Genomic DNA, 461,373 nt, shown 5'->3' on the forward strand with positions numbered 1-461,373 from the left:
TCGGGTATGTCGGGCGTGCGCGCGTAGGCCACGAAGTAGGTGCCGAACTCCCCGTGGCCGGGCCTGCCGAACGGCATCGCCGAGCGCAGTATCTTCTGCTCGGAGCCGTCCGGGCCGAGGACCGTGTTGACGTCCTTGTGGGAGCCGGGCGCGTCCAGTTCGAGGTTGGTGAGCTTGGTGCGGCCTATCACCTTCTCCTGCGCCTCGACGGCGAGGGCCTCCCAGGCGTCCACGTCGTGCAGGTACTTCTGGACGATCGCGTAACTGCCGCCGCGGAAGCCGGGATCCTCCTCGCCGACCAGGGCCGCGTCCGCCGCGGCCGGGCCGACGGGGTTCTCCGTGCCGTCGACGAAGCCGAGGAGGTTGCGCGAGTCGAAGGAGGAGAACGCCTGCGTCTCGTCCCGTACGGTGACCGCGCCGCGCAGCCGCCGCACGATCTCGGCGGCGAGGGCGAAGCACAGGTCGGTGCGGGCGGCCCTGAGGTGGAAGAACAGGTCGCCCGGCGTGGACGGGGCGTGGTGCCGGGGCCCGGCCAGTTCCCGGAAGGGGTGCAGCTCGGCGGGTCGCGGCCCGCCGAACACCCGGCCCCACGCCCGGGACCCTACCCCGGCGACGCAGCCGAGACCGCCGTCGGAGCTGGGGAAGCCGACGGACCGCACCAGGCCCGCGAGGGAGCCCAGCACCTCCCGTACGGCGGCCTCCCCGCCGGGGTCGATCGTGGCGACCAGGAACACCGCGACCGACGCCGGCGGATTCAGCACCGGCTGCGACAGCGTCTCTCCCGAGGGCAGCGGTGACGTCATGGCTTCCCATCCCTTCGCCCGGCCTCTGCGGCCCGCCCGCTCCCCCTCCGGGACGGCGCGGCCCACGCCCCTGACACGATGCCCAGCGAACGGGCGACCGGAACTCGCCCGGCGGAACGGATGGTTGCTAGTCGTTCTGCTCGCGGAGCACCTTGACGTCCCAGGGCCCGAGCGGCACCGCGTCGGCGTACACGGTCTCCGACAGCGCGTCCCGCAGGGCCGAGGGCACCGGCACGGACACCTCCTGCCACGACCAGTTGTGCAGGAAGCGCACGCGGCGGCCGTCCCGGGCGGTCGCCGAGGTGGCCGTGACGCTCGGGTGCGCCGGGCGCCAGGCGCCGTCGGGGGCGTACCGGTCGAACAGGGCCCGGGCGAGGACCGGGTCGGGGACGGTGCCCACGTAGGTGACGCGCCCGGCGCCGTGGCGGTGGGTGGTGACGGCGGGCCAGCGGCCGAAGTGCGGGTGCACGTACGCCGCCAGCGTCTCGGCGCCCCGCGGACGCAGCCCGTCCGCCCAGTGCAGGGCGTGCGCGTCGGCCGGCAGGGGGAGGGACTCGGTGCCGGTGACGGGCAGCGGGTCGCGCAGGTTGCTGAACTCGTCGTACGTCACCCCGGCCGCCTCGGCCAGCCGCCCCGGCTGCAGGTCGGTGCGGGCCCGGGCCTCGGTGTCGCCGTAGCCGGTGCGGGGGCCGAGGATCAGGTGGCAGCCGGCCTCGGCGTGGGCGCGCAGCCGGTCGAGGACGGTGTCGTCGGCGGCGTAGTAGGCGGGGACGACCAGGAGCGGGGGCAGGTCGGCGTCCGGGAGCTGCCCGGGGTGCAGCACGCGGGCCTGGAGCCCCGCGTCGAAGGCACCCCGGTAGAAGGCGTCGAAGATCCGCTCGTACGACCGCCCGTCCGGGTTCCCGTCGGCGTCGGCCAGCGGCGGCTGCCCCTGGAGCGCCCACTTGCTGGGGCCGTCGTACAGGAAGGCGACGTCGGCGTCCGGGGTGAGGGCCGCCACGAGGTCCCCGGCCTTCTCCAACTCGGCTCCCAGCGCGGCCAGTTCGCGGTAGACACGGCCGGGGCGCCCGTGGTGCGGGAGGATGCCGCCCCAGTAGGTCTCGGCGCCGAAGTGCAGGGTGTGCCAGTGCCAGTACTCGATCATCGACGCGCCTCGGGAGATCAGCGCCCAGGCGGCCTGGCGCCACTGGCCGTCGTAGGCGGGGCGGTTGTCCCAGGGCCCGCCGATGGCCTGCGCGTTGGTCTCCGTCACCAGGAAGGGCTCCTGGCGGGAGGAGTACATGCGGTCGGCGCTGCGGTACAGCGCCCAGGTGCCGTTCGTCGTCCAGTGCTGGCCGTCGCCGCCGGTGTCCGGGAGGGCGAGGGCGTCCTGCATCGTGTAGTACGGGTTGCCGGCGGTGACGTCGAGGCGGTCGGTGAGCCGGTCGTCCTCGACGCCCTGGCGGTCGTAGGAGATGCAGGTGGTGACGAACTGGCCGGGGCGGGCGTACTCGCGCACGAGGTCCGCCTGCCAGGTGATGAACTCGGTGACGAGCCGGGCCTGGAAGCGCCGCCACGCCAGATCGTACTGGGGCTGGGCGTTGCCGTCGGGGGTCCACAGGTCGGCCCAGGTGGACAGCCGGTGCGACCAGTAGACCAGGCCCCACTCGCGGTTGAGGGTCTCCACGTCGCCGTACCGGGCGCGCAGTTCGTCGGTGAAGCGCTGGAAGACGCCGTGGTTGTGCAGCAGGTGCAGGCCGGGTTCGTTGTCGACCTGGTAGCCGATGACCGCGGGGTGGTCGGCGTACCGTTCGGTGATCCTGCGGATGATCCGCTCGGCGTGGAAGCGGAACGCCGGGTGGGTGAGGTCGACCTCCTGGCGGGCGCCCCAGCCGAGCCGCTCGCCGGTGCGGGTCTCCCCCGTGATCTCCGGGTACAGGCGGGCCAGCCACGGCGGCACCGCGTACGTCGGCGTGCCCAGGATGACCGAGATGCCGCGCTCGTGGGCGCCGTCCAGGACCGGCTGGAGCCAGTCGAGGTCGAAGCGGCCGTTCTCGGGCTCCCAGGTGGACCAGACGGACTCGCCGACGCGGATCACCGTGAAGCGGGCCTCGGCCATCAGGTCGAGGTCGTCCTTGAGGCGCTCGTACGGCTGGTACTCGTGGTAGTAGGCGGCACCGAACAGGACGCGTCGGGGCAGCTCGAACATGCTTCTCCTAGAGGGGGATCGAGAGGAACGTCAGCCCTTGACCGCACCCGTGGACAGCCCTTCGAGGAGCTGCTTGCGCAGCAGCACGAAGAGGGCGACGGCAGGCAGGACGGCGAGGACGGATCCGGCGAGCACGAGGTCGTACTGCCGCTGTTCCGACACGAACAGCGTCTGCAGCCCCAGCGGCAGGGTGTACCGGGAGCTGTCGGAGACCAGCACCAGCGGCCACAGGAAGCTGTTGTAGCTCTGCAGGAACTGCCAGACGGCCAGGGCGCCCAGCGCCGGCCGCAGCAGCGGAAGCACGATGGTCCGGAAGATGCCGAACTCGCTCGCCCCGTCGATCCGGGCGGCCTCCAACACCGAGTCCGGGACCGACTGCACGATGTACTGCTGCATCATGAAGATCCCGAAGGCGGGCGCCACCCAGGGCACGATCAGCGCGAACCAGGGGCTGCCGAGGCCGGTCTTGACGAGGATCACGAACAGCGGCACGAGGATCACCGCGAACGGGATCGACAGCGAGCTGAACATGACGTTGAACAGCAGCCGTTTCCCGGCGAAGCGGAACTTGGCGAAGCCGTAGCCGGCGAGCGCGCACACGAAGACGGACACGGTGGTGGCGACGACGGCGACCACCGTGCTCATCAGGAACCAGCGGCCGAAGGGCTGCTCGGTGAGCAGGGTGCGGTAGTTGTCGAGCGTGAAGGAGTCCGGGACGAGTTCCGGCGGGTAGCCGAAGATGTCGCCGCGCGGTTTGAACGAGCCGCTCAACGCCCACGCCAGCGGGGCGAGGAAGCCCACGAACAGCAGGACCAGGAAGGCGTAGAGGGGCAGCCGGGCGCGTGTCACGATGCGGCCCTCCCGATGCCGAGGAGCCGGTTGACGAGCCGGCTGAGGCCGAAGACGAGGACGAAGAGGACCACGGCGGCGGCCGCCGCGTAGCCGAACTGCTGGCGCTGGAAGGCGGCCCGGTAGATGAACATGGTCACCGAGAGGGTCGACTCGGCCGGTCCGCCGCCGGTCAGCAGGTAGGGCTCCTCGAAGATCTGGGCCGCGCCGACGAAGGACGTGACGACGACGAACGCCGTCACGGGCTTCAGCGCCGGCAGGGTGACGGTGGTGAAGGTGCGCAGCCGTCCGGCCCCGTCGAGGGCGGCGGCCTCGTACAGCTCCCGGGGCACGTTCTGCAGCCCGGCGAGGAAGAAGACGGTGAGGTAGCCGGTCCAGCGCCACAGCATGACCAGGGCGATGCTGATCCTGGCCAGGTTCGGGTCGCCCAGCCAGTCGACGCCGCCGGTGCCGAACAGGGAGCGCAGCACCGCGTTCGCGAGTCCGAACTGCCGGTCGAAGATCAGGCCGAAGATCAGGGCGACCAGGATCGGGGAGACCACGATCGGCACGAAGTAGGCGGTGCGCCACAGGTCGCGCACGCGCAGGCCGCGGGTGTTGAGGGCCTGGGCGATCAGCAGGGCGAGCGGGACGACGAGGCAGACGGCGACCAGCACGAACACGGCGGTGTTGCCGAGGGCCCGGTGGAAGCTTATGTCGGTGGCGAGGAGGCGGTAGTTGCGCAGCCCCACCCAGTGCGGCGTGCCGAGCCCGACCCACTCGGTGAGGCTCAGCCACAGCGAGACGCCGACCGGGACCAGCATGAACAGGACGTAGAGGAGATAGAAGGGCGAGACGAAGAGGTAGGGCGCCCAGGCCCGGCGGGGACGGTGTTCCTCCCGGCCTCGGGCGCTGTGCGCACGGGCTGCGCCGGGCGGCCCGGCGACGGTGGTGGTCATGATGGGGCCTCCTGATCCGAACTACCGCCCGGCCTGGTCACGGAAATCGGCCACCGTCCGCCGCAACGCCTGACGCGGCGACAGATCCCCCTTGTAGGCCCGCAGCAGGTTCCCCCCGAGCACGTCGTAGAGGATCGACTGGTCGGGGCTCTGGTGGAACGGCGGCACGTCCGGGAGCAGGGAGCGGTAGAGGCGGAAGAGCCGCTGGCCGCCGCAGAAGTCGTCCGTGTAGGCACCCAGGCGGGGGTCGTCGAACACCGAGCGGCGGGTGGGCAGATAGCCGGTCTCGGTGAAGCGGCGGACCTGGCCGTCGTGGGTGAGCCACGTCCGAAAGAGGAACTCCCTGGCCGCGCGGGTGTTGGCCTGGTCCTTGACGACGCCGAAGCCGGTGCCGCCCAGTGCCGCGGTCACCCCGCCGCCGTTGCCGAAGCGGGGCAGCGCGCGGACCCGCCACTTGCCCTTCTGCTCGGGCACGTTGGTGACCAGGCCGTAGTTCTTGTACCAGATGGCCATGGGCAGGCCGATGACCCGGCCCCGTTTCAGCGCGGTCTGCATGCCGGCGCCGTAGTAGTCGGAGACCTCGACGACGAAGCCGCTGCGCAGCCCGTCGCAGAGGAACCGCAGCACCTCCTCGGCCTCGGGCGAGTCCAGGAGCAGGTTCCCGGCGGCGTCGAAGAAGGTGCCGCCGCGCTGGTAGAGCAGCATCTGGAAGGACTGCACGACCTGGGCCGGGTCGCTGCCCACCGTGGAGACCACGCACATCGAGGCCCCGTGGTCCCGGTGTGTCCGGGCCCCGGCCTCGGCGAACTCCTCCCAGGTCGCCACGTCCTCGGGGAGGCCGTACTTCTCGAAGAGGTCGTGGCGGTAGAAGTAGACGACCATCGGGGTGTCCGAGTCGAAGGCGTAGACGCGGCCGTCCTTGCTGAAGGGGGCGGTCCGGGCGGGCAGCAGGTCGTCCTTGAGGCCGGGCACGGCCTCGATGTCCGGGGTGAAGTCGTACAGCAGCCGTTCGGCGATGTCGCCGCGCAGCATGCGCGGGAAGCTGGCGATCTCGAAGCCGACCAGGTCGGGGGTGCCGCGTCCGGCGACGGCCTGGGCGAGCAGCTTGGTGACGATGTCCGGGGCACCGGCGCGGGTGACCTTCAGGTGGTAGCGGAAGTCGGTGGCGCGGTCTGCCTCCGGGACGCCCTTGGCGAAGAACGCCTCGTAGCCCGGGTCGTGGGTCCACAGGGAGAGGGTGACGTCGCCGGAGGTGCGTGGTGCGGTGCTGTCCCCGCCGCAGGCGGCGAGTGCGGCGGTGGTGCCGAGGCCGAGGGTTCCGCGCAGCAGGGCGCGGCGGGTCGGCGGGGAGGGAGGCGGTGGGGGCGGAGGGGTGTACACACGTGGCTCCTCACGTGGTGCGGCTCGGGCCGGTCGGTGCCCGACGGGGCGGGCGGCGCGCGCGGCGACGGTCCCGAACGGCGCACGCGGGCAGGGCACATCGGACCGACGGCGGGGTGCCGTGGCCGCCGGGGCGTCGACGGTCGGCGGGGTGGGGGGAGGTCGGCCGGGGGAGGCGGTCGACGGGGTGGAGGTGGTCGACGGGGCTGAGTCGGTCGACGGGGCGGAGGCAGTCGACGGGGTGAGGGCGGTCGGGGGTCGGGGGCGGTCGGGGTTGTGGGCGGGAGCGGTCAGGGGCGGAAGCGGTCAGAGGGTGGGGCGGTCAGGGCGCCGGGGCGGGTTGGGGCGCGGCGCCGGGGTCGCGTACCGGCCCGGTCGAGGCCCGTACGGTCAGTTCGACCGCCCGGTCGGCCGGTGCGGCCGGGGCGGGGCGGCCCTCGATCAGGGCGATCAGTACGTCGACGGCGCGGTCGGCGACGGCGGCGAAGTTCTGCCGGACGGTGGTCAGCGGCGGGGAGAGGTAGGCGGCGGCGGGGATGTCGTCGTAGCCGACGACACTCACGTCACCGGGGACGGCACGACCGGCCTCGGCGAACGCGCGCAGGGCGCCGATGGCCATGTCGTCGTTGGCGGCGAACACGGCCGTGACGTCGGAGAGTCGGGCGAGCTGACGTCCGGCGGCGTATCCGGAGGCCGGGCTCCAGTCGCCCGGTGACGGCAGGGGCGGTTCGGGCGCGCCGGCGGCGGCGAGGGCCTCGCGCCAGCCGCGCAGGCGGTCGCGGGCGGCCCACCAGTCCTGCGGCCCGGGGAGGTGCCAGACGGTGCGGTGGCCCAGGGAGAGCAGGTGCTCGGTGGCGATCCGGGCGGCCGCGACGCCGTCGGCGCCGACCACGGCACTCGTGCCCCGGGTCAGCTCCACGCCTTCGCCGAGGCTGACGACCGGCACGTCCGCGCTGAGTCTGAGCGGTGTGCCGTCGTCGATGGGCTCGGACAGCACGATCCCGTCCACGCCCTGTTCCAGCAGCGCGTCCACGGCCACCGAGACGCGCTGCCCCTCCAGGGTGCTGGCCAGGGCGACGGAGTACCCGGCGCGCTGCATGGCCCGCTCCAGGGCGATGAGCAGGGTCGACGGGCCGTAGAGCGAACTGCCGAGCGAGACCACGCCGATCCGGCGGTAGCGGCCGAGGAGCAGGGCGCGGGCCGCGGTGTTGGGACGGTAGTCCAGGTCGCGGATGGCCCGGAGGACGCGGTCGCGCACCTCGGGGCTGACGTGCGGCTCGCCGTTGACCACTCGGGACACGGTCTTCTGCGACACCCCGGCGGCCCGGGCGACCTCGGTCATGCCGGGTCCGCGGCGGCGACGCCCGCCGGCGGCCGGGGTGCCGTCGGCTCCGCTCGTCGTCATGGTCGCTCCCAGGGGGTCGGCCGGTCCGTTGAGGCCACCTTGTTTGACTACGCAGTCACTCCCAGGCCCCTGCATGCGCGGCTCCTGATGACTACGTAGTCACGCCAGTGTGTGAGCCGGTGCGGGCCGCGTCAAGAGGCGCGACGCGAACGGTCCTCCGAGCAGGCGCCATTGATTGATCCATTCAGCATCTCTAGCATCACTCGGTGGCTCCATTCACCTCCCTCTCTGGCCACGGGCCGGTGACCCCGGCCCCCGGAAGGAGCTTCCGTGTTCTCAGCCACCCGTTTCGGACGGCTCGCCGCCGCGCCGCTGCTGGCCCTGGGCCTCACGCTCACACCGGTGCCGCCCGCGGCCGCCGCACCGGACCAGCCCCCGAAGAGCGCACCGCCCCAGGTGTGGCCGCAGCCGCAGAGCATGCGCACCGGGCCGGGCCGGCTCACGGTCCCAGACCGGGTCGTGGCGGTCGTCGGGCGCGGCACCGACCCGTCGGCCCGGCGGGTCGTCGAGACCGTCCTGCGCGACGCCGGAGCCCGGCGGATCGACACGGTCACCCGCCCGCCCGCACGGGCCGCCTTCACCGTCTTCCTCGGCGGACCGGAGGAGAACGCCGCGACGGCCCCGGCCCTGAGGCGCCTGAAGGCCCCGTCCCCGGCCGGACTGCCGTCCGGCGGCTACGTCCTGGCCTCCGGCCGCCGGGACGGCCGCACCCTCCTCGCCCTGTCCGGCGCCGACCGCACCGGCACCTTCTACGCCGCCCAGACCCTGCGTCAGCTGGTCACCCGGACCGTGCCCGAGGTGACCGTCCGGGACTGGCCCGCGGCGGCGCTGCGCGGCGTGATCGAGGGGTTCTACGGCACCCCCTGGTCACACGCCGAGCGGCTGGCCCAGCTCGACTTCTACGGCCGCACCAAGCAGAACGTGTACGTCTACTCCCCCAAGGACGACCCGTACCTGCGCGCCCGCTGGCGCGATCCGTACCCGGCCGCCGAACTCCAGCGGCTGAAGGAACTGGTCGACCGGGCCGCCGCCGACCACGTCCGCTTCACCTACGCCCTCTCCCCCGGGCTGTCCGTCTGCTACTCCTCGGACGCCGACCTCCAGGCCCTCGTCCGCAAGCTGGACTCGCTGTACGCCATCGGCGTGCGCTCCTTCGCGATCCCGCTGGACGACATCAGCTACACCAAGTGGAACTGTGCCGCCGACGAGCGGGAGTTCGGCACGGGAGGCGGCGCCGCCGGAGCGGCCCAGGCCCACCTGCTCAACCGGGCGTGGCGGGACTTCTCCGCCGGTCACCCGGGGCTGGAGCCGCTGGAGATGGTCCCCACCGAGTACTCCGACCTCGCCGACTCCCCCTACAAGAAGGCGCTGCGGGAGCGGCTCGACCCGTCCGTGGTCGTGGAGTGGACCGGCGTCGGCGTCATCGCCCCGGCCATCACCGCCGAGCAGGTCGCCAAGGCCCGTGAGGTCTACGGCCATCCGATCCTGATCTGGGACAACTACCCGGTGAACGACTACGTCACCAGCCGCCTGCTCCTCGGCCCGTACACCGGCCGCGAGCCCGGGGTGGCGAAGGCGGCGGCCGGCGTGACCGCCAACCCGATGGTGCAGGGCGAGGCCAGCCGGATCGCCCTGTTCACCTCCGCCGCCTATCTGTGGAACCCGGACGACTACGACCCGCGGGCCGCCTTCCTCGCCTCCGTCCGGGACCTCGCCGGGGCGGACGCGGCCCCGTGGCTGCGGATCTTCGCCGAGAACAACCACTCGTCCCAGCTCGACCCGACCGAGTCCCCCACGCTGAGCGCGCTCATCGCCAGGTTCCGCACGGCCTACGACGACGACTCCGGCCTCGACCGCGCCGCCGCCGCGCTCCGCTCGTACTTCGCCCGCATGGCGGCCACGCCCGCCGAACTCCGGGCCCGCCTCGACAATCCGGGCTTCCTCGCGGAGACCTCGCCCTGGCTGGACAAGCTGGGCCGCTACGGCACCGCCGGGCAGACGGCCGTGGACCTGCTGCTCGCCGCCGAGCGGGGCGACGGCGACGCGGTCACCGCCTCCTGGAACCGGCTGAGGGCCCAGCGCAAGGAGCTGGACGCGCTACCCCAGCAGGTGGCCCCGGGCGTGATCGACCAGTTCCTCTACGCGGCGGAGACCGAGAACGCGCCCGACCCGGGCGTGGACGCCGCGTTCGCGCCCGGATCCGTCGGTCTGAAGCCGGGCGGTTCGGCGCGGGTGACCCTCTCCTTCTCCGACACCGCCGCCCGGACGGTCGCGTGGAAGCTGAGCGCCCCGGACGGTGTCACCGTCTCGCCCGCCGAGGGCTCCGTGTCCGTCCCGGCCGGAGGCAGTGCGTCCGCGACGGTGACCGTGACGGCCGCGGACGGCGCGTCCGCCGGAGTGCGCTCCGTCGTGGTGTCGGGCGACGGGCTCGTGGGCCGCGCGCTGCCCGTCCAGGTGAGCGACGGCACCGGCAGTCCACGGGCGCTGACGGCCGACTTCAGCGGCGCGTCCGTCACCTCGATCGACCTGGCCTCGAAGAAGTCCACGAACATCCCCGTGGGCGCCAACCCCGGCGAGGTGGTCACGAGTGCCGACGGGCGCACCGCCTACGCGGCCGCCCAGGGTTCGAACACGGTCAGCGTGATCGACGTGGCGCGGGGCAGGGTCACCGCCACGGTCCCGGTCGGCAAGGTCCCCGCCGGGCTCGCGCTCACCCCTGACGGCGGCACCCTCTGGGTCGCCAACTACGGGGACGGCACGGTCCAGCCCGTCGACACGGCCTCCCTCACCCCGGGCACACCCGTCCGGGTCGGCAACGGGCCCGAGAACATGGCGATCACCCCGGACGGCCGCACCCTCTACGTGCCCAACATCAAGGACGACACCGTCACCCCGGTCGACCTGGCCACCCGGAAGGCCGGGGCCCCCGTCCCGGTGGGGCCGAGCCCCTTCAACATCGTGGCCGCGCCCGACGGGAAGCGGGTGTACGTGTCCAACTCCGGCGGCTCGACCATCACTCCGATCGACACGGCCACGCAGGACACCGAGCCGACGCTCCTGGTCTCCGGCCAGGCCTACGGTCTCGCCCTGTCGCCGGACGGCCGGACCCTGTGGGTCAGCCCGAGCACCGGCGACACCGTCACGCCCGTCGACACCGTCACCGGCGTCCCGGGGAAGCGGGTGACGGTCGGCAGGTCGGCCTTCGACGTCGCCCTGGACTGGAACGGCGCCACGGCGTACGTCACGACGGCCGACGCGGGTGAACTCGTCCCGGTCGACACGGGTTCCGGTGCCGTCGGGACACCGCTGGCGACCGGCGCCTATCCGCTGGCCGTGGCGCTGACGCCGGTGCCGGTGCCGGCTGAGTGACGCGGGACGGCCGGGGCCCGGTGGCGGGCCCCGGCCGTCCGGTCCGGGTCGGCGCGGATCAGCTCGCCGTGCGGCGGATCCGGCCCGCGTACCTCTTCTCCAGTTCCAGGTTGCCCTCGAAACCGCCGGGCACGTTGGCCGAGACGTAGACCGGGGGGCGCTCGCCGGCGGCGAGGAGGCGGCCGGCCGCCTCGGCGACCGTCATCTGGACCAGCATCACGCCGGTGAGCGTGGACAGGGCGCAGACCGAGCCGCCGCCGGGCAGTTCGAGCAGCGAGTCGCCGCGCGGGGCCGCGTTGTCGAGGACGACGTCGGCGATGTCGGCCAGTTTCCGGCCGCTGGGGTGGGCGGCGGGGACGGCCCGGGTGTGGGTGAGGGAGGTGAGGGCCAGGACGCGGTGGCCGCGCTCCTTGGCGTGCAGGGCCATCTCGACGATGACGCTGTTGACCCCGGAGTTGGAGACGACGACGAACAGGTCCTGGGGGCGCGGGGCGGCGAGCTCGTAGATCCGCGCGGCCACCCCGGCCCGGCGTTCGAGGAGCGGGTCGTCCAGGGCGGAGGGGTCCTCACCGCCGTAGAGCACGAGGTCGGCGATGCTGAGCCGGTTGGTGGGGACCAGTCCGCCGGCGCGGCCGGCGAGTTCGAGGACGAGGGCCTGCGAGTGGCCGGTGCCGAAGGCCTGGACGACACCGTCGGAGCGCACGCACGCGGCGACCAGCTCCGCGGCGGCGGCCACGTCGTCGCGGGAGGACGCGATGACCTTCTGGAGGACGGCGAGGCTTTCCCGCGCGAACCCTTGGGCGCTCACAGACTCGACGGACACGCGACACTCCCCACTGATGGACGGCCCTGATGGATTGGATTGAGTCCTGATGGATTGAACCACCCTATACATCTCCATCGATGAATCAATAAATCACACGCTCGGGCCCGCGGGCAATCGGGTCCTGGTATTCAATCCGTGCCGCAATAGGTGGCTGATACCTTCTCCCCATGCCTCCTACGGACGTCACGACACTGATCCGCACCGAGCTGCCCCGGCTGGCGGGCTCCCTGCGGAAGGTCGGCGAGCTGATCCTGGAGGATCCGGCCGCCGTCACCCACTGCTCGGCCGCCGAGCTGGGCCGCCGCACCGGCACCTCCCAGGCGACGGTGACCCGTTTCTGCCGCGCCATCGGGCTCGACTCCTACCAGCACCTGCTGATCGAACTGGCCCAGGAGCGTGGCCGCGGGGAGGCCTCCGACTGGGGCACCGCCGAGATCGGCCCGGACATCTCGCCCGACGACAGCCTGGAACGGGTCGTGCAGGTCGTCGGCACCGCGGACCTGCGGGCGGTGCAGCAGACCATCGACCGGATCGACCTCGACGCCGTCGAGCGCGCGGCGCAGGCGACCGCCCGGGCCCGCCGGATCGACGTCTACGGGGTCGGCGGCAGCGGCGCCGTGGCACAGGAGACCGAGACCCGGCTGTTCCGGATCGGCTGCGCGGTGCGCGGCTGGACCGAGGTGCACGCCGCGACGACCTCCGCCGCCCTGCTCACCCCGGCCGACGTGGCGATCGGCATCTCCCACTCGGGGGCGACGCGCGAGACCATCGAGCCGTTCGAACTGGCCAAGGAGCGCGGTGCCACCACCGTCGCCATCACGGCCGACCCGCGCTCGCCGCTGGCCCGGGCCGCCGACGTCCGGCTCGTCTCCTCGTCCTCCGAGACCAGCTTCCGCACCGGCAGCATCGGCGCCCGGCACAGCGTGCTGGTGCTCATCGACTGCCTCTACGTCCGGGTCGCCCAGCTCTCCTACCAGCGGGCGAGCGCCTCGCTGGCACTGACCGACCACATCGCCGGGCAGCATGCGGTGAGGAACCGGCGGGGCAGGTGACCCCGGCCGGGCATGCATGGATGAACCACCAAGTTGACGCGAAGGTGGTTGTTTGAATCACTCCTGCCGTGCAGGATGGGGCTCCCCCAGAGCACTCGTAGGAGCCCCATGCGCGTCACCTCTGTCGAGTCGACCGAGCTCTTCACCGGGACCACCGAGCAGCCGCGCCAGGTGGTCGCCGTCGAGCTGAGCCACACCCCGGGCCGGACCGTCCGGCTCACCGTCGAGGGCCCGGGCCTCACCGGCACCGCGGAGACCTCCGTGGGCGAGGACGGCACGGCACGCGCCGAGATACCCGTGACCGGCGCGGACCTGGTCCCCGGCGACCGCCGCGAGATCACGGTCACCGCCGTCGACGGGGACGCGTCCGCCTCGCACACGGGCGTGTTCACGGCGGCCGAACCCGGCTGGACCATGTTCATGGTCAGCCACTTCCACTACGACCCCGTCTGGTGGAACACCCAGGGTGCCTACACCGAGACCTGGGACGTCGCCGACGACCCCGCCGCCACCGGCCTGCCGGCCCGCACCTTCGACTCGCGCGGACAGTCCGGCATGAGCCTCGTGCGGGCCCACTGCGACCTGGCCCGCCGCGACCCCGCCTACACCTTTGTGCTCGCCGAGGTCGACTACCTCAAGCCCTACTGGGACGCCTTCCCGGAGGAACGCGCCTTCCTGCGGCAGCTGATCCGCACCGGCCGCGTGGAGATCATGGGCGGCACCTACAACGAGCCCAACACCAACCTCACCGGCGCCGAGGCGACCATCCGCAACGCCCTGTACGGCGACGGCTTCCAGCGTGGCGTCATCGGCGCGTCCCCGGAGACCGCCTGGCAGCTGGACGCCTTCGGGCACGACCCGCAGTTCCCGGGGCTGATGGCGGACGCGGGGGTGACCTCCAGCTCGTGGGCGCGCGGGCCGTTCCACCAGTGGGGGCCGACGCTGTCGGTCTTCGGCGAGGAGCCGCGCGATCCGAACCGCATGCAGTTCCCGGCCGAGTTCGACTGGATCGCCCCCTCCGGCCGCGGGCTGCTCACCGCGTACATGGTGAACCACTACGGCGCCGGCTGGGCGATCGACAACGCGCCCACCCTGCCCCAGGCGGAGGCCGCCGCGTACCAGCTCTTCCAGCGGCTCAAGCAGGTCGCCCTCACCCGCAACGTGCTCCTCCCCGTCGGCGGGGACTACGCGCCGCCGTGCCGCTGGGTGATGGACATCCACCGCGACTGGAACGCCCGCTACGTCTGGCCGCGCTTCATCAGCGCGATCCCCCGGGACTTCTTCGCCGCCGTCCGCGCGGAACTCCGGGCCGAGGGCCGCAAGGCATCGCCGCAGACCCGCGACATGAACCCGATCTACACCGGCAAGGACGTCTCCTACATCGACACCAAACAGGCCCAGCGCTTCGGCGAGACCCTCCTCGCCGACGCCGAGGCCTGGGCGACGCTCGCCTCCCTCGTGACCGGCCACCCCTACCCGGACGCGGCCCTCGACAAGGCCTGGCGGCAACTGGTCTACGGCGCCCACCACGACGCCATCACCGGCTCGGAGTCGGACCAGGTGTACATCGACCTGATGACCGGCTGGCGGGAGCTGCACGACCTGGCCGTGAGCGTGCACGCCGACGCCACCCAGGCCCTGGCCGACGAGGTCGCCCCGGGCGACGGACCCGACCTCGTCGTGTTCAACTCCGCGACCTGGACGCGGCAGGACGTGCTGACGATCGACGACCCGGGTCTGGTGCCGGACGGCCTGCCCGCGGTCCGGGAGGACGGCCGGCTCCACGTCGTCGTGCCGGAGTCGCCCGGCATGGGCCTCAAGGCGCTCCCGCTCACCGAGGGGACCGTCCCCGGCTGGGCACCCGGCGAGGGCCTCACCATCCGCAACGAGTTCTACGAGGTGACGGTCGACCCGGCGCGCGGCGGCGGCGTCAGGAGTCTGCGCGCGCTCACCGAGGGCGGCCGGGAACTGCTCCGGGACGGGGACGTCGGCAACGAGATCGTCGTCCAGGAGGAGTACCCGAGGCATCCGCGCTTCGGGGAGGGCCCCTGGCACCTCACCCCGACCGGCACGACCGCCGCCCGCAGCCGGGACGTGCCGGCCGAGGTCCGCACCGAGCACTCCGCCGCCGGCTCCCGGATCACCGTCACCGCCGACCTCGGCCTGTTCCGCTACACCCAGCGGCTGACGCTGTGGCAGGGCGTCGACCGGCTCGACGTCACCACGACCGTCGACGGGTACGACGGCGCCGACCGGCTGATCCGGGTGCGCTGGCCGTCGGACGTGCGGGGCGGACTGCCGGTGCACGAGGTGGCGGATGCGGTGATCGGGCGCGGGTTCGGGTTCGTGGAGGTGGACAGCGAACGGTTCCCGTGGACGCTGGACAACCCGGCGAACACCTGGTTCGGCCTCGGCTCCACCGCCCGCGTCGCCGTCCACGACGACTCCGGCACGCTCCTCGGGCACCGCGCGATCGGCGTCGCCGAACTCGTCCACTCCGACTGGGACAGCGCGGGCGACCTCGGCGCGCCGCTGGCGGCGGCCCTGGTCCGCGCCGGGGTCACGGCGACCTCGACCGTCGCCGGAGGCCCCCGCTACGGCGACCTGGAGGTCGACTCCAACCTGCCCGACATCCGGATCGCCGTCGGCGGCCCCGACCGCAACGCCGTGGTCGCCGAGGCCCTCGGCTGGGACCCGGCGGCCGGCCGGGAACTGCGGCGTCAGCTCGCCGAGCGGGGCGTGGCGGCCGTGTGGGTCGCGCCGCGCGCCTGCCTGCGCGAGGAGTGGGTGCCCGGGGCCGACCTGCGCGACCTGGAACGGCTGCCGCTGCTGGTGGTGGCGGGCGCCCGCCCCGAGGACGACGCCAAGGCGGTCGACGCGGTCGTCGCCGACCTGGACGACTTCACGGTGACGGCCACGGCCGCCGGCGGCGGCGAGGCACTGCCGCCCGGCGACGCCTGGGACGGCCGGAGCTTCGCGATCCTCAACCGCGGCACGTCCGGCTGCGTGGTCACCGCCTCCGGCGACCTCTACATGTCCCTGATGCGCTCCTGCACCGGCTGGCCGTCCGGCATCTGGATCGACCCGCCGCGCCGGACCGCCCCGGACGGCTCCGGCTTCCAGCTCCAGCGCTGGTCGCACACCTTCGAGTACGCCGTCGTCGCGGGCCCGGGCGACTGGCGCGCGCTGCGGCTGCCCCGGGCCGGGCACGCCTACAACCACCCGCTCACGGCCCGGGTCCGCCGGTCCCCCGGCGGCTCCCTCCCCCGCGACACGGCCCTGCTGCGGCTGGAGCCCGCCGGCGAGGTGCTCCTCGACGCGCTCAAGCCGGCCGGCTCCCCGCTGGCCCGCGGCAGCGCGGCGCGCGTGGACCCCGGGCAGGGCGTCGTGGTCCGCGTGCACGAGGTGGACGGCCGGCCCGCCACGGCCCGGGTGACCGGACCGGTGGCCTGGGCGGCGGGCTCCCGCGCCGACGTCCTGGAGACGCCCGGGGAGCCGCTGGCCCCGGACGGGGACGGTGGCCTCGAGGTCGACCTGACCGGCTTCGAGGTCGCCACCGTCCTCGCCACACCGGCCCACGCGCCGGACCCGGCGCCCGGCCCCGGCATCGACGCCCACGAGCCCGCCCAGCCGGTCGCCACCCGCTACTGGCTCCACAACTGCGGACCGGCCCCGCGCGGCAACATGCCGGTCGCGGTGTACCTCTCCCCCTCAACCCTCACCGCCGACGGCCCGGTCACCGCGACCGTCCGGGTCTCCTCGGAGCTGACCGACGCACCGGCGTCCGGCACGGTGACCTTCGAGACACCTCCCGGCTGGACCACCGAACCCGCTGAACTCCCCTACGCCCTCGGCCCCGGCGGCTTCACCCTCACGGACATCACGGTGACCCCGCCCCCGGACGCGACACCCGGCCGCCACCGTCTCGCGGCGCGCCTGTCCTACGGCGGCCAGACCTACGAGGACGTGGTGGCCCTGGACGTGCCGGGCGGGCACAAGGGCCCGACGCTGCTGGCGGATCTGGGAGTGGACCGGGTGTCCGTGCGCCGCGGCGAGCGGGCCAGGGTCCCCGTGACCCTGCACAACACCACCCACGGCTCCGTCAACGGCACCCTGTGGGCCGTCTCCTCCTGGGGCACCTGGCCCGGCGTCACCCCGGGCTGCCAGGGCTTCACGGTGCCGGGCGGGGAGCAACTGGAGTCCGCGATCGAGGTGGACGGCGCCGCGATCCCACCCGGTTCGTACTGGCTGATGGCGAAGGTGGCCTGGCACGGATGCGTGGCGTACACGAAGGCGGTGGAGCTGGAGGTGACGCCATGACGGGGGATTACGCAGCAAGCATCCGCGGCGAGCCGATCCCGAAGGAACGCGTGGCCGCCTTCTTGGATGCCGGAGGGGCAGCCTCCCTTAGGGGCGCGGGGAACTGCGCGCCCAGCCACAACGACGCCGCACCCGCAAGACGACACCGCCAACAACGGCGCTGGGCGACCCAGGTAGTCGTCACAGACGAACTCGCCCGCCGCACCTGCACGGAACGGGGCCTCGCAACACCGGAAGACGTCTCGCCGGCGCAGATGCTCACCATCCCCGAAGCCGACGTCGCCGACCTGGGCAGCATCGTCGCGGCAGCACTCGCCCACTCCCCCGCCGCCCGAGCCCTCCTCGCCGACCTGGAAGGCGAGCAGCACATCCCGGAAACGGCCGTACGGGACTACTACGACCGCAACCGGGACCGTTACCTCACCCCCGAGGCGCTACGCCGCGGCGTCGACCCCTTCGACGAACCGGCGCCCTCCGACATCCACCCCTACGAGCACGTCCGCAACGGCATCGCACAGGAACTGCGCCAGGCCGCAGCCCGCCGCGCGTTCTTCGACTGGCTGGACGAAGCCCGAGCCGACGTCGAGTACGCCGAAGGCCACGAACACCCCGGCGACCCCACGCATCAGGACCACGAACACCGTCACTGACCGCCGTACGCAACCGAACAGCAACACGGCAAACCATTGACCTCCGATGAATTCTGGTCCACCTTTTCATCAATCGAAGTCCAACTTGGTGATTTGAGCCAGCACCGACTGGTCCCAGGAGGGCAGCAATGCGCGCAAGAAGACTCACCGGATCCCTGACCTGTCTGGTCGTCCTGACGCTGACGGCCGCCGGCTGCGGCCTGTCCGGCGGCGGATCCGACGGCGGTGACGCCACGGCCGGCGGCTGCAAGGTCGACAAGGGCAACGTCGGTTCCGGCAAGCTCTCCGGCGAGCTCAAGGGGAAGATCACCTTCCAGACCACCAACCTGAAGAAGGACTTCGGGACGTACTTCAACGGCGTCATCGACGCCTTCGAGCAGGCCCACCCGGGCACCGAGATCAACTGGATCGACGACCCGGGCGACGCCACCTTCACCCAGCGCCTGGTCGCGGACGCGCAGGGCTGCACGCTGCCGGACGTGGTGAACATCAACGTCAACACGGCGGTGGCGCTGACGAAGAACGGCTACCTGCTGAACCTGGACACCAAGGCACCGGACGCGGGCAAGCCGTTCACGCCCGCGATGTGGAAGTCCAGCGTGTACGCCGACGCGGACGGCAAGCGGGTGCACAGCGTGCTGCCCTGGTACTCCGGCGGCATCGTGCAGACCTTCAACACCGACCTGATGAAGAAGGCGGGCCTGGACCCGGCCAAACCTCCGACGACCGTCCTCGGTCTCTTCGACGACGCCGAGAAGATAGCCAAGGCCTCCGGCGGCAAGTACTACGCGTTCCTCGCCAACCCTCAGCTGCGCATCCCCGCCGACTGGCAGCAGATGGGCATCAAGGTCCTGTCCGAGGACGGCAAGAAGTTCACCTTCGCCGACGACCCGAAGACGGTTCAGTGGGTCGAGGCGATGACGAAGCTCTACAAGGCCGGCGGCATGCCCCGCGACTCGCTGTCCTCCACGCAGGACCCGGCCAACGTCTACGGCCAGGGCAAGCTGGTCTACGGCCCCACCAACCCCAACTTCCTGCGGTTCATCCAGCAGAACAACCCGAGCGTCTACAAGAAGACCGGCGTGGCCCGCTACATGCTGGACGCCCTCGGCCACACCGTCGGCGCCCCGCAGTACATCGGCGTCGCCTCCACCAGCAAGAACGCGGCGACCGCGCTGGCCTTCGCGCGGTTCCTGACCAACGCGGAGAACCAGCTGGAGTGGGCGAAGGACCCGAACGTCGTCATCTTCCCCTCCACCACGGCCTCCCTGAACGACCCGTTCTTCCAGTCGGTCAAGGGCGACGACCCGTTCGCCCAGGCCCGCAAGATCGTCGCCAGTGACCGCAAGACCGCCACGGCCGACGAGATCGCGCTGACGCCGGGCGAGCTGAACGCCATCTCGGCCCAGATCCAGCTGGCCATGCAGGGCAAGAAGAGCGCCGCGGACGCTCTGAAGGAGGCGCAGTCCAAGGCCAACCAGCTGATCGAACAGGGCAGTTGAGGATGACCCGACCGATCGTGCACGAGGCGCCCGTCCCCGCTCCCCCGGGTGCGGGCGCCCGCGGCCCCGGCGCTTCCCCGTCGCCCTCGCCGGGGCTCCTGCGCCGCGCCCTCCGCTCCGTGACGCCCGGCCCGAGCGCGGACGCGGGGGGCGCGGCGCTCTACCGCCGCTGGTGGCTGCCCTGGCTGTGGATGACCCCGGCGATCGTCGGAGCGACCGTGTTCGGGGTCTTCCCGTTCCTCAACACCGTCGTCGTTTCCTTCACCGACGCCAAGCCGCTCGGCGGGGCGTACGACGTCGTCGGCCTGGACAACTACCGGCGGATGCTGAGCGACCCGGACTTCTGGCTCGCCACCCGCAACAGCCTGCTGTACGCGCTGATCGTCGTCCCGCTGATGGTGCTGCTGCCGCTGCTGCTCGCGATCCTGGTGGAGAAGAACCTGCCGGGCATCGGCTTCTTCCGCTCCGCGTTCTACACGCCGGTCCTCGCCTCCAGCGTGGTCGTCGGCCTGAGCTGGCAGTGGCTGCTGAGTGACCAGGGGCTGGTCAACACCTGGCTGCAGAAGGCCCACCTCATCCGCGAGGCCATCCCGTTCCTGTCGGACTCGTGGCTGATCCTGTTGTCGGCGATGGGCCTGACGCTGTGGAAGGGCCTCGGCTGGTACATGATCTTCTATCTGGCGGCCCTCGGGAACGTCCCCAGGGAGCTGCACGAGGCGGCGGCCGTGGACGGGGCGGGCGCGGTGCGCCGTTTCTGGCACGTCACCGTGCCCGGGGTCCGCCAGTCGATGATGCTGGTCGGCACCCTGACCGGCATCGGCTCCCTCAGGGTCTTCACCGAGATCTACATGCTCGGCGGCTCCACCGGCGGCCCCGGCGGCGCCGACCGCACGCTGCCCTTCTACATCCGCGACGTCGGCCTCGACCCGCTCACCGGCAACGCCGGCTACGGCGCCGCGGTCAGCGTCGCCCTGTTCGCCCTGACCCTTGGCCTCACGCTGCTCGCCCAGCGCCTGACGAAGGAGGACGAGGCATGACGACCGCCGTCGACAAGCGTTCCGTCCCGGCCCGCCGCCGGCGTCTCATGCCCCGGTGGCGCGACTACGGCCGCCCCCGCGAACTCGTCGTCCGCTACCTGCTGCTGGTGTTCGTCCTCTTCATCACCATCGGCCCGCTGCTGTGGCAGCTGCTGTCGTCCCTCAAGGGCGCGGGCGAGGACGTCTTCGGCGCGGGCGCCTCCCTGTTCCCGCACCATCCGTCGCTGCGCGCCTACCGCGAGGTCTTCGACCAGGTGCCGGTGTGGACGTACATCCGCAACAGCGTGTTCGTCGCGGTGCTGTCCATCACCAGCCAGCTCGTCTTCTCCACGATGGCCGGCTACATGCTCTCCAAGCCCGGCTGGAAGGGCCGCAAGCTGGTGTGGGTCGTGCTGCTGGCGTCCATGATGTTCCCGTTCGAGTCGATCATGGTGTCGCTGTTCCTCAGCATCCGGGACCTGGGCCTGGTCGACAACCTCGTCGGTGTGTGGCTGCCCGGTTTCGTCGCCGCGATCAACGTCCTCATCATGCGCGCCGCGTTCCTCGCCGTGCCGCGCGAGATCGAGGACGCGGCGATGCTGGACGGGGCGGGCGAGTGGAAACGCTTCCGGTACCTGTACCTGCCCTCCGCCTACGGCGCGATCCTGGTCGTCACCATCAACACCTTCATCAGCGCCTGGGACGACTTCCTGTGGCCGCTGATCGTGCTGCGCACCGAGGACCACTTCACGCTGACGCTGGGTCTGGCGCGGCTGCAGACCTCGTCGTTCGGCTATGACCAGCGGATGGTGATGGCCGGTTCGGTGATCTCCGTGATCCCGGTGCTGGTGCTGTTCGTCATCACCCAGCGCTGGTTCTACAAGGGCGTCTCGTCCGGTGCCGTGAAGCTCTGACCGACCCGGAGCCCGACCGGTACGGCGGTCAGGGCCCGGCGCGCCGACTCCGCCACGCGGATCTCGACCGTGCCGGGCAGGACCGCCGTCTCCAGGTCCGCTCCCACCTGGGCGAGTTGCTCCGCCCCCAGCGGGAACACGGCCGTGCGGCACTCGCCCGGGGCCAGGTCGAGGGCCTGGAAGCCCCGGAGTTCGAGCGTGCGCGGCCAGACGGGGGTGATGATCCTGCGCAGGTACAGCTGCGCGACGGTACGCCCCTGCCGTTCGCCCGTGTTGGTGACGTCGACCTCGACGGTCCGCCCCGACAGCCGGGGCGGGCCGTAGGCGAAGGTCGTGTAGGACAGCCCGTGCCCGAAGGAGTACAGCGCCTCGGCGCTGTCGTCGACGTAGCCGCCGTACTCGGTGTCCTTGTGGTTGTAGTGGACGGGCAGGTGCCCCGCCGAGCGCGGTACGGAGACGGGCAGCCGGCCCGCGGGTTCGGCCCGGCCGAGCAGCACCTCGGCGATCGCCTCGCCGCCCCACGGGCCCGGGTACCAGGCGGTGAGCAGCGCGGCGGCCCGTTCGGCCGCCTCGGGGACGGCGTGCGGACGTCCCTGGACCAGGACGACGACCGTGGGGGTGCCGGTCGCGGTGACGGCGTCGAGCAGGGCGTGCTGGGCGCCGCCGAGCCGCAGCCCGGCGAGGTCGACGCCCTCGCCGCAGGTCATCTCGGACACGACGGTGCGCGCGGCCCCGTTGGCGTCGAACTCCGTGTCCGGCGTCCGGGCGCTGCTGCCGCCCAGCACCAGCACGGCCGCGTCGCAGGCGGCGGCCGCGGCGATGGCCTCGGGGATGCCGGACAGGTCGTCGCCGGTGAGGGCGCAGCCGCGGGCGTGGCGGACGTCGGCGCCGGTCCGCCGGAGCGCGTCGAGGACGCTGGTGCCGGTGCCGGGGCGCTGCGGGGCGGTGTAGTCGCCGAGCTGGTGGGCGACGGTGTCGGCGTGTGGGCCCAGGACGGCGATCCGTGAGGTGCCCGGCAGGGGCAGGACGCGCTGGTCGTTGTGGAGGAGGGTGACGGCGGCGCGGGCGAGGGCGGTGCTGAGGGCGCGTCCGGCGGCGGGGTCCGGGAACGGGCCCGCGCTGCAGGGCTGTTCGAACAGGCCCAGGCGGAACTTGAGCCGCAGCACCCGTGCGACGGCCTCGTCCAGGGCCTGTTCGCTCACCAGGCCCCGCTCGACCGCTTCCTCCAGGTGGGTGAAGCCCTCGTCCCACAGGCTGAGGTCGACGCCGGCGTGGAGGGCGAGGGCGCCGGCGGAGACCGGGTCGCCGGTGACGCGGGCGAGCCGGTCCACGGCCAGTCCGTCCGCCATGACGAGCCCGTCGAAACCCCAGCGCTCCCGCAGCAGCCCGGTGAGCAGGGCGCGGTTGCCGGAGCAGGGCATCCCGTCGACCTCGTTGTAGGCGGCCATGACGGCGGCGGCCCCGGCCCGGACACCGGCACGGGCGGCGGGCAGGTGGATCTCGTGCAGTTCGCGCGGCCCGAGTTCGGACTCGGCGGAGTTGCGGCCGCCGACGGTGGCGCCCTGCCCGGCGAAGTGCTTGAGGACGACGGGGGCCTTGTCGGCGGCGAAGGTCCCGTCCGGCCCCGGCTCGCCCTGCATGCCGCGGACGAGCGCCTCGGTGAGCCGGGCGGCCAGGTAAGGGTCCTCGCCGAAGCACTCCTCGGTCCGGCCCCAGCGCGGGTCCCGGGCGATGTCCAGGGCGGAGACGAGCGCGACATGGCCGCCGCGGGCGCGCAGTTCGGCGGCGGCGTGGGCGGCGGCCCGCTCGTACAGCCCGGGGTCCCAGGTGGCGCCGACGGCCAGGTTGACGGGCAGGACCGTGCCGTCGAGGGCCATGTGGCCGTGCGGCACCTCCTCGACGAACAGCGCGGGTATGCCGAGCCGGCTGCTGTCGACGACGTGCCGCTGCACGAGGTGGGCCAGTTCCGCGCCGTCGGCGGCGCCGGATCCGCCGGCGTGGTCGACACCGGACCAGGCGTCGGCGCGCAGCAGCCCGTACAGCGCGCCGAGTCCGGCGAACCGCTCGGTCTCGGCGTACAGGGCGTCGGTGAGCTCGAAGCGGCCGTCGGAGGTGCGGCGGTAGGCGTCCCAGCCGTACATCCGCTGGTTGAGCTGGCCCGCCTTCTCACGCAGGGTCATCCGGGAGAGCAGGTCGCGGACGCGGGCGTCGACGGGGGCGGCGGCGTCCCGGTAGAGGGGCGCGGTGACGGTCATGGGCGGCCGCCGTGGGTGAGGCGGGCCAGGGCGACGGCGCCGCGGCAGCCGTCGGGGACCCAGTCGAGGGTCAGGTCGAGGGCGTGCAGGCGGGCTTCGAGCCGGGAGGTGAGGGGGCCGTCGGGGCCGAGCAGTCCGCCGGTGGCGACGACCCGTTCCCCGGGACCGGGCTCCAGGGCCCGGACCGTCTCGGTGAGATGGTCGGCGGCCTCGTCCAGGATGGCCAGGGCGACGGCGTCCCCGGCCGCCTCGACGACGAGGGGCGCGAGCCGTGCCAGGCGGATGGGGGGCTCCGCCATGACGGCGGGGAGCACGTGCCGGCGGTAGGCCTCGCGGTGCGGGCGGGACCAGGGGATGCCGGCGTGGGGCGGGACGCCGTACCCGGCGGCACCGGGAACACCGCCCCGGCCACCGGTCCCGTGCGGGGCGGTGACGCCGGGGAGCCCGCCCGGGCCACCGGTCCCATGCGGGGCGGTGACGCCGGGGACACCACCCCGGCCACCGGTCCCGTGCGGGGCGGTGACGCCGGGGAGCCCGCCCGGGCCACCCGTTCCGTGCGGGGCGTCCGCGTCCTCGCCGAGCGGCCTGACCACGACACCGCCGGCCGCGGTGGGCGACGGCCCGCCGGGCAGCACGTCGTCGGGCACGCCCAGTTCCCGTCCCACCGCCGCCGCCAGCACCGTCGCCGCGCCCCTGCCGTCGGCCATCCTGAGGGCGGCCCGGACCGCCGCCCGGCCGATCCAGAAGCCGCTGCCGTCGTCGCCGAGGAGCCAGCCGTCGCCGTCCACGGTGGCGGTGCCGCGGCGGGCGGTGATGCGCATGGCGACCGCGCCGGTGCCCGCCACCAGGGCGAGTCCGTCGGCCGGGGCTCCCGGTGCGCCGGCGAAGGCCGCCTCGATGTCGCTGCTGACGAGGGGCGGGCCGGCGTCGATGCCCAGGCGGCGCAGGGCGGCCGTGAGGGCGGCCAGGGCGTTGCGCCGCCCCGGCTCGTCGGCGGCGGCGTCCGTCGCGCCCGCGAAACCACCGGCGACGGCCACGACCCGGTCCCGGACCGGTTCCGGTACGGCCCTCGCGAGCGCCTCGGCGAGGTGCTCGGTGAGCTGCGGCCCGGGGACGGTCAGGGCGTTGCCCGGCCCGGCGGCGCCCTCGCCCAGCGGACGTCCGTCCTCGGCGGTCGCCAGGACCGCCCGGGTGCGCGTGCCGCCCGCGTCGATACCGATCACCAAGGAGGCGGCGCCTTGACACTCCTGGTTCAATTCATTACCCATCGCCGACTATGGTGATTGATGCATTCACGCAGGGCAAGACTCGCCCCGGGGAGGATCCCATCTCTACGCTCCGCTTCGGCGTCAACTACACGCCCCGCCGCGGCTGGTTCCACGCCTGGCACGACTTCGACCCGGCGCACGCCCGCGAGGACCTGGACCAGATCGCCGCCCTCGGCCTCGACCACGTCCGGGTCTTCCACCTCTGGCCGCTGCTCCAGCCCAACCGCACGTTCATCCGCCCCGCGGCCGTGGACCAGCTGGCCCGCCTGGTCGACCTGGCGGGCGAGGCCGGCCTCGACGTCCTGGTGGACGGCGTGCAGGGCCATCTGTCGAGCTTCGACTTCTACCCGGCGTGGACGCGCAGCTGGCACCACCGCAACGTGTTCACGGACCCGGAGGCGGTCGCCGCCCAGGCCGAGCTGATGCGCACGCTCGGCCGGGCCCTCGCCGACCGTCCCCACCTCATCGGCCTCCAGCTCGGCAACGAACTCAACAACCTGGTCGAGCACAACCCGGTGACCCCGGCCGAGGTCGACCACTACCTCGACACCCTGCTGGCCGCCGCCCGCGAGCACCTGCCCGAGGGCCGGCTCGCGACCCACTCCGCCTACGACGCCGCCTGGTACGGCGACGACCACCCCTTCACCCCCGAGGCCTCGGCCCGCAAGGGCGATGTGACGACCGTCCACCCCTGGGTGTTCTCCGGCGACTGCGCCCGCCGCTACGGCCCCCGCTCCCCCCAGGTGCTGCACCTCGCCGAGTACGGCACGGAACTCGCCAAGGCCTACGCCGAGGACCCGGCCCGTCCGGTCTGGGTGCAGGAGACGGGCGCCCCGGAGCCCCACATCCCGGCGGCCGACGCCCCGGACTTCGCCCGGGCGACCGTGCGGAACGCGGCCGGGTGCGAGGGGCTGTGGGGTGTGACGTGGTGGTGCTCCCACGACGTGGACCGCTCCCTCGCCGACTACCCGGAACTGGAGTACACCCTGGGCCTGTTCGACTCCCGAGGCCGCGCCAAGCCGATCGCGACCGCCCTCGCCGAGACCGTCGCCGAGGTGCGCGCCGGGCTCCATCCGGCCCGGCCCCGGGACACGGCCCTGGTCCTGGAGTGCACGCCGTCCACCCGCTCCGTGTCCGGCCCGGGGGGCGCGTACTTCGAGGCATGGACGGCCCTGCGCGCCGAGGGTGCCCGCCCGGCGGTGGTCCTGGCCGAACGGGCGGACGACGCCGCGTACCTGGCGGCGCGCGGCATCAAGGACGTCGTACGGCTGCCGTGAGGAGCCGGGCTCCGGTCAGCACCTCGGCGACGGCCCGCAGGTTCGCCCGCCCGCGTCCGTAGGAGCAGAGCGCGCCGCCCTCCGGCAGTCCGGTGTCCACGCGTACGGCATCGGGCCGCCGGGCCAGCAGGGCGGCGCGCAGCCGTTCCTGCCAGGGGTGCAGTCCGGCGTCACAGGTGGCGACGACCAGGGGCACCGCGTCCGAGGCGCGCAGGATCCCTTCGACGACGGCGGCCTGTTCGGCCGGCTCCTCGGTGACCGCGGTCCCCGTGGCGGTGGGGTCGAGGGCGCGCACCTCGGTGAGCAGGTCCTCGCCGCCCCAGTTGAGCGCGGGGTGCGGCGGCGGGAACAGGTCGACGACGTGGGCGCCGCGCACGGCCCGCGGCACCGGCCGGACACGGACGGCCCGGCGCGCCGCCTCCAGCCCGGCCCCCGCGTCCCAGCCGTCGACCGCCCGGGCCGGGGCGGCGTACCGCTCGGCGAGCCGCCGTACCCGCCCGGCGGCCTCCCGCACCCGCTCCTCGGCCAGCACGCCGGAACGCAGCGCGTCGAGCACCGCGTCCCGGCAGGCCAGGGTGGTTTCCGGGTCCGGCACGGCGACGATGACCTGGTCGGCGCCCGCGGCGAGGGCGATCCGCGCCCCGGCGGCCTCCCCGTAGCGGTCGGCGATGGCCTTCATCTCCAGGGCGTCGCTGACCAGGACGCCGTCGAAGTCCAGTTCGTGGCGGAGCAGATCGCCGAGGATGCGGCGGCTCAGGGTGGCGGGCCGTTCGGGGTCGAGGGCCGGGAAGACGACGTGGGCACTCATGATCATCGGTACGCCCGCGCCGACGGCCGCGCGGAACGGTTCGAGGTCGGCCCGCAGCTCGTCGTACGGCCGGGGGTCGACGGCGATGCCGTGGTGGCTGTCCGTCTCGGTGCCGCCGTGCCCGGGGAAGTGCTTGGCGCAGGAGGCGACGCCCCGCCGTTCGGTGGCGGCGATCCAGGCCCGCAGGTGCCGGGCGGCCAGGGCGGGGTCGGCGCCGAAGGACCGGGTGCGCACGATCGGGTTGCGCGGATCGTGCTGGAGGTCGGCGACGGGGGCGTAGGAGGCGGTGATGCCCAGCGTGGCCAGGTGCCCGGCGAGCGCGTCGGCGCAGCGGGCGGTGAGCGCCGGGTCGTCGGCGACGCCGAGGGCGTAGGAGCCGGGCACCTCGGGCGCGCCCGCGCCGACCAGGTGGCCGATGCCGCCGCCCTCGTTGTCGATGGCCACGATCAGGTCGGGTCGCAGGGAGCGCAGGGTGTCGGTGAGTTCCCGTACCTGCTGCGCGTCGCGCACGTTCCGGGTGAAGAGGATGACTCCGCCGAGCCCCCGGTCGATGAGCCGCTTGAGCGGGTCGGGCACGGTCGTCGTGCCGGCGAATCCGGCGACGAGGCAGCGGTGGGCGGCCTCGTCGAGGTCGGGGGGCAGGGGCGCGGAGTGGGTCACTCCGCGAATCCTCTGGCTCGTTGAGCCAATTGTCAACCGACCGGTGGATCACTCATTCACCTCGCCGCGGGTCCGGACCGGCCGAAACGTTCCTGGAGTTCCCGCGTCACCCACTCGCACCCCAGCCGCACCGGTTAGCCTCGTAAGTCACCGATGGTGAACGGGGGTTGCCCATGGTGAACGCCGATCGCACGCCGCCGGACTGCCCTGGGGGCCACGACGGCATGCCGGAGAGCGGCGCCGGCGTCCACCTCCAGGATCAGCTGGAGATCCTCATCCAGGACTTCCGGACGAGCACCGAGCCGCCGATGCCGGTGTTCGTCGTGCACGCGCAGGAGAGCGGGGACGACACGGCGGTGGCCGAACTCGTCCGGCAGCTGCACGCGGGCCAGGAGGCGCACGGCACCCGCTGCGCGGTGGCCCAGGACGCCTACGAGGGCGGCACGGAGGTGCGCCGGGCGGCGGCCATGGTGCGGGCGCTGAGCGACCCCAAGAAGTGGGGCGGCCCGCGGGCGGTCTACCGGCGCTACGCCTTCCCGCGGCTGCGCCTGGTGCACGCGATCGACGACGCGGTCACCGCACTCGCCGCCGCGGGCGCCCCCGGAACCGGGCAGGACCAGCGGCAGCTGCTGCTGAACCAGCTGGCACAGCAGCGCTGGCGGCCGCGGAACACCGCGCGTTGGCGCTCGGGCCTGCCCCTGTTCGACATGGCGCACATCCTCCCGGCGAGCCTCGTCACGGTGCTCGCCGCGCTCCTGGCGCGCAGCGAGTGGTACGTGGCGGTGGCCGCCGGTCTCGTCTTCCTGCTGCTGCTGACCGTCCTCAACTACGTCCTGCCGGGGCGGGCGCCGATCTTCCTGTGGCTGCGCCGGGAGAGCCGCTGGTTCATGACGACGACCTTCCTCAGGGCGGCGGACCAGCCCACCGAGGTGTCGCTGCTGCGGCCGGTGCGGTCCTGGAAGGCGATCGCGGCCCGAGCCTACGACGTGGCCGAGGCGCTCAAGGCGGGCGGCGACTTCCACCTCCAGCTGTGCGTCCTCGCGCTGCGCGAGGACCTGCGGGACAACCACCGCCGCTGGAGCTGGGACCTGCGCGGCTTCAAACGGCCGCGCCCGCCGATGCTGTTCCTCCCCCACGCGGACGACCGCAACGGCGGCATCGAACTGATCCGGGCCGTCAGCGACGTCCGCAGCCGGCGCAGCGAACTCGACCCGCTGCTCGTCGTCGCCGCCGTGCGCTCGGACGACGTGCCGCGCCTGGAGCGCAGCGTGGTGGAGACGACACCCGACCCGGACGCCGCACCGCCCCGGTTCGGCGAGCGGCTGCGCACCTGGTACCGGGAGTGGGGACGCAACCTGCGCGCCGAGCAGTCGCCCAGCCGGGAGCGTTCCGTCCTGCCCTGGGTGATGAAGATCCCGGTGCCGCACGACCAGCTCGCCCCCGTCGAGGAGCGCCGCCGCCATCTGCGGGCCTCCACCCGGCCGACGTTCGCCCGGCTGGTGTGGGCCCTGCACACCCTGGTCCTGGTGATCGCCCTGCTGACCGCCGGCACCGTCATGCGGGCCGACGCCCTGGGGGACCGCTACTGCTCGGCGTCCGTCCTGACCGCCAACCGGGACACCCGGCGCGCGAAGACACCCACCGGCGGCACGGAGTGCATCGGCATCGCCACGGGCGGGGTCCGCTTCGCCGACTGGCTGCCCGCGCCCGGTCCCGGCGACGACCTCAAGACGCTGACGGCCGACGACGAGACGCCTTGGACGCTGGAGGAACTGGAGGACCGCATCGCCCGGCAGAACGCGGACGTCCTCGCCCGGCACTCCCGCAGGTACGTCACCGTCGTCTACGCCGGGCCGCTCAGCGCCGGCCCCGCGGACGGCTCCTCGCTGGTGAAGGGCGCCGAGGAACTGGCGGGCGTGTACCTGGCGCAGGCCGTCGTCAACAGGAACTCCAGCGTGAAACTGCGCGTCCTGCTCGCCAACGGCGGGGTGGACCTGGGCCACCAGGAGGAGATGGCCGAGGCGATCGCCGCCTACGCCGCAGACGACCCGACCGTGGTGGGGGTCGTCGGCACCGGGCGCGACCTGAAGTCGAGCAGGGCGACGACGCGCACGCTGATGGAGGCGGGCCTGCCGATCGTCTCCGGCACGAACTCCGCCACCTATCTGCCCCGCGAGTTCGCCAACTGGTTCAGCCTGGCCGCGACGGACCAGTGGCAGACCGAGCAACTCGGCCTGATAGCCGCCCAGTTACGCACACCCGGCCGACGGCAGTACGCCCTCGTCCTCGCCCGCGACACGGCGCGGACCGACGACCTCTACACCGACGAGCAGGCCCGCTACGGCCAGCGGATGCTGCGCGGGCGCGGCTTCACACTCCTCGACCAGCGCCGCTACGTCCTCAGCGGCGGCAAGCCGGAACTCCGCTCGCACGCCCAGGAGATCTGCCGGGGCGGCCGGGTCCCGTCGGTGATCTACTTCGCGGGCCGGGTGGAGGACGTCGATCCCCTGATGACCCAGCTGGGCACCGAGCCGGGCTGCGCCGGAAAGCCCCTGGCCGTCCTCACCGGCGACGACCTGTCCAAGGCGGACTTCGCCGGCGGCGGCCAGTCCGTCGCGCCGGAGGTCACGCTGTACCACGCGGCCCTGGCCGAGCTGGAGAAGGCCGCCACCACGACCGCCTTCTACCGGGAGGCCACCGCCTACCTCCCCGGGCCGGAGGGCCGACGCCTGCGCCACGACAGCCCCGCCCTGGCCAGCGGCCAGACCGCCCTGGCGCACGACGCGACCCGCGCGCTGTACTGGGCGGCCACCCGGGACGACCGGCCGCAGAGCCGCGCCTCGACGTGGGTGAACCTGCGCAACGTGAAGATCGAGGGCATGGCCACCGGCACCATCGACTTCACCCGGGCCCCGCTGTACGGCGACCGCACCGGCCACAGCATCGTCCTCAAGAGAGTCCGCCGCGCCGAGGACGGCACCGCCGAGACCCGGGTGGTGTGCCGCCGCACCGCGGGGGACACGGCACCCCTCACCGAGGAGGAGTGCCGGATCCGCTGAGCGCCGCCTCAGCCCTCGGGCGTCAGGCGCAGCGCGATGCTGTTGATGCAGTACCGCTGGTCCGTGGGCGTCGGATACCCCTCGCCCGCGAACACGTGCCCGAGGTGCGAGCCGCACCGCGCGCACCGCACCTCGGTGCGGACCATGCCGTGCGACCGGTCCTCGATGAGTTCCACCGCGTCGGAGTCCTTGGGGTCGAAGAAGGACGGCCAGCCGCAGTGCGACTCGAACTTGGTGTCCGAGGTGAACAGCTCCGCGCCGCAGGCGCGGCAGGAGTAGACCCCCTGGGTCTTGGTGTCGGTGTACTCACCGGTGAAGGCGGGCTCGGTGGCCGCCTGCCGCAGGACGGCGTACTCGCCCGGGGTCAGCTCCGCGCGCCACTGCTCGTCCGGCTTCTCCACGTCGTACGGCATGAGCCTCCAGCCCCTCAGTTCGACAGACGGTCCAGGATCCGCGGGCCGAGGTCGGTGACGTCGCCCGCTCCCATCGTGAGAACGAGATCCCCCGGCTTCGCCATTCCCGCGACCACCGCGGGGACGTCCGCCTTGTCGTGCACCGGCGTCACGTCCGCGCCCGCCGCCCTGGCCGCCTCGATGATCAGCTCGCTGGTCACACCCGGGATCGGGTCCTCGCGCGCCGGGTAGATGTCCAGCACGACCGAGGCGTCCGCCAGGGTCAGGGACCGGCCCATCTCCTTGCCCAGCTCCTGCGTCCGGGAGAACAGGTGCGGCTGGAAGACGACCAGGATCCGGGCCTCGCCCACCGCGGCGCGCATGGCTTCCAGGTCGGCGGTCATCTCGGTGGGGTGGTGCGCGTAGGAGTCGACGACCTGCACGCCCGCGGCCTCGCCCGTCAGCTGGAGCCGCCGCTTCACGCCCGTGTACGCCGCCAGCGCCGGGGCCAGCTCGGCCGCCGGGACGCCGAGGGCCACGCCCGCCGCCAGGGCGGCGACGGCGTTGTGCGCGTAGTGCCGGCCGGGGACGGAGACCGTGAAGGTCAGCTCCTCGCCCTCCAGCACCACGGTGACCTCGCTCTTCAGCCCCTGCGGCACGACCGACAGGACGCGCACGGCGGCGTCCTCGGACTCGCCGTACGTCACCACCCGCACCCCGCGCCCCGCGACCCGCCGGGTCAGCTCGCGCGCGCCCTCGTGGTCGGCGGCGATCACCAGCGTGCCGCCCTCGGTGATCCGGTCCACGAACGTCTCGAACGACTCGAAGATCTCCTCCATCGACGCGTAGTTCGCGTGGTGGTCGAGCTCGACGTTGAGGATGATCGCGACCTCGGGCGCGTACGTGTGGAAGCTGCGGTCCGACTCGTCCGCCTCGGCGACGAAGATCTCGCCCGCGCCGTGCAGCGCGTTGGAGCCGGGCGCGTCCAGGTCGCCGCCGATGGCGTACGACGGCTTCAGCCCCAGCTCGCTCAGCGACACGGCGAGCATCGAGGTCGTGGTCGTCTTGCCGTGCGTACCGGCGACCGCGATCGGCCGCAGGCCCTCCATCAGGGCGGCGAGCGCGTCCGACCGGTGCACCACGGGAACGCCCAGCTCGGCCGCGCGGGCCAGCTCGGGGTTGTCCCGCCGGATCGCCGACGACACGACCACGCAGCTGGCGTCGTCGGCCAGGTGCTCCGCGGCGTGCCCGATGTGCACGGTCACGCCCAGCGCCCGCAGCGCCTCGGCCGTCGCCGACTCCTTGGCGTCACTGCCCGCGACGACGGCCCCGCGCTGCGCGAGGATCTTCGCGATTCCCGACATCCCGGCCCCACCGATCCCGATGAAGTGCGGTCGGTCCATGGCGGTGGGAAGGCCGGGTGCCATGCGTGTCTCCCTGTACGTGTGCGGAACGTTCAGCGGCACAGCCTATGCCGAAGCGCCCACGGGTGGTGACACCGCCGGCGGCTACGCCTTGCTGTGCGAGAACAGCTTCAGCACCGGCACCCCCACCTTGTGCCGAGCACGGGACGCCCAGTCCCGGTGGAAGAACTCCTCCACGTAATGAGGGTCGGTGAGCACGATGACCTCGTCCGCGCCGACCTCCTCCACCAGGGACTTCAGCGCGTCCAGCGGGTGATCCTCGATCAACCGCCCCTCCGCCTCGCTGCCGGAGGACCGCAGCGCGGCGAGGGACACCTCCAGCGCCCGCTGCCCCACGCTCAGGGCCTCCTCCCCCTCCGGCGTCTCCCGCTCCCGCACGGCCTCGTCCAGCTCGCCGAGGGCGACGTCGTCGATGGCCCGCAGCAGCCGGTCCGCCTGCTCGCCGCGCGGCTGGAGCAGCACCTGGAAGGAGACCTGCTCCTCCCCGTGCAAGGTCGTGACGAACTCCACGTCGGCGGACGTCAGGGCCTTCTCGATCATCAATACGCTTGTGAACACCAGGCGCCCCTTCTGCTCCCGGGGGCTCGTGGCCCCACTCGTCCGTGGGCCGCGCCGGCCCTGCGGAAACCATCCTGCCCCGCGTTCGCACGGGTACAGCCGGATCCAGTGTGCCTTCCGCACACCAAACGGAACGGCATACTCCGCCGATGAAAGGACCGGCGGTGCCACCGCCCCCGTTTCCGGACGTACCAGCCGGCCGGACTTCCCCGCCGCCGACACCTTGTACCCCGCCGTCGCCGGTTCAGTACGTCAGGACCGCCCGTACCGCGTGAAGAGGAAACCGTCCTCCTCCAGCATCGACAGCAGCGTGAAGCGGTGCGGCACCGTGACGGCGGGCCCCCCGGCGATGCGCTGCGCGTCGCCCGCGGTGAGCATCGGGGAGACGGTCAGGCACAGCTCGTCGAGCACGCCGGCCGCCACCATCTGGCCCAGCAGCCGCGGGCCGCCCTCGGTGAGCAGCCGGGTGTGGCCGAGACCGGCGAGGGCCTGGACGGCCCGGACCGGGTCCACGCCGATGCCGTCCCCGGCGATCACCACCCGCGCGCCCGACTTCTCGGCGGTGGCGAGGCGGTCGGGGGCGGCCGAGGCGCCCGTGAGGATCAGGGTGGGCACCAGGGGCGAGGTGAACAGCGGGAGCGAGAAGTCGAGGTCCAGGCTGGCGGTGACGACCGCGATCGCGGGGGCGGGCGTCTGCCCGGCCGCCTCCCGCAGCGCCGCGAAGTCGGCACGCGCGCGGGCCGGCCGGTATCCCTCCTGCCGCACCGTCTCCGCCCCGACGACCACCACGTCCGCCAGCGCCCGCAGCGTGCCGAAGATCCGCATGTCGGTCGCGCTGGAGATGGGCTGCGACCGGCCGTCGTGCTGGGCGGCCCCGTCCAGCGTGGACACCATGTTGGCCCGCAGGTACGGCGCGGGCCCCTCGGACCCCGGCTCGGGATAGGCGTACGCGGCGGCCAGCTCGGCGAGGCTCCACTCCCGCCCCGCGGCGCCCTCACCGGGCCCGCCGCCCGGGGCCGGAGCTGCTGTTTCATCGGTCACAGGGAACAGACGTCGCATGCCGTGCAGTGTTCCACGCGCCGTAGCATGGTGAACCGTGTCCTCTTCCCCCGCCCCCTCCGGTACCGGCCCCGTGACCGACGCGGCCCCGCTCTCCCTGTGCGCGCGTGAGCCGCACGTCCCCGCGGACCGGCTGGTCGCCGAGATGGTGCCGCCGCCGCGGTTCGACTCCGTGCGGTTCAGCACGTACATACCCGACCCGAACCAGCCGAGCCAGACCGAGGCCGTCAAGGTCCTGGAGGGCTTCGCGGCGGGGCTCGGCGGGCCGGCCGACTCGGGCAGGCGGCGGCTGTTCGGTTTCGGCAGGCCGGCGCGGAAGACCCCCTCCGGTCCGCGCGGCGTCTACCTCGACGGCGGCTACGGCGTCGGCAAGACCCACCTGCTGGCCTCCCTCTGGCACGCCACCCCGGCCGAGCCCGCGCTCAAGGCGTTCGGAACGTTCGTGGAGCTGACCAACCTGGTCGGCGCCCTCGGGTTCCAGCAGACCGTGCAGACCCTGTCCGGCCACCGCCTGCTGTGCATCGACGAGTTCGAACTCGACGACCCGGGCGACACCGTCCTGGTCTCCACGCTCCTCGGCAAGCTCGTCGACGCGGGCGTCGCGCTCGCCGCCACCTCCAACACGCTGCCCGGCAAGCTCGGCGAGGGCCGGTTCGCCGCGGCCGACTTCCTGCGCGAGATCCAGGGCCTGTCGGCGCACTTCCGCGCCCTGCGCATCGACGGCGAGGACTACCGCCACCGCGGCCTGCCCGAGGCACCGCCGCCGTACACCGACGAACAGGTGACCCGGACGGCGCACGCCACCGAGGGCGCCTCCCTCGACGCGTTCTCGCCCCTCCTGGAGCACCTGGCCCGGGTCCACCCCAGCCGGTACGGCGCTCTGACCGACGGAATCAAGGCGGTGTGCCTCACCGGAGTGCGGCCGGTTCCCGACCAGTCGACGGCGCTGCGGCTCGTCGTCCTCGCGGACCGGCTCTACGACCGCGAAGTGCCCGTCATGGCCTCGGGCCTGCCCTTCGACCAGTTGTTCAGCGAGGAGATGCTGAACGGCGGCTACCGCAAGAAGTACTTCCGGGCCATCTCCCGCCTCACCGCCCTGGCCCGCGACGCGGGCAACCTGGCGAACGCCCGGTAACCACAACCCCAATATCGTGCCAACTGCCGTACTGCAAGGGCTCTTTCCAGCCACCCCGCCTACGGTTTTCAGGCTCTCTTCAGCTTGAAACGTTAAGTTAACCCTGCAAACGGCTTTGCAGGGTTAACGTGTTTCTTGACCAGCCATTGACCAATGGTTGGTCAGCGCTAGACGTGTGAATCACCTGAAGGGGGGCGCATGTTCCGAGGTACGACGGCACGGACCGTGGTTTCGCTCCTCGCCGCCGTCCTGATCGCCCTTCAGTTCTTCGCACCGACGGCATCCTTCGCATCCGCGCACACGCCCAGTCAAGCCGAGGCCAAGGCTCAGCCCGGAATCAAGCCCTCCGGCACGCCCTCGCGCCCCGGCGGGAAGTCCTCCGGCAAGGCACTGCGCGACGAGATCGCCACGTGCCGCGCCGGTCACCACGGGGACCCGACCGGTCCCCTGCGGACCCGCGACCGGTTCCACGCCGCCGACTCCGCGCCCTCAGCGCCCGAGCGGCCGCTGCTGAGGCACATCCAGCCGACGGCAGACGACCCGGTCAGACCCGGCACCGCGCACCAACGCACGTCGAGATCCTCGGCGTCGCACACGCCGGCAGCGCTGCAGGTCTTCCGCTGCTGAGCGTCAGAGCAGTACCCCCCACCTCTGTCATGCCCGTCCGACGCGCCCCCACTGCGCGCCAGGAGGAGTCACCACACTCATGCAACCCCTCATCGACAACGCCCGCATGTTCGGACAGCGCCCTGAGGAGTTCGCCCGCCTCGCCGAGGGCCAGTCCCCCGACGTCCTGTTCATCACCTGCTCCGACTCCAGGGTCGTACCGGCCCTGATCACGGGCGCCCGTCCCGGCGAGCTCTTCGAGCTGCGCACCGCGGGCAACGTCGTCCCCCCGTACGCCTCCGCCACCCCCACCGGCGAGGCGGCCACGATCGAGTACGCCGTGCAGGTGCTCGGCGTCAAGCACGTCGTGGTCTGCGGCCACTCCCACTGCGGCGCCGTCGGCGCGGTGGTGCGCCACGACGACCTCACCGCCGTACCCGCCGTCCGCGACTGGCTCGCGCACGCGGCGGACGAGCCCAAGTGCTCCGACCCGGCCGACCCGACGGTCGCCGAGGCCGTCCAGCACCACGTGCTGACGCAGCTGCTGCGACTGCGTTCCTACCCGTGCATCGAAAAGCGCCTGGAGGCGGGTGAACTCGAGCTGCACGGCTGGTACTACGAGGTCCACACCGGCGTCGTGCGGGAACACCGCGCGGAGTCCGACGCGTTCGAGACGCTCTGAGGGGGCTGGTGACCATGCTGTCCAAGTTCCCCTACCTGAGGCAGGACTTCCTCGCCTCGATCGTCGTCTTCCTGGTCGCCGTGCCGCTGTGCGTCGGCGTGGCGGTCGCCTCCGGCGTCCCCGCCGAGCTGGGTCTCATCACCGGCATCGTCGGCGGCATCGTCACCGGGATGATGCGCGGCAGCAGCCTTCAGGTCTCCGGGCCCGCCGCCGGCCTCACCGTGCTGGTCTTCGAGGCCGTCAGCGAGTTCGGCGTGGCCACGCTCGGCGTGATCGTGCTGTTCGCCGGGCTGCTCCAGCTCGCCATGGGCTTCCTCGGGATAGGCCGCTGGTTCCGGGCGATATCCGTGTCCGTGGTCGAGGGCATGCTCTGCGGCATCGGCCTGGTGATCATCGCCGGGCAGATCTACGCGGCCGCGGGCCTGAAGGCTCCGGAGTCCGGGATCGGCAAGATCGCGGGCCTGCCCGGGGCGTTCGCCGACGCCCTCGGCAACAGCACGGCCCTGACCTCCCTCGCGATCGGCGCGGGCACCATCGCCGTCATCGTGCTGTGGAAGAAGATGCCCAAGGCCGTCCAGACCGTGCCCGGCGCCCTCGCCGCGGTCGTCCTGGCCACGGTCGCCACGCTCGCCTTCAGCCTGCCCGTCGCCACCGTCCAGGTGGAGGGTCTGCTCGGCGTCATCCAGGTCCCCGGCGCCGACGCCTTCGGCGAGCTGGCCAGCCCGGCCATCTGGGGCACGATCATCGCCTTCGCGCTGATCGCCTCCGCCGAGAGCCTGTTCAGCGCCGCGGCCGTGGACCGGCTGCACGACGGTCCGCGCACCGAGTACAACAAGGAGATGATCGCCCAGGGCGCGGGCAACACCCTGTGCGGTCTGCTGGGCGCGCTGCCGATGACCGCGGTCATCGTGCGCAGCTCCGCCAACGTGAGCGCGGGCGCCAAGACCAAGGCGTCCCGAGTGCTGCACGGCGTGTGGCTGCTGCTGTTCGCCGCCGCGATGCCGTGGGCCCTGGCCCTGATCCCGATCCCCGCCCTGGCGGGCATCCTGGTGCACGCGGGCTGGAAGCTGATCCCGTTCCGCCAGATCACGGCGCTGTGGCGGGCGCACAAGGGTGAGGCGCTCATCCTGGTCGTCACGGCCGTGTCGATCGTCGCGGTGAACATGTTCGAGGGCGTGCTCATCGGTCTGGCCCTGTCGGTCGTCAAGACCGCCTGGGAGGCCTCGCACGTCAAGCTGGAGGTCATAGACAAGGGCGCCGGCCCGATCCAGGTGTACCTGGCGGGCAACGCCACCTTCCTGCGGCTGCCGAAGATCCTCGACAGCCTGGAGGCGCTGCCCCAGGACCGCCCGGTCGAGCTGGACCTGTCGGGCCTGCACCACCTCGACCACGCCTGCCGCACGGCCCTGGAGAACTGGGCCGCGCGCCACAGCGCGACGGGCACCGAGCCGGTGAAGGTCACGGAGTCCGAGGAGACACCGGCGGCCGAGAAGGTCACGGCCGCCTAGCCGGTCCACGCACACCGGCACCCCGGGCCGGGTCGCGCACACCATGCGCGCCCCGGCCCTCGTACGTCCGCCCCCGGTCGCCCCGTCCCGGACCCCTGCCCCTCAGCCCTCAGGTCCCGGACCCCTGGCCCCGCCTCAGCCCCCGGACCGCTGGCCCCGCCCTCAGCCCTCACCCCCGGCCCCTGACCCCCGCCCTCAGCCCTCACCCCCCGGCCCCTGACCCCCGCCCTCAGCTCCCGGACCCCGGGACCCCACCTCAGCCCCCGGACCCCGGGCCACTGGCCCCCCGGGTCCTCGGGTCCCCGGCTCCGGACCCCTGGCCCCCGGCCCTCAGCCCCGGGCCCCTGGCGCCCGAGGGCTCGGCTCCCGCGCCTCGGGCCTTGGCCCTCAGCCCTCGGCCCCCTGGCGCCCGCGGCCCGGCTCCCGCGCCCTGGGCCCCCTGGCCCCCAGCCCCGGACCCCTGGCCCCCGGGTCCCCGGCCCCGCGGACCCTCGGTCCCCGGTCCCAGCCCCGAACCCCTGGCCCCCGACACCCTGGCCCTCAGCCCCCGCCCCCGCCTCCCGGCCCCGGCCCCCGGGCATAGCCCCACACCCTGATCCAGGCATATCGTTGCAGGAGCAGACGAAACGGGACCTCTGGACGGGGAGGTCGGCATGGTTGAAGAGCTGATCGGGGCGGTGGCGGCGGTCTGCGCCGGCGGCCTGGTGTACCTGGCCGCGGCGGCACGGGTCGTCAAGCAGTACGAACGCGGGGTCGTCTTCCGGCTCGGGCGTCTGCACGGGGAGGTGCGGCGGCCCGGGTTCAACCTCGTCGTTCCGGCCATCGACCGGATGCGCAAGGTCAACCTGCAGATCGTGACCATGCCCATCCCCGCCCAGGAGGGCATCACCCGCGACAACGTGACCGTGCGGGTCGACGCGGTGGTGTACTTCAAGGTCGTGGACCCGGCGGCCGCGGTCGTCAACGTCGAGGACTACCGCTTCGCAGTCTCGCAGATGGCACAGACCTCCCTGCGCTCGATCATCGGCAAGAGCGAGCTGGACGACCTGCTGTCCAACCGGGAGAAGCTCAACCAGGGCCTGGAGCTGATGATCGACAGCCCGGCCGTGGAGTGGGGCGTGACCATCGACCGCGTGGAGATCAAGGACGTGTCCCTGCCGGACACCATGAAGCGCTCCATGGCCCGCCAGGCCGAGGCCGACCGCGAGCGGCGGGCCCGGCTGATCAACGCCGACGCGGAGTACCAGGCCTCGAAGAAGCTGGCCCAGGCGGCCCACCAGATGGCGGACACGCCCTCGGCGCTCCAACTGCGGCTGCTGCAGACCGTGATGGCCGTGGCGGCGGAGAAGAACTCCACGCTGGTGCTGCCCATCCCGGTGGAGCTGCTCCGGTTCCTGGAGAGGGGCCCCGAGGCAGCCCGGCAGACCTCCACGGAGCACGCGGAACACGCGGAACACGCCGTCGCCGACGCGGAAGGGGCCAAGGAGGCCCTGGAGGAGCTGCGGCACGCCGTAGAGCAGTGACCCGTGCTACGCGCGTGGTTCCCGCCATCCGCGCCAGGTGGTAGACACAGCGGGATCACAGTTCCTGTCCGCCAGCAGGAAGGTTTCCGCATGACCACGACCGGTCGTTCCGCCACACGACGTGAGGCACTCGCCGGGGCAGGCGCCCTGGGCATCGGGATCGCGTTCTCCGGTGCCCTGTCCGAACTCTTCGCCGGTACCGCCGCCGCACAGAACCTCGGCCGCACCGGCTACGGCCCGCTCGTCCCCGACCCGAAGGGACTGCTCGACCTGCCGAAAGGTTTCCGCTACCGGGTCCTCTCCCGCGAGGGCGACCCGCTCCGCTCCGGCGAGGGCGCGGTCCCCTCCAACCACGACGGCATGTCGGCCTTCGAGGGCAGAGGCGGCCGGGTCCACCTCGTCCGCAACCACGAGAACCGCGCCGACGGCAAGGTCCCGGTCCCGGCGGTCGAGGGCCTCACGTACGACCCGGCCGGCAAGGGCGGCTGCACGGCCCTGACCCTGGACTCCCGCAACCACGTCCTGTCGGAGCGCGTCGCGATCGCCGGCACCGCCGTCAACTGCGCGGGCGGGCCCACCCCGTGGGGCACCTGGCTGACCTGCGAGGAGACCGAGGACAAGGCGGGCACCAACGGCTACGCCAAGGACCACGGCTTCATCTTCGAGGTCGACCCGGTCGACCCGCGCCGCACCGGAGCCGTACCGCTGACCGCGATGGGCCGCTTCCAGCACGAGGCGATCGCCGTCGACCCCCGGTGCGGCGTGGTGTACGAGACGGAGGACGCCTTCCAGAAGCCGTTCGGTCTCTTCTACCGCTTCCTGCCGGACCGGCCGCTGGGCGGCCGGGGTTCGCTGCGCGCGGGCGGCCGGCTCCAGGCCATGCGCGTGCCCGGCGTCCCGGACCTGTCCTCGGTCCAGGAGACCGGCGCCGCGTTCGACGGCATCGAGTGGGTGGACGTACCGGACCCGCAGGCGGCGCGGACGCCGATCCGGCTGCAGGACTTCGGCCGCCGGGGCATCACGCACGCGCAGAAGCTGGAGGGCTGCTACTGGGGCGGCCGGTCGGTGTACTTCGTGTCGTCCTTCGCCCGCAGCGCGGAGGGATCGGCGGCCGACCACTTCGGGCAGGTCTGGCGCTACGACCCGGACCGGCGGCGGCTGACCCTGGTGATCGTCTTCGGGCCGGACACCGACGTGCAGCTGCCGGGCGAGTCGCCGGACAACATCTGCCTGGCGCCCAGCGGCGGCCTCATGGTCTGCGAGGACGGCGAGGGCGCCCAGCACGTGTACGGCGTGACCAGGCGCGGCGAGGTGTACGCGATGGCCCGCAACCGCCAGGACATCGGGACCCCGGAGGAACCGGAGTGGGGTGAGTTCGCCGGGGTGACGTTCTCCCCCGACGGCGAGACGATGTACGTCAACTGCTACCGGCCCGGCACCACGTTCGCGGTGACGGGCCCCTGGCGCCGGTAGGCGCGAGGCCGCTGCCGGCCGGGGCGCCGGGTGCGCGACCCGGCGCCCCGCCGGACCATCGAGGCACAGGCATCGAAGCATCGAAAAAGGGGGCCCGGCGGTGCGGAAGGACAGGACCTCGTTGCGGAAACGGCTGCGTCTCCCCGGCGGTGAGCCGGTCGACCTGTCCGCCCATGACGCCGCCGCCACCCCCGGCGGCCCGGACGGCAAGGCGGCGGGCAAGGCCGCCACGGCCAGGATCGGCGAACGCCTCGCCGGCCTCCAGGAACGGCTGTGGGCCGCGAGCACCGCGGGTGACCGGCGCCGCGTCCTGCTGGTCCTGCAGGGCATGGACACCAGCGGCAAGGGCGGCACGGTCAAGCACGTCATCGGGCTGCTCAACCCGTCCGGCTGCCGGATCACCGCGTTCCGGACCCCCACCGAGGAGGAGCGGGCGCACCCCTTCCTGTGGCGCGTCGAGAAGGCGCTCCCGCTCCCAGGCGAACTGGGCATCTTCGACCGCTCCCACTACGAGGACGTGCTGGTCGCCCGCGTCCGCGGCCTCGCCCCCGCCGCCGAGGTCGACAGCCGCTACGAGCTGATCAACCGCTTCGAGAAGTCCCTCGCCGACGACGGCGTGACCCTGGTCAAGTGCTTCCTGCACCTCTCCTTCGACGAGCAGCGCCGCCGGCTGCTCAGGCGCCTGGACAGGCCGGACAAGCGCTGGAAGTTCGCGCCCTCCGACATCGACGACCGCGCCCTGTGGCCCGCGTACCAGGAGGCTTACGAGATCGCCCTGGAGCGCTGCGGCACCTCGTACGCGCCCTGGTACCTGGTGCCGGCCGACCACAAGTGGTACCGCAACTGGGCGGTCAGCACGCTGCTCCTGGAGCACCTGCGGGAACTGGACCCGCGGTATCCGGAGCCGGACTTCGACGTGGCGGAGTGCCGGAAGCGGCTGCTCGGGGAGTCCTGAGCGCCGGTCAGGCGGCGAGCAGGGCGTCGATCTGGCCGACGGACTCCTTCAGGCCCTCCTCCATGCCCATGGCGGCCAGCTGCTCCATCTGCTCGCGGGTGTCGAACAGGGAGCGCAACTCCATGCGGGTGCCGCCCTCGTGCTCGGTGAGCCGCACCCGCACGGAGGTGGTCGGCATGTCGTCCTTCGGCTTGCCGTCGTCGTCGGCGAAACCGTCGGTGAACTCCAGGGAGGCGGGCTCGGTGACCGAGGTGATCCGCCACCAGCCGCGGTACCGGTCGCCCTCCGGGCCGGTCATGTAGTAGGTGACCTCCCCGCCGGGGGTCAGATCGTGCTCCTCCACGGTCGCCGGGTAGGACGGCGGGCCCCACCAGCGCTCCAGCTGCCGGGGATCGGCCCACAGCCGCCACACCCGCTCGAGCGGGGCGGCGAAGTCGGCGATCAGGGTGAGGGTGAGGTTGTCGAGGTCCTTTTCGACACTGGTGACGCTCATCTCTCGGATCCTTCCGTGGTGTTCTTCTCGTCGGGGTCGAAGGCTCGCGGCGTGGAGGTCCGGGGCTCGTCGCTTCCGGGCTCGTCGCTTCGAGGCTCGTCGGCGAGCAGCCGGGCCATCCGGTCCACCCGCCCGCGCCAGGCCGACTCGAGTTCGTCGAGGGCCTGGCGCGCACGGCCCACCGCGTCGGGGTCGGTGCGCACGAGCTGCTCCCGTCCGCTGCGCTGCTTGGTGACGAGACCGGCCCGCTCCAGCACCGCGACGTGCTTCTGCACCGCGGCGAAGCTCATCGGATAGGCCTCGGCCAGCCGGGACACCGACAGCTCCCCGCGCACGCAGCGGCGCAATATGTCCCGGCGCGTGGTGTCGGCCAGGGCGTGGAACAGCCGGTCCACCGTCTCGTCACTCGACTCATCTACAACCATTTGGTTGTACGTTAGCCCTGCCGGCCCCTTCTGTAAAGCTCCCCGGAGCGGCGGCACGCCGGACACTGAAGCGGACGCACGGGGGTACTCGGTGCTCCATGAGCGAGAAGCAGCAGGTCAGCAGCTCGTACTGGCTTCAGACGGCACCGGACGGCCGCCACCCCGCGCTGGCGGAGGACCTGGACGTCGACGTGGCGGTGATCGGCGGCGGGATCGCCGGGCTGTGCACGGCGTGGGAGTTGACGCGGGCCGGCCGGAGCGTGGCGGTGCTGGAGTCCGGGCGGATCGCGGCCGGGGTCACCGGGCACACCACCGCCAAGGTCACCGCCCTGCACACGCTCGTCTACGACAAGCTGCGGCGCACCCGCGGCCCCGAGGGCGCCCGGCTGTACGCCCGTTCCCAGTCGGAGGCGATCGAGCGCGCGGCCGGGATCGTCGAGGAGCTGGGCATCGACTGCGACTGGGAGACCCGCAGCGCCTGCACCTACGCCTGCGATCCGGGCCGGGTGGACGAACTGCGCGCCGAGGCACGGGCCGCCGCCGAGGCCGGGCTGCCCGCCTCGTTCGTGGAGGAGACCGGGCTGCCCTTCCCAGTGGCGGGCGCGGTCCGGGTCACCGGGCAGGCCCAGTTCCATCCGCGCAAGTACCTGCTGGCCCTCGCCGCCGACCTGACCGGGCGCGGCGGGCGGATCTTCGAGGACACCACCGTCCTCGGCCTGGACGAGGGCGAGCCGTGCCGGCTGTCGACCACCACCGGGGCGACGGTCCGGGCCCGGGACGTCGTCGTCGCGACGCACTACCCGATCTTCGACCGGGCGCTGCTCTTCACCCGGCTGACGCCCAGGCGCGAACTGGTCGTCGCCGGGACGATCCCCGCGGACCAGGACCCGGACGGCATGTTCATCACGCCCGACGAGAACACCCGCTCGGTGCGCACGGCACCGTACGAGGGCGGCCGGCGTCTGCTCGTCGTCACCGGTGAGCACTTCACGCCGGGCACGGGTGATCCGCGGGCCGCTTTCGAACGCCTCACCGCCTGGGCCACCGAGCACTTCCCGGACCTGGACGTCACCCACCGCTGGGCCACCCAGGACAACGACCCGACCGACACCGTGCCGATGGTCGGCCCGCTGCACCCGGGCGCACGGCACGCCTACGTGGCCACCGGCTTCGGCGGCTGGGGCATGAGCGGCGGCATGATGGCGGGCCGCCTCCTCACCGCGCAGATCACCGGCGAGGAGTGCGCGTGGAGCGGGCTGTACGACCCGCGCCGGCTGAAGCCCGCCGTGCGGGAGGCGCCGTCGTTCCTGAAGACGCAGGCCAAGGTCGCCGGGCACTTCGTGGGCGACCGGCTGCGACCCTCACCGCCGGTGGAGTCCCTGCCGCCCGGCGAGGGCGCCGTGGTCCGCGCCGACGGCCACCGCCTCGCGGTCTACCGGGACGACGACGGCACCCTGCACGCCGTCTCCGCCCGCTGCACCCACCTGGGCTGCCTGGTCGCCTTCAACGCCGCCGAGCGGGCCTGGGAGTGCCCCTGCCACGGCTCCCGTTTCGCCACCGACGGCAAGGTGATCCAGGGCCCGGCGACCAAGCCGCTGGAGCAGCGGGACATCTGACGGCCGGGTGACACCCGGTTCCGGCACGCATAAGAGGACGATCCCGTTCATATCTTCATACGGTGATCGCCCTTCTCCGCCGTGTCACCGCCGTGTGCGCCCTGGGCGCGGCCCTCGCCGCCTGCGGGACCGCCCGGGCCCCTCAGGTGGCTTCCCCACAGGGGACCTCCCCGCCGGCGCCGTCGAGACCCCCGACGCTCGCCCCCGGCCCCGCCGGGCTGACCCCCGTCTTCGCGCACGGGCCCCGCACCGGCGGCAGGACCGTCGCGCTCACCTTCGACGCCGACATGACCGCCGGGCAGGGGGCGCGGGCGGCGGCGGGTGAGCGGTTCGACCATCCCCGGCTGATCGCGACGCTGCGGGCCCTGGGCGTGCCGGCCACCGTGTTCATGACCGGGCGGTGGGCCGAGCAGTACCCGGACCAGGCCCGCTCCATCGGCCGCGACCCGCTCTTCGAGGTCGCCAACCACTCCTACAGCCACTACGCGTTCACCCCGGACTGCTACGGCCTGCCGACCGTGCCCGCCGAGCGGATGCGGACGGACGTGGAGCGGGCGTACGCGGCCTTCCGCAGGGTGGGCGTGCCCGAGCCGATGCCGTACTTCCGTTTCCCGGGCGGCTGTTACGACCGGCGGGCGCTCAGGGCGCTGACGCCGACCGGTGTGACCGCCGTGCAGTGGGACGTCGTCGGGGGCGACGCGTTCGAGACCGACGCGGACGCGGTCGCCCGGCAGGTGCTGGACGGGGTGCGGCCGGGGTCGGTGGTGGTGCTGCACTGCACGCGCAGCGCCGCCCCGGCGACGGAGCGGGCCGTGCGGGCGATCGTGCCCGGGCTGCGCCGTGAGGGCTTCCGGTTCGTGAAGGTGTCCGAGCTGATCCGGGCCGTGGGCGATCGCCGCTGACCGTCCTACGCTGGACGTATGAGCGAGGACGACTACTGCCTGATCGACGCGGCGAGGCCGCCCCGGGCGGACGGACCGCCGTACGCGGAGTGCGTGCTGTGCCGGGAGCCGACGGAGTACCCGGAGTCGTACAAGGGCATCACGCTCTGCCCGGTCTGCGAGTGGCAGGAGGCCGAGCGCACGTCCTGCTCGGGCTGACCGGCGGGAGACGAGCGCGTCACGCCCCGCTGACGCCGAGGGCGCGGGCGGCGGTGCCGCGCGGCGCCCGGGTGCGGCGCACCGGCCCCGGCCCGAGCGATCTTCCGGCTGGCACACTGGGTCGCGTGAGCCAAGACGCGACGCCCGTGAGTGACAGTCCCTTCCGGTCCGAGCCCTCCGCGCGCGACACGGCGCCGCAGTTCGTGCTGCCGCTGGTCGTGCGGATCGAGCGCGGGGACCCGCCGGCGCGTACGGACGCGCTGGAGACGGCGGCCCGGGCCGTGCTGACCATCCTGAGCGACGAGCGGTCGGATGGTGAGGGCGCGTGGGCGCGGGCGATGCGGGACTGGCAGGACGCCCGGATCCGCAAGGTGGTGCGGCGGGCCCGCGGCGCCGAGTGGCGGCGCGCCGAGGCCCTGCCCGGCATCACGGTCACCGGCACGTCGGCCGAGGTACGGGTCTTCCCGCCCGTCCCGCTCGACGGCTGGCCCAAGGACCTGGCCCGGCTCCAGGTCTCCGGCACCGACCTGGACGACCCGGAACCGCCGGTGGACACGGACCCGGCCGTGCCCGTGCTGTGGATGAACCCGGACCTCGGCATGTCGGCCGGCAAGGCGATGGCCCAGGCCGGGCACGCCGCCCAACTGGCCTGGTGGGAGCTGTCCGACGCGGAGCGGACCGCCTGGCGCGAGGCGGGCTTCCCGCTCGCCGTACGGACGGCCGATCCGGCCCGCTGGTCCGAACTGACCGGCGCCGGACTGCCGTTGGTCCGCGACGCGGGCTTCACGGAGATCGCGGCCGGCTCGTGCACGGTCGTCGCGGACCACCCGGCGCTGCGCCGGGCGCCGTACCGGAGCGGCGGCCCGGCGGCCACCCGTTCGGAGTAGCCGCGGGCGCGGCGGTCGCGGACGAGTGCTCCAGTGGGGTTACCAGACATCCCCGACCCAGGAGGCAGCCATGACCAGCGCCGCGCCCCCTCCCCCCGCCCCTCCCGCCCCCGACGACCGGATGCCCGGCGGGGGCGGCCCTCGCGGTTCCGGTGACTCGTGGGCGGCCGGAGGCCTCGCTCTCGGCGGCACCCTGATGGTCGTCTACGGCCTCTTCGCGGTGCTCCAGGGCATCACGGCGATCGCCGACGACGAGGTGTACACGAGCTTCGGCGACTACGTCTTCGAGTTCGACCTGACCGCGTGGGGCTGGATCCACCTGGTCGTCGGCGTCCTCGTCGTGGCGGCCGGGTTCGGCCTGTTCACCGGGGCGACCTGGGCCCGGATGGTGGGCGCGGTCGTGGTCGGCCTCGCGCTGATCGCGAACTTCATGTGGCTGCCGTACCAGCCGTTCTGGTCGATCATCATGATCGTGACCGGCCTGTTCGTCCTGTGGTCGGTGTTCAACTACCGCTCCACCCGGGCGGTGTAGCGCCGAGCCCTCCCGGCGGCGGCCGGAAACCTCAAATGTTGCTCTGAAGGCGCCCCCCGCGGGGTTCGGAGGCGGGCGCCCGGGCCATACCCCCCTCACGTTCGAGGATCGCGCCGTGCGGAGGAGGGGACGATGGAGCGACTGGGGACGGGCATCGGGTGGCGACCGGAGATCGCGGACGCCGTGGAGCGCATGCCGGGCATCGACTGGGTCGAAGCCGTGGCCGAGAACGTCTGCCCCGGGCATCTGCCCGAGTCGCTGCGGCGGCTGCGCGAGCGCGGTGTCACCGTCGTGCCGCACGGCGTCTCGCTGGGTCTCGGCGGCGCGGACCGGCCCGACGAAGGCCGCCTGGCCGCGCTGGCCGAGCGGGTGGAGGCGCTGGGTTCGCCGCTGGTCACCGAGCACATCGCGTTCGTCCGGGCGGGCGGCGCCCTGACGGCGTCCCCGCACCTGGAGGCGGGCCACCTGCTGCCCGTCCCCCGGACCCGGGACGCCCTCGACGTGCTGTGCGAGAACGTGCGCATCGCGCAGGAGGCACTGCCGGTGCCGCTGGCCGTGGAGAACATCGCCGCGCTGATCTCCTGGCCGGGAGAGGAGATGACGGAGGGCCAGTTCCTGTACGAGCTGGCCGACCGCACGGGCGTCCGCCTCCTCATCGACGTGGCCAATCTGCACACCAACCACGTGAACCGCGGTGAGGACCCGGTCAAGGCCCTCGCCGAGCTGCCGCTGGAGGCCATCGCCTACGTCCATGTGGCGGGCGGCTTCGAACGGGACGGCGTCTGGCACGACAGCCACGCCCACCCCGTGCCCGAGCCGGTCCTCGACATCCTGACCGACCTCGCCTCCCGGGTCTCGCCGCCGGGTGTCCTCCTGGAACGCGACGAGAACTTCCCGGCGCCGGCCGAGCTGGAGGGCGAGCTGGCCGCGATCCGGCGGGCCCTGGAGGCGGGCGCCGTCGAGCGCGTGAAGGCGGAACTCCGCTCTGCGGGCCGGGCGGCCGTGCGGGAGGCGGACCCGTCCGTGGCCGAGTCCGGTGCCCTGGCGCGGGGCGACGAGACAGGGGCGGCCGGGGCGACACGGGGCGCCTCCGGCCTGCCCCACCCGCAGGACGCCGGTGCCGCCCGGCAGCGGCTCGGACTCGCGCAGGCCGCGCTGCTGTCGGCGCTGGTCGCCGGGACGCCCGTGCCCGAGGGGTTCGACCGGGTGCGGGTCGGCGTCCAGGCGCGGGCGCTCGCCGCGAAGCGGGCCGACGTCGTGGCGAAGGTCGCGCCCGAGCTGCCGGAGATCCTCGGGGCGGACTACCGCCCGGCCTTCCTCGGCTACGCCCAGACCCACCCGATGACCGGCGGTTACCGGCGCGACGCCCTCACCTTCGCCGAGCACCTGCTGCACGCCGGGCGGCCCGGCGACACCCGGGCGCGGCGGGAGCTGCGGGAGTGGTGGCAGGACCGGTCGGGCCCCGCCCCGCGCTCCCGCCGCCCCGCCCACCGACTCGTCCGCGCTACGCGCAGGGCACTGCTGCGGCGTTGAACCCAGGCGGGGCAGCGTTCAGCGCGAGGCCCCGGCGACTGTGCCGGGGATAACACCCGGGGCGTGCCCGCCTGAAGCCATGGAATGGTTTGCTCCTCTTTGCCCGGGAAGTCCCTTCTCGCCCCTCCCCCAATCGTCCCGTCTTGCCCCCGATGCAACCCTTCGGTGGTGTACGGCAGTTGACGTAGACCCCCCAGTAACATGTCAACTCCGCACCCGAAGCGCACTAGCGTGCGGTGCCGCACCAGGAGGCACCACCATGCGACCGCGACCCCCCGTCAAGGGCCGAGGCATCCTCAGTGGCACCGGCCTCATCGTCACGTGCCTGACGGCGACGCTCGCCGCGCTGGTCTTCTCGTTCTGGTCCTTCACCGACCGGCCGGGAGCGGCACCGAACGCACTGAGCGCCCACACGCTGCAGACGAGGTACGGGCCCCTGTCCGCCCTCGACCAGGACTTCCTCGTCAAGGTGCGGCTGGCCGGGCTGTGGGAGCTGCCCGCGGGGCGGCAGGCGCAGGCGAAGGGGACCACTGCGGCCGTCCGGACGGCGGGCCGGCACCTCGTCGAGGGGCACCGGTTCCTGGACGAGCGGGTCCTCGACGTCGCCTCCCGGCTGGACCTCGCCCTGCCGGACGAGCCCAGCGACGAGCAGCGGCAGTGGCTGGCCACCCTGGACGAGGAACAGGGCCAGGAGTACGACCGCCGGTTCGCCAACATCCTGCGCATCGCCCACGGCAGGGTGTTCTCGGTCGTCGCCCAGGTCCGCGCGAGCACCCGCAACTCCCTCGTGCGGGAACTCGCCGACGACGCCAACACCACCGTCCTCGACCACATCAAGGTCCTGGAGGCCACCGGCTACGTCGACTTCGACGCGGTGGCCCGCGACCTGGCCGGCGGGAGCACGCCCGCCACTCCGGCCCCGGTCCCGCCCTCCGGCCCGCTGCCCGGCTCGACCTTCCCGCTTCCGCCGCCCACCTACAGCCCGCCCCCGGAGCGGTGAAACGGAACGTCACATACCGACAACACTCCGTCCGGATCGTGAACGAGGCATGGTGCTCTCACGACCGTGTCACATACAAACAACATATGCTCTGGGTTCTTTTCCTGCTGGCGGCCTGGGCCGTGGCCGGCACGGCGTGCACGCGCCTGTGCCTGGCCGCCGTGCGTGCCGCGGCCGTCGACGCGGACACCGGCCGCGTCCGTGAACTCACGCTCTACGAGGCCGCGTTCCTCTCCGGCGGCCCCCGGCGGGTCGCCGACGTGACCCTCGTCGCCATGGCGCGCCAGCGCCGCCTGCTCCTGGCGCACACCGGCTGGGCGACGGTCGTCGATCCGCGCGGGCGGGACGAGATGGAACGGTCGGTCATAGGGGCCATCGGCCCCGAGGGGCAGTCCCGGATCGCGCCGGTGCGGGCCACCGCCGCCGCGGCGGACGCGGTGCGCGGGATCGCCGACGGGCTGGTCCGCGCGGGCCTGGCGGTTCCGGACAGCGCGCGTACGACGGTCGCGGCGGCGGTCCGGCAGGTGCGCGGGGCGTCCGTCGCCGTCCTCGGGCTGGGCGCGGCCGCGTTGCTGACACCCCTCCCGCCGGACATGTCGCGGCATCTGGTCGCCCTGTGGTTCGCGCTGCCGCTCGCCCTGGCGCTGAGCTGCCTGGCGGTGGCGCGGATCGAGATCCACCCGTACTCGCGGTGGGCCTCCCCGGCCGGTCAGCGGCTGCTCGGCGCGCTGACCCGGAACGCGGACGGCGCCGCCGACGACCGTACGTACCTCACCTCGGTGGCCGTGCGCGGCGTCAGCGCGATCGGCGAACCGGACCTGCGCGCCGCCTTCACGCACCGCGAGGCACACGACTGACAGACCGGGGGCGCATCGGGGGCATCGGCGCCGACACCGGCCGACAGTGCTTGCCTTCCCCCCTCGCCGGACGAAGCATCCCTTCCGTCGCCACCGTGCACCGAAGGGATACGCCATGAGAGCCGCCCTCCTCTACTCGACCGCCGGGTCCTTGCTGCTGAGCGCCCTCACCACCGCCCCGGGCGCCGCCGCGGACCGGTCGGGGGCGGCCGAGATGCGCGGCACCGCCGTGGCGGCCGCCCGCGCGAAGGCTGCCGGAGTCGACTTCGGCCCGTGCCCGGACGCGCAGGACCTGCCGGGCAGCATGCGGTGCGGCACGGTGACCGTCCCGCTGGACTACGCCCGGCCGGACGGCAGGCAGATCGAACTCACCGTCAGCCGGGCCCGGGCCACGGGCAAGGACCCGCATCACGGCGAGCGCGCGGTCCCCCGGCAGGGCGCCCTGGTGTACAACCCGGGCGGACCGGGCGCCACCGGACTGTACTTCCCGCTCATCGGGCTGCTCCCGGAATGGAAGCGGATCGCGGCCGCGTACGACCTCGTCGGCTACGCCCCGCGCGGGGTGGGCCGTTCGGCGCCGCTGTCCTGCAAGGACCCTAAGCAGTTCTTCAAGGGGCCCACACAGGCACCGACGCACCCCTCGGCGGCGTACAAGAAGGAACGGATCGCGCAGGCGCGGGCGTACGCGCGCGGCTGCGCCGAGCGGGCCGGGGACGCGCTGCGGCACTACCACTCGCTGAACAACGCCCGCGACCTCGACGTGCTGCGCGCGGCGCTCGGCGAGGAGCGGCTGACCTTCATGGGCTCGTCGTACGGCACGTACTTCGGCGCGCTCTACGCGACGCTGTTCCCCGCGCACGTACGGCGCATGGTGTTCGACTCGGCCGTCGACCCCGCCCCGGGGCGGATCTGGTACCGCAACAACCTCCGCCAGTCGGCGGCGTTCGAGGGCCGCTGGCTCGACTTCCGGACGTGGATCGCGCGGCACCACGACGTGTACGGGCTGGGCAGGACCGCGCGGGAGGTGCGGCGCAGCTACGAGCGGGCGATGGCACGGCTGGCCGCCGCACCGGCGGGCGGGAAGGTCGGGCCGGGCCAGTTGCAGGAGGCGTTCCTCCAAGCCGGGTACTACGACGACCAGTGGCCGCACCGGGCGCACGCGCTGTCGGCGTACCTGAAGGGCGATCCCGGGCCGCTGGTCGAGCAGGCGGCCCGGCATCCGGAGGCCGCCGCCGAGGCGGAGAACGCGCGCGCGGTCTACGTGGCCGTCGAGTGCAACGACGCCCCCTGGCCGACGGACTGGGAGGTGTGGGACCGGGACAACACCCGGCTGGCGCGGGTGGCGCCCTTCGAGACCTGGCACAACGTGTGGACGAACCTGCCGTGCGCCTACTGGCGGGCGCCCCGGCAGCGGCCGCTCGACGTCGGCACCGGGCCGGGCGAGCTGCCGCCGACGCTGATCCTGGCCGCCGAGCGGGACGCCGCCACGCCCTACGACGGCGCCCTGGAACTCCACCGCCGCCTGGCGGGCTCCGTCCTGGTGACGGAGCGGGACGCCGGCGCCCACGGCCTCGCGGGCGGACCGAACGCCTGCGTCAACGGGCACATGGAGGCGTATCTCCTGGAGGGCCGACTGCCGGGGCGGCGCGCGGAGTGCGCGCCGCACGCCGAGCCGAAGCCGGCTCCCGCGGCCGGGCGGCGGTCGGCGGCCCCGGACCGGGCCGGGGCGGCCGGGCAGCCGCGCTGATCAGGCCAGACCGGAGACCAGCTCGGCGATGTCCTTGCGGCGGCCCGTGAAGAAGGGCACCTCCTCGCGGACGTGCCGGCGGGCCTCCGAGCCGCGCAGGTGGCGCATGAGGTCGACGATGCGGTACAGCTCGTCGGCCTCGAAGGCGAGGATCCACTCGTAGTCGCCCAGGGAGAAGGAGGCGACGGTGTTGGCGCGCACGTCCGGGAAGCCGCGGGCCATCTTGCCGTGGTCGGCGAGCATGCGGCGACGGTCCTCGTCGGGCAGCAGGTACCAGTCGTAGGAGCGGACGAAGGGGTAGACGCTCACGTAGTTGCGGGGCGTCTCGTCGGCGAGGAACGCCGGGATGTGCGAGCGGTTGAACTCGGCGGGGCGGTGCAGCGCCATGTTCGACCAGACCGGCTCCAGGGCGCGGCCCAGCCTCGTCCGGCGGAAGAGGTTGTACGCCTCCTGCAGCGCGTCGCTGGTCTCCGCGTGCCACCAGATCATGAGGTCGGCGTCGGCGCGCAGGCCCGACACGTCGTACGTGCCGCGGATCGTCACGTCCTTCGCGGCGAGCTGGTCGAACAGCTCCTGGACCTCGTCGGCGTACCCGGCGCGGTCCTCGGGGAGCACGTCCTTCAGCTTGAAGACGGACCAGAGCGTGTAGCGGATGACCTCGTTGAGGTCCTTGGCCAGCTTGCCCTTGTTCGGGATGCGGTCGGGCGCGGTGCCGGAGGGCGTGGTGGAGGCGTCGTCACTCATGCTCCTCATTCTCCCGCTCCGCCGTGCAGGCTCTGCACCGGGTGGGCGGTGAGTTCCTCCACACCGCGCAGGTCGCCCTGGATCTGGTCGACGGCGGCGTGGGCGCTCGCGATGCAGGCCGGGATGCCGACGCCGTCGTACGGGGCGCCGCAGACGGCGAGCCCGGGGAGCCGGGCGACGTGCTCGCGGACGCGGGCCACGCGCGCGTGGTGGCCCACCGGGTACTGGGGCAGGCCGTCGTCCCAGCGGGTGACGCGGGTGGCGACGGGGGTGGCGTCCAGGCCGGTCGCGGCCTTCAGGTCCAGCCGGGAGACGTCGACGAGCTCTGCGTCGTCGCGCCGGAGGATCTCCGTCTCGCCGTACCGGCCGACGGAGGTGCGCAGGACGATCAGGTCGGGGTTCTCCTCGGCGATCCAGCCCCACTTGCGGGAGGCGAAGGTGGAGGCCTTGATGGTGCGCCCGTCGACCGGCGGCACCAGGAAGCCGCTGCCGTCGGGCAGGTCCGCCTCGGCGCGGCGGTAGGCGAGGGTGACCAGGGCCATGGAGGCGTACTCGACGGTGTCCAGCTCGGCGGCGGCCCCGGGGGCCTCGGTGCGCAGCAGCCGGGCGGCGGCGGGGGCCGGGACGGCGAGCACCACCGCGTCGGCGTGCAGCACGCGGTCACCGACGACCACCCGCCAGGCCGAGGACGACCCGTCGGGCGCGCTCGCGTCGTCGCCCGGGGCGGGCGACTCGGTCGCGCCGACCGGCGGTGCCGCCCTGCGCAGTTCCGTCACGGGGGCGCCGGTGAGGATCTCGCCGCCGCGGGCCCGGACCGACTCCGCCACCGCGAGCGGCAGGGTGCCCACACCGCCCTGGATGCCCGTGAACACCGGGCCGGTCTGCTGCGCGGCGGCCGCCCTGGCCTGGATCTCGCGGACGCCCTCCGTCAGGGAGACGTAGGACCGGGCGGCCTGGTAGAGCTGCGGGACGGCCGAGCGCATCGAGATGCGGTAGGCGTCGCCCGCGTACACCCCGCCCAGCAAGGGCTCCACCAGGCGGTCGACGACCTCGCGGCCGAGGCGCGCCGCCACGTACTCCCCGACGGCCACGTCGTCCCCGACCTCCGTGCGGGGCAGGTCGGCGTCGCGCTGGATGCGGGCGAGGCCCTCGTCGGACAGCACGCCGGACAGGGCGGCGGCGGTCCCGGGCACGCCCATGACATGGCCCTTGGGCATGGGGCGCAGGGCGCCGCGCGTCCAGATCGAGGCCGTCGCCGTCGCGGGCGGCTGGAGGCGGTCGGCGAGGCCCACCTCGCGCGCGAGTGCCACCGCCTCGGGGCGGCGGGCGAGCATGGACTCCGCGCCGAGGTCCACGCGCGCGCCCGCGATCTCCCCGGGCAGCAGCTTGCCGCCGACCCGGTCGGAGGCCTCCAGCACGGTCACCCGCGCCCCGCGCTCCAGCAGCCGGTGGGCGGCGGCCAGGCCCGCGATGCCCGCCCCGATGACGACGACCTGCCCCGTGCCCGCACGGGTCTGAACTTCGCGCATGCCCCCAGCCTCTCAGACCCCACGGACAGCGCCGCCGCGGCCCGGTGTCCCGGACGAGTCCGGACCGTGACCGCATCGGAACCCTCCCGGGCCAAACGTCCGGTGCCGCCCGGGCGTCGAAGAAGCGTCAGCCGAACCGACGCTCGGGGGATGCCCATGCGCACACGACGATCCGTACGACGCCCCGCCCCGGCCCTGGCCGCGCTCTTCCTGGCCGCGGCCCTGGCCCTCACGGGGTGCAGCGCCGCGGGCGAGGACTCCGCCGGCAGCACCGCGGCCGACCGCGGCTACGCCGGCTCCGAGGCGGACAACGGGGCCGGAGCGAAGGAGGCCGCCCCGGGCGGCGCCGGGAGCGGGGTCGGCAGCGACGCCGGGGCGACCGCGCCGGCGAAGCTCCCCACGCAGCACATCATCCGCACGGCCTCGCTGACCGTGCAGGTCAAGGACGTCCCGAAGGCCCTGGAGGAGGCCCGCACCCGCACCGAGAACGCGGGCGGCTACGTCGGCAACGAGACCACCACCCGGGACGCGGAAGGCCGCGAACGCACCCGGGTCGTGCTCCGCGTGCCCGCGGACGAGTACGACGAGGTCCTCGCCGGGCTGGAGGGCGCCGGGAAGCTCATCGACCGCAGCGCGAAGGCGCAGGACGTCACCGACCAGGTCGTGGACGTGCAGAGCCGCATCACCTCACAGCGCGCCAGCGTGGCCCGGATCCGCGAGCTGATGGACCGGGCCGACAAGCTCAGCGACGTGGTGACCCTGGAGGGCGAGCTGAGTTCCCGCCAGGCCGACCTGGAGGCGCTGCTCGCCCGGCAGGCGTCCCTGAAGGACCGCACCAGCCTGGCCACCATCACGCTGTCGCTGTCCGAGACACCGGTGAAGAAGCAGGAGAAGAAGGACGACGACCCGGGGTTCCTCGACGCGCTCGCGGGTGGCTGGAACGCGTTCGTGACGATGCTGCGCTGGCTCGCGGTGGCGCTCGGCGCGGTCCTGCCGTTCGCCGCGGTGGCGGCCCTGGTCGTCCTGCTGTGGCTGCGCGTCGTACGGCCCCGCCTGCCGCGCCGCCCGCGGCCCGCTCCCGCGTCGTCCGCGGCGAGCGCGCTGGGCCCGCTGCCCGTGGCCCGGACGGCCCCGGAGTCCGCCCCCGCCCGGGAGTCCGGCGAGCAGGACTGAAGTGCCCTGCTCCCGTAGCGTGTTCGCATGAACAAGAGCCGTACGCGCGGGGAGCGACTGGTCGTGATCGGCGGCGACGCCGCGGGGATGTCCGCGGCGTCGCAGGCGCGCCGCCTGAAGGGCCCCGAGGAACTGGAGATCGTCGCGTTCGAACGGGGCCACTTCACGTCGTACTCGGCGTGCGGCATCCCGTACTGGGTAGGCGGCGACGTCACGGACCGGGACCGGCTCATCGCCCGCACCCCCGAGGAGCACCGCGCGCGGGACATCGACCTGCGGCTGCGCACCGAGGTCATCGAGCTCGACCTCGACGGGCAGCGGGTACGCGCGCGTGACGTCGACTCCGGCGCCGAGTCCTGGACGTCGTACGACAAGCTCGTGATCGCGACCGGGGCCCGGCCGATCCGGCCGGACATGCCCGGGGCCGACGCCCCCGGGGTGCACGGCGTGCAGACGCTGGACGACGGCCAGGAGCTGCTCGACTCGCTGGCACGCACGCGTGGCCGCCGCGCGGTGGTCGTGGGGGCCGGGTACATCGGCGTGGAGATGGCCGAGGCGCTCATCAACCGCGGCTACGAGGTCACGGTCGTCAACCGCGGCAGCGAGCCCATGTCGACCCTGGACCCGGACATGGGCCGCCTGGTGCACGAGGCCATGGAGGGCCTGGGCATCACGATGGTGAACGACGCCGAGGTCACCGGGATCCTGACGGGGGACGACGGCCGGGTGCGGGCGGTGGCCACGCGGGAGCGCGAGTTCCCGGCGGACGTGGTGGTGCTCGGCATCGGCGTGCGCCCCGAGACGGCCCTCGCACGGGCGGCCGGTCTCCCGCTCGGCACCCACGGCGGGCTCCTCACGGACCGCTCGATGCGGGTGCGCGGCCACGAGAACGTCTGGGCCGGCGGCGACTGCGTGGAGGTCCTCGACCTGGTCTCCGGGCAGGAGCGGCACATCGCCCTCGGCACCCACGCCAACAAGCACGGCCAGGTCATCGGCACCAACGTCGGCGGCGGCTACGCCACGTTCCCGGGCGTGGTCGGCACGGCGGTCAGCAAGGTCTGCGACCTGGAGATCGCGCGCACCGGTCTGCGCGAGAAGGACGCCCACCGCGTCGGGCTGCGCTTCGAGGCGGTCACCATCGAGTCGACGAGCCGCGCGGGCTACTACCCGAACGCCTCGCCCATGACGGTGAAGATGCTCGCCGAACTCCGCACCGGCCGCCTGCTCGGCGTGCAGATCGTGGGCCGCGAGGGCGCGGGCAAGCGGGTCGACATCGCGGCGGTCGCCCTCACGGCGGGCATGACGGCGGAACAGATGACCACCCTGGACCTGGGCTACGCCCCACCGTTCTCCCCCGTCTGGGACCCGGTCCTGGTGGCGGCCCGCAAAGCGGCGGCGAAGGTGCGCGGTTCCGCGTAGGGAAGCGGTGCGGTCCATGCCCTGAAGGGGCGCGGGGCCGTATCGATGTGCGGCTCCGCCGCGTGGGCGCGACCAGCCACAACGAGCCCGCGCCCCGCGACAGAACCCGCACCCCTGCGGAGAAACGCTACGCAGTCCCGGCAGTCCCGTTGATCCGGTCAATGGCCTGCCGAGCCTGCTCCGCCGGCGGCCGCGACGGCAACGACGACACCGAGGCCGAAGACGTCACGGCAGGCGGCTGCTCCCCCGCCGGCTTGGCGTGCGCGGCGACCCGCGACGACCGCAGCCGGTGGCTCACCGCCTCCTCCAGCGTCACCGGCCGCCGCCACTGCGCGGCCAGCCGCCCGGCCTCCTGGCCGAGCCGGGCCACGTCCTCCCAGGGCAGCTTCACCACCAGCGTCAGCTCCGCCTCGCCGTCCGGCAGCGCGTGCATCGGAGGAGTAACTCGGTCGTTCATCGCCTGATCCTCACGTCGGCCCCGCGACCCGCCTTCCCCGCGCCGCGGGCGGTTGCCGAGACATACGCACGTCCGGACGGCCGCGTTCACCGGCCCCGCCGATTCACCGGCGGCGCCCCGGGCACACGTGTGATGGTTCCTGCGCATCCCGGGCCTGGCCGGGCTCCGTCGCGGGCGAGAGCCTGGCCGCTGCGGCCCGGTACCCCGCCCCCTCCGGAACCGCGCGGCATCCTGTTCGGCAGGCGGGCGCGGCCCACCTGGTGAGCGCGCCCGCGCGGGTTCAGGAACGGTCCGGTGGGTCCTCGGTGGGCAGCAGCAGGACGTAGCGGAGTTCCTGCCGGTACGCGGGGAGCAGGACCTGCGAGGTGACCTTGATGGGCTCCCGGCGGACGTGCGGCAGGCGCAGTTCGTAGCGGTGGCCGTGCCGGTAGGCGAGGACCTTGGGGTCGCGGTCCCACAGGTCGCGGCAGGCGCGGTCGGCCAGCACGGCGTCGCGCAGGGCGCCGAGGCCGGGGTCGTCGGGCCGGGTCACCAGCGCGAACCGCAGCAGGGCGAGGTACTGCGCGGCGTGCCGGGGCCAGTCGACGATCTGTTCGCGGGCGGCGTTCGTGGTCAGGGCCCAGCGCATCAGGTTGGCGTCCGGTTCCCGGACCCAGGGGAACCAGCGGGCCATGGCGGCGTTGTGGTCGAGGACGTTCCACGCCTGGTCGGTCAGATAGCTGGGGAAGCCGATCCGCGCCGAGGTCAGGGCGGCCAACTCCTCGGTGGCGTCGCGCGGCTCCTGTTCACCCGGCTGCCGTCCGCCGGCCCCGCCGAGTGCGTGGCCGTGCAGGGCCATGCGTTCGTCGGGGCCGAGCAGCAGGGCCCGGGAAAGCCGCTCCAGGATTTCCATGGAAAGCGGTACGCGCGCCCCGGTCTCGAGATTCCGGTACCAGCGCTCACTCACTCCCATCCGCCGCGCCACCTCTTTTTGAGGTAACTGTCTTCCCCTGTTCATTTTGTTTCCCGCATCGATACGCCAAGCGCGCAGCAGATCCGGTAGGGCATCACGTGACACGGCTCGCACACACTCCCTCTGCGTATTGCCGGGGAAACACACCGTAACAAGGGCTGTCGGCGCGCGCGAAAGCGGGTCGCATATGCGCTGCTCGTCGGGGTGCGACTGGGAGACCGGCAGAATTCTGCCGGTTCTCGACCGGTTGTCCGCCCCGTTTTCCAGGGGAGATCCACCGGCTTTCCAGGGATTCCCGGACCCCTCGAGCCCGGCAAAAAGATGCCGGTTGACGAAGCTCGTCAACCGCTGTCAGCATCGCCGACGTGAGCCGCTGCCCCATCCGATGCAAAAATGCATTCGAGCGCTATTCGGCAGCCATTCCCTCCGTAATTCCGATGACCATGCGCGCGCGTTGGCGCAGGACTTCTCCGCTCTTCGAACGCAAGGAGTACGCATGACCGTCTCCACCGCCGACCCCACCACGACCACCGGCTCCGCCCTGCTCGGCGACAGCGGCAGCCTCCACCGGGTGGTCGAGGACCTCGCCGGCGGCGTGAGGACCATCCAGCCCGTGCGGGACGCCCTCGCCGACCGGGAGCTGGCGAGCGCCCTGTCGTCGTGGAACTCCGCTCCCGGGGACCCCGACCTGTTCGTCGCCTCCCTGTTCCCGGAGCCCGCGCAGGTCTCGCACGTCCCGTTCCTGCCGAAGGAACGGCTGCTGTCGCCGCGGGAGAAGAGCGCCGCCGCCGAGGCCTTCGCGCGGGTCCTGGAGAGCTGCGAGTTCACGAGCGGTTCGGCGGTCACCGCGTTCGAGGACGCCGTCGCCGACCTGTCCGGCATGAACTGCGCCGTCGCGACCGGCAGCGGGACCGACGCGCTCGTCCTCGCCCTGCGCGCCGTGGGCGTCGAGCCGGGCGACGAGGTGATCCTCCCGGCCAACAGCTTCGCCGCCACCGAGAACGCGGTCTTCGCCTGCGGCGCGGTCCCCGTCCTCGCCGACGTGACCACGCCCGACGGCAACCTGGACCCGGTGTCGGTGGCGGAGCACGTCACCCCGCGCACCGTGGCGGTCCTGCCCGTCCACCTCTACGGCAAGCTCGCCGACACGGCCGGGCTGCGGGCGGTCGCGGACCGGTACGCGCTGCGGATCGTCGAGGACGCCTGCCAGGCGATCGGGGTGACCGGTGTCGGGCGGTACTCCGACGCGGCGGCCCTCAGCTTCAACCCCTACAAGAACGTCGGGCTGTGCGGGAAGGCCGGTGCGGTCGTCACCGACTCGGCCGAGATCGCCGAGCGCTGCCGGGTGGCCGGCTACCACGGCTTCGAGCCGGGCCGGAAGAACGTCAAGTGCGAGGCGTTCGGCCTCAACGCGCGCATCGACAACACCATGGCCGCGATCGGTCTGGCCCTGCTGCCCTGGACGGGTCTGCGGGGGCTGCGGCGCACGTACCTCGCCCGGCGTTACGTGGAGGCGCTGCGCCCGCTGGCCGAGGAGGGCGTGCTGGAGACGCCCGCCTTCGCCCCCGACCATTCCTGGCACCTGTTCCCGGTGCTGGTGGACGGCGGGGCGCCGGCCCGCGACGCCCTGCGGGACGAGCTGGCGCTGCGCAGCCGGGTGGAGACGGACGTCTACTACCCGGTCCTGACGCACCGTCAGCAGACCCCGGTGCGCGAGCGGTTCTTCGGGCAGGCGCGGCTGCCGCGGACCGAGTGGCTGCACGACCGGGTGCTGCACCTTCCGCTGCACGCGGGCCTGTCCCTCGGCGAGCAGGACCGCGTGGTCGAGGCCCTGCACGCGGCGACGCGCCCGGGCCGGTGACGCCGTGACCGACACCTTGTCGCTCGACGGTGGCCCCGCCCCGTCGCCCGCGCTGCGGCTCCCGGACCGGGTCGGCTGGGCCGCGTTCTCCGACTTCGACGAGACCTACCTGGCCCATGCCGCCACCCCGGAACAGCGCGCCCACCTGGCCGCGTTGGAGGAGTACCTGCTGACCGAGGCCGTGGGGCACGGTCTGTTGTTCGGCTGGGTCACCGGCAGCTCGGCCGCCGCCGTCCGGGAGAAGATGGCGCGCTGCGGCGCCCGCGTCCTGCCGCACTTCGTGGCCGGCGCCCTCGGCACCGAGCTGACGTTCTTCCCCGACGGCGTCGCCCGCCCCGACCCCGAGTGGCGGCAGGTGCTGCGGGACAGCGGCTTCGCCCGGGCCCGGGTCGAACGGGCCGCGGAGCGGCTCGCCCGGCACGGTGTCGACCTGTTCCCGCAGGACACCGGCCACCGCACCGAGTTCCTGGTCAACTACTACTTCCGCTCCCTCGGCGACCCGCGGCGCGACGAGCACGCCCTCGGGCTGGTGCGCGAGCTGGCCGCCGAGTACGGCCTCGGCCTCAACATCAGCCGCTGCAACCCGGCCACCGGCGACCCCGCCGACTGCTACGACGTCGACTTCCTGCCGGCGGTCTGCGGCAAGCGCAACGTCGTCCGGCATCTGTGCGCCCGCTTCGGCGTCGACCCGGAGCGCACCCTCGCGTTCGGTGACAGCGGCAACGACCTGGAGATGCTGGGCGCCGTCCGCCACGGCTACCTCGTCGCCAACTGCACACCGGAGGCCCGCGACCGCTTCCCGCGGGTCTCGCCCCACCCGCACACCCAGGCCCTCCTGCACGCCTTCCGTCACCACCTCGGCCACTGAACCGCTCCTCCGGCCCGGCCGCCCCGGGCCGGAGGGCCGTCCCTGAAAGAGGAAGACCATGAAGATCGGAATCATCGGCGCCGGCGGCATCGCCCTCGCCCACCTGCGGGCCGCCGAGACCGTCCCCGGTGTCGTATGCGCCGGTGTGTACGACGTGATGCCCGACAAGGCCGCGGAGCTGGCCGAGCGCTTCGGCTGCGCCGCCTTCTCCTCGACGACCGACCTGTACGAGCGGGTGGACGCGGTCGTCATCGCCTCCCCCAACCACACGCACGCCGACTACGCCGAGGAGGCCGTCCGGCACGGCCGGCACGTGCTGTGCGAGAAGCCGATGACGACGACGGTGGCGGAGGCGGAGCGGATCACCGCGCTGGCCGAGGAGAGCGGCCTGGTGTGCGCCCTGGGTTTCAACTACCGCTACCTGGACGCCATCGGCGAGATCCGGAACCTGGTGCGGAGCGGGGAGCTGGGCTCCATCCTCTTCGCCGAGGCCGGTTTCCGGCGCGGCAGCGCCCTGACCCGCTCCCGCTTCACCTGGCGGGACAGCGCCCTGGGCCGGTCCACCAGCGGCTCCCTCGGTGATCTGGGCGTGCACCTGGTCGACATGCTGGACCGGCTCTTCGACAGCCCGGTCGACAGCACGAGCTGCCGCACCAAGCTCCAGGTGAACGTGCCGCAGAAGGAGGGCCAGGACGTCCAGGTCGACGACTACGCCTTCGTCAGCGGCCGGCTGGAGAACGGCACCTTCTTCAACCTGACCACCTCCAAGTCCTCGCTGCCGGAGGAGCTCGGCTTCTCCCTGAAGATCATCGGCGACCGCAAGGAGCTGTACTACCACTCCAAGGACGACACGACGTACTTCCTGAAGTCCCGGGTCACCTGGGAGCAGGGCACCTTCGCCCGCGAGGAGGTGCTCGCCTCGCCGCCCGGTGAGGTGCCCGGGTGGAGCGACACCTTCCGGCACCAGCTGCGGGAGTGGCGCGACGCGGTCACCGCGCGGGAGGACGGCACCGGGCGGAGCGCGGACAGCGCCCTGGCCGGGTTCGGTGACGGGCTGCGCAGCCAGCGGGTGCTGGAACGCCTGCTGGCCGGCGACCAGCGGGACGCGCTCGCCGCTCCGGTGAGCCGGTGATCCGGCGGCAGCGGCCCGGCCCACGCGACGCAGGGAAGAGGAACGTCCGTTGACCGGTACCTCCACGCAGGCCGCGCCGCCCGGCACCTCCGTGGCGCGGCCCCTGTTCAGCCCGTTCGCCGTCGTCGCCTCCTGCGTGGGCTTCGCCCTGATCGGGGCGCTCCAGGCGCTGTACGGTCCGGCGATCCCCGCGTTCCGCACGGAGTTCGGCCTGTCGCCGGCGGCCGCCGGGCTGAGCCTGAGCGCCCACTTCGTCGGCGGGGTGGCCGGGGTGCTGCTGCTGAACCGGGTGCACGGGCGGCTGGGCAACAGAACGCTGCTGTCCGCCTCGTACGCGCTGATGGCCCTCGGCGGGACCGGCTTCGCGCTGGCTCCCGCCTGGGGGTGGGCGCTGGCCTCGGCGCTGGTGACCGGGGTGGGCTTCGGCGGCATCGACTACGGCCTCAACCAGCTGTTCTCGGTGGGGTTCGGCCGCCGCAGCCCGGCGATGCTCAACATCATCGGCGCCGCCTACGGACTCGGTGCCGTGGGCGGCCCGGCGCTGCTGGGCCTGCTCGGCCCCGGCCGCTACCCCGCCGTCTTCGCGGGATTCGCCGCGCTGTCCGCCGTCCTGGTGCTGGCGCAGCGCGGCGTCCGCGAGGGCGGGGAGGCACCCGCCGAACCCGCCGAGGAGGCCGGGGAGACCGAGGCGACCGGTGGGCGGGCGCCCGGGCTGCGGACCTCGGCGGCCCTGGTCGTCACCGTCTTCATCGTGCTGTATGTCCTGATGGTGGCGGTGGAGACGGGGGTCGGCGGCTGGGAGCCGACACACCTGGAGTCCGTCGGGCACGACGCGGCGACCGTGGCCACGGCCACCTCGGCGTTCTGGCTGATGGTGACCGTGGGGCGGCTGCTGGTCGCACCGCTGACGCTGCGCTGGTCCGTGCAGACGATCATGGTGGTCAGCTCCGTCGGCATGGTGGCCTGCCTCCTGCTGGCCCTGATCCCGGCGGCGGCCCCGTACGCGTACGCCGGTGTCGGCCTCTTCCACGCGCCGATCTTCCCCACGGGCCTGCCGTGGCTGTCCCGCGCGGTGCCCCGGGCACGGCGGGCGGGGGCCTACGTCATCGCCGCCTCGATGATCGGCGGGGTCGCCGCCGGGCCGGTCCTGGGCAAGGGCATCGAACTGGCCGGCGTCGACGCCGTGCCGGTGCTGCTGGCCCTGCCCGCGGCCGGTTGCCTGGCGGCGACGTGGTGGCTGATCCGGGCGACGCGCGTGCGGCCCTGACGGCCTGGCAGCGCGGCCCGGGTCAGCGGGCGGTCCGCGTGTGGACGTACTCCACGAGCCGCGTCAGCGCGTCCGGGTCCGTGGACGGCATGACGCCGTGGCCGAGGTTGAAGACGTGGCCCTCCAGGCCCGCCGCCGAGTCCAGGACCTCCCGGGTCTTGGCCTCGACGGCCTCGGTCGGAGCGAACAGCACGGTCGGGTCGAGGTTGCCCTGGAGCGCCTTGCCGGGGCCGACGCGGCGGGCGGCCTCGTCCATCGGGACGCGCCAGTCGACGCCGACGACGTCCGCGCCGGCCTCGCCCATGAGGCCCAGCAGCTCGCCGGTGCCGACGCCGAAGTGGATGCGCGGGACGCCGTAGCCGGCCACGGCCTCGAAGACCTTCGCCGACGCCGGCAGCACCGAACGCCGGTAGTCGACGGGGGCCAGGGCACCGGCCCAGGAGTCGAACAGCTGGACCGCCGAGGCGCCGGCCTCGATCTGCACCTTCAGGAACGCGGCCGTGATGTCGGCGAGGCGGTCGAGCAGGTCGGCCCAGAGCTCCGGGTCGCCGTACATCATCGCCTTGGCGTTCTCGTACGTGCGGGACGGACCGCCCTCGACGAGGTAGCTGGCGAGGGTGAAGGGGGCGCCCGCGAACCCGATGAGCGGGGTCTCGCCGAGCTCGGCGGTGAGCAGGCCGATGGCCTCGGTGACGTAGGAGACGTCCTCGGGGGTCAGGTCGCGCAGCTGGGCGAGGTCGGCGCGGGTGCGGATCGGGTTCTCGACGACCGGGCCGACGCCGGGCTTGATGTCGAGGTCGACGCCGATGGCCTTGAGCGGGACGACGATGTCGCTGAAGTAGATCGCCGCGTCCACGCCGTGCCGGCGGACCGGCTGGAGCGTGATCTCGGTGACCAGCTCGGGCCGCATGCAGGACTCGAGCATCGGAATGCCCTCGCGCACCTTGCGGTACTCCGGCAGCGAGCGCCCGGCCTGCCGCATGAACCACACCGGCGTGTGCGGCACGGGCTCGCGCCGGCACGCCTTGAGGAAGGCGGAGTCGTACGGGGCGGACGGCTGCGGGGCCCGGGGGGCGTCGTTGGCACTCACGGGCCAAGTTTCGCACGCCGTCCGACAGCGCGATTCAGCCCCTGGAGAGGCGCGGGGTGTCTAGCCCCGCACCCGGGCTCCGGTCCCCGTAATCTTCCGGCATGGCTGCGGCTCAGGGACGACTGTCGGACGGCGCTGGCGGAATGGACGAAGCGAAGGATACCGAGAACGACCGGCGGGAGGCGGACTCCGCCCCGCCGCCCTTCCGGGCCGCCGTCGAGGCGCTCAGGGCGGCGCGGCTGCGGCCCCAGATCGAGATCGAGCCGGCGCCCGCGCCCAAGCGGCTCGCCCCGTACTCCCACGCGCTGGAGGCCGCGGTCGTCGACGGCGATCAGGACCTGGCCGACGGCCGGCTGGTGCTGCTGCACGACCCGGCCGGGCACGACGCCTGGCAGGGCACGTTCCGGCTGGTGACGCTGGTGCGCGCGGAGCTGGAACCGGAGATGGCCGCGGACCCGCTGCTGCCGGAGGTGTGCTGGTCCTGGCTGACCGGCGCGCTCCAGACGCGCGGACTGACGTACGGGGAGCCGAGCGGCACGGTCACGCGTGCGAGCTCCCACTACTTCGGTGGGCTGTCGGCCCGGCCGGCCGCCTCGCAGATCGAGATCCGTGCGTCCTGGACGCCGCGCGAGGGCCTGGGCGGGGTCCCGGACACCGCCGCGCACCTGGCGTCCTGGTGCGATCTGCTCGCCCAGGTCGCGGGGCTGCCGCCGGCCGGGCCGGGCGACGCCTCGGTGGTGACGCTCCCCCAGCGGCGCGGGCCCCAGTCCCGCTGATCGACCTCCTTCCCACCCCGTACTGATCGAACCTGTACGGGGTGGTCAACGCTGCCCTGTCGACGATCACACCTGCGTCCCCCTCTTGGCCGCATCACTTTGTCGATACGGCCACTTTCGACCGCGTAGTGACCCAGACCGAAACCGTCCGGCCTTCGAATGATCGACCGCGTGTCCGAATTGCACGGATTGTTATCACCGAATCGTGATCATTATCTAAAGGCGGACGGGTTCGGTGCCGAAGACGACTGTGACCTTGAAAGCACGGTTCGTCCCGGCTTCACCCCCACGAGCCGGCCCCGTCCCGCACCCCAGGAGGCCTGGTGTCCGTTCTCCTCGAGCAGCCCGCAAGCCTGGTCGCCTACCGCCCGAACAAGCCGACCGCCATGGTGGTCGTGGCCGACCCGCGCGTCCGCTCCACCGTCACCCGCCACCTGTGGGCGCTCGGCGTGCGCGATGTCATCGAGGCCTCGTCCATCGCGGAGGCTCGTCCCCGCATCGGCAACCCCCGCGACATCTGCGTCGCCGACGTCCACCTGCCGGATGGCTCCGGCCTCACCCTGCTGTCCGAGACCCGCGCCGCGGGCTGGCCCAACGGCCTCGCCCTCTCCGCCGCCGACGACATCGGCGCCGTGCGCAACGCGCTCGCCGGCGGTGTGAAGGGCTACGTCGTCACCGGCACCCGTACCAACGTCGGGCTCCCCACCCGGCCGGGCGCCGCCCCCATCGGCGCCGCCGCCGCCCGCCTGCATCGCCGCCCCCCGGGTGCCCCGAGCCACCCGGGCGGCTACCGCGAGCTGTCCGGCCGCGAGGTCGAGGTGCTGCGGCTGGTCGCGGAGGGCCAGTCGAACAAGGCGATCGGCGTCTCGATGGGCCTGTCCGCGCTGACCGTCAAGAGCCACCTCGCCCGCATCGCGCGCAAGCTGGGCACGGGCGACCGGGCCGGGATGGTGGCGGTGGCGCTGCGGACCGGGATCATCCACTGATCCGCACCGCCCTGCCCCCCGATGATCGTTCACCCGGGTGAACGGGTCCGGCCGCCGGTCCCGTTCACGTCACTCACGGCTGGCGAATCCGCCACTTCCCCGACATGACTGGTTTGCGACCCCAGGGCGCCCGCCGACGGAACGTTCCGTCGGCGGGCGCTGTCCATACATGGATACCCTTGACAGGTGACCGACGCCCACGACACCGCAGCAGACAGCTCACTGCGAACCACCGGAGGCGCCCCTCCGGACGACGGCGGATCTTCTGCTACGGAGGCGCCGATCCCCTTGTTGGAGCCGCGTGAGGGCATTCCGCCCGTGATCGCGGACGAGGCTGCCCTGGCGCGGACGATCGCCGCCTTCGAGGCGGGTTCCGGCCCCGTCGCCGTCGACGCCGAGCGGGCGTCCGGCTACCGCTACGGCCAGCGCGCCTACCTCGTGCAGCTGCGCCGCGAAGGCGCCGGGACGGCGCTGATCGACCCCGTGGCCTGCCCCGACCTCTCCGCCCTGGGCGAGGCCCTGTCCGGCGTCGAGTGGGTGCTGCACGCCGCCACCCAGGACCTGCCCTGCCTGCGCGAGATAGGCATGGTGCCGACGCGGCTGTTCGACACGGAGCTGGCCGGCCGGCTGGCGGGATTCCCCCGGGTCGGCCTCGGCGCGATGGTCGAGAGCGTCCTCGGCTTCGTCCTGGAGAAGGGCCACTCCGCCGTCGACTGGTCCACCCGCCCGCTGCCCGAGCCCTGGCTGCGGTACGCGGCGCTGGACGTCGAGCTGCTCGTCGACCTGCGCGACGCGCTGGAGAAGGAGCTGGACCGGCAGGGCAAGCTGGAGTGGGCCCGGCAGGAATTCGACGCGATCGCCTCGGCGCCGCCGCCCGAGCCCCGCAAGGACCCCTGGCGGCGCACGTCCGGCATGCACAAGGTGCGCCGGCGGCGGCAGCTGGCCGTCGTGCGGGAGCTGTGGCAGACCCGGGACCGGATCGCGCAGCGGCGGGACGTCTCGCCGGGCAAGGTGCTCGGGGACGCGGCCATCGTGGAAGCCGCGCTGGCCCTTCCGGCCAACGTGCACGCCCTCGCCGCGCTGAACGGTTTCGGACACCGGATGGGCAAGCGGCAGCTGGAGCAGTGGCAGGCGGCGGTGGACCGGGCGAAGGGGCTGAGCGAGGCGCAGTTGCCGCAGCCGGGGCAGCCGGTGGCGGGGCCGCCGCCGCCCCGCGCCTGGGCGGACAAGGATCCCGCGGCGGCGGCTCGGCTCTCCGCGGCGCGGGCGGCGGTTTCGGCTCTGGCCGAGGAGCTCAACATGCCGCAGGAGAATCTGATCGCGCCGGACACCGTGCGGCGGGTGTGCTGGGAGCCGCCGGCGGTGGTGGACGCGGAGTCTGTCGCGGAGGCGCTGGCTGGTCATGGGGCTCGGGGCTGGCAGGTCGAGCAGGTCACGCCTGTTCTGGTGACTGCTTTGTCCGCCAAGGCGCCGTAGAGGGTCTTCTCGTACGGCGGGTGCGGGTGGTTCATGGTGGTTCGCGCAGTTCCCCGCGCCCCTCAGATCCTCACCTGGTGGCTCCGCGAGTGAAGCCGTTGTAGATGTAACGCTGGAGGCACAGGAAGACGATCAAGGTCGGGAGGATCACCAGGATCGCTCCCGCCGAGATCGTCTCCCAGTGGGCGCCGAAGGGGCCCTTGAAGCGGAACAGGGACGTCGAGATCACGCCAAGATCTTCCGACGGCATGTAGAGGAACGGAATGTAGAAGTCGTTGTAGGTGGTGATGCCCTTGACGATCACCACCGTCGCGACCGCCGGCTTCAGCAAGGGGAAGATGATCTTGCGGTAGATCGTGAAGGCGTTGGCGCCGTCCAGGCGGGCCGCCTCGTCCAGCGAGGTCGGGATGGAGCGGACGAACTGCAGGAAGATGTAGATCGACACGATGTCCGTGCCCATGTAGAGGGCGATCGGTGCCCACAGGCTGTCGAACATGCCGAAGCTGTTGACGATCTGGAAGGTCGCCACCTGCGTGGTGACGCCGGGGACCAGGGCGGCGACCAGGAACAGCGCCACGACCAGCTTCCGGAAGCGGAAGGTGAACCGGTCGATCGCGTACGCCGTCATCGAGCCGATGAGGACCGTGCCGCCGATGGCGAAGAGCAGGATCACCGCCGTGTTGGCGAACGCCGAGAGCATCCGGCCGTCCTGGAACGCCGTCACGTAGTTGTGGAAGTTCAGCAGGTCCTCGGGGAGCGCGAGCGCCCCGCTGCCGTCCGCCATCTCCCGTTCGGACTTCAGGGAGGTCAGGAGCACGGCGGCCAGCGGGAGCAGGACCACCACCGTCGCGGCGATCAGGGACAGGTACACCAGGGCGCGGGCGACCGCACGGCGTGTCATGCGAGGTCCACCTTGTCATCGGGGACGAGGCGGCGCTGCACCCAGGTCACCGCCAGGACGATCAGCAGCAGCACGATCGCGGCCGCCGAGGCGAGCCCCGTCTTGTTGAACTGGAAGGCCAGCTTCACGGTCTGGATCACGAACGTCTCGGTGCCGGTCGCGCCGCCGGTCATGATGTACGGGATCTCGAAGACCGAGAGCGAGCCGGAGATCGAGAGGATCACCGTCAGACTCAGGACCGGTTTGATGCCCGGCGCGATGATGTGGCGGAACTGGTGCCAGCGGTTGGCGCCGTCCAGTTCGGCCGCCTCGTACAGCTCCCCGGGGATGGACTGGATCGCGCCCAGGAAGAGGACGAAGTTCAGGCCCAGATAGCGCCAGACCGAGACGGCGGCGAGGGAGGTGTTCGCCGACTCCGGGGTGCCCAGCCAGGCGCGGTCCGTCTCCACGCCGAACAGGCCCAGCACCGAGTCGAGGGTGCCGCCGTCCTGGAAGAAGTAGAGGAAGACGAAGCCGATCGCGACCCCGTTGATCAGGTACGGGAAGAACAGCACGCCCTTGAAGAAGTTCCGGAAGCGGACGTTGAAGCTCAGGATCGTGGCGAAGTAGAGGGCCGCGACGATCTGGAGGACGGACGCCGCCAGGTAGTAGCCGCTGACCCAGAAGACCTCGAACAGGTCGGGACGGGTGAAGAGTTCCGCGTAGTTCTCGGCGCCCGTGTAGCGCAGCTCGGGGCTCACGCCGTCCCAGTCGGTGAAGCTGTACGCGACCATGTTGGCGATCGGCGCGTAGGTGAAGACGATCAGGAGCGTGAGCGGGGCGAGCAGGAAGAGCCAGGGGGTGGCCCCGCGCCACAGCCGTGCCGGGCGCGGGGCGGGAGCCGGTGCGGGGGCGGCCGGCCCCGGCGCGGGCTCGACGGCCGCCTTCTCCGTCGTGTCCGTCATCAGGACCCCAGCGACTTCTGGGTCTCGGTCCACTTCTCGCCGAGGCCGTCCAGGAAGTCGTCCAGGCTGCCCTTCCTCGCGCCGCGGGCGAGGTCGACGAGGTCCTGGCGGTAGTCCGGCTTGTTGATGCCGACCTCGGACTCGTTGTCGATGGACTTCACCTGGGCGCCCTTGGTGTCGTCGAGGTCGAGGATCCTGACCCCCGCCTCCTCGTACGGTTTCAGGACGTCGGGCAGCGGGGCGGACTTGAGCGGGGACAGCGCCAGGTTGTCGGCCGCGTAGCCCGACTTGTCGGTGAACCAGTCGATCCAGGCCCGGGCTGCCGCCTTGTGCTCGGAGTGGACGTTGACGGCCTGGTTGTAGTCGGGCAGCGCCACCGCGCAGAACGTGCCGTTCTTCTGGGCGGGGAAGGGCATGAACCCGATGTCGCCGGGGTCCGTACCGGCCTGCTTCGCCGCGCCCTGCATCTGGATGACGGCCCAGGAGCCGAGCCACATCGTGGCGATCTCGCCCTTCGCCAGCTTGGGCTTGGACGCCTCCCAGTTGGTGGTGGTCGGGTCCTTCTCGACAAGGCCCGACTTCACGATGTCGTACAGCAGGGTGTCGGCGGTGCGCAGATCGGCGCCCTCGGCCCACGGGTTGCCCTCGGCGAGCTTCGTGGTGGCCTGCTCGTCGCAGCCGACCGAGCCGTTGACCTGTGTCCACTGGGTGAGCGGCCACATGTCCTTGAAGTTGGTGTAGTACGGGATCGCGTCGGTCTTCGACCTGATCGCCTTCAGGTCGTCGAGGAACTCGGCCGGTGTGGTGGGCCAGTCGGTGATGCCGGCCCGCTGCCACACCTTCTTGTTGTAGATGAAGCCCGGGACCGCGCCGAGCGGGCTCTGCCCGTAGACCTTGCCGTCGACGGTCGTGTAGTCGGTGAAGCGGTACTTCTCGCTGCGCTCGGCCTCGCTGCCCAGCGAGGCGAAGAATCTGGGGTAGTCCTTCTTCTCGATCACGCCCGGGATCATGAGGACGTCGCCGTAGTTCTCCGTGTTCATACGGATCTTGACTTCGCCCTCGTAGTCGGTGACGGCGTCGAACTCGACCTTCACCTTGGGGTACGTCCGGTTGAACTCGGCGGCGTACTTCTTCATCGTCCCGTCCTGCACGAGGTCGGTCCGGTGGGTGAGGACCGTGATGGTCCCACTGACCTCGGCGGGATCGTCGGGCGCCTCGGCGTCCGCGCCTTTCGCGGTGCCTCCGGTGCCGGTGCAGCCGGAGGCCAGCAGGGCGGCCCCCACGGCCAGGGCCAGGACGGTGCGGCGGTTCATGTGCATCAGCTCCGTTCGCGGAGAGGAACTCGGGACGGACGAGCACGTGCGGTATGGCTGGTTCGGCACTCTGACAGCGCTTTCTCAACCGGTAAAGTCCCATTCCCGCCAAGGATGTGACATCTGATCAGGACTCGTCACTACACCGGTTTAGGAGTGCGGATGCTTCAGGCCACACCGCTCGGCGACGGATGGATCCTGCGGCACGAGTCGGAGGCGCTGCCGGCCTCGGTGCCGGGCTGTGTGCACACCGACCTGATGGCGGCCGGGGTCATCCCGGATCCCTTCCTGGGCCGGAACGAGACCGACGTGGCCTGGGTGGGGCGCCGGGACTGGACGTACGAGCGGGAACTGCCCGCCCCGGCCTTGGCGCAGGAGCAGACCGACCTGGTCTTCGACGGGCTCGACACCGTCGCCGAGGTCTCCCTGGACGGGCGGCTGCTGGGCACGGTGCGGAACATGCACCGCTCGTACCGCTTCGACGTGACGGGCCTGTCCGGGCGGCTGTCGGTGCGGTTCGTCTCCGCCTATGCCGAGGCGGAGGCCGTCCGGGGGCGGCTCGGCGAGCGGCCCGCCGCCTACGCGGAGCCCTACCAGTACCTGCGCAAGATGGCCTGCTCCTTCGGCTGGGACTGGGGGCCGACCCTGGTGACGGCCGGGATCTGGCGTCCGGTGCGCCTGGAGCACTGGTCGACGGCCCGGATCGCCCGGGTGCGGCCCCTGGTGACCGTCGAGGAGGGCACCGGGGTCGTCGAGCTGGCCGTCGACGTCGAGCGGACCCGGGTGGAGGCGCCGCTCGCCGTGGAGGCGACCGTCGCCGGGGTACGGGCCCGCGCGGAGATCGAGGGGGCGGGCGGGACCGTACGGCTGCGGGTGCCGGACGCGCGGTTGTGGTGGCCGCGCGGGTACGGCGAACAGCCCCTGTACGACGTCGACTTGAGGTTGCTGCACGGGGACGACGCGCTGGACGTGTGGCGGCGGCGGATCGGCTTCAGGACCGTCGAGCTGGACCTGCGGCCCGACGCGCACGGCACCGGCTTCACCCTCGTCGTCAACGGCGAGCGGCTCTTCGCGCGGGGCGTCAACTGGATCCCCGACGACGTCTTCCCGTCCCGGATCACCCGCGAGCGCTACCGGGAGCGGCTGGAGCAGGCCGCCGGCGCCGGTGTGGACCTCGTACGGGTCTGGGGCGGCGGGATCTACGAGAGCGAGGACTTCTACGACGCCTGCGACGAACTCGGCCTGCTGGTCTGGCAGGACTTCCCGTTCGCGTGCGCGGCCTACCCGGAGGAGCAGCCGCTGCGCGGTGAGGTGGAGGCCGAGGCGCGGGAGAACGTCGTCCGGCTGATGCCGCACCCGTCGCTGGTGCTGTGGAACGGCAACAACGAGAACCTGTGGGGCTTCCGGGACTGGGAGTGGGAGCCGCGGCTCGCCGGGGACTCCTGGGGCGAGGGCTACTACCTGGGTCTGCTGCCGCGTGTGGTCGCCGAGCTGGACCCGACCCGGCCGTACACGGCGGGCAGTCCGTGGTCCGGTTCCTGGCGGCACCACCCGAACGACCCGGCGCACGGCACGCACCACTCCTGGGAGGTGTGGAACCGGGAGGACTACGCCGACTACCGGCTGAGCGTGCCGCGGTTCGTCGCGGAGTTCGGCTGGCAGGCCCCGCCCGCGTACGCCACGCTGCGCCGTGCGCTGCCCGGGGAGAAGCTCGCGCCGGACTCCCCCGGGATGCTGCACCACCAGAAGGCGGACGACGGCAACGGCAAGCTGGAGCGCGGGCTGGCCCGGCACTTCGCCGTGCCGGACGGGGACTTCGACCGCTGGCACTACCTGACGCAGGTCAACCAGGCGCGGGCGGTCGCGGCCGGCATCGAGCACTGGCGCGCGCACTGGCCGGTGTGCGCGGGCACGGTCGTCTGGCAGCTCAACGACTGCTGGCCGGTGACCTCCTGGGCGGCGATCGACGGGGACGGGCGCGAGAAGCCGCTGTACCACGAGCTGAAGCGGCTGTACGCGGACCGGTTGCTGACGCTGCACCCGCGCGACGGCGCGCTGGAGGTGGCCGCCGTGAACCAGGCGGCCGAGGACTGGACGGGGACGCTGACCCTGCGCCGGATGTCCGTCGAGGGCGAGGTGCTGGCGCGGGCACAGGTGGAACTGGTGGCCGGGAGGCGGACGGTGGCGCGGGCCGGGGTGCCGGGCGAGCTGGCGCCCGCGGGGCCGAAGGAGTTCCTGGTCGCGGACCTGGACGGGCTGCGGGCGCTGCACTTCCCGGTGCCCGACCGTGAGGTCGCCTGCCCCCGGCCGGAGTTCGAGGTGGCTCTCGCCCCGGGCGGGATCAGGGTGACCGCCCGCACGCTGGTACGGGACCTGCTCCTCCAGGCCGACCGGCTGGATCCGGATGCGCGGGCCGACCGGGGCCTGGTCACGCTGCTGCCGGGCGAAGAGGTGACCATCACCGTGCGCGGCTGGCGGACTCCGGACCCGGAGACCGCCCGTTCGGCCCTGTACTGCGTGGAGCCCACCCGATGACGGCGACGCCGACCCCCCGCGTCACCATCAAGGACGTCGCCGCTCGGGCGGGCGTCTCCAAGGGGGCCGTGTCGCTCGCCTTCAACCACAAGCCGGGCCTGTCCGAGGCGACCCGGGACCGGATCTTCCGGGCGGCGCGGGAGCTGGGCTGGGCGCCGAACCTCACGGCGCGGACGCTGGCCGGGTCGCGCGTGGACGTGGTGGGGCTCGCGGTGTGCCGGCCGGCGCGGATGCTGGGCCTGGAGCCCTGGTACATGGAGTTCGTCTCGGGCGTGGAGAGCGTGCTGGCCGAGCACTCCTGCTCGCTGCTGCTGCGGCTCGTGCGGAGTCTGGACGAGGAGGTGGGCGTCCAGGCGGCGTGGTGGAGGGGGCGGCAGATCGGCGGGTCGATCCTGGTCGACTTCCGGGCCGACGACCCCCGGGTGGACCTGGTGGAACGGCTGGGGCTGCCCGTGGTCGCCGTCGGGCACCCGTCGCTGACCGGGGGTCTCACCTCGGTGTGGACCGACGACGCCACGGCCGTGACGGAGGCGGTGCGCTACCTGGCCGCGCTCGGGCACCGGCGGATCGCCCGGGTGGGCGGGGCGGCGGACCTCGGGCACACGTCGATCCGCACGGCGGCCTTCGACGAGGCGGCGGGCGCGCTGGCGCCGGCCGGGGCGTGGCAGGTCGCCACGGACTTCTCGGGGGACGCGGGGGCGCGGGCGACGCGGTCGCTGCTGACGGCCGCGCCGCCGGACCGGCCGACGGCGATCGTGTACGACAACGACATCATGGCGGTGGCCGGCCTGTCGGTGGCGGCGGAGATGGGGCTGCGGGTGCCTCAGGACGTGTCGCTGCTGGCGTGGGACGACTCGCAGCTGTGCCGGCTGACGCATCCGACGCTGTCGGCGATGAGCCATGATGTGCACGGGTTCGGGGCGGAGGTCGCCCGGACGTTGTTCTCGGTGATCACGGGGAGTGGCGAGGCCGAGTCGCATCCCGTGCCCACACCGGTGCTGACGCCCCGGGGATCCACCGCCCCGCCCGGCATTCGTGTGTGACCTTCACCGCTCCGGGCCACGGGACTGGGCAGCTACGTTACTCATAAGTAGCATGGGATGAGCAAGCGCTCAGCGTCCTGGACCCTGGAGGAGAGCCATCGTGCCTCGTACCGTCAGGGACGTCGTCTTCGTCGACGGCGTCCGCACCCCGTTCGGCAAGGCGGGCCCGAAGGGCATCTACCACGAGACCCGTGCCGACGACCTGGTCGTGAAGGCGATCCGGGAGCTGCTGCGCCGCAACCCCGGTCTCGACCCGAAGAAGATCGACGAGGTCGCCATCGCCGCGACCACGCAGATCGGCGACCAGGGCCTGACCATCGGCCGCACGGCGGGCATCCTCGCCGGGCTGCCGCAGTCCGTGCCGGGTTACTCCATCGACCGCATGTGCGCCGGCGCCCTGACCGCCGTCACGACGGTGGCCGGCTCCGTCGCCTTCGGCGCGTACGACATCGCCATCGCGGGCGGTGTCGAGCACATGGGCCGTCACCCCATGGGCGAGGGCGTGGACCCGAACCCGCGGTTCGTCTCCGAGAAGCTGGTCGACGAGTCGGCCCTGTTCATGGGCATGACCGCGGAGAACCTGCACGACCGCTACCCGCAGATCACCAAGCTGCGCGCCGACGAGTACGCCGTGCGCTCCCAGGAGAAGGCCGCCAAGGCGTACGCCAACGGCAAGATCCAGGCCGACCTGGTACCGATCTCGGTGCGCCGGACCAACCCGGAGGGCGGCGAGACGGGCTGGGGCCTGGTCACCGCCGACGAGCCGATGCGCCCGGGCACGACCCTGGAGAACCTCTCCGGTCTGAAGACGCCGTTCCGCGTCCACGGCCGGGTCACCGCCGGTAACGCGGCCGGTCTGAACGACGGCGCCACCGCCTCCCTCATCGCCTCCGAGGAGTTCGCGCGGGAGCACGACCTCCCCGTGAAGATGCGCCTGGTCTCCTACTCCTTCGCGGGCGTGGAGCCGGAGGTCATGGGCTACGGCCCGATCCCGGCCACGGAGAAGGCGCTGGCCCAGGCCGGTCTGTCGATCTCCGACATCGGCCTGTTCGAGATCAACGAGGCCTTCGCCGTCCAGGTCCTGGCCTTCCTCGACCACTACGGCATCGCCGACGACGACGAGCGCGTCAACCAGTACGGCGGCGCCATCGCCTTCGGCCACCCGCTGGCCTCCTCCGGCGTCCGCCTGATGACGCAGCTGGCCCGCCAGTTCGAGGAGCAGCCGCACGTCCGCTATGGCCTGACCACCATGTGTGTCGGCTTCGGCATGGGCGCGACGGTCATCTGGGAGAACCCGCACTTCGAGGGGGACAAGTGAGCACCACCGCCGAGCTTCTGAAGCAGGCTTCCGAGCTGTTCCCGGACGAGGTCGTCACGAGTGCGCACGTACGCCACTTCGACCTCCCCCAGGGTGCGGGCCGCTTCGCCCTGATCACCCTGGACAACGGCCACGACCACACCAAGCCGACCACGTTCGGCCCGGCCTCGCTGGCGAACCTGAACGCCGCGATCGACCAGGTCGAGAAGGAGGCGGCGGACGGCGAGATCGTCGGCGTCGGCATCACCGGCAAGCCGTTCATCTTCGCGGTCGGCGCCGACCTCAAGGGCGTGGAGATCCTCAAGGAGTACGAGCACGCGCTCGCCATCGGCAAGGGCGGCCACGAGGTCTTCAAGCGGCTGTCCAAGCTGGCCGTGCCGACCTTCGCGTACTACAACGGCGCCGCGATGGGCGGCGGTGTCGAGGTCGGTCTGCACTGCACCTACCGCACCGTCTCCGCGGCCCTGCCGGCGTTCTCGCTGCCCGAGGTCTTCCTCGGCCTGGTCCCCGGCTGGGGCGGCTGCACGCTCCTGCCGAACCTGATCGGCCCCGAGAAGGCCGTCTCGGTGATCATCGAGAACAGCCTCAACCAGAACAAGCAGCTCAAGGGCAAGCAGGTCTACGAGCTCGGGATCGCCGACGCGATCTTCGAGGGCGCGGACTTCCTGGAGCAGTCGCTGATCTGGACCGCTTCCGTCCTCAAGGGCGAGCTGGAGATCGAGCGCCCGGTGATCGACCGCGGCGAGGCCTGGGACCAGGCCGTCGCCAAGGGCCGTTTCATCGCGGACTCCAAGGTGCACGGCGCCGCCCCGGCCGCCTACCGCGCCCTGGACATCATCGCCGCCGCCAAGAACGGCGACCTCCAGCAGGGCTACGACGCCGAGGACAAGGCGCTCGCCGACCTCATCATGGGCGGTGAACTGCGCGCCGGGATCTACGCCTTCAACCTGGTGCAGAAGCGCGGCAAGCGCCCCGCCGGCGCCCCGGACAAGAACCTGGCCCGCCCGGTCACCAAGGTCGGTGTCGTCGGCGCCGGTCTGATGGCCTCCCAGCTCGCGCTGCTGTTCCTGCGCCGCCTCGAGGTGCCGGTCGTGCTGACCGACATCGACCAGGAGCGCGTCGACAAGGGTGTGGGCTACGTCCACGCAGAGATCGACAAGCTGCTCGGCAAGGGCCGCATCAACCAGGACAAGGCCAACCGCCTCAAGGCGCTGGTGACCGGCGTCCTGGACAAGGCGGAGGGCTTCGCGGACGCGGACTTCATCATCGAGGCCGTGTTCGAGGAGATGGGCGTCAAGCAGAAGGTGTTCGCGGAGGTCGAGGCGGTCGCCCCGGCGCACGCGATCCTCGCCACCAACACCTCCTCGCTGTCGGTGTCGGAGATGGCGTCGAAGCTGAAGCACCCCGAGCGGGTCGTCGGCTTCCACTTCTTCAACCCGGTCGCCGTGCTGCCGCTGCTGGAGATCGTCCGCGGTGAGCAGACCGACGACGCCTCCCTCGCCACGGCGTTCGGTGTCGCCAAGAAGCTGAAGAAGACCGCGGTCCTCGTGAAGGACGCCCCGGCGTTCGTCGTGAACCGCATCCTGACCCGCTTCATGGGCGAGATCCAGAACGTCATCGACGAGGGCACCCCCGTCGAGGTCGCCGAGAAGGCCGTCGAGCCGCTCGGCCTGCCGATGTCGCCGCTGGTGCTGCTGGAGCTGGTCGGTCCGGCCATCGGCCTGCACGTCTCGGAGACGCTGAACAGGGCGTTCCCGGACCGCTTCACGGTCTCCCCGAACCTCAAGGCGGTCGTCGAGGCGGGCAAGCGCGGCTTCTACGTCTACGACAGCGGCAAGCCCGAGCTCGACCCCGAGGTCGCCGCGCTGCTGAAGCAGGGCGACAGCGTCCTGACGGAGGAGCAGGTCCGTGACCGCGTCCTGGACGCGGTGGCGCAGGAGATCGGGCTCATGCTCGACGAGGGCGTCGTCGCCGAGGCGCAGGACATCGACCTCTGCCTCATCACGGGCGCCGGCTGGCCCTTCCACCTGGGCGGCATCACGCCGTACCTGGACCGCGAGGGTGTCTCCGAGCGCGTGAACGGCAAGAAGTTCCTGGCTCCGGGCGTCGCGAGCGTCCCGGCGTAACGCGCCACCCCTGAGGGGGGCGGGACGTGCGGTAACAATCCGCACACCCGCCCCCCTTTGTCTATGCCGCCACAGATAGGATCCTCACACAATCCGACCATTGTTTACCTGGCTCTGACGGTCTCCACCAGAGACCGCCGGGTGTCCTCGAAGGAGTCTTCCGTGGCGTCCTCCCGTCGCCGAACACCCCGACGCCGGGTCTGGCCCAAGATCAGGCTCCTGCTCCTCGTGGCCGTGGTCGCGGCCGGCGGCACCGCCCTCTATCCCGTGTGGAAGGCCGCGAACCCGGACCCGCCCGAGCTGAAGGTCCGCTACCGGACCGACACCCCGGCCACGGCCGCGGCGGCCAAGCCGTCGCTGGAGGTCTTCAACGACACCGGCAAGTCCCTGCCGTTGAGCGACGTCACGCTCCGGTACTGGTTCACCGCCGAGGACTCCGCCGCGTACGCCTTCAACTGTGTGAACGCCGTCTTCGGCTGCTCGAACGTCGCCGGGCGGGTCGTCGCGATGGACAAGCCCACCGACACCGCCGACCACTACCTGGAGCTCCGGTTCACCGAGGGCGCCGGCGACCTGAAGCCCGGCGCCAACAGCAAGGGCATCGACGTCCAGCTGTTCCGCACCGACCACAAGAAGCTCAAACAGTCCGACGACCGCTCCTTCGACGCCGGGATGACCTCCTACAAGGAGGCCGAGAAGGTCACCGCCTACAAGCGGGGCGTCCTCGCCTGGGGCGAGGAACCGGACGGCACGAAGGCGAGCGACGAGAAGAAGACCAAGGCCGAGGCCGCACCCGACCCGCTGCCGGCCCCGCCGGCCGGGGTGCTGTTCGACGACTTCTCCTACCAGGGCCCCAAGGACCCCGCCCTGTTCAAGCACGGCTGGCTGGTCCGCACCAGCAAGGGCGGCCCCGGCATCGAGAACACCTGGTCGGCTCAGGGCGTCAGCTTCCCCACCGCCGAGGGCTCCCACGCGGACGGCCAGGTCCTCAACCTGCGCGCGAGCACGGACGGCACCAAGGCGGGGACCAGGCAGGCGAGCCTCGGCACCGCCGCGGCCAAGTTCCGCGACGGCACCTACGCGGCCCGCATCCACCTCAGCGACGAGCCGGCCAGCGGGGACGGCGGCGACCACGTCAACCAGACCTTCTACACCATCGGCGGCAAGGGCTCGACGTACAGCGAGCTGGACAACGAGTACCTGCCGAACGGCGGCTGGGGTCGGCCCGGGCCCAAGCTCGACACGGTGACCTGGTACGACCACAAGACGAACGACCGGGTCTACGAGACCACGAACAAGAGCCTCGACGCCTGGCACACCATGCTGATCAGGGTGAAGGACGGTGTCGTCGCCTACTGGCTCGACGGCAGGAAGCTCTTCGTCAGCAGCGGGAAGTACGCCCCGCGAGCTGACATGTCCGTGAACTTCAACCACTGGTTCATTGATCTGCCGTTCAAGGGGGAACGCGCCTGGGACATGAAGGTCGACTGGCTGTACTACAACGCGAACGAAACGCTGTCGGCGAAGGAGGTCCAGTCCGAGGTGGAGGACTTCACGAACGACGGCATGCACTACTTCGACACGGTCCGGGGGTCCGGGTGAGGAAGAAACAACCAGTGGTGAGTCGGCGCAACGCGCTGCTCCTGGGCGGAACGGGAGGGGCCGCCCTGGCGGGCGGTGGCGCCTGGCTGGGGAACGTGGCGGCGCAGCCCGCCGCCGCTCCGGCGGTCGAGGCGGCCATCGGCGGACTGACCACCCCGCCGGCCTACGCGCCCTCGGGCCGCCGCCCTAAGTACCGCCGGGCCAGTTGGTCCCAGCAGTTCCAGTCCGGCCACGGCTGGACCCCCGGCGGCGCGGGCACGGCCTCGGCCGAGGCGAACGACAAGACGCAGTTCGTGCGCGGCACCCAGTCGGTCCGGGTGACCACCAACGGCACCGGCAAGCAGTCCTACGTGCGCAGGACCGGCCTGCCCGCGATGAGCCTGACCGGCAAGATGATCCGGCTGGTCTTCCGCGTCGACGACGTGACGAACCTGGCCAAGATGGTCTTCTACCTGGGCAGCGGTTCCCTCGCGAACCACTTCTCCTGGACGTTCCACGCACACTCCAGGACGGCGGCCAACTACGTCCAGTCCGGCGAGTGGGTGACGGTCCACCTCCAGTGGGCGGACGTCGCCGGGGCGGCCGGCACGTACTCCATCGGCGCCGACGGCAAGCCGTCCACGAAGACCGGCTTCACCGACCTGTCGTTCGCGGTGTACGACAACGCGGGCGGCCCGGTCACCTACCGCCTCCAGGCCGTGGAGCTGATCCCGGACACCGTCTCGGTCTTCCCCAAGGGCGTCGTCTCCATCACCTTCGACGACTCCCACAAGTCGGTCCACGACCTGGCCCGGCCGGTCATGGACCGCTTCGGCTTCCCCGGCACGGTCTACAACATCGCCGACGCCATCGGCAGCGGCAGCTTCCTGACGGTCGACCAGATGCGGTCGATGCAGGACTTCTCCGGCTGGGAGATGGCGGGTCACTCGTACGCGAACGCCGTCCACACGGCCAGCTACCCCAAGCTCACCGCCGAGCAGGCCGACGACGACTTCCGCAAGCTGCGCGAGTGGCTGGTGTCCAACGGCTTCACCAGCGAGCACTTCGCGTATCCGCACGGGGCGTTCCAGAAGACGACCGACGGCGTCCCGGTGGACCAGATCGCGAGCCGGCACTTCACCACCGCCCGGTCGATCATCTCCGAGACCATCGAGTCCTTCGCCCCGGCGATGCCCTACCGCCTCAAGGCGCTGACCGGCATCAACGACGGCACGGGCATCGGCGGTACGGCGCTGTCGAAGCTGACGGGCGCGGGCGGCCGGCTCGACCGGTGCGTGAACAGCGGCGACTGGCTGATCCTCTGCCTGCACAAGGTCGTCGACGGCGCCCCGGCCACGAGCACCGAGATCGGCAAAGCGGGCCTGGAGACACTGATGCAGGCGATCGACGACCGGGACATCCCGGTGCTGACGGTCGAGGAGGCGATGGCCTCCTACACCTGAGGCCCGGCCACACGAATACGCACGAGAGAGGGGCGGCCACGGGGCCGCCCCTCTCTTCGCTCTTCCACGGCTCTACCAGCCGCCCTGACCGTTCCCCTGCTGCCAGTTGGGGTTTTCCTGGTACGGATAGGCGCCCTGCTGCGGATACTGCTGCTGGTACGGGTCGGGATAGCCCTCGTACCCGCCCTGCCACTGCTGCTGCCCGGCCGGTGCGGGCGTCCCCCAGGTCACGGGCTGCTGGGGTACGTGCGCGTGCTGCTCGTCGTAGCCGGGCAGCGGCTGGGGCTGGGCCGGGATGCCGCCCGCCGGGCGGGGCCGGGTGCGCAGGGCCACGCCCTCCAGGCGCATCAGCTGGAGCGTCTCGGTGACCTTCTTGTCGGAGTACGGGTCCTCTTCCTCGAAGATCTCCGTCACATCGCTCTCGTGGTCACCGGCCACGGACACCTCCACACCGCCCTGGCGGGTGCCCCAGGAGCCCTTGTGCAGGGTGAACAGGGCGTAGAAACGCAGCGGGGTGAGGAGGGTCAGCTGGATCACGCCGTAGATGGGCGCGAGCAGGAACATGCCGAACCGCTTGACGAAGCCCATGCCGCGGCGCGGGAAGTCCAGGTAGCGCACATTGCGGAGGTAGCCCATCAGGACCATGAAGACGAGGTAGTCGCCGATGTGGTTGACGAACTGCTCGGGCTTGATGATGGGCAGGATGACCATCGAGTAGAACATCGCCGAGCCGAAGACCAGCCACAGCGCGAGTTCCATGCAGGTCAGCCAGAAGGCGGGCCGGTACTTCTTCTGGTGCCGGAACGCCCACAGGGACTCGCGGAAGAAGGACTTGTTCCAGCGGACCTGCTGGCGCAGGAAGTGCGGCAGCTTCTCGGGGACGGCGGTGTAGCCGACGGCCGTTTCCTGGAAGACGACCTGGCCTTCCATCAGGCAGTAGTTGGTCATGCGGCGGTCGTCGCCGAAGACGGCCGGCTTGCCCAGGAACTGCTGGTTGAGGAAGTCCGGCAGGTACTTGCGCACCAGCGTGCCGCGGTACGCGGAGAGCGCGCCGCAGCAGCAGAGCACCGACTTCAGCCGGGAGTAGGCGGCCCGCTCGAAGAGGAACGAGTTGCCGTAGCGCAGGTCCTGGAGGCGCGTGAAGATGTTGCTGTCGTGGTTGAGCGCCAGCACCATGCCGGTGGAGGCCATGATCTTCTCGTCGGCCAGCGGCAGCAGCAGCTCGCGCACGGTGTCCCGGGAGAGCACGGTGTCCGAGTCGACGCAGAGGAAGATGTCGGAGTACGGCGCCGCCTCGAAGCCCAGCGCCAGCGCCTCGCGCTTGCCCTTGTTCTCGGGCTGCACGCTGACGGTGTACTTGACGCCCTTGGCCTCGAACTCGCGGCGCAGCTTCTTCGCCGCGCGGATGCCGGAGTCGTCGGCGCTGGCGTCGTCGATGATGTGGATCTCGTTCGGCAGGCGGCTCTGCGCGAGGAGGCTGCGCATGCCCTGCTCGAACATCACCGGGTCCTCGTTGTAGATCGGGATGACCGCGGTGACCCAGGCGTTCTCCAGGTACTCCAGCTCCTCCCGGCCGGCCTTGGCCGGACGGTAGAAGAGGGCGCCGAACATCTTCAGGGACAGCAGGCCCATGGCACCCATCGAGTACAGGTGCAGGGAGCCGGCGTCGAGCCGGGTGGCGATCAGCGCGGCCAGGCCCAGGAAGACGAAGTACGAGACCTTCAGGTGCCGCCGCTTGCGGTGCGCGCGGCGGCCGCCGGAATCGACGGCCCCGGGTATGTACGTGTCTTCGGAAGTCACAGCTTGACCACCCGCGGGTGGTCGGCGGACTTGCCGCGGGTGTCGAACAGCGCCCGGGCCCGGTCGGCGAGCTCCTCGAGGTCGATCTCGCGGTGCGGCTGGAGCAGGATGGTGAGGTCGGCCATCTCGGCGGCGGCGAGGTAGTCCTCGGCCCGCTCGACGGGGGCGCCGCCCGCCTGCCAGTCCTCGACCCGCGGGTCGAAGTAGACGAGCTCGGCACCGCGCGCGAGGAGGTTCTCCGCGACGGCCATGGCGGGGCTCTCCCGCTGGTCCGAGATGTCGGGCTTGTAGGTGACACCGAGCAGCAGCACCCGGGAGCCGCGCACGGCCTTGCCCTGGTCGTTGAGCAGGTCGGCCGCGCGGTTCACCACGTGCACGGGCATCCGCTGGTTGATCTCCTGCGCCAGCTCCACGAACCGGAACGGGATGCCCAGCGAGCGCACCTTGTACGACAGGTAGTTGGGGTCGATCGGGATGCAGTGCCCGCCGACGCCGGGGCCGGGGTAGAACGGCGCGAACCCGAACGGCTTGGTCGAGGCGCACCGGATGGCGTCCCAGAGGTCGACGCCGATCTCGCGGCAGAACATCGACATCTCGTTGACGAGGGCGATGTTGACGTGCCGGTAGGTGTTCTCCAGCAGCTTGGCCATCTCGGCCTCGCGGGTGCCCTTGGCCTCGACGACCTTGTTCACGAAACGTTCGTAGAGGGCGCGGGCCGCCTTGGTGCAGTCGGCCGTGATGCCGCCGACGACCTTGGGGGTGTTCTCCAGACCGAAGGAGGCGTTGCCCGGGTCGATGCGCTCCGGGGAGAAGGCGAGGTGGAAGTCGGCGCCGACGCGCAGCCCGCCGGCCTCCAGACGCGGACGGACGACCTCGTCGGTCGTGCCCGGGTACGTCGTGGACTCCAGCACGACGAGCGTGCCGGCCTTCAGGTGGGCGGCGATGTCGTCGACGGCGGCGTGCACCGCGCCGAGGTCGGGCGCCCCGTGCTCGGTGAGCGGCGTGGGAACGCACACGACGACCGCGGCGGCGTCGGCGATGACCTCCGGCCGGTCCGTGGCCTCGAAGCCCCGCTCCCGCATGGCGCGCACATCGGCGTCGCTGATGTCGTCCACGTGCGAACGTCCGGCGTTCAGTCCGTCGACGACCCGTCGGCTGCGGTCGAGACCGACCACCTTCAGGCCGGCTGCGGCCGCGGACCTGGCCAACGGGAGCCCCACGTAACCGAGTCCGACAACGACAAGATCCACCGTGGAGGATCTGCTCACGACATTATTCCCAACCCCGTTGCCACGGCCACGGCCAGACGCACAGCAACCGGCCCCCCGAGCAAATTCGAACAAGTCCGAGGAGGTTAACAAGACCTTCACTTTTTGACCACGTTCACCCGAGGTGCGTCTTGTCACGCACACATCCGTACAACCCTTGACACACTTCGTGTGTCCGGAGCGACGGGAACCCCACGAGGAACGGGTGTCAGACCTCCCGCCAGGCCTCCAGCGCGAGCCCCGGCTCCTCCTTGCGGCGGGTGAGCAGCAGCGTGCCGGTCGACGGGGAGAGGGAGGCCGCGACGACCTCGTCGTGCTCGTCGAGCGCCAGCGACACCAGGGCGTCGGCGGGCAGCGGAGGGCCGGACTCGGTCCACCAGGCACCGGCCGACTCCTGTTCGGTCGGATAGGCGGCGAAGACGACCCGGCCGCTCGCCGACCGCTGGGCGAGCACGGTGCAGTCGTGCCCTTCGATGTCGCAGCGCACGGCGGAGACCGGGCCCGGACCGGCGGACGCGAGGAGGGTCACCGGCTTCTCGCCCGGGCGCCAGGCGCACAGGTCCCCGGACAGGTCCGTGAAGAAGACGGTGGTGTGCTCGGCGGACGTGGCGAGCGCGCGCAGGGTCCCCGGACGGACGGGGACGTCGACGCCCTCGGTGCGCTCCGGCTTCTTCCCGTCCCCCTCCTGCCGCCAGTGCAGGATCCCGCCGGGCACGCAGGCGTACAGCTCCACGAGCCCCGACTCCCCGGTGACGGCCGCCAACTCGCCCTCGATGTCATGCCCTTCGAGGTCCAGCCAGCCTCCCCAGCCGCCCTTGACCTTCTGGTTGCGCAGGCTCACCCCGCCGCCCTGGTTCCGGACGAAGACGTAGCCGCGCCCCGCGCCGTCGACGGCGACGGCCGGCGGCCCCGTCCGGTCGCCCTTCTTGTCCGGGTGGCCGATCGGGATCCAGTCCAGGGGCGCGAGCCCGGGCCGGAAGTGCGTGGAGTGCACGAGCCCCGACTCCCCCGGCACGGTGGGCCGCCAGGCGGCCAGGTGGGCGTAACCGTCGGCGCCCTGGCCGACCGCCGGGCCCGGGTGCAGCTTCTGGTCGCCGCCCACCCTGCGGGGGGTGTCCTCCCAGGGGCCGGCGGGGCCGCGCTCCGCACGGCACAGGACGGCGTCGCCGGAGGGAAGATAGACGCTGAGGCGGCCGTCGCGGCCGCGGATGAGCCAGTCGCCGTTCACCAGTTCACTTTATGCGGGCCGGACCGCTCGGCGCGCGGCCCGCCCCTGCCAGGCCGTCGTCCCGCGTGCGACCCTGGCCACATGCCTGACCACATGCCCCCCGGCCCCGCGCCTCTCCTTGTCGTCGTCGACGCCGCGAACGTCGTCGGGTCGGTGCCCGACGGGTGGTGGCGGGACCGGCGGGGAGCCGCGGAGCGGTTGCGGGACCGGCTCGCGGTGGACGGGGTGCCGGGGGTGGACGGGCCGGTGGAGATCGTGCTCGTGGTGGAGGGGGCGGCGCGGGGTGTGGAGTCCGTGCCCGGGGTGCGGGTCTCGTCGGCGCCGGGCAGTGGGGACGATCACATCGTGGAGGTGGTCGCCGCGGCCGGCGACCGTGCGGTGCGGGTGGTGACGGCGGACCGGGAGCTGCGGAGGCGGGTGGCGGAGTTGGGGGCGGAGGTGGCCGGGCCGCGTACGGTGCGGCCGTAGGGGGCCGGGCCGGGGCCTCTGCGCAACTCGGTGCTTCCCCGGTGCTCGGCGTTGATGCGACGGCCGGGTGGGTCCGCAACCCGGCGGAGCGGGGTGCCGCTTCTTTGGGACGGGCGCCGCCCTCAGCGGCACGACTGCCCGCAGCTAAGCGGATTCGGAGGCACCCCGCCCGGTCGGCTAGGCCTGTTCCGGTGCCCTCGTCTGCTCTTCCTTGCCCAGGCGGCTGTGCCCGCGGCCGTACAGGAAGTAGAGGACGAACCCGGCGGCCATCCAGATCCCGAACCGCACCCATGTCTCCGCGGGCAGGTTGATCATCAGCCAGAGGGAGGCGCACACGGACAGGATCGGGATGACCGGGACCCACGGGGTGCGGAACGCCCGGTGCAGATCGGGACGGGTCCGGCGCAGGATGATCACGCCGATCGCGACGACCACGAACGCGAACAGCGTGCCGATGTTCACCAGCGCGGCCAGCTCCGTCAGCGGCGTGAAACCGGCGAGGATCGCGATCACAACGCCGAGCAGGATGGTCGGCCGGTGCGGGGTCTTGAAGCGCGGGTGGACGTGGGAGAAGAACCGCGGCAGCAGCCCGTCGCGGCTCATCGCGAAGAAGACGCGGGTCTGGCCGAGCAGCAGGATCATGCAGACCGTCGTGAGGCCGACCGCCGCGCCGAAGCTGATGAAGCCCGCGAACCATGGGTGCCCGGTCGCCTTGAACGCGTCGGCGAGCGGGGCGTCGACGGACAGCTGGCTGTAGTGCTGCATGCCCGTGACGACGATCGACACGAGGACGTACAGCGTGGTGCAGATCAGCAGCGATCCGAGGATGCCGCGCGGCATGTCACGCTGCGGGTTCCTGGTCTCCTCCGCGGCCGTCGCCACGACGTCGAAGCCGATGAAGGCGAAGAACACGACCGAGGCGGCGGTGAAGATGCCCATCACACCGAAGTTGGAGGGAGCCCAGCCGAACATGAGCTGGATCAGCGGGGCCTGGAGACTCTCCCCGGCCTCCACGGCCTTCTCCTTCGGGATGAACGGGTCGTAGTTGTCGCCCTTGATGAAGAACGCGCCCGCGATGATGACGACGAGGACGACCGTCACCTTGATCGCGACGACGAGCGAGGTGATGCGGGCGGACAGCTTCATGCCGAGGACGAGGATGCCCGTGAGGACCAGGACGAGCGCGGCGGCGAGGATGTCGAACCCGAAGGCGTCGGCGCCCTCCCGGCTGCCCAGGGCCGCGGGCATCTCCCAGCCCGCGTTGTCCATGAGCGACTGGATGTAGCCGGACCAGCCGACGGCCACCACCGCCGTCCCGAGCGCGAACTCCAGGACCAGGTCCCAGCCGATGATCCAGGCGGGCAGTTCGCCGAGGGAGGCGTAGGAGAACGTGTAGGCGGACCCGGCGACCGGGACCGTGGAGGCGAACTCGGCGTAACAGAGCGCGGCCAGCGCACAGGCGACGCCGGCCGCCACGAACGCCAGGGCCACCGCAGGTCCGGCGTTGTTCTTGGCGACGGTGCCGGTGAGAACGAAGATGCCGGTGCCGATGATCACACCGACGCCGAAGACGGTCAAATCCAGCGCGGACAAGGACTTCTTGAGCGCGTGCTCTGGCTCCTCGGTATCGAGGATGGACTGCTCGACCTTCTTCGTCCGGAAGAGGGTGCTGCTCACGGGGTACCTCCCACGCTTGTCGTCCTCGACATGATCGAGAGGGGGCATCGTTCGTATGCCCCGGCGGGGAAGGATTCACGCCAATGGGCCGGTTCCACCACCCTCACGGTGGTGGAACCGGCCCATTCGGCGGTTCGGTCGCGGGACCGGCCGCAGGCGTCAGTCGCGGGCGGGCTCCACGGCGTCCACGGCGTCCGCGGTGCTGCGCTCGTAGCGTCCGTCCAGCTTGGCGACCAGCCCGGTCACCTGCCGGGCGATGTCGGGCGCGGTGAGGCCGATCTCGGCGAGGACCTCGGCGCGGGAGGCGTGGTCGAGGAAGCGCGGCGGGATGCCGAAGTCGCGCAGCGGCACGTCGACGCCCGCGTCGCGCAGCGCCTGCGCGATCGCCGAGCCGACACCGCCGACCCGGCTGTTGTCCTCGACGGTGACGACCACGCGGTGCCGCTCGGCGAGCGGGGCCATGGCCTCGTCGACGGGTTTGACCCAGCGCGGGTCGACGACGGTGGTGGAGATGCCCTGCTTGTCGAGGAGGCCGGCGATCTCCAGGCACATCGGCGCCAGGGCGCCGACCGAGACCAGCAGTACGTCCGGCCGGTCCGAGCCGGGCTCGCGCAGCACGTCCATGCCGCCGACGTGGCCCACCGCGGGGACGGCGGGGCCGACGGCGCCCTTGGAGAAGCGGACCACGGTCGGCGCGTCGTCGACCGCGACGGCCTCGCGCAGTTGGGCGCGGACCTGGTCGGCGTCGCGCGGCGCGGCGAGGCGCAGCCCGGGCACGACCTGGAGGATCGACATGTCCCACATGCCGTTGTGGGAGGCGCCGTCGGTGCCGGTGATCCCGGCCCGGTCGAGGACGAAGGTGACGCCGCACTTGTGCAGGGCCACATCCATCAGGACCTGGTCGAAGGCGCGGTTGAGGAAGGTGGCGTACACGGCGAACACCGGGTGCACACCGCCCGTCGCCAGGCCGGCCGCGGAGACCGCGCCGTGCTGCTCGGCGATGCCGACGTCGTAGACCCGCTCGGGGAAGCGCTTGGCGAACCGGTCCAGGCCCACCGGCTGGAGCATGGCGGCCGTGATGGCGACGATGTCCTCGCGCTCCTCGCCGAGCTTGACCATCTCGTCGCCGAAGACGGAGGTCCAGTCGGCGCCGCTCGTGGCGATCGGCAGCCCCGTGTCGGGGTGGATCTTGCCGACGGCGTGGAAGCGGTCGGCCTCGTCCTGGAGGGCGGGCTGGTAGCCGCGGCCCTTCTCGGTGAGGCAGTGCACGATGACCGGGCCGCCGAACCGCTTGGCCCGGGCGAGCGCGGACTCCAGGGCCTCGATGTCGTGGCCGTCGATCGGGCCGACGTACTTCAGGCCGAGGTCCTCGAACATGCCCTGCGGGGCGATGAAGTCCTTCAGTCCCTTCTTGGCGCCGTGCAGGGTGTCGTAGAGCGGGCGGCCGACGACCGGGGTGCGCTCCAGGACCTCCTTGGTGCGGGCCAGGAAGCGCTCGTAGCCGTCGGTGGTGCGCAGGGTCGCCAGGTGGTTGGCGAGGCCGCCGATGGTGGGCGCGTAGGAGCGCTCGTTGTCGTTGACGACGATGACGAGCGGGCGGTCCTTGGCGTCGGCGATGTTGTTCAGCGCCTCCCAGGCCATGCCGCCGGTGAGGGCGCCGTCGCCGATGACGGCCACGACGTGGTCGTCGCGCTGCATCAGCTGGTTGGCCTTGGCGATGCCGTCGGCCCAGCCGAGGACGGTCGAGGCGTGCGAGTTCTCGATGACGTCGTGCTCGGACTCGGCCTGCGAGGGGTAGCCGGACAGGCCGCCCTTCATCTTCAGCCTGGAGAAGTCCTGGCGGCCGGTGAGCAGCTTGTGGACATAGGACTGGTGGCCGGTGTCCCAGAGCACCTTGTCCCTGGGCGATTCGAAGACCCGGTGCAGGGCGATGGTGAGCTCCACCACGCCGAGGTTGGGGCCGAGGTGACCGCCGGTCTTGGAGACCGCTTCGACAAGGAAGGTGCGGATCTCCTCCGCCAGCTGGTTCAGCTCCTCCAGGCTGAGCCGGTCCAGATCGCGCGGTCCCGTGATGCGGGTCAGCAGCGGCACCCGTGCCTCCTTGCAGTAGAGCTGTTCGAGCTGTTGCCGGGCGTGTCGAGTCTAATGTTCCGCCCCTGCGGGCCGTGCCGAGGCCGTGCGTCATACGTCACGCAATCGGCTGTACCCAACTTGTGCCACACCTACGACACGACTGTGCCCGGCACCTTTCGAAGGCGCCGGGCAGCAGAGGGTTCGTACTAGGCGCGACCCGCCGTCTTCTGGGTCTTGCGGGTCACCGCGTCGATGACCACCGTGGCCAACAGCACACCACCGGTGATCATGTACTGCACCGGAGAGGCGATGCCCTCCAGCGCGAGCCCGTACTGGATCGACACGATCACCAGCACACCGAGCAGCGCGTTCCACGTCCGCCCGCGTCCGCCGAACAGCGACGTACCGCCGATCACCGCCGCGGCGATCGCGTTCATCAGCAGGTCACCGCCACCGGCGCCCTGGTTCGCCGCCGCGATCTTCGACGCGATGAACAGACCGCCCACCGCGGCGAACGTCCCGGAGATCGCGAACACCGAGATCCGGACCAGCTCGACGTTGATACCGGCACGCCGGGAGGCCTCGACGCTGCCGCCGAGCGCGAACACCTTCCGGCCGTACGCGGTGCGCCGCAGCACGAAGTCCGTGACCAGCAGCACCACGATGAAGATCACCACGGCCAGCGGCAGGCCCTTGTACTGGTTGAAGACGATCGCGACGGCGAACGCCACGATCGCCAGCAGCACCGTGCGCAGCACGGTCTCGCTCAGCGGCCGCGACGGCACGCCCGCGGCCTCACGGCGCCGGTTGCCGAGGAAGGAGCTGAGGAAGTACCCGGCGGTCACCACGGCGGCCAGTCCGTACGCGGCGGCGACGTCCGAGAAGTAGTAGCTGGTCAGCTGGGCCACGACCCCGTCGGGGTCGAGGTTGATCGTGCCGTTGTCGCCCAGGATCTGGAGCATGAAGCCGTTCCAGAAGAGCAGACCGGCCAGGGTGACGGCGAACGCGGGGACGCCGATCTTGGCGAAGAAGAAGCCGTGCACCGCGCCGGCGACCGTGCCGGTGAGGATGGCCAGCACGAAGGCCAGCCACTCGTTCATGCCGTTGGTGACGTTGAGCACGGCGAAGCTCGCGCCCGCGACACCGCTGACCGAGCCGACCGACAGGTCGATCTCGCCGAGCAGCAGCACGAACACGATGCCGACGGCGATCATGCCCGTGCCGACCATGGCGACGGACATGTCGGACAGGTTGCCCGCGGTGAGGAAGTTGGAGTTCAGGCTCGTGAAGATGATCCAGATGACCGCGAGGCCGATGACGACCGGGAGGGAGCCCAGGTCACCGGACTTCATCTTCCGCTTGAACTCGGTGACGTATCCGGCGAGGCCCTGCTCGCGCACCAGCAGCCGGGGGTCGACGACCGTGACGGCGGCCGCGGCCGCCTCGGGGTTCTCCACGACGTGGTCCTCGGGCGTGCCCGAGGCCGTCGAGGTCTTGTCGATGCTCACTTCTTGATCTCCCCATTGGTGCGCGCCGCACGACGGGTCACGGCGTTGTCCGTGGCGCCCGTGATGGCGGAGATGATCTCTTCCTGCGAGGTCGACTTGACCTCGAAGACGCCGTTGTTGCGCCCGAGGCGCAGCACGGCGACCTTGTCGGCGACGGCCTTGACGTCGGCCATGTTGTGGCTGATGAGGATCACGGCGTGGCCGCGCTCGCGCAGCCGCTCGACGAGGTCGAGGACCTGCGCGGTCTGCTCGACACCGAGGGCGGCGGTGGGCTCGTCGAGGATGACCAGCTTCGGCTCGCCGAGCATGGACCGGGCGATGGCCACGGTCTGGCGCTGGCCGCCGGAGAGCGAGGCGATCGGGATGCGCACGCTGGGGATGCGGATCGACAGCGTGTCGAGGAGCTCGCGGGAGCGGCGCTCCATCTCCACCTCGTCCAGGACGCCGCGCTTGCGGATCTCCCGGCCCAGGTAGAGGTTGCCGACGACGTCGATGTTGTCGCAGAGCGCGAGGTCCTGGTAGACGGTCGCGATGCCCAGGTTCTGGGCGTCGTGCGGCTTGTTGATCTGGACGGACCTGCCGTCCCATTCGATGACGCCCTCATCGATGGGGTGCACGCCGGCGATCGTCTTGACCAGCGTGGACTTTCCGGCGCCGTTGTCGCCGACCAGGGCGACCACCTCACCGGCGTGGACCTCAAGCTCTACGTCGGTGAGCGCCTGTACGGCACCGAACCGCTTGGAGACCCCGCGCAACGCCAGCACGGGCGTAGCGGACACGTGAACCATCTCCTTCGCCGCCTGACCCGGCGGGAGGTTGTGCAGAAGTGTGGGAGGAGTGATCCGTCCGGCGCCCCGCATAGCTTGCGGGGCTGGTAGGGCGGGGCGCCGGAGGAGACTCGGGGCAGCGTGTCCCGCACGGGCGGTACGGGAGCCCGGACGCGGACTCCCGTACCCCTCAGGGGACCTGACGGCTGCTTACTTGAGACCGATCTTGTCGCAGGCGGCCTTGTACTTGGCCGTGCAGATCTCGCTCACGGTGTAGATGCCGTCCTTGATGACGGTGTCCTTGATGTTGTCCTTGGTCAGCGAGACCACCGGGACCAGGACGGAGGGGATGGCCTTGGTGGTCGGGCTGTCGACCTTGTCCTTGGCGATCGAGTCGAGCGACTTGCCCTGGGCGAGGGCGACGGCCATCTCGGCCGCGACGTCCGCCTCCTGCGGGTAGGGCTTGTAGACGCTCATGTACTGCTCACCGGTGACGATGCGCTGCACGCCGGAGAGTTCGGCGTCCTGGCCGGTGACCGGGACGTCGGAGATGCCGGCCGCCTTCAGGGCGGTGATGATGCCGCCCGCCATGCCGTCGTTGGCGGAGTAGACGCCGACGATCTTGTCCTTGCCGAGGGCGGAGATGGCGCCCTCCATGTTGGCGTTGGCGTTCTCCGGCTTCCACTCCTTGGTGTCGTACTCGCGGCCGATCTTCACCTTGCCGTCGAGGACGGAGTGCGCGCCCTGCTTGAACTGGGCGGCGTTCGGGTCGGTGGAGGACCCGTTCATCATGACGATCTGGCCGTCCTTGGCCTTGTCGCCCAGGGCCTTCAGCAGGGCCTCGCCCTGGGTCTTGCCGACGGTGACGTTGTCGAACGAGGTGTAGGCGTCGATCGGGCCCTCGGCCAGGCGGTCGTAGGCGACGACGGGGATGCCCGCGTCCTTGGCCTTCTTCACCGAGCCGGCGATGGCCTTGGAGTCCACCGCGTCCACGATCAGCACGTCGACCTTGTTGGTCACCATCGTGTCGACTTGCTGGTTCTGCAGGGTCGCGTCCTGCTTGGCGTTGGCGTAGACGACCTCGCCCTTGCCACCCGTGAGCTCCCGGACCTTCTTCTCGATGAGCGGCCGGTCGAACTTCTCGTAGCGGGCGGTCGCGTTCTCCGGAAGGAGGAGACCGACCTTGATGTCGTCGCCCTTCTTGGCGGACCCGGTGGAGTCGGCGTTGTCGCCGGACTCCTTGGCGCTGCCACAGGCAGCAAGCGAAACGGCCATCGCGCCGGCGGCAATGGCGACGGCGGCACGACGCATACGCGTGTTCACTTCAGAAACCTCCCTGACGAGGCCGCGACATTGCGGCCGAGGTGGCTGGAAGTCAACTCGGCCACACGTGCGACGTCAAGAAGTAAATCCTTAACGAGATGGCAACGGTGCCATCCGTTCTCTAAGTGAAGGCAGGGGTCGCCGTCTGCAGCGCCCCAACGGCGGTCCCGTCCAAAAGTGTTGAATCGCCCATCTCGCTGAGCGCGAGAGCGAGCGCTCCGAGCACCTCCGCACGGCCGCCGAGGGCCCCGGGGAGAACGGACAGCTGGCGCGCCGCACTGGGGATGGCGTAGCGGCCGACGGACTCCCGGATCGGCCCGAGCACCAGTTCACCGGCCTCGGCGAGATCACCGCCGAGGACCACCCGGCTCGGGTTCAGAAGGTTGCAGAGATTGGCCACTCCACTGCCGATGTGGCGGCCGACGTCGGCGATCACCCGACGGCAGCCCGGGTCTCCGTCCCGCGCGAGCCGTACGACACCTTCCATGGTCAGGTCGGTGCCGTGGCTGGACTGGAGGAGCGGGAGCACGTAGCGCGCGGCCGCGAAGGTCTCCAGGCAGCCGCGGTTGCCGCAGCGGCAGACCGGGCCGGATTCGTCGAGTGTAATATGTCCTATTTCTCCAGCGGTGCCGCCGGGGCCCCGGTAGATCCTGCCGTTGATCACCAGGCCGGCGCCGACACCGCTGGCGACCTTGATGTACGCCAGGTCGCGGACGCCCCGGCCGCTGCCCCAGACCATCTCGCCGAGGGCGCCGAGGTTGGCGTCGTTGTCGACGTGCACGGGGACGCCGAGGCGGCCGCGGAGCTCCTCGGCGGGATTGGTGCCGGTCCAGCCGGGGAGGATGGCGGTCGAGCCGAGGGTGCCGGACTCCACGTCGATCGGGCCGGGGACACCGAGGCCGACACCGGCGATCTTGGAACGGTCGACGCCGGTGGCCTCCATCAGGCGGGTGACCAGTTGTTCCGCGCGGTCGAAGCCCTGGGTCGACGAGGCGTCGACGTCCAGTGGCTCGGACTCCTCCGCCAGGACCTGGTGGGCGAGGTTGCCGATGGCGACGCGGAGGTGGGTGTGGCCGAAGTCGACGCCGATGACGATGCCGGCGTCGCCGCTCAGCGACACGCTGCGGGCCCTGCGGCCGCCTGCCGAGGTGGGGGTGACCTCGACGGTTCCGCTGTCCTTCAGCTCGCGGACGATGTTGGAGACCGTCGCCGCGGACAGGCCTGTGGTCCGCGCGATCTCGGCCTGGGTGAGGGAACCCGCCAGGCGCACGGCTCGTACGACCCGCTCCAGGTTGGCTCGGTGCAGTGACGACTGCGACCCCGGAGTCTCCACGACGACCTCCTGCGCACGGGGCCGCTTCGATGAGGCCCCGTCTATGTCCAACTAGTGAACTCTAAGCTGAGCCGTTCGGGTTGCCTCCCGTCAAGAGGTTGAACTGATTCCGGGGTGTGCGCGGGTCGTTGCGGAGCGCTATGCAGGGGTACGCGCTTTCTGCCTGCGGCGGCCTGTGCGGCTGGGTGGGGGCTTGTGTCGCGCCTACTCGCCGGGTGGTGGGTCGGGGCCGCGCCGGGGGGTGTCCGTCCTCGGAACGGCGCGATGGGGTCGCGTACCGACTCGCTGTTCGTTGACGCGCCAACCGCTGCGGGCGGACACCCCCCGACACGTCCCCTTGCGTACGACGGCGGCTGCGGGCGCGTCTCGCCTGCCGCCGCAGACCCGCCGCCGCGGGGCCCGCCGCCTGGCTGCGGGCCACCAGTCCCGCTCAGCTGCGGGCATGCGTGCCGCTAGGGGCGGCACGGGTGGGCGCAGCGGCACCTCGTCGCGCCGAGCTGCGCTCCCACCCGGCCTCAGCCTCGACCGGCCCCGGCTACTTCAGCGCCCCCGCCGTCAACCCCTGCACCACCTGCCGCTGGAAGACGATGTACGCGGCGAGGACCGGCAGCATCGCCATCACCAGGCCCGCGAACAGGCCCGACCAGTCGCCCTTGTAGCCCTGGCTGACGGCCAGCTGGACCAGGCCCTGGGTGAGGACGCGCTTGTCGGGGTCGGTGTTGAGGACCGTGGGGAGCATGTACTGGTTCCACTGGCCCAGGAAGTTGAAGATGCCGACGCTGACCAGGCCCGGCTTGGCCATGGGCAGCATGATCTGGAAGAACGTGCGGCTGTGGGACGCGCCGTCCACGAAGGCCGCCTCGGCGATCGACGTCGGCAGCGTGCGGAAGAACGCCGTCAGGAAGAACACCGTGAACGGCAGCGAGTAGGCGATGTAGACCAGGATCAGGCCGTGGATGGTGTTCAGCAGGCCCATGTTGTTCACGACGTAGAACAGCGGGACCAGCGCGAGCATGATCGGGAAGCTCATGCCGCCGATGAACAGGTAGTAGATGAACCGGTTGCCCGGGAAGTCGAAGCGGGCCAGGACGTAGGCCGCCATCGAGCCGAGGACGAGCGTGCCGATGAGCGAACCGCCGACCACGAGGACCGTGTTGAGGAAGTAGTCGCTCATGTTGGCCTGGGTCCACGCCCGCGACCAGTTGTCGAAGTGCAGCGAGTCGGGGAGCGACCAGGGCGAGCTGAAGATGGAGCGGTCGTCCTTGAAGGACGTCATGACCGCCCAGAGCAGCGGCATGACCACCATGATCGCCCAGATGACCAGGACGCCGTGGGAGAAGACGTTGAGGACTGTGCCCTCTTTCTTCTCCTTCGGGGGCGGGGGCGGCGGCGCGTCCGTCTTGGTGATCGGCGCGCCTGACTCGGCCGGGAGCGGGGCGGGGGTCTCGGTCGTCTTCATGGAATCAGTACTCCAGCCGCTCGCGACGGCCCAGCCGCATCACCACGGCGGCGAAGGCCAGCGTGACGACGAGCAGGGCGACACCGATGGTGGTGGCGTAGGCGGCCTGCCCGTCCCGGAACGCCTTCTGGTACACGTACAGGACCATGACGGTGGTCGAGTAGTCGGGACCGCCCGGCCCGGTCGTCATGATCTGCACGACCGCGAACGACTCGGCGCCCAGGGCGAGGATGCCCATGTAGACCCAGCCGGACTGCACGGTGTCCCACAGCAGGGGCAGGGTGATGCGGAAGAACGTGGTGAACCGGCTGGCGCCGTCCAGCAGCGCCGCCTCGTACATCTCCGCCGGGATGGAGGCCATGCCGGCGGAGAAGAGGACCACGAAGAAGCCGACGGTGGACCAGACGAGGACCGCCATCACGGCCCAGAGCGCCAGGTCGGGGTCGCCGAGCCACAGCGGCTGGACGTTGTCGAGGCCGATGCCGCGCAGGATCGAGTTGATCGCGCCGCTGTCCGGGTTGTACGCGAACGCGAACAGCAGCGCGACGATGGCGATCGAGAGGACCTGCGGGAAGAAGTAGACGATTTTGTAGAAGGAGGAGCCCCGGACACCGGTGACGACCGGGCCGTTCCGCCTCTTTCTGCCGCCTACGTTGATCATGAACGCGAAGAACAGCGCCAGGCTGATCGTCACCACCGGCAGCAGGAGCGCGAACAGCAGGCTGTGCTGCAACGACTTCCAGAAGATCTCGTCGTCGAGCATCCGGCTGTAATTGTCGAAACCGACCATCTTGAATTCGGGACTCAGGCCGGTCCAGTCCGTGAACGAGTAGTAGATGGACTGGATGAACGGCCAGACCACGAAGAGCGCGTACAGTCCCAGGGGCAGCGCGAGGAAGCCCACGATGAACCGGTACTTGCCGTGCTGCATCGCCACTCCGGTGCCGTTGCGGAAGAAGAATTCCGGTGCCGTTACTGGTGCTTGTAGTGCTTGATCGAGGTGTCCTTGGCGGTCTCGTCGGCGAAGCCCTGGATCTTCTTGATGGCCTCGGCGGGAGTGAGACGGCCGGCCATCATCTCGCCCAGGCCGGACACACCGATCTTCTCCTTCTGCAACTGGACGTACCAGTCCTGCATACGCGGGTTCACCACGTTCTCGCCCGCCTTTTCCAGGGCCGCGACGCCCGACTTGAGACCGGGGGTGAGGGCGATTCCGTCGGTGCCGCCGTTGTACGCGGTCAGCGACTTCACCTTGCTGGTGAAGTTCTTCGAGGACGCCTCGCTGAGCATGATGCGCAGCTGCTCCATGCCGCCCTCGGCGTTCTTCGCCTTGGCCGGCACGATGAAGGGCTCACCGCCGGAGGCCCAGATGGTGCCGAAGGGCATCTTGTCGGAGGAGTCGATGCCGGTGGGCGCGGAGACGGCCAGGTCGAAGTCCTTCGGGATGACGTTGGCCGACTCGTTCTCCACCCAGGAGCCGTTCGGGATGAACAGCGCCTTGCCCTGGGCCCAGGCGGTCTGCGACTGGATGTGGTCGAGGCCGGGGGTGCCCTTGAGGACGTAGCCCTTCTTGTAGAGCTCGTAGTACGCGTCGAAGCAGGCCTTGACGGCCGGGTGCTTCCAGGCGTTCGGCTCCAGGTTGTCGATGGCGTCGAGGACCTCGCGGCCGCCGACCTTGCCGATCATCGGGTAGAGGGAGAAGGGGAGGTAGTACGGGTATTTGCCCGCGTACGTCCAGCCCGCCATGCCCTTCTTCTTGGCCTTCTCGCAGACCGCGAGCATCTGGTCCCAGGTCTCGGGGTACTGCTCGTCGAGCGAGTCCAGCGCCTTCTGCGAGTACCAGACGCCGTAGACGGTGTAGGCGTAGTAGAGGATCCAGACCTTCTCGCCGTCGAACTGGCCCATCTCGACGATGCCGGGGCGCAGCGTGTCGCGGACCTTCTTGTTCGGGTCGTCGTAGGAGGGCGCGTCCAGCAGCGGGGTGAGGTCGGTGAGCTGGTTCTTGCCGACCAGGACGCCCATGTCCATCTGCTCGGCGCCGGAGTTGTCGATGAGGTCCGGCGGGGTGCCCTGGTTGAAGCGGGGCTGGAGCGTGGACTGGATCTTCTGGGTGGCGGAGAACTTCACCTTCACCTCGGGGAAGTTCTTCTCGTAGATCTTCACGGCGTCCTCGGCGTACTCCTTGCCGAAACCGCCGTCGAACAGCACGAATTCCATGCCCGCGGTGTCGTTGACGCCGAGCGGGTTCTTCGCGGTCTTCTTGCCGGCCTTGGCCTTGTCGCCGCTGTCGCCGCCGCCGCTGCTGGCGCAGGCGGACAGGAAACTCATCGTGGGGACGGAGATCAGCCCGAGCGCGGCGGACCTTTTGATCAGATCACGGCGACCGACACCCTCGGTGCCGTGGTTCTCGGCGGAAGTGGATCCCATGCTCAAGTCCTCGCCTTCTCCAGGACTCAGGCGGTGAACCGGATCCTTCCCGGCACCGCGATCGGGTCAAGCTGGGTCGTGCAGGAAAGTGCGGGTGCTGACGTGCGGGCGCTTACGTGCGGGCACTGACGTGCGGATCGTGTGAAGCGTCCGACAGGTATAGTCCACTTCCCGCCAGCGGATCAAGATCGAACACAAGGTTGGCCACGGGTCTTATCCGAGTTGAGACCTCGCGGAAGTATGAGCGGCCTGCGTGTTCTCCGGCGGAAAAATCCCGGTCGTCGCCCCCGAATGCCACAGGCAACACCCTTGACAGTCCTGACCACTTGGGCAACTACTGGTCCTTGCGCATCGAAATTGACAACGTTGTCCACTGCGCAGGGAGGGTACCCGTTGATGCAGCGGAAAGCTCGGCACAGATGGGGTGCGGCGGTCGTGTCGGCGACCGCCTTCGCTTTGGCCCTGGGCTCACAGGGCGTCGCGGTCGCACTGCCCCAAGCCCCCGAGACCCCCGACCGGAAGTTCGCGTCCTCCTTCGAGGCGGACGACCCGGTTCCGGACTGGCAGAACACCGTCGACACCGCGCCGGACGGCAGCAAGCGGGCCTCGGGCGTGGACGGCGGCTACAGCAGCGGCATACCGGGCAACGTCACCGACCACGTCACCGACGTCCGGGCCAGTGCCGAGAACACCGGCGGCGGCGAGGTGAAGGAGAATCTCGTCGACGGCGAGCCGAGCACCAAGTGGCTCACCTTCGAGCCCACCGGCTGGGCCGAGTTCGAACTGGATAAACCGGTCAAAGTGGTGCGTTACGCATTGACGTCGGCCAACGACCACGACGAACGGGACCCGAAGGACTGGACCCTGAAGGGTTCCGCCGACGGCACGGACTGGCAGACGCTCGACACCCGCTCGGGCGAGTCCTTCCCGGAGCGGTTCCAGACCAGGACGTACGACCTGGCGGAACCCGCCGAGTACCGGCACTTCCGGCTGGAGGTCACCGGCAACAACGGTGGTGACCTCCTCCAGCTCGCCGACCTCCAGCTGTCCACGGGCGGCGGTGACGGGCCCGTCCCGCAGGACATGCTCTCCCTCGTCGACCGCGGGCCGAGCGGCTCCCCGACCGCGAAGGCGGGTGCCGGGTTCACCGGAAAGCGGGCCCTGCGGTACGCGGGTCGGCACACCGCCGACGGGCGGGCGTACTCGTACAACAAGGTCTTCGACGTGAACGTGGCCGTCGGCCGGAACACGCGGCTGTCGTACCGGATCTTCCCGTCGATGGCGGACGGCGACCTCGACTACGACGCGACCAACGTCTCCGTCGACCTCGCCTTCACCGACGGCACCCGGCTGAGCGAGCTGCGCGCCACCGACCAGCACGGCTTCCCGCTGACCCCGCGGGGGCAGGGCGCGGCGAAGATCCTCTACGTCAACCAGTGGAACAACGTGGTCGCGCGGATCGGGTCGGTCGCGGCCGGGAAGACCGTGGACCGGATCCTGGTGGCCTACGACTCCCCCAAGGGCCCGGCGAAGTTCCGCGGCTGGCTGGACGACGTGACCATCGACTCCGTCGCGCCCGAGCGGCCGAAGGCGCATCTGTCGGACTACGCGGTGACGACCCGCGGCACCCACTCCAGCGGCGGCTTCTCGCGGGGCAACAACTTCCCGGCGACGGCGGTGCCGCACGGCTTCAACTTCTGGACGCCGGTGACGAACGCGGGTTCGCTGAGCTGGCTGTACGACTACGCGCGTGCGAACAACGCCGACAACCTGCCGACGATCCAGGCGTTCAGCGCGAGCCACGAGCCGAGCCCCTGGATGGGCGACCGACAGACCTTCCAGGTGATGCCGTCCGTGGCCACCGGCGCCCCGGAGTACGGGCGGGAGGCGCGGGAGCTGGCTTTCCGGCACGAGAACGAGATCGCGCGGCCGTACTACTACGGGGTGCGGTTCGAGAACGGGCTGAAGGCCGAGATGACGCCGACCGACCACGCGGCGGCCCTGCGCTTCACCTACCCCGGTGACGACGCGAGCGTCCTCTTCGACAACGTGACCGACCAGGCGGGGCTGACCCTCGACAAGGAGAACGGGATCGTCACCGGCTACTCGGACGTGAAGTCCGGGCTGTCGACGGGCGCGACCCGGCTGTTCGTCTACGGCGAGTTCGACAAGCCGGTGACCGAGGGCGACTCCAGCGGCGTCAAGGGCTACCTGCGCTTCGAGGCCGACGACGACCGGACCGTCACCCTGCGGCTGGCGACCTCGCTGATCAGCGTCGACCAGGCCGAGGACAACCTGCGCCAGGAGATCCCGGAGGGCCGGTCCTTCGAGGCGGTGAAGAAGAGCGCCCAGCGGCAGTGGGACCGGCTGCTCGGCAAGGTCGAGGTCGAGGGCGCGACGCCCGACCAGCTGACGACGCTCTACTCCAGCCTGTACCGGCTGTACCTGTACCCGAACTCGGGGTTCGAGAAGGTCGACGGGACGTACCGGTACGCCTCACCCTTCTCCCCCATGCCGAAGCCGGACACCCCGACGCACACCGGCGCGAAGATCGTCGACGGCAAGGTGTACGTCAACAACGGCTTCTGGGACACCTACCGGACGACCTGGCCCGCGTACTCCTTCCTGACCCCGTCGCGGGCGGGTGAGCTGGTCGACGGGTTCGTGCAGCAGTTCAAGGACGGCGGCTGGACCTCCCGCTGGTCCTCCCCCGGCTACGCCGACCTGATGACGGGCACGTCGTCGGACGTGGCGTTCGCGGACGCGTACGTCAAGGGCGTCGACTTCGACGCGAAGGCGGCGTACGAGGCGGCCGTGAAGAACGCGACGGTCGTCCCGCCGAACTCGGGCGTCGGCCGGAAGGGCATGGCCACCTCGCCGTTCCTCGGCTACACGAGCACCGAGACCCACGAGGGCCTGTCCTGGGCGCTGGAGGGCTACCTCAACGACTACGGCATCTCCCGCATGGGCCGGAAGCTGTACGAGGAGACCGGCGAGCGGCGCTACAAGGAGGAGTCGGAGTACTTCCTGGACCGGGCCCGCGACTATGTGAACCTCTTCGACGAGAAGGCCGGGTTCTTCCAGGGCCGCGACGCGAAGGGCGACTGGCGGGTCGAGTCCGCGAAGTACGACCCGCGGGTGTGGGGCCACGACTACACCGAGACCAACGGGTGGGGCTACGCCTTCACCGCCCCGCAGGACAGCCGGGGTCTGGCCAACCTGTACGGCGGGCGCAGGGGCCTCGCCGACAAGCTGGACGAGTACCTCTCCACCCCGGAGACCGCCTCCCCCGAGTTCGTCGGCTCCTACGGCGGTGTCATCCACGAGATGACCGAGGCGCGCGACGTGCGGATGGGCATGTACGGGCACTCCAACCAGGTCGCCCACCACGCCCTCTACATGTACGACGCGGCCGGGCAGCCCTGGAAGACGCAGCAGAACGTCCGCGAGGTGCTGTCCCGGCTGTACACCGGCAGCGAGATCGGGCAGGGCTACCACGGTGACGAGGACAACGGCGAGCAGTCGGCCTGGTTCCTGTTCTCCGCGCTCGGCTTCTATCCGCTGGTGATGGGCAGCGGCGAGTATGCGATCGGCTCGCCCCTGTTCACGAAGGCGACCGTGCACCTGGAGAACGGGCGCGAGCTGGTCGTGAAGGCGCCGCGCAACAGCGCGCAGAACGTCTACGTGCAGGGGCTGAAGGTCAACGGCCGTACGTGGTCGAAGACTTCGCTGCCGCATTCGCTGGTCGCCAAGGGCGGTGTCCTGGAGTTCGACATGGGTCCGAGGCCGTCGTCCTGGGGCACGGGCAAGGATGCCGCGCCCGTGTCGATCACCCAGGACGACGAGGTGCCGGCGCCGCGCGCGGACGTGCTGAAGGGTGAGGGTGCTCTGTTCGACGACACGTCGGCGACGGACGCGGCGGTGACGTCCGTGGACCTGCCGGTGACCGAGGGCGCCGAGGCGGTCCAGTACACGCTGACGTCGTCGGCGGACCGGGCGAAGGCCCCGGCCGGCTGGACGCTCCAGGGCTCCTCGGACGGTGAGACCTGGCGGACGCTGGACCGGCGCTCCGGGGAGTCCTTCGCCTGGGACCGGCAGACCCGCGCGTTCTCGGTGAGGTCGCCGGGTACGTACGAGAGGTACCGCCTGGTCCTCGACGGCGAGGCGACCCTGGCGGAGGTCGAACTGCTCGGCTGATCACGTGAGTTGGGGGTCTCATGCCGCTTCCCGTGCCCGTCCTGCCCGAGGGTGTCGACCCGGCCTGGCTGCCGCCCGCCGCCTTCCGGGCGGTCGGCGGCCGGCGGACGCTGATCCGGGGATCGGGTCCGCTGGTGGAGACGGTGCACGGGGAGGTGGCCGAGGCCTGCCGGCGGTTCGGGGGCCGGGTGGTGCGGGACGCGTCGGACGACGGCCCGTACGACCTGGTTCTCGGCCTCGACGCGGACGGCCTCGGCGACGAAGGCTTCACGCTCGCCCGCGAGGGCGGCACGACGACCGTCACCGCCTCCGGTGGGCGGGGGCTGCTGTACGGGCTGTTCCACGTGGTGCGGCTCGGGGAGGCGGCCTTCACCGGTGAGCGGTCACGGCGGACGCATCGCCCGGCGCTCGCCCTGCGCATGCTCGACCACTGGGACAACGTGGCCGTGCACCCGGTCATGGGGCAGGTGGAACGCGGCTACGCGGGTGGCTCGCTGTTCTGGGAGGACGGCCGGGCGCGCGGCGACCTGGAGCGGGTGCGGGCGTACGGCAGGCTGCTGGCGGCGTGCGGGATCAACGCGATCTCCGTGAACAACGTCAACGTGCACGCGACCGAGGCGCGGCTGCTGACCGACCGGATCGGTGACGTGGCCGCGATCGCCGGGGCGCTGCGGCCGTACGGCATCCGCACCCACCTGTCGGTCTCCTTCGCCGCGCCGCTCCTCCTCGGCGGGCTGCCCACGGCCGATCCCCTGGACGGGGCCGTGCGCGCCTGGTGGGCCGAGGCGACGCGGCGGGTGTACGAGGCGATCCCCGACTTCGGCGGATACGTGGTGAAGGCCGACTCGGAGGGGCAGCCGGGGCCGTTCGCGTACGGCCGCAGCCATGCCGACGGCGCCAACCTGCTGGCGGCGGCGCTGGAGCCGTTCGGCGGCACGGTGCACTGGCGGGCGTTCGTCTACGACCACCGCCAGGACTGGCGGGACCGCACGACCGACCGGGCGCGCGCCGCGTACGACCACTTCGTGCCGCTGGACGGGCGGTTCGCCCCGAACGCGGTGCTCCAGGTGAAGCACGGGCCGATGGACTTCCAGGTGCGGGAGCCCGTCTCGCCGCTGATCGGGGCGATGCCGCGCACCCGGCTCGCGGTGGAGTTGCAGGTCACCCAGGAGTACACCGGGCAGCAGCGGCACGTGTGCTGGCTGGGGCCGATGTGGAGCGACGTGCTGGGGTTCCCGATCGAACCGGGTGCGTCGGTCGGGGAGTCGGCGCGGGGCGGGCTGGTCGCCGTGTCCAACGCGGGCGACGACCCGTTCTGGACCGGGCACCCTCTCGCCCAGGCCAACCTGTACACCTTCGGCCGGCTGGCCTGGCGGCCGGACGCCGATCCGGGCGCCGTCCTCGACGAGTGGATCGGGCTCACCTACGGGCCGGGACCGGCGGCCGGGCTGCACGCGGTCCTGGACGGTTCGTGGCGGACGTACGAGAAGTACACCGCTCCCCTGGGCGTGGGATTCATGGTGCAGCCGGGGCACCACTACGGGCCGAGCGTGGACGGGTACGAGTACAGCCCGTGGGGCACGTACCACTTCGCCGACCGGGACGGGGTCGGCGTCGACCGCAGCGTGGCGACCGGCACCGGGTACGCCGGGCAGTACGGCAAACCGTGGGCCGAGGTCTACGAGTCCGCGGACAGCTGCCCCGACGAGCTGCTGCTGTTCTTCCACCACGTGTCGTACGCCCACCGGCTGACGAGCGGGAAGACGGTGATCCAGCACATCTACGACACGCACTTCGAAGGGGTCGAGGAGGTGGAGGCGGCCCGGGACGTGTGGGCCGGGCTCGTGGACCTCGTCGACCCCGCGCGCCACCGGCGGGTGGCGGAGCTCTTCGAGGAGCAGCTCCGCAGCGCCCGCGAGTGGCGCGATCAGATCAACAGCTACTTCTTCCGCAAGTCGGGTGTGCCCGACGCACACGGGCGCCGCATCTACTGAAGGATCGCCACGCCCAGGGGGTCGAGGACCAGGGGTTCGCCCCGGTCCACCCGCTTGCCGGTGAGCAGGTCGGTGGCGGTGGTGTGGGCGGTCAGGCGGGCCGGTTCGGGGGCGTGGTTGAGGAGGAAGAGCAGGCGGGTGCCGTCGGGGGCGACCCGGGTGGCGGTCTCCACCGCCGGGTGCGCGGCGTAGGGGCCGAGCAGGTCGTGGCGGGCCAGGATGCGGCGTACGACCTGGTCGACGCCCGGCTGGTCGAGGGCGGTGGCGACGTACCAGGCCTCGCCGGCGCCGAACGGGTGGCGGGTCACGGCCGGGGTGCCGGCGTAGAAGTCGGTGCCGTAGGTGGCGACCGGTTCGGCGCCGCGCGGCAGCACGATCTCGAAGACGAGCCGGGCCTCGGTCCCCAGTTCGGGGACGGGCTGGGTGAACTCCGGCGGCCGGGCGTCCCATTCGTCCACGCGGACACCCATGAGGGGTGCGAGCGGGCCGGGGACGTCGGTGGGGAAGGCGCGGTCGTGTGCGTCGACGCGGCCGGAGAGGAAGGTGGCGAGGACCGTGCCGCCGCGTGCGGCCACGGCTTCGAGGCGGGTGGCGAGGTCGCCCTTGACCATGTGGAGGGCGGGGGCGAGGACGACGTCGTAGGGGGTGAGGTCGGCGGTCTGCGGGACGACGTCCACGTCGGCGCCGGCCGCGCGGGCCGCCCGGTAGTGGGCGTGGACCACGTCCGGGTACTTCACCAGCCGGGACGGGCCGTCGGAGATCTCCAGGGCCCACCAGCTGTCCCAGTCGAAGAGCAGGGCGGTGCGGGCCGGCGTGCGGGCGCCCAGGGTCCGGTCCCCCAGGGCCTCCAGCTCCCTCCCCAACTCGGCGACCTCGCGGAAGACGCGGGTGTCGTCGCGGCCCGCGTGGCCGATGACCGCCCCGTGGTACTTCTCGCAGGCGCCGCGTGAGGCCCGCAGCTGGAAGTAGAGGGCGGCGTCCGCGCCGTGGGCGATCGCCTGGAAGGTGGCGAGGCGGAGTTCGCCGGGGCGCCGGAGCGGGTTGACGTCCCGGCAGGCGGTGGTGGACGGAGTCTGCTCCATCAGCCAGAAGGGGGCGCCGTCCTTCAGGCCGCGCATCAGGTCGTGGGCGAGGGCGGGCCGGGTCGGCGGGGCGTCCAGGGGCGGGTAGTTGTCCCAGGAGGCGAAGTCGAGGTGCGGCGCCCAGCGGTGGTAGTCGAGGGGGCGAAAGGTGCCCATGAAGTTGGTGGTGACGGGCGTGTCCGGGTCGTGGGCGCGGATCACCTCCTTCTCGGCCAGGAAGCAGCCGAGGAGGGCGTCGGTGGTGAACCGGAAGTAGTCGAGGGTGATGCCCTGGAAGGCGGTGTGGTCCGGGCCGCGCCAGTGCTCGGTGAGGGCGTTCGGGGGCTCGATCTGGTCCCAGTCGGTGTAGCGGTGCGACCAGAAGGTGGTCCACCAGGCGTCGTTCAGGGCGTCGAGGGTGCCGTGCCGGTCGCGGAGCCATGCCCGGAACGCCTCGGCGCACAGGTCGCAGTAGCAGGCGCCGCCGTACTCGTTGTTGATGTGCCAGGCGAGCAGGGCCGGGTGGTGTGCGTACCGTTCGGCGAGGCGGGCGGCGAGCGCGGTGGCGTGCTCGCGGTACGCCGGGGAGCTGGGGCAGAAGGTGTGGCGCTGGCCGTAGCGGTGGCGGCGGCCCTCGAAGTCGGTGCGGTTGACCTCGGGGTGCAGCTTGGCGAGCCAGGGCGGGAGGGCGGCGGTGCCGGTGGCCAGGCAGACCCGGCGGTCCTCGGCGGCCGCCCGGTCGAGGATGCGGTCCAGCACGGTGAAGTCGTAGGTGTCGGGGGCGGGTTGGGTGAGGGACCAGATGAAGACGCCGACGGTGAGGGTGTCGATGCCGGCCCGTGTGAACAGGCGGTGGTCCTCGTCCCAGACCTCCTCGGGCCACTGCTCGGGGTTGTAGTCGCCGCCGTACGGGATCCTCGGGGTGCGGGGCGCGGTCATGCGGTGAACTCCTCCTGGGTCTCGGTGATCACCGAGCGGCTGCCGTGCAGCAGGGACAGCAGCAGCGGGGCGGCCAGCAGGGCGGGCAGGGCCTCCGTCAGCAGGGCGGTCAGCGCGGCCGTCAGGACGAGCAGGGAGGCGGCGGCGAGGGTGGCGCGGCCGTGCCGGAGCAGGAAGTACCCGGCGAGGCGGGCGGTGTCCCGGGCGCGGAAGGTGAAGAGCGAGGTGAGGACGAGGGCGTGCGCGCCCCAGAGGAGGGAGCCGGCGCCGATCACGGCGAGCAGGACCGCCCACCAGCCGGGCAGGCCGGTGGCGGTGAAGTGGGTGAGGGTGAACGCGATGACCGTCAGCCAGGCGAGCAGGGGGGTCCACAGTTTCAGCGCCGGCCCGGCGTTGAGCCGCAAGCCGCGCAGGTAGGCGCGGGCCGGGTGCAGTGCGGTGAGGTCGCGGCTGCGGTGGTGGAGGGCGTGGAGCGCGGCGGACAGGGCCGGTCCGAGGGGCAGCAGGCACAGGGCCGCGAGGGGGAGGTTGGCCGGGTCGGGGCCGAGCAGGAACAGTCCGGCCAGGCCCGGGGAGGCGGTCAGGAGCAGCAGCGCCTCGACGGTCAGGACGGTGTGGATCAGGGCGGAGGCGCGGGAGAGGGTCCCGGTGCCGAAGTCGGAGGCCCGCGCGGTGCTCATGCCGGCGCCTCCCGGCCGAGCGGGCGCCGTTCGTCCCACCGGGGCGGGGGCTCCTCGTCGACCGGGGTGGGCTCGACGAGCGGGACCTCGTGGCGGCTCAGGGTGAGGGGCAGGTCGGCGCGGCCGTCCTGGGCGGTCGGCCGCCGGTGGGTGCGCGCGGGCTCGGCGGCCCCGCGCGGGGTGTCGAGCCGTCCCGGGTCCTGGTGGTCGCGGCGCGGGGCGAGGCCGAGGCGGCCGGTGCCGGCGCGCTGGTGCCAGGCGTCGGTGAGCCGGCCGCTCGGCGAGTCGGGGACGCGGATCACCCGTTCTCCTTCTTGAACCGCTCGTACGCCTTGTTGTGCAGGTCGACGAACTGCTGCATGTTCTTCGACTTCAGCTCGGAGACGTAGGCGTCCCACTCGGACAGCGGGCGCTTGCCGAGCACGAACCGGAGGGTGTTCTGGATGACGGTGTCCTTCAGCGGGGTCTCCCAGAGGGTCGCCTGCTCCTGCTCGAAGGACTGCAGCGGGTGGGCCGGGTCGATGGGCAGCTGCTTGCGCTGGGCCATGGCGTCCTGGAACTTCTTCTCGTCCGGGCTGAACATCGAGGAGACCAGCTCCCAGCTGCCGCCGTAGGCGAAGACGCCGTTGTAGAAGCCGAAGTCCTTCTGCATGTCCTTCGGGGCGTCCGGGTCGGAGCCCATGAGGCTGATGCCGGGCTTCAGCTCGTACCGGCTTCCCGACCGGGTGTAGGTGACGCCCTCGACGCCCCAGCGGGCCAGTCGCTGGCCCTCGTCCGAGTACCAGAGCCAGTCCACGAACTGCATCATGGCGACGAAGCTGTCGCTCTTCAGGGCCTTGCTGGAGATCATCAGGCCGTTCTCCAGGCGGCTGCCGCCCAGCACCACGGGTCCGGCGGGCCCGATCGGCACCGGGACCATCTCGATCTTCGCGCCCTTGACTTGCTTCTCCAGGTTGTAGCGGTAGTTCTGCACCAGCTCCTGCGGGTTGGCGCTCATCGCGTAGCACTTCTCGGCGAGCAGTTTCTGCACGGCCTGGTCGTCGGTCTGGCTGAAGCTCTCGGGGTCCATGAGCTTCTCGGCGACGAGCCTGCGGAGGTACTCGACCATCCGGCGGTAGCCGTCCTGGGCGCCGGTGAAGACGTACTTCTGCGCCTCGTGGTCGAAGCTGATGTTGTCGTAGGTCCAGCCGGCTCTGACGCCGAAGGCCTGGCCGAGGTAGCTGAACAGGGCGCCGCAGGGGAACGGGGTGTTGGTGCTCCAGCGGTCGGAGAGGGGGTACTTCCCGGGGTACTCCTCTTTGAGCGCCTTGAGGACGTCGTACACCTCGTCCCAGGTGGTGGGCAGGCCGAGGCCGTGCCGGTCGAGGACGTCCGTGCGGAAGGACAGCGAGTAGCCGGGCTTGGGCCTCTCGTGCAGGCCGGGCAGCAGGTAGTACTTGCCGTCGGACTGGCGGATGGAGTCGAGTTCGGGCTCCAGCTTCCACTTTCGGACCTTGTCGCGGAAGTTGGGCATGAGGTCGACGTAGTCGCTGACGGCGAGGATGGCGCCGGAGGAGACGAAGGCGACCTCGGAGGGGTGGTACGTCTTGGGGATGATGAACGGGGCGTCCCCGGCGCCGATGAGGACACTGCGCTTCTTCTCGTAGTCGGCGAGCGGGACGTCGACCGGCTTGAGGGTGACGCCGGTGCGCTTGGTGACCTCCTTCCAGAACCGCCAGCCGCTCTTCATCGGATACACGGGGTTGTTGTTGTGCAGCACGGAGAAGGCGAGCGGCTCGGACGCCTTGAACTGTTGTCCGGCCCGGTAGTTCTTCATGGCGCCGTTCTGCTTCTTCGACAGGTCCTTCGTGTCGCCGCCGTCGTCCCCGCTGCCGCAGCCGGTGACCGTGGCGAGTCCGATGAACCCGGCGGCGGCGAGTATCTGGCGCCGCGACAGCTGTCCTGCGTTCTGCACGGAGACTCCTTTGTTCCGTAGGCGAGGGAGGAGGCGGCGTCAGCCCTTGACCGCGCCGAGCATCACGCCCGAGACGAAGTAGCGCTGGACGAACGGGTACACGCAGAGGATCGGCAGCGCGGTGAGGACGATGGTGACCGACTGGATGTTCGCGCCGACCTGGCTGAGCTGCTCGGTGCCGGCGCCCGCGTTGCCGCCGCCGGTGGCGCCCTGGATGAGGTTGCGGAGATAGACGGTGACGGGCATCAGGTCCGTCCGGTCCATGTAGAGGAAGGCGCTGAACCAGGAGTTCCAGAAGGACACCGAGTAGAACAGCACCATCGTCGCCACGACCGCCTTGGACAGCGGCAGCACGATCCTGAGCAGGATGCCGTACGTGCTCAGGCCGTCGATCTGCGCGGCCTCCTCCAGTTCCGTCGGCAGGTTCTCGAAGAACGCCTTCATCACCAGCAGGTTGAACACGCTGATCGCGTTCGGCAGCGCGATCGCCCACACGCTGTTCTTCAGGCCGAGGCTGGTGACCAGGATGTAGTTCGGGATCAGCCCGCCGGTGAAGAACATGGTGAACACGGCGATGCCGACGAGGACACCGCGGCCCTTCAGGTGCTTCTTCGACAGCACGTAGGCGTAACACGTCGTCAGCACCATGGCCACCGCCGTCGCGACGACCGTGTACAGCACGGTGTTGCCGTAGTTCCGCCAGAACATCGCGTCCTGGAACACGATCTCGTACGTGGTGAGGTTGAACCCCTTGGGCAGCAGGGTCACCTCACCCGCCCGGATCTGCCGCTCCCCGCTGAAGGACCGCGCGAGGATGTTGACGAAGGGGTACAGGGTCACCAGCACGACGAGCGTGAGGACCACCCCGTTGACGCCCTGGAAGACCCGGTAGGAGCGGCTCGGCTTCACCACAGGCTGGTCCCCACTGTGCGGCGTGACAGCTGGTTGGCGGTCGTGATGAGGACCAGGCCGATGATCGCCTCGAACAGCCCGATGGCGGCGGCGTAGCTGAAGCTGTTGGACTCGACACCGGCCCGGTACACGTAGGTCGAGATGACGTCGGCGGTGGGATACGTCAGCGGGTTGTACAGCAGCAGGACCTTCTCGAAGCCGACCGCCATGAACGTGCCGATGTTGAGGATCAGCAGCGTCACCATGGTGGGCCGGATGCCGGGAAGGGTGACATGCCAGATCTGCTGCCAGCGGTTGGCCCCGTCGATGCGCGCGGCCTCGTACAGGTCCTCGTCGATGGTGGTGAGCGCGGCGAGGTAGAGGATCGTGCCCCAGCCGGCGGTCTGCCAGATCTCCGAGCCGACGTAGATCGTGCGGAACCACTCGGGTTCCTGGATGAAGCGGATCGGTTCGTGGCCGAACCAGCCGAGGACGTGGTTGACCGGTCCGTCGCTGGCCAGCATCTGCAGGGTGATGCCCGCGACGATCACGATCGACAGGAAGTGCGGGAGGTACGACACGGACTGCACGAACCGCTTCAGGGAGCGCCGGCGGACCTCGTTCAGCAGCAGCGCCAGCACGATCGGGATCGGGAAGCAGAACAGCAGCGTGAGCCCGCCGATCCACAGGGTGTTGCGGAAGACCTGCCAGAAGGTGGGGTCGCTGAGGAACATCCGCACATAGCGCAGGCCCACCCACTCCTCGCCGAAGATCGATCCCCCGGGCTCGAAGCGCCGGAAGGCGATCACGTTGCCGATCATCGGCAGATAGCGGAAGACCAGGAAGAACAGCAGCGGCAGGATCGCCAGCGAGTACAACTGCCAGTCGCGGCGCAGCGCCCGCCGCCAGCCGGTCCGGGCGGGCGTCCGGTCGCCGCGTCGTCGGGGCGCGGCCCGGGCCGCAGGCGGATCCTCGGTGCCCGGCGGGGCCGACGTGGTGGACGTGCTCATTGCTCGGGCCTCCCGTGGGCATGGGACGCGGAACCGAAACTTTCGAGCGCTTACCGGTAACTTCGCGGCAACTTAAGGGCAGGGGAAAGCGCTGTCAATGGGTGCTGCGGGAGTCGGCCGGGGCCTCTGTGCCGCGTTGGAAACCCCTCGAACCTGGGTAGGCCCCTGGGGCCCACCCCCGTTGCCCGTCGCAAGTTTCTGGGTGACCACCGACTCCTGCGAGGTGCCGCCGTGCCCGCGTTCGACCTGCCGCTGACAGAACTGGAACGCCATCGCCCGGACGTCGGGGAGCCCGCCGACTTCGACGCGTTCTGGCTGGGCACGCTGAAGGAGGCCGGGCGGGCGGACCCGCTGGTGTCGGTGCGGCCGGTGGAGACGGGGCTACGGCTGACGCGGACCTGGGACGTGACGTTCCGGGGCTTCGGGGGCGACCCGGTGCGCGCCTGGTTCAGCAGACCGGCCGGGGCCGGTGAAGTCCTGCCCGCGGTCGTCGAGTTCGCCGGGTACGGGCGCGGCCGGGGTCTGCCGCACGAGCGCCTGACCTGGGTCAACGCCGGGTACGCGCATCTGCTCATGGACAACCGCGGCCAGGGCGACCAGTACGGCTGCGGCGGTGACACGCCCGACCCGCACGGCACCGCGCCCGGCGGTCCGGGACCGGCGGTGCGGGGGCTGCTCGCTCCCGAGGACTACCACTACCGGCGTCTCATCACGGACGCGGTGCGCGCGGTCGCGGCGGTGCGGGCGCTGCCCGGCGTCGATCCCGCGCGGACCGTGGCCGTCGGCAACAGCCAGGGGGGCGGGCTGGCCCTGGCGGTCGCCGGGCTCGTCCCCGATCTGGCCGCGCTCCTGGTCACGGCGCCGCTGCTGTGCGGGATCCGCCGCGCGCTGGACCTCACCGACGCGGGCCCGTACGGCGAGATCGCCGCCTACCTCTCCGTCCACCGGGGCGCCGAGCACGCCGCCCACCGCACGCTGTCCTACGTCGAGGGCGTCTCCTTCGCCCGCCGGGCGCAGGCCCCGGCCCACTTCGGCGTCGGCCTGCGCGACACGGTGTGCCCGCCGAGCGGGACGTACGCGGCGTTCAATCGTTACGCCGAACTGACCGGCGCGGACCCGGACAAGGAGATCCACGCGTATCCGTTCAACGGCCACGAGGGCGGTGACGCGGTGCAGGTGCGGCGGCAACTGGCTTGGGTGCGAGCGCTGTTGGAAGGGGCGGACGCCTGATGGCACGGCGTCGCCGTCATCGCCCGTCCCCGTCGGGACGCGTCGGGCTGAGGCCGTCCCCGGGTCCCTGCGCCGCGCCCGCCCGCCCCTGACGGACCTTCACGCGGCGCTGCGCGGGCGGCCCCGGGTCACTTCCCGATCGGAGACTCCGCGGTGCAGCCCCCGGCGGTCACCAGGCCCTTGGCGCTCTGCTCCTCCAGCACCTCGCCCTTGTGAATGATCTTGCAGGTCACCTGGGCACCCTCGGGGTCCGCAGCGACCGGCATGACCGCCGCGGGCATGATGCCGCGCAGCGTGACCGTCTTCTTCCACGGCAGCTCGGGCTTCGACACCGACTCGATCTTCGGTTCCATGGCCTTGCCACCGCCGCCGTGGAACTCGATCGAGTCGACGTTCTTCCCGGTGACCTCGTAGGTGACTTCATACGTCTCGTCCACCGCCTTGTCGACCTGGTCGACCGCCTCGGAACAGGAACTGAGGCCGAGCGCGAGACCGGTGACGGCGACGGCGCAGACGGCTGCGCGGATGGTGCGGTTCAAGAGATCCCCCCGGATCGTGAATGGTCGGAGCCGCAGCCAAGCCCAAAGGGAAAGTGAAGTCAACTTCATTGAGGGCACGGTCAGTTGCCGCACCCCGGGTCCGGCGCGGCCGGCACACGGCAGCGGCCGCGCGGCCCTACCCGGGGGACGGGTGGTGTCACTCCGGCGCCTCGATCCAGTGCAGGCATGGGGTGTAGTCGAAATTCCACCTCAGGCAGAGCTGCATCCGGATCACCGATTTCCGGTCCACGAACTCGGTGATGACCTTCCTGTCCTCGATCCGGGACACCCCGACCTCGTTTTCCCAGTCGCTCTCCATCTCGTTTTCCAGCGCGAGGCTCGAGAGCGCGTATCTGCCCTGCGCCTCCTCCTGAATTCCCGGTCGGCGGGCCGTCCGCTCACCCGAAGTCTGCGGGGAGCCCGGGGAAAGCGCGCGGCGGCCGTCACCCGAACGGGCCCCGGCGCCCCGTGCGGCGACCGTTTACAAGTGCGCCGCCCGGCGCTAACTTCCGCAACAGCGGGGTGGGAGCGCTCCCACGGTGGACCGGAACCCGCCCATGAGCCGCTCCCGCTCCGCGCATCCCCACTCAGGGAAGAACACGCGCCGCTTCCGCAGGATGCCGGGTCTGTTGCAGCTGCGTTCCCGCTATGTGGACAACCTTGGTGAGCCGGATGCATGTCAGCGTGTTGACCACGGCCACCCTTGACTGGGTGCGTTCGGCGGTGCCCGACGTTCCCGTCGATGAGCGACGCTTTCGGCCGAACCTCCTGGTGCGCACACCATCGGGCACTCCTCCGTTCGTGGAGGACGAGTGGTTCGGGAGCAAGGCGCGGATCGGCGACGCGGTGGGTATTGCGTTCGTGCGCTCGAGTGACCGATGCGTGATGACGAACGAGGCTCAGCAGGAGCTTCCCCACTCCCCGCTGATATTGCGGGCCATCACGCAAGCGCACGACATGCGACAGGACGGGCTTGCCACTGTCGTGTCGCCAGGGCAGGTGCGGATCGGAGACCCCCTGGTTCTGCTCCAGGATCCGTCGAGAGTGGATCTCGCCGGTTGAGGGCATCCGCCGAAGTGCCCGTACGTCCCATATGTCGCTGTTATCCAGGTGTGCGATTCTGTTGTGTGGGTGCCCTGCCGCTCATGTGCGGCGTGGCTTCGCCATGGGAGGCGTGACCCGGTACCGCCGGACTCGTGCCCGCGTCGTCGTCGCCTGAGTTCCGGGGACTCCCACCTGCCGGTGGCTGCGGCGTGGACGGGAGGTGGACGCGGACATGCCCCATGACGGCGATGCCCGGGCCGCGGCCCCCGGTCCGCGGGCGCGCGCGAACGGGAACACCGGCCCGCCTCGTCCCACGCCGGAACCGGCCGCGCGGGAGCGGGTCCTGGCGTTCGCCGGGGTGGTGCTGGCGGCGGTGTACGTACGGAGCGAGGACGGTACGGAGCTCCGGCGGGTGGAGGCGGCCGGCCTGGAACCCGAGCGGTACGGGCTGCCGGGGCGCGTGCGGGTCTCGGCGGACTCGCCGGTGGCAGGGGGCGGCGACGGGGCGGGTGGGTCGAAGACCCACCGGGGCGGGCCGGAGGCCCACCAGGTCGGGACGGAGACCCACCGGGGCGCGTCAGAGACCGACCAGGCAATGTCGGAGACCGACCCGCACGGGCCGGAGACCCACCAGGGCACGTCAGAGACCGACCAGACCACCTCGGAGACCGACCCGCACGGGCCAGAAACCCACCGAGCCCAGCCGGAGACCCACCAGGGCACGTCAGAGACCGACCAGACCACCTCGGAGACCGACCCGCACGGGCCAGAAACCCACCGAGCCCAGCCGGAGACCCACCGGGGTGCGTCAGAGACCGACCAGGCGATGTCGGAGACCGACCGGAGCGGGCCGGAGGCTCACCAGGTCGGGCCGGAGGCCGACCGGAGTGGGCCACGGACCGACACCGGCGACCGGGAGACCCACCAGGTCAGGTCGGAAGCCCATCGGGCCAAGCCGGAGACCGACAGGGCACAGCCGGAGGCCGACCGGGCACAGCCGTCGTCTGGTGGCTCGGGCCGGGCGGTGGCCGGGGGCCAGCCCGGCGCGGGTCCGGGGACGCCGCCGCCCGGTGAGGAGCGTCGGCCGGGCGCAGCCGGGGCCCCGCCCACCGCCGTGCCCGGTACCCCGGCGCCCTCTGCCCCACCCGCGCCCCCACCCCGAGCCGCCGGGACAGGAAGCGGCGAGTCCCTCGTCGTCGAGGCCTATCGGAGTGGTCGGGCCGTGTGGGTGCGGGGTGCCGTGGTCGACGGGCGGGAGGGTGGTGGAGTCGCCTCCGCGCCGCTCGGGGCGCTGCCCCTGGGGGCGGCGGGGGGATGGCTGGGGTGCCTGGTCGTGGTGGGTGAGGCCGGGGACGGGTTCGGGGGCGAGCAGCGGGAGTTCCTGGAGCGGTATGCCGAGGCGGTCGCCGGGCGGCTGCGGGGCGAGGCCGACCGGTCGGCGCCCTCACCGCTGCTGGATTCGGCCCTGCGGGCCATGGGGGTGGGCTCCTTCGCCCTGACGCCGGGCACCGGCCTGGTCGAGACGGACCCGACCCTGCTCGAACTCGTCGGCATCCCCGAGGACGGTTTCGACGGCAAGACCGACACCCTGCTCTCCTACAGCGTCCCGGAGGACGTCCCGGCCCTGATGTCGGTCATCGAACCGTCCGCGCAGACCCCGGGGCGCCGGGAGCTGGAGTTCCGTATCCGCCGCCCCACCGGTGAACTGTGCTGGCTGCGCCTGGGATGCCGCGTGCTGAAGGGTCCCGACGGCGCTCCCCAGCGGGTGCTGGGCGTCGTCACCGCGGCCCCCGTGCTGCGGCGCGGCGCCAGCGACGTCGCCCGGATCCAGTGGCTGACGGCCGCGCTCGACGACGCGACGACGGTGCGGGACGTCAGCCGCGTGGTGGTCGCCGCGCTGCGCGAGCCGCTGGGTGCCGACCGGGTCGCACTCGCCGAGCTGCTGGAGGACCGGCTCGCGGTCACCGTGCTCGATCCGCCGGCCGCCTCCGCCTGGCCGGAGCTGTGGCGTTCGGAGTGGCGCTCGGAGTGGCCCGACGCGCCGGTCAGCGTGCTGCCCACGCTGCAGGCGGCGCTGCGGGACGGGCGGATGAGCCTGTGGCCGGCCGGCTCCGTGCTGGAACCGGGCCTCGCGGGGATCGGCCCCGGCGGCCTCGCGGTCCTGCCGCTGCCCGCGAAGAGCAGGGTGGCCGGGGTGTGCCTGGTCGGCTGGGACGCCCCGCACGAGTTCGCCCCGGAGGAGCGGGCCCTGCTCACCGCGACGGCGGGTCTGGTGGGGCAGGCCCTGAAGCGCGCGCACGCCTACGACGCCGAGCAGGAACTCGCGACGATGCTCCAGCGCAGCCTGCTGCCCCGCCGCCTCCCGCGGCTGCCCGGGGGCACCGCCGTGGCCCGCTACCTGCCCGCCCGGCGCGGACTCCAGGTGGGCGGCGACTGGTACGACGTGATCGCGCTGTCGGAGGGGAAGGTGGCCCTGGTCATCGGGGACGTGCAGGGGCACAGCGCCGGAGCCGCGACGATCATGGGCCAGATGCGTACCGCGGTCCGGGCCTACGCCGTGGAGGGTCATCCGCCGGACGTGGTCGTCGCGCACGCCAACCGGCTGCTCGTCGGCATGGAGACCGACCTGTTCGCCACGTGCTGCTACGTCGAGCTGGACATGGAGGAGGGCAACGCGCTGTTCGTGCGGGCCGGGCACCTGTCCCCGCTGGTGCGCCATCCCGACGGGGCCACCGAGGAGATCGCGGTCGAGGGCGGCCTGCCGCTCGGCATCCTCGCGGAGGCGGACTTCCCGCTGACGGCGCTCGCGCTGGCGCCGGGCTCGGTGCTCGCGCTGGTGACGGACGGCCTGGTCGAGTCGGCCGATCTGCACCTGGACGAGGGCATGCGGCTGGTGCGCGAGGCGCTCGCCGCCGCCGATCCCGCCGATCCGGGGCGGATGGCCGACGAGTTGCTCGGCGAGGCCGGCCGCCGCGAGGACGACGTGGCGTTGCTGCTGCTGCGCTACGACGGGATGCGGGTTAGGCCCGTGCGGGCGGGCTGGGTGGTGTGGCGGTTGCCGGACGCGGTCATGCACGCCCGCCGGTTCAGCGCCCGCACGCTGCGGTCGTGGGACGTCGTGGCCGAGGCCGACACCGTCCTGCTGGTGGTGTCGGAGCTGGTCACGAACGCCCTGGTGCACACCCAGGGCCCGGTCCGGGTGGACCTGACCCTGGCGGCGGACCGACTCAGGGTGACTGTGAGCGACTCCTCGCCCCGCTCCCCCGCCAAGCCGGTGGTCGTGGACTGGGAGTCGACGGGCGGCCGGGGGCTCTTCCTGGTCGAGGCGCTCTCGTCGGCCTGGGGCTCGGTGCCGGTCGGCGGCGGCAAGCAGGTGTGGAGCGAGATCGTCGTGTCCCGTCCGCAGCAGGAGCCGGACCTCGTGGAGGAAGCCGGAGCCGAGCCGGAACCGCGGGTCGAGCCGGAGCGGGAGCGGCCGTCGGGCCGGGGCCTGGGCCGGGAGCGGCAGTCGGGCTGGGGCCTGGGCCGGGACCGGGGCTGGGGCTGGGGCATCGGCCGGAGCCGTGAGCGAAGCAGAGGCCGGGGCCCGGGCCGGGGCCGGTCGGCGGAGAGGGGGCCGCGATGAGAGCCCCGAAGTGGCGGGTGTCCGCCGGGCTGCTGGCATTTGTGCTGGCGGTGTCCCTGGCCGGGTGCACGGGCGACGAGGGCGAGGGCGGCGGGGACGGGCTGACCGTCGGGCTGCTGCTGCCGAGCCGTGCGGTGCCGCGCTGGGAGCAGTCCGACAAGCCGATGATCGAGAAGCGGGTGAAGGAGCTGTGCTCCGAGTGCACGGTGGTGTACGCCAACGCCGAGAACGACGCGGCGAGCCAGCGGCAGCAGATGAAGTCCATGATCACCAGGGGCGTGTCGGTCCTCATCCTGGACGTCGTCGACCCCAAGGCCCTGCGTTCCTCGGTCCGGGCGGCGGAGCGGGAGGGCATCCCGGTCGTCGCCTACGACCGGCTCGCCGAGGGCCCGATCTCGGGGTTCGTCAGTTTCGACGGCGGCGAGGTCGGCAGGCTCCAGGGCGAGGCGCTGCTGCGGGGCATGGGCGCCCGGGCCGACGGCGGCAGCGTGGTCATGATGAACGGCGACCCGTCCAGCCCCAACGCCGCCTGGTACGAGGGCGGGGCCCGGTCCGTCCTGAAGGACCGGGTGCGGATCGCCCGGTCGTACAACACCCTCGGGTGGCGCACGGAGAACGCCCACGACCAGATGTCCGCCGCGATCAGCGCCCTCGGCCCCCACCGGATCGACGGGGTGCTGGCGGCCAACGACTCGATCGCCGCCGGTGTCGTCGCGGCGCTCAAGAGTGCCCGGGTCTCGCCGCTGCCCGCGATCACCGGCCAGGACGCCGACCTGGACGCCGTGCGGCGCATCGTCGAGGGCGAGCAGTACATGACCGTCTACAAGCCCTTCCGGCTGGAGACCGACGCGGCCTCCGCGATGGCCGTCGCCCTGGCGCGCGGCAACGACGTCGACGCCCTTGTCACGACGAGCGTGGACAGCCCCACCACCGAGGACGTCCCGTCGATCCTGCTCGACCCGATCGCCGTGACGCGGGAGAACATCGGCCGGACGCTCGTCCAGGACGGCGTCTACACCGTCGACCAGATCTGTACCCCGAAGCTCCGTCCGGACTGTGACCGGGCCGGACTCACCCGGTGAGGGAGGTGGTCCCCGTGGCCCATCCGCCGGTGCTGGCGTTGCGCGGCATCTCCAAGCGGTTCGGGGGCGTCCAGGCGCTCGTGGACGTGGACCTTCAGGTCCGGGCCGGCGAGGTGGTGGCCCTGGCGGGCGACAACGGCGCCGGCAAGTCCACGCTCGTCAAGGTGATCTCCGGTGTCAGCCCCGCCGACCGGGGCGTCATCGAGTGGGAGGGGCGGCTCGTGCAGATCAAACGCCCGCACGACGCCCACGCCCTGGGCATCGCGACCGTCTACCAGGACCTCGCGATGTGCGACAACCTGGACGTCGTCGGCAATCTCTTCCTCGGCCGGGAGATCGACCGGGTGGGCGTCCTCGACGAGGTGGAGATGGAGCGCCGGGCCCGCGATCTGATGCGTACCCTGTCGATCCACATTCCCGACGTGCGCATGCCGGTCGCGGCGCTCTCCGCCGGCCAGCGGCAGGCCGTCGCGATCTCGCGCTCGCTGATGGGCTCGCCGAAGGTCCTGCTCCTCGACGAGCCCACCGCGGCCCTGGGCGTCGAGCAGACCAGCCATCTGCTCGACCTCATCGAGCACGTGCGTGACCGGGGCATGGGGATCATCCTCATCAGTCACAACATGGGCGACATCAAGGCCGTCGCGGACCGGGTCGCGGTGTTGCGGCTGGGCCGCAACAACGGCCTGTTCGACGTGAGCACGGTGACGCAGGAGCAGATCATCTCCTCCGTCACGGGCGCCGCGGACAACGCCGTGGCCCATCGCACGAGGGGCGACGAGGAGGCGTGGCCGTGAGCCGCGGCGGACCGCAGCGGGACGGCGCACCGGTCGCGACCGGCCGGACGCCGCGCGCCCGGGGCTGGCAGGAGAACCTGCGCGCGTACGCGTTGGAGGTCCGCGGCAGCGTCCGGGACGGTGAGCGGGGGCCGCTCCTGGTCGTCGCGGGGCTGATCGTGATCTGCGTCGTCTTCCAGGCGCTGGACGACAAGTTCCTCTCGCCGCGCAACCTGTCCAACCTCGGCGTGGACATCGTCGGGACCGGGCTGGTCGCCGTCGGCATCGTGTTCGTGCTGCTGATCCGGGAGATCGATCTGTCGGTCGGTTCCGTGAGCGGACTGGCGGGGGCGGCGTTCGCCGTGCTGAACGTGAACCACGGGGTGCCGGAGTGGCTCGCGGTGATCGTGGCGGTCGTCGCGGGGACGGCCGTGGGCGCCTTCCACGGGTTCTTCTTCGCCTGGCTCGGCGTGCCCGCGTTCGTGGTGACGCTCGCGGGGCTGCTGGTGTGGAACGGCCTGACGCTCTACCTGCTGGGCGCGAGCGGCACGATCAACATCGACGAGGAGGGCCTGGTCGCGTCCCTGACCAGCCGGCACTTCGATGCCGACGTGGCGGCGTACGCGGTCGCGGCGGTGGGCACGGCCGGGTACCTGCTGACCGTACGCCGCCGGCGCAGCCGTCACCGGGCGGCCGGGATGCCGTACCGGCCGATGGGCGAGATCTGGCTGCGCACCGCTCTCCTCGCGGTCGTCTCCTTCGCCGCGGCGCACACCCTGAACCGGTTCCAGGGGCTGCCGCTCGCGCTGCTGATCTTCCTGGTGGTCCTGGTCGTCTCGGACTACGTGCTGCGCCGCACCCGCTACGGGCGGCGGGTGTACGCGCTCGGCGGCGGGGTCGAGGCGGCGCGGCGGGCGGGCATCGGGGTGGAGCGGGTGCGGGTGGCGATGTTCATGGTGTCGGGGACGCTGGCGGCGGTCGGCGGGCTGTTCGTGGCCTCGGGACTGACCTCGGCGAGCCCCACGACGGCCCGTGCCGCCGGTTCCGGGATGCTGCTGATCAACGCGATCGCGGCGGCCGTCATCGGCGGGACGAGCCTGTTCGGCGGGCGGGGCTCGCCCTGGTCCGTGCTGCTCGGGGTGCTGGTCATCCAGTCGATCGCCTCCGGCATGGGCCTGCTCGGGGTGGAGGACGCCGTGCAGTTCATGATCACCGGTGGGGTGCTGCTGGCCGCCGTCGCGGCCGACGCGCTGTCCAGACGGGTGGAGACCCGGCGGGGCCGCCCCTGAGCCGCGCTTGCCCACCACTCTGCCCTTTTGTCCCGATATGCCTAAGAAATGGCAAAGGTGGGTAGGGGCCGGAGTGTCATGAAACCGAGCCGCCTCGTCAGGGTGGCCGTGGCCGCCACGGTCGCCGCGGGCCTGGCCCTCGCCGGGTGCGGTGACACCGATCCGCCCGGTGGCGAGGAGCGGGCCGATCTCCGCGTGCTCGCGATGGACGCGTCCCAGATGCAGAACCTGAAGAAGCTCACCAAGGAGCACTTCACGGCGGAGACGGGCATCACGGTCGACTACACGCTGCTGCCGGAGAACGAGGCGCGGGAGCGCATGAACCGCGAGTTCGCGACCCAGGCGGGGAACTACGACGTGGCGAGCGTCAGCGCGTACGAGGTGCCGATCTACTCGGAGCAGGGCTGGCTCGCCCCGCTGGACTCCTATGTGAAGGCGGACGAGGACTTCGACCAGGGCGACGTCTTCCCCAACCTGGTGGCGTCGCTGACCGGGGAGGACGGCAGGCTCTACGCCGAGCCCTTCTACGGCGAGGGTTCCTTCCTGATGTACCGCAAGGACCTCTTCCGCAAGGACGGGCTGACCATGCCGGCGGACCCGACCTGGGAGCAGGTCGCCGACCTCGCCGCCCGGGTCGACGGCACCGACGGCGCGAGCGGCATCTGCCTGCGCGGCCTGCCCGGCTGGGGGCAGAACCTGGCCCCGATCAACACGGTCGTCAACACCTTCGGCGGCGCCTGGTACGACATGGACTGGAACGCCCGCCTGACCTCACCGGAGTTCAGGAGGGCCGTCGGGTTCTACGTCGACCTGCTCCGCTCCCACGGCCAGCCCGGCGCCGAGCGGATGGGTGTGCTGGAGATCCTCGACAGCTTCGTCGCGGGCGAGTGCGCCATGATGTACGACGCCACGTCGCTGGCCTCGTCGGTCGAGGCCGACGGTTCCGCCGTCAAGGGCAAGGTGGGCTACGTCCCCGCCCCGCACGACCGGACCGAGAAGGCCGGCTGGCTGTGGACCTGGGCGTGGGGCGTCCAGCAGGCCTCCGGGAACAAGGACGCCGCCTGGGAGTTCATCTCCTGGGCCTCCTCCAAGGAGTATCAGGAGCAGGTCGGCGAGGAGCTGGGCTGGACCGCGGCGCCCGCCGGGAACCGCAGGTCGCTCTACGCCAACCCGGAGTACCAGCAGGCGGCGGCCGCCTGGTACCGGCAGGAGTACACGGCGGCGACGGAGTCCGCCGACCCGAGGAACCCCGGGGTCGCGCCCCGTCCCTACACCGGCATCGGCTTCGTGGGCATTCCCGAGTTCGCCGTGCTCGGCACGGCGGTCTCCCAGCAGATCGCCGCGGCGATCGCCGGGCAGCAGTCCGTGGACGCGGCCCTGGACAAGTCACAGGACCTCGCCCAGGCCGCGGCGGCGAAGTACCGAGGCGAGTGAGCACACGACCGCCCGGACGACAGCACCCGGCGCGGGCCGCGCCCCCGGTCACCCGGGAACGCGGCCCTGGAACTGCCCCGAACTGCCCTGCCGGTCCGCTTACTTGCGGATCAGGCTGCGCAGCACGTACTGCATGATCCCGCCGTTGCGGTAGTAGTCGGCCTCACCCGGGGTGTCGATGCGGACGACCGCGTCGAACTCGACGCCGGTGTCGGTGGTGACCTTCACCGTGCGCGGGGTGGTGCCGTCGTTCAGCTCGGTGACGCCGGAGATGGAGAACGTCTCCTCACCGGTCAGGCCGAGGGACGCGGCGGACTGGCCCTCCGGGAACTGCAGCGGCAGGACGCCCATGCCGATGAGGTTCGAGCGGTGGATGCGCTCGTAGGACTCGGCGATGACGGCCTTGACGCCGAGGAGCGCGGTGCCCTTGGCCGCCCAGTCGCGGGACGAGCCGGAGCCGTACTCCTTGCCGGCCAGGACGACCAGCGGGATGCCGGCGGCCTGGTAGTTCTGCGAGGCGTCGTAGATGAAGGAGACGGGACCGCCGTCCTGCGTGAAGTCGCGGGTGTAGCCGCCCTCGGTGCCCGGCGCGATCTGGTTGCGCAGGCGGATGTTGGCGAAGGTGCCGCGGATCATGACCTCGTGGTTGCCGCGGCGCGAGCCGTAGCTGTTGAAGTCACGACGCTCCACACCGTGCTCGGTGAGGTACTTGCCGGCCGGGGTGTCGGCCTTGATGGCACCGGCCGGGGAGATGTGGTCGGTGGTGACCGAGTCGCCCAGCTTGGCGAGGACGCGGGCGCCGGAGATGTCCTGGACCGGGGCCGGCTCCATCTCCATGCCCTCGAAGTACGGGGGCTTGCGGACGTAGGTCGACTCGGCGTCCCACTCGAAGGTGTTGCCGGTCGGGATCGGCAGCGCCTGCCACTGGGCGTCGCCCGCGAAGACGTCCGCGTAGGACTTGGAGAACATGTCCTCGCCGATGGCGTTGGCGACGACGTCGTTCACCTCGGCCTCGGAGGGCCAGATGTCCTTCAGGAAGACGGGGTTGCCGTCCTGGTCCGTGCCCAGGGCGTCCTTGGTGATGTCCACCTTCATGGAACCGGCGATCGCGTAGGCCACGACCAGCGGCGGGGACGCCAGGTAGTTCATCTTGACGTCGGGGTTGATGCGGCCCTCGAAGTTCCGGTTGCCGGAGAGGACCGAGGTGACCGCGAGGTCGTGGTCGTTGACGGCCTTGGAGACCTCTTCCGGCAGCGGGCCGGAGTTGCCGATGCAGGTGGTGCAGCCGTAGCCGACGAGGTTGAAGCCGACCTTGTCGAGGTACGGGGTCAGGCCCGCCTTCTCGAAGTAGTCGGTGACGACCTTGGAGCCCGGGGCGAGGGTGGTCTTGACCCACGGCTTGCGGGTCAGGCCCTTCTCCACCGCCTTCTTGGCCACCAGGGCGGCGGCGACCATGACGTACGGGTTGGAGGTGTTGGTGCAGGAGGTGATGGCCGCGACCGTCACCGCCCCGTGGTCGATCTCGTACGAGGTGCCGTCGGGGGCGGTCACGGTGACCGGGTTGGACGGGGCGCCGTTCGGGATCGTCGAGGGCGCGTCGGAGCCCGGGAAGGACTCCTTGCTGGCCTCGTACTCGTCGTTGACGTAGGTGCGGACGTCCTGCTTGAACTGCTCGGCGGCGTTCGCGAGGACGATGCGGTCCTGCGGGCGCTTCGGGCCGGCGATGGACGGGACGACCGTGGCGAGGTCGAGCTCCAGCTTCTCGGAGAAGTCGGGCTCGGCGGCCGGGTCGAGCCAGAGGCCCTGCTCCTTGGCGTACGCCTCGACCAGCGCGAGCTGCTGTTCGCTGCGGCCGGTGAGCCGCATGTAGTTGATCGTCTCGTCGTCGATCGGGAAGATCGCGGCGGTGGAGCCGAACTCCGGCGACATGTTGCCGATGGTGGCGCGGTTGGCGAGGCTCGTGGCGGCGACGCCCTCGCCGTAGAACTCGACGAACTTGCCGACGACGCCGTGCTTGCGCAGCATCTCGGTGATGGTGAGCACCAGGTCGGTGGCGGTGGTGCCGGGCGTGAGCTCACCGGTCAGCTTGAAGCCGACGACGCGCGGGATGAGCATGGAGACCGGCTGGCCGAGCATGGCGGCCTCGGCCTCGATGCCGCCGACGCCCCAGCCGAGGACACCGAGGCCGTTGACCATGGTGGTGTGCGAGTCGGTGCCGACCAGGGTGTCGGGGTACGCCTTGCCGTCGCGGACCATGACGACACGGGCCAGGTGCTCGATGTTCACCTGGTGGACGATGCCGGTGCCGGGCGGGACGACCTTGAACTCGTCGAAGGCGGTCTGGCCCCAGCGCAGGAACTGGTAGCGCTCCTTGTTGCGGCCGTACTCCAGGTCGACGTTCTGCTTGAAGGCGTCGTTCGTGCCGAACTTGTCGGCGATGACGGAGTGGTCGATGACCAGCTCGGCCGGCGCCAGCGGGTTGATCTTGGCCGGGTCGCCGCCCAGCTCCTTGACGGCCTCGCGCATGGTCGCGAGGTCCACGACGCAGGGAACGCCGGTGAAGTCCTGCATGATCACGCGGGCCGGCGTGAACTGGATCTCCTGGCTGGGCTGCGCCTGCGAGTCCCAGCCGCCGAGGGCACGGATGTGGTCGGCGGTGATGTTCGCGCCGTCCTCGGTGCGGAGCAGGTTCTCCAGCAGGACCTTGAGGCTGTAGGGAAGGCGGGCCGAGCCCTCCACCTTGTCCAGCCGGAAGATCTCGTACGACTCGTCGCCCACCTGCAGCGTGCTGCGGGCGTCGAAGCTGTTCGCCGACACGACAGTCTCCTTCATTGATGTGCGCGTACCACCACGATCCTGCCGCCACGGCATCTCGTCCGATCCGCTAAGGTAAGGCTAAGTTAGGTCAGCCTTACCGAGGTGGCGGCTGCGGTGCTCCCCGGCAGATATCTCGATGTCGAGATAACTCTAGTACACCCGGGGCGGTTGGTCATGCCCCGGCGTCCGCCATGCGGTCATGCACACCTCTCTCCGGGGTATCCGAACCGGGTATCCACACCACGAACGGAGAGGAGGCGGGCATGCCGCTCACGTTCCGCAAGAGTTTCCGGATCCTTCCGGGGGTGCGGCTGAACATCAACAAGCGCTCCTGGTCCATCACCACCGGCGGCGGAAAGAACGGCCCGCGATACACCCGCAGCAGTACGGGACGTCGTACGACATCGATGGATTTGCCCGGACCTTTCGGGTGGCGTCGCACCCGTACCGCCAGGCGCCATTGACGCCCCGTCACCCGAACGGACCCCCCGTCGGGCGGCATCTCATATCTGAGATAACCTCAACCTCATGGCAGACGACTACCTCGTACGCATCGGCAAGCTCATCCGTGACGCCCGGCAGCACCGGGGCTGGACGCAGTCGCAGCTGGCCGAGGCGCTCGGCACCAGCCAGAGCGCCGTCAACCGGATCGAGCGCGGCAACCAGAACATCAGCCTTGAGATGATCGCGCGCATCGGGGAGGCCCTCGACAGCGAGATCGTGTCCCTCGGCTATGCCGGTCCGATGCATCTGCGGGTCGTCGGCGGGCGCCGGCTGTCCGGTGCCATCGACGTGAAGACGAGCAAGAACGCGTGCGTCGCGCTGCTGTGCGCCTCGCTGCTCAACCAGGGGCGCACGGTGCTGCGCCGCGTCGCCCGCATCGAGGAGGTGTACCGGCTGCTGGAGGTGCTGGGCTCCATCGGCGTGCGCACCCGGTGGATCAACGACGGTGTCGACCTGGAGATCGTGCCGTCGTCCGAGCTGGACCTCGCGGCGATCGACGCGGACGCGGCCCGCCGCACCCGGTCGATCATCATGTTCCTCGGCCCGCTGCTGCACCGCATGGACCACTTCAAGCTGCCCTACGCCGGCGGCTGCGACCTCGGCACGCGCACGGTCGAGCCGCACATGATCGCGCTGCGCCGGTTCGGCCTGGACATCGCCGCCACCGAGGGCCAGTACCACGCCCAGGTGGACCGCTCGGTCAGCCCCGACCGCCCGATCGTCCTGACCGAGCGCGGGGACACGGTCACCGAGAACGCGCTGCTCGCCGCCGCCCGGCACGACGGCACCACCGTCATCCGCAACGCCTCCTCCAACTACATGGTCCAGGACCTGTGCTTCTTCCTGGAGGCGCTCGGCGTCAAGGTCGACGGCATCGGCACCACCACGCTCACTGTGCACGGCGTGCCGACCATCGACGTCGACGTGGACTACTCCCCCTCCGAGGACCCGGTCGAGGCGATGAGCCTGGTCGCGGCGGCCGTCGTCACCGAGTCGGAGCTGACGGTCCGCCGCGTCCCCATCGAGTTCCTGGAGATCGAGCTGGCGGTCCTGGAGGAGATGGGCCTCGACCACGACCGCACGCCCGAGTACTTCGCCGACAACGGCCGCACGCGGCTGGTGGACCTCACCGTCCGGCCCTCCAAGCTGGAGGCGCCGATCGACAAGATCCACCCCATGCCGTTCCCCGGCCTGAACATCGACAACGTCCCGTTCTTCGCGGCCATCGCGGCGGTCGCCCAGGGCAAGACGCTCATCCACGACTGGGTCTACGACAACCGCGCGATCTACCTCACGGACCTGAACCGCCTCGGCGGCCGGCTCCAACTCCTGGACCCCCACCGCGTCCTGGTCGAGGGCCCCACCCGCTGGCGCGCCGCCGAGATGATGTGCCCGCCCGCCCTGCGCCCCGCCGTGGTCGTCCTGCTGGCGATGATGGCGGCCGACGGCACGTCGGTGCTGCGCAACGTGTACGTCATCAACCGGGGTTACGAGGACCTGGCGGAGCGGCTCAACTCCATCGGGGCGCAGATCGAGACGTTCCGGGACATCTGACCGGCAGGTGCCGCCGCACGCCGCCCGACCCGCACGCATGCGGGTCGGGACGGCGTGCGGCGGTAGCTTGATCCGACATACACCGTGCCCAGCCCCCGGGTGTCGGTTCACCACCCAAGTCTCCGCCCTGACCTGCCAGTTCGCCCGCCCGGCCCCGCCACGGCAAGATCAATCGCGTCCGGACCATTGACGCGCCGACCGGGCTCCGCCCCATAATCGGGCACCCGATGTCATCGATGACACAAGTCAACGATGACACCCTGGGGCGGCGGCGTGGGCGTCGCCGTCCGCCTGGGATGTCACTTTCGGTCCGCCCGCGCCGGGCCGCAGTCAGTGCTGCGCCGACGAGCCGCGGGACTAGGAGACACCATGAGCTCTGCACGCGTATCCCGGCATGCCCGCATACGGATGGTGGCGGCGGTGGCGACCGTCTGCGCCCTGTCGGCGGCCCTGCCGGCCCCCCGGGCAGTCGCTGCCGACACCCCGTCGCACACCGAGACCTACAGACCCCAGTTCCACTTCACTCCGCAGAAGAACTGGATGAACGATCCCAACGGCCTCGTCTACTACAAGGGCGAATACCACCTCTTCTACCAGTACAACCCCAACGGCAACTCCTGGGGCGACATGTCCTGGGGACACGCGGTGAGCAAGGACCTGGTCCACTGGGACGAGTTGCCGCTCGCCCTGTCGCACGACGACGAGGAGATGGTGTTCTCCGGCAGCGCGGTCGTCGACTGGAACAACACCACCGGTTTCGGCACGAAGAAGAACCCGCCCATGGTGGCGATCTACACCAGCGCCTACAAGGACAGCGGCAAGCAGGCCCAGTCGCTCGCCTACAGCACCGACCGAGGCCGCACCTGGACCAAGTACCAGGGCAATCCGGTCATCGACATCGGCTCCAAGGACTTCCGCGACCCCAAGGTCCAGTGGTACGCGCCGACCAGGAGCTGGCTGATGACCGTGTCGCTGTCCGCCGAGCACAAGGTGCGGTTCTACTCGTCGAAGAACCTCAAGGACTGGGATCTGCTCAGCGAGTTCGGGCCGACCGGTGCGACAGGCGGCGTGTGGGAGTGCCCGGATCTGTTCCCCCTCGCGGTCGACGGCGACAGGAACAACGTCAAGTGGGTGCTGGTCGTCAACATCAACCCCGGTGGCATCGCGGGCGGTTCGGCCGCCCAGTACTTCGTCGGCGACTTCGACGGCAAGAAGTTCACCGCCGACGACAAGGGCACCTACACCCCGCCCACCGGCACGGTGATGCAGGACTTCGAGGGCACCGACTTCGGTGAGTGGACGACGACCGGCACCGCGTTCGGCCGGGAACCGGCGACCGGGGCGGTGGACGGTCAGGGAGCCGTCTCCGGCTTCGAAGGCAAGGGCCTCGCCAACAGCTTCCACGGAGGCGACGGCGCCACCGGCACCCTCACCTCCCCCGCCTTCACCGTGGACAGCCCCTACCTGAACTTCAAGATCGGCGGCGGGCGGCATCCGCACGAGGCCGGCACCGTCCTGAACGGCACTCCGCCCGACGGCACGGTCCTCGCCGACTTCGAAGGCGGAACGTACGGCGACTGGACGGCGACCGGGGACGCCTTCGGCACCGCACCGGCCACCGGCACCCTCCCCGGCCAGCAGGGCGTTTCCGGCTTCCTGGGGAACGGCCTGGTCAACACCTTCCTGAACGGTGACTCCACCACCGGCACCCTCACATCGCCCGAGTTCACCCTCGACAAGAAGCACATCAACTTCCTCATCGGCGGCGGTAACCATCCCGCGGGCTCCTCCGGCCCCACCGTCGTCCAACTCGTCGTGGACGGCCAGGTCGTCCGCAGCGCCACCGGAAAGGACACCGAAGCGCTCAACTGGGCCTCCTGGGACGTCAGCGACCTCGCCGGCAAAAAGGCTCAGATCAAGATCGTCGACGACAACACCGGCGGCTGGGGCCACCTCAACGTCGACCACATCGTCATGTCCGACACACAGGCCCAGCGCGTCTCCATGGAGACGTCGGTCAACCTGATCGTCGACGGCAAGGTCGTCCGCAGCGCCACCGGCGCCGACAGCGAGACCCTGGACTGGGCGTCCTTCGACATGCGCCCTTACGTCGGCAAGAAGGCGCGGATCCAGGTCGTCGACATGAACACCGACGGCTGGGGCCACGTCCTGGCCGACCGGTTCACCGCCGCCGAGAAGCCCGCCAAGTCCGTCCTGCAGCGCGCCGACTGGGCCGACTACGGCAAGGACTACTACGCGGCGGTGTCCTGGGAGAACGCGCCGGGCGGCAGGCGGTACATGATCGGCTGGATGAACAACTGGGACTACGGCGGCGCCGTCCCCACCTCCCCCTGGCGCGGCGCCCAGAGCGTTCCGAGGGAGATGGCCCTGCGCACCGTCGACGGTCAGGTCCGGCTGACCAGCAAGCCGGTGGGCGGCCTGGAGTCCCTCCGGAACAACCGCCCGGCCACCGCGTCCGACATCACCGTCAAGAACACCTCCAGGTCCCTGGCCAGCCGCGGGGCCAAGGGCAAGGCACTCGACATCGAGGCGACCTTCTCCCTCGAGGACGCCGACCGCTTCGGCCTGAAGGTGCGCACCGGAGCAGGCGGCGAGGAGACCGTCATCGGCTACGACACCATGACCCAGGAGCTGTACGTCGACCGCACCCGCTCCGGCGCCGGGGACTTCAACAGCACCTTCCCCGGCGTCCAGACCGCACCTCTGAAGGCCGAGGACGGCAAGGTCAAGCTGCGGATCCTGGTCGACTGGTCGTCCGTCGAGGTCTTCGGCGGCGACGGCGAGGCCGTGATCACCGACCAGATCTTCCCCGACCCCTCCAGCACCGGCGTCGAGGTCTTCGCCGAAGGCGGCACCGCCACCCTAGACCACCTCCAGGCCTGGCAGCTGAGGTCCATCTGGCGGTGACGAGCCGGGGGCCGTCGCCCCGGAGTTGGAGCAGCGGTTCGATCTCCTCGCGCTCCAGCTCCGGGGCACCGCCGGTGTTCAACGCTCGTCACGGACGCGTGGCCAGCGGATCGAGAAACGTCAGTACGGAGGCGTCCTCCTCGATCAGCGGGGTGAGCGCGGCATTGAACGGGGCGCCGTACGGGGCGGCCAGATGTGCCTTGAAGGCGTCCTCGTCCCGGTAGACCTCGAAGATCCAGAAGGCGCGCGGGCTGGCCGCCTTGGTGTAGACGTCGAAGGTCAGGTTGCCTTCCTCTTCGCGCACTTTCAGGGCGTACTCCCGGATCAGGCGGGCGACCTCGCGTTCCGCTCCCTCTCGGGCGGTGAACTCGGCGAGCAGAGTCTTCGTCATGGTTCCGTGTCCTTGTCCGTGGGTGGGTGGAGTGAGGTGGGGGGATGCGGGTGGGGGGATGCGGTTGGGTGGAGACGAGGCGCCGGGCGGCGTACGGTCCCGTCAGGCGTCGGCGGCGGTCACCGACCGCGCCAGCTGGTCCCGCCAGGGCGGGTTGGGGCCGACGACCGAGCAGGTCCGGGCGGCGACCCGGGCGGCGAACCCGCACGCTTCCGCCACGTCGTCGAGTCCAAGACCGGCCAGCCGGCCGCCCAGGACTCCGCGTGCCGCGAGGTGGTGCAGCAGCCCGGCGGTGAAGGAGTCCCCCGCTCCCACCGTGTCGACCACCCTCGTCGCGACCGCAGGCACCCTCAGCCGTTCACCATCGAGTGAGGCGAGGGCCCCGTCGGCGCCGAGCGTGATCACGACGAGCCGTACCCCCGCGGCATGCCAGAGGTCGCACGCCTGCTCCGGCGGGGTGCCCGGCAGAAGCAGCGTCAGGTCGTCTTCGCTCAGCCGCAGGATGTCGGCGAGGCCGCACCAGTGCGCGAGCCGGTCCCGGTAGACGTCGGGGTTCACCAGCAGCGGCCGGACATTGGGATCGATGCTGATCGTGGCCCGGGGCGCGGCGGTTGCCAGGAACTCCTCCACCACCGCCGCGCCGGGCCGGCGGACCAGCGCCAGCGACCCGGTGTGCACACAGGCCGTCTCGGACAGGTCCACCCGCGACAGTTCCCCCGGAGCCCACTGCCAGTCGGCCGTGTTCTGGGCGTGGAAGGAGAACACGGCCTGCCCCTGGGCATCCAGCTCCGCCACAGCCAGCGTGCTGGGCTCGGCCGCCGCCACGGCGTACGTCAGGTCCACGCCGGATGCCTCCAGGTGGGTCCGGAAAAGACGACCGAACACATCACCGGACAGGCGGGCGAGGAAGCGTGCCGGGGTGCCCAGCCGGGCCAGGGCCACCGCCGTGTTCGCGGGCCCCCCGCCGGGCAGCACGCGCAGGGCGAGTTCGTTCGCGGCGGTCGCGGCTTCGGCGAAGGCGTCCGCGACGCACTCTCCCAGGACGGTGATCTGGCGCGGGCTCATGGGCTGCTCTTCTCTCCGGACGGACGGGGAAACCGGGCGCTTCCTGACACAGGCACCGACCAGTGCGCGGGGGCGGCGGTCCCGGGCGTTGCCGATTTGTGACGGGCGCAAGGCATTGACGTTGCCGGGACACGGAGTCCATCATCCTCGCCATGCAGTGTCAACGATGACATAAGTCAGCGATGACACCTCGGGGCGGCATGCTCCGAACTCCCGGCCCCGTGCCGCTCGTCATCCCTCAGGAGTGATCATGTCTCGCACCACTCACCTGCCCTCCTCCCTCCTCAGAGCCGCAGCTGCCACGGGCGTCGTGACTCTCGCTCTGACGGCCTGCGGACCCGGTTCCGGTGCCGGTTCCGGATCGGGTTCTTCCAGCGCCGGTTCGGGCGACGTCAAGGTAGGTCTCATCACCAAGACCGACACCAACCCGTTCTTCGTGAAGATGAAGGAGGGCGCGGAGAAGTCGGCGAAGGCCGAGGGCGTCAAGCTCATGACCGCGGCCGGCAAGTTCGACGGCGACAACGCCGGTCAGGTCACGGCCATCGAGAACATGGTCGCCGCCGGTGTGAAGGGCATCCTGATCACCCCCAGCGACTCCAAGGCGATCGTGCCCGCGATCGAGAAGGCGAAGGCCAAGGGCGTCCTGGTCATCGCCCTGGACACCCCGACCGAACCGGAGAGCGCCGTCGACGCCCTCTTCGCCACCGACAATCTCAAGGCCGGCGAGCTGATCGGCGAGTACGCCAAGGCCGCCATGAAGGGCAAGTCGGCCAAGATAGCCACCCTCGACCTCGCGCCGGGCGTCTCCGTCGGCGTCCAGCGGCACGACGGCTTCCTCAAGGGCTTCGGCGTCGAGAAGGGCGACCCCTCCATCGTCTGCTCCCAGGACACCGGCGGTGACCAGGCCAAGGGCCAGACGGCGATGGAGAACTGCCTCCAGAAGGAGCCCGGCATCAACGTCGTCTACACCATCAACGAGCCCGCCGCGCTCGGCGCGTACACCGCGCTCAAGGCCAAGGGCCGGGAGAAGGACGTCCTGATCGTCTCCGTCGACGGCGGCTGCACCGGCACCCAGGCCGTGAAGGACGGCAAGATCGCCGCGACCTCGCAGCAGTACCCGCTGAAGATGGCCGCCGAAGGCGTCAAGGCCGTGGTGACGTACGCCAAGGACGGCAAGAAGGCGTCCGGTTACACCGACACCGGCGTCACCCTGATCACCGACAAGGCGCAGGACGGGGTCACCTCGAAGGACACCGCCTACGGCCTGGAGAACTGCTGGGGCTGAGCCGGCCCTGAGGACCGTACGAGACAGCCACTCCCCTCAGCGGGGCGGCCGGCCCGGCACCACCCCGACCCGCGGGGACGGCCGCTCCCTCCTTTGTCCTGGCGACAAGGGATTACTGTCCTAAGGACTTCGCATGACAGCCACGTCCACACCGCCGAGCACATCCTCACCGTACGCGGAGCTCAAAGCGCCGACGACGGCCCGCAGACTGCTCACGGCACCGACCACGGGCCCTCTGGCCGCCCTCCTCCTGGCCTGCGTCTTCTTCTCCCTGTCCACCGACCAGTTCCTCACCGGCGGGAACTTCTCACTGATCATTCAGCAGGTCATGGTCGTCGGCACCCTCGCCATCGGCCAGACCCTGATCATCCTCACCGCGGGCATCGACCTGTCCTGCGGAGCCGTGATGGCCTTCGGCAGCATCGTGATCGCCAGGATGGCGGCCGAGGGCAGCCTGCCGCCGCTGGTCGCCATCGCGCTGGGCCTGGTCGTCTGTGGTGGATTCGGCCTGCTCAACGGGGTGCTGGTACAGAAGATTCCACTGCCGCCGTTCATCGTCACCCTCGGCATGCTCAACGTGGCGTTCGCGCTGACCCACATCTACTCCGAGGAGCAGACGGTCACCAATCTGCCCGGCCCGCTGACCGCGCTCGGGCAGACCTTCCCGCTCGGCTACACCGACGTCACCTACGGCTCCCTGGTCACCATCGCCCTGTTCCTCCTCCTCGCCTACGCGCTGAGCAGCACCGGCTGGGGCCGGCACGTCTACGCGCTGGGCAACAGCCCGGAGGCGGCGCGGCTGAACGGCATCCGGACCTCGCGACTGACCATCGGCGTCTACACCGTGGCGGGACTGCTGTACGGCATCGCCGCTCTCCTGCTCATCTCCCGTACCGGAGTGGGCGATCCGCAGGCGGGGCAGACCGACAACCTCGACAGCATCACCGCCGTGGTCCTCGGCGGCACCAGCCTCTTCGGCGGACGCGGATCGGTCCTCGGCACCTTCATCGGCGTCCTCATCGTCGGCGTCTTCCGCAACGGCCTGCAACTGATGGGGGTCGCCTCCATCTACCAGACCCTCATCACCGGCGTCCTGGTGATCCTCGCGGTGACCGTCGACCAGATCTCCCGGAAGAAGGCCCGATGACCGCCACCGGCTCCCCCACCCCTGTCCTGCAGGCCCGCGGCCTGATCAAGCGCTACGGCCACGTCACGGCCATCGACGGCGCCGACTTCGACCTCATGCCCGGCGAGGTACTCGCCGTCATCGGCGACAACGGAGCCGGCAAGACCAGCCTGATCAAGGCCCTCACCGGCGCACTGGTCCCCGACGCGGGCGAGATCCGGCTCAACGGGCAGCCCATCACCTTCTCCGGTCCCCAGAGCGCCCGCGCCCATGGGATCGAGACGGTGTATCAGGACCTCGCCGTCGCCGCCTCCATGGACATCGCCTCGAACATGTTCCTCGGCCGCGAACTGCGCCGGCCCGGGGTGCTCGGCAGTGTCTTCCGCATGCTGGACAAGAAGCGGATGCGTCAGGAGGCCGCCGAGCACATGGCCGACCTGAAGATCGGTCTGCGCTCGCTGACGCAGTCGGTCGAGACGCTCTCGGGCGGGCAGCGGCAGGCCGTGGCGGTCGCCCGGTCGGTGGCCTGGGCGCGCAGTGTGGTCGTCATGGACGAACCCACCGCCGCGCTCGGCGTCAAGGAGTCCGGTCAGGTGCTGGACCTCATCCGCCGGGTCCGTGACAAGGGCATGCCGGTCGTGCTGATCAGCCACAACATGCCTCACGTCTTCGAGATCGCCGACCGGATCCACGTCCACCGGCTGGGCCGGCGTGCCGCCGTGATCAAGCCGTCCGACTACTCCATGGCGGAGGTCGTCGCCATCATGACCGGCGCGCTCACCGTCGACGCGGCGGGAGCTACTGTCGTAGCGGATTCGGAGGCCGCGAAGGCCGCCGGAGTACAGGCCACCTGACAGCACAACACCGCTCTCACTGTTTCCGGCCGAAGGCCGCGGCCGGAACGGAGAGCCCTGAGGAGACGGCTTCCTCCATGGCAGCGAACCGCCGCCCCACACTGGCCGACGTCGCGCGAGAGGTCGGCGTCAGCGCCAAGACCGTCTCGCGCGTCCTCAACGAAGACGGACCCGTCTCGGCGCAGACCAGGGAACAGGTACTCGCCGCGGTGGCCAAGCTGGGCTTCCAGCCGAACCTCATGGCGCGCAACATGCGTGTCGGCGGCCCGGACACCACGGTCGGGCTGGTCGTGCCCGACCTCGGCAACCCCTTCTTCGCAGCCGTGGCACGGGGCATCGAGGACGGCGTCCGCGAACGCGGACTGATGCTGCTCATGGGCTCGTCCGCGGACGACCCCGACCGCGAACGCGCCCTGACGGCCGAATTCCTCGCCCGGCGCGTCAGCATCCTGATCGTCGTGCCCTCCGTCGGATCCCACCACTCGCACCTCAAGGCCCACCGTACGGCGGGGCTGCCCATCGTCTTCCTCGACCGACCGGGCGCCGGCCTGCCCACGGACAGCATCGTCAGCTCCAACCGCGCGGGCGCCCAGGACGGTGTCACCCACCTGATCGCCCACGGGCACCGCCGGATCGGATTCGTCGGCGACCTCCCCGTCAAGCTGTACACCCGCCGCGAACGCCTCGCCGGATACCGCGCGGCCCTGCGAGAAGCCGACATCCCCTACGACCGCTCGCTCGTCGCCGACGCCCACGACCAGCAGGGCGCCGAGGCCGCGACCTCCCGACTCCTCGAACTGGCCGATCCCCCCACGGCGTTGTTCGCCGGCAACAACATCATGGCGCTCGGCATAGTCGTCGAACTCGCCCGCAGCAAACGCAAGGACGTGGCCGTCGTCGCCTTCGACGACGTATCGCTCGCCGAGGCTCTGGAACCGGGCCTGACCGTGGTCGCCCAGGACCCCGAGGAAATCGGCCGCAGCGCCGCTGCCACCGCCCTGGCCCGGCTCGACGGCGACCGCTCCCGGGCTCGCACCATCACCGTTCCCACCCGGCTGATCGTCCGGGGCTCGGGGGAGCGACCCGGGCCCAGGCCGTAGGAGGCACGGCGCCGCCGGACGGCGCAGCGCTCGGTCCGGCCAGGACGGTCCGGGGTGCAGGTGTGTGTCCGCCGAAACGGGAAAGTCCGGCACTGTGGACGCGCTTCTGCTGACCTTCGGGCACAGCACCGCCGGCCGGGAGCGGATCACCGGGCTGCTGCGGCACGCCGGCGTCGCGGCCGTCGTCGATGTGCGGACCGCACCCGGCAGCCGCCGCGACCCCGATCTGTCGCGGCGGCGCCTCGCCGAGTGGCTGCCGGGCGGCGGCATCGCCTACCGGTGGGAGCCCGACCTCGGCGGGTTCCGTACCCCGCCCGCGGACAGCCCGGACGTCGTCTGGCGCAATGCCTCCTTCCGGGGCTACGCCGCCCACACCCGCTCCCCCGGCTTCGTCACCGCGATGGACCGCCTGCTGCGCGAGGCCGCGGACGCCCGGACGGCCGTGATGTGCAGCGAGGCGGTCTGGTGGCGCTGCCACCGGCGCCTGATCGCCGACTTCGCGGTGCTCGCCCGCGGCGTACCGGCCCACCACCTCATGCCCGACGGACGTCTCGCCGCCCATGCGCCGACGCCCGGCGCGCGGCTGCGGGAGGACGGCCTCCTCGTGTACGACGGCCTCGGCGGCCGCACCGGGCCGGACGGCGGCTGAGTCGATCAGTGCAGCCGGTTCACGGCCGTCACGGTCGTCTTCTTGAAGTCGGCCACCTGGGCGTGCTGGAAGGTGCCCAGCCGGCTCCACCGGACGATCGTCACGGTGTTGCCGTCGCGGCCGACCGAGACCAGGTTGATGTCGGAGGAGCCCCACGCCGAGGCGGTGTGGAGGCCGTAGACGTGGGCGCCCTCCTCGACGTTCAGCCGGCCGTAGTGCTTCCCCGTGGCCGTCAGGTCGGGGTCCTTCTGCATGAGCTTCTTCGCGCAGCCGGCGGGGCCGCCGTACCAGGGCGAGGCCGGGTGTGGCGGCAGGTCGGCCGGCTCCAGGAACCGGGGTTCGGCGAAGGCCGGCGTGGTGGTGGCGGCGGCCGGGACGGCGACCGCGGCGACACCGGCCGCGGCGGCCAGCGCGGCCACGGTGGCGCGGATACCTAGGGTCGCTCGGGTGCCTCGGGTGCGAACGTGCCTGGTCTTCTCCCCCTGGTGGACGCGCGGGTCTGCGCGGGTCTTGGTCTCTGCACGTCGTACGACCCGTCACCGCCCGCATGCGTTGCCCTGCGCGCCTGCCACGGATCCGTCCCGAGTGTCACCGGCGGGCTACAGGGGGTCCGCCCGGGTCACCCCTGGGACGGGAGGCGCCATGCGTGCGGCTGATGGAGGCTCTGGGGAGACTGTGAGTAACGTCTCCGGTACGCAGTAGGTTCGACCCACGCGCGCGTACGGTGCCCGCGCGCGTTCTGGGCCGATCGAGGGGGAGAAGAACGTGCGTCCCGGAGACGAGTTCGCCGGCCGCTATGTCCTCAAGGAGGTCATCGGCACAGGGCGGGGCGGTGACGTGTGGCTGGCCCACGACACGGTGGTGGGGCAGGACGTCGCGCTGAAGCGGGAGCGGGTCGAGGGCGAGCGGGAGACCGCCGTGCGGCGGCTGCTGGGCGAGCCGCGCGCCCTGGCCAAGTTCCGGGACCATCCCCATGTCGTGACGCTGTTCGATGTCCTGACCGTGCCGCCAGGCAGGGACGGGGACGGCGAAGGGGGCGGGGACGCCGGCGAGGCGTACTGGTTCGTCATGGAGTACGTGCCCGGCGGCGGTCTCGACCGGCAGCCGCCCCTGAGCCCCGGGCGGGTGGCCCGGGTCGGGGCCCAACTCGCCGACGCGCTCGCCGCGTTGCACCGGGCGGGCATCGTCCACTGCGACGTCAAGCCCGCCAACGTCGGCCTCACCGGGCGCGGTACCGCGAAGCTGCTGGACTTCGGTGCCGCCTACCGGGTCGGCGGCACCGAGACCATCACCGCCAACGGCCCCTACAGCTTCACCCCGGACTACGCCGCCCCCGAGCTGGCCCGGGGGAACGTGCCCCGGCCCGCCTCCGACGTGTTCTGCCTGGCCGCCACGCTCCACGCCCTGGTCACCGGTTCCCCGCCGCGCGGCGACGACGGGGAGGGCAGCGGTGAGGACACCGCCCGGCTGACGCACTGGAAGGCCGAGCAGGGCGTCGTCGAGATGGACGCCGAGGCCGTGGGACCGCTGTACCCCGTGCTCGCCGCGATGCTGCGGCGCGACCCGGCGCAACGCCCCGACGCGGCCGAGGCCGGGCGGCTCCTGGCGGCCGTGGCCGAATCCGGTGCACCGGCCCCGGACGGGGGGTCCACCGCACCCGGCGGCGGGCGGCGACGGCGGGCCTGGTTCGGCGCGGCCCTCGGCGTCTGCGCCGCACTCGCGCTGGGCCTCGTCGCCCTGCCCGGCGGCGACGACGGCGACGGCACGGGGACCGGCACCCGTGACTCCGCCGGGCGGCAGCTGCCGGAGGATCCCGGGAAGGGCGGTACGCGGTCGCTGATCGGTGATCCGCGCACCGCCGACGTGTGCGCCCTGACCGACCCGGCCGCGCTCGGACGGTTCGGCAGGAGCGAGGTCGACGTGGACTACGGCAACTTCGACCGCTGCGACGTGCTCGTCCACACCGACGACAGCACCCGGATCGACGTGTCCCTGCAACTGCGCCGGGGCGCGCCGCCCGAGGCGTCGGAGCCCGTCAGGACCATCGGGAGCATCGCCGTCCGGGAGCAGCCGGCCGAGCCGGACGAGTGCGGGCTGCTGCTGTCCCGGGACGCGGGCGACGACAAGGAGGGCGACGCCGGTGACGGCATGTACGTCGGGGTCCGCGTCGACGTGGGCCACGGCGAGGTCGCGGGCGGTGCCGCCGCGCTGTGCGCCGTCGCCGACACGGCCGCCCGCAGCGCGGCCGGGGTGCTGAACCGCGGCCCGCTCCCCCGCCGTTCCCCGGGCTACCCGGCCGCCTCGCTGGCCTGGGCGGACGCCTGCGCGCTGCTCGACGCCAAGGCGCTGTCCGTCGTCCCCGGCGTCAAGGCGGACGTACCGGAGGCGGGGGTCGCGAACTGGGAGTGCGAGTGGTTCAGCGACGTCGACGACCTGGAGGCGGACATCGCCTTCTTCCGTGACGAGCCCAGGTCGGCACGGGACGGCCGCACGGTCGAGCTCAGCGGCTACCACGCCGTCGTCGAGCCGGAGGGCAACGGCGCGGGCACCTGCACGGTGTTCGTCGCCTACCGCGAGTACGGCGGGCGGGACGCCGAGACGGCCGTGGAGATGCTGCGGCTGTACGTCGGCGGGCAGCGGCCGATGGGGCAGCTCTGCGGGATGGCCACCGACCTGGCCGCCTCCGCCGCGGCGAGACTGCGCGCCCGCTGAAGCCACCGCGGCGTCGTTCTGGGAGGGGTCCCGGGGAGGTCGGCCCATGCTGGTCCGTACGTCCGGCGGGGCCCCCGCGCCGGGCCCGTACCGTGCCGGTTCCGCCCCCGCATCGAGGAGACCAGTGATGTCCTTCTCCGCCAGCCTCGCGCGCGGTGTCGCGCCCACCACGCCCGGGACCCTGCACGCCCGCACGGTCACCGGTGACCTGTGTGCCCCGCCGCGCGCGGGGCTGACCGTCCGCTTCGGCCGGGGCGAGCGGCCGGACGTGGACCTGGAGGTCGGCGTGGACGATCTGCGGGTGAGCCGCCGGCACGGGGAGCTGACGTACCGGCAGGGGCAGTGGTGGCTGCGCAACACCGGGCGGCAGCTGGTGCGGCTGCCGCGCGGCCGGATGATGCACACCAGCACCGAGCCGATCCCCCTCGCCACCGGCTACACGCCGCTGTTCGTGAAGGGCTCCGGCTACCGCGAGCACCTGATCGAGCTGTACGTGGCCGACCACGACGACCAGGGTCCGGTCTCGCGCCGCCGGGCGGACACCCTGCGCCCGGAGACCTGGGCGCTCGACGACGACGAACGGCTGCTGCTGGTCGTCCTCGGCCAGCGGTACCTGCTGTACGAGGAGGACCCGCGGCCCCTGACGTACGCCATGGCCGCCCGGCAGCTCGTCCATCTGCGCCCGGACGGCAACTGGACGGACCGCAGGATCGAGCACCGCATCGAGGCGGTGCGCAAGCGCCTGCACGGCACCGGGTTCCGGTACCCGCTGCTGCACGACCCGTCCGAGGAGCGGCGGCCCTCCGACAACCGCCTGCTGCACAACCTCCTCAAGGGGCTGGTCGAGTCGACGACGCTGGTGCCGCCGGACCTGAACCTGATGGACGAGGCGCCCGCGGGACAGCCCTAGCCGTGGGCGGTGACGCGCCCCTCGTCCGGGAGCGGCTGCGTGAGCTGAGCGGCCCCGAGCTCTACCGGCGCAACGCCTTCCGGATCACCGGGGCGAGCACCTGCGCCGCCCGCCGTGCGCTCGTGCGGCGCCGGCAGCAGATCGCCACGGCCGCGAAGGCGGAGGTCGCCGTCGGCTCCGGCGATGCCAGGCCCGACGACCTCCGCACCGCCTTCGAGGTACTGGACCATCCGCAGCGCCGGATCGTCGACGAGCTGTTCTGGCTCTGGGACGCACCGGACGCCAGCTGCCCCTGCGAGCCCGAGCTGCACCGGCAGCACGACGAGGCGGTGCGGGCGCACGCGCGGGCGCTCGACGGGGAGTTGCGGGGCCCCGGGGAGTCGCAGCGTCCGGCCGACGGGCGCCCCCGCCCGGCCGGCGGGAAGAAGGGGGCGGCCGGCGGGAGGAAACGCCCCGGGAAGAGGCCCGTCCCGCGGCGCCCCGGCGGCGCGGCGCGGGACGAGCTCTGGCAGTCCGCGGCACGGCTGTGGCGCAAGCTGCTCGGGCAGCGCGCGGTGTGGGCGCATCTGCGGCACCGGGTCGCGGCCCTCGACGACAAGCGGCTCACCGAGGCCGCGGTGACGGTCCTGGAGGCCGAGGTGCGCCGCGTACTCGTCTCGGCCGTCGCCGGCCTGGCCGCGCGCACCGAGGACCCCGCCCGGCTGGCCCGGTACTGCGCGCAGTGGAAGTGGACCGGCCGGGGCCTTCTCGGGGAAGAGCTGGAGAGCCGGTTGACGCCGCTGTACGAGTCGGCGGCCGGTGAGCTGCGCGAGGCGGGCGACAGGCTCGCCGGCGTCCCGGACGGCGGCGGGAAGACGGCCGCGACCGCAGTGGCCGCAACCTTGCGGGCCCGGGTCGTGCCGGTGGTGGAGCGGCTCGACGCCTTCGCCGGGTTCGGGATGTCGCTCGGCGTCGGGCAACTCGTCGACACCACCGCCCTGTTGCTCAACAACTGCGCGGTGGCCCTGTCCCCCGCCTCGGACTCGGCCCCGCCCGACCGGGAGAGCTTCGGCCTGCTGGACCTGGCGTTGCGGCTGCGGCCGTACGAGGAGACGCGGCGGACGATCGAGCAGAACCGGGCGCGGCTGGAGGAGGCCGGTGTCTGGTTCTCGACGGCCAGGCCGGCCTTCGACCCGGTCGTGGCCGCGCTGGAGAGGGCCGCGAGGCAACTCGACCGGAGGGACGCGCGGGGCGCGGCCGACACCCTGGAGGCCGCCCTGCCGTCGCTGCACGAACTGCGCCGCCTGCGCCGGGGTGCGTTCGCCGCCCTGCCGGACGTCCCGCAGGCCGTCGACCGGCTCTGCGACTCGGCGGCGATCCTGCTGAACAACTGCGCGCTCGCCCTCGGATCACGGGCCGGCGGCCGGGATCTGCGGCTGCTGGAGCTGGCCGAGGAGCTCTGCACGACCGAGGAGTCACGGGCCCGCATATCCGCCAACCGGCTGCTGGTCGATCACGCTCGCCAGGCCGGGTACGGCTACGGCACCCCGTACCCGGTGCGGCGGCCACCGCGCAGGAGCCTGCGGACGCGCCTGGAGGAGATCTACTACGGCGAGTCGCCCGTGGCCGCCAAGGTGTGGACGTGGGTGGTGGTGGTGCTGATCCTCGGTGCCGTTCTGGTCCTGTCCTAGCGCGGGGTGAGCACCACCGTGACCGTGCGGTTGCGGGCGGGATCGTCCGGGTAGGGGGCGTCGCGCTGGTCGGCGCTGTCGGTGGTGAACGCCGTGAGGGGCTTGCCGGTGGCGGTGCTCAGCTCGCGGGCGGCGACGAGGGCGCGCCACAGCGCGACGACGGAGCCGCCGCTGCGGGGGGCGCCGGGGACGACGGCCGCGTGCCCGTGCACCGTGATGGCCGATTCCTGCCCGGCCAGCCGTTCCCCGAGTTCGGCCAGCCGCTGGGCTCCGGTCGGGGTCAGCCGCGTGCCCTCGGAGAACAGCCCTTCGGTGAAGGCGACTTCGACGGAGTCCGCGCGGGTGGTCACGCGCAGGCCCGGGGCGCGCAGGTCGCGGGCGAGCGAGGCGAGCGCGGTGGCGCGCCGGGCCTCGTCCGGGTCCCGCTGCCGCCCGGGGGCCGGGGTGGCCCTCGTGCCGGGGGTTTCCGGGCCGGCCGCGCGGTCGGTGTCCGTCCGGGCGGGTTCGTCGAGGGCGGTGACCACGCCGGTGACGGCGGCGGTGACCACGCACACCGCCGCGACCAGGGCCGTGCGGGTGCGGTGGCGGCCGAGCGCCGCCGCCGGGCCCGTGCGGCCCAGCCGGGCGAGCCCGGCCCGGGCCTCCGGGTCGTCGGGCCGCCGGGCCAGGACCCGCCGCCAGCACTCGGCCGCCTCGGCCGTCTCGCCGCGCTGGGCGTGCAGGCGGGCCCGCAGGTCGAGCACGTCCCGGTGGCCGCCGAGGTGTTCGTGGTTCCGCAGCAGTTCCAGGGCCCCGCCCGGGTCGCCGGACCGTGCGAGTTCCCGGGCCCGCGACACGAGCAGGACGGCGTCGAGTGCGTCCAGGGGCTGGAGGGCGCCGGGGTCGGGCGCGGTGGGGTCGGGTGAGCCGTCCGCGCCGAGGGGTGCCCGGGACGGCGCCCCCGCCGCGCCCGGCCCCTCCGCGCCCGGCGCGTCGCGCGGCGGCGTGCCGTCGGCCCGTTCGTCCCTGTCCGTCACCCGCATGTCGACTCCCCTCCGGCCCGGGCCTCTCACCGGCTCTCCTGGACTCCGCCGATCCGCCGCTCCTCGGAGACCCCGGGCGGGAGCAGGCGGCGCAGGCGCTGGTTGACGGCGGACAGGGCCGTGCGGTCGCCCGCGGCGACGGCCCGGCGGCCGTCGGCGATCGCGCCGTCCGCCTGGGCGCGGGAGGTCATCTCGTCGCGCAGTTCGACCAGGGAGTGGAAGACGAGGAAGTCCCACTGGTCGCTGCGGCGGAGCAGATCGACCTGGAAGTCGCGCACCCGGTCGGCGAGGCGGCGCAGCCCGGTCGGGCTGCCGTCCTCGCCGGCGCTGGTCGCGCGGGCGCGCAGGCTCTCCAGTTCGCGGCGCTCGGCCGGCCCGCCGCCGACCTGTTCGATGAGGTCCTCGCAGCTGTTGAGGAGGTCCCACAGCTCGTGCTGGAGGCCGGGGATGTCGATGGCCTCCTCGACGTCGTCGAGCTGGGCCTCCAGGTCGCGGATGCGCCGGTCGCTGGTGCCGGCGGCGCCCGTGTCGACGGCCGCCGCGTCGACCTCCTTGCGCAGGTGGGTGAGCGCCTTCTGCTCGGTCAGTTCGTCGAGCCGGGACAGGGCCTGCTCGGAGTGGACGTCCTCCGCGCGTTCGCGCAGCGCGTGGGCGCGCTGCTCCAGGTCGTGCAGCCGGTCGGCGAGTTCGTCGTGGGTGGGTGCCACCAGCTGCGAGCGGTCGATGGTCGCCTCGAACTGCGCGTCGGCGACGGGGATGTCCGCGGTGACGGTGACTTCCCGGTTGGTGGCGTTGATCTCGAAGGTCACCTCGACGGGTGTCTGCGCGGGCAGGTCGAAGCGGACGTCCCGGGGCCGGATCTCCAGCAGGCCGACGCGGGTGTTGCGGTCGGCGCGGCGGCGTTCGCCCTCCAGCAGCGGGATGCGGATGACGGCGTCCGGCTGTGAGCGGCGCAGCGGGATGGACGTCTCGAACGTCTTGGTGATCGAGGTCGGCAGGGCGGTGCCCTTGCGCAGCATCGGCGCGAAGGAGCCGTCGGCCTTGCCGATGCCGAGGGTGCTGGTGAGCACGGCGTCGCCGGGCAGGACCTGGGCGTGGGTGATCGACAGGGTGTCCGGAAGGAGGGTCTGCCGGGTGCCGGAGTCGTCGGAGAGCTCCACGGTGAAGTGGGACCGGGTGCCGGAGTCGATGGTCACCTCGGTGTAGAAGGCGCCGTCGGGGGTGAGGGTGGTGCGCGGTCCGCGGAAGGGCGGGCGGCCCTCGGGGTTGGTCAGGGTGACGGTGTAGCGGGTCCAGTCGGGGACGGCGGTGCCGCCGGTGACCCGGCCCGAGACGGGGATGCCGGTGGTCTCCAGCGACTGGGGTTCGTAGTGGAGTTCCACGGTGAACTCGCCCGGTGCCGCCGTGCGGGGCTTGCTCGGTGTGCGGACGGTGCGGGCGAAGACGGCGGCGCCGCGTGCGACCACGGTGGTGGGGTCCTGGGTGTGGTCGAGCTGGATGCCGAGGCCCTCGACGGGGTCGGCCAGCAGCTCGCGCAGTCCCGGGGCGAGGGTGGCGCCGCCGACGAGCAGCAGCCGGTCGATGTGGTCGGGCCGCAGGGAGCTGTCGGCGAGCGCGTCCCGGCACAGCTTGATCGCGCGGGCGTAGAAGGGCTGGGCGAGGTCGTCGAGGGCGCCCCGGGTGAGGGTGTACTCGAAGGGCGCCGTACCGCCGTCGCCGTCGGCGAGGTCGAGGACGATGTCGTAGGAGCCGCGCCGGGACAGTTCGATCTTGGCGTCCTCGGCGGCCAGTTTGAGCTTGGCGAAGTTGGCCCGCCACCGGTGGTTGCGCCGGGCGAAGTCGGGCAGCCGGAGGTCGTGGCGGACGGCGGGGGCGAGGAGTTCCTCGACGATCGCCCAGTCGATGAGCTTGCCGCCGAGGTGCGGGTCGCCGGCGTGCTGGAGCAGTTGCAGCTCGCCGTCGCGCTTGCTCATCACGGCCGCGTCGAAGGTGCCGCCGCCCAGGTCGAACACCATCCAGTGGGTGGACTCGGAGGCGTCCTGCACGCCGTAGGCGAAGGCCGCCGCGGTCGGTTCCTGGACCAGCGGGCAGTGTTCGCCGAGCCCGGCGAGGGCCGCGGCGGCGGAAGTGGCGCTGTTCTGGTGCAGCGCGAAGGAGGCGGGCACGGTGATCACCGCCGCCTCCGGCGGGCCGCCGGTGTCGTGGGCGGCGTCCTGGCGCAGGGACTTGAGGACCTCGGCGGAGAGCTGCTCGGGGGTGAGGGCCGTCCCGGCGCGGGCGAAGCGCCGCAGGGCGCCCGCCACGCCCATCTCCAGCTTGAACTCGGCGTGGGCGTCGTCCGGTTGGGTGTCGGTGCGCTCCCGGGCGCGGCGGCCCACGTGGATCACGTCCGGCTTGGGCATCCACACGGCGGACGGGGTGTAGTCCCAGCCGTCGTTGTTCTTGATGACGCGCACGCCGTCGTCGTCCGCCACGGCGATGGCGCTGTTGGTGGTGCCGAGGTCGATGCCGAAGTCGATGGTCTCGCGCATGTGCGGTCGTCTCCTTGGTCGTTCAGGTGCCGGGTGCGGGCCGGCCGACGACGACCTGCCCCATCTGGATCCGCTCGCCGCGGTAGTAGACGCTGGGCCGGAGGGTCTCCAGCACCACCTCGCGGGTCAGGCCCGGTTCGTCCTGGAAGGCGAGGACTTCGAGGGACTGGCCGGGGTCGAAGGGCTCCCCGTCGTGCTCCTGGATCTCCAGGCCGCCGTCGGCGAGGGCCTGCCGGCCGGCCTGCACGTAGCGGCGCACCTGCCTCAGGTCGGCGGCGGACAGGTCGCCGGCGCGCTGGTTCAGCTTGCGCTGGGCGCGCCAGAGGCCGGTGGCGGCGGCGAGCAGCGTGCCGGCGTCGGCCCCTCGCGCACGGTCCGCGTCGGGGTCCTCGGCCGTGGCGGTCCGGACGTCGTCGAGGACGGCCGTGACCCAGTGGGTCTGTCCGGTGTCCAGGAACGGCGGCGGGACGCGGAACTCGGGCGGGTGCCGCAACTGGCCGAGCGCGGCGCGCAACCGGCCGGTCCGGTCGCCCCGGCGGGAGTGGAGGCTCATGGTCTTCTCCGTCCGTCGCGTACGCCGCCCGCCAGCCACGCCAGGAACCGCACGATGTAGCCGACGACACCGAGGACGGCGACTCCGATGAAGAGCACGGGGAGGAAGCCGTAGATCTCGACCAGGGCGGAGAGCGAGCCTCCGACGACGGCGAGCACCAGGAGGAATCCGAACCAGGGGAACCGTCTCCTGGCGCGTGCGGGGCGGCGGCCGGTGCCCGTGACGTGGTCGTAGATGGTCTCCCAGTTCTCCTTCAGTCCGTCCGAGTCGCGGTCCGGGCCGATCTCGTAGGCCTTCTCGGCGAGCCAGACCATCTCCTCGCGCCGGGAGGGGCTCGGCGGGCGGTACACGGAGACGCCGAGGAGTGCGACCGCGAGGTTGTTCAGCCCGACGGCGACGACATGGGCGATCTCGTCGTAGCGCCAGTCGGAGACGAACGGCCGGAGCGGGGCCAGGTCCTCGAAGCCGGGCACGACCCGGTCGCGCAGCAGCAGGAACGCCTCGCGGTAGTGGTGGGCCTCGCGCTCCCGCTCCGCCGTCAGCAGGTCGGCGTGGATCTTCTCGTACGCGTCCTCCACCGCGCGCTCGAACAGCTCGGAGAACAGGCCCGCGAAGGGCGGGAAGGCGGTCCAGGCCGAGCAGACCTGAGTCAGCCGGGCCGCGGTGGCCCGGTCGGCGAAGAGCTGGGGGAAGGGGGACACGAGCAGCTTGGGCAGCCCGGCCAGGAGGTCGTCGGCCGCGTCCTCGTGGAGCCGGGGATCGCCGAGCGCCCGGATGCGGTGCCGCACATGCTGCCGCAGTGCCCCGTCGGCCAGCAGGTGGCCCCAGGCGGACACCGCGTGCTCCCACAGGGACGCCCGCTGGTCGACGGGCAGTTCCACGTCCCCGGTCTCCGCGCGCAGCGCCCGGGAGTGCAACACCACGGCGCTGTCGTGCAGTTCGTGCACGTCCGCGGGGCAGCCGCAGTCCGAGTCCTGGGCGCCCCACAGCCACAGCACCTCGTCGACCATGCGTCGGCGCGGGTCCTGGAGGCCCTCGAAGGCGGCGCGCACCTCGTCCTTGCCGTAGCCGCCGGCCGGGGCCACGTCCCGGGCTCCGGGCCAGTGGTCCTCGACGGCGAGGCGTGCCTCCAGTTTCTGCCGGTGCCGTCGCACGGCCGGGCCGCTCGCCCCGGTGGGCAGGCCGGTGACGGCGAAGACGTTCCTGCGGTACAGCTGTGTGCCCGCCAGTTCCTCGAATCGGTCGAACTCCCGCACCGGCGTGGTCACATGATCACCCCCCGGCGCCAGGTCATGAGCCGTGTCAGATGCCTCTCCCGCAGCAGCGGATAGCGGCTGATGGTCTCCTCCAGCAGATCGGCGGCCTCGCCGAGCCTCCCGGGCACCCGGGAGAGTTCGGTGGCCTCCCGCACCAGCGCGTCGGCGGATGCGGCCGGCTCGGCCGGGTCCGCCGGGTCGAGGCCGGGCGACGGGTGCAGGCCGGCGGCGCGGTCGGCGACCGCCCGGGCCGTGGCGGGCCGCTCGGCCGGGTCGATCCGCAGCATGTCGGTGACCAGCCGGTCCAGTTCGGGGCCCACGTCGTCGTTGAAGGCGCGGGGCGGCTGGAGCGGCCGGGTGAACCGCTCCAGGGAGAAGGACTGCACCGGGTCGCCGCCGTCGTACGGGAAGTGCCCGGTGAGCAGGAAGTAGACGATGGTGCCGAGGGCCCAGACGTCCCCGGGGCAGCCGTAGCCCTTGCCGCGGCGCAGCACCTCGGGCGGCATGTAGGCGACCGTGCCCTGGGCGCTGGCCGCCATGGTGCCGGGGTCGGTCTCCTTGGCGAGGCCGAAGTCGCTCACCTTCACGCGCAGCCCGGTCTCGTCGTAGCCGACGAGCACGTTGGCGAGGGAGAGGTCGCGGTGGACGATCGGATGCGGGCGTTCATGGGCGACGGCGAGTCCCTCGGCGGCCTGTTGGAGCACGGCGGTCACCTCGCCGACGGGCACCACGCCCGCGTGGGAGTCCATCAGCCGCTCCAGGCTGCCGCCGGCCACGTACTCCATGGTGATGTAGCCGCGTACGCCCTCGGAGGTCTGCACGGTGCCGGCGTCGAAGACCCGGATGATGTTGGGGTGTCCCAGGGTGGACAGGATCCGGGCCTCGTCGAGCATCCGGGACGTCGCCTCCAGCGAGGCCACGTGCTTGAACAGCTTCAGCGCCTGCCAGCCGAGGATGTGGTGCCGTACCCGGTACACCTCGGCGAAGGCGCCCTCCCCCAGCCGGCGGTCCACGACGAGTGCCGAGTTGATCCGCTGCCCCTGCCGGAGCAGGGCGTTGCCGACGCCCGTCGCCGTGTCCCGCGTGCCGTCGAGCACGTGCGCACGCACCTCCCCCCACTGGTGGAACCGCCCGCGACGACGCCGGCCGGATGCGCCCGGCCGCGCCCTGCCGCGGCGCGGGCCGCCATGCTAGGGAGACCCCGCCGGGACCGGTCCCGACGCCGTCTCCAGGTTCTCCCGCACGTCCCCACCACCCGTACGACCACGCCCGGAGTCGGCCGTTCGACGGATGCCGCCGTCTCGCGCCCGGCGCGCGCCACGCGTCCGGTCCGTGATCCGCTTCACACCCGCGCGAGGGCAGGCCTGGGCCTTACAGGGCGTAAAGCGACCGAAGAATGGATATGGGTCATACGGCGAAACGCGGGGAGTGTCCGACGTGCCCGGATGGGCGCCGGACACGTCGGCTACAGGGGAAGGAGTGCGCATGGACGACCGGCCCTTGTATCTCGAACCGCGGCTGGAGCCACGGCTGAGGTCGCTCGTGGCGGCGCACGGCACACTGCACTCGCTCACCGACGCGCTCGGCTCGCCCCTGCACGTCGTGGTGCCGGACCAACTCGCCGAGAACCTGGAGCGGTTCCGGTCCGTGTACCGCGCGCACCATCTGTCGGGGCAGGTCTTCTACGCCCACAAGGCCAACCGGTCCAGCGCGCTGCTGCGCCGGCTCGCCGCCACCGACGCGGGCGTGGACGTCGCGTCGCTGGGCGAGTTGCAGCACGCGCTGGGGGCCGGTTTCACCGCCGACCGGATCACGGCCACGGGGCCGAAGAACCCCGAGTTCCTGTGGCTCGCGGCCCGTACGGGCGTCACGGTCGGCGTGGACTCCGTCGGGGAGCTGGACCAGCTCGCCGCACTCGTGCGCAAGCACGCGCTCGCCCCGGTGCGGGTGCTGCTGCGGCTGTCGGGGTTCGAGACGTCGGGGGTGAAGGTGCTGAGCCGGCGCAGCCGGTTCGGCACGCCCGTACGGGAGTTGGAGCGGCTGCTGGAGGCGGTCGAGCGGCACGGCGACGTGGTCGAGCCGGTGGGGGCGGCCTTCCACCTGGACACGACGAGCGTCACGGAGAAGGCGACCGCCCTCGAAGGCTGCCTGGCGGCTCTGGAGGCGTGCCGGAGCCGGGGGCTGCGGCCCCGGGCGGTGGACGTGGGCGGCGGGTTCGGCGTCAGCTACCTCGCCGAGCGGGAGCAGTGGGAGGCGTACACGACCGCGCTGACGGCCGCCGTGCTCGGCCGGCGCCCGCCGCTGACCTGGGGCGGGCACGGCTACGGGCTGCGCAACGAGTCCGGCACCCTGCGCGGCAGCCTCGGCCTCTACCCCGCCCACCGCTCCGTCGCCGGGGCGGCCTACCTGGACGAGCTGCTGGCCCAGCCCGCCCCCTCGCTGGGCGGCCGTCCGCTGGCCGCGCTGCTGCTGGAGCACCTGTACGACCTGTACACCGAGCCGGGCCGGGCCCTGCTGGACCAGTGCGGGCTGACGCTGGCGAGGGTGCTGGAGGTGCGCGCACAGGGGCCCGGTGAGGAACTGCTCGTCCGGCTGGCGGCGAAGGCGGACGACATCGCCCTGGAGGACCACGGCGTGCTGGTGGACCCGGTCGTCGTCCCCGCGCGGGGAGCCGGTCCCGGCGAGGGGCCCGTCGCCGTGCACCTCTTCGGCGGCCTGTGCCTGGAGACCGACCTGATCACCCGGCGCACGGTGTTCCTGCCGCGCCGCCCGGCCCCCGGCGACCTGCTGGTCTTCGCCAACACCGCCGGCTACGCCATGGACTTCCACGCCACCCGCGCCCAGCACCAGCCGGCCGCCCGCAAGGTCGCCGCCTGGCAGGACGGCGAGGAGTGGCGCTGGTGCCTGGACGACCAGTTCTGGCCGATCACGCCCTCGAGGGGAGCCCAGTGAGGTACGACAGCATCACCGAGGCGATAGGCAACACCCCTCTGGTGCGGATAGACCCAGCGGTGCACGGCCTGCGCAACATCGACCTGTACGCCAAGCTCGAAATGCTCAACCCCTTCGGCTCGGTCAAGGACCGGGCCGCGTGGAACATGGCCCGTCCCCTGCTGCCCGAGGCGGTCGAACGGGGCAGCCAGGTGGTGGAGTTGTCCAGCGGCAACACGGCGAAGGCCCTGGCGGTCGTCGCGGGCATGCACGGCCTGGGCTTCAAGAGCGTCACCAACCGGATGCGGGTCCCGGAGATCAAGGACCTCCTGCTGCTGCTCGGCGCGGAGATCGAGGAGCTCCCGGGCCAGAGCGAATGCCTGGACCCGACCGCGACGGACGACCCGCTGACGCTCTTCCACCGGACGCTGTCCGCCTCCGGCGGCGCCTATCTGCACACCGACCAGTACTTCAACCCGCGCAACACCGAGGCCCATCTCACCGGCACCGGCCCGGAGATCGTCAAGGACCTGGACGGCCGGGTCCCGGACTGGTTCGTGGCCTGCGTGGGCACGGCCGGCTCCTCCACGGGCGTGGCCCGCGCGCTGCGCGAGGAGGACCCCTCGGTACGGGTGGTCGGGCTGGTCGCGGCCAAGTCCGACTTCATCCCCGGGATCCGCACCATCGACGAGGTGCAGGAGGTCGGCCTGTTCGATCCGGAGACGTACGACACGATGGAATCGGTCGGCGCCGACGAGGCGATCGAGGGCATGCTGACCCTGAACCGCCGCTGCGGCATCCTGGGCGGGCCCACCGGAGGGGCCGCCTACTTCGGGGCCGTCCGTCATCTGCGGACGCTCGACGAGGAGTTGACCGAGCGGCGGACGGCGGTGTTCATCGTCTGCGACCGCGTCGAGAGCTATCTGAGCTACGTCCGGCAGCGGCGGCCCGACCTGCTGGGCCGGCCGCCCCGGAAGAACTCGCCGGCCGACCTCTCCGAGGCGGAGGTCGGCCGCGCCCCGTCGGTCACGGTGGCCGAGGCCCGGCACTGGATCGACACCGAGCAGCCGCTCGTGGTGGACCTGCGCAGCCCGTACGCGTACGCGGCGCTGCACATCGACGGGTCGGTCAACATCGTCGACGAGCTGTTCGCCGAGCTCGTCCAGGGCGGGCTGCCGTTCAGCCGGAGCCGACCGGTGCTGCTGGCGTGTCCCGTGGGCGAGCAGTCCGCCCGGTACGCCGCGCTGCTCACGCGGATGGGCCACCCGGACGTGCGCAGTCTCGCCGGCGGCATCATCGCCTGGCGGGACGCGGGCGCGCCCCTGGTGCGGGACTGACCGCCATGACCGCACCCGCCACCGTCGACGACCTGCACCCGTGGCAGCGGGAGCTGCGCGCCCAGTTCCCCATCGTCACCGGGCACCCCGAGCTGGCCTACCTGGACAGCGCGGCCACGGCACAGAAGCCGCGGGCCGTCCTGGACGCCGTGCAGACGTACCTCACCACGTCCAACGCCAACGCCTCGCGCGGCACGTACACCTGGGCCAACCGGACCACGGAACTGGTCGAGCGGACCCGAGAGCGCGTCGCGCGGTTCCTCGGGGACACCGAACCGGACCGCTCCGCCGTGCACTTCACCAGCGGCACGACCGAGGGGCTGCGCACGATCGCCCGCGACTGGCTGCCGGACTTCCTGCGGGACGGCGACGAGATCGTCGTGCCCGAGGCCGACCACCAGGCCAACATCGCGCCCTGGCTGGAGGCCCGGCGGCTGCTCGCCCGGCAGGGCGTGCACGTGCGGGTGGTGCCGATGCCGTACCAGAGCGGTTCCGGGGACTACGACCACCGGGCGCTGGCCGAACGGGCCGGGCCGCGCACGCGGTTCGTCGCCACCACCCATGTGCACCACGTGTACGGCGGCGACATGAACGTGCAACGGATCCGCCGGGCCGTGGGCCCGGACGCGGTGATCTGTCTGGACGCGGCCCAGAGCGTCGGCCATCTGCCGGTGTCCGTGGCCGAGTTGGACGTCGACTTCGTGGTCTTCTCCGGGCACAAGGCCCTCGCCCTGCCGGGGTCCGGGGCGGTGTGGGCCCGGCAGGAGCGGGGCCCCGCGTTCGCGCCCGGCGGGTGGAGCGGCACCCCGAACACCGTGGGCATCGCCTCCCTGGAGGCGGCCCTGGACTGGCTGGACGCCGCCGGGGTCGAGCGCATCGAGCGCTGGACGGTCGCCCTCGCCTCGCGGCTCACCGACGGGCTGCGCCGGCTGGACGCCTACGAGGTCCTCGGCTGCCCGCTCAGCCTGGCCGCCGACACGGCCGTGCAGCGGCGCCAGGGCATCGTGACGCTGCGGCACCGCGCCATCGACTCGGGCGACCTGGGCTTCATCCTGTTCAGCCACGGTTTCATGGTCCGCTCCGACCACCACTGCCAGGGCGACGCGGGCGAGAAGACCGGTTCGGTGCGGGTGAGTCTGCACGTGTACAACACCGTTGAGGAGATCGACCGGCTGCTGTCCGTTCTCGCGTCACTCACCTGACTCCCCCCACTAGGCGTAATGAGAACCGTTTCCACCTGTAGGCTCGGACGGGCAAGAGTCAGGTGCGAGACGGCGAGGTGGCGCGACCGGATGGGGCTGAGTCTGGCGACGGCGGAGCGATGGGTGGAGCGCTGGGAGCTCCAGCAGCAGCGGTACGCAGTCGACCGCGAGGAGCGGTTCACGGTGATCGCCGATGTCGTCGAACACGTCACGGCGGGGCGCGGAGCCCGGCCGCTCGTCGTCGATCTGGGCTGCGGGCCCGGCTCGCTCGCGGCCCGGCTGGTCAGGCGGCTGCCGGAGGCGGAGATCGTGGCCGTGGACCGGGACCCCCTCCTGCTGGAGCTGGGCCGGACCCACCACCCGGACGCGGCCCGTTACGTGGACGCGGAGATCGGCGCACCGGGCTGGACCGGGACGCTGGGCCTGGACCGGCCGCTGGACGCGGCCGTCTCCACGACGGCCCTGCACTACCTCGACCGCGACACCCTGCTGCGCACCTACCGGCAGCTCGCCGCGCTGCTGCGGCCCGGCGGTGTCCTCGTCAACGGCGACCACCTCCCGCAGGACGAGACGGGCCCAGCCGCGATCGCCGCCCACGTCGGGCAGCGCCGGGCCGACCGGCAGCGGGCGTTCGCCCATGAGGACTGGGGGTCCTGGTGGGCCGCGGTCGCCGACGACCCGGAACTGGCCGACCTCCTCGCCGAGCGCCGTGACCGCGAGGCCTCCCCGGACACCGGCAGCCCGGCCGAACTCCCCCTCTCCGCGCATCTGGACCTGCTCCGGCAGGCGGGCTTCCGCACGGCGGGCCCGGTCTGGCAGTACGGGGACAGCTGCGTCGTCGTGGCGGTCCGCTAGCGCGGCGTTCACCCGTGCGCCCCCGCCGGATGGCGGGGCGCGCCGGAGCCCCGGACAATACATGCAGGAATCACTATATGTTAATGTCGCCATACACTCCCCGGCTGAAGGACCGCGGGACGTCACGAGCACACGCAAGGAGCCCCACATGACCACCGCCGAGCACCTCACCCACCAGGACCACGCGCACGCCCACGGCGACAACTGCGGCCACGTCGCCTTCACCCACGGCGACCACACCGACTACGCCCACGACGGCCACATCCATCGGATGCACGAGGACCACGTCGACGAGTGCGCGAACGGCGGCCACACGGTGCACCAGAACCACGACCACCAGCACGGCGACGACTGCGGCCACCTGGCCGTCCGGCACGGCGACCACACCGACTACGTCCACGACGGCCACCGGCACGCCGCCCACGAGGGACACTGGGACGACCACTGACGGGTTCGCCGCACAACGGCGAACCGAGGTGGAAACCGTTGTCATATGCTAATGTGCGCATATGACAACGACGCCCTCTCCCCCGACGGACGACCCGGACCGGACGCTGCAGGCGGCCAGCGAGCTGCTGCGCGCCCTGGCCTCGCCCGTACGGCTGGGCATCGTGCGCGAGTTGTCCGCCGGGGGAAGGTACGTCCACGAACTGGTGACGGCCCTGGGCGTGAGCCAGCCCCTCGTCTCCCAGCACCTGAGGGTGCTGCGCACCTCCCGGATCGTCACCGCACGGCGTCAGGCCCGTGAGACGCGGTACACCCTCACCGACGACCATGTGGCGCACATCGTGCTGGACGCCATCCGGCACGCCCAGGAGTAGCCCGTCTCAGGACAGGCCGTCCCAGTGGACGACGCGGTCGCACCAGCGCTCGAGCAGCGTGCGGTCGTGGCCGACGGCCAGCAGGGCGGCGCCGGTCGCGGCACGGTAGTCCTCGACGGCCGCCACGAGAGCCGCGGCCGTCGAGGCGTCGAGCATGGCGGTCATCTCGTCGCACACCAGCATGCGGGGGCGCAGCACCAGGGCGCGGGCGAGGCAGGCGCGTTGCAGCTGGCCGTCGCTGACCTCGTGCGGCCGCCTGGTCAGCAGGTCCGGGGTGAGGCCGACCGCGGGGGCCAGCTCGGCGACCCGGTCCGGGGCGTCCTCGCCGCGGCCGGTGGCGCGCAGCGGCTCGGCGATCAGGTCGGAGAGCGGCAGCCGGGGGTCCGCCGAGAGTCTGGCCTGCTGGAAGACGACCCCGAAGGCGGTGCGCTGGTCGCGCGGGGCGCGGTGGCGCCAGTGCCGTACGGGCGCGCCGTCGAGGAGCAGGGTGCCGGAGTCGGGCCGGTGCAGCAGCGCGGCGACGCGGGCCAGGGTGGACTTGCCGCAGCCGCTCGGGCCGAGCAGGCCGACGGACTCGCCCGCCGCCACGGTCAGGGAGACGCCCCGGACGACCGGGGCGTCTCTGGTGTATCCGGCGGTGATGGAGCGCAGTTCAAGCACGGACGTCCTCCGGCACGTGCGGGTGGTGGCAGGCGACCGTGCCGGGCGGCAGCTGGGTGGCGCAGGCGTCGGTGACCCGGTCGCAGCGGGCGGCGAAGGCGCAGCCGTCGGGGAGGTCGCCGAGTTCGGGCGGCATGCCGGGGATCGGAGTGAAGGCGCGGTCGGGGAGGGCCTGGAGCAGGCCGCGGCTGTAGGGGTGGCGGGGGCCGGGCTCGCCGAAGAAGGCCGTGGCGTCGGCGAGTTCGACGATCCGGCCCGCGTACATGACCGCGATCCGGTCGGCGATGCGTGCGGCGGCGGCCAGGTCGTGGGTGATCATCAGCAGGGCCCGCCCGCCGGGGTGCGCCGTGCTCGGTTCGTCGACGTGCCGCCGGAGTTCGTCGACCGTACGGTCCACCAGGTCGCGGTCGAGTCCGGTCGTCGGCTCGTCGGCGAGCAGCAGGGGTGCGTCGCCGACCAGGGCGAGGGCGGTGGCCGCGCGCTGGGCGAGGCCTCCGGACAGCTCGTGGGGGTGGCGGTCAAGGTGGTCCGCGGGGAACGCGGCCCGTGCGGCGGCGGCCTCGGCGGCGGTGCGCAGGGCGGCGCGTGACCGGGTCGCCGTCAGTGCGGCGACGGTCTCCTCCAGTTGGGAGCGGACGGTGCGCACGGGCGTGAGGTGGGCGGCGGGGCTCTGCGGCACGAGTCCGACGAGCCGGCCCCGCACGGTGCGGGCGAGGGTCCGCTCGTCGGCGGCGAGCAGGTCCAGGTCGCCGAGCAGGGCCGAGCCGGCGGTCTGCGCGTTGCCGGGGAGCAGCCCGAGCAGGGCGGAGGCCAGCACGGACTTGCCGCAGCCGCTCTCCCCGATCAGCGCCAGGCACTCCCCGGCCGCCACGTCGAACCGGGCACCGGTGACGGCTGCGACACGCCGCCCGCCGGGCATGAGGAAGCGCACGGACAGGCCGCGCACGGACAGCACGGGGGGCAGGTGATCCATGCCGGCGCTCACAGCATCAGCTCCGATCGGTGACGGGGGTTGATCCGCTCCCGCCAGGCACCGGCGAGACCGGCGAGGGCGAGGGTCGGGACGATGAGGAACAGCCCCGGGAAGAGGGTCGGCCACCACTGGCCGGCGAGCAGCGAGCCGCGGGCGCTCTGGACCAGGGTGCCGAGGCTCGCGGTGTGTGTCGGCAGCCCGAGACCGAGGAAGGACAACGCCGACTCGTGCCACATGGCGTGCGGCACCATCAGGACGGCCGCGAGGGCCGCCTGGGGAAGCACGGCGGGCAGCAGGTGCCGTACGGCCACCCGCCACCGGGACGCCCCGCCGGACACGGCGGCGTCGACGTAGGGCCGCGACCGCAGCGACAGCACCTCGGCGCGGACGATCCGCGCGGTGGACAGCCAGTGGGTGAGCGCCACGGAGATCACCACGGGCCACACCCCGGGCCGGAACATGGCGACGATGAAGATGCCGAGCAGCAGGTGCGGCACGGACGAGAACGTGTCGACCACCCGCATCAGTGCCCGGTCGGCCCAGCCTCCCAGGGCGCCGGCCGCCGCGCCCACGGCCGTGCCGACCACGGTCGCCGCCAGCGCCGCCGCCACCCCGACGAGCAGCGAGACGCGCAGTCCGTAGACACAGCGCAGCAGCAGGTCGCGGCCGACGTCGTCGGTGCCGAAGGGATGTGCCCAGGAGGGCGGTTCCAGCTTGGCCGCGAGGTCGACGGCCTGCTGGTCGAGCTGGACCAGCGGCGGTACGAGCAGCACGGCCAGCACGGTCGCGGCCACCAGTACGGCGGAGGTGCGCACCCGCAGGGCGCGGGTGGAGCGGCGCCCGGGCCCGTGCGACCGCCACTCGCTCTCGGCCGGGGCGCCGGCGGGCGCCGGTGCGTCACATGTCACTGAGCTTCACCCTCGGGTCGAACAGTCCGTAGAGCAGGTCGGCGAGCAGGTTGCCGGCGAGGACGGCGGCGGTGGCCAGCGTCGTCAGGGCGGCGAGCAGCGGGAAGTCGACGGCGGTGGCCGCCTCGACGGTGGCCGCGGCGATGCCCGGCCAGCTGAAGACGCTCTCCACCAGCAGCGCCCCCGTGATGAGTTCGGGCACGCGGGAGCCGATGAGCGTGAGCACCGGCAGCAGTCCGGAGCGCAGGGCGTGCCCCAGCAGGACGGTGCGTTCGCTCAGGCCGCGCGCACGGGCCCCACGGACGGGGTCCTCGGCGAGGGCGTCGCCCACGCCCTGGCGGACGTACAGCGTGAACCACGGCAGCTGGGAGACCGCCAGGACCCCGGCGGGCAGCACGAGGTGGCTGGTGACCTGCCCGAACGTGACGTGTTCGCTGCCGGTGTCGGTGAGGCCGCCGGCCGGCAGGACGTCCCACTGGAGGGCGAACAGCCAGACGGCGAGCAGCGCGATCCAGAAGACCGGGGCCGCCTCCAGGGTGTAGGCGAGGGAGGTGACGGCCCGGTCGACGGCCGAGCCGGGGCGGCGGGCGGCGAGCACGCCGAGCAGCGTGCCCAGCAGCACGGCGACGGCGAAGGCGACCGCGCACAGCAGCGCGGACCACACGAGCCGTTCGCCGATCACCTGCGCGACCGGCTGCCGCAGCACGCTGGAGTGGCCGAGGTCGCCGGTGAGCGCGGAGGTCAGCCAGTCCCACCAGCGGACGGCGAACGGCCGGTCCACGCCGAGGTTCTCGCGCAGCCGGTCCAGGGTCTCCTGGTCGGCGCCGAGCGCGGCGGTGCCGGCGTAGGCCTTGACGGGGTCGAAGGGGGAGGCGGCGGCGATGGCGAACACGCCGAAGGTGACGACGAGCAGGACGGGCACGGCGAACAGGGCCCGCCGCCCCGCCAGCCGTGCCATCGCTCCCCAGGGCGGGCGGGTCACTTCTTGGGCTGCCAGTCCTCGATGTTCCACCAGGGGCCGCTGGCGAAGCCGTGCTCGTGCGGCTCCAGCTGGGTGGTCAGGCCGTCCCAGCGGTCGGCCAGCACGTAGAGGTGGTCGATGTGGGTGAGGAAGGTGTAGCCGGGGTTCTTCACCAGGGCGCGCTGCACCGTGTCGTAGGCGGCCTTGCGGGCGGCCGTGTCCTGGCTGCGGCGGCCCTCGTCGAGGGCGCGGTCGACGGCCGGGTCGGCGTAGCGGGCCATGTTGTTGAAGCCGTCGCCGGCGAGGGAGGAGTGCAGCAGGGTGTAGAGGCCGAAGTCGGGGTCGCCGGTGCTGCCGAAGCCGGCGAGGACGGCGGTGTCCTTCATGCGCGGCTCGATGACCTCCCAGGTGGCGCTCTCCACCTTCACCTCGATGCCGGCCTTCTTGACGTCGGAGGCGTAGGCGAGGGCGTGGTCCTGGCGGACCTTGTCACCGGAGGGGTAGAGGAGGCTGAAGGAGGCGCGCTGTCCGTCCTTGGCGCGGATGCCGTCCTTGCCGGGCTTCCAGCCGGCCTCGTCCAGGATCCTGCCGGCCTCGGCGAGGTCCTTGCCGCGTTCGATGCCCCTCGTGAAGGCCGGGTCGTCGACGGGCAGCGGCCCGTAGGCCGGGCGGCCCGCGCCGTCGAGGATCTTGTCGACCATGGCTTCGCGGTCCACGGCGGCGTCCAGTGCCCGGCGGACGGCGCGGTCGCCGGTGACCTGGTGCGCGGTGGGGAGGGTGACGGCCCGGAAGTCGTAGGACCGGGCCTCGTGGGTGCGCTTGGCGTCGTCGCGCCGGAACGTGGCGGCGAGGTTGGGCGGCAGGACCGCGCCGTCGAGGTCGCCGGAGCGCAGCCGGGTCGCGCGGACGTCGTCGTCGGCGATGACCGCCATGGTGAAGGCCTTCACCTTCGGCTCGCCGCCCCAGTACCGGGGGTTGGCCTTGAAGGTGAGCTTCTCGCCCTTGCTCCAGCCGCTGAGGACGTACGGCCCGGTGCCGACCGGCTTGGTGTTGAAGGAGCCGGTGTTGGGGTCCTGCTCGGCCGCGACGTGCTCGGGGACGATGGGCAGGACCGTGCGGGCGGCGAAGGGGGCGTAGGGGTACTTGAGGGTGAAGACGACCTTGTCGTCGCCGCTCGCCCGGACCTCCTTCACGGCGTCCAGCTCGCTCTTGAAGGTGTTGTTGGTCTTCGGGTCGAGCACGGTCCGGTACGTGTAGACGACGTCGGCGGCCGTGAGGGGCTCGCCGTCGCTGAACTCGACGCCGTCGCGCAGGGTGTAGGTGTACGTGCGGCCGCCGTCGGTGATCTCGGGCAGCGCGGCCGCCAGCGCCGGCTTCAGCTTCAGGTCGGCGTCGCGGGCGAGCAGCCCGTCGAAGATCTTGGAGTTGCCGTCCTTGCCGTAGCCGAGCAGCGGGCTGAGGGTGTCGGGCTCGGAGGCCACCCCGATCACCACGGAGGCGGCGGACTTGGCGTCGCCCGACCCGCCGCTGCCGGGAGCGGAGCAGGCGGTGACCGCCGCGGCCAGCGCCGCCGTGGCGGCGGCCCCTCGTATCCGACGGGTCGACATGTGACCTCACACCCTTGTTGCTGTAGTCAGGTTGTTGCACAGACCTCGCAATTAAACAGTCAAGGAGGAGGGTCGCGCACCATCGCGGTGTGAAAAGCCCAGGTCGTCGGGTCGGCCGGGACCGGCGGGCGGCCGGATTCGACCTGCCCGCCGGTCCGTTGACGGCCCTGGCTCAGCTCTGCACCAGGGTGATCTCCTGCACCGAGGTGGCGTGGAAGCTGGGCAGCGGCAGGCCGCTGGAGGTGCGCAGCTCCATGAGGGTGGCCTCGACGTGGGCGGCGCCGGGCGTGAGCGCGCCGGACATGGGGCGGCCCGTGTTCACCCAGCGGTGCACCGCGCCGTCGCACACGGCACGGGTGCCGCCGATGCCGTAGCGGGTGGTGGAGACGCCCTGGCTCACGGAGGAGCTGACGAAGACGGGGCCGCTGGAGCCGACGCAGCGGTAGGTGCCGGACAGGGTGACGGTGCCGTCGGCGGCGATCCGGCCCACCGCGTCGACCGTCACGGACTCGGAGGGGGCGAGGACGGACGCGGCGGCGGGCGTCGCCCCGGCGCCGGTCAGGAACAGCAGCGCGGCACCGGCCGCCGCGCCGAGAAGGGGACGTACACGCATGAGGGGAACCTCCCGGGAGGAGTGAAAATGGCGTTTCCACTCGTACCGGCCCTCCGGGCCGCCGCCCGTGATCCTCACCCCTTCGGTGGCGAGTCCACCGCCCTCCTCACGGCAGCACGGCGAACCCGTCCAGTTCCACCAGCGCCTCCTCGTCCCACAGCCGGACCACCTGGACGACCGCCATGGCCGGGTAGTCGCGGCCGGCCAGTGAGCGCCATCGGCGGCCCAGTTCCCGGGCGTGGGCGCGGTACGCGGCGATGTCCGTGGCGTAGACGGTGACGCGGGCCAGGTCGGCCGGGGTGCCGCCGGCGGCCGTGAGGGCGGCCAGCAGGTTGGCGAGGGCCCGCTCGAACTGCTCGGGCAGGGTCCGCCCCACCACCTTGCCGTCGGCGTCGAGGGCGGTCTGTCCCGCCAGGAACACCACGCGGGAGCCGGAGACGACCACGGCGTGGGAGAAGCCGGCGGGCGGGGACAGGTCGGGCGGGTTGACGCGTTCGGGGGTCACCGTGCCTCCTGCCGGGCGTACAACTCCTTGGCGATGATGCCGCGTTGGACCTCGCTGGCGCCCTCGTAGATGCGGGGGGCGCGCACCTCGCGGTAGAGGTGCTCGAGCAGGTGGCCGCGGCGCAGCGCCCGGGCGCCGTGCAACTGGACGGCCGTGTCGACGACGTACTGGGCGGTCTCGGTGGCGAGCAGTTTCGCCATGGCGGAGCGCCGGGGGACGTCCGGTGCGCCCGCGTCGTACGCCGTGGCCGCCGCGTACACCATCAGGCGGGCCGCCTCCGTGCGCAGAGCCATCTCGGCGACCTGATGGGAGACGGCCTGGAGGTCCCGCAGTGTGCCGCCGAAGGCGTCGCGGCGGGCGGTGTGGGCGAGGGTCGCGTCGAGGGCCGCCTGCGCCATGCCGACGGCGAAGGCGCCGACGCTGGGCCGGAACAGAGTGAGCGTCCCCATGGCGACCCGGAAGCCGCGGTCGACCTCGCCGAGCACGTCGTCGGCCGTCACCGGTACGCCGTCGAAGTCGAGTGCGCCGATGGGGTGCGGCGAGAGCATGTCGAGCCCGCGTCCGGTCAGTCCCGGGCGGTCGGCGGGCAGGAGGAACGCCGTGACCCCGCGGGCGCCGGCACCGGGGGTGGTGCGCGCGAAGACGGTGTAGAAGTCCGCCTCGGGGGCGTTGGAGATCCAGCACTTCTCGCCGGAGAGGCGCCAGCGGGCGGGGCCGTCGGGGTGGGCGGTCAGTTCCAGCGCCGCCGCGTCCGAGCCCGCCCCGGGCTCGCTCAGGGCGAAGGCCGCGACGGCCGTGCCGTCGGCCACCCCCGGGAGCCAGCGGGCCCGTTGGGCCTCGGTGCCGTGCGTGTGGACCGGGTGGGCGCCGAGGCCCTGGAGGGCGAGGGCCGTCTCGGCCTCCGTGCAGCTGTACGCGAGGGACTCGCGCATCAGGCACAGGTCCAGCGCACCCGAGGTGAACAGGCGTGCGAGCAGCCCCAGTCGGCCGAGTTCGGCGACCAGGGCCCGGTTCACCCGCCCGGACTCGCCCTTCTCGGCCAACGGGCGCAACCGCTCCGCGGCCAGCGTGCGCAGCTCGGCGCACCAGGCGAGTTGTGCCGGTTCGAGCGAGAATGCGGTCATCGCCGGTCCCTTCTCCGCCGCCCTGCTTCCGGCCGGGCCACTCCGAGGCTATCGCGGACCGTTGACTGTCGTCATCAACACGATACGCTCCAGGGGCGAGCCCACCACGCCAAGGGGGCGAACCGTATGAATCCACGGGGCACGGCCCACGTCGACACCTTCGCCCGCGACCAGCTGCCACCTCCGGCCCAATGGCCCGAGCTCCGTTTCGACCTGCCGGAGCTGCGCTACCCCGAACGGCTCAACTGCGCCGCCGAACTGCTCGGCGGCCCGCCCGACGACCGCCCGGCGTTCCTCACCCCCGCCGGCGAGCCGTGGACGTACGGCGACCTGCGCGCCCGGGTGGACCGCGTCGCGCACCTGCTCACCGGCGAACTCGGCGTGGTCCCCGGCAACCGGGTGCTGCTGCGCGGCCCCACCACACCGTGGCTCGCGGCCTGCTGGCTGGCCGTGCTGAAGGCGGGCGCCGTCGCGGTCACCGTGCTCGCCCAGCAGCGTCCGCACGAGCTGAGCACCATGTGCGAGATCGCCCGGGTGCGGCACGCGCTGTGCGACATCCGCGCCGTCGACGACCTCGCCAAGGCCGAGATCCCGGACCTGCGGATCACGACCTACGGCGGGGACGCGCCGGACGACCTCCTCAACCGCCCGGCACCCCGGGCCCCGTTCGAGGCCGTCGCGACCGCGGCCGACGACGTGGCCCTGATCGCCTTCACCTCCGGCACCACCGGCCGGCCCAAGGGCTGCATGCACTTCCACCGGGACGTCCTCGCCATCGCCGACACCTTCTCCCGGCACGTCCTGCGGCCCCGCGCCGACGACGTCTTCACGGGCAGCCCCCCGCTCGGCTTCACCTTCGGCCTCGGCGGGCTGGTCGTCTTCCCGCTGCGCGCCGGGGCGAGCGCGCTGCTGCTGGAGCAGGCGGGACCGCGACAGCTGCTGCCGGCCATCGCCCGGCACCGGGTCTCCGTGCTGTTCACCGCCCCCACCGCCTACCGCGCGATGCTCGACGACCTCGACGGCCACGACGTCTCGTCCCTGCGGCGCTGCGTCTCGGCCGGGGAGAACCTGCCCGCGGCCACCTGGCAGGCCTGGCACGAGCGCACGGGCCTGCGCGTCATCAACGGCATCGGCGCCACCGAGCTGCTGCACATCTTCATCTCCGCCGCGGACGACCGGATCAGGCCCGGGACGACGGGCGTGCCCGTACCGGGCTGGCAGGCGCGCGTGCAGGACGAGGACGGCGAGCCCGTGCCCGACGGACAGCCGGGACTGCTGGCGGTGCGCGGACCGGTCGGCTGCCGCTACCTCGCCGACCCGCGGCAGCGGGAGTACGTGCGGGGCGGCTGGAACATCACCGGCGACACCTACGTCCGCGAACCCGACGGCTACTTCCGCTACGTCGCCCGCGCCGACGACATGATCATCTCGGCCGGGTACAACATCGCGGGCCCCGAGGTCGAGGACGCGCTGCTGCGTCACCCGGACGTGGTGGAAGCGGCGGTCGTCGGGCAGCCCGACGAGGCACGCGGCCAGCTCGTGGTCGCCTTCGCCGTCCTGAAGGAGGGCGCCGAACGGGACGCCGGGGCGCTGCGCGCCTTCGTCAAGACGGAACTCGCGCCGTACAAGTGCCCCCGCGAGATCGTCTTCCTCGACGCGCTGCCGCGCACGGCCACCGGCAAGCTCCAGCGGTTCCGACTCCGCACCGCGGGCGGCCGGGACTGATCCGCACGACCTAAGATGATCAACGTGTCCGACCAGCATGCACCACGGTCTCTCATCGTCACGCTCTACGGCGCGTACGGTCGCTTCGTGCCGGGCCCCGTGCCCGTCGCCGAACTGATCCGGCTGCTGGCCGCGGTCGGCGTGGACGCCCCGTCCGTACGCTCCTCCGTGTCACGGCTCAAGAGACGCGGACTGCTCGTGCCCGCCCGCACCGCGCAGGGGGCGGCCGGGTACGCGCTGTCCCCGGACGCCCGCCAGTTGCTCGACGACGGCGACCGGCGCATCTACGCCACCGCACCGCCCGAGGACGAGGGCTGGGTGCTCGCGGTGTTCTCCGTGCCGGAGTCGGAGCGGCAGAAGCGGCACGTGCTGCGCTCCCGGCTGGCCGGCCTCGGCTTCGGCACGGCCGCCCCAGGCGTGTGGATCGCGCCCGCACGGCTGTACGAGGAGACCCGGCACACGCTCCAGCGGCTGCGGCTCGACACGTACGTCGACTTCTTCCGCGGCGACCACCTCGGCTTCGCGCCGACCGCGGAGGCCGTCGCCCGCTGGTGGGACCTGGCCGCCATCGCCAAGGAGCACGAGGCGTTCCTCGACCGCCACGAACGCGTCCTGCACGACTGGGAGAAGCGGGACGACACCCCGCCCGAGGAGGCCTACCGCGACTACCTCCTCGCCCTGGACTCCTGGCGCCACCTTCCCTACACCGACCCCGGCCTCCCCTCCGAGCTGCTCCCCGGGGACTGGCCGGGGGCCCGCTCGTCGGCGGTGTTCCGGGGGCTGCACGAGCGGCTGCGGGAGGCGGGGGCCCGGTTCGTGGGGTTGTGACACCGCCCCCGGCGTTCCCACGACGAGGAGCGTCCCGTCGGGTGCTACTCCCAGGGACTGAGGTCCTCGGCCACGGGGCGCGGCGAAGCCGGTGCCGTGGTCTCGACCCGCAGCAACGAGCCGTCGTCGAGTCTGATGCTGGTGATGGCCGTCATCGGTGGCTGCCTGTCCCTTGCCGCCGTAGTGAGCGGATGACGACAGAGTGTAGTGGCCCGGCGGGGGCGCCACGTGGGTAACCCCCGCCTTTCGCCCCGCGGTTCGGCGCGGACCCGCCGTCACCTCACAGGCTCAGCCGCGGCTTCGGGGCGTCCGTGCGGCCCGTCCGGGGGCGGCGGCTGCCCGCGCGGTACGGGGCCGGCCAGGTCGCGCCCGGGCCCGTGTAGCCCTGTTCGGCCGCCGCGTGCAGGGTCCAGTGCGGGTCGTAGAGGTGCGGGCGGGCCAGGGCGCACAGGTCCGTTCGGCCCGCGAGGATCAGGGAGTTGACGTCGTCCCAGGAGGAGATGGCGCCGACCGCGATCACGGGGACGCCGGTGCTGTGGCGGATGCGGTCCGCGAACGGCGTCTGGTAGGAGCGGCCGTACTCGGGCCGCTCGTCCGCCACGACCTGCCCGGTGGAGACGTCGATGGCGTCGGCGCCGTGCGCGGCGAAGGCCCGGGCGATCTCCACGGCGTCCTCGGCGGTGGTCCCGCCCTCGGCCCAGTCGGTGGCGGAGATCCGGACCGTCATGGGCCGCTCCCCCGGCCAGACGTTCCGTACGGCGTCGAAGACCTCCAGCGGGAAGCGGAGCCGCTTCTCCAGGGTGCCGCCGTAGGCGTCGGTGCGCCGGTTGGTCAGCGGGGAGAGGAAGCCGGAGAGCAGGTAGCCGTGGGCGCAGTGCAGTTCCAGCAGGTCGAACCCGGCCCGGGCGGCACGGCAGGCAGCGGCGGCGAACTGCTCGCGCAGATCGGTGAGCTGGGCGCGGGAGAGTTCACGCGGCGTCTGGCCGGACGGCTTGTACGGCAGCGGCGACGCGGCCACGAGCGGCCAGTTGCCCTCCGGGAGCGGCTCGTCCATGCCCTCCCACATCAGTTTCGTCGACCCCTTGCGGCCGCTGTGGCCGAGTTGCACGCCGATCGCCGTGCCGGGGGCCTGCGCGTGCACGAAGTTCGTGATCCGCTTCCAGGCCTCCGCCTGCCGTCCGGACCAGAGGCCGGCGCAGCCGGGCGTGATCCGGCCCTCCTCGCTGACGCACACCATCTCCGTCATCACCAGCCCGGCCCCGCCGAGTGCCCGGGCGCCGAGGTGGACGAGGTGGAAGTCGCCGGGGACGCCGTCGACCGCCGAGTACATGTCCATGGGCGAGACGACGACCCGGTTGCGCAGGGTCAGGCCGCGCAGCCGGAACGGGGTGAACATGGGGGGTGTGCCGGGCGGGCAGCCGAACTCGCGCTCCACCGCCTCCGTGAACCGGGCGTCGCGCAGGCGGAGGTTGTCGTGGGTGACGCGGCGGCTGCGGGTGAGCAGGTTGAAGGCGAACTGGCGGGGCGGCTGGTCCAGGTAGAGGGCGAGGTTCTCGAACCACTCCAGGCTGGCGCGTGCCGCGCGCTGCGTGGAGGCGACGACGGGCCGCCGCTCCGCCTCGTACGCGGCCAGGGCATCCGGCAGGGAGTCCTGCTCCTCCAGGCAGGCCGCCAGGGCCAGGGCGTCCTCGACGGCGAGCTTGGTGCCGGAGCCGATGGAGAAGTGGGCGGTGTGGGCGGCGTCGCCGAGGAGGACGACGTTGCCGTGCGACCAGCGCTCGTTGACGACCGTGCGGAAGGTCGTCCAGGTGGAGTTGTTCGACGTCAGGGGGCGGCCCTGGAGTGCCTCGGTGAAGATCTTGGCGCAGCGTTCGATCGATTCCGCCTCGTCGAGCTCGTCGAAGCCGGCCGCGCGCCAGACCTCTTCGCGCATCTCGATGATCACCGTCGACGCGTCGGGGGCGTAGGGGTAGCCGTGGAGCTGCATCACGCCGTGTTCGGTCTCGGCGATCTCGAAGCGGAAGGAGTCGAAGGGGAAGTCGGCGGCGAGCCAGATGTAGCGGCAGCGGTGTGCCGTGACCCGCGGGCGGAAGACGTCCGCGTAGGTCTCGCGGGTCGTGCTGTGGACGCCGTCCGCGGCGATGACCAGGTCGTGGGTCCGCGGGAGGTCCTTCGGGGCCTCGGTGTGGAAGCGGAGGTCCACGCCGAGTTCGCGGCAGCGGTCGTGGAGGATCTCCAGCAGGCGGTGGCGGCCGAGCGCGGCGAAGCCGTGGCCGCCGGAAGTGTGGCGGACGCCGCGGTGGACGATGTCGATGTCGTCCCAGCGGACGAAGTCCCGCTGGAGGGCCTGGTAGACCGTGGGGTCGGCGTGCTCTATGCCGCCGAGGGTCTCGTCGGAGAGGACCACGCCGAAGCCGAAGGTGTCGTCGGGGGCGTTGCGTTCCCAGACGGTGATGTCGCGTCGTGGATCAAGGCGCTTGAGGAGGGCGGCGGCGTAGAGGCCGCCGGGGCCGCCGCCGATGACCGCGACGCGCAGGGGGTGGCCGGGACGGGTGTGCGGGTGCGGGTGGTGTGCGGTTGCTCGCGCAGTTCCCCGCGCCCCTGAGGGTGTTGCCGTCACCGTCCGCTCCATTTGGGAGGGCGCTTCTCCGTGAACGCCGCGTGGAATTCGGCGTAGTCCTCTCCGGTCATGAGGAGGGCCTGGGTCGAGGCGTCGAGTTCGATCGAGGCCGCCAGGGGCATGTCCAGCTCGGACGTCAGGAGAGCCTTGGTCTGGGCGTGGGCCAGGGCCGGGCCCCCCGCCAGGCGGTGGGCCAGTTGTCGCGCGGTCTCGTCCGCCCGGCCTTCCTCCGTCAGGTCGCTGATCAGGCCGATGCGCTCGGCCTCGGGGGCGCGGACCGGGTCGCCCAGCATCAGCAGGCGGGTCGCGTGGCCGAGGCCGACGACCCGGGGCAGCAGGTAGGCCGCGCCCATGTCGCCGCCGGAGAGGCCGACGCGGGTGAAGAGGAAGGCGAAGCGGGTGGTGGGGTCGGCGACGCGGAAGTCTGCGGCCAGGGCGAGGACCGCTCCGGCGCCCGCCGCCACGCCGTGCAGCGAGGCGATCACCGGGAACGGGCACTCGCGGATCGCGCGGACCACCTGGCCGGTCATCCGGTTGAAGTCGAGGAGCTGGGCGGTGTCCATGGCGAGCGTGGCGCCGATGATCTCGTCGACGTCGCCGCCGGAGCAGAAGCCGCGTCCCTCGCCGGCCAGCACCAGGGCCCGTACGGACCGCTCGCGGGACAGCTCGGCGAGCAGGTCGCGCAGGTCGGCGTAGGCGCCGAAGGTGAGCGCGTTGAGCTTGGCGGGGCGGGCCAGGGTGACGGTCGCGACGCCGTCGGCGAGGTCGACGCGCAGATGCTCCCAGCCGGGGGTACGGGCGGCGGAGCCGGTGAAGGGACTCATGACGGGCGGCCTCCTCGGGCGGGCACGGCCTCACTGAGCTCTACCCCACGAAGCTATCACTCATTCGTGACTGTCGTCATGAGTGCGCGATAGGCCGTCCGGGTAGGACTCCGGTGTGGGTCCGGCGTGACCCGGGCCGGTCACATCCGTCACAGATCGTCCACGCCGACGTAACGGCGGGAGCAGCTGCGCGCGGCACGGCGTTCACCTGGGTAAGCCGTCGGCAAGGGGGCAAAGGCGCCTCCCGACGGTGCCCCTGGGACGCCTCGGAAGAGGGGCGCCGTACCATTCATCAGGTTGAAAGCAGGACGTCCTGCTCCATGAACGGACCCGCCTTGTACGAACTCCCCTCAGCCCCCGCCTCCTGGCGCATCGCGCTGCCGCACACCGCGGCGGCGGTGCCCGTGGCCCGTGCCCTGGTCCGTACGGCGCTGGCCGAGCTGGAGCACGGGGCGGACTGCGACACCGCCGAGCTGCTCACGGCGGAGCTGGTGGCGAACGCCGTGGAGCACACCCCGGGCGAGACGCCGATAGAGCTGGTCGTGGAGCTGATGCCGTCGGGCTGCCAGGTGGAGGTGCACGACACCGACCCGGCGCCGCCCGGCGACCTGACCTGTCCGGCCGGCGGGCCGCCGGACCCCTGGCAGGAGCACGGGCGCGGACTGCTGCTGATCCGCGCCCTGAGCTCGTCCTGCGGCCACCGGCCGACCGAGTCCGGCAAGGCCGTGTGGTTCAGACTGCCCGCGGTACCGGCTCAGCGGCGTCCGTCGGCCTGAGGCCCGCCGGGTTCATCCGAGCGTCGCGACCAGGACCGCCTTGATGGTGTGCATGCGGTTCTCCGCCTCGTCGAAGACCACCGAGTGGGCCGACTCGAAGACCTCGTCGGAGACCTCCAGGTACTCCAGGCCGTGCGAGGCGTGGATCTCGCGGCCGACCTTGGTGCCGAGGTCGTGGAAGGCGGGCAGGCAGTGCAGGAACTTCACGTCCGGGTTGCCGGTGGCGCGCAGGACGTCCATGGTCACGGCGTACGGGGCGAGGGCGGCGATGCGCTCGTCCCAGACCTCCTTCGGCTCGCCCATGGAGACCCAGACGTCCGTGGCGACGAAGTCGGCGCCGCGGACACCCTCGTCCAGGGTCTCGGTGAGCGTGATGCGGGCGCCGCTGCCCTCGGCGAGCGCGCGGGCCCGGTCGACGACCTCCTCGGCCGGCCAGTAGGCCTTCGGGGCGACGAGCCGTACGTCCATGCCGAGCAGGGCGCCGGTCACCAGGTAGGAGTTGCCCATGTTGAAGCGGGCGTCGCCCAGGTAGGCGAAGGTCGTCCCGGTGAGCGGCTTGGCGCAGTGCTCGGTCATGGTCAGCACGTCGGCGAGCATCTGCGTCGGGTGCCAGTCGTCGGTGAGCCCGTTGTAGACGGGGACCCCGGCGAACGCCGCCAGCTCCTCGACCTTCTGATGGCTGTCGCCCCGGTACTCGATCGCGTCGTACATCCGGCCCAGCACCCGCGCGGTGTCCTTGACCGACTCCTTGTGCCCGATCTGCGAGCCGGAGGGGTCGAGGTACGTCGTCGAGGCGCCCTGGTCGGCGGCCGCGACCTCGAAGGCGCAGCGGGTGCGGGTGGAGGTCTTCTCGAAGATCAGGGCGATGTTCCGGCCGCGCAGGTACGGCGTCTCCGTCCCGGCCTTCTTGGCGGCCTTCAGCTCGGCGGCCAGCTCGACCAGGCCGCGGAACTCCTCCTGCGTGAAGTCCAGCTCCTTGAGGAAGTGGCGGCCGGCGAGGGCGGTCGGGACTGTCGCCATGGGGGCGCTCCAGGGATACGGGGACACAGACTCCTGGAATACTATACGAAGCTCAGCATGTATATACGGGACGCCGGCCCGGGACCGGAGGCCGCTACACCGCCTCCCGTTCCACGGGGCAGCTCATGCACCGCGGCCCGCCCCTCCCCCGCCCCAGCTCACTGCCCGGGATCTCTATCACCTCGATGCCCTGTTTGCGCAGGTGGGTGTTGGTGGTGGCGTTCCGCTCGTAGGCGACCACGACGCCCGGCTCGACGGCCAGGACGTTGCAGCCGTCGTCCCACTGCTCGCGCTCGGCCGCGTGCACGTCCTGGGTGGCGGTCAGCACCCGGATCTCGTTCAGGCCGAGCGCGGCGGCGATCGCGCGGTGCATGTGCTCCGGCGGATGGTCGGTGACCTTCAGCTCCTTCTCGCCGACGCCCGGCTCGATGGTGTACGAGCGGAGCATGCCGAGACCCGCGTACTGGGTGAAGGTGTCGCCGTCGACCATCGTCATCACGGTGTCGAGGTGCATGAAGGCGCGCCGCTTGGGCATGTCCAGGGCCACGATCGTCTCGGCGGAACCGGCCGCGAACAGCTTGTGCGCGAGCATCTCGACGGCCTGGGGCGTGGTGCGCTCGCTCATGCCGATGAGCACCGCCCCGTTGCCGATGACGAGGACGTCCCCGCCCTCGATGGTCGACGGGTAGTCGGGCTGCCCCTCGGACCAGACGTGGAAGTCCTCGTCCCGGAACAGCGGGTGGTGCCGGTAGATCGCCTCGAAGTGCACGGTCTCGCGCTGCCGGGCGGGCCAGCGCATGGCGTTGATGGAGACGCCGTCGTAGATCCAGGCGGAGGTGTCGCGGGTGAAGAGGTGGTTGGGCAGGGGGCCCAGCAGGAAGTCGTCCAGTTCCATGACATGGAAGCGCACGGAGGTCGGCTCCGGGTGGACGTCCAGGAACTCGCGTTTCGTCATGCCGCCGACCAGCACCTCGGCCAGGTCGCGGGCGGGCAGCGTCTCGAAGGCGGCTCTCAGGTGGTCGGTGGCGAGGGGGCCGTACTCCTTCTCGTCGAAGACCCGGTCCAGGACGAGGGATCTGGCCTCCGGGACCTCGAGCGTCTCGGCCAGCAGGTCACCGAAGAGGTGGACGGTGACGCCCCGGTCGCGCAGCACGTCGGCGAACCCGTCGTGCTCGGCGCGGGCCCTGCGCACCCACAGCACGTCGTCGAAGAGCAGCGAGGTCTTGTTGCTGGGGGTGAGCCTTTTGAGCTCGAGATCGGGCCGGTGCAGGATGACACGGCGCAGCCGCCCGGCCTCGGAGTGGACGTGGTATGCCATGCCTCCATCCTGACCACCTCGGGCCGACTTGACTCGCTGGTCGCCCGTTTCCGCCCGACTCTTGTTCGTGTCTGTCTGACGACAATCGGTCGGCTTCCGGGTCATCCGCTGGGCAGCGGCTGGAGCAGCTCCGGCCGTGCCAGCATGCGCCGCGTCTCCCGCCCCGGGTCGAGCACGGCCCGGGCGACGATCCACCCGGCGAGGGCGTGCGGCTCGGCGGGGTCGGCGGCCAGCCGCTCGGCGTAGCGGGCGAGCGCGGCGGCCGCGTCCCCGGCGGCGAGGTGCTCGTCGGCGGTGTGCGGGGCGCGGGAGCGGGCGGCGAAGGCGTGGGTGCGGACGTCGGGCCAGGGGGCGCGGTCGCGGCGGAAGCGAGGGCCGTCCGACGGCGGCTCGACCGCGGGGTCGACGTTGCGCAGGCGCCACTCGGTGCGGTGCAGGGCCGCGGCCGTGCGGGCCCGGGTCAGGGCGGCGGGCGGCACCGGTTCGCGCAGCCAGGTGTCGAGCGTGCGGGCCAGCCCGGACACCAGAGCCCGGCCGGGCATGGTCAGCCGGCCGCTGGTCAGCAGGGTGCGCACGGCCAGACGGCTCTGCAGGCGGCGCAGGGCGAAGAAGTAGGCGGCCCGCTCGGCCGCCTCGCCCCCCTCCGCCTCGGCCAGCCGGTCCCGCCAGAAGCCCGCGACACCGGTGAAGGCGTAGGCGCCGTGCAGCAGGCCGGTGAGGTGGCGGGGGTCGGTGCGCCAGGGGGCGTAGTAGCGCTCGGCACGGTCGTCCTCCAGCAGCGGGAACAGGTGGAGGAGGGCGGCCAGCTTGCTGTGCTGGAGTTCGTGCACCAGGGTTTCGGCGAGGGCGAGCGCGGAGGCCGGGCGGACGATGAGCATGCCGCCGAAGGAGTCGCCGCTGGAGGCCGACACCTGGACGAACGGCAGCGCCGGCGGGCTGACCGCGGTGCGTCCGAAGGGCACGATCGCCCGGATCATGCCCGGGTCGACCCGGCCCGGCCCCGGCGGCCCCGGGCGGGCGAGGATCCGCACGGCCTCGCCGAACAGCCGCTGCCACTCCCGTGCCTCGTCCTCGTCGAGCCGGGCGGGGGGCAGGTGGTCGTCGAGATCGCGGTAGGGGTCGAGGTCTTCGAGCACCACCGTGGCGGCTTCGCCGTCCGGGCGGGTGTGGGTGAGGGTGCGCAGCGGGAGCCAGGTGTCCCCGTCGGCGGCGGTGCGCTGCCGCAGCGGACGGCAGGTCACCCGCACCGAGCCGTTCGTACGGCCCGGCCCGGTGACCGTCAGCTCTCCCCCGGCGGTCGTGGCCCGGCCGACCGCCAGGCCCCTTCTGGCATCGGGGAGTCGGACCATCCCGAGCCCGGGCAGGTGCAGCCGGCCGCTGGTCAGCGGAACACCGAGCGCCGTCTCGGTGCCCCCGTGCACGGAGGCCGACAGGGCCAGCGCGCTCAGGTGGCCCGCCTCCGCCCACAGCGGCGGCCCGCTCGCCGTGCCGTGCACCCGGCGCAGCATGTGGGACATCCAGCCACCGGTCGCCGGGGCCAGCAGCAGGCGTTCGACCGGCTCGGGTGACTTCTCGGCCGCTTCCTTGAGCACCCGCCAGGCCTCGGTGACCGGGGTGAGGGGTGTGGGCAGGGCGCCGAGATGGTCGAGGAGGGTGCGCAGGAGCAGCAACCGCCGGGCGCGCTCGGCTCGTTCGAGGAAGGCGACGGCCGCCGCCGAGCCACCTCCGGCGGCCAGCTCCGCGAAGAGCCGGTCCGGCATGCGGAGTGGAGCGAGGTGCTGCTCGCTGGTCATCGTCGCGGGCCTCCGGTCGCTTGGCGGACATGCACGGGACCCGGTGCGCGTGCGGGTGTCGCACCGGGGGCTGCCGTCGGGACGGTCGGCGGCTAGTCTGCTCGGGCGCCTGAGCCCTCACCGCTCCTCATGCTGCTGCGGGCGCGCAGTACCTCGGTCAGCAGGCGCGTGCCGGGGGGCAGGGCGGGGAGACCGTCCACGGCGCTCAGGGGCAGCGCCGCCAGGTCCGCCAGATCGGATTCCCAGACATCGGTCCCCGAGGTGGCGACGACCGGATCGGGTGCGGCGGCTCCGGCGTGGTGCAGAACGGGCGGCTGGTCCAAGGTGCTCCCCCTTCTCGCACGGTGGCACGCGATGCCCCGTGTTTTTCCATCATGGCCATTTACCCCGGGGGCGAAAACCGTACGATCACGCCACTGATCACTGGCGATCAAGCCGACGCGCCGATGCGGGTGCCAACTCGGCAAGGGCAGCCGCGAGTTCGGCCTTCAGTTCCGGGTCGTCGTCGACGGACACCACGGCGTCGAACAGGTCCCACAGTGCCTCCGGGTTCCGCCGGGCGAGCCCGCTGACGATGTTGACGACATCGGTGCGCGCCCTGCTGTGACGGCGCAGCACGGCTGTGACACGGGAGTTCAGCGCGGAGACGACCGTCTGGCGTTCCTCGGGGTCGGTCATCAGGGGATAGGCGAGGAGGGCTTCCACGACCCGCTGCATCGCTGTGAGGGGGCGCGGCACGATGGGCGGCACGGCCGGGGGCAGGGTCTCGACGCGATCCGGGCCCTGGAGCCGGATCTCGGGATGCTGAAGAGTACGGCCCTCTTCCCTGAGGGCCGCGATGCGCGCCCGAACGGCCGGAAACAGTTCCTCCGGATCGGGCGGGGCGGGCAGAACGGCCGCCCGGTCGGCCAGCAGACCCAGCAGGACGTCGGAGAACAGGCCGGTGGCACGGACCGGGTCGTTGGCCGCCGCCCTGCCCCTGCCCGCGGCGCGCAGCACGGTCTGCCGGTGCGCATGGGTGGGCCGGCCCACGGGCAGGGCGTCGGCGGGCAGCGCCTCCCGGAAGGCGAGGTCCTCCTCGAAGGTCTCGCAGGCGTCCACGATCCACATCTGTTCACGCAGTCCCGGCACGGCGTCACCCGCGTACCGGGCGAGCGCGGAGTCCAGGTCGATGCCCACCTTGTCGGTGACGCCCGCGTCCGCGCAGAACAGCCGGAGCCGCCCGGCCCGGTCCAGCACGCCGTGGCCGCCCCACCAGACCCACAGCACGTCCCCTTCGGCCAGGGAGAGTTCACGGACGAGGACCCGGCGCAGGGTCGCCTGGTCCGCACGCTCGTACGGGACCTGCGGGTCGTACGACGGCAGAGGTGCCAGGTGCAGCCGGAGTCGGGACTCCGGCACCCCGGCGTCCCGCAGCAGCCGCCGGAATCGCACGGCGTCCCGGGCGGGCCCGGGCAGCCGCCAGGTGTCACCGGCCTCGTAGGCCTCGATGCCGACGATCAGGGCGTGCACCCGGGCCGGGTCGAGGGGCGGCATGGGCCCGGTCACGGCAGGTGGTCCACGATGTGGCGGTACACGGCCGGGTTGGTCCAGTAGGCACTGTGCGCGGCGGGGAACGGCTGACCGCTGTCGACGGGGACGTCGGTGACCCGCCCCGGGAAGAGTTCCGCGCCGAGATGGCCGAGCAGGTCGCGCGGGTCGTACAGGTTCAGCCAGGCGGGGACGTGCGGCGGCAGGGGCTCGGGGTGCTCGAGCGACGGCAGGGAGCCCGACTCGTAGAGGAACGGCCCCTGGGAGCCGGCCGTCACCAGGAGGCCGACCTGGGGCAGCGGGGCGGAGATCAGTGTGTCCAGGGCGATGATGCCGCCGAGACTGTGACCGACCACGGCGACGGGCGGCTCCAGGCCGGCGACCAGGGCGCGCAGGCCGGCCCGGAAGGCCGCGCCCCGGCTCAGGTAGCGCAGGATGTCACCGGCGGCGGGGTGGGCGGCCTCGGTGAGGGCCCGGCGGCGGCGTTCGACGGCCCGCGAGGCCGCCGCTCCCGCCGTCCGCAGCAGCCAGGTGCGCACTCCCCGCTCCGTACCCCGGGGCGGCGCGCCGAGGGCCTCGGCGATCCGGTCGGTGACGGCGTCCCGCGTCTCACCGACCGGTACGAGCGGGGAGTCGGCTTCGAGGGCGTCGGATATGAGGCGCGCGGTCAGGGAGCGGGCCGCGACGACGGCGAGGTCCGCCGGGTCGAGGGCGTCGGCGGCGGGACCGAGCAGGGGGTGTGCGGCCAGGCCGGTGGCGGCCCGGGCCAGTCCGGGGCCCGCCTCGGCTCCCGGTTCGTCGCCCCGGGCGGCGAGTGCGGTGAGCAGCGCGCGGATGTGCTGCTGCGGCGGTACGGTGCCGGGCGGACGTTCGACGACCGGGCCGGCCTCGGCGGCCACCGAGGCCAGTTCGGCGTACGGGTCGGCGTAGAGGACGGCCCACGCCGTGGTCGTCTCGTCCCCCGGGTCCGAACCGGGACCGCGCGTGGTGCCGGACCGGGGCGGCAGGCTGGCGCCGCCGGCCGCGAGTCTGGCACCGTGTGCCGCGCCCCAGTCGTAAGGCACGACCTCCAGCCCGCCGCGCTGTGCGGCCAGCCCGGCCGCGACGCGCCCCACCAGCGCCGAGAATCCGGGTTCACGCACCCCGGTTCCGTGAACGAAGACGACCGCCGTCATGCGCCCCCCGTGACGTGATGACCTTTGCTGCCTCAACCTCCTTTCACCATAGGGAGGTTGAGGACAGTCAGACAGACGCGGCCCGTGTCACATGGGCATGGGGACCACATCACACTCGATGCGCCGGCGCTGGCGGGCGGCCTGGAGCCAGGGGTGGTCGTTGCGCAGCACCGCGGCAAAGCCCTCCACCGCCTTGCGCTGAAGCACGTCCGCCTCGTCGGCCCGGCCGAGTCCCCGCAGATCCAGGGAGAGGTTGGAGGTGCACGAGAGGGTGAGCGGGTGGTCCGCGCCCGCCACCTCGGTCAGCAGCGGCAGGTTGGCGGAGTCGATGGCGTGCGCCCGCTCGAAGTCGAGTCGCGCGTATGCGGTGTTGGCCTGGCCGATGCCCACGGTGAGGGCGATCATGTGACGCGCCCCGACCGTGTCGGCGAGTCGGCGCGCCACGTCGTCCTCCACCTCCTGCGCGGTGTCCAGCGAGCCCACGGCGCGCAGGGTGGCCGCCAGGTTCGCCCGGGTCACCAGGGTGTGCGCGTGGTCTTCGCCGAGGCGCCGCACGAGCCGGGCCACGGTGGACTCCGCGATCCGGAGCGACCCTTCCAGGTCCCCTGACAGTCGCCGGTCGACGCAGACGTTGGTCGCCGTGGTGAGCGAGTCGAGGTGCTCGTCGCCGTAACGCGACTTGAAGTTGCGCAGGGTCTCCTCGGTGAGTTTGGCGCCCTCGGCCAGATCCCCGTCCCGGCGGCGGCAGACGCCGAGGGAGCGGGCGATCCGCAGGGTCAGGGGGTGCTTTTCGCCCAGCGCGGTGAACGCTTGGCGGTAGACGTCCTCCTGCCAGTCCCGGGCGTCGGAGTAGCGGCCCGCCTCACGCATGTCGATGCCGACGCAGTGCATGGTGTTGAGCGTGAAGAAGCTGGCACCGCCGAGCAGCAGGTCGCGCTGGCGGGCGGTCTCCTGGTCCAGCGACAGCGCTTCCGTGAACTCCCCGCACAGTCTCAGGTCGACGCCCCAGCTGTGGCTGGCCCGCAGCGTGGCCGGGTCGTCGGGCCCGAACAGTGAGCGAGCCAGTTCGGTGGCCTCCTTGCCCAGGTCCCGCGCCTCCTGGAAGCGGCCCTGGTAGCGGTGGGCGTCGGACATCTCGCACAGGGAGTCGATGAGTTCCTCCGGTTCCACCTCCATCCGGCGAGACACTTCCAGCGCCTTCTCGGTGAGCGGGATCGACTCGGCGATCTGTCCGATCTGGCGCAGGAGGAAGGCGAAGCCCTTGGTCATCCGGACGACGTAGATGTCCTCCTCGCCCGAGGCGGCGAGCCAGGCGCTCCACGCCTGCCGGCCGAAGGACGCGGCACCCTCGTGGTCACCCCAGTAGTAGAGGAACCACATGGTGTCGTAGACGAGGTCGCGCACATAAGGGTCGGTGCTGGTGACCGCCTGGGAGGCGAGGACGTGCGGCAGCAGCGCCTGGTAGTCGCGCCATTCCTGGGAGGAACCGAACGGGCCGCGGTTGGCCGCGGACAGCAGCTGGTGGGCCGCGTCCCGCATCCGCTCGCGTTCCTCCTCGCTCAGCTTGGCGAGGAGCACGGTCTGGAGCAGGCGGTGCATCTGGAGGGTGCCCGCGCGCGGGTCCACCTTGATCAGGGAGAACTGGCTGAGGTCGCGGATCGCCCGGTTCAGTCTGATCGGCTCGCGCAGCATCGGGTCGATCTGCGGCGTGATGTTGACGCCCCGGCTGCTGCGCAGGATCGACCTCGGGATCGGCTCGGGGGCCATGCTGGCGCAGATGTCCAGCAGTTGGCGGGCTCCCGGGTTGTTCTGCCTGATCCGCTCCAGGGAGATGTCCCAGGCGGCGGCGACGGAGACCGGGTAGTCGGGGCTCTGCTCGATCTCCAGGATCTCCGGGCTGCGCTGGGCGAGGAGTTCGAGGTACTCGTCGACCTCCATGCCGGTGACCCCGAGCCAGGCGCCCGCCTGCTCCACGGCCAGCGGCAGGTCGCCGAGGGCCTCGGCCAGCCGGTCTGCGTCCTCCCGGGGGAGGTCCTTGGCGCGCTTCTGGAGCAGCTCGATGGACTCGTCACGCTCGAAGACGTTCACCGGCAGGGAGGTGGCCACCCGCTCCCAGCCCCGGTTCCGGGAGGTGACGATGACCTTGCCCGGCCCGTTGTGCGGGAAGTAGCCGCGCACCGCCTCGATGTCCTCGGCGTTGTCGAACACCAGCAGCCAGTTGTCGTAGGGCGTTCCGGTGCGCAGCGCCTCCAGTACGGCGGGCACGGCGGTGTTGGCCGCGGCGGCGCCGAGGCTGTCCTGGCCGGCCGGGGCGACGCCCAGCTGGGAAGCGAGGGAGGAGAGCGCGGCCAGGATGAGGCTCTCGCGCTCGGCGGGGATCCAGCAGATGATCCGGTAGTCGCGCTGGTGGGTGTAGATGTACTCCAGTGCCAGCTGCGACTTGCCCACACCACCGAGACCGTGCAGGGCGTTGGGCAGCACGGCGGCGGTGTCCTGGGCGGCGAGCTGCTCCTCCACGGCCCTCAGCAGCGCCTGGCGGCCGACGAACGATGTGTTGCGCATGGGCACGTTCACCAGTAGGGCCGGCGTTGCGGTCGTGGTGCGCTGCATGAGCGGCTCTGCCTCCGGGGTCTGTTGTGGGTCGGGGCCGGCCGTCGGCGACGGCGCGGATTCTCCGGTCGGATCGGACACAGCCGAATCCGGGTTGATGTCCACTGGGCTGGATGGAGTCGTTTCGCCCGGATTATTCACCTGTGGGGGTGGCTGGGCAGGCGGGCTGTTCCCCACCCGTTCCGCCGCGGCGGCGGGCGCATCCCTGGACAGATTCGGTTCGATGCGCCTGGCGCGGTCGGCGTAGGGCCCCGACAGGGCGCGCATGACGGCGAGTTCGCTGCGCGCCCAGCCGTGTTCCGCGGGGTCGGGGAGCCTGGTCCGCAGCGGGTCGTGGAGGGCGGCGCGCAGGGCGACGCCCCGCTCCCCGGCGGCGGGCAGCTCGCCCACCACGCTGACGGTGTGGGCGAGTTGGCTGCGCGTGGTGGTCGCGAGCAGGGCCTCGCGCACGCCCTCGGCGAACTCGGGGCGCCCCTGGCCGCCGCCCTCCCAGTCGATCAGCCCGCCCATGAGGATCTCGGCGAGGTGATCCGGACCGGTCTCCGGCATGACGCGCCGTCGCAGCTGCTCGACGAGGTCGAAGTCGAAGGGCACGGCCGCCAGTTGGGTGGCGAGCCGACGGGCGGAGGGGGTGGCGAGGCTGAAGAAGCGCCGTACGGCGGCGGTGGCGGCCCGGGGCAGGCGCGGGGCGCGCAGTCCGGGGGCGGGCGCGCCCTTGCTGAGGGCGCCGGCCAGCACCACGGGCAGTGAACGCCGGACGCCCCGCCCGCCGGTGACCAGGTCGGACCAGGCGGCGAGGGAGGCGGGTTTGAGGGACAGCACCGGGACGGCGACGGAGTCGTCGCCCGCGTCGGGCAGGGGTCGCATGGGATCGGGGCCGCCGGGCGGCGCCCAGTGCCCGAGGCTGCCGTTGGGGGCGCCGAACCCCCCTGCCTCCAGGACGGCCGGGTAGGGGTAGAGCGAGGAGCGGTGGCGCAGGTGCGGCGGGAGCAGGTGGACGAGGGCGGTGGGGCCGGCGTGGGCGAGGCGGCCGAGGAGGTCGTCGGCGGCGGTGGCGGCCCAGCCGTGGGCGAGTCCGTCGGTGACGACGAGGAAGATCCGGCTGCCCCGGCCGTCGAGCAGTTCGGCGGGGTCGGCGACGGCCCGGCCCGTGGACCAGCGCAGGGTGGCGGTGCCGGTGCGCGGCACGGTCACCCGGAGCGTGCGCACGCCGCGGAAGGCACCGCTGTGCTCGGCGGCGCGGACCAGGCGCGCGGCGCTCTCCTCCCAGATCCGCATGGTGGGCGCGTCGTCGAGCAGCAGCACCAGTTCGAAGGCGGAGACGCGGGAGGGACGCAGGAACGGCATCCACAACCCGTCGACGAGGCCCTGTTCGGCCGTGGTCTCCTCGTCCAGCTCCAGGCTGTCGCGGGACGGGACGCGGCGGGCCAGCTGGTGCAGGGCGCGCGCGAGCAGGGCCGTGAAGCGGCCGGGGCCCGACGGATCCGGTTCGGCGCGGGGCAGCAGCGGTGGCCCGAGGTGCAGGGTGAAGCGGCCCTCGGGGTGGGGTAAGACGCGATCGCCGGGCCGGGTGGCCGGCCGACCGTCGGCGAGGTTCGACGCGGCGGGGGTGCGGTGCGCGGGCGGGGGCTGGGCGGGGACGTCCCCGTCGGGCTCGGGGCGGTCGGGGAGTTCGGCTTCGTCCGCTGGTGGCCGGGGCGGTGGTCCGGCCTCGGAATCCTGGGGAAGCACGGCCTGCGCGGCGGGTGCCTCCCGGGCCGCTTCGCCGGGGCCGCCGTACCGGCTCCGGTGCGCGGCGAGCCATACGGCGTCGGCGAACTCCTGCCAGCGCGGCACGAAGGGTTCGGGAGCGGCGGGGACCCGGTCTCCGCGCTCGCTCGCCTGCGCGAGCGGCTCGGGGTACACCGAAGGAGGCGGCGGTCCCGATGCGGGATCCCCGTCGCCCGGTCCGGATGCGCGCTCCCGGGTCATCAGCGGCCCTTCGCGAGGTCGCGGAGCAGCAATTCGACGAGCTTACGCCCGTCACCGTCAGCCTGGAAACCACCCGCGGTAGTCATCTGGACAGCGTTGAGCAACTGGTCGAGGGAGTGCACGCCGCCCGCCTGGACCCGTTGAACGAACAGGTCGACGAGGTCTTCGGTGCCGCGCGGCCTGCGGCCCAGGTGCCCTTCCACCATGGCCAGTAGTTGCTCCCGGGTGGGGGTGTGCATCTCCATCGGCAGGCAGCGGCGGCGGAAGGCGGCGGGAAACTCCCGCTCCCCGTTGCTGGTGATCACCACGACCGGGAACTCCCGGCACTCGACACGTCCGTCGCGCACCACGGCCCGGCCTCCCGGATCGCTGGTGTGCACGTGCGCCGCGTCGGCGGCGTCGCGCACCAGCTCGGGAACCTCATAACTTCCATTCTCCAGAACGTGCAACAGGTCGTTCGGCAGGTCGATGTCGCTCTTGTCGAGTTCGTCGACGAGAAGCACCCGGGGCCGTTCATAGGGCAGCAGGGCGGTACCCAGCGGTCCCAGTGTAATGAACTCGCCGATTACCGGCGCAAGTTGACGATCCTTTGACAGAGGCGAGGAGTTGACGGCCTGTTCGCCTTCGTCTTCGAACACCGGCTCCGCCCGGGCCGTGTCGCGCAGCCCCGCCTGCCAGGCGGCGATGGCCTGGGCGCGGCCCATGGCGTCGTGGACGTACAGGCCGTCGCGCAGGCTCGTACGGCTCACGATGTTCCATTCGAGTACCCGGCCGAGGCCCAGCTCACGCGAGATCAGATAGGCCAGCGTCGACTTGCCGACACCGGGCGGGCCGGTGATCAGGAGGGGGCGGCGCAGCAGCAGGGCGGCGTTGACCGTCTCGATCTGCTCGTCGTCGAGCTGGGGTGTGAGGCCGCCGGGGCCGAGGCGGCGCAGCGCGGCCTCGGCGTCGTCCGGGGGCGGGGCCTGGGCCGGGCCGCCGCGGAACCGCCGCCAGGGCGGTGGGTCCGGCAGCACGGGTGGGGCGTCCTGCGGGCGTCCGGTGGCGTGGAAGACCCGCCAGTCGTCCGCGGCCGTCCGTTCCTGTGCGCTCATGCCGAAGCCTCCTCACTCAGCTGGCGAGATCGCCGGGGTCGGGGGCCTGGACGTCGACGACCCGCGTGGGGTCGTCCCACAGGAATCCGACGTTCCGGGCCAGGTACTGAACCGCGTCCGCCGCGCCGCTCTCGGCGTTCAGACGCATGCGGTGCATGACGGAGGGGAGCTGTACGGGCAGCGCGACGGCGGCGAAGACGGCGGTCACCACTTCGCGTCTCTCCTCCATGAACACGCCTCTGCGGTCCCAGACGGCCAGCCCGATCCCCTCCGCGATCGCCGCTTTGAGTGCCTCCAGGGCCGGCGGCCCGGTCGGCGCGTCCAACAGCACTGCCGTACTTCTTGTTTCCCCCGCGAGAGCGACCTGCCACGCGCGCTGCCGCCGGGCGTCCGCTTCTCTCCAGGGGTGCACCGCGATCCCATGGTGCTTCAGCGCCGCCCAGCGCCGCTGCCACTGCTGGCGGACCACGGCGTTGTCCGTACGCATGCGTTCCAGGCTGCGTAGGTGCACCCCGTACCGCAGACCGAGCGGAGTGGGCTCGCCGTCGCCGATGGCGAACGTCAACCCCGCCACATCGTGGTTCATCAGGTCGTACGGAAGGAGGAACTCTATGTACGCAGGTGGCTCCTTGAGTCCGCCCGCGTCCGGTTCACGGGGCACCAGCCAGAGCTGGGTGCCGCGCCGGAGCGCCTGGTCGACCGCTCGTCCGAGGTCGTCCAGGGGGATGGTGTCCGGTTCGCCGGGGCGGGGGTCCCAGCGGCCCGGGGTGGCGTTCGTCCAGGTCCGCACGGTCACGTCGGTGCTGCCGTCCCGGGCCGGTTCGACGGCGACGACGAGGGTGCGGGGGATGTCCGGCGACCACACCACCGCGGCGCGCCTGTCCCGGCGCGCCACCACCTCGGCGGTCAGGCCGGCGCGTGCGGCCCAGTCGTCGACCCATGCGGTCAGCGCGTGGCGGTGGTCGAGGGTGCGGGCGAGGCGGGCCGCGTGATCGACGAGGAGGACGGCGGGCGGCAGGCCGTCCTCCTGCACGTTCCATTCGAGGAGGTGCGTGAAGAGCTGATCGGGGGTGAGTCCGTCGGGCAGGTCGAGACCGGTGAGTTCCTCGGCCAGCCCGTCCCGTAAGCGTGCGGCGGGCAGGTCGCCGCGGGAGAGGGCGACGCGGGCGCTCTTCTCGTCCTCCTTGGACAGCGGGCCGGTCAGGGCGGGGGCAGGCGTGATCAGCCGTTCGAGCTCGTCCCCGGCCGGGGCGCCTTCGAGGATGCGGACCACCCCGACCAGTACGTGTTCGCCGCCCGGCACGCTCAACGCGGCGGTCACCAGGCTCACCACGTCCTCACGGAGCCGCACCCCACGCAGGTCGACCGGCCGGCGGAGCTGGCCCGCGAGCAGACTGGCGAACTGCACCCGGCTCGGCGCGTCCTCGACGCAGCCCAGCTCGCACAGGACCTCGGTGAGCTGTAACAGCAGCTCGAAATACGGCTGTTGTCCTAATTCGCCGCCGGACACGCCGGGCGCCGCACCTGTCTGCACCGACTTTCCCCCTGAGTCGGTTCACCTGCCTAGACCGACCAGCGAAGTTAGCACGGCAACCCACGGTTCACCAGGGACGGTTGGGGTCGGAACGCCGATGTCCGGCCGGTGCGCGCCGGGGTGGCGCGAACCGGCCGGAGGCCGCCGTGCGGGGTCACAGCCGCGGGTCGACCGGCTCCGACTCCAGTGCCAGCACCCCGAACACCGCCTCGTGCACCCGCCACAGCGGCTCGCCCTCGGCCAGGCGGTCCAGGGCCTCCAGGCCGAGCGCGTACTCGCGGATCGCCAGGGAGCGCTTGTGGTTGAGGAACCGGGAGCGCAGGCGGGCCAGGTTCTCCGGGCGGGTGTACTCGGGGCCGTAGATGATCCGCAGGTACTCCCGGCCGCGGCACTTGATGCCGGGCTGGACCAGGCGGCCCTGGCCGTCGCGGACGATCGCGCCGACCGGCTTGACGACCATGCCCTCGCCGCCGCGGCCGGTCATCTCCAGCCACCAGTCGACGCCGGCCCGGACCGACTCGGGGTCGGCGGTGTCGACGTAGAGCCGGCGGGTGGTCTGGAGCAGGCCGCTGCCGTCGTGCTCGACGAGCCGGTCGATGAGGGCCAGCTGCTCGTCGTGCGGCAGGCCGGCCAGGCTGCGGCCCTGGACCGCGAGGATCTGGAACGGTGCCAGGCGGACGCCGTCCAGTCCGTCGGTGGTCCAGCAGTAGCGGCGGTAGGCGTCGGTGAACGCGGCGGCGTCGGCCGCGCGTTCACCGGTGCGGGCCAGCAGGGCGGACACGTCGACTCCCCGGTCCGCCGCGCCCCGCAGCGCCGCCAGTGCCCCGGGGAGCACCGCGCCGGACGCGGCGCCCACGGCGGCGTACTGCGACCGCAGCAGCCCGGACGCCTTCAGCGACCAGGGCATCAGCTCGGCGTCGAGCAGCAGCCAGTCCGTCTCCAGTTCGTCCCACAGGCCCGCCTCGCCGATCGTCGTGCGCAGCCGGTCGAGGATCGCCTCGGTGAGGGAGTCGTCGTCGAGGAACGGGCGGCCGGTGCGGGTGTAGAGGGACCCGGTCGGCCCTCCCCCACTCTCGGCTGCGCTCGAGCGGGAGGTGCCCCCATCGCCGAAGCGCTTGCGGGCCGCCTCCGCGTCCCGGCACACCAGGGCCACCGCTCGCGAGCCCATGTGCTTCTCCTCGCACACGACCCGCGCGACACCGTCCGCCGCGTACTGGGCGAAGGCCTCCGCCGGGTGCTCCAGGTAGCCGTCGAGGTGACTCGTGGCCGTCGGGGCCATCGTCGGCGGGAGGTACGGCAGCAGCCGCGGGTCGACCGCGAAGCGGCTCATGACCTCCAGGGCCGCCGCCGCGTTCTCCTCACGGATCGAGATCCGGCCCTGGTACCGGGTCTCCACGACCCGGCGGCCCTGTACGTCGGCCAGGTCCAGCGGGCGGCCGTCCTGCCCGCCGGGGGCCTCGGTGCGCAGCGGCTTCAGCGGCTCGTACCAGACCCGCTCGGCCGGTACGTCGACCAGCTCGCGCTCCGGCCAGCGCAGCGCGGTGAGCTTGCCGCCGAAGACCGCGCCGGTGTCCAGGCAGATGGTGTTGTTCAGCCAGGTGGCCTCCGGGACCGGGGTGTGGCCGTACACGACCGCCGCGCGACCGCGGTACTCCTCCGCCCACGGGTAGCGCACCGGCAGGCCGAACTCGTCGGTCTCCCCGGTCGTGTCGCCGTACAGGGCGTGGCTGCGGACCCGGCCGGAGGTGCGGCCGTGGTACTTCTCGGGCAGACCGGCGTGGCAGACGACCAGCCGGCCGCCGTCGAGGACGTAGTGGCTGACGAGTCCGTCGAGGAACTCCCGCACCTCGAAAACGAACTCCTCGCTCTCGCCCGCCATCTGCTCGATGGTCTCGGCGAGGCCGTGGGTGTGCTGGACCTTGCGGCCGCGCAGGTGACGGCCGTACTTGTTCTCGTGGTTGCCGGGGACGCACAGCGCGTTGCCGGACTTCACCATGGACATCACGCGGCGCAGCACGCCCGGGCTGTCGGGGCCGCGGTCGACGAGGTCGCCGACGAAGACGGCCGTGCGGCCCTCGGGGTGGACGCCGTCGACGTAGCCCAGCTTGCCGAGCAGCGTCTCCAGTTCGGCGGCGCAGCCGTGGATGTCGCCGATGATGTCGAACGGGCCGGTGAGGTGGGTCAGGTCGTTGAAGCGCTTCTCGGTGACGACCGTGGCCTGCTCGACCTCCGCCACGCCGCGCAGGACGTGCACCTTGCGGAAGCCCTCGCGCTCCAGGTGCCGGAGGGAGCGGCGCAGTTCGCGGGTGTGGCGCTGGATGACCCGGCGGGGCATGTCGGCGCGGTCGGTGCGGGCCGCGTTGCGCTCGGCGCACACGTCCTCCGGCACGTCGAGCACGATGGCGATGGGCAGCACGTCGTACGTGCGGGCCAGGTCGATCAGCTGGCGGCGGGCCTCGGACTGCACGCTGGTCGCGTCCACGACCGTGCGGCGGCCGGCGGCCAGGCGCTTGCCGGCTATGTAGTGCAGGACGTCGAAGGCGTCCTTGGTGGCGCTCTGGTCGTTCTCGTCGTCCGAGACGAGACCGCGGCAGAAGTCGGACGAGATGATCTCGGTCGGCTTGAAGTGCCTGCGGGCGAAGGTGGACTTGCCGGAGCCGGAGGCGCCCACGAGCACCACCAGGGACAGGTCGGTGACGGGCAGCACGCGCCCCTTCTGTACGTCGGTCATGCCGCCTTCGCCTCCTTCGGGCTGGTCATCGTGAACAGGGCCATCTGGGTGGGCGGCCCCACCTCCGGGTCGTCGGGGCCCACGGGGACGAACTCGACGCCGTAGCCGTGGCGTTCGGCCACCGCCTCCGCCCAGGCCCGGAACTCCGCCCGGGTCCACTCGAAGCGGTGGTCGCCGTGCCGGACGTGGCCGGCCGGGAGGCTCTCCCAGCGCACGTTGTACTCGACGTTCGGGGTCGTCACGAGGACCGTGCGCGGACGGGCCGAGCCGAACACGGCGTATTCCAGGGCGGGCAGCCGGGGCAGGTCGAGGTGCTCGATCACCTCGCTCAGCACGGCGGCGTCGTAGCCCTTGAGCCGGGCGTCGGTGTAGGCGAGCGAGCCCTGGAAGAGCCTGACGCGGGACGCCTGCCGCTCGCCCATGCGGTCCAGCTTCAGCCGCCGGGACGCGATGGTGAGCGCGCGCATCGACACGTCGACGCCGACGATCTCGGTGAACGCCGGGTCCTTGAGCAGCGTCTGCACCAACTGGCCCTGGCCGCAGCCGAGATCGAGGACCCGGGCGGCCCCGGAGCGCCGCAGTGCCGTGACGATCGCCTCGCGGCGCTGCACGGCCAGCGGGGTCGGCTTCTCCTCGGTCTCGGTCTCCGCCTCGACCGCGTTGTCGATCTCCTCGACCTCGCTGTCGTCGGCCTCGGCGAGCCGCACCAGCTCCAGGCGTTCCGTCGCCGCGCGGGTCAGGGACCAGCGGCGCGAGAGGTAGCGGCTGGTGATCAGCTTCTGCTCCGGGTGGCCGGGCAGCCAGCCCTCACCGGCGCGCAGCAGCTTGTCGACCTCGTCGGGGGCGACCCAGTAGTGCTTGGCGTCGTCCAGGACCGGCAGGAGGACGTAGAGGTGGCGCAGGGCCTCGGCGAGGGTGAGCGCGCCGGATTCGAGGACGAGGCGCACGTACCGCGAGTCGCCCCACTCGGGGAACTCGGTGTCCAGCGGCACGGGCTCGGCGCTCACCGTCCAGCCGAGCGGCTCGAACAGCTTTCGTACGAGGTCGGGGCCGCCGCGGGCGGGCAGCGCGGGCACCTCGATCCGCAGGGGCCTGGCCTGGCCGGGGAGCTCCGGCCGGGCGTTGCAGACGCCCTTCATCGCGCTGGAGAAGACGCTGCTCAGCGCCACGGCGAGCAGGGAGGAGGCCGCGTACGGGCGGTCGTTGACGTACTGCGCCAGGGCCGCGTCCGGGGCGCCGCCGCGGCCCTTGCCCTTGCCGCGCCGGACCAGTGCCACCGCGTCCACCTCCAGCAGCAGCGCCGCCGTGCAGCGCTCGGCGTCGGCCTCGGGGTAGAGGACGTGGGCCGTGCCGTAAGAGGTGGAGAACGCCTGGGCCTTGTCGGGATGCTTGTGCAGCAGGTAGCCGAGGTCGGTCGCGGGGCGCTCCGGCGTGCCGGTGGTGGTAAGGGTCAGGAACACGGTGGGTCGACCTCGATCAGTGGTCTGAACTGCGGATACGCCCACCGTACAGAGCGGGCCCCGACAGCACCCGGGAATTTTCGCTAGCCTCCCGATCGACCGGGCGTTCGAGGGGGAATCGGATGAGCGCCCACGCACGCACAGATGCGGAGGCCTCACGTGACAGACGCCGGGCGAAGCACGGACCAACTCGACACCGGCAAGCCCCACTCGGCGCGCATGTACGACTACTTCCTCGGCGGGAAGGACAACTACCCGGTCGACGCGGAAGCGGCCGAGCAGGTGATATCCCTCTTCCCCGCCGTGCGGGACATGGCGCGGACCAACCGCCGGTTCATGCACCGCGCCGTCCGGCTGCTGGCGGAGCGGGGCGTCAGCCAGTTCCTCGACATCGGAACCGGCATACCGACCGAGCCCAACCTGCACCAGATCGTCCAGGGGGTCGTCCCGCACGCCCGGGTGGTGTACGCGGACAACGACCCGATCGTCCTCCGCCACGCCGAGGCCCTGCTGCACAGCACGCGCGAAGGCAGGACCGCCTACGTCGCCGGCGATGTGCGGGAGCCGGGGAAGATCATCGCCGCGGCGCGGGAGACCCTGGACTTCAGCCGGCCGATCGCGCTGTCCCTCGTGGCGCTGCTGCACCTGGTCGGGGACGAGGACGTGCCCGGCCGGATCGTCCGCGAGCTTCTCGAATCCCTGCCGTCCGGAAGCTACTTGACGCTCTCGCACGCGACCGGGGACTTCGACCCGGAGACCTGGGAGCGGGTCGTGGAGGTGTATCGCAAGGGCGGGACGGCGGCGCAGGTGCGCTCCCGCTCGGAGTTCACGGAGTTCTTCACGGGGCTCGAACTGGTGGAGCCCGGCGTGGTGCTGGCCGCGCAGTGGCACCCCGAACTCGGCGAACGGGGGGAGGGCGGGGACGGCGACGGCCCGGCGGAGGAGATGCCCCTCTACGTGGCGGTCGGCCGCAAGCCGTGACGGCCGGTCCGGCGGATCGCGCAACGGCCCGATCCGCCGGACGGTGATGTCACGCGGCTGCCGCCGTCACGACAGCTGCGACTGCACCTGCGAGGAGATCAGCTCCAGGTGGTCCAGGTCGTCCAGGTCGAGGACTTGGAGGTAGATGCGGCGGGAGCCGATCTCGGCGTAGCGGCCGATCTTGTCGACGACCTCGGCCGGGGAGCCGGCCAGGCCGTTGAGCTTCAGCTCGTCGACCTTGCGGCCGATCGCGTCGGCCCGGCGGGCGACCTCCGCGTCGTCCCGGCCGACGCAGACGACGAGGGCGTTGGAGTACGTCAGCTCGTCGCCGCGGCCCGCCTCCTCGGCGGCGGCGCGCACCCGGGCGAACTGGCGCTCGCTGTCCTCGACGGAGCCGAAGGGCATGTTGAACTCGTCGGCGTACCGCGCGGCGAGGCGCGGCGTGCGGGTCGGGCCGTGACCGCCGACGAGCACGGGGATCTTGTCCTGCGCGGGCTTGGGCAGCGCGGGCGAGTCCGTGAGTTCGTAGTAGGTGCCCTGGAAGTCGAAGGTCTTGCCGGCCTCCGTCGCCCACAGGCCGGTGACGATCTCCAGCTGCTCTTCGAGGCGGGCGAACTTCTCCTTGGGGAAGGGGATGCCGTAGGCCTTGTGCTCCTCCTCGAACCAGCCGGCGCCGAGACCGAGCTCGACGCGGCCGCCGGACATCTGGTCGACCTGGGCGACCTGGATGGCGAGCACGCCGGGCAGCCGGAAGGTGCCGGCGGTCATCAGGGTGCCGAGCCGGATGCGCTTGGTCTCGCGGGCGAGGCCGGCCAGGGTGATCCAGGCGTCGGTGGGGCCGGGCAGGCCGTCCACGTTGCCCATGCGGAGGTAGTGGTCGGAGCGGAAGAAGGCGTCGAATCCGAGGTCTTCGGTGGCCTTGGCGACGGTGAGCAGAGTGTCGTAGGTGGCGCCCTGCTGGGGCTCGGTGAAGATGCGAAGATCCATGGTTCCATCCTGCACGCCGGGTCGCGGCTCGACGAGATCGGTCCCCCGTCCCGTCTGGTCCCCGGTCGGGTGAAATTACGTCAATACCGCGCGTCCCGCGTGACCGGGCCAGTGACCGGCCCCGGTGGTGATCGTTGGCTCGGGCGGAGCCGGAGCCCCCGGCTTCCGCACCGGCCGGTGACCGCCGGGGCGCCACCCGCGTCGGCCTCCCCGGGGGGCCAGGGGCCGAGGAGGCCGTCATGTCCGAAGAGACCGTGCCGCAGCAGGGCGGGACCGGGCAGCCGAAAGGGCTGTTGCAGCAGATGGAGGAGCTGATGGCGGCGTTGAACGCGGACCTGTCGGCGTTGGACGCGGACCTTCAGGCGGCGGGGAACGCCGGCCGCGCGGCGGGCGAGGAGGGCGGCCAGGCCGGCTGACGGCCGGCTCCAGGGCTTGGGGGGTTCGGGGGGCTTGGGGCAGGGCCGACGGGGGGTACCAGTCGGTGGTGCCCGGCATGCGGGGCACGGTCCGGTGATGAGCACAGGCGGTGGCGCGGGACGCTCGGACGTGGCGGGCCGAATCCACCCCGCCACACTCGGACACCAGATGCCCCGCAGCCAGTACGGACACCCGCGGCGACCGCTCTACCCCGCCTCCCGCTCCGGTAACGCCTGTTCCCGGTCCGCGAGTCTGCGGAGCATCTCCAGGACGCGGTCGCGGGACTCGTCCGCCGCGTCGATGGCCTCCATGCACTGCCAGTAGGTGCCCTCGTCGGCCGCGGCGCAGGCCAGGCCGACGAGGGCGATGCCGACCTCGCCGAGGAGGCCGCCGAGGCACATCAGCGTGTGGCGGGCGTCGCCCAACTCCGTGAGCTGGCCCGCCCGCAGCTCGCCGGGGGCCAGTTCGGGCGGGTCGAGGACACCGCAGCCCCGGCCCGCCAGCTCCGTCAACCCCAGTGCCTCGCCGCGCAGTTCGGGTGGGCCGACGACCGCGAGGCGACTGCCTATCGCCTGCGCGAGGGCCTGCGCCTGCCACACCTCTGCCATGATCTCCCGCACCTCGCCGCCCGCGGCCAGGGACCGCCTGCTCGTCACGATGAGCCGCACCGCGTCCATGCGCTGCCCCCGTCTTGTCCGACGCGCCCCGCGCGTCCGCCTGCCCGAACTCCCTTGTTCACTACCCAGAGTGAAGGCGCGTGAGACGAAAAGCCAGAGGAAGGCGGAAATTAGCGGACAACAATTCGGATTCGGGCCGCATTTCGATTACGCAGCGTACAAGTGGACTTTGCGACTCCTGGCGGCCGGGCGTCGCGCTAGGGCGCCGGGAACCTCCGCTCGTTCCGGTCGATCTTCGCGTCCAGCGCGGCCAGCGGGTCGATGCCGAGCACCTCGCACAGTTGCAGGAGGTACGCGAGCACGTCGGCGACCTCGTCGGTGACGCGGTGCGCGGTGTCCGGGTCGGACATGACCCGGGCCGACTCCTCGGGCGTCAACCACTGGAAGATCTCGACGAGTTCGGACGCCTCCACGCTGAGGGCGGCGACCAGGTTCTTGGGGGTGTGGTACTGCTGCCAGTTCCGCGCGGCGGCGAAGTCGGCCAGCCGGCGTTGCAGTGTCGCCACGTCCAGGGGATCAGTCACGGTTCAGGTGTACCACCGTGACGCCCGCGGTCCCGGTGGCCCAGGAGGCGTCGCTCACCGCGCCGACGAGCCGGATGTGCCCCCGCTCGCACATCCGGGCCGCGAGTCCCAGCAGTTCCCGCCGCTGCCGCGGGTCCAGCGCGCGGTCGAGTCCGTCGGCGAGGACGGTGAGCGTCTGGAGCGCGGCGGGCACCTCGCCGACCGGGTCGACCTCCAGGACACCGGGTCCGGTGAGCAGGACCAGGGCCAGGGCGAGGTAGCGGAGTTCGCCGTCGCCCAGCCGCCCCAGGTCCGTGCGGACGCCGTCGCCGCGGTCGAGTGCCGCGCGGACGGCCCGGGTGGCGTCCGGCCGGGCGAGCACGTCCACGCCCCGCGGAGCGGACCCGTCGATGACCGGCGGGGCCAGGGCGTCCGTCACCGGCTGCGCGAGCACGTCCGCCACCGGCCCGGCGCATCCCGCCCGCACCGCCGCCACGAACTGGGCGTGCCGCCGTCCGCACTCGGCGCGGGTGCGCCACAGCACGTCGGCGAGGTTGCCGCAGCCGCCGAGCAGGCGCCCGGAACCGGCCGGGACGGGGCGGCGCATCCGGGCGGGCTCGGGGTCGCAGGCGAAGGCGGAGCGCAGGGCGACGACCATCTGCTCGGCGGCGGCCAGCACCCTGCGCTGCCCGGGCGTCCGGCCGGCGACGCGCAGCGGCAGCAGGGGGGTGCCGAGCAGGTCGTCGGGCAGCGGGCCGCGGGTCACCGGTGTGGGCCCGGCCGTGTGCCAGGCGGCCTGCACGGCGCGCTTCCCGGGGTCGCGCAGGGCGGTCTCCAGGAGGACCAGTCCGCCGGTCGTCAACCGCTCGCCCACCACCCGCAGTTCGGGCTCGGCCTGCACGGCGACGTCGAGCCGGACCGGCCCGGCGGGTCCGTCCGCCGTGCAGCCGATGCGGAAGCCGCGGCGGCGCTGTGCGTCGGGCCGGGCCCGCTCCGGCACGCAGGCGGCGGGGTCGGGGAACGCCTCGGCGAGCCGGGCGCCGCCCCCGAGCCGGGCGAGGGCCTCGTACGCCCGCAGGGCGCTGGTCTTGCCGGAGCCGCTGGGGCCGGCGAGGAGGGTGAGCCGCTCCAGCGGGAGGACGGCGCGGCGGAGGCCCGCGAACGCGGCCAGGCGCAGTTCGGTGATGCGGGGGCGGTCGGGGTGCGTGAGGGCGGCGGGAGCGGAGGGCTCGGTCATGTCCGGACGGTAGGACTCCGCACACGGGACGAACCGTTCCGTCCCCGGGGCGTTCCTACGATCGGGCGACGGTCACGCCCCGGGGAGCCCCACCCCCTCCATCAGCCCCGTCACCTCGGTCCCGGCCGGGGTCAGCAGGAACACGTTGCGGTCCACGCGGTGCATGCCGCTCGCCAGGCCGAAGACGACGCCCGTGCTGAAGTCGAGGACGCGCTTGGCGACCTCCGTCTCCGCGCCGGTCAGGTCGAGCAGGACCGGGACGCCCGCCATCAGGGTCTCGGCGACGTCGCGGGCGTCGGCGAAGACGTTCACGCGCAGGACGACGAAGCGGCGCCGCGCCTCCGTCTCGGCCTCGGGTATGGACCGGTGGTCGACGGAAGAAGGCCAGGCGTCCCGGCCCCGCAGCGGCACGACCTGGGCGAGCCCCTCCCACTGTTCGTCGGTGACATCGTGGCTGTTCACCGGCATGCTCCGTCCTGGCTCGCACTGGCTGTCTGCATCGGCCAATTGTGGCGCACGGTCACCCGTTCAGCCCAACAGCGACACGCTCCGCGACCTCAATGCACCTCACAACAGCCGGAAGGCCGCTGTGTGACGGGCGTAACCCCTCATGATCGGGCGAAGTGACAACGGTGTAACGGGCGGTCCGTACCGTCGGGGGTATGACCACGACCCACGGGACCCGGCAGGAGACGCGGCAGGTGCGCACCGTCTGCTCGTACTGCGGTGTGGGCTGCGGCCTGGTGCTCGACGTCGGGACCGGGCCGGACGGGCGGCGCACGGTCCTGAAGGCGTCCGGCGACAAGGCGCACCCGGCGAACGCGGGCCGGCTGTGCACCAAGGGCGCGACCACGGCCGACATGCTCGCCGCGCCCGGACGGCTGACCGCCGCGCTGGTGCGGGACGACCGGGGCGACGAGGCGGTCCCGGCGCCGGTGGCCGACGCGATCGCCGAGACGGCCGCCCGGCTGCGCTCGATCGTCGACGAGCACGGACCGGACGCGGTCGCCTTCTACGTGTCCGGGCAGATGAGCCTGGAGGCGCAGTACCTCGCGAACAAGCTGGCCAAGGGGTTCGTGGGGACGAACCAGATCGAGTCGAACTCGCGGCTGTGCATGGCGAGCGCGGGCACCGGCTACAAGCTGTCGCTGGGCGCGGACGGGCCGCCCGGCTCGTACGAGGACTTCGACCGGGCGGATCTGTTCCTCGTCATCGGGTCGAACATGGCCGACTGCCATCCGATCCTCTTCCTGCGGATGATGGAGCGGGTCAAGGCGGGGGCCCGGTTGATCGTCGTGGATCCGCGGCGGACCGCCACCGCGGCCAAGGCCGACCTGTTCCTCCAGGTCAGGCCGGGCACCGACCTCGCGCTGCTGAACGGCCTGCTGCACCTGCTGCACGCGGACGGGCACACCGACGACGCGTTCGTCGCCGCCCACACCGAGGGCTGGGAGGCCCTGCCGGAGTTCCTCGCCGACTACACCCCGGCGGCGGTCGCCGAGATCACCGGGCTCGCCGAGGACGACCTGCGCGAGGCGGCCCGGCTGATCGGTGCGGCCGGCCGGCGGTGGATGAGCTGCTGGACCATGGGGCTCAACCAGTCCACGCACGGCACCTGGAACACGAACGCCCTGGTCAACCTGCACCTGGCGACGGGGGCGATCTGCCGCCCGGGCGCCGGGCCGTTCTCCCTCACCGGCCAGCCCAACGCCATGGGCGGGCGCGAGATGGGCTACATGGGGCCCGGGCTGCCGGGGCAGCGGTCGGTGCTCGTGGCCGAGGAGCGGGCCTTCGCCGAGGAGGTGTGGGAGCTGCCGCCGGGGACGCTGCGGGCCGACGGGGTCGGCAAGGGCACCGTCGAGATGTTCCGGAAGATGGCCGACGGCGAGATCAAGGCCTGCTGGATCATCTGCACCAACCCGGTCGCCTCGGTCGCCAACCGCCGTACGGTCATCGAGGGCCTGGAGGCCGCCGAGTTCGTGGTCACGCAGGACGTGTTCGCGGACACCGAGACGAACGCCTACGCCGATGTCGTCCTGCCGGGCGCGATGTGGACCGAGGCGGAGGGCGTCTTCGTCAACAGCGAGCGCGATCTCACGCTGACCCGGCCGGCCGCGGACCCGCCCGGGGAGGCGATGGCCGACTGGCGGATCATCGCGGAGATCGCCCGCGCGATGGGGTACGAGAAGGGGTTCTCGTACGACAGCGCCGAGCAGGTCTTCGAGGAGATCCGCCGGTTCCACAACCCCAGGACCGGGTGGGACCTGCGCGGGGTGTCGTACGAGCGGCTGCGCGAGACGCCCGTGCAGTGGCCGGCCGCACGGGAGGACGGGCCCGCGCGCAACCCCGTCCGGTACGTCGGCGAGGACGGGCTGCGCTTCCCGACCGCTTCCGGGCGGGCGGCGTTCTTCGCGCGCCCGCACCTGCCCGCCGCCGAGCTGCCGGACGACGACTATCCGTTCGTGCTGAACACCGGCCGGGTGCAGCACCAGTGGCACACGCTGACGAAGACCGGGAAGGTCGCCAAGCTCAACAAGCTGAACTCCGGGCCGTTCGTGGAACTCCACCCGGAGGACGCGTCACGGCTCGGTGTCGCCGAGGGCGATCTCGTCGAGGTCGCCTCGCGGCGCGGGCGGGCCGTGCTGCCGGCGGTGGTGACGGACCGGGTGCGGCCGGGGTGCTGCTTCGCGCCGTTCCACTGGAACGACCTGTTCGGCGAGTACCTGAGCATCAACGCGGTGACCAGCGACGCGGTGGATCCGCTGTCGTTCCAGCCGGAGTTCAAGGTGTGCGCCGTGTCGCTGGCGAAGGTGGCGACGCCCGTGCGCGAGGAACCGGTCGCGGCGCTGACGCCGACGGCCGTCACGCCCGGCGGCCCCGGTCCCTTCGGCCTGGAGCCCACCCCTCCCCCGGTGCTGTCCGCCCAGGAACGCCAGTACCTCACCGGCTTCCTCGCCGGGCTCGGCTCGGGCGCGCCCGGCGTTCCGGTGCTCCCGCCGGACGCGCCGTTCTCGCCCGAGCACGCCCTGTGGGTGAACGGGGTCCTGGCCGGCATGTACTCGCGTTCGGCGCCGCCGGCCGCCCCCACGCGGGAGCCGTCCGGCCGGGAGGTCGTCGTGCTGTGGGCCTCGCAGACGGGCAACGCCGAGGAGTTCGCCGCCGCCACCGCCGAGCGGCTGGCCGCGACCGGGCACCGTACGACCCTCGTCGGCATGGACGAGGCCGATGTCGCCGCGCTCGCCCGCACGGCGGACCTGCTCTTCATCACCAGCACCTTCGGGGACGGCGACGCACCCGACAACGGCTCGGGCTTCTGGGACGCGCTCTCCGGCGACCGGGCCCCGCGGCTGGACGGGGTGCGGTACGCGGTGCTCGCCTTCGGCGACTCCTCGTACGACGACTTCTGCGGGCACGGGCGGCGGCTGGACGCGCGGCTCGACGAGCTGGGCGGGGTGCGGCTGGCCCCGCGCACGGACTGCGAGCCGGACTACGAGCCGTCCGCCGGGAAGTGGCTCGACCAGGTCCTCTCGGCGCTGGGCGGCACCGTCACGGAGGAGCCGAAGCCGGCGGGCCGGGCCAAGGCCCCGGTCGGCACGGCCCGGCTCGTCGGCAACCGGCTGCTGAGCAAGCCGGGCGCGGGCAAGGAGGTGCGGCGGTTCACCTTCGACACGAGCGGCACGGACCTGGCGTACGAGGCCGGGGACGCCCTGGGCGTGCGGCCGGTGAACGCGCCCGCGCTGGTGGAGGAGTGGCTGGCGGTGACGGGCCTGGACGCCTCGACGGCCGTCGCGGTCGACGGGGTCGGTGACGTCCCCTTCGGCGAGGCCCTGCACCGGCACCTGGACATCACGCGGATCACCCCCGACCTGCTCCGCTTCGTCGCCGAGCGCGCCCGGGACGACCATGAGCTGCGCAGACTGCTGCGGCCCGACAACAAGGACGGCCTGGCGCAGTGGAGTTGGGGGCGGCAGGCCGTGGACGTGGTCGCCGAGTACGCGGTGCGGGCGAGCGCCGCGGAGTGGGCCGGGGTGTTCAGGAAGCTCCAGCCGCGCCTGTACTCCATATCGTCCAGCCCACTGGTGGACCCGCACCTGGTGTCGCTGACGGTGTCCGTGGTGCGGTTCGAGAACCTGCGCGGCCGGGCGCGCGGCGGGGTCTGCTCGCCGTTCCTCGCCGACGCCGAGCCGGACACCGAGGTACCGGTGTTCGTGCAGCGCTCGCCGCACTTCCGGCCCCCGGCCGACGCCTCGACGCCGATGGTCATGGTCGGGCCCGGCACCGGCGTCGCGCCCTTCATCGGCTTCCTCCAGGAGCGGCGGGCGCTCGGACATCACGCCCCCAACTGGCTGTTCTTCGGCGAGCAGCACCGCGCGACGGACTTCTACTACGAGGACGAGCTGACCGCCCTGCGCGACGAGGGCACCCTGACCCGCCTGGACACCGCGTTCTCCCGCGACCAGCGCAACAAGGTGTACGTGCAGGACCGGATGCGCGAGCACGGGCCGGAGCTGTGGCACTGGCTGCGCGACGGGGCCCGCTTCTACGTCTGCGGCGACGCCTCCCGCATGGCCAAGGACGTGGACCGGGCGCTGCGGGACATCGCGGTGGCGCACGGCGGGATGAGCGAGGCGGAGGCCGCCGCGTACGTGAAGCAGCTCGCGGCGGACAAGCGGTACGTGCGGGACGTGTACTGACCGGCCTTACCGGCCTCACACCGGACTCTTCACCTCCGCCCGGGCCCCGCTCACCGGTGGCGATTAGCGTCCTGCGGCGTGTACTCGGCAGAAACCACACGGGTGGTGCCCGGCCCGCGCACGCAGTCGGCGGTGTCCGTGCCGCCCCCTCCCCCGGCCCAGTGGCACCGGGTCCTGACCCTGCTCGCCGACATCAGCCTGCTGATCGGTACGCGCTCGGTGTGGACGGCGGCGGCCGGTCACCGGCCGGCCGTGGCCGCGGTGATCTCGGTGTGCTACGCCTCGATCCTGGCGTGCGGGGTGCTGGCCCTGGTCGTCCGCCGGGCGCGGTCGCTGGCGCGGGTGGACCTGTGCGTGCTGGTGACGGGCGTGACGCTGGTCCTGTGCGCGTGGGTCATGCTGCACCACGGCTCCGACGAGGCGCTGCTGACCACCCAGGCGGCGCGGGAACTGGCCGCGGGGCGCCCGGTGTACGGGCAGCCGTGGCCCTGGCTCTTCGGCCACGGCGTGGCCCTGACCCCGACGGTGACCGGCGGCTACGACCTCACCTACGGCTATCCGCCGCTGGCGCCGCTGCTGGCCGTGCCGCTGCTGTGGCTGGGCCACGGCGGTGCCCCGGCGACGGCGGTGAGCACGGGCGCGCTGCTCACCGGCACGGTCGTGCTGTGGCGGATGCTCCCGGCGCCGTGGCGGTCGGCGGCGACCATGGTGTGCCTGGGCTTCGGGATGCTGCCGTCCTACGGGCGGCTCGGCTACCCGGCGATCGTGGCGCTGGCCCTGCTGGTGCCGGTGGTGGTGCGCTGGCCGCGGACGGGTGAGGGCGGTCGCCTCGGGGCGGCGGGGCTGGCGCGGGCGGCGTGTCTGGGGGCGGCGTGCGCGGCGCAGCAGCTGCCCTGGTTCCTGGCGCCGTTCCTGCTGGCCGGGATCTACGCCGTGCGGCGCGGTGAGCTGGGCGGGCGGGCGGCGGCGCTGGTGGTGCTGCGGTTCACGGGTGCCGCAGCGACGGTGTGGCTGCTGATCAACACGTACTTCCTGGTGAGCGAGCCGGGCACCTGGCTGACGGGGATCGCGCTGCCGCTGACGCAGGGCGCGGTGCTGCACGGCCAGGGCGTGGTCGACGTGTCGCTGTACCTGACGAACGGCAGCGACCGGCTCGACTGGTACTCCCACGCGAGCCTGCTGCTGCTCGCCGGTCTGCTCGCGCTGTTCGTGCTGTTCGTACGGCGGCTGGGCCCGGCCGCCACGGTCCTGCCCTGGTGCGCCTTCTACCTGGCGACCCGGTCGCAGGACGGCTACTACCTGATGATGACGCCGCTGTGGCTGGCGGCGGCGGTGACCGCTCCGGCGTCGGCGTTCGCCCGGGCGTGGCAGCCGCGACCGCGCCTGCTGTCGGGGCCGGGGCGCCGTCCGGCCCGTCTCGCCGCGGTGGCGCTGCTGCTGGTGCCCGCCCTGGCCGGAGCGGTCGTGGCGGCGACGGGCACACCGCCCCTGCGCATGCGGGTCACAGCGGCCCGTCACCCCACCCCGGGGACGGTCTCCCGGCTCACCCTCCAGGTCACCAACACGGCGGGCACGGCCCTCGCCCCGCACTTCACCCTGACCAGGGGCCAGGGCATGGACCCGTACTGGCGGATCGTCCGGGGTCCGCGCACCCTGCCCGCGCACAGCACCGCCCGGTACGAACTCCGGCCGCCCTCGGGCCGGTTCGGTCTGCCCCGGCCGGGATCCCGGATCCGGCTGCGGGCGTTCACCGCGTCGCCGCAGACCCTGTCGAGCGCGGATGTGCAGGGGGAGCTGCGCCGGCCGGGCTGAGGGGGTCAGGCCGTGGCCCGGGTGAAGCGGAGGATGGCGGTGACCGTGGTCCGGCCGCGGATCATGCCCAGCTGGTTCCAGCCCATGCCGAACTGATCCCGGTCCACGCTGAACTCGGTGTCCAGGGTGAGGCCGCTGGCGTCCGAGTCCTTCAGGCGGGCGGTCAGGGAGAGCGGCCTGCTGATGCCGCGCACGGTCAGCTGGCCGACGACGTGCACCTGGTCGCCGTCGCGGAGTTCGGCGCTGCGGGCCGCGAAGGTGATCCGGGGGTGGTGGTCGGCGTCGAAGAAGTCGGCGCCCTTCAGGTGGGTGTCGCGCTTGGCGTTGCCGGTGTCGAGGGAGGCGACCTCGAAGGTCAGGGTGCCGACGGCGGACCCGTCGGGCCGGACCTCGCCGGTGCCGCCGAGCGCGCCGAAGGTGCCTTTGACGTTGACCAGGCCCCACATGGTCTTGTGCTGGATGCCGACGGTCGAGGCGGTCGCGTCGAGCTGCCACAGTCCGGTTTCCACGGCGACGGTCATGATCTTCTCCCACTCATCTGTCGTCCAAATTTGGATGACTGCTTCGGATGACCGCACGCTAGCGGCTCGTCCAAAATTGGACAACCCCCTTCTTCAAATTTGGACAACGGGTACGCTTGAGCACATGGCCGCCTCTCCGGAACACCCAGCCGACCAGCCCGAATGCCCCTCGGGAGGCGGCGGGCTGCTGCCCGCCGAGCTGCGCGCCTGGATGCTGCTGCTCGCCGCGACCGGGGCCGTGGAGCAGCGGCTGCGCGCGGTCGTGAAGGAGAAGCTGGACGTCTCGCACGACGAGTTCCTGGTCCTGTGCCTGCTCGCGGAGCAGCCCGAGGGCGGTCTGCGCATGACGCGCGTCGCGGAGCTGCTGGGCCGCCCGAAGACCCGCCTCACCTATCAGATCGCCTGCCTCCAGCACGCCGGCCTCGTCACCCGCCGGTCGGTGTGCGGGGACAAGCGCGGCGTGGAGGTCGCCCTCACGGACAAGGCCCGCCGCCTGCTCACCGAGGCCTCCGGCCCGCTCGCCGAGACGGTCACGCAGGCGCTGCCCTGCTTCATGGGGCCGGACCAGCGCGCGGCGCTGTTCGGGCTGGTGCCCGACCTGGCCGAGGAGTCCCGCCGGGACTGAGGCCGGGTGAGCCGGAACGCCCTCGGGGGTACCCGGCGCCTGCTCGTCCCGTCACCAGCAGGAGGCCTTCATGGGCGCGTCGTACCTGCCCGACCCCGTCGTACGTCCCCCGCTCGGCGGACCGCCCGTCGATCCGGGGGCACTCGCGAAGGCGCTGCGCGAACGGGTCGACGGCGAGGTGCGGTTCGACGCCGGGAGCCGGGCCGCGTACGCGACGGACGCCTCCAACTTCCGCCGGACGCCGATCGGCGTGGTGCTGCCGCGGACGCCCGAGGCGGCGGCCGAGGCGGTGGCCGTGGCGTGGGAGCACGGGGCGCCGGTGCTGTCCCGGGGCGGCGGGACGAGTCTGGCCGGGCAGTGCGCCAACACGGCCGTGGTGATCGACTGGTCGAAGCACTGCCACCGGCTGGAGTCCGTCGACACCGAACGCCGCACCTGCGTGGTGCAGCCCGGCATCGTCCTGGACGAACTCAACCGGCAGCTCGCGCCCACCGGGCTGCGCTACGGCCCCGAGCCCGCCACCCACCCCAACTGCACGATCGGCGGCATGATCGGCAACAACTCCTGCGGCGCGACCGCCCAGGCACACGGCAAGGTCGTCGACAACATCGCCCGCCTGGAGGTGCTGCTCTACGACGGCACCCGCTTCTGGTGCGGCGAGACCAGCGACGAGGAGTACGCCCAGATCGAGCGGCAGGGCGACCTGCGGGCGGCCGTGTACCGGGGGTTGCGGGAGCTGCGGGACACTTACGGCGACGAGATCCGCCGGCGCTTCCCCGGCATCCCGCGCCGGGTCTCCGGCTACAACCTCGACTCCCTGCTGCCGGAACACCGCTTCGACGTGGCCGGGCTGCTGGTCGGCAGCGAGTCGACGCTCGTCACCGTGCTGCGCGCCGAGCTGGAACTCGTGCCCGTCGTGCGGGAACGCACCCTGGTGGTGCTGGGGTTCCCGCGGATCGACCAGGCCGCCGAGGCCGTGCCGGACATCCTGCCGCACGAGCCGATCGCCCTGGAGGGCGTCGACGACCGGCTCATCCACGACCAGCGGCTCAAGCACCTCAATCCCAAGGCGCTCGGCGAACTCCCCGACGGCCGGGCCTTCCTGATGGTGCAGTTCGGCGCCGACACCGTCGAGGAGGCGGACGGCCGGGCCCACCGCATGCTGGACGCGCTGCACGAGACCGAGCACGACCCCGACGTGGCGTTCCTCGACGACCCCGTCCACGAGCAGGAGCTGTGGCGGGTGAGGGAGTCCGGCCTCGGCGCCACCGCGCACGTGCCGCACCGGCCCGACACCTTCGAGGGCTGGGAGGACTCGGCCGTGCCCCCCGAGCGGCTCGGGGAGTACCTGCGCCGACTGCGCGGCTTGTACGAGGAGTTCGGCTACCTGAGCGACACCGGGCCCAGCTTGTACGGCCACTTCGGGCAGGGCTGCGTGCACACCCGGATCCCGTTCGACCTGTACACCGCCGACGGCGTGGCCGCCTACCGGCGGTTCATGGAGCGGGCGGCCGACCTGGTCGCCGAGTTCGGCGGCTCGTTCTCCGGGGAGCACGGCGACGGGCAGAGCCGGGGCGAGCTGCTGCCCCGGATGTTCGGCGAGGACCTGGTGGCGGCGTTCGGGCGGCTGAAGGCCCTATTCGACCCGCTGAACCGGATGAACCCCGGGAAGGTCGTGGCGCCGTACGGGCTGGACGAGGACCTGCGCCTGGGCGGCGACTGGGCGCCGCGGGACCGGCGCGACGTGCACTTCCGCTTCCCGCACGACGGCGGCTCCTTCGCCGAGGCGGCGAACCGGTGCGTCGGCGTCGGCAGGTGCCGGCAGCTCACCCACGAGGGCGGCGCGGTGATGTGCCCGTCGTACCAGGTGACGCGGGAGGAGGAGCACTCCACGCGCGGGCGGGCCCGGCTGCTGTTCGAGATGCTCGACGGGCACGGGGACAGCGCAATCCGCGACGGCTGGCGCTCGCGGGAGGTCAAGGACGCCCTCGACCTGTGCCTGGCGTGCAAGGGCTGCAAGAAGGACTGCCCGGCCGATGTCGACATGGCCACCTACAAGGCCGAGTTCCTGTCCCACCACTACGCGGGCCGGCCCTGGCGCCGGCCCCGCTCCGACCTGTCGATGGGCTGGCTGCCCGCCCTGGCCCAGGCGGTCGGGCGCACCCGGCTCGGCCCGGTCGTCAACGCGCTCACCCACACCCCGCCCCTGGCGAAGGCGGCGGTCGCCGTCGCGGGGATCGCGGACCGGGAAGTGCCCCTGTTCGCCGGGCAGACGCTCCAGCAGTGGTTCCGGCGGCACGAGCCCTCGGGCGACGGACGGCGCGGGACGGTCCTGCTGTGGCCGGACACCTTCACCAACCACTTCCACCCGCACATCGGCCGGGCCGCCGTCACCCTGCTGGAGCACGCGGGCTGGCGGGTCGAGCTGCCCGCCGAGCCGCTGTGCTGCGGCCTGACCTGGATCTCCACCGGCCAACTCGGCACCGCCGAACGCGTCCTGACCCGGACCGTCCGCCGGCTCGCCGGGCACGTCCGGTCGGGCGGCCTGGTGGTGGCGCTGGAACCGAGCTGCACGGCCGTCCTCCGCTCCGACGTGGCCGAGCTGTTCCCGGGCGACCGGGACGTACGACGGCTGCGCGAGCAGACGGTGACGCTCGCCGAGCTGCTCACCGAGCACTCCCCCGGCTACACGCCCCCGCGGGTGCCCGAGCGGTCCGCGCGGGCGCTGGCGCAGGTGCACTGCCACCAGCACGCCGCACTGGGCTGGGACGCCGACGGGGAGCTGCTGCGGCGGGCCGGGGTCGACGCGGAACGGCTGGAGGCGGGCTGCTGCGGGCTGGCCGGCAACTTCGGCTTCGAGCGCGGCCACCTCGCCGTCAGCGAGGCGTGCGCGGAACAGGCGCTGCTGCCGCGGCTGCGCGCCGAGGCCCCGGAGACGGTCGTGCTCGCCGACGGCTTCAGCTGCCGTACCCAGATCCACGAGCTCGACAGCGGCGGCCACGAGGGCGTGCACCTCGCGGAACTGCTGGCCTCCGCGCTGCCAGGCGGCCCGGGCAGCGCGTACGGCGCCGCGCCGGACGCCCGCCCCGCCTCCCCCGGGCGGCGGGGCAGGGGCCTGGCGCTCGCCGGGGCCGGGGTGGCCGCCGCGGGTGCCGCCGCCGGGCTGGTGCGGGGGCTGCGCCGCTGAGCCGGCACGCGCGCGCCGAGCGGCGTTCTCTACACCGTCGTAGAATCCGGGAACACGGGCGCGCCCGCAGACGTTGACCCGGAGACAGACCACACCTAAGGAGCCACTTCTTGTCCGCCAGACCGACGGACCCCCCGGGGCACAGTCCCGGACCATCCCGCCACGACATCAGTGATCGCGGCACACGGCGGGATGGTGTTCGATGAGTGCCGCGAACGCCCTCCTGGGCCTGCTCGCCGTGTTCGTGCTGACCGCCGGCACCGGCTACTTCGTCGCCCAGGAGTTCGCCTACGTCTCCGCGGACCGGCTCACCCTCGCGCGTGAGGCCGAGGCCGGGGACCGCAAGGCCGCCCGTGCCCTCAGGGTGCTGGAGCGGCTGTCGTTCATGCTGTCGGGCGCGCAGCTCGGCATCACCGTCACCGGGCTGGTCGTCGGCTTCATCGCCGAGCCGTCCGTGTCCGCGCTGCTGCGGCCCGCCCTGTCCGGGATCGGCCTGCCCGACGCGGCCGTCGGCGGCGTCTCCGTGGTGCTGGCCTTCGTGCTGGCCACGGTCGTACAGATGGTGCTGGGCGAGCTGGCCCCGAAGAACCTCGCCATCGCCGTGCCCGAGCGGCTGGTGAAGGCCCTGGCCCCGTCCACGCTGGCGTATCTGAAGGTCGTCGGACCCGTCGTGCACGTCTTCGACAGCGCGGCGAACAAGCTGCTGCGCAGGGTCGGGATCGAGCCGGTCGAGGAACTGCACCACGGCGCCACGCTGGAGGAGCTGGGCCATCTGATCGGCGAGTCCCACGAGCAGGGCGCGCTGCCCAAGGACACCGCCGCCCTGCTGGACCACGCGCTGGAGTTCTCCGAGCGCAGCCTCGACGAGGTGATGGTGCCGCGCGCCGACGCCGTCTTCGTCCGCAGGGACGCGGGCGCCGAGGAGGCGATCGGCCTGATCGCCCGGCACGGCCACTCCAACTACCCCGTCCTCGGCGACCACCCGGACGACATCGCGGGCGTGCTGGGCGTGCGCGAGCTGACGGCGCTGCCCGCCGCCCGGCTCGCCGGCGCGACCGCGGGCGAGGTGGCCCGCCGTCCGCTGCTGCTGCCGGACACGCTGGCGCTGCCCGACGCGGTGACGCGGATGCGGGAGCAGGACGACGAGTTCGCGGTCGTCCTCGACGAGCACGGCGGCGTGGCCGGCATCGTCACCTACGAGGACATCGCGGAGGAACTGGTCGGCGACATCGCGGACGAGTCCGACACGGTCACCGTGCTCGCCGTCGCGGACGGCGACGGCTGGCTGGTGGACGCCGGCCGCCGGCTGGACGAGGTGGCCGAGGCCACCGGGGTCCGGCTGCCGGAGGACGACGACTACGACACCGTGGCCGGTCTGGTCGTGGACCGGCTCGGCCGCTTCCCGACGGTCGGCGACCGGGTCACGGTCGAGCTGCCCGAGGGCGGCCTGGCCGTGATCGACGTGCGCACGCTCGACCGGCACGTGGCCGACCGCGTACGGATCAGCCCGTTCGTGGACGCCGCGGAAGCCCGAGAAGCCGAGGAGATGGCGTGAGTTTCCCGACGGCGGTCTTCGTGACCGTGCTGCTGCTCATCGGCAGCGGCTTCTTCGTGGCGGCCGAGTTCGCGCTGGTCGCCGCCAAGCGGCACCGCATGGAGAAGGCGGCGGCCGAGGGGCGGCGCGGTGCCGGCGCGGCCCTGGCCGGCATGCGCGAGCTGTCGCTGATGCTGGCCGGCGCCCAGTTGGGCATCACCGTGTGCACGCTGGGCCTGGGCTCGGTGTCCAAGCCGGCCATCTCGCACGAACTCGACCCGCTGCTGCACAAGCTGGGACTGCCCAGCGCCGTGTCCTACGGGGTCGCGTTCGCCGTGGCGATGGTCGTGGTGGTGTTCCTGCACATGGTGGTCGGCGAGATGGCCCCCAAGTCGTGGGCCATCGCCCACCCCGAGCGGTCGGCGATGCTGCTCTCACCGCCCTTCCGGGCCGTGGTGCGGGCCGTGCGGCCGCTGATCCGGCTGCTCAACCGGGTCAGCAACGGCCTGGTAAGGCTGTGCCGGGTGGCCCCGCGCGACGAGCTGGCCTCGGTGCACAACCGGGAGCAGCTGACGCACCTGGTGGAGGAGTCGGAGCGGCTGGGCCTGATCAGCGCGACCGACTCGGAGCTGCTGACCCGCTCCCTGACCGAGCCGGAGACACCGGTGGCCGCGCTGCGGATCCCCGCCGCGGAGATCACCTGGGTGGAGGGCGGCTCGGACATCGAGGCACTGCTGCGGACGGCCGCCGCGCACGACCGCACCCGGCTGCTCGTCCGGGAGAACGGCGTCGTCCTCGGCTCGGTCCACGCCCGGGACGCCCTGGTCGCCCGGGCCCGGGGGCGGGCCGGGACCGCGCGGGAACTGGCCCGGCCCGTGCCCGCGCTGACGGAGGACACCACCGTCGCCGACGCGATCGAGGTGCTGCGCCGGCGCCGGTCCTCCCTGGCCGTCGTCCGCGACGGCGCCGGCCGGCTCACCGGTCTGGTCACCCTGGACGACCTGCTGGCGCGGCTGCTGCAGCCGGCCGGGGCGGCCTAACCAAGCGGAATCCGAACCTCCAGCACATCTGCACACGGTTCGCCAGGACGCCACGGGGCGGCACGCCGGGCGCCAAGTCCATCACCCGTCATGGGGACTTGGCGCCGAAGTGCCCGCTTCGGGAATCGGGGCGCAATACATGTGCGGGCGGCAGGCCGACGGACTGTGTGAAGGAATGGGAGCATTTCGTGTGCCCATGGTCATGACGGTGAAGACGGTCGCCGCCATGACCGGCGCGACGCCGGGAAGCGGTTGGAACTTTTCTCCCGCGGAATGCTTTGATCCTGCGCACGGCGGAGCCGTCGGTACGGAATCCTGGTTCCGGATCCGGCGACCCCCCACGCGCGCCGCCAATGCGAGACATTCACGCGAAGGGAAACACCTCCAATGAACCTCACCTCTCGGGTCGACATCGCCGAGCTGTCCGACGCCGACCTGGAGAACGTCTCCGGCGGTATGGCGGGCGGTGCCTCCGCGGGCCTCGTGGGCAGCCTCTCCGCCGGCCTGGTCGGGCCGCTGACCGCCGAGCTCTGCGGCAGCCTCCAGGGAACCCTGTCGACGGAGGGCGGGGCGGCCTCCGGGAGCGCGGGCGTCCACACGACGTCGCTCTGACGCCAGCCGCGTAAAGGGCCCCGGGACACGGTTCCCGGGGCCCTTCGCCGTACCCGGGGTTCTTCTCACGGTCGCAAAGTTGGGGAATTCGCGAAACTCGTGACGGAATTCTGGACACGACGGGGGTGGGTAACACCGCGGCACGGCATGACGCAGACTTACACGGGCCCCCAGACCCGGCTGTAAACGCGATAGGACGAACCCCGTGAAACCCGACTCGATCCGGAACGAAGAACTGCCGATCTACGAAAGCCTCATACGCGAACGCGGTGACGTCGTCGAAGAGGCTCGCGTGGTCGCCGAGGAGACCCAGCACCAGATGACGCAGGCCCTGAACGGGCACGCTCCGCTGCAGCAGGAGACCGGCACCCAGCAGTAGGCCTCACGCGCGGGCATCGCCCGGCGGCGGGGCGGCGCCCCTCCTGCCGAAGGCCCACGCCATCCCCGGTTCCGTCACGCAGCGGAAGACGCGCCGCACGGACGGGGTGCACAGCGCCGTGACGACCACGGCCCCGACCAGGGTGGCGGCGATCGCGCCGACCGGCCGGTGGACCCAGGCCGGCTCGTACCAGCCCCAGTGCTTGGCGGCCTGGGCGACGAAGCCGTGCAGCAGATAGCCGTACAGCGTCCCCGCGCCCAGGGCGGTGAACCACGTCCGGCGCCCCGGCACCCAGGCGAGGAAGCAGGCCACCAGGACCGCCGAGCAGCCGAAGGCGGCCAGCGTCATCACGGGCCCGTACCAGAAGGGAGCGGCCAGCTCCCGGGCGCTGTCCGCGTGGAAGAACCAGGCGTAGTTCATCCGCGGCACCGCCCAGTACGCCACGCCCAGCGCGCAGACGGCCACCGGCACGGCGAGGATCCGCGCGGTGCGCCGTCTCACCCGCCGGAAGTGCTCCGGCCGCAGCAGCAGGCCCAGCACGAAGTACGGCAGGAACTGCAGGGTGCGCTGCAGGTCGAGGTCGTGGCCGAGGGACGGAGTGAGCGTCGCCAGCATCGCGACGCCGAGGGCGACCGGCAGCGGCCACCGCACGAGCCGCCACACCGGCGTGGTCAGCCGCCAGACGAACAGCGCCGCCAGGAACCAGGTCAGGTACAGCGGGTCCAGCAGGCTGACCGGCCGGTCGGGGTCCTGGCTGGTCCACCGGGTGAACAGGGTGTACGCCGTCTCGAACACCACGTACGGGACGACGACGCCGGTGACCAGGCGCCTGAGCCGTGCGGGGCTGCCGTCGAAGGTGCGTGAGAAGTAGCCGGAGATGACGATGAACGCCGGCATGTGGAAGGCGTAGACGAGCATGTACAGGGCCGTGACGGCCCTGCTGCCGGGGCGCAGCGGCTCCCAGGCGTGCCCGACGGCCACCAGCACGATCGCCAGGTACTTGGCGTTGTCGAAGAACGCGTCCCGCTGCCGGGGCGGCCGGGCCGGCGTGTCCCGCTCCCCCGCCCGCGGCTCCCGGGTCGCTTCGGCCACCGGGCGGGCCGTGGCCACCGTGTCACTCACGGGCCCTCCCGGGGATCCTCGAAGCGGCTGTGCCTCGTCTTGCCCGGGGTAAGGGGGTGGCGTCTGCGCGGAACATCGCCCGCACCCTAATCACAGGGCCGCACCCTTGTTCAACTCGTAACGGACGGGACCGGCTTCGGTTCATGCCCGGGTATACGTGCCGAGGCGGTCGATCGTCTCCCGCAGGGCGACCGTGAAGGGGTGCCGCGGCTCGGTCAGGACCCGTCCGGCCGGGCCCTGTTCCACGACTTCGCCGGCGTCCAGGACGGCGATGCGGTGGGCGAGGGCCGCCGTGGCCGGGTCGTGGGTGATGAGGACGAGGGCGAGGTCGCCGCGGTCGCGGACCAGGGCGGCGAGCAGGTCGAGGATGCCCCGGCGGGTGACGGTGTCGAGGCCGGAGGTGATCTCGTCGCAGATCAGGACCCGGGGGTGGGCGAGGAGGGCGCGGGCGAGGGCGGCGCGCTGGAGTTCGCCGCCGGAGAGCTCGCCGGGGCGCCGCCGGGCCAGGTCCTCCGGCAGGCCGAGCCGGGCGAGGGTGGCCGACGCCTCGTCCGTCGCCGCCCGTTCCCCGGCGCCCCGCAGCCGTACCGCCGTGCGGGCCACCTGGTGCAGGACGGGCCGGTGCTCGTCGAAGGCGGCGCGGGCGTCCTGGAAGACGTACTGCACGGCGGCCAGTCGGTCCCGGCCGCGGTGGCGCAGGCTGCGCGGCAGCGGCGTGCCGTCGAGGAGGATCTCGCCGTCGTGGTGGCGGTGGAGGCCGGCGAGGCAGCGGCCGAGGGTGGTCTTGCCGCTGCCGGAGCGGCCGACCACGGCCAGGCACTCGCCGGGGTGGAGCGCCAGGTCGGGGACGCGCAGGACGGTGGTCGCACGGTCGTGGACGGCGGTGAGGTTCCGGACGTGGAGGGTGGGCCGGCCGGGGTCGGCGGGTGCCTCTTCGCGCGGGGCCGGGGGCTGTTCGCCGAGCAGCCGGCGGGTCCACTCGTGGCGGGGTGCCTGCCACAGCCGGGCCGCGGGGCCCGACTCCACGACCCGTCCCGCGCGCAGGACGAGGACCTCGTCGGCGAGGGCCCGAACCACGTCGAGGTCGTGGCTGAGCAGCACGACCGCGATGCCGCGGGCCGCGACCGCCGCGAGCTGGTCGACGATGCCGCTCTTGGTGACCGGGTCCTGGCCGGTGGTGGGTTCGTCGGCGACGACGACCCGGGCGCCGAGCAGAAGGGCCTGGGCGAGGACGACGCGTTGCTGCTGGCCGCCGGAGAGCTGGTGCGGGTAGCGGCGCAGCAGCGCCTCGGCGTCCGGGAGCCGGGCGTCGGACAGGGCCCGCAGGACGAGTTCCCGGGCCGCCGTGCGCCGTTGGGGCCGGGGCAGGTGGCGTACCCGGGGACGGGCGAGGTCGTCGAGGAGGGCGCTGACACGGCGGGCCGGGTTGAGGACGGCCGCCGGGTGCTGGGGCACGTAGCCCACCCGGCCGTCGGCGGGCCGCTGCACCTCGCCCGTGACCCGGGCCCCGGGCGGGTACTCCCCCAGCAGGGCGAGGCCGGTGGTGGTCTTGCCGCTGCCGGAGGCGCCGACCAGGGCGGTCACCGTGCCGGGGAGCACGCGCAGGTCCACCCCGTCGACGATCGGGCGGCCGTCGATCTCGACGCGGAGGCCGTGGATCGCGGCGACCGGCTCCGGCGGGGTGGTCGGGTCCGTCTCGTCGTTCACGGCCGCCGTCCCTTCCTTCTCGGGCTCTTCTCCAGGGCGGCGTCGAAGAGCAGGTTGGTGCCCGTCGTCAGGGCGACGATCAGCAGGGCGGGCACGACCACGGCCCAGGGCTGGACGAAGAGGCCCGTGCGGTTGCGGTCGACCATGACGGCCCAGTCGGCGGCGTCGGGGGCGACCCCGACACCGAGGAACGCGGCCGTCGACACCAGGTACAGCACGCCGGTCAGGCGGATGCCGGCGTCGGCGGCGAGGGTGCGCAGGGACGAGCGGCCGACGTAGCCGACGGCGACGCGCCACCACGACTCGCCCTGCATGCGCAGTGCCTCCACGGCGGGCCGGGCCGCCGCCTCGGCCGCCGCGGCCCGTACGATCCGGGCCGCGTCGGGCACGTTCACCAGCGCGACGAGCAGCGCGAGCCCCGCGGCTCCCGGCGTGAACACGGACGCCACCAGCAGCACGAGCAGCAGCGACGGCACGGCGAGCAGCACGTCCAGCGGCCGCATCAGCAGCTCCTCCAGCCGCCGTGCGTGGGTGACGGCGCTGACGAGTCCGACCGGGAGGGCGACGAGGTAGGCGAGGGCCGTCGCCGCGAGCGCGGTCAGCACGACCGTGCGGCCGCCGTGCAGCACCTGCTGCCAGACGTCCCGGCCCACGAAGTCGGTGCCGAGCCAGTGGCCGCCGCCGAGGGTGAAGGAGGCGGCGCGCGGGCCGGGTTCACCGGCGAACAGGGGGCCGAGGAGGGCGAGGAGCAGCGGCACCGCGACGACCGCGAGGCCGAGGAGCAGCCGGCGCGGGGCCGTCATGCCGCCACCCCCGCCCGGGGCGTCAGCCGGTACGCCACCACGTCCGCGGCCAGGTTCAGGACGACGGTCAGCACGCCGAACACCACGGCGAGCCCCTGCACCACCGGCACGTCCCGTTCGGCGACGGCGTTGAGGAGGACGGTCCCGAGGCCGGGGATCACGAACAGCGCCTCCACGACGATGACGCCGCACAGCAGCCAGTCGATGGTGCGGGCGAGCTGCTGCGCGGCCGGGGCCAGGGCGTTGGGCAGGGCGTGGGCGTAGCGGACGCGGGCGCCGGGGACGCCGTAGCGGCGGGCGTGGGCCGCGTACGGCGAGGCGAGCGCGTCGACCATGCCGGCCCGGACGAGACGGGACAGGGAGCACACCGGGCGGGCCAGCAGGACCAGCACGGGCAGGACGAGCACCGCCGGGTGGCCGACGAGGTCGGTGCCGTAGCCCACCGCCGTGGGGGGCAGCCAGGCCAGTTTCAGCGCGAACACCGTCACCAGCAGCACGCCCAGGGCGAACTCGGGTACGGCGTACACGGCGAGGGTCACGGAGCTGACCAGCCGGTCGATCAGCCGCCCTTCGTGCCGGGCGGCGAGCACGCCGAGCCCGAAGCCGAGCGGGACGAGCAGGGCGAGGGTGAGGGCGGCCAGCAGCAGGCTCGGGCCGAACCCGCCGGCGATGTACTCGCTCACCGGGCGGCCGGAGGTGAGGGACGTGCCGAAGTCGCCGCGCGGCAGTCCCGCCGCCCAGTCCGCCAGGCGTTCGTGCGCGGGCCGGTCGAGGTCCATGGCCTCGCGGATCGCCGCGATGCGGGCGGGGTCGGGCTGGTCCCCCGCGAGGGCGACGGCGGCGTCGCCCGGCAGGGCCTCGGTGAGGGCGAAGACCAGCAGGACGACGGCAAGGGTCTGGAACACGCCGAGGGTGAGGCGCCGGGCGACGAAGGAACGCAGTCCGCCGGGCCCGCCGCTCGACGTGCCGCGGGGGGCCGTTTTCACGCCAGCCACACCTTGTCGAAGCGGGCCCAGTCGAGGGTGTTGGCGGGGGCCTTGGTCTCGACTCCCCTGACCTTGCGGGACGTGCCGAGGATCCAGTCGGCGAAGCCCCAGATCAGGAAGCCGCCCTCGGTGTACAGGCGGCGCTGCATCCGCTCGTAGACGGCGGCCCGCTCGGTCTTGTCGCGGGTGGACTGGGCCTGCTGGTAGAGGGCGTCGAAGTCCTTGTGCCGCCACTGGGTGGCGTTGGTGGTGGAGTCGGTGAGGAGGCGCTGGGAGATGTGGGCCTCGATGGGCATGGCGCCGGAGCGGTAGCAGCACAGGGTGCCGCCGTCGAGGATGTCGCTCCAGTAGGAGTCCTTGCTGCCGGTCTTCACGTCGATCGTGACGCCCGCCTCGGCGGCCTGGTCGCGGAAGATGCTCGCGGCCTCGGTGAAACCGGCGGCGACGGCCGAGGTGTCCAGGGTGACCTTCAGCTTCTCGGCACCGGCCTGCTTGAGCAGGGCGCGGGCGCGGTCGAGGTCCTGCGCGCGCTGCGGCAGTCCGTCGGCGTAGTACTCGTAGCCCTTGCCGAACAGGTCGTTGCCGACCTCGCCCGCGCCGGAGAGGGCACCGGCGACGAGTTCCTCGCGGTCGGCGATGAGGAAGAACGCCTCACGGACGCGCTTGTCGTCGAAGGGCGGCCGGTCGGTCTTCATGCAGAACGCCTGCATGGCGCTGTTGCGCAGCCGCACGATCTCGATCTGCCCCCGGCCCTCGTGGGCCCGGGCGGTGGTCGGGTTGAGCTCGTGGGCGTACTCGACCTGGCCCGCGAGGAGGGCGTTGACCCGCGCGGACTCCTCGTTGGCGACGACGAACTCGATCTCGTCGAGGTGCGGGGCGCCGTCCCAGTAGTCCTCGTAGCGGCGGAAGACGGCGGAGCGGCCGGGCGTGAAGGACACGAACCGGAAGGGCCCGGAGCCGATCGGCTTCCTGTCGAAGTCGCCCGCGTGCTCGGGGACGATGTACGCGCCGAACGCGGCGAGGACGTTGGGGAATTCGGCCGTGGGGCGCTTGAGGACGAACTCGACGGTCCGGTCGCCCCGGGCGCGGCTGGCGTCGAGGTCGATGGGTTCCAGGGACGCCTTGGCGCGGAACGCCTGCTTCGGGTCGGCGATGCGGCGGTAGCTGTGCAGGACGTCCTTCGCGGTGACCGGCTTGCCGTCGTGGAAGGTGGCCTCGCGCAGGGTGACCTGCCAACGGTCGAGGGTCTTGTTGGACTGCCACTTCTCGGCGAGGCGGGGCTGGGCGGAGAGGTCGGCACCGTAGTCGGCGAGCTTGTCGTAGAGGGCCTTGGCGCGGGCGACGTCGGCGAACAGGTTGGCCAGGTGCGGGTCGAGGGTCTCGCCGGCGCCGCCTCCGGCGAAGGCGGCGCGCAGGCGTCCGCCGCGCCGGGGCGTTCCGCCGCTGCCGCTGTCGGCCTTGTCGTCGGTGCCGCCGCCGCAGCCCGTGAGGGCGAGGGCGGCTGCACCGGTGGTGGCGGCGAGGAAGCCGCGGCGGCGCAGGGCGGGGAAGCGTTCGCCGGGCAGGCGTTCGTCGTTCATGGCTGGTCCTTCGGGTCAGTGGGTGAGCGTTCGCGCGACGAGGTGCAGCCGGTCCGCGTCGGTGCTCCGGCCGGGCACCTCGCCCTCGGTCCAGGGGGGTTCGGTGCGGGGGCCGGGGCCGTCGTGGAGTTCCAGCACCTCGAATCCGTGCGCGGCGAGGAGGTGCCGCAGCTCCTGCGGGAAGAGCAGCCGCCAGGCGGAGTGCTGGGTGACGGGCGGTGATCCGTCGTCGGTGGTCCAGACGCGGGTGCGGCGCAGGAGCTGGGCCGTGCGGTCCACCGTCAGCGTGGTGGTGGACCGGTGGGCCGTGCCCTGCCAGGTGAACTCGTTGACCGCGGGCCGGTCGAGGAGGTCGGTCCGGCCGAGGAAGTAGGCGCCGTTGCGCATCTCCGCGACGAGCAGGCCGCCCGGTGCGAGGGCCTTGCGGCAGGAGGTGAGGAAGCCGTCGAGCTGGTCGTTGGTGTGGCAGTACAGCAGGGAGCTGTCCAGGCAGACGACGGCGTCGAACGTGCCGAGGTCGAAGCCGTGCAGGTCGGCCCGGACGTACGCGGGGCCGGGATGCCGCGTGCGGGCGTGGGCGAGCATCGCCTCGGAGAGGTCGGCGCCGGTCACCGTCCGCCCGGCCCGGTGCAGCGCGGCGGCGTCGCGGCCGGTGCCGCAGCCGATGTCCAGCACGCGCGGCCCGGCCCCGTGGCGGCGCAGGCAGTCCTCCGTCCAGCGGGCGGCCAGCCGTTCGGCGTCGGGGAAGCGGGCCTCGTACAGCGCCGGGTTGTCGGTGAGGAGGTTGCCGCTGCTCGCGGACCGCCCATTGGAACCACGGGTCACGCCTCGGCTGCTGCTCGCGGACCGCCCGTCGGAGCCGCTGGTCACGCCTTGCTCCTCTCCCCCGCCGGGGTGGGGACGTCCGGGGCCGGGCTCGCGGGCAGGGCGTGGAGCCGGTGCAGCCAGGCCACGCCGAGCGCGGAGGCGAGGCCCATGCAGGCGCAGCACAGCCAGGGCAGCCACGCGGCGCCCCGCTCGCCGGTGTCCATGGCCCAGCCGACTGCGGTGTTGCCGAGGGCCGCGGCGACGCCGGAGACGACGTAGAAGATCCCGAAGTACGTGCCGGTCAGTTCGGGGCGGCCGAAGCCGGGGATCAGCTCCATCACGAACGGCTGGGCGATCATGACGCCGACGTAGAGCAGCAGGGCGCCGGCCAGGACGGGCACGATGCCCGGCAGGAACGCCGGCGGCAGGAAGGCCAGGCCCATGACCGTCAGGCCGGTGGCGATCCAACGCCCCCTGCTGCCCCGGGCCTTGAGGCTCCGGGTGATCCTCAGCTGCAGCGCCAGGTTGGCCACCGTGCCGACGAGGAAGACGATGCCCGCCGCCCCGTCCCAGCCGGTGGCTTCCCGCGCCCCGGCCGGCAGCAGCAGGTACAGCTGGTTCTCCAGGGTGAACATGCCGACCATGGCGAGCGCGAAGGCCAGGAACGCCCGGTTGCCGAGCACCTCCCGCCAGTCCCCGAGGACAGTGCTGCCGCTGGGTTCGGCCCTGCGCGCGGGCAGGACGAGGGCCTGCGCGACGGTGAGCACCGCGAAGATCCCGGCCGCGGTCAGCGCGGAGGTACGGAAGTCGACGAGGAGCAGCACGCTGCCCAGCAGCGGTCCGACGAGCGCGCCGGTCGTGGCGAAGACGTTGAACAGCGCGAACGCCTCCGCCCTGCGCTCCCCCGCCTCCTGCGCGAGGTACGCCCGCACGGCCGGGTTGAACAGTGCCCCGGCGACGCCGCTGAGGACGGAGGCGGCGAGCAGTACGGCCAGTCCGTCGCCGAGTGCGAACAGCGCGAAGCCGAGGGTGCGCAGGGCGCAGCCGGCGATGATGACACCGCGCGCGCCGAGCCGGTCGGAGGCGGAGCCGCCGATGAGGAACAGGCCCTGCTGGCTGAGGTTGCGGACGCCGAGGACGACGCCGACGACCGCCGCCGACAGGCCGAGGTTCTCGGTGAGGTGGGTGGCGAGGTAGGGGATGAGCAGGTAGAAGCCGGTGTTGACGCCGAACTGGTTGACCAGCAGCAGCCGTACGGCGAGCGGGAAGCGCCGCATCTCATGCCACGTCCGCACGTGCCGCCACCTCCTCGACGCCCAGTCCGGGAAGGCCGCTCGCCCGTACGACGCCGTCGGTGCCGCCGATGCCGGTCCACGGGTCGTGGGCGAGCAGCAGGTGCCCGTCGAGGTCGGCCCAGCGGGCCCGGTCGGCCAGGTGCACGGCGGGCGCGAGCCCGAGGGTGCTGGCGGTGAGGCAGCCGAGCATCAGCGCGGTGCCGCTGCCCTCGACCGCCTCGGCGATGCGGAGGGCCGCGTGCGCCCCGCCGCACTTGGCGAGTTTGACGTTGACGCCGTGGACGCGTCCGGCGAGGCGGCGGACGTCCTCCGGGCCGACGGCGTCCTCGTCGGCGATGACGGGCAGCGGCGCGCGCTGCGCGAGGGCGGCCAGGGCCTCCGGATCGCCCGGGGCGAGGGGCTGTTCGACGGCTTCCACGCCGAGGTCGGCGAAGCGCGGCAGCAGGGCGTCGGCCTGCGCCGCGGACCAGGCTCCGTTGGGGTCCAGGAGCAGCCGGGCCCGGGGGGCGGCGTCGCGGATGACGCGGACGCGTTCGATGTCGTCCTCGGGGTCGGGGGCGCCCGCCTTGACCTTGACGAGTTCGAAGCCGCGCGCGGCGAGGCGGCGGGCCTCCGCCGCGGCGTGGGCCGGGGCGGTGATGCCGATGGTGCGGGCGGTCGCGGCGACGGGGGTCGCGTCGGTGCCGAGGAGCCGGTGCACGGGGACGCCCGCGCGCTTGCCGGTGAGGTCCAGCAGCGCCGACTCGACGGCGGCGGTGACCATGGGCGGCGTGTCGTCGGGGAACAACTCCCCGTCCCGCAGGGCGTCCAGGGCGCTCTCCGGGTCGGCGAAACGGCTCAGGTCCACGGCCGTCAGGAGCCGGACCAGTGTCTCGGTGCCGAGCCCGTAGTACACGCTGGTGACGGCCTCGCCGTGACCGCGCAGTCCGTCGTGCTCGACGGTCAGCCACACGGCGTCGCGTGCGGCCATGGTGGAACGGGAGATGCGCAGCGGCTCGGCGAGGGCGAGGCGTACGGTGCGCAGGCTGGGCTTCACGGGCTCTCTTTCCGGAGGGCGGGGGCGGCGAGGGGGTCGCTGACGCGGGTGCAGCGGACCCAGCCGGCGGCCTCCGCCGCGTAGGGGTGCGGGATCTCGACGGGCCGGGTGGCGGCGGTCGCGGGGTCGAGGCCGTGGGCGGTGGTGAAGTCGTCGTCGTAGACCGTGCCGAGGTAGCGGTGCGGTCCGTCGGGGAAGACGGTGGCGACGACCGCCCCGGGGTGGACGCGGGCGGCCCAGGCGGCGACCCGGGCGGCGGCGCCGGTGCTCCAGCCGCCGCTGACGAAGGCGCCCCGGGCCAGCCGGCGGCAGCTGTCGACGGCCTCGGCGGGGCCGACCCAGTGCACCTCGTCGAAGGCGTCGTAGGCGACGTTGCGCGGGTGGATGCTGCTGCCGAGGCCGCGCATCAGCCGGGGCCGGGCGGGCTGGCCGAAGATGGTGGAGCCGGTGGCGTCGACGCCGATGAGCCGCAGGGCGGGCCAGTGCCGGCGCAGCGGGCCGATGATGCCGGCGCTGTGGCCGCCGGTGCCGACGCTGCACACCAGGATGTCGAGGTGGTCGAGCTGCACGGCGAGTTCGGCGGCCAGGGAGGCGTAGCCGGCGGTGTTGTCGGGGTTGTTGTACTGGTCGGGCCAGTAGGCGCCGGGCAGTTCGGCGAGCAGGTCGCGCAGCAGGGCGAGGCGTGCGGCCTGCCAGCCGCCGGGTTCGGCCGGGCGGTCGGCGATCTCCAGCCGCACGCCGTGGGAGCGCAGCAACTGCCGCATGGACGGCTCCAGTTCGCGGTCGCCGACCAGCACGATCGGATGGCCGAGGGCCTGTCCGGCGAAGGCGAGTCCGATGCCGAGGGTGCCGGAGGTGGACTCCACGACCGGGGCGCCGGGCAGGAGTTCGCCGCGCTCGCGGGCGCCGAGCAGCATGGACACGGCGGCCCGTGCCTTCATCCCGCCCGCCGCGAGCCCTTCGAGCTTGGCCCAGAAGCCGGGGTGGGGGCCGGGCAGGTCGGCGGTGATGCGGGCCAGTGGGGTGCGGCCGAGCAGGGAGAGCAGTTCCCGGCGTGCCTCCGGCCGGAGCGCGGTCGCGGTCATCGGCCGCCTCCCGGACAGGAGCCGCGGTAGCGGTGGACGACCCCGGGGCCGCCGTCGAGCCAGAAGAAGGGGTACGGCTCCGCGCACACCGCGCTCACCCCGTGGCCGAGGAGGCGGGGCAGCACGGCGCTGCCGGTCTGGGCGAACATCACGAGCTGCTTGCCGTGGGCCAGGGCGTGCAGCCGCAGCGGTTCGAAGGTGCCGTTGCCCAGGGTCATGCCGGAGACGAGCAGCGCGTCGCACCCGTCGGCCGCGGCGAGCGCGTCGGTGACCACCGGCTCGCCCCACTCGGTCGCGCCGCCCTTGAGGTCGCAGGGGACGTAGCGCAGGCCGCGGGAACGCAGCGCTTCCAGCAGGGAGTTGACGACGCCCACCACGAGCACCGTGGCGCCGGGCGGCAGGTCGAGCAGCTCGACGACGGCCTCGGCCCGGGCCCGGGACTTCTCCAGCGACGACCCGGCGGGCAGCGGCACGGGCGCGGCCCCCTGGTCCGGGGTGTGCGGCAGGACGTGCATCAGGTAGGCGTCGAGGGCCGCCACGCGCACCGGCGGCAGCGGGTGCTCCAGCAGCAGCGCCACGTCGGCGCCGACGCACTCCTCGACCGCGCTGTCCGGGAGCGCCCCGGGCTCGACGGCGCAGGAGCCGACGGCCTCGGCGAGACGGAGGCTGAGGACCTCGTTGCGGTAGCCGGTGCCGCGCCCGGCGTGCCGGACGGCCTGCCGGGTGGTGAAGGCGACGGAGACGCGCAGGGTGGCCGGGTCGGGTCCGAGGGCCCCGTCGCGCACCCGGGCCACGAGGCCGTCGTAGGACGTGCCGGTGACGGCGGTGGTCATCGGATCACCAGTCCCGAGCGCAGTTCGTCCAGCAGGGATTCGACTCGGGCGCGGGCCCCGAGCCCGTCGGCGTCGCCGGCCATGACGTGCCCCAGGTACTCGTTGTTGCTGCCGGCCGCCTTCACCGTCCTGCCGGGCTCGGCGAGTTGGACCTCCAGCACCCCGGGCCGGTCGGCCGTCCCGCTGCCGTCCAGCGCTTCGAGGGTGCCGGAGGCCTCCGGCACCAGGAAGCCGATGGCGGCGCTGCGCAGCCCGGTGTCGGTGTGCCGCAGGTCGGGTGCGCGGCCCAGGGCGACGTCGACGAAGGCGGCGGCCAGGTCGATGCCGGTGACGTGGCGTATGAGCTCGGTGATGCGGTTCCCGGCGGGCCGGGGGTTGACCTCGACCACGCGCGGTCCGGCGGAGGTCAGCTTGATCTCCGTGTGTGCCACGACCCCGTCGGTCAGGCCGAGGGCCTTGAGCGCGGCCAGGGCGGTCTGCTCGGCGGCGTCGGTGTCGGCCGGTGCCAGGGCGGCCGGGAACATGTGCCCGGTCTCGACGAAGGCGGGTGCCCCGCCGACGCTCTTGTCGGTCACGCCCACCACCTGGACCGCGCCCGCGTGCGACACCGTCTCGACGCTCACCTCGGGCCCGTCCAGCAGCTCTTCGAGCAGCACCACGGGCGTGCGCCGCTGTCCTCGGGCGTTGACCGGGAAGTCGGCCAGGGCCCGGCAGGCGGCGGCGAGTGCGGCCTCGTCGTCGACCCGGCGCACGTACATGCCCGCACACAGGTCGACGGGTTTGACGACCAGCGGATAGCCGATCTCCCGGGCCGCTCGGGCGATGTCGGCCCACTCCTCGCGCACGGCGAAGCGCGGGCCCGGGACCCCGGCGTCGTCGAGGACGCGGCGGGTGGCGTCCTTGCGGCAGGCGTTCTCGACGGCCTCCGGCCCGGGGCCGGGCAGTCCGAGACGGCCCGCGATCCGGGCCACCGTCGGCAGGTAGTAGTCGCAGGACGTGACGACCCCGTCGAAGCCGAGCACCTGGTGCAGCCGCTCGACCTCTGGCAGCAGTGCCTCGATGTCGTTGGTGTCGGCGGTGATGACGTTGCGGGCGCCGAGCAGCGGATGAGCCGTCCCCTCCGGTGCCGAGCGCAGGTAGTGGTGCAGGTCGCGGGTGAGGAAGGTGAACGTGTGCCCGTTCTCCCGGATCGCCCGCGGCAGCAGTCTGCTCATGGAGCCGACCCAGCTCTCGACCACCAACAGATGAGCCACAACTCCCCCTTTTCCACGATGAGTTCGAGGCGTGCGGGCAGCCCGGCGAGCCCTCCGGGGGGAGGGCGCCGGGTGTTGCCGCCGAAGACGTTATCGATAATCATTTTCATTGTCATCTGGTTGGGCGAAGATCTTCTGGAGAACCCCTTGACCCGTCCCGCACGCCGCACCGCACTGCTGTGCGCCCTCACGGCCGCCTCTGCGCTGCTCCCGGCCGCCCCCGTCCAGGCCTCGGAGGCGCCTTCGCCCCTGCGGTTCGGCGCCTGCCCGGACTCCGTCCCCCGGCCGGCCCCTCCGGAGCGCGTGGAGTGCGGACGGCTCACCGTGCCGCTGGACTGGCGGCACCCCCGAGGCCCTCGCATCGAGGTGGCGGTCTCCCGGGTCCGCGCCTCGGGCACGCCCGCCGAACGGCGCGGCATCCTGCTGGTCAACCCGGGCGGCCCGGGCGGCTCCGGACTCCCCTACGCGGTCACCAAGCGGGCGAAACTCCCCGAGAGCGTGCGGCGCGCCTACGACGTGATCGGCTTCGACCCACGCGGCACGGGGCGGAGCACCCCCGTCACGTGTGGCCCGATGGGAGGCCTCTTCGACAGCCCGGGCGGCGACCCGGTCCCGGTGGGGCCCGCGGCGGAACGGACGTACCTGAGGTCCCTGCGGGCCATGGCGGACGACTGCGCCACGCACGCGGGCCGCCTGCTGCCCCACCTGTCGACCGAGCAGACGGCGTACGACATGGACGCGATACGCGCCGCCCTCGGCGAACCGGAAACGAGCTTCCTCGGCGTCTCCTACGGCACCTACCTGGGCGCCGCCTACACCGCCCGGTTACCACACCGCGTGGGCCGGATGGTGCTGGACAGCGTCGTCGGCCCCTGGGACTGGTACGACTTCGACGTCCTGCAGAGCCGGGCGCTGCTGCGTCAGCGCGACACCTTCTTCGCCTGGGCCGCCGGGTACTTCGGGCTGGGCGAGACACCGGCCGAGGTGCGCGCGTCCTACCTGCGCGTGCGCCGGGGGCTCGCCGCACGGCCGGTGGCCGGTTTCGGTCCGGCGGAGTTCGACCGGGCCGTGTACCGCGCCCTGGGCCGTACCGAGCGGTGGGCGGGCCTGGCCGGCGGGCTGCGCGGCTACCTGGCCGACGGCGGCGTCGACGCGCTGCGCCCGGCCACCGCCTTCGACGGCCCGGACTCCCGCACGTACGAAGCGGCCAACCGCGTCGTCAAGTGCGCCGACGGGCCGGGCCCCACCCCCCGCGACATCGTCGCGGACATCCGCCGCACCCGCCGTGCCGACCCGCAGCCGGTGCTGACCGGCATGGAGGCGAGCACCTGCGCCTACTGGCACCACCGGCCCCCGCACCGCACCCCGCTCGGCAGCCCCGCCGCTCCGCCGGTCCTCCTGGTCGCCTCCGCACACGACCCCGTGACACCGGTCGAGGGAGCCCGCTCCCTGCAGCGGCTGCTCCCCGGCTCACGCCTGGTCACCCTCGACGACGACTACTCCCACGGCGTGTTCGCGAGCCGCGGCGACGCGTGCGTGGACGGCACCGCGGCGGCCTACCTGGTGGACGGAACGGTGCCCGCGGCGAACGTGCGCTGCCAGGGCCCCGGACTCCCGGCGCCGAAGTGACCCGGGGCGCTCACGCCTCCTTCCACACCAGCACGGTCAGCACGGCGCTCACGACGGTGACCGGGACGGCGGCCTGGTTCAGCAGCCGGACGCGCATGCTGCGTCCCGACGCTATGCGCTTCGTCACGGGCAGGACGGCGAAGGTGCCGCCGCCGGTCCCCACGATCTCGTGGATCGGGTGGTCCGCGCGGTGCTGGTCGCCCTGGTACTCCGACATGCGCGCCTGGACGACCGCGCCCGCCGGCAGCCCGTCGAGGTGGAGGCTGACGGTCCCGCTGAAACGGGCCGGTCCCCGGGCGAAGACGCTCCCGCCGGTGGCGTGATCACCGGTCTCGTCGCTCCACTCGGTGGCGAACTCCACCGAGTCCCAGGCGCCCGGCGGGAGTTGGTACCGCCCGGCGACACCGAGGTTGACGTACTGGGGCATGGGGTCCTCTCCTTCCCACAGGCCCGCCGGGAGGGCCAGGGCGTCGGCCACGTCACGGCGGAAGCCGGCCATGTCGAACCCGCGCGGGTCGACCTTCCAGTCGCTCCATTCCAGGTGGCCGATCGCGCTCTTGTGGCCCCAGCCGTGCGCGCGGCAGACCGCGGCGGTGGCCTTGACCATGGCGAGGTACTGGGCGGGGGGCCAGGGATCCCTGCCGTCGCCCTTGTTCTCGCACTCCCAGCCGTAGAAGCGGGCGTTGCCGTCGACCGCGCCGCCCGAGCCGTCGTGCTCGTGCGTGGGGGGCGGGTAGGCGCCGTACGACTCGCCGATGACGGCGTTCAGTACGTCGCCGTCACCGCCGCCGGCGTGGTTGGCCCGGCCGTTGCCGGTCAGGTGGACGACGCCGTCCTTGGTGATGCAGCCGGTGGCGAGCGGGCCGGGCAGGGCGCTGTGGCCGTGGTAGATGAGCCCGACGACGTCCGTGCCGGGCCCGGTGACGGTGTGGTGGATCATCACGCCGTGGACGGGCCCCCAAGGCCCTTTGTGATTACGGTTGTTGGTGCGCCAGCCACTGACCTCGTGAACGGCGCAGCCCTCGGCCTGCAACGCGGCGACGAGCCGGGCGGCGGTGAGCGGTGTGGCCATGCGTCGGTCCTCCGTTTCGGCGCGCTCGTGCCGGGGTGAAGACAGCGGTCGCAGCTGCGGAGCCTGACTGGCGGATCGTTTCGCCCGAATGTGCCGCGTGCACCTCGCCAGGTCCCCACCATTCTCGCGCCGCTCGCCCCGTCCCTCACCTAGCCGTACGCCCCGTCCGCGAATTCGGCGGGATTCCGACGCTGCCGCACCCGGGCCGGGTGCGGGGGTGCCGCCTCAGTTGAGGTTCTTCTCCAGGACCCTCAGATAGCTGTCGACGAAGTGGTCCCGGACGCCGTCGCCGGCGGGTGCGAAGAGGTCGGCGGTCATCCCGCTCACCCGGTCGGCCAGCCCGCCGATCAGCGGCATGGACTCGCGGATCCGCCCGTGGGAGTCGATGTACCGCAGGGCGCTCACATGCGTGTAGAAGGGCTCCGGCGGGAGCTGCGGCACGATGTCGTTGTTGTTGACGAAGCGGTACATGCGGTTCTTGTAGCCCTTGTCGTACGCGGCGGCGAGCGTCGGGTCGCAGGTGCGGGGCTGGCCGAAGGTGTACACGCCGTCCGCCGCCAGCCGCGGCTCCTCCAGGTACATCCGCGCCCCGGCGAGCATCGCCAGCGCTCCGCCGAGGCTGTGCCCCGTGAACCACACGCTCTGCCCGTCGGTGCGCCACTCGTCGAGCGTGGCCAGGACGTCCGGGTAGATCGAGTCCAGGGCCTCGGCGAAGCCGTGGTGGACGTACCCGGTGCCGTCCGGGCCGCGCCGCGGCGGTGCCGTGCCGTCGGTCAGCCAGTCCTTGATCTGCGCGGGTTCCGTACCGCGGAACGCGGTGATGATCATGTGGTCGCTGGCCAGCGTGTACGCCTGCGTGTCCTGGAGCGGGAACGGCGGCGTGAACCGCGTCTCGTGGTGGCGCACGCGGCCGAAGCCCCACTTGTCCGCCTGCTGCTCGATGGTGGCCCGGTCCTTGTACGCCAGCGCGCACGCCTGGGCGAGACAGTAGGCGTGCCGCAGGTTGTAGCCGGAGACGCGGTGGTCGAGGGTGACGGGAGCGGTCACGGTTTCCCTTTCGGCGGTGGACTCGGACGGGCCCGCCCCGAGGGCCGGGCACCGGGTCCCGTCGTACCGACCGGCCGACGACACCCCCGGGTCCGACACGCCTCGCGGACCGCGCCCCGGGGGGAATTCATCCGTACGGGCAGCGCCAGCGGAGCACGATGACGTGCCGCCCGCCCGGTGCACGTGCGTCCGGCCCGCGCTGGACAGCCGGTGACTGCCTGCTTAGACTTCGAGTCCAGAGTTTAGATGGACAATCCAACCGGGGTCTCATCACACCGGACACCGGCGTCATCGTTCGCACCTACGCCACATGAAAGGGCGGAGAACATGGACGTCCCCCTGTGAACAGTCCCGCGGGCACCACGAGCCCAGCCGGCGCACGGACCTTGGCCGACCCGGACACCCCGTTCGCCGTCGTCGACGTCCACCGGACCCTGCGCAACATCGCCCGCCTGCGGGACAGGGCCGACCGCCTCGGGGTCACCCTGCGCCCGCACGTCAAGACGGCCAAGAGCCTCGACGTCGCCGCCCTCCTCCACGAGGGCGCGCCGCCCTGCCCGGTCACCGTCTCCACCCTCGCCGAGGCGGAGGCGTTCGCCGACGGCGGCTACACCGACATCACGTACGCCGTCGGCATCGCCCCGCAGAAACTCCCCCGTGTGATCGCGCTGCTGCGCCGCGGTGTGCGCCTGCGCGTCCTGCTGGACAGCCTCGAGCAGGCCGTGTCCGTCGCGGAAGCCGCCCAAGGGGCCGGTCTGCCTCTCCCCACCCAGATCGAGATCGACTGCGACGGTCACCGCGGCGGCCTCAAGCCCGACGCGCCCCGACTCCTCGAGATCGGCAGGGTGCTGCACGAGGCGGGCTGTCTGGACGGCGTCCTGACCCACGCCGGCGAGTCCTACTTCGCGCACACCGCCGATGACCAGCTCCTGGCGGCGCGGAACGAACGCGACACCGCCGTAACCGCGGCCGAACGCCTGCGCACGGCCGGCCTGCCCGTTCACACCGTCAGCGTCGGCTCGACCCCCACCGCCCACGCCGCCGAGGACCTCACCGGAGTCACCGAACTGCGCGCCGGGAACTACGTCTTCTTCGACCTGGTGATGGCCGGTCTCGGCGTCTGCGGCCTCGACGACCTCGCTCTCTCCGTCGTCGTGACCGTCATCGGCCACCGGCCCGAATACGGGTGGATCCTCACCGACGGCGGCTGGATGGCCATGTCCCGCGACCGCGGCACCGCCGCCCAGCCGCAGGACCAGGGCTACGGTCTGGTCACCGACCTGGACGGCACCCTCGTCCCCGGCCTGGTCATGACGGCCGCCAGCCAGGAGCACGGCACTCTCACCGTCCGCGACGGCGCCCGCCTGCCCGACCTGCCGGTGGGCACCCGCCTGCGCGTCCTGCCCAACCACGCCTGCGCCACCGCGGCCCAGCACCACGGCTACCACGTCATCGACAGCGGCCGGGCAGCCGGCCCCGCCCCCGTGATCCAGGCGTACTGGCCCCGCGTCAACGGCTGGTGATCCGGGTGGCCGACCGGACGCGGCAGGGGGCGGTCACACCGGTGATCGACCCCCCTCACTCAGGTGCGCGCACCACGGGTACAGCCGCAGGGCCCGGTGCCACGCCTGCCGCCGGCGGCTCCGGGGCGGTTATCGCTGTACCAGGTCGAGGATCAGGGCGGCGATGTCCTCGGGGGCCTCCTCGGCCATGAAGTGGCCCGCCTCGGTGGTGAAGTGCCGGAGGTCGGTGGCCCACGGCCGCCAGACGGCAGCCGCGTCGAAGCCCAGTTGCCCGCCCCAGTCCTGCTGGACCACCGTCACCGGCATGGTGAGGCGGTTGCCGGCGTCCAGGTCGGCCTGGTCGTGTGCGATGTCGACGGTCGCGGTGGCCCGGTAGTCGGCGACGATCGACGCGACGGCGCCCCGGCAGGCACGCAGGTACTCGGCACGTACGTCCGGCGGGATCGCGTCGGAGCCGGTGGACCAGGTGTCGAGGAAGTGGCCGAAGAACGCGTCGGCGCTGCGGGAGATCATCCGCTCGGGCAGACCGGGCGGCTGGGCCATCAGATAGAGGTGGAAACCCACCGCCGCGTGGACGCCGCGCAGGACGTTCCAGGTGTCCAGGGTGGGCACGATGTCCAGGATTCCCAGGTGGGTGATCCGGTCCGGGTGGTCCAGGCCCGCCCGGAAGGCGACGTGCGCGCCACGGTCGTGCCCGACCAGCGCGAACCGGTCGAACCCGAGTGCGTCGGCCAGGCGGACGATGTCCGTGGCCATCGTCCGCTTCGCGTAGGTGTCCTCGCTGACCGGGACCGGCTTGCTGCTGGCGCCGTAGCCGCGCAGATCGGGGCAGACCACGGTGTGGTGCGCGGCCAGGGCGGGGGCGACATGCCGCCACATCAGGTGGGTCTGGGGGAAGCCGTGGAGCAACACGAGCGCCGGCCCTTCCCCGCCGACCGCCGCGTTCAGCTCGATGCCGTCGGCCACACCGATCGACCTGGTGGTGAATCCCGGAAGGGTGATGCCCATCGTCGTCTCCTTCTCCGAACGTCGTGCGCCACTGCCGTTCACCTGTGAACGGGTGAACGAGAGGAGGATCGGACAGCCGGATCAGCAGGGGATCAGCGGCGCCCGTCCGAGGCCGGCGCGGGACGACAATGAGCCCATGGAGATCCGCGTCGAGGTGCTCGGACCGATCGAGGTCACGGACGCCGGGGGCCGTCCCGTGGCGGTGGGCAGCCGACGCCGCCGCGAGGTGCTGGGCCGCCTGGTCGCCGCCGGCGGCCGGGCCGTCCCGCTCCCGGCGCTGGTGGCCGATCTGTGGGAGGATCCCCCGCCCACAGCCGCCGGGACGGTGCGCACCTTCGTCGCCGAACTGCGCCGCGCCCTCGAACCGGATCGTCCCCCGCGCACCCGCTCGCGAGTCATCGAGACCGTCGGTACCGGATACGCCCTGCGCGTTCCGCGGGCGCACGTCGACGCCCACCGGTTCGAGGACACCCTCAAGGCCGTGCGCGCCGCCACCGCCGGCGAGGTGGCCCGTGCGCTGGGCGACGCGCTCGCGTGGTGGCGGGGCGAGCCGTACGCGGACCTGGACGCCTCCCCCTGGCTGGCCCCGGAACGCGCCCGCCTGGCCGAACTGCACCGGCAGGCCGTCGAGTCACGTGCCCGGGCGGTGCTCGACCTCGGGCGAGGCGCGCCCCTCGTCCCGGATCTGGAAGCGTTCGCGACCACACACCCGTGGCGCGAGCACGCCTGGGTCCTGCTGTCCCGTGCCCTCTACCAGGCCGGCCGCCAGGTCGACGCGCTGGCCTCGCTGCGCGGCGCGCGGACGAGGTTGCTGGAGCGGTTCGGACTGGCGTCGGCGGAGAGCCTCGACCATCTGGAACGCGACATCCTCCGCCACGCCCCCCACCTCACGCCCACGTCCCCGGACGAGGACCGGCTGCGCCTGCTCACCCGCACCGAGGCGACGGGGACCTACACCAGGCTGCGCTCGATGAGCACCGTGGCCAGGGCCGCCGCGGTCACCGGCGGCACCAACCTGGTCCTCGCCCAGGAACAGCGTGCCGCGGCCGTCGCGGAAGCGGAACGGACCGGGGACCCCGACCTGACCGCCCGTGTGATCGCGGCCTACGACGTCCCCACCGTCTGGACCCGCCCTGACGATCCCGAACGGTCCGAGGCCCTGGTCGCGACAACCCGGCGCACCCTGCACCGACTCGGGCCGGGGGCCTCGCCCGCGCTGCGCGCACGCCTCCTCGCCACCGTCGGGCTCGAACACCGCGGCACCAGGGACCGCTGGGCCGCCGAAGCGGCGACCGAGGCCGAGCGCCTGGCCCGGGAACTCCACGACCCGGGCATCCTGGCTCTCGCCCTCAACGCCCGGTTCGTGCAGTCCTTCCAGCAGCCCGGGCGCACCGCGGAACGCGACACGATCGCCGGCGAGCTCATCGATCTGTCCGCCCGGCACGATCTGCCGATGTTCGAGATCCTCGGGCATCTGATCAGGATCCAGGTCTGCGCGGCCCGCGGCGAGACGGCCATGGAGACCGCGCACCACCACGTCACGGCGGCCGAGCGGCTCGCCACCCTGCACGAGACCCCGCTCGTCCACACGCTCACCGCCGCCTTCCGGACCATGCGGCTGGCCCAACGATCGAGCGACCCCGCCGAGGTCGCTCACGCCTACCGCACCCTGGCCACCGACCTCGCCGGCGCCGGCATGCCCGGGGTCGAAGCCGGCGTCCTCCCGCTCGCGCTTCTCTCACTCCGCCTGCGTCACGCACGCCCCGCGCCCACGGACCCCGCCCTCGACTGGGGCCCCTACCGCCCCTGGGCCCAGCCCCTCATCGACCTCGCCCGCGGCAACACCGCAGCGGCCCGCCGCACCGCCGCCGCCCTGCCGGCACCCCCCGCCGACCACCTCTACGACGCGCTCTGGGCCGTGACCGCACACACGGCACTCCAACTCCAAGACACGTCCCTCGCGGCACAGGCACACGACGCCCTCTCCCCCTTGCGCGGCGAGGTCGCCGGCGGAACGACCGCCATGCTCACCTTCGGGCCGGTGGACGACGTACTGGCGGCTTTGGAGGAGCACCTCGGACCGAAGAAGCACCAGCCGGGCCCGCCGACTGCACGTCGAGAACAACAGCGACGACGGTGACTGGCCTACGGGGTGGCGTTCTCGAAGAGACGGTTGAGGAGCTCCCCCTTCCACGTCACAGACCCCGTACCCCGTCGGGATCCTGCGGCGCAGGGCGTCCTCGACCTCCTTCCAGTCGCCGCCACGCGCCTCGGGCAGCCGGAGAACGCACTGCGCCCGCACCGGCCGACAAGGAGCCGAGTTGCCATGGGTTATGCAATGGCGACTCGGAACGGCCGACTCGCCTCGACAACGCCCGCCGTGCACGCAAGCCACTCACTGTCGACCGGCGAACGCGCACGGGCCACCGTCGTCGCCCGTACCCCGGTGCCCGCAGCGGACTGGCGACCCACTGCCGTGCCCGTCTCCTCCCGCACCAGGTCCCCACCGCGGTCGACTTCGTCTCCGCGCTGCCTAAGAACTCCATGGGCAAGATTTGGCGCGCGACGAAGGGCGCCGTCCCGGGCACCGAGCCCCAGGAATCAGGGAGCCAGCAGGTCAGAGGCTCTTCGCGGCGGGCTCCAAAATAACCACGCACTCGACAGCGGCCACCAGTTCTCCTCGACCACGGCGATGCCGTGTTCGGTCATGGCGCGGGGCAGCTCAGGGTCCCAAGGTGCCTCGGTGACGCGGCCGGGCTGAGGGCCGTTTGTGTGCGGGCGACCGCGGCACGATAGTCAGCCGCATCATACGCCAGGGGCGGGCCGGTGCCTTGTCCACGAGATACGCAGCGATCCGGACGCCTTCACCATCGAGTTCCCGCAGCAGCGTGGCGTCACTCGGTCGCTTCCGCCGTTCCATCGTCGGCGTCTTCGTCGAAGTGGAAGGAAAGCTGTCCAGGCCTACACGCCTTCGAGTCGGCTGCCGCCTCCAGCAAAGGGTCCACGGCCTCCTCGTCATCGTGTGGCAGCGCGTACTCGTCGGCAAGCCGGGCCAGGTGGAGCGCCAAGGGAAGACCGAGCACGTCCCGGTAATCGTCCCTGCACAACCTCTGCTGATGAACGAAGGCTGCCCACGCCTCGGGATCGTCACCCGGCTGCAGGCAAGCAACGGTGACTTCGAGTAGCTCCGGGTTCCAGCCGTTCGCCGTCGGACGATAGGCATTCCTGCCTTTGGCGTTGACGTGCGGCGTCAGCTTCGCGTCGTCGTTCGTCAGCTTGGTCTGCGTGCTCGCCTTGTCGGCCGTACTGTAGAAGACCCGACCGGACTCGCCGGGTGCGCGGGGCAGCCACACACCCATCGTGAAGCCGCCGCGCTGCTGCCCTGCCAGCTCTTCGTCGTTCTCCTCCCGCTCCGCCCACCACTGGGCGGTCTCGTCACGGTCGCTGTCGGCGACTCGGACGACCCGCAGCTGCTTTCCGTAGAGCCCGATCCTCTGCGACGGCCCGCCGTCGAGACCGATCCGGTCCTGTTCCAGACCGTCGTTCCTGAGCCACGGCCACCTCTTGCGGAGGTCCTGGGCGTGGGCCAGGACGAGGGTGGGTGAGCTGCGGAGCCCGGACAGGGTGTTCTTGACGAAAGCCGCGGTGAGGGCCGACTGTTGCGCCACTGTCTGGCAGTCCTCGCCCCTGACACGGCCGGTGAGGCCCTTGAGAAGTTCCGGATACGGCACCCATTCGTGCATGTCGGCACTGCGGCCGAGGACGCACTTCGCACCGGGGCGCAGCAACACGGCGATGGGGGTGAACTGGGCCTTGCCCGTGGGGCCGTCGTGCCGGCGTTCCACCAGGTGGAAGGCGACCTGGTTCAGGCCCTCGGGAAAGAGCTCCCCGAGGGTGTGCTGGGGTACGAGCCGCATACCCGTCTGGCGCAGAGCGTCCGCCCAGGCCGCCTCGGCACGCAGAGCCGCCTCCTCCTCTGCCTTGTCCTTCTCCAAAGAGGCGTCCAGCGGCTGGATGAACTGGGTCACCAGGCCTGCGTCCGCGCAGCCGAGTCGGATGGCGTGCTTGGGGTCGGCCCGACGCTTCTCCCGCTTGAACGGCTCCCACTCGAGCTCCACGATGGCGATCTGGGCTCCGGGGACCGAGGTGCGAAGGGACGCCATCGCCTCGGCGACCCGGGTGCGCCGCTCCCCGATGGCCTCGTCGTGCTCGCGCCCGGCGCGCGGCACACGGTCTCCGCCCAGCGGAGCTCCCAGCAGGCCCAGCGGTCGTGCGTGCAGTCGTACGGTCAGCTCCTCTGCCTGCCACTCCCAGGTCTCGGGGCCCTGCTCGCGGCGGTGGGCCTCCAGACCGAGGTCCTTCTCGGCGGCGGCCACGATCCGGTCCCTCTGGTCGTCGGTCTGGTGAAGCACCACGCCCACCAGGTCGGTGCCGTCCAGCGCCGCGGCCAGCGTGCGCCGGCGCACGGCCGCGTTCTCTGCCGAGAGCGGCGCCGACTTGGCGAGGATCTCCGCTTTCTTCTCCGGGGTGGCGTTCTTCGGGACGGAGGGGAGCTTGGCGAGGTGACGCCGCGGTGGCCGGGCGTAACGGCTGCGCTCCAGCTTCGGCACCGGGACGAATTCGGGCGCCAGGGCCTGTTCCGCCCACTCGATCAGACGGCGTCGCTCGCTGGGCATCAGTCCGGTATTGATGAGGTGCTTGCCCATGGCGGCCTGGTGGCCCACCGCCAAGCGGATGCCGTCGCGGCCGTTGCCGCCCTCACCGATCCAGTAGTCGGCCTCCTTGATGAGCCGGTCCGCCGACGGCAGGGCGTCGAGGGCGGTGACGGCGGCCAGCATGCCCTCGGTGCCACCCTGCCGCCAGTCGGTCGTCCCGTTCCTCCACTGGAGCATGGCCACCGAGAAGCGCTGCGGTACGGGGCCATCCGGAACGAGCGAGGCATCCGGGCGCAGGTACACCGAGACCCCCCTCCGGTAGGGCATGAACACTTTCCCGGTGACGAATCGGCGGACACCGGCGCTCAGGTGGACCCGCGGCACCGCGGAGAAGGGGACCGTGCGTACCGTGACGCGGATGACGGCCGAGTAGTAGGCGGGGCGGCGATCGCCCTTCCCGGGGACGTACTGGATCGGCGGCCACGACATCAGTTCCGCGCCACCGCTTCCGACGCCGCGCGCACCGCTCACCCCCGCCACCTGGTGGAAGGTCAGGCGGCGGCCTCCATGTTCGTACGGTTCCTGCCGGGCGATGCGGGCCGCCAGTTCGTCGGGCAGGAGTCGGTACACGTGTGGGGCGGGCAGAGCGGTGCCGCCCGGTGACAGGTCCTGCTCGAGGAGGTCGACCTCGGCGGGCTGCCAGTTCAGGGAGCCGGTGTCCAGGTCGCGGAAGCAGTCCAGCAGGAGCCGGGTGGCCTCGGGGTCGTCCGCGTTGCGCCGCAAGCTCTTGAGCCACGTGGCGACGTAGAGGTTTGTCACGGGTGCGGGATAGGGCCGCGCGCAGTACAGCCAGGGACGGTCGGCGCCGAAGGTGGCCGTGGAGTCGACGGTGACGACGTCCGGGGCGGTGGCGCGCATGAGCTGGTTGATCTGCTGGGTGGGCACCCTGCGGTACGTCCTACTCCGCCCCTCGCCCTGCCCGTGCTCGCGGAGCCGCTGGAGTGGTCCCTCCCAGCCGGCGGGCAGACAGAGCGTGTGCAGGGGGATTTTGAACGGCCCCTGTGCCGGGTCGGGCGCATAGGCCGCCGCGCGTACGTGCTGATATGTCATCCTTCGGTTCTCCTCTTGAGCGTGCCGGCCGGTCGGGCGGGCAGTCGGGGGTCTTCGGCGGGTGTTGCTGTCAGCCCATGTCCACAAGGGCGCGGTAGAGCGGCTCGTACAGCTCCCGTACGAGGGACTTGTCGAGCGCCGGCGGCTCCAGGGCCGTTGTGCCGTCGGCCGTGTCGTCGAAGTAGGGCGCGAGCACGGCGCGCATGCTCGCCAGCAGGCTGGTGTCGGGTGTGTCGGTGGACTGGAAGCCGGCCTCCCGGGGGGAGAACGCGGCGTCGACGAAGACCACTCGCGCGGGGACGCCTCCTCGTACGAGACGACCGATGACCTGCCACATCACCACGAGCTGGTCCCAGGTGAAGGCGGTCTTCTCGTCGTCGCGGAGGCTGGACCAGGCCAGGCGGCGGGTCAGGTAACGGTTCCACTGGCGGAAAGCGCGACTGCGGAAGCCGATGGCGGCCTCGTGGGGCGTGGCCCCGGCGAGGACACCTTGGGTGAAGACTCCGCCGACGTCGCGCAGGTGCCGCACCGCCCAGTCGTTGATGGACTGGATGGCGAGCGTGATGTCGTCGGGCCGGGGGTGGGGGCGGGCCAGGAAGTAGACGCTCCCGATCGCCGCCTTGCCGCCGGGCAGCACGATGTTGTGGCCGCGCTCGACCGCCAGGAGCGGGGCGACGAGAAGGTCTCCGCCCACTGCGGGGAAGGACTTCACGTCGCCGCGGGTGAGGGTGCGCACCGCGGTGTCCTCGGGCAGCCGGTTCCAGGCGGTGTCCGCGTCGGCGTCGTCGGAGACCAGCTGGACGACGCGGCCGTTCCACTCGGGGATCTGGTTGAGGTACTCGGCGGCCCGGCGTGCCTCCTCGTAGCTGCCGACGAGAAGCAGAACGCGACGCCGGTCCTCGTCGTCGATCTCGCGGAGTTCGGTGTCCAGCATGCTGACCGAGCCGGGCAGGCTGCGGTCGGGAACGGCCAGTTGCCGCAGCATTTCCAGGAGGGCCTGCGGGCGTTCCTCGGGGTCGCAACCCGACAGGCGCACGGGCCGGGGCTGGTCACCGCCGGGCCAGTGGAGGAACTCCTTGCGGAACTCGGTGCCTAGGACGGCCGCGACCTCGTCGTCCAGGGGGCGGAGCACGGCGCCGACCTCCGTGTGCAGGTGGTACCTGCCGGAGGTGCCGGCCCAACTGGTGGCGGACATGAGCAGGACGTGTGGGGCGGGCCGCCCGTCCACCAGGGAGAGGTCGCCGAGGCGCAGCAGCAGTTCCCGGCCCACGCCGTTGCAGTGGAAGAAGCGGAGCTCGCCGCTGCGACCGCCGTCGCGTTCCCGGTCGTCGAGGCGGAACTGGAAGCCCAGGACGTTGCCCATGGGTGATTCGGGGATGACCGGCTCGTAGTCCTTGGGTGGCCTGCGGGAGAGCTGGTTGGATGCGTTCTCGAGGTGGAGGGCGGCTTCGACACGCGGCCAGAGTGTGGTCATGAAGTCGAGCCGGCTGTGCAGGGCGGCGAGGATCAGCGTGAACTCGAAACGCCGGGCCTGTACGTCGATCCCGGTCCGCGCGAGGGCACTGGAGTGCTGGCCGACGATGCCGGTGAGCGTGTCACGGAGCCGTTCGCGGGTGCGGGCGCCCTGGGGCGCGTGGAGGAGTTCCAGGGTGAGGTGCACGAAGGTGTTCACCAGAGGTGTCACCTCGTCGTCGCCATGGTCCGGCTGTTCGTGCAGCGGGTCGTCACGAAAACGCAGCAGGGCGTCGTCCAGCGTGCGTGCTGCCGGGGGTGGCTGCTCGCCCTGGGCCCGGCCGGGGAACCAGCTGTCGAGCAGCAGATTGTGCAGTGTGTAGGCGCTGAAGTAGTCGACGCTGATCCAGCGCCTGAGCTGGTCGTCCTTCACCAGCAGGGCGTAGAGCCGGTCGGTGGCGGCGCTGACGGTGTTGACGGCGTTGGTCCAGTCGTCGACGTCGCGTGCGGAGAGCTGGAGTCGTCCGTCACGCGCCATCTGCTGCACCTTGTGGACGGCGACCTCGTCGAACCACGAGTTGGGGTACTTGCCCACCAGGGTGCTGGCCGGGGCGAAGGCCGCGTCGAGCTGCATCTGCACCCGGTCGGCCTCGTCCACGATGATCAGGTCGGTGAGCCGGCAGGCGAGTTCGAGATAGCGAAGCTGCTCGTCGTGCTGGTGTTGCGGCACGGAGCTGTGCACCAGGCCGGCCGGTGTGCCGACCCAGACGCGGGCGTCGACGAGGTCCCGGGCCCCACGATGCCGGGGGCATCGGTGCCACAGCGGGCACAGTCGCCGTTGCGGCTTGGGGCGGTCTTCGGTGGCGGTGGCCTCCGCGGCCAGGTACTCCTCGTCGAGCAGGGGGTCCGTCACTGCGGCTTCCTCCTGATCCGGGACGGTGTACAGGCCGAGGCAGGGCGCTTCCCGGATACCGAGAGGTCGGCGTGCTTCCAGGCCCCGCAGCACGTCCACGGGACAGGCGCTGCTCAGGTACGCGAACCCGGAGTGGTCGTGGCCGAGCATGGTCGCGGCTCCCGCGGTAGCTGTGCGGCGGTGCAGCCGGCTGATGTTGCGTTCGCGGGTGGAGTGACCCAGGATCGGCGCGGCCCGTACGCCGAGCCGGTTGAACTGCTCGACGACGGCGAGTGTTTCGGCGACGTCACCGACCACGATCGTGACGCGGCGGGGGGACTGGGTGACCAGGTGGTAGGTGAGGATGTCACGGATCGTGGACTTGCCTGCGCCGACCATGCCCACCATGTGCAGCAGCCGGTCGATCCTGAGCCGCCCCTGATTGGTGAAGCGGCCGAGTTCGTCGTCGCGTACCAGCAGCTTGACGCGGCGCAGCCGTCCGGCCCAGTCGTTGCCGTGTCCGTCCGGCGCCGCGGCTTCGGCGGAGTCCATCGCTTCGGCGGCCTTCTCCAATTCCGCCCACGTGACGTCGATGGGTTCGCCCTGCCCGCCGGGCAGCGCGTCCAGAGCGTGGGCGCGCGGCACCGTCCCGGTCAGCAGATCCTGCGGGAACTCCACGGAGTGCACTCGGTCCTGTGCGCGGAAGGTGTACTCGCCGGCTTCGGCGAGCGGGAGGTTCCGGGTGGCGAACTCGGGCGGCTGGGTGAGCAGTTCCTCGAAGACGTCGAACCGTCCTGCGGCGCGGGAGGGTTGCCGACGGCGTGGAACGGAATGCGGGTCGTCGAGGTCGTATCCGCGCAGTTGCTGCGGCACCTCGAGGTACGCCGTCAGCGCGTCCGTCCAGGCCCGTCCGCGCCTGAGGTCCCAAAGATGGTGGCGGGCGCGCAGGATACGCAGACGCTGCTCGTCGGACCGTACGTCTCCGAACGCCTCGCTGTAGGGGTAGCCCCCTAGCAGCGGCCAGACGTCGATGGCGGCTCGGGTGGGGGTCACGCTCTGCAGGAGGTACAGCCCGAGTTCGACGTCGAGGAGGTCGCCGGGCCGGAAGGAGCCGAGGTCGTCCGGCCATACTTCGTTCAGCTGCCGCGGGGAGCAGCGGCGGTGCCAGCCACTGCGGTCACGCATGGCGGTCTCCTTCCGTAGCGTCGGAGTGGGTGCCCGGGCGAGCGGCGAGCTCGTCGCCGACCAGACGCAGGAAGGTCCGGTCGTCGAGGAGGGTGACGCGGTCGGTCAGGGCGTCGGGCAGGTGGCGCCGGAATTGCCGGCCGTACGCTTCGTTGTCCCGGAAGCGATAACGGGGCACTACGAGGAAGGCCCGGTCGTACGGCGGGTCGGAGCGGAAAGGCGTGAGGGTGCGGGCGAGCTGGACGGGATTGACCCGGTCCTTGACGTCCACTGCCCAGAACCGGCCGTCAGGCAGGGGCACGCGCAGGTCGTATGCGTCGTAGTTGGGCCACATCTCCGCGGTGATGCCGAACCTCCTCCGCAGGGCGGCTTCGAGGTCGGTCTCTGCGAGTCCCGGGCTGGTGACGAACATCCGCAGGGGGCGGCTGAGCTGGTAGAGGCCGCCCTGGTCGGCGCGCAGGCTGCTTCCGGTGTCGGTCGTGCCGTCCCGGCGGCAGCGGTCCAGTTCGCACCGGTGGCCGCCGTCGGGCAGGGGCACCATCAGGCAGCGGCAGCGCCCGCACTGCCGGTACGTGCTGTCGGCGCATCGGTAGGAGGCGGGTACGGGCTCGTAGCACCGCTTGATGACGTGGTGGAGGAGCATGCCGCACGCGGGGTCCCCGCCCAGCAGGGCGAGTTCGGCGCCGGTGAGGACCGGCCTGGTGGTGAGCAGGGACCGGAAGGCCGTGTAGGCCCCGGGGTTCCTGGCGGCGCGGCACTCGGCGAGGGCTTCGAGGATGCGCTGGTTCTCGAAGAGTTCGGCGGCCGGGTCGACAGCGTCGACCTCCCATTCGAGGCACAGTTGGTGCGGCAGCCGGGTCTCGGGGTCGACGAGCAGGTCGTCAACCGCCCGGGCTTCCGCGGGCAGGTCCAGGGGCCATGCACGCAAGGGGCGCTCGTACGCCCAGCGGACCATCTCCGGGATGCTGCCCGGTGGCTGCTCACCGCGGCGCAAGCAGTGCAGGACGAGTCGGTTGTAGGCGTTCTGCACCTTGGCCGGGTAGACGGGGTGCGGCACCGTTCGGTGCCGGGACAGGCAGGCCAGGGCTCCGGCGATCTGCCGCAGCAGGGACTCGTCCGAGCCCGGGTCGGCCGCTGCGGCTTCCGCGGCCGACCCGGGAGCGGGGCCCTCCGTGTGTGCGTCACTCATGTCCAGGGCGGTCATCCCTGCTTCTCCCTCGCCTCGTCGCCGGTCGCGGCGCTCGTACACCACCGGGACACGGGACACCACTGGCAGTGCCGGCCCGGCCTGGCTTCCCACTGGTCGTCCTCGCGCCAGGGGCCGGCGTACCGTCGGAGCACGGCCTCGGCCTTCGCAACCTGCCGCGGGTCGGTCGGGTCGATCACGTACGGGGTGGAATCCTCGGGCCGGAGGATCTCCACCTCGACCCGGGATCCGCTGGGGTCGCCGCCCAGCGCTCCGCGCGCCAGCAGCACTACGGCCAAGGCGAGTTGGGGGTAGGTCTCCAGGAGGTCACTGCCCGGCCGAGGGGCTTTGCGGGTGGTCTTGAGTTCGCGCCACACCCAGGAGCCGCCCTCCCGGTAGAGCAGGTCGGGTTTGGCTATGACGAGGGCCTGCGCGGCGGTGTCGTGGACCACGCGGAGCGGCTCGCACTCGGCCTGCTCGATGAGTCCGGAGTCCTGGAACGGGCAGGCGGCCACGTGCTGGAGCAGCATCCTCCGGCCGATTTCCGCCTGCTCGTCGGGAACCTGCCATCGGCCTCGTGTCCAGTTCTCACCTTCGGCCGGCATGTCGGCGGCCGTACAGGGCGGCCATCCCTCCCGTCGGTGCAGCTTCTCGATCCACGCGTGCACCGCCTGGCCGAGCTTGGCCGCGCTGCTGTACTCGTCCGTCTTCGGCAGGTGCAGGGAGCGCAGGAAGCCCTGAGCCGGGCACACGGCGTGATAGCGCAGGTCGCTGACGGAGACCTTGCGCAGGGGCAGCCTGCACGAGGGCAGGGCCAGTACGCCCGGCGAGCGGTGCACGGTTCCGCACCCCGTGAACTGCTTGCAGTCGATGCACGCGGAGCCGGGGCTCGGAGGGCCGCCGTTGACGACGCTCCTGACGTGAGCGTCGCCATGCGCGTCGTAGTACGCCTTTGCCTCGGCGACGGTGCCCTCGAACTGGACGGACTCGGAGCCGTCGCCCAGACCGACCTCGACGATCCGTACGTGCGTTACCCGCGACGCCGCGGGATGCAGCGGAAACTCCTGCTGCCAGCGCCGCGGCCAGGAGGCGTTGACGCCGAAGGCCGCGGAGTAGGCGGCGACGGCGATCTCGCCCGGCGCGGACGCGCGCGCATCCGCGTGCCTCAGCCGCCGGTACTCGCGCAGCCGGCCGTCGGCCGACTGATAACGCCGCCACCAGGCGTACAGTTCCCAGCGCCGCCCGTTGTTCCGGCGCACGACCCAGTACGGCCTGACCGGTGTAAGGCCTCGCCGGTCACACCGGCCGGTGTAGAGCCGGACGGCGTGCTCGGCGTAGGCGAGATGCCCGGGATGCAAGGGGCGTCGTCGGTCGGCCAGAGCGCCGAGAGCCTGCTCCAGAGGCGTGCCCTCGAACTCCACCAGGTCCAGGGCGTCGCAGACCGGGCCGAGAGTGAAGTCCTCCAGGCGCTCCTGCGGCAGCTTGGAGGCCACCACCGCCCGGACAGCCGGCCGGGCCTTGGCCGCGTCACGGGACGGGCAGGTGTGGGAGCTGTCACCGCCCGTTCCTGTCCCCGGCCCGACCCGGACCAGGCTCTCGTCCCCTGTCATCCACCGCGGCATGCGCCATGCCATGGCGTACGCCATGTCCTCCCCTTTCCGGCTGGAGCGCACAGTTCGACCGGCCCAGCCGAGACCTCGGATGCGCCGCACGAACGAGCGTAGCGCAGGACTTTGGAAAAGATTGGAGCTGCTTGGAATTCAATGGCCGCATCGGTAAGCTGCCCGCATGACCGCATCGCTGGAGGATCTGGAGGAGCGGCTGTCGCAGTTGCGCGCCCGGCTGCGCGAGGCCCGCCGCGCTCGTGACGCCGCTGCCGCAGCCCGCATCCGCGGCGAACTCCGCGAGGTGGAGGCTGCCTGGGAAGACGCGCTGGACGCCGAGGATGCGGCCGAGGCCGCATCCAGTGAGCTGCGAGCTCCGTCGCAGGCACCTGCCCCCCGGGCAACTCGCGAGACGGTGTCGCCTTCGCAGCCGACACCGCGAGGGAAACGTTCCGCTCAGGGCGCCGTCCCCGTCCGCGAGCAGGTGCACCAGTCACTCACCCTGCTCGGCGCCCCCGCCGCTCCGAAACTCATCTCCTCCGTGTACGAGGCGTTCTTCAGCGAACCGCTCGTCGCGACCAAGCTGGCCTCGCTCCGCCGCGACGAGGAGCGGTCCTTCAACGCCCAGGGTTTCGCCCGCCCGTACTACATCTGCGCGGCCCTCACCCACGACCGGCTCACACCCGCACGTGGCCTGCTGGCCGTGTCGGTCTGGCCGCTCCAGCGGCGCGTCATCGGACCGCTCAGCCCGCGCGTCGACTTCCTCACCCATGCCGTCGGAACCGCCGAGCAGATCCAGCGACTCACCGCGGCCGGCCACCCACCGTCGGACGCCGCCTGGCAGCTGCTGCGCCGTTTCGCGCTCAATATCCCCGGCGCGTACGACAACGAGGACCTCGATCCGGCCCGAGTGATCTCCGCGGCGCGCACCGAGGCCACGGTCCACCAGGAGTCCGACGACGCCGAGCGAGGCGCTGCCGCGGAACGCGCACGCACCCGACTCACCGACGCCCAGCAGCTTTTCGGCGCCGCACCGCTGCACAACGCCCTGCGCGACGCGGGCGGCGGGAGCCACTGACAGCCGGCCGGAGAGCCAGCGGGCACCTCCGTGCCGCCACCGCACAACACCGTGTCAGATCACCGGGTAAGAAGAGAAGATGCCTCCGCACCACCCTGTTGAGCCTCCCGGCAACCGGCTCGCCGCCCTGCGCGGGCCGCGCCCCCCTCAGCCGTACACCGCGCGCAAGATAACCGCCCTCACCGCCAACCCGGCCTGCTCCCGCCGTGCCGTACTGGACGCCGCCGGCATTGACAAGGCCCTGCTCGCCCAGCGCATGGGCTACGAACCGCGCTTCGGCCAGTCACCCTTCGCCATAGCCCGGGAGCAGGCGTTCGAGGCTCTCGTGAAGTGGGGCGGGTACGCGGAACTCATCCGGCTGCTGCGCGAACAGCTCGGGATCCCCGTGCAGGAGGCCGGGGTCACCGACCTGAACGAGGTGGGCGGCGACACCTCCCTTGCCCGGCGCGCGAAGGAGACCCGCAGTCTGCTGACGCGCCTTGCCTCCGGCAGCGACGAGCGCCTGATCCTCGACCGGCCGCTGCTGACGCTGGAGGTCGCGGGCCAGACGGCCTATCTGGAGCCCCAGGCACTGACCCACCGTGTCGACGGGAAGTTCTACGTAGCCGAAATCCGCTCCTTCCCCGCGATCGACGGACAGGCGAACCCGACGGCTGTCGCGCAGACCGCGAAGCAGGCCGCCGTGTCCGTCCTCGCCCTGCACCGCACCTTCGAAGAGCTGAGCCTCGACCCGGAGCAGATCGCCCACGAGTTCCTGCTCATCTGCCCCAAGGACTTCTCCAACCGCCCCTACGGCCGCCTGGTGGACCTCCGCCAGGAACTCGACGCCCTGCGTTTCCAGTTGACCCGGCTGCGCCGCGCCGACGACCTGGCGCTCGCGTTACCGCCGTCGGCGACCCTCGACACCGACCGCGACAAGGACGAACTGGACTCCTCGGTGGGCGCATTGGACGCCTCCTACACACCCGACTGCCTGTCCTTCTGCGAGATGGCCCGCTACTGCCGGGACGAGGCCACCGCCTGTGCCTCCCCCACCCGGCTGGGAGGCACGGTCCGCAACACGCTTCCGGGCGTCGACTCCACCCGCACGGCCCTCGCGTACCTGGAGGGCGTGCACACGCCCGGCCTCGCCGAGGCCGCCGCCGTCGACCGGTTGCGGGCCGCGGAGCGGCTGCGCCGAGTGCGCCGGGGTGATGTCGCATGAGCACGCTCGCCGCCGTGGCAGCGCTCCGGGCCACCGAGACGGGCCGCGCCGAACGGCTGACGACCGTACGCCACGCCCACCTGGACGACCGCCCCTTCGTCCTGGTACCCCTCACCCTCGCCGGTGAGGCGTGCGCCCCACTCGCCGCCCTCGCCGGAACGGACCGGGAACGTCCCACTCTCCTGACGGTGCGTCAACCAAGGGACCGAGCCGAACGGTTCCGTTTCGCCGAACGTCTCGCCGCGCTGCTGCTGCCGTACATCGACGAGTGCCGTACGGCGGAGACGGAGACGTACACCGTGGGCCGCGGCGCGGACAAGGAGGAGCGCCGACGCTTCCTGCGTGCGCCGCAGCTCCTGGTCCCGAATGGCGAGGGCATCGCGTACGTCCGGCTGCTGGGCCGGCTGACCCGGCTGCGTGCCGTCGAGGGACCGTACGCCGTGGACCCGTCCGTGCCCGCCCTCGGCAAGTGGCTGACCTGGTTCGCGGACCGGGCGGAGTTCCCCGGCTCCTGCCTGCTGCAGGCCATGACCCGGCTGCTCTCCGCCCACTGGGCGACCGGGCAGAGCCCTGCCGAGGACTCCCATCTCGCCTCCCTGCTGGCCTGGATCGACCCTCCCGACGGACTCACCGGCATGGAGGCCGCCCGCGAGGCGGAGGATCCGCTGCGCTTTCCACCGGCCGGACCGGCGACGGACGTCGTCTTCGACCAGACGCTGCACGACCTGATGTCCCGTTACGGCGAAGCCGGCGACGACCGTGGCCGGGAGGCCGTCGGCCGCCAGATCGACCGCGAGTTACGCGGCCAGATGCTGCCGACCTGGGAGCTCGTATGGCGCGGGGCGGACCTGCTGCGTGAATTGCCCGAGGGCGGGCACGTCACCGAGCGGTGGACGTACGACCGGCGACTGTTCAGCGAGTACGCGACCTACCTCGACGAGGACGGCCGCCCCCAGGCCCGACGAGACCACGCCGTGGGCGCGGCCCGCCGTCTGGCGCGCATGGAGGAGGCGATGGCGCGGTACGACGCCGAGCGGGCGTTCGACGACCCGCTGGTGATGGCGGACTACGAGTTGTCGGGTGAGGCGTTCACAGGAGTGGTCGTGGCCCGTGACGAGGACCGCTTCACCCCCGGCGCGCGGCCCGGCTCAATGGTGTGGCGCCCGACGATCAGCGTGCACAGCGAGCTGCCCGTAAGGCTCTCCGAGGGCAAGGAGATCAAGTGTCCGGCGCGCCCCGGGCAGAAGGCGGAGATCGTCGAGGTGGTGCCGGACGGCGAGGGCCACATCGTGGTGATCCAGCTGAACGGCGGCTTCAACAGAGTGCGCAAGCCCCCGGCCCCGCCGGGCACTTTGGCCGAGGTCGGCGAGACGGTCACGTACACCTCGGTCGACCCCAAGTCCATGCCATCCGTCCTGCCCGCGGAGGAGGACACCCCGTGGACCCACGGCGGTCCGCCCGAGCCGTACGAACCGACCGACGAGGACGCGGAGGAGATCTGGGAATGACCGCTGCCCCGGAAACCTCGGAGACCCAACCCCCTGCCACTCCCGGCGCCCTCGCCGACCGGGCTGTCGCGGGCATTCTGTCCAGCCTGGACACGGCCACCGGCCGCGGCGTGGTCGTGGACTCCCCGCCCGGCGCCGGGAAGTCGACCCTCGTCAAGCGCGCCACCGGTCACCTCACGGCGGCCGGTCACCAGTTGATGATCGTCGCGCAGACCAACGAACAGGTGGACGACCTGGTCGACAACATCGCGCGGGAGTACCCGGCCCTCGCGCTCGGCCGCCTGCATGCGAGCACCTTCACGCTGCCGGAGCGGGTGCGGCAGCACGCCAACGTGGCAGGCAGCAAGGACATATCCGACCTGCGCGACCTGCCGGTCGTGGTCTCCACGGCGAAGAAGTGGTCGTACGTGAAGCCCGACAAGTGCGATCCCTGGCGCTGGGCGATCGTCGACGAGGCGTACCAGATGCGGTCGGATGCCCTGCTCGCCACCGCGCCCCTTTTCGGACCGGAGGACTCACGGGTGCTGTTCGTGGGCGATCCGGGCCAGCTCGACCCCTTCGCGACCGTGGACACCGACCGCTGGCACGGCCTGACCTGGGACCCGCTGCGCAACGCCGTCGACGTCACCCTCGCCCACAACGAGGACTTGGAGCGCCACCAACTGCCCGTCTCCTGGCGTCTGCCGGAGATGGCGGCACCGCTGGTGGAGAAGGCGTTCTACCCCTTCTACCCCTTCACCTCCGGCACGAAGGCCGCCGACCGAGTCCTCACGTACAGCAGCGCGGCACACCGTACGACCCCGCAGGACACGGTCCTGGCCCGCGCCGCGGAGTCGGGCTGGGGCCTGCTGGAGCTGCCGGCCCGCCACACCCTGGACGACGACCCGGAGGTCGCCGAGGCCCTCGCGGCGACAGCGGCCCGCCTCCTCGAGCGCGGCGCCCTGGTCAACGGCGAGCCGCTCACGGAGTCCCGCATCGCGATCGGCGCGGCACGCACGGTCCAAGCGGACGCGGTCCGCTCCCGGCTCACCGCACGCGGCCTCAGATCCATCACGGTGGACACCGCCAACCGCCTCCAGGGCCGCGAGTTCGACGTCACCCTCGTCTGGCACCCGCTGTCCGGCCGCCAGGACGCGTCAGCCTTCCACCTGGAGACCGGCCGCCTATGCGTCCTGCTCTCCCGCCACCGCTTCGCCTGCGTGGTGGTGGCCCGCGCTGGCATCACGGACCTGCTGGACCGGCATCCACGTAGCAGCCCGGTGTACCTGGACGTACCGCCCAAGTTTCCGGACGGGTGGCGGGCACATCAGGTGGTGATGGAGCAGTTGGGGCGCGCGGAACACCTGGCGTCCGCCTGAAGCGGCCTTCGCACAGGTCTTCCGGTTCAGCTGTCGTACTGAAAGCGCGCCGGTTCGCCGAGCACCGAGCGGGCGCTCTCGAAGTCGGCCAGGCGTGCCGCCACCGTTGCCACAGCGAGGCGTTCCGGGAGGGCGGCGGAGAACTTCAGCCCACGGGCGGCCCGGCGGTCCACGTCGGGCAGGACGAGGTTCTCGCCGCCGCTTTCGCGGGCCGCGCGCCAGTCGGACGGGGTGAGGTCCTCTCGGAGGTGCACGGTGCCGGGTGCGTCGGTCGCGCTGTTCGACCACTTCCCTCACAGAGCTCAGCAGCTCAGGTCGACACGTCCGTGATCCACCGGTCGCTGCGCCAGACCAGGTCGGGACCGATGATGACGCCGGACCAGTGGCACTCGAAGCCCTGGGCTCTCGCGGACGCGCGGAACAGCAAGGACTATCCCCCAGGCAGCACCAAAAGACTCGTGCGGGTGGGGGCATGTCCTTCGTGACTCCACCGGGATGGAGCGGAAGCCCGTCGGACCGCGTGGACGATGCGTTCGAGGGTACCTGGCGGCACTGACAGTCGTACCGGTGGCCGCTGGCCTGGCAGGAGACACCGTGCCCGGTGTCCCTGCCGCAGCTCAGCTGCCCGCGGTGGGCTGTCAGCCGTCAGCGGTGCGCCTGTGCCGGAGCCACGCTGGCCCGCCACTCGGGGGCGTCAGGTTCCTCATGGAACTCCAGAAGGTGCTGGCCCGCGTAGCGGGCGAGGGCATCGCGGACCTGGACCGGGGTGACGTGGAAGAACTCACGTCGTGCGTTGACCCTGTTGACCCTCTGGTCCTCGAACTCCTGGTGCAGGGCGCGTTCCAAGCCGACGGCATCGTCGCTGTAGATCAGCGCGTGCACGTCGAAACGGAAGGGCACGGAGGCGTCACCGAGCTCGTTGACGCGGTCCATGGGGTCGAGGCGGCGGGTGAGACCGATCTTGACCATGGACTCGCCGAAGGCGCCGATGTTGGAGATGACGTACACGTATCCCGCGCGGCTGTTGGCCTCGCGGCGGTTGATGGCCTCCTCCTCCGCATCGATCTCGCCGAGCTTCCGCTCCAGCTCCTCGATCTGGGACGGGTCCGCCTGGCCCGCGGAACGGGCCCGGTCCAGCGCCAGGACGAGGCGATTGCGCTCCTTGTCGAGCCGGGCGCGCTCCCGGGCGATCTCCCGTTCCAAGCGCTCCTCCTCGCGCTGCCGCGCCCGCTCCTCGCGACGCTGTTCCTTTTCCTCCTCGATCTTGGCCAAGTGGTCGGCGGTGAGTTCCAGTTCGCGTACACGCAGCCGGTGGTACTCGTCGGTCACCCGGATCTGCATGGTCTTGCCGAGTCGTGCGATGGTCTCCCGGGACTTCGCGAGCCGGTCGATGAGAGAGGCGAGGCGGTGGGGTTTCATGCCCCGTACAGCGGCATCGGCCTCGGCGTTGTAGGCGCGCAGCATCAGCTTGGAGAAGTCACGCACCATGCGGCGCCCCTCGGCGGCGGAGCCGTTGACCGTCCATTCGGTGACTCCGACGACGGCCCGCCCGTTCTTGGTGAGCGCCTTGTACTGCTCCTTGATCCGGTCGCATTCGGCCTTGTAGGCGACGGCGTCCGCGAGCGGGTGGCGGTACTCGTAGATGCCGGCCTCCTGAAGCAGCACCAGGTCGTCGGTGACGACCAGACCGCTTCTGGCCACAGCCAGCCGGCGCTCGGCCTCCTGGGCCTGTACCTCCATCTCGTGCAGCCGCTGCCGGGTACCGTGGAGCTCGTTCTCGGCGCGTTCGGCGGCCGCCTCCACTTTCGCGTCGAGGACGGCGTCGATGCGCTGCAGCTCGGTCAGGTGCTCGGCGTGGGTGCGGCGCAGGCGCTCGGTCTCCTGAACCAAACGCGTCGCGTCCGCGCCGGCGAGAGCGGTGAGTTCGGCCAGCAGGCGCTGGTTCTCCGCCCGCAGGGCCTCTGCTTGGGCGGCTTGGGCATGCAGCTCGTCTCCCAGGCGGGCGGCTTCCGCCTCCGCTTCCCTGCGGCGGCGGCCGAAGAGACCTCCACCGCCGGAAGGCCGGGACGAGTGCTGCGGTGCGGCGGCGGACGGAGTGATCGGCCCGGACTGCACGGGAACGGGTGCCGATACTGAGCTGGTGAACGGTTGCACAGGAACGGGCGCCGGTGCCGAGCCGGTGAACGGTTGGGCGTGAACGACGGCTGGTGCGGCGAGAGGCTGTCCGGGAGCGGGATGACCAACGACGCCGACCTGCTGGGCGTACCACTGGCGCCACTGCTGCAGGCGGTCGGCCAGGTTCTGGCCGTCCCGCTTGTCCATGTTCTTGAACTCGGCCGCCCACCCGGTGACGGACAGGGTGAGCACTCCCTGGCCCAGCCCGCCTGTCCAGTGCAGGTCGATGATCTCGCCGAGGGCATGCGACACGAGCCGCTGCCCGGTCCAGCCCTGCGCCCGGAACAGCACGCGGCGGTCCGTGAGGGCGAGCACACCCATCACGCCATCGTGGTGCGCGACGGCGAGGGCCTGAACGGTTTCGTCGGGTGTCAGCACCTCGGGAAGGCTCTTCACGGAGCCCTTGACCGGGAACCAGATGCCCTTGATCGCGGCCGCTGCCGCATCCACGTCGGGTCGGGAAGAGTATACGGGCAAGGGGAGTTCACTTTCTCTTGTCATTGTCATGCCTGTCAGCGCACGGACCGGTCATCCGGCGGCGCCGAGCACGCCCAGCGCCGCGTGGAGGACGGGCTCCACACGCAGGCGCGAACCGTCCCGGTCGAAGGCCTGGAGGGCCTCCAGGCACGTGACGGCCCGACGTGCCTCGTCGGTGTCGAGGCCGGCCATCTCGGCCGCGGTCACGGTGTAGGCATCGTCGTGCCATCCGGTGCCGAGCTGGTCGACGACCGCGAAATAAACGGCCTTGACGGTGCCGCTCTCCAGCAGGCCCACGGCCTCGACGAACTCTCCTGCGCCGCTGCTCTGTTCCAGCCACGAAGTGAGGTCCTGCAATACCTTGTCCTGGTCATGGTGGTGCTCACGCAGTTCCAGCACCTTGTCCAGCAGGAACGGCCAGCCTCCGGTCACCGCCGCCAGACGGGCCAGGCGCTCGTCCGTCTCGCACAGGCTGTGACGTTGTGTCCAGTCCTTCAGGCTTCGCGAGTCGTGCCGGCGCAGCACCACCACGGTGTCTTCGTCGGCCTCGGCGCCGGTGAGAAGGTCGGACCAGAAACCGAGCTGTCCCACCCCCGACACCAGGACGACGGACCTGGTGGACCCCGCGGTTTCGGGCAGGACGGCTCTTGCCAGTTCGAGGGACTCCCGGCAGGACTTCTCGCTGCCCCATGCGAGGTCGCTGATGAGCAGCCGCCGTTCGCCGGCGCGGTCGGCCGCAAGCTCCTTGCGGAAGGTGTTGGCGCTCCCGATCGGGGGCACCGACCAACCCGCCACCATGCCGGTCACTTCCCGCAGCGTCCGCTCCACATCCGCCACGCCGGTCGCCTGCGTACCGAGGACGACCCGGGCCTGGTTGACGCCCTCCCCCAACAGGTAGTCGATCTGGTTGACGGTGAGCGGGGCGGACCGACCGTCGGAGAGATCGGGTCGGCTCTCCAGCACGACGGTCTCCTCCAGTCGGGACTCCTTCTCCGCGCCGAGGAGCCGTGCCTCGATCTCCTGTGCGGTGCCGATCATGCGCAGTGCGTTGGGGCCTCTGAGGTGCCAGCCCTGTCCGTCGTTGTTCGGCGCCAGAACGCCAAGGCCGACCATCTCCTGGAGGTAGGCCCGGAAGCCCTCACTGTCGAGCTGCTCGAAGCCCTGGGGCCACCATCCGGCGCACTCCTCCCGCAGTTCCCGATCACTGAGACGGGTCTCGAGTCCGTTGTCCCGGGCATGCTGGGCGAGGACGTTGGCGATGACGTGGTAACGGTCGTCGAGGGCCAGAGTGTCCTTGAAGGCCGCGGTGATGTCCGAACGCAGCGAGGCGTCCTGTTCCACCGCGTCCACGTCGGACTCCTCGATGGTGTAGGGAGGCGGGGCGAGCGGAAGGCGCGTCCGCTTGTCCTGCATGACCTGCACCATCCGACTGCCGAAAATCTGCAGCAGGAAGGGCTGGTACGAGCAGAAGCCGAGCACCCGGTTCACGAGATCGACGTCGGCGAACTCGAAGCCGAGCGCGCGCATCGGGTGCACGATCAGGTCGGCCGCGAACTGCGGGGCGAGCGGCCCGACGACCGTGGGCGTCTGTGCCAGGTGGCTGAACGGGCCGTTTCTGGCGAGCCGCGTGAAGCGCTGCACGGAGTGCAGACCGGCGAAGACCACTTTGGCCCGGCCGCGGGAGTCCTCGCCGAGACCGCGCAGGCGGCGGGTCTCCGTGCACTCGGGCACGTCCGCCTCGAAGAAGCGGTCGCACTCGTCGAGGAGGATGAGCAGCCGCCGGTCGGGGTCCTGTTCGAGCCACCGGGCGATGCCACCTGTGACCCGCTGCCACGACTCCTGCTGCGGACCGCGGCGGCGTGGTTCCTCCAGAACGCCCTCCCTGGTGAGCTCCTGGTCCAGGGTGGGCCAGATCGCCTCGGCGCCGAGTGCGGTGCCCCTGCCGATGCCGATCTTGTCCAGGTTGAGGTAGAGCTTGCGGTACGCCCCTGGGCGCTGTTCCTCGAAGCGGTCGCCCGCGTCAGCGAGCAGGGCGGACTTGCCGAGGCCCCTGCCGCCGTAGAGGATCTGGGTCCCCGCCGGGTCGTGGATGCTCTTGCGCTCGCGGTCCCGGCCGTAGAACATCTCCCGGCCGATCTGACCGCGCTTCTCCTTGATGTACGGGTTCACCGAGGAGAACGGCAGCAGCGTCTCGGTCGTCGGGTCCACCCGCCGGTTGCCGTGAGCCGTGAGATATGCCAGGGCAGCGTCATCGACGACCATGATCGGCTTGGTGTCCTTGGAGGCAGCGGCCAGCTCGGTGCGGGTCCTGCTGTCCAGCGTTCCGAAGTGGACGACGAGGAGGCTGCTCTCGTCCGGGTCCTGAAGGATGCGGCTGATGAGGAGCTTCGCGGCGGGGCGGCCCCAGATCAGCAGGGCACGCAGCTTGCCTCCCCTGTCCTTGATCTGCGATCCGAAGGCCGGCGCCCAGGCACGGCCGGTGACGTGCACGTCCGCCAGTTCGAAGAACCGGTAGTCCTTGCCCCGCGGAAGGTCGTCCAGGGGCCGAGCACGCCGCGCCTCGTATCCGAGCAGGGACAGGGCCGGGGTGAGGCTCTCCCGGGGGTTGATCTTGATACGGTCCTTGGTCGCGGCGAGCCTGCTCCACAGTTCCAGAGCCGCAGCGGCCCGTTCGGCCTCCTCCTCCGAGAGCGCGGCGTAGTCCAGCACCGCGTGGTCGCCGTACCGGCCCCGGGCTCGGACGGCCTCGATCAGCTCCGCGTCGATACCGCCGGGCAGTGCGTCGGGAGCCGCGGGGAAGAACGCCTCCAGATGCGAGTCCTCGGACCGGATCTCCGGCACGGGCTCGCCCAGTTCGAGGAAGTAGACGAGTTCGGCGGCGGTGGCCAGGCTGTCGGTGTCCAGATTGCGCAGGACTCGTTCACGGTCCTCGGCGCTCACGTCCGTCAGTGCCGCCAGCCGGGCGCGCAACCGGCCGGCCGCTTCCTCCCGGTAGCGCGGCAGGAGTTCCTCGACCCGGTAGAGGTTGCGGCGCACTGCGGCCAGCTCGCCCGGCCCGTCGCTCTCCAGTTGTGCCCTGGCATCCGCCAGCAACTCCTGGAGACTGACGTCCTGTTCGACGGTGAGTGCCTCATCCGCCTGGGACCGGCGGAGTCGGGCCGTCAGCTGCCGTGCCTCCTCGGCGAGGGCCGCGTGGCGTACCCTCTCGACCTTTCCGAGTTGCGCCCGACGCTCATTCGAGAGAGTCAGTGTGCGGGCTGCGGGGAGCACGCCCAGGTCCGCGAGGTCCACGATGGTCCGGACCACGCCGAATGCGTCACGGCCGACCTGAAGGTCGATCGCCTCGTCCCAGGTACGCTCGACGGCCTCGATCAGGTCCTCGACGGTCGGTTTATCGACCAGCAGGTTCCGCCTCGCCTTGTACAGCTCCGCGTCCAAGACCTGCCACACATCGGGCTCGGGTCCCGTCTCGACCGCCCGACTGTCGGCGTCCAGTCCCCCGAAGACCTCCGCGAACAGGTCTCGCGCCACCGAGGCGGTGGCCTTCGCCAGGGCGGCGGAACTGCGCTCTGCCGCGGCGAGGTCGGCCGCGACGCGTTCGCGGAGTCCCAGGAGGGTGAGCCGCAGGGAGGCGACGGCCTGGAAGGCCCACGCGTTCTCCTCCGACCGCCCGGCCTCCAGGTCCCGCTTGACGGCTCGCCACTCCCGTACGGCGTCCCGCACGCGCTCCACGTACTGGCGGACGTTGTTGCGGCCCGCCCCCTGGATGCCACGTCCGCCCGGGCTGCGCAGGGCGCCGTCCATCTCGTCGATGGCCGCCTCGATCTGGGTGCGCCGGGCGAGGTTCTCCAGCAGTTCGTCCGCGCGCCGCTCGGCGTCCGGAGCACCGCTCACGATCGCGGTCAGCACGTTGCCGAGAAGGCCCGTCGGGGCCAGCCAGCGTTGCACCATGGCACTTGCCCGCTGGTAGCGCAGCCTCGGAGCGGTGAGCAGGGTCTGGCAGGCGTCCACGGCCGCGCGGAGCTTGCCCTCCGTCTGGGAGACGCCGGCGATGACGGCACGGGGTGGCGCGATGAGGAGTGCGCCCTGCAGGGTGCGCTCCGCCACCGCGGTCGCCACCTCGTGCAGCGCGTCCGGCAACTGCGGAGCGAGCTCCCTCAGTTGCGCCCCGACGACCGGAGCGCCCGTCACCAGGGCCGCGCGTACCAGGGTGGGCAGCAGGAGCAGGGACAGGCCTTCGCTGTCGCTTCCCTCATGGGAATCCCAATCGTGCAGTGACTCCTCGATGAACTGGGCCGCGCCGCCGGTCCTCGAGTACAGCAGCGTCGACGCGGCGGCCAGACGCAGTGCGGCGGACTCGGTCTCCGGTCGTTCGGCGGCCTGTGACAGGTGGGCGGCCAATCCGAAGCGCTTTGCGGCGACAAGGCGGGCGAGGATCGGCTCGATGTCCTTCGGCCGGGTGCCGGTGGCCGGTTCCGTGTCAGTACCGGTGGCCGTGCCTAGCGCGGAGGTCACTGCGGGTTCCGCTGTGGCCGGTCGCGACGGCTCGATCCGCGGCTCAGGGGGCTCTGCGGGAAAGGAACCCTGGTCGACCGGCGGGAGCTCGGGGGCTTGCTGCGCTGCTGCCGTGTGCGCACCGGTGTCGCCGTCCGATGCGGCGGGTTCCTCCGCCTCGTGCCGGACATCGGTGACTTCTCGGTTCTCCGGGCCCTGGACGAATTCCTCGGACCGGCCGGGAACCGTGGCTTCCGTCTCCGTCGTCACGGTGATCTGCTGGTAAAGGACGGCGGCTACGGCGTACGGAGGATGCGCCACCGACAACTGCTGCTGGACGTCGATGATCGCCTGCTGGGAGTCGTGCTGCTGCCCCAGCTCGACAAGGCGCACCAGCAACCCGAGGAAGTGCGCACAGGTGTGGTCCCTTTCGTCCCACTGCTGCTTCGCGAGCAGCCCTTCGGCACGGTGTCGGGCATCCGCGATCACCTCTGCCACTGCGCTGTCCGGAGAACAGCCGAGCGTCAGCACGGTCGCCATGGCGCGACGGGCCCGCTCGTCCCTCTCGTTCCGTTCCGCGGTCGTACGGAACTCATTGATCGCGGCGAGAACCTCGGCGAGGCGGTCGGTGACACCGGTGACCCCGACCGTGGAGAGCAGGGCCTGCGTACGGGCGAATGCCCGGGAGACGGCAGCGAGCTCTGCCAGATCGGTGACGGCGGGCGGACACCCGTCCAGCAGGGCGAGACGCACGCGGTCGGCGGCGTCCCGTGCCTCGTCGACGACGCGCTTGATTTCCTCCTCGGCCGAGGTGAGATCGTCGAGGGAGAACTGCTCGTCACATGGCTGCTGTTCCCGCTCCGCGACGGAGCCGACAGGTTTCTGCAGCGACTCCTCCTTGGGTTGCCGGGGAGCCGGAACAGCCCTGGTCCGCTGCGTGTCCTCGGCCGCTGTGCCCTCATGAGACGCGGTGTGGTGGTCGAAGTCGGGAGTCGCGTCGATCACCTTTTGCGCCGCCTTGTGCACCACGTTTCGGACGGCCTCGTCCGCCTGGATGCCGAACCAGTCGTGATCCGCGGCCCACACGAGCAGACGAGCGTCGTACGCCGATGCCTGGAGGTGGGCGAACAGCGCCAGGCGCAGCAGACGTGCCCCCCAACGATCCGCGAGCCCGGTCCCCGTGTGGAGGGGAGCGCGTTGCCCGGCTACGCGGTCGATGTCGTTCATGATGCGGGCGGTGAGATGCGATACGGCGTGCTTGCGGTCCTGGGCCGACTCCACCCGCTGTACCCGCTTGAGCACCTGCTCGCTCAGCACGTGCCCGAAGCGCCGCGGCTCGATCTTGCGAAAGCCGAGGCCCCGCATGATGGCCTGACGGTCCTTGGGAGCGAGGGAGTTGAGCGCGAGTTCCGTTTCCCCGACCGTGAGTTCGTCCATGGTCGACTCCACGACCCGGCCGAGTTCGGCAAGAGCGGCGGCCAGTTCCTTGAGCAGATCGACAGGGGTACCCGGTGGGGAGAACGGTGGTTTCGCAACCACGGGATAGCTGGCGGTCATTCAGTCCCGATCTCTTGTGCCGATGCGTTGTGCGGTGTGAGGAGAGAGCGTGCGGTTGCGCGGCCCGGCTGACGATGGAGCGCGGTCAGCGGCGGCGGGCGTGCGCGGTGACGAAGGTGTAGCCGTGGGGCAGTTCCCAGCCGTCCGCCTTCCCGACGCGGCGGCAGTGCTCCCGGTAGGCGGCGCGTTGGGCGTCGGTCGGCTCCCAGCCTGCGGGCAGCCGCCGCAGGAAGCCGTGGACGAAGTGCTCTGTCCCTGAGCTCTGTCGTGAGGCGCCGGCGCCCGCGCCCGGCAGTGGCACGACCACGGGGTTCGGTGCGTAGCCGATCAGGGCGATCGGGGGTTCACCGTCGCGTGCGGGGTGGTGGGGCTCGCCTTCGGCGCCGCGGCTGCCAGTGGCCTCGTACAGGTGTCGTTCTGCGAGGAGTGCATCGACGGCCTGTTCCAGTGCGGTGACCTGGTGCGGCGCTGGCGTCGTGTCGTACATGCTCCTGGGCAGCGCGCTGCGGTCGAGCAGGGCATGTCCGTCGGGTGTGAGCCGACCGCACCGTCGTACGGCGCGCAGCACGAGGCGTGGGGTGTCCAGTCCGGAGGACGAATCACCGTCGCGGCTGCTACCGGGGGCACCCTCGCGTGTGAGGACCGAGGGGTCGTAGCGGTGCATGATGAGCTGCCCGTCGACGTCGACGGGTTCCTCCAGTTCGACCGTGTGGAGACGGAAGACCCTGCCACCGCGCGGCCACTGGATGTGGATGCGCAGTCCCGGGAAGAAGTCGATGGGCCACTGGACCTTCCGGAGCATGCCGGTTTCCTCGGTCAGGTCCAGGACGACCTCCTGGACCTCCTCTGAGGTGTCGAGCATCCCTCCAGGGTGGCTGAGTTCCAGCCTCACGGGGACGGATTCCATGCGCAGGTAGCGCAGCCCGTCCCGAACCATCCGGCTCAGCGGCAGCCTGTCCTCCATGAGGTGCGCGAGGCGCAACGGCACCTGCCAGCAGACCTCGCTGTCGTTGATTCTGAGGTAGTTCGGCAGACCGATCTCCTCGTCGTCGGCAAGCGGAGGGTCGGCGGGCGAGGCATCGACGTACTGCTCCTCTTCTGGCTCGGGCTGCTGAGGAATCGCAGCGGCCCGCGGGGCGCGCGGGTTGACCGTGTCCCGCCAACCGCGTCCCGCCGGGCTCAACGCGTCGCCGGCATCCGCCTCCTGCGAGCCTGGATGGTGCGACCGCCAGATGCCGCCGCTCTCGAAGTCGTCGTCCAGGGTGATCCTCACGTCGCTCTCGGAGCGCAGGCCGTTGTCCGTGTCCCCGCGGACGAAGTCCGTGACCGCGAGGTTGGCACGGCACACCGAGACCGCGTACTCGACACCGGTCAGCAGCGGCTCGGCACCGTCGACACCACGCAGCCAGGGCCCGATCGCCGTGTACACGGTCCGGGAGCCGTTCAGGCCGCGGCGCCGGCGGGCGTCCGGGACGGCTCCGCGTTCCAGGGAGCCGGCGAGGGCGTGCAGGTCCGCCCCGCCCAGCGGCCCGTCGTCGCACAGGCCGGCTGCGATACACGTGCGGGTCAGCGCGTAGTGGCCCCAGCTCCGCAATGTGCCGCTGGTGCGCAGGGCATGGTTGACCGCGTCCATCAGCCCCATGAGGGCCTCGCGCAGCCGTTCCTCCGCTCTGCCGCCGGCAAGGTGGGCGGCGGACACGGGAACGAGAGGGCTCAACAGAGCTTCCCGCTGGTGGGTGAGCAGGTGGTGCACGAACGCAGTCGTGTCGTCGAGCCCGGCCGCCGATGCGGAGGGGTACCGGGCGTCCACGACGACATGTCCGTCCTTGTTGAGCCACTTCTGGCGTGCGCGGAACCGCTTGAGCTTGGCCTCGCCGAGCTGGAGCGCGGGGCCGAAGGCCGTGAGGTCGGGCACGAGAAGTTCCCTGCGAACGGGCTCTGTTGCTTCCTGCGGTTGCCCCGGTCCCGGCGCACCGGCCGGTGCGCCGGACACCCAAGCCGGTACTTCTACGTCTTCCTCGACGTCGGGGTGCCGGCCCTCCTTGTAGACGATCTCGGCGTACAGAGGGTCGGAGCCCGTTTCTATCCGGACGAGTGCTCCGACGAGAAGGGCGGGTACCTCGTCCCCCAGAGTCAGGGAGGGGAAGGCGTCGAGGTCGAAGGGGCCGTTCCCATAGCCCTCGCCGCCGAGCTCGTAGCCGAAGTAGGCGGCGTTGAAGGCGACCGCCGTGTGCACCGGACCCCGTCGGTCGTCGACGACCGCCTCCAGGTAACGGCGGAGCCGGTCCATCTCCTCGGGCGGTGTCGCCCGGTGTCCCCCGGTCATGGCGGGAGTGAGCACGGGCTCGTGGTCGTACGGCTGCCAGACGTCCGTTCCGGCTCTGGTCATCGTGGTCATGTCCCGCTCTCCCTCCGTGTCGATCCGTTCCCCGCCTGCCGTGCCGGGCGGACCGCGCGCCAGAGGCCGTCCTGGCCCTCGACGGCGGCTCCGTCGGCGGCCAGCCTCTTCAGGCTTTCACCGACCGCGGGATAGGGAAGATCGGCGCGGCCCCCGAAGTGGCGGCTGTCCCGTATCGCCCTCGGCAGGGGGATCATCTTTCGGCTCCTCGGGTTGTAGGAGGATTCGTCTCCGCGCAGTGCGTGCCAGAGCCGGCGCGGGTGCACGCCCTGTGGCTGCAGCTGCAGCAACCGGTGGACCTGGAGGTCGACGCGCTGGTCGCGCAGCGAGGTGTCGGTGCGTCCGCCGTCCCGGGGACGCGGGCTGTGGAAGGCCTCGGCGACGGCGGGGCGCCGTTCCTCCGTGGGCCAGCGGCCGGTGTCCCAGCAGGCGGAGCAGCGGCAGCGGGCCGTAGTACAGCAGCCCTCGGGGAGTTCGGCGATGCCGAAGTACTCGGCGAAGACCCGCTGGGCACAGACCGTGGTCGAGTCGAAGAAGCTCCTCAGCCTGGCCAGCTCTTCCGCTGCTCGGCGACCGCGTCGGCCGAGCAGCGGAAGGTAGCCGTCGGGCAGGGTGCGGGCGCGCACGGCGACACCGGTGACCAGGCGGCGGCTGGGTGCCGCCGAGACGTCCAGGAGACCGCGGTCGTGCAGGTCGGCGAGGAGTTCCCAGGTGGCCCCGGGGCCGTCGGCGACCGAGCGGTAGCCGACGCAGCGGTCGGCGAGTTCCCGGTCGAGGAGCCGGACGTCGACGTTCCTGGGCATATCCCACGAGAGGGCGGTGTGAATGACGTCCTGCTCGATCCGGACGAACTCGGCTTCCTCGTCCGTAGACTTGTCGGCAGGGGTACTGGCCTGCCTGGCGGTATACGGCCGCAGGTCGCCGGGCTTGACCGCGCAGTACGGGGGGTGGTCACCGAAATCCTCGACCGCTCCAAGGTCGGCGAGCGCGCCGAAGGCCCGCATGATGCCACCCTGGTAACGCTCCCGGGTGTGCCGGTCCTCCAGCTCGGACTCGCTCAGCGCACCGGTCGCCGCGTCCTCGGCCATGAGGACGTCGGCCAGCCGCTCCGGATCGAGTGTTCCGTCGTTCTGTGCGAGGACCAGGGCGCCCATGCGTCGCAGCAGGGACGGGGTCAGTTCCTGGCCCGTCATGAAACGGACCATGCGCAGCCCCCGGCTCGTGGCAAGGGCAAGGCCGCTGTTGACGGGCCCTTCACCAGTCGTCTCCCGGCCCGCGCTGTCGCGCCCGGCCCGTCCGATCTGCTGGTACAGCGCGGCCAGGTCCGTGGGCGGAGACACGCACATCACAGTGCGCACGTCGGGCCGGTTGACACCGAGCCCGAACGCGGAGGTTGCGACGATGACGACAGGTACGAAGCTGTCGTCGCCCTCGTGTGGCGCTTCCCGGAACTCCAACATGACGGCTGCCTTCTCCGCCTCCGTCAAGCGACCGTGGAACCGCAGCACGCGGACGCCGGCGTCGCCGACGTACTCGCGCAGGTGGGTGTAGAGGGTGTTGACCTCCTTGACGGTGAGGCAGTACAGGATGGCGTGGCCGTCGAGCGCGTCGACCACACGCTCCACCAGCCCCGCAACGCCGCCCTGCCCCAGCCGGTCGAGGGAGCGGCGGAAGACGGCGAGTTCGGGCCGGACCGGATTCTCACGCACCGTCACCAGCCCGCCGACGACGCCGGGACGTCCCGCTTCGGCGTCGGCCTCGGCCGAACCGGGCTCGGGCACCTCGGCCGGCATGGCGAACAGCCCCTCCCGCAGTGCCTCGTGGACGGCGCGGTTGGCGGTTGCCGTCACCGCGGTGACGGCAACGCCGTGGTCGCGCCGCAGTTCGTCCAGGAACCGGCCGACTCGGCGCATGCTCGGCCGGAAGTCCTCCCACTGCGCCAACGTGTGGGCCTCGTCGACGGCGATGCGGGTCACCCGGCCCGCCGCCGCGGCTTTCCGTACGGTTTCGCGGAAGCGCCGCTGGCAGAGGCGTTCCGGGCTGACGTAGATCAGGCGGATGCCGTGGTCGGCCCGGCCGAGGAGTTGGTCGGTCACTTCCGTCTTGCCGGCTCTGCTGCTGGACTCCCGCAGCGGCGAGATCAGGGCGCGGACCGCTCCGCCGATGGACCGGTTGAGTTCGAGGGCTTGGTCGTGCATGAGGGCGACGAGCGGGCTGACGACCACGGTGACGCCTGGCAGGACCAGCGCGGGCAGCTGGAAGGTGAAGCTCTTGCCGAAGCCGGTCGGCAGCAGTCCGAGTACGTTGCGGCCGTCGGCCGCGGCGGTGATGACGGCCTGCTGGGCCGGTTTCAGGGCCACGGGCTTGTCGGAAAGCCCCAGCAGGCCGCCGATGTGGGCGCAGCGATTCCTGACCTCTTCGGCGAGGAGGCCCTGTTCCCGCAGCTTCCGGGTCTCCTCGGGAGTAAGCGCGAGTTCGCGGATGCGCCGGGTGTGCGGCAGGAGGGTGTGCCGTTCGAGGGCCTCGTCGGTGCACAGTTCGGCGGCCCGGGCGGCATCCAGGATTCCGTGGCCCGCCATGAACTCCCAGATGCGGCGCCATCCTGAGGCCATGGTGGTGACGTTGCCGCCGCCGATGTCGCCGGTGTCCGGGTCGGGGCTTTCCAGTCCGTCGTCGAGGCTGCCGAGGAAAGCCCGTCGGTAGGAGCGGCGCAGGCTGCTCTGTCCCGCGAGTTTACGGTCGCTGATGACGACGACGCCGCGGTGCCGGTCTGAGCGGATGAGCCGGCCGACCGCCTGGCGGAGCTGGAGTGCGGCGAGCGGCAGGTAGTAGTGCTCAGTGGCAGCGCCGTCCGGGTCGGGGTGGCCGGCCTGCTCGGCGCGTTCGGCGGCGGCCGCGCGCCGGGTTTCCACGATCGGGGCGGCGAACGGCGCGAAGGGCAGTTTGTTGATCCAGACGAGACGCAGCCGCCCGGCGTCGGAGACATCGACCCCTTGCCAGAGACCCTTGGTGCCGACGAGGAACCCCCCACCGTCCCGAGGGTCGGTGAATTGCTGGTAGGCGCGGCCGTTGCCGAGGGTGAGCGCCTCGACGACCGGGGTGTCCAGTGCGCGGGAGCGCAGTTCCTCCACGAGGTGGAAGCCGATACCCGCGGCGGTCGAGCGTGCGGTGGTGAGGATCATGCCGCCACCGTCGAACCCGTTGCCGTCGGAGCGTAACCGTGTCATCTCGGTGGCGAACCCGGCCACCTGGTGGGCGACGGTGCGCAGTGCTCCCTCCTCCTGCTCGGCCCAGGACGGGAAGTCGGAGAAGCACACCACTTCGGCCTGGTTCCGCAGGTCGAAGGGGGAGGGCAGGGCAAGGGAGGGCAGATCCTCCGGCAGCCCCAGCCGACTCCGTACGAAGTCCCACTTCCCCGCGACGCGGAGGGTCGCGGAGACGTAGTGGACGCGGTCGAACGACTCCAGGTAGCGCCGCCACTCCGGATCGGCGGGCAGGTCGACGGGGCTGGTGGCGATACGGAAGCGGTAGGAGCGCAGCTCAGCCTTGGGCTCGGCCAGTTCTTCCAGATGGATGACCCGGGAGGGGAGAGCGTCCGCCGGAATGACAGCGGGGTCCAGGAAGGCGCCGATGTCGGATGTCACACGGTCGAGTGCCGTGGCGAGGGAGTCGGTGTGCGAGGCCAGCGCGTCCAGACGTTCCTGGACCAGCGGGTCGATCTGGGCGGTGTGCTGGGCGACGTACCGTTCCAGCGTGATGCGGCAGGTCGCGAGGGCTTTGGCGATGCGGTCCAGCAGCAGTGACAGCCGCCGGGTGTCCCGGGTGCCGGAGGTGCTGGAATAAGGGCTGGCGAGTGTGGTCGCGCGGCTGCCGATCCGTACCCCCACTCCCTTGGCCTGCGCGTCGAAGGCCTGGGCCGCCATCCGGGGAAGCCGTTCATCGTCGAGCAGCCGCTCCAGTTCGGCGATCGCGGCGGCGGCCTGGTCATGTGTCGTGCCCGGGCGTGCCTCCGCGATCCATGCCTGATGCTCCGACAGCAGTTCTTCCAGGTCCTGGTAGTCGACGGCGACGGTCAGCGCGGACGTGGCGGCGTTCTCCAACTCGTGCGCCTCGTCGATCACGAGCAGCACGTCCGGCCCGACGGCGCGCAGGTCGTCCAGGTGGGAGAGGACGAGCGCGTGATTGGCGAGGACGAGGCGATGGCTGCCGATCGCCTCACGGACGGTGTCGGTGTACGCGGTGAGAGGGTTGCCCGTACCGGGGCCGTAGTCGCCGTCGCGCTGGGAGAGCGACTCCAGCCAGACGGACAGTCCGGGGCCCGCGTAGTCGGTGAAGAAGGCCGGCAGGTCCACCGGGTCGACTGATCTCGCCGTCCATGCCTGCGGGGGTTCCTTCGTCGCGAGCAGGCGCAGTGCGAGAAAGACGACCAGTTCTCGGAAGCGGAGATGTCGGGAGAAACGGGCGCGGCCGCGGGCGGTGGTCTGGGAGCGGCGCCTGTGCGTGGCTTCGGCTAGGGCTTTTGTGAGGGCCGCGAGGGAGAGCCGGTTGGACTTGCCCTTGACCAGGTCCGCGATGTCAAGAACGCCGGGCAGCGCCCGCTCCAGGTCCTGGATGTCCTTCGCCATCTGGCTCTGCAACTGCTTGGTGTAGGTGGCGACGACCGCCGTTCGGTCGGCGCCTCCGGCAAGCCAGTCGAGTGCTGCGGCGAGCACCGCATAGCTTTTGCCAGTGCCGGTGGGTGCTTCCAGCAGCCCGCTGACGCCTTGGTCGGTCCAGTCGTGCAGCGTCGCCGTCATCTGCTGCTGGGCAGGGCGGGGTTCTACGCGGAGGCCGTGCACGACCCGGGCGAGAGCGGTCGGATCCACCCGGCCGTCGACGCCCCGGAGCTCGTCCGGGATGACGAGGGGACCACAGACCGGTGACAGGCCGTCAGCAGTCCGCCGCGGTGGGTGCTGCGCAAACTCGGCGCCCAGTAGGCGGGCCACGTGCGCCTGCTCCCAGACGAGTGCTTCTCGTTGGCCGCTTCTCTCCCCCTCGGCGAGTTCCCGCAGCAGCCGCCACGCGTCGGAGTCGGGGCAGACGTCCGCGACGAGCCCGCGTAACTCGGGTGTCCGGTCGGCGAACTCCGCTGCGGCCCGCTCCAACAGGCGGACGAGCATGGCCGCGTCACCGTCCGCCGTGTGAGCACGCAGATCCGTCCTGGGTACATGAAGCTCACGTGCCAGGTCCTGAAGCCGGTGGGACGGGGCTGTCGGCCACAGCGCATGGACGACGTACAGGGCGTCGACGAGGCGTACGGCGCCGAGCGGGTCACCGGTGCCGGCCTCCTTCGCCGCCTCGGTGGCGAGAGGGAAGTCCAGCTCCGTGCCGTTGTAGGCGACGACGACGTCCGCATCCGCGAGGAAGGCGCACAGCTCCGCCCATGCTTGCTGCGCGGGGACCCCCCGGTCCAGCACGGCTTCCCGCACCGCGCCGTCGCGCAACTCGTCGCTGTCCCCGGGGAACCTGAAGTACCGCTGCCAGCGAGGCGCTGCCGCCACCCAGTCCGGGTCGGCGCCGCACCTGAGTGCTGCCGCTTCGTAGACGTGACGTTCCACGTAGGGTGCGGTCGCGGTGGTGCGTACGACGCTCTCAATGTCGAGTGCGACGGCCCGCAGGACGGACGGACGGGGCGGCGACGCGCCATCGAGGGACTTGGTGTCGCTCACCGACGGTTGCTCGGAGACGCGTGGCTCCGACAGGGCAGCGGGCGTGAGACGACCGTCCGAAACGATCAGCAGGCCCCCACCGACCGCCTCGCTGATCAACTTGATTAACCGTTGCTCCGGCAGCCTTCCGAACTGCCGAGTCGCCTCCACGACAAGGTCCCGCTCGGAGATTCCGGACGGGAAGGCGCACACCACGTCTGCGATCTTCCGCGCCGCAGCAGAGACCACCTGCTCGTCGGCCATTGAGACACCCCCCTGTTACACGGCTCCCGGCCGACGCCTGATCACCGCATCACCCCTGGTGGCTTCGGCTGCCCCTCCCCAGGAGAGCCGAGGCACGTGCTCGCGGCATCAGTTATGACATCTACGCCCAACAGCATGAATGACTTGACCCTGTTGGACATATGAATCCATCGCTCCGGAAGCGCCACTGTACGCCCGGTGCCACCAGCAGTACCCCCATCATAGACATCTTTGGAAGTTCTTGGAATACCGAGGAAGTCAATGGGCCGAAGGCTGACCCATCGGATGGAGGGGCCTCCCCGCTGACCCCCATACGCCAACTGCCGGCCACCCCGAGGCGGAGCCTTCGCCGTTCCAACAGAACTTCAGCGGGCATTCCCGAAACCACTGTGGCGCCTCGCGGGGCGCCAACACCTGCTGGCCTTCTACTGCGCGCGCTGCCGCGGATGCGGCTTAGCCACCCCGGCTCCTCGACCTGGTAATCACCAGGACAGGTCAACGACCCGCCGAAGCCTCAAACCCACCCACAACTCAGCGGCTTTTGCGGCTGGTTCAAGAACGGCCACGCACTCCACTGATGCGCCATCGGAGAGATGTCGGCCTGAGCGAGTCCCGGAAAAGACCAGGTCAGAGCAGCCTTCTCGGCTTGCCGCGCAGCGCGGTGCGCCCAGAGCGTCAAACGAGCGTCACGGTCGACAGCCCGTCCCGCCCAAGCGGGTCAGACCGAGCTGCCACGACCAGTTGCCCCCGCAGAGATGACCTCGTTTGACCGCTACCCGAACCAGGACCCTGCTCCTCCAGTGTGGCCGGTGCTGCAGCGCCCTGGCCGACCCGGCACTCCCACGTTTGACGCTACGTCAGGGGCGTGAGTCAGACGAAACCCGCAAGTAGCCAAGCCTTCCGTGTCGCGAGACTAGACAGGAGCAACGTCCGTATCCGTTAATCCATCCCAGGTATCACTCGAGAGGTTGATCGAACCGAGACCCCACCGGATGAGCACGTGACGCGTCGCGCCCGACCGCCCGACCTGTGAACGAACGCACCGAAGACCAAGCAGTCACCTTCCCCCCACCGAAGGGTGCGAGATGTCTTCCTCCGTCAGCAGACGGCGTCTCCTGCAAGTGGCCGGGGCCACGGCCGCCGCCTCTGCCACCGGTTCCTTCATCGGCGCATCGCCCGCCCGAGCGGCCGCCGTCCCTCCCGCAAGGGCGGACATCGGGGTGTCCGCGCATCCCTTCGCGCTCGGCCAGGTCCGGCTCACCGCGAGCCGCTGGCTGGACAACCAGGACCGTACGCGGAACTACCTGCGGTTCGTCGATGTGGACCGGCTGCTGTACAACTTCCGCGCCAACCACCGCCTGTCGACCAACGGCGCGACTGCGAACGGCGGTTGGGACGCGCCGACGTTCCCCTTCCGCACCCACGTCCAAGGGCACTTCCTCACGGCGTGGGCACAGCTCTACGCGGTCACCGGGGACACCGTCTGCCGGGACAAGGCAACCCACATGGTTGCGGAGTTGGCCAAATGCCAGGCCAACAACAGTGCCGCCGGTTTCGGCGCCGGGTATCTCTCCGGCTACCCCGAGTCCGACTTCACCGCACTCGAGCAGCGGACCCTGAGCAACGGCAACGTGCCGTACTACACCATCCACAAGACCTTGGCCGGCTTGCTGGACGTCTGGCGCCACATCGGCAGCACACAAGCCCGTGACGTCCTGCTCGCCTTGGCGGGGTGGGTCGACCGGCGCACCGGCCGGCTGAGCGGCCAGCAGATGCAGGCCATGCTGCAGACGGAGTTCGGCGGCATGAACACCGTGCTGACCGATCTCTACCAGCAGACAGGCGACGCGCGGTGGCTCACCGTCGCGCAACGCTTCGATCACGCCGCCGTGTTCGACCCTCTGGCGGCCAACCGGGACCAGCTCAGCGGACTGCACGCCAACACGCAGGTACCCAAGTGGATAGGAGCGGCCCGGGAGTTCAAGGCCACCGGCACCACTCGGTACCGCGACATCGCCACCAACGCCTGGAACTTCTGCGTCAACAACCACACCTACGCCATCGGCGGCAACAGCCAGGCGGAGCACTTCCGCGCCCCGAACGCCATCGCCGGCTACCTGAACAAGGACACGTGCGAAAGCTGCAACACCTTCAACATGCTCACCCTCACCCGGGAGCTGTTCGCGCTGGACCCGAACCGGGCCGCCCTGTTCGACTACTACGAGCAGGCCTGGCTGAACCAGATGATCGGCCAGCAGAACCCGGCGGACGACCACGGCCACGTCACCTACTTCACCCCCCTCGACCCGGGAGGCCGACGCGGTGTGGGCCCGGCGTGGGGCGGCGGCACGTGGAGCACCGACTACGGCACCTTCTGGTGCTGCCAGGGCACAGGCCTGGAGATGCACACCAGGCTGATGGACTCCCTCTACTACCGCAGTGACACCACGCTGATCGTCAACATGTTCGTGCCCTCGGTGCTCAACTGGTCGGAGCGCGGAATCACCGTCACCCAGACGACGACGTATCCCGTGAGCGACACCACCACCCTGCGGGTCGCCGGGAACGTCGGCGGAACGTGGGCGATGCGCATACGCATCCCGGGTTGGACCTCCGGGGCCACCGTCAGCGTCAACGGCGCGGCGCAGAACGTCACCACCACGCCCGGCAGCTACGCCACCCTGACCCGCTCCTGGACCTCCGGCGACACGGTCACCGTCCGCCTGCCCATGCGGGTCGTCATGCGGGCGGCCAACGACGACGCGAACGTCGCCGCGATCACCTACGGCCCTGTGGTCCTGTCCGGCGACTACGGCGACTCCGCGCTCACCTCCCTGCCGACGCTGGACACTTCCTCGATCAGACGGACCGGCAACACGTCGCTCGCCTTCACCGCCACCGCCAACGGATCCACCGTCGGCCTGGGCCCGTTCCACGACGCGCACGGCCACAACTACACCGTCTACTGGAACACCAGCGGTACCGGCACCGTCCGTCTCGCCAACGTGGGCAGCGGACTCGTGCTGGGCATCCAGAACATGTCCACGGCCGACGGCGGCCGCGCTCTGCAGTGGCACGACTCGGGCACCGCCGACCACGACTGGCACATGATCCCCGACGGAAACGGGTTCCGCTTCCGCAACGCCCACAGCGGCAAGGTGCTCGGCGTCCAGGACATGTCCACGGCGGACAACGCGACCGTCCTGCAGTGGGCGGACAACGGCACCGCCGACCACCGCTGGACGCTCCTCGACCAGGGAGACGGAACCTACAAGATCCGCAACGTGCACAGCGGCAAGTTGCTCGCCATCGCGAACAACTCCACCGCTGTCGGCGCGTTCGCGGTGCAGGACTCGGACGACGGTACCGCCGACAACCGCTGGCGCGTCGTGAGGAACTGAGGCCCTCCCGAAGCCGATCACGGTCGATCTCCCCGCTCCTGCTTGCGCGACAGTTCGACCATCGTTCGATATATCGAACGTCCGCTTACTCGAGAAATGAGACCCCCATGCGCAGACGTGGTTTCAGCCCCAGGCATCTGTCCGTGGTGCTCGCGGCCCTGGTCGCTGCGGCGGCGACACTCGTCGCCAACCCGGCTCAGGCGGCCACCAGCGGCGCGTTGCGCGGCGCCGGTTCCGGCCGGTGTCTCGATGTGCCGAACGCCGGCCAGACGGACGGCACCAACCTGCAGATCTGGGACTGCACGGGCGGGACCAACCAGCAGTGGACGCTGACCGACGACAACCGGCTGACCGTGTACGGCAACAAGTGCCTGGATGTGCCCGGCCACGCCACCACGGCCGGTACACGGGTGCAGATCTGGTCCTGCCACGGCGGTGCGAACCAGCAGTGGCGGGTGAACTCCGACGGCACGATCGTCGGAGTGGAGTCCGGGCTCTGCCGGGACGTCAGCGGCGGCGCCACGGGCAACGGCACGGCGGTGCAGCTGTGGAACTGCCACGGCGGCGGCAACCAGAGGTGGACGGGTCTGTCCGCGCCGCCGGGCGACACGTGTGCTCTTCCGTCGGCGTACCGCTGGTCGTCGACCGGCCCGTTGGCGGAGCCGTCGAACGGCTGGGTCGCGCTGAAGGACTTCACCACCGTGCCGTACAACGGCAAGCAGCTGGTCTACGCGACCACCTCTGACGGATCGTCGTGGGGCACGATGGCGTTCCGTCCCTTCACGAACTGGTCGGACATGGCGACGGCCACCCAGACCGGAATGAGCCCGGGCTTGGCGGTGGCGCCCAAACTGTTCTACTTCGCGCCCAAGAACATCTGGGTGCTGACCTCCAACGGGTGGGGTACCGCCTGGCCCTTCACCTACCGCACGTCCAGCGACCCCACCAACCCCAACGGCTGGTCCGCCCCGCAGCCGCTGTTCACCGGCAGCCTCCCCGAAAGCGGCCCGATCGACCCGACCATGATCGCCGACGACCAGAACATGTACATGTTCTTCGCCGATGACAACGGCAAGATCTACAAGTCGACCATGCCGATCGGGAACTTCCCGGGCAGCTTCGGCTCGTCGTACACCACGGTCATGAGCGACACGAAGGAGAAGCTGTTCGAGGCGCCCGAGGTCTACAAGGTCAAGGGCCAGAACCAGTACCTCATGATCGTCGAGGCGATGGGTGCGAACGGCCGCTATTTCCGCTCGTTCACCGCCTCCAGCCTGAACGGTCCGTGGACACTGCAGGCCGGCAGCGAGAGCAGCCCCTTCGCCGGCAAGGCCAACAGCGGCGCCACCTGGACCAACGACATCAGCCACGGTGACCTGGTCCGCACCAACCCCGACCAGACCATGACGGTCGACCCCTGCAACCTGCAGTTCCTCTACCAGGGCAGGAGCCCCGCATCGGACGGCACCGACTATCTGAAACTGCCGTACCGGCCGGGTCTCCTCACCCTGCGACGCTGACCCGCGCGCACGTGATCACACACTCCTGACCGCCGATCAGGCCCGCGAAGCGGCGACCGCCTCGCGGGCCGGGAAGGAACCCCCCATGGTTCCCCTGCACAGACGACTGCTGCGGCTCCTCGCGGCCACCGCGCTGACGCTCAGCGCCTGCGCCACAACCTCCGTCGGCACGACCGCCCAGGCCGCGCCGGGCAGCCCCGCGCTGACCCCGCCGCTCGGCTGGAACAGCTGGAACAGCTTCGGATGCGGGATCACCGAGGCGCAGGTCCGCCAGGCCGCCGACGCGATGGTGTCCTCGGGCATGAAGGCCGCGGGCTACCAGTACGTCGTCGTCGACGACTGCTGGTTCGACCCCCAGCGCGACGCGGCGGGCAACCTGCGGGCCAACCCGACCAAGTTCCCCAGTGGCATGAAGGCGCTCGGGGACTACATCCACAGCAAGGGACTGAAGTTCGGCATCTACCAGGCGCCCAACGAGAAGACATGCGCCCAGGGGGTGGGCACCTACCCCGGCTCCACCGGCAGCAAGGGTCATGAGGCCCAGGACGCCGCCACGTTCGCCTCCTGGGGCGTGGACTACCTCAAGTACGACTGGTGCTCCGGCAGCGGCACCCTCAGCGAGCAGATCGCACAGTTCACCCTCATGCGCGACGCCCTGCGCGCCACCGGCCGTCCGATCGTCTACAGCATCAACCCCAACAGCTTCCACTCCCCCACCGGCGACAAGTACAACTGGGGTCAGGTCGCCGACCTGTGGAGGACGACCGAGGACCTGCTCGACATCTGGCAGAACAACAACACCAACAGCTATCCGATGGGCGTCGGCAACGTCCTGGACGTCACCGCGCCCCTGGCCGCGCAGTCGGGCCCGGGACACTGGAACGACCCCGACATGCTCGTCGTCGGCCGCCCCGGCCTGTCACTGACCGAGTCCCGCTCCCACTTCGCCCTGTGGTCGCTGCTCTCGGCCCCCCTCATGGCCGGTAACGACATCCGCACCATGTCCGCCGACGTGAGCGCGATCCTGCGCAACCCGCGTCTGCTGGCGGTGAACCAGGACTCGCTGGGCGCGGGCGGACGCCGGGTCCGTGACGACGGCAGCACCGAGGTGTTCGCCAAGCCCCTGTCCGACGGCTCGGTCGCCGTGGGCCTGTTCAACCGAGGGAGCAGCACTGCGACCATCACGGCCACGGCCGCCCAGGTCGGCCTGACCGGCAGCTCGTTCACCCTCACCGACCTGTGGACCGGCAGCACGTCCAGCACCTCAGGCCAGATCTCCGCGAGCGTCCCGGCACATGGTGTCGCCGTGTACAAGATGACCGGCGGCAGCCCGCTGGCCTCCACCACCGGGCGCCTGCGCGGTGGCGGGTCCGGCCGCTGCCTGGACGTGGACGGCGCCGCCACCGCGGCCGGGTCGAAGACGCTGCTGTGGGACTGCCACACCGCCGCCAACCAGCTCTGGACCAGCTGGGCCGGAGGCGAGATCCGCGTCTACGGCGACAAGTGCCTGGACGCCTCCGGCCGGGGCACCACCAACGGCACGCCGGTCGTGATCTGGCCTTGCAACGGCCAGGACAACCAGAAGTGGACGGTCGGCTCCGACGGGTCGGTCCGCAACGTCCGCGCCGGGCTCTGCCTCGACGCCAAGGAGGCCGGCTCCGCCAACGGGACCCCGGTCATCCTGTGGACCTGCAACGGCCAGAACAACCAGAAGTGGACCACGCTCCCGTGACAGGCAACCCGTAACCCGTCACCGCGCAGGGCCGGCTTGACAGGTTCACGAAGTACACCGGCCATGGCGGGGCCGCAGGCGGTAGTGCCTGCGGCCCCGCTCGGGTGCCGAGGTCAGGACGGGTCGCCGTACTGCAGGCCGCGTCCGTTGGTGCCGACGTAGACGCGGCCGTAGGTGTCGGGGTCGCCGGTGATGACGCCGACGCCGCCGATGGCGCCCCACTGGTGGGCGTTGTCGTTGACGCGGAGCCAGGTGGCGCCCTTGTCGGTGGAGCGGAAGACTCCGGTGACGTCCTTGACGGTGCCGATCAGGTACAGGGCCTGGTAACGGGCGCCCGGCTTGGCCTTGCCGAAGCCGAGGGCGGAGGCGGACTGCACCGTCTTGAGCGTGGTGAAGGTCCGGCCGCCGTCGGTGGAGTGCAGCAGCCCCTTGGTGCTGCCGGCGATCCACAGGTCTCCGGCGATGCCGGGCACCGCCGTGAGCCGGCCGGAGGGCAGACCGGTGGCGCGAGCGGTGAAGGTCGCGCCGCCGTCGGTGCTGGCGTAGAGCGTGCCGCCGGACAGGGAGTAGAAGGTCCTGGCCGAGGAACGGTCGGCCACGACCACGGCGCCGGTGCCCAGACCGCCGACCCTCGACCAGCTCGCGCCTCTGTCGGTCGAGCGGTACGGGGCCTGGCCGGCCTGGGTCCAGACGATGGCGGAGCCGTCCGCCGCGAGCGCGACATGGCCGTCCTGGGCACCGGCCACCGGCTCCGCCTTGAAGCCGTTCCAGCTGACGCCGCCGTCGGTGGAGTAGGCGCCGTCCTGCGCGCCGCCCCGGCCGACGCGGACCATCATCGAGGGCTTGGACTGGGCGACGTCGATGTCGGTGCTGTTGGTCATCATCGGGTTCTTCAGCCGCCCGGAGGGCACCTTGGTCAGGTCGTCGTGCCGGAAGCCGCCCTGGTCGCCCATGGCGGTGATGACGGCGGCGCCGCCCGGCGGGGCGATCGCGTCCAGCAGCGCGGTCTCCTCCAGCCCTCGGGCGCCCATGTGCCAGTGGCTGGTGCCGCCGCTGTCGGAGGCGTTCGCGTCCTTGCTGCGCAGGATGCCGTTGCCGGTGCCGTACAGCACGTGCCCGGAGTTGAACGGGTCGATGGCCAGGGCGGTCATCCAGTGCCCGGTGTGGGTGCCGACGTAGGGAGCGGCAGAGGCGTTGCGCACCGACTTGTCGGCCAGTGCCTTCCAGGTCGCGCCGCCGTCGGTGCTGCGGTAGATCTCGTCCTCGGGCCACCAGCGGCCGAGGGTGGTGACCATCACCGTGGAGGGCTTGCGCGGGTCGACGGCCAGACCGGAGAACCCGTAGTTGCCCTGGGAGGGGGAGATGTTCTTCCACGCCCCGCGGTCCGGCGTGTACTTCCACACCGAGCCCGCCGTCACGCCGTTGGGCCCGAGGTTGTCGGTGTACGTCAGGTACAGCGAGCCGTCACCGGAGAGGATGCCGTGCTGCGGCAGCTGGCCTGTGGGCTGCCCGGAGACGGCCTGCCAGCTGCTGCCGCCGTCGGTGGAGCGGTACAGGGAGGTGGACCTGTCGTTGACGCCGACGTAGATCGTCTTGCTGCCGGCGGGGCCGTACGTCACGAAGGAGATGCCGCCGCCGCTGCTCGCCCCGTCCTTGACGGGGAACGAGGAGACCTGACGCCATGTCACGCCGAAGTCGGTGCTGCGCCACAGGCCGTTCTTGCGGCTGCCCAGCAGCAGGGTGCCGTGGTCGGCCGGGTCGACCACGAGCCGCTCGCCCGCCCCGCGTCCGTCCTCGTTGGCGCCCACCTTGAACGGCAGATCGGTGCGCTTGAAGGTGCGGCCCCGGTCCGTGGAGCGCAGGATCGCGCCGTTGCCCGCCCAGTCGTTGGTGTAGGTGCCCGCCATGAGGTACAGCCGCTTGGGGTCGACCGGGTCGGTGGCCACCGAGTCGATGCCCAGCAGGTTCCAGTCCTTCTCGCCGATCCAGTCGGTCAGCGGGATCCACTGCTCGGCCCCGGTGTCCCAGCGGTAGGCGCCGCCCATGTCGGTGCGCGCGTACAGCAGCCCCTTCTCCCGCTGGTTGAACACCAGCCCGGTGACGTAACCGCCGCCCACCACCTGGGCGTTCTTCCACACATACGGTCCTGCCGCAGCCGTGGTCCGCGCGGTGCCGGATCCGGACGCCAGGGTCCGGTCCGCCCTCACCAGCTTCCACTGCTGACGGGAGCCTCCCCGGCTCGGATTCTGGACGACCGCCGCGCCCTGGGCCGTGGAGCCCCCCGAGACGTCCAGGACCTGCCCGCTCCTGCGGGAGGTGAGGATGACGGCGTCGGAACCGCTCACCTCGCTGATCCGCCACTCCTGGGACGTGGCGGAGCTGTCGGTCTGCTGCTCGGCGGCGGCCCCCTGAGCTCTGGAATTGCCCGCTATACCCAGCACCTTGCCGCTGTTGCGGTTCACCAGCTCGTAGTAGCCGTCGCCCGTGGGCCGCAGCCTCCACTGCTGGTTGGCGGTGTTCTCGTCGGTCCACTGCTGGATGCGGGTGCCGTCGGCGGTGGAGAAGCCGTTGACGTCCAGCACCTTGCCGCTGCGCACGGAAACCAGCCGGTAGTAGGCATCGCCGTCGACCGTCGCGGCCTGCGAGTCCTCCTGCGCGAACAGGAGGTACGGCACGAGGACGGCGGGCACACCGAGCACCAGACCGGTGGCGGTCCAGCGGCGGCGGTGACGCCCGCGGCGCCCGCCGTTCGTGGGGTGGTTCATGGGGAGGCGTTCTCCTTGCATGCTGTTCACGTGGAAACCCGGATCCCTGCCACCGAACTGGCCGGATCCGATTCCTTGTGGTCACAGGCTGCGCGAAGGGTTGCCGTGATCCTGGAACTCTCGATGGTCTTCCGGGATCCGAACCCCGGAAAGGGCGCGGATCCCGGAGCGGGGTCATCCGGCGGTCAGAGTGGTCCACTTCTGGTTGGAGCCGCCGTTGCAGTCCCACAGGTGGAGCTGCGTGGCGTCGGCCGTGGAGGAGCCCGGAACGTCGAGGCAGCGGCCCGAAGCGGGGTTGCGGTAGCCGCCGTTGTAGGGCTGCCAGACCTGGTTGGCGCCGCCGTGACAGGACCAGAGCTGCACCTTGGTTCCGTTCGCGGTGCCATAGCCGGCGGCGTCGAGGCACTTGCCCATGGAGCGCAGCGTGCCGTCGGTGTAGGCGGACCACAACTGGTTGGCACCGCCGCCACAGCTCCACGTCTGGACGGCGGTCCCGTCGGCTGTGGCGGCGCCTTTGACGTCCATGCACTTGCCGGCGATGCCGGACTGTACGCGTGCGGGGGCGGGGGCGGGGTTCTTCAGCCATCCGGCGCTGTCCGCGGCCCGGATGCCGCGGTGGAAGGCGTCGGCCATCTTCTGGTAGCCCGAGTCGTTGGGGTGCAGGGGGTCGGCCAGGTCGGCCGTGGTCAGGCTGCTCATGTCGACGTGGGCGACGTGTTTGCCCGCCGCTTGTGCCTCGCTGACGATGCGGCGGGTGGCCTGGTTGTACTCGCCCCGGAACCGCTCCTCCGAGCTGCTGGTGGACACGACCAGGGAGGCGACGAGGACGGTTGCGTCGGGGACGTCGGCGGTGATCTGGTTGACCAGCGACTTCAGCCGGGCGATGGCGGTGTTGACCTCGGAGGCCCCCTGGAGGTCGTTGGTGCCGATGTGCAGCGTGACGACATTGGGCCGGTAGCGGGTGAGCGAGGCGTCGGCGAGTGCGGCGATCTGGTCGATGCGGTACCCCGAGTGGCCCTCGTTGTCGGGATCGGACATCGAACCGGCCCGCCCGGTGCCCACGAAGTCCAGCGGATGGCCGTCCGCAGCGAGTCTGTCCCACAACGGCGCCCGGTAGCCGTTGCCCGTACTGCTTCCCACACCCCAGGTTATCGAGTCGCCCAACGGCATGACCCGCAAAGGCGTGTCGGAGGCGGCGGAGGCAGGGGTCACACCTGCCGCTGTCAGCCCGAGCACGGCGGAGACAAGCGTGACCAGGGGGAGGATCCGAGACTTTTTCATGGAGTTCCTCTCTTCTGCGAGTGACTGCTGTTCAGCCGGGCTTACCGCCGCCCGGCGGGCATCAGGGCGCGGTGCGTCACGGCGATCCGCTCGGCGTGCGGATCGCCGAACACGAGGGCGCCGTGTCGGGCCGTTGCCGCTGAGGAACGCGGTCTCCCACCGGATGACCGGGTGCGGCCGTCAGGTGCCGTGGACGGCGAGGACGACGCCGATGCCGCTGTCGCGCGTCAGGCGGGCTCCCCGTACTGCACGCCGCGTCCGTTGGTGGCGATGTAGACCCGCCCGTACACGCGGGGATCGCCGGTGATGGCGGCTCCGGTCCAGCCCCACTGGTGACGGTCGTCGTTGATCCGTGTCCAGGTCTTCGCCTCGTCATCGGAGCGGTAGACGGCGGTGATGGTGTCCGTGGCGCCGACCATGTAGAGCGCCGGGTAGGAAGCCCCCCTGGCGGCCTTGCCGAAGCCCAGGGTGTGTGAGGCGTGGCAGCTGCTGACCTTGGTGAAGGTCGCGCCGCCGTCGGTCGAGCGGTGGAGCCCGTTGCCCTTGAGGCTGAGCCACAGGTCGCCGGTGCGGCCGGGTGCCGCGACCAGCTGGAACTCGGTGTCGCCCGAGCTGAGGCCGGTGGCCCGCGCGGTGAAGGTCTGGCCGCTGTCGGTGCTGGCGAAGAGTGTGCCGGTGGTGGTGTCGAAGGCGTAGCAGCGGGTGGGGTCGAGGGGGTCGGCGACGGGTGCCGCTCCCTTGGGGAAGGTGGGGATCTCGGTCCAGGTGGCGCCGTTGTCGGTCGAGCGGTGGGCGGGGTTGGCGGTGCCGAAGGACCACAGCAGCACGCTGGCGTCGGCGTTGGTGGCGATCGGGCCGGGTGCGCTCTTGGCGGGGTCCGGCTGGGTCTTGAAGGGGGTCCAGGTCTTGCCGCCGTCGTTGGAGGAGGCGCCGTTGCCGTGGTCGCCCCAGCCGGCCCGGACCACGTAGGACGGTTCGGCGGTGGCGAGGGACAGGCCGGTGCTGGTGCCGAAGACCGGGTTGGACGCCATGCCGCGTGAGGGTGAGGCCGTGAGCCGTTCGTGGTACATCACGCCGATGTCGCCGGAGCCGCTGAGCAGGTGTGCCTCGCCGGTCGGGGGCGAGACCAGTTGGCGGATGGACGCCTCTTCCACACCGCGGATCTGGGGGGCGAAGTGCTTCAGGTCGCGGGTGCCGTAGAGGGTGGCGCCGGTGCCGTGGACGACGTGCCGGGAGTCGAACGGGTCGAGGCCGACGGCCTGGATCCACCAGCCGAACTTCGGCTTGTCGGCGCCCCACTTGAGGTAAGGCGTCTCAGACACGTCGAGGACGGCCGTGTCCTTCAGGGACGTCCAGGTGCGGCCGCCGTCGGTGGTCCGGTACAGGGTGTCCACCAGCGACCAGCGGTTGTTGGTGGAGACGACGAGCGTGCCCGGGCGGCGGGCGTCGACGGCGACACCGCCGTAGCCGAAAGAGTCGGCGGAGCCGTCGGCCGTCGTGCCCCCCGGCTTCACCGGGGTGACCTCGGTCCACTTCCCGCTCGTCGTGCGCAGCTTGTGCACACTGCCGTCGGACTGCCCGTTCGGTCCCGGGGCGTTGGCGTACGTCACGTACAGCTCGCGCGTGTGCCGGTCGTAGGCGGCCCGGATCGGGACCTTGGCGGCGATGCCGGTCGGCTGTCCCGGGACGGCCTCCCAGGTGACCCCGTCGTACGTGCGGTAGAGGTTCGCGGAGGTGCCGTCGGAGTCGCCCCAGCCGGCGTAGACGCTGCGGCCCACGGCGACCAGGAGCGTGACGCCCTGGCCGGTGGCGCTCGGGGCGGCCGGAAAGCTCACGGCCTGCCATGTGGCGCCCCGGTCGGTCGACTTGAGCAGCCCGTCGTGCCGGGTGCCCAGCCACAAGGTGTCGCTGTCGCGCGGATCGACGAGGAGGCGCTCCCCGCAGCCCCGGCCGTCCTCGTTGCCCCCGAGCTTCACGCTGAGATCGGTGCGCTTCCAGGTCGCCCCGCGGTCATCCGAGCGCAGCACGGCCCCGTTTCCGGCCCAGGGCTGCGTGTACGCGCCCAGGGACAGATACACGCGGTTCGGATGCGCCGGGTCGACAGCCATGGCCTCCACGCCCAGCAGATTCCAGTCGTCCCAGCCCAGGTGGTCGATCAACGGGATCCAACGGTCGGCCCGGTCGTCCCACCGGTAGGCACCGCCGATGTCGGTCCGCAGGTAGGCCAGCCCGCGCACGGAGGGATGGAACAGCACCCCGGTGATGAACCCGGTACCGCCCTGGACCACGTTGCGCCAACGGTATCCACTCCTCGCGGGAGTGGCGGCGGCTTGCGCACGTCCCTGGCTGAGCGGCGGGGAGACGGCCGCGGCTGCGGCAGCGGTCCCGGCGAGTACAGCTCTTCTGCTGATGCGGAGCGTGCGCATGACATACCTCATTCCTTGTGCGTAGCAGACGGAAAGAGCGACGCCCCTGAGGGGCGCGGGGACCTTGCCGGTGCGGTCGGCCGCCGAGCCGTTCTCCGACGGAAGGTCCGGCCGTGCCACATTGCCGGCAATGCGCGTCAGGAGCAGCTTGCCGGCGGCCTTGCCCTACGTGGTGCCTCGCGCGCCCCACTGTCCGTTCTGGAGGCGAGGAAGCCTTTCCAGCTTGGTCCGCAGCAGGCGGAGGCGGCATTCGGCGTCATCGCGTCAACCCTTCATGGCGCACCAGGACACCCTGCGGAGACCCGTTTCGGCTGAGGTGTCGTGACTGGAATCGGCTGAACTGGAAGCAGACATCCCATTACTGCGACGTGATGCGACGTGATGCACAGTCGAAGCGCTTCGACGTTGCTGCGAGGTTAAGTGAAGGCATGAGGGCGCACAAGAGCCGCTTGCGAGATTACTCCTGGGTAGACAACGAGGTCTGCGCGCTCTGCTCAACGCGGCGAGGCCGGTCATCTGACACTGCCCTGGGGCTCTACGAGCATCGAAGCGCTTCACTGTTCTTCTGCGGCCCCTCTCAGGGGAATCCCCTGCGTCTGACCACACGCCGCACACACCACCGTCGTTGCGCAGTCGCAACGACCGTGCCCGAAGCGCAGCGACACCCCTCCGTCGCGGGTCCGCCTCGACGAAAAGATGGGATCCCTGAACCAGCTCACGCCCGCCGTCGATCGCCTGAGCGTCGACGGGTCACGCGCGGGCAGGAGCCCAGCACGGCTCGCCTGGAGGGGGCCAGGCGGCCGTCTCGCCCAGGCGGCCGGGTCGGCGAGGCAATCTCCAAGGTGGTTGGGCAGACGGCGTGTTCACTTCACCGTCGCCGCGACGCAGCGCGGCGTCCCGGGCCTTCGTCAGGGCGGGCCGCCTCGCCCATACCCGCCGTGCCTGAGGCGATGCTGCCCTGCAAGCGGACGATTTGTGGCCCCGGCCCTGGCCCGATGTCATCGCCAACTGCACCCGAGCGGCCCGCGAGGAGATCTACGGCGGAGGGCACCCGTGCCGACACATGACGCGCGGGCTGCCGGGCGCGATGCGGTGCGCCCTCGATCAAGGGCAAGAGCGGGACATCCCGCAGGGTTCCGGCGCGAAGGCACGTCGTCACAACGAGCGTCATCTGAGCGTCAAGACGGCTGTCGCCGTCCGGTCCGAGATACGGAAAGACGATCACGTCGATTCGACAGCCACCGCAGGAACGCCAGGTCGGACAGCCTTCGCGAGCCAAAAGGGTGCTCCACACCGTGCGCTCGGGGAAACAGGTCGAGTCCACCCGGCCGCACCTCAGGTTCCTATGAAAGTCGCAGGTCACAGGCCCCTTGCGGCGGGCTCAAGAATAGCCACACACTCCACGTGCGAGGTCATCGGAAACAGATCGAACGCCCGCAACGTCCGCACCCGATACCCCCCGTCCCGGAAGTACCCCAGATCCCGCGCCAACGCCGCAGGATCGCACGCCACGTACGCGATCCGGCGCGCGCCCAGGGACGACAGATGCTCCACCGTCTTCCGGCCCGCCCCGGCCCGCGGCGGGTCCAGGACGATCAGGTCGACCTCCGTGATGCCCGTCCGGGGCAGCACGCTCTCGACCTTGCCCTGCTCGATCCGCACGCGGTCGAAGTCGGCCAGGTTGTGGCGGGCGTCCTCCACCGCGCGCTTGCCGGACTCGATGCCGAGGACCGCGCCCTGGTCGCCGACGCGGTCGGCGAGCGCGCCCGCGAAGAGGCCGACGCCGCAGTACAGGTCGAGGGCCATGTCGCCCTTGCGCGGCAGCAGGCCCTGCATGACGGCCGTCACCAGGGTGTCCGCCGCCTTCGGGTGGACCTGCCAGAAGCCGCCGTTCCCGACGCGGTGGGTCCGGCCGTCCGCGCGCTCGCGGACGAAGGGGCGGCCGTGGACGCGGTGGACGCCGCCGGAGCGCTCGTCCACGCGCAGGACCGACACGGGCCGGTCCAGTTCGACGAGCGGCAGGCGCGCGCCCGGCTTCGGGGTGAGGACCACCTGGCGGTCCTGCGAGCCCGTCGCCGCGATCGCCTCGACCGAGTCCATGCCCGTCCAGTCGCGCTTCTCGATGCCCAGCTCGCTGACGCCCTCCGCGGCGATCATGCAGTGGTCGATCGGCTCCACCTCGTGCGAGCGGTGCCGGCGCAAGCCCGCCCGGCCGTCGGCCGTGACCGCGTACTGCACGCGCGTGCGCCAGGCCGGGACCTGCCCCGCCGGTACCTTGTCGCCCTCGGCGGGCACCACCGTGCCGTCCCAGCCGGCGTCCTCCGGCGTGAGTCCGGCGAGCCGTTGGAGCTGCTCGGCGATGACGTCGGCCTTCAGGCGCCGCTGCGCGCCCGGCTTGGCGTGCTGCCAGTCGCAGCCGCCGCAGCGGCCGGGACCGGCGTACGGGCAGGGCACGTCGATCCGGTCCTTGGAGGCGTCGAGCACCTCCACCGCGTCCGCGCGCAGGAACCGGGCGCCCTCCTCGCCCTCCGTCACCCGCGCCACGACCCGCTCACCGGGCAGCGCGTGCCGTACGAACAGCACCTGGCCCTCGGACGTACGGGCGATGCAGTGGCCACCGTGGGCGACGGGGCCGACCTCGACCTCGTACTCCTCCCCCACCAGCGACTTCCTCGGTTCTGCCTGCATGGCGGGGTGACTCCAAAACACGTGAGGGGAGGGCCGTACGGAGTACGGCCGGACAACAGCCCACCAGTCTACGTGGCTGCCGCCCGGCCGTTTCACGACCGTTTCGCCAGGCCCCGGGTCAGGACGGGGCAGGACAGGTCAGGACGTGGGCTCCGAGGACTCCCGGGTCCGCTCCTGCGCGGGCCCCCGCCGCACCGACCCCGGCGCGTTCCACTCCTGCTGCCTGCGGGCCCGCCGCTTGGCCGCCTCGGAGGACTGCAGCTGGTACGGCACGGAGGTCACCATGATCCCCGGCGTGAACAGCAGCCGGCCTTTCAGCCGCAGGGCGCTCTGGTTGTGCAGCAGGTGCTCGTACCAGTGGCCGACGACGTACTCGGGGATGATCACCGACACCGCGTCCCGCGGCGACTCCTTGCGCAGTCCCTTGACGTACTCGATGATCGGCCGCGTGATCTCGCGGTAGGGCGAGTCCAGGACCTTCAGCGGTACGTCGATGCCGCGCCGCTCCCACTCGGCGCGCAGCGCCTTGGTCTCGGCCGGGTCGACGTTGACGCTGACCGCCTCCAGCGTGTCCGAGCGCATCAGCTTGGCGTAGGCCAGCGCGCGCAGCGTCGGGCGGTGGATCTTGGAGATCAGGACGACGGAGTGGACGCGGGAGGGCCGTACGCTGTCGTCGCTCGGGCCCTCGGGGGCGGCGATCTCCTCGGCGACCCGGTCGTAGTGCTTACGGATGGCGGTCATCGTCGCGTAGAAGATCACCATGCCGAGCAGGGCGACCCAGGCGCCGTGCGTGAACTTGGTGACGAGGACGACGACCAGCACGAGGCCGGTGAAGAAGGCACCGAAGGCGTTGATGGCGCGCGAGCGGACCATGCGGCGGCGCTTGGCCTGGTCGGTCTCGGTGGCCAGGTGGCGGTTCCAGTGCCGGACCATGCCGGTCTGGCTGAGCGTGAACGACACGAACACGCCGACGATGTAGAGCTGGATCAGGCGGGTTGAGTCGGCTCCGTAGATCCACACCAGCAGTCCGGCGGCGCCCGCGAGGAGCACGATGCCGTTGGAGAAGGCCAGCCGGTCGCCGCGGGTGTGCAGCTGGCGCGGCAGGTAGCGGTCCTGGGCGAGGATCGAGCCGAGCAGCGGGAAGCCGTTGTAGGCGGTGTTCGCGGCGAGGAACAGCACCAGCGCGGTGGCCGCGGCGAGCAGGATGAACAGGAAGCTGCCCTTGCCGAAGACGGCCTCGGCGACCTGGGAGATCACCGGGTTCTGGACGTAGTCCGGGCCGAGCGGGACGCCGTTGTGGACGAGGTCCTTGGCCGGGTTCTCGGCCATCCGGACGTTACTCGCCATGGCGAGGCCGATGATGCCGCAGAACATGGTGACGGCCAGCAGGCCCATCATCGCGAGGGTGGTGGCGGCGTTCTTGGACTTGGGCTTGCGGAAGGCCGGGACGCCGTTGGAGATGGCCTCGACACCGGTGAGGGCGGCGCAGCCGGAGGAGAAGGCGCGCAGCAGCAGGAAGACCAGGGCGAAGCCGGCCAGGCCCTGGTGCTCGGGCTTGATGACGTAGTCCGCGGTGGGTGCCCGCATGGTGTCGTCCAGGATCAGCCCGCGGAAGGCACCCCAGGCGATCATCGTGAAGACGCCCGCGACGAAGACGTACGTCGGGATCGCAAAGAGGGAGCCGGACTCCTTCACGCCGCGCAGGTTCATCAGCGTCAGCAGCACGATCACGCCGATCGCGCAGAGGACCTTGTGCTCGACCACGAACGGGATCGCCGAGCCGAGGTTCTCGATGCCGGAGGAGATCGACACGGCGACGGTCAGGACGTAGTCGACGAGCAGCGCGCTGGCGACCGTGAGGCCCGCCTTGGGGCCGAGGTTGGTGTTCGCCACTTCGTAGTCCCCGCCGCCGCTGGGGTAGGCGTGCACGTTCTGCCGGTACGACGCCACGACGGTGAACATCAGTACGACGACCGCGACCGCGATCCACGGACTGAAGTGGTACGCCGTCACACCCGCGATCGACAGGACGAGCAGCACCTCGCCGGGTGCGTACGCCACGGAGGACAGCGGGTCGGAGGCGAAGACGGGGAGTGCGATGCGCTTCGGCAGGAGCGTTTCCCCGAGCCGGTCACTGCGCAGTGCGCGCCCGATCAGGATCCGTTTGGGCACGTCGGTCAGTTTGGACACAACAGAGGATCGTAAGCGTTCGATTGCGGGGCCGCCCACCCGCCACCCCCCATCGGCGATCCCTCTGCTCTCCGAGTGAATTCAGAGGCCGATGAGGCTGCGGATTCCGCAGGTCACCCCATTCCCATGCCCATATGACTAAGCCCCGTCCCCCACCGACCGTTGCCACCCCGGAGGTCCCATGCACACCACGGCAGAGCTGATCGGCGCAGCGGCCACACTGGTCGTCCTCGGAATCCTCACGCTGGCGAGCGTACGAAGCATCAGCCGCCGCAAGGACGTCTCGCCGGAGGCGCGCTAGGAGACACGGGGCGCATGCGGGGCGTCCTGCAGCCCCTTCGCGCTCTCCAGCTCCGCCACCCGGGCGCGCAGTTCCTCCCGCCCGATGCTGTCGACCCGGGTCGACGGCACCGTGCACGCATAGGCCCCGGCCACCGTGCCGTGCAGGGCGCAGCGGTGGGGTGGTTCGCCGTGCAGCCAGGCGTGGAGGAACGCGGCGGCGAACGCGTCGCCCGCGCCGTTGGAGTCGACGACCGGGGACGGGGGTTCGGCCGCGGGGACGTGGGTCAGGGCACCGTCCGCCAGCAGGTACGCCCCGTCCGCCCCGGCCGTGGCGACGACCGCCCGGGCCCGGCCCCGCTCGGCGATCCGCCGCATGGTCCGCTCCGGGTCCGCCAGGGCCGTCGAGGACAGGAAGACCAGGTCGGCCTGGTGGGCGAACGGCTCGTGGTAGGGGTCGGATCCGTCCCAGTCGTGCAGGTCGGTGGAGATCGTGACGCCCGACTCCCGCAGGAGCGGCAGGGCGTGCGCGCACGGCTGGGTGATGACGACGTGGGCGTGCCGGCTCACGCCCGCGAGTGCGCGCAGCGTGGCTTCGGGCAGCCGGTCCGTCTCCGCCGAGCGCGTCGCGTCGTACAGGGAGAGCCGCCTGCCGTCGGGGCCGACGAGGTTGACCGCGCGCTTGGTGCCGAGCGGCTGCGGGACGGCGGTGAGCGCGATGCCGCGGTCCCGGTGCAGCGCGCGGACGAGATCGCCCTCGGGGTCGTCGCCGAGCATGTCGATGTGGTGCGTGCGCAGGCCCAGCGCGCTCGTCCCGAGGGCGACGAAGTCCCCGCTCTGGCCTGCGCGCGTGACGATCCCGGGCCGGATCATGTGGCTGTCGGCGAACGGCACGGGCAGTTCGGGCACGTGCACGATCGTGTCCACGCCCGCGCCGCCCAGCACGAGCACGTCGATGTCGGTCCGCATGACAGACTCCTCCCCCGCCGAAGCACTGGCCGAAGCCCTGGCAGGGCCCCGGCAGCCCCCTCGGCTTTGCCGATACGTTGGAGTCGGGCAGTCGAACGCGGCACCGGCCCCGGAAGGCATCATGGCGTGATTCCCCCGGCATGATGTTGCCCGGCGGCCCGCGTTCAGGCCGCGACGTGTTGCCTGGCGAGCCGAAAGAGAGACATGAGTACGTCATTCATGAAGGTCAGAGGGCCTGCAGGAAGCGCGGTGTGAGGCGATGCATATTGTCATCATGGGTTGCGGAAGGGTGGGTTCCGCCCTGGCCCAGAACCTGGAGCAGCAGGGCCACACCGTCGCCGTGGTCGACCAGGACCCCACCGCCTTCCGCCGCCTGGGGTCCTCCTTCGGCGGCCGCCGCGTCACCGGCGTCGGCTTCGACCAGGACACCCTGAGGGAGGCGGGCATCGAGGAGGCCGGCGCCTTCGCCGCCGTCTCCAGCGGTGACAACTCCAACATCATCGCCGCCCGGGTGGCCCGCGAGATGTTCGGCATCGAGAACGTCGCCGCGCGCATCTACGACCCGCGCCGCGCCGAGGTCTACCAGCGCCTGGGCATCCCCACCGTCGCGACCGTCCGCTGGACGGCCGACCAGATGCTCCGCCGGCTGCTCCCTTCCGGCGCCGAGCCGCTGTGGCGCGACCCCACCGGCGGTGTCCAACTCGCCGAGGTGCACACCTCCACCGCCTGGGTCGGCCACAAGATCAGCCGGATCCAGGAGGAGACGGGCGTGCGCGTGGCGTTCCTGACCCGGCTGGGCGAGGCGGTCCTGCCCACCTCGCAGACGGTGCTGCAGGAGGGCGACCTGGTGCACGTGATGATGCGCACCGACGAGGTCGACAAGGTCGAGGCGGCGTTCGCCAAGGGTCCCGAACAGGAGGGCGGTCACTGATGAGGGTCGCCATTGCCGGAGCCGGCGCGGTCGGCCGCTCGATCGCGGGCGAACTGCTGGAGAACGGCCACGAGGTCCTGTTGATCGACAAGGCGCCGACCGCCATCTCGGTCGAACGCGTCCCGCAGGCCGAGTGGCTGCTGGCCGACGCGTGCGAGATCACGTCCCTGGACGAGGCGGCGCTCCAGCGCTGCAACGTCGTGATCGCCGCGACGGGCGACGACAAGGTCAACCTGGTCGTCTCCCTTCTGGCCAAGACGGAGTACGGCGTTCCGCGCGTCGTCGCCCGGGTGAACAACCCGAAGAACGAGTGGCTCTTCAACGAGTCCTGGGGCGTGGACGTCGCCGTCTCCACCCCGCGCCTGATGTCGGCACTGGTCGAGGAGGCGGTGAGCGTCGGCGACCTGGTCCGTCTGCTCCGCTTCAGCCACGGCGACGCCAACCTCGTCGAGCTGACCCTGCCGGAGGAGTCGGCCCTGGCCGGCACGCAGGTCGGCGACGTGGAGTGGCCCGAGGACACGTCCCTGGTCACGATCATCCGCGGCACCCGCGTCCTGACCCCCTCCCGGGAGGACTCCCTGGAGGCGGGCGACGAACTCCTCTTCGTGGCCGCGCAGGCCCGCGAGGAGCAGCTGGAGGACCTGCTGTCGGTACGCCGGGACAGCGCGGCGAGCTGAAGAAGGCAGGGCACAAGCGGAAGGGGCGTCCCGAACCACTCGGGACGCCCCTTCGCTCAGCCGTACAGGCTCACTCGCTCAGCTGTACGGGCTCACTGCTCGGCGGACCGGGCGGCAGCCTGCCGTTCCCTCTCCTCGGCGGCCTTCTCCTCCGCCTCCATCTCCGCGAACACGTCGATCGGCGCGGGTGCCTTCGCCAGGAAGACCCAGGTCAGCCACACCGCGAGCAGGAACGGCGGGATCTTCAGGGCGACCAGGACCCAGCCCAGCTGCGTGGTGTCCGCCCACCAGTACAGCGGGAAGAGGATCGCGCACTTGGCGAGCAGGATCGCGCCCCAGGCGTAACTGGCCTTGGTGTACGCCTTCTTGCGGCCCGGGTTCCGCGTGCGCCAGGAGAGGTTCTCCTTGAAGACCGGCCCGAGGATCAGCCCGATGAGCGGGACCCCGGCCATGGCCGTGATCACGTACGCGAGTCCGAGGCCCAGCGTGTAGAGCATGCCGGGCAGGTAGAAGTCCTTGGCGTTGCCGGTCATCATCGCGAAGACGACACCGAAGGCCACACCGAAGACACCGCTGAAGGCGTGCTTGACGGTGTCCTTCATCACCAGCCGGACCACGACCAGCACCAGCGACACGGCCAGCGCCGCGATCGCCGACAGGTGCAGGTCCTTGTTGATCGTGTAGATGGTGACGAAGAGGAGGCCGGGCACCACGGTCTCGACCATGCCCCGCACGCCGCCGAACGCCTCGAACAGGGCGGCCTCGGTCACCGCCCGGGCGTCGTCCGCAGAATTCTCTTCGGTCGGCTTGTCGAGCGACGTCACCGGCTACTCCCGTCCGAGGGGTCTCAGTTCGTACTTGGGATTGAACAGCACCCGGCGGCCCCGGCTCATCGCGATCCGGCCCGATGCGATCAGCTTGCGCCCCGGCTCTATGCCCACGATGGAGCGCCGGCCGAGCCAGACCACGTCCAGCGCCGCGGAGCCGTCGAACAGCTCGGCCTCCAGGGCCGGGACTCCGGCGCGCGGCCGCAGGGTGACCGTGCGCAAGGTACCAGTAACCGTCACTATCTGGCGGTCCTGGCAGTCTCCGATCCGGATACAGCCGGTGGTCTCGGAGTCCTCCCGCAGTTCCTCGGACTCCAGATCCTCCTGCGACGAGGAGAGCCGGTCGAGCATGCGCCGGAACCGGCCCGCCGGCTTCTGCGAACGAGGAACAGCACTCATATCTGAAGCGTACCGGGGCCCGCCGACATCTCCGTAGCCCCGTGGCGAAGGCCCTGCTTCAGCCCCGTGGCGAGTTCAGCCCTGTGGCGAGGGTCCTACTTCTCGAACCGGTACCCCATCCCCGGCTCGGTGATGAAGTGCTTCGGGTGCGAGGGATCCGCCTCCAGCTTTCTCCGCAGCTGTGCCATGTACACGCGCAGGTAGTTGGTCTCCGTCCCGTACGACGGCCCCCACACTTCCTGCAGCAGCTGCTTCTGGCCGACCAGGCGGCCGCTGTTGCGGACCAGGACCTCCAGCAGGTGCCACTCGGTGGGGGTCAGCCGGACGTCCTTCCCGGCACGCTGCACCTTCTTCGCGGCCAGGTCGACGGTGAACTCGTCGGTCTCCACGATCACGTCGCCCTCACCGCCCCCGGCCGGCTCGGCCCGGCGCACGGCGGCCCGCAGCCGGGCCAGCAGCTCGTCCATGCCGAACGGCTTGGTGACGTAGTCGTCGGCGCCCGCGTCCAGCGCCTCGACCTTCTCGTCGGAGGAGTGCCGCGCGGAGAGCACCAGGATCGGCACCCGCGTCCAGCCGCGCAGGCCCCTGATCACCTCGACGCCGTCCATGTCGGGCAGCCCGAGGTCCAGGACGACGACGTCGGGGTGGCGGGCGGCGGCGAGCCGCAGGGCGGTGGCGCCGTCGTGGGCCGCGTCGACCTCGTACGTGCGTGCCTTGAGGTTGATCACGAGGGCGCGCACGATCTGCGGCTCGTCGTCGACCACGAGGACGCGGGTCATGAGGCCTGCCTTTCCGGTTCTGCCAGGGGTTCTTTCGGCGGGAGAAGGTGCTCGGGGCGCGTTCCCGCCGCGCGGAGCGTGAGGACCATGGTGAGCCCGCCGCCGGGCGTGTCCTCGGTGGTCAGGGTGCCGCCCATGGCCTCGGCGAAGCCGCGCGCCACCGCGAGCCCCAGGCCCACCCCGGCGCCGCGCGGGGCGTCGCCGTAGCGCTGGAAGGGTTCGAATATGCGGTCCTTGGCCTCGTCGGGGACGCCCGGCCCCCGGTCGACCACCCGCACCTCGACCCGGTCGGCGAGCGCGCTCGCCGCGACCAGCACGGGCGCTGCGGACGGACTGTACTTGACGGCGTTCTCGACGAGGTTGGCCATCGCCCGCTCCAGCAGCCCGGGATCGACGTCGACCATGGGCAGGGTCTCGGGCACGTCCAGGACGACGCTGCCCTCGGGTACGCCGCCGAGGGCCATCGGCGCCACCTCGTCGAGGTCGATCTCGCGGATCAGCGGGGTGACCGTGCCGGTCTGGAGGCGGGACATGTCGAGCAGGTTGCCGACGAGGTGGTCGAGGCGGTCGGCGCCCTCCTCGATGCCCTCCAGCAGCTCCGCCCGGTCCTCCTCGGACCATTCGACGTCTTCGGAGCGCAGGGAGGACACCGCCGCCTTGATCCCGGCGAGCGGGGTGCGCAGGTCGTGGCTGACGGCGGCCAGCAGCGCCGTGCGGATGCGGTTGCCCTCGGCGAGCGCGCGGGCCCGGTCGGCCTCCTCCCGGAGCCGGCGGCGGTCCAGGACGACGGCGGCCTGGGCGGCGAAGGCGGCCAGCACCCGGCGGTCCTCGGCGGGCAGGACGCGCCCGGTCAGCGCGAGCGCCATGTGGTCCCCGACCGGCACGTCGACGTCCGCCTGGTCGGGTCGCTCGACGGGGCGCCCCTGGCCGACCCGGCCGGCGCAGGTCCACGGCTCGACGTCGCACGCCCGTTCCAGCAGAGCCGCCGATTCCATGCCGAAGGTCTCCCGGACCCGTTCGAGCAGTTCCTCCAGACCGGTCTCGCCGCGCAGCACGTTGCCCGCGAGGAAGGACAGGATCTCCGACTCGGCCCGCAGCCGGGCCGCCTGGTGGGTGCGGCGGGCGGCGAGGTCGACCACGGACGCCACCGCCGCGCCGACGGCGACGAAGATCACGATGGCGACGATGTTCTTCGGATCGGCGATGGTCCACCGGTGCAGGGGCGGTGTGTAGAAGTAGTTCAGCAGCAGGGAGCCCACGGCCGCCGAGGCCAGCGCCGGGAGCAGCCCGCCGAGCAGGGCCGCCGCCACCGTCAGCGCCAGGAACAGCAGCATGTCGTTGGCGAGGCCGAGGTCGACGGCGCTCAGCAGCGCCGCGAGGGCCGGCGGACCGGCGACACCGGCGAGCCACCCCCACGCCCGCCGGGACCGCCCGAGGCGCGCGCCCCGGGCCACCGGCAGCCCGCGGCCCTTGGCGACCTCGCCGTGGGTGACGATGTGCACGTCGAGGTCGGGCCCCGACTCCCGGGCGACCGTCGCGCCGACGCCGGGCCCGAAGACGTACTGCCAGGTCTTGCGGCGCGAGGAGCCCAGCACGATCTGGGTGGCGTTCACGCCCCGGGCGAAGGCGAGCAGCGCGGCCGGTATGTCGTCGCCGACGACGTGATGGAACGTTCCGCCCAAGTCCTCGACCAGGGTCCGCTGCATCGCGAGTTCCTTGGGCGAGGCCGAGGTCAGCCCGTCGCTGCGGGCTATGTAGACGGCCAGCACCTCGCCGCCGGCGCCCTTCTCGGCCAGCCGCGCGGCCCGGCGGATGAGCGTGCGTCCCTCGGGCCCGCCGGTCAGCCCGACCACGATCCGCTCGCGTGAGCCCCAGATCGCCGAGACGCGGTGGTCGCTGCGGTACCGGGTGAGGTAGGCGTCGACCCGGTCGGCCACCCACAGCAGCGCCAGCTCGCGCAGCGCGGTGAGGTTGCCGGGCCGGAAGTAGTTCGACAGCGCGGCGTCGACCTTGTCGGGCCGGTAGATGTTGCCGTGGGCCATGCGCCGCCGCAGCGCCTCCGGCGACATGTCGACCAGCTCGACCTGGTCGGCCCGCCGCACCACCTCGTCCGGCACGGTCTCCTGCTGCCGTACGCCGGTGATCGACTCGACGATGTCGCCGAGGGACTCCAGGTGCTGGATGTTGACGGTCGAGATCACGTCGACACCGGCCGCGAGCAGTTCCTCCACGTCCTGCCAGCGCTTGGCGTTGCGGGAGCCCGGGACGTTCGTGTGGGCGAGTTCGTCCACCAGGGCGACCTGGGGGCGCCGGGCGAGGACGGCGTCCAGGTCCATCTCGGTGAAGGTGCCGCCCCGGTGGTCGATCTCCCGGCGCGGCACCTGCTCCAGTCCGTGCAGCATCACCTCGGTGCGCGGCCGGTCGTGGTGCTCGACGAAGGCGACCACGCAGTCCGTGCCCCGCTCGACGCGACGGTGCGCCTCGGACAGCATCGCGTACGTCTTGCCGACGCCCGGTGCCGCACCGAGGTAGATCCGAAGCTTGCCGCGTCCCATGGCCTCATTGTCTTCCGGTCTGCCGTTCACGCAGCGTCGACCTTACGACCGGCCGTCACGGCATGGGGGCGCCGGGGACGGCGGCGGGCCCGTCCTTGACGGAACTCTGACGCGCCCGGCCGGTCAGAGGGTCAGGCGGGGTTGTCGCCGTGGGTGAGGGTCTCCCAGGCGACGAAGAGGTTGTTGGAGCCGGCGGGGCGGCCGCGCGTCGTCAGCGTCCCGGTGTTGGTCATGGCGTGCCCGAGACGGTTGGCGAGGGCGTTGTGGCCGACCTCGGGTATCGGGCCGAGCCCGAGCTTGAGGGAGCCGCCGCACAGCCAGCTCGGGGCCTCGGTGCCCAGTTCGTACTTGGCGTGGAAGCCGAGGCCGTGCCGCAGCCGCTCCCCGACGTCGGTGCCGTAGAGGTCCTGGCCCTGGATCCGGCTGGTCTCGGCGACGTGCGAGATGGCCGAGAGTCCGTAGCCGGTGTGCGTGAAGTCCCGGCAGGTCTCCTGGCTGAGCCCGTTGACGAAGGTCGACTGCCCCTGCCAGTACTTCACGATCTTGTCCCGGGTGTCCAGGTTCTGGCTGGGGACGGTCTTCGGCAGCGCGCCGTCCGACTCCAGGTAGACGTAGGCGGCGGTCCTGGTGCGGAACTTCGCCATGGCCTTGTCGTAGGAGGCCTTGTCCTCCAGGAAGACGGAGATGCCGACGGCGGCCTCCATCATCGACAGCTCCCAGTTGCCGTTGGAGTGGGAGCCGTTGATGATCTCGGGCAGGTAGACGGTGCGCAGCATGGTGGCGAAGCGGCCGGAGTTCGCCCAGGTCCCGGTGTACGTGTGCTTGATGATCTCGGCGGCCCTGGGCCAGGAGGAGCCGGCCCAGCCGGTCTGCAGGGGCGCGTTGCTGTTGGTGTGGTCGCGGATCACGGCGGACCAGGCGTCCATCAGCTCGATCGCCTTGCGCGCGTGCCGTTCGTCACGCGTGATGTACCAGGCGAGGGCCTGGGTGTAGGCGGCGATCGCGTCCTCGCGTTCGTCGGTGCAGCCGTTGTTGGGGTTGGAGTAGGAACCGCACTCGACGACCGCCCTGGGCCTGGGCGTGCGGTTCAGGTCGGCGTACTTGCTCGCCATCATCCGGTCGAAGGCGCCCTTCCAGGGCTGGGCGCCGGCGTTGACCCTGGACCGGGTGAAGTCCAACTGACCCTGGGAGATGGTGACTCCGGGGTGGACGAAGGTGGCGGGGGCGCTGGGAGCGGCGTCGGCGGGCCGGGCGAGGACACCGGCGAGGAGTGCGGCCGCGGCGGTGAGGAGAGCGGTTCTGTGCATACGTGGGGGCCTTCCGTTCTTGTATGTGAACGTAAAGCGCCTTTATGGACAGACGCGTTGGCCCGTGAAGGTAGGTACAGACCAATGCCCCGTCAAGGTTCCGCGCACGAGAAAGGGCCGCACCCCCGGTGGGGTGCGGCCCTGCGCCTCTGTGGCTCAGCGGACCTCGGTGATCTCCGGCCCGCGCTGGAGCTGGCCCATTCCGCCCGCGAAACGGGAGCCCTCCTCCTGCTGGACGCCCTCCGGGACCATCTGGGCGTCGTTCGGCAGCTTCAGGACGATCGGGTCGCGGGGCGCCATCGGGCCCTCGCCGCGGACCACGACCGTGTCCCGGAAGATCTGCTCGAGCAGCCCGGCGGCCTGCGGCTGCACCGCGCCCTGGCCCGAGATGACCCCGCGCAGGAACCAGCGGGGGCCGTCCACACCGACGAACCGCACGACCTGGAAGCCGCCGGTGCCGTCCGGCAGCTGCACCGGCACCTGGGCCCGCAGCTCCCAGCCCAGCGGCCCCTCGACTTCGTCGACGATGCCGCCCTGCTGGGTGATGCCGGTCGCGATCTCCTCGCGCACCTCGCCCCAGATGCCCTCACGCTTGGGCGCGGCGAAGCCCTGCAGCTGGATGGCGCTGTCCCGCAGCACGACCGTCGCCGCGACGATCGCGTCGCCCGCGACCTCGACCCGCAGCTCCATGCCGTCGACGCCCGGCACGAACAGGCCTCCCAGGTCGACCCGGCCCTCGGCCGGATCGCGGACCTCGGAGCTGTCCCACGGTCCGTCGGGGCGCGGCGCCGGCTCGAGCCTCAGGCGCTCACCCTCGTCGTCCGCCTCACTGTCGACACCGTCGACGACCTGCTCGGCCTCGCCGGCCGCGTCCTCGGCGGCATCCCTCTTCTTGCGACGTCCGAACACGTCACTGTCCTTCCCGGTCGGATACGACCGAAGCGTATCGATTCCCACCCGTCCGACCGCCCAGGGCGGCCTGACCGCTTGTGCCGCTCGCCCCGTCCACCGCGGCATGGCCTCCGGTGGACCCGAAGCCCCCCTCGGCCCGCGCGGAATCGGGAAGCTCCGCCACCTCCTGGAAGCGGACCCTCTCGACCTGCTGGACAACCAGTTGGGCAATCCGGTCGAAGCGCTCGAACCGCACGGCCTCGCGCGGGTCGAGATTCACCACGATCACCTTGATCTCCCCACGGTACCCGGCATCAACCGTCCCCGGGGCATTCACCAGGGCGACGCCGCAGCGGGCGGCCAGGCCGGATCGCGGGTGCACGAAGGCCGCGTACCCCTCCGGCAGTGCCACAGACACTCCCGTGGGCAGCACGGCCCGCTCGCCCGGCGCCAGTTGGCACGCCTCGGTGGTGCGCAGATCTGCACCCGCGTCACCGGGGTGCGCGTACGACGGCAGCGGTACGTCCGGGTCGACGCGCCGGATCAGCACGTCCACCGGCGGACGGCTCGCGGAGCTCATGGGAGTCATGGTGCTTTCCGGGCTCGCGGGGCTACTGGAACTCATGGGACTGGCCGGGCCGGTGGGGCCTTCAGCACTCACGGGTTCACCTCGAAGGCGCGGGCGCGGCGGACCTGGTCCGGGTCGTTCATGGCCGCCTGGATCTCCTCCGGGCGGCCGTGGTCGACGAAGTGGTCGACCTTCACCTCGATGAAGAGCGCGTCGGCCCGCACGGCGACGGGTCCGCCGGGGCCGCCGACGCGTCCGGTGGCCGTGGAGTAGATCTTCCGCCCGGCCACCGCCGTCACCTCCGCCTCCAGGTGGAGCGTGGTGCCGACGGGCACGGGCCGTACGAAGTCGGTCTCCAGCCTCCCGGTCACGGCGATCGTGCGCAGCAGCCAGTTCAGCGAGCCGAGGGTCTCGTCCAGGGCGCTGGTGAGCACTCCGCCGTGCGCGAGGCCCGGGGCGCCCTGGTGGGCGGGCCGCACGGTGAACTCGGCGGTGAGGGACACGCCCTCGCCGGCGCGCGCCTCCAGGTGCAGGCCGTGCGGCTGGTCGCCGCCACAGCCGAAGCACTGGCCGTAGTGCGCGCCGAGGAGCTCACCGGGCGCCGGAGCGTCCGGATGCCGCACCGGTCGCACGGCGTCGGCCGGAGGCTGAAGAGCTGCGGAAGTACGACTCACAGCGGGAGACCTTACCCGCGCGTCGGCCCCTTCCGGACACCGTGTCAAGCTTGGCTCCATGCAGCTCTCCGCCGCCCCGTACGAAGAACGCCTCACCGCCCCGCGGACCTGGTGGCTGATCTCGTTCCTCGTCGGGGTCTCCATGGCCCTGGTCCTGCTCCCGTTCGGCACGCTGCCGATGCTCGGCGGCCTCGCCGGGGGCACCGCGGTCGCGGCCGTCGCCGCGAGTTCGTACGGCTCGGTCCGCATCCGCGTCGTGGGCGACTCCCTGATCGCGGGCGAGGCGAAGATCCCGGTGGCGGCGCTGGGCGAGGCGGAGGTGCTGGACGCGGAGGAGGCCCGCGCCTGGCGCACCCACAAGGCCGACCCGCGCGCATTCCTGCTGCTGCGCGCCTACATCCCCACGGCCCTGCGCGTGGAGGTCACGGACCCGGCGGACCCCACCCCGTACCTGTACCTGTCCACGCGCGAGCCGGAGCGCCTGGCGGAGGCCCTGAGGGCGGCGAAGTCGGCCTAGCACACCCGCCCGGGACGTCACCCGGCGGAAGGACGGCGGGTCTCAGGGCCCGCCGTCGCGCTTCTCGTCGTGTCCCGTGTCGCGCCGTCCCGGTTCGCGCTGTCCCGGGTCGTGTTTCTCGTACGCGCGGGGCCCCAGGGGATCGTTCGTGATCTCGCCCATCTCCAGGGCGTCCGCCGGACGTTCCAGGGCGGGCAGCGCCTCCAGGGCCTCCCAGGGCACCTGGATCTTGCGCAGGTCCTCGCGGATCCGGGCGGCGAGCTTTCTCGTCTCGCTGCGGTTCATGGCCGCGCCCACGGCGGCTCCCACCAGGAACGGCATGAGGTTCGGCATGTTGCGGACCATCCGCTTCATGATCCGCTGGCGCAGCTCGCGCTTCATGCGGCTGTTCAGCGCCGTGCTGAACGTCGACGGCTTGGTCGCGTCGATCCCGCGCTCCCCGGACCACGAGTCGAGGTAGGCGGTGCTGCGCTGCTTGAGGTTGCCGGGCGGTCGTACGCCGTAGACCTCGTGGAGTTCGGCGATCAGCTTCAGCTCGATCGCCGCGACACCGGTGACCTCGGCGGCCAGTTCCGTGGGCATGGCGGGGGGCACGGGAAGCATTGCCGCCGCGCCGATGCCGGCTCCGACCGTCGCCGTCGCCTTCGCCGCGCCCGCGACGAGCTTGTCCGCGAGCTCTTCGGGCCCGAGGCCCGGGAACTGCCTGCGCAGGGTCGCCAGGTCCCGTACGGGGACCCGGGGTGCCATGTCGATGATCCGGTCGGCGAGGTACGCGAGCCCCGCACGGGCCCGCTCGCCGCCCTTGCGGGCGCCTTCCCTCGCCCGCTCCCGGATCGCCCCCGCCCGTCGCCTGGCGACGGGTGCGGGGACGTCCACGGACGCCGGGAGGTCACCCCGGTCCGCGGCCGGTTCGAGCGAGGCCGCCCCCGTACCGGTGGTGCCTCGCCCGTCGTCACGCGCGCCGTACTGCGGGCCGTCGTCGATCGGCCCTTCGTCCGCTTTCCGCTTGGAGAAGCGGCGCTTCCAGGGAGGGGTCGAGCCAGTCACGGCCGACCCGTCCTCAGTCGCAGTCGCGGCAGATCGGCTGACCGTTCTTCTCCCGGGCCAGCTGGCTGCGGTGGTGCACCAGGAAGCAGCTCATGCAGGTGAACTCGTCCTGCTGCTTCGGGAGCACCCGGACGGCCAGCTCCTCGTTCGAGAGGTCGGCTCCGGGCAGTTCGAGGCCCTCTGCGGCCTCGAACTCGTCGACGTCCACGGCGGAGGCCGACTTGTCGTTCCGCCGAGCCTTCAGCTCTTCGAGGCTGTCCGAGTCGACGTCATCGTCGGTCTTGCGTGGAGTGTCGTAATCGGTTGCCATGTCGCTCTCCCCCTCTGGGTGTCTGCGGTGTCTCCAGCGCACGTAACGCGTGAGAGGCCGGACTTGTGCCCGACCTGAGGCGGAGATTTTGCCTCACATCAAGGTCTGTTACTCAATCGACACCCAACCGGACTCCTCACGAGTGATCGGCTTGGATGGCGATGGGGACCGTACACGGTCCTAATGCCGCACTTCAAAGGCGTCTCACCGTGTACTTCCCGTGATCAAGACCCCCGAAAACCGGGATTTTCCCGGCTTTCCGACAGCAGGCATGATCACGGAGAGTAGATGGCTGGAAAGGCGCCTCTGTGATCGATCACACACGGGGCACGTGCGGCGATGTCTCGGGAATTCCGCGTAAAGCGAACATCTTCGAGTGCCCGCGCGTTGATCGGCGCCATGATCTCAGATGGGCAGCGTGACCCGCATCACGAGTCCACCCCCTTCGCGCGGCTGGGCATAGATGTGCCCGCCGTGCGCCCGGGCCACCGACCGGACGATGGACAGACCGAGTCCGACGCCCTTGTCGCTGCCCGTGCGCTCCGTACGCAGCCGCCGGAACGGCTCGAAGAGGTTGTCGATCTCGTACGCCGGCACGACCGGGCCCGTGTTGGAGACGACCAGGATCGCCTGGCCGTGCTGGACGTCGGTGGTGACCTCGACCCAGCCGTCCTCGGACACGTTGTAGCGCACGGCGTTCTGCAGCAGGTTCAGGGCGATCCGCTCCAGCAGCACGCCGTTGCCCTGGACGACCGCGGGCTTCTGCTCGCCGCGGATGCGCACGCCCTTGGCCTCGGCCTCGCCGTGCACCTGGTCGATGGCCTGCGACGCGACCTCGGCGAGGTCCACCGGCCCCCGCTCGACGATCTGGTTGTCGCTGCGGGCGAGCAGCAGCAGGCCCTCCACGAGCTGCTCGCTGCGCTCGTTGGTGGCCAGCAGGGTCTTGCCGAGCTGCTGGAGCTCCACCGGCGCGTTCGGGTCGGACAGGTGCACTTCCAGGAGGGTGCGGTTGATCGCCAGGGGCGTTCTCAGCTCGTGCGAGGCGTTGCCGACGAAGCGCTGCTGAGCGGTGAAGGCGCGCTGCAGCCGCTCCAGCATGTCGTCGAAGGTGTCCGCCAGCTCCTTCAGCTCGTCGTCCGGGCCGTCCAGCTCGATCCGGCGGGACAGGTCCGAGCCCGCCACCGTGCGTGCCGTGCGGGTGATCCGGCCCAGCGGGGACAGGACGCGGCCGGCCATGGCGTACCCGAAGGCGAAGGCGATGACCGCCAGGCCCAGCAGCGCCAGGAGCGAGCGGCTGAGCAGGTTGTCCAGGGCGTGCTGGCGCTGATCGTTCACGCACTGGTTCATGGCGTTGTTGAACTCTGCGGGCGAGGCCTGGTCGGGCAGGTTGCAGATGTCGCTGGTGACCTTGCCCTCGACGATCTTGAACGGCAGGTCGCTGCCGACGTTCAGTGCCTGCGCGGCGAGCAGGTAGATGATCGACAGCAGCAGGATGCCGGCGATCAGGAACATGCCGCCGTAGAGCAGCGTGAGCCTTATGCGGATGGTCGGGCGCAGCCACGGGAAGGGCGGCACGGGCCTTCTGGGGTCCCAGGTGGGCTTGGGAGGCGCCTGCGGGGGCGCGGGAGTCGTTGCCACGGGGTATCAGATCCGGTAGCCGGAGCCGGGGACCGTGACGATGACAGGCGGCTCGCCCAGCTTGCGGCGCAGCGTCATGACCGTGACGCGGACGACGTTCGTGAACGGGTCGGTGTTCTCGTCCCAGGCCTTCTCCAGCAGCTGCTCCGCTGAGACGACGGCGCCCTCGCTGCGCATCAGCACCTCCAGGACGGCGAACTCCTTGGGCGCGAGTTGGACCTCCTTGCCGTCGCGGAACACCTCGCGGCGGTTGGGGTCCAGCTTGATCCCGGCGCGCTCCAGGACGGGCGGCAGGGGCACGCTGGTGCGCCGGCCGAGGGCGCGGACGCGGGCGATGAGCTCGCTGAACGCGAACGGCTTGGGCAGGTAGTCGTCGGCGCCGATCTCCAGGCCCTCCACGCGGTCGCTGACGTCGCCGGAGGCCGTGAGCATCAGCACACGCGTGGGCATGCCGAGCTCGACGATCTTGCGGCAGACGTCGTCGCCGTGCACGAGCGGGAGGTCGCGGTCGAGGACGACCACGTCGTAGTCGTTGACGCCGATGCGCTCCAGGGCGGCCGCACCGTCGTACACGACGTCGACGGCCATGGCCTCCCGGCGCAGTCCGGTGGCCACCGCATCGGCGAGCAGTTGCTCGTCCTCGACGACGAGTACGCGCACGTCCCTAGTCCTTCCTGATGTCCACCCGCGTAGCGCCTGATGGACGCACGCGGGCAGGGTTTTCGACGGTGTCGGTGTGTTGCCCTCCATCCTGCCCTTTTCGGCCGTAAGTCGGCGGTAAGGCAGGTGAGCGCCCGGTGGCGGAGCGGGCGGGGAACGGTGACCGGAGGGGGAAGAACGGGGGAAGGAGCGGGAATACGAGATTTTCTCCTCCGGTTAGGTTTCCTCGGAAGGGAGCTTGGGGAGGACGGCTTTACATCCCACGATCACGCTCTGCTGGTACCGCGCCACCATGCGGTGCGCATCAATCCGCTTTTCCGCAGGGCGGGCGTGGGTGTCCGGCACCGTCGCCGCCCAGCAGAGCGGCGCTGGGCATCCACATCAGACGTGATCGTCCCTTCCGAACGGCACACCCCCGTGCCATCGACCCACGACCCAGGACGAGGGGGCGCAGCATGGACGCATTCACCGCAGGACTTCTGCAGCGCATAAGGGCGACCGAGTCCGATCTGTCCCGGGCTCGCGACGAGGGCGACGACTTCCTCGTCGAGGTGGAGCAGGGTGAGCTCGACGACCTGCGCCGCCTCGCCGCCGAGCACGGTGTGGAGGTCGGCGCGACGAGCGTCTGATCAGGCCGTACGGAGCGGGCCCCGGCGAATCCAGCGCCGGGGCCCGCTCCGTCGTCTTACGACGGTCCGAGGAGGCCTCGGTGAGGGCCTCTGTCGGTCCGAGGGGGCCTCTGTGGGTCGGGGCCGCCTCAGTCGTGCCAGGCGCCGAAGTCCTCCAGGAGGCGCTGGAGGGGCTCGAAGACGCCCGGGGACCCCGCGATCGCCAGGTCGCCCGAGGGGCGCTCTCCGTGGCGTCCACCGGTCAGCGCGCCCGCCTCCCGGGCGATCAGGTCCCCGGCGGCGAGGTCCCAGGGGTGCAGGCCGCGCTCGTAGTAGCCGTCGAGGCGTCCCGCGGCCACGTCGCACAGGTCGACCGCGGCCGAGCCGCCGCGCCGGATGTCGCGCAGCAGCGGGATCAGCCGCTGGGCGACCTCCGCCTGGTGGGTGCGGACGTCGGCGACGTAGTTGAAGCCCGTCGAGATCAGCGCCTGGTCCAGGGGCGGCGCGGGGCGGCAGGCCAGCCGGCGCTCGCCGTCCCAGGCGCCGGTGGCCCAGGCACCGCCGCCGCGCACCGCGTGGAACGTCTCGCCGCGCATCGGTGCCGTGACGACTCCGACGACGGTCTCGCCGTCCTGCTCGGCGGCGATGGAGACGGCCCAGGTGGGCAGCCCGTACAGGTAGTTGACCGTGCCGTCGAGCGGGTCGATCACCCAGCGGACGCCGCTCGTGCCCTCGGTGGAGGCGCCCTCCTCGCCGAGGATCCCGTCGTCCGGGCGGCGCTCGGCGATCAGGCCGGTGATGAGCTTCTCCGCCGCGATGTCCATCTCCGTGACGACGTCGATGGGGCTGGACTTGGTCGCGGCGACCGCGAGGTCGGCCGGGCGGCCGTCCCGCAGCAGCGCGCCGGCGCGGCGGGCGGCCTCCTGGGCGAGTTCGAGCAGGTCCGTGTGCAGGGGGTCGGTCACAGGGCTCCTCACGCGTAGGGGCTGTCGGCGCCCGCGGCGGCGGGCCGGGGGGCGCGGGCGGGGCAGCAGCCGACGGGGCAGAGCTGGTGGCTCGCCCCGAGGGCGCCGAGGGCGCAGGGGGTGACCTCCTGGCCGCGCTCGACGGCGGCGCGCTCCACGACGAGCTCGCGGACCGCGGCGGCGAACCTAGGGTCGGCGCCGACGGTGGCCGAACGGCGCATCGGCAGCCCCAGTTCCTCGGCCTTGGCCTTGGCCTCCGTGTCGAGGTCGTAGAGGACCTCCATGTGGTCGGAGACGAAGCCGATGGGGGCGATCACGACGGCCGGGACGCCGGCCGCGTGCCGCTCCTCCAGGTGGTCGCAGATGTCGGGTTCCAGCCACGGGATGTGCGGGGCGCCGGAGCGCGACTGGTAGACGAGCTGCCAGGGGTGGTCGACGCCGGTGCGCTCGCGGACGGCCTCGGCGATCAGCTTCGCCACGTCCAGGTGCTGCTTCACGTACGCGCCGCCGTCGCCGTGGTCCTCGACGGGCCCGGAGGTGTCGGCGGCGGCCGTCGGGATCGAGTGCGTCGAGAAGGCGATGTGGGCGCTGTCCCGGACGTCCTCGGGAAGCTCCTCGAGCGACCGGATCACCCCGTCGATCATGGGCTCCAGGAAGCCGGGGTGGTTGAAGTAGTGCCGCAGCTTGTCGATCTTCGGCAGCTCCAGGCCCTCGCTCTCCAGGGCCGCGAGCGCGTCGGCGAGGTTCTCGCGGTACTGGCGGCAGCCCGAGTACGAGGCGTAGGCACTGGTGGCGAGGACCAGGACGCGGCGACGGCCGTCGCGGACCATCTCGCGCAGGGTGTCGGTCAGGTACGGCGCCCAGTTGCGGTTGCCCCAGTACACCGGCAGGTCCAGGCCGTGGTCGGCGAAGTCCTTGCGCAGGGCGTCCAGCAGGGCGCGGTTCTGGTCGTTGATGGGGCTGACCCCGCCGAAGAGGAAGTAGTGCTGCCCGACTTCCTTGAGGCGTTCCTTGGGGATGCCGCGCCCCCGCGTCACGTTCTCCAGGAACGGGACCACGTCGTCCGGGCCTTCCGGGCCGCCGAAGGAGAGCAGGAGGAGGGCGTCGTAGGGGCTGGCATCGCGCGCGTCTGGCATGACTCCGATCCTGCCACCCTGCACTGACAGCCGGGAAACGGCGGGGTGACACCTGGGCGCGGACCGCTGGTGGCACAGGGACGCGAGCCGGGTCGGGACTGGACCGTACGAGTGCGTCGGGGCGTTCGGAGCCGTAAGCTGTGTTGACTGCGTTCGCAGCTTACTGAGCCCTTCCGGAGACCCCGTTGCCCAGTCCCTACCGCGCCCTGTTCGCCGCCCCCGGCACCAAGGGTTTCTCCGCCGCGGGCCTCCTCGGCCGGATGCCGCTGTCGATGATGGGCATCGGCGTGGTGACGATGGTCTCCCAGCTCACCGGGCGGTACGGCCTGGCCGGTGCCCTGTCGGCGACGATCGCGCTGGCGGCGGCGGTGGCCGGACCGCAGGTCTCGCGTCTGGTGGACCAGTACGGGCAGCGGCGGGTGCTCCGCCCGGCGACGCTGCTCTCCCTCATCGCGGCGGCCCTGCTGCTGCTCGCCGCGCACTACGGGTGGCCGGACTGGGTGCTGTTCGTGGCCTGTGTCGGCATCGGCTGCGTGCCGAGCGTCGGCGCGATGATCCGGGCCCGCTGGGCGGCCCTGTACCGGGGCACGCCGCAGCTGCACACCGCGTACTCCTTCGAGTCCGTGGTGGACGAGGTGTGCTTCATCTTCGGGCCGATCATCTCCATCGGCCTGTCCACGGCCTGGTTCCCGGAGGCCGGCCCGCTGCTCGCCGCCTGCTTCCTGGCGGTCGGGGTGTTCTGGCTGACGGCGCAGCGCGCCACCGAGCCGGAGCCGCACCCGCGCGAGCGCAAGGGCGGTGGCAGCGCGCTGCGCGCTCCGGGTCTGCAGGTCCTGGTGGCCACCTTCGTCGCCACCGGGGCGATCTTCGGCGCCGTCGACGTGGTGACCGTGGCCTTCGCCGACGAGGAGGGGCACAAGGCGGCCGCGAGCATCGTCCTCGCGCTGTACGCGGCGGGTTCCTGTGTGGCGGGCATGGTCTTCGGGTTGCTGCACTTCGCCGGGGCACCGGAACGTCGGTGGTTGCTGGGCGTGTGCGCCATGGCCGTGAGTATGATCCCACTCCTACTGGTCGGAAACTTGCCGTTCCTGGCCGTGGCGCTGTTCGTTGCGGGTCTGTCCATCGCTCCGACGATGATCACGACCATGTCCCTCATCGAAGAGCACGTACCACGCGCGCAGCTCACCGAAGGAATGACCTGGGTGAGCACCGGGCTCGCGGTGGGGGTCGCACTCGGCTCCTCCGCGGCCGGCTGGGTGATCGACGCGGCCGGGGCGCGTGCCGGGTACGGGGTTCCGGCGGTGTCCGGGGCCGTCGCGGTCGCGGTGGGTTTCCTCGGGTACCGCCGGCTCAAGCGACCGGCGCCGGGTCGGGGAGGCTCCGTTGAGCAGCACAGCGAACGGAAAGAACGGCACGTGGCGTAACTGGGGCGGCAACGTCTCGGCGCGTCCCGCGCGGGAGGTCACCCCGGCCTCCGTCGACGAGCTGGCCGCCGCCGTGCGGCGGGCCGCCGAGGACGGCCTCACGGTGAAGGCCGTCGGCACGGGGCACTCCTTCACGTCCATAGCCGCCACCGACGGTGTGTTGATCCGCCCTCAACTGTTGACCGGTATACGCGGCATTGATCGCGAGAACATGACGGTCACCGTGGAGGCCGGCACCCCGCTCAAGAGGCTCAACATGGCCCTCGCGCGTGAGGGACTGTCGCTGACGAACATGGGCGACATCATGGAGCAGACCGTCTCCGGGGCCACCAGTACCGGCACGCACGGAACCGGCCGCGACTCCGGCTCGATCGCCGCCCAGATCAAGGCTCTTGAGCTGGTCACCGCCGACGGCTCGGTGCTCACCTGCTCCGAGAAGGAGAACCCGGAGGTCTTCGCGGCCGCCCGCATCGGCCTCGGCGCGCTGGGCATCGTCACGGCGATCACGTTCGCCGTCGAGCCGGTGTTCCTGCTCACGGCCCGTGAGGAGCCGATGCCGTTCGACAGGGTCCTCGCCGATTTCGACGAACTCTGGGCCGAGAACGAGCACTTCGAGTTCTACTGGTTCCCGCACACCGGGAACACCAACACCAAGCGCAACAACCGCAGTGCCGGCCCCGAGAAGCCGGTGCCGCAGTTCCAGAGCTGGTTCGAGGACGAGTTCCTCTCCAACGGCGTCTTCCAGGTGGCCAACTGGGTCGGGCGCGCGGTGCCCGCCACGATCCCGGCGATCGCGCAGATCTCCAGCAAGGCCCTGTCCGCACGCACCTACACCGACATTCCGTACAAGGTCTTCACATCTCCGCGCCGGGTCCGTTTCGTGGAGATGGAGTACGCCGTTCCACGCGAGGCCGTGGTCGAGACCCTGCGCGAACTGAAGGCCATGGTCGACCGTTCCGGCCTCCGGATCAGCTTCCCCGTCGAGGTGCGCACCGCCCCGGCCGACGACATCACGCTGTCCACCGCCTCCGGCCGCGACAGCGCGTACATCGCCGTCCACATGTTCCAGGGCACGCCCTACCAGCGGTACTTCACCGCCGCCGAGCGCATCTTCACCGCCCACGAGGGCCGTCCGCACTGGGGCAAGATCCACACGCGGGACGCCGCGTACTTCTCCCGGGTGTATCCGCGCTTCGGCGAGTTCACGGCACTGCGGGACCGTCTCGATCCTGACCGGCGGTTCCAGAACGACTACGTGCGGAGGGTTCTGGGGGCGTAGGCGACACGCCGGAGGCGGTGGGTGCGGGGCACTCGCCCCGCGGCGCTCCGGTGGACGGTCCGGTCGTGACTCCGCCGTCACCCGGGGAACCCGAGTCCGAACGCCGGAACTCGTCGAGGGGCGGAGGCACTTGTTCCGATTCCGGTGATTACGTGAAGTTCCCCACGTTCAAGATCGCGGAATCGGGGCAGGGTGCGACCGAGTCCCGCCCCTTGTCAGAAGTTGGGCGGCGTGCCGATCCACGCACGTGGCCCGAATGGAGTACTGTTGCGAGCCCTGGGTTCCGGTCTCCCGTCAGGGTGTACGGGGCCTTTAAGGACCGCCGGGAGGGGGCTAGTTGCACAGGGTGACAGAGTTCGTCACTTAGCGTTGCGAATAGGTAACCGTGCCATAACGGCGATCCAGGGCCCGCGCCCGACACGCCGGGCAACTCGGCAAGGTTGTGGCAGGCTGCACCCGGGCAGGCCACACTCGACTAGCGGAAGCAGCGACGCACGTGACGTCGGCAGGCACCACCCGGGAGGTCCCCATGCCCGAACTGCGTGTCGTGGCCGTCTCGAATGACGGCACACGGCTGGTGCTGAAGGCTGCGGACAGCACGGAGTACACGCTTCCGATCGACGAACGGCTCCGCGCCGCCGTGCGCGGCGACCGTCCCCGCCTCGGCCAGATCGAGATCGAGGTGGAGAGCCACCTCCGCCCCCGCGACATCCAGGCGCGTATACGTGCCGGCGCGACCGCGGAAGAGGTCGCGCAGATGGCAGGCATCCCCGTCGACCGGGTCCGCCGCTTCGAGGGACCCGTGCTCGCCGAGCGTGCGTTCATGGCCGAGCGGGCCCGCAAGACCCCCGTCCGCCGCCCCGGCGAGAACTCCGGTCCGCCGCTCGGCGAGGCCGTGCAGGAGCGGCTGCTGATGCGCGGGGCCGACAAGGACACCGTCCAGTGGGACTCGTGGCGTCGTGACGACGGCACGTGGGAGGTCCTGCTGGTCTACCGCGTCGCGGGCGAACCCCACTCGGCGAGCTGGACGTACGACCCGCCCCGGCGGCTCGTCCAGGCCGTCGACGACGAGGCCCGCTCGCTGATCGGCGAGTCCGACGACCTCGCCGCGCCCGAGCCCAGCTTCCCGTTCGTGCCGCGGATCGCCCGGCTCCCGCGCGACAGACCGCTGGACCGTTCCGCCGACCGCGAGCGGCCCAGCCTGCCCCCGGCGGCCTCCGAACCCGTCGAGGAGAGCACCGGCGAGCGGGACTCGCTGACCAGCCTGCTGGAGGCGGTGCCCAGCTTCCGCGGCGACCTGGTGGTCCCGGAGCGCCCCGCGCCGGAACCGGAGGAGGAGCCCGTCGCCGAACCCGAGGAGGAGGAGCCCCCGGCCCCCGCCGCCTCGGCCGGTGCCGGTTCCGCCTACGCGGATGTCCTCATGCCGCGCTCCGTCGGCAGCCACCGCGACCGGCTCATCGGCGCCACCGACCGCCAGGCCGAGGCCGACGGCGTCCGCCCGGGCCGCCGAGCGGCCGTCCCCAGCTGGGACGAGATCGTCTTCGGGACACGGCGCAAGAAGCAGGAGTAGCAGCCCGACCGGCTGCACGAGCACGAGGGCCGCGCCGTCCGGGCGCGGCCCTCTTCGCGCGTCGGGCTACTGGGGATCCGGCCCCACCGCGACCGGCCGGCCCGGGTCCGAGGACCACTCCGACCACGAACCGACGTACAGGTCCGCCGGAATGCCCGCGACCGCGAGCGCCAGGACCTCGTGGGCCGCGGAGACGCCCGACCCGCAGTACACGCCGACCCGCGAGCCCTCGGACACGCCGAGCGTCTTGAAGCGCTCCCGCAGCTCGCCCGCGGGGAGGAAGCAGCCGTCCGCCCCCACGTTCTCCGTGGTCGGCGCCGACACCGCACCCGGGATGTGCCCGGCCACCGGGTCGATCGGCTCCACCTCGCCCCGGTACCGCTCCCCCGCCCGCGCGTCCAAGAGCACCCCGGACCGCGCCAGCCCCGCGGCGGCATCGGCGTCGAGCAGCCCCGTCGCTCCCGGCTCCGGCACGAAGTCACCCTCCTCGGGGGTCGGCACGGACTTCTCCAACGGCCCCTCCCAGGCCGGCAGCCCGCCGTCGAGGACCCGCACGTCCGGGTGGCCCGTCCAGCGCAGCAGCCACCACGCCCGGGCCGCCGCCCAGCCCTGGCCACCGTCGTAGACGACCACCGGTGTCCCGGACGACACGCCCGCGCGGCGCATCGCGGCCCCGAAACGCGCGAGATCGGGCAGCGGATGCCGGCCGCCCTCGCCCGGAGCGGCGGCCAGCTCCCGGTCCAGGTCGACGTAGACGGCACCCGGAAGGTGCCCTGCCTCGTACGCGGCCCGGCCGTCGAACGGCGGCTCACCGGCCCCCTTGGCCGCGGTGAGCTGCCAGCGGACATCGAGCAGGACCGGCGGATGGGCGCCCGCCAGGACGCTCGCGAGGTCGGATGCGGAGATGATGGCGTTCATGGCCCCATCCTCGCGCACGGGGCTCGTCCGAGCCGCCCGCCTCAGGCCCCTCGGCCCGGCCGCACCGGCACGATCACCTGCCGCACGGGAACAGGCACATGGTGTACAGCTGAACGACACCTGCCGATAAGCGCGCCGCAAGGGACAGCGCCGAGCACATCGGGCATTCTCCCGGACAAGGGTCGCCCCGCAGGGCGTGCCCGCCCCACGAGGGCCGCGGAGAACACGGCCGGCACGAGGCCGAGAAGAGAGTGACGATGACCGACGCACGGGGGTCCACCGGCCCGCACGGCGAAGCACCCGCTCGACACACGCCCGGCACGCCCTGCTGGGTGAGCCTGATGGTGCACGGCCTGGCCGCGACCAAGGAGTTCTACGGGGCGCTGTTCGGCTGGGAGTTCCGGCCCGGCCCGCAGCAGCTCGGCCCGTATGTGCGCGCGCTGCTCGACGGGCGTGAGGTGGCGGGCATCGGTCAACTGCCGCCGGACCGCCACCTGCCCATCGCGTGGACGCCCTACTTCGCCTCGCAGAACACCGATCTGACGGCCGAGACCGCACGCAGCTGCGGCGGCACGATCGGCGTGGGCCCGCTGGACGCCGCCGACGCCGGCCGGCTGGCCATCGGATCCGACCCGTCGGGCGCGGTCTTCGGCATCTGGCAGGCCTCCGCGCACCTCGGCACGGCCGTCTCGGGCATGCCCGGCACGCCCGCCTGGAACGAGCTGCTCACCTTCGAGACGGCGAGCGTCGCCAAGTTCTACCGAGCGGTGTTCGGCTACGAGGAGGAGCCCGTGGTCTCCGCCGACTTCGACTACGTGGCCCTGCACCTCGGCGGGCGACCCGTCGCCGGGGTCCACGGCCTGGGGCAGGCCCTGCCCCGCGACCGGGGCCCGCACTGGGTGACGTACTTCCAGGTCGCCGACGTCGACGACGCCCTGGACCAGCTCGTCCACCTGGGTGGACATGTCCTCAAGCCGGTCCACGACACGGCACACGGCCGCGTGGCGGCGGTGGCGGACCCGGAAGGGGCGCGGTTCGCGCTGCTGCAACCGACGTGCTGACAGCCCGTACGGCCACTGGTCAGACGGCGGTCACCGGCAGCACATCCGGCGACAGGGCCGCCGCCCGGGCCGTCGCCGCGGTCATCCGGCGACGATGGTGGCGGCGGCACAACACCTCGTAACCGACCTCGTCGGCGGAGTGCGTGACATCACCGACGACCACCTGGGCACCCTCGACGACCATGACGCCGCCTATCGTGCGGGCGTTGTGCGTGGCGCGGGCGCCGCACCAGCACAGGGCCTCGACCTGGAGCACCTCGACCCGGTCGGCCAGTTCCACCAGCCGCTGGGAGCCGGGGAACAGCTTGGAGCGGAAGTCGGTCGTGATGCCGAAGGCGTAGACGTCCAGGCCCAGGTCGTCGACCACGCGCGCGAGTTGGTCGATCTGCTCCGGCGCGAGGAACTGCGCCTCGTCGGCGATCACGTAGTCCGCGCGGCCGCCCTGCGAGAGGTGGTCGACGAGGTAGGCGTACAGGTCCTGCCCGTCCTCGACCTCCACCGCGTCCGTGACCAGGCCGAGGCGCGAGGACAGCTTGCCCTCGCCGGCCCGGTCGTCGCGCGAGAAGATCACGCCCTGGAGGCCGCGCGCCGAGCGGTTGTGCTCGATCTGGAGAGCCAGCGTCGACTTCCCGCAGTCCATGGTTCCGGAGAAGAACACCAGCTCGGGCATGACGAGTTGAGCACCTTTCGGTGGAAGGGGTCGGCGTGCGGTCTCAGGAGCGTACTTCGAGCAGGGGGACCAGCTGCTCGGCAGGGGTCATCGAACCGTGGTTGCCGACCATCGCCGACTCCTTCGGCTCCCGCTCGGAGGCGATGAGCAGGACGTCGTCCCGGGCGGCGGCGACCACGTCGCCGATACGGCTGTACACCCGCTCGTCGATGCGCGGGCCGAACCAGCCCGCCGCGATGGCCTCGTCGCGCGAGGCGACCCAGAACTGCTCGCCGAGCACCTCGCGCCAACAGGTCAGGACGTCGTTCGCGGCGCCCGGCACGGCATAGACGTGGCGGGCGCGGCCCTCGCCGCCGAGCAGGGCGACTCCGGCGCTCAGCTCCCAGTCCTCGTCGAAGTCGATGCGGTGATCCTCGTCGAAGGGCACGTCGATCATGCCGTGGTCGGCGGTGATGTACAGGGCGCTGCGCGGCGGCAGTTGCTCGGCCAGGCGCTGGACCAGGCGGTCGGCGTACATGAGCTGGCCGCGCCAGGTGTCGGAGTCGACGCCGAAGCGGTGGCCGGCGCCGTCGACCTCGGCGAAGTAGGTGTACACCAGGGAGCGGTCGCCCGCGGCCAGTTGCTCGGCCGCCAGGTCCATACGGTCCTCGCCGGTCAGCCGCCCGACGAACGTTCCGCCGCTGAGCGCGACCTTGGTGAGCGGGGTGTTCTCGAAGGTCGGGGACGACACCTGCGCCGCGTGCACACCCGCCTTGTGGGCCAACTGGAAGACCGTGGGGTACGGCTGCCAGGGGCCGGGCGGGGTCCACGGCTGCCAGCGCAGCTGGTTCATCAGCTCGCCGGTGTCCGGGTTGCGCACCGTGTAGCCGGGCAGGCCGTGCGCGCCGGGCGGCAGGCCGGTGCCGACGGAGGCCAGGGAGGTCGCCGTCGTCGCCGGGTAGCCGGCGGTCAGCGGACGTCCCGTGCCGCCGCGCGAGGTGGCGAGCAGGGACGTCATGAAAGGGGCGTCCTCGGGATGCGCCGTGAGCTGCTCCCAGCCGAGGCCGTCGATCAGGAACACGCAGTTCCGGTCGGCAGGGGTCAGCTCGGAGATCGTGGCGCTCGTGCCGGGCACGCCCATGCCGGCGGCCAGCGTGGGCAGGAGGTCGGCGAGCGAGCCGCTGCCGTACTCGGGGGCCGGTGCGGAGGCGACGGTGAGCGGTTCGGGATGGTGGTCCCAGGCCGTTTTCGGCTGTGCCATCAGCGCGCGGTGTCCGCGGTCGCCTCGGAGAGGGCCTGCGCGAAGGCGAGTGCCTGGCGCACGGTCTCCGGTCCGTCCCCGGCCTCGCTGACGCGCAGGCTGAGGTCGTCCGCCGTCGAGTTGCCGGTGTAGCCGTGGTCCGCCTCGCAGTTGGGGTCGCCGCAGGCGGCCGGCTCCAGGTCGATGCGGGAGACCGCGCCCCAGCCGATGGTGAGCACGACCTCGCGGGGCAGGGTGCCCGGCTTGTACGACTCCGGGTTGGCGACCACGCGGCTGACCACGATCGAGGAGATGCGGCCGATCTTCACGGACTCCGTCGACGTCGTGGCGTAGGGCGTCGGGGAGGTGCTGTCGGCGGCCTGCTCGTCGGTGTGGCTGACGATGAAGCGGTTGTCCGTGAGGACGAGCACCGTGACGTGCCGGCGCACCTCGTTCTGGTCGAACGTCGTCTCCTGGTGGACCAGGTACGACCGGATGGGCTCGCCGCCCACGGCGGCCTCCACCGCCTCGGCCACGAGGGCCGGGTAGTAGCCGCTGCGCTCGATCGCCGCCCGCAGCCCCTGGGTCGTCGTACTGGTCTTGGCCATGACGCCCATCCTACGGGGGACCACTGACTGCGAGGCACCGCTCGCCCCTGTTCCTAGGGGGGAGGGCCTCCTCAGTACGCGGGGAGGGTCCGCGGGCCGAGGTCGTCGCGGGCGGGTGGTGGTGCGAGGCGGACGGAGGCGCCCAGGACGCTGAGTCCGTGCGAGGCGACGACGACCGGTTCGAGCGTGACCGCGACGACCTCGGGGTGGTCGTCCACCAGCCGGGACACCCGCAGCAGCAGTTCCTCCAGGGCGCGGGTGTCGGCCGGGGCGGAGCCGCGCCAGCCGAACAGCAGGGGGGCCGTGCGGATCGACCGCACCAGCGAGGCCGCCTCCCGGTCGGTGACCGGGATCAGCCGGTGGGCCGTGTCCCCGAGCAGCTGCGAGGCGGCTCCGGCCAGCCCGAAGGAGAGCACCGCTCCGGCCGCGGGGTCGATGACGGCCCGTACGACGACGTCGACGCCGCGCGGCGCCATCCGCTGCACGACGGGCCGCAGCTCGTCCGGTGTGCCGAACAGCTCGGTCAACTCGGTGTACGAGCGGCGGAGTTGGTCCTCGTCGGCGAGGTCGAGGCGGACGCCACCCAGGTCGGCGCGGTGCCTGAGGTGCGGGGCGGTGGCCTTGAGGGCGACGGGGTAGCCGAGGGTGCGGGCGGCCTCGGCGGCGGCGTCGGCGGTCGGGGCGGGCAGGGCGCGGTGGACGTGGATGCCGTAGTGGCCGAGCAGGTCGCAGGTCTCTTCGGTGCCGAGCGTGAGTCCCTGCCCGCGCGCGAGGAGCCCGTCGATGAGTGCTGCGGCGCCCTTCTCGTCGATGTCCTCGTACTCGGGCACCTTGCCGGGGTCGGCGGCGTCGCGGCGCCACTGCGCGTAGGTGACGGCCTGGGCGAGGGCGCGGACGGCGCGTTCGGCTGCGGGGTAGGCGGGGATGAGGTGGGCGCCGTCCGGGGTCTCGGCGGTGGGCGGCCGGTCTTCGGCGGGCGGGCGCTCTCCGGCAGGGGGCCGCTCTCCGGTGGGCGGGCGTTGTCCGGTGAGGGACCGTTCTCCGGTGGGCGGGCGTTCTCCGGCGTACGGGCGTTCTCCGGTGGGCGCCGGTCCGGGGGTGGTGTGTGCGGTTGTGGCCGCCCCGAGCTGTGGTGCCGTGCTCGCCGCTGCCGACAGGGCCTCGGCCAGGCCGCCGAGCTCCACGTGCACGACCAGCACCGGCTTGGCCGGGGCCGCGGCCGCCGCCGACCTCAGGGCCTCCGCGAGGGCCGCGTCGGCGACCGAGCCCTCCCCCACCGCCGGTATGGCGGTGACGACGACCGCGTCGCACCGGTCGTCGGCCAGCGCGCGCGCGAGGGCCGCGTGGAAGTCCGCCGCGGAGGCGGCCGTGGTCAGGTCCTGCGGCGGATGCGGCCGGAGGCCCTCGGCGAGGCACGCGTCGTACGTGAGCAGGCCGAGCGACTCGGAGTTGCCGAGGATCGCCACCCGGGGGCCGGCGGGCAGGGGCTGGCGCGCGAGCAGGAGGCCTGCGTCCACCAGCTCCGTGATCGTGTCGACCCGGATGACGCCGGCCTGTCGCAGCAGCGCCGACACGGTCGCGTGCGGCAGCCGGGTCGCCCGCACGGCGTGTCCCTGGGGAGCGGCGCCGTGGCGTGCGCCCTGGACAACGACCAGCGGCTTCGCGGCGGCCGTCCGGCGGGCGAGGCGCGTGAACTTGCGGGGGTTGCCGATGGATTCCAGGTACATGAGGACGACGTCGGTTTCCGGGTCCTCGTACCAGTACTGGAGGACGTCGTTGCCGGAGACATCGGCCCGGTTTCCGGAGGAGACGAAGGTCGAGACGCCGGTCACGCCCGTGACGCCCCCGCCGCGGCGGTGCAGCCGGGACAGCAGGGCGATGCCGATGGCGCCGGACTGGGCGAACAGGCCGATCCGCCCCGGGCGCGGGGTCTCGGGGGCGAGGGAGGCGTTGAGGCGCACCTGGGGGGAGGTGTTGATGATGCCGAAGGCGTTCGGCCCGATGATCCGCATGCCGTACGTGCGCGCGTGCCGCACGAGGGCGCGCTGGCGTTCGCGCCCTTCGGGGCCGCTCTCGGCGTATCCGGCGGAGACCACGACGAGCCCTTGCACGCCGTGTTCGCCGCATTCGGTGACGACCTCGGGGACGTGCTCGGCCGGCACGGCGACGACCGCGAGGTCCACGGGGCCGTCGATGTCCCGCACGGAGCGGTGGGCCGGCACCCCGTCGAGCTCCTTCTGCTCCTTCGGGAGGGCCTTGTTCACGGCGTACAGGCGGCCGGTGAAGCCGGCGTCGCGGATGTTGCCGAGGACACTGCGGCCCACGCCGCCCGGGGTGCGCCCGGCGCCGATGACGGCGACCGAACCGGGCGCGAGCAACCGCTGCACGGACCGCGCCTCCGCGCGGTGCTCGCGCGCGTACTGCACGGCGAGGGAGCGGTCGGTCGGTTCGAGGTCGAACTCCAGGCGGACGACGCCGTCCTCGAAGCTGCGTTTCTGGGTGTACCCGGCGTCCGTGAACACCTTGATCATCTTGGTGTTGGCGGGCAGCACCTCGGCGGCGAAGCGGCGGATGCCGCGCTCGCGGGCGACGGCGGCGATGTGTTCGAGCAGGGCGGAGGCGACCCCGCGGCCCTGGTGGGCGTCCTGCACCAGGAAGGCGACCTCGGCCTCGTCGGCGGGTCCGGAGGCGGGCGTTCCGTCCGGGCCGATCCGGTCGTAGCGTACGGTGGCGATGAACTCGCCGCCGACCGTGGCCGCGAGTCCCACCCGGTCCACAAAGTCGTGGTGCGTGAAGCGGTGGACGTCCTTGGCGGACAGGCGAGGGTACGGCGCGAAGAAGCGGTAGTACTTCGACTCGTCGGAGACCTGCTCGTAGAAGCTGACCAGGCGCTCGGCGTCATCAACGGTGATGGGCCGGATGCGCGCGGTACCCCCGTCGCGCAGCACCACGTCGGCTTCCCAGTGGGCGGGATACTCGTGCCGGTCCGGCGAGGTCTGCATGGGCCCCAGAGTACGGCTAGCGTCCGACAACGGCGCGAGGCAGTCTGTGGAGGGCGTCAGTCGGGTCGAGGCCGCGACCCGACGGCACCCCCGGAGTGGAACGACAGGACCGCTCCAGGCTTCACGTATGGAAAACTGGTCTAGACAACCCTGAACACCGAAGGGCAGCAACACATGGCTGAGCGCCGCGTCAACGTCGGCTGGGCCGAGGGCCTCCACGCCCGCCCCGCCTCCATCTTCGTCCGAGCCGCCACGGCCGCAGGCGTCCCGGTGACGATCGCCAAGGCAGACGGCAACCCCGTCAACGCGGCCTCCATGCTGGCCGTCCTGGGCCTCGGCGCCCAAGGCGGTGAGGAGATCGTCCTCGCCTCCGACGCCGAGGGCGCGGACGCCGCCCTGGACCGGCTGGCGAAGCTGGTCTCCGAGGGTCTGGAAGAACTGCCCGAGACCGTCTGAGCATTCTTCCGCGCCTGATCCGGCGCTCCGGAAGGGCTCGCCCGGGTTTCCGGGCGAGCCCTTCGCTTTTCCCCGGCCCCGGGTCGCGCAATTCCCGCCCAGGAGGAGCGTCCAGAGGGAGCGGAATTCCCGTTCACGGGCAGCAGAAATAAACCCCCGCGAATTAGCTGGTCTTTGTATACGGCTCCCGTGTTAATGCCGCAGGCTCGCCGTGTTTACGGGATGTTGCGAGTTCCTCACACGGTCGGCGCGCTCCCCGGCGGAGCCGAAACGGAGCCGGTGCGCGGCCGTCGCGCGCTCGGTGTGCAGCGCCGTGACCGCCCGCGCGCGCTCACTGTCACCGCGCGCCACCGCGTCCACGATCGCGCCGTGCTCGCTCCAGGACTCCACGGGACCGGCCGGCGCCTCCACGGTGTACATCCAGGCGATCTTGTGGCGGAGCTGGGTGAGCACCGAGGTCAGCGCGGGGCTCCCGGAGGCCTGGGCGAGCGTCTCGTGGAACCAGCCGCCCAGGGAGCGCAGGTCGTCGCTGTTGCCCCGGCGGGCGCGCTCCTGGCCCAGCCGGACCAGGCCGCGCAGGACCTTCAGATGGGCCTCGGTGCGGCGCTGAGCGGCGCGGGCGGCGCCGAGCGGCTCCAGCAGCATGCGCATCTCCAGCAGGTCGGCGGCCTCCTGCTCGGTGGGTTCGGCGACGCACGCGCCCGCGTGCCGCCGGGTCACCACGAAGCCCTCGGCCTCCAGGGTGCGCAGGGCCTCCCGGACGGGCACCCGCGAGACGCCGTAGCGGCGTGCGAGGAGTTCCTCGGTGAGCCGGCTGCCGCGTTCGTAGACACCCGCGACGATGTCGTCCCGGATGGCCGTGCACACCGAGTGCGCGGGAATACGCATGACCGACCTCCGTTTAATCCCCGTGAAACGTCGACGAGTGACGCGTGTCCGTGACTCTATTGCAATGAGCCGGAATTTCCGACGGCAGCCCGGAATCCATGGATATTTTTTGGACAGTCGACCGCCGTAAACGCCGAAAGCCCCGGCTCGGTGAGCCGGGGCCGGGGAAGCGGGGCGGGTGCCGTCAGAGGTTCACGCCGTGCGAGCGGAGGTAGGCGAGGGGGTCGATGTCCGAGCCGTACTCGGGGCTCGTGCGGGCCTCGAAGTGCAGGTGCGCGCCGGTGACGTTGCCGGTGGCGCCGGACAGGCCGATCTGCTGGCCGGGCGTGACCTGCTGCCCCACCGAGACGCCGATGGACGACAGGTGGCCGTACTGGGTGTACGTGCCGTCGTTCATCTTGATCACGACCTGGTTGCCGTAGGCACCGCCCCAGCCCGCCTCGACGACCGTGCCCATGCCGACCGAGTGGACGGCGGTACCGCTGGCGGCGTGGAAGTCGATGCCGGTGTGGCTGCCGGAGGACCAGACGGCGCCGCCGGCCTTGTAGCCGGTGGAGACGTAGGAACCCGGGATCGGTGACACGAAGCTGTTGAGGCGCTTGCGCTCGGCCTCGCGGGCGGCGCGCTCCTTGGCCTCGCGGGCCTTCTCGGCCGCCTCCTTGGCCTTCTTGGCCGCTTCGGCGGCCCGCTCGCGGGCGGCCTCCTCGGCCTTCTTCTTGGCGGCGGCCTCCTCGGCCGCGTGCTTCTGCGCGACGGCCTGGGCGTCGATCTGCTGGGCCACGGTGTCGCCCATGGTGACGACGGGGGTGAGGCCGGTCTGCTCGGGGGCGGGTTCGGCGGCGAAGGCGGCCGGAGCGGCCACGGTGCCGATGACGCCGGTGGTGGCGAGGGCCGCGACCCCCGCCGCGCGGGCCGTACCGCGGTGGATCCTGCTGGGACGACGATGCTTCCCGGTGGCGCGGGTGAACGCCATGGAGTGCCTGGTCCTTTCCTTCCTTCTCGCCTACCGGGTTAGCTGACGGGTTCGGAGCAGGAAGGTCTCCTACGGACCCCCTCGCGACTCGCGCGGGCGTCCGATTCACCCCAGGGACTGCGGCTGGGTCCCCGGCTCCCCTGGCTCGCGCCGTACGGGGACTCGGCGATGACTGTCCGGTGCCGCGGGTGCGGCGCACTGCCTGACGAACAGCCCGGACGACGCTAAGCGGGGCCACTTTCAATTCCCAAACGGATCCGGCGTTTTGTAGCGCATCCCACAGGTCAGACAGGCAACCTCCGTACCAATTCGGGCATAAAGGAGCCCTGGTGCCTTAGGAAGACAACCAGGGCTCCTCGCGCGTGCCTCTACTCGGCGGCGACGACCGTGACTTCGCCGATGCCGAGGGCCTCCACCGGGCCCTTGATCTGCGCCGCGTCACCCACGAGGACGGTCACCAGACGGTCCACCGGGAAGGCGCTGACGGCCGCCGCGGTGGCCTCCACGGTGCCGGTCGCGGCGAGCTGCCGGTACAGCGTGGCCTGGTAGTCGTCGGGCAGGTGCTGCTCGACCTGGTCGGCCAGGGTGCTCGCGACGGCCGCCGCCGTCTCGTACTTCAGCGGCGCGACGCCGACCAGGTTCTGCACGGCGACGTCCCGCTCGGCGTCGGTGAGCCCCTCGGCGGCGAGGGTGCGCAGCACCGTCCAGAGGTCCTGGAGGGCGGGGCCGGTGTTGGGGGTGTCCACGGAACCGCTGATGGCGAGCATCGCGGCACCGGTGCCGTCCGGGGCGGACCTGAGGACCTGCGCGAACGAGCGCACCCCGTACGTGTAGCCCTTCTCCTCGCGCAGGACGCGGTCCAGGCGCGAGGTGAGGGTGCCGCCGAGGCAGTACGTGCCGAGCACCTGCGCGGGCCAGACGCGGTCGTGCCGGTCGGGGCCGATGCGGCCGATCAGCAGCTGCGTCTGGACGGCGCCCGGGCGGTCCACGATGACGACGCGGCCGGTGTCGTCGGCGGTCACCGGGGGCACCGGGCGGGGCTCGGCCGAGGACCCGGTCCACGTGCCCAGGGTGTCGCCGAGCAGGGCGTCGAGGTCGATGCCGGTGAGGTCACCGACGACCACGGCGGTGGCCGTGGCGGGCCGGACGTGCTTCTCGTAGAAGCCGCGCACGGCCGTGGAGTCGATCGCGGCGACCGTCTCCTCGGTGCCCTGCCGGGGGCGCGACATGCGCGAGTCCGCGGGGAACAGCTCCTTGGAGAGCTCCTTGGCGGCGCGGCGGGAGGGGTTGGCCAGCTCGTGCGGGATCTCGTCCAGGCGGTTGCGGACCAGCCGCTCGACCTCGCTGTCGGCGAACGCGGGCGCCCTGAGGGCGTCGGCGATCAGGCCGAGCCCCTTGGCGAGCCGGGAGGCCGGCACCTCCAGGCTCAGCCGGACACCGGGGTGGTCGGCGTGCGCGTCGAGGGTGGCGCCGGCGCGCTCCAGCTCGGCGGCGAACTCCTCGGCGGAGTGCTTGTCGGTGCCCTCGGAGAAGGCCCGGGCCATGATCGTGGCCACACCGTCGAGGCCGGCCGGCTCGGCGTCCAGGGGCGCGTCCAGCAGCACCTCCACGGCGACGACCTGCTGGCCGGGGCGGTGGCAGCGCAGCACCGTCAGGCCGTTGTCGAGCCTGCCGCGCTCCGGGGCCGGGAAGGCCCACGGCTTGGCCTCGCCCGCCTGCGGCTGGGGGTGGAAGTCCATCGTGGCGAGCTCGGTCACTTGGCCGCCTCCTCGTTCTCGTCGCCGGCCGCGGCTGCGGTGTCCTCGGCTTCGTCGGTCTCGTCGGCGACGGGCTCGTAGACGAGCACCGCGCGGTTGTCGGGGCGCAGGCGGGCCTTGGCGACCTCCTGGACCTCCTCCGCCGTGACCTCCAGCACGCGCTGGACGGCGGTCAGGGCGAGCTGCGGGTCGCCGAACAGCACGGCGTACCGGCACAGTTCGTCAGCGCGGCCCGCGACCGTACCGAGCCGGTCCAGCCACTCGCGCTCCAACTGGGCCTGGGCGCGTTCCATCTCCTCGGCCGTGGGGCCCTCCTCGGCGAACCGGGCGAGCTCCTCGTCGATGGCGGCCTCGATGACCGGCACCTCGACGTCACCGGACGTCTTCACGTCCAGCCACCCCAGGGAGGGCGCCCCGGCGAGCCGCAGCAGGCCGAAGCCCGCGGTGACGGCCGTACGGTCCCGGCGCACCAGGCGGTTGTACAGGCGGGAGGACTCGCCGCCGCCGAGGACGGTGAGGGCCAGGTCGGCCGCGTCGCACGCGCGCGTGCCGTCGTGCGGCAGGCGGTAGGCGGCCATCAGGGCGCGGGCCGGGACCTCCTCCTCGACGACCTCCCGCAGCTGCTCGCCGATGATCTCCGGCAACGAGCCGTCGCGCGGCGCGGGCTTGCCGTCGTGACCGGGGATGGAGCCGAAGTACTTCTCGATCCAGGCGAGGGTCTGCTCCGGGTCGATGTCGCCGACCACGGAGAGCACGGCGTTGTTCGGCGCGTAGTAGGTGCGGAAGAACGCCCGCGCGTCCTCCAGGGTCGCCGCGTCCAGGTCGGCCATCGAGCCGATCGGGGTGTGGTGGTAGGGGTGGCCCTCCGGGTAGGCGAGGGCGGTCAGCTTCTCGAAGGCGGTGCCGTAGGGGACGTTGTCGTAGCGCTGGCGGCGCTCGTTCTTGACGACGTCCCGCTGGTTCTCCATCGACTCGTCGTCGAGGGCGGCCAGCAGGGAGCCCATGCGGTCGGCCTCCAGCCAGAGGGCGAGCTCCAGCTGGTGGGCGGGCATGGTCTCGAAGTAGTTGGTCCGCTCGAAGCTGGTGGTGCCGTTCAGCGAGCCGCCCGCGCCCTGGACGAGCTCGAAGTGGCCGTTGCCCTTCACCTGGGCGGAACCCTGGAACATCAAGTGCTCGAAAAGGTGAGCCAGGCCGGTACGGCCCTTGACTTCGTGGCGTGAGCCGACGTCGTACCAGAGGCACACCGCCGCGACCGGGGTCAGGTGGTCCTCGGAGAGCACCACGCGCAGGCCGTTGGCCAGGCGGTGCTCGGTCGCTGTCAGGCCCCCGGAGCCTGCCTGGGCTGTGGCCGTGTGACCCATGGGCATGTACGTCCCTTCGATCGCGGAGCGGTCTTCACAACCGCGGTTTCCTGCCGGTCCTGCCACTGTATGCAAGCGTGCGAACCGCCGGTGAAGTTCCCGGGCGGGGTACGCGGAGAGCGAGAGCCGGTGGCGCGTGCCGGACGGGGTGCGGCGGCCGGAGGCCGGGTCCTGGTCCCGGTTGTCAGTGCGTCGGTCCACAATGGTCGGCGTCAGATCTCGTTCACGCTTCAGCAAGGAGCCGGCAGCGATGGCCCGCCGCAGCACGAAGACCCCGCCGCCCGACGACTCGTACGAGGAGAGGATCCTCGACATCGACGTCGTCGACGAGATGCAGGGCTCCTTCCTCGAGTACGCGTACTCGGTCATCTACTCCCGCGCCCTGCCGGACGCCCGTGACGGCCTCAAGCCGGTGCACCGCCGCATCGTCTACCAGATGAACGAGATGGGCCTGCGCCCCGAGCGGGGCTACGTGAAGTGCGCCCGTGTCGTCGGCGAGGTCATGGGCAAGCTGCACCCGCACGGCGACGCGTCGATCTACGACGCCCTGGTGCGCATGGCCCAGCCCTTCTCGATGCGCGTCCCCCTGGTCGACGGCCACGGCAACTTCGGCTCGCTGGGCAACGACGACCCGCCGGCCGCCATGCGGTACACCGAGTGCCGGATGGCCGAGGCGACCAGCCTGATGACGGAGTCGATCGACGAGGACACCGTCGACTTCAACCCCAACTACGACGGCCAGGAGCAGGAGCCGGCGGCGCTGCCCGCCGCCTTCCCGAACCTGCTGGTCAACGGCGCCTCGGGCATCGCGGTCGGCATGGCGACGAACATGCCGCCGCACAACCTGCGCGAGGTCATCGCCGCCGCCCGGCACCTGATCAGGCACCCGAACGCGGACCTCGACGCCCTGATGAAGCACGTGCCGGGCCCCGACCTGCCGACCGGCGGCCGCATCGTCGGCCTGTCCGGCATCCGGGACGCCTACGAGACGGGCCGCGGCACGTTCAAGATGCGGGCGACCGTCGCCGTGGAACAGGTGACGGCCCGCCGCAAGGGCCTCATCGTCACCGAGCTGCCCTTCGCGGTCGGCCCGGAGAAGGTCATCGCCAAGATCAAGGACCTGGTCGGTTCGAAGAAGCTCCAGGGCATCGCCGACGTCAAGGACCTCACCGACCGGGAGCACGGCCTGCGCCTGGTCATCGAGATCAAGAACGGTTTCGTGCCGGAGGCGGTGCTGGAGCAGCTGTACAAGCTGACGCCGATGGAGGAGTCCTTCGGCATCAACAACGTCGCCCTGGTGGACGGCCAGCCGCTCACGCTGGGCCTCAAGGAGCTGCTGGAGGTCTATCTCGACCACCGCTTCACCGTCGTACGGCGGCGTTCGGAGTTCCGCCGCGGCAAGAAGCGCGACCGGCTGCACCTGGTCGAGGGTCTGCTGACGGCCCTGCTGGACATCGACGAGGTCATCCGGCTGATCCGCTCCAGTGAGAACTCCGCGCAGGCGAAGCAGCGCCTGATGGAGCAGTTCTCGCTGAGCGAGGTGCAGACGCAGTACATCCTGGACACGCCGCTGCGGCGCCTGACCAAGTACGACCGCATCGAACTGGAGACGGAGAAGGACCGGCTCAACGCGGAGATCGAGGAACTGACCCGGATCCTCGACTCGGACGCGGAGCTGCGCAAGCTGGTCTCGTCGGAACTGGCCACGGTCGCCAAGAAGTTCGGCACCGACCGGCGTACGGTCCTGCTGGAGTCGGGCGGCGCCCCGGTCGCCGCCGTGCCGCTGCAGGTGGCCGACGACCCGTGCCGGGTGCTGCTGTCCTCGACGGGTCTGCTGGCCCGTACGGCCAACGGCGAGCCGTTCGCCGAGGACGCCGCCGCCAAGCGCGTGAAGCACGACGTGATCGTCTCGGCGGTGCCGGCCACCGCGCGCGGCGAGATCGGCGCGGTCACCTCAGCGGGCCGGCTGCTGCGGATCAACGTGATCGACCTGCCCCAGCTCCCGGAGTCGATGCCGACGCCGAACCTCGCGGGAGGCGCCCCGCTGGCGGAGTTCGTCTCCCTGGAGGACGACGAGACGGTGGTCTGCCTGACCACGCTCGACGAGTCCTCGCCCGGCCTGGCGCTCGGCACGGCCCAGGGCGTGGTGAAGCGCGTGGTGCCCGATTACCCGGCCAACAAGGAAGAGCTGGAAGTGATCACCCTCAAGGAGGGCGACCGGATCGTCGGCGCGGTGGAGCTGCGCACGGGCGAGGAGGACCTGGTCTTCATCACCGACGACGCCCAGCTGCTGCGCTTCCAGGCGTCCCAGGTCCGCCCGCAGGGCCGCCCGGCCGGCGGTGTGGCCGGCATCAAGCTCTCCGAGGGCGCGAAGGTCATCTCGTTCACGGCGGTGGACCCGGCGGCGGACGCCGTCGTCTTCACCGTCGCGGGCTCGCGGGGCACGCTGGACGACTCCGTCCAGACGACGGCCAAGCTGACCCCGTTCGACCAGTACCCGCGCAAGGGTCGCGCCACGGGTGGCGTCCGCTGCCAGCGGTTCCTGAAGGGCGAGGACTGCCTGTCCCTGGCCTGGGCGGGCCCCGCTCCCGCTCTCGCCGCCCAGAAGAACGGCAGCCCGGCCGACCTGCCGGAGATCGACCCGCGCCGCGACGGCTCGGGTGTCTCGCTGGCCAAGACGGTGGCGGTGGTGGCCGGACCGGTCTAGGCCGGCCCGGCGGGATCCTCGTCGGGGTCCCGTACGTACCGCAGGACGCCCCACATGCCGTGCTCGTCGGCGTGCGGGGCGTCGCTCCGGCACGCGTCGAGTTCCTTGTCGAGGGCGGGGGCGTCGATGCCGGATCCGATGAGGACCAGCTGCGTGAGGCGTTCCTCGCCGGCCGGCCAGGGCTCCGGGTAGAAGCGCAGGAACCGGCCGACGGCATGGACGCCGTAACGGTTCCGGACGTCGTGCGGGCCGAAGTCGACGTACCCCTTGATCCGGTACAGCCCCTGGGGACGGCTGTCGAGGAACTCCATCAGCCGACGCGGGTCGAGGGGCTGCGCCGAGGTGAACGACAGGCTGTCGTAGCTGCTGTGCAGGTGCCCGGCGTGGTCGTCGTCCTCGCCGTGCTCGTGCAGGTCGTCGAAGGACAGCTGCCCGATGCGCTCCTCGCTCGGCCGGCAGTCGAAGAGGAACTCGGGGTCGATCCGGCCGTAGGAGGCCGGGACGACGGCGGCGCCGTCGACGAGGGACCGGACGAGCCCGAGGACGCGTTCGCCGTCCGCCGCACGGTCCACCTTGTTGACCACGACCAGATCGGCCAGCGCGAGATGCCGGTCGATTTCGGGGTGCCGGGCTCGGGTGTCGTCGAACTCGGCGGCGTCGACGACCTCGACGAGCCCGCCGTACACGATCCGCGGATGCTCGCTGGCGAGCACCATCCGCACCAGTTCCTGCGGCTCGGCGAGACCGCTGGCCTCGATGACGATCACGTCGATGCCGAGGGACGGCTCCGCGAGCCGCTCCAGGTACTGGTCCAGCTCGCTCGCGTCGACGGCACAGCACAGGCACCCGTTGCCGAGCGAGACCGTGGAGTCGCCGAGCGCTCCGGCCACGGCCATCGCGTCGATCTCGATGGCCCCGAAGTCGTTGACGATCGCGCCGATCCGGCTGCCACCGCTGCGGTGGAGCAGGTGATTGAGCAGCGTGGTCTTTCCCGAGCCGAGGAATCCGGCCAGGACGACGACCGGGATCTGCTGCGGTTCCGGGCTCCGCTGACTCACCGTGCGACCTCTCTCACGCCGACGCGTGCACCGGCTCGCGTTCCCGGCACACGGAGGAAATGGGGATGCCGCCCCAGGATACGAGCCTCAGAACGCGACGAAGTGAACGATTGTTAGCAGCACTCGCGGGGCAGACGTTGGGCATGGCGCCGGTTTGTGCGACCCTCGCTTCCCTCCGTGCGCCTCTCCTCCGCCTCCCCGCCGATCAGAGCCGCTCGGCACTCTGGGAGACGGAAAGCGCCGCCCACCGCGCGCCGGTCCCCTCCAGTCGACCCGCACCCCGACGACCGGCGGACGGCCGTCTGAATCGGGGGTTGACATGGCCACACAGAATTTTGCGATGCGAGGACTGAGGGCCACCGCCTCGGCCGGAATCGGCCTGGCGGCGGGCACCGTCGTCGCCCTGGCCGTGCAGTGGCCCAGGCTCCATGCGTTGCGTGCCCGGATCGAGCACCTGGAGGAGGCCGCGCAGTCCCAACGCCGGACCAACTTCGCCCACCAGCAGCGGCTGCACTGGGAGTTGCTGAGCAAGGCGATGGACGACCCGGAGCTGGCCGATGTGCTCGACGCCTACGACGGGACCGTGCCGCCCGGAAAGCTCCGCCAGTTCCTCTTCGCCAACGCCCTCTACACCAACGCCCTGTGCTACTACCGCATGGGCAACATGACCCGGGAGGAGTTCTTCGGCTTCGCCCGGAGCATGCTGCAGAACCCGATCTTCCGCGAGTACTGGTACGCCTCCCGCCCGCATCGGGCCACCCTCGTCGGCACGTCGGAGGAGGCGCGGGTCGGACGCATGGTCGACGATCTCCTCGGGCAGTTGGAGGAGGCGGACAGCGACGAGTGGTGGGTGGTGGGGGAACCGCCGGCCGAGTAGCCGGGGGCGGGGTTCGGGGCCGGGTTCAGGTTCGGTCCTGGGCCGGGGCCGGGGCCGGGGTTCGGGGTCAGGTCCGTCGCCGGTCCCGGGTGCGGCGCCGAGTGGATGTCGCACAGGCCCCATCAGCCCCGTCCGGGCTCCCCGCCGTAAGCGCCGTACCTCGCGGATCACTCTCCTGGACGCATCACACGCCTGGGCGGTAACGAACCCATAAACCGGTGCGTTTGCCCAGGTGCCAACACGGTTGACTACTGCGCATCCCGCGAACCGGGTCGACCACCGCCGAACCGCCGCTCCACGCCGCCCGGTTGTCGAGGCCGCGGCCCCACAGGGCCGCATCGCACCGCAGGCTACAGTGCGCACCAAGCCTCGAGATCAAAAGGAACGCCAGAACAGTGAGCCACATCATCCGTCGGATTGGCACCCCTCCCAGCGCGCGGGGCAGTGCGACAGGTGCCAATTGCCCCGACATCTTCGAGCTGTCAGACGGCAGGTTCGCTGTGATCGGAACGGACCTCACCGAAGAACTCGACGGCAAGCTCCCCGCCGACGCGTCCCGGGCCGACTACGAGCGCATCGTCGTGGTCACGCGGAAGACCCTCATCGACGCCAAGGCCGACATTCCCGACGCCTGATCCCGTCGGCCCCCGTCGAATCGACGCCGCGGCCCGGCACCAGGAGGTGCCGGGCCGCTGTGTCTCCTGTCAGGCGGGCACGGGCGCCGGCGCCTCAGGCCCGACATAGCGCGCCACCGGCCGGATGATCTTCGTTTCCTCCGCCTGCTCCAGGATGTTGGCGCTCCAGCCCACCACGCGCGCGGCGGCGAACGTCGGTGTGAACATCTCGCGGGGCAGGCCGCAGAGCTCCATGACCACGCCCGCGTAGTACTCGACGTTGGTGTGGAGTTCCCGACCGGGCTTCAGCTCCGCCAGTATCGCCTCGACGTGGCGCTCGACCTCGACGGCGAAGTCCACCCGGGGACCACCGAACGTCTGGGCGACCTCGCGCAGCATCCGGGACCGGGGGTCCTCCGTGCGGTAGATCGCATGCCCGAAGCCCATGATGCGCTCACCGGCGAGCACACGCTGCCGCACCCAGGAGTCGATACGGTCCGGAGTGCCGATCGCGTCCAGGGTGTCCAGCGCTCGGCTGGGCGCACCGCCGTGCAACGGCCCCGACAGGGCCGCCACCGCACCGGCGAGGCACGCCGCCACGTCCGCGCCGGTGGACGCGATGACCCGGGCCGTGAACGTTGAAGCGTTGAATCCGTGATCAATGGTTGAGATCAGGTATTGCTCGATCGCCCGGGCGTGCTGGTCGGTCGGCACCGACCCCGTCAACATGTACAGGTAGTTCGCCGCATAGGAGAGATCCTCGCGCGGCTCCACCGGGTCGAGCCCTTTCCCCAGCCGGTGCAGGGCGGTGAGCAGGGTGGGCACGGCGGCGGCAGCCTCGAGGGTGTCCTGCCGGCGCCGCTCGGCGTCGATGTCGTACACGGGGCGGAAGCCCTTGGCCGCGCCCAGCAGCGACAGGGCCGTGCGCATCCCGGCGAGCGGGCCGGAGCGTCCGCCGGCGGCCGCGATGGCCGGCAGGGCCGCCCGGACCTCGTCGGGCAGCCGCCGCAGCGCGGCGGTCTCCGCGGCGAAGGCCACGCTCCGCCCGGCGTCCGGCAGATCACCGTGCACGAGCAGGTGCCAGACGTCCTCGAACCCGCGGGTCCGCGCGAGGTCGACGGCCGAGTACTGCCGGTAGTGGTAGAAGCCCTCGAGACCGCGGACGTCACCGATCCGGGTGTCGGTGACGACGACCCCGGCGAGCCCTCGCGGCGCTTCGAGGAGAGTGGCTGCGGACCTGTTGACGGACATGTCTTCCTCCCTGGACTTGATTCGACTGTCCATGCTTGACTTGAGCTATGTCAACATTGATTGAATCAATACATCACTCAATGCTCTGCTAGGCGGATACGGTGAGCCCCATGCGCGATCAAGAGCCCGCCCCCCTCGACGCGGAACGGCGACTGAGCACCAAGGAGGCCGCCGAGCTGCTCGGTGTGAAACCGGAGACCGTGTACGCGTACGTGAGCCGCGGCCAGCTCAGCAGCCGCCGCGTGGCCGGGGGCCGGGGCAGCACCTTCGACGCCAGGGAGGTCGAGGCGCTCGCCCGGCGCAACCGGCGGGAGAGCGCGGGCGGTTCCGGCTCCGGCGGCGAGCTCTCCGTACGGACCCGCCTCACGCTCATCGAGAGCGACCGCTACTACTACCGCGGCGTCGACGCGGTCGAACTGGCCACCCGGCACAGCTACGAGGAGGTCGCCGAGTGGCTGTGGACCGGCCGGATGCGCCCGGGCAGCGCGTTCACCGCGCCCGCGACCTCCGTCGCCGTCGCCCGCCGTGCCGTCGAGGCACTGCCCGAACACGCGGCGCCCGCCGACCTGCTGCGGGTCGCGACGACCGCCGCCGCGACCGCCGACCCCCTCCGCTTCGACCTCTCCGAAGGCGCCGTCCTCGGCACCGCGCGCACCCTCATCCCCACACTCGTCGCCGCCCTGCCGGCAGTGGGCCGGGACCGCGCCGACACGGGCCCGCTGGCCCACCGCCTGTGGTGCCGGCTGTCCCGTCGGGAGCCCGGTGAGGCGTCCCTGCGCGCCCTGGACACCGCCCTCGCCCTCCTGGTCGATCACGACCTGGCCGCCTCCACACTCGCGGTGCGGGTCGCCGCGTCGGCCCGTGCCCACGCCTACGCGGCGGTCTCCGCCGGGCTCGGCGTCATTGAGGGGCCGCTGCACGGCGCGGCCAGCGGACTCGCCCACCGACTGCTCCAGGACGTCCTCGACCAGGGCGACCCGGCCCCCGTGATCGCGGGCGAACTGCGCGCCGGGCGCCGCATCCCGGGACTCGGCCACCGGCTCTACCCCGGCGAGGACCCACGCGCGCGTGCCCTCTTCGCCGTTCTGGAGGACATCCCCAAGGCCGAGCCCGCCCTCCTCGCGGCCCGCGACATCGTCGAGACCACGGCCCGTCACGCCCCACTGCACGCCAACGTCGACCTGGCGCTCGCCGTGCTCACGACGTCCTGCGGCATGCCCGCGACCGCGGGCGAGACGATCTTCGCCGTGGCCCGCACGGCGGGCTGGATCGCCCACGCCCTGGAGGAGTACGGCGAACGCCCGATGCGCATGCGCCCGAGCGGTCTCTACACAGGCGCCAAGCCGCCTCAGCCACTGCCGGAGTAGGTAAGGGCGGGCCCCGCAGGAGCCATCAGCCAACTCAGGTTAGGCTCACCTCTGTGAGTACGTGCTCAAGCGTCTCGCGGGACCTCGACGAGCCCGTCGCGGGGACCGCGGCCACCGCGAGGACCTGGCTGTTGCTGGAACAGCCCGGCCCGTGGGGTGCCAAGGCGCTCACCTCGAGCCACCTGGACCCCGCGCTGGGGCGCGCCCTGGAGGCGGCCGCGAAGGACACGGGCGTCCGGATCGTGCTCATCCGGCGCCCCGGGCGCCACGCGGACCGCCGCATGCCCGCCACGCGCCGGGTGTACGCGGCCCACACCGTGCCGGGGAACGTATGGCTGCGCAGCGCCACGACATCGGATCCGGGGCAGCTGTTGGACCTCGACTTCGCCGCACTCGGCCGGGGCGACCACCACTCCTTCGACGCGCTGCTCGGCGGACGCCCGCACGACGGTGACCCGCTCGCCCTTGTCTGCACCAACGGCAAGCGCGACCGCTGCTGCGCCCTCCTCGGCCGGCCCCTCGCGGCCGAACTCGCCACGTCAGGGGTCGAGGGCGTCTGGGAGGTCACCCATCTGGGTGGCCACCGCTTCTCCCCGACGGTGCTCGTGCTGCCGTACGGCTACGCGTACGGCCGGGCCGAGGCGCACACCCTCAAGGAGGTGCTGCACAGTGCGCGCGAGGGACGGATCGTCCTGGAGGGCTGCCGGGGCAGCTCGGCCTGGGAACGGCCCGGCCAAGCCGCCGAGCTCGCCGTGCGCACCAGGATCGGCGACTACGCGGCGGAGGCGCTGACCGTCGTCCGCACGGCGGGTGCGGCTCCGTGCTGGGAGGTCACCGTCGCCCACACCGACGGGCGTCGCTGGCACGTCGACGTGGCCCAGGCCGCGGGCCTGCCGCCCCGCCCGGAGAGCTGTGGGACGGCGGTCCTCGGTTCACCCGCGCGGATGGACGTGGTGGCGGTGCGCGAGGCCAGGGTGACGACGGCACTGGCGAGCTGACGGCCGACGCCACGGGCACCGCCGTCATCCGTCCACCCTTGACGCCGACTTCCCGGACGTCGATGCGCCCTCTGCACGCATTGATCAAGAGATCCACGCCACACCCGTTACGGCAGCCAGGCAGCCGCACGTACCTTCTTGGGTATGAGCCCCACTCCCCCCGCACGCCGCCTGCGCCTCGGTCTGCCCCGGCGGGTGTTCTCGCAGGTGCTGCTGATGCAGGTGGCGATCGCCGCGGGAGTCGCGGTCCTCGCGACCGGGTTGTTCCTGGCACCCCTCAGTGACCAGCTGGACGACCAGGCGATGCGCCGCGCGCTCGCGATCGCGCAGACGACCGCGCAGCAGCCGGACCTCGTGAAGGACCTGAGGGACACACCGCCCTCGCCGGACGGTCCGGTGCAGAAGGAGGCGGAGCGGATCCGCAAGGCCACCAAGGCCGAGTACATCGTGGTGATGGACTGGCGAGGTGTGCGCTGGTCGCACACCGATCCGAAGCAGATCGGCGGCATCGTCTCGACCGACCCGGGGCAGGCCCTGGCCGGCCACGAGGTCATGGAGATCGACAGCGGCACTCTCGGCCGTTCCGCCCGGGGCAAGGTGCCGCTGCGCGACAGTGACGGCACCGTCGTCGGCGCCGTCTCGGTCGGCATCGCCTACGACAGCGTCCGGGCCCGGCTGATCCACGCGATCCCGGGGCTGCTCGCGTACGCCGGAGGTGCCCTGGCCGTCGGCGCGCTGGCGGCGTGGCTCATCTCCCGGCGCGTCCACCGGCAGACCAGGGACCTCGCCTTCTCGGACATCGCGGCGCTCCTGTCGGAACGCGAGGCGATGCTGCACGGCATCCGGGAGGGCGTCGTCGCCCTGGACCGCACCGGCCGCATCCGTCTCGTCAACGACGAGGCACAGCGCCTGCTGGGCCTCGGGGACGCGGTGGTGGGCCGCACACCCGACGAGGCGCTCGGCGCGGGCCGTACGGCCGACGTGCTGGCCGGACGCGTCGCCGGCAGGGACCTGCTCACCGTCCGCGGCCAGCGCGTGCTCGTCGCCAACCGCATGCCCACGGACGACGGCGGCGCCGTGGCCACCCTGCGCGACCGCACCGAACTGGAGCAGCTGGGACGCGAACTCGACTCCACCCGCGGTCTGATCGACGCCCTGCGCGCCCAGGACCACGAACACGCCAACCGGATGCACACGCTGCTGGGGCTGCTCGAACTGGAGATGTACGACGACGCCGTGGAGTTCGTAGGCGAGGTGGTCGGTGACCACCGGGCCACCGCGGAGCAGGTCACCGAGCGGATCGAGGACCCGCTGCTCGCCGCCCTGCTGGTCGGCAAGGCGACCGTCGCGGCCGAGCGGGGCGTCGCCCTGTGGGTGTCGGACCGGACCCGCCTGCCCGACCGGCTGATCGACCCCCAGGGGCTCGTCACCGTCGTCGGCAACCTGGTGGACAACGCCCTGGACGCCGTCGCGGGCAAGCCGCACGCGCGCGTGGAGGTCGAACTGCGCGCCGAGGGACGTACGGCGATTCTCCGCGTCCGCGACACGGGGCCGGGGATCCCGCCGGAACACCGGGAGCTGGTCTTCACCGAGGGATGGTCCACGAAGAAACCGCCGGCGCACCGGGAGCGGGGCATCGGGCTCTCCCTGGTGCGCAGGCTCGCCGAGCGGCAGGGGGGCAGCGCGACCGTCGGCGAGGCGCACGGCGGGGGCGCGGAGTTCACCGTCGTCCTGCCCGAGGCGCTGACCGAGCCGGGCCCCGAACCGGCCCTGACCGTGCCGTCGGCTCCGCGGGCCGCCGAGGAGGAGTCGTGATGATCGAGGTCCTGGTCGTGGACGACGACACGAGGGTCGCCCGGGTCAACGCCGCCTACGTCGAGAAGGTGCCCGGCTTCCATGTCGCGGGCGAGGCCCACAGCGCCGCCGACGCACTGCGTCAGCTGGAGACGCTGCCCCGGCTGGACCTGGTGCTCATGGACCACTACCTGCCCGACGAGACGGGGCTCGCGGTCGTCCAGGAGATGCGGCGGCGCGGCCACCAGACCGACGTCATCATGGTGACGGCGGCGCGGGACGTGTCCACCGTGCAGGCGGCCATGCGGCACGGCGCGCTGCAGTACCTGGTCAAGCCGTTCGCCTTCGCCGGGCTGCGCGCCAAGCTGGAGGCCTACGCCGAGCTGCGGCGCACCCTCGACGGCGGCGGGGAGGCCGAGCAGGCCGAGGTGGACCGCATCTTCGGGGCACTGTCGGCACCGTCGGAGCCCGCTCTGCCCAAGGGGCACTCCCCCACCACGGCCGAGCTGGTCCGTCAGTCCCTGATGAGCGCCGACGGCCCCCTGTCCGCCCAGGAGATCGCCGAGCGCACCGGGGTGAGCCGCCAGACGGCCCAGCGGTACCTGAAGCTCCTGGAACGCACGGGACGGGCCAGGCTGACCCTCAAGTACGGCGACGCGGGCCGCCCGGAGCACCGTTACGTGTGGGCGACCCGCGCCTAGACGGTCGGCTCCGGGCCGTCCCGGCTGTCAGCCTGTGGCCTTCTTCGCGAACTCGGTCGTGTAGGTCTGGTCCAGGTTGATCTTGGCGTTCTTGATGTTGGGGTTGAACGCCTTGAGCACCTTCTCGACCGTCTCGGGACCGCCCGCGGGCATCACGCCGTCCTTGGTGAACATCGGCAGAGTGCTCTTGATCGCCTGGGCGTAGAGCGCCTTGTCGCCCTGCGAGTAGTCGGCCGGCATCTTGTCGGCGATCTGGGACGCGCTGTGTGTGGACATCCACATGAGTGTCTTGACGAATGCATTGACCAGCTTCTGGGCCGTGCTCTTGTGGCTGTTCACCCAGTCCGTCTGCATGTACAGACTCGACGACGGATACGGACCTCCGAGCGCCTCCTGGGAGCCTTGCGGCGTTCGCATGTCGAGGAGGATCCGGCCCGCCTTCTTGTCGAGGACCTGGGCCACGGTCGGGTCGGTCGTCATGCCGCCGTCGATCGAGCCCTTCTGCAGCGCGGAGATGAAGGTCGGCCCGGCGCCCACCGCGACCGGCGTGAAGTCGCTGATCTTCACGCCGTTCTTGACGGCGAGGTACTTGGTGAGGAAGTCGGTCGAGGAGCCCAGCCCGGTGATGCCCAGCTTCTTGCCCTTGAAGTCCTTGGGCGAGGTGATGTCGCCCGCCGCCTTTTCGGAGACCAGCTCCACCTCACCTGGGGCGCGGGAGAACTGCACCACCGACTCGATGTGCTTGCCCTTGGTCTGGAGGTCGAGGGTGTGGTCGTAGAAGCCGACGGCTCCCTGGACCTGCCCGGAGACGAGCGCGGTCTCGGCCTGGACGCCGGCGGGCTCGGTCAGCAGCTGAACGTCGAGCCCCTCGGCGTCGAAGTAGCCGAGCCGCTGGGTGAGCATCGCGGGCAGATAGATGACCTTGTCCAGGCCGCCGACCATGATCTTCACCTTCTCGCCCTTGCCGTCGCCGGAGCCGCCGGAGCCGGTCGACGCCGTACCGGCGGCGTCGTTGGCACAGGCGGTGAGCGAGGAGAGGGCGAGCAGGCCGGCGGCGGCCAGGGCGGCGTAGCGGGCGGTCTTGCGCATGGCGGTTCACGTCCTTGTGAAGGGGAGAACGGGAAGGGGCGTAGAGGGAACGTCAGTGCTCGGAACCCGCGGGCTTCCAGCGGAAGATGCGGCGCTCGGTGAAGGTGAGCAGCCCTTCGGCGAGAAGCGCGACGACGGCGAGGATCACCATCGCCGCGTACACCCCGGCCGCGTTGAAGGTGCCCTGGGACTGCGCGACGAGCAGGCCGATGCCCTTGGTGGCGCCGATGTACTCGCCGACGATGGCGCCGATGAGGGCGAAGCCGAAGCTGACGTGGAGGCTGGTGAAGATCCACGAGGTGGCGGACGGGATGACCACCTGAAGGGTCACCCTGCGGTCGCTCGCGCCCAGGATCCTGGCATTGGAGACGAGGTTGCGGTCCACCTCGCGGGCGCCCTGGAAGGCGTTGAAGAACACCGGGAAGAAGACCAGGACGACGGCCGACGCGACCTTGGAGGCCGGGCCGAGCCCGAACCAGATCACGAAGATCGGCGCGAGGACGATCCTGGGGATCGAGTTGAGCACCTTGATGTATGGACCAAGGACATCGGCGAGCAAGGTGATCCGTCCCAGCGCAATACCGAGGATGACACCGGTGACCACACCGAGGACCCAGCCGAGCAGTGCCTCGTAGAGCGTGTACCAGATCTGCTCGCCCAGGGAGCCGAGCGCGGTCCCGTGCGTCACCCAGGTGTAGATCTGGTCCCAGATCTGGGAGGGCATGGAGAAGTTGAACGGATCGATGACCTTGGCCCGGGACAGCGCCTCCCACAGTCCGAGGACACCGACCAGCAGCAGGACCCGGACGGCGTTGATGAGGACTTTCCGCCGACGCGCGGCACGGGCCCGCGACTGGGTGCGGTCCGGTGCCTTGGCCGTCTCCACCACCGGTGCGCCGATCACCTCAGGCGACATGGGCCGCACCCCTCTCGCGGGTGATGCGCACCTCTTCGCCGAGGGACTCCCAGATCTCTCGGTAGATCTCGATGAAACGCGGCTCCAGGCGCACCGCCTCGACCTTCCGCGGCCGTGGCAGGTCGATGGTGAAGGTCTCCTTCACGGTGGCCGGTCCGGCGGTCATCACCACGACCTTGTCGGCCAGCGCGATGGACTCCTCCAGGTCGTGGGTGACGAAGACGACCGAGGCGCGCGTGCCTTCCCACAGGTCGAGCAGTTCGTCCGACATCAGCGCCCTGGTCTGCACGTCGAGCGCCGAGAACGGCTCGTCCATGAGCAGGATCTCGGGGTCGTTGACGAAAGTGGCGGCGAGTGCGACGCGTTTGCGCTGGCCGCCGGAGAGCTGGTGCGGATAGCGGTCCTCGAAGGCCGCGAGTCCGACCCGGGCCAGCCACTCGCTCGCGCTCCGCTTCGCCTCCGCCTTGGGCACGCCCCTGAAGCGCGGGCCCGCCATCACGTTGGACAGGACCGTGCGCCAGGGGAAGGTCGCGTCCTGCTGGAAGACGAAGCCGACCTTGTCACCGACGCCGTGCACCGGCTCACCGGCGACCAGCACCTCGCCCTCGGTGGGCTCCTCCAGGCCGCTGACCAGGGTCAGCGTGGTCGACTTGCCGCAGCCCGTGGGGCCGACGACCGCGACGAACTCCCCCCGGCCGACCGTGAGATCCAGGTCCCGGACGGCTGTGTGCAGGCCTCCCGACGGGGTCCTGAACGTCTTGCTCGCGCCCCGCAGTTCGATGGCGGGGCTGGTGTCTGCGCTCATGGCCGGGGACGGTAGATCCGGTTCCGGAGGCGGCATCAGTCTTGTGAGCGCATACCGTTCTTTTGCTCGCAAGGGCCTGTTGTGCTCGTTTTCCGCGGGTTACAACAACGGAGCCGAAACACGGGCGTGACGCCCGCGTGGCCTTGACGGAAAGAGGCCCGATGATTGACGTCCTGGTCGTGGACGACGACTTCCGTGTCGCCGAGATCAACGCCAAGTACGTGGGGAAAGTACCCGGCTTCCGGGTGGCCGCCCGCGCGCACAGCGCTGCTCAGGCGCTGGCGCGGGTGCAGCGCGGAGGCATCGACCTGATGCTGCTGGACCACTACCTACCCGACCAGACGGGCCTCGAACTCGTCCACCGCATGCGGGACCAGGGCCACGGCACCGACGTCATCATGATCACAGCGGCCGGGGACGTGACGACCATCCAGGCCGCCATGCGCCTGGGCGCCCTGCACTACCTGGTCAAACCCTTCACCTTCGCCGCGCTGCACACCCGTCTCGACTCCTACGCCGCCCTGCGCCGCACCGTCGAACGGGTCGGCAGCGGCCGCGGCATCGCCGCACAGGAGCAGGTCGACCGGATCTTCAGCGCGCTGCGCACCACCTCGGTGTCGACGTCCCCGAGTCTGCCGGGCGGTCACTCGGAGCCCACCACGGAACTCATCTGCCGTGTCCTGCACCACGCGGACCACCCGCTCTCCGCGCACGAGGTCGCCGCCGAGACCGGCCTGAGCCGCTCCACAGCCCAGCGCTACCTGCGCCGCCTGGAACAGTCCGGCCGACTGCGCCTCTCCCTCCGGTACGGCGACACGGGCCGGCCGGAGCACCGCTACGCCTGGGTGGCGCCGTAGCCGCCGCACGACAGTGGACCGGGGCCCTTACGCCGCTCCCGCCCCGGTCAGCGACCGCACCTCGGTCTCCGCGTGCCGGGCCTCGTCCGGGACCTCCGCCGAGGTGACCGTGCCCAGCCAGCCCGCGAGGAAGCCCAAGGGGATCGAGATCAGGCCCGGGTTCTGCAGCGGGAAGTACTGGAGGTCGACGCCCGGGAACAGCGAGTCGGGGCTGCCCGACACCACCGGCGACAGCACCACCAGCACCAGGGCCGGAACGAGACCGCCGTAGACGGCCCAGACGGCGCCGCGTGTGGTGAAACCGCGCCAGAACAGGGAGTACAGCAGCACCGGGAGGTTCGCCGACGCGGCGACCGCGAAGGCGAGGCCCACCAGGAACGCGACGTTGAGGTCCCTGGCCAGCAGGCTGAGAGCGATCGCCACCACGCCGACGCCGACGGCGGCGACCCGGGCCACGGCCACCTCGCTGCGCGGCTTGCCACCCCGGCGGCGCAGGGACGCGTAGAGGTCGTGGGCCACGGACGCCGAGGACGCGAGCGTGATGCCGGCGACCACGGCGAGGATCGTGGCGAAGGCGACCGAGGCGACGATCGCGAACAGAACCGTTCCCCCTGTGGACCCGGCACCACCGCCCAGATCGAGCGCCAGCAACGGAACCGCCGTGTTCCCGGCCGCGTTCGACCCGCGCACCGCGTCCGGCCCCACGATGGCGGCCGCGCCGAATCCCAGCACGATCGTCATAAGATAGAAGCCGCCGATGAGCCCCACGGCCCAGACGACCGAGCGACGTGCAGCGCGCGCCGTGGGCACGGTGTAGAAGCGGGACAGGATGTGCGGCAGCCCCGCCGTCCCCAGCACCAGGGCCAGCCCCAGACTGATGAAGTCGAAACGGGCGGTCCAGTCCCCTCCGTACTTCAGCCCCGGCGCCAGAAACGCCTCCCCGTGCCCGCTTCGCTCCGCCGCCGTGAGCAGCAGCCGGTCCAGATCGCCGTGGAAGCGCACCAGGACGAGCGCCGTCAGCGCGATGGTGCCGCCGAGCAGCAGGACGGCCTTGACGATCTGGATCCAGGTGGTCGCCCGCATCCCTCCCAGCGTCACATAGATCACCATGAGCGCCCCGACGCCGACGACCGCCCACGCCCGCGCCGCCCCGCTCGTACCTCCGAGCAGCAGCGCCACCAGGCTTCCGGCTCCGACCATCTGCGCCACCAGATACAGAACCGACACGGTCACCGAGGAGGTTCCCGCCGCGATCCGTACCGGCCGCTCCCGCATCCGCGCCGCCACGACGTCGGCGAGCGTGAACCGGCCGCAGTTGCGGACCAGTTCGGCGACGAGGAACAGCACCACCAGCCACGCCACGAGGAATCCGACGACATACAGCAGCCCGTCGTACCCGAACAGCGCGATGAGCCCGGTCACTCCCAGGAAGGAGGCGGCCGACATGTAGTCGCCCGCGATGGCAAAACCATTCTCCATGGGTGAGAAGAGCCGCCCGCCGGCGTAGAACTCCTCCGCCGAGCCGCGCCGGTGACGGCTGACCCACGTCGTGATCGCCAGCGTGACCGCGACGAACGCGCTGAACAGCAACAGCGCCAGCGTCTGGTGTTCACCTGTCACGGGGCACCTCCGTTCACGCCACGCGTCAGCTCCTGCGTGTCCCAGCGCAGTTCCAGCGCCGCCCGGTCCCGGCGAAGCCGCGCGTTCCGCGCGTACGCCCAGGTGAGCAGGAAGGTGGTCAGGAACTGCCCGAGCCCGGCCACCATCGCCACGTTCACCGCTCCGGCCACGGGCCGGGCCATCAGCTCCGGTGCTGTCGTGGCAGCCACCACGTAGCCCAGGTACCAGGCGAAGAAGGCCGCGAAGGCCGGCACCACGAACCTGCGGTAGCGCCGCCTGACCTCCTGAAAGGCCTCGCTGCGCTGCACCTCCAGGTACACGTCGGCCGCCACGACCCCGGCCTTCCCCTCACCGCGCGCCGACGGCGACTTCGCCGGAGCGGGCGCCGCGGCACCGGCCGACTCGCCCCAGCCGGAGGCGAGGGCGTCGTACCAGGGGTCGTCGTACCTCAGCTGTCCGGTTTCCTCGGCCGGGACCGGGACTTGACGGTCGTAAGGCCCGATCGAACTCTCCTGACCAGCCCCGACTCCGCGGGGACGGCCCTTGCTTGGCTGCATGCCCAAGGATGGACAGAACGGGAAGATCCCCGACTCTTCTTCCCCTCCCTCTTCACCCCATCAGGTGATTCAATCCGCTGGTGGCCGCACCAGCCCCTTTCCGTACGCGTAACGCACCGCCTGCGCACGGTCCTTGAGTCCCGTCTTGGTGAACATGTTGTTGATGTGCGTCTTCACAGTCGCGGTCGAGACATGCAGCCTGCGGGCGATCTCCTGGTTGCTGAGCCCTTCGGCGATGAGGATCAGCACCTCCGTCTCCCGCGCGGTGAGCCCGTCCGGCGCCTCCGGGGGCGCGGTCGGTCTGAGATCGGCCTCCGTGAGGCGCTCCAGGAGCCGTCTCTGGATGCTCGGCGAGAGTCCCGCGTCCCCGGACAGCACGCTCTGCACCGCCCGCACGATCTCCTCTCCGCCCGCGTCCTTGGTGAGATAACCGCGCGCGCCCGCTGCCAGCGCCGGGAACAGCGAGTCGTCGTCGGCGAACGTCGTGAGCACCACGACCTGCGTCCCGGGATGCTCCTTACGGATTCTGCGGGTCGCCTCCACTCCGTCGCAGCGGGGCATGCGCAGGTCCATCAGCACCACGTCCGGGGCGACTTCGCCGACCAGCCGCACCGCCTCCTCCCCGTCTTCCGCGGCCCCGACGACCTCGATTCCGGGCAGCAGGCCGAGCAGCATCACGATGCCCTCCCGCACCACGGTCTGGTCGTCCGCGACCACCACCCGAGCGGTTTTCCGCTCGGCCTCCTCCGTCATACCGGCACCTTCAACGTCACCACGAACCCCTCCTCGCCCGGCCCCGCCTCGAGCGAGCCGCCCAGCAGCTCGGCACGCTCCCGCATGCCGAGCAGACCGTACCCGGCGCCCGTCCCGGTCAGCTCGCCCGGCGAGCCGCCCGAGTCCCGTACGTCCAGGGTCACTTCGTGCGGTCGGTAGTCGAGCCGAAGGCGCACCTTGGCGCCCGGGGCGTGCTTGCGGACGTTCGTCAGAGCCTCCTGTGCCGCTCTGCGCACGGTCTGCGAGGCCTCGGCCGGCAGTGTCCTGCGTTCACCCGTGATGGTGATCTCCGCGCCCTCGGACGTACCCACCAACTGGTTCAGGAAGTCCTCCAGCGGGGTCAGCTCGCCGCGCAGGGCGGAGAGCGCCTGGCGTGTCTCGGCGAGGCCGCCACGTGCCATCTCCCGTGCCGCCACCACGCGTTCGCGTATCTGATCGCGCTCGCCGCCGCGCTCGATCAGCAGCCGGGCCGCCTCCAGGTGCACGAGTTGGGCCGAGAGGCTGTGGGCGAGCACGTCGTGGATCTCCCGCGCTATGCGGGCGCGCTCCGCGAGCGCCGCCGTCTCCGCCTCGGCCGCGCGCGCGATCCGCTCCTGGGCGAGCAGCCGCTGGGCGCTGCCCCGCGCCTCGGCGTCGAGGCGCAGTGTGTAGCCGGCCAGGGCGAGTCCGACGCCGGTGACCACGGTCGTCAGGGGGTCGCTGTCGTTGACGAGCCCGTACGAACCGAGTGCCAGGCCCGCGGCGCTGAAGGCGATGGCGGGTGGCAGCCGCTCCAGTGCCGAAACGGCGCAGCCGCACCATATGACGAGGGCCGCCACCTCGAACCCCGACATCTGCGCCGCGACGGCGACGCCTTGGAGCAGCGCGAGCGACGCCAGCGACGGCCACAGCCGGTGCTGGAGCGTGGTCCGGAAGAACGCCCACGCGAGCAGTGCCGCCAGGAGCACTCCTGCGGGCCCGGCCGCCGCCTTCCAGCCGCCCATCCGGCTGTCGGCGAAGGCGCCCCACAGCAGCACGCCGAGGACCAGGGCGCGCACCGTCCAGGCCAGCAGGCACCGGGAGCGTGAGAGCCCCTCACGGCCCAGCGCCTCCTGGGAAGGCCAGCGTGTCCAGACGTTGTCCTTCACACGCGCTCCTTCCCCGCGGGCCGAGTCGTGCTGTCACCGTACGCCCCGCTCGAAGTCCCGGTAGGGCGCAGGGACCGGGCTCGCCAGGCCAGGATTCCGGACCGGACGAGCAGGGTGCCGGCGAGCCCCAGCAGGAGGGCGGAGCTGTCCTGATGGACGCCCACCGCGGCGCCGATGGAGAACAGGCCGACGCGCAGTCCGATGCCGACGGCCCAGACGGCGGCGCTCGCCTTGCTGCTCCGGCACCAGACGGAGCCGTCCGGGTCCGACCAGATGCGAGTGGTCCAGGCCCAGCCGGCGCCGGTGGCAAGGCCGACGAGCAGTTCGGCGCCGAGCAGCAGCGCCGAGGCCGTGGGGTGCTGGGAATCGAGTATGCCCGGCTCGCGCAGCGCGACAACGGTCAGGAGCGCGGGCAGGAGCCACCAGCGGCGCTCCCCGTCCATCCGGTCGGCGCGGAACTGCCGGGCGATCACCAGGGCGGCCACGGCCACGATCACCAACGCGTCGACGAGCCCGGACATCACAGCCTCCGTGAGCGAGGAAGGGAATGCCGGAAGCGGATGCCGCCGACGCCTTCGACGCTACGGAAAACGCCAGGCCGCAGGATCGGAGCCCGGGTGGATCACGGGTGGATCCCCGACCGGGAGCATCTCCACCCAGGGGTGGATCGCCGCGCCCTGGGCACCGGCGAAGCCGTACTCGTGTTCCGGGGTTGCCGGGCCCAGGAGCAACGCCCTGCACGAACATCGCCGTGCCGCCCCTGAACGGGAGCAGCACGGCGATGTCCACGAGCCGTTCACGCCGTGGGCCGGCACCATCCGACCACGGCAGGCTGCGACCCAGGAGGCCGACGCCCCAGCCGGTCCAACCCGCCCCGCGCAGTCGTTACGCGTCGATGCGCGACCGGTCCAGCGTCGCCGCGGAGTTGGAGATGAACTCCTTGCGCGGGGCCACGTCGTTGCCCATCAACAGGTCGAAGACCTGCTCGGCCGCTTCCAGGTCGGAGAGGTTGATCCGGCGCAGGGTGCGGTGGCGCGGGTCCATGGTCGTCTCGGCCAGCTGGTCGGCGTCCATCTCACCGAGACCCTTGTAGCGCTGGATCGAGTCCTTGTAGCGGATGCCCTTGCTCTGGAACTCCATGAGCTTGTCGCGCAGTTCCCGGTCGGAGTACGTGTAGACGTACTTGTCCTGGCCCTTCTTGGGCTGGACGATCTCGATCCGGTGCAGGGGCGGCACAGCGGCGAAGACCCGGCCGGCCTCGACCATGGGCCGCATGTAGCGGTGGAACAGGGTCAGCAGCAGCGTGCGGATATGCGAGCCGTCGACGTCGGCGTCGGTCATCATGATGATCTTGCCGTAGCGGGCCGTGTCGATGTCGAAGGTCCGGCCCGAGCCGGCTCCTATGACCTGGATGATCGCGCCGCACTCGGCGTTCTTCAGCATGTCCGTCACGGACGACTTCTGGACGTTGAGGATCTTGCCCCGGATCGGCAGCAGCGCCTGGAACTCGGAGTTCCGGGCGAGCTTCGCCGTACCGAGCGCGGAGTCGCCCTCGACGATGAACAGCTCGCTGCGGTCGACGTCGTCGCTGCGGCAGTCGGCGAGCTTGGCCGGCAGCGAGGAGGACTCCAGGGCCGTCTTGCGGCGCTGCGCGTCCTTGTGCTGCCGGGCGGCGATGCGCGTCCGGGCCGCGGCGACGGCCTTCTCCATGACGACACGGGCCTGCTGGGCGGCGTCACGCTTCGTGGACGTCAGGAACGCCTTGAGTTCCTTGCTGATCACGTTGTTCACGATGCGGCGGGCCGCCGAGGTCCCGAGGACCTCCTTGGTCTGGCCCTCGAACTGGGGCTCGGCCAGGCGCACGGTGACGACCGCGGTCAGGCCCTCCAGGGCGTCGTCCTTGACGATGTCGTCCTCGGCCACGCGCAGGAGCTTCTTGGCCCGCAGCACCTCGTTCATCGTGCTGGTCACGGCCTGCTCGAAGCCGGCGACGTGGGTGCCGCCCTTGGGGGTGGCGATGATGTTGACGAACGACTTCACCGTCGTGTCGTATCCGGTGCCCCAGCGCATGGCGACGTCGACGTCGAGCTCGCGGGTGACCTGGGTGGGCGTCATCTGGCCGTGCTCGTCCAGGACCGGGACGGTCTCCCTGAAGGTGCCCTGTCCGGAGAACCGGAGGACGTCGCAGACCGGCTTGTCGCCGGCCAGGTACTCGCAGAACTCGCTGATGCCGCCGTCGAAGCGGAAGGACTCCTCGCCCTTGCTGCCGCCCTCGCCGAGTCCGTACTCGTCGCGCACGACGATGGTCAGGCCGGGCACCAGGAACGCGGTCTGGCGGGCACGCTGGTGCAGCGTCTCCAGGGAGAGCTTGGCGTCCTTGAGGAAGATCTGCCGGTCGGCCCAGTAACGCACGCGCGTGCCGGTACGGGTCTTGGGGATCTTCTTGGCCTTGCGCAGGCCGCTCTTGGCCTCGAACTTGGCGTCCGGACCGGTCGCGGTGAAGGCGCCGGGGACACCGCGCCGGAAGCTGATCGCGTGGGTGTGCCCGCCGCGGTCCACCTCGACGTCCAGGCGGGCGGACAGAGCGTTCACCACGGAGGCGCCGACGCCGTGCAGACCGCCTGAGGCGGCGTACGAGCCGCCACCGAACTTGCCGCCGGCGTGCAGCTTGGTCATGACGACCTCGACACCGGAGAGGCCGGTCTTGGGCTCGACGTCGACGGGGATGCCCCGGCCGTTGTCCCGGACCTCGACCGAGCCGTCGTCGTGGAGGATGACCTCGATGTGATCGCAGTAACCACCGAGGGCCTCGTCGACGGAGTTGTCGATGATCTCCCAGAGGCAGTGCGACAGACCGCGGCTGTCGGTCGACCCGATGTACATGCCCGGGCGCTTCCGCACGGCCTCGAGCCCCTCGAGGACGAGCAGGTGCCGCGCGGTGTAGTTGGAACCGTCCCGGTCTGCTCCTGCCAGCAGAGCTGTGGACGGCACGGACGTCTCGGCGGTCACGCGGTTCGCTCCTCGCTGAATTTCAGATGGGGCCCTCGTGGGTAAGGGCGCGACTTGAGTCACCGGTGAGAGGGTACCGAGGCCTGGTAGAGCCGCTGTAACGCCACCCTCGTCGGAAACTCACACTAGTCCACACTCGCATGAGTGTTCGATCCCTCGATGGAGTGAAGTACACATCACGTTCCCTTCCAGGCATGAACCATTTAGGCTCCGGGCACGTCCTCATGAACAACCGGCAACCCAGCCGGGAGGACCGACCACCGATACAACGCGAAGCCCCGTAAGACACATAGACACGCAATACGGCACATTCGCCGCCAACCGGCAGCAGACAGCCGCCTCGCAAAGATTTTTTCGAGGAGAAGCCACGAGCGGGAACGTTTTGGGGCTGGTTGGATGTTGACCCTGGTACGACAGCTCGTCGAGCTAGAGAAGAGGCGACGTGACTACTGTTCTGACCCCTGCGAGCCAGTTGACGGCCGCTGATCGCTGCGACCGCTGCGGCGCCCAGGCGTACCTGCGCGTCGTCCTGCTCAGCGGCGGAGAGCTGCTCTTCTGCGCCCACCACGGGCGCAAGTTCGAGCCGGAACTCAAGAAGATCGCCGCTGAGATACAGGACGAGACGGAGCGGCTCACGGCCGTTCCCGCGACCGCCTCCGAAGAAGAGCGCTGACACCTCGCGTCCGACGACGAGCCAGCCGGCACAGGCCGCTGAACGGGCGGCTGCCTCTGTCCTCAGAGGCAGCCGCCCGTCCTCGTCCCTACAAACCCTCGGCAGGCCCTGTCGGGCGCCCGCCGCGCGTCCTCACACCCGTGTCCAGCCGAGCGTCCGCATGATGGCGGACACACGCATGTAGACCCCGGGGCTGCCGGCCCGTCCGCAGCCCGTCCCCCAGGAGACGAGCCCGATCAGCCGCCCCTGGGCCACCAGCGGCCCCCCGCTGTCGCCCTGGCAGGCATCCCGGCCCCCACCCGTCTCCCCGGCGCACAGCATGCTCCTGGCGTCGTAGGTGCCGTCGGCACCACCCGGATACGCGTCCTCGCAGAGCGCATCGGGGAGCACGCGCACGAGTGCCGCCCGCAGGCCGCCGGGGTACTCACCGGCGCCCGAGGTGTCGCCCCAGCCGTACACGGTCGCGGCCCCGCCCACTCCGTAGGCGGGGTCACCGTCGGCCGCCATGCCGATCACCGAGCCGGCCGGAAGAGGTTCGGCCAGGGTCAGAACGGCGAAGTCCCCGAAGTTGCTGACACCGTCGTACGCCGGATTCACCCAGGTGTCCCGCACGGCGATCTCCTGACCGCCGTGGTCCGAGAGCAGGTCGGTGCGTCCCGCTATGACCTTGAGGTCACGGACCCGTTCGGGTGGCCCGCCCAGGACGTCTTCGTCCATGCAGTGGGCCGCGGTGAGCACGGTGGTGCGGCCGACCGCCACGCCTCCGCAGAACTGCCCCGCACGCGTACCCCCGAACCGGTCACGACTGGACAGGGCCACCGTCCACGGGCTCTGAGACGCGTCGACGGGGAATCCCCCTATGACCACGCTGTCGGCGGCCACAGGTGCGGTGGAACCCGTGGATATGGCGGATGCCGCGGCTGCCAGGACCAGCGACCGGGCCAGGGCTCGGACTAGGCGACGACGCATACACACTCCTCACTCCGTGATGTCGGTAAGACACCCAGGGTGATCCACCCGGAGACACCGCGCACCTGCGGAGAGGCGGCAGCACGAAGGCCCGGTCCCCTCGCGAACCGGGCCTTCCGCGTCGTACGACCGCTACTAGTCGAGGTAGTCGCGCAGCACCTGCGAACGGGACGGGTGGCGCAGCTTCGACATGGTCTTGGACTCGATCTGGCGAATGCGCTCACGCGTGACGCCGTACACCTTGCCGATCTCGTCGAGGGTCTTCGGCTGACCGTCGGTGAGACCGAAGCGCATCGAGACGACGCCCGCCTCGCGCTCGGACAGGGTGTCCAGGACGGAGTGCAGCTGCTCCTGGAGGAGCGTGAAGCTGACCGCGTCGGCCGGGACGACCGCCTCGGAGTCCTCGATGAGGTCACCGAACTCGCTGTCGCCGTCCTCGCCGAGCGGGGTGTGCAGCGAGATGGGCTCGCGGCCGTACTTCTGGACCTCGATGACCTTCTCCGGGGTCATGTCGAGTTCCTTGGCCAGCTCCTCCGGGGTGGGCTCGCGGCCCAGGTCCTGGAGCATCTGGCGCTGCACGCGCGCGAGCTTGTTGATGACCTCGACCATGTGCACCGGGATACGGATGGTGCGAGCCTGGTCGGCCATGGCGCGGGTGATCGCCTGACGGATCCACCAGGTGGCGTACGTGGAGAACTTGTAGCCCTTGGTGTAGTCGAACTTCTCGACCGCGCGGATCAGACCGAGGTTGCCCTCCTGGATGAGGTCCAGGAAGAGCATGCCGCGACCGGTGTAGCGCTTGGCCAGGGAGACCACCAGACGGAGGTTGGCCTCCAGCAGGTGGTTCTTGGCGCGGCGGCCGTCCTCGGCGATGATCTCCAGCTCACGCTTCAGCTTCGGCGCCAGCTTGTCGGCGTTGGCCAGCTTGTCCTCGGCGAACAGACCCGCCTCGATGCGCTTGGCGAGCTCGACCTCCTGCTCGGCGTTGAGCAGGGGAACCTTGCCGATCTGCTTGAGGTAGTCCTTGACCGGGTCGGCGGTGGCACCGGCAGCGGCGACCTGCTGCGCGGGCGCGTCGTCCTCGTCCTCGTCGGAGAGCACGAAGCCCGCGTTCTCGGTGCCCTCGGGCTCCTCGCCGGCCTTGCCGGGGGCTGCCTCCTCGAGCACCTCCTCCTCGAGGAGCTCGACGTCGTCCTTCTTGGCGCTGGTCTTCTTGGCCGCCGCCGTCTTCTTGGCGGGGGCCTTCTTCGCCGCCGCCTTCTTGGCGGTGGTCTTCTTGGCGGCCGCCTTCTTGGCGGGCGCCTCCTCCTCGGCAGCGGGCTCGGCGGCGGGCGCCGCCGGCGTGGCGGTGGCGGTGGCCTTCCTGGTGGTCACCGCCTTGGCCGCGACCGTCTTGGTGGCGGTGCGCTTGGCGGGACTCTTCGCTGCGACGCTCTTTCGGGTGCGCTTGGGCTCTGCGGCACTGACCATCAGCGTCACACCCTCTTCCTCGAGGATCTGGTTGAGGCTGCGCAGTACGTTCTTCCACTGAGTGGCCGGAATCTGGTCAGCTTCGAAGGCCCGACGCACGTCATCGCCGGCGATCTGCCCCTCAGCCTTTCCCCGCTCAATGAGCGCCATGACAGAGACGGACTCGGCGATCTCCGGCGGGAGCGTACGGGATGTGCTGGCCGACACGAACAACCTCTCGGAACGTTGGAAAACGGCTTCCGGCACCGTCCACAGGGGACAGGAGCCGACCGCCGGCTTGGGGATGGGCCGACGGCGCGGGCGGGGGCCGGGAAGATGCACAGCGCCATGAACGGCGTCCGTATTCCCTCCGCGGCTGTCACCTCTTAGGTCATCGCGTTCTCCCCGCGAGCGTTACGCCCAATCTGCGTGGCCCGAGTCACACCCCGTAAGCGAATAAAAACGGTCAGACGCGGGCAGAGGCGGTCACCTTTGGTTGCGACCGGCCGCTCCGGCGCATCCACGGCCTGTTCGCGCCGTCGGACCCCGCGGGATCACGGAAGATCCCGCGGGGTCCGACGGGAGGCGGTTCACCGATCGGGCACTGCCACAGGAGGGGGGTGGCACACCCGGCCGCGCCGCCCGCGGAACGCGGTCAGTGCTCGCGCGGGGCGGGCACCACCCGTTCCACCTCGGGGTGGACCGTGAGGAGTTGCCGCATCGCCGCCTCCGCCGCGGCTCCGTCGCTGGTGGCGAGGGCGTCGCAGATGCGGCTGTGGTGCGCCAGCGACGTCTCGTTCGGCCGGTCACAGCCGGTGACCGGGCCGCCCGAGACCTGGAGGGCCGCGGACACGATCCCGGAGAGGTGCTCCAGCATGCGGTTGCCCGCGATCTGGATGAGCAGCGAGTGGAACTCGGAGTCGGCACGGGAGAAGGTGAGCGCGTCACCCTGGGCCATCGCGTGCCCCATGATCTCGACCATGTCCACGAGACGCTGCTGGACGTCCTCGCGCCCGTGCCCGGCGGCGAGGCGGGCGGCGAGCGGCTCGATCGTCCAGCGCAGCTCGCTCAGCTCCCGGCGCTGGTCGTCCCGCTGCGGCCCGAAGGCCCGCCACTCGATGATGTCCGGGTCGAGGAGGTTCCAGTCGCTGACGGGGCGCACGCGCGTGCCGACGTTCGGTCGGGCGCTCACCAGGCCCTTGGCTTCCAGGACGCGGAGCGACTCGCGGACGACGGTGCGGGAGACCTCGAAGCGCTGGCCGATCTCCTCCGGCACGAGTGGGCGGTCGGCGCCCAGGTCTCCGGAGACGATCATCTGACCGAGTTGCTGGACGAGTTGGCCGTGCAGTCCGCGTCCGCGGCTGCCCGCGGCTCGTCGGCCCACACGGCCGAGCTCGGGGTCCGCGCCGTCCCAGGCAGGGGCCCCGACACGGTCGACGGCGGGCGCCTCGGCGTAGGGGTAGCGGTCGAGTTCGCCCGGGCTCGCGAGGCCGGAGTCAGCGGAGCGGGCGGCGGTCATCATGGTGTGCGCAAGGGTACTCACGCATCCTTTGTCGGCGCCGTCTCCAACTCCCTTGAGGTCTTTGGTGAAAAGCACACGAAAGGGTGATCGCTCACCCCGTCGCAATTGACGCCTTATCGGAAAGAAATGGGCGTTCTGCGGGGAGTTGTGCGCATGGCCGGACGAAGGGTTACGGACAGTCGTCACCGGAATCTGCTGCGCATCGTCGTGAGCAGATACGCGCAGAGCAGAGCGGTCAGCGACAACGTCAGTGCGCCGCCGACCGGTTGGGAGATCACCCTGAGTGCGGTCTCCAGGTAACGCTCTCCCCCGAAGGGCCACCGCGGCAGGAGAGCCTCTCGCAGCCGGGTCGGAAGCCCGGCCGCGGTCCGTACGGACGGTCCGTCCAGGAGCCGGTGCACGACGGGTACGACGAGGAGGGGTACGGCGGCCACCGCGGCGAGCCCGGCCGTGGTGGACCGGAACACCCCTGCGGCCAGTACGCCCGCCCAGGCGCAGCCGACCACGAGCCCGAGCCAACTCGCACTCAGCGCGACCCAGTCGGCGGGAACCTGGGCGAGCTCCCGTCCGTAGACGAGATAGAGCACTTCGGCGTCGCACCCGACGGTGAGGACGGCCAGCATCAGCGCGGTGACCGAGGCGACGAGCAGTTTCGCGGCGAGCAGCCCCAGCCGGCGGGGCACGGTGCCGCGGTCAGCCGCCAGGGCGGGGTGGCGGAACTCGTCGCCGAAGGCCAGCGCGCCGAGCAGTCCCGCGCCGAGCGCCGCCGGCGGCAGGGGCAGTTCCCGCGGCCACGCGGCCAGCAGGCGCGGCTGCGGGGTGTGCCCGATGCGGGCGAGCACGACGGCGGTCACGGCGGACACGGCGAGCACGGCGGCCCCTGTGAGGAAACCGGTGCCGATCCCGGTGGCACGGCGGATCTCGTAACGGAGGGGGCTCAGAGGACTGGGGGCGGGGCGGACGGAGATGGGGGGCGGCAGAGGGGGCAGAGCGTCGAGCGTGCGGGCCTTGCGGGCGTGGGTGGGATGGAGCACGCGGGGCGGTGAGGGCGAGGGCGTCGCCTTCTGTGGCGGGGCGGCGGCATGGCCCGGGTCGTCGGCTGTGAGGACGTCGGAGCCCTCGTGCGGCTCGGTGGAGGGCTGCGCCTGAGAGGCAGAGGGCGACCATCCATCGGAGGCCGGTCCGTTTGTGTCCATGCCGGTTGTGTCCTTGCCGGATCGCGGCTCACGTGTGGGTCGCGATTCGGCGGGCGCGGTCACGGGAGCTGCGATGGCCGGCACGGAGGAGCCGAGGGATGGTTCCGGCTCGCCGGTCCGGGGCGCGGCGATGACCCGGTGCGTGTCAGAGGTGTGCTCCGGCCCGACCGTGGCGCCCTCCGACCCCACACCGGCGCGCGCGGGCTCGCCCCCGGCGCGTTCCAGCCCGACCCCGGCCCGTCCTGGCTCAGCCCCGTCGCGCTCCAGCCCGACACCGGCCCGTCCTGGCTCACCGCCCATGCGTTCCAGTCCGACACCCGCCCCTCCTGACTCGATCCCGTCACCTCCCAGCCCGACATCAGCGCGCTCCGGCTCGGCCACGGCGTGTTCCGCCTCGTCGGTGGGCCTTCCCGGTGCGCTATTCCCGTAGCGGTTCACCGCTGCGTCCTGCGCCCCATCGACGAAGCGTCGGCCGGAGTCCCGTGCAGCTTCCTGGTCGGCGCCCGCGCCGGGCCCCATGTCTCCGATCTCATCGGCGAGTTGGTGGACGACGATGCCGTTCCGGAACGCGGTCTCGCCGATGTCCGCGCAGGTACTGCCGTACACGGAGAGGCGGTTGCCGCCTTCTCGTACGACTTCGACGGAGCGCCGCGAGGTGCGGGCCTGCTTGGCCAGGAGAGCCGCCAGACGAGCCGCGTGCGGGCTGCGGACGGCGACACGGGGACGCAGGCGGGTACGGGAGAACTCGGCGGCCTCCTGGTCGGCCACGAGCCTGCCCTGCTCCAGCGTGACGACCCGGTCGGCGGTGCGGGCGGCCTCCTTGGGGTCGGCCGTGGTGAACAGGACCGTGCCGCCCTGGGTGGCGTGGGCGTGGAGCATGCCGTGCAACCAGTCGGCCTCACGGCTGGAGAGCCCGTCGGTCGGGTCGTCGAGGACGAGGGTGTGCGGGTCGGCCAGGAGGGCGCAGGCCAGGCCGAGGCGGCGGTCCATGCCGCGTGAGAGGGTGCCGAGGCGTTCGTCGCGCAGGCTCACGAGGCCGACCGTCTCCAGGACTTCGTCGGCACGCCGGACCGGCACCCCCGCCGCGGCGCACAGCATGCGGAGATGGCCCCGGACGGTGCGGGCCGGGTGGCCCGGCACGTCACCCAGCAGCACGCCGACTTCGCGTGAGGCGTGAGCGATGCGATGCAGGGGGCGGCCCCGGAAGTAGGTGACGCCACGGCCCCGTTGGAGTTCGAGCATGAGTCTGAGGACCGTCGTCTTGCCGGCGCCCGGTGCTCCCAGCAGCGCGGTGACGCGGCCCGCTCGCGCCTCGAAGGAGACGTCATCGACTGCGGGCGGAAGCTCTTTGCGGGGGTTGCTGGTCAGTCCGAAGGCCTGGATCACTCGCAGCAAGATAGCGCGCTATGTCCGGTTTTCCGGGCATCCCAAGGCCTATCACGGGGAGAGCGACGACGCCTTGTCGGGACTGCGGGCCGATCGCGTTCCGGACCTCGCGACGATCACGCCCGCGCCGGGACGTCGGTCATACCTCGGGGCGCAACATCGGGGGGTTGAGCAGAGTCGCGCCACCGGCACGGAACAGCTGCGCCGGACGTCCGCCCTGGCGTGTGGTCGTCCCACCGGTGGGGACGAGGAAGCCCGGCGTGCCCGTGACCTTGCGATGGAAGTTGCGCGGGTCGAGCGCCACGCCCCAGACGGCCTCATAGACGCGGCGCAGCTCTCCGACGGTGAACTCGGGCGGGCAGAAGGCGGTGGCCAGCGACGAGTACTCGATCTTGGAACGAGCGCGCTCCACGCCGTCGGCCAGGATCTGCGCGTGGTCGAAGGCGAGCGGCGCGACCGGCTCGGCGTCCCGCCCGTAGCCGCCCTGCTGGAGCAGTTCCTCGACCGGGGCCCAGCGCGCGTTGCTGGCGTCGCCGCCCGCCCTGGGCGCGGGCAGGTCGGGAGCAAGGGCGAGGTGGGCGACACTGACGACCCGCATCCTGGGGTCCCGCTTGGGGTCGCCGTAGGTGGCGAGCTGCTCCAGATGTGCGCCGTTGTCCTGCGCGGGGACGGACGGGTCGTGGACCCGCAGCCCGGTCTCCTCGGCCAGCTCACGTGCAGCGGCCTGCGCCAGGTCCTCGTCGGCCCGTACGAAGCCGCCGGGGAGCGCCCAGCGCCCCTGGAACGGCGGTTCCCCCCTGCGTACCGCCAGCGCGCACAGGGCATGGCGGCGCACGGTCAGCACGACCAGGTCCACGGTGACGGCGAAGGGCGGAAAGGCTGACGGGTCGTAGGGCATGCCGCGATCATAGTCGTCTGCCTGACGATAAACACTCCCTTCCGCGGTCGCTTCGCCTACTGATCCACTTCCGTGCGGTACGGGCTCCGGTGTCTGTCCCCGATCACTCGGCCGTTGCCGGTCGTACCAGGTCACACCCCCAGTTGCAGCCCGTCGGCCGCCTCCTCGACCATGGCGAGGCCGAGTCGGCTGACGCGCACGGAGAACGGTGCCCCCGCGACCCGCAGCCCCATGAGGCCGATCTCGCCCAGGGGGGCGCTGCGCACGGGGCGCAGGGTGACCGCCCCTGCCGGGGCGTCGGGGCGGATGCCGGCGAGCGTGGTCAGCAGCAGGACTCCGGAGGCCGCGGACGTGGCCGCCGGGCGGCAGGCCGCCGGGTGTGGGAGGGGGGCGCTCCCCTCCGTGCGCTGTTCCCCCGCGTACATCTCGGGCAGGCGGTGGCCGAAGGCCTCGGCGGCCGCGAGGACGCCGCGCAGCAGCGAACTCGCCTCCTTCTCGTAGCCGGCGGCGGCCAGACCCGCGACGGCGAGTGCCGTCTCCTGGACCCGTACGGCCCCGGCGCGGTGGCCGAAGGGGTTGTGTCCCGCTTCCTTCGCGCCCAGACCGCGCAGGCCCCAGCCCGAGTCCATGACCGGGCTGCCGAGCAGCCGGGCGAGGTGCTCCGTCTGGACCTTGTCGAGCAGACCCGGTGCCGACACGCCCCCGCCCAGCAGGCCGGTGTCGAGCAGGTGTACGGCGGCCGCGCCCAGGTGGGGCACGGGCCTGCCGTCCGGGGCACGGGCCACGGCAGGCCGACCGCCTCCGAGGTCGTCGACCCAGAAGTCCTTCCGGAAGGCGGTCCGCAATTCCTGCGCCCACTGGCGAAGCGCTGTCCCGCCCGTACGTCCGCAGGAGTCCAGCAGGTCGGCGCCGAGCAGTGCGGCGCGGTGGGCGTGGGCTTGTGTCTCGCAGCGGACGGGCCCGCCGCGATGCGGGTCGCGCAGGTAGGTGTCGTCACCCACGGTGGTCCGCAGCCAGGTCAGGCAGCGCTCGGCCGCGGGCAGCAGCTCCTCCGTCTCCTGCTCGGAGAGTCCCCAGCGACGGGCCTCGGCGAGCAGTGCCGGGAAGAGCAGCGTGGCTTCGGTGCCGGTGCACTGGGGCGGAAGGTGCGGCCCGGCGTCCCGTCTGGGGCCGGGGATCATCCCCGACTGCGGTCCTGGCCCCGTGACTTGGGTCCGGGCGAGGATGCGCAAGGTCCCCGCGGCGAGGCCGGTACCGAGGGGCAGGGCCATCCGGGCGGCGACGAGCGCGTCGGCCGGGGCCAGTCCGCAGCGCCAGGGTGCCCCGGCGGCGAGGTGGGTGTCGGCGGGGTTGGCGGTGTCGCGCAACAAGAGGGCCTGGAGGTCCTCGATGCTCGTCCGTAGCAGCGCGGGGACTCTGGGATCGTCGCCTTCCGCGCGTGCCGCGGCGAGGGGGCTCGTAGCCGCGCGGCCCACGGCTCGCAGAGGCCCCGCGCCGTCCGGCCGCACCCGCAGTTCGACGCTTCTGCTCCCTCCCGGCGGCAGGTCGAGCTCCCACCGCAGCAGCCCTGCCGAGGCCAGGGCGTCCGAGGGAGGCGGCGCGGCCGTGACGGACGCGTTGCCGGTGGCGCAGGACCAGCGCAGGCCGGAGTCGTGGACGCTGGCGGGGAGTTCGGGGCCCGCGCTGCCGGAGGCGATCGCCCCGAGGTCGGCCAGGTCCGTGCCCAGGGCCACCTCGACCGGCACGCGCAGCGGCCGGGGAGCCGCGCTGTGCAGCGTGATCCGCTCGGTGCCGTCCGCGTACCGGTTCCGTTCCACGAGCACGTCCGGGTCTGGGCCGGCCTGCGGGGAGGTGCGGAGCGTGCCCACGAACCTGGCGCGGTCGGCCGTGGCCATCCGGGCCTGGACCGCGAGGGGTTCCCGCCCCGCCACGCGGATCTCGCAGCGGGAGAGCACCCGCCGGCCGGCGCGATAGAACCCTTCCAGACCGCGGCCGGTCATCTGCCCCTCCTCCGTCGAGATGGCCAGGCCGGGAAGGGCGACACAGATCAGCACCGTGTGGGCGGGCGGCAGGTCGGCGGACCAGCGCAGCCCGGGGATCGTGGCACCCCGGGGCGGGGGCGTCTGCCCCGGGGGCGATGGAAGCCTGCCTGGGGCCGGGGGCAGGGAGGCCGAGCCGTGCCCCGACGAGGGACCCGCGCGGCGGCTCCGGGCCGCCCAGGGGGCAGACGGACGGTCCGGGCCGGGCAGGCCGGGCGGGTCGGGCGGTCGTGGGTCAGGGCCTGAGGACGGTGAGCCTGGCGAGGCAGGTGTGGCCGGCGAGATGGCAGGTGCTGTCGGCGAGGTGGCAGGTGCGGTCGGCGAGGTGGCAGGTGCGGTCGGCGAGGTGCCTCCAGGGAACCTGGGACCGGAACCGTCGACCCGGGCTGCCGGTCGCGGAGCGGCATCCTGGTCCCCCGGCCATGGAGTGCCGGGCCCGGTCAGGTCACGGCTCGGCCGCAGGGGCGGCTGGGGTGCGTCCGGGGAGCGGCGGTCGTCGGCGGCGGAGGGCGGAGTCGGCTGGTGCATGGGAAGGCTTCCTCTGCGCTCTGTGCGCCTCGATCGAGTTCGGCGCCGGTGCCGGAGGGCTCCGACGGGGCAGGGGCAGTGCGGCGTCGCGGCCCGTCCAGCCGTTCCGCCACTCAGGTGAACGGCGTGGACGTCCTCCGAGTCACGTCTGTGGACCTGCCCCCGGCGCCTCCCGTCCGCCAGGCGGACACTCACTCCTCCTCCTCCGCGCTCTGGCCGGGCTGCGCATCCTCCTGCCGCGTGTCCGCGCAGGGCATGGCCGCGTTGCGCGCCGCACGCGCACGCGTACCTCCTGTGCGTGCACTCCTGGATCCCGCGGAACCCGCCGGCGTGGCACGGCCGGGGCGCGTTTCGGCTTGCGGGGCACCCGCCGGGCGCGTGGTGCCCGTCGACGTACGCCGGTGGGGTGTCCGCGTGCTGGCCCGGGTGCTCGCGTCACGGTCTGCAGCGCGGGCTCGGGCCGGGGTGCCGTCGGACGCACCGGCGGGATGAGGGCGGCGTCGGCGCCGCGGGGGCACCGCCGTGGGTGAGGGCTCGGACTGGGGATCGGAGTTCGGCTCGAGGTCCGGCTCAGGGTGCGGCTCGGGGTGCGGCTCCAGCCCGGGTAGGGCTGTCTCGGACCGGGCCGCCTGGTGGCCGTCCTCCCGGGCCACGGAGCCGTCCGACGGCGATTCGGTTCCGTCCACGCCCGCTTCCGCGCCGTCGGTCACCGCGCGGACACGGCCTTCGCGCTCCGCTCGCAGACATGTGCGGATCGACTCCGGGTCGAGACCCTCGTTGCAGGCCTGGTGCAGCAGCCGGGCGAAGAGGTAGTCAGGGTCCGCGCCCAGGGCCATGGCGAGGGCTTCCCTGGCCTCCAGCTCGTCACCGGTGGACCAGGCGACCCAGCCGGCGAGGGTGAGCGGTGCGGCGGCGTGTTCGCCGTACGGCCCGACGCAGCGCCGGGCCAGACTCCGCCACAGGCGAAGGGCCCGTGCGGCCTCGTCGCCCTCCATCCACTCGGCCGCTCGGTCACGGGTCGCGCGGTCCTGGAGGCCGAGGATCAACCGGGCGGCCTCGTCGTGCCCGAGCAGTTCGTCGTCGCGGAGATCCGCCAGGAGCATGCCTGAGACAGGCTGTGCCTCGGCGAAACGGTCCAGGACCTTCCCGGCGAGTTCCAGCGTTTCGCCCGCCACCTCGGCGCGGCCCGCATCGTCCAGGATCCTCGGGACCAGTGCCATGCTGGCGGTGTCCAGGGCGGCTTCCTGCTGGAGGGCCGCGGCGTTCTCCCAGGGCTGCAGCCGGGCCCGCAGCTCTCGCAGCGTGCCACGCACCTGGATCCCGGCATAGGTGGCCGCGGCGGCCAGCACCGACGTACCGGGCAGACCCATGCTGGCTCCCTCGCGCGGACAGCATGCCGCGTTGTCACAGCAGTACGACCAGTAGCGGCCCTCCGAGATGCACAACGCCTCGACCACCACCACGTCCAGCAACCCGCACTCGACACGCAGCCTGTGGGCCAGGGGCCTCAGCCGCTCCATCACCTGCTGCCCGGACTGGCCCTTCTCCGGTTCCTGGCACAGGAAGGCGACCATCGACTCGGGCCGGGCACCTCGGCGCTCGCTGCCCTTCACCAGGCCGTGGGCCAGCTGCCTGGCCGCGGACGGCCAGTCGTCCGGGTTCGCGGGGATGCCCAGCCGGGCCCGGCCCCCGAACCGCCCACGACCGTCCCTGTCATGCAGGGCGACCAGGACGATGCTGTCCTCGGGGCGGTATCCGAGCAGATACGGCAGTGCGTCGGCCAGTTCGGCCGGGGTGCGCAAGGTGACCTGGTGCTCGCCGCCGTGGCCGTCGCCCGGCGAGCCGGAGACGTACGGCCCGGCCGCGTCGCTCCCGCGCGTCACATGTCCACTTTCCTCGTGCCCGCCACGCCCCTGAGGCCCGGTGATGTCACCGTTTTCGGAGGATCCAGTCGCTTCGCTGTGATTCGTCATGCGGAGACGATCTCGCGGAATCCGAACCTCCGCTTGAGCCTGTGGATAAGTCCGATCAGGGACACGTCACTCGAGGTCGGCGCGGCATCCGATCGCACGGTCCACCGCTCCCGCTGTCAGTGCCGTCCTGTTGTATGGAACGCATGGAGCACACGAGCAACGCGGATCTCAGGGCGGCGGCCAACGCGGTCCTCGCCCGCCTCGTCGGGGACGTCTCGGGAGCGGCCCGGCTGCGCGAGGACCAGTGGCGGGCGATCGAGGCGCTGGTCGCCGACAGACGCCGTGCCCTGGTCGTCCAGCGCACGGGCTGGGGCAAGTCCGCGGTGTACTTCGTGGCGACCTCGCTGCTGCGGGCGCAGGGCAGCGGTCCGACCGTGATCGTGTCCCCGCTGCTCGCGCTCATGCGGAACCAGGTCGAGGCGGCGGCCCGGGCCGGCATCCACGCGCGGACGATCAACTCCTCCAACACCGAGGAGTGGGAGGCCGTCCAGGACGAGATCGCCGCCGGCCAGGTCGACGTCCTGCTGGTGAGCCCCGAGCGGCTCAACAACCCGGACTTCCGGGACCAGGTGCTGCCCCGGCTCGCGGCCGCCACCGGGCTCCTGGTCGTGGACGAGGCCCACTGCATCTCCGACTGGGGTCACGACTTCCGGCCGGACTACCGCCGGCTGCGGACGATGCTCGCCGACCTCCCGCCCGGTGTGCCGGTGCTCGCGACCACGGCCACGGCCAACGCGCGCGTGACGGCCGACGTCGCGGAGCAGCTCGGCACCGGCGGCAGCTCGGACGCCCTCGTGCTGCGGGGTCCGCTGGACCGCGACAGTCTCAGTCTGAGCGTGCTGCGTCTGTCGGACGCCGCGCACCGGATGGCCTGGCTCGCCGAGCACCTGGACGAACTGCCGGGTTCCGGGATCATCTACACGCTCACCGTGGCCGCGGCCGAAGAGGTCACCGCCTTCCTCCGGCAGCGCGGGCACACGGTCGCGTCGTACACGGGCAAGACGGAGAACGCCGACCGTCAGCAGGCCGAGGAGGACCTGCTCGCCAACAAGGTGAAGGCGCTGGTCGCCACATCCGCGCTCGGCATGGGCTTCGACAAGCCCGACCTCGGCTTCGTGGTGCACCTCGGCTCGCCCTCCTCCCCCATCGCCTACTACCAGCAGGTGGGCCGTGCGGGGCGGGGTGTGGAGCACGCCGAGGTGCTCCTGCTCCCGGGAAAGGAGGACGAGGCGATCTGGAAGTACTTCGCGTCGCTCGCCTTCCCCTCGGAAGACCTGGTGCGCCGCACGCTGGACATCCTCGCGCACGCGGAGAAACCCCTGTCCCTGCCCGCCCTGGAGCCCCTCGTGGAGCTGCGCCGCTCCCGCCTGGAGACCATGCTCAAGGTCCTCGACGTGGACGGGGCGGTCAGGCGGGTCAAGGGCGGCTGGCTCGCGACCGGACAGCCGTGGACGTACGACACCGAGCGGTACGCCTGGGTGGCGCGTCAGCGCGAGGCCGAGCAGCAGGCCATGCGCGCGTACGCGTCGACGACGGAGTGCCGCATGGAGTTCCTGCAGCGCCAGCTGGACGACGAGGCCGCCAAGCCGTGCGGTCGCTGCGACAACTGCGCGGGCCCCCGCTTCGCGGCGGACACGTCCGAGGAGGCGCTCGACGCCGCGCGCGTGGACCTGGGGCGGGCCGGTGTCGAGGTGGAGCCCCGCCGGATGTGGCCCACCGGTCTGCCGGCGATCGGAGTGGACCTCAAGGGACGCATCCCGGTCGGCGAACAGGCGGCACCGGGACGGGCGTTGGGTCGGCTGTCGGACATCGGCTGGGGCAACCGGCTGCGGCCCATGTTCGCGCCCCAGGCCCCCGACGAATCCGTGCCGGACGACGTGGCGAAGGCCGTGGTGGAGGTGCTGGCCGACTGGGCCAGGGGCCCTGGAGGCTGGGCTGCGGGCGGACCGGACGCCCCGCCCCGCCCGGTCGGGGTCGTGACGGTCGCCTCCCGCAGTCGGCCCCGTCTGATCCACTCCCTCGGGACGCACATCGCGGAAGTGGGCCGGCTGCCGCTGCTGGGCACCGTCGAGTACACCGGCGACGCGCACCCGGGTTCTCGGAGCAACAGCGCCCAGCGCCTCAAGGCGCTCGACGGGGCGCTGGTGGTGCCGCCCGCCCTGGCGTCCGCCCTCACCAAGTCCGGAGGGCCGGTCCTCCTCGTGGACGACTACACGGAGACCGGCTGGACCCTCGCGGTGGCCGCCCGCATGCTCCGACGGTCCGGTGCACAGGGGGTGTTGCCGCTGGTGCTGGCCGTGCAGGGGTGACGGCATGGCCGGGAGGGCGAGACCGCCGCCGCCACGACGGTCCGGCCGCACGCGGGCGCCGCCTTCCCAACCGCGACCGTCCCGCTCCCGCCCACCGGCGCCCTGCCGGGGCAGGGTTCCGACCGGGTACGGGCCCCCGGCCGCCTGCCCGCTTGCGCACGGCTCTGGACGCCGCACGCCCCGATGGCGTACGAACGTGTCGTGCTCGAACGCCCCATGGGTGGCCCGGCAACGCACGGGGTGGGGATATTAGCCGCGCATCATCTGATAACGGTCGGCTGCCTCAATTGCTCGTTGCCGCATTCAAGTTCGACAGGAAGAATTGAGGTCCGCTCCCGCACGGAACGCCCGCTCCTCCGGCTGGGCTTCGCTGCGGTGCGCGCTCCCAGGAATCCGACCCCGCCCGCAGTGTGGGCGCGTAGCCGAAGGGAGGACCGTGACCTTCGGATTCGCTCCGGCCTCGGCAGCGGCGTCGACGTCCGCCGCTTCCGCCAACCGCTTGCTCGAACCCGCGGAATGGGCCGCCGCCGGGATCCCGCTGCTGCGTAACCCCCGTGAGGTGGTCAGCGGACTCCACGCCCGGCACCATCCACAGCCGGCGACCGCTGTCATCGCCGTGCTCGACCCGGACGAGCGGCTGCGGGCGAGCGCCTCGTTCGTCCGTCGTCCGGCCCCGGCCGACGGCTGGATGTTCCGCAATGTGCTGCTGGCGCAGCTCCGCCGGGTCATCCCGCACGATCTGCGACGCCGCACGCCGGTGCGCACCGCCGTGCTTCTCTACTGCCGTGAGGGCGACGCCCGTTGGACGGAGGAGGACGGCGCCTGGATGTGGGGACTGCGCGACGCCTGCACCCTGCACGGGCTGCGCTGCGGGGCGTACATCACGTTGACCCGTGACGGCTGGCAGGTCCTCGGCGAGGGCCGCGGCGGACGCCGCCCTCACTCTGCCTCGGCACCGGAGCCGTTCGACACCTCGGAGGCACCTCCGCCACCGCCGCGCACCGGTGGCGCCGCCTCCGAGGTCCTGCGCCGCGCTGCGGCGGCACGCTGAGGCTCGGGTCGGGCCGCTCCGGACACGGACCCGGGGCCCCACCCAGTAGTCGTACGGCATCCACGATGGCGGCCGGGCACCGACACGGGCGCGGCGAGCTCCCGAGCATCACCCCGGCAGCTCGGTCAGGGGGTCGTGTGCGACCGCTCCGAGCACGTTCCGGTGACCGGTCCGAGCACTTCCCGGTGACACGGTCCGAGCACTTCCTGGTGACACGGAGCGACGGTCGCAGTGACCGCCTCGCGCACAACCCCGGCCCGGACTCGCCTCACCTCGCCCTGAGCGCGCTCGACCAGCCGCTCCTGCACCACTGTGGAGCGGCCCTCGACCGAGTCCGCGCGTGGGCCGACCCGCTCAGGGCAGCAGAACGCACTCTTCGAATCCCGCCAAGGTACGCAGCCGCCTGGCACCAGCCCTCGCGCACGCCGAACCGCCCGCCGTACGGAAACCGCCGAAGCGGCGCCCGAGGTCACCTCCCAGCGCCCTGCCGGGCGCTGCGGAACCGACTCAGACGCCCGCGCCCAGCACCGAGTTGATCCGCTGCGGGTCCCCGCAGACGATCAGCAGGGCGCCGGCCCGGGAGTGGGCCAGGGACAGGGCACTCGCGGCCGCGGCCTCGGAACCGCCGTTGACGGCGACAACGACCACGGGGCGCGACGCGGCGCGGGCCGCGACGGTGGCGTCCGTGTAGAAGACGTCGTCTCCGGCGTCGTGCTGGGCCCAGTAGGAGGTTTCACCGAAGGACAGCTCGTGGGCGGCCCACGGGTGCTGTTCGCCGGTCGTGATCACTAGGACGTCACCAGGGGCACGACCGGATTCCAGCAGCAGGTCCACGGCCTCCTCGGCGGCGTCGAGCGCGCCCTCGACGGACGCCGGGATCAGCTGGATCTGCGGGGTGGCCGCAGCGGCGGCACCCGACGGACCGGGCTTGGAGGCCACCTCGCGCGGCGTACGTTGCACCGGCGGCGTCGGCCGGAGAGGGCCGGGGCGACCGGGACGCGACGGAGCCGCGGGACGGGGGCCGGGTACGGGGCGGGGGGTCGGCGCGGTGCGGCCGCTGGCCGGAGTGGCGCGGGGACCCTGGGCACTCTCGTGAATCTGAGGCTCCTCGGGAATGAGAGGCATGGGTTGATATTTATCAAACGTTGGTACGACCCGCGTCGGCGGGTGGCGCATGCGTGCGAACGAAACCGTCAGAAATCGAAGCCGAGCTGACCCTCGATTTCCGGAACGCTTCCGTCCGTACAGCTGCGGACCTTCTTGAGGTGCCGCCACTGGGGCAGCGCATCAAGATACGCCCACGACAACCGGTGGTAGGGGGTGGGCCCCCGCTCCGCCAGTGCGGCCTTGTGCACGGGTGATGGATACCCGGCGTTGTCCGCAAAACCGAAGTCTGCATGGTCGATGCCCAGTTCGGCCATCATTTTGTCGCGCTGGACCTTGGCGATCACCGAAGCCGCGGCGACCGCCACGCACGACTGATCACCCTTGATCACCGTACGGACCCGCCAGGGCGCACCGAGATAGTCGTGCTTGCCATCGAGGATGACCGCGTCGGGCCGTACCGGCAGAGCGTCCAGAGCACGCCCCGCCGCGAGCCGCAGCGCGGCCGTCATCCCCAGGTCGTCTATCTCCTCCGGGGAGGCATGCCCCAGGGCGTACGACGTCACCCACTTGCGCAGTTCCTCGGCGAGTTCGGTGCGCCTCTTGATGGTGAGGAGCTTCGAGTCCGTGAGGCCCTCGGGCGGTCGGCGGAGTCCGGTGATCGCCGCGCAGACGGTGACAGGGCCAGCCCACGCGCCGCGCCCCACCTCGTCGACACCTGCAACGATCTTCGCTCCGGTCGTGGCTCGAAGGGAGCGCTCGACGGTGTGAGTAGGCGGTTCGTACGGCATGGCGCCCCTAGGTTACGCCGCCCGGAACCGCCCGCGACACCCTGGCCTCCCCGGGCGGGGTCACGACCCTCGTCCACCGTGTCAGGCACCACTCGGCCGCAGCAGCGGGACCATCAACTGGTCGATCATCTCCTCGATTTCCTGGTCCTGCCATTCACAGCCGCACATCTTGGATCGGTACATCATCATCGCCGGGATGGCGTCGAAGACGTATCCGTTCGCGGCGTCCGGACGCACTTCGCCTCGCTCGATCCCACGCTCGACCACCTCCCGGAGCATCCTGATGGTGGGCTCCACGACGCCGTCGAAGATCACGGCGTGGAAGCGCTCGGCCTGCGTCGTGTCGCATTCGTGAATCACGGAGCGAAGCGCGAACCCAGGGCGGGAGAACATGGCATCGCGCGCTTTCAGGCACAGCGCCAAGAGGTCCTCGCGCACACTCCCCTCGTCGGGCGCCGCGTCGAAGTGCGGCAGTCCGGCGCGCAGGGCATCGGCGACGAGGTCCTCCTTGGACGGCCAACGCCGGTAGACCGCGGCCTTGCCGGTCTGGGCGCCGGCCGCGACGCCCTCCATCGTCAGGCCGTTCCAGCCGACGGTGCTGAGTTGATCCAGCGCGGCGTCGAGGATCGCACGTTCGAGCACCGCGCCGCGGCGGCGTGCGGCCGTCTGAGCGGGGGCATCCGCCCAGCTCGGGGTAGCCATCGGAGTCTCTCCAGGGAGCAGTGGAAGCGGGGATTCCGGTGATGGGGGACGCGCCGTACGGCAACGACGGGGGACGTGCCGAATGGCGACGCTGACAGTGAACGCTTGCGTTCACTGTCGGGGACTCACTACCGTTGGCGCGACAGTGAACGCTGGCGTTCACTAAGGCATTCGTGGGGGACCCAAAGTGACAACCTCTCCATTGCTCCAGGACCAGAGGCCAGGTGCGGCCCGCCGGGAGGGGCATCCCGGCATCGCTCTCACCGTCATCGCGGCCTGCCAACTCATGGTCGTACTCGACGCGACGATTGTGAACATCGCGCTCCCGCACATTCAAGACGCGCTCGAGTTCAGCACCACCGACCTCACCTGGGTCGTCAGCTCCTACACCCTCACCTTCGGCGGCCTGCTGCTCCTGGGCGGCCGCGCCGGTGACATCCTCGGCCGGCGCCGGGTCTTCATGGCCGGCATCCTGCTCTTCACCGTCGCCTCGCTGCTCGGCGGGCTCGCCCAGGAGCCCTGGCAGTTGCTGGCCGCACGGGTCCTGCAGGGCGTGGGAGGTGCCATCGCGTCGCCCACGTCGCTGGCGCTCATCACCACCACGTTCCCCGAGGGTCCGGAACGCAACCGGGCCTTCGGTGTCTTCGCCGCGGTGTCCGCGGGAGGCGGCGCCATCGGCCTGCTCGCAGGCGGCATGCTCACCGAGTGGCTCGACTGGCGCTGGGTGCTCTTCGTGAACGTGCCGATCGGCGTACTGATCGCCGTGCTCACACCGCTCTACATAGGCGAGTCCGAACGGCACTCCGGCCGCTTCGACATCGCGGGCGCCGTGACCTCCACGGCCGGAATGGCTTCCCTCGTCTACGGCTTCATCCGGGCGGCGGACGAGGGATGGCGGGACAGCCTCGCCGTCGGGTCCTTCGGCGCCGCGGTCGTCCTGCTGCTGGCCTTCGGGTTCATCGAGTCGCGCGCCAAGGAGCCGATCACTCCGCTCCGGATGTTCGCCGACCGGAATCGCTCGGGCACGTACGTGATCATGCTGAGTCTGGCCGCGGCCATGTTCGGCATGTTCTTCTACATCGTGCTGTTCGTGCAGAACGTGCTCGGGTACAGCCCGATCGAGGCAGGGCTCGCCTTCCTGCCCGTGACGGTCGTGATCGCGCTCGGGGCGGGCCTGTCGCAGCGGTTCCTGCCGGTGCTGGGCCCCAAGCCGTTCATGGTCGTGGGCTCGGCCCTCGCGATGATCGGCCTGGCCTGGCAGGCGCTCATCAGCTCCGACAGCTCCTACGTCGGCGGGGTCCTCGGTCCGATGCTGGTGTTCGGCTTCGGCATGGGCCTGAACTTCGTGACGCTGACGCTCACAGCCGTCTCCGGTGTCGCCCAGCACGAGGCGGGCGCCGCGTCCGGGCTGCTCAACGTCACCCAGCAGGTGGGCGGATCGCTGGGTCTGGCCATCCTCACGACGGTCTTCGGCACCGCGACCCGCGACGAGGCGGAGAAGCAGCTCCCGCGGTTCATGGCCGAGGGCTCCGCGGAGCAGAAGGCGGAGTTCGCCAGGACGCAGCAGCTGCCTGCGCCGTGGGGGCACGAGGTGCTGGCCCAGGGCATCGCCACGGCCTTCATCCCGGCCGCCGCGATGGCCGTCCTCGCCGTGGTCACCGCCTGGTTGATGATCCGGGTCCGCAAGAGCGACCTGGAGGCACTGGCCGGTTCTGCCGGACCGGGGCTCGGCTGACGCGAGGATGTCGCGAGCCGGCTCCGGCGGCTCACCGGCGGGCGGGAGGCATGCCTGCCGGCGACTGTCGGGCCGGTTCGCCACGGGCCACGGGTGGCCGGACCCGGCCCGGGGGACGAGCGGTGTGGGCAGCGGTCCGGCCGCTCGCTCGCGCCTTCGCGGACGACGTGCGCAAGCGCCCCACCAACGGACCAGAACAGCGAGCAGGACTTCCATGACCACCCCCATTGCGCGCCCTCACGTACGGCGGGTCCCCTGGGGCCCCTGACGGCTCACGCAGCGGATGTCACTACAACGAGCGGACGGTCACGGAGAGTTCCCGAGTGGTACGGAGAGTTCCGACCGCTAGGCCGACGTGGGCACCCAGTCGGGGAGCGGCTCCGTCCGCTCCACCCACTCGGCGGGCGGCGTCCCCGCCTTCCCCGAGGCGATCACGCCGCCCACGATGGCGCAGGTGGTGTCGACGTCCCCGCCGACCTGGGCCGTCGTCCAGAACGCCTGCTCATAGTCACCGAGGCTTCTCGCGGCCGACCAGAGGGCGAAGGGCACGGTGTCATGGGCGGTCGTGCGCCGTCCGCAGCCCAGCACGGCCGCGACCGTGGCCGCGTCGGCGTAGTCGAGCATGTCGCGGGCCCGGCGCAGGCCCGCGCCGACCGCGCTCTTCCGCGGCACCAGCTCGATGACCCCGTCGAGGAGGGCCCCGGCACCGGGCGGTCCGCCCGGCGCGGCGGCGAACGCGGCGGCCGCGGCGACGGCCATGGCGCCGACGACGGCCTCGCGGTGCTGGTGGGTGGGGTAGGCCGAGATCTCCGCCTGGTGGGTCGCCTGCTCCGGGTCGTCCGCGTACCAGGCACCCAGGGGGGCGATCCGCATCGCGGCGCCGTTGCCCCAGGACCCCTGTCCCTTGAAGAGCCCGGCGGCGAGTTCGCGCCAGTCACCGCCCTCGCGGACGAGCCGCAGGAGGCGGTTGACCTTGGGACCGTAGCCCCGGTCGACATCGTGGTGCTCGGCGAGGGAACGGGCCAGGGCGTCCTGGTCGATGCGATGGTGGACGGCCAGGACGGCGACGACGGAACCCGCCATTTCCGTGTCGTCGGTCCACTGCCACGGTCCGGACGGCACCTCGCGCCGCTTCAGCAGCGGGTAGTTCACCGGCACGAAGTACTGGGAGCCCAAGGCGTCTCCCACGGACAGTCCGCGCAGGGCGGCCAGGGCGCGGTCCAGGCGCGCGTCGAGGGAGGAGTCAGCGGTCATCGCCCTGCCACTCTATCCGGTGATTTCGTACGGCTCGGGATCTCGCCAGCGGTCGAACGGCCGGTCAAGGGTGTACTTGCCGTCGTCTCCCAGAACGAGCATCCGCACCTCGCCGTTCCCCGGGTTCGACAGCGACTCGAACTCCGCGACCGTCCAGTGGAACCACCGCATGCAGAACAGCCGCATGGCCAGGCCGTGGGTCACGATCAGCACGTTCGGCGGGTGGTCGGGAGCCTCGAAGCTGCGGAACAGGCTCTCCAGGAACCCGCCGACCCGGTCGTAGACGTCGGCGCCGGACTCACCCTGGGCGAACCGGTAGAAGAAGTGGCCGTACGCGTCGCGGTAGGCCTTCTGGAGGCGGACCTCGTCCCGGTCCTGCCAGTTGCCCCAGTCCTGCTCCCGCAGCCTGGGCTCCTCGCGGACCCGTATGAGTCCGGGGTCGAGGCGGAAGGCCCGCAGCGTCTCGTGCGTACGGCGGTACGGGGAGACGTAGACGCTGACGCGCTCGTCGCCGAACAGTTCCCGCAAACGGTCGCCGGTCGCCGCCGCCTGCCGCCTGCCGCGCTCGGTCAGCGCCAGGGCGTGGTCGGGTTCACGCTCGTACACGGAGTCATCAACATTGCCCGTTGACTCGCCGTGCCGGACAAGGACGATGCGCCGTGGTCGTGCCATGCCAAAACCCTAGATCGGGTGAGGGCCCGTCGAGCACACGTACCGCACCCTTGGAGCGTAGGTCACACAGATCCTGCACCACAGGCGACATCGATCGCACGTAGGTTCGATCTAGAAATCAACGGTCCGCCCCTCCGGAACAAACAGACAGGACCGCACGGAATCACACCGTCCAGCTCGGCTCCATGTCCACGACGTCCCCGGTGAGCGCGGCCACGTCCGCCTCCGTCTGGGCCCTGAGGGCGAGCCGTTCCACCCGTTCGGTCCGGTACTTGCCGTGCTCCGCGGCCGAGCGCCACATCGACAGCACCAGGAACTCGTGCCCCGGTGCCTCGCCGAACAGCCCGCGCACCATCCCGGGCGAGCCGGCCATGGCGGGGTTCCAGACCTTCTCCTGCATCAGCACGAAGTGCTCGGCGCGCTCCTCGTGGACCCGGCACAGCGCCACCCGCAGCAGGTCGGCATCCGTGAAGCGCGGCTCGAAGCCCGTCTTCACATCGAAGCGGTAGTCGAAGAGTCTGACCTGCGCGTCCTTGAAGGTGCCCGACTGGGCCGACGCGAGCCGATCATGGGACCGCGCCATGAAGGAGTCGTAGAAGGCACGGCTCTCCCAGAACGCGAAGATGTGCGCCACGTCCGGCCGCCCCCGGCTCCAGCCACCCCCCTGCCCGCGAAACCCCGGCTCCCCCAGAAGCCCCGCCCACTTCCGCTGCCCCCGCTCGAAACCGCGGCGGTCCACCACGGTGCAGCGAATCCACTTGACCAGCACCGCGCCATGGTAAGGCCACGGAGCGTGGCGCCGGTCACTCTCGGCTGGACCGCTCCCCCACGTGCGCACCCGCGCGCGTGGCAGGATGGACAAGCAGTCGTGAGTGCCCGGCAGTTGGGGCGAACGGGCGGGTCGGGACGGGGAAGGGGACTCTGGTGGACAGGCTCAACAAGGGACTTCGCAAGGTGGAGATCGCGGTGCGGTGGGATCCCAGTCCGGCGGGACAGCCGTCCACCGACCTGGACCTCGTCGCGGCGACCTATCCCGCGGACGATCCGCACGGCGATCCCGCCTACGTGGTGCACTTCGACAGCCGCTCCCCCGACGGCACCATCTACCTCAACCGGGACAGCAAGGACGGCCAGGGCTTCGGCTACGACGAGGTCATGACGCTGGAACTCGACCGGCTCGACGTCCGGTACGCGCGCGTGGTGGTCGGAGTCGTCATCCAGCAGCGCCCGGCGGAACGCACCTTCGTCAGCGTGGTCAACCCCGGCCTGCGCATCCGCGAGGGATACGACGTCCTCGCCGAGGACGACTTCGGCGGCGTCCTGGGAGCGACGGCGGCGACGGTCGCGGAGTTCACGCGGGACGGCTCCGGCCCGTGGACCTTCCAACCCGGGCTCCGGGGCTTCGAGGGCGACCCGGTGTCCTTCACCAGGACGATGGGCGCGGCGCACCGCCCGTAAGCACTGCGCCTCGAACGTCGAACGACAAGCCTCGATCGACAAGCCGCGCATGACAAGTCGCGCGTGACAAGAGGGGCACCGTCCCGTGGACGGTGCCCCTCTGTCATCTCCTCAGGCGCTCGGCATCAGCTGCAGCCGCTGGTCGAGCCGCATCCCTCGCAGATGTAGCAGGAACCGGCGCGCTGCATCTTCGTGCCGCAGGAGAAGCACAGCGGAGCGTCTGCCTGGATGCCCAGCTGCATCTCGACCAGTTCGGCACTGGTGTGCGCCTGCTGCGGGGCGGGCTTGGTCGCCTCGTCGTTCTTCGGCGCGGTGACGGCCTTCAGTTCCTGGGCCCGCGGTGCCGACTGGGCCAGGCCCTCCACGTCGACCTCGTCCTCGTTCGGCTCGTACGAGCCGGTCTCCAGGTGACGCTGGCGCTCCTCGGCGGAGTGGATGCCGAGCGCGGACCGCGTCTCGAAGGGCAGGAAGTCCAGCGCCAGGCGGCGGAAGATGTAGTCGACGATCGACTGCGCCATCCGCACGTCCGGGTCGTCCGTCATACCGGCCGGCTCGAAGCGCATGTTCGTGAACTTCGAGACGTAGGTCTCCAGGGGCACGCCGTACTGGAGGCCCACGGACACCGCGATGGAGAAGGCGTCCATCATGCCCGCGAGGGTCGAACCCTGCTTGGACATCTTCAGGAAGACCTCGCCGAGACCGTCGTCCGGGTAGGAGTTGGCGGTCATGTAGCCCTCGGCACCGCCGACGGTGAAGGACGTGGTGATGCCGGGACGTCCCTTCGGGAGGCGCTTGCGGACCGGGCGGTACTCGACGACCTTCTCGACCTTGGTCTCGACGACGGCGGGCTCCTCGGCCTTCTTCTCCTCCTTCTTCTTGGCGGAGAGCGGCTGGCCGACCTTGCAGTTGTCGCGGTAGATCGCGAGAGCCTTGACGCCGAGCTTCCAGGCCTCGAAGTAGATCTCCTCGACCTCCTCGACGGTCGCCGACTCCGGCATGTTGACCGTCTTCGAGATGGCGCCGGAGATCCAGGGCTGGATCGCGGCCATCATGCGGACGTGGCCCATCGGGGAGATGGCACGCTCGCCCATGGCGCAGTCGAACACCTCGTAGTGCTCGGGCTTGAGACCGGGGGCGTCGATCACGTTGCCGTGCTCGGCGATGTGGGCGACGATCGCCTCGATCTGCTCTTCCAGGTAGCCCAGGCGACGCAGGGCCTGCGGGACGGTGCCGTTGACGATCTGCATCGAGCCGCCGCCGACCAGCTTCTTGAACTTGACCAGCGCGAGGTCGGGCTCGACACCGGTGGTGTCGCAGGACATCGCGAGGCCGATGGTGCCGGTCGGGGCGAGCACGGACGCCTGGGAGTTACGGAAACCGTTCTTCTCACCGAGGCGCAGCACGTCTCCCCAGGCCTCGCTGGCGGCGGCCCACACCGGGGTGTCCAGGTCGTCCATGCGGACGGCCTTGTCGTTGGCGTCCGAGTGCTGCTTCATGACGCGCTTATGGGCGTCGGCGTTGCGGGCGTAGCCGTCGTACGGGCCGACGACCGCGGCCAGTTCGGCGGAGCGGCGGTACGCCGTACCGGTCATCAGGGAGGTGATGGCGCCGGCGAGGGCGCGGCCGCCGTCGGAGTCGTACGCGTGGCCGGTGGCCATCAGCAGGGCGCCGAGGTTGGCGTAGCCGATGCCGAGCTGGCGGAACGCGCGCGTGTTCTCACCGATCTTCTGGGTCGGGAAGTCGGCGAAGCAGATCGAGATGTCCATCGCGGTGATGACCAGCTCGACGACCTTCTGGAAGCGCTCGGCCTCGAAGGACTGGTTGCCCTTGCCGTCGTCCTTCAGGAACTTCATCAGGTTCAGCGAGGCCAGGTTGCAGGACGTGTTGTCCAGGTGCATGTACTCGCTGCACGGGTTCGACGCGGTGATCCGGCCGGACTCGGGGCAGGTGTGCCAGTTGTTGATGGTGTCGTCGTACTGGATGCCGGGGTCGGCGCAGGCCCAGGCGGCCTCGGCGATCTTGCGGAAGAGCGCCTTGGCGTCGACCTCCTCGATGACCTCGCCGGTCATCCGGCCCCGCAGCCCGAACTGGCCGCCCTGCTCGACCGCCTTCATGAACTCGTCGTTCACACGGACGGAGTTGTTGGCGTTCTGGTACTGGACGGACGTGATGTCGTCGCCGCCCAGGTCCATGTCGAAGCCCGCGTCGCGCAGGACGCGGATCTTCTCCTCTTCCTTGACCTTGGTCTCGATGAAGTCCTCGATGTCCGGGTGGTCGACGTCGAGGACGACCATCTTGGCGGCGCGGCGGGTGGCGCCACCGGACTTGATCGTTCCCGCGGAGGCGTCGGCTCCGCGCATGAAGGAGACCGGACCGGAGGCGTTGCCACCGGAGGACAGGAGCTCCTTGGAGGAGCGGATCCGGGAGAGGTTCAGGCCGGCACCGGAGCCGCCCTTGAAGATCATGCCCTCTTCCTTGTACCAGTCGAGGATCGACTCCATGGAGTCGTCGACGGACAGGATGAAGCAGGCGGAGACCTGCTGGGGCTGCTTGGTGCCGACGTTGAACCAGACGGGGCTGTTGAAGCTGAAGATCTGGTGCAGGAGGGCGTACGCCAGCTCGTGCTCGAAGATCTCGGCGTCGGCGGGCGAGGCGAAGTACTTGTGGTCCTCTCCGGCCTTCCGGTACGTCTTCACGATGCGGTCGATCAGCTGCTTGAGGCTGGTCTCGCGCTGCGGGGTGCCCACGGCACCGCGGAAGTACTTGCTGGTGACGATGTTGACCGCGTTCACCGACCAGAAGTCGGGGAACTCGACGCCGCGCTGCTCGAAGTTGACCGAGCCGTCGCGCCAGTTGGTCATGACGACGTCACGGCTCTCCCAGGCCACCTCGTCGTAGGGGTGAACCCCAGGGGTGGTGTGGATGCGCTCGACACGCAGGCCCTTGCTCGCCTTGGTGCTCCTGGCGCGGGAACTCCGTGCCGGACCGCTCGCCGTCTCTGTCATGCCGCCTCCCTGTACGGGCGAAAACGCCCTGAAGTGCCCCGTTGTTCCCGTGGCACGGTGTTCTGTCTGGTGTTGCGGGCACCCACTCACATCGCCCACAACAGGTCTTCACATCGCCGCCGCCCGGCCGGGCCCGGAGCTGCCGTCCGGGTCCGGCCCGCCGGTCAGTCGGCGGCGCCTGCGGGCTCGGGGACCTGTGCCGTCCCTCCGGACCCGCGGTCGTCTTCCTGGCTCCCCGCACCCGTGTCCTCGCGGTCGCCGTCGTCCGCGTCGGGGCGTCCCGTCTCTTCCCTGAGCTCCGCGATGGCCGCCTCGAAGTCCTCGAGCGAGTCGAACGCCCGGTAGACGGAGGCGAAGCGCAGATAGGCGACGAGGTCGAGCTCCTGCAACGGGCCGAGTATGGCCAGCCCCACGTCGTGGGTGGTCAGCTCGGCGCTTCCGGTGGCCCGCACGGCCTCCTCGACCCGCTGCCCGAGTTGGGCGAGCGCGTCCTCGGTCACGGGCCGTCCCTGGCACGCCTTGCGCACCCCGTTGATGATCTTCGTACGGCTGAACGGCTCGGTGACTCCGGACCGCTTCACCACCATGAGCGAGCACGTCTCCACGGTCGTGAAACGACGGGAGCAGTCAGGGCACTGGCGGCGCCTGCGGATCGATGTGCCGTCGTCGGTCGTGCGACTGTCGACGACACGGCTGTCGGGGTGCCTGCAGAAGGGGCAGTGCATGAACTCCAACCCTCCTCACAGCAGACTCAATAGCCTCGTGGGCCTCTTGCGCCTCACGAAGTAGCCCCAAGCATAGGCGATGACCTTGGGCACCAAGACCCGGGGGACCACAACTTCTGGGCTGCTCCTGCAATCCAACCACTACATGTGGGGATTGGCTCATACATCCACGCAGTGCGCGCGTGTCGGGGGAGTCGGCGCAGGTAGCGCGCGCCGGAGGGTGTCGCGCCGCCCTCGCAGACCCTCCGGGGCACCGTCGTAACACTGCCTCACCCGAACGCGGCCGCATCCCTTCATGCACAGCAGTATCGCTACGGCACATGCGGAGATACCGTGGGCGCCGCGAGGAGGGGCCGTGGGACTCCCGCACAGATGAGCGCCGGCCCCGGGGCAGGGGGATGCCGGATGGCAGACTGGGGCAACAGTCCACGAGGTGATCACCCCGGCGGTGAAGAGTACAGCAATGAGCCCTTTTGCCCGCCAGGCAGCACGGCCGCCAATACACCCGGACACATGATCGCGTCCGGCGATTCGCGTTTTTTCACTCGAACGTGTGTTTGGCGCAACCTTTCGAAAGCAACTACCGTTGGCTAGCAGGGAGACCATCGAGAGGGGCCGACGTGACCACCACCGCAGACAGTGCCGCCATCACTGCCCAGGACCGCTCCCAGGGCCGACTGGAGCCGGTGCATGCGATGAACGAAGCCACGAACCCTGAGGGGCACAAGCGCTCCCTGCCGGGCCGACCTCCCGGCATCCGGGCGGACAGCTCCGGGCTCACCGACCGCCAGCGCCGCGTGATCGAGGTCATCAGGGACTCCGTGCAGCGACGCGGCTACCCGCCGTCCATGCGCGAGATCGGCCAGGCCGTCGGCCTCTCCAGCACCTCTTCCGTGGCACACCAGCTGATGGCACTGGAGCGCAAGGGCTTCCTGCGCCGCGACCCGCACCGCCCGCGCGCGTACGAGGTGCGCGGTTCCGACCAGGCCGCCTCGGTGCAGCCCACAGACACCGCGGGCAAGCCGGCCGCGTCCTACGTCCCGCTGGTCGGCCGCATCGCCGCCGGTGGGCCGATCCTCGCCGAGGAATCCGTCGAGGACGTGTTCCCCCTCCCCCGCCAGCTCGTCGGCGACGGTGAGCTGTTCGTCCTGAAGGTCGTCGGCGACTCCATGATCGAGGCCGCGATCTGCGACGGCGACTGGGTCACGGTGCGCCGCCAGCCGGTCGCCGAGAACGGCGACATCGTGGCCGCGATGCTCGACGGAGAAGCCACCGTCAAGCGCTTCAAGCGCGAGGACGGCCATGTCTGGCTCCTGCCGCACAACGCGGCGTACGAGCCGATCCCCGGCGACGACGCGACCATCCTCGGCAAGGTCGTGGCCGTACTGCGCCGCGTCTGACGCGCAACCTGACGCCGCGCGCCGCATCTGACGCCAACCTCTGACGTCGCGCGCCGCGTCGGGCGGGCCCAGTCGGCCCGCCCCCTGACCGGGCCCCGGAACCCCTGCGCCGGTTCCGGGGTCCTGCGCTGTCCGGGCGGGCTGGTGCTCCCCGGGTGGCCCGCCTTCGAGGTCGGTCTTTGGCCCGTCCTTCAGGTCGGTCCGTGGCTCGCCGCCACGGACCGACCCCGAGGTTCACCCGGCTTCCGCCTGCTTCGCCGCAGCGTCGATCGCCGCCAGCGACTTCCGCACCTGGTTACGGTCCGTCGTGTACCAGAAGTCGGGCAGTGACGCCTTGAGATAACCGCCGTAACGGGCCGTCGCCAGACGCTGGTCCAGGACGGCGACGACGCCGCGGTCACCCGACGCCCGTACGAGACGGCCGGCACCCTGCGCCATCAGGAGCGCGGCATGGGTCGCGGCGACCGCCATGAAGCCGTTGCCGCCCGCTTCCTCCACGGCCTTCTGGCGAGCGCTCATCAGAGGGTCGTCCGGACGCGGGAACGGGATCTTGTCCATGACGACCAGCTGGCAGCTGGGCCCGGGGACGTCCACGCCCTGCCACAGCGACAGCGTGCCGAAGAGGCAGGTCTTCGGGTCGGCCGCGAAGTTCTTGATGAGCTCGCCGAGCGTCTCCTCCCCCTGAAGGAGGATCGGGAACTCCGGGATGCGGGAACGCAGCTCCTCGGCGGCCACCTGGGCCCCGCGCATGGAGGAGAACAGGCCCAGGGTGCGGCCGCCGGCCGCCTGGATCAGCTCCGTGAGCTCGTCGAGCATGTCCGCACGGTCGCCGTCCCGTGCGGGACGGGCCAGGTGCTTGGCGACGTACAGGATGCCCTGTCTGCGGTAGTCGAACGGCGAGCCGACGTCGATGCCCTTCCACTTCGGGAAGTCGTCGCCCTCGGTGCCCTCGGGAGCGAGGCCCAGGGAGGCGCCGACACCGTTGAAATCGCCGCCCAGCTTGAGCGTCGCGGACGTCAGGACCACGGAGCGGTCCGCGAAGAGCTTCTCCCGCAGCAACCCCGAGACGGACATGGGGGCGACGCGCAGGGAGGCACCGAAGCGGTCGTGGCGCTCGTACCAGACGACGTCCCATTCGGAGCCGTTCGTGATCCGCTCCGCCACGTCGTGCACGTTCTCCACGGAGGCCAGGGCCTGTTTGCGGACCGCGTCCTCGTCCTGAACGGACTTGTCGCGGGTCGTGCCGATCGCGGAGATGACCGTGCGGCACGCGTCGCGCAGCGCCATGAGCGCGTACGAGAGATCCTCGGGGATCTCCTCTAGACGGCCCGGCAGCGCCAGCTCCATCAGCCGCTCGAAACCCTCGGCGGCGGTCTGGAGCTGGTCGGCGGCCTTCTCGTTGGCGAGTTTCGCGGCGCGGCGCACCGCCCGGTTGACCTGGCCGGGAGTGAGCTCGCCGGTGGCGACTCCGGTGACGCGGGAGACGAGTTCATGGGCCTCGTCGACGATCAGCACCTCATGCTGCGGCAGGACCGGGGCGCCTTCGATGGCGTCGATCGCGAGCAGCGCGTGGTTCGTGACCACGACCTCGGACAGCTTGGCCCGCTCGCGGGCCATCTCGGCGAAGCACTCCGCGCCGTAGGCGCACTTCGAGGCACCCAGGCACTCTCGCGACGACACCGACACCTGAGCCCAGGCCCGGTCCGAGATACCGGGCGTGAGGTCGTCACGATCGCCGGTCTCGGTCTCGTCGGCCCAGTCCCGCACCCGCAGCAGGTCCTGACCGAGCTTGCTGGTGGGCGCGGCCGCCTCGAACTGGTCGAAGAGGCCCTCCTCCTCGTCCTGCGGGACGCCCTCGTGCAGGCGGTGCAGACAGAGGTAGTTGGACCGGCCCTTGAGCATCGCGAACTCCGGGCGGCGGCGCAGCAGGGGGTGCAGCGACTCGACCGTTCTCGGCAGGTCGCGCTCCACCAGCTGGCGCTGCAGGGCCAGGGTCGCGGTCGCGACGACCACGCGCTCCCCGTGCGCGAGCGCGGGCACCAGGTAGCCGAGCGACTTGCCGGTGCCGGTGCCGGCCTGGACCAGCAGGTGGGAGCCGTCGTCGATCGCCTCCGCGACGGCTTCGGCCATGGCCACCTGGCCGGGGCGCTCCGTACCGCCGACGGCAGTGACGGCAGCATGCAGGAGTTCGGGGAGTGAGGGCTTCGTCATAGCGCGACCACCCTACGACCCGGCACTGACAAACGGGTGATCAAGGCGGGGACGGGCGACGGGATCAAGACCGTGGTCTCCTCGGCGGGGGTGGGAACGGCGGACAAGAAAGACGTGCGGCTGGTGGGAACTGCCGCGACCTCGCCCACGTTCAATGAGTGATGGCGCGGTGACACAGCGCTACAGAAGATGCCGGAGGGACCGGTCTCGGACCATGAGGGCGGCCCGCTTGGCGGGCAGGTCGACCTCGGCGGAGAACCGGAAGCCGGCGGTCAGTAAGGCAGCGATGGAGGGGGTGTTGCGAATGTCGGGTTCCGCGATGACGCGTGCGCAGGAGGGGCGCCGCGCCAGAACCAGATCCGCCACGGCCCTGAGCAGCAGACCACCGAGACCACGCCCCCGGTCGGCGACCGCGCCGACCAGGAGGTGGACTCCCGTGTCGTGAGGCCGGGCGGGATAGTGACGGGCCAGCGGGTCCAGATCCGCCCGGTAGATCTCCCAGTAGCTCATGGGCGTTCCATCCAGCACGCCGATGCAGGGCACACTGCGCCCGTCACCGGCGAGCTGGGCCCGCAGATGGTTCTCGGTCACGTCCTGCGGTCCGGACAGCTCCCAGAACGCCGCGGTGGCCGGGTCGTTCATCCAGCGGCTGATGAGCGGCAGGTCGCGTTCGATCCGCACGGGGACCAGGTGGAAGAAGCCCGCGGGCGTGTCGGCCGGGCCCCAGTCGGCGACGTGGTCGAGGAGGTCGTCATGGTGCGGGAGGACTGGGCGGACGGACGTGTCGCGGTGCGCGGTGCCGGATACGGAGGGGCGTGCGGTGTCCTGGGCCCACCGCCGTGCTCCGTCGTCGTCCGGCTCCGGGCCCACGATGAGGGCGACGAGTTCGTCCGGGAGCCGCAGGTCCATGGTGTCCTCGCCGTGCCCGCCCGCGCTGGGACCCGCGCCGGTGATGTGCCCGCGTGCGTCGGTGTCCGCACGGGGACCGGCACCGCGAGCCGCTGCCGAATGCGCCTCGGTCCCGCCTCGGGAGCCCCCGTCCGGTCCGACGCCTGAGCCGCCGGCGGCCTCCGTGCCCGGCTCGGAGGCCGGTGCTCCTGGCCCGGGAACACCGGCCCTCCGGTCTCTGTCGGATTCGGCGGACTCGGCGGACCCGGCGGACCCAGCGGACCCGGCCGCGGGCACGGACGCGGTGGCCACGACACGGGCACCGCCACCGCCACCGCTACCGGTATCGGCATCGGCATCGGCATCGGCATCGGCATCGGCATCGGCGGTCGGATCGGCGGGAAGCACCAAACGCTCCTCTCAGAAAGGGAATGGGGCATGTCCTCAGCGAGGAAGGAGGTCGGTTGTGGTCATGGACGGTCAGCGTGATCAGGAGTGCAGGGGGTTGGCGATGGTGACGTAGACGGACTGGGTGTCGACCGGGCCGATGAGTTCGTCCAGGCCGTGCAGCCGGGTCAGCAGGTTGGCCTTGCAGCGCAGGACGGGTGAGTCGAGCAACAGGGCGGGCAGCGAGGTGCGCAGCCGGGCCGGGCCGGAGGCGGCCTGTCCGAGGAAACGGCGGAAGGCGGCGAGCAGCAGTCTCTCGTCGGCCAGTTGCTGGGATCCGAAGGCGCCGATGAGGCCGAGTACGTTGTTGACGGCCAGGTAGTACGCGAGGCGTTCGTCGATGACCTCGTCGCGGACGAACGTGTCGCTCTGCTCCCCGACGCCGGGCAGCCGGGCGTCGAAGTCCGCGCGTCGGGACTCCCGGAAGTAGTAGCCCTGGTTGTCGCGGTAGCGGCCGCCTGTGGGCCAGCCGTCGGCGTCCAGCAGGAGCAGGGTGTTCTGCTGGTGGGCCTCCAGGGCGATGCCTGCCTCGCCGTCCAGCCACAGGACCGGGCGCACGACGTGTTCGAGGTAGCGCAGGAACCACTCGGCGGCTACGGCTCCACTGGGGCGTCCGGTCCTGCGGGCGAGGCCGGTGACGACCGCGGCCAGGCGGGACGACAGGGCGGGGGCAGGGTCCCGCGTCTCCGGCAGATCGGCGACCGCTCCTGACCGCATCGTTTCTGACCGCATTGTTTCCGACCAGGCCGTCTCCAACCAGGCCGTCTCCAACCGGGCCGTTCCCGACCGGATCGCAGAGCAGGGGCGAAGCGAGACGAGTCCGGCGACGCAGGAGACGTCGTCCGCGGGACTGAACGGATTGTGGCGGATCACCACGTCCAGCCCGGGCAACGGGGTGCCGTCGGGGCCGTCGACAGCGAGCCAGGCCGGGTCGCGCACGATGTCGAAGTCCGGATGCACGGCCCGCCACTGCTGCGCGAGGCCGCCGCGGAGCAGGCGATGGACCTCGACACCGCGGTGGAGTTCCTTGCGGAGGTTCTCGCGGCGGGAGTTGGTGATGCGCAGGCCCAGCGACAGCTTGAGCATCGCGGAGGCGCCGGAGCGGTAGACGGTGCGTACGGAGGAGGTGGGGTGCCAGGGAGTGCCGTGGGGGCCGAGGTCGCGGAGCAGTCCGCTGTCCAGCAGGGCGGCTGTCTCGGGACGGTGCCGGACCTCGTGCGCCTGCCAGGGGTGCAGGGGCAGGGGGACGTAGCCGTCCGGCAGCGGCAGTCCGGTTCCGGCCAGGCGTGCGGTGAGCCGGGGTGCGGCGACAGGGCGGCCGCGTTCGGTCCAGGAGGAGTCGGTGGCGAGGACGGAGGGGGCGACAGCCATCCAGTGCAGAGGGAAGGAACCGCGTGTTTCGGGTGAGTACCGCCGGGCTTCGGTCTCGGAGAGTCCCTCGCGGCTCTTCGGGGCGGGGTGCAGGGGGTGTCCGAGGACGAGTGCCTGTTCGGCGGCCAGGAAAAGGTCGGGGGCATCGGCCGGGTGTTCCCGGCGGTCGCGGACGAACGTGGCGACGCGGCCGAGTGAGTCGGCGACCTTCGCGACGAGGTCGGTGACCTCATGGGCGGCGGAGCCGGGGTCGGCCGGGAGACCGGTCGCATGGGCGTCGCTGGTGCCCGAGGTGCGGGCGGTCGCTGCCCGGGCCCTGGACGAGGTGAGCGCCTCCCGGCCGAGCAGAGCGGCGACCGTGACGGCGTCGGCCGGTGGGGCGTGGTCGCGGGTGTCGGCCAGACGCGGAAGGCCGAAGCGGTGCCAGCCCGTCGGGGACCAGTAGCGGACCGGAGCGAGGAGGGCGGTGCCACTGGCGGGAAGGGGAATGTGGAGGACGCCGTCGGCAGGGGCAGGCCGGCCGGTTTCGCGGACCCAGCAGCGCAGCAGGTTCTCCATGGCTGCCGCCTGGGCGGCGATGTCCGGATCGGGGTGCTCCAGGAGGTCGGAGGCGGGACCGGCGCCCATGCCCTCGGGGGGAGACGCCGCAGCCCCCTGGCGGGGAATCACGGAGGTCACCGACGTCTCCGGCGTCCGGACGTCAGGGGGGCCCGCTCCCCGCGTCGCGGCGTGGGCGTCGGGCTCGGGGATGGCGTTCAAGACGGGTACCTCGTGGGGTGGTTCCTGATCGTGCGGTGGTTCCTGATCGTGCGGTCGGGGTGGTCTGCGCGCCGAGGGGTGCGGCATGGCGCGCCCGTGGGAGTGCGAAGTCTCGCGACGTGGTCGCTCATGCGTGAACTCGCGCGCTGCCGCAGCTCACTCGCGGGTACGGCGCTGCTGCCGCGTGACCTCACGGCGCCGTGCCGCGGCCCGGACGGCGTCGGCCAGACGGTCCAGCACGGCGACCGCCTGTTCGTCGGTGATCGTCAGGGGCGGCAGCAGCCGTACGACGCTCGCGTGACGGCCGCCGAGTCCGACGATGAGGCCGCGCCGCAGGCACTCCCTCTGCACATCGGCGGCCAGGTCGGGGGCGGCGGGATGCGGCCGGCGCGGGCTGTCCGCGGTCACCGGCGGATCCCCTTCGCCGTCTCCCGCGGCCCCGGCTCCTCGCCCGGCGTCCGGCTCCGCCTGCGGATCCACCAGCTCGACACCGATCATCAGACCCCGCCCCCGCACATCCCCGACGCACGGGAACTCCCGGGCCAGCTCCTGGAGTTGGTCGAGCATCCGCGCGCCGAGTGCCGCCGCGCGCTCGGCGAGACGGTTCTCCCGGACGTGGGCGAGGGTCGCCGTGCCGGCGGCCATGGCGAGCTGGTTGCCGCGGAAGGGGCCGGTGTCGGCGCCGGGTTCCCAGGCGTCGAGGTCGTCGCGGTGGACGACGACGGCCAGCGGCAGGCTGCCTCCGATGGCCTTGGAGAGGACCATCACGTCGGGGGTCACGCCGCTGTGCTCCACGGCCCAGAAGGCGCCGGTCCGTCCGACGCCCGTCTCGATCTCGTCGACGATCAGCGGGACGGACCGGTCGGCCGTGAGCTGCCGCATGCGCCGCAGCCAGGTGTCCGGTGCGGGGATCACCCCGCCCTCGCCCGGGACGGGCTCGACGATCATCCCGGCGGGCGCCGGCACGCCGGAGCCGGGGTCGTCGAGCACGGATGCGGTCCAATGGGCGGCGAGGTCGGCCCCGCGTTCGCCCCCGACACCGAACGGGCAGCGGTAGTCCTGCGGGTAGGGCAGGCGGACGACCTGGTCGAGGGGGCCGGCGGACGCGTCGAGCGGTCCGGGTGCCCTTCCGTGTCCGGCGCCGGTGAACGCGATGAGGCCGGTCCGCCCGGTCGCCGCACGTACGAGTTCGCAGGCGGTCTCCACGGCGTCGCTGCCGGCCGGTCCGCAGAACCGTACGCGTGCCCGACCGGCGAGCCCTGGCGGCAGGGTGTGGAACAGCTCGGTGATGAAGGCGTCCTTGACGGGTGTGGCGAGGTCGAGGACGTTCAGGGGCGCGCCGGAGTCGAGGACCTTGCGGATGGCGTCCAGCACGACCGGGTGGTTGTGCCCGAGCGCGAGCGTGCCGGCGCCCGAGAGGCAGTCCAGGTAGCGGCGGCCGTCCGCGCCCTCGATGGTGAGTCCCCGTGCCCGTACGGGCACGATCGGCAGGGCTCGGGCGTAGGTCCGGGCCGCGGACTCGCGCGCGGACTGACGGCGCAGGATTCCCTCGTGCGCGGAGCGCGCACCGGGTGCGGCGTCGTCGACGGCACCGTCGGGCAGGGCCTTCACCGGCATACGCCCCACAGCGGCCTCCTCCGGCGCGCATTCCCCATGGGTGGATTCCGCCACGACTTCCCTGACCTCCCACTGGGCACGGGCACAGAGGGCGGCGTGCAGACAGCCGGACCCCCACCGCTACCAACCCCGGACCGCTCACGCGGTTACGGGTTCCCTCAAGATCCTGCAAGATCCTTGTCGCGGCATGACCCGGCGAGGTCCCGCTGCGAGCCCGAGATGTCCGACGGGACGTCTCACCTTCCGAGAAGGTCACGGACCTCCGCGACCTGTGCCGCGCCGAGGTCGGTGTACTCCGACAGGGCCCGTTCCAGGTCCTTATGTCGTACGGGCGCGCTCGAAGCGGTCGGCGGCGGACGTCGGTTCGCCGGTCCGCGCGTCGACGACGCCCAGTTCGACTTCCGCCCAGGCCGCACCTCGGAGGTTTCCCAGCTCCTGGTACTTGTGGAGTGCGGCAACGCCTCGTTCCCGTGCGGCAGCGTGCTCGCCCTTGACCCTGTGGAGCGTGCAGAGCTCGACGAGCACGTCCGCGATGTTCCGCTCGCTGTGCAGGCTCCTGAACTCCTCCAGAGCCTCTTCGAGGAGGTCCTGGGCCTCGGTGTGACGGCCCTGGATCCGTCTCACGATTCCGATCTCGCGTCGCGCCCAGGCACGGCCGTTGCGGTCCGACGCGACGGAGTTGATCCGCAGGGCCGCGCGGAAACGGTCCTCGGCGCTGTCGTGGTCTCCGGTGAGGCGGTCGATGGTGCCGAGTTCGATGAGGATCCACGCCTCGTTCCGCTGGTTCCCCTGCTCCTGGTAGATGCGCAGCCCTCGGAGAGCCTGTCCCGCGCCTCCGCGTAGTCGCCGGTGGCCCTGTTGATCATCCCGAGCACTCCGAGCCCGTTGGCCTCTCCGCGCCACTGGTCCCGGTCCCGGTGGAGGGCGACGGCCCGCAGCATCCTGGCGCGGGCCGTCGGGTAGTCAGCCAGGTGGTAGAGGTTCGTGGCGACTTCGCCGGCGCAGTACGCCTCGTTGCGATGGTCGGTGCGGCTCGGCACGCAGGGCGGGCGGGGTCGGCTCGGCGACCATCAGGAACGGTCTGTCCCCGACCGCGGTGCGCCACTGCGTAGTCATGCTGTCCAGGTCGAAGTCGGTCGTCGCCGGAGCCGCTCCGACGGTGACCAGCACCGCGGCGAGAACGTCCTCCGGGCGAACGTGGCCCGCCGGCCCCGTGTTGCTGCGGTACCCCACGAAGAGCCGCCCGCCCGGGTAACGCTCCCCGAGCCGGTGGGCCGCCTGGACGGCGAGCTCCGTCTTGCCGCTGCCGGAGCGGCCCGTGACGAGACAGACGAGAGGTCGTGTCGCGGTGGCGGGCGGCTCGGCGGTCAGCAGCCGGTCCAGCTCGTTGTCACGGCCGGCGAACACCGCCGCGCCCGGCGGCAGTGTGTTCGGGCCATCGCTCCGGCCGTCGGATCCGTGACCGGAGCGGAGTCGCCCGCGGCGGGACTGCCGCCCGGGACCAGCGCGGCCCTCAGGGCGGCGAGCGTGACCAGCAGGAGCAGCGCGCCGAAGAGCCACCAGTTCCAGGTGGCGGTGACCAGGTTCGTCAGCGCGCCCACGGCGGCCCCGAGGACGGTTCCGGCCGCGAGCAGCAGCACCTCACGTCGTCGCCTGTCGGGACTTCCTGCCATGGCCCCCCTGTCCTGCGCGAACGGGACCTGCGCGAACGGGACCTGCCCGCTCGGACACCGTTCCACTCCGGATCCCGTACGGGTTGTCTCAAGATCCTTTCCGTGACGGAACTGTTGCTGTTCCGTCGGTCCTCCCCCACAGCCACCCCATAGGGTGTGGTGCCGTTCCCGGACGCGGTGAGTCGGCCCGAAGTCCCCGTACAGCGGTGGAGAACGGCGGCCGAAGCACCGGTGTCGTCCATGTTCGTCCATATCAGGGGGAGTCAGATCATGCGATCCACACGGCCGTCGTCCACCACCGGTCCAGGGGGGAGGCCGCGCCGCAGGAACTCCCCCGTGCTGGCCGCCGTGGCCCTCGCCTCGGCGCTCGCGCTGACCGCCACCGCCTGCGAGTCGGGGGACGCCGCGGCGGGCGGGGAGGCCTCCGCATCCGCCACCGCCTCCGACGACGGCAAGCTCAGGATCCCGGACGACATCAGGGACCGGCTCCGCGAGCACGGGATCGACATCGACAAGTGGAAGAACGGCGCCTGGAAGAACTGGGACCGCGACGACTGGCTGCGCGAGGCCCACGAGTACATCAACCCCATCATCGAGGGGCTCTGGGACCCGGACCGCATGCGCGAGGCCGAGGAGCCGGACCAGGGCGTCGACGACGGTGACCTCTCGGGTGACCAGGGCGTCACCGACCCCACGCCCGCGCCGGTCGAGGCGCAGGCGGTGCCGCCGTCGTACCACGCCGCCGTTCCCACGGCCGGGAAGGTGTTCTTCGACTCCCCCAAGGGCTCGGCCGTCTGCTCGGCGACGGTGGTGCAGGACCCGGCCCACCCGGGCAAGTCCAACCTGGTGTGGACGGCGGGCCATTGCGTGCACGCGGGCAAGAAGGGCGGCTGGTACCGCAACATCGCGTTCGTGCCGTCGTACAACGACGACGGCAAGTCGGTCGCGGAGCTGGAGAACGCCACCCGTGAGGACGTCGCACCGTACGGCGTCTGGTGGGGTGACTGGGCGCAGACCTCGGACCAGTGGATCGAGCAGGGCGGTTCGACGGGCGGGGACGGCGCTCCGTACGACTTCGCGGTCATCCATGTGACGCCGGAAAAGGGCAGCGGCGGCAAGTCGCTGGAGGAGACGGTCGGTTCGGCGCTGCCGGTGGACTTCGAGGCGCCCGCCGTACCGAAGGCCGACCGCGTCACGGCGATCGGCTACCCGGCCGCGCCGCCGTACGACGGGCAGAAGCTGTACCGGTGCCAGGACCGGCCCGGACGACTGTCGGTCACCGCGTCGGATCCGACGATGTACCGCATCGGCTGCACCATGACCGGCGGTTCGTCGGGCGGCGGCTGGGTCGCGGAGGGCGCGGACGGCAAGCCGGCGCTGGTGTCCAACACCTCGATCGGCCCGGTGACGTCGGGGTGGCTGGCCGGACCGCGGCTGGGTGAGGCCGCGAAGGGCGTGTACGACTCGGTGAGCGAGAAGTTCGCGGGTCGGTGAGCGCGGGCCGGGCCGGACTCTTCGGCCGACCGCTGGGCGCCTGCCGAACCCCTCGGCGGGCCGGTGAGTTCCTCGGCGGGCCGGAGGGCGCCTGCCGAGGCCCTCGGCCGACCGGTTAACGCCTGCCGGACCCTCGGCCAGCCTCTTAACGCCTGCCAGCGCCTCAGCCGGCCTCTTAACGCCTGCCGGACCCTCAGCCGGCCTGTTAACGCCTGCCGAACCCTCGGCCGGCCGGTCAACGCCTGCCGGACATTGCGCGGTGGAGGGGCGCCCGGCGCAATCGGCAACGCGCCGGGCGCCCTCCTCCCAGGAACGCGCCCGGCGCGTTCACACCGGCGTCACGCTCGGCGCCCTCCGAACGCACCCCCGCGCCCCGCCGAAGTACCCAACCCACCACCCCTGGCTCACTCACCATCCGGCAGCACAGAATTCGTACGCACAACGGGGGTCATCGCACCATGCGTTCCACACGTACGCCCGCGGCACCGAGACGCGGGCGGCGTACCGCGCTCGCCGCGACCGGGCTCGTCGCCGCCCTGGCGCTCACCGCCACCGCCTGTGGCGGTTCGGCGGACCCGGCGAGCGACAAGCCCGACGCCACCACCTCGCAGGCCGCCGCGCACGGCGGCGGCAAGGTGCAGATCCCGGCCGACCTCGCGGGCAAGCTCAAGGAGCACGGCATCGACGTCGACCGCTGGAAGGACGGCGGCTGGAAGGACTGGGACAAGGACAAGTGGCTCAGTGAGGCCAAGGACTTCGTCAACCCGGTGATCGAGGGCCTCTGGAAGCCGGACCGGATGCGGTCCGCCGAGGAGGCGAACAAGACGGTCACGACGAAGGACGCGTCCGCCGGCCAGGGCGTCAGCGACCCGGACCCGGCCCCCGTCCGGGCGCAGCCCGAGAAGACGCCGTACCACCGCAACGCGGCCCCGGTCGGCAAGGTCTTCTTCGACTCCCCCGACGGCCCGGCGGTCTGCTCGGGCACGGTGATCAAGGACGTCAACCACCCGGGCAAGTCCAACCTGGTGTGGACGGCGGGCCACTGCGTGCACGCCGGCGGCAACGGCGGCTGGTACCGCAACATCGTGTTCGTCCCGGCCTACAACGACCTCGGCAAGTCCGAGGCGGAGCTGAGCAACGCGAACCCGGCCGAGATCGCCCCGTACGGCAACTGGTGGGCGGACTGGGCGTCGACCTCGAACCAGTGGATCCAGGGCGGTTCGGAGACCGGCGGCGACGGCGCCGCCCACGACTACGCCGTGCTGCACGTGAAGCCCGAGCAGGGGGCGAAGTCCCTGGAGGAGACGGTCGGCGCCGCGCTGGACGTGGACTTCTCAGCCCCGTCCGCCGCCGAGGCGGCCAAGATGGGCGCCTGGGGTTACCCGGCCGCGCCGCCCTACAACGGCCTGAAGATGTTCAAGTGCGTGGACGTCCCCGGCCGGTTCTCGCTCTCCCCGGCCCTGCCGACGATGTACCGCATCGGCTGCACCATGACCGGCGGCTCGTCCGGCGGCGGCTGGTTCCGGGTGCTGAACGGCAAGTCCGTGCTGGTCTCCAACACCTCGATCGGCCCGGCCGACAACAGCTGGCTGGCGGGCCCGCAGTTGGGCCGGGACGCCGAGGCGCTGTACCAGAACATGAGCAGGACGTACGGCGGTCGCTGACCCGGACGCGCCGAAGGCCCGCTCCCTGCGGACAGGGGGCGGGCCTTCTCACATCAGGCCGCGGACGTCAGAGCGCGGATGTCACAGCGCGGGTGCCGGAACGTACGGCGTGAGCTCCGCCGCCAGTTCCTCGTGGACCCGCACCTTGAGCAGGGTGCCCTCCGGGGTGTGCTCCTCGGAGATCACGTCGCCCTCGTCGTGGGCACGGGCGACCAGCTTGCCGTGCGTGTACGGCACGAGCGCCTCGATCTCGACCGACGGGCGGGGCAGCTCGTTGTCGATGAGAGCGAGCAGCTGGTCGATGTTCCGGCCGGTGCGGGCCGAGACGGCGATGGAGCGCTTCTCGACGCGCAGCAGCCGCTGGAGCGTCAGCGGGTCGGCCGCGTCCGCCTTGTTGATCACGACGATCTCGGGTACGTCGGTGGCGCCGACGTCCCTGATCACCTCGCGCACGGCGGCCAGCTGCTCCTCCGGGTTCGGGTGCGAACCGTCCACCACGTGCAGGATCAGGTCGGACTCGCCGACCTCCTCCATCGTGGAGCGGAACGCCTCGACCAGGTGGTGCGGCAGGTGGCGCACAAAGCCGACCGTGTCGGCCAGCGTGTACAGCCGTCCGCTCGGGGTCTCGGCCCGGCGCACGGTCGGGTCGAGGGTCGCGAACAGCGCGTTCTCCACCAGCACGCCCGCGCCCGTGAGGCGGTTGAGCAGGGAGGACTTGCCCGCGTTGGTGTAGCCCGCGATGGCCACGGACGGCACCTTGTGGCGCTTGCGCTCCTGGCGCTTGATCTCGCGGCCGGTCTTCATCTCCGCGATCTCCCGGCGCATCTTCGCCATCTTCTCGCGGATCCGCCGCCGGTCCGTCTCGATCTTGGTCTCACCGGGGCCACGGGTGGCGAGGCCGCCGCCCTTGCCGCCGCCCATCTGCCGGGACAGCGACTGACCCCAGCCGCGCAGCCTCGGCAGCATGTACTGCATCTGCGCGAGCGCGACCTGCGCCTTGCCCTCTCGGGACTTGGCGTGCTGGGCGAAGATGTCCAGGATCAGGGCCGTACGGTCGATGACCTTGACCTTGACGACGTCTTCGAGGTGGATGAGCTGGCCCGGGCTGAGCTCACCGTCGCAGATGACGGTGTCGGCGCCCGTCTCGATGACCACGTCCCGCAGCTCCTCGGCCTTGCCGGAGCCGATGTAGGTGGCCGCGTCGGGCTTGTCGCGGCGCTGGATCACACCGTCGAGCACCAGCGCGCCCGCCGTCTCCGCGAGGGCGGCGAGCTCCGCGAGGGAGTTCTCCGCGTCCTGCACGGTCCCCGTGGTCCAGACGCCGACGAGGACGACCCGCTCCAGGCGGAGCTGGCGGTACTCGACCTCGGTGACGTCCTCGAGCTCGGTGGAGAGGCCCGCCACGCGGCGCAGAGCCGCGCGGTCGGAGCGGTCGAACTGGTCGCCGTCCCGCTCTCCGTCGATCTCGTGGCTCCAGGCGACGTCCTCTTCCATCAGGGCATCGGCCCGAAGACCCTCGGGGTGGCTGTGCGCGAAGCGCTTGGTGTCCTGGGAAGGGGAAGAAGAGGAGGTCATTGGATCCTTACGTAGCTGGGAAACCGTTGGGGTGACGGAGCGCTCGGAGCCGTCCCGTCACTGTCGACAACGCACGAGCCTTCCGGGAGATTCCCGGCGCTCGGTGCCGCGCCGACCTGAAGATGGTCGCACGACACGGGGCGTCTCGTCACCGGGTTATCGGGCCGCTGCTCCGGCAGGCACAGCTGCCCCGGCCGGCTTCGCGGGCGCGGCCGGTTTCGCGGGCGTCTCCGCCTTCCACTCCGGGTGCCCCGGCATCGGCGGGGTCCGCTCGCCGTACAGCCAGCCCTGGAAGAAGCCGTCCAGGTCGCGGCCGGAGATCTCGGCGGCGAGCCGGACGAAGTCCTCGGTCGTGGCGTTGTCGTCCTGGTGGCGGCCGACCCAGGCGCGTTGCAGGCGTTCGAAGGCCGGGCGGCCGATCTCCTGGCGCAGGGCGTACAGGACGAGCGCGGCGCCGTCGTAGACGTTGGGCCGGAAGATGCCGGTCTTGCGGCCGGGCTCCGGGGCCTTGGGGGCGGCGGGCGGTCCGCCTGCGGCGCGCCAGCGGTCGGAGGCGCCGTACGCGGCCTTCATGCGGTCCCGCATCGGCTTGCCGGCCTGTTCCTCGGCGTAGAGCGCCTCGTACCAGGTGGCGTGGCCCTCGCTGAGCCACAGGTCGGACCAGGTGCGGGGGGTGACGCTGTCACCGAACCACTGGTGGGCCAGCTCGTGGACCATGATCGATTCGACGTACCAGGCGGGGTGGGCGGGGTCGGTGAAGAGCTCCCGCTCGAAGAGGGAGAGCGTCTGGGTCTCCAGTTCGAAGCCGGTGGAGGCGTCGGCCATGAGCAGGCCGTACGTCTCGAAGGGGTAGCGGCCGACCTTGCTCTCCATCCAGGCGAGCTGGCCGGGGGTCTTCTCCAGCCAGGGTTCGAGGGCCCTGCGGTACCGGGTCGGTACGACGTCCCGGATGGGCAGGGCGTGCGGGCCGGTGCGGTGCAGCACGGTGGAGCGGCCGATGGAGACCTGGGCGAGTTCGGTGGCCATGGGGTGCTGCGTGCGGTACGTCCACGTGGTCGCGCCGCCGGACCGGTCGACGCCGGCGGGCAGGCCGTTGGCCACGGCCGTGTGGCCGTCGGGCGCGGTGACCCGGATGGTGAACATCGCCTTGTCGGAGGGATGGTCGTTGCAGGGGAACACCAGGTGCGCGGCGTCGGCCTGGTTGGCCATGGCGAGGCCGTCCGCCGTGCGCACCCAGCCGCCCTCACGGCCCTTGGCCGGGACGGGGTCACTGGTGTGCCGCACGGTGATCCGCATCCAGTTGCCGTCCGACACGGAGTCCTCGGGCGTGATCACCAGGTCCTCGCCGGCGGTCCGGTACGCGGCGGGCTCGCCGTCGACCTCGATCGAGTGGACGGTGCCGTGGGCGAAGTCCAGGTTGATCCGGTCCAGGTCGGCGGTGGTCCAGGCGTCGATGGTGGTGACGGCGCGCAACGGCTCGCCGTTGTTGCCGGGGTAGGTGAAGGAGAGGTCGTACGAGGCGACGTCGTAGCCGGGGTTGCCGAGGTGCGGGAAGAGGCGGTCGCCGACGCCGAGGGGGACGGCGGGGGCGCTCGCGGCGAGGAGGCTGACGGAGACGGCCGGGGCGAGCAGGGCGGCGGCCGTCCGGCGCCGATGGGTGGGGGTGGCGGCCTGGCGGTGGGGGGTCGGGGGCATGCCCCACGGCTATCAGCGCGCGCGGGCGCGGCACGGACGACGCGCGCCCGGCCCACCCGAACCGGGGACCGGGGCCTGCGCCGCCTGCCGCCTCAGCCGCCCTGAGGCTGCGGCTGCGCCCGGCTCACGTCGTAGACCCCGGCCACGTTGCGCATGGCGCGCATGAGGGCCGGCAGGTTGGCGGCGTCCGGGAGCTCCACGGTGTATGTGTGGCGCACCTGCTGCTGGGTCGGGGGCTCGACGGTCGCGGAGACGATCTCGGCGCCTTCGAGGGCCATGGCCTCGGTGAGGTCCGCGAGCAGATGGGGACGGACGAACGATTCGGCGACGAGCGTGACCCGGCACTCGGTGGCCTCCCCCCAGCGCACGTCGACCTCCGCACGCCCTCCGTCGCGCATGCGCGCCACCGCGGCGCACTCGGCGCGGTGCACGGTGACCGCTCCCCCGCGTACGGCGAAGCCCGCGATCTCGTCGGGCGGTACGGGAGTGCAGCACCGGGCGAGCCGGACGGCCGCGCCGGGCCGGTCCGTGAGGACGTTGCCCGCGGCGGGCCGTGCGGCGGGCTGCTCGGCGGCCGCGTCCGGGTCGGGTACGCCGGCGGCCGGCCGGTTTGATGCCCGGCCCTGTGCGTCCTGCGCGTGCGCGTCGGTCCGCTGGGCCTCGGCCTGCGCCGGGTGGGCGGCGAGCCACCGCTGGATGGCGATCCGGGCCGCGGGCGTGTGGGCGTGCTCCAGCCACTCCGGGGAGGGCTCGGAGGCCGGGTCCTGACCCATGAGGAGCTGGACGGTGTCGCCGTCCTTCAGAACCGTGCTCAGGGTCGCCAGGCGGCCGTTGACGCGGGCGCCGATGCACGCGTGCGCGTCCTCCCCGTACTGCGCGTACGCGGCGTCCACGCAGGTCGCCCCCTCGGGCAGGCCGAGCGTGCCCCCGTCGGGCCGGAAGACGGTGATCTCGCGGTCCTGGGCGAGGTCCTCGCGCAGGGTCGACCAGAAGTGGTCGGGGTCGGGTGCCGCCTCCTGCCAGTCGAGGAGCCGGGAGAGCCAGCCGGGGCGGGTGGGGTCGACGCGCTCGCCGTCGGCCGGGTCGTCGGGGGCGGGCGCGTACGGGTTGCCGAGGGCGACGACTCCGGCCTCGGCGACCTTGTGCATCTGGTGGGTGCGGATGAGGACTTCGACGACCTGGCCGTCCTCGCGGGCGACGGCGGTGTGCAGCGACTGGTAGAGGTTGAACTTCGGTACGGCGATGAAGTCCTTGAACTCCGAGACCACTGGCGTCATGCAGGTGTGGAGTTCACCCAGGACGCCGTAGCAGTCGGCGTCCTCGTTCACCAGGACCAGCAGGCGGCCGAAGTCGGAGCCGCGGAGCCGGCCGCGTTTGCGTGAGACCCGGTGCACGGAGACGAAGTGGCGGGGCCGGATGAGGACTTCGGCCGGGATGTCCGCCTCGCGCAGGACGGTGCGCATCTCGTCGGCGACCTCGGCGAGCGGGTCGTCCGCGCGGCCGGCGTTGCGGACGATCAGCTCCCTGGTGTGCGCGTACTCCTCGGGGTGCAGGATCGCGAAGACCAGGTCCTCCAGTTCCGTCTTGAGCGCCTGGACGCCGAGCCGCTCGGCGAGCGGGATGAGCACGTCACGTGTCACCTTCGCGATGCGCTCCTGTTTCTCGGGGCGCATGACGCCGAGGGTGCGCATGTTGTGCAGCCGGTCGGCGAGTTTGATCGACATGACGCGGACGTCGTTGCCGGTGGCGACGAGCATCTTGCGGAAGGTCTCGGGTTCGGCGGCGGCGCCGTAGTCGACCTTCTCGAGTTTGGTGACGCCGTCGACGAGGTAGCGGACCTCCTCGCCGAACTGGTCGCGTACCTGGTCGAGCGTCACGTCCGTGTCCTCGACGGTGTCGTGGAGCAGGGACGCGGTCAACGTCGTCGTCTCGGCGCCGAGTTCGGCGAGGATGAGCGTCACGGCGAGCGGGTGCGTGATGTACGGCTCGCCGCTCTTGCGCATCTGGCCGCGGTGCGAGGACTCGGCCAGGACGTAGGCGCGGCGCAGGGGTTCGAGGTCCGCGTCGGGGTGGTGGGCGCGGTGCGCCTCGACGACGTGGCTGATGGCGTCGGGCAGCCGGTCGCGGGCGGCGGGGCCGAGCAGCGCGGCTCTGCCGAGGCGGCGCAGGTCGATCCGGGGGCGGGCCTTTCTGCGCGGGGCTGTCGGCGTCACCGGTCCCGACACCGCGCCCGGCATCGGGCCTGGGGTCACGGAATTCGTGGCCTCCGCACTCATGGGCACCTCCGGCTGCGTCAACCGGCGGACGGGGTGCCCCAGGGCGGACACGGCTCAGGGGGCGGCTTCGGTCCCCCGTCCGGGCCGGTGCTTGATGCTATCGAGCCCACCACGCGCGGCAGACCGCCTCTCGCCGAGCGTGAAACTGATCACCCATTCGAGGGACGAATGTGAGGTTTGTACCCCCATGCATCCGGGCCGAGGAGGTCCACTTCTCGCCAAGTGGCCGATTATCAACGGCTGTTTCACGTCGACCGGCCAGGGGGCACACCGCTGCCGCGGGCCTGTTGTGCCCTGCTCATGCGGCCGCGACGGCCGCCAGCCAGTCCGCGTCGATCTCGCCCTCGGCCACGATCACCGCCGGGCCCGTCATCTCGATCTCGCCGTCGGGGCGCTCGGTGATCACGAGGGTGCCACCGGGGACGTCCACGGTGTACGTCACCGGGGTGCCGGTGACCGCCGGGTCGGCGCCGTCGCGGCGGGCGGCGGCCACGGCGACCGCGCACGCGCCCGTGCCGCACGAGCGGGTCTCGCCGGCGCCGCGCTCGTGCACGCGCAACGCGACGTGCCGGGGGCCGCGGTCGACGACGAACTCGACGTTCACCCCGTCCGGGTACGCGGTGGCCGGGCTGAAGGGCGGCGGGGAGTACAGGTCGCCGGCGTGCGCGAGGTCGTCGACGAAGGCCACCGCGTGCGGGTTGCCCATGTTGACGTTGCGCGCGGGCCAGCTGCGCTCGCCGACGCTCACCGTGACGTCGCCCTCGGGGAGCAGTGCCCTGCCCATGCCGACGGTGACGTCACCGTCCTTGGCGATGTGGACGGTCTTCACGCCCCCGCGCGTGGCGACGGCGAGGTCCCCCTCGGTCACGTGCCCGGCGCGCTGGAGGTAGCGCGCGAACACCCGCACGCCGTTGCCGCACATCTCGGCGATCGAGCCGTCGCCGTTGCGGTAGTCCATGAACCACTCCGCCTCGGCCGCCATGCCCGTGGCCTCGGGATGCGCCGCGGATCGCACGACGTGCAGCAGCCCGTCGCCGCCGATGCCCGCGCGGCGGTCGCAGAGGGCTGCGACGGCGGCCGGGGGCAGGTCGATGACGTTCTCGGGGTCCGGGACGATCACGAAGTCGTTCTCGGTGCCGTGACCCTTGAGGAAGGCGATCCGGGTGCTCATGCCCTCGATCGTACGGCGCGCCGCACGGGGAGGGGCCGGGGTGGTGGTCGCCTGCGGGTAGGGGGTGGCTGGTCGCGCGGTTCCCCGCGTCCCTGACGGGGCGCCTTCAGCGGAGCCGGGCCACCCGCCACACGGCCAGGACGACCACCGCGGCCACCATCACGGCGTACGCCAGGACGACACGCCAGTCCGGTCTGCGGCCCGAGCCCTTCGCCGGCAGGCCCGGCCAGGTGTAGCCGACGCGGCGGGCCGCCATCATGCCCCAGCCGGCCGCGCAGGAGCAGATCAGCAGGCCGAGCATGGCGATGACGGCCCCGCTGTCGCCGAAGTCGAAGGCGAGCGGGAACGCGAACATCAGGGAGCCGAGGGCGGCCAGGCCCACGATGGGCGCGAGCTGCCAGATGCGCAGCCTGCGCTGCGGGCGCAGTTCGACCTCGACCTCGCCCGCGAACATCTCGTCGGGCTCGGGGCCGTCGTCCGTCACACTCGGCGTCTCGTCGGGCCCGTCGGAGCTGAGGCGGTCCGTCTCCTGCTCCGGTCCGTCCTCGTGCCCCGGCTCATCCCGCTCGGCGGTGATGTGATCGGTGCTCTGTGCGGTGTCGCGAGGGCCGGCCTCCATCGCCACGCGCCCTCCCAACTAGGACTCAACTCGGTCGATCGAAGCTCGATGATGGCACGCCGCCGAAGGACCGGATGACGGCCTGGGCGTCCCGATGCCATGACGTGATCAGGCTGTAACCGGTCGTTCGACCAAGGACAGCGCGAGCTGCGGAAGTTCCGTGAGGTCGGCCGCCGCCCCACTCAACCAGTGCACCCGCGGATCCCGCCTGAACCATGAATCCTGACGGCGCGCGAAGCGCTTGGTGGCACGCACGGTCTCGGCCCGCGCTTCGTCGAGAGTGCACTCCCCGGCGAGCGCCGCGAGCACCTGCTGGTAGCCCAGCGCGCGCGAGGCCGTACGCCCTTCACGCAACCCCTGCGCCTCCAGTGCGCGCACCTCGTCGACGAGACCGGCGTCCCACATCCGGTCGACCCGGCGCGCGATGCGCTCGTCCAGCTCGGGGCGGGCCACGTCGACGCCGATCTGGAGCGTGTCGTACACCGAGTCATGACCGGGGAGGTTGGCGGTGAACGGCCTGCCGGTGATCTCGATCACCTCCAGGGCGCGGACGACCCTGCGGCCGTTGCTCGGCAGGATCGCGCGAGCGGCCTCGGGGTCGGCGGCGGCCAGGCGGGCGTGCAGCGCTCCCGAGCCGCGCAGGGTGAGTTCCTCCTCCAGGCGGGCGCGGACCTCGGGGTCGGTGCCGGGGAACTCCAGGTTGTCGACGGCCCCGCGCACGTAGAGCCCCGAGCCGCCGACCAGGATCGGCCAGCGGCCCTCGGCGAGCAGCGCCTCGATCCGCTCCCGGGCCAGGCGCTGGTACTCGGCGACGGACGCCGTGACGGTCACGTCCCAGATGTCCAGGAGGTGGTGCGGGACTCCGCCCCGCTCCTCGGGCGTCAGCTTGGCGGTGCCGATGTCCATCCCTCGGTAGAGCTGCATGGAGTCGGCGTTGACGACCTCGCCGCCGAGACGCTGGGCCAGGAAGACGCCCAGATCGGACTTTCCGGCCGCAGTTGGACCGACGACGGCGATGACGCGGGGGGCGGGGGGTGCACTGCTCACCGCCCCAGTCTCGCAAACCTCCCACCCGGCTCTCGAACGAGTTACGTGACGCCACGGCCCCGGGGTCGTTGCCCGTTGCGAGGTTCCTGCCGCCGGATCGCAGAGGCGGTGGCCCGGGCCGCGCAAACGGACGCACCGGGCAACGCGGGATTTCGCCCGCACGAGTAACGTATGGAGTGGATATGGGCGTTTTTGCACGACTTCTCCGGCGGTCGAAGGCCACAACGGAGGCGTCGTCTGCCGCCGAGGCACAGGCCGACACGGCGAAGGCCGGGTCCGAGGCGGAGGAGGCGGCCGAGGCTGCGGAGGCGAAGGGTGCTGACGGAGCCACGGGAGCGGACAAGCCCGCCGCCGAGGCCGGCGCCGAGGTCACCGGGACCGAAGGCGTCGACATCCCCAAGCAGCAGTCCTCCGACAAGGCGGCCGACAACGAGGCCGGCGAGGGCGCCCGTACCTGAGCGCCCCGCGCGAGGGAAGGTGAACCATGGGTCTCCTGGACAACGTGAAGGCCAAGCTGGGCCCGGCCAAGGGCAAGGTCTCGGACCTCGCGCAGCGGCACGAGGACAAGATCCAGCACGGTCTCGACAAGGCCGCGCAGGTCGTCGACAAGAGGACCAAGGGCAAGTACAGCGACAGGATCCAGTCGGGCACGGGCAGGGCCAAGGGCGCCATGGACCGACTCGCGCACAAGGGCGACAGCGCACGGGACGCGGGCGGAACGACGCCGCCGCCCGGCACCAGCGGCACCACCCCGCCGCCCGGCACCAGCGGCACGACACCGCCGCCGGACGCACCACCGCCCGCTTCCTGAACGCACAACGGCACACTGAAGGGCACAACGGCGGACGGCCGCGGAGCACGAGCGCTCCCGGCCGTCCGCCGTTTCCCGGGCCAGGGCACTCGGAGCCGCCGCCGTCGGTCCCACCGAAGAACGGCTACGACCAGGCGGCGACGAGGTATCCCACTCCGTACGGCGCGTCCTCGTACAGCAGTGATCCGCCGAGGCCCGCGCCCTCGGCCGCGCCCGCCAGGACCTGCCAGGGGGCTCGGCCGGACACCTTCAGCTCGTGGGCGAGCCCGGTGTCCAGCGCGGCGAGCGCGGCCGGGTCCGCCGTGCCCAGCGCACGCGCGACCTCCGCGTCGAAGGGCGCCGCCCGTTCGTCGAGATAGCCCGGGGCCTTGAGCGTCCGGCACGCGCTGGCGTCGCCCATCACCAGGAGGGCCACCCGCTCGGCCCGTTCGGCGACGTCCCTGCCCGTCCGGACACACCGTGCCGGCGCGAGTTCGTCCCCCACGCCGAGCCCTTCGACCGGGGCGTCGGACCACCCGGTCCGCTCCAGCAGCCAGGCGGCCACCGCCAGCGCGTACGGCAGGGGCCGTTCCGCGTCGGCGCCCTCGCCCGGACCCAGGCGTACGTCGAGGTGGACGCCGAAGCCGCGGAACGACCCCGGTGTGCCCTGCGGATACGGTTCGAGCCCGGCGCCGTCCACCGGCCCGACGACCACGAGCCGGCCGGGCCGGGCGGCGGCGAGCACACCCAGCGCGTCCCTGCAGGCGGCTCGCGCGGCGTCCAGCTCCGGAGCGGCGCCCGCGGCGACCTCGGGAACCAGCAGGGGCGGGCAGGGGCAGACAGCGGCGGCGACAAGCATGATCGGCAGGGTAACTCTCAGGGTCGGCCCGCACGCACGCCGACCACGGCGGCGCCCCGCCTCCTGGGGGCGCCGTCTGCGTCCGGGATCAGTCGCAGCCGCAGCCGCTCGCCGCGACGGGCAGGGGCTCCGGGGCGCCGATCTTCGGCAGGCCCAGCATCACCCCGGCCGGCTTGGCCTGCTCGGCCGCGTGCCGCTTCTCCCAGGCGTCGCCCGCGCGCGTGCGGCGCACGTCGAGGACGGGGCCCTCGGCGAGGAGGTGGTGCGGGGCGGCGTAGGTGATCTCGACCGTGACCACGTCACCGGGGCGGACCTCCTGGTCCGGCTTGGTGAAGTGGACCAGGCGGTTGTCGGGGGCGCGGCCGGACAGGCGGTGGGTGGTGTCGTCCTTGCGGCCCTCGCCCTCGGCGACCATCAGCTCCAGCGTGCGGCCGACCTGCTTCTTGTTCTCCTCCCAGGAGATCTCCTCCTGGAGGGCGACCAGACGCTCGTAGCGCTCCTGGACGACCTTCTTGGGGATCTGGCCGTCCATCTCGGCGGCCGGGGTGCCGGGCCGCTTGGAGTACTGGAAGGTGAAGGCCTGGGCGAAGCGGGCCTCGCGCACCACGTGCAGCGTCTGCTCGAAGTCCTCCTCGGTCTCGCCGGGGAAGCCCACGATGATGTCCGTGCTGATCGCGGCGTGCGGGATGGCGGCGCGGACCTTCTCGATGATCCCGAGGAAGCGCTCCTGGCGGTAGGAGCGGCGCATCGCCTTCAGGACCGGGTCGGAGCCGGACTGGAGCGGCATGTGCAGCTGCGGCATCACGTTCGGCGTCTCGGCCATGGCGGCGATGACGTCGTCGGTGAAGTCGCGGGGGTGCGGGGAGGTGAAGCGGACGCGCTCCAGGCCGTCGATCTTCCCGCAGGCGCGCAGCAGCTTGCTGAAGGCCTCGCGGTCGCCGATGTCGGAGCCGTACGCGTTGACGTTCTGCCCGAGCAGGGTGACCTCACAGACGCCCTCGGCGACCAGGGCCTCGATCTCGGCGAGGATGTCCCCGGGGCGGCGGTCCTTCTCCTTGCCGCGCAGGGCCGGGACGATGCAGAACGTGCAGGTGTTGTTGCAGCCGACGGAGATCGAGACCCAGGCCGCGTAGGCGCTCTCGCGGCGCGTCGGCAGCGTCGACGGGAACGCCTCCAGGGACTCGGCGATCTCGACCTGCGCCTCCTCCTGGACGCGGGCGCGCTCCAGCAGGACGGGCAGCTTGCCGATGTTGTGCGTGCCGAAGACGACGTCCACCCAGGGCGCCTTCTTCACGATGGTGTCCCGGTCCTTCTGCGCCAGGCAGCCGCCGACCGCGATCTGCATGCCGGGGCGGGCGGCCTTCTTCGGCGCGAGGTGGCCGAGGTTGCCGTACAGCTTGTTGTCGGCGTTCTCCCGCACCGCGCAGGTGTTGAAGACGACGACGTCGGCCGCGTCGGCGCCCTCGGGGGCGCGGACGTATCCCGCGTCCTCCAGCAGCCCGGCCAATCGCTCGGAGTCGTGGACGTTCATCTGGCACCCGTAGGTGCGTACCTCGTACGTGCGCGTGCCGCCCACTGACTGGCTCCGGTCGATGCTGCTCATGGGGACAAGGGTAGGCGGTCGGCGGAAGTGGCTCGGTCGCCTGTGGACAACCGGGCCGCGGGCTCACGGCTCGATCAGGCCGGCCCGGATCGCGTACCGGGTCAGCTCCAGGCGGTCGCGCATGCCGAGCTTCTGCAGGAGGTTGGCGCGGTGGCGTTCGACCGTCTTGGCGCTGATGAAGAGCAGTTCGGCGATCTCCTTCGAGGTGTGCCCCTCGGCGACCAGCTTCAGGATCTCCTCCTCGCGCACGGTGATGGCGCGTTCCGGCAGGCCGTCACCCCGGCGCAGCCGCTCCAGGTAGGAGCGGACGAGGGCCCGCTCGGCGCCCGGGTAGATGAAGGGCTCGTCGCGCACGGCCGCCCGGCAGGCCTCGACCAGGTCGCGGTCGGCGACGGATTTGAGGACGTAGCCGCTGGCGCCGGCGCGGAGCGCCTCGAAGAAGTACTCCTCGTTGTCGTACATCGTCAGGATCAGGATGTGCAGGCCGGGCAGGCGACGGGACAGCTCGCGGGCCGCCTGGAGGCCGGTCATGCGGGGCATGGCCACGTCCAGGACGGCCAGGTCGACGGGGGTCTCCCGGGCGAGCGCGACGGCCTCTGCCCCGTCCCCCGCCTCGGCGACCACGGTCAGGTCCGGCTCCCCGTCGAGGATGAGCCGCACGCCTCGGCGCACGAGGGTGTGGTCGTCGGCGAGCAGGACGCGGATCGGGGTGGACATCAGCGGGGTCCTTCGGTTCAGCGGGGTGCTTCGGTCACGGGGACGCGCAGCCGCACCTCGGTGCCCCGGCCCGGTGCCGGCTCGACGGTGAGGGTGGCGCCGACCAGGAGGGCGCGTTCCCGCATCCCCGTGATCCCGGCGCCCTCGGATGCGGCACCGAGGCCCGTGCCGTTGTCGCGTACGAGGAGCTCGACACCGCCGGGCACCGGCTGGAGCCGGAGTTCGGCCCGGTCGGCGCCGGCGTGCCGGGCGGTGTTGGTGAGGCCTTCCTGGGCCACCCGGTAGACGACGAGTTCGGATTCCGGAGTCAGGGCGGGGAGGTCGCCGGTGACGTGGTGGCGCACGGTCAGCCCATGGGTGGTGAACTCGGCGGCGAGCGAGCGCAGGGCGCTGGCCAGCCCCAGCTCCTCCAGGACACCGGGGCGCAGCCGGCGGGCGATGCGGCGGATCTCGTCGAGTCCTGCCCGGGTGGCCTCCTGCGCCTGGCCCACCTCCTCGCGCAGGTCCTCGGGGGCCCGGTCCGCGACGCGCTTGAGCTGGAGGAGGACGGCGGTCAGGGTCTGCCCGACCTCGTCGTGGAGTTCCCGGGCGATCCGGTGCCGTTCGCTCTCCTGCGCGGAGAGCGCCCGGGCGGCGCCCGTGGCCCGCTCGGCCTCCAGCCGGTCGAGCATCGTGTTGTACGTCGTGATCAGCCCGGCCGTCTCCGCCGGGCCGGCGACCACCGGGCGGGATCCCGGACGCAGCAGGTCGGCGGTGGCCATGGCCCGGTCCAGGCGTTGCAGGGGCGCGAGGCCGAAGCGCAGCACGAGGGCGTTGCCCGCGAGCAGCAGCGCCAGGCCGCCGAGCAGGACGACCGCCTCGCCCGCCAGGACCGGGGTGGAGACGGTGACCGGGCCGAGCAGCAGCGCGGTGGCCACGACCAGGCCCGCGGCGTTGAGCGAGAAGATCCGCCAGAACAACGACACGTGCCTGGATCCACCCCTTCCGGCCTTCGCGTACGACATCGCCCCCTCCACCCTCTCCGGCGGCCGGCCGCCGCGTATATCCGTCACGACACCCATGTCGTCACCGTACGGCCGGATGGCAGCATGCGGAGTCGACCACTCGATGATCGACACCGGTCACCACACCGACACACAGCACCACACACCACACGGACTAGGGGAAAGAAACGTGTCAGCACCGCGCCTGAGGGCGACGCCGCTGCCGGGTATCGGGGTCCAGTACGACCTGGAGACCCGGGAACACCGCCATCTGTCGGTGGTGGCACACCGCGACGGCACGCGCACGGTGAACGTGTACCGGGCCGACGATCCCGACTCCTGCGCGCACTCGCTGCGGCTGACCAGTTCGGAGGCGGGATCGCTGATCGACGCGCTGAAGCCGTCGCACCACAGCCCGAGCCTGCTGTACACCACGGACCTGGGACTGGTCGCCGAGCGCGTCGAGGTGGCCGCGACCTCGCGCTGGAACGGGCGGGTGCTGGGCGACACACGGATGCGGACCGACACGGGCGCGTCGGTCGTGGCCGTGCTGCGCCGGGCCGAGGCGATCCCGTCGCCGGCGCCCGACTTCCGGCTGGCGGGCGGTGACACGCTGATCGTGGTCGGCACCCGTGAGGGCGTCGACGCGGCCGCGACGATACTCGAGCGGGAGTGAGCCGGTGCACTCCGCGGTCCTGTTGATCGAGTTCGGTTCCATCATCCTCGGCCTCGGCCTGCTCGGCCGGTTCGCCGCGCGTTTCCGGCTGTCGCCCATACCGCTGTACCTCCTGGCCGGCCTGGCGTTCGGCGAGGGCGGTCTGCTGCCGCTGGGCGCGAGCGAGGAGTTCATCGCCACGGGCGCCGAGATCGGCGTCATCCTGCTGCTGTTGATGCTGGGCCTTGAGTACACGGCGACCGACCTGGTCTCCAACCTCAAGACCCATTACCCGTCCGGTCTGGTCGACTGCGCGCTCAACGCCCTGCCGGGGGCGGCGGTGGCGCTGCTGCTCGGCTGGGGACCGGTGGCCGCCGTCGTCCTGGCCGGGGTCACCTGGATCTCGTCGTCCGGCGTGATCGCGAAGGTGCTCGGCGACCTGGGCCGGGTCGGCAACCGCGAGACGCCGGTGATCCTCAGCGTGCTGGTGCTGGAGGACCTGGCGATGGCGGTGTACCTGCCCATCGTGACGGCGCTGGTGGCGGGGGTCGGCCTGATGGCCGGGAGCGTGACCCTGGCGATCGCGCTCGGCGCGGCGGGGCTGGTGCTGTTCCTGGCCCTGCGCTACGGCAGGGTCATCTCACGGTTCGTCTCCAGTGACGATCCGGAGAAGCTGTTGCTGGTCGTGCTGGGCCTGACGATCCTGGTCGCCGGTGTCGCCCAGCAGCTCCAGGTATCGGCGGCGGTGGGGGCCTTCCTCGTGGGCATCGCGTTGTCGGGCGAGGTGGCGGAGGGTGCGCACACCCTGCTGAGCCCTCTGCGTGACCTGTTCGCGGCGGTCTTCTTCGTCTTCTTCGGGCTGCACACCGACCCGTCGAGCATCCCGCCCGTCCTGCTGCCGGCCCTGGGCCTGGCCGTCGTCACCGCGCTGACGAAGATCGCCACCGGCTACTGGGCCGCCCGGCGGGCCGGGGTGTCCGTCAAGGGCCGCTGGCGGGCCGGTGGCGCGCTGGTCGCCCGCGGCGAGTTCTCGATCGTCATCGCGGGGCTCGCGGTCTCGGCCGGCATCGAACCGTCCCTCGGCCCGTTGGCCACGGCGTATGTCCTGATCCTGGTCGTCCTGGGGCCGCTCACCGCGCGGTACACGGAGCCGGTGGCAACCTGGTGGAGCCGACGCCGGGAGCCCGACCGGCCGGAGCGCGCGCCCCGGGCGGCGGAAGCGGAGGCTCCGGTCGCCGACTGAGGCAGCGGTGCCGGGCGCGACGGGTGTCCGGGCGGGACGGGTGTCCAGGTGGACTCGGGTGTCCAGGTGGACTCGGGTGCCCGGGCGACTCGGGTGCCGTGTGGACTCCGGTATCCAGGTGCACTCGGGTATCCAGGTGCACTCGAGTATCCAGGTGTCTTCAGATGTGCAGGTGAGTCGTCCGCCGGGACGGCTCAGGTCACTCGCCCCCGCCCGGCGCCCAGCCCTGCTTCCGCAGCACCCCCTGCACATCCGGTGCCTCGTAGTGCTCGCCCTTGAGGACCTTGCCGTCCGCACGGCGGGAGACGGAGCCGTCGGGGCCGATCTTGGTCATGTTGGAGCGGTGGACCTCGGCCAGCACCGCGTCGAGGTCGATGCCGTGGACGAGGGCGGTGCCGTACGCGACGTAGACGAGGTCCGCCAGCTCGTGCGCGAGCCGGTCCAGCGGGCCCGTCACCGACACCTCGGCGACCTCCGCTGCCTCCTCCGCGAGGAGTTCGCCGCGGTGGGCGGCGAGTTCCGGGGAGATCTCCGTCGGGGTGCTGCGGGCGTCCAGGCCGAAGGCGCGGTGGAATTCACGGACCAGGTCAGCGGGCGAGGAGCTCATGACGGCGACTGTAGTGGCCGCCACTGACACCCGGTCCGCCCGGCCGCGGGGACCCGCCCTGGTCAGACCGGCCCCGGGGCTGGCAGGATCTCGCGCATGTCCAGGACGCTCCCCCGAATCGGCAGGCACCGGGCCCTGCAGGGCGGTGCCGCCTCCCTCGTGGTCCTCGGGCTGCTGCTGTGGTGGCTGCGCCCCTGGGCCGAGGAGCCGCCGTCCGGGACGATCAGGTTCAGCACCGGCACGCGCGCGGGGGTGTACCACGAGTACGGCGAGCTCCTGCGCGCCGAGATCGACAGGGACATGCCCGATCTGAAGGTGCGGCTGCTGACCAGTGCCGGTTCGCAGGAGAACGTCGCGGACGTGGCGACGGGCAAGGCCGACTTCGCGATCGCCGCGGCCGACGCGGTCGCCACGTACAAGTTCGACAACAGCACGGGCGCCGACCGGCTGCGCGGTGTCGCGCGCCTGTACGACGACTACGTCCAGCTGGTCGTGCCGCCGGACTCGGACATCCGCTCCGTCGCCGACCTGCGCGGCAAGCGGGTGGCCATAGGGCTGCCCGACTCCGGTGTGCGGCTGATCGCGAACGGCGTGCTCAAGGCGGCCGGGATCGACCCGGAGAAGGACATCAAGCCGTCGTCGGACGGCATCGACACCGGGCCGAAGCGACTGGGGCACGGCCTCGACGCGTTCTTCTGGTCGGGCGGGCTGCCCACGGACGGACTAAGCCGGCTGGCCAAGAAGTCGGCGTCGGCCTTCCGGTTCGTGCCGATCGACGCCCGGCTCGTGGCCAAGCTGCACGACCAGGGCGGTGCCACGCGGTACTACCGCGCCACCAAGATGCCCGAGTCGGCCTACCCCACCATCCAGCGCGGCGATCCGGTGCCCACCCTGGCGGTGTCCAACCTGCTGGTCACGCGCAACGACATGGATCCGCGGCTCACCGAGTGGCTGACCCGCACGGTGATCGACAGCCGGGACGGCATCGGCGCGACCGTCCACTCCGCCCAGCTGGTCGACGTCCGCACGGCGATCTACACCGACCCGCTCCAACTGCACGTCGGCGCCCAGCGCTACTACCAGTCGGTCAAGCCGTAGGCCCCGACCTGGGCACCCGCAGGGTCACCCGGAGTCCGTGCGGCTCGTTGCGCTCGTAGGCGAGCGAGCCGCCGCCGGCCGCGAGCAGCGCCCGGGAGATGGACAGTCCGAGGCCCGAGCCCTTGATGTTCTGGTGCCGGCCGCTGCGCCAGAAGCGGTCGCCGACGCGGGCCAGTTCCTCGTCGGTGAGGCCGGGACCATGGTCGGTGACGACGATGGTGGAGGTGTTGCCGTTGGAGGCGACGCCCACCTCGACGGTCTGGTCCTCGGGCGTGAACTTCACCGCGTTGTCGATGACCGCGTCCAGCGCGCTGGAGAGCGCGACCGGGTCGGCCCACGCGGTCGTGGGCGGGCAGTCGCCCACCAGCCGTACGCCCTTGGCCTCGGCGGTCGGGGCCCAGGCCGCGACGCGTTCGGCGGCGAGCGCGCCGATGTCGGTGATCTTCAGGTCGGCCTCGGTGTGCTCGGCCAGCGCCAGGTCGAGCAGATCGTCCAGGACCTGCGCGAGGCGCTTGCCCTCGGCCTGGACCGAGGCGATCTCCTTGTTGCCCTCGGGCAGTTCGAAGGAGAGCAGCTCGATACGGAGCAGCAGCGCCGCGAGCGGATTGCGCAGCTGGTGCGAGGCGTCGGCGACGAAGGCGCGCTGCTGCTCCAGTACGTCCTCGACGTTGTCCGCCATCTCGTTGAACGACCGGGCCAGGCGGCGGAGCTCCGGTGGCCCGCCGGCGGCGGCGACCCGGGACTTCAACCGCCCGGTGGCGATGTCGTGGGTGGTGGCGTCCAGGACCCGCACCGGCTTGAGCACCCAGCCGGTCAGCCGCAGGGCGGCGCCGACGGCCAGCAGCATCGCGGCGGACTCGCCCGCGCCGATGACCAGCCAGCCGTGCAGCGTGCGCGAGCGCATCTGCCCGGTGGGCGAGTCGGTGACGACGACCGCGACGACGTCCCCGTCCCGGATGACCGGCGAGGCGACCACGAGGTTGCGGCGCTGCCAGGGCCACACCTGCCGCGGGTCGTGGCTGCGGCGGCTGAGCAGCGCCTCGTCGAAGGCCTCGCGCACCTCGCCCTCCTCCGGCAGGGACCACCTGGCCGGGGCGTGGGCCATGGCCCTGCCGCTGCGGTAGAAGACACCGGCCCGGATGCCGTAGACCTCGTGGTAGCTGTCGAGTTCGCTGCTGAGCGTCGCCAGGCGCTCGTTCTCGAACGCTCCGGCGGTCCCGTCGGGCGAGTCGGTGACGAACTGGGCGAGGGCCGCGAACCGCGCGGTGTCGTCGATGCGGTCCACGACGACCTTCTGCTGCTGGGCGCCGGCCAGGCTGACGGCGAGCGGCACGCCGAGCGCGAGCAGCACGGCCGCCATCAGGACGATCAGCAGCGGGAGCAGACGAGTGCGCACCCGGCCCCGCTACGCGGCAGGCGCGACGAGCCGATAGCCGACTCCGCGTACGGTCTCGATGAGGGCGGGCATGCGCAGCTTGGCGCGCAGGGACGCGACATGCACCTCGAGAGTGCGCCCGGTCCCCTCCCAGCTGGTCCGCCACACCTCGCTGATGATCTGCTCCCGGCGGAAGACCACCCCGGGCCGCTGGGCGAGCAGCGCCAGCAGGTCGAACTCCTTGCGGGTCAGCTGGATCACCGACCCGTCCACGCTGACCCGGCGCGTGGGCAGCTCGATGTGCACGGGGCCGAGACGCAGTTCGGTCTCTATTCCGCTGGAGGTGTCCTCGTGGGAGGTGCGCCGGCTGACCGCGTGGATACGGGCGAGCAGCTCACCGGTGTCGTACGGCTTCACGACGTAGTCGTCGGCGCCCAGGTTGAGGCCATGGATGCGGGAGCGCACGTCGGAACGGGCCGTCACCATGATCACGGGTGTGCTGGTGCGCTTGCGGATCTTGCCGCAGACTTCGTATCCGTCCTGGTCGGGCAGGCCCAGGTCGAGCAGGACGACGCCGAAGCCGTCGACCTCGGGGACGAGGGCCTGGAGGGCCTCCTCACCGCTGCGCGCGTGCGTGACGTCGAACCCGTGCCGCGCCAGGACCGCCGACAGGGCGGCGGCGACGTGGTTGTCGTCCTCGACGAGCAGCAGTCTCATCCGGGCCCCCTTCGGTTCACTGGCCGTACGATCTAGATGTGTACAAAAACGCGTGCACGCGCGCGTGCACCTTGTGCAGTCACGCTGATGGATGAGGACGGCGTCAAGAGGGTTCCGGTTGCGGAGCCCTTCCGTTACCCGGCCGATATGAGCACTGCTCGCAAGTGCTACGACACGTGTCCGATTGCTATCGGATCGTGATGCTCAGATTCCCCTCAGATGTAATGACGCAGGTCGTAGAGGGTTACTACTGTCCTCCGAAACCGAGGAGGACGGAGCCTGAGAGCGATGACCGAAGTATCGGTGGCCAAGGAAGATGTGGCCGCGACCGGCGAACTGGTCGTCCTGAAGAGCGTCAACAAGCACTTCGGCGCGTTGCACGTACTCCAGGACATCGACCTGACGATCGCGCGCGGTGAAGTCGTCGTGGTCATCGGACCCTCCGGGTCCGGCAAGTCCACCCTGTGCCGCACCATCAACCGCCTGGAGACGATCGACTCCGGCTCGATCACGATCGACGGCAAGCCGCTGCCCGCCGAGGGCAAGGAGCTGGCCCGGCTGCGGGCCGACGTCGGGATGGTCTTCCAGTCCTTCAACCTCTTCGCGCACAAGACCGTGCTCGAGAACGTGATGCTCGGCCAGATCAAGGTCCGCAAGAAGGACAAGAAGGCGGCCGAGGAGCGGGCCCGGGCCCTGCTCGACCGGGTCGGCGTGGGTGCGCAGGCCGAGAAGTACCCGGCACAGCTCTCCGGCGGCCAGCAGCAGCGCGTGGCGATCGCGCGAGCGCTGGCCATGGAGCCGAAGGTGATGCTCTTCGACGAGCCCACCTCCGCGCTCGACCCCGAGATGATCAACGAGGTGCTTGAGGTCATGCAGCAGCTCGCCCGCGACGGTATGACGATGATCGTCGTCACCCACGAGATGGGTTTCGCACGATCGGCCGCAAACCGCGTGGTGTTCATGGCAGACGGCCGGATCGTCGAGGAGGCTGCGCCCGACCAGTTCTTCAGCAATCCGCGCAGCGACCGTGCCAAGGACTTCCTTTCGAAGATCCTGCATCACTGAGGCGCGCGTCGCGCCCGCGACGATACGCGTCACCCGCAACGACGGTTTCTCTTCACGGCAAAGGATGTTCCCAATGAAGCTCCGCAAGGTCTCCGCTGCGGCCGCCACCGCTCTCGTCCTCGCTCTGACCGCCACTGCCTGTGGAGGCGACGACGGCGGCGACTCGAACGGCTCCGGCTCCGGCGGCGGCGACAAGATCAAGATCGGCATCAAGTACGACCAGCCCGGTCTGGGCCTGAAGGAGCCCGACGGTTCCTTCTCCGGCTTCGACGTGGACGTGGCGACGTACGTTGCCAAGGAACTGGGCTATGAGCCCAACCAGATCGAGTGGGTCGAGACCAAGAGCGCCGACCGCGAGAACGCGCTGTCCCGCGGCGACGTGAAGATGATCGCGGCCACCTACTCGATCACCGACGAGCGCAAGCAGAAGGTCGACTTCGCCGGTCCGTACCTGCTGGCCCACCAGGACCTGCTGGTGAAGAAGGACTCGGACATCACCAAGGCCACGGACCTGAACGACAAGAAGCTGTGCTCGGTCACCGGGTCCACCTCGGCTCAGAACGTCAAGAACGACTTCGCGCCGAAGGCTCAGCTGAGCGAGCGGGGTGGCTACTCGGAGTGCCTCTCCGCTCTGCAGAGCGGTGCCGTGGACGCGCTGACCACCGACGACTCGATCCTCGCCGGCTACGCCGCGCAGGACCAGTACAAGGGTCAGTTCAAGCTGGCCGGCCTGAAGCTGAGCAACGAGAACTACGGCATCGGCGTCAAGAAGGGCGACAGCGCGACCCTCGACAAGATCAACAAGGCCCTGGAGAAGATGGTCAGCGACGGTTCCTGGGACAAGGCCGTCAAGGAGAACTTCGGCCCGGCGAACTACAAGAACGAGCCCGCCCCGAAGATCGGCCAGATCGTCCAGTAACGCGGGACTCCGCCGACGCAGGATCCCCGCACCCGATGCGGGGATCCGCAGGCGCGCCGCCATCACTTCTCTGACGGGGGCGCGCCACGTCCGCCACCTACGCCACACACCCGGAAGCGCGGGAGATCGTGTTCGACTTTCTTTCAGACTATGACGACCCGTCCCTGCTGGGCGCTTTCTGGGTCACAGTGCAGCTCACCGTCTTCTCGGCCATTGGTTCCCTGATCTGGGGCACCCTCCTGGCGGCCATGCGGGTCAGCCCCGTCCCGCTGATGCGCGGTTTCGGCACTGCCTACGTGAACATCGTCCGGAACATCCCCCTGACCGTCATCATCGTGTTCACCTCGCTCGGCCTCGCCGACATCTTCGGCGTGACCATGGGCGCACCCGATGACTTCAAGCTGAAGTACTTCCGACTGGCCGTCCTCGGTCTCGTCGCCTACACGGCTGCCTTCGTCTGCGAGGCCATCCGCTCCGGCATCAACACCGTGCCCGTCGGTCAAGCGGAGGCAGCACGGGCCATCGGACTCAGCTTCAGCCAGGTGTTGCGGCTCGTGGTACTGCCGCAGGCGTTCCGCTCCGTCATCGGGCCGCTGGCCAACGTGCTGATCGCACTGACCAAGAACACCACCGTGGCGGCCACCATCGGCGTGGCGGAGGCCGCCCTCCTGATGAAGGAAATGATCGAGAACGAGGCACAGACGCTGCTCATCGGCGCGGTCTTCGCCTTCGGGTTCGTGGTACTGACTCTGCCCACCGGCCTGTTCCTCGGCTGGCTGAGCAAGCGACTGGCGGTGAAGCGATGACGTCCGTTCTTTACGACGCCCCCGGCCCGAAGGCCAAGCGGCGCAACCTGCTGTTCTCCGTGGTCTTCTTCGTCCTGCTCGCCCTGCTCCTGTGGTGGGTCTGGCAGACGCTGGACGACAAGAACCAGCTGGAGTGGTCCCTGTGGAAGCCGTTCACCACATCAGAGGCCTGGACGACCTACTTGCTTCCGGGCCTGGCCGACACGCTCAAGGCCGCGGCGCTCTCCATGGTCATCGCCCTCCCGCTGGGCGCCGTCCTCGGCATCGCGCGCATGTCCGACCACCGCTGGGTGCGCATCCCGGCCGGCGCGGTGGTCGAGTTCTTCCGGGCCATCCCGGTGCTGCTGCTGATGCTGTTCGCCAACGAGTTCTACGTCCGCTCCACGGGCATCCCCAGCGATGAGCGACCCTTGTACGCGGTCGTCACCGGTCTGGTGCTCTACAACGCGTCGGTCCTCGCCGAGGTCGTCCGCGCGGGCATCCTCTCCCTGCCCAAGGGGCAGTCGGAGGCGGCGATGGCGATCGGCCTGCGCAAGAGCCAGACGATGACCAGCATCCTGCTGCCGCAGGCCGTCACCGCCATGCTGCCGGCCATCGTCAGCCAGCTGGTCGTCATCGTGAAGGACACCGCGCTGGGCGGCGTGATGCTCGGGTTCACCGAGCTCCTCAACACGCGAAGCACTCTCGCCGCCAACTACGCGAACGTCATCCCCAGCTTCATCGTGGTGGCGGTGATCTTCATCGTGCTGAACTTCATCCTCACCTCCTTCGCCTCCTGGCTGGAGGGCAGGTTGCGCCGCAGCAAGCGGAGCACGGGGGCCGTCGTCGGCGCCGACAAGGTCGACGACGTGAACGCGGCCGAGGTGGGCGGCACCTACGGCACCGGAGCCGGCGGCACGATCTGACGGCTCGACAACCGCTATGACTGTGGCCCGCCGGATCCCCGGCGGGCCACAGTCGTGCCGAGCCGTGAGCCGTCCTGGGCCGGCCCTGACACCCCATCACGTGGCGAGCGCGTCACCCGGCTACCCTTGGGGCGGCGGCATGATCGCCACCGACCGCCGGTCACTTGACGCAAGCACCGGCAATGGGTTGCATACGTTCTGTGATCGTGCACCCTGCTCAAACTTCCTGTTCACCTACGTCTCTCAGGACATCACCACGGGCAGGGGGCGCCGCGCCGTGGACCCGGTGATCATCGTCGGAGCGGGGCCCGTCGGGCTCACGCTCGCCCTGGCGCTGGCGCGTCAGGAGGTGCCGTGCGTCGTGCTCGACGAGGGGCCGGGCAAGGACGAACCCCGTGCGGCGCGCACCGTCGTCCTGCGCGAGGACACCGCCGCCCTCATGGAACGCCTGACCGGTGTACCCCTGGACGAGGTCGGTGCCCAATGGGCCGGATGGCGGTCGGTACGGCGCAAGCAGGTGATGCGCGAGGTCTTTTTCGACGGCAGCGAACCGATCCCGCTGCACATCGCCCAGCACGTCCTGACGGGCATCCTGCGTGCCGCCCTCGCGCGCGAACGGCTCGTCAAGGTCGCCGTGGACAGCCGCCTCGACGGCATCGAACAGGAGCCCTCGGGCGTCACGGCCCACACCCGCGGACCCAAAGGGACGTACTGGCGCGGCAGTTACCTGGTCGGCTGCGACGGTCCCCGGTCCACCGTGCGCAAGCTCCAGGACATCCGCTTCCCGGGCCGTACGGCGGTGGAACGGCACGCCGTCGCGGCCCTGCGGACGGAACTGCCCTGGCACAACGAAGCGTTGCTGCACCGCATGCCGCCCTGGCGCATGTCGGGCCCCTCGGCCGGCGAGGTCACCGCACGCCCCCTGCCGGACGGCGTCTGGCGCCTGGACTGGCTCCTGCCGCCCGGCAAGGACCTGGTCACCCCCGAGCTTCTGCTGACCCGCATCCGGGAGACCCTGGCCGGCTGGTCGGGCGGCACGACCCCGCCCTACGAGCTGCTGGACACCGGCGTCCACACGGTCCACCACCGTCTGGCCCGCCGCTGGCGCGCCGACCGCGTCTTCCTCGCCGGGGACGCGGCCCACCTGCTCGGTGCCCTGGGCACGCACGGGCTGGACGAGGGGCTGCTGGACGCCGACAACCTCGCTTGGAAACTGGCTCTGACCTGGCACCACGGTCCGCACGAGGCGCTCCTCGACAGCTACCAGACCGAGCGCCGGGCGGTCGTCGCCGCCCGGCTCCGCGCCGCCGACCAGGCGCTGCCGCTGCTGCGCGGCGGCGGAGGACTGCGCTCCTACGTCCCCGGCTCGTCCCGTGGCCACGACGCGCTCCTCACGGACGGTCACTTGGGGCACGGCCAGCTGGGTGCGCCGGGGGCGTACGCCGATTCGCCGCTCGCGCCCCAACGCCTCGAAGGAGAGGTTCCCGTCGACACGCCGCGCGGAGCGCCGGTCACGGACGTCCGTGTCACCGCGGAGGACGGCACCTTCGTACGGCTGCGGGACCGGCTCGGCCGTGGCGCCCTGCTCGTGGTGCTGATCGCGCCGGGCACGGGCGTGTGGGAGCGCAAGCACTGGGCCAGGGCGGGCATCATGCCCCGCCTCGCGGCGGCCGTCGCGGCGTTGCCGCACCCCGCCGAGCTGCTGGTCGCCGAGAGCTATCCGGGCGCGGCCGCGCACACGGTGCTCCTGGTCCGCCCCGACGGACACTTGGTCACCGCCTTGAGCGGGGTGCGCCCGGAAGACCTGTACGCGGCGGCGGAGGCGACGGTCGGCGGCCCCGCGAAGGCGCAGGCGGGAGCCGGTGCCTCGACCGGCTCACACTGACGTCGACACCGGGTGACCTGCTCACTGTCACCGTGCGTCCGCATGGTGACAGTGAGTTGACCGGTCCGGATGGTCATGGTGTACTCCGGTGCGTGACCGACACCTGTGTGCGCCTGTGGCGGAGGGTCCATATGGACTTCCTCCGGTATGCGGGCTGTGTGTGTCGTCCGTCCTGCTGACCTCGCATCCTTCTTCCTCCTGCGCGCGTCGCGCTCTCTCCGCGTCGGCTGCCGCGCCTCTTTCGCGAACCCTCATCAGGACCCTCAGGACGGCCCCCGTGTCTGTATCCCCTTCTGCGCCCCCCTCTGCGTCCCCCTCTGCCTCCTCCGCCCGTTCGGCTCCCACGCAGGCCGACCTCTTCGACTTCGTCCGGCGCACAGCCGCCGACAGTGAGCTGATCGCCTCCCTGCCGCTCGACCCGGAAGGCCGCACCTGGGTGCGGCTGGAGGGTCCCGGCGGCAGCGAGGCCTGGCTGATCGGCTGGCCGCCCGGCACGGGCACCGGCTGGCACGACCACGCCGACTCCGTCGGCGCCTTCCTGACCGCGGCGGGCGAGCTCAAGGAGAACGCGCTCGCCGCGCGGCTGCCCACCGACGGCTGGAAGACCCTGGAACTCACCGACGGTGTCGACCGGGAACGCCGACTGCCGGCCGGTCAGGGGCGCTCCTTCGGACGCCACCACGTCCACGAGGTCCTCAACGAGTCCTCCGACCGGCACGCGATCTCCGTCCACGCCTACTACCCGCCCCTGCCGCAGATCCGCCGCTACAGCCGCAGTGGGCCCATCCTGCGCCTCGAGCAGGTCGAGCGACCGGAGGACTGGCAGTGAGTACTCCTGTGTCTGCGAACGACGGGGACCAACTTCCTCTGGGAATCGACGAGTTGCTGGAGCGCGTCCGCGCGGCCTACGTGCGGATCGAGCCGCAGGAGGCCTACGAGGCCGCCAGGGCCGGCGACGCGCTGCTGGTGGACATCCGCTACGCCGCCCTGCGCGAGCGGGACGGTCTCATCCCCGGCGCCCTCGTCGTCGAGCGCAACGAACTCGAGTGGCGACTCGATCCCCAGGGCAGTCACCGCCTTCCCGAGGCCACGAGCCATGGCCTGCGCATCGTCGTGATCTGCAACGAGGGGTACGCCTCCAGCCTGGCGGTCCAGTCCCTGCACCAGCTGGGGCTGCGCCGGGCCACGGATCTGGTCGGCGGGTTCCAGGCTTGGCGGGGGGCGGGGCTTCCGGTGGAGTGAGCCGGATGCCCGTGTGCCGAGTCGGAGGCGGATGCTGCCGCCACCCTCGGCGTCGGCTTCCCGCTCAGAACCCCTCGTCCGCCAGGAAGTCCGTGTCCTCGCCCTCCTCCTCCAGCGCCTGCCGGACCACGCGCAGGGCCATGCCCTCGGGGTAGCCCTTGCGGGCGAGCATGCCGGCCAGGCGGCGGAGTCGCTTGTCGCGGTCGAGCCCCCGGGTGGAGCGGAGCTTGCGCGCGACGAGTTCTCGCGCGGTCGCCTCCTCCTGCTCGGAGTCGAGCTGGGAGACGGCCTCGTCGATGAGGGTCGAGTCCACGCCCTTGGTGCGCAGTTCCCGGGCGAGCGCGCGCCGGGCCAGTCCTCGGCCGTGGTGGCGTGACTCCACCCAGGCGTCCGCGAAGGCGCTGTCGTCGATGAGGCCGACCTCTTCGAACCGCGACAGCACCTCCTCGGCGGCGTCGTCCGGGATCTGCCGCTTGCGCAGGGCGTCGGCGAGTTGCCTGCGGGTCCGCGGGGTCCCGGTGAGCAGGCGCAGGCAGATCGCCCGAGCCTGCTCGACCGGGTCCCCTGGAGGTGTCCCCTGCTCGGCCCTCGACGAGGAGAGGCCACCTCCGTCCTCGGTGTCGGCCGCCTCGCCGAAGCCGCGTCGGCGCCGCCCGCGCCCTCGGCGCGGCCCGTCGGCACGCGGCCCACCGTCACGCGAGCCGTCCCCCGACGAGCCGCTGCCGTAGGGCTGCTCGACCCCGAAGGGCGCCTCCTCGTGCCTGTCCTCCCCGTGCCCGTCGTCCCCGTCCACGGCCGAGCCCGTGTCGCCTCCGGTGCCCCTCCCCCGTGGGGCACCGGAGGCGGTGTACTCGTACTCCGCCCAGTCGGTTCGCCGTGTCACGGGTCAGCTCTTGGCGGCAGCGGCCTTGGTCTTGGCCGCCTTGGCCGCCGCCGGAGCGGGCACCGTCTTCGCGTCGTCCGGCGTGGCGGAGACCGCGGCGTCCGCGCCCGGCTCGGCGGCCGGCTCCTCGGGGCGCACGCCCACGCCCAGCTTCTCCTTGATCTTCTTCTCGATCTCGTTGGCCAGGTCGGGGTTGTCCTTCAGGAAGTTGCGCGCGTTCTCCTTGCCCTGGCCGAGCTGGTCGCCCTCGTACGTGTACCAGGCGCCGGCCTTGCGGACGAAGCCGTGCTCCACGCCCATGTCGATGAGGCGCCCTCGCGGCTGATGCCCTGGCCGTAGAGGATGTCGAACTCGGCCTGCTTGAAGGGCGGCGCGACCTTGTTCTTGACGACCTTGCAGCGGGTGCGGTTGCCGACCGCCTCGGTGCCGTCCTTCAGGGTCTCGATGCGGCGGATGTCGATGCGCACCGAGGCGTAGAACTTCAGCGCCCGGCCACCGGTCGTGGTCTCCGGGGAGCCGAACATCACGCCGATCTTCTCGCGGAGCTGGTTGATGAAGATCGCGGTGGTCTTGGACTGGTTGAGCGCGCTGGTGATCTTCCGCAGGGCCTGGCTCATCAGTCGGGCCTGCAGACCCACGTGGCTGTCGCCCATCTCGCCCTCGATCTCCGCGCGCGGGACGAGCGCGGCGACGGAGTCGATGACGATGAGGTCGAGGGCGCCGGAGCGGACCAGCATGTCCACGATCTCCAGGGCCTGCTCGCCGTTGTCCGGCTGGGAGAGGATGAGGTTGTCGATGTCGACGCCGAGCTTCTTCGCGTACTCGGGGTCGAGGGCGTGCTCCGCGTCGACGAAGGCGACCTGGCCTCCGGCCTTCTGCGCGTTCGCCACCGCGTGCAGGGTGAGGGTGGTCTTACCGGAGGACTCCGGTCCGTAGATCTCCACGACGCGGCCGCGCGGCAGGCCGCCCACGCCGAGGGCCACGTCCAGGGCGGTGGACCCGGTCGGGATGACCTCGATGGGCTCCTTGGACCGCTCGCCCATGCGCATGACCGCGCCCTTGCCGAATTGCCGTTCAATCTGTGCGAGCGCGGCGTCCAGGGCCTTCTCGCGGTCGGTTCCTGCCATGGGTTCCACCCGATTTGCTTGAGTCGATCGCTTCACGTCAAAGACGCTAACGCCTGCCACTGACAATGCGCCCCGACGCCCGTCCGGCCTGTGGATAACTCGGGCACTTCTCCACCCAAAGTACGTCGAAACGCCCTTCGTTGAGCCTCGCCGGAGACTCCATAAGAATGGATGTTCGATTTACGTGTCAAGCGCACCACGGGGCCCTTCCGGCACGGGTCCGCACACGCCATTCGGCACGGGCCGCACGGTACCGGTGCCGGTACCCCTACCGGAGTACCGTGCCCTGACAGCCGGGGCCTGCCCCGGGGAGGGGGAGACGGATGTGCCGGATCGACGTGGCGGCCAAGGAGGCCGCCGTCGCACGGTTCCTCGAGGAGTTCCCGCGCGCACCACGGGCCGGCCGGGCCCACCCCGCGCTGCGCGGCTGCGAGGACATCGCCTGGGCGGAGTTCCCCGGCTGTCCCGCCGGGATCCGGCCCTGCTGCGCGCACTGCTCGATCCGGCCGCGGCTCCGGAGGCCGAGCGGGTGCTCGGCAACGTCCTGATGGACGGTGTCTTCCGCATGGGTCCCGCCATGCCGGCGGCCCTGCCGTTCCTGCTCCGTCTGGCGGCCGGCCCCGAGACCTCGAGGCGGACCGGGCTGGTCGAGCTCCTGCTCGTCGTCGCGGAGCTCTCAGCGCCCGTGGACGGGGGCGGCGAGCGGGCGGTCCGGGTCTTCGGCAGCGACCGTGACCACCCGGAACGCGCACAGTGCCGGGCCGTGTTCGCCCAACATGCCGACCTGGTGCGCGGTCTGCTGGACGACAGGACGCTGCCCGACGGATTCTTCGGCCCCGACGAGCGCGTGAGCCTTCTGCGGGCCGCGACACCATGAGGGCCGGGCGGCCTCCAGCCCTTCAGGAGGGGCCGGGCGGCATCCGGCCCCTCAGGAGGGGCTCTCGCCGGAACCCGGGGCCTCGGGCCGCTCGCCGGACCCCGGGGTCTCGGGCCGCTCCGCCCCCGGCCGCCGGGCCCACAGCAGCCTCGCGCGCGTGATCACGCCCGGCCCCTCCCCGCGGCGGTGGTGGCCGTGCACCCGGGGGTCGTCCGTGACGTCGTACCGCTTCACGTACGCCCCCAGGAACGCCTGGAGCGTGGCGATGGCGGGAATGGCGATCAGCGCGCCGACGGCACCGAGGAGCGCCGTGCCCGCGATGACCGAGCCGAAGGCGACCGCGGGGTGGATGTCGACGGTCTTGGAGGTCAGCTTGGGCTGCAGCACATAGTTTTCGAACTGCTGGTAGATCACCACGAAGATCAGCACCCACAGCGCGTACCAGGGGTTCACCGTGAACGCGATCAGCATGGGCAGGGCGCCCGCGAGATACGTGCCGATCGTGGGGATGAACTGCGACACCAGGCCGACCCACACGGCGAGCACGGGGGCGTAGGGCACGTCCAGGACCTGTAGCAGGACGAAGTGCGCTATGCCGGAGATCAGCGCCATCAGGCCGCGGGAGTAGATGTAGCCGCCGGTCTTGTTCACCGCGATCTCCCACGCGCGCAGCACCTCGGCCTGCCGGGCGGGCGGCAGGACGGAGCAGAGCGCGCGGCGCAGCCGCGGGCCGTCGGCGGCGAAGTAGAACGAGAACAGCGCGATCGTCAGCAGCTGGAAGAGACCGCCGATGACCTGGGCGGACACGTCCAGCACGCCAGTGGCGCTGTTCTGCACGTAGTTGCGCAGCCAGTCGGAACGGAGCAGGCCCTCCTGGATGTCCACGCGCTTCAGGTCGGTCTTGAAGTGCGTGTTGATCCAGTTGATGACGGAGTCGAGGTACTCGGGGAAGCCCTCGATCATCTTGATGATCTGGTCCGCGAGGATGGAACCGAGGAGCGTGACGAAGCCGGCCGCCACGATCATCACGCCGATGAAGACGACGAACGTGGCCAGCCCTCGGCGCATGCCGCGCGAGGCCATCCAGCTCACCGCGGGTTCGATGGCGAGCGCCAGGAAGAACGCGATGAGGACGTTGATCAGCAGGCCGGTGAGCTGGTGGAAGGCCCAGCTGCCCAGCTGGAACACGGCGACGAGAGCGAGCGCGAGCACCATGGCGCGCGGCAGCCAGCGCGGCATGCGGCCGTTCGTCCCGGCGGTCCCGCCGACCGGGGGGCCGGTGGGCGGGGTCGTACCGAACGGGGACTGCTGGGCTGCCTGCCCGGTCTCGTCAGTGGGTGCCACGCACCAAGTCTCGCCCACGCCACCGACAGCCGTCTGCCCGCCTGCGATCTTCGGGACCGGCCGGCGGTCTGCGAGGACGGCCCGCAGGGATCAGCGCTTCTCCCTGGGCACGTCCATCACCGCGCAGACCACGTGCCAGACGTCCTTGGCGTCCCAGCCGGCCGCCAGCGCCTCGTGCACGGTGCGTCCGCCGAGCTCCGACATCACGTGGTCGCGCGCGAAGGTGTCGGCGTAGCCCGGACCGAAGTGCTCCGCCATCCGCTGCCAGAAGACCGTCAACCGCATGACTCCAGTATCCCGCCCCTGGGGGTGGGCCTGAGCCGTGACCGCCTGCCGGCGCCGCTTTCCGCCCTACGGTCTGACCCATGGCCGAAACAGGAGCTACCGCACTCCCCCCGACGCCCCCGCCGCACACCCCCGTGGCGCGCGCCGAACGCTTCGTCTGGCTCACCGCGCGCGTGCTGGAGCAACGCCTCTTCGCCCACCACTTCCGGGACGGCGGCGCCGACCCGGTGGAAACCGCCCTGGACGCCTACCGCAACGACGACGGCGGGTACGGCCACGCCCTGGAGCCCGATCTGCGCGGTCCGGTCAGCCAGCCGCTGCACACCGCCCGCGCCCTGCGCGTCCTGGACGCCGTCGGACGCTGCGCCGGCCAGCGCGTGGAACGCATGTGCCGCTATCTGACGTCCGTCTCCACGGCGGACGGCGCGCTCCCGGCGATCCACCCCGGCCAGCGCGATTACCCGACGGCCCCCTTCGTGCCGGTCGTGGACGACCCGCCCAGCGACCTGCTGGCCACCGGACCGGTGGTCGGGCTGCTGCACCGCAACGAGGTGTGGCACGCCTGGCTGTTCCGGGCCACGGACTTCTGCTGGCAGGCGGTCGAGTCCCTGGAGAAGTCGCACCCGTACGAGATCGAGGCCGCCGTGGCGTTCCTGGACTCCGCACCCGACCGCCCGCGCGCGGAGGCGGCCGCCGACCGCCTGGGTCGCCTGGTACGCGCACAAGGCCTGGCGGCCCTGGACCCCGACGACCTGGACGCGTATCCGGTCTCCCCGGGGTACGCCCCGGGCGAGCATCACTTCCCGCACGACTACGCGCGGACACCGCGGTCCCTGGCGCGCGCGTGGTTCACGGACGACGAGATGGCCCGCTCCCTGGACCACCTCGCGGCTCAGCAGCAGGAGGACGGCGGCTGGCCGGTGCGCTGGCGCCAGTGGGCCCCGGCACCCGCGCTGGAGGCCCGTCCGATGGTGACGATCGAGGCCCTGCGCGCCCTCCACGCGTACGGCCGCGCCATCGGCTGATCAGGCCCCCAGGGCCCGCACCCCCGCCGTCACCGCCACGGCCGCCGCGACGACGAGCAGGAACGGCGCGCGCAGCACCAGTGCCACGGCGGCTGCCGCGAGTCCGGCGGCCCGGGCGTCCAGCACCAGCGTCCGCCCGTCGGCGAAGGTCTGCTGCGCGGTGAGGGCCGCGAGCAGCGCGACGGGCAGCAGCGCGGCGAGACGCCTGACGACGGGGCGCTCCAGGGCTCCCGCGGGCACCAGCAGCCCGGCCAGCTTGACGGCGTAGCACCCGAGGACGGTCACACCGATGGCGATCCAGACGTTCATCGCGAGTCCTCCCGTCCCCTGCGGCGGCCGTCCGCCCACAGCACGATCGGCGCCGCCAGCGCGGCCGTCAGCACCGGCACCCCCGCGGGCAGGACGGGCAGCAGCCCGAGCCCCAGCAGCACGGCGAGCCCGGCGACGGCCCGCTCTGCGACGGTCTTCAGCATCGGCGCGAGCAGCGCCAGGAACACCGCCGGTCCTGCGGCGTCCAGCCCCCACGCGTCGGTGTCCCCGAGGGCGCCGGCGCCCAGGGCACCGAGCAGTGTGGTGAGGTTCCACAGGACGTACAGGCTCAGCCCGGTCACCAGGAACCCGAGTCGCGCACCGCGCCGGGTGGGCTGGGCGAGCGCGACAGCGGCCGTCTCGTCGATCACCCACTGGGCGGCGAACGGCCGCACCGCGCGCGGGAGGGCCAGCAACTGGGACAGCCGCAAGCCGTAGAAGGCGTTCCGCACGCCCAGGAAGAAGGCTCCGGCGGCGGCCGTGAACGGGCCGCTGCCGGCCGCGAGAGCCCCCACCAGGGCGAACTGGGACGCCCCGGTGAACACCAGGAGACTGAGCGCGCAGGTCTGGAGCAGCGAGAGGCCGCTGCCGGCCGAGGTCACACCGAAGGCGAATCCGGACAGCCCCACGGCGACCCCGACACCCAGGGCGTCCCGCACGACCGCACCGTCCGGCTTCCCGTCCGTTCCTGTGTCTGTGTCTGTGTCTGTATCTGTTTCTGTGTCTGTTAGAGCTGTCGGTTCTGCCACGCACCGCAACGTACGGTCGGTCCCTACGGCACGTCTTGTACGTTCTTGCGCTCCCGCTGGTAGGCCCCCGGAGGGACCCCGACGATCCGGCTGAAGCGCCGGTTGAGGTGCGGCTGGTCGGTGAACCCCACGGTCAGCGCCACCTCCGAGGGTGCCGTGCCCGCGTCCAGCAGGCGCCGCGCCCTGCGGACCCGCGCGTCCGTGAGCCATGTGTGCGGCGGCATTCCGTAGGCGTCCCGAAAGGCCCGCAGCAGGGCGAACGGGCTGGTTCCGAGGTCGGCCGCCAGTTGCTCCAGGGTCGGCGGCCGTGCCATCCGCTCCTCCAGCACACCACGCGCGCGTGCCGCGATCCGAGCACCGGCCGTCCGCACCTTGCGCTGCGGCATCGGACCTCCGTTCAACCGCAGCAACCTGGTCACGGCGACTCTGAGCAGTGTGTCCGCGGCCAGCGCGTTGCCCTCGTCGGCGGCCCGCAGCACCTGGTGCACCAAACCGACGGCATATGGATCGTCCAGGACCGGGCTGACGAACCCCGGTGTCCCGCGCAGTGCCGTCGTCTCGGCCGCGATCTCCGCCACCACGTCCGCCGACGGGTACACGGCCCCGTACCGCCACCCCTCGGGCACCCCGGCCCGCCCGGTGTGCGGAGTGTCCGGATTGACCAGCGCGAGGGCCCCGGCCCCCGCGTACTGATCGCCTCCGCCGTGGTGGAAGACCTCCACCCCGTCGGCGATGGCAGCGATCACGAAGTTCTCGTGGGTGTGCCGCACGAACGTCTTCCGCACATACCGAGCCCGCAGCAGATCGACCCCGGGCAGTTCGTCGTACCGCCAATGCCGCGCTCGCTCGCTCACAGGACCATTGTCCGCGGCGACGACGACCCGCGGGCACGGCCCCCGTCCCCGTCGAGACGGCCGACGGACTCGCGACGGCCCGCCGTTGTCAGTGCCGGGGTGCACGATGGACGCATGCCCAGCAACACGCACCGAGCCCTGGACGGCTTCTCCCCTGCGACCCGCGCCTGGTTCACGGGCGCCTTCCCCGCGCCCACCTCGGCCCAGGCGGGCGCGTGGCAGGCCATCCACGAGGGCTCGGACGTGCTGGTCGTCGCCCCCACCGGTTCCGGCAAGACCCTGGCCGCCTTCCTCGCCGCCCTGGACCAGCTGGCCTCGACCCCTCCCCCGGCCGACTCCAAGAAGCGCTGTCGGGTGCTGTACGTCTCCCCCCTGAAGGCCCTGGCGGTGGACGTCGAGCGCAACCTCCGCAGCCCCCTGACCGGCATCCGCCAGGAGTCCGTACGGATGGGCCTGCCCGAGCCCGAGGTCAGGGTGGGCATCCGCTCGGGCGACACCCCCGCCGCCGAGCGCCGCGCCCTGTCCACACGCCCGCCGGACATCCTGATCACGACCCCCGAGTCCCTGTTCCTGATGCTGACGTCGGCCACGCGCGAGGCGCTGACCGGCATCGAGACGGTGATCCTGGACGAGGTGCACGCGGTCGCGGGCACCAAGCGCGGCGCCCACCTCGCGCTCTCCCTGGAGCGGCTGGACGACCTCCTGCCGAAGCCCGCCCGCCGCATCGGCCTGTCGGCCACGGTCCGCCCGGTCGACGAGGTCGCCCGCTTCCTCTCCCCCCGCCGCAAGGTGGAGATCGTCCAGCCGGAGTCGGGCAAGGAGTTCGACCTCTCCGTGGTCGTCCCGGTCGAGGACCTGGGCGAGCTGGGCGGCTCCCCGGTGTCGGACGGCTCGGAGGGCGCCGAGCGGCCGTCGATCTGGCCGCATGTCGAGGAGCGGATCACCGACCTGGTCCAGTCCCACCGTTCCACGATCGTCTTCGCCAACTCCCGGCGCCTCGCGGAGCGCCTGTGCAACCGCCTGAACGAGATCGCGTACGAGCGGGCCACGGGCGAGCCCCTGGACGAGCACCACTCCCCGGCCGAGCTCATGGGCGGTTCGGGAGCCGCCCAGGGGGCCCCGCAGGTCATCGCCCGGGCCCACCACGGCTCGGTGTCCAAGGAGCAGCGCGCCCTGATCGAGGAGGACCTCAAGGCGGGCCGCCTGCCCGCGGTCGTGGCCACGTCCAGTCTCGAACTGGGCATCGACATGGGCGCGGTCGACCTCGTGGTCCAGGTGGAGTCGCCCCCCTCGGTGGCCTCCGGCCTGCAGCGCGTGGGGCGGGCGGGCCACCAGGTGGGCGCGGTCTCCACCGGCGTGGTGTTCCCGAAGTACCGCGGCGACCTGGTTCAGGCGGCGGTGGTCACCGAGCGGATGCGCACCGGCGCCATCGAGTCCCTGAGGGTCCCCGCCAACCCCCTGGACGTCCTGGCCCAGCAGCTCGTCGCGATGACGGCCATGGACACCTGGCAGTTCGACGACCTCCTCGCCGCCGTCCGGCGGGCCGCCCCCTTCGCCTCGCTGCCCGAGTCGGCCTTCACGGCAGTTCTCGACATGCTCGCCGGCCGCTACCCGTCGGACGCGTTCGCGGAGCTGCGCCCGCGTGTGGTGTGGGACCGCGTCACCGGTGAGATCACCGGCCGCCCCGGCGCCCAGCGCCTCGCCGTCACCTCCGGCGGCACGATCCCCGACCGCGGCCTGTTCGGCGTCTTCCTCGCGGGCGCCGACCCGAAGAAGGGCGGCGGCCGGGTCGGCGAGCTCGACGAGGAGATGGTCTACGAGTCCCGCGTCGGCGACGTCTTCACGCTGGGCACGAGTTCCTGGCGCATCGAGGACATCACCCGCGACCGCGTCCTGGTCTCCCCTGCCCCGGGCGTGCCGGGCCGGCTGCCCTTCTGGAAGGGCGACCAGCTGGGCCGCCCGCTCGAACTGGGCCGGGCGGTGGGCGCGTTCCTGCGCGAGGTCGGCTCGCTGCCCAAGGACGACGCCCGGCTGCGGCTGCTCGCCGCCGGACTGGACGCCTGGGCGGCGGACAACGTGCTCTCGTACCTGGACGAGCAGCGCGAGGCCTGCGGCCACGTCCCGGACGACCGGACGATCGTCGTGGAGCGCTTCCGCGACGAGCTGGGCGACTGGCGCGTGGTCGTCCACTCCCCCTTCGGCGCGCAGGTGCACGCCCCCTGGGCCCTCGCCCTCGGCGCCAAGCTGTCCGAGCGGTACGGCATGGACGCGCAGGTCATGCACGCCGACGACGGCATCGTGCTGCGCCTGCCCGACGCCGACCTGATGGGCTTGGACCTGCTGGACCAGGACCCGGTCAGGATGGGCCGGGAGTACGACGCCGAGCAGGCCCCCGTGGGCGCCGCCGACGTCGTCTTCGACAAGGGCGAGGTCGATCAGGTCGTCACCGACCAGGTGGGCAGTTCGGCTCTCTTCGCCTCCCGCTTCCGCGAGTGCGCCGCCCGCGCGCTGCTGCTGCCGCGCCGCAACCCGGGCAAGCGCACCCCGCTGTGGCAGCAGCGGCAGCGCGCCTCCCAGCTGCTCCAGGTGGCGAGCGAGTTCGGCTCGTTCCCGATCGTCCTGGAGGCGGTCCGCGAGTGCCTCCAGGACGTCTTCGACGTCCCCGGGCTCGTGGAGCTGATGGGCGACCTGGAGTCCCGCAAGGTGCGCCTCGTCGAGGTCACCACCCCCGAGCCCTCCCCCTTCGCGCGCTCCCTCCTCTTCGGCTACGTCGCCCAGTTCCTGTACGAGGGCGACTCCCCGCTCGCCGAGCGCCGCGCCGCCGCCCTGTCCCTGGACTCCCGGCTGCTGGCCGAGCTGCTGGGCCAGGCGGAGCTGCGCGAACTGCTCGACGCGGACGTGCTGACGGAGCTGGAGCGCGAGCTCCAGTGGCTCACGGAGGACCGCCGCGTCAAGGACGCCGAGGGTGTCGCCGACCTCCTCCGCCTCCTCGGCCCGCTCACGGACGCGGAGCTGGCCGAGCGGGGCGCCGAGCCGCAGTGGGCCCAGGAGCTGGCCGGTGCCCGCCGCGCCATCCGGGTCCGCATCGCCGGTGCCGACCACTGGGCGGCGATCGAGGACGCGGGCCGCCTGCGCGACGCCCTGGGCACAGCGCTGCCCGTCGGCGTCCCGGAGGCCTTCACCGAGCCGGTCAAGGACCCGCTCGGTGACCTCCTCGCGCGCTACGCCCGCACGCACGGCCCGTTCACGTCGACCACGGCGGCGGCCCGCTTCGGCCTGGGCGTCGCCGTCACCGAGGGCGCCCTCCAGCGGCTCGCCGCGGCCGGCCGGATCGTCCAGGGCGAGTTCCACCCGGCCGGCATCGGCCAGGAGTGGTGCGACGCGGCGGTGCTGCGCCGGCTGCGCCGCCGCTCCCTCGCGGCCCTGCGGCACGAGCTGGAGCCGGTGCCGCCGGCCGCGCTCGCCCAGTTCCTCCCCCAGTGGCAGCACATCGGCAAGGGGCACTCCCTGCGCGGCATCGACGGACTGGTGCGCGCCATCGAGCAGTTGCAGGGCGCGTCCGTGCCGGCCTCCGCCCTGGAGAAGCTGGTCCTGCCCTCCCGGGTCGTGAACTACACGCCCGCGATGCTGGACGAGCTCACCGCCGCCGGGGAGGTGGTCTGGGCCGGGGCCGGGTCCCTCCCCGGCAAGGACGGCTGGGTCTCCCTCTACGTGGCGGACGCGGCCCCCCTGCTCCTGCCGCCCCCGCACCCCCTGGAGCTGACGGCCCTCCACCAGTCCGTCCTGGACGCCCTCTCCGGCGGCTACGGCCTGTTCTTCCGCCAGATCGCCGACCAGGTCCGCGCCACCACCCACCCCGACGCCACGGATCCCCAGCTGGCCGACGCCCTGTGGGACCTGGCATGGTCCGGCCGCCTGACGAACGACACGCTCTCCCCCATGCGCTCCCTGCTCGGCTCGGGCCGTACGGCGGGTTCCACGGCCCACCGCGCCAAGCGCACGGTCCCGCGCGGCCGCTACGGCTCCCTGACGGCCGCGGCCCGCCCGGCGTCCCGCTCCGGCCCGCCGACCGTCGCAGGCCGCTGGTCCCTGCTCCCGGCCCACGAGCCGGACCCCACGGTCCGGGCACACGCCCTCGCCCGCACCCTCCTCGACCGGCACGGTGTGGTCACCAGGGGCGCGGTCTCGGCGGAGGGCGTCGAGGGCGGCTTCTCGGCGACGTACCGCGTCCTGTCCGCCTTCGAGGAGAGTGGCCAGGCCCGCCGCGGCTACGTGGTGGAGGGCCTGGGCGCGGCACAGTTCGCGATGGACGGGGCCGTGGACCGCCTGCGCGCGGTGTCCAACGCCCGCGACCGGGGCGAGGACCTGCCCGGCCCCCCTCCGGGCCGGGACGCCGATCCGTTCCCGGCCCACGACTTCGCCGACCCGTACGACCCGGCCCCCTCCACCGACCACACCGACGACCCGGGCCACGACGGCTTCCTCGACCAGGGCTCCCCCCGCGACACCTACGAGACCTACGACACCCCCGCCCCGTCCCCGGGCGAGTGGGTCTCGCCCCGCGACCGCGCCCCGCAGGGGCCCCCGCCCTGGCAGAACGGCGCACGCGCGGGGTACGACGGCTTCCCGGGCCGTCGCACCCGCCCGGACGCCACCGCCCGCGCCGTCGTCCTCGCCGCCGCCGACCCGGCGAACGCGTACGGCGCCGCCCTGGCCTGGCCCGAGCCCCCGACCGGCGCCGGGCACAAGCCGGGCCGCAAGGCGGGCTCCCTGGTGGTGCTGGTCGACGGCGAGCTGACGCTCTACATGGAGCGCGGCGGCAAGACCCTGCTCGCCTGGGCCGCCGACCCGGACGGCGACCCCGCCGGCGATCCCCGTCTGACCGCTGCCGCGGAGGCACTCGCGGCGGCCGCCCGAGCGGGCTCCCTCGGCACGGTCACGGTGGAGCGCGTCAACGGCGCCCAGGCCCTGACCTCCCCCATCGGCAGCCTCCTGGAAGGAGCGGGCTTCATCGCGACGCCCCGAGGACTCCGCCTGCGCGCCTGACGGCCCCACCGTCCGCCGACGCCCCGGCATCGCCCTCGTCCCCGTGCCACCCTGGACCCATGCCCGAAGGAGACACGGTCTGGCAGACCGCGAGACGGCTGCACGGCGCCCTCGCCGGCAAGGTGCTGACCCGCAGCGACCTCCGGGTGCCCCGCTTGGCCACGGCCGACCTCACGGGCCGTGCGGTCCTCGACGTCACCCCGCGCGGCAAGCACCTCCTGACCCGCGTCGAGGGCGGCCTGACCCTCCACTCCCACCTGCGGATGGACGGCTCCTGGAAGGTGTACGACAACGGCCGGCGCTGGACCGGCGGCCCCGGCCATCAGATCCGGGCGATCCTCGGCACCACCGACCGCACGGCCGTCGGCTACCGCCTCCCCGTCCTGGAACTCCTGCGCACCACGGACGAGCACCGCGCGGTCGGCCACCTCGGTCCCGACCTCCTGGGCCCCGACTGGGACCCCGACCGGGCCCTCGCCAACCTCCTCCAGGACCCGGCCCGCCCCCTCGGCGAGGCCCTGCTCGACCAGCGCAACCTCGCCGGCATCGGCAATGTCTACAAGAGCGAGCTGTGCTTCCTCCTGGGCGTCACCCCCTGGCTCCCCGCAGGCGACCTGCCCGCCGAGCGCGCCGCGAAGCTGCCCGCGCTCGCCAAGAAGCTGCTGGAGACCAACCGCGACCGCCCGATCCGCAGCACGACGGGCCGCCGCGGCCAGGACCTCTTCGTGTACGGCCGGGCGCCCCGCCCCTGCCTGCGGTGCGGCACCTCCGTCCGCCTGGCCGACCAGGGCGACGGCTCCCGCGAACGCCCCACCTACTGGTGCCCCACCTGCCAGCCGGGTCCCGCGCCCGCCGGACGCTTCCGGACCCGACCCACTAATTGACGCACCGTCAGAAACGCTCGTACGGTCCCTGTATGCCTGTCACGGCGTACGACCTCACCGGCCGGACCGCGTTCGTCACCGGCGCCGCGAGCGGCATCGGCCGGGCCTCGGCGCTCCTGCTCGCCGAGGCGGGGGCGACCGTGCACTGCGCGGACCGCGACGCCGAGGGCCTGCACGAGACGGCGGCCCTGATCAAGTCCGACGGTGGCACCGCCCACACACACGTCCTCGACGTCACCGACCGCTCCCGGCTGCGGCAGGCCATCACCTCCTGCGAACGCCTGGAGGTCCTGGCCGCGATCGCCGGCATCATGCACAGCAGCCCCGTACTGGAGACCCGGGACGAGGACCTCGACCGGGTGCTGGACGTGAACTTCAAGGGAGTGCTGTACGCCTGCCAGGAGGCGGCCCGCCTGATGATCGCCCGCGGCACCCGGGGCAGCATCGTCACCATGGCCTCGGGCGCCGTCGACACGGGCGGCCCAGGACTGCTCTGCTACGGAGCGGCCAAGGCGGCGGTCGTCCAACTGACGAAGACCCTCGCTACCGAGGTCGGCCGGCACGGCATCCGCGTCAACGCGGTCGCACCGGGCTGGATCCGTACGCCGATGACCGACCGCCACGACAGCGAGGCCCAGGCGCGCACGGAGTCCGTCATGGCCCGCATGTCACCCCTGGGCCGGGTCGGCGAACCCGAGGACATCGCCCATGCGGTCCTGCACCTGGCATCCGACGCCTCGGCCTTCACGACGGGCCAGATCCTCCGCCCGAACGGGGGCGTGGCGATGCCGTGGTAGCGCCGTGGCGATGCCGTGGTAGCCCCGACCCCACCACTCAGCCGGCCACCACCGCACCGCTCCACGCCAGACGACCACACACCCCGCGGCCCGACCACCAACCCCCACCCGTCCCCGCCACTCGACCACGGACACACACTCACCCCCACCGTCCGGCCACCGGCGCCCACTCACCCCCACGGCCCGACCACCGACGCCCACCCACCCCACCGCCGACCGACAGCCACCCACCCCACAGCCCGAGCACGGACGCCCCACTCCCACCACCGACCACCGACGCCCGACGCACCTCCACCGCCGCCCACCGACAGCCACCCACCCCACAGCCTGCCCCCACAGCCCCTCACCCCCGCCGAGCCACCGCACCTCGCCCCCGCCCCCACCCCCGCAACACCGCACTCCACCCCCGCGACACTCCACCCCGACCCCCCACCCCCCAGCCCCTCCGCCACCGCCCCGAACCAACCGCCCCCCGCGCCCGCCCCTTCGCCACACAGTGCACCGGCAGCACACTCAGCCCCCACCCACCGGCCGCGACCGCCGCCTCCCACACCCCCGCACCGGGCACCACCGCCAGCCGGAGCACGGCCCACCACCACAGCGCCGCCAGCCCGAGCACGCCCCCGCGCATCCCCCAGCGCCAGACCCCCCGGCGCTCTATCCCCGCCATGGCCGCCACCTCCGGCCCGACGCTATGAGGCCGCCCGACCGCGCGGACAGGGCGCACCACGGGCACACAGGCGCACCGCGCACCCCGCCCCGCCGAACGGCGACACCCCCGGCCGGTCCCGCGCCCGCCGCCACGCAGGCTGCCGCCGCCACAGAGGCCTCCGCACCCACTGCCACGGAGGCCGCCGCACCCACTGCCGCGCAGGCCGTCGCGCCCGCTCCTCCGATCACCCGTTCTCGGCCTGGAACATCCAGTGATGCTTCTCCAGCTCCGCGGTGATCCCGATGAAGATGTCCTGGCTCACCGGATCCGGCTCACCGGTCGCCTCCACCCGCTCCCGCATCCGCGCGATCACCGCGCCCAGCGCCTCGACGAGCGTCCCCACGGCGGTCGTGTCGTCGACCCAGCCCTCGGGCGTCACGCCGATCCCGCTGCCGACGGCCACCGTCGCGGCCCGCCCGTCGGGCGGGATTCCCAGCGCGGCGGCGCGCTCCGCCACGGTGTCGGAGTACTTCCGCGCCGTGTCGACGACCTCGTCGAGCTGGAGGTGCACGGAGCGGAAGCGCGGCCCCACCACGTTCCAGTGGATCTGCTTCGCCACGAGGGCGAGGTCCACCAGGTCGACGAGGGCACCCTGCAGTGCCTCGGACACGGTCTTCAGGCTCGCGTCCGACAACGGGCTCTTCACGACGTACATCCGCACCTCCGTGGACTGCCCCCCGCCATCCCCTCAACGATGACGGCCGCACGCCCCACCGGCAAACGCACACAAACCGGACACGGCAGTGTCGGGTCGCCCGCAGACAAGCGAAAACCCCGACCGACTCTCCTCCGGATCTCCCGGAGAACCCCGGCCGGGGCCTCACCACATCCCGGCGCCCGTTCGGCGCCGCTCGTTCATGCCACGTACGCGCGAGGCGTCACGCGGCGACGACGTCCACCGCCTCGGCGGGCGCCTTGATGGTCACCCGTTCCGGTGGCACACCGGTCACCGAAACGGAACCCAGCATCGGCCGAACCGGCGTGGGCACAGGCTCGCTGGGGGTGGCCGCAGCAGACTGGGCCAGCTCGGCGAGGGCGAGTTCGTCGCTCACTTCCCGCATGAGCTCGGACATCCGTACGTCCAGCGCGTCGCAGATGGCGGAGAGCAGCTCGGAGGAAGCCTCCTTCTGCCCCCGCTCCACCTCGGAGAGATAGCCGAGTGAGACTCGGGCGGACGAGGAGACTTCGCGCAGAGTACGGCCCTGGCGCTGGCGCTGCCGACGCAGCACGTCACCCAGCAGGCGACGGAGCAGAATCATCGGTGGCTCCCTCCTCGGACCGCGTAGCCGCATCCATTACGCCCCACCGTACCGCCTTGCGCCGCGGCCGTGCGGGGAGCGATGTCGTGTTCACTCAGGGCTGCAAACATCAAAACCCCCCGTTCCGTTCCGTATCCTGTGCCCGCTCATTCCCAGTCTGTTCGCTCGCAAGCTCCTCCAGGAGCAGTGCGAGTACGCTCCGTACACTCTCTCTACGAATTTCCGCGCGGTCGCCGTTCAACCGCAGACCCTCCACTTTTCCGCCGCCGGCAGAACCGGAATCGGCCCCGGCGGGTCCGTCCACGGCCACGAAGACCGTCCCGACGGGCTGTCCGTCCTGCGGATCCGGGCCCGCCACACCAGTGGTCGCGATGCCCCAGTCGGTGCCCAGCGCCTTGCGCACGCCGACCGCCATCTGCGCCGCGACCTGCGGGTCCACCGCTCCGCGCGCCGCCAGCAGGGTGGCGTCGACACCGAGCAGTTCCTGCTTCAGTTCGGTGGCGTAGGCGGTCACCGAGCCCCGGAAGACCTTGGACGCCCCGGGGACGGATGTGATCTCCGCCGCAACGAGGCCACCGGTCAGCGACTCCGCGACGGCGAGCGTCTCGCCCTTCACCGTGAGTAGTCGCACCACGTCGGTGGCCGTGGAACTCACGCTTCCTTCTCCTCCAACGCGGCCTTGCGCTCGGCGATTCCCCGCCTGCGCAGCACAATGGCCTGTTTCACATAGTCGAGCCCCGTCACCACGGTCAGCACGACCGCCGCGGCCATCACCCACCACCTCAGGGTGGCCAGCCACCCCGTCAGCGCCAGCACGTACATACCCACGGCCACGCCCTGGGTGAGCGTCTTGAGCTTCCCGCCGCGGCTGGCGGGGATGACGCCGTACCGGATGACGAGGAAACGCAGCAGGGTGATCCCCAGTTCCCGCCCGAGGATGACCCCGGTCACCCACCACGGAAGATCGCCGAGCGCGGACAGGCAGATCAGCGCCGCCCCCATGATCGCCTTGTCGGCGATGGGGTCAGCGATCTTCCCGAAGTCCGTGACCAGGTTGTAGGCGCGCGCCAGATGGCCGTCGAAGAGGTCGGTGATCATGGCGATGGCGAAGGCCGCCCAGGCGAGGGACCGCCACGCCGGGTCGTATCCGCCGTCGGCGAGCATCAGCGCGACGAAGGCCGGTACGAGGACCAGCCGGAGCATCGTCAGGAGGTTGGCGATGTTCCAGACACTGGCCTGGTTGACGGCGGCCGCCGCCAGCTTCCCGCCCCGCCCAGGCCCGTCCTCGCCCTGCGCGTCGTCGACGCTCTCCGGGGCCTCGTCCACGCCGGTCCCGGCCTCACCCGAGGCCGCACCGCCGTGACCGGCACCGGCCGGCGCGCCGGGCCCCGCTCCGGTCGCTCCGCCCTCGGCCGACCGCGCGGCCGCACGCCCCGCCGCCGCCCCGGGAACCTTCCCCGAAGCCGCGGACGCGGCACCGGCCCCGGCCCTCCTCGCACCGGAGGGGCCTCCCGCCGCGGATGCCGGGACACCGGTCATCTGCCCGCCTCCTCACTCCACGCAGGCGACGCGAACGAGCTCTGCAGCGGCTCGGCCACCAGGTCGACACCTTCCGTACCGACCACCTTCGCCTCGACCATACGGCCGACACCCAGGCCCGCGCCGCTCGTGAGCAGCACCTGGCCGTCCGTCTCGGGCGCCTGGTGGGCCGCGCGGCCGTACACGCCGTCCTCGTCGTCGACGGACTCGACGAGCACGTGCACCGTCTGGCCGACGCGCTCCTCGGCGCGCTGCGAGACGAGTTCCTCGGCGAGCCGCGAGACACGGGCCAGCCGCTCGGCGACGACGTCCTCGTCGAGCTTGTTGTCGTAGGTCGCCGCCTCGGTGCCCTCCTCGTCGGAGTAGCCGAAGACGCCGATGGCGTCCAGCCGGGCGCCGTTCAGGAAGCGCTCCAGCTCGGCGAGGTCGCCCTCGCTCTCGCCGGGGAAGCCGACGATGAAGTTGGAGCGCACGCCGGCCTCGGGCGCCTTGCTGCGGATGGTGTCGAGCAGTTCCAGGAACCGGTCGGTGTCGCCGAAGCGGCGCATCGCGCGCAGCACGCCGGGCGCGGAGTGCTGGAAGGACAGGTCGAAGTAGGGCGCGACCTTCGGGGTCGAGGTCAGGACGTCGATGAGGCCGGGCCGCATCTCGGCCGGCTGGAGGTAGCTGACGCGCACCCGCTCGATACCGTCGACCTCGGCGAGCTCGGGCAGCAGCGACTCCAGCAGGCGGATGTCACCCAGGTCCTTGCCGTAGGAGGTGTTGTTCTCGGAGACCAGCATGATCTCCTTCACGCCCTGCTCGGCGAGCCAGCGGGTCTCGTTCAGCACGTCGCTCGGGCGGCGGGAGATGAAGGAGCCGCGGAAGGACGGGATGGCGCAGAAGGAGCAGCGCCGGTCGCAGCCGGAGGCCAGCTTCACGGAGGCGACCGGGGAGCCGTCCAGCCGGCGGCGCAGGGGCGCGCGGGGGCCGGAGGCCGGAGCGAGGCCCTCCGGAAGGTCGGCGGGGGCGTGCCCGGGCAGCGCGACGCCGGTGGCCGACTCCTGCCGCTCCGCCGGGCTGATCGGCAGCAGCTTGCGCCGGTCGCGCGGGGTGTGCGCGGCGTGGATGCCGCCGTTCAGGATGGTCTGGAGACGGTCGGAGATGTTCGCGTAGTCGTCGAAGCCGAGCACGCCGTCGGCCTCGGGGAGGGCCTCGGCGAGTTCCTTGCCGTACCGCTCGGCCATGCAGCCCACCGCCACGACGGCCTGGGTTCTGCCGTGTCCCTTGAGGTCATTGGCTTCCAGGAGGGCGTCGACGGAGTCCTTCTTGGCGGCTTCGACGAAGCCGCAGGTGTTCACGACGGCGACGTCGGCGGCCTCGGCGTCCTCCACGAGCTGCCAGCCGTCCGCCTCCAAACGGCCTGCGAGCTCCTCCGAGTCCACCTCGTTACGGGCGCAGCCAAGGGTGACGAGTGCGACGGTACGGCGTTCAGGCATGGGCTCAAGACTACTTCGTCCCGCTGACACCCCACGTCGACGGGGTTGGCCGATCATGGCCAACCCCGTACGTCCTGCACCCCTTCGGACGAGTTACCCGGCCTCGGGGTCGCCCTTGGTGTACGTCAGGCGTTCGACGGAGCCGGGCTGGAAGTCGTCCTCGATCTTCTTGCCGTTGACGAAGAGGTCGATCGCGCCGGCGTCCCCGAGGACGAGGTGGATCTTGGAGCTGTCCTGGAAGGTCTTGGAGTCGCCCTGCTTGAGGACGCCGTCGAAGAGCATCCGGCCGTTGTGGTCCCGGGCGGCGATCCAGCTGCGGCCGTCGGCGGCGGCCACCTGGACCGTCACCTTGTCCTGCGGCGCGGCCGCGATGGCGCTGTCCGAGGGCTCGGGCTCGGGGTCGGCGGGCTTCTTGGTCTTGGTGGTAGGAGAGGCGGAGTCGCCGGGGGTGGATCCCTCGGCCACGTTGGCCTCGCCGGTGCCGTCGTCGCCGCCCTGGAACATCGTGAACCCGACGAAACCGATCACGGCGACGATCGCGGCGACCATGGCCGCGGTCCAGTTGGGCCCCCGCCGCTCCGGACGGATACGTTCCGCCTCGAAGAGGGGAGCTGCCGGGGTCGGCGCCGGACGCCCGCCGTGCTCCTCGCCGTACTGGGCGAGCAGCGGGGCCGGGTCGAGGTGGACGGCCTTGGCCAGGGTCCTGATGTGTCCGCGGGCGTACACGTCCCCACCGCAGGCGGTGAAGTCGTCCGCCTCGATGGCGTGCACGATGTTCATGCGGACCCGGGTGGCGCTACTCACGTCGTCGACGGTCAGCCCGGCGGCGATACGAGCCTGCTGCAGGGCACGGCCGATGGAGGGGCGGGCTTCCTCGCGGTCTTCTTCGACGCGCTCGTCTTCGAACGGACGCTCGTCTTCAGGGGAGTTGCCGATGGACACGGGGGCGCCTTTCGAGCGTGTAGCCGCCTGTGCTGGAGGTTCAGTCTAGGGGGGGTACAAAAGGGTGGGGCAACCGGGCGGTGGCACTTTGTACGCCATCGGAATGGCCCGACATCCCGATGGTGGGGTCGCTGCTTTTCGCTTCCCTCAACTTGACGTACGCCGAAGGGAAACGGTTGCTCAATGATCCCTTACGGGTGAGTCACGATCCGGACACCCGGTTGCCGTACACCGCTCGGCGAGGCGACCACCGTGTCCCGCTTCCCTACCCTTCAGACTCCCCCCGGATCAGCGCGAGCACGCCATCCAGCTCATCAGGCTTCACAAGAACGTCACGAGCCTTCGAACCCTCGCTCGGCCCGACGATGTTCCGGGACTCCATGAGGTCCATCAGCCGCCCGGCCTTGGCGAAGCCGACGCGCAGTTTGCGCTGGAGCATGGACGTCGACCCGAACTGCGTGGAGACGACCAGTTCGGCCGCCTGGCACAGCAGGTCGAGGTCGTCGCCGATGTCCTCGTCGATCTCCTTCTTCTGCTTGGTGCCCACGACGACGTCGTCCCGGAAGACGGGCGTCATCTGCTCCTTGCAGTGCCGGACGACGCCCGCGATCTCCTCCTCGGTGACGAAGGCGCCCTGCATACGGGTGGGCTTGTTGGCCCCCATCGGCAGGAACAGGCCGTCACCCTTGCCGATGAGCTTCTCGGCGCCCGGCTGGTCGAGGATGACCCGCGAGTCGGCGAGCGAGGACGTGGCGAAGGCCAGCCGCGACGGCACGTTCGCCTTGATCAGACCGGTGACGACGTCCACCGAGGGCCGCTGCGTGGCGAGCACCAGGTGGATGCCGGCCGCGCGCGCGAGCTGCGTGATGCGCACGATCGCGTCCTCGACGTCCCGCGGCGCGACCATCATCAGGTCGGCCAGCTCGTCCACGATGACCAGCAGGTACGGGTACGGCTGGAGCTCCCGCTCGCTGCCCTCGGGCGGCTTGACCTTGCCCTCGCGCACCGCGCGGTTGAAGTCGTCGATGTGCCGGTAGCCGTAGGCGGCCAGGTCGTCGTAGCGCAGGTCCATCTCGCGGACGACCCACTGGAGCGCCTCGGCGGCCCGCTTAGGGTTGGTGATGATCGGCGTGATCAGGTGCGGGATGCCCTCGTAGGCGGTCAGCTCGACCCGCTTGGGGTCGACCAGGATCATCCGGACGTCCTCGGGGGTCGCCCGCATCATGATCGAGGTGATCAGGCAGTTGATGCAGGACGACTTGCCGGAGCCGGTGGCGCCGGCGACCAGCATGTGCGGCATCTTCGCCAGCGAGTGCATGACGTAGCCGCCCTCGACGTCCTTGCCGAAGGCGACCAGCATCGGGTCGTCGTCCTCCGCGGACTCCGCCAGACGCAGGACGTCACCGAGGTTGACCATCTCGCGGTCGGTGTTCGGGATCTCGATGCCGACCGCGGACTTGCCGGGGATCGGGCTGATGATCCGCACGTCGGGGCTGGCGACGGCGTAGGCGATGTTCTTGGCCAGGGCGGTGATCCGCTCGACCTTCACGGCGGGGCCGAGCTCGATCTCGTAGCGCGTGACCGTCGGTCCGCGGGTGAAGCCGGTGACGTTGGCGTCCACCTTGAACTCGGTGAAGACGTTGGTCAGCGCGGCGACTATGGCGTCGTTGGCGGCGCTGCGGGCCTTGCCCGGGCCACCTCGCTCCAGCAGGTCGAGCGACGGCAGGGAGTACGTGATGTCGCCGGAGAGCTGGAGCTGCTCCGCGCGCGGGGGCAGGTCGCGGGGCTCGGAGGGCGGCGCCTTGGTGAGGTCGCGGACGCCGGCCTTCGGCTTCTGCGGTTCCGGCTTGTCCTGCTGGGGCTTGTCCTGCTGGGGCCGGGCGGCCGGGACGGGCGTCGGCGTGGTCGGCTCCTGGTCGCCCACCCGCACGCCCTGGGTGAGGTCGGCGACGATCGGCGAGGGCGGCATGCCGTGGAGCACGGCGCCGTCGAGCGCGGCGGCGGCCGCCGCGGCGACGTCCACGGCGTCCCTGGGCCGGTCCATGTCGGGCTGCGGCACGGCCGAGCGCCGGGGACGGCCACGGCGCTTCTGGAGGGCCTCCTGCTCGGCGCTGTCAGGGTCGTACGCCGCGGGCGCCGGCGCGCGCCTGCCGCGCGGGCGCGCGGGCAGCGCCTCACGCCACTGCTCCTCGTACCGTTCGTCGTCCTCGGGGAGGCCGAACTCGTCCTCGGCCGGGTCGCGGACGATCCCGAGCCGCACACCGAGCAGCCGCAGCCGCTGCGGAATGGCGTTGACGGGGGTGGCCGTGACGACCAGCAGCCCGAAGATCGTCAGCAGTACGAGCAGCGGCACGGCGAGCACGTCCCCCATGGCGTAGGACAGCGGGGTCGCCATGGCCCAGCCGATGAGCCCGCCGGCGTCCCTTATGGCCTGCATGCCGTCCCCGCGCGCGGGCGAACCGCACGCGATGTGCACCTGGCCGAGCACGCCGATGACGAGCGCGGACAGACCGATGACGATCCGTCCGTTGGCCTCGGGCTGCTCCGGGTGGCGGATGAAGCGGACGGCGATGACGGCGAGCAGTATCGGCACGAGCAGGTCGAGCCGGCCGAAGGCACCGGTCACCAGGATCTCGACCAGATCGCCCACGGGGCCCTTCAGGTCGGCCCAGGTGCCGGCGGCGACGATCAGCGCGATGGCGAGCAGCAGCAGGGCGACGCCGTCCTTGCGGTGGGCCGGGTCGAGGTTCTTGGCGCCCTGCCCTATGCCGCGGAACACGGCTCCGACCGCGTGCGCGACGCCGAGCCACAGGGCGCGCACGAGCCGGTAGATGCCTCCGGTCGGGCTGGGTGCCGGTTTGGGCGCGGGCTTCTTCGCCGCGGCCTTCTTGGCGGGCGCCTTCTTCGCGGGGGCTTTCTTGGCAGCGGCCTTCTTCGCCGGAGCCTTCGCCGAAGCGGCCGCCTTCTTCGCGGGCGACTTCTTGGCTGCGGAGGGACGTGAGGCCATGGATGTGAGGTTACCGGTGGAGACGACAGGGGACACGTGTGCCTACGGCTTCACCCGTTCGTGTCGCTCCGGGAGAGGCCCGAAACTGACGCGCGCTCACGGGCGGGCAACCCCGCCTGCCCGCGCGTCAGTTCTGCGAGGACATCGAGGAGGTGCTCCCGGTGCCGGGCTCCAGCGCGTCGAGCGCCCGCCGCAACCCCGTGAGCTTGCGCTCCAGATGAGCCGCCGTGGCCACCGCGGCGGCATCCGTCGAGTCGTCGTTGAGCTGCTTGGTCAGCGCCTCGGCCTGCTCCTCGACGGCCGCGAGCCGCGCGGAGAGCTCGGCGAGCAGCCCGGCCGACTCCTTGGCCTCGCCGTCCGCCTCCTTGCCGCCGCCCTCCAACTGGAGCCGCAGCAGGGACGCCTGCTCACGCAGCTGGCAGTTCTTCATGTACAGCTCGACGAAGACCGAGACCTTGGCGCGCAGCACCCACGGGTCGAACGGCTTGGAGATGTAGTCGACCGCGCCCGCCGCGTAGCCCCGGAAGGTGTGGTGCGGGCCGTGGTTGATCGCCGTGAGGAAGATGATCGGGATGTCCCGGGTCCGCTCGCGCCGCTTGATGTGCGCGGCCGTCTCGAAGCCGTCCATCCCCGGCATCTGGACGTCCAGCAGGATGACCGCGAAGTCGTCCGTGAGCAGCGCTTTGAGCGCTTCCTCCCCGGACGATGCCCGCACCAGCGTCTGATCGAGCGCAGAGAGGATCGCCTCCAGCGCCAGCAGATTCTCCGGCCGGTCATCGACCAGGAGGATCTTGGCCTTCTGCACCATGGCCCGCCCTCCTCGCCCCGGCGTGGGGCCTCCCCTGTCCGCAGGACCTGGGGTCGCACCGGTGGGTGCCGCCCCAGGGGACGACTCCCTTGCGCCGCCCGTCCTTGTGCCGGTCATCGTAGCCGCACCCTGCCCGTCGCCACACCCTGTCACCGCGATGTCACTGTGCACGTAGCAGAAACGCAGCAGGAGACCAGAAGGTTCCCCAGATCTCGTACTTCTACACGACTATGCGCACACCGAGTCGGCAACTGCGTGTGAACACCGAACCTTCCCGGCACGGTTGCGTAAGAGTCCAACGTCCCCCTCATTCCCCTCGCATCCACTGATCCATCACCGCCAGGAGGTGATCGGGGTCGACCGGCTTGGTGACGTAGTCGGAGGCGCCCGACTCGATCGCCTTCTCGCGGTCGCCCTTCATCGCCTTCGCCGTGAGCGCGATGATCGGCAGCCCGGCGAACTGCGGCATCCTGCGGATCGCCGTGGTCGTCGCGTACCCGTCCATCTCGGGCATCATGATGTCCATCAGGACGACGGCCACGTCGTCGTGCTGCTCCAGCACCTCGATGCCCTCACGGCCGTTCTCCGCGTACAGCACGGAGAGCCCGTGCTGTTCCAGGACGCTGGTCAGCGCGAAGACGTTGCGGATGTCGTCGTCGACGATCAGGACCTTCTGGCCGCCGAACCGGATGCCGCGGTGCGGCTTCGGCGCCGCCTCCTGCTCCGCCGGCGCCCACTGCTCCGGCTGCGCCGGGCGCGCCTCCAGCTCGGGCATCCTGCGCCGCCGCCGGAACAGGGCGGCCGGCCCGTTCTGCGTCTCGCGGTACGACTTCACCTCGGCCGGCGTCTCGACCTCGACTTCCGACAGCTCGGACGTCGACGCCACCAGGTCACCGGCCTCCAGGGCGGGCAGCTGCTGCTGGTAGCCCTGCGGCGGCAGCTCACTGGGGTGCAGCGGCAGGTAGAGCGTGAACGTCGAGCCACGGCCCGGCTCGCTCTGGGCGTAGATCTCACCGCCGAGCAGCTGCGCGATCTCCCGCGAGATGGACAGCCCGAGGCCCGTGCCGCCGTACTTGCGGCTGGTCGTGCCGTCGGCCTGCTTGAACGCCTCGAAGATCACCCGCATCTTGCTGGACGCGATGCCGATCCCCGTGTCGGTCACGGAGAACGCGATCAGCTCGGCGTCCGGGTCCGTCAGCGACCCGGTCTCCAGCAGCTGCTCCCGGATCTTCTGCGGCACGTCGTCCCGCGCCGGCCTGATGACCAGCTCCACCGACCCGGAGTCGGTGAACTTCACCGCGTTGGACAGCAGGTTGCGCAGCACCTGCAGCAGCCGCTGCTCGTCGGTGTGCAGCGTGGCGGGCAGCTCCGGCGACACCCGCACGGACAGGTCCAGGCCCTTCTCCGCGGTCAGCGGCCGGAAGGTGGCCTCCACGTAGTCCACGAGCTGGACGAGTGCGATCCGCGTCGGGGAGACGTCCATCTTGCCCGCCTCGACCTTCGACAGGTCGAGGATGTCGTTGATGAGCTGGAGCAGGTCGGAACCGGCCCCGTGGATCGTCTCGGCGAACTCCACCTGCTTCGGGGAGAGGTTCCCCTCGGCGTTGTCGGCGAGCAGCTTGGCGAGGATCAGCAGCGAGTTCAGCGGCGTGCGCAGCTCGTGCGACATGTTCGCCAGGAACTCGCTCTTGTAGCGCATGGAGACCGCGAGCTGTTCGGCGCGCTCCTCCAGGACCTGCCGCGCCTCCTCGATCTCGGTGTTCTTCACCTCGATGTCGCGGTTCTGCTGGGCCAGCAGCTCGGCCTTCTCCTCCAGTTCGGCGTTGGACGCCTGGAGGGCCTTCTGCCGCTGCTCCAACTCCGCGGAGCGCTCGCGCAGTTGTTCGGTCAGCTCCTGCGACTGCGCGAGCAGCAGCTCGGTCTTGGTGTTGACGGAGATGGTGTTGACGCTCGTCGCGATCATCTCGGCGATCTGGTTGAGGAAATCCTTCTGGATCTGCGTGAACGGCGTGAAGGACGCCAGCTCGATGACCCCGAGCACCTTCCCCTCGAACAGCACCGGCAGCACGATCACCTGCGCGGGCGGCGCCTCGCCGAGCCCCGACGAGATCTTCAGGTAGCCGCTGGGCGCGTTCTCCACGAGGATCGTGCGCTTCTCCGTGGCGGCCGTCCCGATCAGCGCCTCACCGGGCTGGAACGACGTCGGCATGGAACCCATCGAGTACCCGTACGAGCCCAGCATGCGCAGCTCGTACTGGTCCTCGTCCGCGGCGTTCATGTCCTCGCCGTCGACGAGCGGCATCGCCAGGAAGAACGCGCCGTGCTGGGCGGAGACCACCGGCGTCAGCTCGCTCATGATCAGCGAGGCCACGTCCTCCAGGTCGCGGCGGCCCTGCATCAGCGCCGAGATGCGGGCGAGGTTGCCCTTGAGCCAGTCCTGCTCCTTGTTGGCGATCGTGGTGTCGCGCAGGTTGGCGATCATCTTGTTGATGTAGTCCTGGAGCTCCTGGATCTCCCCGGACGCGTCCACGTCGATCTTCAGGTTCAGATCGCCCCGGGTCACCGCGGTCGCCACGCGCGCGATGGCACGCACCTGCCGGGTCAGGTTCCCGGCCATCTCGTTCACGGACTCCGTCAGGTCCCGCCAGGTGCCGTCGACGTCACGCACACGGGCCTGACCGCCGAGCTGTCCTTCCGTGCCCACCTCCCGGGCCACGCGGGTGACCTCCTCGGCGAACGACGACAGCTGGTCCACCATCGTGTTGATGGTCGTCTTCAGCTCAAGGATCTCGCCGCGGGCGTCGATGTCGATCTTCTTCGTCAGGTCACCCTTGGCGATGGCCGTGGTCACCATGGCGATGTTGCGCACCTGGCCGGTCAGGTTGGACGCCATCTGGTTCACGGACTCGGTCAGGTCCTTCCACGTACCGGCCACACCGGGTACGTGCGCCTGCCCGCCGAGGATGCCGTCCGTGCCCACCTCACGGGCCACCTTGGTGACCTGCTCGGCGAACGAACTCAGCGTCTTCACCATCGTGTTGATCGTGTCGGCGAGCTGCGCGACCTCGCCGCGCGCCTCGATGGTGACCTGCCGCGTCAGGTCACCGTTGGCGACCGCCGCCGAGACCTGGGAGATGTTCCGCACCTGAGTGGTGAGGTTCTTGGCCATCAGGTTGACGTTGTCGCTCAGGTCCTTCCAGATGCCCGTGACACCCGGCACGTGCGCCTGCCCGCCCAGGATGCCCTCGGTGCCCACCTCACGGGCCACCCGGGTCACCTGCTCGGCGAACGAGGACAGCTGGTCGACCATCGTGTTGACGGTCGTGACCAGCTCCAGGATCTCGCCCTTGGCGTCGACCGTGATCTTCTTCGACAGATCACCCCGGGCGACCGCGGTCGTGACCTCGGCGATGTTGCGCACCTGGATGGTCAGGTTGTTGGCCATGCCGTTCACGGACTGGGTGAGGTCCTTCCAGGTGCCGGAGACGCCCTGCACCTCGGCCTGGCCGCCCAGGATGCCCTCCGTACCCACCTCACGGGCCACACGCGTGACCTCCTGGGCGAACGACGACAGCTGGTCCACCATCGTGTTCAGGGTGTTCTTCAGCTCCAGGATCTCCCCGCGCGCGTCCACGGTGATCTTCTGGGACAGGTCACCCCGGGCCACCGCGGTCGCCACCTGGGCGATGTTGCGCACCTGCGCTGTGAGGTTCCCGGCCATGCCGTTCACGGAATCCGTCAGGTCCCGCCACACACCGGCGACGCCGGGCACCTGCGCCTGACCGCCCAGCCGCCCGTCCGTACCCACCTCACGGGCCACCCGGGTCACCTGGTCCGCGAACGCGGAGAGCTGGTCGACCATCGTGTTGATGGTGTTCTTCAGCTCCAAGATCTCGCCGCGCGCGTCGACGTCGATCTTCTGCGACAGGTCACCCCGGGCCACGGCCGTCGTCACCTGGGCGATGTTGCGCACCTGGGAGGTGAGGTTGCCGGCCATCGAGTTGACGGAGTCGGTGAGTTCCTTCCAGGTGCCCGACACGCCGTCGACCCGGGCCTGACCGCCGAGGCGGCCCTCCGTACCCACGTCCCGGGCCATCCGGGTCACCTGGTCGGCGAAGCTCGACAGCTGGTCCACCATCGTGTTCACGGTGTTCTTCAGCTTGAGCATCTCGCCGGAGACGTCGACCGTGACCTTCTGCGACAGGTCGCCGTTGGCCACCGCCGTCGTCACCTGGGCGATGTTCCGCACCTGACCGGTGAGGTTCCGGAACGCCGTGTTGACGGAGTCCGTCAGGTCCTTCCACGTCCCCGCCGCGCCCGGCACCTGCGCCTGACCGCCCAGCTCACCTTCGACACCGATCTCGCGAGCCACACGTGTCACTTCGGCACCGAAGGCGGACAGCTGGTCGACCATCGTGTTGACGGTGTTCTTCAGCTCCAGCATCTCGCCGGCCACGTCCACGGTGACCTTCTGCGACAGGTCGCCGTTGGCCACGGCCGTCGTCACGGCGGCGATGTCCCGCACCTGAGTGGTCAGGTTCCGGAAGACGGTGTTCACCGAATCGGTGAGGTCCTTCCACGTACCCGCCGCACCCGGCACGTTCGCCTGGCCGCCGAGCCGCCCCTCGGCACCGACCTCGTTGGCCACCCGGGTGACCTCGTCCGCGAAGATCCGCAGCGTCTCGGTCATCTGGTTGATCGTGTCGGCGAGCTGCGCGACCTCGCCGCGCGCCGGGACGGTCACCTTCCGGGACAGGTCGCCGTTGGCGACCGCGGTCGTCACCTCGGCGATCCCGCGCACCTGGGCCGTGAGGTTCCCGGCCATGGTGTTCACCGAATCGGTCAGTTCCTTCCACACACCGTCGACGCCGGGCACCTGCGCCTGACCGCCCAGCGCGCCCTCGGTGCCCACCTCACGGGCGACTCGGGTCACCTCGGAGGAGAACGCCGACAGCTGGTCCACCATCGTGTTGACGGTGTTCTTCAGCTCCAGCATCTCGCCGGCCACCTGCACGGTGACCTTCCGGGACAGATCACCCTTGGCGACCGCCGTCGTCACCAGCGCGATGTCCCTCACCTGGGCCGTCAGCCGGTACGCCATCGTGTTGACGGAGTCCGTCAGATCCCGCCACGAACCCGACATACCGCGCACCCGGGCCTGCCCGCCCAGCTTGCCCTCGGTGCCCACCTCACTGGCCACGCGCGTGACCTCGTCGGTGAACGTCGACAGCTGGTCGACCAGGTTGTTGACGGTCCGCCCGACCTTCAGGAACTCGCCGCGCAGCGGCTGGCTGTTCCCGTCCGACACCTGCGTCCGCAGCTCCATCCGCGGCGACAGATCACCCTCCGCGACCGCCGACAGCACCCGGCCGACCTCGGAGACCGGCCGCACCAGGTCGTCCACCAGGGCGTTCGAGTTGTCGATCGCGGTCGCCCAGGAGCCCTCGCAGGCACCCGTCTCCAGCCGCTCGGTCAGCTTGCCCTCACGGCCGACCATCCGCCGCACCCGGGACAGCTCGCCCGTCAGGTGCAGGTTCCGGTCGGCCACCTCATTGAAGACCGCCGCGATCTCGGCCATCACGCCGTCGCCGGACACCGTGAGCCGCTTGCGGAAGTTCCCGTCCCGCATGGACACCAGGGCCGCCATCAGCCGGTTCAGGGCTGCCGTGTCCACCTCAGTGGTGCCGTTGCGCACTTTGCCCTGGTTCCTCGGGGACTGTCCGCCTTTCGCGCGCGTCTTCGTGCCACGCGTCGCTGCGCCAGACTCCACTGTGTCCCTCCCGCAGGGGTCGACCGTCACTCTGTGCTCGCGGTACCGCTCGGCGTACCAGTTACTACTGCGTATTCTCTGCCCTGCATACCAGGCCGGTTCCAGGGGGCTGCTGCCCGCCGCACGCCTCCGGCACTCAGCCGGCCCGGACCTTCACAAGAAGCTTGCCCAGTGTTTCACCCTGGCCGAACCAGGCCATAACAGTTCGGCAGCTTCGCACATCGTCCGCACACCCTCCGGACGGAAACACTGCAGACCGGCATCCGCATGGACCGCGAAGGTAAGTAACCTTGCATCCGGCTGTCCAGCCGCGCCGGTCCGTCCGGCCTGGGCGGTGGCACGAAGACGAGCGGGCATCGGAGGGGCGGCCGCACACATGACCACCGGACTGATCCCGGGGGGACAGCCCCCGGACCCCCGGCCGACGGGCGGCCTGCCGCATCAGCGGCGCGAGCCGGTCGGCCCCGCAGCCCAGCACGTCGAGAACCGGTCGAGGAGTTCTGTGATCACCGCGCGCGCGGCCGCCAGTTTCGAGCCCGTCGGGCGATCGGTCGCGAGCGCCCGCTCCTTCGTCCGCGACACCCTCCAGGGCTGGGGGTTCGCGGACATCGTCGACGACGCCGTCGTTCTCACCAGCGAACTGGTGACCAACGCGGTGGTCCACGCAGGCACCTCCGCGGACGTGCTGTGCCTGCGCAGCGACGAGGGTGTGCGCATCGAGGTGGCCGACCGCTACCCCGAGCGGGAGATCCCGCTGCAGGGCGCGGCCGTCAACATGGGCAGCCCCGACCGCGAGGGCGGCCGCGGCCTCCAGCTCTGCGCGGCCCTCGCCGGCCGCTGGGGCGTCGAGTACACACCCACCCACAAGACGGTCTGGTTCCAACTCGACCTCCCCGCGCGCGTGGTGGGCACCCGCGCGGCCGGCCCGGCCCTCCCCGCCGACCTCCTGCCCCTCGCCGACGGCCGGGTCCGCGTGGCCGTCATCCAGATCGACCGCAGCGGCCACATCACGGCCTGGAACGAGGACGCCGAGGAACTCTTCGGCTACCCGGCCGAGCAGGTCACCGGCAAGCCCCTGACCGACCTCGCGGCCTGGCCGCACACCCCGGGCACCAGCACCGGCATCGCGGAGGCGCTCCGCCTCTCCCGCTGGGAGGGCAGCTACGGCATCCGCGCCGCCAACGGCCGCGTCACCCCGGTCTACGCCTCCCACCTGCGGGTCCGCGACACCGGCGGCGAACCGTCAACCGTGTGCCTCCTGGTCCGCGACCACGAACGGGCCGTTCTTCAAACACCCCTGCGCGTCCCCGCCTCGGACACCTCGACCGGCTCCGAGGGCCAGAGCACCGACCCCTTCGAGGTGTTCATCGGCTCCCCCGCCCCGGACGACCTCGACGGCCTCCTCCAGCGCACGGTCGAACGCGCCCGCGACATGCTCGACGGCGACTCGGCGTTCCTCCTGCTCGCGACGGACGACGAGACGGAACTGGAGGTCCGCGCCTCCACGGGCCTGCCCTCGGCCCGCCAGCGCTTCGCCCGGGTCCCCGTCGAGGCGGGCCCGGGCCGCTACGGCTCGGCCCGCATGCCCGCCGTCCATGACGACCTGACGGCGGTCTCCGGCGCGGTGCCCCTGCTGAACGGCACGGGCATGCGCTCGGTCGTCACGGTCCCGCTGAAGGTCGAGGGCCGCCTCACCGGCTCCCTCGGCGTCGCCGCCGAGGCTCCGGGCAGATACTCGAACGAGGAGGCGCTGCGTCTGCAGTTCGCCGCCGACCGCATCGCCCTCGCCGTCGAGTCGGCCCGCCTGGGCGAACTGGAACGCCTGCGCCGCGGCTCCCTGAGCTTCCTGGTCGAGGCCTCCGACCTGCTGGCCGGGACCCTCGACCGCGACCAGACCCTGGCCCTGATGGCCCAGATGACCGTCCCGACCCTCGCCACATGGTGCGCCGTCTACACGATCGCCGACCAGGCCTCAGAGCCGTACCTCTCGTACGTGCTGCACGAGGACGAGGAGCTCATCGACGGCATCAAGTCCCTGCTGTCGAAGGTTCCGCCGCCGGACCCGGTGCCGACGCCCGGCGCCCGCGTCTGGACGGCCCCCGCCGAGGTCGCCCACCAGGCGGCCCTACGCAGTTCCATGCGCAGCCTGGGCCTCAGCGGCGGCCCGACCCACCAGGTCACGCCCGGCATCGGCCCGACGCTCGCCACGGCCGGCGCCGTCGGCGGCGAGACGGTCGTCCTCCCCCTGGTCGCCCGCAACCGCGTCATCGGCATGCTGACCCTGGGCAAGCCGACCGACGAGCACTTCCGCCAGGAGATCCTGGAACTGGCCGAGGACCTGTCCCGCAGGGCGGCCCTGGCCTTGGACAACGCCCGCCTCTATTCGGAACGCACGGCGATCAGCCAGTCCCTCCAGCGCAGCCTCCTGCCCCCGGAACTCCCCGACATCGAGGGCGTCGAGGTCGAGGTCATCTACCGCGCGGCCGGCGAGGGCAACGAGGTCGGTGGCGACTTCTACGACGTCTTCCCCATCCGCGACGGCGCTTACGGCTTCGCCATCGGCGACGTGTGCGGCACGGGCCCGAACGCGGCAGCGGTGACGGGCCTCGCCCGCCACGCCCTGCGCCTCCTGGCCCGCGAGGGCCTCAGCGGCCCGACAGTCCTGGAACGCCTCAACTCCGCCATCCTCGACGAAGGCGCCCGCAGCCGCTTCCTCACCCTCCTCTACGGCGAGATGCGCCCACAGGAGGACGGCAGCGCCGAGCTGAAGGTCGTCTGTGCCGGCCACCCGCTCCCGCTGCGCCTGCGCCAGGACGGCACGGTCGAACCGGCCGCCGAACCTCAGCCGCTCCTCGGCGTCATCGAGGACCTGGAGCTGTACGAGCAGACGGTCACGCTCGACCCGGGCGACGTCCTGCTGTGCGTCACGGACGGCGTCACGGAACGCCGTGAGGGCCCCCGCATGCTGGGCGACGACGGCCTCGCGGACGTCCTCACGACGTGCACGGGTCTCACGGCCGGCGCGGTCGCGGCCCGCATCATGCGCGCGGTGGAGCGTTTCGCGTCGGACGCCCCGTCGGACGACATGGCGATCCTGGCGATGCGCGTCCCGGGTCTCCACAAGGACTAGGGCATGGAAAAGGCCCCACCCGCAAGGGGTGGGGCCTTTTTTGCTGGAGCCCCCAAACGGAATCGAACCGTTGACCTTCTCCTTACCATGGAGACGCTCTGCCGACTGAGCTATAGGGGCCTGTCGCTCTGCGGGATTTCCCGCGCGGCAACGGAATAGATCATACCCCGAACAGACCTGTGCTCCCAACCACGTCAGAAGGCGGGCTGGAGAAGTCCTCCGAGGGCATTGCAGGCGGACACGATCCGCTGCATGTCCCGCTTGGTCAGACTGGCGTCCACCGGCAGTGCGAGCGTCTCGTCGGAGGCTCGTTCCGTTTCCGGGAGGGACACACAGCGACGGAATTCGGGCAGGCGATGCACCGGCGTCTTCACCGGCACCCGGGCCTCGACTCCCCTGGCCCGCACGGCCCGTGCAAAGGCGTCCCGGTCGGGTCGCCCGTTGCCCGGGACCCGCACGACGTACTGCTGGTAGGTGTGCCCGTCACCATCATCCGGGGTCCACACACCCCGCAGTTTCGCATCCAGATAGGCGGCCCGCTCCCGGCGCTGGGCTATCTCGTCGTACGGCGCCTCGGACTCGCCCTGCTCCAGCACGAGCAGGCCGTGCCGCTGTCCCACCCCGTGCAGCCGCGCGATGTCGGCGAGCCGCCCGAAGCGGTGCACGACAACCACGGCCGCGGTTCGCGGAGTTATGGCCGCTTCCACGGCAGCGGGATCAAGGCAGTAGGTGACGGGGTCTATGTCGGCGAACACCGGCAGCGCCCCGGACGTGGCGACGGCCTCGGCGACTTCGACGTTCCCGAAGGCCGGCACGACGACCTCGTCACCGAGTCCGACACCGGCGGCCCTGAGCATTGCAGCAGTACCCATGCTGTGGATGCTGGTTGCGCAACGTGAACTTCAAGTAACGGACAACAAAAAAGGGTTGGACCCGGAACCGAAGTTCCAGGTCCAACCCTGTCAATAATTGTTCGGCGGCGTCCTACTCTCCCACAGGGTCCCCCCTGCAGTACCATCGGCGCTGTAAGGCTTAGCTTCCGGGTTCGGAATGTAACCGGGCGTTTCCCCTACGCTATAACCACCGAAACACTATGAAACTGTGAACGCCACACCGCCAAAAATGACGGGGCTGTTCGTGGTTTCAGAACCAACACAGTGGACGCGAGCAACTGAGGACAAGCCCTCGGCCTATTAGTACCGGTCAACTCCACACGTTACCGTGCTTCCATATCCGGCCTATCAACCCAGTCGTCTACTGGGAGCCTTACCCCATCAAGTGGGTGGGAGTCCTCATCTCGAAGCAGGCTTCCCGCTTAGATGCTTTCAGCGGTTATCCCTCCCGAACGTAGCCAACCAGCCATGCCCTTGGCAGAACAACTGGCACACCAGAGGTTCGTCCGTCCCGGTCCTCTCGTACTAGGGACAGCCCTTCTCAAGACTCCTACGCGCACAGCGGATAGGGACCGAACTGTCTCACGACGTTCTAAACCCAGCTCGCGTACCGCTTTAATGGGCGAACAGCCCAACCCTTGGGACCGACTCCAGCCCCAGGATGCGACGAGCCGACATCGAGGTGCCAAACCATCCCGTCGATATGGACTCTTGGGGAAGATCAGCCTGTTATCCCCGGGGTACCTTTTATCCGTTGAGCGACGGCGCTTCCACAAGCCACCGCCGGATCACTAGTCCCGACTTTCGTCCCTGCTCGACCCGTCGGTCTCACAGTCAAGCTCCCTTGTGCACTTACACTCAACACCTGATTGCCAACCAGGCTGAGGGAACCTTTGGGCGCCTCCGTTACCCTTTAGGAGGCAACCGCCCCAGTTAAACTACCCATCAGACACTGTCCCTGATCCGGATCACGGACCCAGGTTAGACATCCAGCACGACCAGACTGGTATTTCAACGACGACTCCGCACTAACTGGCGTTAGCGCTTCACAGTCTCCCAGCTATCCTACACAAGCCGAACCGAACACCAATATCAAACTGTAGTAAAGGTCCCGGGGTCTTTCCGTCCTGCTGCGCGAAACGAGCATCTTTACTCGTAGTGCAATTTCACCGGGCCTATGGTTGAGACAGTCGAGAAGTCGTTACGCCATTCGTGCAGGTCGGAACTTACCCGACAAGGAATTTCGCTACCTTAGGATGGTTATAGTTACCACCGCCGTTTACTGGCGCTTAAGTTCTCAGCTTCGCCCTGACGAATCAGAGCTAACCGGTCCCCTTAACGTTCCAGCACCGGGCAGGCGTCAGTCCGTATACATCGCCTTACGGCTTCGCACGGACCTGTGTTTTTAGTAAACAGTCGCTTCTCGCTGGTCTCTGCGGCCACCCCCAGCTCTGGCAGCAAGTGCCGTCACCGGATGTGGCCCCCCTTCTCCCGAAGTTACGGGGGCATTTTGCCGAGTTCCTTAACCATAGTTCACCCGAACGCCTCGGTATTCTCTACCTGACCACCTGAGTCGGTTTAGGGTACGGGCCGCCATGAAACTCGCTAGAGGCTTTTCTCGACAGCATAGGATCATCCACTTCACCACAATCGGCTCGGCATCAGGTCTCAGCCACAAGGTGTGCGGATTTACCTACACACCGGCCTACACCCTTACCCCGGGACAACCACCGCCCGGGATGGACTACCTTCCTGCGTCACCCCATCACTCACCTACTAACCGCTTGGTTCAGCGGCTCCACCACTCCGACTCACCCCGAAGGGATCACCGGCGGCTTCACGGCCTTAGCATCACGATGCTCGATGTTTGACGCTTCACAGCGGGTACCGGAATATCAACCGGTTATCCATCGACTACGCCTGTCGGCCTCGCCTTAGGTCCCGACTTACCCTGGGCAGATCAGCTTGACCCAGGAACCCTTAGTCAATCGGCGCACACGTTTCTCACGTGTGAATCGCTACTCATGCCTGCATTCTCACTCGTCAACCGTCCACAACTCGCTTACGCGGCTGCTTCACCCGGCAGACGACGCTCCCCTACCCATCACGATCCCCGTTGGGGGTATATATCGCAATGACACGACTTCGGCGGTACGCTTGAGCCCCGCTACATTGTCGGCGCGGAATCACTAGACCAGTGAGCTATTACGCACTCTTTCAAGGGTGGCTGCTTCTAAGCCAACCTCCTGGTTGTCTCTGCGACTCCACATCCTTTCCCACTTAGCGTACGCTTAGGGGCCTTAGTCGATGCTCTGGGCTGTTTCCCTCTCGACCATGGAGCTTATCCCCCACAGTCTCACTGCCGCGCTCTCACTTACCGGCATTCGGAGTTTGGCTAAGGTCAGTAACCCGGTAGGGCCCATCGCCTATCCAGTGCTCTACCTCCGGCAAGAAACACACGACGCTGCACCTAAATGCATTTCGGGGAGAACCAGCTATCACGGAGTTTGATTGGCCTTTCACCCCTAACCACAGGTCATCCCCCAGGTTTTCAACCCTGGTGGGTTCGGTCCTCCACGAAGTCTTACCTCCGCTTCAACCTGCCCATGGCTAGATCACTCCGCTTCGGGTCTTGAGCGTGCTACTCAGACGCCCTATTCGGACTCGCTTTCGCTACGGCTTCCCCACACGGGTTAACCTCGCAACACACCGCAAACTCGCAGGCTCATTCTTCAAAAGGCACGCAGTCACGAGATGGAAGCAAGCTCCCATCCGACGCTCCCACGGCTTGTAGGCACACGGTTTCAGGTACTATTTCACTCCCCTCCCGGGGTACTTTTCACCATTCCCTCACGGTACTATCCGCTATCGGTCACCAGGGAATATTTAGGCTTAGCGGGTGGTCCCGCCAGATTCACACGGGATTTCTCGGGCCCCGTGCTACTTGGGTGTCTCTCAAACGAGCCGCTGACGTTTCGACTACGGGGGTCTTACCCTCTACGCCGGACCTTTCGCATGTCCTTCGCCTACATCAACGGTTTCTGACTCGTCTCATGGCCGGCAGACCATGAAAGAGAGATCCCACAACCCCGTATACGCAACCCCTGCCGGGTCTCACACGCATACGGTTTGGCCTCATCCAGTTTCGCTCGCCACTACTCCCGGAATCACGGTTGTTTTCTCTTCCTGCGGGTACTGAGATGTTTCACTTCCCCGCGTTCCCTCCACACTGCCTATGTGTTCAGCAGCGGGTGACAGCCCATGACGACTGCCGGGTTTCCCCATTCGGACACCCCCGGATCAAAGCTCGGTTGACAGCTCCCCGGGGCCTATCGCGGCCTCCCACGTCCTTCATCGGTTCCTGGTGCCAAGGCATCCACCGTGCGCCCTTAAAAACTTGGCCACAGATGCTCGCGTCCACTGTGCAGTTCTCAAACAACGACCAGCCACCCATCACCCCGCCCTACTAGGCGAGTTCACTGGGGCCGGCGCAGAGGAAAGTTCATTCCCTCAGACACCCAACAGCGTGCCCGACCAGTCCTCGCCCGGAGATCGTGCGTTCCACGCTCTTGTGAGCAGTACTAGCAGCCTCCGACCCGAAACTCTGGCCGAGTAGTCAACGTTCCACCCATGAGCAACCAGCATCAGACGTTCGCTGATGTACTGGCCTCTGAACCAGCTCCGAAGGACCGGCTTAGAAGTGCTCCTTAGAAAGGAGGTGATCCAGCCGCACCTTCCGGTACGGCTACCTTGTTACGACTTCGTCCCAATCGCCAGTCCCACCTTCGACAGCTCCCTCCCACAAGGGGTTGGGCCACCGGCTTCGGGTGTTACCGACTTTCGTGACGTGACGGGCGGTGTGTACAAGGCCCGGGAACGTATTCACCGCAGCAATGCTGATCTGCGATTACTAGCGACTCCGACTTCATGGGGTCGAGTTGCAGACCCCAATCCGAACTGAGACCGGCTTTTTGAGATTCGCTCCACCTCGCGGTATCGCAGCTCATTGTACCGGCCATTGTAGCACGTGTGCAGCCCAAGACATAAGGGGCATGATGACTTGACGTCGTCCCCACCTTCCTCCGAGTTGACCCCGGCGGTCTCCCGTGAGTCCCCAGCACCACAAGGGCCTGCTGGCAACACGGGACAAGGGTTGCGCTCGTTGCGGGACTTAACCCAACATCTCACGACACGAGCTGACGACAGCCATGCACCACCTGTACACCGACCACAAGGGGGACCCTGTCTCCAGGGTTTTCCGGTGTATGTCAAGCCTTGGTAAGGTTCTTCGCGTTGCGTCGAATTAAGCCACATGCTCCGCCGCTTGTGCGGGCCCCCGTCAATTCCTTTGAGTTTTAGCCTTGCGGCCGTACTCCCCAGGCGGGGCACTTAATGCGTTAGCTGCGGCACGGACAACGTGGAATGTTGCCCACACCTAGTGCCCACCGTTTACGGCGTGGACTACCAGGGTATCTAATCCTGTTCGCTCCCCACGCTTTCGCTCCTCAGCGTCAGTATCGGCCCAGAGATCCGCCTTCGCCACCGGTGTTCCTCCTGATATCTGCGCATTTCACCGCTACACCAGGAATTCCGATCTCCCCTACCGAACTCTAGCCTGCCCGTATCGACTGCAGACCCGGGGTTAAGCCCCGGGCTTTCACAACCGACGCGACAAGCCGCCTACGAGCTCTTTACGCCCAATAATTCCGGACAACGCTCGCGCCCTACGTATTACCGCGGCTGCTGGCACGTAGTTAGCCGGCGCTTCTTCTGCAGGTACCGTCACTTTCGCTTCTTCCCTGCTGAAAGAGGTTTACAACCCGAAGGCCGTCATCCCTCACGCGGCGTCGCTGCATCAGGCTTGCGCCCATTGTGCAATATTCCCCACTGCTGCCTCCCGTAGGAGTCTGGGCCGTGTCTCAGTCCCAGTGTGGCCGGTCGCCCTCTCAGGCCGGCTACCCGTCGTCGCCTTGGTGAGCCGTTACCTCACCAACAAGCTGATAGGCCGCGGGCTCATCCTGCACCGCCGGAGCTTTACACCATCAAGGATGCCCAAGATGGTCATATCCGGTATTAGACCCCGTTTCCAGGGCTTGTCCCAGAGTGCAGGGCAGATTGCCCACGTGTTACTCACCCGTTCGCCACTAATCCCCACCGAAGTGGTTCATCGTTCGACTTGCATGTGTTAAGCACGCCGCCAGCGTTCGTCCTGAGCCAGGATCAAACTCTCCGTGAATGTGTACCGGTAATCCGGTGCAACACCACGAGAGCGGAACAGTCAGGCGGAATAAGCCCGACCGTTCACAGCGTCCTCGCTGTGTTTTTTCAAAGGAACCTCGACCATCGGTTGTCCGATGGACGGGGTATCAACATATCTGGCGTTGACTTTGGCACGCTGTTGAGTTCTCAAGGAACGGTCGCTTCCTTTGTACTCACCCTCTCGGGCTTTCCTCCGGGCGCTTCCCTTCGGTCTTGCGTTTCCGACTCTATCAGATCTTTTCTCGATCCGATTTCCTCGGTGCTTTCCAGGTTCCCGCTTCCGCGTTTCCCTTTCCGGCGCATCCGACTTTATCAGAAGTTTCTGAGTCGGATTTCCCGCCCCGGCCGGACATGTCCTCGGCGCCTGAGTTGGCCCGGGTGCCCCGTCGGGAGGAGTTGTAAACCTACTGGAGCGGGGCGCCTCGATGCAAATCGAGGCGCCCCGCTCCCAGTTGGCACTGGCTCAGACCCGACGGGTCGTCAGACCTCCACCACCACAGGCAGGATCATCGGCCGGCGCCGGTACGTGTCCGAGACCCACTTGCCCAGCGTGCGGCGTACGAGCTGCTGCAGCTGGTGGGGTTCGACCACGCCGTCCTGCGCGGAGCGTTCGAGTACCTCGGTGATCCGGGGGATCACATCGCCGAAGGCGGAGTCCTCGATGCCGGAGCCGCGGGCCTGGACGTGCGGGCCGCCGGTGATCTTTCCAGTGGACGAGTCGATGACCACGAAGACCGAGATGATGCCCTCGTCACCGAGGATCTTGCGGTCCTTGAGGGCCGGCTCGCCCACGTCCCCGACGGAGAGGCCGTCGACGTAGACGTAACCCGCCTGGACCTTGCCGGAGATCTTGGCCTTGCCCTCGATGAGGTCGACGGCGACGCCGTCCTCGGCGATGACGATGCGGTCGTGCGGGACGCCGGTCAGGGCGCCCAGCTCGGCGTTGGCGCGCAGGTGGCGCCATTCGCCGTGGACCGGCATCAGGTTCCTCGGGCGGCAGATGTTGTAGAAGTACAGCAGCTCGCCCGCGGAGGCGTGGCCCGAGACGTGGACCTTGGCGTTGCCCTTGTGGACCACGTTGGCGCCCCAGCGGGTGAGGCCGTTGATCACGCGGTAGACCGCGTTCTCGTTGCCCGGGATCAGGGACGACGCCAGGATCACCGTGTCGCCCTGGACGATGCGGATCTGGTGGTCGCGGTTGGCCATGCGGGACAGGGCCGCCATGGGCTCGCCCTGGGAGCCCGTGCAGACCAGGACCACCTCGTTGTCCGGGAGGTCGTCGAGCGTCTTGACGTCGACGACCAGGCCCGGCGGGACCTTCAGGTAGCCCAGGTCCCGGGCGATGCCCATGTTGCGGACCATGGAGCGGCCGACGAAGGCGACCCGGCGGCCGTACTCGTACGCCGCGTCCAGGATCTGCTGGATGCGGTGCACGTGGCTGGCGAAGCTCGCGACGATGATGCGCTTGCGGGCGCCCGCGAAGACCTGGCGCAGGACGTTGGAGATGTCCCGCTCGTGCGGGGTGAAGCCCGGAACCTCGGCGTTCGTCGAGTCCGAGAGGAGGAGGTCGATGCCCTCCTCGCTCAGGCGTGCGAATGCGTGGAGGTCGGTGAGGCGGCTGTCCAGTGGGAGCTGGTCCATCTTGAAGTCGCCGGTGTGGACCACCATGCCCGCGGGGGTGCGGATGGCCACGGCCAGTGCGTCCGGGATGGAGTGGTTGACCGCGACGAACTCGCATTCGAACGGGCCGATGCGCTCGCGGTGCCCCTCCGCCACCTCGAGGGTGTACGGGCGGATGCGGTGCTCCTGGAGCTTGGCCTCGATGAGAGCGAGGGTCAGCTTGGAGCCGATCAGCGGGATGTCCGGCTTCTCGCGCAGGAGGAAGGGGACGCCGCCGATATGGTCCTCGTGGCCGTGCGTGAGGACGATGCCCTCGATGTCGTCGAGGCGGTCCCTGACGGACGAGAAGTCCGGCAGGATCAGGTCGATTCCGGGCTGCTCCTCCTCAGGGAAGAGCACTCCGCAGTCGACGATCAGCAGGCGGCCGCCGTACTCGAAGACCGTCATGTTCCGGCCGATCTCGCCGAGGCCGCCGAGCGGGGTGACCCGCAGGCCGCCTTCGGGGAGCGGCGGGGGCGGGCCGAGTTCAGGATGCGGATGACTCAAAAGACTCTCCTCACCACACGCGCCACGTACCGGTAGGGCACGTGGCGCGCGTGACGTTCGTGCATGAGCAGTTGTCGTTGTGGGGTGGTGCGGGCACCGGTGGCCCGCTTATTCAGTTGTGAAGCACATGCGCGGGGATCCGCGCGAAGTCTGGTGTCAGAGCTGTACCCCGCCGGCGGCAAGATCGATCTTGAGTTGCTCGATCTCCTCGGGCGCGCACTCCACCATGGGGGCGCGCAGGGGCCCGGCGGGCAGACCCTGCAGGGCGAGCGCCGCCTTGGTGGTCATCACGCCCTGCGTGCGGAACATGCCCGTGTAGACCGGGAGCAGCTTCTGGTGGATCTCGGTGGCCTTCTGGACGTCGCCCGAGGTGTACGCCTCGACGAGGGCGCGTAGCTCGGGGGTGACCACGTGGCCGACGACGGAGACGAAGCCGACCGCGCCGACGGAGAGCAGGGGCAGGTTCAGCATGTCGTCGCCGGAGTACCAGGCGAGACCGGAGCGGGCGATGGCCCAGCTGGCGCGGCCGAGGTCGCCCTTGGCGTCCTTGTTGGCGACGATGCGCGGGTGCTCGGCGAGGCGGACGAGCGTCTCGGTGTTGATCGGGACGCCGCTGCGGCCGGGGATGTCGTAGAGCATGACCGGCAGGCCGGTGGCGTCGGCGACAGCCGTGAAGTGCCGGTAGAGGCCCTCCTGCGGGGGCTTGTTGTAGTACGGCGTCACGATGAGCAGGCCGTGTGCGCCGGTGCGCTCCGCCGCGCGGGCCAGTTCGATGCTGTGGTGGGTGTCGTTGGTGCCGACTCCGGCCACGATGTGGGCGCGGTCACCGACGGCTTCCAGCACCGCCCGTACGAGATCCGATTTCTCCGCATCGCTGGTGGTGGGCGACTCGCCGGTGGTGCCGTTGATGATCAGGCCGTCGTTGCCTGCGTCCACCAGGTGGGTGGCGAGCCGCTGCGCGCCGTCGAGGTCGAGTGCGCCGTCCGCCGTGAAGGGCGTGACCATGGCGGTGAGGACCCGCCCGAAGGGGGTCTGCGGAGTCGAGGTCGGAGCCATGGGTTACACGCTACTCGTTGCTCAGGACCGGGTCTGCCCTAGGGGGAGGCGACAAGTCAGGACAAAGGTGGAGCCCGGCACTGCCTGCTCGGGGGTTCAAGCAGTGCCGGACCCGTTTGATCAGGCTAGATGAACTTCTCTAAATGCCGCAATACGGACATTTCGCGCGACTGAACCGTACATCTGTACCTGGCCGGGGAACGGGAGCGCGTTACGGCGCCACGCGCCCGTTCGCGTTGAAGGCGGCGTACGTGAGCGGCATGAGCCGGGCCCACTCGGCCTCCATCTTCTCGCCGACCATCTCGATCTCGCGCTGCGGGAAGGACGGGACCTTGGCCAGCTCGTGCTGGGTGCGCAGGCCGAGGAAGTGCATCAGCGAGCGGGCGTTGCAGGTGGCGTACATCGAGGAGTACAGGCCGACGGGGAGGACCGCGCGGGCGACCTCGCGGGCGACACCGGCGGCGAGCATCTGTCGGTACTTCTTGTAGGCCTGGCGGTAGGAGTCCTCCATGGCCTCGCCTACCAGCTGGTGCTGCTCGGGGGTGCCCTCGACGAACTCGTACTTGCCCGGCCGACCCTGCTGGATCAGCTTCCGAGAGGTGTCCGGCACGTAGAACACCGGCTGGAGCTCCCGGTAGCGGCCACTCTCCTCGTTGTACGACCAACCGACGCGATGCCGCATGAACTCACGGAAGACGAAGATCGGCGCACTCACGAAGAAGGTCATGGAGTTGTGCTCGAACGGGCTGCCGTGCCGGTCCCGCATCAGGAAGTTGATCAAACCCTTCGAGCGATCGGGGTCCTTCTGCAGTTCCTCGAGGGACTGCTCTCCCAGGGTGGAAACCCGTGCTGCGAACAGCACGTCGGAGTCGGCCGCGCTGTGTTTCACCAGCTCAACAGTGACATCACTGCGCAAATCGATCTTGAAGTCGTCGTCGGGGGTCTCGGTCACGGTTCGCAGGGCCTTCCCATCGCGTCTCTTGGCGACGCCACTCTACGTTTGGTGACGTGCCGCAATGAAGTTGGTGAAACAGGGCACCTCTGAGGGAGTTCGTTCGTCTCTACAGATGAAAGTGATCCGTTCCACCTCCGAAGGGAGACGCACCCCTGATGTCCGGTCGGCGTGAACCCGTACCGTTCGCCTTCGTCGCCGAGGCCGACAGGTTCCGCAGCAATGTCACTCCCCCACCGCGTGAGCGGCTGTCCGTCGGCCAGATGGCCGGCCGATGGCTCATGGGGCTCACCATCGTGGCGGGACTCGTGGGGTCCCTGATCATCGGGACGCCCGCGCTGTCGCCCGACCACTCGACCGACCAGCCTCAGCAGTCACAGGCGTCCGAGAGGCGCTGAAGCACCCCCGGGCCGGCCGTGACTCCATCAGGCCCCCCGCCGGTGGTGACCGGGGACACAGATCGGTAGCCTCACCGGGCACAGCCCACGCATGGATCGAGTGAGGACCAGCCGTGCCCCTGCCCTTCCTGACGGCCGACCGCGTTTTCGAGGCGGCGGACGACGTTCCGCTCCCTTACGACGACCGTGATCGGTGGCGGCGGCCGTACCGGCCCGGGCCCTGGCGAGTGGCGGCGGCCGCGCTGGCGCTGCTGCTCGCCTCGTTCGTGCTCTTCGCCGCGGTCATCATCGCGGCGACGGCCGAACCGGCCTCCGCCGGGCTGGTGTTCGCTCTCGGGCTGCTCGTCATCGTCGCGGCGCTGCGGCTGCTGCGCATGGGCGTGTGGGTGAGCGCGCGCGGGCTGCGGCACGTGGGTTTCCTCACGACGCGTACGGCCCCCTGGGAGCAGGTCACCTCCGTGCGTACGGTGCAGCAGCCGGTGCGCTGGCTGGGACTGCCCCGGACGGTGCAGGGTCAGGCGCTGCTGCTCGCGCGGCAGGGGCGGCCGGCGGACGGTCTGCCGCCGCTGCTGACCACGCACAACGCGGACTTCCTGGGCCGCACGGAGGCCTTCGACCGGGCGGCCGACTCGGTGGAGGCGTGGGCCGAGGAGTACGGTCCGCGCTGATCTGCTCGTCCTCATGCCGGTGGGGCCGGACCGTGCGCGGTCCGGCCCCACCGGCATGAGTGGGAAGGGGATGTCAGGCGGCTTCGGGCTGCTTGCCGTCGTGCAGGGCGATCGCGCGCTGCATCGCCTTGCGGGCCCGCGGGGTGTCGCGGGCGTCGTGGTAGGCGATGGCGAGGCGGAACCAGGTGCGCCAGTCGTCGGGAGCGGCCTCCGTCTCGGCCTTGCGCCTGGCGAAGACCTCGTCGGCGGAGTCGCGGTCGACGCGGCCGCTGGGGGTGCGCTTCAACTCGTCCACGGGCAGGCCGCCCTCGGCGTCGAGTTCCGCGGCGAGGGCGTTGGCCCGGCGGACGAACTGGGTGTTCTTCCACAGGAACCACACGCCGATGACCGGCAGGATCAGCACCGCGACACCGAAGGTGACGGTGAGGGGCGTGCCGATCTCGATGAGCAGGACGCCGCGGCTGCCGACCAGGACGAAGTAGACGACCAGGACGGCGGCCGTGAGGGCGTAGGAGAGCTTCGCGCGCATGACGGTCAGGGGCTCAGTTCAGGTCCAGGAAGTGTTCCAGGCCGAAGGTCAGGCCCGGGGTGCTCACCACGCGGCGGGCGCCGAGCAGGATGCCCGGCATGAAGCTGCTGTGATGGAGCGAATCATGCCGGACCGTCAGGGTCTCGCCCTCGGCGCCGAGCAGGACCTCCTGGTGGGCGAGGAGCCCGCGCAGCCGGACGGCGTGGACCGGGACGCCGTCGACGTCGGCGCCGCGGGCGCCGTCGAGGGCGGTGGTGGTGGCGTCGGGTGCCGGGGCGGTGCCGGCGGCGCGGCGGGCCTCGGCGATGAGCTGCGCGGTGCGCGTGGCGGTGCCGGAGGGGGCGTCCACCTTGTTCGGGTGGTGCAGTTCGACGACCTCGACGGACTCGAAGTAGGGGGCGGCGATCTGCGCGAACTTCATGGTGAGGACGGCCCCGATGGAGAAGTTCGGCGCGATGAGCACGCCCGTCTGCGGGGACTGCTCCAGCCAGCCGTTCAGCTGCGCGAGGCGCTCGTCGGTCCAGCCGGTGGTGCCGACGACCGCGTGGATGCCGTGGCGTACGCAGAAGTCGAGGTTGGCCATGACCGAGTCGGGCGTGGTCAGTTCGACGACGACCTGGGCGCCGGAGTCGGTCAGCGTCTCCAGCTTGTCGCCCCGGCCGAGGGCGGCCACCAGCTCCATGTCGTCGGCGGCTTCGACGGCTCGTACGGCTTCCGAGCCGATCCGGCCCTTGGCGCCGAGGACCGCCACGCGCAGCTTGCTCATCTCTTGTGCTTCTTTCACCAGGGGGTTTGTCAGGCGACGGCGTCGTGCAGGCGAGCCGCCTGTTTGTCCTTCAGCGGGCCGATGACCGACAGGGAGGGCCGCCGTCCCAGGATCTCGCGGGCGACCGAGCGGACGTCGTCCGGGGTGACCGAGGCTATCCGGGACAGCATGTCGTCGACGGACATCTGCTCGCCCCAGCACAGCTCGCTCTTGCCGATACGGTTCATCAGCGCGCCGGTGTCCTCCAGGCCGAGGACCGTGGAGCCCTGGAGCTGGCCGATCGCGCGCCCGATCTCGTCGTCCGAGAGGCCGTGCTCGGCGACGTGGTCGAGTTCGTCGCGGCAGATCTTCAGCACGTCGTGCACCTGGGAGGGGCGGCAGCCGGCGTAGACGCCGAACAGACCGCAGTCGGCGAAGCCGGAGGTGTACGAGTACACGCTGTAGGCCAGGCCGCGCTTCTCGCGGACCTCCTGGAAGAGGCGGGAGGACATGCCGCCACCGAGGGCGGTGTTCAGGACGCCCAGGGCCCAGCGGCGCTCGTCGGTGCGGGACAGGCCCGGCATGCCGAGCACGACGTGGGCCTGCTCGGTCTTGCGGTCGATCAGCTCGACGCGGCCGGCGGTGCGCAGGGCGCGCTTGCCGTCGCGCGGGGCGACGGGCTCGGCGGTGAGGTCCTTGAAGGCGCCGGCCTTCTCGAAGGCGGCGCGGACCTGTCGGACGACCTTGGCGTGGTCGATGTTGCCGGCGCAGGCGACGACCAGGTGGGTCGGGTCGTAGTGCTTCTTGTAGAAGCGGCGGATGCGGTCGGCGGTGAGGGCGTTGACCGTGGCGACCGTGCCGAGGACCGGGCGGCCGAGGGGGTTGTCGCCGAACATCGTGCGCGCGAACAGGTCGTGCACGCAGTCGCCCGGGTCGTCCTCGGTCATGGCGATCTCTTCGAGGATGGCGCCGCGCTCGACGTCCACGTCCTCCTCGAGGATGAGCGAGCCGGTGAGCATGTCGCAGACGACGTCGATGGCGAGCGGCAGGTCCGTGTCGAGCACGCGTGCGTAGTAGCACGTGTACTCCTTCGCCGTGAACGCGTTCATCTCGCCGCCGACGGCGTCGATGGCGGAGGAGATGTCCAGGGCCGACCTGCGGTTCGTGCCCTTGAAGAGCAGGTGCTCCAGGTAGTGGGTGGCGCCGTTCAGCGCGGGCGTCTCGTCACGGGAGCCGACGTGCGCCCAGATGCCGAAGGTCGCCGAGCGGACCGAGGGCAGGGTCTCGGTGACGATGCGCAGGCCGCCCGGGAGGGTGGTCTTGCGGACCGTGCCGATGCCGTTCTGGCCTTTGATGAGGGTTTGGGTACGGGCGACGGCCCGCGCCTCCGAGGAGGTGCGGGCCGTCGCCTTGGAGCCACGGGACGTCACTGGTCGGCGTCGTCCTTCTTCGTCTCGTCGCCTTCCTCGCCCTCGATCACGGGGATGAGGGAGAGCTTGCCGCGGGAGTCGATCTCGGCGATCTCGACCTGGACCTTCTGGCCCACGCCGAGGACGTCCTCGACGTTCTCCACGCGCTTGCCGCCGGCCAGCTTGCGGATCTGCGAGATGTGCAGCAGACCGTCCTTGCCGGGGAGCAGGGAGACGAACGCGCCGAAGGTGGTCGTCTTCACGACCGTACCGAGGTAGCGCTCGCCGACCTCGGGCATCGTCGGGTTGGCGATGCCGTTGATCGTGGCGCGGGCGGCCTCGGCGGAGGGGCCGTCGGCGGCACCGATGTAGATGGTGCCGTCGTCCTCGATGGTGATCTCGGCGCCGGTGTCCTCCTGGATCTGGTTGATCATCTTGCCCTTGGGGCCGATGACCTCACCGATCTTGTCCACGGGGATCTTGACGGTGATGATCCGCGGGGCGTTCGGGGACATCTCGTCCGGGGTGTCGATCGCTTCCATCATCACGTCGAGGATGTGGAGGCGGGCGTCACGGGCCTGCTTCAGGGCCGCGCCCAGGACGGAGGCGGGGATGCCGTCCAGCTTGGTGTCGAGCTGGAGGGCGGTCACGAACTCCTTGGTGCCGGCGACCTTGAAGTCCATGTCGCCGAAGGCGTCCTCCGCACCGAGGATGTCGGTGAGGGTGACGTAATGCGTCTCGCCCTCGATCTCCTGGGAGATCAGGCCCATGGCGATACCGGCGACGGGGGCCTTCAGGGGCACACCGGCGTTCAGCAGCGACATGGTGGAGGCGCAGACCGAGCCCATGGACGTCGAGCCGTTGGAGCTGAGCGCCTCGGAGACCTGGCGGATCGCGTAGGGGAACTCCTCGCGCGTCGGCAGGACCGGGATCAGGGCGCGCTCGGCGAGGGCGCCGTGGCCGATCTCGCGGCGCTTCGGGGAGCCGACGCGGCCGGTCTCGCCGGTGGAGTACGGCGGGAAGTTGTAGTTGTGCATGTAGCGCTTGCGGGTCACCGGGGAGAGGGTGTCCAGCTGCTGCTCCATGCGGAGCATGTTCAGGGTGGTGACGCCCAGGATCTGGGTCTCGCCACGCTCGAACACGGCGGAGCCGTGGACCCGCGGGATGGCCTCGACCTCGGCGGCGAGCGTACGGATGTCCGTCAGCCCGCGGCCGTCGATGCGCTTCTTCTCCTTGATGACGCGCTCACGGACCAGGGTCTTGGTCAGCGAGCGGTACGCGGCGGAGATCTCCTTCTCGCGGCCCTCGAACTCCGGCAGGAGCTTCTCGGCGGCGAGCTGCTTGACGCGGTCCAGCTCGGCCTCGCGCTCCTGCTTGCCGGCGATGGTGAGCGCCTGGGCGAGCTCGGGCTTGACGGCGGCGGTGAGCGCCTCCAGGACGTCGTCCTGGTAGTCGAGGAAGATCGGGAACTCGCCGGTGGGCTTGGCGGCCTTGGAGGCGAGGTCCGACTGGGCCTTGCAGAGGACCTTGATGAAGGGCTTCGCGGCGTCCAGACCGGCCGCGACGACCTCCTCGGTCGGCGCCTCGGCGCCGCCCTCGACCAGCTTGATGGTCTTCTCGGTGGCCTCGGCCTCGACCATCATGATCGCGACGTCGCCGTCCTCCAGGACGCGGCCCGCGACGACCATGTCGAAGACGGCGTCCTCGAGCTCGGTGTGCGTCGGGAAGGCGACCCACTGGCCGCGGATCAGTGCGACGCGGACGCCGCCGATCGGGCCGGAGAAGGGCAGGCCGGCCAGCTGCGTGGACGCGGAGGCGGCGTTGATCGCCACGACGTCGTACAGGTGGTCGGGGTTGAGCGCCATGATCGTGGCCACGACCTGGATCTCGTTGCGCAGGCCCTTCTTGAAGGACGGGCGCAGCGGGCGGTCGATCAGGCGGCAGGTGAGGATCGCGTCCTCGGAGGGGCGGCCCTCGCGGCGGAAGAAGCTGCCGGGGATCTTACCGGCGGCGTACATCCGCTCCTCGACGTCCACCGTGAGCGGGAAGAAGTCGAGCTGGTCCTTGGGGTTCTTGGAGGCGGTGGTGGCCGACAGCACCATGGTGTCGTCGTCCAGGTACGCCACGGCGGAGCCGGCGGCCTGCTTGGCCAGGCGGCCCGTCTCGAAACGGATGGTGCGGGTGCCGAAGGCGCCGTTGTCGATGACGGCCTCGGCGTAGTGGGTCTCGTTCTCCACTAGCGTTTTCTCCTCGTCTTCGTCCCCGGCTGCCCGTGTGGCAGGGGGACGGTTGCGGAGATGCGCGCCGTGCTGTGCGGGCCGGTCTTCGATCGAAGCACCCGGGGCTCGCTTTCCCCCGGGGGCCACTACCGAGGACCGGCGGCGGCGTGGAGCGCCTCTCCTCTTCTTGTCGTGCTGTGTCGTCCGTATTGCGTTGTGCTACCACACTACAAAGGGGTGGTGACACTCCGCACGTACAGTTCCGCGCGTACAGCAAAGGGAGCGGTCCCGTTTCTCCCGGGAACCGCTCCCTTCACGGCGTCTTACTTGGCGCCCGCCGCACCGCGGCGGATGCCGAGGCGGTCGACCAGCGTACGGAAGCGCTGGATGTCCTTCTTCGCCAGGTACTGGAGAAGGCGGCGACGCTGACCCACCAGGATCAGCAGGCCACGGCGGGAGTGGTGGTCGTGCTTGTGGGTCTTGAGGTGCTCGGTCAGGTCGGAGATCCGACGCGACAGCAGGGCGACCTGGACCTCGGGGGAGCCGGTGTCACCCTCCTTGGTACCGAACTCGGCCATGATCTGCTTCTTCGTAGCGGCGTCGAGCGACACGCGTACTCCTCATCATCTGTGGATGGCCACCGAGTGCCCCCGGTCTGCTTCTCGGGGGAGCTTCCATGACTCGGAAGGCGGGGATCCGCTGGGCGCGGCCTCCAGGGCGATCGGCTCCGGGGGTGCGTACACAAACGGCCGTCGACCAGGGTACCAGGCGGTCGGGGGCGTCTTTGCCCTGGTCCCCGAACCTCCCGACCGGGGCCCGGGCGGCCACTAGGGTGGGCGGGCTCGGATCGTTCGTACGTCGGGAAGGGGTCGCTGCGAGATGGCGGAGACGGCTGAGGAGATCAAGGCACGCAAGGAGCGGGAGCGGGACGAGCTCTACGCCCTCGACATCTCCGGTGTCGAGTGGCACTGCGCGCCGGGCACCGAGGAGCACGAGGAGCGGGTCGAGATCGCGTACTTGCCCGAGGGGGCCGTGGCCATGCGGTCCTCGCTCGACCCGGAGACGGTGCTGCGCTACACCGAGGCGGAGTGGCGGGCGTTCGTGCTGGGGGCGCGGGACGGGGAGTTCGATCTCGAGCCGCGGTCGTCCGGCGAGGGTCTCGCCGCCACGTGAGCCCTGTCAGAGCGGGTGGCACGCGCGCGTGCCACCCGCTCTGACATGCGGCGCCCTGACGCGTGCGCTAGCCGGTCATGGCCCGCGCCTGCGCATAGACGTCGAAGACGGCCAGGGCCAGCGGGATCAAAGTGAGCAGGACGAAGCCCTCGGCAATCTCCAGGAAGCGCCCCCAGACGGGGGTGACGCCGCGGCGCGGAGCGATCAGGCCGATCGCGGTCACCAGGGTGGTGGCTACGGCGATGGCGGCTGCGAGCCAGACGGAGCGGATGTCGAGGCCGGCGGTGTCGCCTTGGAGGGCGTCCCGCCAGGACTCCACGGGCGGGTTCAGGGCCAGTCCGAGGCCGAGGAAGATCAGGGCGGCCAGACCGGCGGCGAGTGTGGCGCCGACCTGCGCCGTGTAGCGGAACAGCTGGGCTCGCATCAGCATCGCGACGCCTGTGGCCAGTGCGAGGAGCTGCGCCCATACGTTGTCCTCGAAGCCGAGGACGATCGACGCGCCGACGGCGACGAGGGCGCATCCACCAACGAGGCCGACGAGGAGTTCGTGGCCGCGGCGGGCCTGGGCGGCGATGCGCTCGGCGTCGAGGGGCTCCTGCTGTGCTGTCTCCTCCCTCGTGTAGCCGCCTGCGGGGGTGGGGGCGTCGAAGCCGATGGGCAACCGGGCGAAGCGCATGGACAGGCCAGGCAGGAAGGCGAGGGCGCAGACGGCGAGCGGGGCACATACAGCGGCGGTCTCGACGGGCCTGAGATGTGTGAGCATCGCAACGAACGTGGTGAGCAGACCGATCGCGGAGGCGAATACGAACGCCACGAAGGGGCCGTCGCCACCCGGCGACACCAGTGTGAGGACGACGGAGGCGACGAGGACCGCGGCGCACGCGAGCAGGAACTGCAGCCGTCCGATGCCCTGCCCCGCCGACAGGGGCAGCAGTCCGGAGCCCGCGACAGCGATGTTAGGGAGGGCGCCCAGGCCCAGGGCGACCGCGGAGCCCCGGTCTGTGTACACCCGCGCACGAACGCACGCCATGGTGGTCAGGAGGACACCGGCGACGGCGGCCAGGATGCCCTGGAGGCTGTGCATGTCGTGGCGGGTCTGGGAACTCCAGACCACGAAGGCGAGCAATGCGGACAGGATCCCACCCGCCATCAGCCCGGCGACACGGGTGAGGGTGCCACTCCACAGCGTGCGATCCTGGGTGACAGCGGCAGCCACCGCCTCGGAGACGTCGTCGAAGACCGCGGGGGGCAGCGACTCGGCAAAGGGCCGCAGCGTAAGCAACTCGCCGTCGAGGATCCGCTGTGCCGCGAAGGAGCGGGAACCGTCGAGAACGGTGCCGTCACGGCGTACGAGGTGATAGCCGACGGGAGCGCCCTCGGCGGGGCTCTGTCGGGAGAGCCGCAGGATCTCAGGGTAGAGGTCGGCGACCGCTAGGTCGTCAGGCAGTGCCACGTCGATCCGGCTGTCAGGCGCCACGATGGTGACCCGGCAGAAGCCAGACCCGGTGCCCACCCCGAGAGGGGCTCCGGTGCCCGCTCCGCTGGTCGCGCCGGTCGGCACTGAGGCCGTCATACTCACCTGCTGTTCCCCTCGTCAGTGGTGAAGACGATCGCGGCGCCAAGCGCCCGACCGCCGGTAAAGATCTCTGTACGTCGCGCCCACCGCCCGCGCCGCCGGTCACATGCGCTGCTTGGCTGAGGAGCAGGCGGCGGCACTCGTATCGAACGTTGCGGATTGCCCGGTTCTCCTGATCCGATTCGCAACTGCTCACACGTCTCGGGTGGCACCCTACCGTCCACCGATGTCATTGCTTGTCAGTAGGATCACGCTTCGCGATCGACGTTCGCCGGACACGGGCGGCAAATGGAACTGATCGGCTGGGCAAGGGAATTGGTGCGAAGTGAGCCACATCGTCGTCAAGCGCCCACCGCGAGCACTGCCTAGGGAAGTGCCCACGGAAGAAGTAATGCTGCAACCACCGCCCGAGCTTCCGCGCGGGCAGCAGGAAGGCGCCCTGATGCAGCTCCTGCCCATGCTCGGCATGGGCGGGTCCGTGGTGTTCTTCTTCAACCCCCAGGCCCATCCCTTCATGAAGATCATGGGCATGGTGATGGTGGCCTCGACGATCGCCATGGGCATCGCCATGCTGATCCGATATCGGCGGGGCACCCAAGGTCAGTTGGCCGACATGCGCCGCGACTACCTCAGATATCTGTCCCAGACCCGCCGCAACGCGCAAGATACAGCCAAGGCCCAACGCGACGCCCAGTACTACCTGCACCCTTCACCGGAGCAACTGTGGGCGCTGGTCGCAGAGGGCAGCCGGGTGTGGGAACGCCGCACTGGCGATGAGGACTTCGGGCAGGTGCGCGTGGGCCTCGGCCCGCAAGCCCTGGCCACACCTCTGATTCCGCCGGAAAGCGCGCCGGTGGACCAGCTGGAGCCGCTGACGGCGGGCGCCATGCAGCGCTTCCTGGCGGCACACAGCACCCTTGAGGACCTGCCGATGGCGGTCTCTCTGCGCGCCTTCTATCACGTGTCGATCAGCGGCGATCCGGCCACCGTACGCGGCGCCGCCCGCGCGATGACCGCTTCCCTCGCGTCGCTGCACTCCCCTGAGGATCTCGTCATCGCCGTCGCCGTCACCGGCGAGACTGCGCCCGAGTGGGAGTGGGCCAAGTGGCTGCCACATGTGCAGACGCAAAGGGAAGCTGACGGTGCCGGCAGCCTTCGCCTGATCAGCACCAACACTGTCGAACTCGAGGAACTGCTGAGCACCCGGCTCCAGGGCCGTCCGCGCTTCCATCCCACCGCGCCGCCGGTGCCCGAGCAGCCGCACGTGGTGGTCGTTCTCGACGGTGTCTCCCTGCCCCCCACCTCACTACTGGCCAGTCCGGAAGGCGTGCAGGGCGTGACAGTTCTCGAGGTGGCACCCGGCCACCTCACGGGCGGACGCGGTGATCTCTCCGTCGTCGTACATCCTCGCGAGCTGCGCCTGGAATCGGCGCACGGCATGGTCTACGAGGGCACGCCCGACGTGCTGTCCTACGAGGCAACGGAAGCCCTGGCCAGGCAGTTGGCTCCGCTGCGGCCGGCGTCGGGCGGTGACGACGACCAACCTCTCCTGGCGAACCTGGAGTTCACGGACCTGCTCAACCTCGGCGACGCCGCCGCCGTCGATCCCAGGCGCACCTGGCGGCCACGCTCGCAGTCCGAGCGGCTACGCGTGCCGATCGGCGTCGGCGAGGACGGCCGGCCCGTCATGCTCGACCTCAAGGAAGCAGCGCAGGAAGGCATGGGCCCGCACGGCCTGTGCGTCGGTGCCACGGGCTCGGGCAAGTCAGAACTCCTGCGCACGCTCGTCCTCGGCCTCGCCGTAACTCATTCCTCGGAAACCCTGAACTTCGTCCTCGCGGACTTCAAGGGCGGTGCGACCTTCGCCGGCATGGCCCGGATGCCGCACGTCGCCGCGGTCATCACCAATCTTGCGGACGACCTGACCCTCGTCGACCGCATGGGCGACTCCATCCGCGGTGAACTCAACCGCCGCCAGGAGATGCTGCGCGACGCCGGCAATTACGCCAACATTCATGCCTACGAGAAGGCGCGCGCGGCCGGTGCCCCGCTTCAGCCGATCCCCTCGCTCGTCATCGTCATCGACGAGTTCAGTGAATTGCTCACAGCCAAGCCGGACTTCATCGAGATGTTCGTGCAGATCGGCCGCATCGGCCGATCGCTCGGTGTGCACCTGCTGCTGGCCTCGCAACGCCTCGAAGAGGGGCGTCTGCGCGGCCTGGAAACGTACCTGTCGTACCGGATCGGCCTGCGGACGTTCTCGGCTGCGGAGTCGCGTGCCGCAATCGGCGTCCCGGACGCCTACGAGCTACCGAACGTCCCCGGTTCCGGCTTTCTGAAGTTCGGCACCGACGAAATGGTCCGCTTCAAAGCCGCGTACGTCTCTGGTGTGTACCGCGCGAGTTCCCAGCAGGCAGCGGCGTTCAGCGGACCGATCCCGGTCGACCGCAAGCCCGTGCTGTTCACCGCGTCCCCGGTGCCGGTCCAGTACGTGGCGGTACCGCAGCAGCGTCAGGAGGAGGAACCGGACAGGGCCGACGACGCGCTCGCCGATACCGTGCTCGACGTCATCGTGCGGCGTCTCGAGGCGCAGGGCCCGGCAGCCCACCAGGTGTGGCTGCCACCCCTCGACAGCCCGCCGTCACTGGACTCGTTGCTGCCTGGCCTGGCTGCGGTGCCGGGCCGCGGTCTCACCCAGCCCGGCTACGAGGGCGCGGGCCGGCTCGTCGTCCCGGTCGGGCTCGTCGACAAGCCGTACGAGCAGCGGCGCGACCCGCTCTGGACGGACTTCGCAGGCGCGGCCGGCCATATGCAGATCCTCGGTGGCCCGCAGTCCGGCAAGTCAACCTTGCTGCGCTCGATCCTCGCGTCGTTCGCGCTCACGCACACCCCGCAGGAGGTGCAGTTCTACGGACTCGACTTCGGCGGTGGCGGCCTGTCGGCGATGGCGGGACTGCCACACGTGGGCGGGGTGGCCTCGCGTCTGGACCCCGAGAAAGTGCGGCGTACGGTCGCCGAGGTGTACGGCATCATGACGCGGCGTGAGGAGTACTTCCGCACCGCAGGCATCTCCTCCATCGCCGAGTTCCGGGCTCGTCGCGCGCGGGGCGACATCTCGACGACCGACCAGCCGTGGGGTGATGTCTTCCTCGTCATCGACGGCTGGGGCAACTTCCGTTCGGACTACGACGGGCTGGAGCCCGCGGTGCTGGACATCGCGGCGCGCGGTCTCGGCTACGGCATCCATGTGATTCTCACCGCCTCGCGCTCGATGGAGGTCCGTGCCAACCTCAAGGACCATCTGATGAACCGCCTTGAGCTGAGGCTCGGTGACCCCATGGACTCCGAGTTCGACCGCAAGGTCGCGGCCAATGTGCCGACCGGCGTGCCGGGCCGCGGTCAGACCCCGCAGAAGCAGCACTTCATGGCGGCGGTCCCCCGGATCGACGGTCTCTCCTCCGACACGGACCTGGCCGAGGCGACGCAGGCTCTCACCACCGAGGTCTCCCGGCACTGGCAGCAGCCGGGTGCCCCGGAAGTCCGGCTACTACCGAGGGAGTTCCGGGCGGACCAGCTTCCCCCTGGCAACCGCTTCCCGAACCGCGGGATCTCCTTCGCGCTTGACGAGGACAACCTCCAGCCGGTGTTCGTGGACTTCGACCAGGACCCGTTCTTCCTCATCTTCGGCGAGAGCGAGTCCGGCAAGTCCAACCTGTTGAAGCTGCTCATCCAGCGCCTCACCGAGCGCTATGACGGCGACGAGTGCAAGCTGTTCGTGGTCGACAACCGGCGCTCTCTGCTGGGCCTGACGCCGAACTCGCATCTGGCGGAATACATCCCCATGTCGAACCAGATGCAGCACCACATGGACGCGCTTGCCAACCTGATGCAGCGCCGTACGCCCACCGCGGACGTGACGCCCGATCAACTGCGCGACCGCAGCTGGTGGCGTGGCCCGACGGTCTACATCGTCATCGACGACTACGACCTGGTGTCCACGTCGAGCGGCAATCCGCTGTCCGGCCTGACGGAACTGCTGCCGTTCGCCCGGGACGTGGGGGTGCGGTTCATCATCGCCAGGTCGACGGCGGGCGCGGGGCGGGCTGGGTACGAGCCCTTCATGCAGCGTATGAAGGAACTCGGGGCGCAAGGTGTGGTGCTCGCCGGCGATCCCGGCGAAGGAGATCTGCTGGGTGGCGTGCGGCCGCGTCCGATGCCTGCGGGCAGGGGTGTGTTCGTGTCCCGCAAGCGGGGCAAGCCGCTGGTTCAGATCGGGTTGGTGCCTGAGGGGCACGGAGGGTGAAGCCCCTGCGGCGGGTCGCGTCCGACCACCCGCCCGTCGCCCTCTGCGGCGGCTGACCCGGTGCGGGCCGATCTGCGCAGCAGGCCGTCGTACGAGCGTGCGACAACAGGCAGGCTTCTGCCGCCGTCTCCTTCACCGGGGGGACGAGTCGCACGAGAATCCGTCCGAGCGTATCGAGCGCCTTGGGAGGCTGGCCGCGGCGACCGCCCGCGACGCGACCGACGGCTGGCCGTACCCGCAAGGACATCCGCATCAGTGGGTGGGCTGGATGCAGGAAGCCGACGAGTCCTGGTTCGTCCCGTACGCGTAGCCCGCATGGGCATGTGCGAGAGTGTCCCGGCCAGGCACGGGTGATCTTCCGCATCCAGGTTGATCACCCGGCTGCTCAAGGGGTCTTCGGGGAAACACAGGCGGGGTGGGCGTCTCCCGCGCACGCCCACCCCCGCAACTGAACCCTCCGCGCTCTACATGAAGTAGCTGGCGGCTTTCTTGTCGCCCTCCATGTACGTACCGCCGGACTGGCCGACGACGTGGCCGATGCCCATCAGGGCCTGGTGGATGTCGTTGGCTTCCTTGTCCCAGCGGCGCAGCTTCTCGTTGAACTGGTCCTGCGCCTGGCCCGCCCAGTACTGCCGACTGTTCTCCACCATCTGTCGGAGTTCCTGCAGATCCTGTTCGAGCTGCTTTGCCTCGTTACCGATCCTGGTGGCCGCGAAGTCCAGCCCGTCATAGGCGACGGAAAGACCGTCGTTGTTGCGGCTCATGCCTGCCAACCTCGTCTCATGTGTGTGCCGAGTGGTGTGCGGTGAAAGCTACCGATGACCGACGCCCTGGGGTCCAACCCCTCCGTCACGGTCGTCTCACATCGAGTTGAAAGCAGACGGCTGAACCGTGGGTGCACCGTCATTGACGCTGATTCGGCTGACCGCGGCGCGCACCTCGTCTTCCTTGCTGTCCGTGATGTTGCGCGCCGTGGTCATCGCTTCCATGACATCGCCGAGAATGCTGCCGATGTTCTTCAGCGACTCGTTGATCTCGTACTGCTTCCGGTCGAACTCGGCACGGCCGATACCCTGCCACTGACCTTCGAGACCATCGATGACGCCCTGGAGGCCGTGCACGCGCTTCCGGATGTTCTCGTACTTCTCGTACATCTGCTTCTGCAGCTTGATTACCGCTAGGTCTTCAAGCTTCTGGTCGACAGCCATAACCAGCCTTTCCTTGCTGTGTCTGTTGTCTGACGGTTCGGTCCTGCATGCTCCCCTCAAGGAGGCAGGCACGCTGCGGATGCCCTGTCCCGTGTCTCAGGCTCATGTGGCCACCGGGGTGCGGGCGGCTGGTCGCGTCACCTCGAACGCCGTGCCCGCAGGACGGCCCCGCCGGCGCCGCCGATCACGACCAAAGCGACCGTGACGCCGAGGGCGATCCAGAGTGTGTTGCTGTCGTCCGCGGATTCCGCGCTTGCTCCTGTCGCCGACGTGCCGCCGGTTGACGTCGCATCAGGGGTCGGGGACCGGTCCGACGCAGACGGTGTCGGTGAGGTGCTGGCCCTCTTGGTCTTGTCGGCGGACTTGGCCAACAGGTCTCCGCCGTTCACCTTCGCGAGCGGATCGACGTCCGGCGCTCCCGCGTCGTAATCGGGGTTTGCCAGGACGATGCGCGGCCGGATGAACCCGTAGCCCACGTATCTGCTCGGCTTGTCCTTGGGCCAGGAGCGGCTGGCGGTGTCGATCAGGGCGCGGGTGACCTGGTTGACCGTCCAGTCGGGGTGGGCGGACCAGATCAGTGCGGCGGCAGCGGAGACGAGTGCGGTCGCCTGGCTCGATCCCGCTCCGTCACAGTACGAACGGAAGGTCTGGTCGCACCAGACAGGGATCGACTTGCCAGGCGCCCCGAGGTCGGCATATCCCTGTGCCGATATTTCCGAGCTCTTCGTAACCGTGTAAGAGGAGTCGACCGCCGCGATGCCGAGTACGTAGGGGTAGGCGGCCGGCATATCGGGGTGGCCGTCATTTCCTACTGCCGCCACGAGCAGCTTGCCCTTTGAAGCAGCGTATTTGACCGCGGCCTTGGAATCCTCGGAGTTCATGCCTCCGAGGGACATGCTGATGATCTTGGCGTCAGTGTCCGCCGCCGCCCGCAACGCCTGCCAGGCATAAGGTGTCTTGTCCTTGTCCGCCCCGTCCTTGAGTCCTTCGAGCTGCACCCGATACGGAACGACTCCGGCTCCCGGTGCCAGCCCCCGGAGGCCACCTTCGGCACCGGTACCGGCAATCAACTCGGCCATGCTGGTTCCATGGCCCGAGTAGTCGTCAGTGGCGCGGTAGGCGACCGACTTGGGGACTTCGTCGGCCAGAATCTGCCCCTTCAGCGAGGGTGTGTCCGGGTTCACACCTGTGTCGATGAGAGCGATCTTCACGCCCTCGCCCGTGCTGACCTTCCACATCTGCTCGGTCTGCATCGGCCTCAAGTACCACTGCTGCGATTGGGCGTCAGCCGCAGCGGCACCAGGGGCCGGCCCCATGCTCAGAGCCGCCAGAGTGCCGACGATCGCACCCACCGCTCCCACTCGCCTGCCGCTCCGTGTCCCGAGGAGCGCTGCCCGATCGGCTCGTCGGCTGATCCCTGACTTCATGACGTTGTTAGTCCTCGCTGGAGCTCAGTTGGCGACCGGCGGTACATCGCGCCGTGGCTTGTCGGGCGGGCCTGGCTCCCCGTCGTCGACCAAGTAGTCGGGGCACGGGGTTCCCGGCGCGTTTCTGCCCTCGCCGGGCTCTGCCTTGCCAGCCGGAACACGGACGAGGCCCGTGCCTCCCCGCGTCATGCCGTTACGCTCGGCCTGGACGGCGGAGTTGCGCGCGCTCGGGTTGCCGGTCACAGGCTTGGGCCCGCCCGTTCCTTCCCGAGCGGCACCACCCGTGCCACTCCCGGTCCTGACCCCGGACGGGGGCGTTCCGACGACCCCACGCTGCCCGGGGCCACCGGTCAACGGCTGGGGCATGGCCTTCGGACCAGCGCCGATCACCGTGCCACGAGGAACCCTCGCCCCGCCCTTCGCCGGGACACCGCCGGCGGTCGTAGGCCGCCCACCGACGACACCGTTCGCGCGACCCGCGCCGGTTGCGGGGCCGGCGGTGGCTCGCGGTGCTGCCGTGCCGCCGACTCGAGGTGTACCCCCGGTGACCCCGTGGCCCATCGGGGACGACTTCGCAGTGGAACCGGTCGCCCTGGCAGCCGGCTGTCCGGTCGGCGTGGGGCGTCCCGTCTGGCTCGTGGAACCGGGCCCTGTGGTACGCCCAGTGCCGGAGTTGGTCACGCCGGGCTGAGTGCGACCCTGAGCAGAGGCAGGAGCACGAAGACCGTTCGAACCGCCTGCTGTCCTTCCGGAGACACGGTTCGGAACCGGAGTCCCGTGACTGTCGAACATGCCGGTCTGCCCACCCACCGTGGGCTGGGTTCCGGTGGCTGGCGGCGTGTGCCCAGTTGCTGTCGTTGTCGTGGCGGGTGGCAGAGTACCGACGCTGTCGATATTGGTGCGGACAGGGTCATCCGGGTAGGCGACCGTCCCCACGGGCGTCGATGGAACCGGCGTGTCGCTTGAGCCGGGCACTCCACTACGTCCTGCCGATTCAGTCGGCGTGTAACGGCCTGTGCTTGCTGCCGACCCGTCACTGACCGAGGCTGCTCCGCTTGAACCAGAACCTTCCGTCTGGCGAGGCTGAGGCACGCCGACGTCGGGCATGGACCTGAACGTCGGGGGCTTCTCCTGCAGCGCCTGAAGTTGCTGGCTTGAGACCGCGTAGTACGACGCCAGCCGATTCATCTGGTTGATCGCCTCTTGGCGGTCCTTCTCCACCTTCACAGCGGCGTCGTACTCGCCCTTGTCCGCAGCCTTCTCAGCGTCCGTGAAGCTTTCGGGGCGCTTCCGGTTGTGCGGGTCACGCGTCGGCATGGCACGGCGTACCGACGCGAGGCCGACCGCGGCAGCGGTGATCTGGTCACCCGCTTTTCCGGCGAAGTCGCTCAGGTCGTGCGTGCTGGCGACGAGGGAACTACCCCAGTCCCGGAAGGCAGTGCCGGCCTGGCCGATCCAGCGGAGCTTGTTGATGCGACCGTCAAGCTCGTCGGCTGCCGCCTTCACAGCGTCGCGTGCGTCCCACAGGGCCTTGCCCGACGACTCCAAGTCCTCGGGGTCCGTCTGGTCGACCAGGTCGATCATCTCGTTGAGGTCGAGGTTCTTCGCGTCGAAGTCCGTGCTACCGAACACGGCCTTCCCCGGGGCGGTGGCCCCTACCACCGCTCGCAGGGGGTCGCTCACCAGCCTGGCGAGTAACCCGTTTCCCTCCGGTTCCTCGACATTCCGAGCGATGTCGGCGAAGGAGTTCTGGTCGGAAACCCTGCCGAGGTCGGCCTTGTGCTGCTCGTCGCTCATCGTCAAGCCCCCATCCCGGACTTGCCATCACCGGAGGAATGGCCGCTCGCCTTGCTCTGGATCTCGTCGATCTCCCACTGGATCGCCCAGAACCTCTGACGCTGTTCCTCTTCGAGGTTGTCGAAGCC

General features: G+C 71.5%; 345 protein-coding genes, 1 tRNA gene, 3 rRNA genes, 4 pseudogenes and 1 riboswitch (2 of these 354 running past the window's edge). Of the genes and pseudogenes, 138 read left to right on the top strand and 215 right to left on the bottom strand.

The features are described from left to right. The 6 genes from ACSUPV_RS09005 to ACSUPV_RS09030 all read right to left on the bottom strand — a co-directional run. A protein-coding gene (locus ACSUPV_RS09005) for a Dyp-type peroxidase (RefSeq protein ID WP_436947265.1) crosses the window boundary here: on the bottom strand, positions 1-803 show its 5' portion. The gene continues 136 nt to the left of window position 1, outside the view; 803 of the gene's 939 nt are visible here — the first part of the coding sequence; the start codon lies at positions 801-803; its stop codon lies off the left edge, out of view. A gap of 127 nt (positions 804-930) precedes the next feature. Then, the gene (locus ACSUPV_RS09010; RefSeq protein ID WP_436947266.1) at positions 931-2,991 is read right to left on the bottom strand and encodes a beta-galactosidase; all 2,061 of its coding nucleotides are present in this window, start codon (positions 2,989-2,991) and stop codon (positions 931-933) included. 30 nt (positions 2,992-3,021) lie between these two features. Then, complete coding sequence (locus ACSUPV_RS09015) at positions 3,022-3,840, bottom strand: carbohydrate ABC transporter permease (RefSeq protein WP_436947267.1); 819 nt, start codon at positions 3,838-3,840, stop codon at positions 3,022-3,024. Then, complete coding sequence (locus ACSUPV_RS09020; protein WP_359793532.1) at positions 3,837-4,778, bottom strand: carbohydrate ABC transporter permease; 942 nt, start codon at positions 4,776-4,778, stop codon at positions 3,837-3,839. Before ACSUPV_RS09020 ends, ACSUPV_RS09015 begins: the two co-directional genes overlap by 4 nt. Before the next feature lie 21 nt (positions 4,779-4,799). After that, on the bottom strand, positions 4,800-6,158 hold the full coding sequence (locus ACSUPV_RS09025) for an ABC transporter substrate-binding protein (protein ID WP_436947268.1): 1,359 nt from the start codon (positions 6,156-6,158) through the stop codon (positions 4,800-4,802). Between the two features lie 322 nt (positions 6,159-6,480). Then, positions 6,481-7,500: a LacI family DNA-binding transcriptional regulator gene (locus ACSUPV_RS09030; RefSeq protein WP_037759245.1), complete on the bottom strand. Its 1,020-nt coding sequence runs from the start codon at positions 7,498-7,500 to the stop codon at positions 6,481-6,483. 333 nt (positions 7,501-7,833) lie between these two features. Between ACSUPV_RS09030 and ACSUPV_RS09035 the strand changes: the two genes are divergently transcribed. Beyond that, positions 7,834-10,932, top strand: coding sequence for a beta-N-acetylglucosaminidase domain-containing protein (locus tag ACSUPV_RS09035; RefSeq protein ID WP_436947269.1), 3,099 nt, complete (start codon positions 7,834-7,836; stop codon positions 10,930-10,932). 58 nt (positions 10,933-10,990) lie between these two features. On the opposite strand, the gene ACSUPV_RS09040 is transcribed toward ACSUPV_RS09035, so the two are convergent. Next, on the bottom strand, positions 10,991-11,755 hold the full coding sequence (locus tag ACSUPV_RS09040; protein ID WP_031121259.1) for a sugar isomerase domain-containing protein: 765 nt from the start codon (positions 11,753-11,755) through the stop codon (positions 10,991-10,993). A 170-nt stretch (positions 11,756-11,925) separates the two neighbouring features. Here ACSUPV_RS09040 and ACSUPV_RS09045 point away from each other — a divergent pair, with 170 nt between their 5' ends. From ACSUPV_RS09045 to ACSUPV_RS09070, 6 genes are all read left to right on the top strand, one after another. Continuing rightward, positions 11,926-12,810: a MurR/RpiR family transcriptional regulator gene (locus tag ACSUPV_RS09045; protein WP_031121260.1), complete on the top strand. Its 885-nt coding sequence runs from the start codon at positions 11,926-11,928 to the stop codon at positions 12,808-12,810. Between the two features lie 108 nt (positions 12,811-12,918). After that, positions 12,919-17,130 carry an NEW3 domain-containing protein gene (locus ACSUPV_RS09050; protein ID WP_436947270.1) on the top strand — a complete coding sequence of 1,404 codons (4,212 nt, stop codon included), beginning with the start codon at positions 12,919-12,921 and terminating at the stop codon, positions 17,128-17,130. Beyond that, positions 17,127-17,780 (top strand): hypothetical protein, encoded by a 654-nt coding sequence (locus tag ACSUPV_RS09055; RefSeq protein WP_031121263.1) that lies wholly within the window; start codon positions 17,127-17,129, stop codon positions 17,778-17,780. The genes ACSUPV_RS09050 and ACSUPV_RS09055 overlap by 4 nt, the downstream gene beginning before the upstream one ends. Positions 17,781-17,908: 128 nt before the next feature. Continuing rightward, complete coding sequence (locus ACSUPV_RS09060; protein ID WP_382610564.1) at positions 17,909-19,282, top strand: ABC transporter substrate-binding protein; 1,374 nt, start codon at positions 17,909-17,911, stop codon at positions 19,280-19,282. A gap of 2 nt (positions 19,283-19,284) precedes the next feature. Beyond that, entirely contained in the window at positions 19,285-20,319 is a 1,035-nt protein-coding gene (locus tag ACSUPV_RS09065) for a carbohydrate ABC transporter permease (protein WP_051648440.1), read from the top strand. Further along, entirely contained in the window at positions 20,316-21,212 is an 897-nt protein-coding gene (locus ACSUPV_RS09070; RefSeq protein ID WP_031121266.1) for a carbohydrate ABC transporter permease, read from the top strand. The genes ACSUPV_RS09065 and ACSUPV_RS09070 overlap by 4 nt, the downstream gene beginning before the upstream one ends. Here ACSUPV_RS09070 and ACSUPV_RS09075 read toward each other — a convergent pair. Then, a complete protein-coding gene (locus tag ACSUPV_RS09075; protein WP_436947271.1) occupies positions 21,176-23,467 on the bottom strand; it encodes a glycoside hydrolase family 3 N-terminal domain-containing protein in 2,292 nt (763 codons plus the stop codon). The two genes, ACSUPV_RS09070 and ACSUPV_RS09075, sit on opposite strands and share 37 nt — an antisense overlap. Then, positions 23,464-24,735: an N-acetylglucosamine kinase gene (locus tag ACSUPV_RS09080; RefSeq protein WP_436947272.1), complete on the bottom strand. Its 1,272-nt coding sequence runs from the start codon at positions 24,733-24,735 to the stop codon at positions 23,464-23,466. Before ACSUPV_RS09080 ends, ACSUPV_RS09075 begins: the two co-directional genes overlap by 4 nt. A gap of 8 nt (positions 24,736-24,743) precedes the next feature. On the opposite strand from ACSUPV_RS09080, the gene ACSUPV_RS09085 reads away from it, so the two are divergent. Further along, the gene (locus ACSUPV_RS09085; RefSeq protein ID WP_031121269.1) at positions 24,744-26,012 is read left to right on the top strand and encodes a glycoside hydrolase 5 family protein; all 1,269 of its coding nucleotides are present in this window, start codon (positions 24,744-24,746) and stop codon (positions 26,010-26,012) included. Here ACSUPV_RS09085 and ACSUPV_RS09090 read toward each other — a convergent pair. Further along, a complete protein-coding gene (locus ACSUPV_RS09090; RefSeq protein WP_436947273.1) occupies positions 25,987-27,480 on the bottom strand; it encodes a glycoside hydrolase family 3 N-terminal domain-containing protein in 1,494 nt (497 codons plus the stop codon). The two genes, ACSUPV_RS09085 and ACSUPV_RS09090, sit on opposite strands and share 26 nt — an antisense overlap. Positions 27,481-27,653: 173 nt before the next feature. Here ACSUPV_RS09090 and ACSUPV_RS09095 point away from each other — a divergent pair, with 173 nt between their 5' ends. Beyond that, positions 27,654-30,539: an ABC transporter substrate-binding protein gene (locus ACSUPV_RS09095; RefSeq protein ID WP_382610579.1), complete on the top strand. Its 2,886-nt coding sequence runs from the start codon at positions 27,654-27,656 to the stop codon at positions 30,537-30,539. 8 nt (positions 30,540-30,547) lie between these two features. On the opposite strand, the gene msrB is transcribed toward ACSUPV_RS09095, so the two are convergent. The 4 genes from msrB to ACSUPV_RS09115 all read right to left on the bottom strand — a co-directional run bounded on the left by msrB (position 30,548) and on the right by ACSUPV_RS09115 (position 33,972). Continuing rightward, positions 30,548-30,952: a peptide-methionine (R)-S-oxide reductase MsrB gene (msrB, locus tag ACSUPV_RS09100; RefSeq protein ID WP_031121272.1), complete on the bottom strand. Its 405-nt coding sequence runs from the start codon at positions 30,950-30,952 to the stop codon at positions 30,548-30,550. Positions 30,953-30,966: 14 nt separating this feature from the next. Next, positions 30,967-32,358, bottom strand: coding sequence for a UDP-N-acetylmuramate--L-alanine ligase (murC, locus tag ACSUPV_RS09105; RefSeq protein ID WP_382610582.1), 1,392 nt, complete (start codon positions 32,356-32,358; stop codon positions 30,967-30,969). Between the two features lie 81 nt (positions 32,359-32,439). Next, a complete protein-coding gene (locus tag ACSUPV_RS09110; protein WP_382610584.1) occupies positions 32,440-32,913 on the bottom strand; it encodes an indole-3-glycerol phosphate synthase in 474 nt (157 codons plus the stop codon). Between the two features lie 252 nt (positions 32,914-33,165). Continuing rightward, positions 33,166-33,972, bottom strand: a complete 807-nt coding sequence (locus ACSUPV_RS09115; RefSeq protein WP_031121275.1) for a pyrimidine reductase family protein — start codon at positions 33,970-33,972, stop codon at positions 33,166-33,168. 37 nt (positions 33,973-34,009) lie between these two features. On the opposite strand from ACSUPV_RS09115, the gene zapE reads away from it, so the two are divergent. The 7 genes from zapE to ACSUPV_RS09150 all read left to right on the top strand — a co-directional run bounded on the left by zapE (position 34,010) and on the right by ACSUPV_RS09150 (position 41,854). Then, positions 34,010-35,107, top strand: coding sequence for a cell division protein ZapE (zapE, locus tag ACSUPV_RS09120; RefSeq protein WP_037759007.1), 1,098 nt, complete (start codon positions 34,010-34,012; stop codon positions 35,105-35,107). 198 nt (positions 35,108-35,305) lie between these two features. Continuing rightward, positions 35,306-35,734, top strand: coding sequence for a hypothetical protein (locus ACSUPV_RS09125; protein WP_031121277.1), 429 nt, complete (start codon positions 35,306-35,308; stop codon positions 35,732-35,734). A 79-nt stretch (positions 35,735-35,813) separates the two neighbouring features. After that, the gene (locus ACSUPV_RS09130; RefSeq protein WP_037759004.1) at positions 35,814-36,395 is read left to right on the top strand and encodes a carbonic anhydrase; all 582 of its coding nucleotides are present in this window, start codon (positions 35,814-35,816) and stop codon (positions 36,393-36,395) included. Positions 36,396-36,409: 14 nt separating this feature from the next. Beyond that, a complete protein-coding gene (locus ACSUPV_RS09135) occupies positions 36,410-37,903 on the top strand; it encodes a SulP family inorganic anion transporter (RefSeq protein ID WP_037867877.1) in 1,494 nt (497 codons plus the stop codon). A 653-nt stretch (positions 37,904-38,556) separates the two neighbouring features. After that, positions 38,557-39,426 carry a slipin family protein gene (locus tag ACSUPV_RS09140; RefSeq protein ID WP_436947274.1) on the top strand — a complete coding sequence of 290 codons (870 nt, stop codon included), beginning with the start codon at positions 38,557-38,559 and terminating at the stop codon, positions 39,424-39,426. A gap of 90 nt (positions 39,427-39,516) precedes the next feature. Beyond that, entirely contained in the window at positions 39,517-40,899 is a 1,383-nt protein-coding gene (locus tag ACSUPV_RS09145; protein WP_031119138.1) for a PhoX family protein, read from the top strand. A gap of 100 nt (positions 40,900-40,999) precedes the next feature. Beyond that, positions 41,000-41,854, top strand: coding sequence for a PPK2 family polyphosphate kinase (locus tag ACSUPV_RS09150; RefSeq protein ID WP_436947275.1), 855 nt, complete (start codon positions 41,000-41,002; stop codon positions 41,852-41,854). 7 nt (positions 41,855-41,861) lie between these two features. On the opposite strand, the gene ACSUPV_RS09155 is transcribed toward ACSUPV_RS09150, so the two are convergent. Together ACSUPV_RS09155 and ACSUPV_RS09160 are read right to left on the bottom strand one after the other, a co-directional pair. Next, positions 41,862-42,347, bottom strand: coding sequence for an SRPBCC family protein (locus ACSUPV_RS09155; RefSeq protein WP_436947276.1), 486 nt, complete (start codon positions 42,345-42,347; stop codon positions 41,862-41,864). After that, positions 42,344-42,772 (bottom strand): ArsR/SmtB family transcription factor, encoded by a 429-nt coding sequence (locus ACSUPV_RS09160; protein ID WP_051648436.1) that lies wholly within the window; start codon positions 42,770-42,772, stop codon positions 42,344-42,346. The genes ACSUPV_RS09155 and ACSUPV_RS09160 overlap by 4 nt, the downstream gene beginning before the upstream one ends. A gap of 98 nt (positions 42,773-42,870) precedes the next feature. On the opposite strand from ACSUPV_RS09160, the gene ACSUPV_RS09165 reads away from it, so the two are divergent. The 9 genes from ACSUPV_RS09165 to ACSUPV_RS09205 all read left to right on the top strand — a co-directional run bounded on the left by ACSUPV_RS09165 (position 42,871) and on the right by ACSUPV_RS09205 (position 52,044). Continuing rightward, a complete protein-coding gene (locus ACSUPV_RS09165; protein WP_436947277.1) occupies positions 42,871-44,388 on the top strand; it encodes an FAD-dependent oxidoreductase in 1,518 nt (505 codons plus the stop codon). 62 nt (positions 44,389-44,450) lie between these two features. Continuing rightward, positions 44,451-45,290: a polysaccharide deacetylase family protein gene (locus tag ACSUPV_RS09170; protein WP_436947278.1), complete on the top strand. Its 840-nt coding sequence runs from the start codon at positions 44,451-44,453 to the stop codon at positions 45,288-45,290. 18 nt (positions 45,291-45,308) lie between these two features. Continuing rightward, a complete protein-coding gene (locus ACSUPV_RS09175; RefSeq protein WP_031119132.1) occupies positions 45,309-45,488 on the top strand; it encodes a hypothetical protein in 180 nt (59 codons plus the stop codon). A gap of 125 nt (positions 45,489-45,613) precedes the next feature. Further along, on the top strand, positions 45,614-46,375 hold the full coding sequence (locus tag ACSUPV_RS09180) for a peptidyl-tRNA hydrolase (protein WP_051648435.1): 762 nt from the start codon (positions 45,614-45,616) through the stop codon (positions 46,373-46,375). A 70-nt stretch (positions 46,376-46,445) separates the two neighbouring features. Continuing rightward, a complete protein-coding gene (locus ACSUPV_RS09185) occupies positions 46,446-46,907 on the top strand; it encodes a DUF7144 family membrane protein (RefSeq protein ID WP_031119130.1) in 462 nt (153 codons plus the stop codon). Between the two features lie 132 nt (positions 46,908-47,039). Continuing rightward, positions 47,040-48,440 (top strand): DUF692 domain-containing protein, encoded by a 1,401-nt coding sequence (locus ACSUPV_RS09190; RefSeq protein ID WP_037758990.1) that lies wholly within the window; start codon positions 47,040-47,042, stop codon positions 48,438-48,440. A 259-nt stretch (positions 48,441-48,699) separates the two neighbouring features. Continuing rightward, positions 48,700-49,440 carry a DUF4142 domain-containing protein gene (locus ACSUPV_RS09195; RefSeq protein WP_436947279.1) on the top strand — a complete coding sequence of 247 codons (741 nt, stop codon included), beginning with the start codon at positions 48,700-48,702 and terminating at the stop codon, positions 49,438-49,440. Between the two features lie 86 nt (positions 49,441-49,526). Beyond that, complete coding sequence (locus ACSUPV_RS09200; protein WP_031119127.1) at positions 49,527-50,297, top strand: TIGR04222 domain-containing membrane protein; 771 nt, start codon at positions 49,527-49,529, stop codon at positions 50,295-50,297. Between the two features lie 115 nt (positions 50,298-50,412). Then, positions 50,413-52,044 (top strand): alpha/beta hydrolase, encoded by a 1,632-nt coding sequence (locus ACSUPV_RS09205; protein WP_436947280.1) that lies wholly within the window; start codon positions 50,413-50,415, stop codon positions 52,042-52,044. On the opposite strand, the gene hemQ is transcribed toward ACSUPV_RS09205, so the two are convergent. Next, entirely contained in the window at positions 52,045-52,788 is a 744-nt protein-coding gene (gene hemQ / locus ACSUPV_RS09210; protein ID WP_031119125.1) for a hydrogen peroxide-dependent heme synthase, read from the bottom strand. Between the two features lie 5 nt (positions 52,789-52,793). Further along, positions 52,794-54,317 (bottom strand): protoporphyrinogen oxidase, encoded by a 1,524-nt coding sequence (gene hemG / locus ACSUPV_RS09215; RefSeq protein WP_031119124.1) that lies wholly within the window; start codon positions 54,315-54,317, stop codon positions 52,794-52,796. Positions 54,318-54,473: 156 nt separating this feature from the next. Between hemG and ACSUPV_RS09220 the strand changes: the two genes are divergently transcribed. Both ACSUPV_RS09220 and ACSUPV_RS09225 read left to right on the top strand, forming a co-directional pair. Next, entirely contained in the window at positions 54,474-55,490 is a 1,017-nt protein-coding gene (locus ACSUPV_RS09220; protein ID WP_436947281.1) for a DUF4349 domain-containing protein, read from the top strand. A 27-nt stretch (positions 55,491-55,517) separates the two neighbouring features. After that, entirely contained in the window at positions 55,518-56,909 is a 1,392-nt protein-coding gene (locus tag ACSUPV_RS09225; protein WP_037758978.1) for an FAD-dependent oxidoreductase, read from the top strand. A 127-nt stretch (positions 56,910-57,036) separates the two neighbouring features. On the opposite strand, the gene ACSUPV_RS09230 is transcribed toward ACSUPV_RS09225, so the two are convergent. Then, entirely contained in the window at positions 57,037-57,366 is a 330-nt protein-coding gene (locus tag ACSUPV_RS09230; protein ID WP_031119121.1) for a hypothetical protein, read from the bottom strand. 280 nt (positions 57,367-57,646) lie between these two features. Then, positions 57,647-58,465, bottom strand: coding sequence for a helix-turn-helix domain-containing protein (locus tag ACSUPV_RS09235; RefSeq protein WP_359791955.1), 819 nt, complete (start codon positions 58,463-58,465; stop codon positions 57,647-57,649). A 349-nt stretch (positions 58,466-58,814) separates the two neighbouring features. Here ACSUPV_RS09235 and ACSUPV_RS09240 point away from each other — a divergent pair, with 349 nt between their 5' ends. The 4 genes from ACSUPV_RS09240 to ACSUPV_RS09255 are packed head-to-tail and all read left to right on the top strand — an operon-like array spanning position 58,815 to position 63,446. Then, positions 58,815-60,179, top strand: a complete 1,365-nt coding sequence (locus tag ACSUPV_RS09240; protein WP_436947282.1) for a DegT/DnrJ/EryC1/StrS family aminotransferase — start codon at positions 58,815-58,817, stop codon at positions 60,177-60,179. 4 nt (positions 60,180-60,183) lie between these two features. Beyond that, positions 60,184-61,047: an HAD-IIB family hydrolase gene (locus ACSUPV_RS09245; protein WP_436947283.1), complete on the top strand. Its 864-nt coding sequence runs from the start codon at positions 60,184-60,186 to the stop codon at positions 61,045-61,047. A 58-nt stretch (positions 61,048-61,105) separates the two neighbouring features. Continuing rightward, positions 61,106-62,179: a Gfo/Idh/MocA family protein gene (locus ACSUPV_RS09250; RefSeq protein ID WP_359791928.1), complete on the top strand. Its 1,074-nt coding sequence runs from the start codon at positions 61,106-61,108 to the stop codon at positions 62,177-62,179. A 49-nt stretch (positions 62,180-62,228) separates the two neighbouring features. Then, on the top strand, positions 62,229-63,446 hold the full coding sequence (locus ACSUPV_RS09255) for an MFS transporter (RefSeq protein WP_359791929.1): 1,218 nt from the start codon (positions 62,229-62,231) through the stop codon (positions 63,444-63,446). Positions 63,447-63,468: 22 nt separating this feature from the next. On the opposite strand, the gene hemE is transcribed toward ACSUPV_RS09255, so the two are convergent. Further along, positions 63,469-64,536: a uroporphyrinogen decarboxylase gene (hemE, locus tag ACSUPV_RS09260; RefSeq protein ID WP_031119115.1), complete on the bottom strand. Its 1,068-nt coding sequence runs from the start codon at positions 64,534-64,536 to the stop codon at positions 63,469-63,471. A 101-nt stretch (positions 64,537-64,637) separates the two neighbouring features. On the opposite strand from hemE, the gene ACSUPV_RS09265 reads away from it, so the two are divergent. The 3 genes from ACSUPV_RS09265 (at position 64,638) to ACSUPV_RS09275 (ending at position 67,774) form a co-directional block, all read left to right on the top strand. Then, on the top strand, positions 64,638-65,312 hold the full coding sequence (locus tag ACSUPV_RS09265) for a DUF3000 domain-containing protein (protein WP_051648429.1): 675 nt from the start codon (positions 64,638-64,640) through the stop codon (positions 65,310-65,312). Between the two features lie 323 nt (positions 65,313-65,635). Then, entirely contained in the window at positions 65,636-66,298 is a 663-nt protein-coding gene (locus ACSUPV_RS09270; RefSeq protein WP_003993737.1) for a response regulator transcription factor, read from the top strand. A 186-nt stretch (positions 66,299-66,484) separates the two neighbouring features. Next, on the top strand, positions 66,485-67,774 hold the full coding sequence (locus ACSUPV_RS09275) for a ribonuclease D (protein ID WP_078650673.1): 1,290 nt from the start codon (positions 66,485-66,487) through the stop codon (positions 67,772-67,774). 70 nt (positions 67,775-67,844) lie between these two features. On the opposite strand, the gene ACSUPV_RS09280 is transcribed toward ACSUPV_RS09275, so the two are convergent. From ACSUPV_RS09280 to ACSUPV_RS09290, 3 genes are read right to left on the bottom strand one after another with little or no spacing between them, the layout of a single operon-like run. Further along, positions 67,845-68,675, bottom strand: a complete 831-nt coding sequence (locus ACSUPV_RS09280) for a carbohydrate ABC transporter permease (protein WP_031119112.1) — start codon at positions 68,673-68,675, stop codon at positions 67,845-67,847. Beyond that, on the bottom strand, positions 68,672-69,619 hold the full coding sequence (locus ACSUPV_RS09285) for a carbohydrate ABC transporter permease (protein ID WP_031119111.1): 948 nt from the start codon (positions 69,617-69,619) through the stop codon (positions 68,672-68,674). The genes ACSUPV_RS09280 and ACSUPV_RS09285 overlap by 4 nt, the downstream gene beginning before the upstream one ends. Further along, on the bottom strand, positions 69,619-70,932 hold the full coding sequence (locus ACSUPV_RS09290; RefSeq protein WP_037759212.1) for an ABC transporter substrate-binding protein: 1,314 nt from the start codon (positions 70,930-70,932) through the stop codon (positions 69,619-69,621). Before ACSUPV_RS09290 ends, ACSUPV_RS09285 begins: the two co-directional genes overlap by 1 nt. A 162-nt stretch (positions 70,933-71,094) precedes the next feature. Here ACSUPV_RS09290 and ACSUPV_RS09295 point away from each other — a divergent pair, with 162 nt between their 5' ends. From ACSUPV_RS09295 to ACSUPV_RS09320, 6 genes are all read left to right on the top strand, one after another. Beyond that, complete coding sequence (locus ACSUPV_RS09295) at positions 71,095-73,467, top strand: glycoside hydrolase family 2 protein (RefSeq protein ID WP_436947284.1); 2,373 nt, start codon at positions 71,095-71,097, stop codon at positions 73,465-73,467. Further along, positions 73,464-74,510 carry a LacI family DNA-binding transcriptional regulator gene (locus tag ACSUPV_RS09300; protein ID WP_037758965.1) on the top strand — a complete coding sequence of 349 codons (1,047 nt, stop codon included), beginning with the start codon at positions 73,464-73,466 and terminating at the stop codon, positions 74,508-74,510. Before ACSUPV_RS09295 ends, ACSUPV_RS09300 begins: the two co-directional genes overlap by 4 nt. Positions 74,511-74,610: 100 nt before the next feature. Beyond that, positions 74,611-75,828, top strand: a complete 1,218-nt coding sequence (locus ACSUPV_RS09305; protein WP_031119107.1) for a thiolase family protein — start codon at positions 74,611-74,613, stop codon at positions 75,826-75,828. Next, positions 75,825-77,954 (top strand): 3-hydroxyacyl-CoA dehydrogenase NAD-binding domain-containing protein, encoded by a 2,130-nt coding sequence (locus ACSUPV_RS09310; RefSeq protein WP_382610631.1) that lies wholly within the window; start codon positions 75,825-75,827, stop codon positions 77,952-77,954. The genes ACSUPV_RS09305 and ACSUPV_RS09310 overlap by 4 nt, the downstream gene beginning before the upstream one ends. Positions 77,955-78,116: 162 nt before the next feature. Further along, positions 78,117-79,556: a cellulose binding domain-containing protein gene (locus ACSUPV_RS09315; protein WP_037758961.1), complete on the top strand. Its 1,440-nt coding sequence runs from the start codon at positions 78,117-78,119 to the stop codon at positions 79,554-79,556. A gap of 17 nt (positions 79,557-79,573) precedes the next feature. Next, positions 79,574-80,998 (top strand): polysaccharide deacetylase family protein, encoded by a 1,425-nt coding sequence (locus ACSUPV_RS09320; protein ID WP_436947285.1) that lies wholly within the window; start codon positions 79,574-79,576, stop codon positions 80,996-80,998. 72 nt (positions 80,999-81,070) lie between these two features. Here ACSUPV_RS09320 and ACSUPV_RS09325 read toward each other — a convergent pair whose 3' ends face one another. The 3 genes from ACSUPV_RS09325 to ACSUPV_RS09335 form a co-directional block, all read right to left on the bottom strand. Then, complete coding sequence (locus ACSUPV_RS09325; protein ID WP_031119103.1) at positions 81,071-82,798, bottom strand: glycosyltransferase; 1,728 nt, start codon at positions 82,796-82,798, stop codon at positions 81,071-81,073. After that, positions 82,795-84,066, bottom strand: coding sequence for a nucleotide sugar dehydrogenase (locus ACSUPV_RS09330; protein WP_436947286.1), 1,272 nt, complete (start codon positions 84,064-84,066; stop codon positions 82,795-82,797). The genes ACSUPV_RS09325 and ACSUPV_RS09330 overlap by 4 nt, the downstream gene beginning before the upstream one ends. A 208-nt stretch (positions 84,067-84,274) precedes the next feature. Then, positions 84,275-85,294, bottom strand: coding sequence for a hypothetical protein (locus ACSUPV_RS09335; protein ID WP_436947287.1), 1,020 nt, complete (start codon positions 85,292-85,294; stop codon positions 84,275-84,277). Between the two features lie 81 nt (positions 85,295-85,375). Between ACSUPV_RS09335 and ACSUPV_RS09340 the strand changes: the two genes are divergently transcribed. Beyond that, entirely contained in the window at positions 85,376-85,762 is a 387-nt protein-coding gene (locus ACSUPV_RS09340; RefSeq protein ID WP_037758955.1) for a hypothetical protein, read from the top strand. Between the two features lie 177 nt (positions 85,763-85,939). On the opposite strand, the gene ACSUPV_RS09345 is transcribed toward ACSUPV_RS09340, so the two are convergent. The 9 genes from ACSUPV_RS09345 to ngcE form a co-directional block, all read right to left on the bottom strand. Then, complete coding sequence (locus tag ACSUPV_RS09345) at positions 85,940-87,439, bottom strand: amino acid permease (RefSeq protein WP_359791951.1); 1,500 nt, start codon at positions 87,437-87,439, stop codon at positions 85,940-85,942. A 159-nt stretch (positions 87,440-87,598) separates the two neighbouring features. Further along, on the bottom strand, positions 87,599-89,530 hold the full coding sequence (gene dxs / locus ACSUPV_RS09350) for a 1-deoxy-D-xylulose-5-phosphate synthase (protein ID WP_031119098.1): 1,932 nt from the start codon (positions 89,528-89,530) through the stop codon (positions 87,599-87,601). 188 nt (positions 89,531-89,718) lie between these two features. Next, the gene (locus ACSUPV_RS09355; protein WP_031119097.1) at positions 89,719-91,020 is read right to left on the bottom strand and encodes a sugar ABC transporter permease; all 1,302 of its coding nucleotides are present in this window, start codon (positions 91,018-91,020) and stop codon (positions 89,719-89,721) included. Beyond that, positions 91,017-91,808 carry an ATP-binding cassette domain-containing protein gene (locus ACSUPV_RS09360; protein WP_031119096.1) on the bottom strand — a complete coding sequence of 264 codons (792 nt, stop codon included), beginning with the start codon at positions 91,806-91,808 and terminating at the stop codon, positions 91,017-91,019. Before ACSUPV_RS09360 ends, ACSUPV_RS09355 begins: the two co-directional genes overlap by 4 nt. Before the next feature lie 189 nt (positions 91,809-91,997). Further along, the gene (locus ACSUPV_RS09365) at positions 91,998-93,098 is read right to left on the bottom strand and encodes an ABC transporter substrate-binding protein (protein WP_037758951.1); all 1,101 of its coding nucleotides are present in this window, start codon (positions 93,096-93,098) and stop codon (positions 91,998-92,000) included. 133 nt (positions 93,099-93,231) lie between these two features. Next, a complete protein-coding gene (locus ACSUPV_RS09370; protein WP_031119093.1) occupies positions 93,232-94,443 on the bottom strand; it encodes an ROK family transcriptional regulator in 1,212 nt (403 codons plus the stop codon). A gap of 535 nt (positions 94,444-94,978) precedes the next feature. Further along, positions 94,979-95,902, bottom strand: coding sequence for a carbohydrate ABC transporter permease (locus ACSUPV_RS09375; protein ID WP_037758949.1), 924 nt, complete (start codon positions 95,900-95,902; stop codon positions 94,979-94,981). A gap of 4 nt (positions 95,903-95,906) precedes the next feature. Then, positions 95,907-96,833 (bottom strand): carbohydrate ABC transporter permease, encoded by a 927-nt coding sequence (locus ACSUPV_RS09380; RefSeq protein WP_031119091.1) that lies wholly within the window; start codon positions 96,831-96,833, stop codon positions 95,907-95,909. A 41-nt stretch (positions 96,834-96,874) separates the two neighbouring features. Then, the gene (ngcE, locus tag ACSUPV_RS09385; RefSeq protein WP_031119090.1) at positions 96,875-98,329 is read right to left on the bottom strand and encodes an N-acetylglucosamine/diacetylchitobiose ABC transporter substrate-binding protein; all 1,455 of its coding nucleotides are present in this window, start codon (positions 98,327-98,329) and stop codon (positions 96,875-96,877) included. A 396-nt stretch (positions 98,330-98,725) separates the two neighbouring features. Here ngcE and ACSUPV_RS09390 point away from each other — a divergent pair, with 396 nt between their 5' ends. Together ACSUPV_RS09390 and ACSUPV_RS09395 are read left to right on the top strand one after the other, a co-directional pair. Next, positions 98,726-102,526, top strand: a complete 3,801-nt coding sequence (locus tag ACSUPV_RS09390; protein WP_436947288.1) for a GH92 family glycosyl hydrolase — start codon at positions 98,726-98,728, stop codon at positions 102,524-102,526. Positions 102,527-102,546: 20 nt separating this feature from the next. Then, complete coding sequence (locus ACSUPV_RS09395) at positions 102,547-104,520, top strand: alpha-glucuronidase (protein WP_436947289.1); 1,974 nt, start codon at positions 102,547-102,549, stop codon at positions 104,518-104,520. Here the strand turns inward: ACSUPV_RS09395 and ACSUPV_RS09400 are convergent. The 6 genes from ACSUPV_RS09400 to ACSUPV_RS09425 are packed head-to-tail and all read right to left on the bottom strand — an operon-like array spanning position 104,514 to position 111,055. Next, positions 104,514-106,520 carry a beta-galactosidase gene (locus ACSUPV_RS09400; RefSeq protein WP_382610654.1) on the bottom strand — a complete coding sequence of 669 codons (2,007 nt, stop codon included), beginning with the start codon at positions 106,518-106,520 and terminating at the stop codon, positions 104,514-104,516. The two genes, ACSUPV_RS09395 and ACSUPV_RS09400, sit on opposite strands and share 7 nt — an antisense overlap. Beyond that, the gene (locus ACSUPV_RS09405) at positions 106,517-107,200 is read right to left on the bottom strand and encodes a hypothetical protein (RefSeq protein ID WP_031119083.1); all 684 of its coding nucleotides are present in this window, start codon (positions 107,198-107,200) and stop codon (positions 106,517-106,519) included. The genes ACSUPV_RS09400 and ACSUPV_RS09405 overlap by 4 nt, the downstream gene beginning before the upstream one ends. Beyond that, the gene (locus ACSUPV_RS09410; protein ID WP_037758946.1) at positions 107,197-107,502 is read right to left on the bottom strand and encodes a hypothetical protein; all 306 of its coding nucleotides are present in this window, start codon (positions 107,500-107,502) and stop codon (positions 107,197-107,199) included. Before ACSUPV_RS09410 ends, ACSUPV_RS09405 begins: the two co-directional genes overlap by 4 nt. Next, entirely contained in the window at positions 107,499-109,154 is a 1,656-nt protein-coding gene (locus ACSUPV_RS09415) for an ABC transporter substrate-binding protein (RefSeq protein WP_031119082.1), read from the bottom strand. Before ACSUPV_RS09415 ends, ACSUPV_RS09410 begins: the two co-directional genes overlap by 4 nt. 39 nt (positions 109,155-109,193) lie before the next feature. Continuing rightward, positions 109,194-110,066, bottom strand: a complete 873-nt coding sequence (locus ACSUPV_RS09420; protein WP_031119081.1) for a carbohydrate ABC transporter permease — start codon at positions 110,064-110,066, stop codon at positions 109,194-109,196. Next, positions 110,060-111,055, bottom strand: coding sequence for an ABC transporter permease (locus tag ACSUPV_RS09425; protein WP_436947290.1), 996 nt, complete (start codon positions 111,053-111,055; stop codon positions 110,060-110,062). The genes ACSUPV_RS09420 and ACSUPV_RS09425 overlap by 7 nt, the downstream gene beginning before the upstream one ends. 231 nt (positions 111,056-111,286) lie before the next feature. Between ACSUPV_RS09425 and ACSUPV_RS09430 the strand changes: the two genes are divergently transcribed. Continuing rightward, complete coding sequence (locus ACSUPV_RS09430) at positions 111,287-112,285, top strand: acetylxylan esterase (RefSeq protein ID WP_436947291.1); 999 nt, start codon at positions 111,287-111,289, stop codon at positions 112,283-112,285. 128 nt (positions 112,286-112,413) lie between these two features. Here the strand turns inward: ACSUPV_RS09430 and ACSUPV_RS09435 are convergent, their stop codons facing one another. Together ACSUPV_RS09435 and ACSUPV_RS09440 are read right to left on the bottom strand one after the other, a co-directional pair. Then, positions 112,414-112,824: an MmpS family transport accessory protein gene (locus ACSUPV_RS09435; protein ID WP_031119078.1), complete on the bottom strand. Its 411-nt coding sequence runs from the start codon at positions 112,822-112,824 to the stop codon at positions 112,414-112,416. 157 nt (positions 112,825-112,981) lie between these two features. Then, a complete protein-coding gene (locus ACSUPV_RS09440; protein WP_436947292.1) occupies positions 112,982-113,143 on the bottom strand; it encodes a hypothetical protein in 162 nt (53 codons plus the stop codon). 353 nt (positions 113,144-113,496) lie between these two features. Between ACSUPV_RS09440 and ACSUPV_RS09445 the strand changes: the two genes are divergently transcribed. The 6 genes from ACSUPV_RS09445 to ACSUPV_RS09470 all read left to right on the top strand — a co-directional run bounded on the left by ACSUPV_RS09445 (position 113,497) and on the right by ACSUPV_RS09470 (position 122,071). Next, entirely contained in the window at positions 113,497-113,886 is a 390-nt protein-coding gene (locus tag ACSUPV_RS09445; RefSeq protein ID WP_436947293.1) for an MOSC domain-containing protein, read from the top strand. A gap of 1,096 nt (positions 113,887-114,982) precedes the next feature. Continuing rightward, entirely contained in the window at positions 114,983-117,493 is a 2,511-nt protein-coding gene (locus tag ACSUPV_RS09450) for a SpoIIE family protein phosphatase (RefSeq protein WP_359788199.1), read from the top strand. Beyond that, on the top strand, positions 117,490-118,575 hold the full coding sequence (locus ACSUPV_RS09455; RefSeq protein ID WP_037758932.1) for a sugar ABC transporter substrate-binding protein: 1,086 nt from the start codon (positions 117,490-117,492) through the stop codon (positions 118,573-118,575). The genes ACSUPV_RS09450 and ACSUPV_RS09455 overlap by 4 nt, the downstream gene beginning before the upstream one ends. A 14-nt stretch (positions 118,576-118,589) precedes the next feature. Beyond that, the gene (locus ACSUPV_RS09460; protein WP_031119072.1) at positions 118,590-119,369 is read left to right on the top strand and encodes an ATP-binding cassette domain-containing protein; all 780 of its coding nucleotides are present in this window, start codon (positions 118,590-118,592) and stop codon (positions 119,367-119,369) included. Further along, a complete protein-coding gene (locus ACSUPV_RS09465; protein WP_436947294.1) occupies positions 119,366-120,637 on the top strand; it encodes a sugar ABC transporter permease in 1,272 nt (423 codons plus the stop codon). The genes ACSUPV_RS09460 and ACSUPV_RS09465 overlap by 4 nt, the downstream gene beginning before the upstream one ends. 78 nt (positions 120,638-120,715) lie before the next feature. After that, complete coding sequence (locus ACSUPV_RS09470; RefSeq protein ID WP_037758923.1) at positions 120,716-122,071, top strand: ABC transporter substrate-binding protein; 1,356 nt, start codon at positions 120,716-120,718, stop codon at positions 122,069-122,071. Positions 122,072-122,170: 99 nt separating this feature from the next. Here ACSUPV_RS09470 and acnA read toward each other — a convergent pair whose 3' ends face one another. Continuing rightward, complete coding sequence (gene acnA / locus ACSUPV_RS09475) at positions 122,171-124,888, bottom strand: aconitate hydratase AcnA (protein WP_359788157.1); 2,718 nt, start codon at positions 124,886-124,888, stop codon at positions 122,171-122,173. 263 nt (positions 124,889-125,151) lie between these two features. Here acnA and ACSUPV_RS09480 point away from each other — a divergent pair, with 263 nt between their 5' ends. From ACSUPV_RS09480 to ACSUPV_RS09490, 3 genes are all read left to right on the top strand, one after another. Continuing rightward, on the top strand, positions 125,152-125,352 hold the full coding sequence (locus ACSUPV_RS09480) for a DUF4236 domain-containing protein (RefSeq protein ID WP_078650671.1): 201 nt from the start codon (positions 125,152-125,154) through the stop codon (positions 125,350-125,352). A gap of 64 nt (positions 125,353-125,416) precedes the next feature. After that, positions 125,417-126,946 carry a helix-turn-helix domain-containing protein gene (locus tag ACSUPV_RS09485; RefSeq protein WP_031119067.1) on the top strand — a complete coding sequence of 510 codons (1,530 nt, stop codon included), beginning with the start codon at positions 125,417-125,419 and terminating at the stop codon, positions 126,944-126,946. A 369-nt stretch (positions 126,947-127,315) separates the two neighbouring features. Beyond that, complete coding sequence (locus ACSUPV_RS09490; protein ID WP_436947295.1) at positions 127,316-129,874, top strand: GH32 C-terminal domain-containing protein; 2,559 nt, start codon at positions 127,316-127,318, stop codon at positions 129,872-129,874. Between the two features lie 88 nt (positions 129,875-129,962). On the opposite strand, the gene ACSUPV_RS09495 is transcribed toward ACSUPV_RS09490, so the two are convergent. Beyond that, positions 129,963-130,265 (bottom strand): putative quinol monooxygenase, encoded by a 303-nt coding sequence (locus tag ACSUPV_RS09495; protein WP_031119065.1) that lies wholly within the window; start codon positions 130,263-130,265, stop codon positions 129,963-129,965. Between the two features lie 102 nt (positions 130,266-130,367). Next, complete coding sequence (locus tag ACSUPV_RS09500) at positions 130,368-131,330, bottom strand: carbohydrate kinase family protein (protein ID WP_436947296.1); 963 nt, start codon at positions 131,328-131,330, stop codon at positions 130,368-130,370. 250 nt (positions 131,331-131,580) lie between these two features. On the opposite strand from ACSUPV_RS09500, the gene ACSUPV_RS09505 reads away from it, so the two are divergent. From ACSUPV_RS09505 to ACSUPV_RS09525, 5 genes are all read left to right on the top strand, one after another. Continuing rightward, entirely contained in the window at positions 131,581-132,615 is a 1,035-nt protein-coding gene (locus ACSUPV_RS09505) for a sugar ABC transporter substrate-binding protein (protein ID WP_031119063.1), read from the top strand. A 133-nt stretch (positions 132,616-132,748) separates the two neighbouring features. After that, a complete protein-coding gene (locus ACSUPV_RS09510) occupies positions 132,749-133,762 on the top strand; it encodes an ABC transporter permease (RefSeq protein ID WP_037758916.1) in 1,014 nt (337 codons plus the stop codon). Beyond that, positions 133,759-134,595 carry an ATP-binding cassette domain-containing protein gene (locus ACSUPV_RS09515; protein WP_031119061.1) on the top strand — a complete coding sequence of 279 codons (837 nt, stop codon included), beginning with the start codon at positions 133,759-133,761 and terminating at the stop codon, positions 134,593-134,595. Before ACSUPV_RS09510 ends, ACSUPV_RS09515 begins: the two co-directional genes overlap by 4 nt. A gap of 77 nt (positions 134,596-134,672) precedes the next feature. Further along, positions 134,673-135,695, top strand: a complete 1,023-nt coding sequence (locus ACSUPV_RS09520) for a LacI family DNA-binding transcriptional regulator (RefSeq protein ID WP_031119060.1) — start codon at positions 134,673-134,675, stop codon at positions 135,693-135,695. 94 nt (positions 135,696-135,789) lie between these two features. After that, positions 135,790-136,344 (top strand): DUF488 domain-containing protein, encoded by a 555-nt coding sequence (locus tag ACSUPV_RS09525; protein ID WP_436947297.1) that lies wholly within the window; start codon positions 135,790-135,792, stop codon positions 136,342-136,344. Positions 136,345-136,349: 5 nt separating this feature from the next. Here ACSUPV_RS09525 and ACSUPV_RS09530 read toward each other — a convergent pair whose 3' ends face one another. Further along, a complete protein-coding gene (locus tag ACSUPV_RS09530; RefSeq protein WP_359788173.1) occupies positions 136,350-136,763 on the bottom strand; it encodes a hypothetical protein in 414 nt (137 codons plus the stop codon). A gap of 346 nt (positions 136,764-137,109) precedes the next feature. Here ACSUPV_RS09530 and ACSUPV_RS09535 point away from each other — a divergent pair, with 346 nt between their 5' ends. From ACSUPV_RS09535 to ACSUPV_RS09545, 3 genes are all read left to right on the top strand, one after another. Beyond that, a complete protein-coding gene (locus ACSUPV_RS09535; protein WP_359788176.1) occupies positions 137,110-139,056 on the top strand; it encodes a serine/threonine-protein kinase in 1,947 nt (648 codons plus the stop codon). A 127-nt stretch (positions 139,057-139,183) separates the two neighbouring features. Further along, positions 139,184-139,966 (top strand): FHA domain-containing protein, encoded by a 783-nt coding sequence (locus ACSUPV_RS09540; protein WP_037758910.1) that lies wholly within the window; start codon positions 139,184-139,186, stop codon positions 139,964-139,966. A 2-nt stretch (positions 139,967-139,968) separates the two neighbouring features. Continuing rightward, a complete protein-coding gene (locus ACSUPV_RS09545) occupies positions 139,969-141,636 on the top strand; it encodes a hypothetical protein (RefSeq protein ID WP_436947298.1) in 1,668 nt (555 codons plus the stop codon). Here ACSUPV_RS09545 and ACSUPV_RS09550 read toward each other — a convergent pair. The 5 genes from ACSUPV_RS09550 to ACSUPV_RS09570 are packed head-to-tail and all read right to left on the bottom strand — an operon-like array spanning position 141,633 to position 148,095. Beyond that, complete coding sequence (locus ACSUPV_RS09550; RefSeq protein WP_436947299.1) at positions 141,633-142,658, bottom strand: tetratricopeptide repeat protein; 1,026 nt, start codon at positions 142,656-142,658, stop codon at positions 141,633-141,635. The genes ACSUPV_RS09545 and ACSUPV_RS09550 overlap by 4 nt on opposite strands. A 26-nt stretch (positions 142,659-142,684) precedes the next feature. Next, positions 142,685-145,189 (bottom strand): Hsp70 family protein, encoded by a 2,505-nt coding sequence (locus ACSUPV_RS09555; protein WP_382610688.1) that lies wholly within the window; start codon positions 145,187-145,189, stop codon positions 142,685-142,687. A 22-nt stretch (positions 145,190-145,211) separates the two neighbouring features. Next, complete coding sequence (locus tag ACSUPV_RS09560) at positions 145,212-145,742, bottom strand: hypothetical protein (protein ID WP_031119051.1); 531 nt, start codon at positions 145,740-145,742, stop codon at positions 145,212-145,214. Beyond that, positions 145,739-147,010: a hypothetical protein gene (locus tag ACSUPV_RS09565; RefSeq protein WP_051851478.1), complete on the bottom strand. Its 1,272-nt coding sequence runs from the start codon at positions 147,008-147,010 to the stop codon at positions 145,739-145,741. Before ACSUPV_RS09565 ends, ACSUPV_RS09560 begins: the two co-directional genes overlap by 4 nt. Then, positions 147,007-148,095 (bottom strand): serine/threonine-protein kinase, encoded by a 1,089-nt coding sequence (locus ACSUPV_RS09570; protein WP_382610692.1) that lies wholly within the window; start codon positions 148,093-148,095, stop codon positions 147,007-147,009. Before ACSUPV_RS09570 ends, ACSUPV_RS09565 begins: the two co-directional genes overlap by 4 nt. Before the next feature lie 388 nt (positions 148,096-148,483). Between ACSUPV_RS09570 and ACSUPV_RS09575 the strand changes: the two genes are divergently transcribed. From ACSUPV_RS09575 to ACSUPV_RS09600, 6 genes are all read left to right on the top strand, one after another. Then, positions 148,484-149,950, top strand: coding sequence for a Y4yA family PLP-dependent enzyme (locus ACSUPV_RS09575; protein WP_037767214.1), 1,467 nt, complete (start codon positions 148,484-148,486; stop codon positions 149,948-149,950). Beyond that, positions 149,947-151,266: a pyridoxal-phosphate dependent enzyme gene (locus ACSUPV_RS09580; RefSeq protein ID WP_031119046.1), complete on the top strand. Its 1,320-nt coding sequence runs from the start codon at positions 149,947-149,949 to the stop codon at positions 151,264-151,266. Before ACSUPV_RS09575 ends, ACSUPV_RS09580 begins: the two co-directional genes overlap by 4 nt. Positions 151,267-151,271: 5 nt before the next feature. Then, on the top strand, positions 151,272-152,468 hold the full coding sequence (locus ACSUPV_RS09585) for an aminotransferase class V-fold PLP-dependent enzyme (protein WP_031119045.1): 1,197 nt from the start codon (positions 151,272-151,274) through the stop codon (positions 152,466-152,468). A 90-nt stretch (positions 152,469-152,558) separates the two neighbouring features. Further along, a complete protein-coding gene (locus ACSUPV_RS09590; protein WP_382610697.1) occupies positions 152,559-153,323 on the top strand; it encodes a class I SAM-dependent methyltransferase in 765 nt (254 codons plus the stop codon). A 148-nt stretch (positions 153,324-153,471) separates the two neighbouring features. Next, positions 153,472-153,771, top strand: coding sequence for a hypothetical protein (locus tag ACSUPV_RS09595; RefSeq protein ID WP_436947300.1), 300 nt, complete (start codon positions 153,472-153,474; stop codon positions 153,769-153,771). A gap of 61 nt (positions 153,772-153,832) precedes the next feature. Then, a complete protein-coding gene (locus tag ACSUPV_RS09600; protein ID WP_031119042.1) occupies positions 153,833-154,144 on the top strand; it encodes an ArsR/SmtB family transcription factor in 312 nt (103 codons plus the stop codon). 6 nt (positions 154,145-154,150) lie between these two features. Here the strand turns inward: ACSUPV_RS09600 and ACSUPV_RS09605 are convergent, their stop codons facing one another. The 8 genes from ACSUPV_RS09605 to ACSUPV_RS09640 all read right to left on the bottom strand — a co-directional run bounded on the left by ACSUPV_RS09605 (position 154,151) and on the right by ACSUPV_RS09640 (position 161,495). Then, positions 154,151-154,804: an ABC transporter ATP-binding protein gene (locus ACSUPV_RS09605; RefSeq protein WP_037767234.1), complete on the bottom strand. Its 654-nt coding sequence runs from the start codon at positions 154,802-154,804 to the stop codon at positions 154,151-154,153. Then, positions 154,797-155,777, bottom strand: a complete 981-nt coding sequence (locus ACSUPV_RS09610; RefSeq protein ID WP_436947301.1) for an oligopeptide/dipeptide ABC transporter ATP-binding protein — start codon at positions 155,775-155,777, stop codon at positions 154,797-154,799. Before ACSUPV_RS09610 ends, ACSUPV_RS09605 begins: the two co-directional genes overlap by 8 nt. An 8-nt stretch (positions 155,778-155,785) precedes the next feature. Further along, positions 155,786-156,685, bottom strand: coding sequence for an ABC transporter permease (locus ACSUPV_RS09615; RefSeq protein WP_436947302.1), 900 nt, complete (start codon positions 156,683-156,685; stop codon positions 155,786-155,788). Continuing rightward, entirely contained in the window at positions 156,675-157,643 is a 969-nt protein-coding gene (locus tag ACSUPV_RS09620; protein ID WP_037767241.1) for an ABC transporter permease, read from the bottom strand. The genes ACSUPV_RS09615 and ACSUPV_RS09620 overlap by 11 nt, the downstream gene beginning before the upstream one ends. A gap of 20 nt (positions 157,644-157,663) precedes the next feature. Continuing rightward, entirely contained in the window at positions 157,664-159,253 is a 1,590-nt protein-coding gene (locus tag ACSUPV_RS09625) for an ABC transporter substrate-binding protein (RefSeq protein ID WP_359792752.1), read from the bottom strand. A gap of 172 nt (positions 159,254-159,425) precedes the next feature. Further along, positions 159,426-159,866, bottom strand: a complete 441-nt coding sequence (locus tag ACSUPV_RS09630; protein WP_436947303.1) for a DUF6299 family protein — start codon at positions 159,864-159,866, stop codon at positions 159,426-159,428. Positions 159,867-159,972: 106 nt separating this feature from the next. After that, positions 159,973-160,371 (bottom strand): RidA family protein, encoded by a 399-nt coding sequence (locus ACSUPV_RS09635; RefSeq protein ID WP_031119033.1) that lies wholly within the window; start codon positions 160,369-160,371, stop codon positions 159,973-159,975. After that, positions 160,368-161,495, bottom strand: a complete 1,128-nt coding sequence (locus ACSUPV_RS09640) for an acyl-CoA dehydrogenase family protein (RefSeq protein ID WP_436947304.1) — start codon at positions 161,493-161,495, stop codon at positions 160,368-160,370. The genes ACSUPV_RS09635 and ACSUPV_RS09640 overlap by 4 nt, the downstream gene beginning before the upstream one ends. 126 nt (positions 161,496-161,621) lie before the next feature. On the opposite strand from ACSUPV_RS09640, the gene ACSUPV_RS09645 reads away from it, so the two are divergent. Further along, positions 161,622-163,220, top strand: a complete 1,599-nt coding sequence (locus ACSUPV_RS09645) for an AMP-binding protein (RefSeq protein WP_359792761.1) — start codon at positions 161,622-161,624, stop codon at positions 163,218-163,220. Between the two features lie 15 nt (positions 163,221-163,235). After that, a complete protein-coding gene (locus tag ACSUPV_RS09650; protein WP_031119029.1) occupies positions 163,236-164,048 on the top strand; it encodes a PaaX family transcriptional regulator in 813 nt (270 codons plus the stop codon). 280 nt (positions 164,049-164,328) lie between these two features. Here the strand turns inward: ACSUPV_RS09650 and ACSUPV_RS09655 are convergent, their stop codons facing one another. Further along, the gene (locus ACSUPV_RS09655) at positions 164,329-166,680 is read right to left on the bottom strand and encodes a bifunctional salicylyl-CoA 5-hydroxylase/oxidoreductase (protein WP_436947305.1); all 2,352 of its coding nucleotides are present in this window, start codon (positions 166,678-166,680) and stop codon (positions 164,329-164,331) included. Continuing rightward, positions 166,665-167,492: an enoyl-CoA hydratase family protein gene (locus ACSUPV_RS09660; RefSeq protein ID WP_037767248.1), complete on the bottom strand. Its 828-nt coding sequence runs from the start codon at positions 167,490-167,492 to the stop codon at positions 166,665-166,667. Before ACSUPV_RS09660 ends, ACSUPV_RS09655 begins: the two co-directional genes overlap by 16 nt. A 320-nt stretch (positions 167,493-167,812) precedes the next feature. Between ACSUPV_RS09660 and ACSUPV_RS09665 the strand changes: the two genes are divergently transcribed. Beyond that, positions 167,813-168,268: an ATP-binding protein gene (locus ACSUPV_RS09665; RefSeq protein WP_031119026.1), complete on the top strand. Its 456-nt coding sequence runs from the start codon at positions 167,813-167,815 to the stop codon at positions 168,266-168,268. A gap of 12 nt (positions 168,269-168,280) precedes the next feature. Here ACSUPV_RS09665 and argF read toward each other — a convergent pair whose 3' ends face one another. The 11 genes from argF to ACSUPV_RS09720 form a co-directional block, all read right to left on the bottom strand. After that, positions 168,281-169,288: an ornithine carbamoyltransferase gene (gene argF / locus ACSUPV_RS09670; RefSeq protein WP_436947306.1), complete on the bottom strand. Its 1,008-nt coding sequence runs from the start codon at positions 169,286-169,288 to the stop codon at positions 168,281-168,283. 94 nt (positions 169,289-169,382) lie between these two features. Further along, positions 169,383-170,606, bottom strand: coding sequence for an arginine deiminase (locus ACSUPV_RS09675; protein ID WP_031119024.1), 1,224 nt, complete (start codon positions 170,604-170,606; stop codon positions 169,383-169,385). Positions 170,607-170,707: 101 nt separating this feature from the next. Continuing rightward, positions 170,708-172,399 (bottom strand): HEXXH motif domain-containing protein, encoded by a 1,692-nt coding sequence (locus ACSUPV_RS09680; protein WP_037767251.1) that lies wholly within the window; start codon positions 172,397-172,399, stop codon positions 170,708-170,710. Between the two features lie 92 nt (positions 172,400-172,491). Then, positions 172,492-172,722, bottom strand: a complete 231-nt coding sequence (locus ACSUPV_RS09685; protein WP_031119022.1) for a hypothetical protein — start codon at positions 172,720-172,722, stop codon at positions 172,492-172,494. A 97-nt stretch (positions 172,723-172,819) separates the two neighbouring features. Beyond that, positions 172,820-173,947: an effector-associated domain 2-containing protein gene (locus ACSUPV_RS09690; RefSeq protein ID WP_078651024.1), complete on the bottom strand. Its 1,128-nt coding sequence runs from the start codon at positions 173,945-173,947 to the stop codon at positions 172,820-172,822. After that, entirely contained in the window at positions 173,944-175,071 is a 1,128-nt protein-coding gene (locus tag ACSUPV_RS09695) for a hypothetical protein (RefSeq protein WP_382610733.1), read from the bottom strand. The genes ACSUPV_RS09690 and ACSUPV_RS09695 overlap by 4 nt, the downstream gene beginning before the upstream one ends. A gap of 120 nt (positions 175,072-175,191) precedes the next feature. Then, on the bottom strand, positions 175,192-179,685 hold the full coding sequence (gene fxsT, locus ACSUPV_RS09700; RefSeq protein WP_436947307.1) for an FxSxx-COOH system tetratricopeptide repeat protein: 4,494 nt from the start codon (positions 179,683-179,685) through the stop codon (positions 175,192-175,194). Then, on the bottom strand, positions 179,685-180,779 hold the full coding sequence (locus ACSUPV_RS09705; protein ID WP_031119017.1) for an AAA family ATPase: 1,095 nt from the start codon (positions 180,777-180,779) through the stop codon (positions 179,685-179,687). The genes fxsT and ACSUPV_RS09705 overlap by 1 nt, the downstream gene beginning before the upstream one ends. A 16-nt stretch (positions 180,780-180,795) precedes the next feature. Beyond that, positions 180,796-182,313, bottom strand: a complete 1,518-nt coding sequence (locus tag ACSUPV_RS09710) for an effector-associated domain 2-containing protein (RefSeq protein ID WP_436947309.1) — start codon at positions 182,311-182,313, stop codon at positions 180,796-180,798. Between the two features lie 154 nt (positions 182,314-182,467). Next, positions 182,468-185,044 (bottom strand): polynucleotide kinase-phosphatase, encoded by a 2,577-nt coding sequence (locus ACSUPV_RS09715; RefSeq protein WP_436947310.1) that lies wholly within the window; start codon positions 185,042-185,044, stop codon positions 182,468-182,470. Beyond that, complete coding sequence (locus ACSUPV_RS09720; protein ID WP_382610743.1) at positions 185,041-186,504, bottom strand: 3' terminal RNA ribose 2'-O-methyltransferase Hen1; 1,464 nt, start codon at positions 186,502-186,504, stop codon at positions 185,041-185,043. The genes ACSUPV_RS09715 and ACSUPV_RS09720 overlap by 4 nt, the downstream gene beginning before the upstream one ends. Before the next feature lie 159 nt (positions 186,505-186,663). On the opposite strand from ACSUPV_RS09720, the gene ACSUPV_RS09725 reads away from it, so the two are divergent. Next, positions 186,664-187,485, top strand: a complete 822-nt coding sequence (locus ACSUPV_RS09725; protein WP_436947311.1) for an SAM-dependent methyltransferase — start codon at positions 186,664-186,666, stop codon at positions 187,483-187,485. A gap of 66 nt (positions 187,486-187,551) precedes the next feature. Here the strand turns inward: ACSUPV_RS09725 and ACSUPV_RS09730 are convergent, their stop codons facing one another. Beyond that, entirely contained in the window at positions 187,552-188,472 is a 921-nt protein-coding gene (locus tag ACSUPV_RS09730) for an LLM class F420-dependent oxidoreductase (protein ID WP_031119012.1), read from the bottom strand. A 239-nt stretch (positions 188,473-188,711) separates the two neighbouring features. Between ACSUPV_RS09730 and ACSUPV_RS09735 the strand changes: the two genes are divergently transcribed. Further along, positions 188,712-188,888 carry a hypothetical protein gene (locus ACSUPV_RS09735; protein WP_359792787.1) on the top strand — a complete coding sequence of 59 codons (177 nt, stop codon included), beginning with the start codon at positions 188,712-188,714 and terminating at the stop codon, positions 188,886-188,888. Between the two features lie 207 nt (positions 188,889-189,095). Here the strand turns inward: ACSUPV_RS09735 and ACSUPV_RS09740 are convergent, their stop codons facing one another. The 4 genes from ACSUPV_RS09740 to ACSUPV_RS09755 all read right to left on the bottom strand — a co-directional run bounded on the left by ACSUPV_RS09740 (position 189,096) and on the right by ACSUPV_RS09755 (position 191,774). Further along, the gene (locus ACSUPV_RS09740; RefSeq protein WP_031119011.1) at positions 189,096-189,566 is read right to left on the bottom strand and encodes a DUF6099 family protein; all 471 of its coding nucleotides are present in this window, start codon (positions 189,564-189,566) and stop codon (positions 189,096-189,098) included. Between the two features lie 197 nt (positions 189,567-189,763). Then, on the bottom strand, positions 189,764-190,090 hold the full coding sequence (locus ACSUPV_RS09745; protein ID WP_031119010.1) for a nucleotide pyrophosphohydrolase: 327 nt from the start codon (positions 190,088-190,090) through the stop codon (positions 189,764-189,766). Then, positions 190,083-191,306, bottom strand: a complete 1,224-nt coding sequence (locus tag ACSUPV_RS09750) for an AAA family ATPase (protein WP_436947312.1) — start codon at positions 191,304-191,306, stop codon at positions 190,083-190,085. Before ACSUPV_RS09750 ends, ACSUPV_RS09745 begins: the two co-directional genes overlap by 8 nt. Before the next feature lie 72 nt (positions 191,307-191,378). After that, positions 191,379-191,774 (bottom strand): cell division protein SepF, encoded by a 396-nt coding sequence (locus tag ACSUPV_RS09755; protein ID WP_037767277.1) that lies wholly within the window; start codon positions 191,772-191,774, stop codon positions 191,379-191,381. A 194-nt stretch (positions 191,775-191,968) separates the two neighbouring features. On the opposite strand from ACSUPV_RS09755, the gene ACSUPV_RS09760 reads away from it, so the two are divergent. Both ACSUPV_RS09760 and ACSUPV_RS09765 read left to right on the top strand, forming a co-directional pair. Continuing rightward, positions 191,969-196,000, top strand: a complete 4,032-nt coding sequence (locus ACSUPV_RS09760; RefSeq protein WP_436947313.1) for a molybdopterin-dependent oxidoreductase — start codon at positions 191,969-191,971, stop codon at positions 195,998-196,000. 132 nt (positions 196,001-196,132) lie between these two features. Further along, positions 196,133-197,812: a hypothetical protein gene (locus ACSUPV_RS09765; RefSeq protein WP_436949887.1), complete on the top strand. Its 1,680-nt coding sequence runs from the start codon at positions 196,133-196,135 to the stop codon at positions 197,810-197,812. Between the two features lie 5 nt (positions 197,813-197,817). Here ACSUPV_RS09765 and ACSUPV_RS09770 read toward each other — a convergent pair whose 3' ends face one another. Then, on the bottom strand, positions 197,818-198,333 hold the full coding sequence (locus ACSUPV_RS09770) for a YceI family protein (RefSeq protein ID WP_031119002.1): 516 nt from the start codon (positions 198,331-198,333) through the stop codon (positions 197,818-197,820). 124 nt (positions 198,334-198,457) lie between these two features. Here ACSUPV_RS09770 and ACSUPV_RS09775 point away from each other — a divergent pair, with 124 nt between their 5' ends. From ACSUPV_RS09775 to ACSUPV_RS09800, 6 genes are all read left to right on the top strand, one after another. Further along, positions 198,458-198,958 carry a MarR family winged helix-turn-helix transcriptional regulator gene (locus ACSUPV_RS09775; RefSeq protein WP_031119001.1) on the top strand — a complete coding sequence of 167 codons (501 nt, stop codon included), beginning with the start codon at positions 198,458-198,460 and terminating at the stop codon, positions 198,956-198,958. 70 nt (positions 198,959-199,028) lie between these two features. Then, on the top strand, positions 199,029-202,145 hold the full coding sequence (locus tag ACSUPV_RS09780; protein ID WP_436947314.1) for an FAD-binding and (Fe-S)-binding domain-containing protein: 3,117 nt from the start codon (positions 199,029-199,031) through the stop codon (positions 202,143-202,145). Positions 202,146-202,347: 202 nt separating this feature from the next. Then, positions 202,348-203,700: a hemolysin family protein gene (locus ACSUPV_RS09785; RefSeq protein ID WP_436947315.1), complete on the top strand. Its 1,353-nt coding sequence runs from the start codon at positions 202,348-202,350 to the stop codon at positions 203,698-203,700. Beyond that, complete coding sequence (locus ACSUPV_RS09790; protein ID WP_037761685.1) at positions 203,697-204,719, top strand: hemolysin family protein; 1,023 nt, start codon at positions 203,697-203,699, stop codon at positions 204,717-204,719. Before ACSUPV_RS09785 ends, ACSUPV_RS09790 begins: the two co-directional genes overlap by 4 nt. A 387-nt stretch (positions 204,720-205,106) precedes the next feature. Then, complete coding sequence (locus ACSUPV_RS09795) at positions 205,107-205,331, top strand: hypothetical protein (protein ID WP_031118994.1); 225 nt, start codon at positions 205,107-205,109, stop codon at positions 205,329-205,331. 205 nt (positions 205,332-205,536) lie between these two features. Further along, on the top strand, positions 205,537-205,710 hold the full coding sequence (locus ACSUPV_RS09800; RefSeq protein ID WP_359793155.1) for a hypothetical protein: 174 nt from the start codon (positions 205,537-205,539) through the stop codon (positions 205,708-205,710). A gap of 3 nt (positions 205,711-205,713) precedes the next feature. Here the strand turns inward: ACSUPV_RS09800 and ACSUPV_RS09805 are convergent, their stop codons facing one another. From ACSUPV_RS09805 to ACSUPV_RS09855, 11 genes are all read right to left on the bottom strand, one after another. Then, complete coding sequence (locus ACSUPV_RS09805) at positions 205,714-206,832, bottom strand: acyltransferase family protein (protein ID WP_382610761.1); 1,119 nt, start codon at positions 206,830-206,832, stop codon at positions 205,714-205,716. Between the two features lie 141 nt (positions 206,833-206,973). Further along, positions 206,974-208,539: an ABC transporter ATP-binding protein gene (locus ACSUPV_RS09810; RefSeq protein ID WP_436947316.1), complete on the bottom strand. Its 1,566-nt coding sequence runs from the start codon at positions 208,537-208,539 to the stop codon at positions 206,974-206,976. Then, positions 208,536-209,342 (bottom strand): ABC transporter permease subunit, encoded by an 807-nt coding sequence (locus tag ACSUPV_RS09815; protein WP_037761680.1) that lies wholly within the window; start codon positions 209,340-209,342, stop codon positions 208,536-208,538. The genes ACSUPV_RS09810 and ACSUPV_RS09815 overlap by 4 nt, the downstream gene beginning before the upstream one ends. After that, entirely contained in the window at positions 209,339-210,328 is a 990-nt protein-coding gene (locus ACSUPV_RS09820; protein ID WP_436947317.1) for an ABC transporter permease, read from the bottom strand. The genes ACSUPV_RS09815 and ACSUPV_RS09820 overlap by 4 nt, the downstream gene beginning before the upstream one ends. Continuing rightward, on the bottom strand, positions 210,325-211,908 hold the full coding sequence (locus tag ACSUPV_RS09825; RefSeq protein WP_436947318.1) for an ABC transporter substrate-binding protein: 1,584 nt from the start codon (positions 211,906-211,908) through the stop codon (positions 210,325-210,327). Before ACSUPV_RS09825 ends, ACSUPV_RS09820 begins: the two co-directional genes overlap by 4 nt. A gap of 15 nt (positions 211,909-211,923) precedes the next feature. After that, positions 211,924-212,733 carry a class I SAM-dependent DNA methyltransferase gene (locus tag ACSUPV_RS09830; RefSeq protein WP_382610958.1) on the bottom strand — a complete coding sequence of 270 codons (810 nt, stop codon included), beginning with the start codon at positions 212,731-212,733 and terminating at the stop codon, positions 211,924-211,926. A gap of 41 nt (positions 212,734-212,774) precedes the next feature. Then, on the bottom strand, positions 212,775-214,010 hold the full coding sequence (locus ACSUPV_RS09835) for an MFS transporter (protein WP_436947319.1): 1,236 nt from the start codon (positions 214,008-214,010) through the stop codon (positions 212,775-212,777). Beyond that, entirely contained in the window at positions 213,994-215,046 is a 1,053-nt protein-coding gene (locus tag ACSUPV_RS09840; protein ID WP_037761674.1) for a dipeptide epimerase, read from the bottom strand. Before ACSUPV_RS09840 ends, ACSUPV_RS09835 begins: the two co-directional genes overlap by 17 nt. Next, complete coding sequence (locus tag ACSUPV_RS09845; protein ID WP_382610777.1) at positions 215,043-216,131, bottom strand: PLP-dependent cysteine synthase family protein; 1,089 nt, start codon at positions 216,129-216,131, stop codon at positions 215,043-215,045. The genes ACSUPV_RS09840 and ACSUPV_RS09845 overlap by 4 nt, the downstream gene beginning before the upstream one ends. Next, on the bottom strand, positions 216,128-216,964 hold the full coding sequence (locus ACSUPV_RS09850) for a Rossmann-like domain-containing protein (protein WP_436947320.1): 837 nt from the start codon (positions 216,962-216,964) through the stop codon (positions 216,128-216,130). Before ACSUPV_RS09850 ends, ACSUPV_RS09845 begins: the two co-directional genes overlap by 4 nt. Then, on the bottom strand, positions 216,961-218,217 hold the full coding sequence (locus ACSUPV_RS09855) for an ATP-grasp domain-containing protein (RefSeq protein WP_382610783.1): 1,257 nt from the start codon (positions 218,215-218,217) through the stop codon (positions 216,961-216,963). Before ACSUPV_RS09855 ends, ACSUPV_RS09850 begins: the two co-directional genes overlap by 4 nt. A gap of 147 nt (positions 218,218-218,364) precedes the next feature. On the opposite strand from ACSUPV_RS09855, the gene ACSUPV_RS09860 reads away from it, so the two are divergent. Next, on the top strand, positions 218,365-219,846 hold the full coding sequence (locus tag ACSUPV_RS09860; RefSeq protein ID WP_436947321.1) for an alpha/beta hydrolase: 1,482 nt from the start codon (positions 218,365-218,367) through the stop codon (positions 219,844-219,846). Positions 219,847-219,856: 10 nt separating this feature from the next. Here ACSUPV_RS09860 and ACSUPV_RS09865 read toward each other — a convergent pair whose 3' ends face one another. After that, positions 219,857-220,918 (bottom strand): peptidoglycan recognition protein family protein, encoded by a 1,062-nt coding sequence (locus tag ACSUPV_RS09865; protein ID WP_382610789.1) that lies wholly within the window; start codon positions 220,916-220,918, stop codon positions 219,857-219,859. A 225-nt stretch (positions 220,919-221,143) separates the two neighbouring features. Then, on the bottom strand, positions 221,144-221,965 hold the full coding sequence (locus ACSUPV_RS09870; protein ID WP_436947322.1) for a lipase family protein: 822 nt from the start codon (positions 221,963-221,965) through the stop codon (positions 221,144-221,146). A 341-nt stretch (positions 221,966-222,306) separates the two neighbouring features. Here ACSUPV_RS09870 and ACSUPV_RS09875 point away from each other — a divergent pair, with 341 nt between their 5' ends. Continuing rightward, on the top strand, positions 222,307-223,488 hold the full coding sequence (locus ACSUPV_RS09875) for a DSD1 family PLP-dependent enzyme (protein ID WP_037761662.1): 1,182 nt from the start codon (positions 222,307-222,309) through the stop codon (positions 223,486-223,488). A 129-nt stretch (positions 223,489-223,617) separates the two neighbouring features. Here the strand turns inward: ACSUPV_RS09875 and ACSUPV_RS09880 are convergent, their stop codons facing one another. After that, positions 223,618-224,496, bottom strand: coding sequence for an alpha/beta fold hydrolase (locus ACSUPV_RS09880; protein WP_037761661.1), 879 nt, complete (start codon positions 224,494-224,496; stop codon positions 223,618-223,620). A 136-nt stretch (positions 224,497-224,632) separates the two neighbouring features. Between ACSUPV_RS09880 and ACSUPV_RS09885 the strand changes: the two genes are divergently transcribed. Beyond that, complete coding sequence (locus ACSUPV_RS09885; RefSeq protein WP_436947323.1) at positions 224,633-226,636, top strand: BTAD domain-containing putative transcriptional regulator; 2,004 nt, start codon at positions 224,633-224,635, stop codon at positions 226,634-226,636. Positions 226,637-227,390: 754 nt separating this feature from the next. On the opposite strand, the gene ACSUPV_RS09890 is transcribed toward ACSUPV_RS09885, so the two are convergent. From ACSUPV_RS09890 to ACSUPV_RS09905, 4 genes are all read right to left on the bottom strand, one after another. After that, positions 227,391-230,261: a pPIWI_RE module domain-containing protein gene (locus ACSUPV_RS09890; protein WP_436947324.1), complete on the bottom strand. Its 2,871-nt coding sequence runs from the start codon at positions 230,259-230,261 to the stop codon at positions 227,391-227,393. A 70-nt stretch (positions 230,262-230,331) separates the two neighbouring features. Further along, positions 230,332-233,790 (bottom strand): signal recognition particle, encoded by a 3,459-nt coding sequence (locus ACSUPV_RS09895; protein WP_436947325.1) that lies wholly within the window; start codon positions 233,788-233,790, stop codon positions 230,332-230,334. Beyond that, entirely contained in the window at positions 233,783-234,979 is a 1,197-nt protein-coding gene (locus ACSUPV_RS09900) for a hypothetical protein (protein ID WP_436947327.1), read from the bottom strand. The genes ACSUPV_RS09895 and ACSUPV_RS09900 overlap by 8 nt, the downstream gene beginning before the upstream one ends. 11 nt (positions 234,980-234,990) lie before the next feature. Then, positions 234,991-236,622 carry a PD-(D/E)XK nuclease family protein gene (locus ACSUPV_RS09905; protein WP_436947328.1) on the bottom strand — a complete coding sequence of 544 codons (1,632 nt, stop codon included), beginning with the start codon at positions 236,620-236,622 and terminating at the stop codon, positions 234,991-234,993. Between the two features lie 142 nt (positions 236,623-236,764). Here ACSUPV_RS09905 and ACSUPV_RS09910 point away from each other — a divergent pair, with 142 nt between their 5' ends. The 4 genes from ACSUPV_RS09910 (at position 236,765) to ACSUPV_RS09925 (ending at position 241,728) form a co-directional block, all read left to right on the top strand. Then, entirely contained in the window at positions 236,765-237,658 is an 894-nt protein-coding gene (locus ACSUPV_RS09910) for a hypothetical protein (RefSeq protein WP_436947330.1), read from the top strand. A gap of 79 nt (positions 237,659-237,737) precedes the next feature. Next, positions 237,738-238,862, top strand: coding sequence for a hypothetical protein (locus ACSUPV_RS09915; RefSeq protein ID WP_436947331.1), 1,125 nt, complete (start codon positions 237,738-237,740; stop codon positions 238,860-238,862). Continuing rightward, on the top strand, positions 238,859-240,370 hold the full coding sequence (locus ACSUPV_RS09920; protein WP_436947332.1) for a hypothetical protein: 1,512 nt from the start codon (positions 238,859-238,861) through the stop codon (positions 240,368-240,370). The genes ACSUPV_RS09915 and ACSUPV_RS09920 overlap by 4 nt, the downstream gene beginning before the upstream one ends. After that, complete coding sequence (locus ACSUPV_RS09925) at positions 240,367-241,728, top strand: AAA family ATPase (protein ID WP_436947334.1); 1,362 nt, start codon at positions 240,367-240,369, stop codon at positions 241,726-241,728. Before ACSUPV_RS09920 ends, ACSUPV_RS09925 begins: the two co-directional genes overlap by 4 nt. A 26-nt stretch (positions 241,729-241,754) precedes the next feature. Here the strand turns inward: ACSUPV_RS09925 and ACSUPV_RS09930 are convergent. From ACSUPV_RS09930 to ACSUPV_RS09955, 6 genes and pseudogenes are all read right to left on the bottom strand, one after another. Further along, positions 241,755-241,982 (bottom strand): annotated as a pseudogene (locus ACSUPV_RS09930) (DEAD/DEAH box helicase); the annotation flags it as partial. Between the two features lie 68 nt (positions 241,983-242,050). Next, a pseudogene (locus ACSUPV_RS09935) lies at positions 242,051-242,131 on the bottom strand (DNA/RNA helicase domain-containing protein); the annotation flags it as partial. Between the two features lie 242 nt (positions 242,132-242,373). Continuing rightward, positions 242,374-244,353: a DUF4041 domain-containing protein gene (locus ACSUPV_RS09940; protein ID WP_436947335.1), complete on the bottom strand. Its 1,980-nt coding sequence runs from the start codon at positions 244,351-244,353 to the stop codon at positions 242,374-242,376. Positions 244,354-244,431: 78 nt separating this feature from the next. Continuing rightward, positions 244,432-250,431, bottom strand: a complete 6,000-nt coding sequence (locus tag ACSUPV_RS09945) for a hypothetical protein (protein ID WP_436947336.1) — start codon at positions 250,429-250,431, stop codon at positions 244,432-244,434. Positions 250,432-250,516: 85 nt separating this feature from the next. Beyond that, on the bottom strand, positions 250,517-252,829 hold the full coding sequence (locus ACSUPV_RS09950) for a hypothetical protein (RefSeq protein WP_436947337.1): 2,313 nt from the start codon (positions 252,827-252,829) through the stop codon (positions 250,517-250,519). After that, entirely contained in the window at positions 252,826-258,780 is a 5,955-nt protein-coding gene (locus ACSUPV_RS09955; RefSeq protein ID WP_436947338.1) for a DEAD/DEAH box helicase, read from the bottom strand. The genes ACSUPV_RS09950 and ACSUPV_RS09955 overlap by 4 nt, the downstream gene beginning before the upstream one ends. A gap of 1,085 nt (positions 258,781-259,865) precedes the next feature. Here ACSUPV_RS09955 and ACSUPV_RS09960 point away from each other — a divergent pair. From ACSUPV_RS09960 to ACSUPV_RS09970, 3 genes are all read left to right on the top strand, one after another. Further along, on the top strand, positions 259,866-262,181 hold the full coding sequence (locus tag ACSUPV_RS09960; RefSeq protein WP_436947339.1) for a beta-L-arabinofuranosidase domain-containing protein: 2,316 nt from the start codon (positions 259,866-259,868) through the stop codon (positions 262,179-262,181). Between the two features lie 107 nt (positions 262,182-262,288). Continuing rightward, positions 262,289-263,701, top strand: coding sequence for a non-reducing end alpha-L-arabinofuranosidase family hydrolase (locus ACSUPV_RS09965; protein ID WP_436947340.1), 1,413 nt, complete (start codon positions 262,289-262,291; stop codon positions 263,699-263,701). A gap of 85 nt (positions 263,702-263,786) precedes the next feature. Further along, positions 263,787-265,433 carry a glycoside hydrolase family 27 protein gene (locus ACSUPV_RS09970; RefSeq protein ID WP_037761658.1) on the top strand — a complete coding sequence of 549 codons (1,647 nt, stop codon included), beginning with the start codon at positions 263,787-263,789 and terminating at the stop codon, positions 265,431-265,433. A gap of 113 nt (positions 265,434-265,546) precedes the next feature. Here the strand turns inward: ACSUPV_RS09970 and ACSUPV_RS09975 are convergent, their stop codons facing one another. The 6 genes from ACSUPV_RS09975 to ACSUPV_RS10000 form a co-directional block, all read right to left on the bottom strand. Further along, the gene (locus ACSUPV_RS09975; RefSeq protein ID WP_436947341.1) at positions 265,547-268,198 is read right to left on the bottom strand and encodes an RICIN domain-containing protein; all 2,652 of its coding nucleotides are present in this window, start codon (positions 268,196-268,198) and stop codon (positions 265,547-265,549) included. A 174-nt stretch (positions 268,199-268,372) separates the two neighbouring features. Beyond that, the gene (locus ACSUPV_RS09980) at positions 268,373-269,479 is read right to left on the bottom strand and encodes a ricin-type beta-trefoil lectin domain protein (protein WP_031116840.1); all 1,107 of its coding nucleotides are present in this window, start codon (positions 269,477-269,479) and stop codon (positions 268,373-268,375) included. 227 nt (positions 269,480-269,706) lie between these two features. Further along, positions 269,707-271,905 (bottom strand): WD40/YVTN/BNR-like repeat-containing protein, encoded by a 2,199-nt coding sequence (locus tag ACSUPV_RS09985; protein WP_436947342.1) that lies wholly within the window; start codon positions 271,903-271,905, stop codon positions 269,707-269,709. A 1,359-nt stretch (positions 271,906-273,264) separates the two neighbouring features. Continuing rightward, positions 273,265-274,593 (bottom strand): class I SAM-dependent RNA methyltransferase, encoded by a 1,329-nt coding sequence (locus ACSUPV_RS09990; protein ID WP_436947343.1) that lies wholly within the window; start codon positions 274,591-274,593, stop codon positions 273,265-273,267. 138 nt (positions 274,594-274,731) lie between these two features. Further along, on the bottom strand, positions 274,732-276,783 hold the full coding sequence (locus ACSUPV_RS09995) for an APC family permease (protein WP_382610885.1): 2,052 nt from the start codon (positions 276,781-276,783) through the stop codon (positions 274,732-274,734). Between the two features lie 297 nt (positions 276,784-277,080). Continuing rightward, on the bottom strand, positions 277,081-278,031 hold the full coding sequence (locus ACSUPV_RS10000; RefSeq protein ID WP_382610888.1) for an adenosine kinase: 951 nt from the start codon (positions 278,029-278,031) through the stop codon (positions 277,081-277,083). Positions 278,032-278,290: 259 nt separating this feature from the next. Between ACSUPV_RS10000 and ACSUPV_RS10005 the strand changes: the two genes are divergently transcribed. Further along, on the top strand, positions 278,291-278,962 hold the full coding sequence (locus tag ACSUPV_RS10005) for a potassium channel family protein (protein WP_031116847.1): 672 nt from the start codon (positions 278,291-278,293) through the stop codon (positions 278,960-278,962). Beyond that, positions 278,962-279,639 (top strand): potassium channel family protein, encoded by a 678-nt coding sequence (locus ACSUPV_RS10010; RefSeq protein WP_010035052.1) that lies wholly within the window; start codon positions 278,962-278,964, stop codon positions 279,637-279,639. Before ACSUPV_RS10005 ends, ACSUPV_RS10010 begins: the two co-directional genes overlap by 1 nt. 92 nt (positions 279,640-279,731) lie before the next feature. Here the strand turns inward: ACSUPV_RS10010 and ACSUPV_RS10015 are convergent, their stop codons facing one another. From ACSUPV_RS10015 to ACSUPV_RS10050, 8 genes are all read right to left on the bottom strand, one after another. Continuing rightward, the gene (locus ACSUPV_RS10015) at positions 279,732-280,463 is read right to left on the bottom strand and encodes a DUF3159 domain-containing protein (RefSeq protein ID WP_031116848.1); all 732 of its coding nucleotides are present in this window, start codon (positions 280,461-280,463) and stop codon (positions 279,732-279,734) included. Positions 280,464-280,466: 3 nt separating this feature from the next. Then, a complete protein-coding gene (locus tag ACSUPV_RS10020) occupies positions 280,467-280,865 on the bottom strand; it encodes an OB-fold nucleic acid binding domain-containing protein (RefSeq protein ID WP_078650800.1) in 399 nt (132 codons plus the stop codon). A gap of 95 nt (positions 280,866-280,960) precedes the next feature. Next, complete coding sequence (locus ACSUPV_RS10025) at positions 280,961-281,644, bottom strand: response regulator (RefSeq protein WP_359789440.1); 684 nt, start codon at positions 281,642-281,644, stop codon at positions 280,961-280,963. After that, complete coding sequence (locus ACSUPV_RS10030; protein WP_436947344.1) at positions 281,641-284,199, bottom strand: ATP-binding protein; 2,559 nt, start codon at positions 284,197-284,199, stop codon at positions 281,641-281,643. The genes ACSUPV_RS10025 and ACSUPV_RS10030 overlap by 4 nt, the downstream gene beginning before the upstream one ends. 131 nt (positions 284,200-284,330) lie before the next feature. Continuing rightward, positions 284,331-285,506, bottom strand: coding sequence for an alginate lyase family protein (locus ACSUPV_RS10035; protein WP_436947345.1), 1,176 nt, complete (start codon positions 285,504-285,506; stop codon positions 284,331-284,333). 156 nt (positions 285,507-285,662) lie between these two features. Then, positions 285,663-286,415, bottom strand: a complete 753-nt coding sequence (locus tag ACSUPV_RS10040; RefSeq protein WP_031116853.1) for a DUF3710 domain-containing protein — start codon at positions 286,413-286,415, stop codon at positions 285,663-285,665. A gap of 1 nt (position 286,416) precedes the next feature. Next, positions 286,417-286,977, bottom strand: coding sequence for a dUTP diphosphatase (gene dut, locus ACSUPV_RS10045; RefSeq protein WP_436947346.1), 561 nt, complete (start codon positions 286,975-286,977; stop codon positions 286,417-286,419). A 77-nt stretch (positions 286,978-287,054) separates the two neighbouring features. Beyond that, positions 287,055-287,639, bottom strand: a complete 585-nt coding sequence (locus ACSUPV_RS10050; RefSeq protein WP_037761647.1) for a PaaI family thioesterase — start codon at positions 287,637-287,639, stop codon at positions 287,055-287,057. A 58-nt stretch (positions 287,640-287,697) separates the two neighbouring features. Between ACSUPV_RS10050 and ACSUPV_RS10055 the strand changes: the two genes are divergently transcribed. Next, positions 287,698-288,156, top strand: coding sequence for a DUF3093 domain-containing protein (locus ACSUPV_RS10055; RefSeq protein ID WP_359789431.1), 459 nt, complete (start codon positions 287,698-287,700; stop codon positions 288,154-288,156). Between the two features lie 42 nt (positions 288,157-288,198). On the opposite strand, the gene ACSUPV_RS10060 is transcribed toward ACSUPV_RS10055, so the two are convergent. From ACSUPV_RS10060 to ACSUPV_RS10075, 4 genes are all read right to left on the bottom strand, one after another. Further along, a complete protein-coding gene (locus ACSUPV_RS10060) occupies positions 288,199-289,203 on the bottom strand; it encodes a hypothetical protein (protein WP_037761645.1) in 1,005 nt (334 codons plus the stop codon). Positions 289,204-289,216: 13 nt separating this feature from the next. After that, a complete protein-coding gene (locus ACSUPV_RS10065; protein WP_003993510.1) occupies positions 289,217-289,513 on the bottom strand; it encodes a DUF4193 domain-containing protein in 297 nt (98 codons plus the stop codon). Between the two features lie 405 nt (positions 289,514-289,918). After that, a complete protein-coding gene (locus ACSUPV_RS10070) occupies positions 289,919-291,151 on the bottom strand; it encodes a sensor histidine kinase (RefSeq protein WP_359789425.1) in 1,233 nt (410 codons plus the stop codon). 6 nt (positions 291,152-291,157) lie between these two features. Beyond that, on the bottom strand, positions 291,158-291,811 hold the full coding sequence (locus ACSUPV_RS10075; RefSeq protein WP_003993508.1) for a response regulator transcription factor: 654 nt from the start codon (positions 291,809-291,811) through the stop codon (positions 291,158-291,160). Between the two features lie 455 nt (positions 291,812-292,266). On the opposite strand from ACSUPV_RS10075, the gene ACSUPV_RS10080 reads away from it, so the two are divergent. Then, positions 292,267-292,440: a hypothetical protein gene (locus tag ACSUPV_RS10080; RefSeq protein WP_010035018.1), complete on the top strand. Its 174-nt coding sequence runs from the start codon at positions 292,267-292,269 to the stop codon at positions 292,438-292,440. 128 nt (positions 292,441-292,568) lie between these two features. On the opposite strand, the gene ACSUPV_RS10085 is transcribed toward ACSUPV_RS10080, so the two are convergent. Both ACSUPV_RS10085 and ACSUPV_RS10090 read right to left on the bottom strand, forming a co-directional pair. Beyond that, the gene (locus ACSUPV_RS10085) at positions 292,569-293,384 is read right to left on the bottom strand and encodes an inositol monophosphatase family protein (RefSeq protein WP_037761641.1); all 816 of its coding nucleotides are present in this window, start codon (positions 293,382-293,384) and stop codon (positions 292,569-292,571) included. A gap of 8 nt (positions 293,385-293,392) precedes the next feature. Continuing rightward, the gene (locus ACSUPV_RS10090) at positions 293,393-294,520 is read right to left on the bottom strand and encodes a ferrochelatase (RefSeq protein WP_037761639.1); all 1,128 of its coding nucleotides are present in this window, start codon (positions 294,518-294,520) and stop codon (positions 293,393-293,395) included. A gap of 185 nt (positions 294,521-294,705) precedes the next feature. Here ACSUPV_RS10090 and ACSUPV_RS10095 point away from each other — a divergent pair, with 185 nt between their 5' ends. The 3 genes from ACSUPV_RS10095 (at position 294,706) to sepH (ending at position 298,793) form a co-directional block, all read left to right on the top strand. Continuing rightward, positions 294,706-295,944, top strand: a complete 1,239-nt coding sequence (locus ACSUPV_RS10095) for an MFS transporter (RefSeq protein WP_037761638.1) — start codon at positions 294,706-294,708, stop codon at positions 295,942-295,944. After that, a complete protein-coding gene (locus ACSUPV_RS10100) occupies positions 295,904-297,223 on the top strand; it encodes a D-arabinono-1,4-lactone oxidase (RefSeq protein WP_037761636.1) in 1,320 nt (439 codons plus the stop codon). The genes ACSUPV_RS10095 and ACSUPV_RS10100 overlap by 41 nt, the downstream gene beginning before the upstream one ends. A gap of 529 nt (positions 297,224-297,752) precedes the next feature. Next, a complete protein-coding gene (sepH, locus tag ACSUPV_RS10105; protein WP_031116863.1) occupies positions 297,753-298,793 on the top strand; it encodes a septation protein SepH in 1,041 nt (346 codons plus the stop codon). Positions 298,794-298,859: 66 nt separating this feature from the next. Here sepH and ACSUPV_RS10110 read toward each other — a convergent pair whose 3' ends face one another. After that, positions 298,860-299,711 carry a sulfurtransferase gene (locus ACSUPV_RS10110; protein WP_031116864.1) on the bottom strand — a complete coding sequence of 284 codons (852 nt, stop codon included), beginning with the start codon at positions 299,709-299,711 and terminating at the stop codon, positions 298,860-298,862. Between the two features lie 257 nt (positions 299,712-299,968). On the opposite strand from ACSUPV_RS10110, the gene ACSUPV_RS10115 reads away from it, so the two are divergent. After that, a complete protein-coding gene (locus ACSUPV_RS10115; RefSeq protein WP_436947347.1) occupies positions 299,969-300,772 on the top strand; it encodes a VOC family protein in 804 nt (267 codons plus the stop codon). 19 nt (positions 300,773-300,791) lie between these two features. Here ACSUPV_RS10115 and ACSUPV_RS10120 read toward each other — a convergent pair whose 3' ends face one another. From ACSUPV_RS10120 to ACSUPV_RS10135, 4 genes are all read right to left on the bottom strand, one after another. Further along, positions 300,792-301,442, bottom strand: coding sequence for a thymidine kinase (locus ACSUPV_RS10120; protein WP_436947348.1), 651 nt, complete (start codon positions 301,440-301,442; stop codon positions 300,792-300,794). 43 nt (positions 301,443-301,485) lie between these two features. Further along, the gene (locus ACSUPV_RS10125; RefSeq protein ID WP_031116867.1) at positions 301,486-302,682 is read right to left on the bottom strand and encodes an alkaline phosphatase family protein; all 1,197 of its coding nucleotides are present in this window, start codon (positions 302,680-302,682) and stop codon (positions 301,486-301,488) included. After that, positions 302,682-303,269, bottom strand: a complete 588-nt coding sequence (locus tag ACSUPV_RS10130) for a DUF5998 family protein (protein WP_031116868.1) — start codon at positions 303,267-303,269, stop codon at positions 302,682-302,684. Before ACSUPV_RS10130 ends, ACSUPV_RS10125 begins: the two co-directional genes overlap by 1 nt. A 71-nt stretch (positions 303,270-303,340) precedes the next feature. Further along, entirely contained in the window at positions 303,341-306,271 is a 2,931-nt protein-coding gene (locus ACSUPV_RS10135) for a bifunctional acetate--CoA ligase family protein/GNAT family N-acetyltransferase (RefSeq protein WP_382610917.1), read from the bottom strand. A 174-nt stretch (positions 306,272-306,445) separates the two neighbouring features. On the opposite strand from ACSUPV_RS10135, the gene ACSUPV_RS10140 reads away from it, so the two are divergent. Beyond that, positions 306,446-306,727 (top strand): HPr family phosphocarrier protein, encoded by a 282-nt coding sequence (locus ACSUPV_RS10140; RefSeq protein ID WP_003993478.1) that lies wholly within the window; start codon positions 306,446-306,448, stop codon positions 306,725-306,727. A gap of 192 nt (positions 306,728-306,919) precedes the next feature. Here the strand turns inward: ACSUPV_RS10140 and ACSUPV_RS10145 are convergent, their stop codons facing one another. The 4 genes from ACSUPV_RS10145 to ACSUPV_RS10160 form a co-directional block, all read right to left on the bottom strand. Next, positions 306,920-307,615, bottom strand: coding sequence for a GntR family transcriptional regulator (locus ACSUPV_RS10145; RefSeq protein WP_031116871.1), 696 nt, complete (start codon positions 307,613-307,615; stop codon positions 306,920-306,922). Between the two features lie 184 nt (positions 307,616-307,799). Then, a complete protein-coding gene (locus ACSUPV_RS10150; protein WP_037761630.1) occupies positions 307,800-308,588 on the bottom strand; it encodes a M23 family metallopeptidase in 789 nt (262 codons plus the stop codon). A 13-nt stretch (positions 308,589-308,601) separates the two neighbouring features. Further along, a riboswitch (cyclic di-AMP (ydaO/yuaA leader) is annotated at positions 308,602-308,766 on the bottom strand. A gap of 190 nt (positions 308,767-308,956) precedes the next feature. After that, positions 308,957-310,345, bottom strand: coding sequence for a M16 family metallopeptidase (locus ACSUPV_RS10155; protein ID WP_382610924.1), 1,389 nt, complete (start codon positions 310,343-310,345; stop codon positions 308,957-308,959). Beyond that, positions 310,342-311,712: a M16 family metallopeptidase gene (locus tag ACSUPV_RS10160; protein ID WP_037761627.1), complete on the bottom strand. Its 1,371-nt coding sequence runs from the start codon at positions 311,710-311,712 to the stop codon at positions 310,342-310,344. Before ACSUPV_RS10160 ends, ACSUPV_RS10155 begins: the two co-directional genes overlap by 4 nt. Positions 311,713-311,956: 244 nt before the next feature. Between ACSUPV_RS10160 and ACSUPV_RS10165 the strand changes: the two genes are divergently transcribed. After that, the gene (locus tag ACSUPV_RS10165; protein WP_031116876.1) at positions 311,957-314,413 is read left to right on the top strand and encodes a DNA gyrase/topoisomerase IV subunit A; all 2,457 of its coding nucleotides are present in this window, start codon (positions 311,957-311,959) and stop codon (positions 314,411-314,413) included. Here ACSUPV_RS10165 and ACSUPV_RS10170 read toward each other — a convergent pair. Next, the gene (locus ACSUPV_RS10170; RefSeq protein ID WP_382610930.1) at positions 314,410-315,471 is read right to left on the bottom strand and encodes a CobW family GTP-binding protein; all 1,062 of its coding nucleotides are present in this window, start codon (positions 315,469-315,471) and stop codon (positions 314,410-314,412) included. The genes ACSUPV_RS10165 and ACSUPV_RS10170 overlap by 4 nt on opposite strands. A gap of 340 nt (positions 315,472-315,811) precedes the next feature. On the opposite strand from ACSUPV_RS10170, the gene ACSUPV_RS10175 reads away from it, so the two are divergent. Together ACSUPV_RS10175 and ACSUPV_RS10180 are read left to right on the top strand one after the other, a co-directional pair. After that, a complete protein-coding gene (locus ACSUPV_RS10175) occupies positions 315,812-316,348 on the top strand; it encodes a DUF6082 family protein (protein WP_359789400.1) in 537 nt (178 codons plus the stop codon). Positions 316,349-316,743: 395 nt separating this feature from the next. Continuing rightward, positions 316,744-316,983, top strand: a complete 240-nt coding sequence (locus ACSUPV_RS10180; protein ID WP_031116879.1) for a hypothetical protein — start codon at positions 316,744-316,746, stop codon at positions 316,981-316,983. A 69-nt stretch (positions 316,984-317,052) separates the two neighbouring features. On the opposite strand, the gene ACSUPV_RS10185 is transcribed toward ACSUPV_RS10180, so the two are convergent. Further along, positions 317,053-318,213 carry a citrate synthase/methylcitrate synthase gene (locus ACSUPV_RS10185; protein ID WP_031116880.1) on the bottom strand — a complete coding sequence of 387 codons (1,161 nt, stop codon included), beginning with the start codon at positions 318,211-318,213 and terminating at the stop codon, positions 317,053-317,055. 110 nt (positions 318,214-318,323) lie between these two features. On the opposite strand from ACSUPV_RS10185, the gene ACSUPV_RS10190 reads away from it, so the two are divergent. The 4 genes from ACSUPV_RS10190 (at position 318,324) to ACSUPV_RS10205 (ending at position 323,073) form a co-directional block, all read left to right on the top strand. Beyond that, positions 318,324-319,580 carry a citrate synthase gene (locus ACSUPV_RS10190; RefSeq protein WP_436947349.1) on the top strand — a complete coding sequence of 419 codons (1,257 nt, stop codon included), beginning with the start codon at positions 318,324-318,326 and terminating at the stop codon, positions 319,578-319,580. Positions 319,581-319,633: 53 nt separating this feature from the next. After that, positions 319,634-320,578 carry a sucrase ferredoxin gene (locus ACSUPV_RS10195; RefSeq protein WP_436947350.1) on the top strand — a complete coding sequence of 315 codons (945 nt, stop codon included), beginning with the start codon at positions 319,634-319,636 and terminating at the stop codon, positions 320,576-320,578. A gap of 144 nt (positions 320,579-320,722) precedes the next feature. Continuing rightward, complete coding sequence (locus ACSUPV_RS10200; protein WP_031116883.1) at positions 320,723-322,393, top strand: ATP-binding protein; 1,671 nt, start codon at positions 320,723-320,725, stop codon at positions 322,391-322,393. Next, positions 322,393-323,073 (top strand): response regulator, encoded by a 681-nt coding sequence (locus ACSUPV_RS10205; protein WP_031116884.1) that lies wholly within the window; start codon positions 322,393-322,395, stop codon positions 323,071-323,073. Before ACSUPV_RS10200 ends, ACSUPV_RS10205 begins: the two co-directional genes overlap by 1 nt. A gap of 27 nt (positions 323,074-323,100) precedes the next feature. Here the strand turns inward: ACSUPV_RS10205 and ACSUPV_RS10210 are convergent, their stop codons facing one another. Genes ACSUPV_RS10210 through ACSUPV_RS10220 form a run of 3 tightly spaced genes read right to left on the bottom strand, consistent with a single transcriptional unit; the run spans position 323,101 to position 325,883 of the window. Next, complete coding sequence (locus tag ACSUPV_RS10210; RefSeq protein ID WP_436947351.1) at positions 323,101-324,162, bottom strand: ABC transporter substrate-binding protein; 1,062 nt, start codon at positions 324,160-324,162, stop codon at positions 323,101-323,103. Positions 324,163-324,214: 52 nt separating this feature from the next. Beyond that, complete coding sequence (locus tag ACSUPV_RS10215) at positions 324,215-325,078, bottom strand: ABC transporter permease (protein ID WP_436947352.1); 864 nt, start codon at positions 325,076-325,078, stop codon at positions 324,215-324,217. Further along, positions 325,068-325,883, bottom strand: a complete 816-nt coding sequence (locus ACSUPV_RS10220; RefSeq protein ID WP_436947353.1) for an ABC transporter ATP-binding protein — start codon at positions 325,881-325,883, stop codon at positions 325,068-325,070. The genes ACSUPV_RS10215 and ACSUPV_RS10220 overlap by 11 nt, the downstream gene beginning before the upstream one ends. Positions 325,884-326,044: 161 nt before the next feature. On the opposite strand from ACSUPV_RS10220, the gene ACSUPV_RS10225 reads away from it, so the two are divergent. Next, entirely contained in the window at positions 326,045-326,740 is a 696-nt protein-coding gene (locus tag ACSUPV_RS10225) for a response regulator (protein WP_031116888.1), read from the top strand. Positions 326,741-326,767: 27 nt separating this feature from the next. Here ACSUPV_RS10225 and ACSUPV_RS10230 read toward each other — a convergent pair whose 3' ends face one another. The 6 genes from ACSUPV_RS10230 to ACSUPV_RS10255 all read right to left on the bottom strand — a co-directional run bounded on the left by ACSUPV_RS10230 (position 326,768) and on the right by ACSUPV_RS10255 (position 333,827). After that, positions 326,768-328,360, bottom strand: coding sequence for a solute symporter family protein (locus ACSUPV_RS10230; RefSeq protein ID WP_359789380.1), 1,593 nt, complete (start codon positions 328,358-328,360; stop codon positions 326,768-326,770). After that, a complete protein-coding gene (locus ACSUPV_RS10235) occupies positions 328,357-328,917 on the bottom strand; it encodes a DUF485 domain-containing protein (protein WP_037761611.1) in 561 nt (186 codons plus the stop codon). Before ACSUPV_RS10235 ends, ACSUPV_RS10230 begins: the two co-directional genes overlap by 4 nt. 69 nt (positions 328,918-328,986) lie before the next feature. Continuing rightward, entirely contained in the window at positions 328,987-329,670 is a 684-nt protein-coding gene (locus ACSUPV_RS10240) for a response regulator transcription factor (RefSeq protein ID WP_031116891.1), read from the bottom strand. After that, positions 329,667-330,818 (bottom strand): sensor histidine kinase, encoded by a 1,152-nt coding sequence (locus ACSUPV_RS10245; protein WP_436947354.1) that lies wholly within the window; start codon positions 330,816-330,818, stop codon positions 329,667-329,669. The genes ACSUPV_RS10240 and ACSUPV_RS10245 overlap by 4 nt, the downstream gene beginning before the upstream one ends. Further along, positions 330,815-331,339: a DUF1453 family protein gene (locus ACSUPV_RS10250; RefSeq protein ID WP_037761603.1), complete on the bottom strand. Its 525-nt coding sequence runs from the start codon at positions 331,337-331,339 to the stop codon at positions 330,815-330,817. The genes ACSUPV_RS10245 and ACSUPV_RS10250 overlap by 4 nt, the downstream gene beginning before the upstream one ends. 364 nt (positions 331,340-331,703) lie before the next feature. Beyond that, positions 331,704-333,827: a DNA gyrase/topoisomerase IV subunit B gene (locus ACSUPV_RS10255; protein WP_031116895.1), complete on the bottom strand. Its 2,124-nt coding sequence runs from the start codon at positions 333,825-333,827 to the stop codon at positions 331,704-331,706. Between the two features lie 442 nt (positions 333,828-334,269). On the opposite strand from ACSUPV_RS10255, the gene ACSUPV_RS10260 reads away from it, so the two are divergent. Next, positions 334,270-334,500, top strand: a complete 231-nt coding sequence (locus ACSUPV_RS10260) for a DUF7455 domain-containing protein (RefSeq protein ID WP_031116896.1) — start codon at positions 334,270-334,272, stop codon at positions 334,498-334,500. A gap of 132 nt (positions 334,501-334,632) precedes the next feature. On the opposite strand, the gene ACSUPV_RS10265 is transcribed toward ACSUPV_RS10260, so the two are convergent. The 7 genes from ACSUPV_RS10265 to ACSUPV_RS10295 all read right to left on the bottom strand — a co-directional run bounded on the left by ACSUPV_RS10265 (position 334,633) and on the right by ACSUPV_RS10295 (position 346,460). Further along, on the bottom strand, positions 334,633-335,469 hold the full coding sequence (locus ACSUPV_RS10265) for a S1 family serine peptidase (protein ID WP_436947355.1): 837 nt from the start codon (positions 335,467-335,469) through the stop codon (positions 334,633-334,635). 135 nt (positions 335,470-335,604) lie between these two features. Next, entirely contained in the window at positions 335,605-337,146 is a 1,542-nt protein-coding gene (locus ACSUPV_RS10270; RefSeq protein ID WP_031116898.1) for an RNA polymerase sigma factor, read from the bottom strand. 427 nt (positions 337,147-337,573) lie between these two features. After that, positions 337,574-338,461, bottom strand: coding sequence for a FadR/GntR family transcriptional regulator (locus tag ACSUPV_RS10275; RefSeq protein WP_436947356.1), 888 nt, complete (start codon positions 338,459-338,461; stop codon positions 337,574-337,576). 161 nt (positions 338,462-338,622) lie between these two features. Then, positions 338,623-341,022, bottom strand: a complete 2,400-nt coding sequence (locus tag ACSUPV_RS10280) for an ATP-binding cassette domain-containing protein (protein WP_436947357.1) — start codon at positions 341,020-341,022, stop codon at positions 338,623-338,625. 139 nt (positions 341,023-341,161) lie between these two features. Further along, complete coding sequence (locus tag ACSUPV_RS10285; protein WP_031116901.1) at positions 341,162-341,920, bottom strand: NUDIX hydrolase; 759 nt, start codon at positions 341,918-341,920, stop codon at positions 341,162-341,164. Positions 341,921-342,051: 131 nt separating this feature from the next. Next, the gene (locus ACSUPV_RS10290) at positions 342,052-343,920 is read right to left on the bottom strand and encodes a glycogen debranching N-terminal domain-containing protein (RefSeq protein ID WP_436947358.1); all 1,869 of its coding nucleotides are present in this window, start codon (positions 343,918-343,920) and stop codon (positions 342,052-342,054) included. Between the two features lie 758 nt (positions 343,921-344,678). Further along, entirely contained in the window at positions 344,679-346,460 is a 1,782-nt protein-coding gene (locus tag ACSUPV_RS10295) for a DUF4192 domain-containing protein (protein WP_436947359.1), read from the bottom strand. 143 nt (positions 346,461-346,603) lie between these two features. Between ACSUPV_RS10295 and ACSUPV_RS10300 the strand changes: the two genes are divergently transcribed. After that, positions 346,604-348,769, top strand: a complete 2,166-nt coding sequence (locus ACSUPV_RS10300; protein ID WP_436947360.1) for a RecQ family ATP-dependent DNA helicase — start codon at positions 346,604-346,606, stop codon at positions 348,767-348,769. A gap of 436 nt (positions 348,770-349,205) precedes the next feature. Further along, complete coding sequence (locus ACSUPV_RS10305) at positions 349,206-349,820, top strand: hypothetical protein (protein WP_031116905.1); 615 nt, start codon at positions 349,206-349,208, stop codon at positions 349,818-349,820. A gap of 507 nt (positions 349,821-350,327) precedes the next feature. On the opposite strand, the gene ACSUPV_RS10310 is transcribed toward ACSUPV_RS10305, so the two are convergent. The 3 genes from ACSUPV_RS10310 to ACSUPV_RS10320 form a co-directional block, all read right to left on the bottom strand. Continuing rightward, positions 350,328-350,945, bottom strand: coding sequence for a hypothetical protein (locus ACSUPV_RS10310; protein WP_078650798.1), 618 nt, complete (start codon positions 350,943-350,945; stop codon positions 350,328-350,330). 68 nt (positions 350,946-351,013) lie between these two features. Beyond that, positions 351,014-351,715, bottom strand: coding sequence for a ribonuclease HII (locus ACSUPV_RS10315; RefSeq protein ID WP_031116907.1), 702 nt, complete (start codon positions 351,713-351,715; stop codon positions 351,014-351,016). 81 nt (positions 351,716-351,796) lie between these two features. Continuing rightward, positions 351,797-352,417 (bottom strand): TetR/AcrR family transcriptional regulator, encoded by a 621-nt coding sequence (locus ACSUPV_RS10320; protein ID WP_037761586.1) that lies wholly within the window; start codon positions 352,415-352,417, stop codon positions 351,797-351,799. Positions 352,418-352,604: 187 nt separating this feature from the next. Here ACSUPV_RS10320 and ACSUPV_RS10325 point away from each other — a divergent pair, with 187 nt between their 5' ends. Beyond that, on the top strand, positions 352,605-354,152 hold the full coding sequence (locus ACSUPV_RS10325; protein ID WP_031116909.1) for an MFS transporter: 1,548 nt from the start codon (positions 352,605-352,607) through the stop codon (positions 354,150-354,152). A 345-nt stretch (positions 354,153-354,497) separates the two neighbouring features. Here the strand turns inward: ACSUPV_RS10325 and ACSUPV_RS10330 are convergent, their stop codons facing one another. From ACSUPV_RS10330 to ACSUPV_RS10340, 3 genes are all read right to left on the bottom strand, one after another. Further along, on the bottom strand, positions 354,498-355,406 hold the full coding sequence (locus ACSUPV_RS10330; protein WP_031116910.1) for an ADP-ribosylglycohydrolase family protein: 909 nt from the start codon (positions 355,404-355,406) through the stop codon (positions 354,498-354,500). Between the two features lie 12 nt (positions 355,407-355,418). Then, entirely contained in the window at positions 355,419-356,078 is a 660-nt protein-coding gene (locus tag ACSUPV_RS10335) for a histidine phosphatase family protein (RefSeq protein ID WP_031116911.1), read from the bottom strand. A 163-nt stretch (positions 356,079-356,241) separates the two neighbouring features. Further along, on the bottom strand, positions 356,242-356,847 hold the full coding sequence (locus ACSUPV_RS10340) for a YdbC family protein (RefSeq protein WP_031116912.1): 606 nt from the start codon (positions 356,845-356,847) through the stop codon (positions 356,242-356,244). Between the two features lie 155 nt (positions 356,848-357,002). Between ACSUPV_RS10340 and ACSUPV_RS10345 the strand changes: the two genes are divergently transcribed. Next, entirely contained in the window at positions 357,003-357,536 is a 534-nt protein-coding gene (locus ACSUPV_RS10345) for a TerD family protein (protein WP_031116913.1), read from the top strand. A 125-nt stretch (positions 357,537-357,661) separates the two neighbouring features. Here ACSUPV_RS10345 and ACSUPV_RS10350 read toward each other — a convergent pair whose 3' ends face one another. Further along, on the bottom strand, positions 357,662-360,541 hold the full coding sequence (locus ACSUPV_RS10350; protein WP_037761581.1) for a vitamin B12-dependent ribonucleotide reductase: 2,880 nt from the start codon (positions 360,539-360,541) through the stop codon (positions 357,662-357,664). Between the two features lie 164 nt (positions 360,542-360,705). Next, the gene (gene nrdR, locus ACSUPV_RS10355; protein WP_031116915.1) at positions 360,706-361,266 is read right to left on the bottom strand and encodes a transcriptional regulator NrdR; all 561 of its coding nucleotides are present in this window, start codon (positions 361,264-361,266) and stop codon (positions 360,706-360,708) included. 620 nt (positions 361,267-361,886) lie between these two features. On the opposite strand from nrdR, the gene lexA reads away from it, so the two are divergent. Continuing rightward, positions 361,887-362,666, top strand: coding sequence for a transcriptional repressor LexA (lexA, locus tag ACSUPV_RS10360; protein WP_030845416.1), 780 nt, complete (start codon positions 361,887-361,889; stop codon positions 362,664-362,666). A 234-nt stretch (positions 362,667-362,900) separates the two neighbouring features. On the opposite strand, the gene ACSUPV_RS10365 is transcribed toward lexA, so the two are convergent. The 8 genes and pseudogenes from ACSUPV_RS10365 to ACSUPV_RS10400 all read right to left on the bottom strand — a co-directional run bounded on the left by ACSUPV_RS10365 (position 362,901) and on the right by ACSUPV_RS10400 (position 371,632). After that, positions 362,901-364,877 (bottom strand): ATP-dependent DNA helicase, encoded by a 1,977-nt coding sequence (locus ACSUPV_RS10365; RefSeq protein ID WP_037761576.1) that lies wholly within the window; start codon positions 364,875-364,877, stop codon positions 362,901-362,903. Between the two features lie 180 nt (positions 364,878-365,057). Beyond that, on the bottom strand, positions 365,058-365,831 hold the full coding sequence (locus tag ACSUPV_RS10370) for a GNAT family N-acetyltransferase (protein ID WP_436949888.1): 774 nt from the start codon (positions 365,829-365,831) through the stop codon (positions 365,058-365,060). 423 nt (positions 365,832-366,254) lie between these two features. Beyond that, positions 366,255-368,342 carry an IucA/IucC family protein gene (locus tag ACSUPV_RS10375; RefSeq protein WP_436947361.1) on the bottom strand — a complete coding sequence of 696 codons (2,088 nt, stop codon included), beginning with the start codon at positions 368,340-368,342 and terminating at the stop codon, positions 366,255-366,257. Between the two features lie 156 nt (positions 368,343-368,498). Beyond that, complete coding sequence (locus ACSUPV_RS10380) at positions 368,499-369,959, bottom strand: diaminobutyrate--2-oxoglutarate transaminase family protein (RefSeq protein WP_436949889.1); 1,461 nt, start codon at positions 369,957-369,959, stop codon at positions 368,499-368,501. A gap of 318 nt (positions 369,960-370,277) precedes the next feature. Beyond that, a complete protein-coding gene (locus ACSUPV_RS10385; RefSeq protein WP_436949890.1) occupies positions 370,278-370,769 on the bottom strand; it encodes a tetratricopeptide repeat protein in 492 nt (163 codons plus the stop codon). Positions 370,770-370,822: 53 nt separating this feature from the next. After that, positions 370,823-370,900: pseudogene (locus tag ACSUPV_RS10390) on the bottom strand (hypothetical protein); the annotation flags it as partial. 22 nt (positions 370,901-370,922) lie between these two features. Beyond that, positions 370,923-371,366 (bottom strand): AAA family ATPase, encoded by a 444-nt coding sequence (locus tag ACSUPV_RS10395; RefSeq protein WP_436947362.1) that lies wholly within the window; start codon positions 371,364-371,366, stop codon positions 370,923-370,925. Next, positions 371,327-371,632: a hypothetical protein gene (locus tag ACSUPV_RS10400; protein WP_436947363.1), complete on the bottom strand. Its 306-nt coding sequence runs from the start codon at positions 371,630-371,632 to the stop codon at positions 371,327-371,329. The genes ACSUPV_RS10395 and ACSUPV_RS10400 overlap by 40 nt, the downstream gene beginning before the upstream one ends. Before the next feature lie 270 nt (positions 371,633-371,902). On the opposite strand from ACSUPV_RS10400, the gene ACSUPV_RS10405 reads away from it, so the two are divergent. Both ACSUPV_RS10405 and ACSUPV_RS10410 read left to right on the top strand, forming a co-directional pair. Continuing rightward, on the top strand, positions 371,903-373,126 hold the full coding sequence (locus ACSUPV_RS10405) for a trypsin-like serine peptidase (RefSeq protein WP_037761564.1): 1,224 nt from the start codon (positions 371,903-371,905) through the stop codon (positions 373,124-373,126). 458 nt (positions 373,127-373,584) lie between these two features. After that, positions 373,585-374,790 carry a trypsin-like serine peptidase gene (locus ACSUPV_RS10410; RefSeq protein ID WP_436947364.1) on the top strand — a complete coding sequence of 402 codons (1,206 nt, stop codon included), beginning with the start codon at positions 373,585-373,587 and terminating at the stop codon, positions 374,788-374,790. A gap of 81 nt (positions 374,791-374,871) precedes the next feature. Here the strand turns inward: ACSUPV_RS10410 and hflX are convergent, their stop codons facing one another. The 6 genes from hflX to miaA form a co-directional block, all read right to left on the bottom strand. Then, the gene (gene hflX / locus ACSUPV_RS10415; RefSeq protein WP_031116926.1) at positions 374,872-376,365 is read right to left on the bottom strand and encodes a GTPase HflX; all 1,494 of its coding nucleotides are present in this window, start codon (positions 376,363-376,365) and stop codon (positions 374,872-374,874) included. 156 nt (positions 376,366-376,521) lie between these two features. Then, positions 376,522-378,060: a M1 family metallopeptidase gene (locus ACSUPV_RS10420; protein WP_436947365.1), complete on the bottom strand. Its 1,539-nt coding sequence runs from the start codon at positions 378,058-378,060 to the stop codon at positions 376,522-376,524. Between the two features lie 92 nt (positions 378,061-378,152). Then, on the bottom strand, positions 378,153-380,336 hold the full coding sequence (locus ACSUPV_RS10425; protein WP_436947366.1) for a RelA/SpoT family protein: 2,184 nt from the start codon (positions 380,334-380,336) through the stop codon (positions 378,153-378,155). A gap of 298 nt (positions 380,337-380,634) precedes the next feature. Further along, complete coding sequence (gene dapF / locus ACSUPV_RS10430) at positions 380,635-381,507, bottom strand: diaminopimelate epimerase (RefSeq protein ID WP_031116929.1); 873 nt, start codon at positions 381,505-381,507, stop codon at positions 380,635-380,637. 106 nt (positions 381,508-381,613) lie between these two features. Beyond that, complete coding sequence (locus tag ACSUPV_RS10435; protein ID WP_037761556.1) at positions 381,614-382,126, bottom strand: hypothetical protein; 513 nt, start codon at positions 382,124-382,126, stop codon at positions 381,614-381,616. A 108-nt stretch (positions 382,127-382,234) separates the two neighbouring features. Then, positions 382,235-383,173 carry a tRNA (adenosine(37)-N6)-dimethylallyltransferase MiaA gene (miaA, locus tag ACSUPV_RS10440; protein ID WP_031116931.1) on the bottom strand — a complete coding sequence of 313 codons (939 nt, stop codon included), beginning with the start codon at positions 383,171-383,173 and terminating at the stop codon, positions 382,235-382,237. Positions 383,174-383,355: 182 nt separating this feature from the next. Here miaA and ACSUPV_RS10445 point away from each other — a divergent pair, with 182 nt between their 5' ends. Then, entirely contained in the window at positions 383,356-383,631 is a 276-nt protein-coding gene (locus tag ACSUPV_RS10445; protein ID WP_359791413.1) for a hypothetical protein, read from the top strand. Positions 383,632-383,657: 26 nt separating this feature from the next. Continuing rightward, positions 383,658-383,984 (top strand): antitoxin, encoded by a 327-nt coding sequence (locus tag ACSUPV_RS10450; protein ID WP_037761550.1) that lies wholly within the window; start codon positions 383,658-383,660, stop codon positions 383,982-383,984. A gap of 124 nt (positions 383,985-384,108) precedes the next feature. On the opposite strand, the gene ACSUPV_RS10455 is transcribed toward ACSUPV_RS10450, so the two are convergent. The 4 genes from ACSUPV_RS10455 to ACSUPV_RS10470 form a co-directional block, all read right to left on the bottom strand. Further along, positions 384,109-384,822: a class III extradiol dioxygenase subunit B-like domain-containing protein gene (locus tag ACSUPV_RS10455; protein ID WP_037761547.1), complete on the bottom strand. Its 714-nt coding sequence runs from the start codon at positions 384,820-384,822 to the stop codon at positions 384,109-384,111. An 88-nt stretch (positions 384,823-384,910) separates the two neighbouring features. Beyond that, a complete protein-coding gene (miaB, locus tag ACSUPV_RS10460; protein WP_037761545.1) occupies positions 384,911-386,425 on the bottom strand; it encodes a tRNA (N6-isopentenyl adenosine(37)-C2)-methylthiotransferase MiaB in 1,515 nt (504 codons plus the stop codon). A gap of 63 nt (positions 386,426-386,488) precedes the next feature. Continuing rightward, positions 386,489-387,142 (bottom strand): response regulator, encoded by a 654-nt coding sequence (locus ACSUPV_RS10465; protein WP_037761542.1) that lies wholly within the window; start codon positions 387,140-387,142, stop codon positions 386,489-386,491. Between the two features lie 17 nt (positions 387,143-387,159). Beyond that, positions 387,160-388,203, bottom strand: coding sequence for a sensor histidine kinase (locus ACSUPV_RS10470; RefSeq protein WP_037761692.1), 1,044 nt, complete (start codon positions 388,201-388,203; stop codon positions 387,160-387,162). A gap of 112 nt (positions 388,204-388,315) precedes the next feature. Between ACSUPV_RS10470 and ACSUPV_RS10475 the strand changes: the two genes are divergently transcribed. After that, a complete protein-coding gene (locus ACSUPV_RS10475; protein ID WP_031116938.1) occupies positions 388,316-388,801 on the top strand; it encodes a cation:proton antiporter regulatory subunit in 486 nt (161 codons plus the stop codon). A gap of 4 nt (positions 388,802-388,805) precedes the next feature. Then, positions 388,806-390,023, top strand: coding sequence for a cation:proton antiporter (locus ACSUPV_RS10480; RefSeq protein ID WP_436947367.1), 1,218 nt, complete (start codon positions 388,806-388,808; stop codon positions 390,021-390,023). Between the two features lie 199 nt (positions 390,024-390,222). On the opposite strand, the gene ACSUPV_RS10485 is transcribed toward ACSUPV_RS10480, so the two are convergent. Further along, on the bottom strand, positions 390,223-390,630 hold the full coding sequence (locus tag ACSUPV_RS10485) for a MazG nucleotide pyrophosphohydrolase domain-containing protein (protein ID WP_037761539.1): 408 nt from the start codon (positions 390,628-390,630) through the stop codon (positions 390,223-390,225). A 96-nt stretch (positions 390,631-390,726) separates the two neighbouring features. On the opposite strand from ACSUPV_RS10485, the gene ACSUPV_RS10490 reads away from it, so the two are divergent. Further along, complete coding sequence (locus tag ACSUPV_RS10490) at positions 390,727-391,728, top strand: TAXI family TRAP transporter solute-binding subunit (protein WP_037761536.1); 1,002 nt, start codon at positions 390,727-390,729, stop codon at positions 391,726-391,728. On the opposite strand, the gene ACSUPV_RS10495 is transcribed toward ACSUPV_RS10490, so the two are convergent. After that, positions 391,718-393,124, bottom strand: coding sequence for a sensor histidine kinase (locus ACSUPV_RS10495; RefSeq protein ID WP_436947368.1), 1,407 nt, complete (start codon positions 393,122-393,124; stop codon positions 391,718-391,720). The genes ACSUPV_RS10490 and ACSUPV_RS10495 overlap by 11 nt on opposite strands. A 9-nt stretch (positions 393,125-393,133) precedes the next feature. After that, a complete protein-coding gene (locus ACSUPV_RS10500; protein WP_031116944.1) occupies positions 393,134-393,820 on the bottom strand; it encodes a response regulator transcription factor in 687 nt (228 codons plus the stop codon). A gap of 288 nt (positions 393,821-394,108) precedes the next feature. Here ACSUPV_RS10500 and ACSUPV_RS10505 point away from each other — a divergent pair, with 288 nt between their 5' ends. From ACSUPV_RS10505 to ACSUPV_RS10535, 7 genes are all read left to right on the top strand, one after another. Continuing rightward, complete coding sequence (locus ACSUPV_RS10505; protein WP_031116945.1) at positions 394,109-394,885, top strand: amino acid ABC transporter ATP-binding protein; 777 nt, start codon at positions 394,109-394,111, stop codon at positions 394,883-394,885. Between the two features lie 73 nt (positions 394,886-394,958). Next, entirely contained in the window at positions 394,959-395,804 is an 846-nt protein-coding gene (locus tag ACSUPV_RS10510; protein WP_359791400.1) for a glutamate ABC transporter substrate-binding protein, read from the top strand. A gap of 128 nt (positions 395,805-395,932) precedes the next feature. Continuing rightward, positions 395,933-396,610, top strand: coding sequence for an amino acid ABC transporter permease (locus ACSUPV_RS10515; protein WP_037761524.1), 678 nt, complete (start codon positions 395,933-395,935; stop codon positions 396,608-396,610). After that, positions 396,607-397,515 (top strand): amino acid ABC transporter permease, encoded by a 909-nt coding sequence (locus ACSUPV_RS10520; RefSeq protein ID WP_037761521.1) that lies wholly within the window; start codon positions 396,607-396,609, stop codon positions 397,513-397,515. The genes ACSUPV_RS10515 and ACSUPV_RS10520 overlap by 4 nt, the downstream gene beginning before the upstream one ends. A 277-nt stretch (positions 397,516-397,792) precedes the next feature. Beyond that, a complete protein-coding gene (locus ACSUPV_RS10525; RefSeq protein ID WP_436947369.1) occupies positions 397,793-399,400 on the top strand; it encodes an FAD-dependent monooxygenase in 1,608 nt (535 codons plus the stop codon). Between the two features lie 277 nt (positions 399,401-399,677). Then, positions 399,678-400,229: a cysteine dioxygenase gene (locus ACSUPV_RS10530; protein WP_031116950.1), complete on the top strand. Its 552-nt coding sequence runs from the start codon at positions 399,678-399,680 to the stop codon at positions 400,227-400,229. An 8-nt stretch (positions 400,230-400,237) separates the two neighbouring features. Next, on the top strand, positions 400,238-400,642 hold the full coding sequence (locus tag ACSUPV_RS10535) for a rhodanese-like domain-containing protein (RefSeq protein ID WP_436947370.1): 405 nt from the start codon (positions 400,238-400,240) through the stop codon (positions 400,640-400,642). Positions 400,643-400,706: 64 nt separating this feature from the next. On the opposite strand, the gene recX is transcribed toward ACSUPV_RS10535, so the two are convergent. Together recX and recA are read right to left on the bottom strand one after the other, a co-directional pair. Next, positions 400,707-401,525 (bottom strand): recombination regulator RecX, encoded by an 819-nt coding sequence (recX, locus tag ACSUPV_RS10540; RefSeq protein WP_359791393.1) that lies wholly within the window; start codon positions 401,523-401,525, stop codon positions 400,707-400,709. 3 nt (positions 401,526-401,528) lie between these two features. Then, positions 401,529-402,652: pseudogene (gene recA / locus ACSUPV_RS10545) on the bottom strand (recombinase RecA). 323 nt (positions 402,653-402,975) lie between these two features. Between recA and ACSUPV_RS10550 the strand changes: the two are divergent. Then, entirely contained in the window at positions 402,976-403,200 is a 225-nt protein-coding gene (locus ACSUPV_RS10550; protein ID WP_436947371.1) for a hypothetical protein, read from the top strand. Further along, entirely contained in the window at positions 403,182-403,529 is a 348-nt protein-coding gene (locus ACSUPV_RS10555) for a hypothetical protein (protein WP_436947372.1), read from the top strand. The genes ACSUPV_RS10550 and ACSUPV_RS10555 overlap by 19 nt, the downstream gene beginning before the upstream one ends. Positions 403,530-403,580: 51 nt before the next feature. Here ACSUPV_RS10555 and ACSUPV_RS10560 read toward each other — a convergent pair whose 3' ends face one another. Together ACSUPV_RS10560 and ACSUPV_RS10565 are read right to left on the bottom strand one after the other, a co-directional pair. Beyond that, positions 403,581-404,873, bottom strand: a complete 1,293-nt coding sequence (locus ACSUPV_RS10560; protein WP_359791390.1) for an AI-2E family transporter — start codon at positions 404,871-404,873, stop codon at positions 403,581-403,583. Between the two features lie 90 nt (positions 404,874-404,963). After that, complete coding sequence (locus tag ACSUPV_RS10565; RefSeq protein ID WP_031116956.1) at positions 404,964-405,158, bottom strand: DUF3046 domain-containing protein; 195 nt, start codon at positions 405,156-405,158, stop codon at positions 404,964-404,966. 80 nt (positions 405,159-405,238) lie between these two features. Between ACSUPV_RS10565 and ACSUPV_RS10570 the strand changes: the two genes are divergently transcribed. After that, positions 405,239-406,183 carry a hypothetical protein gene (locus tag ACSUPV_RS10570; RefSeq protein ID WP_436947373.1) on the top strand — a complete coding sequence of 315 codons (945 nt, stop codon included), beginning with the start codon at positions 405,239-405,241 and terminating at the stop codon, positions 406,181-406,183. On the opposite strand, the gene ACSUPV_RS10575 is transcribed toward ACSUPV_RS10570, so the two are convergent. From ACSUPV_RS10575 to ACSUPV_RS10585, 3 genes are read right to left on the bottom strand one after another with little or no spacing between them, the layout of a single operon-like run. After that, a complete protein-coding gene (locus ACSUPV_RS10575; RefSeq protein ID WP_037761492.1) occupies positions 406,184-406,492 on the bottom strand; it encodes an AzlD domain-containing protein in 309 nt (102 codons plus the stop codon). Then, positions 406,489-407,241: an AzlC family ABC transporter permease gene (locus ACSUPV_RS10580; RefSeq protein ID WP_436947374.1), complete on the bottom strand. Its 753-nt coding sequence runs from the start codon at positions 407,239-407,241 to the stop codon at positions 406,489-406,491. Before ACSUPV_RS10580 ends, ACSUPV_RS10575 begins: the two co-directional genes overlap by 4 nt. A gap of 23 nt (positions 407,242-407,264) precedes the next feature. Continuing rightward, entirely contained in the window at positions 407,265-408,095 is an 831-nt protein-coding gene (locus tag ACSUPV_RS10585; protein WP_436947375.1) for an AraC family transcriptional regulator, read from the bottom strand. A 114-nt stretch (positions 408,096-408,209) separates the two neighbouring features. Between ACSUPV_RS10585 and ACSUPV_RS10590 the strand changes: the two genes are divergently transcribed. The 3 genes from ACSUPV_RS10590 to ACSUPV_RS10600 are packed head-to-tail and all read left to right on the top strand — an operon-like array spanning position 408,210 to position 414,822. Further along, a complete protein-coding gene (locus ACSUPV_RS10590) occupies positions 408,210-413,141 on the top strand; it encodes an ATP-dependent helicase (RefSeq protein WP_436947376.1) in 4,932 nt (1,643 codons plus the stop codon). 59 nt (positions 413,142-413,200) lie between these two features. After that, entirely contained in the window at positions 413,201-414,025 is an 825-nt protein-coding gene (locus ACSUPV_RS10595; RefSeq protein WP_031116964.1) for an Fpg/Nei family DNA glycosylase, read from the top strand. Between the two features lie 32 nt (positions 414,026-414,057). After that, positions 414,058-414,822: an SDR family NAD(P)-dependent oxidoreductase gene (locus ACSUPV_RS10600; RefSeq protein WP_037761484.1), complete on the top strand. Its 765-nt coding sequence runs from the start codon at positions 414,058-414,060 to the stop codon at positions 414,820-414,822. 896 nt (positions 414,823-415,718) lie between these two features. Here the strand turns inward: ACSUPV_RS10600 and ACSUPV_RS10605 are convergent. From ACSUPV_RS10605 to ACSUPV_RS10645, 9 genes are all read right to left on the bottom strand, one after another. After that, positions 415,719-416,189, bottom strand: a complete 471-nt coding sequence (locus ACSUPV_RS10605; protein WP_031116966.1) for a Dps family protein — start codon at positions 416,187-416,189, stop codon at positions 415,719-415,721. A gap of 223 nt (positions 416,190-416,412) precedes the next feature. Next, complete coding sequence (locus ACSUPV_RS10610; RefSeq protein WP_003993396.1) at positions 416,413-416,793, bottom strand: helix-turn-helix domain-containing protein; 381 nt, start codon at positions 416,791-416,793, stop codon at positions 416,413-416,415. Positions 416,794-416,902: 109 nt separating this feature from the next. Beyond that, entirely contained in the window at positions 416,903-417,448 is a 546-nt protein-coding gene (locus tag ACSUPV_RS10615; RefSeq protein WP_037761481.1) for a CinA family protein, read from the bottom strand. Beyond that, positions 417,445-418,332, bottom strand: coding sequence for a CDP-diacylglycerol--glycerol-3-phosphate 3-phosphatidyltransferase (gene pgsA / locus ACSUPV_RS10620; protein ID WP_031116968.1), 888 nt, complete (start codon positions 418,330-418,332; stop codon positions 417,445-417,447). Before pgsA ends, ACSUPV_RS10615 begins: the two co-directional genes overlap by 4 nt. Continuing rightward, entirely contained in the window at positions 418,329-419,810 is a 1,482-nt protein-coding gene (gene rimO / locus ACSUPV_RS10625; RefSeq protein WP_078650795.1) for a 30S ribosomal protein S12 methylthiotransferase RimO, read from the bottom strand. The genes pgsA and rimO overlap by 4 nt, the downstream gene beginning before the upstream one ends. Before the next feature lie 93 nt (positions 419,811-419,903). Next, complete coding sequence (locus tag ACSUPV_RS10630) at positions 419,904-420,752, bottom strand: helix-turn-helix domain-containing protein (protein WP_031116970.1); 849 nt, start codon at positions 420,750-420,752, stop codon at positions 419,904-419,906. A gap of 265 nt (positions 420,753-421,017) precedes the next feature. After that, entirely contained in the window at positions 421,018-423,759 is a 2,742-nt protein-coding gene (locus ACSUPV_RS10635; protein WP_436947377.1) for a DNA translocase FtsK 4TM domain-containing protein, read from the bottom strand. A gap of 127 nt (positions 423,760-423,886) precedes the next feature. Beyond that, complete coding sequence (locus ACSUPV_RS10640; protein ID WP_031116973.1) at positions 423,887-424,567, bottom strand: response regulator; 681 nt, start codon at positions 424,565-424,567, stop codon at positions 423,887-423,889. A 307-nt stretch (positions 424,568-424,874) separates the two neighbouring features. After that, positions 424,875-430,337 carry a HAMP domain-containing protein gene (locus ACSUPV_RS10645; protein ID WP_078650794.1) on the bottom strand — a complete coding sequence of 1,821 codons (5,463 nt, stop codon included), beginning with the start codon at positions 430,335-430,337 and terminating at the stop codon, positions 424,875-424,877. Between the two features lie 376 nt (positions 430,338-430,713). On the opposite strand from ACSUPV_RS10645, the gene ACSUPV_RS10650 reads away from it, so the two are divergent. Next, positions 430,714-433,467, top strand: a complete 2,754-nt coding sequence (locus ACSUPV_RS10650; protein ID WP_037761476.1) for a SpoIIE family protein phosphatase — start codon at positions 430,714-430,716, stop codon at positions 433,465-433,467. Positions 433,468-433,511: 44 nt separating this feature from the next. Here the strand turns inward: ACSUPV_RS10650 and ACSUPV_RS10655 are convergent. The 8 genes from ACSUPV_RS10655 to thyX form a co-directional block, all read right to left on the bottom strand. Next, positions 433,512-433,587 (bottom strand) — tRNA-Thr (locus ACSUPV_RS10655). A 74-nt stretch (positions 433,588-433,661) separates the two neighbouring features. Beyond that, positions 433,662-434,324: a DegT/DnrJ/EryC1/StrS family aminotransferase gene (locus tag ACSUPV_RS10660; RefSeq protein ID WP_037761473.1), complete on the bottom strand. Its 663-nt coding sequence runs from the start codon at positions 434,322-434,324 to the stop codon at positions 433,662-433,664. 114 nt (positions 434,325-434,438) lie between these two features. Further along, positions 434,439-434,555, bottom strand: a 5S ribosomal RNA gene (rrf, locus tag ACSUPV_RS10665). An 85-nt stretch (positions 434,556-434,640) separates the two neighbouring features. Continuing rightward, a 23S ribosomal RNA gene (locus ACSUPV_RS10670) occupies positions 434,641-437,763 on the bottom strand. Positions 437,764-438,071: 308 nt separating this feature from the next. Then, positions 438,072-439,596 (bottom strand): 16S ribosomal RNA (locus tag ACSUPV_RS10675). The 16S, 23S and 5S rRNA genes sit together here, the layout of an rRNA operon. A gap of 503 nt (positions 439,597-440,099) precedes the next feature. Then, positions 440,100-441,785: a ribonuclease J gene (locus ACSUPV_RS10680; RefSeq protein ID WP_037767770.1), complete on the bottom strand. Its 1,686-nt coding sequence runs from the start codon at positions 441,783-441,785 to the stop codon at positions 440,100-440,102. A gap of 156 nt (positions 441,786-441,941) precedes the next feature. Next, positions 441,942-442,841, bottom strand: coding sequence for a 4-hydroxy-tetrahydrodipicolinate synthase (gene dapA, locus ACSUPV_RS10685; protein WP_037767772.1), 900 nt, complete (start codon positions 442,839-442,841; stop codon positions 441,942-441,944). Between the two features lie 211 nt (positions 442,842-443,052). Then, complete coding sequence (gene thyX, locus ACSUPV_RS10690) at positions 443,053-443,793, bottom strand: FAD-dependent thymidylate synthase (RefSeq protein WP_031118342.1); 741 nt, start codon at positions 443,791-443,793, stop codon at positions 443,053-443,055. A 158-nt stretch (positions 443,794-443,951) separates the two neighbouring features. Between thyX and ACSUPV_RS10695 the strand changes: the two genes are divergently transcribed. Then, positions 443,952-444,191, top strand: coding sequence for a hypothetical protein (locus tag ACSUPV_RS10695; protein ID WP_436947378.1), 240 nt, complete (start codon positions 443,952-443,954; stop codon positions 444,189-444,191). A gap of 113 nt (positions 444,192-444,304) precedes the next feature. After that, entirely contained in the window at positions 444,305-444,859 is a 555-nt protein-coding gene (locus tag ACSUPV_RS10700) for a hypothetical protein (protein ID WP_436947379.1), read from the top strand. A gap of 73 nt (positions 444,860-444,932) precedes the next feature. Here ACSUPV_RS10700 and ACSUPV_RS10705 read toward each other — a convergent pair whose 3' ends face one another. The 5 genes from ACSUPV_RS10705 to rpsO all read right to left on the bottom strand — a co-directional run bounded on the left by ACSUPV_RS10705 (position 444,933) and on the right by rpsO (position 450,372). Then, complete coding sequence (locus ACSUPV_RS10705; RefSeq protein ID WP_359792561.1) at positions 444,933-445,388, bottom strand: hypothetical protein; 456 nt, start codon at positions 445,386-445,388, stop codon at positions 444,933-444,935. Between the two features lie 13 nt (positions 445,389-445,401). Next, entirely contained in the window at positions 445,402-446,154 is a 753-nt protein-coding gene (gene dapB, locus ACSUPV_RS10710) for a 4-hydroxy-tetrahydrodipicolinate reductase (protein ID WP_037767780.1), read from the bottom strand. Positions 446,155-446,183: 29 nt separating this feature from the next. After that, positions 446,184-447,563, bottom strand: coding sequence for a M16 family metallopeptidase (locus ACSUPV_RS10715; protein ID WP_037767782.1), 1,380 nt, complete (start codon positions 447,561-447,563; stop codon positions 446,184-446,186). Beyond that, positions 447,560-449,779: a polyribonucleotide nucleotidyltransferase gene (locus ACSUPV_RS10720; protein ID WP_436947380.1), complete on the bottom strand. Its 2,220-nt coding sequence runs from the start codon at positions 449,777-449,779 to the stop codon at positions 447,560-447,562. The genes ACSUPV_RS10715 and ACSUPV_RS10720 overlap by 4 nt, the downstream gene beginning before the upstream one ends. A gap of 305 nt (positions 449,780-450,084) precedes the next feature. Continuing rightward, on the bottom strand, positions 450,085-450,372 hold the full coding sequence (gene rpsO, locus ACSUPV_RS10725) for a 30S ribosomal protein S15 (RefSeq protein ID WP_031118350.1): 288 nt from the start codon (positions 450,370-450,372) through the stop codon (positions 450,085-450,087). Positions 450,373-450,640: 268 nt separating this feature from the next. On the opposite strand from rpsO, the gene ACSUPV_RS10730 reads away from it, so the two are divergent. Next, positions 450,641-450,934, top strand: coding sequence for a DUF397 domain-containing protein (locus ACSUPV_RS10730; RefSeq protein WP_382614753.1), 294 nt, complete (start codon positions 450,641-450,643; stop codon positions 450,932-450,934). 67 nt (positions 450,935-451,001) lie between these two features. Here the strand turns inward: ACSUPV_RS10730 and eccD are convergent, their stop codons facing one another. Next, the gene (eccD, locus tag ACSUPV_RS10735) at positions 451,002-452,507 is read right to left on the bottom strand and encodes a type VII secretion integral membrane protein EccD (protein ID WP_436947381.1); all 1,506 of its coding nucleotides are present in this window, start codon (positions 452,505-452,507) and stop codon (positions 451,002-451,004) included. 328 nt (positions 452,508-452,835) lie between these two features. Between eccD and eccCa the strand changes: the two genes are divergently transcribed. Continuing rightward, positions 452,836-456,813: a type VII secretion protein EccCa gene (gene eccCa / locus ACSUPV_RS10740; RefSeq protein WP_436947382.1), complete on the top strand. Its 3,978-nt coding sequence runs from the start codon at positions 452,836-452,838 to the stop codon at positions 456,811-456,813. Between the two features lie 464 nt (positions 456,814-457,277). Here eccCa and ACSUPV_RS10745 read toward each other — a convergent pair whose 3' ends face one another. The 5 genes from ACSUPV_RS10745 to ACSUPV_RS10765 all read right to left on the bottom strand — a co-directional run. After that, the gene (locus tag ACSUPV_RS10745) at positions 457,278-457,577 is read right to left on the bottom strand and encodes a WXG100 family type VII secretion target (RefSeq protein WP_037767789.1); all 300 of its coding nucleotides are present in this window, start codon (positions 457,575-457,577) and stop codon (positions 457,278-457,280) included. Between the two features lie 96 nt (positions 457,578-457,673). Next, positions 457,674-458,021, bottom strand: coding sequence for a hypothetical protein (locus tag ACSUPV_RS10750; RefSeq protein ID WP_037767790.1), 348 nt, complete (start codon positions 458,019-458,021; stop codon positions 457,674-457,676). Positions 458,022-458,158: 137 nt separating this feature from the next. Next, positions 458,159-459,337 carry a S8 family serine peptidase gene (locus ACSUPV_RS10755; RefSeq protein WP_436949891.1) on the bottom strand — a complete coding sequence of 393 codons (1,179 nt, stop codon included), beginning with the start codon at positions 459,335-459,337 and terminating at the stop codon, positions 458,159-458,161. Positions 459,338-459,472: 135 nt separating this feature from the next. Further along, positions 459,473-461,245: a hypothetical protein gene (locus tag ACSUPV_RS10760; protein ID WP_436947383.1), complete on the bottom strand. Its 1,773-nt coding sequence runs from the start codon at positions 461,243-461,245 to the stop codon at positions 459,473-459,475. 2 nt (positions 461,246-461,247) lie between these two features. Next, positions 461,248-461,373 carry the final stretch of a hypothetical protein gene (locus tag ACSUPV_RS10765; protein WP_037767792.1) on the bottom strand. It continues 321 nt past the right edge of the window, so the window shows 126 of its 447 coding nt (coding positions 322-447); the start codon falls outside the window, past its right edge; the stop codon is at positions 461,248-461,250.

The sequence above is a fragment of the Streptomyces sp. SudanB52_2052 genome (assembly GCF_964272415.1).
Classification (GTDB): domain Bacteria; phylum Actinomycetota; class Actinomycetes; order Streptomycetales; family Streptomycetaceae; genus Streptomyces; species Streptomyces olindensis.

What these genes read in the sequence shown, in the direction of transcription:
- ACSUPV_RS09715 (WP_436947310.1), bottom strand. Translation starts at nt 185,044, where the DNA reads ATGACCGACGTACAGAAGGGGCGCGTGCTGCCCGTCACCGACCTGTCC.
- ACSUPV_RS09960 (WP_436947339.1), top strand. Translation starts at nt 259,866, where the DNA reads ATGTCTTCCTCCGTCAGCAGACGGCGTCTCCTGCAAGTGGCCGGGGCC.
- ACSUPV_RS10705 (WP_359792561.1), bottom strand. Translation starts at nt 445,388, where the DNA reads ATGCGCGCGAAGCTCTCCTACGCCCTCACGGCCGCCGTCCTGGTCGTC.
- ACSUPV_RS10125 (WP_031116867.1), bottom strand. Translation starts at nt 302,682, where the DNA reads ATGGCACAGCCGAAAACGGCCTGGGACCACCATCCCGAACCGCTCACC.
- ACSUPV_RS09795 (WP_031118994.1), top strand. Translation starts at nt 205,107, where the DNA reads ATGAACCTCACCTCTCGGGTCGACATCGCCGAGCTGTCCGACGCCGAC.
- ACSUPV_RS09080 (WP_436947272.1), bottom strand. Translation starts at nt 24,735, where the DNA reads ATGGGTAATGAATTGAACCAGGAGTGTCAAGGCGCCGCCTCCTTGGTG.
- ACSUPV_RS09490 (WP_436947295.1), top strand. Translation starts at nt 127,316, where the DNA reads ATGAGCTCTGCACGCGTATCCCGGCATGCCCGCATACGGATGGTGGCG.
- ACSUPV_RS10350 (WP_037761581.1), bottom strand. Translation starts at nt 360,541, where the DNA reads ATGACAGAGACGGCGAGCGGTCCGGCACGGAGTTCCCGCGCCAGGAGC.
- ACSUPV_RS09850 (WP_436947320.1), bottom strand. Translation starts at nt 216,964, where the DNA reads ATGACCACCGCCGTCACCGGCACGTCCTACGACGGCCTCGTGGCCCGG.
- ACSUPV_RS09480 (WP_078650671.1), top strand. Translation starts at nt 125,152, where the DNA reads ATGCCGCTCACGTTCCGCAAGAGTTTCCGGATCCTTCCGGGGGTGCGG.
- eccD (WP_436947381.1), bottom strand. Translation starts at nt 452,507, where the DNA reads ATGACGGCCTCAGTGCCGACCGGCGCGACCAGCGGAGCGGGCACCGGA.
- ACSUPV_RS10420 (WP_436947365.1), bottom strand. Translation starts at nt 378,060, where the DNA reads ATGCCCCCGACCCCCCACCGCCAGGCCGCCACCCCCACCCATCGGCGC.
- ACSUPV_RS09910 (WP_436947330.1), top strand. Translation starts at nt 236,765, where the DNA reads ATGACCGCATCGCTGGAGGATCTGGAGGAGCGGCTGTCGCAGTTGCGC.
- ACSUPV_RS09585 (WP_031119045.1), top strand. Translation starts at nt 151,272, where the DNA reads ATGACCGCACCCGCCACCGTCGACGACCTGCACCCGTGGCAGCGGGAG.
- ACSUPV_RS09470 (WP_037758923.1), top strand. Translation starts at nt 120,716, where the DNA reads ATGAAACCGAGCCGCCTCGTCAGGGTGGCCGTGGCCGCCACGGTCGCC.
- ACSUPV_RS10485 (WP_037761539.1), bottom strand. Translation starts at nt 390,630, where the DNA reads ATGAGCTCCTCGCCCGCTGACCTGGTCCGTGAATTCCACCGCGCCTTC.
- ACSUPV_RS09625 (WP_359792752.1), bottom strand. Translation starts at nt 159,253, where the DNA reads ATGTCGACCCGTCGGATACGAGGGGCCGCCGCCACGGCGGCGCTGGCC.
- ACSUPV_RS10165 (WP_031116876.1), top strand. Translation starts at nt 311,957, where the DNA reads ATGGCCCGCCGCAGCACGAAGACCCCGCCGCCCGACGACTCGTACGAG.
- ACSUPV_RS10145 (WP_031116871.1), bottom strand. Translation starts at nt 307,615, where the DNA reads ATGCGTATTCCCGCGCACTCGGTGTGCACGGCCATCCGGGACGACATC.
- ACSUPV_RS09915 (WP_436947331.1), top strand. Translation starts at nt 237,738, where the DNA reads ATGCCTCCGCACCACCCTGTTGAGCCTCCCGGCAACCGGCTCGCCGCC.
- ACSUPV_RS09135 (WP_037867877.1), top strand. Translation starts at nt 36,410, where the DNA reads ATGCTGTCCAAGTTCCCCTACCTGAGGCAGGACTTCCTCGCCTCGATC.
- ACSUPV_RS09075 (WP_436947271.1), bottom strand. Translation starts at nt 23,467, where the DNA reads ATGACCGTCACCGCGCCCCTCTACCGGGACGCCGCCGCCCCCGTCGAC.
- ACSUPV_RS09055 (WP_031121263.1), top strand. Translation starts at nt 17,127, where the DNA reads ATGACGGGGGATTACGCAGCAAGCATCCGCGGCGAGCCGATCCCGAAG.
- ACSUPV_RS09645 (WP_359792761.1), top strand. Translation starts at nt 161,622, where the DNA reads ATGAATCCACGGGGCACGGCCCACGTCGACACCTTCGCCCGCGACCAG.
- ACSUPV_RS10150 (WP_037761630.1), bottom strand. Translation starts at nt 308,588, where the DNA reads ATGGCGTTCACCCGCGCCACCGGGAAGCATCGTCGTCCCAGCAGGATC.
- ACSUPV_RS09920 (WP_436947332.1), top strand. Translation starts at nt 238,859, where the DNA reads ATGAGCACGCTCGCCGCCGTGGCAGCGCTCCGGGCCACCGAGACGGGC.
- ACSUPV_RS10235 (WP_037761611.1), bottom strand. Translation starts at nt 328,917, where the DNA reads ATGCAGCCAAGCAAGGGCCGTCCCCGCGGAGTCGGGGCTGGTCAGGAG.
- ACSUPV_RS10310 (WP_078650798.1), bottom strand. Translation starts at nt 350,945, where the DNA reads ATGCCTCTCATTCCCGAGGAGCCTCAGATTCACGAGAGTGCCCAGGGT.
- ACSUPV_RS10490 (WP_037761536.1), top strand. Translation starts at nt 390,727, where the DNA reads ATGTCCAGGACGCTCCCCCGAATCGGCAGGCACCGGGCCCTGCAGGGC.
- ACSUPV_RS09785 (WP_436947315.1), top strand. Translation starts at nt 202,348, where the DNA reads ATGAGTGCCGCGAACGCCCTCCTGGGCCTGCTCGCCGTGTTCGTGCTG.
- ACSUPV_RS09155 (WP_436947276.1), bottom strand. Translation starts at nt 42,347, where the DNA reads ATGAGCGTCACCAGTGTCGAAAAGGACCTCGACAACCTCACCCTCACC.
- ACSUPV_RS09900 (WP_436947327.1), bottom strand. Translation starts at nt 234,979, where the DNA reads ATGAGTGACGCACACACGGAGGGCCCCGCTCCCGGGTCGGCCGCGGAA.
- ACSUPV_RS09205 (WP_436947280.1), top strand. Translation starts at nt 50,413, where the DNA reads ATGAGAGCCGCCCTCCTCTACTCGACCGCCGGGTCCTTGCTGCTGAGC.
- ACSUPV_RS09500 (WP_436947296.1), bottom strand. Translation starts at nt 131,330, where the DNA reads ATGAGCCCGCGCCAGATCACCGTCCTGGGAGAGTGCGTCGCGGACGCC.
- ACSUPV_RS09050 (WP_436947270.1), top strand. Translation starts at nt 12,919, where the DNA reads ATGCGCGTCACCTCTGTCGAGTCGACCGAGCTCTTCACCGGGACCACC.
- ACSUPV_RS10005 (WP_031116847.1), top strand. Translation starts at nt 278,291, where the DNA reads ATGCATATTGTCATCATGGGTTGCGGAAGGGTGGGTTCCGCCCTGGCC.
- dapA (WP_037767772.1), bottom strand. Translation starts at nt 442,841, where the DNA reads ATGGCTCCGACCTCGACTCCGCAGACCCCCTTCGGGCGGGTCCTCACC.
- ngcE (WP_031119090.1), bottom strand. Translation starts at nt 98,329, where the DNA reads ATGGGATCCACTTCCGCCGAGAACCACGGCACCGAGGGTGTCGGTCGC.
- ACSUPV_RS10600 (WP_037761484.1), top strand. Translation starts at nt 414,058, where the DNA reads ATGCCTGTCACGGCGTACGACCTCACCGGCCGGACCGCGTTCGTCACC.
- ACSUPV_RS09755 (WP_037767277.1), bottom strand. Translation starts at nt 191,774, where the DNA reads ATGCCGGTGAACAGCCACGATGTCACCGACGAACAGTGGGAGGGGCTC.
- ACSUPV_RS09905 (WP_436947328.1), bottom strand. Translation starts at nt 236,622, where the DNA reads ATGGCGTACGCCATGGCATGGCGCATGCCGCGGTGGATGACAGGGGAC.
- ACSUPV_RS10570 (WP_436947373.1), top strand. Translation starts at nt 405,239, where the DNA reads ATGGCCGAAACAGGAGCTACCGCACTCCCCCCGACGCCCCCGCCGCAC.
- ACSUPV_RS09610 (WP_436947301.1), bottom strand. Translation starts at nt 155,777, where the DNA reads ATGGATCACCTGCCCCCCGTGCTGTCCGTGCGCGGCCTGTCCGTGCGC.
- ACSUPV_RS09390 (WP_436947288.1), top strand. Translation starts at nt 98,726, where the DNA reads ATGCAGCGGAAAGCTCGGCACAGATGGGGTGCGGCGGTCGTGTCGGCG.
- ACSUPV_RS10435 (WP_037761556.1), bottom strand. Translation starts at nt 382,126, where the DNA reads ATGGAGGCCGGCCCTCGCGACACCGCACAGAGCACCGATCACATCACC.
- ACSUPV_RS09200 (WP_031119127.1), top strand. Translation starts at nt 49,527, where the DNA reads ATGCTCTGGGTTCTTTTCCTGCTGGCGGCCTGGGCCGTGGCCGGCACG.
- ACSUPV_RS10450 (WP_037761550.1), top strand. Translation starts at nt 383,658, where the DNA reads ATGGGTCTCCTGGACAACGTGAAGGCCAAGCTGGGCCCGGCCAAGGGC.
- argF (WP_436947306.1), bottom strand. Translation starts at nt 169,288, where the DNA reads ATGGCGACAGTCCCGACCGCCCTCGCCGGCCGCCACTTCCTCAAGGAG.
- ACSUPV_RS09575 (WP_037767214.1), top strand. Translation starts at nt 148,484, where the DNA reads ATGGACGACCGGCCCTTGTATCTCGAACCGCGGCTGGAGCCACGGCTG.
- ACSUPV_RS09380 (WP_031119091.1), bottom strand. Translation starts at nt 96,833, where the DNA reads ATGCAGCACGGCAAGTACCGGTTCATCGTGGGCTTCCTCGCGCTGCCC.
- ACSUPV_RS09220 (WP_436947281.1), top strand. Translation starts at nt 54,474, where the DNA reads ATGCGCACACGACGATCCGTACGACGCCCCGCCCCGGCCCTGGCCGCG.
- ACSUPV_RS09990 (WP_436947343.1), bottom strand. Translation starts at nt 274,593, where the DNA reads ATGCAGGCAGAACCGAGGAAGTCGCTGGTGGGGGAGGAGTACGAGGTC.
- ACSUPV_RS10240 (WP_031116891.1), bottom strand. Translation starts at nt 329,670, where the DNA reads ATGACGGAGGAGGCCGAGCGGAAAACCGCTCGGGTGGTGGTCGCGGAC.
- ACSUPV_RS10320 (WP_037761586.1), bottom strand. Translation starts at nt 352,417, where the DNA reads ATGGCTACCCCGAGCTGGGCGGATGCCCCCGCTCAGACGGCCGCACGC.
- ACSUPV_RS09945 (WP_436947336.1), bottom strand. Translation starts at nt 250,431, where the DNA reads ATGACCGCCAGCTATCCCGTGGTTGCGAAACCACCGTTCTCCCCACCG.
- ACSUPV_RS09660 (WP_037767248.1), bottom strand. Translation starts at nt 167,492, where the DNA reads ATGAGTCCCTTCACCGGCTCCGCCGCCCGTACCCCCGGCTGGGAGCAT.
- ACSUPV_RS10035 (WP_436947345.1), bottom strand. Translation starts at nt 285,506, where the DNA reads ATGCACAGAACCGCTCTCCTCACCGCCGCGGCCGCACTCCTCGCCGGT.
- ACSUPV_RS10755 (WP_436949891.1), bottom strand. Translation starts at nt 459,337, where the DNA reads ATGGGGCCGGCCCCTGGTGCCGCTGCGGCTGACGCCCAATCGCAGCAG.
- ACSUPV_RS09595 (WP_436947300.1), top strand. Translation starts at nt 153,472, where the DNA reads ATGACCACCGCCGAGCACCTCACCCACCAGGACCACGCGCACGCCCAC.
- ACSUPV_RS10140 (WP_003993478.1), top strand. Translation starts at nt 306,446, where the DNA reads ATGGCTGAGCGCCGCGTCAACGTCGGCTGGGCCGAGGGCCTCCACGCC.
- ACSUPV_RS09165 (WP_436947277.1), top strand. Translation starts at nt 42,871, where the DNA reads ATGAGCGAGAAGCAGCAGGTCAGCAGCTCGTACTGGCTTCAGACGGCA.
- ACSUPV_RS10120 (WP_436947348.1), bottom strand. Translation starts at nt 301,442, where the DNA reads ATGCCCGAGCTGGTGTTCTTCTCCGGAACCATGGACTGCGGGAAGTCG.
- ACSUPV_RS10135 (WP_382610917.1), bottom strand. Translation starts at nt 306,271, where the DNA reads ATGCAGACCTCGCCGGACCGGCACGAGTATCCCGCCCACTGGGAAGCC.
- ACSUPV_RS09140 (WP_436947274.1), top strand. Translation starts at nt 38,557, where the DNA reads ATGGTTGAAGAGCTGATCGGGGCGGTGGCGGCGGTCTGCGCCGGCGGC.
- ACSUPV_RS10505 (WP_031116945.1), top strand. Translation starts at nt 394,109, where the DNA reads ATGACCGAAGTATCGGTGGCCAAGGAAGATGTGGCCGCGACCGGCGAA.
- ACSUPV_RS10425 (WP_436947366.1), bottom strand. Translation starts at nt 380,336, where the DNA reads ATGAGTGCGGAGGCCACGAATTCCGTGACCCCAGGCCCGATGCCGGGC.
- ACSUPV_RS10640 (WP_031116973.1), bottom strand. Translation starts at nt 424,567, where the DNA reads ATGGTGCAGAAGGCCAAGATCCTCCTGGTCGATGACCGGCCGGAGAAT.
- ACSUPV_RS10210 (WP_436947351.1), bottom strand. Translation starts at nt 324,162, where the DNA reads ATGCGCAAGACCGCCCGCTACGCCGCCCTGGCCGCCGCCGGCCTGCTC.
- ACSUPV_RS09880 (WP_037761661.1), bottom strand. Translation starts at nt 224,496, where the DNA reads ATGGGCATCACCCTTCCGGGATTCACCACCAGGTCGATCGGTGTGGCC.
- ACSUPV_RS09285 (WP_031119111.1), bottom strand. Translation starts at nt 69,619, where the DNA reads ATGACGGACACGACGGAGAAGGCGGCCGTCGAGCCCGCGCCGGGGCCG.
- ACSUPV_RS09400 (WP_382610654.1), bottom strand. Translation starts at nt 106,520, where the DNA reads ATGACCGCGCCCCGCACCCCGAGGATCCCGTACGGCGGCGACTACAAC.
- ACSUPV_RS09425 (WP_436947290.1), bottom strand. Translation starts at nt 111,055, where the DNA reads ATGAGCACGTCCACCACGTCGGCCCCGCCGGGCACCGAGGATCCGCCT.
- ACSUPV_RS09540 (WP_037758910.1), top strand. Translation starts at nt 139,184, where the DNA reads ATGTCCTTCTCCGCCAGCCTCGCGCGCGGTGTCGCGCCCACCACGCCC.
- ACSUPV_RS09300 (WP_037758965.1), top strand. Translation starts at nt 73,464, where the DNA reads ATGACGGCGACGCCGACCCCCCGCGTCACCATCAAGGACGTCGCCGCT.
- ACSUPV_RS10465 (WP_037761542.1), bottom strand. Translation starts at nt 387,142, where the DNA reads ATGTCCACCCCGATCCGCGTCCTGCTCGCCGACGACCACACCCTCGTG.
- ACSUPV_RS10575 (WP_037761492.1), bottom strand. Translation starts at nt 406,492, where the DNA reads ATGAACGTCTGGATCGCCATCGGTGTGACCGTCCTCGGGTGCTACGCC.
- ACSUPV_RS09815 (WP_037761680.1), bottom strand. Translation starts at nt 209,342, where the DNA reads ATGACGGCCCCGCGCCGGCTGCTCCTCGGCCTCGCGGTCGTCGCGGTG.
- ACSUPV_RS10510 (WP_359791400.1), top strand. Translation starts at nt 394,959, where the DNA reads ATGAAGCTCCGCAAGGTCTCCGCTGCGGCCGCCACCGCTCTCGTCCTC.
- ACSUPV_RS09125 (WP_031121277.1), top strand. Translation starts at nt 35,306, where the DNA reads ATGTTCCGAGGTACGACGGCACGGACCGTGGTTTCGCTCCTCGCCGCC.
- ACSUPV_RS10330 (WP_031116910.1), bottom strand. Translation starts at nt 355,406, where the DNA reads ATGACCGCTGACTCCTCCCTCGACGCGCGCCTGGACCGCGCCCTGGCC.
- ACSUPV_RS10115 (WP_436947347.1), top strand. Translation starts at nt 299,969, where the DNA reads ATGACCGACGCACGGGGGTCCACCGGCCCGCACGGCGAAGCACCCGCT.
- rimO (WP_078650795.1), bottom strand. Translation starts at nt 419,810, where the DNA reads ATGCCTGAACGCCGTACCGTCGCACTCGTCACCCTTGGCTGCGCCCGT.
- ACSUPV_RS10185 (WP_031116880.1), bottom strand. Translation starts at nt 318,213, where the DNA reads ATGTCCGTCAACAGGTCCGCAGCCACTCTCCTCGAAGCGCCGCGAGGG.
- ACSUPV_RS09065 (WP_051648440.1), top strand. Translation starts at nt 19,285, where the DNA reads ATGACCCGACCGATCGTGCACGAGGCGCCCGTCCCCGCTCCCCCGGGT.
- ACSUPV_RS09665 (WP_031119026.1), top strand. Translation starts at nt 167,813, where the DNA reads ATGAACGGACCCGCCTTGTACGAACTCCCCTCAGCCCCCGCCTCCTGG.
- ACSUPV_RS09675 (WP_031119024.1), bottom strand. Translation starts at nt 170,606, where the DNA reads ATGGCATACCACGTCCACTCCGAGGCCGGGCGGCTGCGCCGTGTCATC.
- ACSUPV_RS10000 (WP_382610888.1), bottom strand. Translation starts at nt 278,031, where the DNA reads ATGCGGACCGACATCGACGTGCTCGTGCTGGGCGGCGCGGGCGTGGAC.
- ACSUPV_RS09020 (WP_359793532.1), bottom strand. Translation starts at nt 4,778, where the DNA reads ATGACCACCACCGTCGCCGGGCCGCCCGGCGCAGCCCGTGCGCACAGC.
- ACSUPV_RS09190 (WP_037758990.1), top strand. Translation starts at nt 47,040, where the DNA reads ATGGAGCGACTGGGGACGGGCATCGGGTGGCGACCGGAGATCGCGGAC.
- ACSUPV_RS09280 (WP_031119112.1), bottom strand. Translation starts at nt 68,675, where the DNA reads ATGACACGCCGTGCGGTCGCCCGCGCCCTGGTGTACCTGTCCCTGATC.
- ACSUPV_RS10020 (WP_078650800.1), bottom strand. Translation starts at nt 280,865, where the DNA reads ATGAGTGCTGTTCCTCGTTCGCAGAAGCCGGCGGGCCGGTTCCGGCGC.
- ACSUPV_RS09590 (WP_382610697.1), top strand. Translation starts at nt 152,559, where the DNA reads ATGGGGCTGAGTCTGGCGACGGCGGAGCGATGGGTGGAGCGCTGGGAG.
- ACSUPV_RS09890 (WP_436947324.1), bottom strand. Translation starts at nt 230,261, where the DNA reads ATGACATATCAGCACGTACGCGCGGCGGCCTATGCGCCCGACCCGGCA.
- ACSUPV_RS10080 (WP_010035018.1), top strand. Translation starts at nt 292,267, where the DNA reads ATGGACGCATTCACCGCAGGACTTCTGCAGCGCATAAGGGCGACCGAG.
- ACSUPV_RS09070 (WP_031121266.1), top strand. Translation starts at nt 20,316, where the DNA reads ATGACGACCGCCGTCGACAAGCGTTCCGTCCCGGCCCGCCGCCGGCGT.
- dapB (WP_037767780.1), bottom strand. Translation starts at nt 446,154, where the DNA reads ATGAGCAAGCTGCGCGTGGCGGTCCTCGGCGCCAAGGGCCGGATCGGC.
- ACSUPV_RS09560 (WP_031119051.1), bottom strand. Translation starts at nt 145,742, where the DNA reads ATGAGCCTCCACTCCCGCCGGGGCGACCGGACCGGCCGGTTGCGCGCC.
- ACSUPV_RS09505 (WP_031119063.1), top strand. Translation starts at nt 131,581, where the DNA reads ATGTCTCGCACCACTCACCTGCCCTCCTCCCTCCTCAGAGCCGCAGCT.
- ACSUPV_RS10605 (WP_031116966.1), bottom strand. Translation starts at nt 416,189, where the DNA reads ATGTACGTCGTGAAGAGCCCGTTGTCGGACGCGAGCCTGAAGACCGTG.
- ACSUPV_RS09160 (WP_051648436.1), bottom strand. Translation starts at nt 42,772, where the DNA reads ATGGTTGTAGATGAGTCGAGTGACGAGACGGTGGACCGGCTGTTCCAC.
- ACSUPV_RS09240 (WP_436947282.1), top strand. Translation starts at nt 58,815, where the DNA reads ATGACCGTCTCCACCGCCGACCCCACCACGACCACCGGCTCCGCCCTG.
- ACSUPV_RS10445 (WP_359791413.1), top strand. Translation starts at nt 383,356, where the DNA reads ATGGGCGTTTTTGCACGACTTCTCCGGCGGTCGAAGGCCACAACGGAG.
- ACSUPV_RS10220 (WP_436947353.1), bottom strand. Translation starts at nt 325,883, where the DNA reads ATGAGCGCAGACACCAGCCCCGCCATCGAACTGCGGGGCGCGAGCAAG.
- ACSUPV_RS10455 (WP_037761547.1), bottom strand. Translation starts at nt 384,822, where the DNA reads ATGCTTGTCGCCGCCGCTGTCTGCCCCTGCCCGCCCCTGCTGGTTCCC.
- ACSUPV_RS09515 (WP_031119061.1), top strand. Translation starts at nt 133,759, where the DNA reads ATGACCGCCACCGGCTCCCCCACCCCTGTCCTGCAGGCCCGCGGCCTG.
- dapF (WP_031116929.1), bottom strand. Translation starts at nt 381,507, where the DNA reads ATGAGCACCCGGATCGCCTTCCTCAAGGGTCACGGCACCGAGAACGAC.
- ACSUPV_RS09555 (WP_382610688.1), bottom strand. Translation starts at nt 145,189, where the DNA reads ATGCGCGAGACCATCGACTTCGGCATCGACCTCGGCACCACCAACAGC.
- ACSUPV_RS10250 (WP_037761603.1), bottom strand. Translation starts at nt 331,339, where the DNA reads ATGTCCGGGCTCGTCGACGCGTTGGTGATCGTGGCCGTGGCCGCCCTG.
- ACSUPV_RS10300 (WP_436947360.1), top strand. Translation starts at nt 346,604, where the DNA reads ATGGAGCACACGAGCAACGCGGATCTCAGGGCGGCGGCCAACGCGGTC.
- ACSUPV_RS09845 (WP_382610777.1), bottom strand. Translation starts at nt 216,131, where the DNA reads ATGACCGCGACCGCGCTCCGGCCGGAGGCACGCCGGGAACTGCTCTCC.
- ACSUPV_RS09445 (WP_436947293.1), top strand. Translation starts at nt 113,497, where the DNA reads ATGCATGTCAGCGTGTTGACCACGGCCACCCTTGACTGGGTGCGTTCG.
- ACSUPV_RS09225 (WP_037758978.1), top strand. Translation starts at nt 55,518, where the DNA reads ATGAACAAGAGCCGTACGCGCGGGGAGCGACTGGTCGTGATCGGCGGC.
- ACSUPV_RS09825 (WP_436947318.1), bottom strand. Translation starts at nt 211,908, where the DNA reads ATGAACGACGAACGCCTGCCCGGCGAACGCTTCCCCGCCCTGCGCCGC.
- ACSUPV_RS09620 (WP_037767241.1), bottom strand. Translation starts at nt 157,643, where the DNA reads ATGGCACGGCTGGCGGGGCGGCGGGCCCTGTTCGCCGTGCCCGTCCTG.
- ACSUPV_RS10010 (WP_010035052.1), top strand. Translation starts at nt 278,962, where the DNA reads ATGAGGGTCGCCATTGCCGGAGCCGGCGCGGTCGGCCGCTCGATCGCG.
- ACSUPV_RS10055 (WP_359789431.1), top strand. Translation starts at nt 287,698, where the DNA reads ATGCAGCTCTCCGCCGCCCCGTACGAAGAACGCCTCACCGCCCCGCGG.
- murC (WP_382610582.1), bottom strand. Translation starts at nt 32,358, where the DNA reads ATGGCACCCGGCCTTCCCACCGCCATGGACCGACCGCACTTCATCGGG.
- ACSUPV_RS09780 (WP_436947314.1), top strand. Translation starts at nt 199,029, where the DNA reads ATGGGCGCGTCGTACCTGCCCGACCCCGTCGTACGTCCCCCGCTCGGC.
- ACSUPV_RS10215 (WP_436947352.1), bottom strand. Translation starts at nt 325,078, where the DNA reads ATGTCGCCTGAGGTGATCGGCGCACCGGTGGTGGAGACGGCCAAGGCA.
- ACSUPV_RS10315 (WP_031116907.1), bottom strand. Translation starts at nt 351,715, where the DNA reads ATGCCGTACGAACCGCCTACTCACACCGTCGAGCGCTCCCTTCGAGCC.
- ACSUPV_RS09175 (WP_031119132.1), top strand. Translation starts at nt 45,309, where the DNA reads ATGAGCGAGGACGACTACTGCCTGATCGACGCGGCGAGGCCGCCCCGG.
- ACSUPV_RS10065 (WP_003993510.1), bottom strand. Translation starts at nt 289,513, where the DNA reads ATGGCAACCGATTACGACACTCCACGCAAGACCGACGATGACGTCGAC.
- ACSUPV_RS10160 (WP_037761627.1), bottom strand. Translation starts at nt 311,712, where the DNA reads ATGCCCATGGGTCACACGGCCACAGCCCAGGCAGGCTCCGGGGGCCTG.
- ACSUPV_RS09115 (WP_031121275.1), bottom strand. Translation starts at nt 33,972, where the DNA reads ATGCGACGTCTGTTCCCTGTGACCGATGAAACAGCAGCTCCGGCCCCG.
- ACSUPV_RS10745 (WP_037767789.1), bottom strand. Translation starts at nt 457,577, where the DNA reads ATGAGCCGCAACAACGACGGTCTTTCCGTCGCCTATGACGGGCTGGAC.
- ACSUPV_RS10025 (WP_359789440.1), bottom strand. Translation starts at nt 281,644, where the DNA reads ATGACCCGCGTCCTCGTGGTCGACGACGAGCCGCAGATCGTGCGCGCC.
- ACSUPV_RS09680 (WP_037767251.1), bottom strand. Translation starts at nt 172,399, where the DNA reads ATGACCAGCGAGCAGCACCTCGCTCCACTCCGCATGCCGGACCGGCTC.
- ACSUPV_RS09510 (WP_037758916.1), top strand. Translation starts at nt 132,749, where the DNA reads ATGACAGCCACGTCCACACCGCCGAGCACATCCTCACCGTACGCGGAG.
- hemQ (WP_031119125.1), bottom strand. Translation starts at nt 52,788, where the DNA reads ATGAGTGACGACGCCTCCACCACGCCCTCCGGCACCGCGCCCGACCGC.
- ACSUPV_RS10405 (WP_037761564.1), top strand. Translation starts at nt 371,903, where the DNA reads ATGCGATCCACACGGCCGTCGTCCACCACCGGTCCAGGGGGGAGGCCG.
- ACSUPV_RS10090 (WP_037761639.1), bottom strand. Translation starts at nt 294,520, where the DNA reads ATGCCAGACGCGCGCGATGCCAGCCCCTACGACGCCCTCCTCCTGCTC.
- ACSUPV_RS09975 (WP_436947341.1), bottom strand. Translation starts at nt 268,198, where the DNA reads ATGAACCACCCCACGAACGGCGGGCGCCGCGGGCGTCACCGCCGCCGC.
- ACSUPV_RS10760 (WP_436947383.1), bottom strand. Translation starts at nt 461,245, where the DNA reads ATGAGCGACGAGCAGCACAAGGCCGACCTCGGCAGGGTTTCCGACCAG.
- ACSUPV_RS09985 (WP_436947342.1), bottom strand. Translation starts at nt 271,905, where the DNA reads ATGCGCACGCTCCGCATCAGCAGAAGAGCTGTACTCGCCGGGACCGCT.
- ACSUPV_RS10200 (WP_031116883.1), top strand. Translation starts at nt 320,723, where the DNA reads ATGAGCCCCACTCCCCCCGCACGCCGCCTGCGCCTCGGTCTGCCCCGG.
- ACSUPV_RS09965 (WP_436947340.1), top strand. Translation starts at nt 262,289, where the DNA reads ATGCGCAGACGTGGTTTCAGCCCCAGGCATCTGTCCGTGGTGCTCGCG.
- ACSUPV_RS09885 (WP_436947323.1), top strand. Translation starts at nt 224,633, where the DNA reads ATGGAGATCCGCGTCGAGGTGCTCGGACCGATCGAGGTCACGGACGCC.
- ACSUPV_RS10610 (WP_003993396.1), bottom strand. Translation starts at nt 416,793, where the DNA reads ATGATTCTGCTCCGTCGCCTGCTGGGTGACGTGCTGCGTCGGCAGCGC.
- hemG (WP_031119124.1), bottom strand. Translation starts at nt 54,317, where the DNA reads ATGCGCGAAGTTCAGACCCGTGCGGGCACGGGGCAGGTCGTCGTCATC.
- ACSUPV_RS10550 (WP_436947371.1), top strand. Translation starts at nt 402,976, where the DNA reads ATGTGCCGGATCGACGTGGCGGCCAAGGAGGCCGCCGTCGCACGGTTC.
- ACSUPV_RS10750 (WP_037767790.1), bottom strand. Translation starts at nt 458,021, where the DNA reads ATGGCTGTCGACCAGAAGCTTGAAGACCTAGCGGTAATCAAGCTGCAG.
- ACSUPV_RS10110 (WP_031116864.1), bottom strand. Translation starts at nt 299,711, where the DNA reads ATGAACGCCATCATCTCCGCATCCGACCTCGCGAGCGTCCTGGCGGGC.
- ACSUPV_RS09365 (WP_037758951.1), bottom strand. Translation starts at nt 93,098, where the DNA reads ATGCGTCGTGCCGCCGTCGCCATTGCCGCCGGCGCGATGGCCGTTTCG.
- ACSUPV_RS09295 (WP_436947284.1), top strand. Translation starts at nt 71,095, where the DNA reads ATGCTTCAGGCCACACCGCTCGGCGACGGATGGATCCTGCGGCACGAG.
- ACSUPV_RS10335 (WP_031116911.1), bottom strand. Translation starts at nt 356,078, where the DNA reads ATGGCACGACCACGGCGCATCGTCCTTGTCCGGCACGGCGAGTCAACG.
- ACSUPV_RS09730 (WP_031119012.1), bottom strand. Translation starts at nt 188,472, where the DNA reads ATGGATCTTCGCATCTTCACCGAGCCCCAGCAGGGCGCCACCTACGAC.
- ACSUPV_RS09185 (WP_031119130.1), top strand. Translation starts at nt 46,446, where the DNA reads ATGACCAGCGCCGCGCCCCCTCCCCCCGCCCCTCCCGCCCCCGACGAC.
- ACSUPV_RS10595 (WP_031116964.1), top strand. Translation starts at nt 413,201, where the DNA reads ATGCCCGAAGGAGACACGGTCTGGCAGACCGCGAGACGGCTGCACGGC.
- ACSUPV_RS10030 (WP_436947344.1), bottom strand. Translation starts at nt 284,199, where the DNA reads ATGGGACGCGGCAAGCTTCGGATCTACCTCGGTGCGGCACCGGGCGTC.
- ACSUPV_RS09770 (WP_031119002.1), bottom strand. Translation starts at nt 198,333, where the DNA reads ATGACCGTCGCCGTGGAAACCGGACTGTGGCAGCTCGACGCGACCGCC.
- ACSUPV_RS10175 (WP_359789400.1), top strand. Translation starts at nt 315,812, where the DNA reads ATGCGAGGACTGAGGGCCACCGCCTCGGCCGGAATCGGCCTGGCGGCG.
- ACSUPV_RS10365 (WP_037761576.1), bottom strand. Translation starts at nt 364,877, where the DNA reads ATGACGAAGCCCTCACTCCCCGAACTCCTGCATGCTGCCGTCACTGCC.
- ACSUPV_RS10590 (WP_436947376.1), top strand. Translation starts at nt 408,210, where the DNA reads ATGCCCAGCAACACGCACCGAGCCCTGGACGGCTTCTCCCCTGCGACC.
- dut (WP_436947346.1), bottom strand. Translation starts at nt 286,977, where the DNA reads ATGAGCTCCGCGAGCCGTCCGCCGGTGGACGTGCTGATCCGGCGCGTC.
- ACSUPV_RS09375 (WP_037758949.1), bottom strand. Translation starts at nt 95,902, where the DNA reads ATGAAGACGACCGAGACCCCCGCCCCGCTCCCGGCCGAGTCAGGCGCG.
- pgsA (WP_031116968.1), bottom strand. Translation starts at nt 418,332, where the DNA reads ATGACCGGTGTCCCGGCATCCGCGGCGGGAGGCCCCTCCGGTGCGAGG.
- ACSUPV_RS09265 (WP_051648429.1), top strand. Translation starts at nt 64,638, where the DNA reads ATGGCTGCGGCTCAGGGACGACTGTCGGACGGCGCTGGCGGAATGGAC.
- ACSUPV_RS10660 (WP_037761473.1), bottom strand. Translation starts at nt 434,324, where the DNA reads ATGCTCAGGGCCGCCGGTGTCGGACTCGGTGACGAGGTCGTCGTGCCG.
- ACSUPV_RS09865 (WP_382610789.1), bottom strand. Translation starts at nt 220,918, where the DNA reads ATGGCCACACCGCTCACCGCCGCCCGGCTCGTCGCCGCGTTGCAGGCC.
- ACSUPV_RS09600 (WP_031119042.1), top strand. Translation starts at nt 153,833, where the DNA reads ATGACAACGACGCCCTCTCCCCCGACGGACGACCCGGACCGGACGCTG.
- ACSUPV_RS09735 (WP_359792787.1), top strand. Translation starts at nt 188,712, where the DNA reads ATGTCCGAAGAGACCGTGCCGCAGCAGGGCGGGACCGGGCAGCCGAAA.
- ACSUPV_RS09750 (WP_436947312.1), bottom strand. Translation starts at nt 191,306, where the DNA reads ATGACCGAGCCCTCCGCTCCCGCCGCCCTCACGCACCCCGACCGCCCC.
- ACSUPV_RS10380 (WP_436949889.1), bottom strand. Translation starts at nt 369,959, where the DNA reads ATGCCGGTGAAGGCCCTGCCCGACGGTGCCGTCGACGACGCCGCACCC.
- ACSUPV_RS09550 (WP_436947299.1), bottom strand. Translation starts at nt 142,658, where the DNA reads ATGCGGGTGACGGACAGGGACGAACGGGCCGACGGCACGCCGCCGCGC.
- ACSUPV_RS10730 (WP_382614753.1), top strand. Translation starts at nt 450,641, where the DNA reads ATGGCGGAGACGGCTGAGGAGATCAAGGCACGCAAGGAGCGGGAGCGG.
- ACSUPV_RS09045 (WP_031121260.1), top strand. Translation starts at nt 11,926, where the DNA reads ATGCCTCCTACGGACGTCACGACACTGATCCGCACCGAGCTGCCCCGG.
- ACSUPV_RS09520 (WP_031119060.1), top strand. Translation starts at nt 134,673, where the DNA reads ATGGCAGCGAACCGCCGCCCCACACTGGCCGACGTCGCGCGAGAGGTC.
- ACSUPV_RS09775 (WP_031119001.1), top strand. Translation starts at nt 198,458, where the DNA reads ATGGCCGCCTCTCCGGAACACCCAGCCGACCAGCCCGAATGCCCCTCG.
- ACSUPV_RS09495 (WP_031119065.1), bottom strand. Translation starts at nt 130,265, where the DNA reads ATGACGAAGACTCTGCTCGCCGAGTTCACCGCCCGAGAGGGAGCGGAA.
- ACSUPV_RS09250 (WP_359791928.1), top strand. Translation starts at nt 61,106, where the DNA reads ATGAAGATCGGAATCATCGGCGCCGGCGGCATCGCCCTCGCCCACCTG.
- ACSUPV_RS09030 (WP_037759245.1), bottom strand. Translation starts at nt 7,500, where the DNA reads ATGACCGAGGTCGCCCGGGCCGCCGGGGTGTCGCAGAAGACCGTGTCC.
- sepH (WP_031116863.1), top strand. Translation starts at nt 297,753, where the DNA reads ATGCCCGAACTGCGTGTCGTGGCCGTCTCGAATGACGGCACACGGCTG.
- ACSUPV_RS09010 (WP_436947266.1), bottom strand. Translation starts at nt 2,991, where the DNA reads ATGTTCGAGCTGCCCCGACGCGTCCTGTTCGGTGCCGCCTACTACCAC.
- ACSUPV_RS10130 (WP_031116868.1), bottom strand. Translation starts at nt 303,269, where the DNA reads ATGGCCAAGACCAGTACGACGACCCAGGGGCTGCGGGCGGCGATCGAG.
- ACSUPV_RS09705 (WP_031119017.1), bottom strand. Translation starts at nt 180,779, where the DNA reads ATGAGCGCACAGGAACGGACGGCCGCGGACGACTGGCGGGTCTTCCAC.
- ACSUPV_RS09340 (WP_037758955.1), top strand. Translation starts at nt 85,376, where the DNA reads ATGCCTGACCACATGCCCCCCGGCCCCGCGCCTCTCCTTGTCGTCGTC.
- ACSUPV_RS10285 (WP_031116901.1), bottom strand. Translation starts at nt 341,920, where the DNA reads ATGCCCTACGACCCGTCAGCCTTTCCGCCCTTCGCCGTCACCGTGGAC.
- ACSUPV_RS10650 (WP_037761476.1), top strand. Translation starts at nt 430,714, where the DNA reads ATGACCACCGGACTGATCCCGGGGGGACAGCCCCCGGACCCCCGGCCG.
- ACSUPV_RS10225 (WP_031116888.1), top strand. Translation starts at nt 326,045, where the DNA reads ATGATTGACGTCCTGGTCGTGGACGACGACTTCCGTGTCGCCGAGATC.
- ACSUPV_RS10635 (WP_436947377.1), bottom strand. Translation starts at nt 423,759, where the DNA reads ATGGCCTCACGTCCCTCCGCAGCCAAGAAGTCGCCCGCGAAGAAGGCG.
- ACSUPV_RS09485 (WP_031119067.1), top strand. Translation starts at nt 125,417, where the DNA reads ATGGCAGACGACTACCTCGTACGCATCGGCAAGCTCATCCGTGACGCC.
- ACSUPV_RS09195 (WP_436947279.1), top strand. Translation starts at nt 48,700, where the DNA reads ATGCGACCGCGACCCCCCGTCAAGGGCCGAGGCATCCTCAGTGGCACC.
- ACSUPV_RS09440 (WP_436947292.1), bottom strand. Translation starts at nt 113,143, where the DNA reads ATGGAGAGCGACTGGGAAAACGAGGTCGGGGTGTCCCGGATCGAGGAC.
- ACSUPV_RS09230 (WP_031119121.1), bottom strand. Translation starts at nt 57,366, where the DNA reads ATGAACGACCGAGTTACTCCTCCGATGCACGCGCTGCCGGACGGCGAG.
- ACSUPV_RS09095 (WP_382610579.1), top strand. Translation starts at nt 27,654, where the DNA reads ATGGTGAACGCCGATCGCACGCCGCCGGACTGCCCTGGGGGCCACGAC.
- ACSUPV_RS10190 (WP_436947349.1), top strand. Translation starts at nt 318,324, where the DNA reads ATGCGCGATCAAGAGCCCGCCCCCCTCGACGCGGAACGGCGACTGAGC.
- ACSUPV_RS09405 (WP_031119083.1), bottom strand. Translation starts at nt 107,200, where the DNA reads ATGAGCACCGCGCGGGCCTCCGACTTCGGCACCGGGACCCTCTCCCGC.
- ACSUPV_RS09360 (WP_031119096.1), bottom strand. Translation starts at nt 91,808, where the DNA reads ATGGTTCACGTGTCCGCTACGCCCGTGCTGGCGTTGCGCGGGGTCTCC.
- ACSUPV_RS09950 (WP_436947337.1), bottom strand. Translation starts at nt 252,829, where the DNA reads ATGACCACGATGACCAGAGCCGGAACGGACGTCTGGCAGCCGTACGAC.
- ACSUPV_RS09085 (WP_031121269.1), top strand. Translation starts at nt 24,744, where the DNA reads ATGGTGATTGATGCATTCACGCAGGGCAAGACTCGCCCCGGGGAGGAT.
- ACSUPV_RS10500 (WP_031116944.1), bottom strand. Translation starts at nt 393,820, where the DNA reads ATGAGACTGCTGCTCGTCGAGGACGACAACCACGTCGCCGCCGCCCTG.
- ACSUPV_RS09145 (WP_031119138.1), top strand. Translation starts at nt 39,517, where the DNA reads ATGACCACGACCGGTCGTTCCGCCACACGACGTGAGGCACTCGCCGGG.
- fxsT (WP_436947307.1), bottom strand. Translation starts at nt 179,685, where the DNA reads ATGACCCGGGAGCGCGCATCCGGACCGGGCGACGGGGATCCCGCATCG.
- hflX (WP_031116926.1), bottom strand. Translation starts at nt 376,365, where the DNA reads ATGACCTCCTCTTCTTCCCCTTCCCAGGACACCAAGCGCTTCGCGCAC.
- ACSUPV_RS09895 (WP_436947325.1), bottom strand. Translation starts at nt 233,790, where the DNA reads ATGCGTGACCGCAGTGGCTGGCACCGCCGCTGCTCCCCGCGGCAGCTG.
- ACSUPV_RS09060 (WP_382610564.1), top strand. Translation starts at nt 17,909, where the DNA reads ATGCGCGCAAGAAGACTCACCGGATCCCTGACCTGTCTGGTCGTCCTG.
- ACSUPV_RS10295 (WP_436947359.1), bottom strand. Translation starts at nt 346,460, where the DNA reads ATGACGAATCACAGCGAAGCGACTGGATCCTCCGAAAACGGTGACATC.
- ACSUPV_RS10520 (WP_037761521.1), top strand. Translation starts at nt 396,607, where the DNA reads ATGACGTCCGTTCTTTACGACGCCCCCGGCCCGAAGGCCAAGCGGCGC.
- ACSUPV_RS09740 (WP_031119011.1), bottom strand. Translation starts at nt 189,566, where the DNA reads ATGGACGCGGTGCGGCTCATCGTGACGAGCAGGCGGTCCCTGGCCGCG.
- ACSUPV_RS09630 (WP_436947303.1), bottom strand. Translation starts at nt 159,866, where the DNA reads ATGCGTGTACGTCCCCTTCTCGGCGCGGCGGCCGGTGCCGCGCTGCTG.
- ACSUPV_RS10695 (WP_436947378.1), top strand. Translation starts at nt 443,952, where the DNA reads ATGTCCGGTCGGCGTGAACCCGTACCGTTCGCCTTCGTCGCCGAGGCC.
- ACSUPV_RS10410 (WP_436947364.1), top strand. Translation starts at nt 373,585, where the DNA reads ATGCGTTCCACACGTACGCCCGCGGCACCGAGACGCGGGCGGCGTACC.
- ACSUPV_RS10470 (WP_037761692.1), bottom strand. Translation starts at nt 388,203, where the DNA reads ATGGGTGTCGTGACGGATATACGCGGCGGCCGGCCGCCGGAGAGGGTG.
- ACSUPV_RS10290 (WP_436947358.1), bottom strand. Translation starts at nt 343,920, where the DNA reads ATGACCGGCCGCGGTCTGGAAGGGTTCTATCGCGCCGGCCGGCGGGTG.
- ACSUPV_RS10400 (WP_436947363.1), bottom strand. Translation starts at nt 371,632, where the DNA reads ATGGCAGGAAGTCCCGACAGGCGACGACGTGAGGTGCTGCTGCTCGCG.
- ACSUPV_RS10265 (WP_436947355.1), bottom strand. Translation starts at nt 335,469, where the DNA reads ATGCGTCGTCGCCTAGTCCGAGCCCTGGCCCGGTCGCTGGTCCTGGCA.
- ACSUPV_RS09655 (WP_436947305.1), bottom strand. Translation starts at nt 166,680, where the DNA reads ATGGAGCGGACGGTGACGGCAACACCCTCAGGGGCGCGGGGAACTGCG.
- ACSUPV_RS09455 (WP_037758932.1), top strand. Translation starts at nt 117,490, where the DNA reads ATGAGAGCCCCGAAGTGGCGGGTGTCCGCCGGGCTGCTGGCATTTGTG.
- ACSUPV_RS09395 (WP_436947289.1), top strand. Translation starts at nt 102,547, where the DNA reads ATGCCGCTTCCCGTGCCCGTCCTGCCCGAGGGTGTCGACCCGGCCTGG.
- ACSUPV_RS09970 (WP_037761658.1), top strand. Translation starts at nt 263,787, where the DNA reads ATGGTTCCCCTGCACAGACGACTGCTGCGGCTCCTCGCGGCCACCGCG.
- ACSUPV_RS09760 (WP_436947313.1), top strand. Translation starts at nt 191,969, where the DNA reads ATGACCACGACCCACGGGACCCGGCAGGAGACGCGGCAGGTGCGCACC.
- ACSUPV_RS09130 (WP_037759004.1), top strand. Translation starts at nt 35,814, where the DNA reads ATGCAACCCCTCATCGACAACGCCCGCATGTTCGGACAGCGCCCTGAG.
- ACSUPV_RS09955 (WP_436947338.1), bottom strand. Translation starts at nt 258,780, where the DNA reads ATGGCCGACGAGCAGGTGGTCTCTGCTGCGGCGCGGAAGATCGCAGAC.
- ACSUPV_RS09290 (WP_037759212.1), bottom strand. Translation starts at nt 70,932, where the DNA reads ATGAACCGCCGCACCGTCCTGGCCCTGGCCGTGGGGGCCGCCCTGCTG.
- miaB (WP_037761545.1), bottom strand. Translation starts at nt 386,425, where the DNA reads ATGAGCAGCATCGACCGGAGCCAGTCAGTGGGCGGCACGCGCACGTAC.
- ACSUPV_RS10205 (WP_031116884.1), top strand. Translation starts at nt 322,393, where the DNA reads ATGATCGAGGTCCTGGTCGTGGACGACGACACGAGGGTCGCCCGGGTC.
- ACSUPV_RS09980 (WP_031116840.1), bottom strand. Translation starts at nt 269,479, where the DNA reads ATGAAAAAGTCTCGGATCCTCCCCCTGGTCACGCTTGTCTCCGCCGTG.
- msrB (WP_031121272.1), bottom strand. Translation starts at nt 30,952, where the DNA reads ATGCCGTACGACGTGGAGAAGCCGGACGAGCAGTGGCGCGCGGAGCTG.
- ACSUPV_RS10565 (WP_031116956.1), bottom strand. Translation starts at nt 405,158, where the DNA reads ATGCGGTTGACGGTCTTCTGGCAGCGGATGGCGGAGCACTTCGGTCCG.
- ACSUPV_RS09650 (WP_031119029.1), top strand. Translation starts at nt 163,236, where the DNA reads ATGATCAACGTGTCCGACCAGCATGCACCACGGTCTCTCATCGTCACG.
- nrdR (WP_031116915.1), bottom strand. Translation starts at nt 361,266, where the DNA reads ATGCACTGCCCCTTCTGCAGGCACCCCGACAGCCGTGTCGTCGACAGT.
- ACSUPV_RS09640 (WP_436947304.1), bottom strand. Translation starts at nt 161,495, where the DNA reads ATGACCGCATTCTCGCTCGAACCGGCACAACTCGCCTGGTGCGCCGAG.
- ACSUPV_RS09925 (WP_436947334.1), top strand. Translation starts at nt 240,367, where the DNA reads ATGACCGCTGCCCCGGAAACCTCGGAGACCCAACCCCCTGCCACTCCC.